438 protein-coding genes, 14 tRNA genes, 4 pseudogenes and 2 riboswitches (2 of these 458 only partly in view) are annotated in these 457182 nt (G+C 62.9%); of the genes and pseudogenes, 246 read left to right on the top strand and 210 right to left on the bottom strand.

Features of this window, described 5'->3' with window-relative positions; genetic code table 11:
• The 3 genes from JI749_RS14215 to JI749_RS14205 form a co-directional block, all read right to left on the bottom strand.
• Window positions 1-348, bottom strand: the 5' end (the start) of a protein-coding gene (locus JI749_RS14215; RefSeq protein ID WP_201655215.1) for an SDR family NAD(P)-dependent oxidoreductase. The gene continues 402 nt to the left of window position 1, outside the view; 348 of the gene's 750 nt are visible here — the first part of the coding sequence; its start codon is at window positions 346-348; its stop codon lies beyond the left edge, outside the window.
• Window positions 348-1844: an amidophosphoribosyltransferase gene (gene purF / locus JI749_RS14210; protein WP_407644883.1), complete on the bottom strand. Its 1497-nt coding sequence runs from the start codon at window positions 1842-1844 to the stop codon at window positions 348-350. Before purF ends, JI749_RS14215 begins: the two co-directional genes overlap by 1 nt.
• A gap of 205 nt (window positions 1845-2049) precedes the next feature.
• Window positions 2050-2685 carry a CvpA family protein gene (locus JI749_RS14205; protein ID WP_201655211.1) on the bottom strand — a complete coding sequence of 212 codons (636 nt, stop codon included), beginning with the start codon at window positions 2683-2685 and terminating at the stop codon, window positions 2050-2052.
• 157 nt (window positions 2686-2842) lie between these two features.
• Here JI749_RS14205 and JI749_RS14200 point away from each other — a divergent pair, with 157 nt between their 5' ends.
• The gene (locus tag JI749_RS14200) at window positions 2843-3397 is read left to right on the top strand and encodes a GNAT family N-acetyltransferase (RefSeq protein WP_201655208.1); all 555 of its coding nucleotides are present in this window, start codon (window positions 2843-2845) and stop codon (window positions 3395-3397) included.
• A 29-nt stretch (window positions 3398-3426) separates the two neighbouring features.
• The gene (locus tag JI749_RS14195) at window positions 3427-3795 is read left to right on the top strand and encodes a DUF2200 domain-containing protein (RefSeq protein WP_233280769.1); all 369 of its coding nucleotides are present in this window, start codon (window positions 3427-3429) and stop codon (window positions 3793-3795) included.
• 1 nt (window position 3796) lies between these two features.
• On the opposite strand, the gene radA is transcribed toward JI749_RS14195, so the two are convergent.
• From radA to rpsF, 8 genes are all read right to left on the bottom strand, one after another.
• Window positions 3797-5197: a DNA repair protein RadA gene (radA, locus tag JI749_RS14190; protein WP_201655205.1), complete on the bottom strand. Its 1401-nt coding sequence runs from the start codon at window positions 5195-5197 to the stop codon at window positions 3797-3799.
• Between the two features lies 1 nt (window position 5198).
• Entirely contained in the window at window positions 5199-5744 is a 546-nt protein-coding gene (locus tag JI749_RS14185; RefSeq protein WP_201655202.1) for a DUF1697 domain-containing protein, read from the bottom strand.
• 105 nt (window positions 5745-5849) lie between these two features.
• A complete protein-coding gene (alr, locus tag JI749_RS14180; RefSeq protein WP_201655199.1) occupies window positions 5850-6983 on the bottom strand; it encodes an alanine racemase in 1134 nt (377 codons plus the stop codon).
• Between the two features lie 2 nt (window positions 6984-6985).
• Complete coding sequence (locus JI749_RS14175; RefSeq protein WP_201655196.1) at window positions 6986-8470, bottom strand: replicative DNA helicase; 1485 nt, start codon at window positions 8468-8470, stop codon at window positions 6986-6988.
• Between the two features lie 207 nt (window positions 8471-8677).
• Window positions 8678-9124: a hypothetical protein gene (locus JI749_RS14170; RefSeq protein WP_201655193.1), complete on the bottom strand. Its 447-nt coding sequence runs from the start codon at window positions 9122-9124 to the stop codon at window positions 8678-8680.
• Window positions 9125-9231: 107 nt separating this feature from the next.
• Window positions 9232-9804, bottom strand: a complete 573-nt coding sequence (gene rplI / locus JI749_RS14165; protein WP_201655190.1) for a 50S ribosomal protein L9 — start codon at window positions 9802-9804, stop codon at window positions 9232-9234.
• Window positions 9805-9894: 90 nt separating this feature from the next.
• The gene (rpsR, locus tag JI749_RS14160; RefSeq protein WP_046169334.1) at window positions 9895-10149 is read right to left on the bottom strand and encodes a 30S ribosomal protein S18; all 255 of its coding nucleotides are present in this window, start codon (window positions 10147-10149) and stop codon (window positions 9895-9897) included.
• A gap of 18 nt (window positions 10150-10167) precedes the next feature.
• Window positions 10168-10590 (bottom strand): 30S ribosomal protein S6, encoded by a 423-nt coding sequence (gene rpsF, locus JI749_RS14155; protein WP_201655187.1) that lies wholly within the window; start codon window positions 10588-10590, stop codon window positions 10168-10170.
• A gap of 335 nt (window positions 10591-10925) precedes the next feature.
• Here rpsF and fabD point away from each other — a divergent pair, with 335 nt between their 5' ends.
• The 8 genes from fabD (at window position 10926) to JI749_RS14115 (ending at window position 18533) form a co-directional block, all read left to right on the top strand.
• A complete protein-coding gene (gene fabD, locus JI749_RS14150; protein ID WP_201655184.1) occupies window positions 10926-11876 on the top strand; it encodes an ACP S-malonyltransferase in 951 nt (316 codons plus the stop codon).
• Between the two features lie 56 nt (window positions 11877-11932).
• Window positions 11933-12670: a 3-oxoacyl-[acyl-carrier-protein] reductase gene (fabG, locus tag JI749_RS14145; RefSeq protein WP_201655181.1), complete on the top strand. Its 738-nt coding sequence runs from the start codon at window positions 11933-11935 to the stop codon at window positions 12668-12670.
• Between the two features lie 234 nt (window positions 12671-12904).
• A complete protein-coding gene (locus JI749_RS14140; protein ID WP_035100440.1) occupies window positions 12905-13141 on the top strand; it encodes an acyl carrier protein in 237 nt (78 codons plus the stop codon).
• A 40-nt stretch (window positions 13142-13181) separates the two neighbouring features.
• Window positions 13182-14444, top strand: a complete 1263-nt coding sequence (gene fabF, locus JI749_RS14135; protein ID WP_201662860.1) for a beta-ketoacyl-ACP synthase II — start codon at window positions 13182-13184, stop codon at window positions 14442-14444.
• 165 nt (window positions 14445-14609) lie between these two features.
• A complete protein-coding gene (mltG, locus tag JI749_RS14130; RefSeq protein ID WP_201655178.1) occupies window positions 14610-15722 on the top strand; it encodes an endolytic transglycosylase MltG in 1113 nt (370 codons plus the stop codon).
• Window positions 15719-16609, top strand: a complete 891-nt coding sequence (locus JI749_RS14125; RefSeq protein ID WP_233280768.1) for a YicC/YloC family endoribonuclease — start codon at window positions 15719-15721, stop codon at window positions 16607-16609. The genes mltG and JI749_RS14125 overlap by 4 nt, the downstream gene beginning before the upstream one ends.
• A 9-nt stretch (window positions 16610-16618) precedes the next feature.
• Entirely contained in the window at window positions 16619-17257 is a 639-nt protein-coding gene (gene gmk, locus JI749_RS14120) for a guanylate kinase (RefSeq protein ID WP_233280767.1), read from the top strand.
• A 34-nt stretch (window positions 17258-17291) separates the two neighbouring features.
• Window positions 17292-18533 (top strand): MFS transporter, encoded by a 1242-nt coding sequence (locus tag JI749_RS14115; protein ID WP_201655175.1) that lies wholly within the window; start codon window positions 17292-17294, stop codon window positions 18531-18533.
• Here JI749_RS14115 and rsmA read toward each other — a convergent pair.
• From rsmA to JI749_RS14085, 6 genes are all read right to left on the bottom strand, one after another.
• Window positions 18530-19378: a 16S rRNA (adenine(1518)-N(6)/adenine(1519)-N(6))-dimethyltransferase RsmA gene (gene rsmA / locus JI749_RS14110; protein WP_201655171.1), complete on the bottom strand. Its 849-nt coding sequence runs from the start codon at window positions 19376-19378 to the stop codon at window positions 18530-18532. The two genes, JI749_RS14115 and rsmA, sit on opposite strands and share 4 nt — an antisense overlap.
• Entirely contained in the window at window positions 19375-20373 is a 999-nt protein-coding gene (pdxA, locus tag JI749_RS14105) for a 4-hydroxythreonine-4-phosphate dehydrogenase PdxA (protein ID WP_201655168.1), read from the bottom strand. Before pdxA ends, rsmA begins: the two co-directional genes overlap by 4 nt.
• Before the next feature lie 56 nt (window positions 20374-20429).
• Window positions 20430-21329 carry a peptidylprolyl isomerase gene (locus JI749_RS14100; RefSeq protein WP_201655165.1) on the bottom strand — a complete coding sequence of 300 codons (900 nt, stop codon included), beginning with the start codon at window positions 21327-21329 and terminating at the stop codon, window positions 20430-20432.
• A gap of 97 nt (window positions 21330-21426) precedes the next feature.
• Entirely contained in the window at window positions 21427-23721 is a 2295-nt protein-coding gene (locus tag JI749_RS14095) for an LPS-assembly protein LptD (protein WP_201655162.1), read from the bottom strand.
• A gap of 2 nt (window positions 23722-23723) precedes the next feature.
• A complete protein-coding gene (locus JI749_RS14090; RefSeq protein WP_201655159.1) occupies window positions 23724-24794 on the bottom strand; it encodes an LptF/LptG family permease in 1071 nt (356 codons plus the stop codon).
• Window positions 24791-25861: an LptF/LptG family permease gene (locus JI749_RS14085; protein WP_201655156.1), complete on the bottom strand. Its 1071-nt coding sequence runs from the start codon at window positions 25859-25861 to the stop codon at window positions 24791-24793. The genes JI749_RS14090 and JI749_RS14085 overlap by 4 nt, the downstream gene beginning before the upstream one ends.
• A gap of 233 nt (window positions 25862-26094) precedes the next feature.
• Between JI749_RS14085 and JI749_RS14080 the strand changes: the two genes are divergently transcribed.
• The 3 genes from JI749_RS14080 to JI749_RS14070 are packed head-to-tail and all read left to right on the top strand — an operon-like array spanning window position 26095 to window position 28646.
• The gene (locus tag JI749_RS14080) at window positions 26095-27576 is read left to right on the top strand and encodes a leucyl aminopeptidase (RefSeq protein ID WP_201655153.1); all 1482 of its coding nucleotides are present in this window, start codon (window positions 26095-26097) and stop codon (window positions 27574-27576) included.
• A gap of 9 nt (window positions 27577-27585) precedes the next feature.
• Window positions 27586-28032: a DNA polymerase III subunit chi gene (locus JI749_RS14075; protein WP_201655150.1), complete on the top strand. Its 447-nt coding sequence runs from the start codon at window positions 27586-27588 to the stop codon at window positions 28030-28032.
• Window positions 28029-28646, top strand: a complete 618-nt coding sequence (locus JI749_RS14070; protein WP_201655147.1) for a YitT family protein — start codon at window positions 28029-28031, stop codon at window positions 28644-28646. The genes JI749_RS14075 and JI749_RS14070 overlap by 4 nt, the downstream gene beginning before the upstream one ends.
• A gap of 12 nt (window positions 28647-28658) precedes the next feature.
• On the opposite strand, the gene JI749_RS14065 is transcribed toward JI749_RS14070, so the two are convergent.
• The 4 genes from JI749_RS14065 to blaOXA form a co-directional block, all read right to left on the bottom strand.
• Window positions 28659-29519 carry a DUF4344 domain-containing metallopeptidase gene (locus tag JI749_RS14065; protein ID WP_201655144.1) on the bottom strand — a complete coding sequence of 287 codons (861 nt, stop codon included), beginning with the start codon at window positions 29517-29519 and terminating at the stop codon, window positions 28659-28661.
• Window positions 29520-29640: 121 nt separating this feature from the next.
• Window positions 29641-30072, bottom strand: a complete 432-nt coding sequence (locus JI749_RS14060) for a cupin domain-containing protein (protein WP_201655141.1) — start codon at window positions 30070-30072, stop codon at window positions 29641-29643.
• Window positions 30069-31931, bottom strand: a complete 1863-nt coding sequence (locus tag JI749_RS14055) for an ABC-F family ATP-binding cassette domain-containing protein (RefSeq protein ID WP_201655138.1) — start codon at window positions 31929-31931, stop codon at window positions 30069-30071. Before JI749_RS14055 ends, JI749_RS14060 begins: the two co-directional genes overlap by 4 nt.
• A 142-nt stretch (window positions 31932-32073) precedes the next feature.
• A complete protein-coding gene (blaOXA, locus tag JI749_RS14050) occupies window positions 32074-32865 on the bottom strand; it encodes a class D beta-lactamase (protein WP_201655135.1) in 792 nt (263 codons plus the stop codon).
• Between the two features lie 151 nt (window positions 32866-33016).
• On the opposite strand from blaOXA, the gene JI749_RS14045 reads away from it, so the two are divergent.
• The 4 genes from JI749_RS14045 to JI749_RS14030 all read left to right on the top strand — a co-directional run bounded on the left by JI749_RS14045 (window position 33017) and on the right by JI749_RS14030 (window position 36891).
• Window positions 33017-33373: a hypothetical protein gene (locus tag JI749_RS14045; RefSeq protein ID WP_201655132.1), complete on the top strand. Its 357-nt coding sequence runs from the start codon at window positions 33017-33019 to the stop codon at window positions 33371-33373.
• A gap of 127 nt (window positions 33374-33500) precedes the next feature.
• Window positions 33501-33923 (top strand): nucleoside-diphosphate kinase, encoded by a 423-nt coding sequence (ndk, locus tag JI749_RS14040; RefSeq protein ID WP_201655129.1) that lies wholly within the window; start codon window positions 33501-33503, stop codon window positions 33921-33923.
• A gap of 203 nt (window positions 33924-34126) precedes the next feature.
• On the top strand, window positions 34127-36073 hold the full coding sequence (locus JI749_RS14035; RefSeq protein ID WP_201655127.1) for a DEAD/DEAH box helicase: 1947 nt from the start codon (window positions 34127-34129) through the stop codon (window positions 36071-36073).
• A gap of 8 nt (window positions 36074-36081) precedes the next feature.
• The gene (locus JI749_RS14030) at window positions 36082-36891 is read left to right on the top strand and encodes a hypothetical protein (RefSeq protein WP_201655124.1); all 810 of its coding nucleotides are present in this window, start codon (window positions 36082-36084) and stop codon (window positions 36889-36891) included.
• Here the strand turns inward: JI749_RS14030 and JI749_RS14025 are convergent.
• The 4 genes from JI749_RS14025 to JI749_RS14010 form a co-directional block, all read right to left on the bottom strand.
• Window positions 36875-38608, bottom strand: coding sequence for a flotillin family protein (locus JI749_RS14025; RefSeq protein WP_201655121.1), 1734 nt, complete (start codon window positions 38606-38608; stop codon window positions 36875-36877). The two genes, JI749_RS14030 and JI749_RS14025, sit on opposite strands and share 17 nt — an antisense overlap.
• Window positions 38609-38763: 155 nt before the next feature.
• A complete protein-coding gene (locus JI749_RS14020) occupies window positions 38764-39402 on the bottom strand; it encodes a YqiJ family protein (protein WP_201655118.1) in 639 nt (212 codons plus the stop codon).
• 101 nt (window positions 39403-39503) lie between these two features.
• Complete coding sequence (locus tag JI749_RS14015) at window positions 39504-40703, bottom strand: MFS transporter (RefSeq protein WP_201655115.1); 1200 nt, start codon at window positions 40701-40703, stop codon at window positions 39504-39506.
• A 52-nt stretch (window positions 40704-40755) separates the two neighbouring features.
• Complete coding sequence (locus JI749_RS14010) at window positions 40756-41370, bottom strand: MarR family winged helix-turn-helix transcriptional regulator (RefSeq protein WP_201655112.1); 615 nt, start codon at window positions 41368-41370, stop codon at window positions 40756-40758.
• A 137-nt stretch (window positions 41371-41507) separates the two neighbouring features.
• Here JI749_RS14010 and JI749_RS14005 point away from each other — a divergent pair, with 137 nt between their 5' ends.
• Together JI749_RS14005 and JI749_RS14000 are read left to right on the top strand one after the other, a co-directional pair.
• Window positions 41508-43076 carry an MDR family MFS transporter gene (locus JI749_RS14005; RefSeq protein WP_201655109.1) on the top strand — a complete coding sequence of 523 codons (1569 nt, stop codon included), beginning with the start codon at window positions 41508-41510 and terminating at the stop codon, window positions 43074-43076.
• A gap of 295 nt (window positions 43077-43371) precedes the next feature.
• Window positions 43372-43998: a hypothetical protein gene (locus tag JI749_RS14000; protein WP_201655106.1), complete on the top strand. Its 627-nt coding sequence runs from the start codon at window positions 43372-43374 to the stop codon at window positions 43996-43998.
• An 84-nt stretch (window positions 43999-44082) separates the two neighbouring features.
• Here JI749_RS14000 and JI749_RS13995 read toward each other — a convergent pair whose 3' ends face one another.
• Window positions 44083-44553 carry a hypothetical protein gene (locus tag JI749_RS13995; RefSeq protein WP_201655103.1) on the bottom strand — a complete coding sequence of 157 codons (471 nt, stop codon included), beginning with the start codon at window positions 44551-44553 and terminating at the stop codon, window positions 44083-44085.
• A 181-nt stretch (window positions 44554-44734) separates the two neighbouring features.
• Here JI749_RS13995 and JI749_RS13990 point away from each other — a divergent pair, with 181 nt between their 5' ends.
• The gene (locus tag JI749_RS13990) at window positions 44735-46828 is read left to right on the top strand and encodes a molybdopterin-containing oxidoreductase family protein (RefSeq protein WP_201655100.1); all 2094 of its coding nucleotides are present in this window, start codon (window positions 44735-44737) and stop codon (window positions 46826-46828) included.
• Here the strand turns inward: JI749_RS13990 and JI749_RS13985 are convergent, their stop codons facing one another.
• Complete coding sequence (locus tag JI749_RS13985; RefSeq protein WP_201655097.1) at window positions 46829-47599, bottom strand: sulfite exporter TauE/SafE family protein; 771 nt, start codon at window positions 47597-47599, stop codon at window positions 46829-46831.
• 319 nt (window positions 47600-47918) lie between these two features.
• Between JI749_RS13985 and JI749_RS13980 the strand changes: the two genes are divergently transcribed.
• Both JI749_RS13980 and JI749_RS13975 read left to right on the top strand, forming a co-directional pair.
• Complete coding sequence (locus JI749_RS13980; RefSeq protein WP_201655094.1) at window positions 47919-48359, top strand: glyoxalase superfamily protein; 441 nt, start codon at window positions 47919-47921, stop codon at window positions 48357-48359.
• 108 nt (window positions 48360-48467) lie between these two features.
• The gene (locus JI749_RS13975; RefSeq protein ID WP_201655091.1) at window positions 48468-49166 is read left to right on the top strand and encodes a glutathione S-transferase N-terminal domain-containing protein; all 699 of its coding nucleotides are present in this window, start codon (window positions 48468-48470) and stop codon (window positions 49164-49166) included.
• On the opposite strand, the gene JI749_RS13970 is transcribed toward JI749_RS13975, so the two are convergent.
• The gene (locus tag JI749_RS13970; RefSeq protein WP_201655088.1) at window positions 49167-49688 is read right to left on the bottom strand and encodes a DUF2147 domain-containing protein; all 522 of its coding nucleotides are present in this window, start codon (window positions 49686-49688) and stop codon (window positions 49167-49169) included.
• A 163-nt stretch (window positions 49689-49851) separates the two neighbouring features.
• On the opposite strand from JI749_RS13970, the gene JI749_RS13965 reads away from it, so the two are divergent.
• The 3 genes and pseudogenes from JI749_RS13965 (at window position 49852) to JI749_RS13955 (ending at window position 52141) form a co-directional block, all read left to right on the top strand.
• A tRNA-Ser gene (locus JI749_RS13965) sits at window positions 49852-49944 on the top strand.
• Window positions 49945-49962: 18 nt separating this feature from the next.
• Window positions 49963-50384, top strand: a pseudogene (locus JI749_RS13960) (thiol-disulfide oxidoreductase DCC family protein).
• 110 nt (window positions 50385-50494) lie between these two features.
• Window positions 50495-52141, top strand: a complete 1647-nt coding sequence (locus JI749_RS13955; protein WP_201655085.1) for an SDR family oxidoreductase — start codon at window positions 50495-50497, stop codon at window positions 52139-52141.
• An 88-nt stretch (window positions 52142-52229) separates the two neighbouring features.
• On the opposite strand, the gene JI749_RS13950 is transcribed toward JI749_RS13955, so the two are convergent.
• Window positions 52230-53006, bottom strand: coding sequence for an NAD kinase (locus tag JI749_RS13950; RefSeq protein ID WP_233280766.1), 777 nt, complete (start codon window positions 53004-53006; stop codon window positions 52230-52232).
• A gap of 272 nt (window positions 53007-53278) precedes the next feature.
• Between JI749_RS13950 and JI749_RS13945 the strand changes: the two genes are divergently transcribed.
• From JI749_RS13945 to JI749_RS13860, 18 genes are all read left to right on the top strand, one after another.
• Window positions 53279-53845, top strand: coding sequence for a transglutaminase-like cysteine peptidase (locus JI749_RS13945; RefSeq protein WP_201655079.1), 567 nt, complete (start codon window positions 53279-53281; stop codon window positions 53843-53845).
• Between the two features lie 292 nt (window positions 53846-54137).
• On the top strand, window positions 54138-54512 hold the full coding sequence (locus tag JI749_RS13940; RefSeq protein WP_201655076.1) for a hypothetical protein: 375 nt from the start codon (window positions 54138-54140) through the stop codon (window positions 54510-54512).
• A gap of 498 nt (window positions 54513-55010) precedes the next feature.
• Window positions 55011-55802 (top strand): sugar transferase, encoded by a 792-nt coding sequence (locus JI749_RS13935; protein WP_233280765.1) that lies wholly within the window; start codon window positions 55011-55013, stop codon window positions 55800-55802.
• 90 nt (window positions 55803-55892) lie between these two features.
• Window positions 55893-56465, top strand: coding sequence for a dTDP-4-dehydrorhamnose 3,5-epimerase (gene rfbC / locus JI749_RS13930; protein WP_201655073.1), 573 nt, complete (start codon window positions 55893-55895; stop codon window positions 56463-56465).
• A 2-nt stretch (window positions 56466-56467) separates the two neighbouring features.
• On the top strand, window positions 56468-57535 hold the full coding sequence (gene rfbB / locus JI749_RS13925) for a dTDP-glucose 4,6-dehydratase (protein ID WP_201655070.1): 1068 nt from the start codon (window positions 56468-56470) through the stop codon (window positions 57533-57535).
• Window positions 57535-58425, top strand: coding sequence for a dTDP-4-dehydrorhamnose reductase (gene rfbD / locus JI749_RS13920; protein ID WP_201655067.1), 891 nt, complete (start codon window positions 57535-57537; stop codon window positions 58423-58425). The genes rfbB and rfbD overlap by 1 nt, the downstream gene beginning before the upstream one ends.
• A gap of 38 nt (window positions 58426-58463) precedes the next feature.
• On the top strand, window positions 58464-59327 hold the full coding sequence (gene rfbA, locus JI749_RS13915; RefSeq protein WP_201655064.1) for a glucose-1-phosphate thymidylyltransferase RfbA: 864 nt from the start codon (window positions 58464-58466) through the stop codon (window positions 59325-59327).
• Window positions 59324-60097 (top strand): WecB/TagA/CpsF family glycosyltransferase, encoded by a 774-nt coding sequence (locus JI749_RS13910; RefSeq protein ID WP_201655061.1) that lies wholly within the window; start codon window positions 59324-59326, stop codon window positions 60095-60097. Before rfbA ends, JI749_RS13910 begins: the two co-directional genes overlap by 4 nt.
• 179 nt (window positions 60098-60276) lie before the next feature.
• The gene (locus JI749_RS13905; protein ID WP_201655058.1) at window positions 60277-61317 is read left to right on the top strand and encodes a GHMP family kinase ATP-binding protein; all 1041 of its coding nucleotides are present in this window, start codon (window positions 60277-60279) and stop codon (window positions 61315-61317) included.
• On the top strand, window positions 61305-62555 hold the full coding sequence (locus JI749_RS13900; RefSeq protein WP_407644882.1) for an HAD-IIIA family hydrolase: 1251 nt from the start codon (window positions 61305-61307) through the stop codon (window positions 62553-62555). The genes JI749_RS13905 and JI749_RS13900 overlap by 13 nt, the downstream gene beginning before the upstream one ends.
• Entirely contained in the window at window positions 62552-63715 is a 1164-nt protein-coding gene (locus JI749_RS13895) for an AGE family epimerase/isomerase (RefSeq protein WP_201655052.1), read from the top strand. The genes JI749_RS13900 and JI749_RS13895 overlap by 4 nt, the downstream gene beginning before the upstream one ends.
• Window positions 63715-65115 carry an O-antigen ligase family protein gene (locus JI749_RS13890; RefSeq protein ID WP_201655049.1) on the top strand — a complete coding sequence of 467 codons (1401 nt, stop codon included), beginning with the start codon at window positions 63715-63717 and terminating at the stop codon, window positions 65113-65115. Before JI749_RS13895 ends, JI749_RS13890 begins: the two co-directional genes overlap by 1 nt.
• Entirely contained in the window at window positions 65112-66257 is a 1146-nt protein-coding gene (locus tag JI749_RS13885; protein WP_201655046.1) for a glycosyltransferase family 4 protein, read from the top strand. The genes JI749_RS13890 and JI749_RS13885 overlap by 4 nt, the downstream gene beginning before the upstream one ends.
• Before the next feature lie 36 nt (window positions 66258-66293).
• Window positions 66294-67472: a polysaccharide pyruvyl transferase family protein gene (locus JI749_RS13880; protein ID WP_201655043.1), complete on the top strand. Its 1179-nt coding sequence runs from the start codon at window positions 66294-66296 to the stop codon at window positions 67470-67472.
• Window positions 67473-67487: 15 nt separating this feature from the next.
• Complete coding sequence (locus JI749_RS13875) at window positions 67488-68534, top strand: glycosyltransferase family 2 protein (protein WP_201655040.1); 1047 nt, start codon at window positions 67488-67490, stop codon at window positions 68532-68534.
• On the top strand, window positions 68531-69625 hold the full coding sequence (locus JI749_RS13870; RefSeq protein WP_201655037.1) for a glycosyltransferase family 4 protein: 1095 nt from the start codon (window positions 68531-68533) through the stop codon (window positions 69623-69625). Before JI749_RS13875 ends, JI749_RS13870 begins: the two co-directional genes overlap by 4 nt.
• Before the next feature lie 46 nt (window positions 69626-69671).
• Window positions 69672-70907, top strand: a complete 1236-nt coding sequence (locus JI749_RS13865) for an oligosaccharide flippase family protein (protein ID WP_201655034.1) — start codon at window positions 69672-69674, stop codon at window positions 70905-70907.
• Window positions 70904-71908, top strand: coding sequence for a nitroreductase family protein (locus JI749_RS13860; RefSeq protein WP_201655031.1), 1005 nt, complete (start codon window positions 70904-70906; stop codon window positions 71906-71908). The genes JI749_RS13865 and JI749_RS13860 overlap by 4 nt, the downstream gene beginning before the upstream one ends.
• A gap of 3 nt (window positions 71909-71911) precedes the next feature.
• On the opposite strand, the gene JI749_RS13855 is transcribed toward JI749_RS13860, so the two are convergent.
• The 10 genes from JI749_RS13855 to JI749_RS13810 all read right to left on the bottom strand — a co-directional run bounded on the left by JI749_RS13855 (window position 71912) and on the right by JI749_RS13810 (window position 80873).
• Window positions 71912-72868, bottom strand: coding sequence for a phage head spike fiber domain-containing protein (locus JI749_RS13855; protein WP_201655028.1), 957 nt, complete (start codon window positions 72866-72868; stop codon window positions 71912-71914).
• Entirely contained in the window at window positions 72869-73132 is a 264-nt protein-coding gene (locus tag JI749_RS13850; RefSeq protein WP_201655025.1) for a spike base protein, RCAP_Rcc01079 family, read from the bottom strand.
• A gap of 74 nt (window positions 73133-73206) precedes the next feature.
• Complete coding sequence (locus JI749_RS13845) at window positions 73207-75321, bottom strand: GumC family protein (RefSeq protein WP_201655022.1); 2115 nt, start codon at window positions 75319-75321, stop codon at window positions 73207-73209.
• 36 nt (window positions 75322-75357) lie between these two features.
• Window positions 75358-76140: a metallophosphoesterase family protein gene (locus JI749_RS13840; RefSeq protein ID WP_233280940.1), complete on the bottom strand. Its 783-nt coding sequence runs from the start codon at window positions 76138-76140 to the stop codon at window positions 75358-75360.
• Window positions 76140-77576, bottom strand: coding sequence for an O-antigen ligase family protein (locus JI749_RS13835; protein ID WP_201655016.1), 1437 nt, complete (start codon window positions 77574-77576; stop codon window positions 76140-76142). Before JI749_RS13835 ends, JI749_RS13840 begins: the two co-directional genes overlap by 1 nt.
• A complete protein-coding gene (locus tag JI749_RS13830) occupies window positions 77573-78208 on the bottom strand; it encodes a hypothetical protein (RefSeq protein ID WP_201655013.1) in 636 nt (211 codons plus the stop codon). The genes JI749_RS13835 and JI749_RS13830 overlap by 4 nt, the downstream gene beginning before the upstream one ends.
• A gap of 289 nt (window positions 78209-78497) precedes the next feature.
• Complete coding sequence (locus tag JI749_RS13825; protein WP_233280764.1) at window positions 78498-79373, bottom strand: DUF72 domain-containing protein; 876 nt, start codon at window positions 79371-79373, stop codon at window positions 78498-78500.
• Between the two features lie 39 nt (window positions 79374-79412).
• Window positions 79413-79488, bottom strand: a tRNA-Thr gene (locus JI749_RS13820).
• A gap of 51 nt (window positions 79489-79539) precedes the next feature.
• Window positions 79540-80415: a sigma-70 family RNA polymerase sigma factor gene (locus JI749_RS13815; protein WP_201655010.1), complete on the bottom strand. Its 876-nt coding sequence runs from the start codon at window positions 80413-80415 to the stop codon at window positions 79540-79542.
• Window positions 80415-80873 (bottom strand): carboxymuconolactone decarboxylase family protein, encoded by a 459-nt coding sequence (locus tag JI749_RS13810; protein WP_201655007.1) that lies wholly within the window; start codon window positions 80871-80873, stop codon window positions 80415-80417. The genes JI749_RS13815 and JI749_RS13810 overlap by 1 nt, the downstream gene beginning before the upstream one ends.
• A 160-nt stretch (window positions 80874-81033) precedes the next feature.
• On the opposite strand from JI749_RS13810, the gene JI749_RS13805 reads away from it, so the two are divergent.
• Complete coding sequence (locus JI749_RS13805; RefSeq protein WP_201655004.1) at window positions 81034-81279, top strand: PilZ domain-containing protein; 246 nt, start codon at window positions 81034-81036, stop codon at window positions 81277-81279.
• Here JI749_RS13805 and JI749_RS13800 read toward each other — a convergent pair.
• The 4 genes from JI749_RS13800 to JI749_RS13785 form a co-directional block, all read right to left on the bottom strand.
• Window positions 81276-81806: a hypothetical protein gene (locus tag JI749_RS13800; RefSeq protein WP_201655001.1), complete on the bottom strand. Its 531-nt coding sequence runs from the start codon at window positions 81804-81806 to the stop codon at window positions 81276-81278. The genes JI749_RS13805 and JI749_RS13800 overlap by 4 nt on opposite strands.
• A gap of 95 nt (window positions 81807-81901) precedes the next feature.
• Window positions 81902-82171, bottom strand: coding sequence for a hypothetical protein (locus JI749_RS13795; protein ID WP_201654998.1), 270 nt, complete (start codon window positions 82169-82171; stop codon window positions 81902-81904).
• A gap of 203 nt (window positions 82172-82374) precedes the next feature.
• Complete coding sequence (gene dinB, locus JI749_RS13790; RefSeq protein ID WP_233280763.1) at window positions 82375-83619, bottom strand: DNA polymerase IV; 1245 nt, start codon at window positions 83617-83619, stop codon at window positions 82375-82377.
• A gap of 75 nt (window positions 83620-83694) precedes the next feature.
• Window positions 83695-84939 (bottom strand): HAD family hydrolase, encoded by a 1245-nt coding sequence (locus JI749_RS13785; RefSeq protein ID WP_201654992.1) that lies wholly within the window; start codon window positions 84937-84939, stop codon window positions 83695-83697.
• 216 nt (window positions 84940-85155) lie between these two features.
• On the opposite strand from JI749_RS13785, the gene JI749_RS13780 reads away from it, so the two are divergent.
• Complete coding sequence (locus JI749_RS13780; protein WP_201654989.1) at window positions 85156-86829, top strand: Na/Pi cotransporter family protein; 1674 nt, start codon at window positions 85156-85158, stop codon at window positions 86827-86829.
• 13 nt (window positions 86830-86842) lie between these two features.
• Complete coding sequence (locus JI749_RS13775) at window positions 86843-87646, top strand: inositol monophosphatase family protein (protein ID WP_201654986.1); 804 nt, start codon at window positions 86843-86845, stop codon at window positions 87644-87646.
• Window positions 87647-87800: 154 nt separating this feature from the next.
• On the opposite strand, the gene JI749_RS13770 is transcribed toward JI749_RS13775, so the two are convergent.
• From JI749_RS13770 to JI749_RS13740, 7 genes are all read right to left on the bottom strand, one after another.
• Entirely contained in the window at window positions 87801-88634 is an 834-nt protein-coding gene (locus JI749_RS13770) for a glycerophosphodiester phosphodiesterase (protein ID WP_201654983.1), read from the bottom strand.
• A 1-nt stretch (window position 88635) separates the two neighbouring features.
• Window positions 88636-89673 carry an ABC transporter ATP-binding protein gene (locus tag JI749_RS13765; protein ID WP_201654980.1) on the bottom strand — a complete coding sequence of 346 codons (1038 nt, stop codon included), beginning with the start codon at window positions 89671-89673 and terminating at the stop codon, window positions 88636-88638.
• A 7-nt stretch (window positions 89674-89680) separates the two neighbouring features.
• Window positions 89681-90502: an ABC transporter permease gene (locus JI749_RS13760; protein WP_201654977.1), complete on the bottom strand. Its 822-nt coding sequence runs from the start codon at window positions 90500-90502 to the stop codon at window positions 89681-89683.
• Entirely contained in the window at window positions 90499-91377 is an 879-nt protein-coding gene (locus tag JI749_RS13755; RefSeq protein WP_201654974.1) for an ABC transporter permease, read from the bottom strand. Before JI749_RS13755 ends, JI749_RS13760 begins: the two co-directional genes overlap by 4 nt.
• Entirely contained in the window at window positions 91374-92522 is a 1149-nt protein-coding gene (locus tag JI749_RS13750; RefSeq protein WP_201654971.1) for an extracellular solute-binding protein, read from the bottom strand. Before JI749_RS13750 ends, JI749_RS13755 begins: the two co-directional genes overlap by 4 nt.
• A 660-nt stretch (window positions 92523-93182) precedes the next feature.
• Window positions 93183-93665 carry an SRPBCC family protein gene (locus JI749_RS13745; protein ID WP_201654968.1) on the bottom strand — a complete coding sequence of 161 codons (483 nt, stop codon included), beginning with the start codon at window positions 93663-93665 and terminating at the stop codon, window positions 93183-93185.
• 88 nt (window positions 93666-93753) lie between these two features.
• A complete protein-coding gene (locus tag JI749_RS13740) occupies window positions 93754-94650 on the bottom strand; it encodes an N-acetylmuramic acid 6-phosphate etherase (RefSeq protein ID WP_201654965.1) in 897 nt (298 codons plus the stop codon).
• A 72-nt stretch (window positions 94651-94722) separates the two neighbouring features.
• Here JI749_RS13740 and JI749_RS13735 point away from each other — a divergent pair, with 72 nt between their 5' ends.
• Genes JI749_RS13735 through nagA form a run of 4 tightly spaced genes read left to right on the top strand, consistent with a single transcriptional unit; the run spans window position 94723 to window position 97884 of the window.
• A complete protein-coding gene (locus tag JI749_RS13735) occupies window positions 94723-94914 on the top strand; it encodes a hypothetical protein (RefSeq protein WP_201654962.1) in 192 nt (63 codons plus the stop codon).
• Window positions 94914-95702 carry a GntR family transcriptional regulator gene (locus JI749_RS13730; protein ID WP_201654959.1) on the top strand — a complete coding sequence of 263 codons (789 nt, stop codon included), beginning with the start codon at window positions 94914-94916 and terminating at the stop codon, window positions 95700-95702. The genes JI749_RS13735 and JI749_RS13730 overlap by 1 nt, the downstream gene beginning before the upstream one ends.
• The gene (locus JI749_RS13725; protein ID WP_201654956.1) at window positions 95699-96727 is read left to right on the top strand and encodes an SIS domain-containing protein; all 1029 of its coding nucleotides are present in this window, start codon (window positions 95699-95701) and stop codon (window positions 96725-96727) included. The genes JI749_RS13730 and JI749_RS13725 overlap by 4 nt, the downstream gene beginning before the upstream one ends.
• Complete coding sequence (nagA, locus tag JI749_RS13720) at window positions 96724-97884, top strand: N-acetylglucosamine-6-phosphate deacetylase (protein ID WP_201654953.1); 1161 nt, start codon at window positions 96724-96726, stop codon at window positions 97882-97884. The genes JI749_RS13725 and nagA overlap by 4 nt, the downstream gene beginning before the upstream one ends.
• Here nagA and JI749_RS13715 read toward each other — a convergent pair whose 3' ends face one another.
• Window positions 97885-98619: an SDR family oxidoreductase gene (locus tag JI749_RS13715; RefSeq protein WP_201654950.1), complete on the bottom strand. Its 735-nt coding sequence runs from the start codon at window positions 98617-98619 to the stop codon at window positions 97885-97887.
• A gap of 449 nt (window positions 98620-99068) precedes the next feature.
• On the opposite strand from JI749_RS13715, the gene JI749_RS13710 reads away from it, so the two are divergent.
• The 3 genes from JI749_RS13710 to JI749_RS13700 all read left to right on the top strand — a co-directional run bounded on the left by JI749_RS13710 (window position 99069) and on the right by JI749_RS13700 (window position 104855).
• Window positions 99069-100505 carry a porin family protein gene (locus JI749_RS13710; RefSeq protein WP_201654947.1) on the top strand — a complete coding sequence of 479 codons (1437 nt, stop codon included), beginning with the start codon at window positions 99069-99071 and terminating at the stop codon, window positions 100503-100505.
• 358 nt (window positions 100506-100863) lie between these two features.
• On the top strand, window positions 100864-104172 hold the full coding sequence (locus JI749_RS13705; protein WP_201654944.1) for an OmpA family protein: 3309 nt from the start codon (window positions 100864-100866) through the stop codon (window positions 104170-104172).
• Between the two features lie 134 nt (window positions 104173-104306).
• On the top strand, window positions 104307-104855 hold the full coding sequence (locus JI749_RS13700; RefSeq protein ID WP_201654941.1) for a hypothetical protein: 549 nt from the start codon (window positions 104307-104309) through the stop codon (window positions 104853-104855).
• Here JI749_RS13700 and JI749_RS13695 read toward each other — a convergent pair.
• On the bottom strand, window positions 104852-105790 hold the full coding sequence (locus JI749_RS13695; RefSeq protein ID WP_201654938.1) for an alpha/beta fold hydrolase: 939 nt from the start codon (window positions 105788-105790) through the stop codon (window positions 104852-104854). The genes JI749_RS13700 and JI749_RS13695 overlap by 4 nt on opposite strands.
• A 211-nt stretch (window positions 105791-106001) precedes the next feature.
• Between JI749_RS13695 and dapA the strand changes: the two genes are divergently transcribed.
• A complete protein-coding gene (gene dapA / locus JI749_RS13690; protein WP_201654935.1) occupies window positions 106002-106877 on the top strand; it encodes a 4-hydroxy-tetrahydrodipicolinate synthase in 876 nt (291 codons plus the stop codon).
• A 5-nt stretch (window positions 106878-106882) separates the two neighbouring features.
• A complete protein-coding gene (gene smpB / locus JI749_RS13685; protein ID WP_201654932.1) occupies window positions 106883-107380 on the top strand; it encodes an SsrA-binding protein SmpB in 498 nt (165 codons plus the stop codon).
• Between the two features lie 73 nt (window positions 107381-107453).
• Here the strand turns inward: smpB and JI749_RS13680 are convergent, their stop codons facing one another.
• Entirely contained in the window at window positions 107454-108023 is a 570-nt protein-coding gene (locus JI749_RS13680) for a LabA-like NYN domain-containing protein (RefSeq protein ID WP_201654929.1), read from the bottom strand.
• 233 nt (window positions 108024-108256) lie between these two features.
• On the opposite strand from JI749_RS13680, the gene rpoZ reads away from it, so the two are divergent.
• The 10 genes from rpoZ (at window position 108257) to JI749_RS13630 (ending at window position 118835) form a co-directional block, all read left to right on the top strand.
• Window positions 108257-108625 carry a DNA-directed RNA polymerase subunit omega gene (gene rpoZ, locus JI749_RS13675; RefSeq protein WP_092179449.1) on the top strand — a complete coding sequence of 123 codons (369 nt, stop codon included), beginning with the start codon at window positions 108257-108259 and terminating at the stop codon, window positions 108623-108625.
• Window positions 108626-108931: 306 nt separating this feature from the next.
• Entirely contained in the window at window positions 108932-111220 is a 2289-nt protein-coding gene (locus JI749_RS13670) for a RelA/SpoT family protein (RefSeq protein WP_201654926.1), read from the top strand.
• Window positions 111207-111797, top strand: coding sequence for an orotate phosphoribosyltransferase (pyrE, locus tag JI749_RS13665; RefSeq protein ID WP_201654923.1), 591 nt, complete (start codon window positions 111207-111209; stop codon window positions 111795-111797). Before JI749_RS13670 ends, pyrE begins: the two co-directional genes overlap by 14 nt.
• The gene (gene acpS, locus JI749_RS13660) at window positions 111794-112201 is read left to right on the top strand and encodes a holo-ACP synthase (RefSeq protein ID WP_201654919.1); all 408 of its coding nucleotides are present in this window, start codon (window positions 111794-111796) and stop codon (window positions 112199-112201) included. Before pyrE ends, acpS begins: the two co-directional genes overlap by 4 nt.
• A 52-nt stretch (window positions 112202-112253) precedes the next feature.
• Window positions 112254-113078 carry a signal peptidase I gene (lepB, locus tag JI749_RS13655; protein ID WP_201654916.1) on the top strand — a complete coding sequence of 275 codons (825 nt, stop codon included), beginning with the start codon at window positions 112254-112256 and terminating at the stop codon, window positions 113076-113078.
• A complete protein-coding gene (rnc, locus tag JI749_RS13650) occupies window positions 113075-113785 on the top strand; it encodes a ribonuclease III (RefSeq protein ID WP_201654913.1) in 711 nt (236 codons plus the stop codon). Before lepB ends, rnc begins: the two co-directional genes overlap by 4 nt.
• Entirely contained in the window at window positions 113782-114702 is a 921-nt protein-coding gene (era, locus tag JI749_RS13645; RefSeq protein ID WP_201654910.1) for a GTPase Era, read from the top strand. The genes rnc and era overlap by 4 nt, the downstream gene beginning before the upstream one ends.
• Window positions 114703-114877: 175 nt before the next feature.
• Entirely contained in the window at window positions 114878-115585 is a 708-nt protein-coding gene (gene recO / locus JI749_RS13640) for a DNA repair protein RecO (RefSeq protein WP_201654907.1), read from the top strand.
• A 668-nt stretch (window positions 115586-116253) separates the two neighbouring features.
• Window positions 116254-118524, top strand: coding sequence for a DNA topoisomerase IV subunit A (gene parC, locus JI749_RS13635; RefSeq protein WP_201654904.1), 2271 nt, complete (start codon window positions 116254-116256; stop codon window positions 118522-118524).
• Entirely contained in the window at window positions 118521-118835 is a 315-nt protein-coding gene (locus JI749_RS13630; protein ID WP_201654901.1) for a Dabb family protein, read from the top strand. Before parC ends, JI749_RS13630 begins: the two co-directional genes overlap by 4 nt.
• Here the strand turns inward: JI749_RS13630 and JI749_RS13625 are convergent.
• From JI749_RS13625 to hemB, 6 genes are all read right to left on the bottom strand, one after another.
• On the bottom strand, window positions 118832-119821 hold the full coding sequence (locus JI749_RS13625) for an endonuclease/exonuclease/phosphatase family protein (protein WP_201654898.1): 990 nt from the start codon (window positions 119819-119821) through the stop codon (window positions 118832-118834). The genes JI749_RS13630 and JI749_RS13625 overlap by 4 nt on opposite strands.
• A gap of 119 nt (window positions 119822-119940) precedes the next feature.
• Complete coding sequence (locus JI749_RS13620; RefSeq protein WP_201654895.1) at window positions 119941-120966, bottom strand: hypothetical protein; 1026 nt, start codon at window positions 120964-120966, stop codon at window positions 119941-119943.
• Between the two features lie 161 nt (window positions 120967-121127).
• A complete protein-coding gene (locus tag JI749_RS13615; RefSeq protein WP_201654892.1) occupies window positions 121128-121856 on the bottom strand; it encodes an arginyltransferase in 729 nt (242 codons plus the stop codon).
• A 59-nt stretch (window positions 121857-121915) separates the two neighbouring features.
• On the bottom strand, window positions 121916-122437 hold the full coding sequence (locus JI749_RS13610) for an RDD family protein (protein ID WP_201654889.1): 522 nt from the start codon (window positions 122435-122437) through the stop codon (window positions 121916-121918).
• Window positions 122438-122499: 62 nt separating this feature from the next.
• Complete coding sequence (locus JI749_RS13605; protein ID WP_201654886.1) at window positions 122500-122913, bottom strand: cytidine deaminase family protein; 414 nt, start codon at window positions 122911-122913, stop codon at window positions 122500-122502.
• Window position 122914: 1 nt separating this feature from the next.
• Window positions 122915-123928: a porphobilinogen synthase gene (gene hemB / locus JI749_RS13600; RefSeq protein ID WP_233280939.1), complete on the bottom strand. Its 1014-nt coding sequence runs from the start codon at window positions 123926-123928 to the stop codon at window positions 122915-122917.
• Window positions 123929-124025: 97 nt separating this feature from the next.
• On the opposite strand from hemB, the gene JI749_RS13595 reads away from it, so the two are divergent.
• A complete protein-coding gene (locus JI749_RS13595; protein WP_201654880.1) occupies window positions 124026-124415 on the top strand; it encodes a hypothetical protein in 390 nt (129 codons plus the stop codon).
• On the opposite strand, the gene JI749_RS13590 is transcribed toward JI749_RS13595, so the two are convergent.
• Window positions 124412-125149 (bottom strand): MmyB family transcriptional regulator, encoded by a 738-nt coding sequence (locus JI749_RS13590; protein WP_201654877.1) that lies wholly within the window; start codon window positions 125147-125149, stop codon window positions 124412-124414. The genes JI749_RS13595 and JI749_RS13590 overlap by 4 nt on opposite strands.
• A 123-nt stretch (window positions 125150-125272) precedes the next feature.
• Here JI749_RS13590 and JI749_RS13585 point away from each other — a divergent pair, with 123 nt between their 5' ends.
• The 7 genes from JI749_RS13585 (at window position 125273) to ribD (ending at window position 131984) form a co-directional block, all read left to right on the top strand.
• Window positions 125273-125677, top strand: a complete 405-nt coding sequence (locus JI749_RS13585) for a hypothetical protein (protein WP_201654874.1) — start codon at window positions 125273-125275, stop codon at window positions 125675-125677.
• A 212-nt stretch (window positions 125678-125889) separates the two neighbouring features.
• Window positions 125890-126399, top strand: coding sequence for a transcriptional regulator LdtR (gene ldtR, locus JI749_RS13580; protein WP_056252463.1), 510 nt, complete (start codon window positions 125890-125892; stop codon window positions 126397-126399).
• A gap of 284 nt (window positions 126400-126683) precedes the next feature.
• Entirely contained in the window at window positions 126684-127922 is a 1239-nt protein-coding gene (locus JI749_RS13575) for a L,D-transpeptidase family protein (RefSeq protein ID WP_201654871.1), read from the top strand.
• A gap of 96 nt (window positions 127923-128018) precedes the next feature.
• On the top strand, window positions 128019-128231 hold the full coding sequence (locus JI749_RS13570) for a DUF6898 family protein (RefSeq protein ID WP_201654868.1): 213 nt from the start codon (window positions 128019-128021) through the stop codon (window positions 128229-128231).
• 50 nt (window positions 128232-128281) lie between these two features.
• A riboswitch (ZMP/ZTP riboswitch) is annotated at window positions 128282-128364 on the top strand.
• Between the two features lie 117 nt (window positions 128365-128481).
• Complete coding sequence (glyA, locus tag JI749_RS13565; RefSeq protein WP_201654866.1) at window positions 128482-129786, top strand: serine hydroxymethyltransferase; 1305 nt, start codon at window positions 128482-128484, stop codon at window positions 129784-129786.
• A gap of 9 nt (window positions 129787-129795) precedes the next feature.
• Window positions 129796-130272, top strand: a complete 477-nt coding sequence (gene nrdR, locus JI749_RS13560; RefSeq protein WP_201654863.1) for a transcriptional regulator NrdR — start codon at window positions 129796-129798, stop codon at window positions 130270-130272.
• Complete coding sequence (ribD, locus tag JI749_RS13555; RefSeq protein WP_201654860.1) at window positions 130269-131984, top strand: bifunctional diaminohydroxyphosphoribosylaminopyrimidine deaminase/5-amino-6-(5-phosphoribosylamino)uracil reductase RibD; 1716 nt, start codon at window positions 130269-130271, stop codon at window positions 131982-131984. Before nrdR ends, ribD begins: the two co-directional genes overlap by 4 nt.
• On the opposite strand, the gene JI749_RS13550 is transcribed toward ribD, so the two are convergent.
• Together JI749_RS13550 and JI749_RS13545 are read right to left on the bottom strand one after the other, a co-directional pair.
• Window positions 131981-132910 carry a sel1 repeat family protein gene (locus JI749_RS13550; protein ID WP_201654857.1) on the bottom strand — a complete coding sequence of 310 codons (930 nt, stop codon included), beginning with the start codon at window positions 132908-132910 and terminating at the stop codon, window positions 131981-131983. The two genes, ribD and JI749_RS13550, sit on opposite strands and share 4 nt — an antisense overlap.
• A 247-nt stretch (window positions 132911-133157) precedes the next feature.
• Complete coding sequence (locus JI749_RS13545; protein WP_201654854.1) at window positions 133158-133607, bottom strand: outer membrane protein assembly factor BamE; 450 nt, start codon at window positions 133605-133607, stop codon at window positions 133158-133160.
• A 156-nt stretch (window positions 133608-133763) separates the two neighbouring features.
• Here JI749_RS13545 and JI749_RS13540 point away from each other — a divergent pair, with 156 nt between their 5' ends.
• The 6 genes from JI749_RS13540 to JI749_RS13515 all read left to right on the top strand — a co-directional run bounded on the left by JI749_RS13540 (window position 133764) and on the right by JI749_RS13515 (window position 138000).
• Window positions 133764-134291 carry a ubiquinol-cytochrome C chaperone family protein gene (locus JI749_RS13540; protein ID WP_201654851.1) on the top strand — a complete coding sequence of 176 codons (528 nt, stop codon included), beginning with the start codon at window positions 133764-133766 and terminating at the stop codon, window positions 134289-134291.
• A complete protein-coding gene (locus tag JI749_RS13535; protein WP_201654848.1) occupies window positions 134288-134833 on the top strand; it encodes a YceD family protein in 546 nt (181 codons plus the stop codon). Before JI749_RS13540 ends, JI749_RS13535 begins: the two co-directional genes overlap by 4 nt.
• Before the next feature lie 80 nt (window positions 134834-134913).
• On the top strand, window positions 134914-135984 hold the full coding sequence (plsX, locus tag JI749_RS13530; protein WP_201654845.1) for a phosphate acyltransferase PlsX: 1071 nt from the start codon (window positions 134914-134916) through the stop codon (window positions 135982-135984).
• Window positions 135981-136958 (top strand): beta-ketoacyl-ACP synthase III, encoded by a 978-nt coding sequence (locus JI749_RS13525; protein WP_201654842.1) that lies wholly within the window; start codon window positions 135981-135983, stop codon window positions 136956-136958. Before plsX ends, JI749_RS13525 begins: the two co-directional genes overlap by 4 nt.
• Before the next feature lie 250 nt (window positions 136959-137208).
• Window positions 137209-137520: an integration host factor subunit alpha gene (locus tag JI749_RS13520; protein ID WP_056229170.1), complete on the top strand. Its 312-nt coding sequence runs from the start codon at window positions 137209-137211 to the stop codon at window positions 137518-137520.
• Window positions 137521-137544: 24 nt separating this feature from the next.
• The gene (locus tag JI749_RS13515) at window positions 137545-138000 is read left to right on the top strand and encodes a MerR family transcriptional regulator (RefSeq protein WP_201654839.1); all 456 of its coding nucleotides are present in this window, start codon (window positions 137545-137547) and stop codon (window positions 137998-138000) included.
• 92 nt (window positions 138001-138092) lie between these two features.
• Here JI749_RS13515 and JI749_RS13510 read toward each other — a convergent pair whose 3' ends face one another.
• Together JI749_RS13510 and JI749_RS13505 are read right to left on the bottom strand one after the other, a co-directional pair.
• Window positions 138093-139070, bottom strand: coding sequence for a DMT family transporter (locus JI749_RS13510; RefSeq protein WP_201654836.1), 978 nt, complete (start codon window positions 139068-139070; stop codon window positions 138093-138095).
• A 102-nt stretch (window positions 139071-139172) separates the two neighbouring features.
• A riboswitch (FMN riboswitch) is annotated at window positions 139173-139322 on the bottom strand.
• 132 nt (window positions 139323-139454) lie between these two features.
• A complete protein-coding gene (locus tag JI749_RS13505) occupies window positions 139455-140345 on the bottom strand; it encodes a LysR family transcriptional regulator (RefSeq protein WP_201654833.1) in 891 nt (296 codons plus the stop codon).
• A gap of 96 nt (window positions 140346-140441) precedes the next feature.
• Between JI749_RS13505 and JI749_RS13500 the strand changes: the two genes are divergently transcribed.
• Together JI749_RS13500 and JI749_RS13495 are read left to right on the top strand one after the other, a co-directional pair.
• Entirely contained in the window at window positions 140442-141428 is a 987-nt protein-coding gene (locus JI749_RS13500; RefSeq protein ID WP_201654830.1) for an NAD(P)H-binding protein, read from the top strand.
• Between the two features lie 36 nt (window positions 141429-141464).
• A complete protein-coding gene (locus JI749_RS13495; protein ID WP_201654827.1) occupies window positions 141465-141800 on the top strand; it encodes a hypothetical protein in 336 nt (111 codons plus the stop codon).
• A 74-nt stretch (window positions 141801-141874) separates the two neighbouring features.
• Here JI749_RS13495 and JI749_RS13490 read toward each other — a convergent pair whose 3' ends face one another.
• From JI749_RS13490 to JI749_RS13470, 5 genes are all read right to left on the bottom strand, one after another.
• On the bottom strand, window positions 141875-143881 hold the full coding sequence (locus JI749_RS13490) for an aldo/keto reductase (RefSeq protein ID WP_201654824.1): 2007 nt from the start codon (window positions 143879-143881) through the stop codon (window positions 141875-141877).
• A gap of 114 nt (window positions 143882-143995) precedes the next feature.
• Window positions 143996-145075, bottom strand: a complete 1080-nt coding sequence (locus tag JI749_RS13485) for an ABC transporter ATP-binding protein (protein ID WP_201654821.1) — start codon at window positions 145073-145075, stop codon at window positions 143996-143998.
• A 12-nt stretch (window positions 145076-145087) separates the two neighbouring features.
• Entirely contained in the window at window positions 145088-145963 is an 876-nt protein-coding gene (locus JI749_RS13480; RefSeq protein ID WP_233280762.1) for a carbohydrate ABC transporter permease, read from the bottom strand.
• Window positions 145960-146853: a carbohydrate ABC transporter permease gene (locus JI749_RS13475; RefSeq protein WP_201654818.1), complete on the bottom strand. Its 894-nt coding sequence runs from the start codon at window positions 146851-146853 to the stop codon at window positions 145960-145962. Before JI749_RS13475 ends, JI749_RS13480 begins: the two co-directional genes overlap by 4 nt.
• A gap of 98 nt (window positions 146854-146951) precedes the next feature.
• Window positions 146952-148226, bottom strand: coding sequence for an ABC transporter substrate-binding protein (locus JI749_RS13470; RefSeq protein WP_201654815.1), 1275 nt, complete (start codon window positions 148224-148226; stop codon window positions 146952-146954).
• A 105-nt stretch (window positions 148227-148331) separates the two neighbouring features.
• On the opposite strand from JI749_RS13470, the gene JI749_RS13465 reads away from it, so the two are divergent.
• Together JI749_RS13465 and JI749_RS13460 are read left to right on the top strand one after the other, a co-directional pair.
• A complete protein-coding gene (locus JI749_RS13465; RefSeq protein ID WP_201662846.1) occupies window positions 148332-149249 on the top strand; it encodes a helix-turn-helix domain-containing protein in 918 nt (305 codons plus the stop codon).
• A gap of 63 nt (window positions 149250-149312) precedes the next feature.
• Window positions 149313-151352, top strand: coding sequence for a CHASE2 domain-containing protein (locus JI749_RS13460; RefSeq protein ID WP_201654812.1), 2040 nt, complete (start codon window positions 149313-149315; stop codon window positions 151350-151352).
• Here JI749_RS13460 and JI749_RS13455 read toward each other — a convergent pair.
• The 4 genes from JI749_RS13455 to JI749_RS13440 form a co-directional block, all read right to left on the bottom strand.
• Window positions 151349-152305: a sensor domain-containing diguanylate cyclase gene (locus tag JI749_RS13455; protein WP_201654809.1), complete on the bottom strand. Its 957-nt coding sequence runs from the start codon at window positions 152303-152305 to the stop codon at window positions 151349-151351. The genes JI749_RS13460 and JI749_RS13455 overlap by 4 nt on opposite strands.
• Window positions 152306-152437: 132 nt before the next feature.
• Complete coding sequence (locus tag JI749_RS13450; protein ID WP_201654806.1) at window positions 152438-153595, bottom strand: O-antigen ligase family protein; 1158 nt, start codon at window positions 153593-153595, stop codon at window positions 152438-152440.
• A 55-nt stretch (window positions 153596-153650) separates the two neighbouring features.
• Window positions 153651-154979: a UDP-glucose dehydrogenase family protein gene (locus JI749_RS13445; RefSeq protein WP_201654804.1), complete on the bottom strand. Its 1329-nt coding sequence runs from the start codon at window positions 154977-154979 to the stop codon at window positions 153651-153653.
• A gap of 73 nt (window positions 154980-155052) precedes the next feature.
• Window positions 155053-156081: an MraY family glycosyltransferase gene (locus tag JI749_RS13440; protein ID WP_201654801.1), complete on the bottom strand. Its 1029-nt coding sequence runs from the start codon at window positions 156079-156081 to the stop codon at window positions 155053-155055.
• A gap of 315 nt (window positions 156082-156396) precedes the next feature.
• Between JI749_RS13440 and JI749_RS13435 the strand changes: the two genes are divergently transcribed.
• On the top strand, window positions 156397-158199 hold the full coding sequence (locus JI749_RS13435; RefSeq protein ID WP_201662843.1) for a polysaccharide biosynthesis protein: 1803 nt from the start codon (window positions 156397-156399) through the stop codon (window positions 158197-158199).
• Here JI749_RS13435 and JI749_RS13430 read toward each other — a convergent pair.
• The 12 genes from JI749_RS13430 to JI749_RS13375 all read right to left on the bottom strand — a co-directional run bounded on the left by JI749_RS13430 (window position 158179) and on the right by JI749_RS13375 (window position 170617).
• Window positions 158179-159672: an aminotransferase class I/II-fold pyridoxal phosphate-dependent enzyme gene (locus tag JI749_RS13430; RefSeq protein WP_201654798.1), complete on the bottom strand. Its 1494-nt coding sequence runs from the start codon at window positions 159670-159672 to the stop codon at window positions 158179-158181. The two genes, JI749_RS13435 and JI749_RS13430, sit on opposite strands and share 21 nt — an antisense overlap.
• A gap of 4 nt (window positions 159673-159676) precedes the next feature.
• Window positions 159677-160297 (bottom strand): acetyltransferase, encoded by a 621-nt coding sequence (locus tag JI749_RS13425; protein WP_201654795.1) that lies wholly within the window; start codon window positions 160295-160297, stop codon window positions 159677-159679.
• Window positions 160287-161426: a UDP-N-acetylglucosamine 2-epimerase gene (gene neuC, locus JI749_RS13420; RefSeq protein WP_201654792.1), complete on the bottom strand. Its 1140-nt coding sequence runs from the start codon at window positions 161424-161426 to the stop codon at window positions 160287-160289. Before neuC ends, JI749_RS13425 begins: the two co-directional genes overlap by 11 nt.
• Entirely contained in the window at window positions 161423-162454 is a 1032-nt protein-coding gene (gene neuB, locus JI749_RS13415) for an N-acetylneuraminate synthase (RefSeq protein WP_201654789.1), read from the bottom strand. Before neuB ends, neuC begins: the two co-directional genes overlap by 4 nt.
• Window positions 162451-163152 carry an acylneuraminate cytidylyltransferase family protein gene (locus JI749_RS13410; protein ID WP_201654786.1) on the bottom strand — a complete coding sequence of 234 codons (702 nt, stop codon included), beginning with the start codon at window positions 163150-163152 and terminating at the stop codon, window positions 162451-162453. The genes neuB and JI749_RS13410 overlap by 4 nt, the downstream gene beginning before the upstream one ends.
• A gap of 3 nt (window positions 163153-163155) precedes the next feature.
• Window positions 163156-163809: an imidazole glycerol phosphate synthase subunit HisH gene (hisH, locus tag JI749_RS13405; protein WP_201654783.1), complete on the bottom strand. Its 654-nt coding sequence runs from the start codon at window positions 163807-163809 to the stop codon at window positions 163156-163158.
• Window positions 163806-164567, bottom strand: coding sequence for an imidazole glycerol phosphate synthase subunit HisF (hisF, locus tag JI749_RS13400; RefSeq protein WP_201654780.1), 762 nt, complete (start codon window positions 164565-164567; stop codon window positions 163806-163808). Before hisF ends, hisH (JI749_RS13405) begins: the two co-directional genes overlap by 4 nt.
• A 53-nt stretch (window positions 164568-164620) precedes the next feature.
• Window positions 164621-165937 carry an N-acetyl sugar amidotransferase gene (locus JI749_RS13395; protein ID WP_201654776.1) on the bottom strand — a complete coding sequence of 439 codons (1317 nt, stop codon included), beginning with the start codon at window positions 165935-165937 and terminating at the stop codon, window positions 164621-164623.
• Window positions 165938-166093: 156 nt separating this feature from the next.
• Window positions 166094-167347, bottom strand: coding sequence for a glycosyltransferase family 4 protein (locus tag JI749_RS13390; RefSeq protein WP_201654773.1), 1254 nt, complete (start codon window positions 167345-167347; stop codon window positions 166094-166096).
• The gene (gene wecB / locus JI749_RS13385) at window positions 167347-168480 is read right to left on the bottom strand and encodes a non-hydrolyzing UDP-N-acetylglucosamine 2-epimerase (RefSeq protein WP_201654770.1); all 1134 of its coding nucleotides are present in this window, start codon (window positions 168478-168480) and stop codon (window positions 167347-167349) included. The genes JI749_RS13390 and wecB overlap by 1 nt, the downstream gene beginning before the upstream one ends.
• A complete protein-coding gene (wbjC, locus tag JI749_RS13380; RefSeq protein WP_201654767.1) occupies window positions 168480-169592 on the bottom strand; it encodes a UDP-2-acetamido-2,6-beta-L-arabino-hexul-4-ose reductase in 1113 nt (370 codons plus the stop codon). The genes wecB and wbjC overlap by 1 nt, the downstream gene beginning before the upstream one ends.
• The gene (locus JI749_RS13375) at window positions 169589-170617 is read right to left on the bottom strand and encodes a polysaccharide biosynthesis protein (RefSeq protein ID WP_201662840.1); all 1029 of its coding nucleotides are present in this window, start codon (window positions 170615-170617) and stop codon (window positions 169589-169591) included. Before JI749_RS13375 ends, wbjC begins: the two co-directional genes overlap by 4 nt.
• A gap of 217 nt (window positions 170618-170834) precedes the next feature.
• Between JI749_RS13375 and JI749_RS13370 the strand changes: the two genes are divergently transcribed.
• Entirely contained in the window at window positions 170835-171662 is an 828-nt protein-coding gene (locus JI749_RS13370; protein ID WP_201654764.1) for a hypothetical protein, read from the top strand.
• A 103-nt stretch (window positions 171663-171765) separates the two neighbouring features.
• Here the strand turns inward: JI749_RS13370 and JI749_RS13365 are convergent, their stop codons facing one another.
• Window positions 171766-172863 (bottom strand): glycosyltransferase family protein, encoded by a 1098-nt coding sequence (locus JI749_RS13365; protein WP_201654761.1) that lies wholly within the window; start codon window positions 172861-172863, stop codon window positions 171766-171768.
• 131 nt (window positions 172864-172994) lie between these two features.
• Between JI749_RS13365 and JI749_RS13360 the strand changes: the two genes are divergently transcribed.
• The 3 genes from JI749_RS13360 to JI749_RS13350 are packed head-to-tail and all read left to right on the top strand — an operon-like array spanning window position 172995 to window position 177116.
• Window positions 172995-175094, top strand: coding sequence for a class I SAM-dependent methyltransferase (locus JI749_RS13360; RefSeq protein WP_201654758.1), 2100 nt, complete (start codon window positions 172995-172997; stop codon window positions 175092-175094).
• Window positions 175091-176146 (top strand): N-acetylneuraminate synthase family protein, encoded by a 1056-nt coding sequence (locus tag JI749_RS13355; protein ID WP_201654754.1) that lies wholly within the window; start codon window positions 175091-175093, stop codon window positions 176144-176146. Before JI749_RS13360 ends, JI749_RS13355 begins: the two co-directional genes overlap by 4 nt.
• Window positions 176124-177116, top strand: coding sequence for a phosphotransferase enzyme family protein (locus JI749_RS13350; protein WP_325166742.1), 993 nt, complete (start codon window positions 176124-176126; stop codon window positions 177114-177116). The genes JI749_RS13355 and JI749_RS13350 overlap by 23 nt, the downstream gene beginning before the upstream one ends.
• Here the strand turns inward: JI749_RS13350 and JI749_RS13345 are convergent.
• The 12 genes from JI749_RS13345 to JI749_RS13290 all read right to left on the bottom strand — a co-directional run bounded on the left by JI749_RS13345 (window position 177049) and on the right by JI749_RS13290 (window position 190515).
• Complete coding sequence (locus tag JI749_RS13345) at window positions 177049-178284, bottom strand: glycosyltransferase family 4 protein (protein ID WP_233280758.1); 1236 nt, start codon at window positions 178282-178284, stop codon at window positions 177049-177051. The two genes, JI749_RS13350 and JI749_RS13345, sit on opposite strands and share 68 nt — an antisense overlap.
• Before the next feature lie 24 nt (window positions 178285-178308).
• Complete coding sequence (locus JI749_RS13340) at window positions 178309-179421, bottom strand: N-acetyl sugar amidotransferase (RefSeq protein ID WP_201654745.1); 1113 nt, start codon at window positions 179419-179421, stop codon at window positions 178309-178311.
• Window positions 179411-180646: a hypothetical protein gene (locus JI749_RS13335; protein ID WP_201654742.1), complete on the bottom strand. Its 1236-nt coding sequence runs from the start codon at window positions 180644-180646 to the stop codon at window positions 179411-179413. Before JI749_RS13335 ends, JI749_RS13340 begins: the two co-directional genes overlap by 11 nt.
• Window positions 180646-181401 carry an AglZ/HisF2 family acetamidino modification protein gene (locus JI749_RS13330; protein ID WP_201654739.1) on the bottom strand — a complete coding sequence of 252 codons (756 nt, stop codon included), beginning with the start codon at window positions 181399-181401 and terminating at the stop codon, window positions 180646-180648. The genes JI749_RS13335 and JI749_RS13330 overlap by 1 nt, the downstream gene beginning before the upstream one ends.
• Complete coding sequence (hisH, locus tag JI749_RS13325; RefSeq protein WP_201654736.1) at window positions 181401-182018, bottom strand: imidazole glycerol phosphate synthase subunit HisH; 618 nt, start codon at window positions 182016-182018, stop codon at window positions 181401-181403. Before hisH (JI749_RS13325) ends, JI749_RS13330 begins: the two co-directional genes overlap by 1 nt.
• On the bottom strand, window positions 182015-183454 hold the full coding sequence (locus tag JI749_RS13320; RefSeq protein ID WP_201654733.1) for a hypothetical protein: 1440 nt from the start codon (window positions 183452-183454) through the stop codon (window positions 182015-182017). Before JI749_RS13320 ends, hisH (JI749_RS13325) begins: the two co-directional genes overlap by 4 nt.
• A 24-nt stretch (window positions 183455-183478) precedes the next feature.
• Window positions 183479-184795, bottom strand: a complete 1317-nt coding sequence (locus tag JI749_RS13315) for a lipopolysaccharide biosynthesis protein (protein ID WP_201654730.1) — start codon at window positions 184793-184795, stop codon at window positions 183479-183481.
• The gene (locus JI749_RS13310) at window positions 184792-185892 is read right to left on the bottom strand and encodes a DegT/DnrJ/EryC1/StrS family aminotransferase (RefSeq protein WP_201654727.1); all 1101 of its coding nucleotides are present in this window, start codon (window positions 185890-185892) and stop codon (window positions 184792-184794) included. Before JI749_RS13310 ends, JI749_RS13315 begins: the two co-directional genes overlap by 4 nt.
• Window positions 185889-186353 carry an acyltransferase gene (locus tag JI749_RS13305; protein WP_201654724.1) on the bottom strand — a complete coding sequence of 155 codons (465 nt, stop codon included), beginning with the start codon at window positions 186351-186353 and terminating at the stop codon, window positions 185889-185891. The genes JI749_RS13310 and JI749_RS13305 overlap by 4 nt, the downstream gene beginning before the upstream one ends.
• Window positions 186350-187414: a Gfo/Idh/MocA family protein gene (locus tag JI749_RS13300; RefSeq protein ID WP_201654721.1), complete on the bottom strand. Its 1065-nt coding sequence runs from the start codon at window positions 187412-187414 to the stop codon at window positions 186350-186352. The genes JI749_RS13305 and JI749_RS13300 overlap by 4 nt, the downstream gene beginning before the upstream one ends.
• 114 nt (window positions 187415-187528) lie before the next feature.
• Window positions 187529-188836 (bottom strand): HlyD family type I secretion periplasmic adaptor subunit, encoded by a 1308-nt coding sequence (locus JI749_RS13295; RefSeq protein ID WP_201654718.1) that lies wholly within the window; start codon window positions 188834-188836, stop codon window positions 187529-187531.
• Window positions 188833-190515 carry a type I secretion system permease/ATPase gene (locus JI749_RS13290; protein ID WP_201662836.1) on the bottom strand — a complete coding sequence of 561 codons (1683 nt, stop codon included), beginning with the start codon at window positions 190513-190515 and terminating at the stop codon, window positions 188833-188835. The genes JI749_RS13295 and JI749_RS13290 overlap by 4 nt, the downstream gene beginning before the upstream one ends.
• A 745-nt stretch (window positions 190516-191260) precedes the next feature.
• Between JI749_RS13290 and JI749_RS13285 the strand changes: the two genes are divergently transcribed.
• Together JI749_RS13285 and JI749_RS13280 are read left to right on the top strand one after the other, a co-directional pair.
• Window positions 191261-191337 (top strand) — tRNA-Pro (locus tag JI749_RS13285).
• A gap of 99 nt (window positions 191338-191436) precedes the next feature.
• The gene (locus JI749_RS13280; RefSeq protein ID WP_201654716.1) at window positions 191437-192375 is read left to right on the top strand and encodes a phosphotransferase enzyme family protein; all 939 of its coding nucleotides are present in this window, start codon (window positions 191437-191439) and stop codon (window positions 192373-192375) included.
• On the opposite strand, the gene JI749_RS13275 is transcribed toward JI749_RS13280, so the two are convergent.
• The 4 genes from JI749_RS13275 to JI749_RS13260 all read right to left on the bottom strand — a co-directional run bounded on the left by JI749_RS13275 (window position 192372) and on the right by JI749_RS13260 (window position 196935).
• On the bottom strand, window positions 192372-193574 hold the full coding sequence (locus tag JI749_RS13275) for an O-antigen ligase family protein (RefSeq protein ID WP_201654713.1): 1203 nt from the start codon (window positions 193572-193574) through the stop codon (window positions 192372-192374). The genes JI749_RS13280 and JI749_RS13275 overlap by 4 nt on opposite strands.
• 80 nt (window positions 193575-193654) lie before the next feature.
• Complete coding sequence (locus JI749_RS13270; RefSeq protein WP_201654710.1) at window positions 193655-195178, bottom strand: undecaprenyl-phosphate glucose phosphotransferase; 1524 nt, start codon at window positions 195176-195178, stop codon at window positions 193655-193657.
• 71 nt (window positions 195179-195249) lie between these two features.
• Window positions 195250-196377: a glycosyltransferase family 4 protein gene (locus tag JI749_RS13265; RefSeq protein WP_201654707.1), complete on the bottom strand. Its 1128-nt coding sequence runs from the start codon at window positions 196375-196377 to the stop codon at window positions 195250-195252.
• A gap of 6 nt (window positions 196378-196383) precedes the next feature.
• Window positions 196384-196935, bottom strand: coding sequence for a polysaccharide biosynthesis/export family protein (locus tag JI749_RS13260; RefSeq protein WP_201654704.1), 552 nt, complete (start codon window positions 196933-196935; stop codon window positions 196384-196386).
• A 170-nt stretch (window positions 196936-197105) separates the two neighbouring features.
• On the opposite strand from JI749_RS13260, the gene JI749_RS13255 reads away from it, so the two are divergent.
• Both JI749_RS13255 and JI749_RS13250 read left to right on the top strand, forming a co-directional pair.
• Window positions 197106-199280 carry a GumC family protein gene (locus JI749_RS13255; protein ID WP_201654702.1) on the top strand — a complete coding sequence of 725 codons (2175 nt, stop codon included), beginning with the start codon at window positions 197106-197108 and terminating at the stop codon, window positions 199278-199280.
• A 12-nt stretch (window positions 199281-199292) separates the two neighbouring features.
• Window positions 199293-200333 (top strand): polysaccharide deacetylase family protein, encoded by a 1041-nt coding sequence (locus JI749_RS13250; RefSeq protein WP_201654701.1) that lies wholly within the window; start codon window positions 199293-199295, stop codon window positions 200331-200333.
• 6 nt (window positions 200334-200339) lie between these two features.
• On the opposite strand, the gene JI749_RS13245 is transcribed toward JI749_RS13250, so the two are convergent.
• Window positions 200340-200546 carry a DUF2842 domain-containing protein gene (locus JI749_RS13245; RefSeq protein ID WP_201654700.1) on the bottom strand — a complete coding sequence of 69 codons (207 nt, stop codon included), beginning with the start codon at window positions 200544-200546 and terminating at the stop codon, window positions 200340-200342.
• 76 nt (window positions 200547-200622) lie between these two features.
• Between JI749_RS13245 and JI749_RS13240 the strand changes: the two genes are divergently transcribed.
• The 8 genes from JI749_RS13240 (at window position 200623) to JI749_RS13205 (ending at window position 206745) form a co-directional block, all read left to right on the top strand.
• Window positions 200623-201687: a COX15/CtaA family protein gene (locus tag JI749_RS13240; RefSeq protein ID WP_201654699.1), complete on the top strand. Its 1065-nt coding sequence runs from the start codon at window positions 200623-200625 to the stop codon at window positions 201685-201687.
• Window positions 201688-202000: 313 nt separating this feature from the next.
• Window positions 202001-202465, top strand: a complete 465-nt coding sequence (gene rplM / locus JI749_RS13235; protein WP_201654698.1) for a 50S ribosomal protein L13 — start codon at window positions 202001-202003, stop codon at window positions 202463-202465.
• A 1-nt stretch (window position 202466) separates the two neighbouring features.
• Complete coding sequence (rpsI, locus tag JI749_RS13230; protein WP_201654697.1) at window positions 202467-202952, top strand: 30S ribosomal protein S9; 486 nt, start codon at window positions 202467-202469, stop codon at window positions 202950-202952.
• A gap of 78 nt (window positions 202953-203030) precedes the next feature.
• The gene (locus JI749_RS13225; RefSeq protein WP_201654696.1) at window positions 203031-203666 is read left to right on the top strand and encodes a hypothetical protein; all 636 of its coding nucleotides are present in this window, start codon (window positions 203031-203033) and stop codon (window positions 203664-203666) included.
• Window positions 203667-203839: 173 nt separating this feature from the next.
• The gene (locus JI749_RS13220; RefSeq protein ID WP_201654695.1) at window positions 203840-205213 is read left to right on the top strand and encodes a dicarboxylate/amino acid:cation symporter; all 1374 of its coding nucleotides are present in this window, start codon (window positions 203840-203842) and stop codon (window positions 205211-205213) included.
• A 134-nt stretch (window positions 205214-205347) separates the two neighbouring features.
• Window positions 205348-205707: a VOC family protein gene (locus tag JI749_RS13215; protein WP_201654693.1), complete on the top strand. Its 360-nt coding sequence runs from the start codon at window positions 205348-205350 to the stop codon at window positions 205705-205707.
• A 124-nt stretch (window positions 205708-205831) separates the two neighbouring features.
• Window positions 205832-206101, top strand: coding sequence for a metalloregulator ArsR/SmtB family transcription factor (locus tag JI749_RS13210; protein WP_201654691.1), 270 nt, complete (start codon window positions 205832-205834; stop codon window positions 206099-206101).
• Window positions 206098-206745: an SdpI family protein gene (locus JI749_RS13205; RefSeq protein WP_201654689.1), complete on the top strand. Its 648-nt coding sequence runs from the start codon at window positions 206098-206100 to the stop codon at window positions 206743-206745. The genes JI749_RS13210 and JI749_RS13205 overlap by 4 nt, the downstream gene beginning before the upstream one ends.
• A gap of 33 nt (window positions 206746-206778) precedes the next feature.
• Here the strand turns inward: JI749_RS13205 and JI749_RS13200 are convergent, their stop codons facing one another.
• Window positions 206779-208101, bottom strand: a complete 1323-nt coding sequence (locus tag JI749_RS13200) for a glycosyltransferase (protein ID WP_201654687.1) — start codon at window positions 208099-208101, stop codon at window positions 206779-206781.
• 436 nt (window positions 208102-208537) lie between these two features.
• On the opposite strand from JI749_RS13200, the gene JI749_RS13195 reads away from it, so the two are divergent.
• The 6 genes from JI749_RS13195 to JI749_RS13170 all read left to right on the top strand — a co-directional run bounded on the left by JI749_RS13195 (window position 208538) and on the right by JI749_RS13170 (window position 216625).
• Complete coding sequence (locus tag JI749_RS13195) at window positions 208538-209752, top strand: LL-diaminopimelate aminotransferase (protein ID WP_201654685.1); 1215 nt, start codon at window positions 208538-208540, stop codon at window positions 209750-209752.
• A 150-nt stretch (window positions 209753-209902) separates the two neighbouring features.
• Window positions 209903-210739 (top strand): EamA family transporter, encoded by an 837-nt coding sequence (locus JI749_RS13190; RefSeq protein WP_201654683.1) that lies wholly within the window; start codon window positions 209903-209905, stop codon window positions 210737-210739.
• A gap of 218 nt (window positions 210740-210957) precedes the next feature.
• Window positions 210958-212298, top strand: a complete 1341-nt coding sequence (locus tag JI749_RS13185) for a homoserine dehydrogenase (protein ID WP_233280936.1) — start codon at window positions 210958-210960, stop codon at window positions 212296-212298.
• Between the two features lie 37 nt (window positions 212299-212335).
• Window positions 212336-213322, top strand: coding sequence for a class II fructose-bisphosphatase (gene glpX / locus JI749_RS13180; RefSeq protein ID WP_201654678.1), 987 nt, complete (start codon window positions 212336-212338; stop codon window positions 213320-213322).
• Window positions 213323-213413: 91 nt separating this feature from the next.
• Complete coding sequence (recJ, locus tag JI749_RS13175) at window positions 213414-215204, top strand: single-stranded-DNA-specific exonuclease RecJ (RefSeq protein ID WP_201662833.1); 1791 nt, start codon at window positions 213414-213416, stop codon at window positions 215202-215204.
• Between the two features lie 185 nt (window positions 215205-215389).
• Window positions 215390-216625, top strand: coding sequence for an SAM-dependent methyltransferase (locus JI749_RS13170; protein WP_201654675.1), 1236 nt, complete (start codon window positions 215390-215392; stop codon window positions 216623-216625).
• 84 nt (window positions 216626-216709) lie between these two features.
• Here JI749_RS13170 and JI749_RS13165 read toward each other — a convergent pair.
• The 4 genes from JI749_RS13165 to JI749_RS13150 form a co-directional block, all read right to left on the bottom strand.
• A tRNA-Glu gene (locus JI749_RS13165) sits at window positions 216710-216784 on the bottom strand.
• Between the two features lie 51 nt (window positions 216785-216835).
• Window positions 216836-216910: transfer RNA gene (locus JI749_RS13160), tRNA-Glu, on the bottom strand.
• A 71-nt stretch (window positions 216911-216981) separates the two neighbouring features.
• On the bottom strand, window positions 216982-217458 hold the full coding sequence (locus tag JI749_RS13155) for a YcbK family protein (RefSeq protein WP_201654672.1): 477 nt from the start codon (window positions 217456-217458) through the stop codon (window positions 216982-216984).
• 125 nt (window positions 217459-217583) lie between these two features.
• Window positions 217584-218000, bottom strand: coding sequence for a VOC family protein (locus JI749_RS13150; RefSeq protein ID WP_201654669.1), 417 nt, complete (start codon window positions 217998-218000; stop codon window positions 217584-217586).
• Between the two features lie 176 nt (window positions 218001-218176).
• Between JI749_RS13150 and JI749_RS13145 the strand changes: the two genes are divergently transcribed.
• Together JI749_RS13145 and JI749_RS13140 are read left to right on the top strand one after the other, a co-directional pair.
• Window positions 218177-218800, top strand: coding sequence for a cold-shock protein (locus tag JI749_RS13145; RefSeq protein ID WP_233280755.1), 624 nt, complete (start codon window positions 218177-218179; stop codon window positions 218798-218800).
• 12 nt (window positions 218801-218812) lie between these two features.
• Complete coding sequence (locus JI749_RS13140) at window positions 218813-219295, top strand: DUF192 domain-containing protein (protein WP_233280754.1); 483 nt, start codon at window positions 218813-218815, stop codon at window positions 219293-219295.
• Between the two features lie 4 nt (window positions 219296-219299).
• Here the strand turns inward: JI749_RS13140 and trhA are convergent, their stop codons facing one another.
• Complete coding sequence (trhA, locus tag JI749_RS13135; protein WP_233280753.1) at window positions 219300-219911, bottom strand: PAQR family membrane homeostasis protein TrhA; 612 nt, start codon at window positions 219909-219911, stop codon at window positions 219300-219302.
• 252 nt (window positions 219912-220163) lie between these two features.
• Between trhA and JI749_RS13130 the strand changes: the two genes are divergently transcribed.
• Window positions 220164-220547, top strand: coding sequence for an ArsR/SmtB family transcription factor (locus tag JI749_RS13130; RefSeq protein WP_201654663.1), 384 nt, complete (start codon window positions 220164-220166; stop codon window positions 220545-220547).
• Here JI749_RS13130 and JI749_RS13125 read toward each other — a convergent pair.
• From JI749_RS13125 to JI749_RS13090, 8 genes are all read right to left on the bottom strand, one after another.
• Window positions 220544-220825, bottom strand: a complete 282-nt coding sequence (locus JI749_RS13125; RefSeq protein WP_201654660.1) for a PilZ domain-containing protein — start codon at window positions 220823-220825, stop codon at window positions 220544-220546. The two genes, JI749_RS13130 and JI749_RS13125, sit on opposite strands and share 4 nt — an antisense overlap.
• Window positions 220826-220941: 116 nt before the next feature.
• Window positions 220942-221154, bottom strand: a complete 213-nt coding sequence (locus tag JI749_RS13120; protein ID WP_201654657.1) for a hypothetical protein — start codon at window positions 221152-221154, stop codon at window positions 220942-220944.
• A 202-nt stretch (window positions 221155-221356) separates the two neighbouring features.
• A complete protein-coding gene (locus JI749_RS13115) occupies window positions 221357-221521 on the bottom strand; it encodes a DUF3606 domain-containing protein (RefSeq protein WP_201654654.1) in 165 nt (54 codons plus the stop codon).
• A gap of 84 nt (window positions 221522-221605) precedes the next feature.
• On the bottom strand, window positions 221606-221998 hold the full coding sequence (locus tag JI749_RS13110; RefSeq protein ID WP_201654651.1) for a hypothetical protein: 393 nt from the start codon (window positions 221996-221998) through the stop codon (window positions 221606-221608).
• Between the two features lies 1 nt (window position 221999).
• Window positions 222000-222395 (bottom strand): hypothetical protein, encoded by a 396-nt coding sequence (locus tag JI749_RS13105; RefSeq protein ID WP_201654648.1) that lies wholly within the window; start codon window positions 222393-222395, stop codon window positions 222000-222002.
• Between the two features lie 341 nt (window positions 222396-222736).
• A complete protein-coding gene (locus JI749_RS13100; RefSeq protein ID WP_201654645.1) occupies window positions 222737-223858 on the bottom strand; it encodes an acyltransferase family protein in 1122 nt (373 codons plus the stop codon).
• Between the two features lie 294 nt (window positions 223859-224152).
• A tRNA-Arg gene (locus tag JI749_RS13095) sits at window positions 224153-224229 on the bottom strand.
• A 59-nt stretch (window positions 224230-224288) separates the two neighbouring features.
• Entirely contained in the window at window positions 224289-225365 is a 1077-nt protein-coding gene (locus JI749_RS13090; protein ID WP_201654642.1) for a LacI family DNA-binding transcriptional regulator, read from the bottom strand.
• 228 nt (window positions 225366-225593) lie between these two features.
• Between JI749_RS13090 and JI749_RS13085 the strand changes: the two genes are divergently transcribed.
• The 9 genes from JI749_RS13085 (at window position 225594) to JI749_RS13045 (ending at window position 234833) form a co-directional block, all read left to right on the top strand.
• Window positions 225594-226832, top strand: coding sequence for an ABC transporter substrate-binding protein (locus tag JI749_RS13085; protein WP_201654639.1), 1239 nt, complete (start codon window positions 225594-225596; stop codon window positions 226830-226832).
• Window positions 226833-226949: 117 nt separating this feature from the next.
• Window positions 226950-227906, top strand: a complete 957-nt coding sequence (locus JI749_RS13080) for a carbohydrate ABC transporter permease (protein WP_201654636.1) — start codon at window positions 226950-226952, stop codon at window positions 227904-227906.
• Between the two features lie 2 nt (window positions 227907-227908).
• Complete coding sequence (locus tag JI749_RS13075; protein WP_201654633.1) at window positions 227909-228832, top strand: carbohydrate ABC transporter permease; 924 nt, start codon at window positions 227909-227911, stop codon at window positions 228830-228832.
• Between the two features lie 4 nt (window positions 228833-228836).
• Window positions 228837-229922 carry an ABC transporter ATP-binding protein gene (locus JI749_RS13070; protein ID WP_201654630.1) on the top strand — a complete coding sequence of 362 codons (1086 nt, stop codon included), beginning with the start codon at window positions 228837-228839 and terminating at the stop codon, window positions 229920-229922.
• A 177-nt stretch (window positions 229923-230099) separates the two neighbouring features.
• On the top strand, window positions 230100-230849 hold the full coding sequence (locus JI749_RS13065; RefSeq protein WP_201654627.1) for a sugar phosphate isomerase/epimerase family protein: 750 nt from the start codon (window positions 230100-230102) through the stop codon (window positions 230847-230849).
• A gap of 5 nt (window positions 230850-230854) precedes the next feature.
• Window positions 230855-231994 (top strand): Gfo/Idh/MocA family protein, encoded by a 1140-nt coding sequence (locus JI749_RS13060; protein WP_201654624.1) that lies wholly within the window; start codon window positions 230855-230857, stop codon window positions 231992-231994.
• Window positions 231995-232135: 141 nt separating this feature from the next.
• Complete coding sequence (locus JI749_RS13055; protein WP_201654621.1) at window positions 232136-233194, top strand: sugar phosphate isomerase/epimerase family protein; 1059 nt, start codon at window positions 232136-232138, stop codon at window positions 233192-233194.
• 94 nt (window positions 233195-233288) lie between these two features.
• Window positions 233289-234440 carry a Gfo/Idh/MocA family protein gene (locus tag JI749_RS13050; RefSeq protein ID WP_201654619.1) on the top strand — a complete coding sequence of 384 codons (1152 nt, stop codon included), beginning with the start codon at window positions 233289-233291 and terminating at the stop codon, window positions 234438-234440.
• Between the two features lie 6 nt (window positions 234441-234446).
• Window positions 234447-234833: a tautomerase family protein gene (locus JI749_RS13045; RefSeq protein ID WP_201654616.1), complete on the top strand. Its 387-nt coding sequence runs from the start codon at window positions 234447-234449 to the stop codon at window positions 234831-234833.
• A 17-nt stretch (window positions 234834-234850) separates the two neighbouring features.
• Here JI749_RS13045 and JI749_RS13040 read toward each other — a convergent pair whose 3' ends face one another.
• From JI749_RS13040 to JI749_RS13025, 4 genes are all read right to left on the bottom strand, one after another.
• Window positions 234851-235720 carry a TraB/GumN family protein gene (locus tag JI749_RS13040; RefSeq protein WP_201654613.1) on the bottom strand — a complete coding sequence of 290 codons (870 nt, stop codon included), beginning with the start codon at window positions 235718-235720 and terminating at the stop codon, window positions 234851-234853.
• A 28-nt stretch (window positions 235721-235748) separates the two neighbouring features.
• The gene (locus tag JI749_RS13035) at window positions 235749-236522 is read right to left on the bottom strand and encodes a sulfite exporter TauE/SafE family protein (protein ID WP_233280752.1); all 774 of its coding nucleotides are present in this window, start codon (window positions 236520-236522) and stop codon (window positions 235749-235751) included.
• 34 nt (window positions 236523-236556) lie between these two features.
• A complete protein-coding gene (locus JI749_RS13030; RefSeq protein WP_201654610.1) occupies window positions 236557-236862 on the bottom strand; it encodes an ETC complex I subunit in 306 nt (101 codons plus the stop codon).
• A 38-nt stretch (window positions 236863-236900) separates the two neighbouring features.
• A tRNA-Pro gene (locus tag JI749_RS13025) sits at window positions 236901-236977 on the bottom strand.
• A gap of 104 nt (window positions 236978-237081) precedes the next feature.
• Between JI749_RS13025 and JI749_RS13020 the strand changes: the two genes are divergently transcribed.
• Entirely contained in the window at window positions 237082-237819 is a 738-nt protein-coding gene (locus JI749_RS13020; protein WP_201654607.1) for a phosphatase PAP2 family protein, read from the top strand.
• Here JI749_RS13020 and metC read toward each other — a convergent pair.
• Window positions 237801-238988: a cystathionine beta-lyase gene (gene metC / locus JI749_RS13015; RefSeq protein ID WP_201654604.1), complete on the bottom strand. Its 1188-nt coding sequence runs from the start codon at window positions 238986-238988 to the stop codon at window positions 237801-237803. The two genes, JI749_RS13020 and metC, sit on opposite strands and share 19 nt — an antisense overlap.
• Window positions 238989-239211: 223 nt before the next feature.
• Here metC and JI749_RS13010 point away from each other — a divergent pair, with 223 nt between their 5' ends.
• From JI749_RS13010 to JI749_RS12990, 5 genes are all read left to right on the top strand, one after another.
• Window positions 239212-240231, top strand: a complete 1020-nt coding sequence (locus JI749_RS13010) for an amino acid ABC transporter substrate-binding protein (RefSeq protein ID WP_201654599.1) — start codon at window positions 239212-239214, stop codon at window positions 240229-240231.
• A gap of 99 nt (window positions 240232-240330) precedes the next feature.
• Window positions 240331-241521 carry an amino acid ABC transporter permease gene (locus JI749_RS13005; RefSeq protein ID WP_325166741.1) on the top strand — a complete coding sequence of 397 codons (1191 nt, stop codon included), beginning with the start codon at window positions 240331-240333 and terminating at the stop codon, window positions 241519-241521.
• Window positions 241522-241524: 3 nt separating this feature from the next.
• A complete protein-coding gene (locus JI749_RS13000; protein ID WP_201654596.1) occupies window positions 241525-242652 on the top strand; it encodes an amino acid ABC transporter permease in 1128 nt (375 codons plus the stop codon).
• A 5-nt stretch (window positions 242653-242657) separates the two neighbouring features.
• Window positions 242658-243458 carry an amino acid ABC transporter ATP-binding protein gene (locus JI749_RS12995; RefSeq protein WP_201654592.1) on the top strand — a complete coding sequence of 267 codons (801 nt, stop codon included), beginning with the start codon at window positions 242658-242660 and terminating at the stop codon, window positions 243456-243458.
• A gap of 312 nt (window positions 243459-243770) precedes the next feature.
• Entirely contained in the window at window positions 243771-244811 is a 1041-nt protein-coding gene (locus JI749_RS12990; protein ID WP_201654589.1) for an amino acid ABC transporter substrate-binding protein, read from the top strand.
• Window positions 244812-244854: 43 nt separating this feature from the next.
• On the opposite strand, the gene JI749_RS12985 is transcribed toward JI749_RS12990, so the two are convergent.
• Both JI749_RS12985 and cls read right to left on the bottom strand, forming a co-directional pair.
• Window positions 244855-245568, bottom strand: coding sequence for an alanyl-tRNA editing protein (locus JI749_RS12985; RefSeq protein WP_201654586.1), 714 nt, complete (start codon window positions 245566-245568; stop codon window positions 244855-244857).
• 7 nt (window positions 245569-245575) lie between these two features.
• Entirely contained in the window at window positions 245576-247027 is a 1452-nt protein-coding gene (cls, locus tag JI749_RS12980) for a cardiolipin synthase (RefSeq protein WP_233280751.1), read from the bottom strand.
• A 239-nt stretch (window positions 247028-247266) separates the two neighbouring features.
• On the opposite strand from cls, the pseudogene JI749_RS17575 reads away from it, so the two are divergent.
• Window positions 247267-247437: pseudogene (locus tag JI749_RS17575) on the top strand (glyoxalase superfamily protein); the annotation flags it as partial.
• 547 nt (window positions 247438-247984) lie between these two features.
• On the opposite strand, the gene JI749_RS12970 reads toward JI749_RS17575, so the two are convergent.
• From JI749_RS12970 to JI749_RS12955, 4 genes are all read right to left on the bottom strand, one after another.
• Entirely contained in the window at window positions 247985-249034 is a 1050-nt protein-coding gene (locus JI749_RS12970) for a cysteine synthase A (RefSeq protein WP_201654580.1), read from the bottom strand.
• 153 nt (window positions 249035-249187) lie between these two features.
• Window positions 249188-250594, bottom strand: a complete 1407-nt coding sequence (locus JI749_RS12965) for a cryptochrome/photolyase family protein (protein WP_201654577.1) — start codon at window positions 250592-250594, stop codon at window positions 249188-249190.
• Between the two features lie 49 nt (window positions 250595-250643).
• Window positions 250644-251114, bottom strand: coding sequence for an SRPBCC family protein (locus tag JI749_RS12960; protein ID WP_201654574.1), 471 nt, complete (start codon window positions 251112-251114; stop codon window positions 250644-250646).
• Window positions 251111-252325, bottom strand: coding sequence for an MFS transporter (locus JI749_RS12955; protein ID WP_201654571.1), 1215 nt, complete (start codon window positions 252323-252325; stop codon window positions 251111-251113). The genes JI749_RS12960 and JI749_RS12955 overlap by 4 nt, the downstream gene beginning before the upstream one ends.
• 127 nt (window positions 252326-252452) lie before the next feature.
• Between JI749_RS12955 and JI749_RS12950 the strand changes: the two genes are divergently transcribed.
• Window positions 252453-252674, top strand: a complete 222-nt coding sequence (locus tag JI749_RS12950) for a DUF2188 domain-containing protein (protein WP_201654568.1) — start codon at window positions 252453-252455, stop codon at window positions 252672-252674.
• A 93-nt stretch (window positions 252675-252767) separates the two neighbouring features.
• Here JI749_RS12950 and JI749_RS12945 read toward each other — a convergent pair.
• From JI749_RS12945 to pobA, 4 genes are all read right to left on the bottom strand, one after another.
• Window positions 252768-252843: transfer RNA gene (locus tag JI749_RS12945), tRNA-Asn, on the bottom strand.
• 87 nt (window positions 252844-252930) lie between these two features.
• Window positions 252931-253578, bottom strand: a complete 648-nt coding sequence (gene mobA / locus JI749_RS12940; RefSeq protein WP_201654565.1) for a molybdenum cofactor guanylyltransferase — start codon at window positions 253576-253578, stop codon at window positions 252931-252933.
• Window positions 253575-254783, bottom strand: coding sequence for a benzoate/H(+) symporter BenE family transporter (locus JI749_RS12935; RefSeq protein ID WP_233280750.1), 1209 nt, complete (start codon window positions 254781-254783; stop codon window positions 253575-253577). Before JI749_RS12935 ends, mobA begins: the two co-directional genes overlap by 4 nt.
• 81 nt (window positions 254784-254864) lie before the next feature.
• Window positions 254865-256070, bottom strand: coding sequence for a 4-hydroxybenzoate 3-monooxygenase (gene pobA / locus JI749_RS12930; RefSeq protein WP_201654562.1), 1206 nt, complete (start codon window positions 256068-256070; stop codon window positions 254865-254867).
• 69 nt (window positions 256071-256139) lie between these two features.
• Between pobA and JI749_RS12925 the strand changes: the two genes are divergently transcribed.
• On the top strand, window positions 256140-256979 hold the full coding sequence (locus JI749_RS12925) for a helix-turn-helix domain-containing protein (protein ID WP_233280749.1): 840 nt from the start codon (window positions 256140-256142) through the stop codon (window positions 256977-256979).
• Here JI749_RS12925 and pcaQ read toward each other — a convergent pair whose 3' ends face one another.
• Both pcaQ and JI749_RS12915 read right to left on the bottom strand, forming a co-directional pair.
• Window positions 256980-257891 carry a pca operon transcription factor PcaQ gene (gene pcaQ, locus JI749_RS12920; protein WP_201654559.1) on the bottom strand — a complete coding sequence of 304 codons (912 nt, stop codon included), beginning with the start codon at window positions 257889-257891 and terminating at the stop codon, window positions 256980-256982. It abuts the gene before it with no gap.
• A gap of 132 nt (window positions 257892-258023) precedes the next feature.
• Window positions 258024-258206 carry a hypothetical protein gene (locus tag JI749_RS12915; protein ID WP_201654556.1) on the bottom strand — a complete coding sequence of 61 codons (183 nt, stop codon included), beginning with the start codon at window positions 258204-258206 and terminating at the stop codon, window positions 258024-258026.
• Window positions 258207-258360: 154 nt separating this feature from the next.
• On the opposite strand from JI749_RS12915, the gene JI749_RS12910 reads away from it, so the two are divergent.
• The 7 genes from JI749_RS12910 to JI749_RS12880 all read left to right on the top strand — a co-directional run bounded on the left by JI749_RS12910 (window position 258361) and on the right by JI749_RS12880 (window position 267191).
• Window positions 258361-258434: transfer RNA gene (locus JI749_RS12910), tRNA-Cys, on the top strand.
• 79 nt (window positions 258435-258513) lie between these two features.
• Window positions 258514-259542 (top strand): acyltransferase family protein, encoded by a 1029-nt coding sequence (locus JI749_RS12905; protein ID WP_201654553.1) that lies wholly within the window; start codon window positions 258514-258516, stop codon window positions 259540-259542.
• Window positions 259543-259693: 151 nt separating this feature from the next.
• On the top strand, window positions 259694-260335 hold the full coding sequence (locus JI749_RS12900; protein ID WP_201654550.1) for a protein-L-isoaspartate O-methyltransferase family protein: 642 nt from the start codon (window positions 259694-259696) through the stop codon (window positions 260333-260335).
• A gap of 132 nt (window positions 260336-260467) precedes the next feature.
• The gene (locus tag JI749_RS12895; protein WP_201654547.1) at window positions 260468-261847 is read left to right on the top strand and encodes a TolC family outer membrane protein; all 1380 of its coding nucleotides are present in this window, start codon (window positions 260468-260470) and stop codon (window positions 261845-261847) included.
• 253 nt (window positions 261848-262100) lie between these two features.
• The gene (locus JI749_RS12890; protein ID WP_201654544.1) at window positions 262101-262859 is read left to right on the top strand and encodes a DUF2497 domain-containing protein; all 759 of its coding nucleotides are present in this window, start codon (window positions 262101-262103) and stop codon (window positions 262857-262859) included.
• 556 nt (window positions 262860-263415) lie between these two features.
• Window positions 263416-266175, top strand: a complete 2760-nt coding sequence (locus tag JI749_RS12885; protein WP_201654539.1) for a valine--tRNA ligase — start codon at window positions 263416-263418, stop codon at window positions 266173-266175.
• Window positions 266176-266180: 5 nt separating this feature from the next.
• A complete protein-coding gene (locus JI749_RS12880) occupies window positions 266181-267191 on the top strand; it encodes a CorA family divalent cation transporter (protein ID WP_201654529.1) in 1011 nt (336 codons plus the stop codon).
• A 17-nt stretch (window positions 267192-267208) separates the two neighbouring features.
• On the opposite strand, the gene JI749_RS12875 is transcribed toward JI749_RS12880, so the two are convergent.
• Window positions 267209-268945, bottom strand: a complete 1737-nt coding sequence (locus tag JI749_RS12875) for an ABC transporter ATP-binding protein (RefSeq protein WP_233280748.1) — start codon at window positions 268943-268945, stop codon at window positions 267209-267211.
• A gap of 751 nt (window positions 268946-269696) precedes the next feature.
• On the opposite strand from JI749_RS12875, the gene JI749_RS12870 reads away from it, so the two are divergent.
• The gene (locus tag JI749_RS12870; protein WP_201654525.1) at window positions 269697-270506 is read left to right on the top strand and encodes a tetratricopeptide repeat protein; all 810 of its coding nucleotides are present in this window, start codon (window positions 269697-269699) and stop codon (window positions 270504-270506) included.
• Here the strand turns inward: JI749_RS12870 and xth are convergent.
• Genes xth through JI749_RS12850 form a run of 4 tightly spaced genes read right to left on the bottom strand, consistent with a single transcriptional unit; the run spans window position 270503 to window position 273967 of the window.
• Window positions 270503-271282, bottom strand: coding sequence for an exodeoxyribonuclease III (gene xth / locus JI749_RS12865; protein ID WP_201654522.1), 780 nt, complete (start codon window positions 271280-271282; stop codon window positions 270503-270505). The two genes, JI749_RS12870 and xth, sit on opposite strands and share 4 nt — an antisense overlap.
• Before the next feature lie 50 nt (window positions 271283-271332).
• The gene (locus JI749_RS12860; protein ID WP_201654519.1) at window positions 271333-272451 is read right to left on the bottom strand and encodes a serine hydrolase domain-containing protein; all 1119 of its coding nucleotides are present in this window, start codon (window positions 272449-272451) and stop codon (window positions 271333-271335) included.
• 4 nt (window positions 272452-272455) lie between these two features.
• Entirely contained in the window at window positions 272456-273559 is a 1104-nt protein-coding gene (locus tag JI749_RS12855; RefSeq protein WP_201654516.1) for a serine hydrolase domain-containing protein, read from the bottom strand.
• 57 nt (window positions 273560-273616) lie between these two features.
• Window positions 273617-273967: a HesB/IscA family protein gene (locus JI749_RS12850; protein WP_201654513.1), complete on the bottom strand. Its 351-nt coding sequence runs from the start codon at window positions 273965-273967 to the stop codon at window positions 273617-273619.
• 92 nt (window positions 273968-274059) lie between these two features.
• Between JI749_RS12850 and JI749_RS12845 the strand changes: the two genes are divergently transcribed.
• The 12 genes from JI749_RS12845 to JI749_RS12790 all read left to right on the top strand — a co-directional run bounded on the left by JI749_RS12845 (window position 274060) and on the right by JI749_RS12790 (window position 287606).
• Window positions 274060-275250 (top strand): deoxyguanosinetriphosphate triphosphohydrolase, encoded by a 1191-nt coding sequence (locus JI749_RS12845; protein WP_201654510.1) that lies wholly within the window; start codon window positions 274060-274062, stop codon window positions 275248-275250.
• Between the two features lie 30 nt (window positions 275251-275280).
• Window positions 275281-277026 carry an arginine--tRNA ligase gene (argS, locus tag JI749_RS12840; protein WP_201654507.1) on the top strand — a complete coding sequence of 582 codons (1746 nt, stop codon included), beginning with the start codon at window positions 275281-275283 and terminating at the stop codon, window positions 277024-277026.
• Window positions 277027-277129: 103 nt separating this feature from the next.
• Window positions 277130-279424 carry an SPOR domain-containing protein gene (locus JI749_RS12835; protein ID WP_201654504.1) on the top strand — a complete coding sequence of 765 codons (2295 nt, stop codon included), beginning with the start codon at window positions 277130-277132 and terminating at the stop codon, window positions 279422-279424.
• Between the two features lie 118 nt (window positions 279425-279542).
• Window positions 279543-280331 carry a segregation and condensation protein A gene (locus JI749_RS12830; protein WP_201662810.1) on the top strand — a complete coding sequence of 263 codons (789 nt, stop codon included), beginning with the start codon at window positions 279543-279545 and terminating at the stop codon, window positions 280329-280331.
• Window positions 280328-280987: an SMC-Scp complex subunit ScpB gene (scpB, locus tag JI749_RS12825; RefSeq protein ID WP_201654500.1), complete on the top strand. Its 660-nt coding sequence runs from the start codon at window positions 280328-280330 to the stop codon at window positions 280985-280987. The genes JI749_RS12830 and scpB overlap by 4 nt, the downstream gene beginning before the upstream one ends.
• Window positions 280984-282081: an ABC transporter ATP-binding protein gene (locus JI749_RS12820; protein WP_201654497.1), complete on the top strand. Its 1098-nt coding sequence runs from the start codon at window positions 280984-280986 to the stop codon at window positions 282079-282081. The genes scpB and JI749_RS12820 overlap by 4 nt, the downstream gene beginning before the upstream one ends.
• 60 nt (window positions 282082-282141) lie before the next feature.
• On the top strand, window positions 282142-282351 hold the full coding sequence (gene tatA / locus JI749_RS12815; RefSeq protein WP_201654494.1) for a twin-arginine translocase TatA/TatE family subunit: 210 nt from the start codon (window positions 282142-282144) through the stop codon (window positions 282349-282351).
• 44 nt (window positions 282352-282395) lie between these two features.
• Complete coding sequence (gene tatB / locus JI749_RS12810; protein WP_267911645.1) at window positions 282396-283112, top strand: Sec-independent protein translocase protein TatB; 717 nt, start codon at window positions 282396-282398, stop codon at window positions 283110-283112.
• 3 nt (window positions 283113-283115) lie between these two features.
• On the top strand, window positions 283116-283934 hold the full coding sequence (gene tatC, locus JI749_RS12805) for a twin-arginine translocase subunit TatC (protein ID WP_201654488.1): 819 nt from the start codon (window positions 283116-283118) through the stop codon (window positions 283932-283934).
• 127 nt (window positions 283935-284061) lie between these two features.
• Window positions 284062-285393, top strand: coding sequence for a serine--tRNA ligase (gene serS, locus JI749_RS12800; protein WP_201654485.1), 1332 nt, complete (start codon window positions 284062-284064; stop codon window positions 285391-285393).
• On the top strand, window positions 285393-286157 hold the full coding sequence (surE, locus tag JI749_RS12795; protein ID WP_201654482.1) for a 5'/3'-nucleotidase SurE: 765 nt from the start codon (window positions 285393-285395) through the stop codon (window positions 286155-286157). Before serS ends, surE begins: the two co-directional genes overlap by 1 nt.
• A gap of 552 nt (window positions 286158-286709) precedes the next feature.
• Window positions 286710-287606 carry a M23 family metallopeptidase gene (locus tag JI749_RS12790; protein ID WP_201654479.1) on the top strand — a complete coding sequence of 299 codons (897 nt, stop codon included), beginning with the start codon at window positions 286710-286712 and terminating at the stop codon, window positions 287604-287606.
• A gap of 55 nt (window positions 287607-287661) precedes the next feature.
• Here JI749_RS12790 and JI749_RS12785 read toward each other — a convergent pair whose 3' ends face one another.
• Entirely contained in the window at window positions 287662-288540 is an 879-nt protein-coding gene (locus tag JI749_RS12785; protein WP_233280747.1) for an ATP-binding protein, read from the bottom strand.
• Between the two features lie 206 nt (window positions 288541-288746).
• On the opposite strand from JI749_RS12785, the gene yajC reads away from it, so the two are divergent.
• From yajC to JI749_RS12765, 4 genes are all read left to right on the top strand, one after another.
• The gene (gene yajC, locus JI749_RS12780) at window positions 288747-289097 is read left to right on the top strand and encodes a preprotein translocase subunit YajC (protein ID WP_201654474.1); all 351 of its coding nucleotides are present in this window, start codon (window positions 288747-288749) and stop codon (window positions 289095-289097) included.
• 63 nt (window positions 289098-289160) lie between these two features.
• Window positions 289161-291707 carry a protein translocase subunit SecD gene (secD, locus tag JI749_RS12775; RefSeq protein WP_201654471.1) on the top strand — a complete coding sequence of 849 codons (2547 nt, stop codon included), beginning with the start codon at window positions 289161-289163 and terminating at the stop codon, window positions 291705-291707.
• A 12-nt stretch (window positions 291708-291719) separates the two neighbouring features.
• Entirely contained in the window at window positions 291720-292103 is a 384-nt protein-coding gene (locus tag JI749_RS12770) for an Mth938-like domain-containing protein (RefSeq protein ID WP_201654468.1), read from the top strand.
• A complete protein-coding gene (locus tag JI749_RS12765) occupies window positions 292104-292949 on the top strand; it encodes a phytoene/squalene synthase family protein (RefSeq protein ID WP_201654465.1) in 846 nt (281 codons plus the stop codon).
• Here JI749_RS12765 and JI749_RS12760 read toward each other — a convergent pair.
• The 7 genes from JI749_RS12760 to JI749_RS12730 all read right to left on the bottom strand — a co-directional run bounded on the left by JI749_RS12760 (window position 292946) and on the right by JI749_RS12730 (window position 300449).
• Window positions 292946-293398, bottom strand: a complete 453-nt coding sequence (locus JI749_RS12760; RefSeq protein WP_201654462.1) for a thioesterase domain-containing protein — start codon at window positions 293396-293398, stop codon at window positions 292946-292948. The genes JI749_RS12765 and JI749_RS12760 overlap by 4 nt on opposite strands.
• Window positions 293395-294780: a methylenetetrahydrofolate--tRNA-(uracil(54)-C(5))-methyltransferase (FADH(2)-oxidizing) TrmFO gene (gene trmFO, locus JI749_RS12755; RefSeq protein WP_407644881.1), complete on the bottom strand. Its 1386-nt coding sequence runs from the start codon at window positions 294778-294780 to the stop codon at window positions 293395-293397. Before trmFO ends, JI749_RS12760 begins: the two co-directional genes overlap by 4 nt.
• A 43-nt stretch (window positions 294781-294823) precedes the next feature.
• Window positions 294824-295384: a type 1 glutamine amidotransferase domain-containing protein gene (locus JI749_RS12750; protein WP_201654459.1), complete on the bottom strand. Its 561-nt coding sequence runs from the start codon at window positions 295382-295384 to the stop codon at window positions 294824-294826.
• A gap of 178 nt (window positions 295385-295562) precedes the next feature.
• A complete protein-coding gene (locus tag JI749_RS12745) occupies window positions 295563-295712 on the bottom strand; it encodes a DUF1127 domain-containing protein (protein ID WP_074797262.1) in 150 nt (49 codons plus the stop codon).
• A gap of 198 nt (window positions 295713-295910) precedes the next feature.
• Complete coding sequence (locus JI749_RS12740) at window positions 295911-296063, bottom strand: hypothetical protein (RefSeq protein ID WP_201654456.1); 153 nt, start codon at window positions 296061-296063, stop codon at window positions 295911-295913.
• 627 nt (window positions 296064-296690) lie between these two features.
• Complete coding sequence (gene uvrA / locus JI749_RS12735; RefSeq protein WP_201654453.1) at window positions 296691-299585, bottom strand: excinuclease ABC subunit UvrA; 2895 nt, start codon at window positions 299583-299585, stop codon at window positions 296691-296693.
• Between the two features lie 219 nt (window positions 299586-299804).
• A complete protein-coding gene (locus JI749_RS12730) occupies window positions 299805-300449 on the bottom strand; it encodes a LysE family translocator (protein ID WP_201654450.1) in 645 nt (214 codons plus the stop codon).
• Between the two features lie 319 nt (window positions 300450-300768).
• On the opposite strand from JI749_RS12730, the gene ssb reads away from it, so the two are divergent.
• Window positions 300769-301293, top strand: coding sequence for a single-stranded DNA-binding protein (ssb, locus tag JI749_RS12725; RefSeq protein WP_201654446.1), 525 nt, complete (start codon window positions 300769-300771; stop codon window positions 301291-301293).
• 106 nt (window positions 301294-301399) lie between these two features.
• On the opposite strand, the gene JI749_RS12720 is transcribed toward ssb, so the two are convergent.
• The 5 genes from JI749_RS12720 to JI749_RS12700 all read right to left on the bottom strand — a co-directional run bounded on the left by JI749_RS12720 (window position 301400) and on the right by JI749_RS12700 (window position 308086).
• Window positions 301400-302725: a sensor domain-containing diguanylate cyclase gene (locus JI749_RS12720; RefSeq protein ID WP_201654443.1), complete on the bottom strand. Its 1326-nt coding sequence runs from the start codon at window positions 302723-302725 to the stop codon at window positions 301400-301402.
• Window positions 302726-302826: 101 nt separating this feature from the next.
• Window positions 302827-303348: a hypothetical protein gene (locus JI749_RS12715; RefSeq protein ID WP_201654440.1), complete on the bottom strand. Its 522-nt coding sequence runs from the start codon at window positions 303346-303348 to the stop codon at window positions 302827-302829.
• Between the two features lie 213 nt (window positions 303349-303561).
• Window positions 303562-305952, bottom strand: coding sequence for an efflux RND transporter permease subunit (locus tag JI749_RS12710; RefSeq protein WP_201654437.1), 2391 nt, complete (start codon window positions 305950-305952; stop codon window positions 303562-303564).
• 112 nt (window positions 305953-306064) lie between these two features.
• Entirely contained in the window at window positions 306065-307111 is a 1047-nt protein-coding gene (locus tag JI749_RS12705; protein WP_201654434.1) for a S66 family peptidase, read from the bottom strand.
• Between the two features lie 93 nt (window positions 307112-307204).
• Entirely contained in the window at window positions 307205-308086 is an 882-nt protein-coding gene (locus tag JI749_RS12700; protein ID WP_201654430.1) for an NmrA family NAD(P)-binding protein, read from the bottom strand.
• A gap of 146 nt (window positions 308087-308232) precedes the next feature.
• On the opposite strand from JI749_RS12700, the gene JI749_RS12695 reads away from it, so the two are divergent.
• From JI749_RS12695 to gyrA, 4 genes are all read left to right on the top strand, one after another.
• On the top strand, window positions 308233-308643 hold the full coding sequence (locus tag JI749_RS12695) for a winged helix-turn-helix transcriptional regulator (protein WP_201654427.1): 411 nt from the start codon (window positions 308233-308235) through the stop codon (window positions 308641-308643).
• Between the two features lie 63 nt (window positions 308644-308706).
• Window positions 308707-309312 (top strand): winged helix-turn-helix domain-containing protein, encoded by a 606-nt coding sequence (locus JI749_RS12690; protein ID WP_233280746.1) that lies wholly within the window; start codon window positions 308707-308709, stop codon window positions 309310-309312.
• Window positions 309309-310535 carry an MFS transporter gene (locus tag JI749_RS12685; RefSeq protein ID WP_201654421.1) on the top strand — a complete coding sequence of 409 codons (1227 nt, stop codon included), beginning with the start codon at window positions 309309-309311 and terminating at the stop codon, window positions 310533-310535. The genes JI749_RS12690 and JI749_RS12685 overlap by 4 nt, the downstream gene beginning before the upstream one ends.
• Before the next feature lie 98 nt (window positions 310536-310633).
• Window positions 310634-313381, top strand: coding sequence for a DNA gyrase subunit A (gene gyrA / locus JI749_RS12680; protein ID WP_267911644.1), 2748 nt, complete (start codon window positions 310634-310636; stop codon window positions 313379-313381).
• 47 nt (window positions 313382-313428) lie between these two features.
• Here gyrA and JI749_RS12675 read toward each other — a convergent pair whose 3' ends face one another.
• Entirely contained in the window at window positions 313429-313926 is a 498-nt protein-coding gene (locus tag JI749_RS12675) for a DUF805 domain-containing protein (protein ID WP_201654418.1), read from the bottom strand.
• A gap of 221 nt (window positions 313927-314147) precedes the next feature.
• Window positions 314148-315260, bottom strand: a complete 1113-nt coding sequence (locus JI749_RS12670) for an acyltransferase family protein (RefSeq protein WP_201654414.1) — start codon at window positions 315258-315260, stop codon at window positions 314148-314150.
• 246 nt (window positions 315261-315506) lie between these two features.
• Between JI749_RS12670 and JI749_RS12665 the strand changes: the two genes are divergently transcribed.
• From JI749_RS12665 to JI749_RS12640, 6 genes are all read left to right on the top strand, one after another.
• On the top strand, window positions 315507-316124 hold the full coding sequence (locus JI749_RS12665; protein WP_201654411.1) for a LysE family translocator: 618 nt from the start codon (window positions 315507-315509) through the stop codon (window positions 316122-316124).
• 70 nt (window positions 316125-316194) lie between these two features.
• The gene (coaD, locus tag JI749_RS12660) at window positions 316195-316689 is read left to right on the top strand and encodes a pantetheine-phosphate adenylyltransferase (RefSeq protein ID WP_201654408.1); all 495 of its coding nucleotides are present in this window, start codon (window positions 316195-316197) and stop codon (window positions 316687-316689) included.
• On the top strand, window positions 316686-317273 hold the full coding sequence (locus JI749_RS12655; protein WP_201654405.1) for a peptidylprolyl isomerase: 588 nt from the start codon (window positions 316686-316688) through the stop codon (window positions 317271-317273). Before coaD ends, JI749_RS12655 begins: the two co-directional genes overlap by 4 nt.
• A gap of 93 nt (window positions 317274-317366) precedes the next feature.
• Window positions 317367-317846 (top strand): peptidylprolyl isomerase, encoded by a 480-nt coding sequence (locus JI749_RS12650; RefSeq protein ID WP_201654402.1) that lies wholly within the window; start codon window positions 317367-317369, stop codon window positions 317844-317846.
• 89 nt (window positions 317847-317935) lie between these two features.
• Entirely contained in the window at window positions 317936-318385 is a 450-nt protein-coding gene (locus JI749_RS12645) for a DMT family transporter (protein WP_201662801.1), read from the top strand.
• A 14-nt stretch (window positions 318386-318399) separates the two neighbouring features.
• Complete coding sequence (locus JI749_RS12640; RefSeq protein ID WP_201654399.1) at window positions 318400-318801, top strand: hypothetical protein; 402 nt, start codon at window positions 318400-318402, stop codon at window positions 318799-318801.
• Here JI749_RS12640 and uvsE read toward each other — a convergent pair.
• The gene (gene uvsE / locus JI749_RS12635; protein WP_201654396.1) at window positions 318798-319835 is read right to left on the bottom strand and encodes a UV DNA damage repair endonuclease UvsE; all 1038 of its coding nucleotides are present in this window, start codon (window positions 319833-319835) and stop codon (window positions 318798-318800) included. The genes JI749_RS12640 and uvsE overlap by 4 nt on opposite strands.
• A gap of 92 nt (window positions 319836-319927) precedes the next feature.
• Between uvsE and queA the strand changes: the two genes are divergently transcribed.
• Window positions 319928-321016, top strand: a complete 1089-nt coding sequence (gene queA, locus JI749_RS12630) for a tRNA preQ1(34) S-adenosylmethionine ribosyltransferase-isomerase QueA (protein ID WP_201654393.1) — start codon at window positions 319928-319930, stop codon at window positions 321014-321016.
• Here the strand turns inward: queA and JI749_RS12625 are convergent, their stop codons facing one another.
• On the bottom strand, window positions 321017-321463 hold the full coding sequence (locus JI749_RS12625) for a hypothetical protein (RefSeq protein ID WP_201654390.1): 447 nt from the start codon (window positions 321461-321463) through the stop codon (window positions 321017-321019).
• 132 nt (window positions 321464-321595) lie between these two features.
• On the opposite strand from JI749_RS12625, the gene tgt reads away from it, so the two are divergent.
• Genes tgt through map form a run of 3 tightly spaced genes read left to right on the top strand, consistent with a single transcriptional unit; the run spans window position 321596 to window position 325176 of the window.
• Complete coding sequence (tgt, locus tag JI749_RS12620; RefSeq protein ID WP_201654388.1) at window positions 321596-322738, top strand: tRNA guanosine(34) transglycosylase Tgt; 1143 nt, start codon at window positions 321596-321598, stop codon at window positions 322736-322738.
• A 12-nt stretch (window positions 322739-322750) separates the two neighbouring features.
• The gene (pgi, locus tag JI749_RS12615; RefSeq protein ID WP_201654385.1) at window positions 322751-324379 is read left to right on the top strand and encodes a glucose-6-phosphate isomerase; all 1629 of its coding nucleotides are present in this window, start codon (window positions 322751-322753) and stop codon (window positions 324377-324379) included.
• A 41-nt stretch (window positions 324380-324420) separates the two neighbouring features.
• Window positions 324421-325176 carry a type I methionyl aminopeptidase gene (map, locus tag JI749_RS12610; protein WP_201654381.1) on the top strand — a complete coding sequence of 252 codons (756 nt, stop codon included), beginning with the start codon at window positions 324421-324423 and terminating at the stop codon, window positions 325174-325176.
• 33 nt (window positions 325177-325209) lie between these two features.
• On the opposite strand, the gene JI749_RS12605 is transcribed toward map, so the two are convergent.
• The 3 genes from JI749_RS12605 to JI749_RS12595 form a co-directional block, all read right to left on the bottom strand.
• Window positions 325210-325737 carry a hypothetical protein gene (locus tag JI749_RS12605; RefSeq protein ID WP_201654378.1) on the bottom strand — a complete coding sequence of 176 codons (528 nt, stop codon included), beginning with the start codon at window positions 325735-325737 and terminating at the stop codon, window positions 325210-325212.
• A gap of 27 nt (window positions 325738-325764) precedes the next feature.
• A tRNA-Lys gene (locus JI749_RS12600) sits at window positions 325765-325839 on the bottom strand.
• Between the two features lie 101 nt (window positions 325840-325940).
• Window positions 325941-326729: a hypothetical protein gene (locus JI749_RS12595; RefSeq protein ID WP_201654376.1), complete on the bottom strand. Its 789-nt coding sequence runs from the start codon at window positions 326727-326729 to the stop codon at window positions 325941-325943.
• Window positions 326730-326868: 139 nt separating this feature from the next.
• On the opposite strand from JI749_RS12595, the gene glmU reads away from it, so the two are divergent.
• Together glmU and glmS are read left to right on the top strand one after the other, a co-directional pair.
• Window positions 326869-328224 (top strand): bifunctional UDP-N-acetylglucosamine diphosphorylase/glucosamine-1-phosphate N-acetyltransferase GlmU, encoded by a 1356-nt coding sequence (gene glmU, locus JI749_RS12590; protein ID WP_201654373.1) that lies wholly within the window; start codon window positions 326869-326871, stop codon window positions 328222-328224.
• A 1-nt stretch (window position 328225) separates the two neighbouring features.
• Window positions 328226-330052 carry a glutamine--fructose-6-phosphate transaminase (isomerizing) gene (gene glmS / locus JI749_RS12585; protein WP_201654370.1) on the top strand — a complete coding sequence of 609 codons (1827 nt, stop codon included), beginning with the start codon at window positions 328226-328228 and terminating at the stop codon, window positions 330050-330052.
• 6 nt (window positions 330053-330058) lie between these two features.
• Here glmS and recG read toward each other — a convergent pair whose 3' ends face one another.
• Window positions 330059-332167, bottom strand: a complete 2109-nt coding sequence (recG, locus tag JI749_RS12580; protein WP_201654367.1) for an ATP-dependent DNA helicase RecG — start codon at window positions 332165-332167, stop codon at window positions 330059-330061.
• Window positions 332168-332293: 126 nt separating this feature from the next.
• On the opposite strand from recG, the gene JI749_RS12575 reads away from it, so the two are divergent.
• The 4 genes and pseudogenes from JI749_RS12575 to JI749_RS12560 all read left to right on the top strand — a co-directional run bounded on the left by JI749_RS12575 (window position 332294) and on the right by JI749_RS12560 (window position 337183).
• On the top strand, window positions 332294-332452 hold the full coding sequence (locus JI749_RS12575) for a hypothetical protein (RefSeq protein WP_201654364.1): 159 nt from the start codon (window positions 332294-332296) through the stop codon (window positions 332450-332452).
• Window positions 332453-332555: 103 nt separating this feature from the next.
• Complete coding sequence (locus JI749_RS12570) at window positions 332556-332810, top strand: FAD assembly factor SdhE (RefSeq protein ID WP_233280745.1); 255 nt, start codon at window positions 332556-332558, stop codon at window positions 332808-332810.
• Window positions 332807-336292: pseudogene (gene mfd, locus JI749_RS12565) on the top strand (transcription-repair coupling factor). Before JI749_RS12570 ends, mfd begins: the two are co-directional and overlap by 4 nt.
• Window positions 336293-336436: 144 nt before the next feature.
• Complete coding sequence (locus JI749_RS12560) at window positions 336437-337183, top strand: invasion associated locus B family protein (RefSeq protein WP_201654358.1); 747 nt, start codon at window positions 336437-336439, stop codon at window positions 337181-337183.
• A gap of 82 nt (window positions 337184-337265) precedes the next feature.
• Here JI749_RS12560 and JI749_RS12555 read toward each other — a convergent pair whose 3' ends face one another.
• From JI749_RS12555 to JI749_RS12545, 3 genes are read right to left on the bottom strand one after another with little or no spacing between them, the layout of a single operon-like run.
• Entirely contained in the window at window positions 337266-338420 is a 1155-nt protein-coding gene (locus JI749_RS12555; protein ID WP_201654355.1) for an FAD-dependent monooxygenase, read from the bottom strand.
• A complete protein-coding gene (locus JI749_RS12550; protein WP_201654352.1) occupies window positions 338417-338887 on the bottom strand; it encodes a DUF6691 family protein in 471 nt (156 codons plus the stop codon). Before JI749_RS12550 ends, JI749_RS12555 begins: the two co-directional genes overlap by 4 nt.
• Window positions 338887-339339, bottom strand: coding sequence for a YeeE/YedE family protein (locus JI749_RS12545; RefSeq protein ID WP_201654349.1), 453 nt, complete (start codon window positions 339337-339339; stop codon window positions 338887-338889). The genes JI749_RS12550 and JI749_RS12545 overlap by 1 nt, the downstream gene beginning before the upstream one ends.
• Before the next feature lie 183 nt (window positions 339340-339522).
• On the opposite strand from JI749_RS12545, the pseudogene JI749_RS12540 reads away from it, so the two are divergent.
• From JI749_RS12540 to JI749_RS12500, 9 genes and pseudogenes are all read left to right on the top strand, one after another.
• Window positions 339523-340251 (top strand): annotated as a pseudogene (locus JI749_RS12540) (TerC family protein); the annotation flags it as partial.
• Window positions 340252-340484: 233 nt separating this feature from the next.
• Complete coding sequence (locus tag JI749_RS12535; RefSeq protein WP_201654343.1) at window positions 340485-341456, top strand: quinone oxidoreductase family protein; 972 nt, start codon at window positions 340485-340487, stop codon at window positions 341454-341456.
• Window positions 341457-341502: 46 nt separating this feature from the next.
• Window positions 341503-341592, top strand: a tRNA-Ser gene (locus JI749_RS12530).
• Between the two features lie 363 nt (window positions 341593-341955).
• Window positions 341956-343407 (top strand): aldehyde dehydrogenase family protein, encoded by a 1452-nt coding sequence (locus tag JI749_RS12525; RefSeq protein ID WP_201662798.1) that lies wholly within the window; start codon window positions 341956-341958, stop codon window positions 343405-343407.
• A 151-nt stretch (window positions 343408-343558) separates the two neighbouring features.
• On the top strand, window positions 343559-343795 hold the full coding sequence (locus tag JI749_RS12520; RefSeq protein ID WP_201654340.1) for a hypothetical protein: 237 nt from the start codon (window positions 343559-343561) through the stop codon (window positions 343793-343795).
• Window positions 343796-343915: 120 nt separating this feature from the next.
• Window positions 343916-344092 (top strand): hypothetical protein, encoded by a 177-nt coding sequence (locus tag JI749_RS12515; protein WP_201654337.1) that lies wholly within the window; start codon window positions 343916-343918, stop codon window positions 344090-344092.
• A gap of 170 nt (window positions 344093-344262) precedes the next feature.
• Window positions 344263-344934 carry a 5-oxoprolinase subunit B family protein gene (locus JI749_RS12510; RefSeq protein WP_201654332.1) on the top strand — a complete coding sequence of 224 codons (672 nt, stop codon included), beginning with the start codon at window positions 344263-344265 and terminating at the stop codon, window positions 344932-344934.
• Entirely contained in the window at window positions 344931-345836 is a 906-nt protein-coding gene (locus tag JI749_RS12505; protein ID WP_201654329.1) for a 5-oxoprolinase subunit C family protein, read from the top strand. Before JI749_RS12510 ends, JI749_RS12505 begins: the two co-directional genes overlap by 4 nt.
• A complete protein-coding gene (locus JI749_RS12500) occupies window positions 345833-346603 on the top strand; it encodes a 5-oxoprolinase subunit PxpA (RefSeq protein WP_201654326.1) in 771 nt (256 codons plus the stop codon). Before JI749_RS12505 ends, JI749_RS12500 begins: the two co-directional genes overlap by 4 nt.
• Before the next feature lie 89 nt (window positions 346604-346692).
• Here JI749_RS12500 and JI749_RS12495 read toward each other — a convergent pair whose 3' ends face one another.
• The 5 genes from JI749_RS12495 to JI749_RS12475 form a co-directional block, all read right to left on the bottom strand.
• Window positions 346693-347448 (bottom strand): ABC transporter ATP-binding protein, encoded by a 756-nt coding sequence (locus JI749_RS12495; protein ID WP_233280934.1) that lies wholly within the window; start codon window positions 347446-347448, stop codon window positions 346693-346695.
• A 14-nt stretch (window positions 347449-347462) separates the two neighbouring features.
• Entirely contained in the window at window positions 347463-348227 is a 765-nt protein-coding gene (locus JI749_RS12490) for an ABC transporter ATP-binding protein (RefSeq protein WP_201654319.1), read from the bottom strand.
• 10 nt (window positions 348228-348237) lie between these two features.
• A complete protein-coding gene (locus tag JI749_RS12485; protein WP_201654316.1) occupies window positions 348238-349386 on the bottom strand; it encodes a branched-chain amino acid ABC transporter permease in 1149 nt (382 codons plus the stop codon).
• Window position 349387: 1 nt separating this feature from the next.
• Window positions 349388-350419, bottom strand: coding sequence for a branched-chain amino acid ABC transporter permease (locus JI749_RS12480; RefSeq protein ID WP_201654313.1), 1032 nt, complete (start codon window positions 350417-350419; stop codon window positions 349388-349390).
• 70 nt (window positions 350420-350489) lie between these two features.
• Window positions 350490-351848 carry a substrate-binding protein gene (locus JI749_RS12475; protein WP_201654310.1) on the bottom strand — a complete coding sequence of 453 codons (1359 nt, stop codon included), beginning with the start codon at window positions 351846-351848 and terminating at the stop codon, window positions 350490-350492.
• 178 nt (window positions 351849-352026) lie between these two features.
• Here JI749_RS12475 and JI749_RS12470 point away from each other — a divergent pair, with 178 nt between their 5' ends.
• From JI749_RS12470 to JI749_RS12455, 4 genes are read left to right on the top strand one after another with little or no spacing between them, the layout of a single operon-like run.
• Window positions 352027-353646, top strand: coding sequence for a helix-turn-helix domain-containing protein (locus JI749_RS12470; protein WP_201654307.1), 1620 nt, complete (start codon window positions 352027-352029; stop codon window positions 353644-353646).
• 58 nt (window positions 353647-353704) lie between these two features.
• Window positions 353705-354088, top strand: coding sequence for a response regulator transcription factor (locus JI749_RS12465; RefSeq protein WP_201654304.1), 384 nt, complete (start codon window positions 353705-353707; stop codon window positions 354086-354088).
• Window positions 354075-354308, top strand: coding sequence for a hypothetical protein (locus JI749_RS12460; RefSeq protein WP_201654301.1), 234 nt, complete (start codon window positions 354075-354077; stop codon window positions 354306-354308). The genes JI749_RS12465 and JI749_RS12460 overlap by 14 nt, the downstream gene beginning before the upstream one ends.
• On the top strand, window positions 354308-357007 hold the full coding sequence (locus JI749_RS12455) for a sensor histidine kinase (RefSeq protein WP_201654298.1): 2700 nt from the start codon (window positions 354308-354310) through the stop codon (window positions 357005-357007). The genes JI749_RS12460 and JI749_RS12455 overlap by 1 nt, the downstream gene beginning before the upstream one ends.
• A 1-nt stretch (window position 357008) precedes the next feature.
• Here the strand turns inward: JI749_RS12455 and JI749_RS12450 are convergent, their stop codons facing one another.
• Entirely contained in the window at window positions 357009-357836 is an 828-nt protein-coding gene (locus JI749_RS12450; protein WP_201654295.1) for an ion channel, read from the bottom strand.
• 80 nt (window positions 357837-357916) lie between these two features.
• Between JI749_RS12450 and JI749_RS12445 the strand changes: the two genes are divergently transcribed.
• Window positions 357917-358417 carry a DUF1993 domain-containing protein gene (locus tag JI749_RS12445; RefSeq protein ID WP_201654292.1) on the top strand — a complete coding sequence of 167 codons (501 nt, stop codon included), beginning with the start codon at window positions 357917-357919 and terminating at the stop codon, window positions 358415-358417.
• Between the two features lie 14 nt (window positions 358418-358431).
• On the opposite strand, the gene JI749_RS12440 is transcribed toward JI749_RS12445, so the two are convergent.
• Window positions 358432-359199: a FecR family protein gene (locus JI749_RS12440; RefSeq protein WP_201654289.1), complete on the bottom strand. Its 768-nt coding sequence runs from the start codon at window positions 359197-359199 to the stop codon at window positions 358432-358434.
• Window positions 359200-359423: 224 nt separating this feature from the next.
• Between JI749_RS12440 and JI749_RS12435 the strand changes: the two genes are divergently transcribed.
• From JI749_RS12435 to JI749_RS12425, 3 genes are all read left to right on the top strand, one after another.
• Window positions 359424-360170: a glycosyltransferase family 2 protein gene (locus JI749_RS12435; protein ID WP_201654286.1), complete on the top strand. Its 747-nt coding sequence runs from the start codon at window positions 359424-359426 to the stop codon at window positions 360168-360170.
• A 121-nt stretch (window positions 360171-360291) separates the two neighbouring features.
• Window positions 360292-362061, top strand: a complete 1770-nt coding sequence (gene fliK, locus JI749_RS12430; protein WP_201654283.1) for a flagellar hook-length control protein FliK — start codon at window positions 360292-360294, stop codon at window positions 362059-362061.
• Window positions 362058-362333 carry an EscU/YscU/HrcU family type III secretion system export apparatus switch protein gene (locus JI749_RS12425; RefSeq protein ID WP_201654280.1) on the top strand — a complete coding sequence of 92 codons (276 nt, stop codon included), beginning with the start codon at window positions 362058-362060 and terminating at the stop codon, window positions 362331-362333. The genes fliK and JI749_RS12425 overlap by 4 nt, the downstream gene beginning before the upstream one ends.
• A 45-nt stretch (window positions 362334-362378) precedes the next feature.
• On the opposite strand, the gene JI749_RS12420 is transcribed toward JI749_RS12425, so the two are convergent.
• Window positions 362379-362735 (bottom strand): hypothetical protein, encoded by a 357-nt coding sequence (locus tag JI749_RS12420; RefSeq protein ID WP_201654276.1) that lies wholly within the window; start codon window positions 362733-362735, stop codon window positions 362379-362381.
• A 187-nt stretch (window positions 362736-362922) separates the two neighbouring features.
• Here JI749_RS12420 and JI749_RS12415 point away from each other — a divergent pair, with 187 nt between their 5' ends.
• Both JI749_RS12415 and JI749_RS12410 read left to right on the top strand, forming a co-directional pair.
• Window positions 362923-363489: a DUF2076 domain-containing protein gene (locus JI749_RS12415; RefSeq protein WP_201654273.1), complete on the top strand. Its 567-nt coding sequence runs from the start codon at window positions 362923-362925 to the stop codon at window positions 363487-363489.
• An 86-nt stretch (window positions 363490-363575) separates the two neighbouring features.
• A complete protein-coding gene (locus tag JI749_RS12410) occupies window positions 363576-364046 on the top strand; it encodes a hypothetical protein (protein WP_201654270.1) in 471 nt (156 codons plus the stop codon).
• Between the two features lie 4 nt (window positions 364047-364050).
• On the opposite strand, the gene JI749_RS12405 is transcribed toward JI749_RS12410, so the two are convergent.
• Together JI749_RS12405 and JI749_RS12400 are read right to left on the bottom strand one after the other, a co-directional pair.
• Window positions 364051-364527 carry a cell wall hydrolase gene (locus tag JI749_RS12405; RefSeq protein WP_201654267.1) on the bottom strand — a complete coding sequence of 159 codons (477 nt, stop codon included), beginning with the start codon at window positions 364525-364527 and terminating at the stop codon, window positions 364051-364053.
• Between the two features lie 98 nt (window positions 364528-364625).
• Window positions 364626-364958: a hypothetical protein gene (locus JI749_RS12400; protein ID WP_201654264.1), complete on the bottom strand. Its 333-nt coding sequence runs from the start codon at window positions 364956-364958 to the stop codon at window positions 364626-364628.
• 179 nt (window positions 364959-365137) lie between these two features.
• Here JI749_RS12400 and JI749_RS12395 point away from each other — a divergent pair, with 179 nt between their 5' ends.
• On the top strand, window positions 365138-365464 hold the full coding sequence (locus JI749_RS12395; protein ID WP_201654261.1) for a hypothetical protein: 327 nt from the start codon (window positions 365138-365140) through the stop codon (window positions 365462-365464).
• Here the strand turns inward: JI749_RS12395 and JI749_RS12390 are convergent.
• Complete coding sequence (locus JI749_RS12390) at window positions 365461-366045, bottom strand: 5'-methylthioadenosine/S-adenosylhomocysteine nucleosidase (protein ID WP_201654258.1); 585 nt, start codon at window positions 366043-366045, stop codon at window positions 365461-365463. The genes JI749_RS12395 and JI749_RS12390 overlap by 4 nt on opposite strands.
• 127 nt (window positions 366046-366172) lie before the next feature.
• On the opposite strand from JI749_RS12390, the gene JI749_RS12385 reads away from it, so the two are divergent.
• A complete protein-coding gene (locus JI749_RS12385; protein WP_201654255.1) occupies window positions 366173-366472 on the top strand; it encodes a hypothetical protein in 300 nt (99 codons plus the stop codon).
• 28 nt (window positions 366473-366500) lie between these two features.
• On the opposite strand, the gene JI749_RS12380 is transcribed toward JI749_RS12385, so the two are convergent.
• Window positions 366501-366659, bottom strand: coding sequence for a DUF2934 domain-containing protein (locus tag JI749_RS12380; protein ID WP_233280744.1), 159 nt, complete (start codon window positions 366657-366659; stop codon window positions 366501-366503).
• 251 nt (window positions 366660-366910) lie between these two features.
• On the opposite strand from JI749_RS12380, the gene JI749_RS12375 reads away from it, so the two are divergent.
• A complete protein-coding gene (locus tag JI749_RS12375) occupies window positions 366911-368263 on the top strand; it encodes an MFS transporter (RefSeq protein ID WP_201654249.1) in 1353 nt (450 codons plus the stop codon).
• On the opposite strand, the gene JI749_RS12370 is transcribed toward JI749_RS12375, so the two are convergent.
• Window positions 368260-369483, bottom strand: coding sequence for an MFS transporter (locus JI749_RS12370; RefSeq protein WP_201654246.1), 1224 nt, complete (start codon window positions 369481-369483; stop codon window positions 368260-368262). The genes JI749_RS12375 and JI749_RS12370 overlap by 4 nt on opposite strands.
• 109 nt (window positions 369484-369592) lie before the next feature.
• On the opposite strand from JI749_RS12370, the gene JI749_RS12365 reads away from it, so the two are divergent.
• Both JI749_RS12365 and JI749_RS12360 read left to right on the top strand, forming a co-directional pair.
• Window positions 369593-370177, top strand: coding sequence for an SOS response-associated peptidase (locus JI749_RS12365; RefSeq protein ID WP_201654243.1), 585 nt, complete (start codon window positions 369593-369595; stop codon window positions 370175-370177).
• Between the two features lie 109 nt (window positions 370178-370286).
• Window positions 370287-370895: a hypothetical protein gene (locus JI749_RS12360; RefSeq protein WP_201662795.1), complete on the top strand. Its 609-nt coding sequence runs from the start codon at window positions 370287-370289 to the stop codon at window positions 370893-370895.
• A gap of 16 nt (window positions 370896-370911) precedes the next feature.
• Here the strand turns inward: JI749_RS12360 and JI749_RS12355 are convergent, their stop codons facing one another.
• From JI749_RS12355 to JI749_RS12310, 10 genes are all read right to left on the bottom strand, one after another.
• Window positions 370912-371415 carry a nucleoside kinase gene (locus JI749_RS12355; RefSeq protein ID WP_201654240.1) on the bottom strand — a complete coding sequence of 168 codons (504 nt, stop codon included), beginning with the start codon at window positions 371413-371415 and terminating at the stop codon, window positions 370912-370914.
• A gap of 88 nt (window positions 371416-371503) precedes the next feature.
• Window positions 371504-372100 (bottom strand): class I SAM-dependent methyltransferase, encoded by a 597-nt coding sequence (locus JI749_RS12350; protein ID WP_201654237.1) that lies wholly within the window; start codon window positions 372098-372100, stop codon window positions 371504-371506.
• Between the two features lie 74 nt (window positions 372101-372174).
• Window positions 372175-372771 carry an NADPH-dependent F420 reductase gene (locus JI749_RS12345; RefSeq protein WP_201654234.1) on the bottom strand — a complete coding sequence of 199 codons (597 nt, stop codon included), beginning with the start codon at window positions 372769-372771 and terminating at the stop codon, window positions 372175-372177.
• Window positions 372772-373138: 367 nt separating this feature from the next.
• Window positions 373139-373462, bottom strand: a complete 324-nt coding sequence (locus JI749_RS12340) for a hypothetical protein (RefSeq protein ID WP_201654232.1) — start codon at window positions 373460-373462, stop codon at window positions 373139-373141.
• A 144-nt stretch (window positions 373463-373606) separates the two neighbouring features.
• Entirely contained in the window at window positions 373607-373840 is a 234-nt protein-coding gene (locus JI749_RS12335) for an NAD(P)-binding domain-containing protein (protein WP_201654229.1), read from the bottom strand.
• 623 nt (window positions 373841-374463) lie between these two features.
• On the bottom strand, window positions 374464-374964 hold the full coding sequence (locus JI749_RS12330; RefSeq protein ID WP_201654225.1) for a hypothetical protein: 501 nt from the start codon (window positions 374962-374964) through the stop codon (window positions 374464-374466).
• The gene (locus tag JI749_RS12325; protein ID WP_201654222.1) at window positions 374961-375632 is read right to left on the bottom strand and encodes a hypothetical protein; all 672 of its coding nucleotides are present in this window, start codon (window positions 375630-375632) and stop codon (window positions 374961-374963) included. The genes JI749_RS12330 and JI749_RS12325 overlap by 4 nt, the downstream gene beginning before the upstream one ends.
• A 193-nt stretch (window positions 375633-375825) precedes the next feature.
• Window positions 375826-379548: a vitamin B12-dependent ribonucleotide reductase gene (locus tag JI749_RS12320; protein WP_201654220.1), complete on the bottom strand. Its 3723-nt coding sequence runs from the start codon at window positions 379546-379548 to the stop codon at window positions 375826-375828.
• 568 nt (window positions 379549-380116) lie between these two features.
• Window positions 380117-381301, bottom strand: a complete 1185-nt coding sequence (locus tag JI749_RS12315) for an MFS transporter (protein ID WP_201654217.1) — start codon at window positions 381299-381301, stop codon at window positions 380117-380119.
• Window positions 381301-382092: an APH(3') family aminoglycoside O-phosphotransferase gene (locus JI749_RS12310; protein WP_201654214.1), complete on the bottom strand. Its 792-nt coding sequence runs from the start codon at window positions 382090-382092 to the stop codon at window positions 381301-381303. The genes JI749_RS12315 and JI749_RS12310 overlap by 1 nt, the downstream gene beginning before the upstream one ends.
• Window positions 382093-382178: 86 nt before the next feature.
• Between JI749_RS12310 and JI749_RS12305 the strand changes: the two genes are divergently transcribed.
• From JI749_RS12305 to JI749_RS12265, 9 genes are all read left to right on the top strand, one after another.
• On the top strand, window positions 382179-382757 hold the full coding sequence (locus JI749_RS12305; RefSeq protein WP_201654211.1) for a TetR/AcrR family transcriptional regulator: 579 nt from the start codon (window positions 382179-382181) through the stop codon (window positions 382755-382757).
• 107 nt (window positions 382758-382864) lie between these two features.
• Window positions 382865-383395 carry a DUF4142 domain-containing protein gene (locus JI749_RS12300; RefSeq protein ID WP_201654208.1) on the top strand — a complete coding sequence of 177 codons (531 nt, stop codon included), beginning with the start codon at window positions 382865-382867 and terminating at the stop codon, window positions 383393-383395.
• A 459-nt stretch (window positions 383396-383854) separates the two neighbouring features.
• A complete protein-coding gene (locus tag JI749_RS12295; protein WP_201654205.1) occupies window positions 383855-384901 on the top strand; it encodes an acyltransferase family protein in 1047 nt (348 codons plus the stop codon).
• Between the two features lie 118 nt (window positions 384902-385019).
• Window positions 385020-385568 carry a GNAT family N-acetyltransferase gene (locus JI749_RS17540; protein WP_267911643.1) on the top strand — a complete coding sequence of 183 codons (549 nt, stop codon included), beginning with the start codon at window positions 385020-385022 and terminating at the stop codon, window positions 385566-385568.
• 89 nt (window positions 385569-385657) lie between these two features.
• On the top strand, window positions 385658-386224 hold the full coding sequence (locus tag JI749_RS12285; protein WP_201654199.1) for a DJ-1/PfpI family protein: 567 nt from the start codon (window positions 385658-385660) through the stop codon (window positions 386222-386224).
• Window positions 386225-386342: 118 nt separating this feature from the next.
• On the top strand, window positions 386343-386726 hold the full coding sequence (locus JI749_RS12280; protein WP_201662792.1) for an NADH:ubiquinone oxidoreductase subunit NDUFA12: 384 nt from the start codon (window positions 386343-386345) through the stop codon (window positions 386724-386726).
• Window positions 386727-386778: 52 nt separating this feature from the next.
• On the top strand, window positions 386779-387165 hold the full coding sequence (locus JI749_RS12275; protein WP_201654196.1) for a DUF2155 domain-containing protein: 387 nt from the start codon (window positions 386779-386781) through the stop codon (window positions 387163-387165).
• Window positions 387166-387258: 93 nt separating this feature from the next.
• Window positions 387259-388044 carry an SDR family NAD(P)-dependent oxidoreductase gene (locus JI749_RS12270; protein WP_201654193.1) on the top strand — a complete coding sequence of 262 codons (786 nt, stop codon included), beginning with the start codon at window positions 387259-387261 and terminating at the stop codon, window positions 388042-388044.
• A 65-nt stretch (window positions 388045-388109) separates the two neighbouring features.
• On the top strand, window positions 388110-388601 hold the full coding sequence (locus JI749_RS12265) for a GyrI-like domain-containing protein (RefSeq protein ID WP_201654189.1): 492 nt from the start codon (window positions 388110-388112) through the stop codon (window positions 388599-388601).
• Here JI749_RS12265 and aat read toward each other — a convergent pair.
• The 5 genes from aat to JI749_RS12240 all read right to left on the bottom strand — a co-directional run bounded on the left by aat (window position 388594) and on the right by JI749_RS12240 (window position 392768).
• Window positions 388594-389235 (bottom strand): leucyl/phenylalanyl-tRNA--protein transferase, encoded by a 642-nt coding sequence (aat, locus tag JI749_RS12260; RefSeq protein ID WP_201654186.1) that lies wholly within the window; start codon window positions 389233-389235, stop codon window positions 388594-388596. The two genes, JI749_RS12265 and aat, sit on opposite strands and share 8 nt — an antisense overlap.
• A gap of 151 nt (window positions 389236-389386) precedes the next feature.
• Window positions 389387-390733: an acetyl-CoA carboxylase biotin carboxylase subunit gene (accC, locus tag JI749_RS12255; RefSeq protein ID WP_201654183.1), complete on the bottom strand. Its 1347-nt coding sequence runs from the start codon at window positions 390731-390733 to the stop codon at window positions 389387-389389.
• Between the two features lie 10 nt (window positions 390734-390743).
• Window positions 390744-391241, bottom strand: coding sequence for an acetyl-CoA carboxylase biotin carboxyl carrier protein (gene accB / locus JI749_RS12250; protein ID WP_201654180.1), 498 nt, complete (start codon window positions 391239-391241; stop codon window positions 390744-390746).
• A 34-nt stretch (window positions 391242-391275) separates the two neighbouring features.
• Window positions 391276-391713 carry a type II 3-dehydroquinate dehydratase gene (aroQ, locus tag JI749_RS12245; protein ID WP_201654177.1) on the bottom strand — a complete coding sequence of 146 codons (438 nt, stop codon included), beginning with the start codon at window positions 391711-391713 and terminating at the stop codon, window positions 391276-391278.
• Window positions 391714-391898: 185 nt separating this feature from the next.
• A complete protein-coding gene (locus JI749_RS12240; protein WP_201654174.1) occupies window positions 391899-392768 on the bottom strand; it encodes a DsbA family protein in 870 nt (289 codons plus the stop codon).
• Window positions 392769-392947: 179 nt separating this feature from the next.
• Between JI749_RS12240 and JI749_RS12235 the strand changes: the two genes are divergently transcribed.
• Window positions 392948-394093 (top strand): pyridoxal phosphate-dependent aminotransferase, encoded by a 1146-nt coding sequence (locus JI749_RS12235; RefSeq protein WP_233280743.1) that lies wholly within the window; start codon window positions 392948-392950, stop codon window positions 394091-394093.
• A 72-nt stretch (window positions 394094-394165) separates the two neighbouring features.
• Complete coding sequence (locus JI749_RS12230; protein WP_201654166.1) at window positions 394166-394750, top strand: hypothetical protein; 585 nt, start codon at window positions 394166-394168, stop codon at window positions 394748-394750.
• Window positions 394751-394779: 29 nt separating this feature from the next.
• Here the strand turns inward: JI749_RS12230 and JI749_RS12225 are convergent, their stop codons facing one another.
• From JI749_RS12225 to JI749_RS12215, 3 genes are all read right to left on the bottom strand, one after another.
• Window positions 394780-395151, bottom strand: a complete 372-nt coding sequence (locus JI749_RS12225; protein WP_201654163.1) for a VOC family protein — start codon at window positions 395149-395151, stop codon at window positions 394780-394782.
• 63 nt (window positions 395152-395214) lie between these two features.
• Window positions 395215-395907 (bottom strand): helix-turn-helix transcriptional regulator, encoded by a 693-nt coding sequence (locus JI749_RS12220; protein WP_201654160.1) that lies wholly within the window; start codon window positions 395905-395907, stop codon window positions 395215-395217.
• Between the two features lie 45 nt (window positions 395908-395952).
• Window positions 395953-398574 (bottom strand): Rne/Rng family ribonuclease, encoded by a 2622-nt coding sequence (locus JI749_RS12215; RefSeq protein ID WP_201654157.1) that lies wholly within the window; start codon window positions 398572-398574, stop codon window positions 395953-395955.
• Window positions 398575-399184: 610 nt separating this feature from the next.
• Between JI749_RS12215 and JI749_RS12210 the strand changes: the two genes are divergently transcribed.
• The 4 genes from JI749_RS12210 (at window position 399185) to prfB (ending at window position 404825) form a co-directional block, all read left to right on the top strand.
• Window positions 399185-400447, top strand: coding sequence for an N-acetylmuramoyl-L-alanine amidase (locus JI749_RS12210; protein WP_201654154.1), 1263 nt, complete (start codon window positions 399185-399187; stop codon window positions 400445-400447).
• A 171-nt stretch (window positions 400448-400618) separates the two neighbouring features.
• Window positions 400619-403132 (top strand): penicillin-binding protein 1A, encoded by a 2514-nt coding sequence (locus JI749_RS12205; RefSeq protein WP_201654151.1) that lies wholly within the window; start codon window positions 400619-400621, stop codon window positions 403130-403132.
• Window positions 403132-403629, top strand: coding sequence for a peptide deformylase (locus JI749_RS12200; RefSeq protein ID WP_201654148.1), 498 nt, complete (start codon window positions 403132-403134; stop codon window positions 403627-403629). Before JI749_RS12205 ends, JI749_RS12200 begins: the two co-directional genes overlap by 1 nt.
• Before the next feature lie 70 nt (window positions 403630-403699).
• Window positions 403700-404825, top strand: a protein-coding gene (gene prfB, locus JI749_RS12195; protein WP_201654146.1) for a peptide chain release factor 2 whose coding sequence is annotated in 2 segments (ribosomal slippage) — window positions 403700-403768 and window positions 403770-404825 — 1125 coding nt in all. Because the reading frame shifts where the segments join, the coding sequence is not laid out codon by codon here.
• On the opposite strand, the gene JI749_RS12190 is transcribed toward prfB, so the two are convergent.
• The gene (locus JI749_RS12190) at window positions 404822-405961 is read right to left on the bottom strand and encodes a M23 family metallopeptidase (protein WP_201654143.1); all 1140 of its coding nucleotides are present in this window, start codon (window positions 405959-405961) and stop codon (window positions 404822-404824) included. The genes prfB and JI749_RS12190 overlap by 4 nt on opposite strands.
• Window positions 405962-406026: 65 nt before the next feature.
• Complete coding sequence (locus tag JI749_RS12185) at window positions 406027-406515, bottom strand: peroxiredoxin (RefSeq protein ID WP_201654140.1); 489 nt, start codon at window positions 406513-406515, stop codon at window positions 406027-406029.
• A gap of 147 nt (window positions 406516-406662) precedes the next feature.
• On the opposite strand from JI749_RS12185, the gene JI749_RS12180 reads away from it, so the two are divergent.
• Window positions 406663-410157, top strand: a complete 3495-nt coding sequence (locus tag JI749_RS12180) for an AsmA-like C-terminal domain-containing protein (RefSeq protein ID WP_201654137.1) — start codon at window positions 406663-406665, stop codon at window positions 410155-410157.
• 55 nt (window positions 410158-410212) lie between these two features.
• On the opposite strand, the gene tyrS is transcribed toward JI749_RS12180, so the two are convergent.
• The gene (gene tyrS, locus JI749_RS12175; RefSeq protein ID WP_201654134.1) at window positions 410213-411463 is read right to left on the bottom strand and encodes a tyrosine--tRNA ligase; all 1251 of its coding nucleotides are present in this window, start codon (window positions 411461-411463) and stop codon (window positions 410213-410215) included.
• 134 nt (window positions 411464-411597) lie between these two features.
• The gene (locus tag JI749_RS12170; protein ID WP_201654131.1) at window positions 411598-412260 is read right to left on the bottom strand and encodes an alpha/beta hydrolase; all 663 of its coding nucleotides are present in this window, start codon (window positions 412258-412260) and stop codon (window positions 411598-411600) included.
• 286 nt (window positions 412261-412546) lie between these two features.
• Between JI749_RS12170 and JI749_RS12165 the strand changes: the two genes are divergently transcribed.
• The 9 genes from JI749_RS12165 to aroA all read left to right on the top strand — a co-directional run bounded on the left by JI749_RS12165 (window position 412547) and on the right by aroA (window position 421391).
• Window positions 412547-413686, top strand: a complete 1140-nt coding sequence (locus JI749_RS12165) for a cysteine desulfurase family protein (RefSeq protein ID WP_201654128.1) — start codon at window positions 412547-412549, stop codon at window positions 413684-413686.
• A 64-nt stretch (window positions 413687-413750) separates the two neighbouring features.
• Window positions 413751-415256: a Fe-S cluster assembly protein SufB gene (gene sufB / locus JI749_RS12160; RefSeq protein WP_201654125.1), complete on the top strand. Its 1506-nt coding sequence runs from the start codon at window positions 413751-413753 to the stop codon at window positions 415254-415256.
• A gap of 1 nt (window position 415257) precedes the next feature.
• Complete coding sequence (locus JI749_RS12155) at window positions 415258-415794, top strand: cupin domain-containing protein (protein ID WP_201662789.1); 537 nt, start codon at window positions 415258-415260, stop codon at window positions 415792-415794.
• A 65-nt stretch (window positions 415795-415859) separates the two neighbouring features.
• A complete protein-coding gene (gene sufC / locus JI749_RS12150) occupies window positions 415860-416609 on the top strand; it encodes a Fe-S cluster assembly ATPase SufC (protein ID WP_201662786.1) in 750 nt (249 codons plus the stop codon).
• 3 nt (window positions 416610-416612) lie between these two features.
• Complete coding sequence (sufD, locus tag JI749_RS12145) at window positions 416613-417821, top strand: Fe-S cluster assembly protein SufD (protein WP_201654120.1); 1209 nt, start codon at window positions 416613-416615, stop codon at window positions 417819-417821.
• Window positions 417822-417961: 140 nt separating this feature from the next.
• Entirely contained in the window at window positions 417962-419182 is a 1221-nt protein-coding gene (locus JI749_RS12140) for a cysteine desulfurase (RefSeq protein WP_201654117.1), read from the top strand.
• A gap of 25 nt (window positions 419183-419207) precedes the next feature.
• On the top strand, window positions 419208-419618 hold the full coding sequence (locus JI749_RS12135; RefSeq protein ID WP_233280742.1) for an SUF system Fe-S cluster assembly protein: 411 nt from the start codon (window positions 419208-419210) through the stop codon (window positions 419616-419618).
• Window positions 419619-419669: 51 nt separating this feature from the next.
• A complete protein-coding gene (locus tag JI749_RS12130; protein WP_201654114.1) occupies window positions 419670-420050 on the top strand; it encodes a HesB/IscA family protein in 381 nt (126 codons plus the stop codon).
• Between the two features lie 63 nt (window positions 420051-420113).
• Window positions 420114-421391 (top strand): 3-phosphoshikimate 1-carboxyvinyltransferase, encoded by a 1278-nt coding sequence (gene aroA, locus JI749_RS12125; RefSeq protein WP_201654111.1) that lies wholly within the window; start codon window positions 420114-420116, stop codon window positions 421389-421391.
• Here the strand turns inward: aroA and JI749_RS12120 are convergent.
• The 3 genes from JI749_RS12120 to parE all read right to left on the bottom strand — a co-directional run bounded on the left by JI749_RS12120 (window position 421388) and on the right by parE (window position 426399).
• Complete coding sequence (locus JI749_RS12120) at window positions 421388-422461, bottom strand: GGDEF domain-containing protein (RefSeq protein ID WP_201654108.1); 1074 nt, start codon at window positions 422459-422461, stop codon at window positions 421388-421390. The genes aroA and JI749_RS12120 overlap by 4 nt on opposite strands.
• A gap of 143 nt (window positions 422462-422604) precedes the next feature.
• On the bottom strand, window positions 422605-424056 hold the full coding sequence (locus JI749_RS12115) for a DEAD/DEAH box helicase (RefSeq protein ID WP_201654105.1): 1452 nt from the start codon (window positions 424054-424056) through the stop codon (window positions 422605-422607).
• A 330-nt stretch (window positions 424057-424386) separates the two neighbouring features.
• The gene (gene parE / locus JI749_RS12110) at window positions 424387-426399 is read right to left on the bottom strand and encodes a DNA topoisomerase IV subunit B (RefSeq protein WP_201654102.1); all 2013 of its coding nucleotides are present in this window, start codon (window positions 426397-426399) and stop codon (window positions 424387-424389) included.
• 196 nt (window positions 426400-426595) lie between these two features.
• On the opposite strand from parE, the gene JI749_RS12105 reads away from it, so the two are divergent.
• The 4 genes from JI749_RS12105 to JI749_RS12090 all read left to right on the top strand — a co-directional run bounded on the left by JI749_RS12105 (window position 426596) and on the right by JI749_RS12090 (window position 430641).
• Complete coding sequence (locus JI749_RS12105) at window positions 426596-426916, top strand: hypothetical protein (RefSeq protein ID WP_201654099.1); 321 nt, start codon at window positions 426596-426598, stop codon at window positions 426914-426916.
• A gap of 566 nt (window positions 426917-427482) precedes the next feature.
• Window positions 427483-429003 (top strand): ABC-F family ATP-binding cassette domain-containing protein, encoded by a 1521-nt coding sequence (locus JI749_RS12100; RefSeq protein WP_201654096.1) that lies wholly within the window; start codon window positions 427483-427485, stop codon window positions 429001-429003.
• Window positions 429004-429166: 163 nt separating this feature from the next.
• On the top strand, window positions 429167-429865 hold the full coding sequence (locus tag JI749_RS12095) for a PilZ domain-containing protein (RefSeq protein WP_201654093.1): 699 nt from the start codon (window positions 429167-429169) through the stop codon (window positions 429863-429865).
• Window positions 429866-429942: 77 nt separating this feature from the next.
• Window positions 429943-430641, top strand: a complete 699-nt coding sequence (locus JI749_RS12090) for a hypothetical protein (RefSeq protein ID WP_201654090.1) — start codon at window positions 429943-429945, stop codon at window positions 430639-430641.
• Window positions 430642-430671: 30 nt separating this feature from the next.
• Here the strand turns inward: JI749_RS12090 and JI749_RS12085 are convergent, their stop codons facing one another.
• From JI749_RS12085 to JI749_RS12075, 3 genes are all read right to left on the bottom strand, one after another.
• Window positions 430672-431274 carry a nucleotidyltransferase domain-containing protein gene (locus tag JI749_RS12085; RefSeq protein ID WP_201654087.1) on the bottom strand — a complete coding sequence of 201 codons (603 nt, stop codon included), beginning with the start codon at window positions 431272-431274 and terminating at the stop codon, window positions 430672-430674.
• Window positions 431275-431333: 59 nt separating this feature from the next.
• A complete protein-coding gene (gene glnA, locus JI749_RS12080) occupies window positions 431334-432743 on the bottom strand; it encodes a type I glutamate--ammonia ligase (RefSeq protein WP_201654084.1) in 1410 nt (469 codons plus the stop codon).
• Between the two features lie 73 nt (window positions 432744-432816).
• Window positions 432817-433155 (bottom strand): P-II family nitrogen regulator, encoded by a 339-nt coding sequence (locus tag JI749_RS12075; protein WP_035079039.1) that lies wholly within the window; start codon window positions 433153-433155, stop codon window positions 432817-432819.
• Window positions 433156-433373: 218 nt separating this feature from the next.
• Between JI749_RS12075 and JI749_RS12070 the strand changes: the two genes are divergently transcribed.
• The 4 genes from JI749_RS12070 to JI749_RS12055 all read left to right on the top strand — a co-directional run bounded on the left by JI749_RS12070 (window position 433374) and on the right by JI749_RS12055 (window position 436913).
• Window positions 433374-433730, top strand: a complete 357-nt coding sequence (locus JI749_RS12070; protein WP_201654081.1) for a nuclear transport factor 2 family protein — start codon at window positions 433374-433376, stop codon at window positions 433728-433730.
• Window positions 433731-433791: 61 nt separating this feature from the next.
• A tRNA-Leu gene (locus JI749_RS12065) sits at window positions 433792-433876 on the top strand.
• 47 nt (window positions 433877-433923) lie between these two features.
• Window positions 433924-435303 (top strand): trigger factor, encoded by a 1380-nt coding sequence (gene tig, locus JI749_RS12060; protein ID WP_201654078.1) that lies wholly within the window; start codon window positions 433924-433926, stop codon window positions 435301-435303.
• Window positions 435304-435440: 137 nt separating this feature from the next.
• On the top strand, window positions 435441-436913 hold the full coding sequence (locus JI749_RS12055; RefSeq protein WP_201654076.1) for an NAD(P)H-hydrate epimerase: 1473 nt from the start codon (window positions 435441-435443) through the stop codon (window positions 436911-436913).
• 152 nt (window positions 436914-437065) lie between these two features.
• On the opposite strand, the gene JI749_RS12050 is transcribed toward JI749_RS12055, so the two are convergent.
• On the bottom strand, window positions 437066-438322 hold the full coding sequence (locus JI749_RS12050) for a cytochrome P450 (protein ID WP_201654073.1): 1257 nt from the start codon (window positions 438320-438322) through the stop codon (window positions 437066-437068).
• A 128-nt stretch (window positions 438323-438450) separates the two neighbouring features.
• On the opposite strand from JI749_RS12050, the gene JI749_RS12045 reads away from it, so the two are divergent.
• From JI749_RS12045 to clpX, 3 genes are all read left to right on the top strand, one after another.
• Entirely contained in the window at window positions 438451-438681 is a 231-nt protein-coding gene (locus JI749_RS12045; RefSeq protein ID WP_201654070.1) for a hypothetical protein, read from the top strand.
• Between the two features lie 237 nt (window positions 438682-438918).
• A complete protein-coding gene (locus JI749_RS12040) occupies window positions 438919-439548 on the top strand; it encodes an ATP-dependent Clp protease proteolytic subunit (RefSeq protein ID WP_201654067.1) in 630 nt (209 codons plus the stop codon).
• Between the two features lie 173 nt (window positions 439549-439721).
• Window positions 439722-440999 (top strand): ATP-dependent Clp protease ATP-binding subunit ClpX, encoded by a 1278-nt coding sequence (clpX, locus tag JI749_RS12035; RefSeq protein WP_201654064.1) that lies wholly within the window; start codon window positions 439722-439724, stop codon window positions 440997-440999.
• Window positions 441000-441205: 206 nt separating this feature from the next.
• Here clpX and JI749_RS12030 read toward each other — a convergent pair whose 3' ends face one another.
• Window positions 441206-442291 (bottom strand): citrate synthase/methylcitrate synthase, encoded by a 1086-nt coding sequence (locus JI749_RS12030; protein WP_201654061.1) that lies wholly within the window; start codon window positions 442289-442291, stop codon window positions 441206-441208.
• 78 nt (window positions 442292-442369) lie between these two features.
• Between JI749_RS12030 and JI749_RS12025 the strand changes: the two genes are divergently transcribed.
• Complete coding sequence (locus JI749_RS12025) at window positions 442370-443482, top strand: citrate/2-methylcitrate synthase (protein WP_201654058.1); 1113 nt, start codon at window positions 442370-442372, stop codon at window positions 443480-443482.
• Here the strand turns inward: JI749_RS12025 and rocF are convergent, their stop codons facing one another.
• Window positions 443483-444448 (bottom strand): arginase, encoded by a 966-nt coding sequence (gene rocF, locus JI749_RS12020; protein WP_201654055.1) that lies wholly within the window; start codon window positions 444446-444448, stop codon window positions 443483-443485. It lies immediately after the preceding gene.
• Window positions 444449-444743: 295 nt separating this feature from the next.
• Between rocF and lon the strand changes: the two genes are divergently transcribed.
• Window positions 444744-447185, top strand: a complete 2442-nt coding sequence (lon, locus tag JI749_RS12015; protein ID WP_201654052.1) for an endopeptidase La — start codon at window positions 444744-444746, stop codon at window positions 447183-447185.
• A gap of 67 nt (window positions 447186-447252) precedes the next feature.
• Here the strand turns inward: lon and JI749_RS12010 are convergent, their stop codons facing one another.
• The 3 genes from JI749_RS12010 to JI749_RS12000 form a co-directional block, all read right to left on the bottom strand.
• Entirely contained in the window at window positions 447253-447720 is a 468-nt protein-coding gene (locus JI749_RS12010; RefSeq protein WP_233280741.1) for a YidB family protein, read from the bottom strand.
• 38 nt (window positions 447721-447758) lie between these two features.
• Entirely contained in the window at window positions 447759-448016 is a 258-nt protein-coding gene (locus tag JI749_RS12005; protein ID WP_201654045.1) for a GlsB/YeaQ/YmgE family stress response membrane protein, read from the bottom strand.
• Between the two features lie 127 nt (window positions 448017-448143).
• Entirely contained in the window at window positions 448144-448782 is a 639-nt protein-coding gene (locus JI749_RS12000) for a TetR/AcrR family transcriptional regulator C-terminal domain-containing protein (RefSeq protein ID WP_201654042.1), read from the bottom strand.
• A gap of 89 nt (window positions 448783-448871) precedes the next feature.
• On the opposite strand from JI749_RS12000, the gene tet(30) reads away from it, so the two are divergent.
• The 12 genes from tet(30) to JI749_RS11940 all read left to right on the top strand — a co-directional run.
• Window positions 448872-450056, top strand: coding sequence for a tetracycline efflux MFS transporter Tet(30) (gene tet(30) / locus JI749_RS11995; protein ID WP_201654039.1), 1185 nt, complete (start codon window positions 448872-448874; stop codon window positions 450054-450056).
• Window positions 450057-450253: 197 nt separating this feature from the next.
• Window positions 450254-451453 (top strand): TCR/Tet family MFS transporter, encoded by a 1200-nt coding sequence (locus JI749_RS11990; protein WP_201654036.1) that lies wholly within the window; start codon window positions 450254-450256, stop codon window positions 451451-451453.
• Window positions 451454-451659: 206 nt separating this feature from the next.
• Complete coding sequence (locus JI749_RS11985) at window positions 451660-451932, top strand: HU family DNA-binding protein (RefSeq protein ID WP_056234092.1); 273 nt, start codon at window positions 451660-451662, stop codon at window positions 451930-451932.
• A 151-nt stretch (window positions 451933-452083) separates the two neighbouring features.
• Window positions 452084-452159 (top strand) — tRNA-Val (locus tag JI749_RS11980).
• A 253-nt stretch (window positions 452160-452412) separates the two neighbouring features.
• Window positions 452413-452489: transfer RNA gene (locus JI749_RS11975), tRNA-Asp, on the top strand.
• Between the two features lie 149 nt (window positions 452490-452638).
• Complete coding sequence (gene msrA / locus JI749_RS11970; protein WP_201654033.1) at window positions 452639-453364, top strand: peptide-methionine (S)-S-oxide reductase MsrA; 726 nt, start codon at window positions 452639-452641, stop codon at window positions 453362-453364.
• A 227-nt stretch (window positions 453365-453591) separates the two neighbouring features.
• Window positions 453592-454143: an outer membrane protein gene (locus tag JI749_RS11965; protein ID WP_201654030.1), complete on the top strand. Its 552-nt coding sequence runs from the start codon at window positions 453592-453594 to the stop codon at window positions 454141-454143.
• A gap of 300 nt (window positions 454144-454443) precedes the next feature.
• The gene (locus tag JI749_RS11960) at window positions 454444-455016 is read left to right on the top strand and encodes an outer membrane protein (RefSeq protein ID WP_201654027.1); all 573 of its coding nucleotides are present in this window, start codon (window positions 454444-454446) and stop codon (window positions 455014-455016) included.
• A gap of 368 nt (window positions 455017-455384) precedes the next feature.
• Window positions 455385-455750 (top strand): NADH-quinone oxidoreductase subunit A, encoded by a 366-nt coding sequence (locus JI749_RS11955; RefSeq protein ID WP_201654024.1) that lies wholly within the window; start codon window positions 455385-455387, stop codon window positions 455748-455750.
• Window positions 455741-456322 carry a NuoB/complex I 20 kDa subunit family protein gene (locus tag JI749_RS11950; protein WP_201654021.1) on the top strand — a complete coding sequence of 194 codons (582 nt, stop codon included), beginning with the start codon at window positions 455741-455743 and terminating at the stop codon, window positions 456320-456322. The genes JI749_RS11955 and JI749_RS11950 overlap by 10 nt, the downstream gene beginning before the upstream one ends.
• 11 nt (window positions 456323-456333) lie before the next feature.
• Window positions 456334-456951 carry an NADH-quinone oxidoreductase subunit C gene (locus tag JI749_RS11945; protein WP_211200657.1) on the top strand — a complete coding sequence of 206 codons (618 nt, stop codon included), beginning with the start codon at window positions 456334-456336 and terminating at the stop codon, window positions 456949-456951.
• A protein-coding gene (locus JI749_RS11940; protein WP_201654018.1) for an NADH-quinone oxidoreductase subunit D crosses the window boundary here: on the top strand, window positions 456948-457182 show its 5' portion. 959 nt of this gene lie beyond the right edge of the window; the window shows 235 of its 1194 coding nt (coding positions 1-235); it begins with the start codon at window positions 456948-456950; the stop codon falls past the right edge of the window. Before JI749_RS11945 ends, JI749_RS11940 begins: the two co-directional genes overlap by 4 nt.

The following is a 457182-nucleotide window of genomic DNA, read 5'->3' as shown; positions in this document are numbered from 1 at the left end:
GAAATCCTCGGGCTTCACATGAGGCAGGGGGCTCAGCACGCCGAGCTGGCCCGCATTGGCAATCAGCCCGTCCAGCGCACCCCAGCGCTCGAAGATGGCCGCGCCGAGCCGGTCGATGGCGTCGCCATCCCGCAGGTCGAGCGGCACCAGCGTAGTCGAAGATCCCAGATCCTGGATTTCGTCATCGAGCTCCTCGAGCCCACCCACCGTGCGGGCCACGGCCACTACATGGGCGCCGCGCCGGGCTGCTTCGATGGCGGCGGCATAGCCGATGCCCCGTGAGGCGCCGGTAACGAGGATGACCTTGCCAGCCAGATCCTGGCCGGTTCGATCCTGTGTTCCAGCCATTAACCGGCCTCTTTGAGCAGGGAGATCTGTTTGGGCTCGTTTTTGACCCGACCACTCAGGTCGGTCAACTGCGTCGGATAGTCGCCCGTAAAGTAGTGGTCGGTGAACTGCGGCGATTGCGGATTGCGCTTCTCGCCGCCCACTGCGTCATAGAGGCCGTCGATCGACAGGAATTCCAGCGAGTCCGCGCCGATGAACTTGCACATGGATTCCAGGCTGTCATGCTGGTTGGCCAGCAGCTTTTCCGGATCCGGCGTGTCGATGCCATAATAGTCCGAATAGTAGATCATCGGGCTGGCGACGCGGATATGGACCTCGGTGGCGCCGGCATCGCGCATCATCTGCACGATCTTGACCGAGGTCGTGCCACGAACGATGGAGTCGTCGATCAGCACCACGCGCTTGCCCGCGATCTCGGCGCGGTTGGCCGAGTGCTTGAGCTTGACGCCGAAGGCGCGGATCGACTGCGTCGGCTCGATGAAGGTGCGGCCCACATAGTGGTTGCGGATGATGCCCAGCTCGAATGGGATGCCGCTGGCCTGTGCGAAGCCGATAGCCGCGGGCGTACCACCATCGGGCACCGGCACCACCACGTCGGCCTCGACCGGCGCTTCCTTAGCCAGATTCATGCCCATGCGCTTGCGGGCCGAGTAAACGCTGCGGCCGGCCACGACGGAGTCGGGGCGGGCGAAATAGACATATTCGAACAGGCACGGCCGTTCCGGCTGCGGCCGCGCCGGCTTGCGGGCTTCGATCGTGATCGAGCCATCGGGCTGCAACTCGCAGACCACGACTTCACCATTCTCGACGTCGCGGATGTATTTTGCGCCGATCATGTCGAGCGCGCAGGTCTCCGAGCAGAAGATCGGCTTGCCGTCGAGCTCGCCCATCACCAGCGGACGGATGCCGATGGGGTCACGCGCTGCGATCAGCTTGGTGCGGGTCATCGCCAGCATGGCATAGCCGCCCTCCATCTGCCGGATGGCATCGATGAAGCGGTCGGTGGTAGAGCTGTGGCGCGAGCGCGCCACCAGATGCAGTACGACTTCGGTGTCCGATGTGGACTGGCAGATGGCGCCGGTGGCGATGATCTGCCGGCGCAGCGTCAAGCCATTGGTGAAATTGCCATTGTGTGCGATGGCAATGCCGCCGTCCTCGAGCTCGGCAAAAAGCGGCTGAACGTTGCGTAGCGCGACTTCGCCAGTCGTCGAGTAGCGCGTGTGGCCGATGGCGATGGAGCCTGGCAGCTTGGCGAGCAGGGCGGGGTCCGTATAGTGGTCGCCGACCAGGCCCATGCGCTTCTCGGTGAAGAACTGGCGGCCGTCGAAGCTGACGATGCCGGCAGCCTCCTGGCCGCGATGCTGGAGGGCATGCAGCCCCAGTGCCGTCAGCGTCGAGGCATCGCTATGCCCCAAAATGCCAAACACGCCGCACTCTTCATGCAGCGTGTCGCCTTCAAGCTCGTCCAAGAAACTGTCATCGCTCGGATGGTTCACCGGGCTCTCCATGCAATGCTGCCTCAACCGCAGGCTCGGGCGCTTCGCCGGAAGTGGACAAACGCCTCACAAATGTCGTGCCGCCAATGGCGACAGGGCCAAAAGGTAAGTTGGTTCTTCCCCATAGCCCATTTCAAGGTTCCAGACCAATGCCTCACGAGGCGGTCAGGGTTGTGGCGAGCGCGTCGCGCTCACCACATTATGATCAGGTCTGCGTTGCGGGTACGGCAGCGGGCGGGGTGGTGGCCGCCGGCGCCTCCACCGTGCCATCCTCATTGGCGTCCGTGCCTTCGTCCACCGCGGCGGGGGATTCGGCATCTTCGGTGAGGCCGGTACCGCCCTTGAGCATGTCGGTGACCTGCTCTTCCAGCCCCTCCGGCAGGAGCGAAATCAGCGTCTGGCCCATATTCTGCAGATGGGGCAGGGATTGCGATTCCGCCGCCCAGCTTGGCAGGTTGTTGGGCAGCAGCCAGGTGCCGAAAATCGTGATGACGATGGCAATCAGGATGCCGCGCAGTACGCCGAACACGAAGCCCAATGTCCGGTCGATCGGCCCAACGCGGCTGTCGACCACGAAATCAGCGATGCGCATGGTCAACAAGTGCAAGACGATCAGCGCCACGATGAAGGTCACCACGACGGTCGCAATGTCGGCCACGATCTGCTCGGCAATATACTGCCGGGCGATCTCGGGATGATACTGCCACATGTAGATGGCGATAGCGGCCGAGCCGGCCCAGGTTGCCAGCGACAGGACTTCGCGGGTCAAGCCGCGGGCCGTGGCGAGGATCGCCGAAATCAAGACAAGAACGCCGACGCCGACGTCGAATGCGGTCAACATGGATCTGGGCCCGCCCAATGCAAGTTCTGCCCCCGTTTAGCCGCTTCTGCTGGCAAAGCCAAGCGGTGCGGGCTTCTCACTGCGCGATGTTCACGGAATCGGCAACGGCGCAACAATCCGCTTCCCATTTTCGGCAAAAATGCCCCAGGCTCAGCGCATGGCACAGCTCAGCATCTTCACCGATTCAAACCTGCCCGAAGCGCACGAGCACCAGATTCGTTCGTTCATTCGGCTGCATTGGCATGATGAGTACCAATACAATCTCGACGGTCCGCTGGTGCCGCACGAACGCCATCCGACCCATATCGTCATGGCAGAAAGGCATGCTCTGTTCAGCCATGCCCGGGTCATCTGGGTGCCGTTCGAACATGGCGGGCAGACCTGGCGGCTTTACTGCCTGGGCGACGTCTTTACATACCCCGCCTTCCGCCAGCGCGGCTTCGGCGCGACCGTCACCGCGGCGGCCACTGGGCGCATCCGGGATGATGCCGATGCCGATATCGCCATCCTGTTTTGTGACCCTGACAATGCCGATTTCTACGCCCGCCACGGCTGGGTCGCGGCGCCGAACCTGCATGCTACCAAGGGGTTCGGCGAAGATCGCGACGCGCAGGAGGGCCTTCCGATGCTGCTCCTCCTGTCCGAGCGCGCGCAGCGGCTGCGCCCCGACCAATCTGGCCAGACCTGGGAACTGCCCGGCTACGGCTGGTAGGACGGGCAGGGGCCGGCTATGCTGGCGCCATGAACAGCAAGAACAATCAGCGCCTTTATGCCATGAGTGTGGCCAGCGTCTATCGGCTCTATGTGGAGAAGGTAGAGAGGAAGGGGCGCAGCAAGGCCGAGGTCGATGAGGTGATCCGCTGGCTCACCGGCCACACGCAGGAATCACTCGATCGCGAACTGGCCAACAAGACCACGTTCGAGACCTTCTTCGCCGAGGCCCGCCTCAACCCCGCGCGCGAACTCATCACCGGATCGGTCTGCGGGGTGAAGCTCGCCGAGATCGACGAGCCGCTGTTGAAGGAAATCCGCTATCTCGACAAGCTCGTTGACGAGTTGGCGAAGGGCCGCCCGATGGCCAAGATATTGCGCCAGCCGGCGGAGGCCTAGCCTACCACTCGTCGCGGGCGGGCTCGCGCGGCTTGCCATTGGCCGCGATCCGTCCGACCAACTCGGACAGCGCATTGAATTCGGACACTTCGAGCCCCGACGCACGATCCGCCGTGCCGAGCCGACCGGTCGAGACGGACTTGAACCCCAGTTTCTGGGCCTCGCGCAGTCGTAGCGAACCATGCGCAACGGGTCGAATTCCGCCTGCCAGCGAAATCTCTCCGAAATAGACCGCGTCGGTCGGTAGCGGCGAACTGGTCAGCGAGGAAATCAGCGCCGCCGCCACGGCAAGGTCGGCCGCCGGCTCGTTGATCTTCAACCCACCGGCAACATTGAGATAGATGTCGTTGGCGCCGATGCGCACGCCGCAGCGCGTTTCCAGCACCGCCAACACCATGGAGAGGCGCGAACTGTCCCAGCCCACCACGGCACGCCGGGGCGTGCCGAGAGGCGAGGGGGCGACCAGCGCCTGGATTTCGATAAGCAGAGGGCGCGTACCCTCCATGCCGGCAAACACAGCCGAACCGGCCGCGCCTTCGTCGCGTTGGTCGAGGAACAGGGCCGAGGGATTGGCGACTTGTTCGAGACCGAGTTCGGTCATGGCGAACACGCCGATCTCGTCGGTCGCGCCATAGCGGTTCTTGACGCCGCGCAGGATGCGGAAGGTGTGGCTGGCATCGCCCTCGAAATAGAGCACGGCGTCGACCATGTGCTCGACCACGCGCGGTCCGGCAATCTGCCCGTCCTTGGTGACGTGGCCGACCAACACGACCGCCGCACCGCTTTTCTTGGCAAAGCGCGTCAGTGCCTGCGCCGAGGTTCGCACCTGCGTTACCGTGCCGGGCGCGCTGTCCACCCGGTCGGTCCACAGCGTCTGGATGGAATCGATGATGACCAGGTCAGGGGCAGGACCGTTTTCCAGCGTAGCGAGGATGATCTCGACGTTGGTCTCGGCCGCCAGCATTACGTTTGCCTCGCCCAGGCCCAGCCGCTGCGCCCGCAGGCGTACTTGCGCCACCGCTTCTTCGCCCGAGACGTAAACAACGCGCTTACCCTGATTGGCCAACGCGGCAGCCGATTGGAGCAGCAGTGTCGACTTGCCGATGCCTGGATCGCCGCCTACCAGCAGAGCCGAGCCCTTTACGAAGCCGCCGCCGGTCACCCGGTCGAGTTCAGAAAGCCCCGTCACCACGCGCGCGGCACTCTCGGTTTCGCCCGACAGGGGTACCAGATTGGTCGGGCGGCCGTTGGCCTTGGCCGATTTCGGCCCGGCGCCGACGCCGCTGTCGGCGATTTCCTCGACAATGGTGTTCCACTCGCCGCAGGCGTCGCAGCGCCCCTGCCATTGCATGGTCACCGCGCCGCACGCCTGGCAGACAAAGGTGGATCTGGATTTGGCCAAGTCAGTCTTCCCTAAGCTCGCGCGCCGCTGCCCTGGTGGTGAGGCCCCTGAGCGTGTTCCAATTGCGGGCCGTCACCGTGCCCGATTTCTTTTCGATGATGGCAGGAAGGCGCGACGACGATACCGGGGTGACATAGTCCACCACCAGGTGAGTGCCCTCGATACGGATCGTTTCCTTGCCAGCATAGTGCTCGACCCAGCTGAAATCCGGCCGTGCTCTGGCGAAGAAGTACACGGCCACTGCCTGCGGCTTGGCCTGAACGGCTTGGGGTAGCGGGTTCGCCGACAGCAATCGCTCCATCTGCACTGCCGTCCGGACAATCGCGGTGTTGCCCGGACCCAGGCCAAGTTCGATGACGATTTCGTTCATCCGGCGCGTCACTTCCGCGATTCCAAGCTCGCTGTCGACGATCATGTTGCCGGTGGCGACATAGGTTTCTGGATTGGCGAAGCCAGCCTCCGCCACGGCCTGTCGCCATTGCGCCATCGACATGATCTTATGGGTCACCGGGCCGATCGCGCGGAGCAGGACGATGAAGGTGGTCATCGGTGCTTGTTCCTCACGCCGGACTGCCCCTTTACCCGATGGGCGACGGGCCTATTACCATCGGATATCGCAACAACAGGGCTCGCGCAAGAACAAAGCGCGAACCTAGCCGGGTGGCAGGTTGCCGTCGCCGACATAGTTGCGGCTGTAGCGGCCCTTGAGCGAGGTCAGGATTTCGTAGCCGATGGTGCCGCCGGCATCGGCCAGGTCGTCGACGCCGAGCAGGTTGCCCAGGACTTCAGCGCCCTCGCCGGGATTGGGGATATTGTCGGGGCCCAACTCGGTGATATCGACCGTGACCTGGTCCATGGACACCCGGCCGACTACGGGGCAGGCTTTGCCGCGGATGACAACCTTCCCGCCGGGTCGGGTGTTGCTGGCCGAGAGCGAGCGTAGGAAGCCATCGGCGTAGCCATGCGAGAGGATAGCCAGCCGGCTGTCGCGCGACAGCGCATGGGTGGCGCCGTAACCCACCGTCTCGCCGGTGCGCGCTTCCTTAACCTGGACGATAGGAACGTGCAGCGTAACGACCGGCGCCATCGGGTTTTTGCGACCACTGACGGCGCGCCCGCCATAGAGCGCGATGCCGGGACGCACCATTTGGAAGTGGTAGTCCCGCCCGGTCATCAGGCCAGCCGAATTGGCCAGCGACGCGGGAATGCCGGGAAACTGCGTCATCACCGAGCCAAACAGCGCCAGCTGGGTCCGGTTCTTTTCGTGGCTGGGCTGGTCGGCACAGGCCAGGTGGCTCATCACCATCTGCGGCGCATAGCCGAGCGCCTGGATGCGGTCGCGCACCAGCGTCGCTTCGTTGAGGCGGAAGCCGAGCCGGTTCATGCCGGTGTCGAAGTGGAAGGCAGAGGGGTAGGCCTCGTTGCGCTCGACGCACTTGGCCAGCCATTCCTCCAGCATCGCCATCGAGGAGATGATCGGCATCAGGTTCTGGCGGATATAGAGATTGGCCGCGCCGGGATAGAGCCCATTGAGAACGAAGATATGGGCATCCGGCACCGCGGCGCGGACCGCCATGCCTTCATCCGGAGTAGCCGCGAAGAAGAAGCGGGCTCCCGCCGCATGCAGCGCCTTGCTGGCCATGGTAATGCCCGTCCCATAGGCATCGGCCTTGACCACAGCGCCCGTCAACGCTCCGGCGCTCACCTTGTCCAGGGCCCGCCAGTTCCGGGCCAGAGCCCCAAGATCGATGCTGAGTTGCCCCCCGAGCCCAGACGTCAGCGCCATGCCTATTCCATACGTTCAGGGAGGTAGTCGGCGCGTGCTAGATTGCCGAAGCGCGTATACTGCGCCTCAAAGCTCAACTGCACGGTGCCGGTGGGGCCGTGGCGCTGCTTGGCGATGATGACTTCGGCCTTGCCGTGCACCTTTTCCATTTCCCCCTGCCAGGTCATGTGCTCTGGCGTACCCTCTTTGGGTTCCTTGTTCTTGAGATAGTACTCTTCGCGATAAACGAAAAGCACCACGTCGGCGTCCTGCTCGATAGAGCCCGATTCGCGCAAGTCTGCCAGTTGCGGATGCTTGTCGTCGCGCGCTTCCACCTGGCGCGAGAGCTGGGACAGGGCCACGATCGGCACTTCAAGCTCCTTGGCCAGTGCCTTGAGCGTGGTGGTGATTTCGGTCAGTTCCTGCACACGGTTCTGGCTCGAGGCTTTCGATGAACCCGAGAGCAGCTGAAGGTAGTCGATGACGAGGAAATCGAGGCCCTTCTGCCGCTTGAGGCGACGGGCGCGCGCCGCCAGCTGGGCAACGCTGATGCCGCCGGTATCGTCGATATAGAGCGGCAGCTTGCTCATCATGTTGGACACGTCGACCAGCTTGGAAAACTGGCTGTCATGGATGCGGCCGCGCCGGATATCGGACGAAGAAATCTCAGCCTGTTCCGCAAGAATTCTTGTCGCGAGCTGCTCCGAGCTCATTTCGAGGCTGAAAAAGCCGACAATTCCGCCATTGACCGTCTTGCTGTGTCCATCCGGGGTCACCTCGCCCCGCCAGGATTTGGCGACGTTGAAGGCGATGTTGGTGGCCAGCGATGTCTTGCCCATGGCCGGTCGACCGGCCAGGATAATCAAGTCCGACTTCTGCAAGCCGCCCATCTGACGATCGAGATCGTCGAGCAGCGTGGCGACGCCGGAAAGGCCGCCATCGCGCTGATAGGCTTCGCCCGCCATTTGGATGGAGGCGCTGAGGGCGCTCGAGAAATTCTGGAAGCCGCCGTCATAACGGCCCTTCTCAGCCAGTTGGAACAGCTCGCCCTCGACCTTCTCGATCTGCTTGCTCGGCGTCATTTCGACGTCGGACTCGTAGGCGACCTGCACCATCTCCTCGCCCACGAGGATCAGGTTGCGGCGAATGGCCAGGTCATATATCGCCTGCCCGTAGTCGGCGGCGTTGAGCACAGTGGTGGCTTCGGCGGCCAGCCGCGCCAGATACTGCGCCATGGTCACATCGGGCAACAGTTGCTCGGGCAGATGAGTCTTGATCGTCGTCGGATCGGCCGACTTGCCGGCGCGGATGATCTTGCCCGCCAGCTCATAGATGTCCCTGTGGATCGGTTCGTAGAAGTGTACAGGCTCGAGAAAGTCCGACACCCGGTAGAAGGCATCGTTATTCAGCAGAATAGCGCCCAGCAGGGCCTGTTCGGCCTCCACGTTGTGGGGCGCAAGACGAAACGACTTGTCTTCGGCCGGGTGCAGCCGCGCAATCTCTGCCATGATGCCTCTGGGGAACCGTTAACCTTTCTTAACCACGCGACTCGGCGTCGTGTCTTGACCTATCGGGAGGCTGGTTAATGAGCCTTCACCACCCCCTGTGAACTCTGTGGACAACGGGGAAGGTGACAAACGGGTGTTGCATGCGAGCAAGGCGGCAGCATGGCGGCGAGTCGGTGCCATGCTGGGCATGGAACCCCGCCTGGCCTTCTACTTCTTCTTGCGGCTTATCGCCGGAGGCGGGGTAAGTCGCGTGACCTCGAAGCCGCCGCAGCCATCGAAATTCACCTTGCCGGAAAGCGTCATCATATCGGCCGACAATGTCCCGCTTCCGCCGACAGCAGCGTATCCATCGGGTTGGTCAACCCAATCGCCGGGCATGATCGTATAAACCCCCGCGGTCTCCGTGACGGTAATATCATAGGAGCCGAACGGCACATTCGGGTTTGATTCATGGGGCCCGAACATGAACCGGCCTGTCCATCGATCGCCATCGGGCATGATGACCAGCGCCAGCCGCGTGAGGCCCTGATAGCAGATATAGGACCCGTGCCAATCGCCCGTCAGCAGATCAGCGGCGGAGGCGGGCAGCATAGCGCCCCACAGGGCGGCGAGCACGACTGCGGTCGGTGCGAATTTGGTGGGGAGAAACGTCATTGCCTACTCCGGATCGGGGCCGTTCCGACCCTCACAACCCGATGGACCATGCTGCAAAACAAAAGGCCGGGCAATTCGCCCGGCCTTTTGCGATTATCGTGGCACGCTCAGACTTCGTCGTCGAAGCGGTCGTCCTGCAGCGCGTCCTTCTGGCCGGCGGCAAAGTCGCCTTCGACGTCGTCGTCATAGACGGTGACAGTGACGTCCTCGCCAGCCGACTGGCGGGCGGCTTCGTCGGTCGAGCGCGCGACATTGACCGAGATCGTCACGGCCACTTCCGCATGCAGGTTCAGTGAAACGGTGTGGATGCCGACCGACTTGATCGGGTCGGCGAGGTCGACCTGCGAGCGCTGGATGGTGAAACCATCGGCAGCCAGGGCTTCGACCACGTCGCGCGAGGCGACCGAACCATAGAGCTGGCCGGTTTCGCCGGCCTGGCGGATGATCACGATTTCACGGCCGTTGAGACCTTCGGCAATGCCGGCAGCGGCATTCTTGCGGTCGTCGTTGCGCTTCTCGATGTGCGCGCGTTCGGCTTCGAACTTCTTGCGGTTGGCTTCCGTGGCGCGGAGCGCCTTGCCCTGCGGCAGCAGGAAGTTACGGGCAAAGCCGTCCTTGACGGAGACTTCATCGCCGATCGAGCCGGTACGGCCCACGCGCTCGAGGAGAATGACTTTCATTGGGGTATTCCTTGTGGCTGTCCCGTCTCGCGGACGGTTAGGAGCCCCGGACCATCCGGGACCCCAACAAGCAGTTCAGCAAGCAGCGGCTTACTGGACGGCGTAGGGCATGATGCCGATGAAACGGGCGCGCTTGATGGCCTGGGCCAGTTCGCGCTGCTTCTTGGCCGAAACGGCCGTGATGCGGCTCGGGACGATCTTGCCGCGCTCGGAAACATAACGGCTGAGCAGACGGACGTCCTTGTAGTCGATCTTGGGCGCGCCTTCGCCCGAGAACGGGCAGGTCTTGCGGCGACGCTGGAACGGACGGCGGGCCTGGGCGGTGGTAAGGTCTTTGATTGCCATAGCTTTTATGTCCTTGAATTAGAAACGACGCGGACGGCGTTCGCCGCCGCCGAAGCCACCGCGGTCACCGCCGCGATCCGGACGGCCACCTGCGCGGTCGCCATCACGATCGTCGCGATCGCGCTTCTGCATCATTGCCGACGGGCCTTCTTCGAGCTCGTCCACGCGGACGGTCATGAAGCGCAGGATGTCTTCATTGATGCGCATCTGGCGTTCCATCTCGGCAACAGCGGCCGGCGCTGCGTCGATGTTGAGCAGCGTGTAATGCGCCTTGCGGTTCTTGCGGATGCGGTAGGAGAGACCCTTGAGGCCCCAGTATTCGTTCTTGGTGACCTTGCCGCCGCCATTGGCGAGGACTTCGGTCAGCGCAGCGGTCAGTTCTTCGACCTGCTGCTGGGAAACGTCCTGGCGCGCCAGGTAGATATGTTCGTAGAGGGCCATGAATGCGCCTTCCTTCGTGGTTTCAACACAGCAATGCCTGGCGCGGAGCCTCCTTGAAGCCGGAAAGGGCATCAAAGCAGTCTTGCAAAGAGCGGGAACACGGGAGGCCGGGCATCAGCCCTATTTCTCATTCGTGAAAACGAAAAACCCTCCGTTCAGCCCCCGGCCAAACGAATTGCTGGCGCCGCTATAGGGGAAGAACCTACTTGAAGCAAGGCAAAACTGGCTGGAAAAGTCCGCCGCGCCTTGACTCTGCCACACACACTCGCTCAAACGCGCCGCAACTGGACAGCCCCGTTGAGGATTGTCTAACTGGGACTAAAGAGGGGCCAATCATGACCAAGCGCGCATTCACCTTTCCCGGGCAGGGCAGCCAGGCCGTTGGCATGGGCAAGGATCTTGCCGCGACCTATCCGGAAGCCCGCGCGGTGTTCCAGGAAGTCGACGAAGCCCTGGGCCAGCGCCTTTCGGCCATCATGTTCGAAGGTCCGGACGATATCCTGCGCCTGACCGAAAATGCCCAGCCCGCGCTGATGGCCGTCAGCGTCGCTGTTATTCGCGTGCTCGAATCCAAGGGCATCCGGCTTGCCGATCACGCCGCCTATGTCGCCGGCCATTCGCTGGGCGAATATTCTGCCCTCTGCGCCGCGGGCACCTTTTCGCTGACCGATACGGCTCGCCTGCTCAAGACGCGTGGCCAGGCCATGCAGAAGGCCGTGCCGGTCGGCCATGGTACAATGGCAGCGCTGCTGGGCCTCGATGTTGCCACGGCCAAGGAAGTGGCCGCCGAGGCCGCCCAGGGCGATGTCTGCGATGTCGCCAATGACAATGCTCCGGGGCAGGTCGTGGTGTCGGGCGCAACTGCGGCCGTCGAACGCGCCGTCGAACTCGCCAAGGCCAAGGGCGCCAAGCGCGCGCTGCTGCTGCCTGTCAGCGCCCCATTTCACTGCTCGCTTATGCAGCCCGCCGCCGATGCCATGGCTGCTGCCTTGGCAGAGGTAGCCATGCAGGCTCCCGTGGTCCCCCTGGTCGCCAACGTGCTGGCCGCGCCGATTTCCGACCCTGCCGAAATTCGTCAGCGCCTCGTGGAGCAGGTGACCGGCGTCGTCCGCTGGACCGACAGCGTGACCTGGCTCACCGGTGAGGGCGGCGTTACCCATCTGATTGAACTGGGCACGGGCAAGGTCCTAACCGGGCTGGCCAAACGCATCAATGCCGAGGTGGTCGGCACATCGGTCGGTTCGCCGGCGGACATCGACGCCTTCGTGGCTGAACTATCGGCTTAACACCCTGAATCAATCCATCAAGGAATTGAATCACTATCTCCGTAGGGGAGGACTAAATGTTTGATCTGACTGGCAAACGCGCCCTGGTCACCGGCGCCAGCGGTGGCATCGGCCGGGAGATCGCCAAGGCGCTGGCTGCCGCTGGCGCCACCGTGGCCCTGTCGGGCACCCGCGTCGGCGCGCTGGAGGATACGGCCAGGGAAATCGGCAAGGATTGCCCCATCGTGCCGGCGAACCTTTCCAAGCTCGACGAAGTCGACAAGCTGGTCCCGGCTGCCGAGGCGGCCATGGGCGGGCTCGACATCCTCGTCAACAATGCCGGCATGACGCGCGACAACCTCTTCATGCGCATGAAGGACGAAGAGTGGGACGAGGTCATCGCCGTCAATCTCACGGCAGCATTCCACCTCAATCGTGCCGTACTGCGCGGAATGATGAAGCAGCGCTTCGGACGCATTATCGGCATTTCCTCTGTTGTCGGCGTCATGGGCAATCCGGGGCAGGGCAACTATGCTGCCTCCAAGGCCGGGCTGATCGGCATGAACAAGGCCCTCGCCCACGAGGTCGCCAGCCGCAACATTACCGTCAATTCCATCGCGCCCGGCTTTATTGCCTCAGCCATGACGGACGAGCTCAACGACAAGCAGCGTGAGTCGATCCTGTCGACAATTCCAGCCAACCGTCTGGGCACGGCCCAGGAAGTCGCCGCCTGCGCCGTCTTCCTCGCCAGCGACGCTGCCGGCTACATCACGGGTCACACGCTCAACGTCAACGGCGGCATGGCGATGATCTGAGGTCGTCGGGCAACGAAAAGCAGCGGAAAGCCGTTGAAAACCGGGATGTGGGCTTCTGGCGAAGCCTCGCCAAGTGTGATACTCGCCGCCGCTGACACCCGTGGCGGACCGCCTTGCAGGCGCTAGAAAGCGCGCCTACATTGCCCCGAAGTCAGCCAACACGGTGCTTGAAGATTTGGCACTCCGCCAATAAGAAGCGAAACGAAACCTCGATTTCGAAAAAGGAAGTCTAATATGAGCGATGTCGCTGATCGGGTCCGCAAGATCGTTGTGGAACACCTCAATGTGGATGCCGAGAAGGTTGTCGAAAAGGCCAGCTTCATCGACGATCTGGGCGCCGACTCCCTTGACCAGGTTGAACTGGTGATGGCGTTCGAAGAAGAATTCTCGGTCGAAATCCCCGATGACGCCGCCGAGTCGATCCAGACTTTCGGCGACGCCGTCTCGTTCCTCACCAAGGCCGTCGGCTAAGCCCCCTGGGCCTGGCCGAGATAGGCAGTAGAGTATGGAATTGCGCCGCGTCGTCGTCACCGGTCTCGGGCTCGTTACACCCCTGGGTACCGGTATTGAAGCCACCTGGGCCAACATCCTGGCCGGAAAGAGTGGTGCCAAGCGGATTGACGACTTCGAGGTCGATGATATCGCCTGCCAGATCGCTCATCGCTTGCCGCTCGGTGACTATGCCGACGGCAAGTACAATCCCGATGAGTGGATGGACACGAAGGAACAGCGCAAGGTCGATCCCTTCATCGTCTTTGCGATGGCCGCCTCCAAGCAGGCCATCGACGACGCGGGAGTCGAGCCCAAGACCCAGGAAGAGGCCGAGCGCACCGGCGTCCTGATCGGCTCCGGCATCGGTGGCGTGGGCGGCATCTATGACGCCTCCATCACGCTGCACGAGAAGGGCCCGCGCCGCATCAGTCCCTTCTTTATTCCCGGTCGCCTGATCAACCTGGCCTCGGGCTATGTGTCGATCCGCTTCGGGCTCAAGGGGCCCAATCATTCCGTCGTCACCGCCTGCTCGACCGGCGCCCACGCCATCGGCGACGCCGCACGACTGATTGCGCTTGGCGATGCCGACGTCATGGTGGCCGGTGGCGCGGAAAGCTGCGTCAACCGCCTAGCCCTGGCCGGCTTCGCCGCGGCGCGTGCGCTGTCGACCGGCTTCAATGACAATCCTGAAGCCGCCTCGCGCCCTTATGACAAGGATCGCGATGGCTTCGTGATGGGCGAAGGCGCTGGCATCGTCGTGCTCGAGGACTACGAGCGCGCCAAGGCCCGCGGCGCCAAGATCTACGGCGAAATCATCGGCTATGGTCTCAGCGGCGACGCCTACCACATCACCGCTCCCTCACCCGATGGCGATGGCGGCTTCCGCGCCATGAGCGCGGCGATCAAGCGGGCCGGCATCAGCGCATCCGAGATCGACTATATCAACGCCCATGGCACCTCGACGCCGCTCGGCGACGAAATCGAACTCGGCGCTGTCACTCGTGTTCTGGGCGACGCTGCCTCCAAGTCGGTGATGAGCTCCACCAAGTCGGCCATCGGGCACCTCTTGGGCGCGGCCGGTTCTGTGGAAGCCATCTTCTGCCTGCTGGCCATGCGCGACAATATCGCGCCGCCCACGCTCAACCTGGACAATCCCTCGGTCGAAACCGCGATCAACCTGGTGCCCAAGAAGGCATTCAAGAAGGAGATCAACGTGGCGCTTTCCAACAGCTTCGGCTTTGGCGGCACCAATGCGACCCTGGTGATGCGCAAGGTCCACTGACTTTTACCCCGATCAAATGGAGGCACATCGCGTAGACGCGCGATGTGCCTCTTGTCTTTGCGGCCGGGCGTGAGAACAATGGCGGCCGCCATACGGCTGCCGAAAACAAGTGAACAAGACCCAAGGCATTGCAATGCACTTGGGCTTCGAGGGTGATCCAGCACGATGAATGATCGCAAGGTCCGGCGCCGCCGCCGTTCGCGCAACGGCTTCATTGATATCCTCAACGGCCTCCTGACCCTGCTGGTCATCGGCCTGCTGGTGGTCGGCGGTATCGTGCTCTACGGCGCCTCGCAGTTCTATGGCGACGGTCCGCTCAAGGAAGAAACCACCTTCCGCGTCGAGGCCGGCTCGGGTCTTTCTTCCATCGGCCCGCGCCTGGAGGAGCAGGGGCTCATCTCCAACCAGTATATCTTCTTTGCCGGCAGTCGCCTCGCCAACATCGAGGGGACCATCAAGCAGGGCGATTTCCGCATTCCGCCCGGCGCCAGCATGGCCGACATCCTGACCGAGCTGATCGAAGGCGACCCAATCCGCTATGCCGTCGTCATCCCTGAAGGCTGGACCTCCTGGGAAGCGGTGCAGCGCCTCAACGCCGACAGCAATATCACGGGCGAAATCTCGACACTGCCACCCGAAGGCTCGATCCTGCCGGGCAGCTATGACTACATTCCCGGCGACACCCGGCAGTCCGTGCTCGAAAAAATGCAGGCGGCCATGACCGCCGAACTCGCCGCCGTGTGGGAGACGCGCGACCCCGACCTCCCCATCGAGACCCCCGAGCAGCTGCTGGTTCTTGCTTCCATCGTCGAGAAGGAAACCGGCATCGCAGCCGAACGCCCGCAGGTCGCCGCGGTTTTCGTCAATCGCCTGCGCGAGGGCATGCGCCTGCAGTCCGATCCGACCATCATCTACGGGATCACCAAGGGACAGTCGACACTCGGCCGCGGCCTGCGCCGCTCCGAGATCGAAGCCAAGACACCCTACAACACCTACCAGATCGATGGCCTGCCACCGACGCCCATCGCCAATCCGGGCATTGATGCGCTTAAGGCCGTAGCCAATCCGGACGAGCACGACTACCTCTACTTCGTCGCCAAGGGTGCTTCGCCGCGCGAGGGGCACGTCTTCGCCGAAACCTATGCCGAGCATCAGGAAAACGTGGCGCGCTACCGCGAGATCGCCGCCGAGGCTGCGGCCCAGGCAGAGGCTGATGCCGAGGCGGCACGACAGGCGCTCGAAGCCGAACAGGCTGGCGCGGCGCCGGCCACAGAGTGAGCCAGTCACTCGCCAGCATGACAGGCTATGCCCGCGCCGCCGGCGCGGTGTCAGGCGCCTCGTTCGCCTGCGAGGTCCGCTCGGTCAATGGCAGGGGCCTCGATATCCGGCTGCGGCTGGCGCCCGGATTCGATGCGCTGGAAAGCGACATCCGCCAGCTTGTCGGCAAGATGATCTCCCGCGGCTCGGTGACTCTCAACCTCAGCGTCGAGCGCGAGGGGGCAGGGGGTGATCTGCTGGTCAACCGCCAGGCGCTGGCTACGGTGCTGGCAGCCATAGACGAGCTGAGCGGCCGGATACCGGCGGCGCCACCCAGCCTGGACGGCATTCTCGGCCTCAAGGGCGTGCTCGAGCAGCGCGATCGTCCCATGTCATCAGATGCCGAGGAGGCGCTGGCTGCGGCCATCCTCGATGGCGTCTCCCAGGCACTGGTCGATCTCGTGCTGGCCCGCCGCCATGAGGGTAGCCAGATTGCCGCGATCCTGCGTGAGCGGTTGGACGAGATCGAGACACTGGTTCAGCGCGCCGAGGCGCATCCGGCCAGAAGCCGCGAGACCATACTGGCCAAGCTGCGCCAGCAGGTCGCCGATCTCTCTGCCGACATCACCATCCCCGAAGAGCGGCTGGCGCAGGAAGCGTTGCTGCTCGCCACCAAGGCCGATATCCGCGAGGAACTGGATCGCCTCACGGCCCACATCGCCACGGCGCGCCAGCTCATCGCCAGCGGCGGAGCGGTTGGCCGTCGGCTCGACTTCCTTGCCCAGGAATTCAACCGTGAGGCCAACACGCTGTGCAGCAAATCCAATGCCGTGGAGCTCACCGCCATCGGCCTTGACCTCAAGGCGGCGATCGATCAACTACGCGAGCAAGTGCAGAACATCGAATAGGATCGGGCGATGGAATTTCAGCGTCGTGGCGTCATGCTGGTCATCGCTTCTCCCTCGGGCGCCGGCAAGTCGTCCATCTCGCGGGCCCTGTTCGGAGCCGATCCCAACATCAAGCTATCGGTCTCCGTGACCACCCGTGCCCGTCGCACCGATGAGGTGGACGGCAAGCACTACCATTTCATCGACATTCCTACCTTCAAGCAGATGCAGGCAGATGGCGAACTGCTGGAATCGGCTGAGGTGCACGGCAATTTCTATGGGACACCGCGCGCCAAGGTGGAGGAGCAGCTTGCCGCCGGCAACGACATCCTCTTCGACATCGACTACCAGGGCACGCTGCAGCTGTACAAGAACAGCCGCAAGGACATGGTGACCGTGTTCATACTTCCCCCTTCCATCAAGGAGCTGCGCGCCCGCCTTGAGCGGCGCGCCCAGGACAGCGTCGGCACCATCGAAAAGCGCCTGCAGAACGCGCGCCGCGAGATGGATCATTTCAATGAATACGACTACGTCATCGTCAATGAAGACCTAGAGGCCTCCACCCAACGCGTGCGGTCCATTCTCGTCTCCTCCCGCCTCGAACGTGATCGCCAGCTAAATTTATCGAGCTTCGTCAAAGACTTGCAAAACCAGATCGACTCTCTTTGAGAGGGCGTTGAATCAATAGGCGAGGTGACAGTTCATGGCTGAACCGCGCCTCCCCATCGTAATCCGCCGTGGCACGCCGGCATTCCTTCGCGCCAATATCGCCTTCTTCCTGTCTGCCCTTGCGATCTTTGCGTCGCTCTATTCGGTCCAGCCCTTGCTGCCGATCTTTGCAAACGAATTCAGCCTTGATGCTGGCGCCGCTTCCCTGGCACTTTCGGCGACGACCGCCACGCTCGCCGTTTCGCTGTTGTTCGCAAGCTGGGTCGCCGACCGCCTCGGCCGCCGGACGCTTATGGTCTGGGCTATCCTGCTTACCGCGGCCCTGGGTCTGCTACTCCCCTTTGCCCCTAATTGGTGGTCGCTGATCGCGATCCGCACAGTCATGGGCCTGACCCTTTCCGGCCTTCCGGCCGTCGCCATGGTCTATATCGCCGAAGAGATGGAGCCCGACGCCCTTGGTTTTTCCATGGGGCTCTATATCGGCGGCACCGCCATTGGCGGCATGGCCGGTCGGTTGCTGTCGGGCGTATTCGCGGACTGGTTCGGCTGGCGCCCAGCGCTTGTTGCATTGGGCATTGCGGTTGCCATAGCGGCGCTCGCCGTCGTCTTGCTGCTTCCCAGACCGCAAAATTCTACACGTACTCGCATAGGCCTGCGCGACCTTGCGCACCTTATCCGCGTCCAGTTCAACGACCCCGGTTTGCCGTGGCTATTTGCTTCGGCCTTCCTGCTCATGGGCAGTTTCGTGACGCTCTATAACTATGCCGGCTTCCGCCTTGCGGAGCCGCCGTTCGAGCTCAGCCATGCCGCCATTGCCACCATCTTCGTGGTCTATCTCCTCGGCAGCGCCAGCTCGGCCTGGGCCGGCGGGCTGGCGCAGCGGCTGGGTCGCCGCAAGGTCTATTGGGGTTTCGTGGTCGTCATGGCGGCAGGCGTGTTTCTCACGCTCATACCCTTCACCCCGGCCATCATAGCTGGCCTCGCCATTGCCACTGCAGGCTATTTCGCCGCCCATGGTATTGCCAGCGCCTGGGTCGCGCGGCGGGCACAGATTGGGCGGGCCCAGGCATCGGCGATCTACCTCTTCGCCTACTATCTGGGTTCGTCTGCGCTCGGCACGCTGGGCGGCTATGCCTGGGTCATGTGGGGCTGGAACGGTGTGATGATGGTCAGCGGCGGCGCTGCACTTGCCGCCATGCTGGTGGCATGGCGACTGTTCTTTCTGCCGGTCTTGCCAGTGCCTGAGCGGCCAGCGGAGCCACCGTCTGGGATTTAGCCTTGCCGGATCGTAGGCAGCGCCCGCGCCATTGCCAGGAATGCCTCGATGGCAAGGTCCTCAGCCCGCTCGTCGCCCTTCAGGCCCGCGGCAGCCAACAGCCCCTCGACCGGCACGCCAGCGGCCTTGAGGCTCTGCCGCACCATCTTGCGCCGCTGGCCGAAAGCAGAGCGGGTGATGTGCTCGAGATTCTTCACCGTCACATCGCCCTCAATCGCTTTGGGCACGAGGTGCACCACGGCAGAGGTCACATTGGGCGGCGGCACGAAGGCCTGGCGGCCGACATTGAAGGCGATCCGGGCATCCGTCCGCCAGCCGGCCAACACCCCCAGCCGGCCATAGGGATCCTCGCCTGGCCTGGCGCAGATGCGCTCAGCCACTTCGCGCTGGAACATCAGCGTCAGGCTTTCAAAGAAGCTTGGCCAGGGATCCAGCGTCAGCCAGCCGGTCAGCAGCGGCGTCGCGATATTATAGGGGAGGTTGGCGATAATCCGGGTCGGGCCATCGGCCAACTGCCGGTAGTCCATTTCCATGGCGTCGCCACTGATAACCGTCAGCCGGCCCGGGTAGGCATCCGCGATCTGGGCCAGCGCGGGCAGGGCCCGTACATCGCGTTCGATGGCAATCACCTCTCGTGCGCCTTCGGCCAGGAGGGCCCGGGTCAGCCCGCCCGGGCCCGGGCCCACCTCGATGACGCAGACGCCCTCCAGCGGACCTGCCACGCGCGCGATGCGGGCTGTCAGGTTGAGGTCGAGCAGGAAATTCTGCCCCAATTCCTTTTTCGCGCGCAGGCCATGCTCGGCAATCACCTCGCGCAGGGGCGGCAGGTTGTCGATCTGGCTCATGGATGCGCCGTCATGGCATCGGCCATCCGGATCGCGGCGAGGAAGCTGGCCGCGGATGCGCGGCCGGTGCCGGCCAGGTCGAAAGCAGTGCCGTGATCTGGCGACGTGCGCACGATCGGCAGGCCCAGCGTGACATTGACGGCATCCTCGAAAGCCACGGTCTTAATCGGGATCAGCGCCTGGTCGTGATACATCGCCACCACGGCGTCGAAGCTCGCCCAGTGCGTGGGGTAGAACAGCGTGTCGGCGGGCAGGGGGCCCTCTACGCCTATTCCTTCGAACTGCAATTGGGCCACTGCCGGACCGACAATTTCCAGGTCCTCACGGCCGATGGCCCCGCCTTCTCCAGCATGGGGATTGAGCCCGGCCACGCCGATGTGAGGATTGGCGATGCCGAAGCGCAGCTTGAGATCATGCGCGACCACGCGAATGGTCTCGATGATGAGTTCCTTGGTCAGCAGATCGGGCACATCACGAATCGGAACGTGGATGGTCACCGGCACGGCGCGCAGGCCGCCATGGGCCAGCATCATGACCGGCAGGCGCGGCTTACCGCCGGCGGCACAGAGTTCAGCAAGGAATTCGGTATGGCCGGGATGTTTGAACCCGGCATGATAGAGGGCGCCCTTGTGGATCGGCGCCGTGATCAGAGCGCGGCAACCTCCGGTCAACGTGGCCTCCACGGCGGCTTCGATGGAGCGGATGACTGCCCCAGCCGATACCGGTGACGTCTGTCCCGGGTGGTCTGGCACCAGGCCCTCGATATCGGCAACCGGCAGCGCATGCGCAAACACATCCATGGCGCCTGCGGGACCAACGGTGGCAATGTCGACCGGTATGCCGAGCCGCTGGGCTCGTGCCTTGAGGAATTCCGCATGCCCGAATACGCAGAATGGCGCGAGTTCGAGTTCCGCCCGGCGTGCATGCAGCGCCAGGATAATGTCGGGGCCCACCCCGGCGGGTTCGCCCATGCTGATGGCAAGCGGCTTGTTCATCTCGGCCCCCGGCGGAGAACAAGAACGGCCCACCCCAACGGGGCGAGCCGGCTGGCTTAGTTGTAGATGATCTTGGCGCGGCTGCGCAGGTTGGCCAGGTAGTTTTTCACCTCGCCCTCCAGCGCCTGGTTGCCCTGCTCGGCCCGAAGGTCACCCTTGATGAACGTCAAATCCTGAGCCTGCGTCTTCTCGCAGACTGCAAGCATGGACACGCCCGATTCAACCACGCGCGGCTTGGTGATGCCGCCGACATTGAGGCCGGCCAGTTCCTTGGCGATCGGTTCGGGCAATTGGGTGGCATGACGGCGACCGACATCCACAACGGCGGCATCGGTATAAGCCAGCGACAGGTCCACGGCGGTATCGCATCCGGCGAATTTGGAGCGATAATTGTTTGCCTGGCCCGAGCGACCGCTTGAGCCCGTGCCCACGAAGATGATTTCCTTGAGGATATAGTCGAATGTCTGGAAGTCCTGCAGTTGGGTAGCGGCCTGCTGGTCCAGTTCCAGGTCGGAAATCTGCACTTCCGGCATGATGGCCCGTTCGGTCACCGCGTTCCAGGCAATTGCGGCGCGCAGGCGGTCCTTCAGTGTCTCGGTGCTGACGCCACCCTGCTGCAGCATGGCAACGAGCTTGTCCTGGCTGACATTCATGTTCCGCGCGATCTGCAACAGCGCTTCGTCGATTTGCGCATTGGAAACGGTCACGCCCAGCCGCTTGGCCTCTGCAATTTGCAGGGCTTCGTCGATAAGTTGTTCGGTGGCGCCGCGCGATCCGGTGCTGTTGCCTTCCAGGGCGAACAGCTTGACGCGTGCAGCGATCTGCAGATCGGTGATGGGCGTGCCATCCACGGTTACGCGGACATTCTGTGCCAGGGCAGGAAGCGCCGCAGACAGGCTTAGGACTACGCCCACGATCATGGCGCTGGCAGCGCGCCCCCAAACAGTCTTGGCCATCTTCAGTATCCGCCTCGCGTCAATCCACCCGCCCTCAATGCGGCGGGAACAGCGCGCTGTCAATTGCCCGATGATTGAGGCCAAAATCGGTTGGCGGCTAGAAACTGGGGACTGGCACCGCGCCCCGATAGCCCAGATCGAGCCCCGCGGGTGCACGGATGCGGAACGTAGCCGTGATCGAGGTGGCGTTGGGCGAAATATGGGTCGGCCCATTTCGGGCCGCCTCTGCGCCAAGCACGAGGTACCCGTCGTCGTAATAGACGCCGCCGCCCACCCGCAGGAAGCTGTTGGCCTGGATATCCCAGTAGCTGCTTGCCTTGATGGACCAGTATTCGGCCACAGGCACCGTCACTTCCCCGCCGATCTCGTGCTGTGGCGCGAGCATGCCTTGTCCCGGATTGGCGGCGCGATAGGTATAGTCCAGGGCGAGCTTGTAACCGTCATTGGCGAAGGTGCCACCCAGGCCCGCCTTCATCACATTGGCCGTGGCGCTGTCGACCTGCAGCTTGCCCCCGAACTTGACGCCCGGTGTGAACGAGCCATAGGCACCAAGAACCGCATAGGATGCCGTCGTGCTCAGCCCGGCGCCCACGCCGGTGTTAGCCTGCCCCGGCGTCGCGAAGGCATTGGGTCCCGCGATCTGGAACGACTGCCCGGCGATCAACTCGATATAGCCGCCATCGGCAAAATTGGCCTGGTAGCGGCCACCGATCGTGGCGCGCAACCCGGTCTCCTGCCGGTCGCCGCCCGAAAACCGGTTGTAGCTGAACAGGTTGGTGTCATCGAAGACGAAGCTCTGCGCATCGTCATTGGTGATGCCGACATTGGTGGTGCTTGAGCCGCGATAGGCCACCTGCGCGATCGGTTCGATCAGGTGCACCGTCGAGCCGTCGCTCGCGGCCAGCGGGAAGCGCACGTCCATGGCCGCGATCGGCGTCGCGCTCCACAGCGTCGTCGCCCCGGGCAGCAGCGGACTTGTACCATCGTAGTAAGCCACGTCCGCGCGACCGCCCAGATAGGGCGTGGCCACAAAGCCGCCGCCACCAATCCACTGGGTCTGCCAGCCGGCCTGCAGGCTCAGATGCTGCTTGTTGCCGGCATAGCCCCACACATAGGGCACCCCGTTATAGGTATTGGCGGAATCGATATCCCGCTGCACGCCGAGAAGCCGGCCGCTGATCTCGATCCGCCCGTTGCCTGGCCCAAGGTCCTCCACGTGCTCGAAGCGCAGCGTAGGGAGGGCCTTGCCCTGTTGACCCTGCGATGCCGCGGTAACGTCGCCGAGCAGGTTGAACTGCTGCAACCGCGCATCGATGTAGGTGTCGCTCGTCAGGTGGGTGGCATAGACCTGGTTGACCGAGGACTTGGCCGTCGTCAACCGGTAGTCGGGCAGGTAGGCCGCGTCGGTAAAAGCCACGTAGCTCCAGCCCACCGTCCAGTCCTCGATCGGCGTGAACTCGCCCGAGGTCTGGACCGCACCACGCCAGTCGCGCTGGGCCTCGGTGAATGTGAACGCCGACTGGTCGAACTGATAGACGCCCGAAGCCTTGATCTGGAACGAGCCGCGGTCGAACCGCTGGATCCACTCCGCTCCCAGCAGGAAACCCTGCCGCGTCATGAAGGTCGGCGTCAGGATGATGTCGGTCCAGCGGCTGGAATATGCCGTGTAGGGAACAGTAAGCGAGTGGCCGGTCTTCTCGCTGTAGTCGTAGACGGGCGTCCGCACATTGGCGAGCGCGAGGTCGCTGGTATCGGGCAACCAAAGATAGGGCAGCCACGCTACCGGCACGCCCAACAGCGAGAGGGTCGGCTGCTCGAGGGCGACCGATCCGTCCTCGGCATTGTAGGTGATGCGCGATGCCGTCACCGACCAGCCAATTCGTCGCCCCTCGTCGTCGATGCAATCGCCGCATGGCGCGTAGCTGGCATCGACCAAAAGGGTCCGCAGGGCCGTATCGTAGTCGACGCTGTCGGCGGTAATGCGCGCGCCATCATAGGTGGTGATGGTCAACGAGTTGATGAATGCCTGCTTCATCCCGCCGGTGACATCGAGGTCGGTCATCTCCGCCAGGTTGCCCGACGGATCGCGCACGGTAACCTGTCCGACGAATTTGAGGGCCTTGGTGTTGCGGTCATAGACCAGGTTCTGCCCGGTCATGGTGTAGCCACCCTGGCTCAGCACGACGTCGCCGCTGGCGGTGATCACATTGGTGGTGCTGTCGAAGGTCAGCGTATTGGCTTCGACGGCAGCAGGACCCGACGCATCGATAGGCGCATTGAAGAAATTAGTGGGAACAAGGCCCTGCGCGAAGGCGCTGGTGCTCAGCGTGAGCGCGAGCAGCGCACTGGCATAAGCCAGGCGGTGTGGCGACCTGCCCCTTTTCGCCTTCATTGTCACGCGCGTCCGTCTTCCTTGTGCAGCAGCACCGTCACGCCGATGACGATAGCCACAAACGCCGGTCCGACTGCCGCAAACGTGGGGTCGAGAACGCCGGTCGACCCGGCACGGTCGGCCATCTCGGTAATCACGAACACAACGAACCCGAGCACGATCCCCCAAAGGACCGCGGGACCATAATTAGAGCCTCTTCGATAACCTGCGGTAAACGCAAAAGCAATGAACAGGGACCCCGTCAACACCAATGGCAGGGCCAGCAGCTTGATAAGGCGCATCGTCGCTGCCGTGCGGATACTGGGGTCGGCCAACCCCTGCTGCAGCAGCCGGCCCAACTCGAAAAATGTCAAATCCTCGGTGGATGCGAGTTTGAGCCCGAGCTCGGCAGCCGTCGAACCTGTCGGCACGCGATAGTCGAAAATCGTCCGCGCCTGTTCGTCCGGATTGCGGACAATGGCTGCTGGAAATACCCATTCGCCATCTTCCAAGACGGCCTCGGATGCTTCGATGCGCGCCTCGCTGCTTTCCCCGATGTGGAACAGTGTCACCTGGCCTAGCACCGTACCGCCCGACTGCATGCCGGTGGCCATCAGCACATAGCGCGTATCGCCGCTGCGCTGCTCGAGCCAGACCTCACCGGGCGGCGTCAGCATGCTTGCCTGGCCTGGCGGTGTCGGGTTCAGCACGCGGTTGACCTGCGTGCTGAGCGTTTCGAGGCCCAGCCCGATAACCAGGCTGATCAATGCCAGTGCGATTACCGGGGCGCGAACCGTCCGCCAGATCGAAATGCCGCTGGCCTGGATAACCGTCAGTTCGTGCCGGGCCTTGAGGTCGAGGAAGCCCAGCGTAGCGCCCATCAGGACCGTCACCGGCAGCGTCTTGATGGTCCATTTGACCGCGCTCATGGCGACCATCAGTAGGGCCATATGCAGGCCATGGGCTTCGGCAACGAAGTTGAAGCGCCACGTATCGAGCGATTCCACCAGCGCGATCAGGCCGTAGAAGACCACGACCGTGACGCCGATGCGGCTCCCGAGCCGACCCAGCACCAGCCAGTCGATGCGGCTCATGTCGTCACCAACGGCGGTAGCGCGCGCGGTCGCATCCGTACCAACAGGGCAATTCCGGCGACCAGGATCATGATGAGGGCGCCCGTAGCGGTGCCAAGCGGGCTGTAGGCGCTAAGACCGCGCTCCCCAAAGGCGATAAGCAGCACACCTGCTTCCATCGGCACGGGTACGCGCGCCCGCTTGCCGCTGGGAAAGCCCATCAGGGCCAGCATCATCATTGCCATCCCGATCACGCGTAGGCCCTCCGCCCACCGATTGGCCAGCAGAAACAGCAGCGGTTGGTTCCATTGTCCGCTGGACAGGGCTTCGGCAACCAATGTCAGGCTGTCCTTCTCAAGCATGGGGTCGATCTGGCCCATCGGTTGCGACAACTGCTCGACGCTCACGTCGTAGCGTCCGAAGGTCACCTCCGAAAAGCGACCGTCGCTGCCCTTGTATTGCAATGAGCCGTTGTGGAGCTCGAGTATGTAGTTCTGCCCGTCGCTCGCCACCCGCGCCGATTCAGCCATGTAGGTGCGGCGCATATCAGGCTCGCGCCGGTCATCGGCAAAGAATTCCTGGATGGCGCCGTCCGGCCCGCGACCGCCAATCAGCAGCACCACGCCGGGCGTGACCTGGGTAAAGCGCCCGGGCTTGAGGGTCGAGCTGACGAGGTCAGCCGCTATGCTGGCGCTCAGCGCGTTGAGCCGGCGATAGGCGAGCGGCTCGATGAAGTTGGACAGCAGCAGCACGGCGACCACGCCTGCGCCTGCCACCACGCCCGTCGCCCGCCACAGCGACCCCAGCCCATGGCTGGTATGGATGATGTGCAGTTCCTTGTTGGCCTGCAGCGCCTGCAGTGCACGGGCAAGCCCGATACCGACGCAGACATAGAAGAACGCGATGGCGAGCGGCGGCATGGTATAGAGCGCCTGGATCGCCAGCACCAGCACACTCTGTCCCTTGACCGACACCACGTCGAACGAGCGCAGGCAATTGACCAGCCAGAGCAGGAAGCAGACCACGCCGAACAGGATCAGCGCGTCGGCCACGAACATGCGCGCCAGGTATGCGGTCAGCCTTTTCATGGATTATAGCCGATAGAGATCCGGACCATCGTCCTGTGCCAATTATCGCGTGGCTGGTTGTCATTGCCGGGCCGGACCTTGGTGTAGTTCGTCAAACCAGACAAGCGTCGAGCGCCTCCCACACGGATTTGCCTGTGGGCCTGTTGCGGGATTGACGCGGCCGTCAAACGCCCCAATGTACTCGCCTCGACGCCGCCAACGGCGTTCCTGCCCGATTTGCCCCAAGGCCCTCAATGTCTCAGACCATTTCGATCCATGTCGCCGCCCTTTCCGGCGCTTCGGCACCGCTCACCGTCATTTATGCCGCCGAAGGTGAGGCGCCTGGGGGCGCTGCAGCGCCGGTTTGGGCCGCCACGGGTCTCGACTGGTCTCAGAGCGCCGAAGCCGGTGCGTTCAAGGGCAAGCAGGGCCAGGCGCTGGACGTGCTGGGGGCGCAGGGGAAACGCCTCCTCGTTTTGGGCAGGGGAAAAGCGGGTGCCGATCTGCCGCTCAATGCCTGGACCGACCGGGGCGGCTCGCTGCTCGCCAAGATCGCCGCCACCCGTGCCGCCACGGTCGCCGTGATCGTCGACGAGGCCGGCGTTTCACCCGCCGCAGTCGCTGAACTGGCCGCAGGCCTGCGCCTCCGTCACTACCGGTTCGACAAGTACAAGTCGGCCCGGTCGGATGAGGGCCCGTCCACGCTGACAATAACGTTGCATGTCGCCAATCCGGACGCTGCCACGCAGGCTGTCGCCGACCGCGGTGCCACCGTGTCCGGGACGTTGCTGGCCCGCGACCTCATCAACGAGCCGGCCAACGTGCTCGGACCTGTCGAATTTGCGGCCCGGGCCGCCGAATTGACCAGCCTTGGCGTCGAGGTCGAAATCCTTGAACCCGAGGCGCTCGCTAAGCTCGGCATGGGTTCGCTGCTTTGCGTCGCCCAGGGGTCCGAGCGCCCGGCGCGGCTCGTCGTCATGCAGTGGCGCGGTGGCGATACCGGTGCAGCTCCCTTGGCATTTGTCGGCAAGGGTGTCGTCTTCGATACCGGCGGCATCTCGATCAAGCCGGCTGCGTCGATGGAAGACATGAAAGGCGATATGGGCGGCGCCGCGGCCGTGACCGGCCTGATGCTGGCCCTTGCCACGCGCAAGGCTCCGGTCAACGTCGTAGGGGTGATAGGGCTGGTCGAAAATATGCCGTCCGGCAAATCGGTGCGCCCCGGCGATATCGTAAAGGCGATGAGCGGCACCACGATCGAGGTCATCAATACCGACGCCGAGGGGCGTCTCGTGCTGGCCGACGCGCTCTGGTATACGCAGGACCGGTTCAAGCCAGCCTTCATGATCAACCTCGCCACGCTGACCGGCGCCATCGTGGTCGCCCTTGGCCACGAGCATGCCGGGCTGTTTTCCAACGATGACGAACTGGCCATCAGGCTGCTCAATGCAGGCCTCTCGGTCAACGAAAAGCTCTGGCGCATGCCGCTGGCGCCAGCCTACGACAAGCTGATCGAATCCAAGTTCGCCGATATTCGCAATTCGGTTGGACGTCCTGCCGGCTCCATCACCGCGGCCCAATTCCTGCAGCGCTTCGTCAACGACGTACCCTGGGCGCACCTGGATATTGCCGGCACCGCCTTCGGCGCCGCATCAAGCGAGACCAATGCCTCCTGGGCACCCGGTTTTGGCGTGGCGCTGCTCGATCGTCTGGTCAGGGATTACTACGAGGGCTAGTGTGCCGCCATGGCCGATATCCTCTTCTACCATCTCGAACCCCGTCCGCTCGAAGCGGTTCTTCCCCAGTTGCTGGAGAAGACGCTCGAGCGCGGTTGGCGTGCAGTGGTCGAGGTGGGGTCGACCGAGCGGGCGGAGGCGCTCGATGCCCATCTCTGGACGTATCGTGACGACAGTTTCCTACCCCATGGTTTGGCCGGTGACGACGCTGATGCGCATCAACCGGTGCTGATCACAACAGGAACCGAAAATCCCGGTGGGGCCAATGTCCGCTTCTTCGTCGATCGCGCCGTGCCACAGGCTGCGGAAGGCTATGACCGCATCGTCTACATGTTCTCCGGACACGATCCCGACGCGGTGGCCGAGGCTCGGCTGGCCTGGAAGGCGCTGCGGGACGGCAATGCCGTGACCTACTGGCAACAGGAGGCCGATGGCCGCTGGGTCAAGAAGGCATGACGCCGGACCTTGCCACGCCCAGCCGGCATCGGTTGCACGAAGACATCTTTGCCATGCTCATCGGTACCATGCTGGTGTCGCTCGGTATCGTCTTCTATGCCCAGGTCACCCTTACCACCGGCAGTACGGCCGGCCTGGCGCTGCTCTTGCAGTATGTGACTGGCATTCCGTTCGGCTGGCTGTTCTTCGCCATCAACCTGCCATTCTATGTGTTGGCAGTGCTGCGCATGGGCTGGCCCTTTGCCATCAAGACCTTCGTCTGCGTTGGCCTGGTCTCTTTTTTCACTGCCAACATTCCGCAGTGGCTCGACATAGCCAGCATCGCTCCCCTCTACGCGGCCCTGGTGGGTGGCGGGCTCATGGGGCTCGGCATCTTGTCGCTGTTCCGCCACAAGGCCAGCGTTGGCGGCATCAATATCCTGGCCCTGTTTCTGCAGGAGAATTTTGGCATTCGCGCCGGTTACTTCCAACTCGGCGTGGACGCGGTGATCCTGGTGGCAGCCTTCTTCGTGCTGCCGGTCGATCGCGTGGTCTATTCGATCCTCGGTGCCGTGGTGCTGAACATGATCATCGCCACCAATCACAAGCCCGGCCGGTATGTCGGGTTCAGCTAGGGCAGGCCGCAACTAGAACTTGGACGTCTTTTCCTTGCCGACGCCGGTCTGGCGGGGCACCGGAGCCACCTCGTCGGGCATGCTGTCCTGGTAGAGCTCCATATAGTCGGCCATCAGCTCATAGCAGAAGATGACCTCGATCGTTTCGGGATCATAGAAGGCATTGGCCTCGCCGCACCGCTTGGCATTGAACTGCACCGGCTCACGCAGGCTGTAATTGCTGCGCAATTCGTCGGCGACCTTGTCGAAGACGCCGCTCGAGCGGAAGGCCGCGGCGGCGGCCTCAAGCTGGCCCCCGGCATCGTGATAGGTCACCACCACCTCTGTCCCGCCATTCTTGTGCCCACGACCACCGAGCAGGCCGCGCAGGGAACGGTCGACCGTGTCATAGTCGAAATAGCAGGCGTCCTGGCGGTCGCGCTCCATGCGATATTCGTTGGCAATGGGTCGAAACGCGTCCTCGTCCATCCCCACCATCAGGCATACGATCTGGTAGGCCCGCTGCTTGTCGAGGCTGTGATTGGCCGCATAGTCACTCTCGTCGCCACCGCTGTCATAGGCGATGCCGCTCAGGATCCAGCCTTGTGCCGCATCGGCCAGCACACGGTCGGTCTCCGGCGTCCGCTTGTTGAGCAGGGTCCAGGTGGCCATGTTGTCGGCCGCATCTTCTTCGCGGCCCAGAATGGGCAGGTCCAACTGATGGAACAGCAGATGCGCCACTTCGTGGTAGAGCACGAACAGGCTGTTGTTGGCGGCAAAGCGACGGATTTCGGCGCGTTGTGCCTTGGTCAGGTCCTGCGCCTGGGCGAGACCGGGAATCCACAGCAGGCAGAGCAGCAGGGCAGCAACCAGCTTGGAACCAGGACGACGCATGGCGCACTTTCAGGGACTTTGATCATGCCAGCAAATGGCAACGGCGCGTCACTGTCAACGGGGCGCGATGGCAAGGGTTAGTGTCTCGCCACCAGAACACTCGCGGCACCTTCCCTCGGAGCTAAGCGCCGCCCGGCGACCACCCTTCTTCAGCCAGTTCAAAGCCCGAGAATTCAAAGCCGGGAGCAACCGTGCATCCAACCAGCGTCCATTCCCCCGTGCTTACTGCCGATTGCCACGCCTTGGTGGGCACCACGACCTGCGGGCGTTCGCCGGCGTCGAGTTCCGCGCCAAGCATGTGCTCTTCCACGGTGTTGCCATCCGAGATGCGCAGCCGCAGCGGGGCACCGGCATAGTAGTGCCACACCTCCACCGCGTCGACCCGGTGCCACCGCGAACTGTCGCCGGCCTCAAGCAGGTAGTAGATCGCCGTGGAACAGGCCCGGCCGTCCGTCTTGTCGGTGTCCTCGAAGGTCCGCGCATACCAGCCGCCTTCGGGGTGCCGCTGCATCCCGAGGGTAAAGATCACATCCTTGGCGGCGAGTTTTCTCATGCGCGCTCAGCATCCTCCAGCTCGGCACTCAAGGCCAGCCATTGTTCTTCTGAACTCTCAAGGTCGGCCGCGAAACGCGCCTTGTCCTTGCCAAGCGCGATGACCCGCTCGGGAGCGCCGTTATAGACCTTGGGATCGGCGAGTTGGGCGTCGATTTTGTCTATTTCCACCCGCAAACGGGCGATCTTGGTTTCTGTTTCCTTAACGGACTTCCTGAGCGGCGCGACCTCAGCACGCTTGCTGATTGCTTCCTGCTTGCTGGATTTTTGCTCGCCCTTGGCGTTGCCTTTGCCTTCCTTGGTCGAGGTGATGTTGCGCTGATAGGTATCGAGATCCTCATCGAGCTCGCGGATCGTGCCGCCTTCGGCGATCCAGAGCGTGTCGCAGGTCGCTTCGATCAGGTGGCGGTCGTGGCTGATGATCAGCACCGCGCCATCATAGTCGTTGAGGGCATGCACAAGGGCGTCGCGACTGTCGATATCGAGATGGTTGGTCGGTTCGTCCAGGATCATCATGCCCGGCCCGCCAAAGGTGATGATGCCCATCAGCAGCCGAGCACGCTCGCCGCCGCTGAGATTCTTGGCCTTGGTGTCCATGCGGCTGGTGGTCAGCCCCATCTGAGCCAGCCGGCTGCGGCGCCGGGCTTCATTGTCCAGCGGCATCAGGTCAACCATGTGCTCCAGCGGCGTCCATTCGGGCTGCAGCTTGTCCATCTGGTGCTGCGCGAAGTGGGCGATCTCGAGCTTCTTGCCCTTGCGTAGGGTGCCGTCCATCACCGGGATGTCCCCGGCCAAGAGCTTGGCAAAGGTTGACTTGCCGTTGCCATTGACGCCGACCAGGGCGATGCGGTCATCGGGATCGATGCGCATCGTGACGTTGCGCAGAATCGCCTTGTCGCCATAGCCCGCCGCCACCTTTTCCAGGGTGATCATCGGAGTAGGGGGCTCGTCCTTGGGCGGCTGGAACTTGAACGGCGCCGCATACTCGTCGAACATGGCCGCCGGCGGCTTAAGCTTCTCGATCATCTTCATGCGCGACTGCGCCTGCTTGGCCTTGGTCGCCTTGGCCTTGAAGCGATCGACGAACTTCTGCAGATGCGCGATCTGTTCCAGCGATTTATCGCGGCTCTTGTTGTTGAGCTCCATCTGCATGCGGCGGGTGGTCTCGAACGTGTCGTAATTGCCCTTGTAGAAGGTCAGCTTGCGGTGCTCGAGATGGATGATCGAATTGACAGCCTTGTTGAGCAGATCGCGATCGTGGCTGATCATGAAGACGGTGTAGGGATAGGTAGCCAGGTACTTTTCCAGCCACAGCGTGCCTTCGAGGTCGAGGTAGTTGGTCGGCTCGTCCAGCAGCAGGAGGTCCGGCTGGCTGAACAGCACGCCGGCGAGCGCCACGCGCATGCGCCAGCCGCCTGATAGCTCGTGGGTCGGCGCCAGCTGCCGATCCTGCTCGAAACCGAGGCCTTTGAGGATCGACGAAGCGCGGGCTTCGGCGGAATAGGCGTCGATATCGGCCAGTCGCGTATAGATGTCGCTGATCCGGTGGGGGTCGGTGGCGGTTTCGGCTTCTGCCAGCAGGGCCGTACGCTCCTTGTCGGCGGCCAGCACCACATCGAGCACGCTCTCGTTGCCGGCCGGGGCTTCCTGCGCCACCGCGCCGATCCGCGCTTTTTTGTTGAGTTCGATCGAGCCTGAATCGGCGCCCAGATGACCCTGGATCAGGTGGAACAAAGTCGTCTTGCCCGTGCCGTTCTTGCCGACAAAGCCGGTCTTTGACCCCGTCGGCAACACCACCGAAGCGTCTTCGAACAATTCGCGGCCCTGGATGCGATAGGTGAGGTTGGTGATAGCAAGCATGGTCAGGCAATCTATGAGATTGGCAGGCTTGCGGCTGGAACGGACAAAACCGTGGCAGCGGGCCTGCGACAAAGTGTTCGGCGTTGGATAGAGTTAAGCGACCCTTATGGCAACCGGCATCGCCGATCGTGGCGATGCCGGCCTAGGGAAGGAGCGCCGGAAGATCGGCTAGCAGGCTCTCGCGCACCACGGGCCCGAGATTTTCCGCGCTGCGCTGTGCATCCACCCGCAGCCGCGCGAAGACGACGACACTGTCGCCCCGCTGCGCCCAGCCGACGAACCAACCCAGCGGCCGGTCACGATAGAAATCACCATTGGCGTCGGAAACCCACCCGCTGCCGGTCTTGCCGCTGACCATCCAATCTCCCGCCGTGAAATCCGGCAGGATCGATGCAGCCCATGCCTGTGCCTGCCCATCGACGGGCAGGGCGCCACGTAGCAACCGGCGTACGAAAGCGACTTGTTCGTCGGGCGAAATGGCGAGCGATGTCCCCAGCCAGGCATTGGTCAGCCCATTCTGCTTGCCGGGCGCGCCGGAAACGTCGCCGTTTCCGTAGTCGAGCTCTGCCACATACCGCGCGAAGGCATCCGCGCCCATCAGGCGCGTAAGCTCTCGCGAGTACCACAGCACCGAATCCCGCTCCCAGATTGTCGGGTCGACGGGCTTGTGGTCGCGCTCCGGTGCGGTCAGCCCAGCATGCCATTCCCAGCGTGGGGTCACGTCGTCCACCAGGATGCCGGCGTCATAACCCATCACGGCTAGGGGCAGCTTGAAGGTGGAGAACGGCGCGAAGCGTTGGTCGCAGGTGCCTTCCCTCAGCAACACGTCGCCGCTGCGTCCATCCAGGATTACCGTGCAGGCGACCGGTTCGGCAGACAGGGCCGGCATGGTGATCAGCGCCAGGACGGTGGCGATGCGCAGGCGGTCGAACATGGTGCGAGGTCCCAGGAATTGACCCCCCCGCACTAGCCAAGCCGACATGTCGAAAATGTGGAGCCGCTGGACCAGGCCCGATGGCAAGCGGCCTTGCGGCGTGGCAACATGGCATCGTGGACCATGTGGTCCGCATGAGGGAGAAACAGAAATGCGTCATCTTGTTCTCGCCGGCCTGTTCGCGCTGGCATCATGCGGCTTTGCCGCTGCCCAGGATGTGGGTGGCAGCTATGCTGTCGAAGGCACCAATATCAACGGCTCGCCCTACACCGGCACTGCCGAAATCACGCTGCTCAGCGAAACGACCTGCGCCATCGAGTGGACGACCGGCTCGACCACCTCTTCGGGCATCTGCATGCGCAACGGCAATGCGTTCTCCGCCGGCTATGTGCTTGGCGACGCCGTTGGCCTGCTGGTCTATGAAATCATGGAAGACGGCTCCATGGAGGGTATCTGGACTGTCGCCGGCCAGGACGGTACCGGCACCGAAACGCTGACGCCGCAATAACCCTCCCTATTGCTGAAACCACGTTCGGCGCGCGCCGCCTTGTCGCGGTGCGCGCCGTCTTGTCTCCGTCGCAGTTCGCCGCTACAAGGCGCCACCTTTCCAACAGACCCATTCAAGGATCGACCCAATGGCGCTCGAACGCACCTTCTCCATCATCAAGCCCGATGCCGTCCGTCGCAACCTCATCGGCAAGATCATCGCCAAGTTCGAGGAAGCCGGTCTCCGCCCGATCGCCCTCAAGAAGATCCACATGACGCGTGCCCAGGCCGAAGGCTTCTACGGCGTGCACAAGGATCGCCCCTTCTTCGGTGAACTGGTCGAGCAGATGATCGCGTCGCCCGTCGTTGTGCAGGTCCTGGAAGGCGAGGGCGCCATCCTCAAGAACCGCGAAGTCATGGGCGCGACCAACCCGGCCAACGCTGCCGAGGGCACGATCCGCAAGGAATTCGCCCTTTCGATCGGCGAAAACTCGGTCCACGGCTCGGACGCCCCCGAGACCGCTGCCTCCGAAATCAAGTTCTTCTTCAACGACGACGAGCTCGTCGGCTAAGCGCAGAGGCGCAGCTGAATTGAGAGGCCGCCCGCCGGGCGGCCTTTTGCTTTGTTTGTGCTACAACAGCACCCACCGGGTCATTCCCGCGAAAGCGGGTACCCCTGTTTATCGACGCATCAAAGAAAACGGAGGTTCCCGCTTTCGCGGGAATGACTTCGTGGCATGCGCCAATGATTGGCGGCGCATAGAAAGTCTGAACAATGTCCCTGCCTGAAACCATCCTCCCGCCACTCGCCCGCGCACTCGCCGCCAAGGGCTACGAAACCCTGACGCCCGTCCAGGCAGCGATCATCGAAGACGAGACCGCAGGTCGCGACCTGCTCGTCTCCGCTCAGACCGGCTCCGGCAAGACGGTCGCCTTCGGCATGGCCATCGCGCCGACCCTGCTGGGCGACCTCGATCGCTTCGATACGCTGGGCGCCCCCATGGCGCTGGTCATCGCGCCGACGCGTGAGCTGGCCCTCCAGGTGCAGCGCGAACTCGATTGGCTCTATGCCGAGGCCGGCGCCAAGACGGCCTCCTGCGTCGGCGGCATGGATGCGCGCACCGAGCGCCGTGCCCTTGAACGCGGCGCCCATATCGTCGTCGGCACCCCCGGCCGCCTGCGCGACCACATCACCCGCGGCGCCCTCGACATGTCCGCGCTCCGCGCCGTCGTGCTCGACGAAGCCGACGAAATGCTCGACCTGGGCTTCCGGGAAGACCTTGAATTCATCCTCGACGCCGCGCCGGAAGATCGCCGCACGCTGCTGTTCTCGGCCACGGTGCCAAAGCCGATCGCGCAACTGGCCAAGACCTTCCAGCGCGATGCACTGCGCGTCGCTGCCACCAGCGCCAACGAGCAGCATGCTGACATCGATTACAAGCTGATGCTGGTGCCGGCGGCCGAACGCGAAAACGCCATCATCAATACGCTGCTCTATTTCGAGGCGGTCAACACCATCGTCTTCGCCTCGACCCGCGAGGGCGTGAAGCACCTGTCGTCGCGCCTGCACAATCGCGGCTTTGATGTCGTCACCCTGTCGGGTGAACTCAGCCAGGCCGAGCGGACCAATGCCCTGCAATCCATGCGCGATGGCCGGGCCCGCATCTGCGTCGCCACCGACGTCGCCGCCCGCGGCATCGATCTGCCCAATCTCGACCTCGTCATCCACGCCGACCTGCCGACCAATCCCGATACGCTGCTGCATCGCTCGGGCCGCACGGGCCGGGCGGGTCGCAAGGGTACCTGCGTCATCATCTCGCCGATGCACCGCCGCAACGTCGCCCAGCGCGTCCTCAAGGTCGCCAAGCTCGACGTTTCGATGATGCCGCCGCCCTCGGCCGAGGAGATCGAGGCTCGCTACCGCGAAAGCATCCTCAGCAACGAGATGCTGAGCAAGCCTCTCGCCGAGGAGGAAGCCGAGTTCGTCGCCCAGCTCATCGCGCGCCATTCGGTTGAGGCCATCGCCGCGGCCTATTTGCGCCAGCAACTGGCCGCACGTCCGGCGCCCGAAGACGTCAGCGACGCGCCGGTCTTCGACAAGCCGGGCGACAAGGATCCGCGCACGCGTGAGCGCTTCGAGGGCGGCACCTGGTTCAAGGTATCGGTCGGTCGCAAGCACAAGGCCGAGCCTCGCTGGCTGCTGCCCATGCTGTGCAAGGCTGGGAATGTGACCAAGACCGCCATCGGCTCGATCCGCATCTTCGACACCGAATCCATCTTCGAGGTCGCGGCGCCCAAGGCCGATGCCTTTGCCAAGTCGATCGAGAAGAACGGCTCTGGCGAACGCGGCGTCACCATCGCCCCGGTCGACGGCCCCGGCGAACGCCGCTCCGGCCCGCCGCCGGGCCAGCGGCGTCCACCTGGCCCGATCGAGCGCTACGACCCCAACGCTCCGCGACCTGAGCGCGAAGACCGCAAGCGGCGTTACGGTTCGGCTGGCTTGCGGCCCGACGACCTGGAGGCGGCACCTGCGACCGGCGGTTGGACCCCGACTACAGCGGACGCCGACAAGCCGCGTCCGTCCAAGGTGAGCAAGGCACCGCCGAACAAGAATAAGGGCAAGCCCAAATGGTCTGGCAAACCGGCTGACGGCGTCCCCTTTGCGAAGAAGGAGAAGCCTGCCAGGAAGGACCACAAGTCCAAGCGCAAGCCCCAGATCTGATTGCCCAGATGACCAGCCTGCCGACGATCTTCAGTTTCTGGCATGGGCCGATGAGCTGGCTCGAGGCATTGTCCATTGCCTCGTTCACCCGGCAGGGTCATCGCGTCGAGGTCTATTCCTACGACGCGATACCCGGTCTGCCGGCTGAAGCGACCGCCCGCGACGCCGTCGAAGTGCTGCCACGCGAGCGGCTCGTGTTCTACAAGGGGCGCGGTACGCCCGGCGTGTTTTCGGATTTGTTCCGCATGACCGGCCTGCGCCAGCGTCGCGGGGTCTATGCCGATCTCGACGTCTATTGCGTCCGCCCCATCGCCGGCCCGCCGGACTACCTGATGGCTTATGAACGGCCCGGCTCGATCAATGGCGCCGTGCTGCACATTCCCGCCGAAGCCCCGCTACTGGATGACCTCTTGGGTATCTTCAGTCCCGGTCCAAGGCCGCTGCTCGAGCCACACCTGCCGATCTTCCGACGCCTCGAAGTGGGCGTGCGCCGGCTCTTCGGCGATCCGGTCGCACCCGAGCACATGCAATATGGCGCCACGGGGCCCATGGCCCTGACTTACTTTGTACAGCAGCGCGGCCTTGCCGGACATGTCCTGCCCAGTTCGGCGCTCTATCCTATTCCCTATGAGGGCATACCGACGCTGATGCAGCCCGGCTCCAGCGTCGATGCCGCCATTGGTCCGGACACAATGGCCATCCACCTCTGGCGCAGCCAGCTCACCAACCGGGGCAGGGCGGGCATGCCACTCCCGCCCGCGGGCAGTGCCATGGCCGAACTTTGCGCTCGCGAAGGGATCGCTATTTCTTCCCCTTGATGTCGATCTCGGGCTTGGCCACCGATGTCCCGGTGACGGATGCCGCAAGACCGTCCAGGGTGCCGCCGCTGAGGCCGAGCTCGCTCATCAAGGCATCGATCAGCGGCGCCTGGCTGCGATAGCGCAGGGCGGCAGCAACAGCCTGGTCGGCCAGCCCACCGCCATTGCCCAAGCCGGCGCCTTCGCCGCCGGCCTGGCTTGAGCCGTTGAGCCCATCGACATGCAGGATCTTGATGCCGTCGATATTCTGCATCGGCTTGACGCTTTCGGCGATGATCTGCGGTAGCGCCTCGATCAGCTTGACCCGCACCTGCATGGCGATCTGCTCGGGGCTCAGCGTATTGCTGGCCTCGTTGATCGTCCGCTTGCCCTCGGCTTCCACCTTGTAGGTCGCCGCGGCTGCCTCGGCCTTGAGCTTTTCAGCGTCGGCCGCACCCTTGGCGGTCAATCGCGCCCTTTCCGCATCCGCATTGGCGGCGATCCGCAGCGCTTCGGCCCGGTCGGCCGCCGCCGCCTTCTCGGCCTCGGCCGCCACGGTCACCGAAATGGCCTGCTGCTCGGCCGCCTTGCGGGCTTCGATCAGCTGGATGGCCTTTTCGCGCTCGGCCACCGCAGTCTGGCGCGATGTCGTGACTTCTTCGGCTGCCTTGGCCGCCACGGCACGCGCCTCGTCGGCCGCCGCATCGGCAACCGACTTCTCCTTGCTCTTGACTGCGACGGCGATGTCGCGCGCCTGCTCGGCGAGGGCGATCTGCTTGGCCTTCTCCACCGCGGCCGCCTCCACCGCCAGGGCCGTGGCGATCTCGCGTTCCTGCACCACCTGGTTGGAGGCGATGTCGGATTCGCGCACCATCTGCGCCGCCAGGATGCGCGCTTGCTCTGCTTCGCGCTCGCGCTCCGATTGCTGCTGCTTGATCAGCGCCGACTGCTCGGCCATGCGCACCTGGATCTCGCGCTCCTGCTCGAGACGGGCAAATTCCTTGTCGCGGGCGATCTGGTATTTCTGCGCTTCTGCCTCAAGATTCTTGCGCTCGATGAGGACCTGCGTTTCCTGCTCGATATCGTTGCGCGTCTTGCGGCGTTCTTCGATCGCCTGCGTCAGCTTGGTGAGACCTTCCGCGTCGAACGCATTATCCGGGTTGAAGAATTCGCGGTTTGTCTGGTCCAGGCCGGTCAGCGACACCGATTCCAGCTCAAGCCCGTTCTTGAGAATGTCTTCCGATACCGCCGCCTGCACCTTCTGCACGAAGCTCACGCGCTGTTCGTGCAGTTCTTCCATCGCCATTTCGGCTGCCACGGCGCGCAGCGCGTCCACGAACTTGCCTTCCACCAGCTCCTTGAGGGCGCCCGGCTCCATGGTGCGCCGGCCAAGCGTCTGCGCGGCATTGGCGATCGATTCCACTACGGGCTGCACCCGCACATAGAATTCGGCCTGTACGTCCACGCGCATGCGGTCCTTGGTGATCAGGGCCTGGTCGGCGGCGCGGCGCACTTCGAGCCGCAGCGTGTTCATGTTGACCGGGATCTGCTCATGCAGCACCGGGAACACCAGCGCACCACCATTCATGATCACCTTCTGCCCGCCGAAGCCGGTGCGCACGAAGCTGACTTCCTTGCTGGAACGCTGATAGAGGCGCGAAAACACCATGCCGATGGCGAACAGCGCCACCAGGATTACGGCGATCATGATCAGGATATCGTAGAGGGACTGGGACACGGGGCTGAACTCCTGGATCGGGGTTGGCGGCGTTGGTTGGGCGGTGGTCGTCGTGGTCGGCGATACGGCAGGCGGGTCGGCTACTGCGGGCGGTGGTGTCGCCACGGGCGGCGGCCCCGTTTCAACTGCTGCTGGCGCCCGGAACGTCTGCGGCATCAGTTGGCCGGCTTCAGTTTGCTGATGGCGCGGTAGACCGAGCCTTGCTGGCGAATGATGACGACTTCGGAGCCCTCGGGCATCACGGTCTCACCGTCCTCCGGCTCGATCAGCAGGTAATGCGTCTTTCCGTGAATGTCGGTCAGCTTGGCCTCGGCGGGCGCACCGGGTCCGGCAACCCCGCGAAAAACCGTAGCCACCCGGCCGACAAAGGCTTTGGTGCTGACCGCCTCGGTCTCTTCCTTGGGCATGATGCGCGCGATGGCGAGACCGACATGACGGGTGACGAACACCGCGCCGATCGCCGCCGGAATACTGGCAAGCCAGGGATCGAGTGCGAAGCCCAACACCTGCCGCAGCGCCTCCTGCAGGGCAAAGCCGCATAGTCCGAAACTGGCAGTGAGGAGAATGAGCACGACAAGTGCCGGCAGCCTGCCGAAGCTCAGCCAGCTCAACGATTGGCTGAGCGGCCCGAGTTCGACATCGGGAATATCGGTATCGAGATCGGGCAGGGCGCTGTCGACCATGGCCGACGGTTGCGTACCCAGCAGCAGTCCCAGCAACTCGATAGCCGCAATGGCAAGCGTCACCCCGATGGCCACTGCGAAAGGCGCGGTCTCGCTAGCAAACACGTCCATTCGGCTAGCCTCCCGCTGGTCGATTGGGCCTGGTTGTCCGGGTTGCGGACTGTCAATCACAATATTGTGGCTCAGCCGGTCCCGGTCAAGTTAAGTGCCTGTTAATCGGCGGGGGCCATCCGCAGCTGTCTGGTATTCCCGGCCAGCATCACCAGTCCGCCGACAACGGCAAAGCCGGCGGCCGCCACCAGCAGCAGCTGATAGTCGCCGCCCGCACTCAACACGCCAAAAACTGCGGCACCCGCCAGTGTCGCGCTGATCCCAACCACATCCATCAGGGAGGTGGACAGGCCTACGCGGCCTTTGATCGCGTCCTGCATGTAGCTGATGGTCACCGACAGCAAGGCCGCGGCGGCAATGCCGTTGATGGCCTGCAGCAGGAACACATCCATGACCGAGCGGGCCTGCGACACCAGCAGGATATAGACGCCGAGCAGCAGACCATTGCCGATGATGATGGCCTCGCGCGTCAGCCAGCGCCCGAGGTAACCCCACATCAGCATGAACGGAATTTCGAGTGCCGCCGCGATGCCGGCATATATGCCGACATCGCCTACGGTGCCACCCAGCCGCGTCACGATCGATAGCGGCATGGCGAGCCCCACCAGCCGCATCGCGATGTTGATGATCAGGATACCCACCAGCCCCGCAATAATGGGCGTCGGCAAAAAGCCGCGCATGCCTGTCGCGTCCCGGGCGGCGATGGGCGCGGCAGCGATCCGGGTAGCGGGATCTGTCATCATCGCGGCAAAAATCACGCCACAGGCCAGATAGGCCAGGGCCGACAGCAGGAACACGTCGAAGACCGAATATAGCGCGGCGATATAGCCAGCCAGCGGTGGCACGATGACCCACGCCACCGAGAAGACGGTGCGCAGCGCAGTGATCATGAAGTGGGCCCGCTCCGGCGCGCGCGCATTGTAGTAGACCCGCACATAGGCGAAGTTCTGCGAGAACATGGCAAAGCCGAACGGCCAGATCACCGTGATCGCCACGATGAAGGCCATTTGGGACCGGCCGAAATAGACCAGCCCCATGCCTGTCGCGCCGGCAACCGCCGCCATAAGCACCAGGATGCGGCGGTCGGGAAGGCGATCCGAGGCGTAGCCGATGAACATGGTGACCAGCGCGCCCACCAGCGAACTGATCGACACCATCGCTGCGTAATGTTCGTTGCTGAGGCCGAGCGTCTCAATGCCGACAATTGCGCCATATGGCATGGTCGCCGCAAAGGTGACGCCCGAGCAGAAAACGCTCGCGCCAAGCATTGCCGTGACCGGCATCCGTGTCGACTGGCCCATGATCCCCTCCCAAGGGCCAGCATGCTTATGGAGCGACGGCGAGTCGGTCCAGTCAGACGGGCTCGGCCTGCTTGCGACCGGCAGCAATCTGTTGCGCCAGCAGCGCAATATCGTCCGCGAATTTGTCCGCTGCCTGTTCGCTGTTTTCCGACCAATGCCCGAACTTGCGCAGCAGCGGCATGAAGACCGCCAGGTCTTCGGCAGTCCAGCTGCTGAGGAAATCGCCCATGATCAGGAACTTGTAGGCGCGCACTGCCTCGACGATCGTTCGCCCGGCATCGGTCAGCTCGATAATCGTTCGCCTTGCGTCAGCCTGGCTGACCGCCCGTCTTGCATAGCCTAACTCGACCATTTCGCTGACCACGCGGCTGGCGCGCGATGGGTCGATGTTCAGCCGCTCCGCCACTGTGGCCACCATGGTCTCGGTACCGAGGGTTTCGCCAAACTCGCCCACCGGCGCCTCGATGGCGACCAGTACGTCATATTGCGCCAGGTCGATGCCGATCTTGAGGTCGACCAGCGCACGGTGCCCCAGTTCGCGCTTCATCGCCCGCCGTCGCCAGTTCTGCAGCAGAGCATCTATGCCGATCACGGCGTCGGCCGTTTCTTCCGCAATCCCCGCCTTGCGGAGCAGGGTGTTGATGTCGATGTTTCCCGGCCGGTTCATGGCAGTTCTCATATTTTCGCATGCTCACAGCAATTGCGTGCCATTGACATGCAATTGCTGTGGGCAGATATATGCCGCAATAATTCATGCCGCAAGTGGGCGCGACTCCCTGCTCCCCTTGTTCAAAGGATCAACCAATGTCGCACCCTGCACAATCCGCTGCCAGCACTGGCGAGCCACAGGCCCAGTCGGTGGGGCTCATCATCGGCGCGGTGGCGGTGACGCTGCTTCTGGCCTCGCTTGGCCAGACCATCGTTTCCACCGCGCTTCCGACCATCGTCAGTGAATTGGGTGGCCTGGACCACCTGACCTGGGTGGTCATTGCCTACCTCCTCAGTTCCACCGTCGTGGCGCCCATCTATGGCAAGCTCGGCGATCTCTACGGTCGCAAGATCGTTCTGCAGGCGGCCATTGTCATCTTCCTTGCTGGGGCAGGACTGTCTGCCTTCGCCAATTCCATGAACTTCCTTATCTTCGCCCGCATCGTTCAAGGGCTGGGCGGCGGCGGCCTCATGGTCGTGGCCATGACTGTGGTGGCCGACGTCATTCCCCCGCGCCAGCGCGGCAAGATCCAGGGCATTTTCGGCGCCGTCTTTGGTGTCGCCACGGTGGTGGGGCCGTTGCTGGGTGGTTTCATCGTCGAGCACCTGAGCTGGCACTGGATTTTCATCATCAACCTGCCGCTGGGCGTGCTGGCGCTTGCCGTCATTGGCTTTGCGCTCAAGCCAAGGGCCACCCGCGTCGCCCACAAGGTCGACTATATGGGCTTTGCCCTGCTCACGACGGCCCTGTCGGCCTTCGTGCTGGCCACCAGCCTGGGTGGCAATACCTTCCCATGGCTGTCGGCACAGATCCTGGGCCTCGTGGCCCTGTCCGTCGCTGCCCTCGGGGCCTTCATCTGGGTCGAAACCCGGGCCGCCGAGCCGGTACTGCCGCTGCAACTGTTCGCCAACAACACCTTCCTGGTCACCAATGCCGTGGGCTTCCTGGTCGGCATGGCGATGTTCGGCTCGATCACCTTCCTGCCCATGTACCTGCAAATCGCCAAGGGCGTGTCGCCCACCAATTCAGCCTTCCAGCTGTTGCCTATGATGGTCGGCCTGATCGGCGCTTCCACGCTGTCGGGTTTCGTCATGAGCAGGACCGGGCGCTACCGCGTCCTCCCGGTCCTCGCTACCGCGATCCTGTTCGTCGGCCTGCTGTTGCTCGGCATCATGCAGCTCGACACGCCAGACTGGCAGATCGCGCTCTACATGTTCATCGTCGGCATCGGCATTGGCCCGGTCAACAGCGTCAGTGTCACCGCCACGCAGAACGCGGTGCCGCGCGCGCTGGTCGGTGTCGCCACCGCCGGCACGACGCTGTTCCGCCAGATCGGAGGTTCGATCGGCGTCTCGGTCTTTGGCGCGATCTTCTCGACCGGCCTGGCCAGCCAGCTTGGCGACGCGGCGCCATCCGGTGGCGGTTCATTCAACGCGCAGGCTATCCAGGCGCTGCCCGAAACGGTGCGCGCCCAGGTGCTCGATGGCTTCGCTGCCGCACTGCATCCGGTGTTCCTCACCGCTGCAGGAGCCGCGATCATCGCCTTCGGTCTATCGCTGTTGCTCCGCGAGATCCCATTGGCGACGACGCTGCGCAAGGAGCCGGAGGCCGAGCTCGCCGCAGAGGAAAATGCCACTGCCGCGGCAGTTGGCGCCCCGAGCTGATCCTGGCGTTCCGGGCCACTCCAGTGGCCCGGAAGGCTCCATGCTGTCCAATTGCCGTGGCGTACCAGTTACTTGGAACGGTCATCTGAATCGCGCCGCCATCGCCTTGAATCGCCACGCGAAGCGTTTGAATCAAAATCTCAACCCGCGGTACCTGTTGCAAAAATGCTGAGGTTCCACTTGAAGGCGGTGCACTCCCAAAATTGTTAATGGTCAAATCAGACAAGCTTGGTAGATTCCGCTTGTATATGCCGATCTAGCGTCGCCGGCCCCCAGAATTGTTGGAGAGCAGATAGTGCCCTTGCGCTGGCAGGAAGTGGCTGTGCCACTATTCGTGATCGTTTCGCTGATCGTGCTGAAATACATTCCCTTCACCGCCGGCCTGCCGCTGGCCCGCGCAGCCGGCGTGGTAGCGTTCGGCTACGCCGCCTTTCTGGCCCTCCGCCTGGTGCAGAGCGAGGAAGCCGTGAGTGTGGATGGCTGGTCCGAGCTGCGGCCGTCGATGGTCGAATATTTCGCCTGCTATGGTGCGGCCGCGCTCGCCGTCGTTTTGATGAGCGCCATCATCGTCATCGGCGGCACCAAGCATGTGGAAGCGGCGCAGATGATCGCCACCTTCATCGCCTCGGTCATGTTGGGGGCAGGGGCCCTCGCGATCGGGCTGGGCGGCCTGTTCACGCGCGTGCGCTGGAACAACACCCTCCTCGAACACCGCAGTGCCCTGGGTCGTGAAACCAAGATCGCCTGGTCCGACGTCCGCGCCGTCCGTCCCAATTGGCGCGGTGTGACGATCGCCACCCACGACGCCCAGCGCGTTACCTTCTCGCAGTTCCATTCCGGCGCAGCCCAACTGGCCATCCATGCCACCAACCGCGCCCGCCGCAACGCAGAAACCTCGACCAAGGCCTTTGCCACGCTCTAGGCGGCGGTTGCAGTTAAGAAAAAAGGGTCCCGGGACGATATCCCGGGACCCTTTGCATTTTGGCGGTTTTGACGCTTGAGTCGATCATTCCGCCGGTGCGTGGCTCGGGAATGTGGCCGCCGAGGTCGGGCGCACGGCGGCATGTTCGGCCCGCCACACCCGGTGCACCAGATAGGCCTGAACCAGCAGCAGGCCAAGCTCGCAGACCCAGAGCACGGCCACCAAGCCTGGGACGCCGTGGAAAATGGCATTGAGCATGGCGATCGAGAATAACGTACGGACCGCTACGTCGGTCAGCCCGTTGGCCCAGCTGGGATTGATCAGGCGCAAGACCGCCCAGATCGAGATCAGCGAGCCCAGGAAATTGATGAACATCATCGCCAGCGGCGAAAGTTCGCCCACCTGGCCGCCAAGTCCAACGGCACCGTTAACCGTATCGAGGACCATGAGATAGACACTGGCGACACCGGGCAGGGCCAGCGGCAGGCAGGTGACAAGATCGTAAATGGCGCTGGTTTTGACCGCGCGCGCGAGCTGAACATTGAGATCGGACATCGACATTCCCCTCAAAGCAATGACGCAAGCAATCTACATCTTTACGATTGGTTTACCATAACGAGATCTTAAACGTCGTTAAGATCTCGGCTAGGGAACCAAGCCCGGCATTCATTGGGCTGATGGCCACCATCAACCCAATTCAATTGAGCCCGAGCCCGCGGTTCGTTACCTTGGGCCCATGAACCAGCCCGTCGTCATCCGCACTGCCCGTTCGGTCTGCCCGCACGATTGTCCCTCCGCCTGCGCGCTGGACGTCGACATCATCGACGGCAGTACCATCGGTCGCGTGCGCGGCGCCAAGGACGATCCCTATACCGCCAGCGTGATCTGCGAGAAGGTCGCCCGCTACGCCGAACGGGTGCATCACCCACACCGCCTTATGCATCCCTTGCGCCGCACCGGCCCCAAGGGCAGCGGCCAGTTCGAACGCATCAGCTGGGACGAGGCGCTCGACGAAATCGCTGCGCGGTTCAGCCAGGTTGAGGCCGAACACGGCGCCGAAGCCATCTGGCCCTACTACTATGCCGGCACCATGGGCCATGTGCATCGCGACGGCATCGACCGCCTGCGCGCCGCCAAGGGCTATTCGCGTCAATACGATACCATCTGCACGGGCACATCCTGGCCCGGTTACATCGCCGGCACCGGCATGCTGGGCGGGGTCAATCCCGAACAGATGGCCGAGAGCGATTGCGTGGTGATCTGGGGCACCAACGCTGTGCATACGCAGGTCAACGTCATGACCCACGCCATGCGCGCCAAGAAGGAGCGCGGCGCCAAGGTTGTCGTCATCGACATCTACGAGACCGCCACCATGGCCCAGGCCGATCTGGGCCTGGTGGTCCGCCCCGGGACCGATGGCGCGCTTGCCGTTGCCGTCATGCATGTACTGCTGCGGGACAACCTCGCCGACCGCGCCTATATGGCAAAATACACCGACTTCGGGCCCGACTTCGAAGCCCACCTCGCCGCGCGTACGCCGCAATGGGCCGCCGACATCACCGGCCTGACCGTCGAACAGATCACGGCATTCGCCCATCTGGTCGGCACCACGCCGCGATCCTATTTCCGCATGGGCTATGGCTTCACCCGCCAGCGCAACGGCGCCACCGCCATGCATGCCGCCATGTGTATTCCGGCCATGACCGGCGCCTGGCAGCACCGCGGCGGCGGCGCGCTCCATTCCAATTCGGGCACCTGGCAGCTCGACAAGTCCGCCATCACGGGCGCTGCGCTGCAAAAAGGCGAGCCGCGTTGGCTCGACATGTCCGAAATCGGCCCGATCCTGACTGGCGACGCCAGGGCGCTTAAGGGTGGCGGTCCGGTCAAGGCCATGATTGTGCAGAATACCAATCCGGCCTCGGTCGCCCCCGACCAGACGCTGACCCACCGGGGACTGGCGCGGGACGACCTGTTCCTGGTTGTGCACGAGCAGTTCATGACCGAGACGGCCGACTTCGCCGATATCGTCCTGCCGGCCACCATGTTTCTCGAGCACAATGACTATTATACCCGCGGCGGCCACGTCCGGGTGCTCTATGGTCCCGCCGTTATCGACCGTCCTGGAGAGACCCGCTCAAACCACGAGGTGATCAACGCCCTGGCCTTGCGCCTCGGGCTCGACGACAACACGTTCAAGACCATCGACCGTGATGTCGTTGCGGAGACCTTCCGTCGCTCCGGTTATCCACCCCTCGAAAACGTGGAGAAGACAGGCTTCGTCGATCGCGAACGCCCCGACGCCGTGGCCCGCTTTGCCGAGGGTTTTGCCTGGCCTGACAAGCGCTTTCGCTTCGCGCCCAATTGGCAGGATGTCGCCGACAAGAAGGGTTACATCTGGACTTGCGACCCTGCGGACATGCCGCGCTTCGCCGATCATTGGGCCATCACCGAAGCCACCGATGCCGAGCATCCCTTCCGCCTCGCCACCAGCCCGGCCCGAGCCTTCCTCAATTCGAGCTTCAACGAGACACCCGGCAGCCAGAAGCGCGAGGGCGTCCCTTCGGTCTTCATCCATCCTGACGACGCGGCCCGCCTGGGCATCCAGGACGGCCAGTTCGTGAGCGTCGGCAATCGACGGGGCAGCGTGGACCTCACGGCGCGCATCCGCTCCGGCCTGCCCACGGGGGTCCTCATCGCCGAGGGCCTGCACCAGAACAAGGCACACAGAGGCGGCAGGGGCATCAATACGCTCACCAACGCCACCCCGGCGCCTCCTTTCGGCGGCGCAGCTTTCCATGATGCCGCGGTGTGGATTCGGCGGGCCGACTAGCTAGGCCACGTAGGCGCCCCAGAAGAAATACCCCGTCATCACCACGCCATAGACAATGACGGCCGTCCTTATCCAGGGCGTGGGTATGCGGTGCGCATTGCGGGCGGCCAGGTAGCCGCCGACCACCACCCCCGCCAGTGCGATCGAGCCGTGATACCAGTCGATCGACCCGCTGAGCGCAAAGCGCGCCACGGCCACCAGCGCCACGATGCTCGACACATAGAGCTTGAGCCCGTTCATGGCGTGAATGTCGCTCATCCCCGCGGTGGCGAGAAAGGCCAGTAGGAGGATGCCCAACCCGGCATTGAAGAAGCCGCCATAGACGCAGACGCCAGCCAGAAACGCCATCAGCAGAACGGTGCCTGCCAGCTTCATGCCGCGTCCGCCGCCGCTGCGTGCCGCGACGAAGCTGTTGAGCTGGTTGCCGAAGATGAACAACAGCACGGCAAAAGCCATGAGCCATGGCACGACGAGGGAAAACAGCTCGTCGCTGACAACCAGCAGCAGTTCGGCGCCGACATAGCCAAAGACGGCCGCCATGATGCCGTAGAGCACCAGGCGATCCTTGTATTTTGCCATGGCGTGCCAATAGCCGAAGGCGCCGCTGGCGTAGCCCGGTAGGGCGGCATAGGTGTTGGATGCATTGGCGACGACGGGGGGCACGCCGACAAACAGCAGCGCCGGAAAGACGATGAACGACCCGCCACCTGCCAGCGAATTGACGGCGCCCCCAAGCAGGCCGGCAATCAACAGGAACAGCGTTTCCAACATCGTGAATTCCCCAACCGCAGTGTCGTCCCGGCGAAGCCGAAATCCATCAGGCCATAGCCCGCACCGGCCGCGTCGCCTAACGTTTTTCTCTCATCGGACCATCACGGCGATTGATCGCATGCCGGCCATGCCGTTGACAAAGCCGGGCGCGGCGCGCATATCGCCCGCCAGGTCGCTGGCACCTGCCGCTCGCCGGAAGCAATTCCGATGGTGAAGTCCAGTCTCCGAGCAAACGAACCACCGGTTCTTCCTTGCTAGGCGCATCATGGCAATGCGGGCTCCCATGGAACAGTCGCCTCATTGCAATGAGAGACCTATCATGTCGTTTTCGCTCGACACCCCATCCGCCCAGACCCTGAAATCCGAGGCCAAGGCGCTGCGACAGCAACGCGCTGCCCTCGGCGAGACACTGTCCCACGGCGCCGCCCTAGAACAGGTGGCACGCGCCCATGGCTACCGTGATTGGAACACCGCTAGGGCCGCCCTGCCGGAACGCGTGGCCGTGCCTTTCCAGGTGGGCCAGCGCGTCAAGGGCCTCTACCTCGATCAGCCCTTTACCGGCATGCTCATCGGCGTTCAGCTTCTGAGCGATATGGCGCACTATACGGTCACCGTCGTGTTCCATACGCCGGTCAATGTCACGCCCAACCTGATGTTCGCTGCCTACCGGCACCGCGTCGTCTCGACTGTGGACATCCACGGCTTCTCCTCCGCCCTGCGCGGCAACGGCAATCCGCAGATGGTCCTGCAGCGGGCATAAGTGTGGCGCGGCTTGGCCAGGGAGGGCAGGGCACCAATTAGTTGCCTTGCCCTCCATCGTAAAGCGCCGATATAAGTCGTGTCCCACCCACCCACACGGAACCGGCAAATGACCACCCAGACCAAGCCGATCGATGCTTATTCGCTGCCCACACCCAACGGGCAGAAGATCCACATCATTCTCGAAGAGCTCGGCGTGCCGTGGAACTATCACCGCATCGATATCGGCAAGGGCGATCAGTTCAAACCCGAATTCCTGGCCATTTCGCCCAACAACAAGATCCCGGCCATCGTCGATCCCGAGGGCCCTGGCGGACAGCCCATCTCGATCTTCGAATCCGGTGCCATCCTCAAATATCTCGGCCTCAAGTTCGGCCAGTTCTATCCTACCGACCCGCGGCAGCAGGTGGCGGTCGACGAATGGCTGTTCTGGCAGGTCGGCGGCTTCGGCCCAATGCTGGGCCAGAACAATCACTTCAGCGTCTATGCGCCCGAGAAGATCCCCTACGCCATCAAGCGCTACAGCGACGAAACCCATCGCCTGTTCCGCGTGCTGAACACCCGCCTCGAAGGTCGTGACTACATTGCCGGCGATTATTCCATCGCCGATATCGCGGCGATCGGTTGGGCACAGTCCTGGGAGCGCTACGGCATATCCAAGCAGGAATTTCCCAATTTCGGCGCCTGGATCGAGCGTCTCAATGCCCGTCCGGCCGTCGAGCGCGGTCTTAACTGGGGCAAGGACGTGCAGTCCAAGCCGCTCAACGAAGACAAGGAAGCCCAGAAGGTGCTGTTCAACCAGCGCTGACTATTGGCCCTGGACGGGTTCGGGAATGACCCGGACCCAGTCCTGACCCTGGCAGATCAGGTTATAGAGCACGCATCCGTTGAGCCGCATCTGATCAGGCCCGATCATCTCCACATAGCCCGAGTAGATATTGCCATCCTGCGGGTTGTAGATCTGCCCGTCATAGATGTTGGGTTTGGTACTGGGCAGCAGCGTCAGGATCTGCAAGCCCAGCATCGGCCGGCTCCGCAGGGCAGGGTCAGGGTTGCGAACGTCAGTGAAGCTCTCCACCGCCATGGCCTGCGCGGCGGCATATTCCTCTTCCGTCAGGCCCTCGCGGGGCACAACGATCTTGCTCAGTGTGCCGCAGAACCCTTCCGGACACAGCGCGATCGTCACTTCCGACAATTCCTGCGTCTGCCAGATCCCTTCGATGAGATCAGGGATGCGGTTGGGATCAATCGCCGCCTCCTGCGCTGTCGCCGGAGCGGCCAACAGCAGCAATGCAGCGACTTTACCAAGCTTCCAGCGCCCGTTGGCCATGCGTCTCACCTGCTTGAGGGACCGATCATGATTCGATCTGTCCGATGATCTAGCCGTCAAATCCTGCTGTCATAAAGCAAATATCGCAACAATCAGGCCGCGCCGTGGCCCCGTCCAAAAACCGCTTGCCATCCCAACCCCCGCCCGCTATCCACCCCCTGCCGGAGAGGTGGCCGAGTGGTCGAAGGCACGCCCCTGCTAAGGGCGCAGATGGTGATGAACTGTCTCGAGGGTTCGAATCCCTTCCTCTCCGCCATTTCTGACCCGCTGCTGCATGGCCCCGATGCCCGATCCCAGCGATAGAGCCAAGCCGATCATCGTCTTCGATGCGATGTGCGTCCTCTGCTCGGCCAATGCACAATTCGTCCTCAAGCATGACCGGCGTGATCACTTCTTGCTGGCATCCATGCAGGGTGAGGTGGGCAGCGCGATCTACCGAAAATTCGGCATCGACCCGATCGCCCCCGACACCATAGTGGTAGTAACCGGGGACCACGCGCTGCGCGACAGCGATGCCGTTCTTTCCATATACGAAGGCCTGGTTGGCCTTGGCGGGCACTGTCGGCGCTGAGGATCATTCCGCGGGGCTTGCGCGACCCCGCCTATCGGCTGATCGCCCGAAACCGCTACCGGATCTTCGGCAAGCGCGAGACCTGCTGGTTGCCAACCCCGGAACAGGCTGCGCGGGTGTTGTGAGGCCTTCGCGTCACTTTGCCCACTTCAGCCTGAACGACCGAGGCGGCTAACCTGTCGATTGGGGGCTGGCCGGCCGCCGCGCCATCCGCATCGTTTGGGAGATCGCCTGCATGAGCCGACCCCACGTTCTCATCGTCGGCGCCTCCGGCGTCTTTGGCTCGCGCCTGGCACGCCTGCTCGCCGGCCGAAAAGCCTTTCGGGTGACGCTTGCAGGCCGCGCGCCACACAAGGCTGCCTCTCTACAGTCTGAACTGCGCAGCATCGACCCCGATGGTGACTACCATACGGCTATGCTCGATCGCGACGGTGTGACGGCTCAGGAGCTCCGGGCACTGGATTGCCAGGTGGTCGTCGATTGCTCAGGCCCGTTCCAACTGATGGGGGCAAATCTCATCGAGGCCGCGATCGGAGCGCCCTGTCACTACGTCGACCTGGCTGACTCGCGGTCCTTCGTGGCCGGCATCGGGCGCTTCGATGCGGCATCCCGCAAGGCCGGCGTTTCCGTAATCGCCGGAGCCAGTTCGTCGCCCTGCCTCAGCAATGCGGTCCTCGACCACCTGGTTGGCGATTGGATGAGCATCGATACGATCGACTGCGTCATCGTCCCCGGCAACCAGACACCGAAAGGCAAGTCGGTGATATCCGGCATCCTGAGCTGGGTTGGCCAGCCCGTCAGGCTGTTTTGCGAGGGGGAGTGGCAGGCACGGGCAGGATGGAGCGGCGCGCGGACGATTGCGATCGACGGTGTGTCGCCGCGCCGGGCAATGCTCGCCGAAGTCCCTGATCTGGACATAATCCCGGCCCGTTTCTCGCCGCGGGTCAGGGCAGGATTTGACGCCGGCATGGAACTGCCGGTGCTCAACGCGTTGATCGGCCTGGCCGGACTCGCCGTGCGGCTGGGCCTGGTAAAATCCGCGCGTGCGTTCTTGGCCCTGGGCAACCTGATTGCCAATGCGCTCGACCGATTTGGCAGCCAGCAGGGCGGCATGCTGGTGGAAGTGGTCGGTCTGGACCGGTCCGGTAAACCGGCTTGCGCCACCTGGCAACTGAAGGCCAGCGATGGACATGGGCCCTATGTGCCCATCGGACCCGCCGCGGCGCTGATCGAACACCTCGTGCTGTCCAAGCAAGTTGCCAGCGGCGCCGGCAGCGCGGCCGGGCGCGTCGCGCTCGAAGCGATCCTGCCCTGGTATGCCAGCCTGAGCATCCAGACCCGGCAGGACGTGGCAAGCGCTGGCCCCGCACTCTTTGCTGGGCTATTGGGCGACACTTTCGGAGACATGCCTGAGGTGACGCAGCGGCTACATCGCGGCTGGCCGGCTGTTATTGGTAAGGGCAGTGCAACGGTCGAGCCGGCGACCACGCTGCCAGCGCGTGTGCTCGCCAGGATTTTCGGGTTGCCGGCGACAACCGGTGATCTGCCGCTGGAGGTCGTCATCGAAAGCCGCGACGGCTTGGAACACTGGACGCGGCGCTTTGGTGCTCACCGGATGCGCTCGGTCATGCGTGCGCAAGGCGACTTGCTGGTGGAACGGTTCGGCCCGGTCTCGATCGCCATGCGGCTCGTCGGGACAGCTGATGGCCTCGACATGCGCCCTGTCGAGGGTTGGCTCGTCGGGATACCCCTGCCGCGTTTCCTTCTTCCATCCGTCGTGGCCCGGGAAACTGTAGCCAACGGTCGCCACGTGTTCGAGGTCGACATCGGCCTGCCACTCATCGGAAGGCTCGTCGCCTATCGCGGCACCCTCGACGTCTGAGCGCCGACCGCTAGGCTGTCCTCGCCAGAGCGCGACCTCGCCCGGATCCTGGCATAATAATCACGGCAGCCGCTGGGCCACGTCGTGCCTAGTAGCGAAACTGCTCGCTCAAAACCCGCTCTTCGAGGCTCGTGCCCGGATCAAACAACAGCGTGACGCCCCGGCTGCGATCTTCGCGCACCGTCACCTCGAGCACATTCTGGAATTCGACATTGTCGGCCACGGCGCTGACCGGGCGCTTGGCAGCCTCGCGGGTGATGAATTTCACCACCGCGCGGTTGGAGAGAATGGCCCCACGCCAGCGGCGGGGGCGGAAGGGGGAGATGGGTGTCAGTGCCAGCAACGGCGCTTCGATCGGAAGGATCGGGCCGTGTGCCGATAGATTGTAGGCAGTCGACCCGGCTGGCGTCGACAGCAGGGCGCCGTCGCAGATCAACTCCTCCAGTCGCGTCTCGCCATCCACGATGATCTGGATCTTGGCGGCCTGGTAGGTCGATCGGAACAACGAAACTTCGTTGAGCGCCAACGCCGTTTCGGCCTTGCCGGATGTGTCCAGCACTTCCATCGAAAGGGGATAGATGCGCGTGCGCTGCACCGATTGCAGGCGGCGCTCCAGGTCGTCCTCGGAGAAGGCATTCATCATGAATCCGACCGACCCGAAATTCATACCGTAGACCGGTGTGTCGAGCGGCATGACCCGGTGCAGCGTCTGCAGCATCAGCCCGTCGCCGCCCAGGGCGACGACCACGTCGCAGCTTTCGAGCGGGTGGAATCCGTAACGCGACGACAGGCGGCGAGCGGCGGCGTCGGCTTCGACCGTACCATTGGTGACGAAGGCAATGCGGGAATTGGCTGAACTGCCCAAGGTCGTCTCCAAACTCGATCGCGCTTGCCTAGCACGGGGAACCCGAAGGAGCCAGCGCATGTCCGCAAGGGCGGCGATCGGTACAATTAGCGTGGAATTTGAGCCGAATTGGCTCGCCCGTTTCAACGGTCCAGCCGGCGACGACCCCTATTGAGCGGGGCACAGCCGGGACCGGAATTCTGGCAATTGAATAAAATTGTACCGAATTTTCGAATTCGGCAGCAATCGGCTGCGTGCATTTTGGTGCCATCAACTCATCGGGGATGGCTTAAATGAATACCAAGTTTGCAGCAGTCGTGACTGGCCTGACAATGGCCGCCACTTTGTTCTCAGCCGGCGGCGCTGCCGCCTACACCAACCCGGCAGCGGTCTCCAGCCATGGCCTGGTGACCCAGTATGCCGCAATCACACCGCTGTCGCTGCAGTTCTTCTGCGCGCAGAACAAGAGTGAATGCGCCAGCAGTGGTCGCGGGCAGGTCACCATGTCGCCCAACCTGATGGCCGTGCTCAAGCAGGTCAACAGCCACGTCAATCGCTCGATCCGCCCGGAGCGCGATACGGCTGACGTGTGGGAGCTCAACCCGACCAGCGGCGATTGCGAGGATTATGTGCTGTCCAAGCGCAGCGCCCTCATCCGCCAGGGTGTCTCGTCAGGTGCCTTGCGCATTGCCTACACCCATACGCGCCGCGGCGAACCGCACGCTGTGCTGGTTGTCCGCACCAGCGAGGGCGATTACGTCCTGGACAACCTGACCAACAGCGTGAAGACGCTCCGCGCTTCGGGATACAATATTCGCTCGATGTCCTCGCCGAACCCGACCCGTTGGGTTGCCGGCTAAGCAGGGCGCAACAAGTATCGAAGGGGCTCCGCGCAAGTGTCGCGGAGCCCCTTTGGCTATGCATCAATGCACTCTTGCCATGCTTGCAACGCATGGAACAAACGAACAGCGAGCCAATTCGAGTCAAATTCATCTTATTTTGCATATGCTTAGCCATCGCGGACCTCTGGAAATTTACCAATTCAACGCTTGGCGCTTGTCCGGCTGGTAAACGACATCTAAACAAAACATTGACCGTTCGGCTCAATACATCTACGAAACGAGCCGCGGCGTAATTTGTGAGGAATTTTAGATGCGTAAGCTGATCACGACTTTGGCGATGACTGGCGTGCTCGGCCTGGGGGCGACGTCCGTCACCTCTGCTGCTCCGGTCCCGGGTTATGAGGGGTTGTACAACGCCGTTGCAGTGGCTTGCAGCCTCCCGTCCGAAGATACGGCGGCCGATCTCGCCGCCTGCGAAGCCGCCATCAATGCCTATGCCGCCGCGCTGGTGGCCAATGTCGACATTTCCGTCGCGAACAAGTCCTTCCAGGAACTGCGCGCCGAGGTGTTTACGGCCAACGAGCCCGACGAGGAATTCCAGGCCGACGTCGACGCCCTGTTCGAGCTGCTGCTGCCTGAATCCGGCGCCCTGGCCCCGGCTGCCAGCCCGACCATTCCTGGCTAATAGGCCCTGTTGGGTTCTGACATTTTGCCCGACCTCTTCGGAGGTCGGGCTTTTGTCTTTGCTGCTCCCATAAAAATACTAGCTTCCGATATTGAATGACTGGCCTAGGCAAGTAATTGCCCGCGTAGGGTCTGCCTTTGCGGCTTTGGCCTGATTGTCGATTTTGTGGACTGACCTAACGCCGCTCGACAACGACAAGCCTTTGAAAAAAATGGCGAATTAACGGCACTTGAAGGTTGCGCACGACGCAGGCAAGCCATGCAAAATCGCCGCGCTACTGCACGCCGTGCGACCTGAAAATGCTCGCGGACGGTCAAAAAGCCCCACGGAGGCCGTATTTCCGCCCCCTCGGCATAGCAAAAGCGCCGGGTCGGCCGGCTCTGCATTAACTGCAATGCTAGGTCCCAAGTTTTTGGGTGTTGGAATTAGTTTATTATTTGATAACCTTGTTTCTGCGGCAAGTGAGGCCCTTCGGGGTCAGTGTCAGGCGAGTTTCCAATGAACGATCTCAACACGCTTAAGGACGTACGTTTTGCAGCGGCAGATATCGACTTGGCTGGCGCGCTCGGTGGCGACCTCGAGTCTCGCATCCGCTCGCGCGCCGAACGTGTCAGCTGGCAGAATGGCCTTGGCATGCGCCTGCCGCGCCGCGGCGAGCCGCTGTTCGTCCCATCGGCGCGCCGCACGCGCCACCTGATTGCCAAGCGCGCTTTCGATATCCTGGCCTCTGCCGGGGCTCTCCTGGCGCTGCTTCCGTTCTTCATCATTCTTGCCGTGCTGATCAAGACCACAAGCAAGGGCCCGGTGCTGTTCCGCCAGGAGCGGGAAGGGCGCTGGGGCAAGCCGTTCATGGCCTACAAGTTCCGCTCGATGAAGGTCGAGGAGTGCGATCTGTCGGGTGTTGCCCAGACGGTCAAGGACGATCCCCGCGTGACTGCGATCGGCCGGTTGATCCGCCGCACGAGCATCGACGAATTGCCCCAGCTGCTCAATGTGCTGATGGGCGACATGTCCCTGGTTGGCCCGCGCCCGCATGTGTCCGGCATGCTTGCCGGCGGCATGGGCTACAAGGAACTCGTCCCCTATTACGACCAGCGGCTCGAAATGCTGCCGGGCCTGACCGGCTGGGCCCAGGTCAATGGCCTGCGCGGTCCGACTGAACGTGCGGACCGGGCCCGGGCGCGCATCGACCACGATCTCGCTTACATTCAGAATTTCTCGTTCTGGCTGGACCTCTACATCATTGGTCAGACCATCCGGCACGAATTCGTCGGTGGCTCGGGCCACTGACCGCCCGGCCCGGCACGAGGGCGGCATAGTCATCGATTGGCAATAGTTGCGTGAGACAAGCTTTGCCTCTCGCTGATGTTGGACGCCGTAATGAAACTGAAGCAACTTGACGTCGCGGACGTTGTCGAAATCACGCCCGCCCGTCATGGCGATGATCGAGGATACTTCTCCGAGACCTTCAGGGACGATTGGTTCCGCGCCAATGTAGCCGACATGACTTTCGTGCAGGAAAACCAGTCGCTCAGCCGCGCGGTTGGCGTGGTTCGGGGGCTGCACTTCCAGAGCCAGCCGGCAGCTCAAGGCAAGCTGGTACGATGTGTGGCGGGAGCGATCTTCGACGTGGCGGTGGATATCCGCCGCGGCTCACCGACCTTCGGCAAATGGGTGGCAGCCACGCTGACAGCCGATGAAGGCAACCAGCTGTGGGTTCCCGTCGGTTTTCTCCATGGCTTTTGTACTCTGGCGCCTGACACGATCGTCTCTTACAAGGTGACCAGCTACTACGATCGTTCCAGCGACAAGGGAGTGGCCTGGAACGACCCTGATATCGGCGTCGCCTGGCCCGAGCTGGCGGACCCGGAGACTCTTTCGCCCAAGGACCGTCAGCAGCCCTCGCTTCGTGAACTGCCGGCCTATTTCGATTTCGCTGCGGCGGAGAACTGAGAATGCGCGTCATCGTAACCGGCGGCGCCGGCTTCATCGGATCGGCTCTGGTCCGCCACCTGGTGCTTGAGAAGGGCTATGATGTCCTTACCATCGACAAGCTGACCTATGCCGGAAACCTGGCATCGCTCACCACGGTCGAAGGCAAGACGAACCACCGTTTCCTCAAGGCGGACATTTGTGATCGCCAGGCGATGAACGGGGCCTTTTCGAGCTTCCGCCCGGATCGCGTCATGCATCTGGCCGCCGAAAGCCATGTCGACCGCTCGATCACCGGCGCCGAAGATTTCATCCAGACCAATGTGATGGGGACGTTCACCCTGCTCGAGGCAGCACGCGCCCATTATGGCACCCTCGACGAAGCGTCCCGGCAGCGGTTCCGCTTTCTGCATGTGTCCACCGACGAGGTCTATGGCTCGCTTGGCGACGAGGGGCTGTTCACCGAACAGACGCCCTATGACCCGAGCTCGCCCTATTCGGCCTCCAAGGCCGCGTCGGATCATCTGGCCAAGGCCTGGGCGCGCACCTATGGGCTGCCGGTCGTGGTGTCGAACTGCTCCAATAATTACGGGCCCTATCACTTCCCCGAAAAACTCATTCCACTGACCATTCTCAACGCCCTTGAAGGCAAGAGCCTGCCGGTGTACGGCAAAGGGGAGAATGTGCGGGACTGGCTCTATGTCGAAGATCATGCCCGCGCCCTGGACCTCATCATCGAGCGCGGCCGGATCGGCGAGACCTACAATGTGGGCGGCCGCAACGAGCGGAAGAACATCGATGTAGTACGTCGTATCTGCGCTTTGCTCGACCACCGTCGTCCGGAAGCGGCGCCGCGCGAGGGACTGATCCGCTTTGTGACCGATCGTCCGGGCCATGATGCCCGTTATGCGATTGATGCGACCAAGCTGGAAACCGAACTGGGCTGGAAGGCGCGCGAGACCTTCGAAACCGGTATCGAGCGCACAGTGGACTGGTACCTCGATAACCAGTGGTGGTGGTCGCCCCTGCGGCAGAGCTATGCCGGCGAGCGGCTGGGCATGCTCCCCACGGCGACAAAGGCAGCCGAATAATGCGGCTGGCGGTCACGGGCAAGACTGGGCAGGTGGTCACGGCGCTGCTCGAGCGCGGTGAAGCCATGGGCGCTGAGATCGTTGCCCTGGGCCGGCCTGAGATTGATCTCAGCCTTGACCGGTCGGTGCTGGACACCCTGGCGGCCGCTTCACCCGATGTCATCGTTTCGGCGGCGGCCTACACGGCCGTCGATAAGGCTGAAACCGAAGCCGACCGCGCCGAGGCGGTCAATGCGCGCGGCCCCGGACTCGTTGCTGAGGCGGCGGCGGCGTTGAACGTGCCGGTCATCCACCTGTCGACCGACTATGTCTTTGACGGGAGCAAACCGTCACCCTATGTCGAGACCGATGCCACCCGCCCGCTGGGCGTCTATGGCCGCACCAAGCTGGCCGGCGAAACTGCAGTCGCTGCCGCCACGCCCAACCATGTAATCCTGCGCACCGCCTGGGTCTATTCCCCCTTCGGCCAGAATTTTCTCAAGACCATGCTGCGGCTTGCTGCGGACCGGCCCGAATTGCGCGTGGTCGACGACCAGCGCGGCAACCCCACCTCTGCGCTCGATATTGCCGATGCCGTGCTGGTCATCGCCCGCAACCTGTTCGATCGCCCTGACGATGCCGCATTGCGCGGCGTGTTCCACCTGGCGGGCACCGGTGAAGCAAGCTGGGCCGATTTTGCCACCGAAATTTTCGCTGCGTCGGCAGCGCTGGGCGGCCCCTCCGCCGGCGTGTCCCGCATCACGACTGCGGACTATGCCACCCCGGCACGGCGCCCGGCCAATTCGCGCCTGTCGACCGCCCGGCTGCAGCAGGTTCACGGCGTGACCATGCCGCACTGGACCACGTCGACCCGCTCGGTTGTGGAACGCCTTGTGGCCGCCACAGCATGAGCGCTCAGTCCAACAGTATCGCGTAGGAGACGAGACGGATGAAAGGCATAATCCTGGCGGGTGGCAGCGGCACACGGCTGCATCCCATCACCTCGGCAGTCTCCAAGCAGCTGATGCCTGTCTATGACAAGCCGATGATCTATTATCCGCTGACAACGCTCATGTTGGCCGGCATCACCGAAATACTGATCATTACCACGCCGCACGACAACGAGAATTTCAAGCGTCTGCTTGGCGATGGCTCGCGTTGGGGGATTTCCATTGACTATGCGGTGCAGGATGCCCCGAACGGCCTGGCCGAGGCTTTCATCATCGGCGCCGATTTCGTCGCCGGTGGTCCATCCGCACTGGTGCTGGGCGACAACATCTTTTATGGCCACGGCCTGCCGCAATTGATGCGGGGCGGGGCGGGGCGCGCTACCGGGGCTTCTGTCTTTGCCTATCATGTCACCGATCCGCAGCGTTACGGCGTGGTCGAGTTCGACAGCCAGATGCGAGCCATCAGCATCGAGGAAAAGCCGGCGGCGCCCCGATCGAACTGGGCTGTGACAGGCCTCTACTTCTATGATCAGCAGGTCGTCGACATCGCCGCTAACCTCAAGCCGTCACCCCGCGGCGAGCTCGAGATTACCGATGTCAACCGCACCTATCTCGAACGCGGCCAGCTCTCGGTCGAACTGATGGGCCGCGGTTACGCCTGGCTCGATACCGGCACCCCAGATAGCCTGCTCGAAGCCGCCCAATTCGTCGCCACCTTGGAAAAACGCCAGGGCTTCAAGATCGCCAGCCCCGAAGAGGTGGCGTACCGCATGGGCTATATCGGCGAACGCCAACTCGAAAAACTCGCCGAAGAGCTCAAGAAGAGCACATACGGCCAGTATCTATTTGGTGTGCTCAAGTGAGTTTGGAACGCGTCGGCCCGCCCTATCGTCGCTTCATGGGGGTCGACTTCGTCGACTTGGAGCGCGCTGGCATCCGCGATCTTGTTCTGCGTGCCTCCGGGCAGGGCTACGGCTATCTGGTGACACCCAATGTCGATGACCTCGTCAAGACGTTGGGCGGGCGCCTTGCGCCACACCAATCGGCGGCATTTCTCGCCGCCGACTACAAGATCTGCGACAGCAAGGTGTTGGCATTGCTGTCGCGACTGGTTGGATCGCCGCTCGCGCAATATCCTGGTTCCGATCTGGTGCGGGATCTGCTTGGTGATCCGGCCTTCGAGGACGTGACCATCGGCGTAATCGGGCCGTCGGCCGCCGAATTTTCCGGGCTCGCACGGCTCTATCCCGCCCGCAGGTTGGTTTTCGTGGAAGCGCCGATGCCGCTTACACCGGGAACCGACGATTGGAACCGTTGCATCCACGATCTGCTGGAGGCCGACTGGGGCATCGCCCTGATCTGTTTGCCTCTGCCGCGGCAGCAGCTTATCGCTGCGGAACTGCGATCCAGAGGGCGCGCTCACGGCATAGCAATGTGCGTCGGTGCCAGTGTGGATTTCCTTTCCGGCAAACAGCACCGCGCGCCTGAATGGATGCAGGCTGTGAGCCTCGAGTGGCTTTATCGCCTGCTGACAAATCCCCGGCGCCTGTGGCGGCGATACCTGGTCGAAGGGCCTGCAATATTTCCGCTATTCTTTGCGCGGGAAATCTTGCCGCGTCTCAGAAAGCAGTAGAGCTGGCGCGTCCACCTAAAGGAAATTGCGCGATTAACACTAACGGCAAGTTCCGGTGTCACGCTCACATGATTGACATGCAAAGAAGGCAATTGAAGTTGGGCGGGCGATACAGTCTTGTGGCCGCGAACCATCTTGTTCCCTGTAGTCACCCGGGGCTCCATGCGTAGGGCGTTTGAATGATCGAGTTCGTTTCCAGAAAGATCCGCGCCAGGGCGCCATTGCGGCTTGGTTTTGCCGGTGGCGGCACTGATCTGTCGCCCTATTGCGACACATTCGGCGGGGCGGTGCTTAACGTTACGATTGACCGGTTTGCCTTTGCGTCGATCCTTCCTTCGGAGTCTGGCAAGATCGTCTTTGCCGGGGACGACATGGGCATCGCGGAAAGCTTTGATCTCGACGATAGTCTCGAAACCAGCGAACTGGCTTTGCACAAGGGCGTCTACCTGCGCATGATCCGCGACTATAACGGCGGCAAGCGCGTGCCGATGGTCGTCAAGACCACGGTCGACGCGCCGCCCGGCTCGGGCCTCGGCTCCTCCTCGGCCCTGGTGGTCGCCCTGGTCGAGGCCTTCCGTATCGTCCTTGGTGCTCCTCTTGGCCCCTATGATGTGGCGCGCCTGGCCTTCGAAATCGAGCGCGTCGACCTGGGCATGGCCGGTGGCCGCCAGGATCAGTACGCGGCAGCCTTTGGCGGCATCAATTTCATCGAGTTTCTGGCCCAGGACCGGGTTATCGTGAACCCCATGCGGGTGAGCGACGCCGTCAAGAACGAGCTCGAATCCTCGCTCGTGGTCTGCTTCTCCGGCCGCTCGCGCAAGTCGGCGGACATTATCTCGCTGCAGACGGCGGGTCTCAACGCCAAGACCGAAAAGACCATGGATGCCATGCATCAGCTCAAGGCCGATGCGGTGGAGATGAAGAGCGCCTTGCTGCGCGGCGACGTCGAGGAAATGGCCGATGTGCTGAACCGCTCCTGGATCGCCAAAAAGTCCACGGCCCAGGGCATTTCCAACGACCGCATCGACGACCTGTTCGATCTGGCCATGCGCGGCGGCGCGCTTGGCGGCAAGGTTTCCGGCGCAGGCGGCGGCGGTTTCCTGTTCTTCCTGGTCCACCCCGAACACCGCTACTCGCTCGTCTCCTCGCTCAATGCAGAGGGTGCCGTGGCAAGCCCGGTCAAGTTCACCGAACGCGGCTGCGAGACGTGGGCATTTTGACCAATCGTATCGAACAATGCGTGATCCTGTGCGGCGGACTGGGCAGCCGCCTGGGCGAGCTCACACGCACCACGCCCAAGCCCCTGCTGCCCATCGGCGAGCGGCCGTTCCTCGATATCCTCCTGGCCGAAATGGGCCGCCAGGGCTTCCGCAAGATACTGCTTCTGGCCGCTTTCGAGTCTGAGCAGATCCGCGAATTCGCGCGCACGAGCCCGGCTGCTGCCCAGTTTGGTCTCACCGTGTCGGTAACAGTCGAGCCCGATCGGGCCGGCACAGGGGGCGCCCTGTGGCACGCCCGCGATCTGCTGGACGACGAGTTCCTGCTGTTCAATGGCGACAGCTGGTTCGATGTGCTGCTGGCCGATGTCGCCGGCCTGCTGCAGGCCGACGTCAACGCCATCGGCGCGCTGACCCTGCGCGCGGTGCCGGACGCATCCCGCTTCGGTACCGTGGAGCTGGACGGCAACACCGTGACCCGCTTCGCCACGCGTCCGGACCGCGCCGGACCGGGAATGGTCAATGGCGGCGTCTATGCGTTCCGCAAAAGCCTCATCGAGCGCCTGCAGCCATCCTGCTCGCTCGAAAACGACGTGCTGCCGCAACTGGCCAGCGAAGGTCGCCTCCACGGCCGCGAGGCATCCGGCTTTTTCCTGGATATCGGCGTGCCCGAGAGCTATGCCGAGGCGCAGACTGTCATCCCCAAGCAGCTCCGCCGGCCGGCTCTGTTCCTGGACCGTGATGGCGTGCTCAACCACGATACCGGCCATGTCGGGACGCCCGAGCGCTTCGAATGGATCGAGGGCGCGCGGGAGACCGTGCGCCGCGCCAACCAGGCGGGTTATTACGTGTTCCTGGTGACCAATCAGGCCGGCATTGCCCGCGGCTACTATTCCGAGGACGACTATCACCACCTCTATCGCCATATCGGGGCGCAGCTGCTCGAAGCGGGCGCGCATCTCGACGACATGCGCTATTCGCCCTATCACCCTGACGCGGCCGTTGAGCAGTATCGGCTTGCCAGCGACTGGCGCAAGCCGGGCTCGGGCATGCTGCTCGATCTGCTCCAGCGCTGGCCGGTCGACACCGATCATAGTTTCATGATCGGCGACAACGACACCGACATCGCCGCCGCGACTGGGGCCCAGATCAAGGGCTATCTGTTCCCAGGCGGCAACCTGCTCGATTTCGTGCTCAATCAAACCCCGTTGGGGAAATCGCTTGCGGAGGCACGTCAATGACGGCGCTTGATCGTGCACTGGCCGAGCGGGCCATTTTTACCCAGTGGATGTTCGAGCAGGCGCTGCCCCTATGGGCGGCCGCGGGCACCGACTGGGAGCAGGGCGGTTTCCGCGAAACCATCGACCAGCATGGCGTCTCGCCCGAGGTGCCGCGTCGCACCCGCGTCGTCGGTCGCCAGATCTATTCCTATGCCGTGGCGCAAAAGCTGGGCTGGGCAGGTGATGCGCAGCGCGTCATGGCCCATGGCGTGCGCTATCTGCTCGACCACTGCATCAAGCCCGATGGCAGCGTGGTATCCGAAACCCGTCCCGATGGCACCATCGTCAATGGCAGCTTCGACCTCTACGACCACGCCTTTGCGCTGTTCGGCATGGCCGCGGCTGCATCCACTGGCTACGAGCGCGAGACGCTGACCCAGGCGGCCCGCCGCATGCGCGATGCGATGAAAGCCGGCTGGGGCCATCCCTCTGGCGGCTTCGAGGAATCGGTGCCGCGCACCCTACCGCTCAAGGCCAACCCGCATATGCACGTCTTCGAGGCCTCATTGGCCTGGCTCGAGGCCGAGCCCCAAGCGGGCGATGATGGCTGGGACAAGCTGGCCGACGAGATCGGCGACTTGTGCCTCACCAGCTTCATCGATCCCAAGACCGGCGCTCTGCGTGAGTTCTTCAATGGCGATTGGCACCCGGTCCCCGGTAATGACGGCCGCATCGTCGAACCCGGCCACCAGTTCGAATGGGCCTGGCTGATGATCCGCTGGGGCCTGCTCCGCGGACGCCAGGATGCGCTGGCCGCCGCGGGCCGATTGATCGCGGTGGGCGAGGATAGCGGCACCGACCCGGTGCGGGGCCTCGCCATCTCCGAAATCTGGGACGATCTGACCGTCAAGGACGACACCGCCCGCCTCTGGCAGCAGACCGAGCGCATCAAGGCCTGGCTTGCTGCCGCGTCGACAGCCACGTCTCCCGAAGCGCGCGAAACGGCCCTTGACCGCGTCGCCGTGGCGACCTCGGGCCTGCGCAAATACTGGAATTTTCCGATTGCCGGCGGCGCCTGGGAAAACATCCGCGCCGACGGCACGTTCAAGGACGAAGCCGCGCGCGCCTCCAGCCTCTACCACATGATCTGCGCCCTCGCCGAAATGCACCGGCTGCTGTGATGAAGGCTAGCGCAGCAATCGCAGATATAGCCGACGACGCGCGCGCCGCTCCCTATGTGCTGGGCGGCGCCTGGGTGGCCGCGTTCTCGCTGTTGGTCTATCTAGCGGTGCTCTGGCCCCGTCTGTTGGGATTCTCCTTGGGCTTTACCAATCAAACCCCAATTAGCGCATTGACGGTAGCGATGTTCTTGGGCGCGGTTATTCTGTTCGCAAGCCGACCCGCCGTCATGCGCCACTACTCGTCGGCCGGTCAATTGAACGTCGCATTTGGCCTGTTCTTGGCGCTTTTGTTGTCCAAGTACGTTTCCGCCTATGCCGGACAGGACCCTCCGGGGTCAGTCAATGCGTTGAATAACACACTTGCCTATTTCATGTCCTTCTTCGTTATCGGCCTGGCGATGTTCGTCGATCCGCGCAACGAGGAAAACTTCCCTCGAATTCTCTTGGTCGCCGGTTTAGTTGCAGCATGTCTGGGCATCTACGAAATGATCAGACAGAACTCGCTTACTGTCGAATTCGGGTGGATTTTCAACTTTGGTGGGCCTCAGAACCTGGCAGGCGAGAACCTCAAGGCAAACATGTATCGTGGTGGCCTGTTGCGCGCCAAGTCAACGTTCACCCATCCCATTGTCTTCGGCCAGTTTATCGCGGCATGCCTGCCACTTGTCTTCTTGGTTACCCCGGAGCGGCGCGGTAAACTTTGGCGGTGGGGACTCTCATTCATCGCTTTTGGTTTAGCCATTTTGTCCAGCAATACGCGCTCGCCTCTAGCAGGCGCGGCCGTGGCACTCGCTGTCTATTGGGGGTTGGGTGTCATCTCGTCCGGCCGGTCCCGGCGGGCGGTATTTGTCGCGGTCGCAGGTGCGGCGATTGCGTTGATCGCATTCCTTATCTTCGGTGAAGATCTTCTGGGCCTTCTGGGAGGAAGAACTGCCGAAGAAGCATCCAGTTCTCAAGTCCGCAGCATGATGTTCGAGCGCGCGCTGTTCGCCTTGGATTCCAGCCCATTGCTCGGATATGGCGAAGGACGCGCAGTCTATGTCGCCGGGGTGTTCTCCCAGTTGGGGACGCTTACGATTGACAGCCTTTATCTCAGCTACCTCATCGACAACGGCTACTTCGGGCTAGGGATGTTCGTGCTATTCTTCACTTACATTTTCCTCGTCGGAATCTGGGCATCACGCCGTATCCAGGACCATGCAAGGAAGCGCAGGCTCAACGCCGTCATTGCCTTCACTTTCGCCATTCTCTTTGGCCAGTCAGTGCTCTCGATCCAGGACAACCTCGTCTTTGCGTATCTTGGCGCGGCTTACATCATTGCTGTCGCGGCCTCGGCCCGCAGCCGCCAAGCCTTCGAAACCGGTCTTGTCCCTTCAACCGCAACTCAGGCAACGTTATGAAGGCTTGCTACTACACCACCGCTTGGCGCGGCGGGGAGGGCTGGTACGCCTTCGCGCTCGCACAGGCCTTGGCCGAAGCTGGAGTGGACCTTTGCTTCATTGCGGCCCCGGTGCAACCTGCCGACCGGGAGGCAAACCATCCAAATATCGACCGCCGGCGCCTGCTGGCAGGCACAGGCGGCAGGGGGTCTACCGCCTATCGTGCGATCATGAACCTCTATCGGGTAGTTCATTCCACTGCGGTTCTCCTGTGGGCGCGCCTCACTGCCCGAACCTTCCTGGTGACACATCCGGCATGGCTGCTGGTGACCTTCATCCAGTTCTGCCTGCTGCGGCTCGTGGGCGCGCGGATCGTCTATATCGTCCACGATGCCAAGCCGCATGCCTGGTCCTTCCCCGATCGATTCCGCCGTCTGGAGGAGTGGCTGCTTCTGCAGACCTATCGCATGTCTGCGCACCTGATCGTGTTGACCAAAACGGCCAAGAACGACCTGATAAACCACTTCAATATCGCGCCCGACAAGATCGACGTGGTGCCCCATGGCGCCTTCCCCAGCGGCGATCCGGGTCCCATACCCGGTAGCGGCAAGCTCCTGGTGTTTGGCATGCTGCGCCGCAACAAGCGGATCAAGGAAACCATCGAGGCCGTATTGTCCCTCGGCGACGACTTGCCGGATCTCAAACTTATCGTCGCCGGCTCCCCGCATGCAGACGACAGGGTCTATTGGGATGAGTGCGCTGCCCTTGTTGCATCGCGGCCCGAACGGTTCATCACCGAGATCGGTTTTGTCGAGGAGGCCCGGGTGGGCGAGTTGTTCGCCATGAGTGACGCCATCTTGCTACCCTATGAAGAGTTTAGCTCGCAGTCGGGGGTAGCCGTGCTGGCTTCGCTTGCCCGGCGTCCGATCATGTCGACAGGGGTAGGCGGTATCGGAGAACTGATCGAGCATGGCTTGGCATGCCAGCGAGTATCCATCCCGGTAACCGCGCATAGTATCGCGGACGCCTTCAGGCAGTTCTACGCGCGGCCCATGGATGAATGGCGCAACCATGCCGACGCGGGATCGGCCGCCCTCGGGCACTACCTCTCATGGTCCCGTATCGCCGAAGAAATAAAACAAGTTGCGGCAGGGGCCGGTTAGGTCCTTCGCGTGTAACCCTCGAGTTTGGAACAGACAATGAATGAAGTCGTAATAGGATTGATGTGGCACACCTTCGGCCATGGAAATCTGGGTGTCGACGCGCTGGCGCGGGGCGATGCTGAGATCATTCGGGCCGCGGCGCGCGAGCGAAACATTCCCGTACGCTTCATTTCGGTTGGAACGGCGAAGCCTGAACATGTTGCGGATCTGCCTTCGGACGTCACGGTCGGTGGGGCCGCGCACACCAAGGACTTTCTCCGGGGGCGCTCGGAATTCGTCGACGACCTGCGAAAGTGCGACATCGTATTTGACATCGGCGAAGGCGACAGCTTTACCGACATCTATGGCGCCCGCCGCTTCTTGACGCTGGCGGTCAGCAAGCAGATCGTGCGTTATTTGCGCAAGCCTCTGGTCATTGCGCCACAAACCATTGGCCCCTTCGAAAAGCCTCTGAACCGTCGTATCGCGGCATATGTGATGAACAGCGCGGAGGCGGTCTATGCGCGCGATAACCTGTCGACGGCCCAACTCCAGCAACTTAATCTGCGCGTTCCGACCGACGAGTTCATCGACGTTGCCTTTCGCCTTCCCTTCGATCGTCAATCCAAGGCGCAGGACAAGGTGCGCGTCGGCCTCAACGTCTCCGGACTATTGTACAACAAGGGCTATTCCGGTGACAACGAACTGGGCATGACGCTCGATTATGGTACGTTTTCGGACCGCCTGATCGCTGAACTCTCGGCTCGGGACAATGTCGAGTTGCACTTCGTGGCTCATGTCGCTGGCAGTGGCGACAATGATGATGATTGGCCAACGGCTGTGCGCCTTGCCGACGCCAGTCCGGGTTCTGTGCTGGCGCCGCGCTTCGAAAACAGCGTACAGGCAAAGAGCTACATCTCGGGGCTCGACTTCTTCGTGGGCGGCCGGATGCATGCGTGCATCGGCGCATTCTCCTCCGGGGTGCCGGTAGTACCGGTCGCCTATAGCCGCAAATTCAACGGACTGTTCGGATCGCTCGGTTATACCAACTACGTTGACGGCAAGGCCGAGGGCGTTGACATAGCGCTCGCCAAAACGCTCGGATGGTTCGACCAGCGCGAGCAGCTTGCCGCTCAAATCCAGGACGCGCTGCCGATCGCGCAGGAGCGCCTGTCTCGCTACCAGACTGCTATTGGCGACCTCCTGTCCCGCTACGTCGCCGGCCAGTTGCGCTAGGCCTGCAGGAACCCCATGATCTACGTCGTACTCGTTAATTGGAACGGTCGCGCCGACACCTTGGAGTGCCTAGAGGCGCTTGCGCGCTGCTCCGTGGCGAACCTGCGGGTGCTGGTGGTCGACAATGCCTCGGCCGATGGGTCAATTCCCGCTTTTGAAAGCTGGGGCCGGGGAGAAGTGTCCGTGGCGCGGCCCGCCGCGGTTTGGGATCTGTTGCCACCGGCCGAGCGGCGGCCGGTATCCCTGGCGGTAATAGCGCGCGAGGATGTCGGGCAGGCGGTGCCGGACACGTTCGTCAGCGTGATCGCAGCTGGAGCCAATCTGGGCTTTGCCGGCGCCAACAATCTGGGTATCCGCCAGGCTCTGGCCGACCCAGCCTGCAATTACGTGTGGATCCTCAACAACGACACCGTCACCAGTCCCGACGCACCGACTTTGCTGGCGGCGCGCATGACGGCCCAGCCGACCTTGGGCATCCTCGGGGCAACGCTGCTCTTCTATCACGACCCCCAGCATGTTCAGACGATCGGAAGCTGGTGGGGCACCAAGACGGTTCGGGGCGGGCCGGTCTTTTTCCGCGCCCATCGGGATCACCTCCCAGGTCAGGCGGAAGTCGAAAGCCGGATCGACTACGTCTCCGGCGCTTCCATGTTCACGTCGCGCGCCTTTCTCGAAACCGTGGGGCCGATGTCCGAAGACTATTTCCTCTACTATGAGGAACTGGATTGGACCCGCCGGATGCGCGGCACGTTCGAGCTCGGCTGGTGCCCTGAAGCGATCGTCTACCACAAGGAAGGCGCCAGCATCGGCACCAGTTCGGTCAAGCGCCCGAGCGACACCAGCCTCTACTACTATTATGCCAACCTTTTCCGCTTCTACCGCAAGTTCCATCCGTATTTTCTGCCACTGGCCTGGGCCCGATGGATCTGGGACCTGCGTCGTTACTGGTTGGCTGGGGATCGAGAGGCAACGAAAGTGATGCGCCATGCCGCCGGCGACGTGCTCAAGGGAAACAGGCGGACCGGCAAGATTGATCTTGCAGCCCTTGGAGCTGCGCGATGACGTCGGCGGATGTGGTGCATCACGATGGCGACGGCGATAACGCCCAGGCCACGCTTCGCGTGCTGCTGGTCGGAGGCTCTTCCGACAGGCCCGGCGGGGTCGAGGCGTTCTGCGAGCGCGCCAAGCAGGCTTTGGCGGGTGACGATAGTGTGAAGCTGGAACACCTCACGACCTCTACTGCCTTCTTCCGGCCCCGGGGATTACCGCGCCTGCTCGGAGAAATGAGGCAGTTGATCCGCTATCGTCGCTGGTCGCCCGATGTGGTTTGGTTCCAGTGGGTCAACGTGGTGGATCTGGCCTTTCTCGTCCTTGCCAGGCTCTGTGGCTACCGCGTGGTCGTTACCCCGCATTTGGGTGCCAACTGGCGATCGCAGCGGAATCCAGCGCTGCGGCGGTTGGGCTCACTGGTTATGCGGTTGGCAAACCAGTTCGCATTGCTGTCGCCGACCCAGGCTGTGGAGCTGTCTTTGCCGCAGGGCGTACCCTCCCGCATGATCCGCACCTTCTTGCCCCAGGAGATGTGGGCGGCCGATGGTCAGCAGGCCGACACCACAACCGGCAAGCTGAGGCTGATCCACTCCGCACGGCTCTCGGCAGGGAAGGGGAGCTTTCTGTTCCTGGAGGTTTGCGCCGGCCTCAAGCGTGCCGGTGCCCTGTTCGAGGCCTCTCTGGCTGGCGGTGCCGATGACCAGACCATGGCAGAGATACAGGCGCGCATTGCGGCACTGGGGCTGAGCGATGATGTCCGGTATGTTGGTTGGCTCAAGACCGACGCAATGATGGCGCGCCTTCGCGAGTCAGACGTCTTGGTGCATCTTTCGATCATGGATTCCTATCCGTTGATCGTGCTTGAAAGCCTTGCCTCTGGCGCGTTTCCACTTTGCCTCGACCTCGCGGGCGCCAGGCACATGACCGAGACGTATGACGGCGCAGTCGTCTCCGAGGGCAGCGCCGTGGTCGATGCAGTATCGTTCCTCCTCGCCAATCCCGCCGCAACGTTGCGTGACAGGGCGCGGGTAGCGGCCGCCAAGGTTCGAGCCGATCATGCGTGGTCAAACGCTGCGATGACACTGAAGGCGGCGCTGTCGTGACCTCGGCGATCATTTTCCTCACGGCAGTTTTACGCGGGTGCAGGGAATGACCCGCCACAAGCTGCTCCTGGCCATCTCTCTGCTCAGCAAGATCGGCACGGGCATGGTCAGCCTGTTCGTTCTGGCCCGCGGCCTCGGCCCCGCCGACTATGGTTTCGTTGCCACCGTTTTCGCCTACGCGTCGATCGCTGCCCTGTTCACCGACTTTGGCTTCTCCGTTCAGGCCCTGCGCGACATCGGTGCCCAGCCTGATAAGGCCGGCGAGCTCATTGCGGCCTGCGTCCGCGTCAAAAACCTGTTGGTGCTGGTCGTTACGCTCGGCGCCGCGTTGGTTCTGTCCCTACTTAATCTCGGTCCGCACCTGCTTGCCGCAAGCCTGCTGCTTTACGGCTCCATCATGGTCAATTCCTACGGGGACCTGGTCGTTGTAGCCCTGCGCGGCATTGGCAAATACGCGGCCGAAACCGTTTCGAGCATTCTGGGCACGGTCGTCTTCGTCATCGTCGTGGGCGGCACAGCGCTTGCCTGGCCCGACATCCTGCCCATCGCCACGGCCTTGTTTGTCGCCAGGCTACTCCAGACCGCCATCGCCTTCCTCGTTGTCTCCCGCTACACGCAACTCGGCAACTGCATCCACGGTCCCCTCCTGGACCTCCTCCGCTTCATGCGCACATCATCCGGACTGGCTTTGGATAGCTTTTTAACTACGATCACTGGACAGATCGACGTAATCCTTGTTGGTGCCCTTCTAGGCTTGCATGCCGCAGGTACTTATCAAATTGCCGCCCGTGTTGCGTCTTACGCTGTGCTTCCCGCTCAAGTCTTGGCGGGTGTAAACATCCCAGCACTGTCACGCGACATGTCCGATCATGGGCGCGTGAAGACCCCGCTTATCGCCCGCTTCTTTCTTGAGTACCTTGCGATCGGCACAGTAGTCGCCGTCGGATATGCTGTGTTCATGGCGACTTTCTCACAGCTTGTATTCGGGACCGGCTACGAAATTAGCGTCGGGCTTTGGAGTGGGTTTTGCCTACTCGTATTGGTGAGATACCTGTCCGCGTCGACCGGAGTTCTGCTAATCATTTACAAGCAAGTGCGCTGGCGTCTGATTGTTCAATTCTTGGCAGCTTGCGCTATCGCGGGACTGGTCACCTTATTCTCCCTCGCTTGGGGCGTGGCGGGAGCTGCCTGGGCGTTGGCAACATCGATCCTACTTGCTGGTATTCTGTACGCTTGGGGCGTATTTCGCATACAACGCGAGAGTAATAGGTATTCACTATGAACATAAAGAAGCTCGTTCCCAAAGGAATTCGAGTGGCGCTTCGGCCATTGCGGGTCGCGGCAGATTTATTGCCCAGCTACTATTACGATTTTGTCCGCTACCTTCGATTTTCGTCGACAGGGACCGAGTATCGGAGCAAGGAGAATCTAAGAAGTAGAATAACGGAACGATTTCATAATGTTGAGAAGGGACTTTCTTTGCCATCACCAAGGCCGGGCTTCGGTAAGGACAAGCTCCCGGACCTTTTGACGTACATCGAGTACTATCTTCAGAATTTTGGTGCTGACGACTTCATCAAAGTTCCCGTCACGGTTTTGGCGCGCTACGCCGATTTCAATAAGCGCGTCGATCTGGTGGACTACCCGCATCGCGACAGGATCGAACGGCTCATTCAGGTGGTCGGCGCACACGAAGCGTCTGGGGAATATGGCACAAGGCCGGTTGTTGCATCTGACGTGCGGAGCGTCACTGAAAACGTCAGCCTAGACTTTTTCCTCAGCCGGCACACTGTGCGGCAGTTTGCAGGTCAAGACGTCGACATTTCCGATGTCGAGTGGGCGACAAGAGCTGCGATCAAGTCGCCAACGGTTTGCAACCGTCAGAACACAAGGGTTTATTTCACTTTGGAGCGTGAGAAGATCCACTCGTTGCTTGAGATCCAGGGCGGGGCAAAGGGCTTCGCTGATCAAGTGCGTGGCCTGGCTGTTATTACCACAAGACTGAGCAATTTTTGGGGGGCAGGCGAGCGTCATCAGGCTTGGGTAGACGGGGGTTTGTTTTCAATGAGCTTTTTGCTGGCTCTCCATGCCCGCGGCCTTGGGGCGGTATCCCTTAACTGGAGCAAAGGCGCCGCGAAAGATATCGAACTCCGTAGAGCGTTGCCGATGAGGGACGACGAGGCCGTGATAATGTTGGTCGGATTTGGCCACCTCCGCGAGCAGTTTTCCGTCGCGTCGTCATGGCGGCCACCCGTCGATGACTTATTGGTTCACCTGCGCTAGCGTTTAGTAGCCGGTCGTACTCACAAAAGTTGCTCTCTCGGATGACGTTAGACTCAACGGCGACGGCGGGGTCGAAATATACTGGTCGGCAACGTCCAGCCTTCGCAAAGTGAGAGTGGTGAGGATTCCAACGTCGAATGAACTCGAGTCAGCAGCGCGTGTCGCAGCGCTTGTAGACGACTCGATAGGAGAACTTGCCGCTAACCCGGTTTCCATCTGTTGTAACCAGACGTGAAATTGTCCTGCTTGCCGGCTGGTGATGCTGTTGCCGCCACACACATACCCCGACAACCCCCCCACCGCACTGTTCGGCACACTGCCCGTCATCGCTACCCGGTACCAGCCGTCGGCTTCGGCGGTGAGGCTGTAGCCGCTTAGGACCGCGGCGCCGAACGTGCCTGTCGTGCCGATGGTCATGGTGGCCAGGTTCAGCCAGATATGGAGGCCATGAGCCACGTTGTCGGAGAACACGAAGCGCATCCAGGGCGCGCCGGCTTCGTAGCGGACCGATTGCGACCAGGTGTAGGTGGTTCCGCCTGATACGTTGAGGCCGCTGCGCACCACGCTGTCGCTGGCTCCGCCACCTTGCGTCACGCGCTTGGCAAACCCGTCCAGGCCCGGGCTCTGGCCGAAGGGGAGGGCGGTCAAGGTCGTGCCGGTCAGTTGGATGCCAGCGCCGGAATCGGCCGTGTTGTTGATGATGAGGTTGGTCGCCTCGGGCTCGATCAGCATGCCCAGGTCGGTGATGGCAGGCTCGTTCGCCGCAAATGTTGCCCAGTGACCCGTGCTGGTCTTGGCGCGTTTGACGCTGGCGCGGCTAAGCGTTAGCACGGCCGAGAGGGGCAGTTGTACGCCGTTGGACATCGCCCGCCGGTTGATGAAGTCAGCGGCAAAGCGCGCGCCTGCTGGCCACCAGGCGCGTTGTCGCGCGGCCTGGCTGGTGATGGCGAGGCCCAGCATTTACAACAATCCGACAAGGCTGGTGGCGGTCGTCCCCGTGGCCTTGATAGCCCTGGCCCGCAGTGGCAGCAGGGTGCCGCCGGCCACCCCGGTCAGCGTCACATTGGCACCCGACAGCAGCGTCAGGCTGAGACTGCCGCTTCCACCGACATAGATGGCGCGCGTTACGTCGGCCAGGTCGGCGCCGTCGGAGGGCGTAATGGCAAAGCCGTGTGCGGCCGGCGATTCAAGGCCGGGTGCGTGGCTGGAGAACTGATCGGGCATGAAGGCTCACTCCGGTTAAGGTCCGGAATGAGCATAAGGCTGGGCCGGCGGGCGGGGATAAGTCTGCCGCTGCCTCAATCGTTGGTCAGGTAGTAGTCGCCATATTTGCGCATGTAGGCGCCCTGGTTCTCTTCCTGCTGGCTGAGCACGGTCACCAGTTCCGCGTCCGGTCGCTTGCTCTGCATCAGGCTTGAATAGGTCGCCTTGACGTCCTGCTGCGAGGTCGAGGCCCAGCGAACCACCATGACCACGGCGTCCGAGCTCGCCGCCACGTAGAGACCGTCCACCACCGGCCGGATGGGCGGGGTATCGACGATGACCACGTCAAACGTCGTGCGGGCCGCCTTGATCAGCCGCTCGAAGGAGGGGCCAGTGAGCAACTGATCGGTCGGCAAGTCGCTGCGTCGCGCACCCACGATGATGGTGGCCGACGATATCGGGTCGCGGGCGATGAACGAGCTCAGGTTGTCCGAGCCGCCTGAGCTCAGATAATCGAGCAGCCCGGCAGATGGCTCGACGCCCAGGTGGCGATGGACACTCGGCTTGCGCAGGTCGCAATCGATCAGGATCGTGCTGTGTCCCGAAGCCGCATATGACCGGGCCAGCGCCAGCGCCAGGGTCGTCTTGCCTTCGTTGGGAACCGAAGAGGTGATCATGATCACCTTGCCGCCCGGGCTCTTGTTGTGCCGCAGCCCCTGTTCCAGCGTCGCGCGCAGCCGCCGCACCGATTCCGGGAACACCGAAAGCGGCGAGTTGATCATCAGGTCGGCAATACTCTCGCGCTCGTTCTTGGTGCGCTGGCGGGGAATCGCGGTTGCCACGCGGGTGCGCAGCACCGACGACAGCTGCGCTTCGCTCAGGAAGCCGCCGATAAAGTTTTCATAGAGGAACGCCAGGCCCACCCCAAGGCCAAGTGCCGCGATCAGTGCGGCGCCCAGCAGCAGGGTGCGGTTGGGGAACGAAGGGCTGAGCGGCGCCAGCGCGGGCGAAACGATGCGACTGTCGGCGACCTGCAGGTCGGCTTGCGTCTCCACGTCCTGCAAACGGCTGAGCAGCGTCTGGTACTGCTGACGCGCCAGTTCGGCATTTTGCTGCAGGCTATAGATCTGGGTCAGGGTGTCCGCCGAAAGGTTGCTGCTCAGCACAGCGGTGCGCAGCTCGCGACGTAGGTCGGTCTCCTCTGACTGGGATGCAGCGATCGACTGTTCGAGGTTGTTGGCCTCGGCGCTGGCGGTTTCGCGGATGCGCGTTTCGAGATCGGCCACGGCGGCGTTGAGGTCGATACCGGTCGGGGAATCGGCGCCCCCTTCGATCTGGGCCAGCAACTCCTCGCGTTGGCGACCAAGTTCGGACAGGGCCGACGAACTGAGAGAGGTGACCAGCGAGTCCCAGTCGTTCTCCGCCAGGTCGGACTGGACGGACTGTGCCAGTCGATCATTGCGGTCGCGCAATTGCTGGAGCTGATCGAGCTGCCGGCGGATCTGGGCGATCTGGCTGCCGCCGGGTGTGGATTCCAGTTCCTTGATATTGCTTTCGATAAAGTCGTCGAATGCGCCTTCGGAAGCGGCGATGGAGGCCTGGGCGTCGCTGATCCGGGCCTGGATGAGGTCGCGCGCGGACAGGGTGCTATCCACCTTCGAGGCCAGCTGGGCCTGGATATAGGCTTCCGCGGTCGCATTCGCGAGCACCGCGGCCCGCTGCGGATCGCCCGAGCGCACCTGGACCGAGATCAGGTAGGTGAGGCCGCGCCGCTGCACCGTAATGGCGTTGCGCAGGCTGTTGAGGGCCTGGCTCAGCGCCTGTTCGGCGCTGGGCAGTTCCGGGTCGGCCAGCCGCAGGAAGGCCATCAGACGGCTCATCATGGACAACTGGACGATATTGTTGTCACCCGACAGGAGGTTCTCGGCCTCGATCACCTTGAGCAGGACATTGTCCGAGCGGAGGATTTCCACTTCGCTGTCGATGCGGGCGCTGTCGGCCGCGCTGTTGCCGGTCTGGGCGTCGCCGGCCAGGATGTTCTTGCGGCTCGGGTCGACGAGGATCAGGGCCGACGAGGTATAGACCGGCGCCAGCGAGAAGATCACGAAGCCCGCCACCGCGGTCACCACGATCACGGTGACCAATATCAGCCTCAGCCTGCGACGCAGCAGGCCCAGTATGGCGCGCAGATCAAACGTGTTTTCTTCCATCCGTCGTCACTTTCAGGGGGTTGGGCTGGGTCGGCTTCAGCGCGTCGTTATGTCTTGTAAGGTGGCTTGCAGGAAATCGTATCCGCCAGACGTCAGACGCAAGGCGGTTAGGGCGCCGGTGGCGTAGGCGCCCGTGTCCACGCAGATACGCCGTCCGGCGATCACCGGCGTTTCGGCAGGTGTATGTCCATGAACGACCAGTGGCCCGTCGGCGCGAACCTCATCGAGGAATGGCTGGCGGATCCAGACCAGGTCGCTGTCGGTCTGCTGTTCCAGCGGCAGGTCCGGACGGATGCCGGCATGCACGAACACGGCCTGGCCCGTCGTGGCCATGACTGGCATTGAACGGAGCAGTTCCACATGATCGGCGGGAACAACGAAGTCCAGCATCGCGCGCCTGTCGCGTTGGCGGGCGCGCTCGAAAGCGGGCAGGTCGATACCGTACGAGGTCAGCGTTTCCTCACCGCCATTCCGCAGCCAGGCCGACTCGAGGTCAGGGTCGGCCAGAAAATCCAGCATCATCGCTTCGTGGTTGCCGGCCAGGCTCACGCGCTCAATGTCGCCCTTGAACGGCGCCGACAGCCAATCCATTACCGCCGCCGAATGCGGACCGCGGTCGATGTGGTCCCCGAGCGTGACCAGCACTTTGCGGCCCGAAAACTGGGCGGCGTCCTGGCGGATCTTGTCGAGCAGCACCTGCAGATGACGGTGGCAACCATGGATGTCGCCGACGGCATAGATGACGTCCGGTTCGCCCAGGTTGACCCGGGACCGCGGCTGGGAAGCTGGACGGGGCTGTTTGCGGAACAGGCCCAGCATCAATTAGCCTTGCTCCGGCGTTCCGCTGCAGGAAGCGTCGAGCCGACCGCCACGGCCATGACGGCAGTGAACAGCAGCGCGTTGGCCTGGATTTCCAGGCTGAAATCGACCAGCGAATGCAGTCCCACGACGACGAGGACGCTGAGCCCTATCGCCTGGAACGCCCAGTCGTCGGACTGTCGCACCAGAGCGGCGACGAGGCGGACGGCCAGCGCGATGAACAGCACCACCGGCAGCGAGCCGACGATCAGGCCCATCTCCGACCACAGCGAGAGATACGTATTATGGGCCCGGTCCCAGCGCAGGTCGGGGCCGACAGGGGCGTGCGCGGCCCAGGCGAAGGCCTGTTCGAAGGCGCCGCCGCCAAAGCCCAGCCATGGCCTCTGCCAGATCAACTGCCACGTCTGCTGGTAGAGATCGATGCGTGTCACGCTCGAGGAGCTGTCGTCGATCAGTCGGGCGAGCACGGATTCGCCGAACAGGAACACCGCCAGCGCCGTAGCTACCAGCAGCACGGCAGCAACTGGCAACAGCAGCCTCCAGGCGCTGCCCAGGCGGGTCGCCAGGATCACCAGGATCAGGATGGAGCCGACCATGGTTACGACGATGCCCATGCGCGAGTTGGTCGCGAAGATCACCCCGACCAGCAGAAGGTAGCCGGTGGCGTAGAGCAGGGTCTTGGTGATCGTATCCGGCACCATGCCGTCGTGGCTGTGCCGCGACGCCTGGCGGACAAGCACCCGGCCTGCCTTGACCAGGGCGATCATCGCCCCGATGGCGAGATAGGTGGCGTAGGAGTTGCGATTGACGAACGGCCCGGTAGCCGACCCCATGTAGCTGGTCTTGTTGAGCCCCAGCACGGTGTCGCCGCTTTGCAGGCTGACAATGCCCAGCAGGCAGTAGCCCATGATGATCAGCAGGATCGCATTGAGCACGAACTCGCGCCGTGTCGGATTCTGGCTGGCCTGCAGCATCAGGAAGAACAGCAAGCCATAGGTCAGGTGGCGCAACAGCATCAGCGCGGTCTGATTGGCCGCAACCGAAATGGTGCTGGAGCTGAACTCCATCCCGTTGGCCCAGAATGCCGTGAGGGAGGGGGCTATCGCGCCAAGCGGCAGCAGTTGCAGCACCAGGAATAGGCAGTAAAGGGCAAATGCACCCGTCGCCCAGGGCAGCTCGGCCGGCGAAACATTCGGGCCGATGCCGATACGGGCCAGGCCTACGCTATAAACGATGCCCAGCAAACCGAGTCCCAGGCCGAAAACACCCCAGGTAAAGGCATGCACGGCCCCGAAGGGCAGGGGGGCAAGCGCCAGCAGCAGCAGCAGTGCACCGCCCACAAAACCGTTCAGCCGCTTCCGCCGCTTGGTGGCCTGGTCATTTCCAGCGCTGGACCGCCGTTTCACCGACATCGCGGGCTCGCTCCACGTCGTCATCGCGCACCCCTCGCGCCCAGAACCCGGCGAACGATGTAGATGAAGCGCTCCTGTTCGCGCGGTGAAACCTTCTCTAGGGCCGTCGTGATGCGCTTGCGCGCAGCCTCGTCGGAGACATAGAGGTCTGCCAGCGGCCAGACGCCCCGACCGCTTTGCAGCATCAGGACGAGATCACGTTGATGGCGTTCCTGCGCGTCCGGCGACAACTCGTCGAAATGGCGCTGCCCAAGTGCGGCGCGGGGCGCAACCACGCGTGCCAGGTTGGGCTGCAGCGCTTCCGAGCGCGCCAGGTGGGTGCTGATGCCGTCGACATCGCCTCGGGCTTCGGCAATCAGGGCCAGCAGCAACTCCGCCTGGCCGTGCGCCGGGGTTCGTGCGAGCACGTCATTGGCCATGTGCTCGCATTCATCGAGCAGTGCGTCTCGCGCTTCGCCCAATTGTTCGGGGGTCGCGCGCCTGCCGAACGGCAGCAGGACCTGCTCGCAATCGGCAAGCGAAACCGCTGTCGTGAGCAGGCCAGCGCCGATTGGTCCGTTTGTAGACGCGGTCGCAGCAATGCGCGCACGGGCCGTGTCGCCGCCCCGCAGCACCGGGCCGGCCTCGGCATACATGGCCCAAGCGCCAAGCGCCATGCTCGCCAAGCCCACCAGAGTTACGCCTATTCGTGTCGCCCACATGTCAGAAAGTCTTCGGTTCACGCAGTGTTTGTGCCATCTCGTCATGCGCAAGTGGCAAAACTGGCACCGGACCATTGTCCTGCCGCGGAGATAGGCTTGCTTCTACATGTGTTTGCGGGCCTATGCGAGATTTTATGTTCCCGTCGTTAACGAGCAGGGGATGAGTTGCTCACCTGGGAACACTAGCACTTCGCCGCCAAAACAGCGCGGCGCCCGGTGCAATGGAGCTATGGCCTTTCGTTGGTCAACCGCTGCCCAGGATGTGCGACAGCATCGCGGCATTCTTGATCGCATAGCCATCGAAATCATTGTTGAAATAGACCCAGACCCGCTTTGCCCTCGCCTCGATGATCCGCTGCGCCCAGACCGTCAGTTCTTCCACTGAATAATCGTGACGATACCAGCGTTGGACCCCGTGGAAACGGACGTAGATATCCCCCGCCGTCTTGATCAGCGTATCCGGCAATTTCGGCCCGCTGCACGAACAGAAGACGGCGCCTGCTTTTTCCAGGGCCGCATAGACGTGGTCGTTCCACCAGCTCGCGTGGCGAAACTCGATGACATTTCGGCGTGCGGGATCGAGCTGCGCGAGGATGGTGTCGAGGAGGGCAGGCGAGTAAGGGACACTCGGAGGCAACTGGAACAGGAAGCAGCCCATCAGCGGGCCCAGCAAATCGGCGATGTAGCCGAAGTCGCGCACCAGATCCTGGGTGCCTTCGAATTTCTTGATATGCGTGATCAGTTCCGAGACCTTGACCGTGTATACCATCGGTCTGCCCGCCGCCTGGCGGCGCCACGCCTCGACAGTGCCAATCGTTGGCCACGAATAGAATGGGGCATTCAGTTCGACCGTCGAGAAGTGGTCTGAGTAGTAGGCAAACCACTCCTTGGTCGGCATCTGGGTCGGATAGAACGTTCCTCTCAGATGCCAGTAAAACCAGCCCGAACAACCGATATTGAGCGTTGGTGGATCGGCAGGCGCGGGCGGGTGTGCATGTGTCGCCGCCAGCAGGCGCGCCTTGTGCATCTTGTTCGCGCGCAGCACCGTGATCTCACGCTGCTTGATGCGCCGCGCCGCTTTTCTGGCACGACGTTCTTCAATGGTCGTTGCAGGGCTCATGGCCCCACAATGGCACCGGCGCGAGAAGGTTCAGGGAACTGGTGCCGGCAGCAGGGTTCGAACCCGCGACCCCCTGATTACAAATCAGGTGCTCTACCAACTGAGCTATACCGGCACACGCCGCCTCCTAGCACTGCCACCCGGCTTGCGCAACTCGGCATCCGCCCTAGTGCAGTGCCTCTGCACTCAGGTGTCCGAGCTTGTCCGGATTGCGCATGATGTAGATGCGCGCGATCTTGTCATCGATGACGTCGAATGCCGTCGTCTGCAGATGGCCATCGGCCTCCAGGCTGACGAAGCCGGGCAGGCCGTTGATCATGGCGAAGCGGACGAGCCGCGATGGTGCGCGTTCATGGAGCGGCGCCAGCCGACGCAGCAGCGACATCACAGCCTCAACTCCGACGAGCGGCGCCGGACCGGCAGGCCGCTTGCCGCCGCCATCGGCGGTCCAGATGATGTCGGCGCTGAGCATCGATTGCAGCGCGGTCATGTCGCCGGTTTGCGATGCGGCAAAGAAGGCCTCGACCAGCTCCATGCCGCGGTTCTCGTCCACGGCAAAGCGCGGCCGGTCTTCATGCACGTGGCGGCGCGCTCGGCTGGCCAGCTGTCGCGCCGCAGCCTGGTCACGACCGATCGCTGCGGCCACCGCGTCGAAATCCATGCCGAAAACATCATGCAGCAGAAAGGCGGCCCGTTCGAGTGGCGACAGGCGCTCGAGCGCCAGCAGCAGCGGCAGGGTGACGTCATCGGCTAGGTCTGCTTCCGCCGCTACCATCGGCTCGGGCAGCCACGGGCCGACATAGGTTTCCCTTTTTCGGCGGGCCGACTTCAGCACATCCAGGCAAAGCCGCGTGACTACTCGGACCAGGAACGCTTCGGCATTGTCGATGCTGTCGCGCTCCGTTGCGTGCCAGCGCAGGAAAGCCTCCTGCACCACATCCTCGGCATCGGCGACTGAGCCGAGCATGCGATAGGCAACCCGGGCGAGCCGCGGCCGGACCGGTTCAAATCGTTCGGCCGCGTCGGCCCGCCCGGTTCGCATCAGGCAGCCACCTTGATCGCGGCCGAGCGGGGCGGCGCCACCTGGAAACCCACATTGATGCGGTTCCACAGGTTGATGTTGCCGATCGCCAGCGTCAGCGCAACCTGCTCGGCCTCGTTGAATTCGGCCGCCACCAGCTCGTAGGCGGCATCGTTGCCGGCATGGTCGAGCCTGGTCAGTGCCTCGGTCCAGGCCAGGGCGGCGCGCTCCCGAGGAGTGAAATGGGGCGCCTCGCGCCAGCCGTCGAGTAGGTAGATGCGCATTTCCGTCTCGCCATCCTGGCGGGCTTCCTGGGTGTGCATCACCAGGCACACGGCACAACCATTGATCTGGCTGGCCCGGATTTTGACCAGGTGCAGCAGGCTGTGCTCCAGGCCCACCTCGGGTAGGGTCTTGCTGTAGTCGATCAGCGGCTGGAACAGGTCCATGCGGGCATAGGGGTTGATGCGCTTGCTCATGATTGTCTCCATGTCATTCGAGTTGCTTACGAATGACAAGACGAGATGGCGCGCCCGCGCTGTGACATGGCGAAGAAATTTTCTACGCCGCGCTACACTTCCATAAAGCTTTAGCGACCGTTCCAATCTGTCGGCAGGCTTCGGCGGCTACACCGGGGGCATGACTGAACGTAGGGCATTGCCGCGTCAGGCGGTCCACCTGGAAGCCACCATCGTAACGGGTGGGGGACTGACCCGCTTTGATGGGGCGGTTCTCAACATGAGCGCGATGGGCGCGCGCGTCGACGTCCCGGACGACCACGAACTGCCCGAGAGCTTCTACATGCTGATGCCCGATCATCGCCTTCAGCCCTGCCGCATCGTCTGGCGCGAGGGCATGCGTGTCGGCCTTCGCTTCGAGGTCTAGTAGGGCAGCGCGGGCAGGATATAGGCGTCCACGTCAACCACGACCAGCACGCCAGGGGCTGCCCGGTGGTGGCCGGCCTGGCATTCCCGGAGCGCTGCGATCGAGCGCGACGACCCGCGCAGCGACAGGCCCAGAGTACCCGTCAGCGGCGCATTGCCTGCCAGCCCTGCATCGTGGAGATAAAGGTCGAGACGCGACCCCGCCGCCACTTCGGCGAGCAGATTTGGCCGGATGCCGGGATAGATATGCACGCCATTGTAGCTGTCGGCGGCGCCGACGAACTGCCGCCATTCGTAACCGGCGACCTGCCAGGTGGAACGGGCATTGCGCGGCAGGTTCACGCCTTTGACGAACGCATAGGTCGGACCCAGCGGCACGCCGTAAAAGCCGAGGCTGACACCGTTTTGCGAAGTGGCCGCCACGCAGAGCGGCCCCACCGGCGTGTCGCGTATCGAAAAACTCCATCCGCCGGCCCAGGCTGGGACTTGCAGCATGACGGTCATAACAAGGGCAATCAGCGTGCGCATGGCTATCTCCTCGCATCCACGCTGGCAGCAATGCGCGAAGCGCCGAAAAGTTAGATGGCGCGCATTTTAGGCAATTTGCGACTTTTGCCCGCTCGTCAGGCGAACATGCCGATAAGCACGATTGCGCCTGTCACCAGCGCCACGAGCCCTAGATAGACCACCCGTCCATCCGGCGGTGCAGCTTGGTTATTCCGGGGCTGGACACGGGCCTCCAGTTTTCGCTCCGCTGCGGTCGGGCTCTTTCCGCCCGCCTCGGCATCGGTCCCCAAAGGCGCGGCGGCGGGGTCCGGAAAGCCGACCTTCTCTCCGGTAACACCGCTGTCGATGGCGTTCCTGATCTGCTCGGTGGTTGGGGCTTGGGCCATGGCAATCTCCTCGACCACAGCAATGACTGGCTGCCGCAGTCAGTTGCACCGGTAGGTCCAAACCGATCACAACCGCGTCACTGGCGAACCGTTTGCCGCCCACGGCGTTGAACAACAGCAGGTTTGCCCCTGCGACCTCCAGACTTCCCGTATTTGACCCTCGGCTGATGCACCCGGCCGAGGGCCTTTTTGTGTGGCTGGCCTCACAATTCCTTTTCGGCCAGTTCGCGGAAAGCGTTCGGCACGGCCCTGGGCGCTTCCAGCACCACCGAGCCGTAACCGATCGCCTCCCAACCAAACCGGCCGCGCACCGCGTCCATGGCCAGGTCGGCCTGCCACCGCGCCGCACCCCGGCGGGTACCGGGCCGCCGTATCTCGTCGGCCAGCCCTAGGCCGAACTCCAGTTGCATGCCATCGACCACCGCCAGGTGGGACACCGAGATGGCGAGCAGTGAAATGAACCGCTCCTGCGGAAAGTCCCGCCTGACGCTGCGCGTCAGGTCTTCGGCCACTTCGGCGAGTATCGCCGTGGCCGCCACTGGGACGGGCAGGGTCACTGCCCGGGTGACGGCCCGAAGGTCCGCAAACCGTACCCGCACGGTTACCGTTCGGCCGGACAGGGATTTATCGCGCAGTCGCGAACCGATACGGTCCGCCAGCAGCCGCAGCGTCGGTCCGAACACTCGCTCCTCGAATGGCTTGCGGCCAAGCGCGGATTGCGCCCCGGCCGAGCGGGCGCGACGATGGGTTTCGATGACGCGCGGATCGCGGTTCCAGGCCAGCGCCGCCAGCTTCTGCCCCGCAGCCTGGCCCACCAGCCGCTCGAGCGACTGGCCCGGCATATCCGCCAGTTGCCCGATCGTGCGAATGCCAGCCTCAGCCAGCTTGGCGCTGGTCACGGGCCCGACGCCCCACATCAGGCCGACCGGCAAGTCTTGCAGGAAAGCCGTCTCCAGCGCCGGATCGATCACCACCAGCCCATCGGGTTTGGCGACCTGCGAGCCGATCTTGGCCAGGTGTTTGGTTCGCGCCACGCCGATCGAAATCGGCAAGCCGACCTCCTCGCGTACCCGGCGTCGAATAGCTTGCGCGATAGCCGCCGGCGGCCCGAACAGATGCGCCGTGCCGGCCACATCGGCAAAGGCTTCGTCAATGGAAATGCGCTCGACCAGGGGGGTGTAGTCGCCCAGGATGGCGATGGCGGCGTCGCCCAGCCGCTGGTACTCCTTGAAATGGCCGCCCACGAACTGCAACTGGGGGCAGAGCTCCCGCGCCTTCCGCCCCGGCATTCCCCCACGCACGCCAAACGCCTTGGCTTCATAAGAGGCTGCCAGTACCACGCCCCCGCCCACCGCGATCGGCCGGCCGCGCAGCGCCGGATCGAGCAACTGCTCTACCGACGCATAAAATGCGTCCAGGTCGGCATGGAGGATCGTCGCGTCGGCCAAGCTCACACCTGTTCTGCCGGAGTGGCAGAACATAAAGTGAACAAACCACGGGCCGCGTCAAGTGTCTTGACGGTTCTACGCCCCTGCCGGGTTCAACTTGGCCCGCGCCATCTGTCGCTCGATGTCGGCCAGCAACTGGGGCAATTCGCCCGGCGAGCGGATGGTATAGTCGGGCACCTGCTGCGCGTTTTCTGGGATGTGGCTGCGCTTCTTGGACCAATTCTGCCATATGCTGACAATGCCGAGCTGGTTCGCGCCGCCGATGTCCCGCTCGAGGTGGTTTCCAACCATCACGATCAATCCCGCGTCATCGGCACTCAGACCGGCTGCGGCCATGGCCTGGTCGAACATCCTCCGGTCCGGCTTCTCGCAGCCTGCGGTCTCGGAAATCACCCTCGCGTGGAAATGCGGCGTGATGCCGTGGTCGCCCAGCACCGTGTCGAAACTCCGCACTTGGCCATCCGCCACCAGCACGATCCGGTAACCCTCGCTGGCCAGCATGCGCACCATTTCGAGTGCGCCGGGAATAAGCCTGGCTTCGGTGACATAGCCCTCCGCATCGAGCTTTTCGGTGGCTTCGTTGACCAAGGTGTCCCCGCTGTCGAGAAACACCGCCTTGAGCAGTGGCTGCTCGTAGCGCACCTGTGCCAGCACCGCCTTGACCCGTCCGGGTATCCACTCGGCGAGTTCATCCCAGCTCAGCATCTCGGAATCCGCCAGGTCGAAACGCTGTTCGAAAGTGGCGCTCGGCAGAAAAGCGCGCGCCTGCAGGTAACGCTTGACGGCGCGATGATCCTCGGCCGTCACCTCGGCAAGGGCAGGGCGGAACCTGTCGTTGATCAGCACTCCGTCCAGTCCCGCCAGTTCCTGGCAGGATACGCTCGTCAGCCGCCAGTTCGCTGTCTGATCTTCGGCCGATGCGGTGAAGGCATGCTTGCCGGGCGTCGACACCAGCGTCACGCGACCACCATCAAGGGGCAGGCCGCTGCCGGCAACGGTCATGGCAAGCTTGCCGCCATGCGAGCTGGCTTCCACTGCAACTAGCTTGTCGGCGGCGTCGAGCTTGAGCCAGATATGCTCCAGTTCATAGAGGTGCTGGATGTCCCAGTCCCACCAGACGGCATATTCGATGACCTTGGCGACGCCGGTTTCGAAGGCGATGTCGAGCCGACTCGATGGCGAACGGCCGGGCGCATCCAGTATCGAGATCCCGACATGGCTGGGCAGGAAAGGCTCATTGTCGGCAAACCGGATCACCGGCGCCAGCTGCCGCGCCAGGGCAAAATCCCCAATGGTGAGTTGGTGGACTGTTGGCGACATAAGGCAGCTCCTTGGTAGCAGATTAGGATTACGCAATTGATTCAGACACTTGGCGACAGCGGCTCCTCGGGCGGAAGCGCCAACCATCGTTTCGCCCCCATCGAAGGGCACACCGTGCACCGCCGACGGAGCGCAGCCTCAACCATGTGTAAAATCGGTCGACAGATCAGTTAGCAGGCGTACAATGTACGTTCCAGCCGCGCGTGGAAAGGGAACATGCATTCCACAATTCAATTGATCAATCTTCTTGGTGCCGGAGCCCTGCTGCTCTGGGGCTTGCGGATGATCAAGACCGGCGTCATGCGGGCCTTCGGGGCATCGTTGCGGCTATGGATCGCCAAGGGCACCGGCAATCGCTTCACCGCGGTTCTGTCGGGCATCATGGCCACTCTGGCGCTGCAATCGAGTACGGCTACGGCGGTGATCACCGCCTCTTTCGCTAGCAACGGGGCCATCAACCCACGCATGGCGCAGGCGGTGATGCTCGGTGCCAATGTCGGCACGGCCATTGCCGCGGTGGTCCTGTCGCTCGACGTGCACTGGTTCGCCTCGGCCATGATCCTGGTCGGCGTGACCGTCTTCCAGCTCAGCAAGTATTCCCGCGGCAAGGGCATTGGCCGCGCCATCCTGGGCCTGGGCCTGATGCTGCTGGCGCTCCAGCTGGTGGGTGGCGTCACCGGTCCGCTCCGTGAGTCCGAGGTGATGATCGCCATCCTGAGTGGGCTCGGTGACGCGCCGGCCTTCGCGCTGATCCTTGCGTCCGTGCTGGCGCTGGTCGCTTCGTCTAGCCTTGCCGTCGTGCTCTTCGTGGCACTGCTGGCTTCGGCCGGCATCGTCTCGCCGCCGCTGGCCCTCACCCTCGTGGCCGGCGCCAATCTGGGCGGAGCCATTCCGCCGTTCCTGGCAGTGCTGCATGAAGGTGTGGAAGCGCGGCGTCTGACGCTCGCCAATCTGGTGGTGCGCGCCATTGGCGCGATCGTGCTGACCATCTTCGCCGTGCCCGCGGCCAATCTGTTGCTGGCGGTGCTGCCCAATTCCGATAGCCTCACCATCGCCGCCCATATCGGCTTCAGCCTGGTGCTGCTGGTGCTGTTCCTGCCGATCCTCGGGCCGATCGGCAAGCTGGCGGCCCTGGCCGTACCCAAGCCGGCGACGCCCGAGCGCGGCACTAACTATCTCGACGATAGTGTGCTCGATACGCCCACCATCGCGCTCGCCGCTGCCCAGCGCGAGACGCTGCGGGTCAGCGATATCGTCCTCAGCATGCTGCGCGGCAGCCTCGAAGCCCTGCGCAAGCCGGGCCCCGGCACCCGCAGCAACGTCTCGATGCTCGATGACGATGTCGACGCGCTGCACCAGGCTATCAAGCTCTACCTGACGCGCCTCGACCAGACCGAGCTCGACGCCGACGACGCCCGTCGCTCGGGCGAAATCATGAGCTTCGCCATCAATCTCGAACATATCGGGGATATCGTCGAAGGCGGCCTGTGCGATGTGGCTGCCAAGATCGCCAAGCGCCAGCTCAAATTTTCCGCCGATGGACTCGCCGAAATCGTCGCGCTCTACGAAAAGACCATCACCAATATGCAATTGAGCCAGACCGTGTTCATGACCGGTGATCCGCAACTGGCTCGCCAGCTGGTCGCAGCCAAGGTCGAGGTGCGCCAGCTCGAGGCCCGTTCGGCCAAGGCTCATATCCAGCGCGTGCGCGAGCGCGTGCCTGCCTCGGTCGAGACCAGTTCGCTGCATCTCGATATCCTGCGCGATCTCAAGCGCATCACCGCGCACCTGGCCTCGGTCGCCTATCCCATCCTCGAAACCAAGGGCGAGCTCGACGAGAGCCGCTTGCGTCCCAATCCCGTCCTCGAGCCCAAGACCGCCTCGGAATAGCCCGGAGCCTTCCATGAACTACGATGCCGTCCTCGCCGACATGGTCACCGTCGCGCGCGAAGCGGGCTCCCTGACGCTCGACTACTTCAAGCGCTTCCGCGACATCGAGATCGGCATCAAGGGTCCGGCCGATTTCGTTTCCGATGCGGACAAGGAGAGCGAACTGCTCATCCGCAAGTTCCTGTTCGAGCGCTATCCGGGCTGGAGCTTCACCGGCGAGGAATTCGACCCCGTCAACACCGACAGCGAGCATCGCTGGCTGGTCGACCCCATCGACGGCACCACCAACTTCATCAACGGCATGCACTATACCATCTCGCTGGCTTTGCGCCGTGGCAACGAGACGGTGTGCGGCGTGCTCTACAACCCTCCCGCCGACGAGATGTTCACCGCCATCGCGGGGCAGGGCGCCTTCCTGAACGGGGAAAGGCTGAGGGTCAGCGAGCAGGCCGATATTGGCCTGTTCAATATCGGCACTGGCCTGCCCACGCCGGGTCTGCAACTCTATCCCGGTTCCTACGAGCGTCTCGACGCGATCCGCGCCCCGGTTGGCGCTGTGCGCATCGTCGGCAGCGCCGCCAACAGCTGCGCCTATGTCGCCATGGGCCGGTTGACCGGCTATTACGAGGAAACTGGCTTTGTCGACACAGCGGCGGGCATCCTGCTCGTGCAGGAAGCCGGCGGCGTCGTCACCGATTGGTGGGGCAGGGGGCCGGAATTCTACGAGCGAACGGGAGCGCTTATTGTCGCGAACAAGGCCACGCATGCGTTTCTGATCGAGAAGCTCAAGGACGTGCCGCGAAAGGATCCGAAGTAGGACCCTGTTATAGTGCCCATCATCAGCCCCAAAATGGATCGTCACCCTCGGGCTTGACCCGAGGGCTCTTCACTTGCGGACAGCTCGGTCAGTACAGAGCCCTCGGGTCAAGCCCCAGGGTGACGATCGGCGGGTGTGCATGGCTTGGCCTGCTTCACCCCATCAACGCCGCCAACCCCTCCGGATCATCCGTCGTAATCTGATCGACCCTTAGCTCCAGCAGCCGTTGCACCCTTGGCCTGCTCTCGTGATCCGCCCGCTGGATCGTATAGGCATCGATCCGCCGCCCCTCGGCGTGAAAGGCCGCGACGATATCGAAACCCGCCCGATCCGCCTCCAGCACCAGCGGCCAGGCGAGGTAAATCATCTCGGCCCTGGGCGATGCTGCCACCGCATCGCGCACGAAACCGGCAAAATCCCGCGTTTCCATCAGTCGCTCGAAGGCACCGGCATGGCAAGGGTCATAGCCGATGCGCAGCCCTTCCACGCCCGCCGTCAGCAGCCGCACCGAAGCAGCGTCGCCCGATGACAGGATCATGTGCCGCGCCACGGGCGCCACGCTGTCCTTGAACGAGGCCACCGCCGCCGCGTCGAGCACCCTGGCATCTTCCTTGTAGTCGAGCTGCAGCAGCGCGTCGGGATGCAGCCCACCCCCCGCCAGCAGCGCGCACAGGTCCTCCAGCAGCATCACCCGCTCGCTCAGCGGCGTCCCGTCATTGCCCCGCAGGTACAAGCTACGCAAGGCCTCCGCGCCGAGTTCGGCAACCTTGCCGTTACCGGTCGTTTCGCGTTCGACGCTCAGGTCATGCAGCACCGCATAGCCCCGGTCGGCATGGATCACCAGGTCCACCTCGACGCTCGCGCCCAGCCGCATGCCCTCGAGGATGCGCCCCCCGGTAAACACCGGGTCGCTCGCCTTGCGTCTCGCCCGATGCCACTTCAGCCAGGTGCGATGGCCATCGCGAGTGAGGTAGAGCGGATCGGTCATGTCAGGCCCGGTGGATCACCACGCCGTCCCGATAGGCAGCGATGGCCCTGGGAGACAGGGTCACGCCCTGGCCCGCCCTGAACATATCGGGATGGCTCACCATGGCCTTTACCCGCGTAGAGTCATTGAGCTCGAGATCGACCAGCCCATGCGTGCCATAGTCGGTGACTCGGTGCACCTTGCCCTGGCTGCCCTCGCCGGCAACAGTGAGGTCCAGCGCTTCCGGCCGAACGGCGAGGATGGCCGGACCGTCGCTCACCGGCAGGGGCGTCGAATAACCCCCCTTGCTGAACATGCCATTGGCGACATTGCCTTCGATCAGGTTCATCGTGCCGATAAAGCCGGCCACGAACGGCGTGCGCGGCTCGCGATAGACCACGTCCGGCCGGTCGATCTGCTCGGTCTTGCCGTCCCGCATCACCACGATCCGGTCGGCCATCGACAGCGCCTCGTCCTGGCCATGCGTTACGAACAGAGTCGTGATCTTGAGACGCTGCTGGATGTCGCGCACCTCTTCGCGAAGTCTTTCGCGCAAGTGCTGGTCCAGACTCGCAAACGGTTCGTCGAGCAGCAGGATTTTGGGCTCGAGCACCAGCGATCGCGCCAGCGCCACACGCTGCTGCTGCCCGCCCGAAAGCTTGGCGACATGCCGCGCGCCGTAGCCATTGAGGCCCACCAGGTCGAGCACGGCCTCGACGCGCCGCTTGATCTCGTCCGGCGCCACCTTGCGCAGCTTGAGACCGAAGGCCAGGTTCTTGAACACATTCATATGCGTCCACAGCGCGTGGCTCTGGAACACCATCCCTGTCGGGCGCTTTTCCGGCGGCACATGCGTGATGTCCTCGCCGTCGATCGTCATCTCGCCCGAAGTCGGCCGCTCGAAGCCGCCAACCATGCGCAGCAGCGTCGACTTGCCCGAACCCGAGGGACCAAGCAGGCACACCAGCTCGCCATCGGCAACATCGAGCGAGAAATTCTCCACGGCCCGCACGCCGCCGGCGAAAATCTTGGAAACGTCTTTGATCTTGAGAACGGACATAATCTTCCTAGCCCCCGAAACCGCGGGCAAACGAACCGGAATTGACGACGCGCCGCGCAAACAGCAGCGCGATGAAGCTGGGCACCCAGAGCAGCACCGACAGCACCGCGCCATATTGGATGACCGGCTGGTTGTTGATGAACGAGATCATCAGCACCGGCAGCGTGCGCACCTGCGGCGCGCCGATCAGCCAGGCGCCTTCCGTCTCGTAGAACGTGCCCACAAAGCTCAGCAGCACCGCTGCGGCGATGGTCGGCCCGGCTTGGGGCAGGGTGATCGACCAGAATACCCGCATCGGGCTGGCGCCGACGTCGCGCGCCGCTTCTTCCATGCGCCGGTCCACCGACTGGAACGCCGCAACCGGAATCCAGATCATGAACAGCAGCGTGCCAACCAGCTGGATCAGCACCACGCCCCAGAAGGTGCCGATGAGATTGAGCTGGAGGAAAATGCCGGCAATGGCCACAAGCAGGCCGAATTTGGGGAAGGCGTGGCCGGCCAGGAACGAGAAGAACAGGATGTTGCGACCTGGAAAATCCAGCCGGGCAAAGGCATAGGCGGCGGGCAGGCAGATCAGGGCCGAGAGCAACGTCACCGTCATCGCCAGCGTCAGGCTCATCGTGATCGAGCTCCAGACGTCGGCACGGGCAAGCGTTTGGTTCCAGAACCTGAGCCCGAATTCCTGCGGTATGACCGAGGGGAAGCGCCAGACATTGGTAAAGGCCCAGGTGCCCACCACGACCAGCGGCAGCACGATGACCAGGGTCAGTACAACGGCAAAGATGATGCCCGTCCAGTCGATCGGGCGGCGGATGGCAGCTGAGGTCATGGCGCCTGGTTCCTGGCGACCGAGCGCACATAGAAGAGCCCGAACAGGATGCAGAAGCCAAAGGTGATCACCGCCTGGGTGATGGCCGTCTGTGGCTCGAACAACTCGCGGAAGGTGCGCTGCATGAACGGGCCCATCATTTCCGGCGCCGCCGGGCCCAGCACATAGGGCAGCGTAAAGGCCGAGAAGATGCCCAGCACAGCGAACGAAATCGCCACCAGGATCGAGTTCGAGATGCGCGGCAGGATGATGTGCCAGAGCAGGGCAAACCGCCCCGCGCCGACATCGCGCGCCGCTTCGATCGCCTGGTTGGACACATTGCCAAGCCCCGACAGCAGGATCAGCACGGTCAGCGGGATATTGTCCCAGACCAGGCCAATCACCGGCCCCCAGGGCGTCAGGTAGGGCGACCGGATCTTGGGCAGGCCGACCGCATTGAGCACCAGGTCGACCGTGCCGTTCGGCCCCAGCACGCGGATGAAGGCGAAACTCAGGATGATCGAGGGGACGAACATCGGGAAGATGGCGAGGCCCTGCACATAGGCGGCCACCCTGCTATCCGAAAAGCGCAGGTAAAGGGCAATGGGCAGGCAAACCACCAACAGCAGGACGGCGCACACGCCCGTGGTCCACAGCGTGATGGAGAGGTTGGACAGGCTGTAGCTGTCCGAGAAGAAGAAGCGGTAGGTCTCCAGCGAGACCGCGCCGCCACCGTCCGGCGTCTTGATCCAGACGGTCTGGATCACCGCCGAAATGATCGGCCAGATGATAAGCCAGATCACCAGCAACACGGGAATGGCGACCAGCAGGAGGCCGATGGGCCTCCTGCGCTCGGGTGCGGCGAGCACTGGGTGGCTCGCGTCGATTGTTGTCACGAAGCCGGGTCCACGTTTGGCGCCACGGCACGATACCAGCCGTCATTGATGGCCTTTTCCCAGTCTCCGCTCGGGAAGTTGGGAATGGTCTGCGGAATGAGATCGGCGAACTTTTCGCGCAGTTCGGCCGATACATAATCCCACGATACGCCGGGGAAGCCGCCCAGTTCGGTGAGCACCGCCGACTGGATTTCTTCGCTGAGGAGGAAGTCGGCGAGCTTGAGCGCGGCGTCCTTGTTGGTGCCGTTGGTCAGCACGGCCAGCTTGGTGAAGCCACCGGGCAGGCCGAGGTCCTGCAACTGCACCAGGCCCGTGGTTTCCGGCAGCACGCCCTGGGCGATGGCCGACAGCGCCTGGTCCGACCAGGCCGGGATCATCGTTACGGCCGATTGGCCGAGCAGCTGGATGGACTGGGTATTGCCCGACGTATAGGCGCCGCCATCGAACAGCGACGGGGCTAGGTCCTTGAGGATGTCCCAGGCCGGGTTGAGCATCGCCTCGCCGGCTTCTGCCGTGTAATTGTCGACGGTGAACTTGGCCGGGTCCTTGCCATTGGCCTCGTAGATGGCGCGGCGCACGAAATTGCCGCCCGAGCCGCCCTTGTTGGGGCGGTTGTAGATGAACTGGCCGGGATTGGCCTTGATCCACGCAACCAGGTCCGCAAAGGTCTTGGGCACATTGGCCGGGTCGAGCTTGGTCGTATCGTAGGCGAGCAAGACCTGCGAACCGCGATAGGGCAGGTTGGTCGGAATGTCGAAGGCCAGCGGATTGATCTTGGAATAGTTGCTGAGACCCGCCTGTTCAAAGTCGACGAACAGGCCTTTTGCGATGCCGTCCACCGTCACGCGGCTGTCGAAGCCTTCCAGCAGGTCCGCCTGCGGATCCTGGCCGCCGGCCAGGGCCGCCAGGGCGCGGTCGGCGATGGCCGCCACGCCGGCACCATCGCCGCCATCCACCAGGTTGAGCGTCAGGCCGGCATTGGCTGCCTCGAACTTCGGCTTCACCACATTGGTCCAGAAGTCGATGACGTTCTGGTCCGAGCTGAAATAGACGTCGATGACGCCTTCGGCGCCAAACGACATGCGGGGCAGCATCAGGGCGCCGGCAAATGTGCCGGCTGCAAGCATGAATTCACGCCGTTTCATTGTCATCTCCCAAAGTCCGTTCCTTGGAACGGATGTTCCACGAAGCGGGCAGGTCCGCTCGTAGGTTTCATCGATCTTGCGTCGACCTCTCCCGAACGAAAGCTAACTCCCGGTCGAAAATTAAAGCAAGCGGAAAACCCGCAGGCAGGCGACGATACGATGCCGGGTACAAATCACAGCTCTGCGACAGTGATGTAACAAGTCCCGCCCCGGCCATCTTCGCGCGCTACCGCCAGCCGGCGCCTTGGTAAGATGACAGTGTAACGCTTTGTCAGTGCCCGCATAACTGCCCAAGAAGAACCGTCGAAGCGACGCGCTGAAATGCGGCGCGACTGGTAGCGATTTCAATCGGCGTGACATTGTTCGGCGGCAGGTCTCGAGAGCGTGGGCGGGCCAAGCCGAAAATTCGCACGCTTTCGGGTACCGTTCGGATGCTTTCGAATGAACCCGCCAAATCGTTCCAGTAACGGAACAGAATTTCCATGCATGCTGGCGGGAAAGCATGGAATCGTTTTCGCGCATTAGCCCGGCAAGTCTTCCCGCTGCATGGGCGTCCTGCTTCCACCGGCATGGCATCCGGCGCGGCGATGGCGCAGGCTGTTCAGGCATGCAACCAGGAAGGGTCCGCACCAAGCCGCAAGCGCGGGCCCTTCTTTGCTGTCAGATGCGTGCCGCCAGTTCTTCGAGCTGGGCGGCGCATAGGCCCCAGCCTTCATGGAAACCCATCTGCTTGTGCGCCGTCGCGTCTTCGGCGCTCCAGTGTCGGGCGATTGCTGTGTACCGGGTCTTGCCCTCTCCGGCGTCCTCGAACGTCAGGATGGCGGTGAAGAAGGGCTTGGCCGAAGGCGCCCAGTCGCCGGTATAAGCGTCGGTGAAGACCAGCTTCTCGTTGGGCACGATCTCCAGGTATTGGCCGGCATTGGGATACTCGTTGCCGTCCTCGTCAGCCATGGTGAAAAGGCTGCCGCCACCGACGCGGAAGTCCGTCACTATCTTGGGCGTGGTCCAGGGCTTGGGCGCAAACCACTGCTTGAGCAGGTCCGGCTGGGTCCAGCACTGATAGACCTTGTCGCGCGGCGCATTGAGCACGCGGCTCAGTACGAGATCGCGATCAGTATCCTGGGTGGGAAGGGTGATGGTCATTTTGCTGCTCCTGATTGGCTTTCATGTCAGCGACGAACGGCATCGGTGCGCTTCGACAAGCCAACAGGCATTTTTTTCTTTTCGTTCGCTACCGGCCCAGCGCCTTCAGCGATGGCCGCAGGTGGCCGGCGTTCTCGGTGAGCAGAGCCTCGGCACTGCGGACATCGACGGCTCCAACCGCAAGCAAGATCGCCACCTTCACTGCCCCGCCGGCTTTGTCCAGCGCCGCGGCGGCCCGATCTTCCGGGACCTCGCTTACTGCCATAACGATGCGTCTGGCTCGTTCGCGCAGTTTGGTATTGTCGGCTACCAGGTTGACCATGAAGCCGTCATGCACATGCCCCAGATGAACCGCCATCATGGTCGAGAGCATATTGAGCGCAATCTTCTGTGCCGTCCCCGCGCCCATGCGGGTCGACCCGGCAATCACCTCCGGCGGCGTCGGCAGGCAGATGGCGACGTCGACCCTGTCGAAGAGCGGCGCCCCCTCATTGTTGCTGATGCCAATCGTCCTGGCTCCTGCAGCCCGCGCTGCCTCCACTGCCGCCATCGGGTAAGGCGTATAGCCGCTGGCCGTCAGCGCGATGATGCAGTCCCCCGGCCCAGCCCCGGCCTCCGCAATCTCGGCACGAGCCGCATCCGCATCGTCTTCGGGCGCCCCCGCCATGTTGGTCAATCCGGCAACACCGCCGGCCAGCAACACCTTGATGCGTTCGCCTGCCAGGCCATACGTCCCCGGCAACTCCAGTGCATCGGCGAGCGCCATCAAACCTGAACTGCCCGCCGCCACATAGACCAGCCTGCCTCCCGCGCGGATGCAGTCGGCTGCCAAATGCGCCGCCCTGGCGATGTATGGTACGGCCGCCTGCACGGCGCGCGCAGCGTCGACCTGCGCCTCAGCCAGAATCGCCAACGCCTCTTCCGGCCGACGGGTGTCGAAGCCTTTGGCGCTCGCATGGATCATCTCGGTTCGGGTCGCGCTCATGCCGTTCTCCGCTCCGTGCGATAATGCCAAAAAAATACCACTTGTCCAGCCAAGGGCGGAAATCTTGCCGCATTGGCAGCGCAATGGACGTCAAAAGCTCAATTCCGCCAGCGCAATGCGCTGATTGTGCAGAATCCTGAATTGGGGGTTGGTCAATGGTATTTTATTGGTATTATGGTCGCGCAGGAAGGTGGCGTGGCCAACGTGGACACATTTAGTGTTATGGATTGCGCGGCCGATCGCAGCAAGGCAAGGGGGGAATAGTGGCCGACGTTTCGAACGGTTTCTTTGCCGATGGCCCCGTCGTGCTTCCCTCCGGCGGCCCGCTATATCTGCAGCTCAAGCGCTGGATCGAGGACGCCATTCACAATGGCGCCATCAACCCTGGCGATGCCCTGCCATCCGAACGGGACCTGGCCACCAAAGTCGACGTGTCGCGCGTTACCGTCCGCAAGGCCGTACTGCAACTGGTCAAGGACGGCGTGCTTGTGCAACGCCATGGCTCGGGCACTTTCGTCGCTCCGCAGACCCAGCGCGTCGAGCAGTCGCTGTCGCAACTGACCTCATTCACCGAAGATATGGCGCGACGCGGCATGGCCGTGCGCGCCGAGTGGCTCGATCGCGGTCTCTACCTCCCGTCGCCCGAGGAAACCATTATTCTAGGCCTGTCGTCGGGCGAGCAGGTCGCGCGTATCTCGCGCCTGCGCCTCACCGGCGAAACCCCCTTGGCGATCGAGCGTGCCAGTCTATCCGCCCGCGTACTGCCAGATCCCGGCGCGATCGGCGACAGCCTCTACAAGCATCTCGACAAGTCAGGCAATCGCCCCATCCGCGCCATCCAGCGCATCCGCGCCGCCAATCTAGGCGAGGAGGATGCGGAACTGCTGCGAGTGCCGGCAGGGTCCGCCGGTCTCAACATTGAGCGGACCTCCTATCTCGCTTCGGGGCGCGTCATAGAATTCACCCGCTCCATCTATCGGGGCGACACCTATGACTTTGTCGCCGAACTGCGGCTCGGCGATTCTTCCACTTCGGGAGGCAGCAAGACGTGACGACCCAGACCTTCATGCGGCAGGAAGTCGAGGCCATTCCAGGCGTCGTCGCCAATTTTCTCGATAACAGTGGCATGGTGCTCGATGCCGCCGCCGCCGCACTGCGCGAGCGCGATCCCGCTCTGGTCGTCACAGTGGCGCGCGGTTCCTCGGATCACGCCTGCTCCTATCTTAAATACGCCATCGAACTCACGTTGGGCCTGCCGGTTGCCTCTATCGGCCCCTCGATCGCCTCCATCTACGGCAAGGATCTCAAGCTCGGCAGCGCTGCTGCCATCGCCGTCTCGCAATCGGGTAAATCGCCCGATATCGTCGGCATGACCCAGTCAGCGCGCCGTTCGGGCGCCACCACCATTGCCGTAACCAATACGTCCGACTCTCCCCTGGCCGACGCTTCCGACTTCACCATCGACCTCCATGCCGGGGTGGAAAAATCCGTCGCCGCGACCAAGACCTTCGTCACCTCGGTCGTCGCCGGCCTGGCGCTCATTGCCCGTTGGAGCGGCGACAACGCGCTGCGTTCGGCCATCGACGAACTGCCGAATTCGCTTGCCAAGGCCGTGGCCTGCGACTGGTCAGAACTGGCAAGCGCTCTTGACGGGCATGATGCACTTTATGTCCTTGGCCGCGGCCCGGGCTTCGCCATCGCCAACGAAGCCGCGCTCAAGTTCAAGGAGACCTGCAACATCCAGGCCGAATCCTACAGCGCCGCCGAAGTCATGCATGGCCCCGTTGCCATTGTGACGCGCGGCTATCCGGTCCTCGGCCTGGCCGCTCGCGACGCTGCCGAGGCATCCGTGGCCGACATGGCGCACAAGCTGGCCGGGCAGGGTGCTCTGGCATTCCTCACCAGCAGCCGACCCGGCGCGGCGAAAGCCCTGCCTTTCGCGACCACTGGCCATCCGCTGACCGACCCGCTTGCCCTCATCGTCTCCTTTTACGGTTTCGTCGAAGCCCTTTCGCGCCGTCGTGGCCTCAACCCGGACGTGCCACCCGCGCTCAAGAAGGTCACCGAAACGGTATGAGCGACCTGCTGGCCATTTCCGGCGCCCGCATCTTTGATGGCGAGGCTTGGCATGACGATGCGGCGCTGCTGGTCGAGTTTGGCCACGTCTCGAGCGTCGTCCGTGCAGATGCCGTCCCGGACCATGCCGAAGCCGTTCATCTCGAAGGCGGATCCGTGGTGCCGGGCTTCATCGATCTCCAGGTCAATGGGGGTGGCGGCGTGCTGTTCAACAACGATCCTTCGGTCGGCGCCATCCGGACAATCTGCGCGGCGCATGCTCAGTTCGGCACGACAGCCCTGCTGCCAACGCTGATTACCGATACCGTTGCCGTGAACATCGCCGCCATCGATGCCGGCAAAGCGGCGGTGGCGCAGGGTATTCCAGGATTTATCGGTCTCCACCTCGAGGGGCCGCATCTCTCGCTCGCCCGCAAGGGCACGCATGACGGCGCGCTGATCCGTCCCATGGACGATGCTGACCTCGCCCGCCTCCTTGCCGCGCGCAGCCAGCTCCCCAATCTGCTCTGCACCGTGGCGCCCGAAACCGTCACGCCCGCGCAGATATCGGCACTAGCCGAGGCCGGCATTATCGTCAGTCTGGGTCACACCGACGCCAGCGCGGCCACTGCCGACGCCGCCTTTGCGGCCGGGGCCACCATGGCGACGCACCTGTTCAATGCCATGAGCCAATTGGGCAATCGCGAACCTGGCGTGGTCGGGACGGCGCTAACGACCGAGGGAATCCATGCCGGGCTCATAGCCGACGGGATTCACGTTCATCCGGCCAGCATCCAGATTGCCCTTCGGGCTCAATCGGGCGGCGGCCATATCTTCCTTGTCACCGACGCCATGTCGCAAACCGGCACCGACCTCGTCACGCTGACGCTCAACGGCCGCACGATCACCCGCGCCGATGGCGCGCTGCGACTGGCCGATGGCACCCTGGCCGGCGCCGACCTCGATATGATCGACGCAGTCGAGTTCATGCATGTCCGGATGGGCCTTGCCTTCGAGGAGGCCATTCGCATGGCCTCGCTCTATCCCGCGCGCGCCATGGGCATCGATGCCGAGTATGGCCATCTCCGGCCCGGTGCCGTTGCGAGCTTCGTCCATCTGTCCGACAGCCGTCGCGTCCAGGCGACGTGGATCGGCGGCGGGCAGGTTTTCCGTGCCTGATCAGCCGCGACCGATATAGGGCATGTTCGTCGCCATCACGGTCATGAACTGAACATTGGCCGACAGCGGCAGCCCAGCCATGTAGAGCAGGGCATCCACAACGTGGCTCACGTCGAATGTCGGCTCTGGCACGATGGTGCCATTGGCCTGCAGCGATCCGCTATTCATGTGACTCGTCATGTCGGTGGCCGCGTTGCCGATGTCGATCTGCCCACAGGCAATGCTGAAAGCGCGCCCATCCAGCGAAATCGCCTTGGTCAGCCCCGTGATGGCGTGCTTGGTGGCGGTGTAGGAGGCAGCGCCTGGGCGGGGCACATAGGCCGAGATCGATCCGTTGTTGATGATCCGTCCCCCTTGCGGGTTCTGATCGCGCATCGCCCGAAAAGCCTCGCGCGCGACATAGAAGGCGCCGTTGAGGTTGGTATCGACCATTTCCTGCCAGGTCACCACGTCGAGGTCACCGAACGACACCGCTGGCGCGAAGCGGCCCGCATTGTTGAATACCAGGTCGATCCGGCCATAGGCTTCTTTGACCCCCGTGAAGAAATGCGCGACCGCGTTCGGATCGGTCACGTCGCACTCCGCCCAATAACCCTTGGTCCTGGCGGCGGTCGCCCGCAGAGCATCAGCCCGGCGCCCGCAGATGGCGACATCATATCCTGCTGCGGCAAGACCAAGGGCTGCCGCGCGCCCGATACCCGAACTCCCGCCCGTCACCACCGCAACCTTGTTCATGTCCGCTCCCAATTGTGGCGAAGCAGTCAACCTGCCTCATCGTTTTCCGATTCCCGGCACATTCGCGCCGTATCGTCGCTACGTCTATGGCGAAGGTTCCATCGCCTCCCGCCTGCCGACGCTTTACCGCGGCGCGACGATATGACGGCTCCAAACCCCCGCAAACGTTGGAATTTTAACGCTTCGTTCAGGCGGGTTAACAGGTCGTTTCCATCTGTGTGCTGAATCTGCAACATCCGCTTCTCAACCATATTGCTCCACCCGCAAAACGGCTTTTGCGCGATTGCGTCATTTTCTTCGATGCGTAGAGTGGGTCTTGCGAATCCATGCATGGGATCGTTTGTCGGTCGCAGCGCGACGGCAACACACTGCACCACGAATAGTGTGGTCGCGTTACGACAAACCGCTGGGTAACCGGCACAAGAATGACTGACTTTGGAGGTCAACTAATGAAACTCAAGAGCCTTATCCTCGGTTCTGTTGCCGCTGCCGGTCTCTCGACCGCTGGCTTCGCTGCCGATCTGGGCGTTCTCACCTCGCTCGACGTTTGCGACGAGCTGGGCCTGTCGGGTCTGACCATTTCGTCCGACACCAACTGCCTGCAGATCTCGGGTGAAGTGAAGTACCAGTTCGACTGGGGTAACTGGAAGGGCAGCTATGCTATCGCCCAGACCAATTTCCTCGGCAACGTCAACATCGACGTTCCGGATACCGCTGCTGGCGTCAGCAACGATTGGGATTCGCGCGTTCAGTCGTACCTGAAGTTCGTCGGCACCGCCGGCAGCGACTTCGGCCCGGCCCAGGCCGTCCTGAAGATCAAGAACGACAACCGCGTCCGCTCGACCAACGGCGTTGCCGTTGAAACCGAAGACGGCACCTTCGTTAAGATCGACGAAGCCTACGTCCAGGTTGGTGACACCACCGTCCTGACCGCTGGTAAGCGCGGCTCGATCTTCAACAAGGGCGACGACGAGCCCTTCAACACCCTCACCGGCCTGTTCATCTCGCAGCGCGCTGACACCGGCGTTGTTGCTGACGAAAACGCTGACTTCATCACGCCGAAGCGTGGCGGTCACGTCATCCAGCTGTGGTCGAACATCGGTGAAGGCCTGATCGCCAAGATCGGTCTCGAAAACCTGAACTCGGACGGCGGTGGTGTTATCCTCGCTGGTCACCCGCTGATGGCTGCTCAGGCTATCTCCGGTGGTTCGCGCGCTGGTACCCTGGTTGGCGTCCTCGACTATGCTGGCTCGGGCATCACTGCTCACATCAGCGGCGCCGTTGGCGGCCTGCTCGATGGCGTTCAAACCTCGGGCGACAGCTACCAGCTGCACACCGGCGTGACTGCAACCTTCGACGCGTTCAAGGTTCGTGGCGCTCTGGCCGTCGGCGGTGGTTATGACGCGGTTCGCGCTGCCAGCTACAGCTACTGGAACGGCCTGGTTTCGGCTGAAGCCAAGTTCGACATGTTCAAGATCGCCCTCTCGGGTGAAGCTGCTGGCGGCACTGCCTCCACCGGCGTTGCTCTGGACACCGACTACGGCTTTGGCGGCCAGTTCGGCGCCACCGTTGCTGAAGGCATCGAAATCAACATCGGCGGCCGCTACTTCAACGACGGCACCCCGGGCGTTGGCGATGGCTACCAGGTTGCTGCTCAGTTGATCGCTTCGCTGACCGAAACCATCAAGCTGACCGGTGAAATCGGCGTCTACGGCCATGCCGCTGACGTTGCCCCGGCCGTCGTTGCTGCCGCGACTTCGGACTTCTACGGCAAGGCCGAGCTGGCCTGGACCCCTGGCGGCGGCTTCTCGTCGTCGGTTGGTGCCACTGTTCAGCAGAACGGTGCCTACAAGGTCACCTTCAAGGCTGCCAAGGCCTTCCAGTAATCCTCGGATTACTCTGGCTTACGGAAAGGCCCGGCTCACGCCGGGCCTTTCTGCTTTCGTGGCCATCGACATGCGATGCAGGTGCCGGGCTCGCGTAAATCTGCCGCTCAGTGGCGGTCCGGCATTTTCTCCTGTCTCGACAAGCGTCTAATTTCGCCTCACCTCGCAAAGGACCAGTGCGTCCTCTAGGGATTTAGGCGACGAGCTGATTCTGTGATTGCGGAACGCGCACCGTAGCCTGCTTGGCGGCATCCAGAATAATCGCGCGAAAACAAACACTTACGGCGAGTATTTTCGTTCACACGCGGCACGAAATGCACTAGCTTTGCCACAATTGCGGACATTCACTGGAATGGGAATGATCAGGGACCTCATCAAGTGGGTCGTGCCGGGACTCGCCACTGTGCTGGGCGGCACAACCTTGTGTTTGGCGATGACGTCGACGCAGATCGCCGACGATCTTGGACAGCGCGGCGCGGCGGCCATGGCGGCCAGCGACTACGACTGGGCGGAACTTTCGGTCGACGGTCGCGACCTGACCCTGACTGGCACCACGACGGACCAGACGCTGCTCGATGACGCCAAGGCCCGGCTGACGGCCCTGGACGGGGTCCGCTCTGTTACGGACGACGTTACGCTTGCCCCCATGGCAAAACCCTACACGCTCGAAGCGAGCGTCGATCAGCATTCCGTTGCCCTGTCGGGAAGCGTTCCCAACGAAACGACGAAACAGCGCCTGCTGGCGCTGGCCGGCCTGGAGCAGGGGGCGTTGGAACTCCATTCCGGCACGCCGGACCGACGCACCTGGGTGGCGGGGGCCGAATTTGCGGTCGATCAATTGCAATACCTTGACCAGGGTACTGCCGCGATCTCGGACCTCACCATCAGTCTCAACGGACGCGCCAAATCCGAACGGGCCTTCCGTGACCTGCTCATCGTCCTGCGTGCCGGTCCGCCCGCCGGCCTTTCGCTGGGCGATGTCAGCATCACGCCCGCGCTCGTTTCGCCCTACCAGTGGAATGCCACTTTCGACGGCAAGCGGATCGATGTTTCCGGCTATGTCCCGGACAATTCACTTGTCGAGCGCTTCCGCACCGCCGATGTCTCCGGCGCGCAGGTCGCCACCGGCCTGGCTCTCGGTTCCGGCGAACCCGCTGGATTTGCGGACCTTTCCCAGCAATTGCTCGAACAGCTCTCTCGGCTTGAATACGGCGCTGCCAGCATTTCCGATGGGCAAAGTACCCTTTCCGGAGCGCCCGCGACGCTCGAAATCGCCCAGGGCATTGTCGATACCCTTGAGCCGTCCGGCACCATCGTCGCCCTCGAGCCGCCTCGCATCGACGAGTATTGGATGAGCGCCACGCGCCAGCCGGGCGGCGTCGTGGTCTTTGACGGCTACGCCCCCGATGAGGTGACGCGCGAGGCGTTCGGCCAACGCGAAGGAGCCGATACCAGTTATCTCAAGCTTGGTCGCGGCGCGCCGGAGCGCTACCGGTCAGGCGCCGATTTCGGGCTGGATGCGCTCGAACTGATGAGCGAAGGCCGCATCGCCATGCGCGACAATGTGCTGACCATTTCCGGCACCGCCCGCTCCAACGCGGATTACCAGACCCTGCTGGCCACTCTGGCGGATGCGCCGCAGGGTGTGGTGCTGGCGCGTGCCGAAATCCTCGCGCCGAGGGCCGCAACCTATACGTGGTCAGCGACCAAGGACCAGGCCGGGGCCATGACGCTGTCGGGCAACGTTCCCAATGCGGAGGCAGCCGCGCGCTTGATGGCGCTTGCTGGAGAAACAGCAGCACAGACAATGACTTATGCTTCGGGCGAACCGAACGGCTTCATTGCCTCGGCAGAAACGGCGCTCGGCTTGATGCAATGGCTCCGGGACGGAAAGGTCATGTACGATGGCCTTGGCTGGACCATAACGGGTACGGGCAAGTCGGCGATCGACAAGGCCGCGCTCGAGGCCGATTTCGTCACGCGGCAACTGGCGTCATCAGGCTGGGCGATGGCTGTTGCCGAGCCGCCTCCTGTCATTCCGGAAATTTCGCCTTACACTTGGTCGGCCACCAAGGCCACCGATGGCGTCACCCTGATGGGGCATGTTCCGGCGCAAAGCCTCAAGAACTATCTGGCGGTCCACGCCGGCGATACCGTGGTCGATTCCACCAGGATCGGGTCCGGCGCGCCGGTGAACTTTGTCGCTTCCGCTACGGCGGGGCTGGATGCCGTCCTCGGTCTCGTGGAAGGTGAAGTCAGCTTCGACGGCTCCAAGTGGACGCTGGGCGGGCGGGCCGAGTCGGAGGCGCAACGTGATGCCGTGCTTTCGGCCCTGTCGGCTGCATCCGACCCATCCGATTGGTCCATCGACATCACTGCGCCTCAACCCGAGCCTGTTGCCACGACCCCATACATATGGTCGGCCAACAAGGCAGCCGATGGTTCGGTGACGCTCTCGGGCCTTGTCCCTGCCGATCCGTTGAAGCGTTTCCTTGCCGTGAGGGCAGGGGACAAGGTCGTGGATCAATCCACGGTCGATCCCAATGCGCCGCAAGGCTTCGCCGCCGACCAGCTGGCGGCGATCGATGCGCTTGCCGCTCTGTCCGAAGGCAGTGCAAGTTTCGATGGCACGGTATGGACCCTCAGCGGCACGCTCTCGAGCTTCGACGCCACGGTCGATGCAGCGCTGGCCACTGCAACAACCCCGGCAGCCGACTGGGTGCTGGCCCTCACGCGGCCGCCGCAGCCCGAACCCGCGGTCGAGCCCACGCCGATATTGCCGGCAATCGAGCCCCCAGCGCAGCCGGAGGCCACTGCCGAACCGACCGCGGAAGCAGAGCCGGCGATTGTCGAATCTCCGGCCGAACCGGCCGCCCCCACACCCGTCAATCCGGACTATGCCTTTTCCGCCAGCCGGGCCGCCGACGGGCCGGTTGTGCTGAGCGGACAGCTTCCCTCCGACCCGGCCATGCGCTATTTCGCGGCCATTAGTGATGGCGACGTAGCGGCGGTCACTATAGCCGAAGGGGCGCCGGACGCTTTCCTGCCAAGTGCAGAAGCGGGTTTGCGGGCCCTGCTGAATTTGATAGAAGGCCAGCTCGATTATGCCGCCGGCGCCTGGTCGTTGCGTGGCATGGCCGCCAATACCGCTGCCCGCGATGCTGCCTGGGCCGCGGTCGCGGGAGCGTCAGACGCGGCATCCTGGACCACCCAGATCGAAGTATTGCCGTCCCCGCCCGAACCTGAGCCCATTGCGTCGCCCGCCGAGCCCGTCGCTCCGGCGACGGTGGATACCAGCGCTTGCTCCGCACCGGTGTCCGAATTCTCGGCGCGCAATTCGATCCTGTTCCAGTCCGGCGCGGCCCTGATTGCCGCTGAATCCGAGGCAGCAATAGATGAGCTTGCCCTCGATCTGGCCGCCTGTCCCGATGCCATCGTCCATATCGAGGGGCACACCGATGCCGATGGCGACGAAGCGCTGAACATGGCCCTGTCGGTGGCCCGCGCTGAAGCTGTGGTCAACGCATTGGTTTCACGCGGGGTCAATCCGGCCCGGCTTTACGCCGTCGGTTATGGCGAGACCGCGCCGATCGGGGACAACGAGACGGCCCAGGGCAAGCGCCTCAACCGCCGCATCGTGGTGACCGTCATGCCGCAGCATTATTGAGGCGGCCGTGATGGTGAACTGGGCGTCGCTCCCTTACCTGGTCTTGGCATATTGGCCCTACCTCGCCGGGGCGGCTTTGATTGGTCTCGTCGTGGGCTGGCGCAGCTTCACCCCGCCAGAAACGTGAGACGGCCGTGACCAATCTGGCCCTTATTTCCGAGACGGCCCTGCTGGTTCTGTTCGCCTACCTTCTCGGCTGCGTCCTGGGATATGGCATCCGCATGGCTCTCCATGCCGGCCGCGGCACGCGGCGGGTAGCGGAACTGGTTGTCACGGCCGCGCCGACGCCCGAATTGCCAAAGCCGCGGAGTTCGGCCGCACGCCTTGCCGCCCGCGTCGACGACGCACCGCCATCGCCATCAGTCGCCGCGCCCTCGGCTGCCGGTCACGACACCGCCAGTGCCTCCGCATCGAGGCCTGCCACGCTGGCTGGGCCGCGGGCTGGTACTCCTGACAACCTCAAGCAGATCAAGGGAATCGGGCCGAAAATTGAAGCATCGCTTTACGCTATGGGCATCTTCCACGTTCATCAGATCGCAGCCTGGAACAAGGCCAACATAAATTGGGTCGATGCGCAGCTTGCCTTCAAGGGACGCATTCGGCGCGAGCGCTGGGTCGAACAGGCCCTCACCCTGACCGCCGCCAACGAAGGCGCCCCCAGGAGGTTATCGGGTCGCGCTTAGATCGCTCGGCCCAGCACCTGCCTGCTCACGCGGGTGACGAATTCGGCCACGGCCTCGATTTCCTCGTGCTGGTCGAACAGGGCCGGCGAGCCTTGCCCGGCAATCGTCAGCGCGACTGCGTCGTCCCGGCGCCGCACCATTTCGTCGAAGGTTTCGCGGCGCAACTGATCGGTCAACTGCGTCCGCAGCAACATCAGCGGCGCGCAGGTCAGGGCGTCGTAGAGCGGCCATTGCGCCAGCAGCACGTCGTCGAAATTAATGCTCGCCAGGGCTTCGATCAGTCGGCGATCATAGAGCGGCCGCGCCCGGCCACGCTTGTCGATGAAATGGCTGCGGGCCGCCAAGGCGTCGAGACGATCGTCGGGCAGGCCCGGATAGTCCCCGCCCAGTATCTTGCGAAATCCTGCCCCGACTGGTTTTGCCCCCCGCAGTGCTTCCACATGCGCCAGGTTGTTACGCAGGCGCACGATGCCGCGGGAATCGGTCATCGGCCCCGCATCGAGCAGCACCGTGCCGGCAATCAACAGCGGATGGTTTGCCGCCAGCGCCATGGCGACCTGGCCGCCATGCCCCTGGCCGAGCACCACCGCCTTGCCGATCCCGAGTGCCGCCAGCACTGATGCCACGTCCCGCGCATCGGCCAGCGAGCCATAGTCGCTTTCCTTCGCCCGGTCGTCCGACCGGCCGCGTCCAGGCAGGTCGAGCAGGACCACCGGCCATTCCCCGCGTCCCATGCGCCGGAAGTAGTCGGCGAACTCGGTGAAGTCGCTCATGTTGCGCTGGTAACCCGGGATGCAAACGACCGGCACGCGCCGGCTCGATAGGGTACCGGCAACATGCACCGCGACGCGAAGTTTTGCCGCCAGCGTGACATGGGTGACAGGCAGCGCGGCGAATGGCGGATGGTCGGCGGGAACGGTTCTGGGGCGAGGCATGGCGCCGTCATTTAGAGGGAAGGGCCGACATGTCTCAAGCGCTTTTGCTCGCACCGGCGACGCTGGCTCGCTCCACTCGCATCATGGCCAACGAAAACGTTGTCGCGCCAGCCAAGTGAAAGTATGGTGCGCCACTCAAAACCGGCCGGGCCTAGCGCCCGGCGCCACGCGCCGCCTTCCGGTGGCCATGCAAACTGGGGACATTTCGGCAATGCTGCGAGGATCGATTACGGCGCTCATCACTCCCATGCTCAATGGGAATATCGATGAGAAAGCCTTCGCCAGCTTTGTCGATTGGCAGATCGCCGAAGGCACCCATGGCCTGGTGCCCGTTGGCACCACCGGCGAAAGCCCCACCGTCAGCCATGAAGAACACCGCCGCGTGGTCGAGATCGCCATCGAGGTCGCCAACAAGCGCGTTCCGGTCATTGCCGGGGCAGGGTCCAATTCCACCGCCGAGGCCGTCGAACTGGCGCGCTTCGCCGAAAAGGCCGGCGCGGACGCTGTCCTGTCCATCGTGCCCTACTATAACAAGCCAAACCAGGAGGGCATGTTCCAGCACTTCTCGGCCGTGGCCAGGGCGGTTGGCATCCCGGTCATTCTTTACAGCGTGCCCGGTCGCACCGTGGTCGACCTCACCGTCGACACCATCGCCCGGCTCCACGAAGCCCATGCCAATATCGTGGGCGTCAAGGATGCGACGGCGGACCTGGGCCGTGCGAGCCTGCAGCGCGACAAGCTGGGCAAGGATTTCATCCTGCTCTCGGGCGAGGATATCACCGCGCTGGCCTTCAACGCCCATGGCGGCCACGGCTGCATCTCGGTGACATCGAACATCGCGCCGCGCCTTTGCTCGCAGATGCAGGAGCTGTCGCTGGCCGGCGACTTCAAGGGAGCACTGCTCGTGCAGGACAAGCTGGTGCATCTGCACAAGAACCTGTTCATGGAGCCCAATCCCACCGCGGTCAAATACGCTGCCAGCCGGCTCAACCGCTGCGCCAACGAACTGCGCCTGCCACTGGTCCCCGTCGCCAAGGCGACTGAAGAGGCCGTGGACTTTGCAATGCGCCATGCGGGGCTTATCTAAGCCTCATGGCCCCAAAGAACGACAAGAACAAGAACGGCATCATCAGCCACGGTCTCGTGGCCGAAAACCGCCGCTCGCGCTACGACTACGACATTGGCGAAACCCTCGAAGCCGGGATTGTGCTGACCGGAACCGAGGTGAAGTCCTTGCGCCTGGGCAAGGCCCAGATCACCGAATCCTACGCTTCGCCCGAAAAGGGCGAGCTCTGGCTGATCAACGCTCATATCCCGGAATACCTGCAGGCCAACCGCTTCAACCACGAAGAGCGTCGCCCGCGCAAACTGCTGGTGTCAAGAAAGCAACTCGCCCGTCTTGACCAGGAAGTCGCGCGCGCCGGCAACACCATCGTGCCGCTCAAGCTGTTCTTCAACGACCAGGGTCGCGCCAAGGTGCTGATCGGGGTCGGCAAGGGCAAGAAAAACTACGACAAGCGCGCCACCGAGCGCGATCGCGACTGGAACCGCGACAAATCCCGCATCATGAAAGAGGGCGGCCGGGGCTGATCAGCGCGTGATCAGGATCGGCGCGTTCCCCGGACCAACACTCATCATGGTGCCTGGCTTGGCCGGTGGCGCCTCAGTTGCCTTCGGAAACCGGCGCCGCGACCGGTCGCGTGCTCGGTGGGCGGCCCACCGTCTTGGCTAGATCGGCTACGTCGATGAAGAAGTCGGCTTGGCGCCGCAGGTCGTCTGATATCATCGGTGTGGAGGTGGTAAGCGTTGAGACCACGGTCACCCGCTTGCCCTTGCGCTGCAGCGCGGCAACCAGCGCCGTGAAGTCGCCATCGCCCGAAAACAGCACCATGTGATCGTAGTAGGGCGCCAGTTCCAGGGCATCCACCGTCAGTTCGATGTCCATGTTGCCCTTGATCTTCCGGCGTCCCGCGGCGTCGGTGAATTCCTTGGCCGGCTTGGTCACCACCGTGAACCCATTATAATCCAGCCAGTCGATCAGCGGCCGGATCGAAGAATATTCCTGATCCTCGACCAGAGCGGTGTAGTAATTGGCCCGCAGCAGGTAGGCCCGTCCATTGAAGTCCGCCAACAGCCGCCGATAGTCGATGTCGACTCCAATGGCTTTGGAGGTCGCATAGAGATTGGCCCCATCGATGAAGAGCACGATTTTTTCCCGCGGATCGATAGGCATGGGCAATCTCCTGGTGGCGGCTTGCCGCCCTAAAGCCTCGGCCGCACGCGCGGCTTGCAGCACAACTTAAATTCCGCCGGTAACCTTATGTTAATTTCGCTATTCGCACGTTTTCCGGCAGGGAACAAGACACCGCCATGTCACATGCGCGTGCCCAAGCTGCCGGCATGCCTTGTGCCAGGGGGGGCAGTCGTGTATGGGAGGCGTTCATTCCATAAGTTTTGGAGACGTTCGTGGCACGCGTCACCGTTGAAGACTGCATTGAAAAGATCGAAAATCGGTTCGATCTCGTTCTCATGGCCGCCCATCGCGCGCGCATGATCTCGTCTGGCGCCCAGATCACCGTTTCCCGCGACAACGACAAGAATCCCGTTGTGGCCCTGCGTGAAATCGGCGACGGCGCCATCTCGCCCGACGATCTGCGCGAGGATCTCATCCACTCGCTGCAGAAGTATGTCGAAGTCGACGAGCCCGAGGAGCACGCCGCTCCGCTGATCGAAAGCGCCAACGGCGACGATTCGATCAACTTCGACACCATCAGCGAAGAAGAGCTGCTGCGCGGCATCGAAAGCCTGGCCCCGCCGGAACGCCGCGACGACTAAGTCTCGTCTATCGGTTCAAATTTCGACACCCTCGGACCAGTCCGGGGGTGTTTTCGTTTGGCCTTGTGCCTGTTGCCCCACCTCCCAGCCTCCCCATGAAAGGGGGAGGTGCCGCCCGGCGTGTTTGGCAAGATCGTGCCACAGAGTGGAGAGAAACCTCCCCCTCGATGGGGGAGGTAGGAGGGGGTGACGGTTGCGCATGATGCAGCTTCCCATTGCCCCTCAACTCAGATAACCAACGGCCACCCTTCCCAAATCCGATCAAAGCGCTAAGCTCATTTCTTCGAGCGAGCGGCGACTATCCCCATGATGCGTCAATACGAGCTTGTCGAACGCGTTCAGGCCTATAACCCGAACGCCGACGAGAATTTGTTGAACAAGGCCTATGTGTACGCCATGCAGAAGCATGGCTCGCAGAAGCGTGCCTCGGGCGACCCCTATTTCAATCATCCGCTCGAAGTGGCTGCCATCCTCACCGAGCTCAAGCTCGACGATGCCTCCATCGCCGTCGGGCTGCTGCACGACACCATCGAGGATACCGACGCGACCCGCGCCGAGATCGACCAGCTGTTCGGCGGCGAAATCGCCACCATCGTCGATGGCCTGACCAAGATCGAGCGCCTCAACCTCGTCTCGCGCGAAGAAGCCCAGGCCGAGAACCTGCGCAAGCTGCTGCTGGCCATCAGCCAGGACGTGCGCGTCCTCCTGGTCAAGCTCGCCGACCGCCTGCACAACATGCGCACCCTGCAGTTCATGGCGCCGGAAAAGCAGAAGCGTATCGCGCAGGAGACCATGGATATCTATGCGCCGCTCGCTGGCCGCATGGGTATGCAGGACATGCGCAACGAGCTGGAGAACATCTCGTTCAAGATTCTTCAGCCCGAGCATTACCAGGCCATCGTCGCACGGCTCGACGAAATGCAGGAGGAATATCGCGAGACGATTTCGACCATTTCGGCCGAACTCAGCGAGCGCCTCGCCACCGAGGGCATCACCGCCCGGGTCAAGGCGCGCGTGAAGTCGCCCTTCTCGATCTTCAACAAGATCGAGCGCAAGTCGATCGCGCTGGAACAGCTCTCCGACATGATCGGCTTCCGCGTCATCGTTGGTTCGGTCGAGGAGTGCTATCGCACCGTCGGCGTCGTCCACACCAAGTGGAAGGTCGTGCCCGGCCGCTTCAAGGACTATATTTCAGTCCCCAAGCACAACGACTACCAGTCCATCCACACCACCATCGTCGGCCCCGGCCGCCAGCGCGCCGAGCTGCAGATCCGCACCGAGGAGATGGATCGCGTGGCCGAATTCGGCATCGCTGCGCACGCCCTCTACAAGGATGGCGCCTCGGCCGATCTCGGCCGCATCGAACATGAATCGCAGGCCTATGGCTCGCTGCGCCAGACCATCGGTCACCTGACCACGGGCAATTCCTCCACCGAGGACTTCCTCGAATATACCAAGCTGGAACTGTTCCAGGACCAGGTATTCTGCTTCACCCCGCGCGGCCGGCTGATCGCGCTGCCCCGCGGCGCAACGCCGATTGATTTCGCCTACGCGCTCCACACCGATATCGGTGACACCACCGTCGGCGCCAAGATCAACGGCTCTATCCTGCCGCTGGTGACCCAACTGCGCAGCGGCGACGAAGTCGAGATCATCCGCGACCAGAACCATCTGCCGCCCGTGAACTGGCTGGGCATCGCGGCGACCGGCAAGGCCCGTGCGGCCATCCGGCGCGCCGTCCGGCATGCTGCCACGCAGCGCGCCTTTGCCCTTGGCGAGCATGTGCTCAACATGCTGCTCGAGCGCGAAGGCGTCATGCTCGACGACACCGAGGCCAAGGCCCTGGCCGATGCTCTCGGCTCACCCAGCCGCCGCGACCTGCTGATTGCTGTGGGGGAGGGCAAGGTCGGTTCCGAGCCGCTTGCCGCCGAACTCGCCAAGCTCAAGGGCCTGCGCAAGCGCCGTCGCAAGCTCGATCTGCCGGTTGCCGACACCGCCGATGGCTGGTTCGCCTTGCGTGCCACCGACCTGTTCCGCTTCCGCGTGCCCGGCGGCCAGCGCTCCGGTCCTCGCGCCAAGGCGGCGCTGGCGCAGCTCGATTTCCATATGCCGGTGACGGTCTCACCCGAGGGCGTCGTGCCGGGTGATCGGCTGGTCGGCATCCTCCAGCCCGACATGCCCATGCTCGTCTATCCCATTCATTCGGACGCGCTGACCGACAAGCATGACAGCGACGTGGCCTGGGTCGATGTCCGCTGGAGCCTCAAGGGTGGGGAGGACAAGCTCTATCCCATCGTCATCACCATGGAATCGGTCAACAAGCCCGGCTCGCTGGCCCAGATTTCCTCGGCCATCGCGGCCTGCGACGCCAACATCAACAATCTGGTGATGCGGATGATTTCGCCCGACTTTCACCAGATGATCTTCGAAATCGAGGTGCGCGACCTTGCGCAACTGACCGATGTTCTGGCAACCCTCAAGCGCAGTCCGGGCCTGTCGGCCGTCCAGCGCGCCGGCATCCGCGAAGCGGGCATGATTTCGACCCTGGAATGGGACGGCAAGGTCGACCGGAGGTTTGCTGATGACGAAAGATGAAGTGCTGGACATTTTCCGCGACTGCGGAGCCATGCTCGAGGGTCACTTCATCCTGTCCTCCGGCCTGCGCTCGCCGGTCTTCCTGCAGAAAGCCAGGGTCTTCCAGTATGCAGCGCAGACCGAGAAGCTCTGCAAGGCGCTGGCCGCGCGCATCCACGCCGAGTTCCCCGGCGTCACCAAGGTGGTTTCGCCCGCCATTGGTGGCATCATCCCGGGCTACGAAACCTCCCGCCATCTCGGCGTCCCCGCGCTCTATACCGAGCGTGTCGAGGGCAAGTTCGAGCTGCGCCGCGGCTTCGAGATCAACGCGGATGACCAGGTGATCGTGGTCGAGGACATCGTCTCCACCGGCCTTTCCATCCGCGAATGTGTCGAAGCCTTGCGCGGCATCGGCGCCAATGTGGTCGCCGCCGCCTGCCTCATTGATCGCTCGGGTGGCGAAGCCGATGTCGGCGTGCCCCTGGTTTCGCTGATCGAATTCAAGGTTCCCGCCTATCCGGCCGACCAGCTCCCTCCCGAACTGGCAGCCATCCCCCCCGTGAAGCCGGGCAGCCGCGGCATTCAGGGGGTGAAGTGATCATCGGCATGGGCTCCGACCTCATCCAGATCCACCGCGTGGAGCAGACCCTCGCCAAATACGGGGATCGCTTCACCAACCGCTGCTTTACCGAAATCGAGCGCCGCAAGTCCGACCGCCGGGCCCAGCGCGCGGCCTCCTATGCCAAGCGGTTCGCCGCCAAGGAGGCCTGCTCCAAGGCCCTGGGCACGGGCATTTCCTGGGGCGTCTATTGGCGCGACATGGGCGTGGTGAACCTGCCGTCGGGCCAGCCAACCATGCACCTGACCAACGGCGCCGCAAAAGCACTGGCCCGCCTTGTGCCGCCGGGTCACGTTCCCCACATCCACGTCACCATTACCGACGACGCCGGCCTGGCCCAGGCTTTCGTCATCATCGAAGCCCTGCCTACGACTGCCGATTGACCCGGCTGGGACAAAGGCATAACGCTGCCGCGCCACCTTTCCGGGGAAATCCATGAGCCAGCCCGCCGACAAGTCCATCAAGAAGTCAGCTTCCAACGAGTGGGTCGAAACCATCGTTGTGGTGCTCGAGGCCTTGTTGATCGCGATCGTCCTGCGCTCATTCCTCTATCAGCCGTTCTCGATCCCCACGGCCTCCATGCAGCAGACCATGATGATCGGCGACTACTTCGTCGCCAACAAGTTCGTCTGGGGCTATGGCAAGCACTCGTTCTCGTTGGGCCGCTACGGCGATTTCGCGCTGCTCGATTTCGAACTGCCCATCAACACCCGCATCTTTGGCCGCGAGCCCAATCGCGGCGACATCGCCGTGTTCCGCCCCGTGCCGCAGAACATCGAATACATCAAGCGCGTCGTCGGCCTGCCGGGCGATACCATCCAGGTCAAGGAAGGCCGCCTCTATATCAACGGCACCATGGTCGAGCGAGAGGAGATCGGCAAGGCAACCGATACTGACAGCAACGGCCAGACGGTGGACGTCACCGCCTATCGCGAGACCTTCCCCGAAGGCACCACCCACATCATCCAGGAAATTTCCGACGCCGGCCCGCTGGACAATACGTCGGAATATGTCGTGCCCGCCGGCCACTATTTCATGATGGGCGACAATCGCGACCGTTCGGCCGATAGCCGCGTTCTGAGCCAGGTCGGCTACGTGCCGGCCGTCAACCTGATTGCAAAGGCCGAGGCCCGCTTCTTCTCCATCAAGAACAACATTCCGCCCTGGCAGCTCTGGCAGTGGCCGGCCAATGTGCGTTGGGATCGCATGTTCCAGGGCGTCTCCACCGACCAGCAGTATCCCGGTACCGCTGCGCCGTGAGCCGTGGCGCACGCAACCACGACAAGCTGCAGTTCCGGCTCGGCTACAAGTTTGCCGACCCGGACCTGCTCAACCGCGCGCTGACCCATTCCAGCGCTGTCTCGCCTGCCAAGCGCATCGAGCGCAGCTACCAGCGCCTGGAATTTCTCGGCGACCGCGTCCTTGGGCTCGTCGTGGCCGACATGCTCTACCGCCGCTATCCCAAGGCCAATGAGGGCGAACTGAGCCGCACGCTCAACACGCTGGTTCGCAAGGAAACCTGCGCGATCATCGCCCGCACGCTCGATCTTGGCCCCGAACTTCATCTGGGCGACAGCGAGGCCCGCACCGGCGGCGCCGACAAGGAAGCCATCCTGGGCGACGTGACCGAAGCGGTCATCGGCGCCATCTATTGCGATGGTGGCCTCGGCAAGGCCTATGAGTTCGTCGAGCGCATGTTCGAGGAATTCCTGGCCGACGGCCAGGCCAACAAGGCCGATGCCAAGACCACGCTCCAGGAATGGGCCCAGGCCCGCGGCCTCGAGCCGCCCACCTATACCCAGACCGACCGCAGCGGCCCCGATCACGCGCCGCAATTCACCATCACCGTCACGCTTGGCGATTATGATAGCCTGAGCGCCACCGGCCCTTCAAAGAAGATCGCCGAACACAAGGCTGCCGAGATGTTTCTGATTGCCCAGAAGGTGTGGAAGGAGTCCTCCAGATGACCGACCTCGAACCCACCGATACGTCCTGCGGCTTCATCGCCCTGGTCGGCGCACCCAATGCCGGCAAGTCGACACTGCTCAATTCCCTTGTCGGCACCAAGGTGTCCATCGTTACCCACAAGGCACAGACCACCCGGTCGCAGGTCCGTGGCGTCGTCACGCTCGACAAGGCCCAACTGGTCTTCATCGACACCCCCGGCATTTTTGCGCCCAAGCGGCGGCTAGACCGCGCCATGGTCGATAGCGCCTGGGGCGGGGCAGGGGATGCCGATCTCGTCGCCTTCATCGTCGATGCAGAGCGCGGCATCACGCCGGATCTTGAAGGGTTGATCGAGGGCCTCGCCAACATCACCCACCCCAAGATCCTGATCCTCAACAAGATCGATGCGATCAAGAACGAAGCCCTGCTCGAGCTGAGCCAGACCCTCAACGAGAAGCTGCGCTTCGAGTCGACCTTCATGATCTCGGCACTCAAGGGCTATGGCGTGCAGGACTTCATGGATTGGTGCGTCAAGCACATTCCGCCTGGACCCTGGCACTTCCCCGAGGATCACCTCACCGATCTGACCATGGCCATAACGGCCGCCGAGATCACGCGCGAAAAGCTGTTCCTGCGCGTCCACGACGAGATCCCTTACAATTCCACGGTCGAGACCGAGAGCTTCAAGATCCAGAAGGACGGCTCGTACAAGATCGACCAGGTCATTTACCTCGCGCGCGAGAGCCACAAGAAGATCGTGCTCGGTGCCGGGGGCCAGACCATCAAGGCCATCGGCGCGGAATCGCGCAAGGAGCTGATGGCGATGTACGAGGTGCCCATTCACCTCTTCCTGTTCGTCAAGGTCCGCGAAAAATGGGGCGATGACCCCGAGCGCTACCGCGAAATGGGGCTGGAATACCCGCATGGGAAGGGGTGAGCTTCCGAAACTGGATGCCCGCTCCTTCGCCTCCCTCCCCCTTGAGGGGAGGGAATGAGGGTGGGGGTCCATGGGTGACACACCGGATTACCCCCACCCCGGCCCTCCCCTCAAGGGGGAGGGAGCGCAGGAGCCGCGCCACTGTGTTCGCGCCCACTTGTCGTAGCCGCTAGTCATGGAATGGACCGGTGAAGGACTTCTCATAGGTGTCCGCCGCCACGGCGAGACCTCGGTCATTGCCGAGGCCATGGTGGCAGGTCGCGGCCGATATCTCGGCCTTGTCAGGGGCGGCCGCTCCCGCCGTCTCGCCGCCGTCCTCCAGCCGGGCAACACCATCCAACTGACTTGGCGCGCCCGTATCGAAGACCATCTGGGCACCTTCGGCGTCGAATTGCTGCAGGCCCGCGCTGCGGCTTTGATCGAGGACCGCGCCCGGCTCTACCTTAGCCAGATCGTCTGCGACCACCTGCGCCTGCTGCCGGAACGCGATCCGCATGATCGCCTGCTGGGCATGGCCCTTCGCCTTATCGATAGCCCCGTCGACGGCGCGGCCCTCGCCCGCTTCGAACTCGCCGTTCTCGAAGACCTCGGCTTCGGCCTCGACCTGGCGTCGTGCGCCGCCACGGGCAGCACCACCGATCTCACCCATGTCTCGCCCAAGACCGGACGCGCCGTCTCCCGCGCCGCCGCCCAGCCCTACCTCGATCGCCTGCTGCCGCTCCCCAGCTTCCTCACCAACCGCGGCAATGCCAGCCCGCACGACATCGCCGACGCCCTGCGCCTCACCGGACATTTCCTTCAGCAGCAGGTCTGGGGCCCCCGCCAGATCGAGCCATCGCCCACGCGGGAGATGTTGATCGAACAGCTCGGCAGGGACGCCTGACACCCGGCATTCAGCGCAAGCTGCCCACCTCCTCCCAACCTCCCCCATCAGAGGGGGAGGTGCTGCTCAGCGGGTTGAACTCGATCGTGCCCAGGAGTGGAGAGAACCTCCCCCTTGATGGGGGAGGTAGGAGAGGGTGTCGTTTGGCCCAGATATATGTGGCCAAACGTCTCCACCCTGGAGCCTCTGCGCTCGCAGTCATCTCCCCCCTCGAGAAGAGGGGCTTTGGCGCTGTGGTTTGCAAACTTATCCCCACCCGCAAAACCTCCTCTATTCTCCATTGCGTCGCCCACGTCAGAGCCCAGTCATGACGAGTGATGGTCGTGGGGATAGTCGGGGAGGGGAGGTCGCTCCTCTTGAGCGGGGGGAACCCGGCAGCTACGCTTGCGACACAGCGTGCCTGAACCGAACCCGCGAAAATCCCGGCATGGTGGCGGGGCGTTAGCCTCACTTCTTCCACCAATACTTCGAGGCAAGCGCCTCGCCACCATCGCTCTCCAGCGCCCGTTGGCGTCTCTACCCTGAGCGAAACCCGTACGGCACGACAACCGCATCCCAGGCGGCGCTTCCGCACGCCCAAACCCGTGCAAAACCGCGTGTCTGCGCCCAATCCCGCCCCTCACCCGCTATAGTGCTTTCCTGATTCGTTCCCGCGGAATGCCCTGCCGATGTCTGATAGCGATACCCTCCCGCCTGCCGACGACCAGCGCGTCGTCGATCTCAAGCAGGCGCTTGAGGAGCGGTACCTCTCCTACGCCCTGTCGACCATCACCCAGCGTGCGCTGCCCGATGCACGTGACGGCCTCAAGCCCGTGCACCGCCGCATCATCCACGCCATGCGCCTGCTGAGGCTCGCGCCGAACGAGGGCTACAAGAAATCCGCCCGCATCGTCGGCGACGTGATCGGTAAGTTCCACCCCCATGGCGACCAGTCGATCTACGACGCCCTGGTCCGCATGGCGCAGGATTTCGCCCTGCGCTACCCGCTGGTCGATGGCCAAGGCAATTTCGGCAATATCGACGGCGATAACGCCGCGGCCATGCGCTACACCGAAAGCCGCATGACCGATGTGGCCATGCGCCTGCTCGAAGGCATCACCGAGAACGCCATCGACTTCAAGCCGACCTATGACGGCGAAGACGAAGAACCGGTGGTCCTGCCGTCCAACTTCCCGAACCTCTTGGCCAACGGCTCCACGGGCATCGCCGTGGGCATGGCGACATCCATTCCGCCCCACAATGTCGCCGAGCTCTGCGACGCGGCGCTCCACCTTATCAATGTCAATCCAGATGCTTCCGCCCACGACCTGACTCAGTTCGTGAAGGGCCCGGACTTCCCCACCGGCGGCATTCTGGTCGAGTCGCAGTCCTCCATCGCCAATTCCTACGCCACCGGTCGCGGCTCGTTCCGCCTGCGCGCGAAGTGGGAAATCGAGGAAACCGGCCGGGGCGTCTATCTCATTGTCGTCACCGAAATTCCCTACGGCATCCAGAAGTCGCGCCTGGTCGAAAAGATCGCCGAACTGTTGCTGGCCAAGAAGCTGCCCCTGCTCAAGGACGTGCGCGACGAAAGTTCGGACGATATCCGCCTGGTCCTCGAACCCCGCGCCCGCACGGTCGACGCCGTCATCCTGATGGAGCAGCTGTTCAAGACCACCGATCTCGAAACGCGCTTCCCGCTCAATCTCAACGTTCTCGACAAGGGCGCCGTGCCCAAGGTCATGAGCCTGGCGCAGGCGCTCAAGGCGTGGCTCGAACACCGCAAGGAAGTCCTCGTCCGCCGCTCGCACCATCGGCTCGAACAGATCGCCAACCGCCTCGAAGTGCTGGCGGGCTACATCATCGCCTATCTCAACCTCGACGAGGTGATCCGCATCATCCGCGAGGAGGACGATGCCAAGGCTTCGCTGATGAGCACCTTCGAGCTGACGGACAACCAGGCCGAAGCCATCCTCAACATGCGCCTGCGCTCGCTACGCAAGCTCGAAGAAATCGAGCTGCGCAAGGAGCACGCCGACCTCACCGAGGAGAAGGGGCATCTCGAAGCGCTGCTGGCTTCCGACAAGCGTCAGTGGGGCACCATCAGCAAGGAAATCGAAGCCCTCAAGAAGACCTATCCGCTGACCAACCCCGATGGCACGCCCCATCCGCTCGGCGCCCGTCGCACTGTGCTGGGCGATGCACCCACCGCCAATGCCGACGAAGTCACCGAGGCCTTCATCGAGCGCGAACCGATCACCGTCATCCTCTCCGAAAAGGGTTGGATCCGCGCGCCACGCGGTCACGCCACCGATGTGAACGACGAGCGCGGCTTCAAGGCCGGCGATCGCCTCAAGCTCGCGATCAAGTGCGAGACCACCGACAAGCTGCTCATGCTCACCACCGGCGGCAAGGTCTATACCCTGGCCGGCGACAAGCTGCCCGGTGGTCGCGGCCAGGGCGAGCCTGTGCGCATCATGGTCGATATCGAGGAAGGCCAGGATATCGTCGACCTCTTCGTCTATCGCCCGGGCCAGAAGCGCATCATCGCCTCGTCGTCGGGCTATGGCTTCATCGTCGGCGAAGACGAGATGATCGCCAACACCAGGAAGGGCAAGCAGATCCTCAATGTCGGCGCCCCCGACGAGGCGGCGCTGTTGGTGCCGGTCGCCGGTGATCGCGTCGCCGTTATCGGACAAAACCGCAAGCTCCTGGTCTTCCCCCTGGTCCAGCTGGCCGAAATGGGCCGCGGCAAGGGCGTGCGCCTCCAGCGCTACAAGGATGGCGGCATTTCCGACCTCAAGACCTTCTGGGCCGCCGATGGCCTGACCTGGACCGATTCTTCTGGCCGGACCTACACCAAGCCGACCGAAGAACTTACCGACTGGCTCGGCGACCGCGCTACTGCCGGCCGCCAGCCGCCCAATGGCTTCCCCCGCAACAACAGGTTCGTCGGATGATCCGCCACGTTGTTCTGTTCAAGTTCCGCAGCGGCGTCAGCGCCGATGAACGCGCCGAGATCTATGCTGGGCTCGATGCGCTGGTCGGCCAGATCGATGGTCTGCTCTCGGCGACCTTCGGGCCGAACATCTCGCCCGAGGGCCTGGGGCAGGGCTTCAACGACGGCTTCATCATGGACTTCGCGGATGCCGCGGCCCGCGACCGCTACCTGCCGCACCCGGCCCACCAGGCCGCGGGGGCCAGGCTCGTCGCGGCGCTCGAAGGCGGGACCGATGGGCTGGTCGTGTTCGATATGAAGATTGGCGACTAGTCGACAGAAAAGGTGAGCACCACCGGCAGGTGATCGCTGGCAGTGGGTCGTCCCGTATGGATGTCGTGGACCACGATGCCGCCGCGCGTCATCACGTGGTCGAGCGGCAGGAACGGCAGCGTGTCTCGCCACGCGCCGAAATAGTACCAGCTCATCGGAAAGGTCAGCAGGTTCATCGTCTCCCGCTCCAGCTCGTTCCGCAGCACGAAGTCGCGCAGGGCGTAGGACCATGGCGTCGAATTGAAATCCCCCGCCAGGATCATCGGCCCCTCGATCTTGTCCACCACCTCCGACAGTGCCGTAAGCTGCTCCCGTTGGCGGTTCACCGGAAAGGGCCAGTCCATATGGGTGGTGATAACCGAAAAAGGCTTGCCATCACTGGTTTTGAAGCGGGCGAGGATGTGGGCGGTCCGCGTCGTCCCATAGGCATCGCTGGGGCAGGCCCCGTCTTCGGCCTGCTCGAACGGAATGCGCGAATAGAGCCCCAGATTGGCCCGCTTGCCGCCGCGGCACCGGGCAAAATACGGATAGTGCTCCAGCAGCAGGGGGTGCAGGTCGGTGGCTTGTTCGCCAAAATATTCCTGCAGGACGATGATGTCGGGGTCTTCGGCAAAGATGGCGGCAGTGACCTGCTCCATCTCGTAGTTCATGCCGAACAGGTTATGCGTCATCAGCGTCAGCGTCCTCCCCTCCGGAGGCGCTGGCCGCTGGCGCAGCGACCCGGCAAATTCGGGCAGCATCACACTGGCCGAGGCGGCGATACCCACCACCACGATGATCGCCGCGACGCCACGCGCATTGCCCCGCAAAACCAGCATCACCACCAGCAGGGCAACGATGGTCCCCGGCAGCAACAGCAGCTGCGCATGGTTGAGCAGGTCGAATTCCGGCACGGCAAAGCCGAACAGGGCAAGGATGGAAAGGCCCGCCACGCCAAGCGAACCCAATACCAGGCTGAGCCGGATCAGCTTCATGATCAGCAACATAGGGGGAGGTCCGGCGAGAAGGCAAAGCAGCGATGTCGCCGAGACATATGGCGCAAGCAAGGCTGTCACAACGAAAAAGGGCGACCCGAAGGCCGCCCTTTCCGCAGGCAATCGGTGGCTTACGCGCCGAACAGGTTCGACGACAGCAGCCCGAACAGGGTCGCCAGCGAGCGCACCACTTCGACCGGCACATTGGTGCCGACGAACTGGCCCGAAGCATCGACCTGCGATGGGGTTTCGGTGGGCGTACCGTCGATGTCGACGGTAACGTGCTTGGATTCCTTCATGATGATCTGGGCGGTGATGCCGTCGGCGGCCGCGAAAAGATCGCTGTTGGCATCACCCGTGGCAAACAGCGCGTCGTCGCTGGCAGCGTCGGCCGAAGGCAGCGTCAGTGTCAAATCATACTGGGTCTGCGTGTCGACGCCGGGCGTGTCCGTCCACGGCATGTTCCCCTTGAGCACGTATTCCTTGTCGGCGCAGTTGGCCTTGAGGTCGAGGAACCAGCTCTCGGTTTGGTACGCGAACACCATGTTCCCCGACCAGGTGCAGCCCGCATCCGAGGGCAGGCCCGCCGAAGGAATATAGAGGCGGTTGAGGTCCACCGTATCGACACGGTCGTCGATCACCCCGCCACCCTGGGTCTGGCCGAGATTGGCCATGATGGAGTCCTTGAGCGCCGAGGCGCCGCTGGAGGTGACTTCCGGCTTGAGGTTCATCGAGCCGGCAAAGGCGCCGGCGGACGGCGCGACTTTGCCCAGCGCCAGGTAGTTCACCGCCAGGCCCGAGCCATCGGTATAGCCGTCGGCATTGACCGTATAGCCGCCCGAATACTGCGTGCGCGGCAGCAGGGCCTGGTTGGATGGATTGACGATGGAGCCGCTGCCGGCCACGGCGCAAGCCTTGTCCGAGCGAACGACGAGGAACTGGGTATAGCCGGCCGAACAGGTGAGCTCGAGCTGGGTCTTTACCTGCGCGTCACCGATATTGACGGCAAACACGTCCTTGCGGGACGGGTCCTTGAGCGACGGCATGGTTGCCGAGGCGGTAAAATCGACATTGGCAGGCACAGCCGCCTGGGCGAAAGCGGTTGCGGGCAGGGCGGCGACAAGCAGGGAAGCGAGGGTGATGCTCTTGAGCTGCAACGTGGTTCTCCATGGACAAAGGATGGAAATACGGGCGCCCCGGTTCCCATCGGTCCACAGCCGCCCACGCCATTACTTGCAGTAACGCGATGAACCCTGGCTGACGGCGAATGTCGGATTCAATTCAGCATTGCGCGATGCAATCGTGCCGAAGGCGGCGGTCAGTCCAGCGGACACCAGCCCATGGTTCCACGCTGCACCTCGAGCGGCCGGAACTGCGCCTTGTAGGCCATCTTGGGCGAGTCCTTTACCCAATAGCCGAGGTACACATAGCTCAGGTTCGCCGATCGAACCTGCGCGATATGATCGAGGATCAGGTACGTGCCAAGGCTCCGCTGCGCCAGGTCGGGGTCGTAGAACGAATAGACCATGGAAAGCCCGTCGGGCATCACGTCGGTCAGGGCAACCGCGACCAGTGTCTGGTCGGGATGGTCACGCAGGCGATACTCGACCAGCACAGATTGTACCGGCGTGTCCTCGACCATGTATTCGTAGTCGACGAAGCTCATCTGGTTCATGCCGCCACCGGCATGGCGCGATTCCAGGTAGCGCTTGAACAACTCGTACTGCTCGGCAGTGGCCGTGGTGGGTCGCACCTCTACCGAAAGGTCGTCATTGTGCTTGAGCACACGGCGGAAACGTCCCGAAGCCTCGAAATCGTTGGCGACGATGCGTACCGACTGGCAGGCATTGCAGCCCTCGCAGGCCGGACGATAGATCAGGTTCTGGCTGCGTCGGAAGCCGTTCTCGCTGAGCAGGTGGTGCAGGCTCGATGCCCGCCGTCCAGTGAGATGGGTAAACAGCTTCCTCTCCTGCTTTCCGGGCAGGTAGGGACACGGCATGGCCGCGGTCAGGAAGAGCTGGGTTGTTTCCGGCGTCTGGTCGGTCATTAATGACCCTTGGATGCAATCAGGGGATTGTACTCCCCCGTGTCACCCCCGGCAACGATTCAATAAGCGCTGCTGCTTTGCGCAGCATGGGCGCGCCAGTGCCGTACCATGGGCGAGCGCCGGACCATCAGCGTGCCCGTCACCAGGTCATGAATCATCTGCCGGCGCGGTGTGAACAGCGCAAACAGCAGCGACAGCGGCCAGGAGATCCAGGTCGTCAGCCAGAACACCGCGGCGTGGATGATCGCCATCCAGCCATCGAGCGGCTGCCCGCGCGTTGGCGTCAGCACGATATCCATCATCTGCATGCCGATGGTCGCCCGCTTGGGCGATCCCAGGGTCGCGCCATAATAGAGCACGAGGGTTGCCGGAACGACGAAGACCAGCGCCAGCCAGGCCAGCCCAAAGGTCAGGAAGCCCGCAATCAGCCCGACGAAGGCAAAAGCGAGGATCAGCGTCCCCATCACGACAAGATCGATGAAGAAGGCAATCACGCGTCGGGTCAATACCCCCTCGAACAGCTGCGGAGCCGTGGAAGGATCGGGCAAGACAGGGCGGGCATTCTGATAAGTCTGGTCCATGGCCAATCACATTGTACCGCCCGCCCCCTCACGCAAGAGGGCGAGGCACAGAATTGTTACCACTACTCGATGGCAGCCGGCCATGCGTGCTCGGGCAGAAGCTCGGCAAGCGTTCGCACCATGTCGGATCCCAGCACGATAGTGGTTGCCAGGTTCGCGTCATCGAGGTCGCGCATGAACTGCCGGCAATGGCCACAGGGCGGCAGGACGTGCAGCTTGCCGGTGGTCGCGTCGCGCCAAACGGCGACCACGCTGGCGATGCGATACTCGCCCGCTGTCACCATTGCGGCGATGGCACTACGCTCCGCACATAGTCCCCAGCTGGCGGTGTCCACGCAGACCCCGTCGAATATCCGGCCCGTTTCGGAAACCACTGCGGCCGCGACGTCTCCGAACACGCGGCCATCTGCCGTCTTGTGCGGCTTGAGCAGCGCTGCAGCCCGTTCGATCAGAGGCCGGTTCGATGGCGCCGCCATGTTACCGGCCCAGCTCCCGCGCCACTTCCAAGGCGAAATACGTCAGCACGCCATTGGCGCCGGCGCGCTTGAAGGCATGCAGGCTCTCCATGATCGCGCCCTTGCGGTCGATCGCGCCCGCCGCGGCCGCCATTTCGATCATCGCGAACTCACCGCTCACCTGGTAGGCGTAGATGGGAATGTTGAAACTGTCCTTGGCCCGTCGGACGATGTCGAGGTAAGGCAGGCCTGGCTTGACCATGACGCTGTCGGCACCCTCGGCAATGTCCTGCTCGATCTCGCGCATTGCCTCGTCCGAATTGGCATAGTCCATCTGGTAGGTGCGCTTGTCGCCCTTGAGCCGGCTGCCCGACCCTACCGCTTCGCGGAACGGACCGTAGTAATAGGACGCGTATTTGGCGGCATAGGCCATGATCTGGGTCTGCTCATGCCCGGCGGCATCGAGCGCCTCGCGCAGCGCAGCGACCCGGCCGTCCATCATGTCGGAGGGGGCGATGATATCGGCGCCAGCCTGGGTCTGGACCAGCGCCGAGCGGATCATCACGGCCACGGTTTCGTCATTGAGAATTTCGCCATCGCGCACCAGACCGTCCTGGCCATCACTCGAATATTCGTCGAGGGCCACATCCGCGATCAGCCCGATCTCGGGCACCGCATTCTTGATGGCCGACAGGGCGCGGCACATCAGGTTGTCCGGGTTGTAAGCCTCGGCGGCGCTCTCGTTGCGCAAATGGTCCGGCGTGTTGGGGAAGAGCGCCAGTGCCGGAATGCCGGCATCTCGAGCGGCCTTGGCGGCCTCGACGCAAAGGTCGACACTCAGTCGCTCGACGCCCGGCATGGTGCGGATCTGCGTCTTTTCGTTGTGACCCTCGATAACGAAGAGCGGCCAGATCAGGTCGGCGGGCGTGAGCACGGTCTCGCGCACCATGGCGCGGCTCCATGCTGTCCGCCGGGCCCTGCGCAAGCGGCGGCCGCCCAGAAATTCCATATCGTGCTTGTGCCAGGCATCGACCATGTCGGGGCTCCCCATTTATGCGGCTCTCCTTATCAGCGCCCTCTGCGCCGTCCAAGCTCCGGCTTGTCGCATCGACCATGGAAGGATAGAAAACCGCATGGATTTCAGCGCCCAGCCGATCGGCATCTATATCCGCATCGTCGCCATCATCAGCCTGCTGCTCGGCTTGAACGACGCCGCGCGCCTGCTTGGTGTCAACCTGGGCGACGTCAGCCCGATTGCCACAATGGGGATCAACGGCTTCGTCTACCTCGCCATCTTCGCGCTGGCCCGGCTCTTTGCGGCGGTGGGTCTGTGGATCAAGGCGAGCTGGGGCGCGGTGCTGCTGGTTGGCGCTACCGTGGTCGAACTCAGCATGCATCTATTGGGCAATCCGGATGTCCGCATGTCGGCCTTCGGCTTCGCCGTGCGCATCGTACTGCTCGCGTCGATCCTCATCATCTTCTTCCTGTCGATCCGCCTCAACCGCGCCCGCGCCGCCGACTAACCCGGGTTGGGGTGGAACTGCTCGATGGTGATCTCCTCAGCCATCGCATCCTGCGGCGCGCCGAAGCTCGTCACTGTTGTAAACCAGCGGGTGGTCTGCCCGTTTGCGTGAAACGCCAGCGGCAGCAACACCGAACCACGCCAGTGGCTGCGAACCATCGAAAGCGCCGCCGTTCCCGGCTGCATCATGGCCCGCCGCATCACGGTTCCCATCGCCGACTGCGGCCCGTGGCGTCGCACACCCTCCCGCATCCGGTGCAGCAGGTATTCGGCGACGTCGCTCCAGTTGACGATCGAGTCGCGCACCTGGCCGGGCATAAATACCAGGTCGACCAAATTGACCTTGCCCAGCACAGTGCGATCCGCGCCGATCATCTCGAGCGCAGCCGGGTTGGCATCGAGAATGTTGAAGGCCATGTCCAACACCAGGGCGGGGTAGGGAGCATGGGCCGCCAGTAGCAGAGTTGCCGCTCGCCGGACTTCCTCCATTTCCGGACTGTCCCATCGGCTGTCGCCGAACTGCGGCGCGAAACCGGCGGCGACCAGCATCGCATTGCGCTCGCGCAGCGGCAGGTCGAGCGCCTCGGCCAGCCGCAGGACCATCTCGGCACTGGGCTTGGAGCGCTCCGACTCGATGAACGAGACATGACGCGTCGAAACCTCGGCGCTCAGCGCCAGGTCCAATTGGCTCATGCCGCGCTGGGTCCGCCACTCACGCAGCATCATACTGAACATCATCGGCCTCCGCTTCTGCCCACACCATGGCCCGCATGCCAAAGCAATTCCATTACCTGGGACGTAATTGAAGGCGTGACCTCCGACGCGCCATCTGGGCCATGCAACTTCAAGGAGATCCACATGACCACCCAGACACAGACACTCCCACGCCTTGATCCTCATCTGGTTTACGGCGTGGATGCCGGCGTATCGGCTGCGATGGGCATAGCATTGCTTGTCATGGCAGAGCCGCTGACCCGATTGGCGGGCTGGGACATGCCGGCCGGCTTTCTCTGGACCATCGGCCTGTTGCTTCTGCCCTGGGCAGCGTTCAACGCCATGGTGGCCCGCATGCCGCGGCCGGGGCGGGCAATGATCAGGGCCAACCTTACGGGCGATATAGCCTGGATCGCCGGCAGCATCGCACTCATCGTGCTCAATGCATCGAGCCTCAGTTCAATCGGCCTGGCGCTGCTGGTCGGGCAGGGGGTGGCCGTGGCCGGGGTCTTGGCGCTCAAACTGGCCGGCGCGCGAGACATGGCCTGAAACACTCGGTGGAAGGGTGGCATGCCGCCCTTTCACACCCTCGTAAGGTTACAAGTTTATGCACCTGTGTAACGAAGAATAAAGCCAAATTCTCATTGCATTCCAGTAAGATGCTTTTAATCACGCTGCTTAGGGCGATCTTAGAAAGGGCGCCGTAGTTTGGCCTCATGAGATGCGAAAAATCGCACAGACTGCAAAACAGTGAGGCACAAATGGCAATCAAATCCAACGCAGCCGAGGCCATCGTTCCGGAACGCCCGCAGAGCCTGAAGCCGCTCTATCTGGAAGCTGTTTCCCGCGTCGAGCGCCTGCACCGGCGCCTGCTCGATCTCATCAAGGATGAGTTCGACCGCATGGGCTGGGACGACATCAACCCCGTTCAGGCGCTGCTGATGTTCAATATCGGCGATGCCGAACTCACCGCCGGCGAGCTGCGCTCCCGCGGTTACTACCTGGGCTCCAACGTTTCCTACAACCTCAAGAAGCTGGTCGAAACCGGCTACATCTTCCAGGAACGGTCGCGCTCCGACCGCCGCTCGGTTCGCATCAAGCTCACCCCCAAGGGCGAGGAAGTGGCCGAAGTCATCGACGAACTTTACGATCGCCACCTCAAGTCCATCGACAAGGTCGGCGGCCTGGGCGACGACGAATTCGACGGCCTCAACAAGGCTCTCGCCCGCCTCGAGCGCTTCTGGGTCGATCAGATCCTCTACAAGCTCTAAGGCCGCCCAGTCACTGTTGCAGCGGCGCTACAGCCGAATTTCAAACGCCGGTCCCATGGGCCGGCGTTCACATTTGTGCCGCAAACACGCGCGAACTGGCTGGTTAGTGGTTTGAAACCATTTCCCGCGTATTCATGGTTCACAAGGTCTGAAGAGGTTCACATGCGGTTGACCGCGTTGTGACCTGCGGGACGCGATGGTAAAAAACCAGCTGCTTCGCGGCTGGAAATTCGGGTGACTATTTGATGCGGCTGACTAGACGTTCCCTGCTCCGGTATTCGGCAATGGCCGGCGCTTCCCTTGCCATGCCCGCCATTGTTCGCGGCCAGGAAGGGGAGTCGATTTTCGACTTGATGAACCGCGGCAACGTGCTGCGCAATGTCGACAAGGATGGCAATACCGCCGCCGCAGAGGCGCTGGTTGCCACCAACGAGCCGATCCTGTCCTTCGATACGGCCTACAACCTGCAGCTGGCGATCTCGCAATACGAACCGTTCGTGGCCAATGGCGGTTGGGAAGAAATCCCGCAGGAGGCTTTCCGGCTGATGATCGGCAAGTCCGGCCCGTCGGTTATTGCGCTCAAGCGCCGGCTTATCTCGTCGGGCGACATGGCGCTGGTGCCCAACGTCAACGATCTGTTCGACGAAGATACGGACCGTGGCGTCCGCATGTTCCAGGCCCGGCACGGCCTGATCCTCAACGGTCAGGTGGACGAGCCGACCTGGTATGCGCTCAACGTGCCGGCTTCGACCCGCCTGCAGCAGCTCTATCTGAACTTCACGCGCGTCCAGAACATGGCCGCTAGTCTCAACCCGCGCTACGTTGTGGTCAACATCCCCGCCGCAACCATCGAAGCGGTCAATGACGGAATGGTCGAGCAGCGCCACACGGCGGTTGTCGGCCGCGTCGAGCGCGCGACGCCGATCATGGCGAGCAAGATCAGCCAGATTAACTTCAACCCTTACTGGCATGTGCCCAAGTCACTGGTCCGCCAGGACCTGACCAAGTACATGATGCAGAACCCCAACTACCTGACCGAGCAGAACATTTTCATCTACGATGGCTCCGGCAACAAGGTCGATCCGCAGTCGATCAACTGGGCGGACATCAGCGACGCTGAAGTGAACTACATGTATCGGCAGGAGCCTGGAGCGGCCAACTCGATGGGCCACTGCAAGATCAACTTCTACAATCCCTACGACTGCTACCTGCATGACACGCCGACCAAGGCGCTGTTCGGTGAAAACGCCCGCTTCCACTCCTCGGGCTGTGTGCGTGTCGACGGCGTCAATCAGTTGGTCAATTGGCTGCTGCGCGACAATGGCGACTGGGATCAGCAGAAGGTCGACACAACTTTCGAGACGCTGCAGCGTGTCGACGTCGAGTGCAAGGCCCGCGTGCCGATCCACACGACCTACATCACCGCCTGGGCTAATCGACAGGGCACCGTCAGCTTCCGTGACGACGTCTACAAGTTCGACGAGCAGGGCAAGGTCACCTTCAACGAGACTGCCAACGGTTGATCTGCCTCACCCGAGCAATTGGGCGCCCTCCCTCGCGGAGGGCGTTTGCTTTTGCGTCGCACGAAATCCTGCTAAAGTCAGGGCAGGGGATGTGCGATGGCGGATGGTGAGGTCTATTTCGAGTTTGTGCAGGTCGGCCAGCAGATGCGGGTCGCTGCCATCGATGCCGCGTCGGGCATAGAGGTGATTGTCGTCACACCCGTCTCCGCCAGCAAGCACCAGATGCAGCAAGTGGCGCTGGCCAAGCTGCGCAAGCGGCTCGCTGATACGGCCGCCCCACCACCACCGGTTTCCGGCAAATTTGCCTGATTGTTTCGACGGCTTGCACTTCCCCTGTCGCCCGTTCTGCGCCATATTGTCGGCGTTCGCGCGACTGGCGAGAAGAGATGGGTAACCATCGGGGAACGCGAACCTTGTAGAGCCGCTCGCCTGGGCACCCATCCGCAACCCCGGGAGCCCCTATGCCATCCCATACCCTACGGCCTTGGAATCGCGCTTCGCAGCATGATAAAGCCTTCGCCATGCCGTTCTCTTTCGTCTCAAGCGAGGTAATTTTTCCATGAGCACCGCTACATCATCCTCGCTGTTCCCGACCTTTTTCTCCGGCTCGCTGGCCGACAGTGATCCTGAAATCGCCCGCGCGATCCAGGATGAATTGGGCCGTCAGCAGCACGAAATCGAACTGATCGCTTCTGAAAACATCGTGTCCCGTGCCGTCCTCGAGGCACAGGGGTCGATCATGACCAACAAGTATGCGGAAGGTTATCCGGGCAAGCGCTACTATGGCGGCTGTCAGTTCGTCGACGTCGCCGAGACGCTGGCCATCGAGCGCGCCAAGCAGCTGTTCGGCGCCAGTTTCGCCAACGTGCAGCCCAATTCCGGTAGCCAGATGAACCAGGCCGTGTTCCTGGCACTGCTGCAGCCCGGCGATACCTTCATGGGCCTGGACCTCAATTCGGGTGGCCACCTCACCCATGGTTCGCCGGTCAACATGAGCGGCAAGTGGTTCAACGTGGTGTCCTACGGCGTGCGCCGCGATGACCATCTGCTGGACATGGACGAAGTCGAGCGCCTGGCACACGAGCACAAGCCCAAGCTGATCTTGGCCGGTGGTACCGCCTATTCGCGCATCTGGGACTGGAAGCGTTTCCGCGAGATCGCTGATTCCATTGGTGCTTATCTGATGGTGGACATGGCTCACATCGCCGGCCTGGTCGCCGGCGGCGTCCATCCCTCGCCGGTCCCTCATGCCCATGTCTGCACGACGACGACCCATAAGTCCCTGCGGGGCCCGCGCGGCGGCATGATCCTGACCAATGACGAGGATATCGCCAAGAAGATCAATTCGGCGGTATTCCCCGGTCTCCAGGGCGGTCCGCTCATGCATGTGATTGCCGCCAAGGCGGTGGCATTCAAGGAGGCGCTGCAGCCCGAGTTCAAGGCCTATGCCCGCCAGGTGGTGGACAATGCCCGCGCTCTGTCCGAGACGCTCAAGTCGCACGGTCTCGACGTCGTCTCCGGGGGGACCGACAATCACCTGATGCTGGTCGACCTGCGGCCCAAGAATGCCACCGGCAAGAAGGCGGAGCAGGGCCTGGGCCGCGCCTTCATCACCTGCAACAAGAACGGCATTCCGTTCGATCCGGAAAAGCCTTTCGTCACCTCGGGCATCCGCCTCGGCACACCGGCGGGCACTACCCGCGGCTTCGGTATCGCCGAATTCCAGGAAATCGGTGCGCTGATCGTCGAGGTGCTCGATGGCCTGCGCGAAGCCAATTCCGAGGAAGGCAATGCCGCCGTCGAGGCTGCCGTGGGCGCCAAGGTCAAGGCCCTCACTGCGCGCTTTCCGATCTACGCAAACTAAGGGTTCCTCATGCGCTGTCCCTATTGCGGCAACGATGATACGCAGGTCAAGGACAGCCGCCCGACCGAGGATTCCGGCGCCATTCGCCGCCGCCGCGTCTGCAATGGATGCGGCGGCCGCTTCACCACCTTCGAACGCGTCCAGCTGCGCGACCTGACCGTGGTCAAAAAGAGCGGCCGCAAGGTGCCGTTCGATCGCGAGAAGCTCGCCAAGTCGGTCTATACGGCGCTGCGCAAGCGCTCGGTCGAGACGGAGCGCACCGAACGCATGATTTCCGGCATCGTGCGCCAGCTTGAGAGCCTCGGCGATGTGGAAGTGACATCCGACCAGATCGGCGAATATGTCATGGACGGACTCAAGGGCCTCGATGACGTGGCCTTCGTGCGCTTCGCGTCCGTTTACAAAAATTTCTCGGCGGCCGACGACTTCCGCGATTTCCTCGCCGAGCTCGCCAACGGGCAGGGCACGATGCGGGACGACGAGTGACGCAGCTCTCCACAGAGGACCGCCGGTGGCTCGACGCGGCCGTGCGCTATGCCAGGCCCTTCGCTGGCACGACGGCAGATGTACCCGGTTCGGTCGCCCTGCTTGTCGATCCCCAGACGCAAACTCTCGTCGCCCGATCTATGACTGCCAGGGGCGGGCGTCCGCATGCCGAGGCGGAGGCGATCGCCAAGGCGGGCTTCGAGGCCGCCGGGTGTACGCTCTACGTCACCATCGAGCCTTGCCATCATTGGGGCCGCACGCCGCCTTGCGTTGATGCCATCATCCGCGCCGGCATCATGCGGGTCGTGATCGGTACGCTTGATCCAGACCTGCGCACGGCAGGCGGCAGCCTGGCTGAGCTCCAGTCGGCCGGCATCGAAGCTGTCCTTGCCAACCACCGCCCCTCCCAGGCGCTGCATGCCGGCCATGCACTGCGCCACCGCGCGCAGCGGCCCTTCGTCACCGCGGTAATGATCGTGTCTGCCGACGGCATGATCGGCCAGCATGGCGCGACCAGGGCGGCCATCGCAGGATCCGAAGCCGCGGCATGGATCGACTTGCTTCGCACGCGCTCCGAAGCGGTGCTGATCGGAGCTGCTACGGCAGGCAGCGACGAAGCCGAACTGGCCGTAGGTTTGCCCGATCTTGCCTCGCGCACCCCTCTGCGTGTGGTTCTGGCAGGCGCCTCGGGCGTTGATCGCCAGGTGAATCTGATTGGCGGCTTTTCTGGCTATCGCACTGCAGTCATTGCAGAATCGAATTCCAGTGTCGACGCGCCAGCGTCGGTCGAAATCATCCGTGTCGCCGGAAATCGCGGGCGGCCGGACCTGGCCGCAGCTCTTCAAGTGCTGGCTCAGCGCAACGTCCAGAACCTGCTCGTTGAGTCTGGCCGACGTCTCACCACAGCATTGCTGGAAGCCGACCTGATCGACCGTTTCGCGCTGATCAAGGGTCAGCGCGAACTCGGCGAGGACGCCGTTTCGGCAAGTCTGGATGGTCCGATCGAGGATGCGCTGGCCGCCGCCGGGCTGGCCGAGGTCGATCGGCAAGTGCTCGGCGACGACAATTTGACGCTTTATGAGCGGCAACGGCTGGCAGTTCGAGGCCGAGCCCCTGTTGAAGTTCCTGCCATAGGCGATTATGGGGTTGCGTCCTCCCCAGGAGCACCTTGGCCGTTTGGCCTCGCAGCAAAGATGAAAGTACCGATGGCTGACGCCCCCAAACGCAATCCACAGGCCGACCGACCCGCCAACCAGCGCGGTGCCGCTCGCCTGGCCGCCGTGCAGGCGCTCTATCAGATGGATGTGGGGCGCGCGACGCTTGAGGACACGCTTGCCCAGTTTGGCGCATATCATCTGGGTCGCGAAATCGAGGGCGAGCAGTATCTGCCCGCCGACGCCGACTTCTTCCGCCAGATCGTGACCGGCGTTGCCAAGCATCAATTGGCCATCGACCCTGCCGTGGATCGCGCCCTGGCTGACGGCTGGCCGGTGGAACGCGTCGACGCCACGCTGCGCGCTATTCTGCGCGCCGCCGCGTTTGAGCTGCTGCGTCGCAAGGATATTCCCCCGCGCGTTGTCATTACCGAATATGTCGACGTCGCCCGGGCATTCTACGAAGACGATGCCACCGGCCTGGTCAACGCCACGCTCGACGCCATGGCGCGGGAAGCGGGTCTGGATCTGGCAGAGGGCGAGGGCAAGGGCGCCTAGTCACCGGCCGGGATGGCTGCGCTGCCGATACGCAGCGGCTCGCGCGGGCCCAGGCTCGGATCGTATTTCTCCTTGGCACGCACCATCTGGAATACCGCATCGATGTCGGAGGCCTCAAACGCCGCCAATGCCTGTTCAGTCGGCGGGAGAAAGTTCCCGTCCAGGTCGCCCTCGTAAAGGTCGAGCGCCGTAAGGGCCGTCTGCATCGCCTCGACCACCTCCGCTGACTGCAGGTGCAGTCCTTCCCAGAAATCGGAATGCACGTCGCTGCGCATCGAGCTTCTCGTCGCCCAGTAGGCCAGCAGCAGCCAGTAGCCGGCCCGCTGCGCGTCCTGGCGCGCTTCGTATTGGCCCTGCAACTGGAAGTCTATGTCCGTGGACCCTGTTCCATAGGTGTAGAACAGGCCCACCATAGCCATGGAATTGGGATCGCCGTGCACGGCCGCATAGCGGGCGTAGTCGGCCACCCTTAAGGGCAGATCGTCGGCAGCGGCATACCCGCTCCAATACATCCCTGTCAGATAACCGGCGCAGACGTAGTTGCCGCGCGATGCCTGCTCGGCCGCGGCAACGTCGTAGGATGCCCCGTTGCCGTCGAGGTCCGCCTGCCCGAAGGTGCGGATCGCCTCGCAGCGGATCGACTGGCCGAATTCGCCGTCCCGGGCCCGTTCCATGTAGCTCAGAGCGTCGCCCGTGCTGACGCCGGAACTCTCGTCGAACATGGTGCCAAGTGCGTACTGGGCCACGCCCAATCCGTCATCCGCCAGCGCGCGATAAGTCTCGGTAGCGAACAGGTTGTCATCTTGCGTGCCGCCGCGCTCGGCAAACTGGTCCCTGGCCACCGCATGATAGAACCGGACTTCGGCATCGTCGGGGAATTGCTCGACCGCAGCACCGCAGACGGACAGGGCACTGGCGAGCCCCATGCGCGGGACCCAGTCGAAATGGTCCCGATCTCCAAATGCGCCAATGCAAGCCTGGCGCAATGGTTCGCCCTGGAGCTTCGTCTTGGCAAGGGCAGGGCCGCTCCACAAGGCAGCGAGCGCGATCAGTGCCGCCAGACGCGGCGGTCTTCCAGCTGTAAGTTCATGCAACATGCAACAGCTCGCCGATCAGAGTTACCGCCAGATCGGCGATAACATAGAGCGGGGAGGGCGGGCTGTCGACGTTGGGCTAGAACGACTGCAGGATCTGGTCGATGAAGGTGCGGTCTTCGCCGAAGGAAGGGGTACGACGGCTCTCGATGGCGATCGTCTTGCCGTCCTGGAGACCATAGACAGCCTTGTCGATGACCTTCTTGTTCTTGTCGAAATAAACCACCAGCACGGTGCGCGAGTCGATCATCGTCATGCCGAACGCGGTCTGACGCACCTTGGTCTCGACATAATAGAATGCAGACTGGTCGCCGAACGTGTTGGTCGACTGCGGCGAACCCAGCACGAGGGTCACAAGCTGCTGGCTCTGGCCAGGCCGGATCTGCGCCATGGCGCTATCGGAGATTTCGTAGCCCTGGGTCCGCTTGGTGATCAGCGAATTGCTGCTGGTGCATGCGGCGAGCGTCACTGCGAGCAGGGCTGCTGCGGCGAGCGGCGCAAATGAACCGGAGGCGATACGCAGGGGCATGAATTTGACTTTCTCGATGGCTCTCGACTATAGGCACGGCAGCAAGGCGGCGGCCCTTGTAGCCGCCGGAATGTGTAACTGCCAAGCCATCGGTCTGGCAAGCTGGCAATGGTCCGGCGCCCCTGTTAGGCCGATCAAGATGCAAAGCGCAATCCCATGATCCTGTCCCTGTTCCGCAAGAACACCGCTACTGCACCGGTTTACGCCGTCTATAGCGCCATTGTGGCGCAATCCCGGCAACCCCGGTTCTACGCCGAGTGGCTGGTGCCCGACACGGTGACAGGGCGCTTCGACATGATCAGCCTCCATATGGCGCTGCTGTTCCGCCGCCTGCGCGCCGAAACCGGCGAGCAGAAGGAGTTCAGCCAGGCCGTGTTCGACCTCTTCTTCAAGGACATGGACCGCTCGCTGCGCGAAATGGGCGTTGGCGACCTGGGAGTTCCCAAGCGCATCCAGAAAATGGGCAACATCTTTTTTGGCCTGTTGGCCGCGATGAACGAGGCCATGGACAAGGCCGACGCTGAGGCCCTCCAGGCCGTGCTGTCGCGCAACGTCTTTGATGGTGCGACCGGTCCGCATGTCGAAGCCCTCGCAGCCTACCTGCTTGCCGAGGATCGGGCACTGGCGAGCCAGCCGGTAGGTGCCATCACGGGCGGTTCACTCAGTTTCGAGGTCGCGGCGTGACCGCGCCGTCTCCCCTTTTCGATGCCATCGTTCGCATCGATCGGCTGCCGGCGACAGGGCGCGACTTGACCGTTGCGCTCGACGAGCCCACGCGTGCTGCGCTTGCGGAAATGCTCAAGGTCAGCGCTGTCGACCGCTTCGATGCCACCCTGACGGTTGCGCCGCTGCGCGGCGGGATACGAGCGCTGGGCCGGCTCATTGCCGATATCGTCCAGCCATCGGTGGTCACCTTCGAGCCGGTACCGCAGCATATCGACGAGCCCGTCGATCGCGTCTTCCTGCCTGAGGCGCAGGCCCACAAGCCCACTCCAGGCTCGGAGATATTCATCGACCTCGAGGATGACGACTTCCCCGACCACATCGATGGGCCGGAGGTGGATCTCAGCGCTCTGTTGATCGAAACCCTTGCGCTGGCCATCGACCCCTATCCGCGGGCGCCGGGCGAAAGTCTCGATTCGCTCGGGATCGATGTCGGCGGTGGCCCCGCCAGCCCGTTTGCCGCTCTCGAAAAACTCAAGAAGTCCACCGATATCGATCGGTAGCGCATGGCGCCGGGGCTTGCACCGACCCCCCGATGGGATATGTTTGGCCGCCTCCCTCGCGGGGCAAAGAACGGGCTGAAATGACCGATACAATAACAATATCAGTGGATGCCATGGGCGGCGATAACGCTCCGCGCGCGGTGATCCACGGAGCGTCCCTGGCCCTGCGCGAGCGCAAGAACACCCGTTTCATCTTTCATGGGCGGCAGGAGCAGATTGCGCCGCTGCTCGACGAATTTTCCGAACTCAAGCCTGCCTCGACAGTCCGACACTGCGAGCAGGTGATCGCCATGGACGAAAAGCCCAGCCAGGCGCTGCGCAAGGGCAAAGGCACGTCCTCGATGTGGATGGCCATCCAGTCGGTCAAGGACGGAGAGGCCGATGTCGCCATTTCCGGCGGCAATACCGGCGCGCTGATGGCCATGGCCACTTTCTGCCTGCGGCCGATGCAGGGCATTTCCCGTCCCGGGATTGCGGCTATCTGGCCCACGCTGCGCAGTGACATCATCGTGCTGGACATGGGCGCCACGATCGGGGCCGACGCCAAGCAACTGGTCGACTACGCCATTCTTGGTTCGGCCCTAGCCCGTTGTCTGTTCGATGATGACGCCCCTACGGTTGGCCTGCTCAATGTGGGCACCGAAGAGGTCAAGGGCCTCGACTATATCAAGGAAGCCGGCAAGATCCTGACCGAGGCCAGCGGCTCTGGTTTCACCTATCATGGCTTTGTCGAGGGCGACGACATCGGCAAGGGTACGGTCGACGTGGTCGTCACCGAGGGCTTCACCGGCAACATCGCGCTCAAGACCGCCGAAGGCACCGCGCGACAGGTCGGATCGTATCTCCGCAATGCCCTCAAATCGAACCTCATGAGCCGTATCGGGGCCTTGTTTGCCACCTCGGCGCTCAATGCCCTGCGGCGCAAGATGGACCCGCGCACCGTCAATGGCGGCGTGTTCATGGGCCTGAACGGCATCGTTATCAAATCCCATGGCGGCACGGACGAAATTGGCTACAAGAGTGCGCTGAGCCTCTCCTACGAAATGGCCCGCAGTCGCCTCATCGACAAGATCGGCGACACCATGCAGCGCTTCCCCATCAAGGTGGTCTCCGAGACTCCGGAAGCAGAACCCGAGGCGAAACCGGCGTGACCAAGACGCGTACCATCATCCGCGGTGTCGGCGGCTATCTTCCCGAGAAGGTGCTGACCAACGCCGAGTTGGCCACCATGGTCGATACGACCGACGAGTGGATTCAGCAGCGCGTTGGCATCAAGGAGCGCCATATCGCTGCCGAAGGGCAGTTCACGTCGGACCTGGCGGTGGAAGCCGCCCGCAAGGCCATGGTTGCGGCAGGCGTCACGCCAGAGGATATCGATCTGATCGTGGTGGCCACTACGACACCCGACTATACCTTTCCGGCCGCCGCAACGCTGGTGCAGATGAAGCTGGGCATTCATCACGGCATGGCATTCGACATCCAGGCGGTGTGTTCCGGTTTCGTCTACGCCATCGCTACGGCTGACAGCTACATCAAGAATGGCCTCGCGACCCGCGCTCTGGTGATCGGCGCCGAGACCTTCTCCCGCCTGCTCGATTGGACCGACCGTACGACCTGCGTGCTGTTCGGCGACGGGGCAGGGGCCGTGGTGCTCGAGAAGATCGAGCTTGTCGACGATGCGCCGGAGCGTGGCGTTCTGGCCTCGGCGCTTCGGTCCGACGGCCACCATTGGGACAAGCTCTATGTCGATGGCGGTCCGTCCACGACGGGCACCACCGGCCACGTGCACATGCAGGGCCCCGAAGTCTTCCGCCATGCCGTGGGCAAGATTACCGACGTGGTCTATGCCACCCTCGAAAAGACCGGATACACCGTTGATGACCTCGACTGGTTCGTGCCGCACCAGGCGAACCGCCGGATCATCGAGGGCGCCGGCAACAAGCTCGGCCTGCCGCCCGAAAAGGTGGTCCTCACCGTGGACCTTCATGCCAACACCTCAGCCGCCTCCGTGCCACTGGCCTTGAGCACCGCCGTGGCCGATGGCCGGATCAAGCAGGGCGACCTCGTCATGCTCGAAGCGATGGGCGGCGGCTTTACTTGGGGTGCGTCCCTCATTCGCTGGTAGCAGCCGCCGTTGGGCGATTGACCTTAGGCGTTTCAAGGCGTTAGTGTCCTTTTTGGGTGGAGGAACCCAGCGTAGAAACCGGCCGCATGAGGGGTAAGTGACGGTCTGGTATCGCTGAGCGAGCGGAAGGATTCCCGCGGTCATGGCTCGACTCGATGTACGAGTCGTGCCGGCAACTATTGTGATCAGGGACGACAGCCAACGCGTCCCGGCGTGGGGATTTGCACCTCTCGGCAACACGGGGGTACGAATGACGCAGAAGACGATAACGCGGGCCGATCTGGCCGAAGCAGTCTATGGCACCGTCGGATTGTCACGGACCGAGTCGGCGGAACTGGTGGAACGGGTGCTCGAACTTATCGGCGACGCCCTCATCACCGGGGCAAACGTCAAGCTATCGTCTTTCGGTTCCTTCCAGGTCCGCTCGAAAAATGAGCGTATCGGCCGCAATCCCAAGACTGGCGAAGAGGTCCCGATCCTCCCTCGCCAGGTTCTTGTGTTCAAGCCATCCAACGTGTTGAAGTCCAAGATCAACAAATCTATGGTTCGTGCTGGAAAATAAGCCATCCAGCGAGTCTCAGCCTCCGTGGACAAGTCGCCAGACGCCTTCCGGACGATATCCGAAGCCGCCGATGAGCTGGACCTGCCCCAGCACGTCCTGCGCTTCTGGGAGACGCGTTTCTCCACCATAAAGCCGCTGAAGCGCGGCGGCGGGCGACGCTACTATCGCCCCGAAGACGTGCTGCTACTACGCGGCATCCGCCACCTGCTCTACGATCAAGGCTTTACCATTAAGGGCGTGCAGCGCATCCTCAAGGATCAGGGCAGCCGCTATGTGATCGCTGTCGGCGAGGGCAAGCCGCTCGAAGAAATCCTGCCAATGATCGAGCAGGCCGAGGCCGCTGGCGACGAGGCGGAAATCGAAGAAGCCGTGATGCTGGCCAGCCCGGGCCTCGATCGCGAGTCGCGCGACAAGCTCTCCGACGTCCTGCGCGAACTGCTCGAATGCAAGCGCATCCTCGAGCGCGCCAGGGAAGCCTGAGACCGGCTTTTGGCACGTTCGCAAAACCCGTGCGCTCGCAATCCCTGCAGGTGAACGAACTGCTCCCGACCATTGCCGGGAGCAGCTTGGTGCTAGGCGACGCTGAGCGTCCTGCTGCGACCGGATTCGACCAGGAATATCACCGTCGAGGCCGCCAGGATCAGCGCGGCGCCTGGCCAGAACCAGCCGGACGGCACCTGCGACAGCAAAATCCAGCCCAAAAGGCCGCTGAGTGGCACCTTGAGGTCGCCGAAGGGCTGCAAATACGTCGCGTCGGCCGCCTTGTAGGCCACGGCCAGCAGATATTGCGCGGCGGCCGTCAGCGCGCCGAGGAGGACCAGCAGGCCCAGGGCAGTGCCGCCGGGCAGGGCGAAGACGTTGTCGGCCAGCCCCGCGGGTAGAAGGCCGGGCGTCAATCCGCCGAGCGCCCAGACGGCGAGCAGGATCAGCAGGTGGTTCGGCGTCACCAGCACCAGCAATGAGACCGTCAGCGTCTCGGGGCTTTCGCCCTGTTTGCTGAGATACTTCGTCAAGACGTCCGTGGTGGCCCAGAGCGCGGCAGCGGCGATCGGGATGAGGGTCGACCACGTCAGGCCATCCGCCCCGATACCAGACACTAGTATGGCACCGACAAAGCCGACCAGCGCCGCACCGATGCGGACACTGGAAGCGCGCTCGCCCAGGAACAGGGTCGAGCCGAGGATGATGAACAGCGGCCCGGTGGCCAAGAGGGTCACCATCTGCCAGATCGGCACGCCCATAGCGAAACCATAGACAAATACGTGGACGCCCAGGGCCGAAACGAAGGCGCGGATTTCATGGGCGAGCGGGTGGCTCGTGCGCAGATTGCCCAAGCCAATGCGCAGGATCAGGGGGAGGGCCAGCACCGAGGCGATGACATATTGCCAGAACGCCATGCCCGTGGAGCTCATTCCGTAGCCGCCATATTCGACAGGCGTGGGTAGGGCAGATTGCAGCAGGTTGCTGCCGGCAAACGCCAGGCTTGCCGCTATCATGAAGAAGGCGCCAGTGGCGGCGCCGTCGTGGAAATTCGAGGAAACCTGGCTCATTGAACGTCCTTTCCGTAACCAGTTTCCTCAGGGTTACGGGAAGTCCCGCCGATGCCGCGCCCGGCCCGAAACGGGTTACGGACGCCGACAAGCCAGCGTTGGTCCCGTTCTCTTTCATCCGGACTATACCGTCGGCTCCGGAATTACACCGGATCTGCTGACCCAATGGACCCGTGGTCCAAAGGCGCTCGCGGGCTTGGCGTTGCCGCCTTTACCGCCGGTGGGGAATTGCACCCCGCCCTGAGAACATGCAGCACTTACCGTGCCACGACAGCCAAGATAGGGTAGGGTGAATGCCCCGACAAGTAGACACAAAGGTGTAACTGTGCGTCGTCAGCGAACAATGGAGAAATTCCGTCTGCAAACAACGGATCATGCTTTGCCTCAATGTGTAGCCAAATTCGCAAAGGTCGCAGCGAGATGGTCCAGCACGACTCGAATGCGTAGCACCCTGGACAGGTTCTCATGCGTCACTGTCCACACTTCCAGCATATGAAGATCGAAATCCGGTAGTACGCGGACAAGGCCTGGATCGCTGATCCCAAGGGGAATCGGGCACACGGCTAGGCCGATGCCGCTTCTGGCGGCCGAGACCTGGGCTGGGTGGCTGTCGGTCCGAAGCACGAAGTGGTCGGGTGTAAAGTTCGGCCCAAGGCGGGCAGCGATGGCAAGATCGGTCGGGTTCCGGTCAGGGCCGACCAGCGCATGGTGCGCCAGGTCCGCTACCCTGCTCGGGACGCCGTGGCGTTCGAGATAGGCGGGGGACGCGAAGAAACCGATCGGGTAGCGGGCAATCTTCCGCGCGACCAGCGAGCCTTGCCGGGGCGCAACGGTGCGCACCGCAATATCGACTTCGTGCGCCAGCACGTCCGCCTCGGCGTTGCTGAGGGCAAGCTCGATACGCAATCGCGGATGCGCGACGAGCATGGGCTGCAACATTGCCGGGATCATCTCGACCCCCATTATGTCGGGAACGCTCATGCGTACGCTGCCGGCGATCTCGCCTGTCGGCGCCGATGCCTGCCGCTGGAAAAGGTCGGCCGCATTGGCCATGGTCTGTGCCGCCTCGCGTAGTGCCTCGGCAGTCTCGGTCGGACTGAGGCCATTGACCGACCGGGTGAAAAGCACCGTTCCGAGTGCCTGCTCGAGCGCCTCGATCCGCGAGCGCACAGTCGGGTGTGACAGACCCAAAGCCCGCGCCGCGCCTGCAAGGCTACCTGCCTCCAGCACCGCCAGAAAGATGCGATGGTCATCCCAGGACGGGGTGTTGCTCATAAAAAACCTTACAGCTAATGCAGGAATATAGCCAATTCTGTTACAGGCAAGATGCGCGCATCTTCACTCCATCGCAACACTGATGGAGCAGTGACCATGACTACCGCAAAGAAAGTTCTCGTCCTCGGCGCAACCGGTGGCATCGGAGGCGTCATCGCGGACGCGTTGCTCCGCCACGGCTGGACCGTTAGGGGCATGGCTCGCGATGCCGCGGCTGCTCGCAAGCTCAGGGCCAATATCGATTGGGTGCAAGGGGATGCGATGAACGGCGCGGATGTCCGCGCTGCGGCGCAAGGTGCGACGGTTATCATCCACGCAGTGAACCCGCCGAACTACGCCAACTGGGACAAGCTCGTCCTTCCGATGATCGACAACACGATCGCGGCTGCCAAGGCAGTTGGTGCCCGGATCGTCCTGCCGGGGACGATCTACAATTTTGATCCTGCCCTAACGCCGGTAATCCGGGCAGACAGTCCGCAACAGCCCCGCAGCCGCAAGGGGTCCATACGGGTGGAGCTCGAGCGCCGCCTGGAAGCGGCATCGTCCAATGTTCCAGTGTTGATCCTGCGTGCGGGTGATTTCTTCGGCCCTGGCGCTCGATCGAACTGGTTTGGGCAGGCCATGGTCACGCCCGGCCAGCCTGTGTCCGTCGTAAAGAATCTCGATCGCAGCGGCGGCCATAGCTGGGCTTACCTGCCTGATCTGGCCGAAGCGATGGCGCTCCTGCTCGACGCCGGTGAAAAACTGGAACCCTTCGAACGGGTACAGTTCGCCGGCTACTACGACCAGTCGGGTACCGAGATTGTCGACGCTGTCGCGCGGGTGGCTGGCAAAACCATTCGCCGCGCGGGCTTCCCCTGGTGGGCCATGCACCTTCTGTCCCCGCTTGGTGGCTTTCCGCGGGAAGCGGCTGAAATTGCCCAGTATTGGCGCCATCCTGTCCGCCTCGACAATGCGCGCCTCGTCGAATTGATCGGCGCCGAGCCACGAACCCCGATCGATCAGGCCATCCGGGCCAGCCTGATGGATCTCGGTTGCCTGCCTGCGCCCACCCCTGCAGCCACCGCCATCAAACCTGCCTGAGCAAACGCTGCCAGGCCGCAACACAGGAGTATCCTCATGTCTGCCACCACCGTCTCCACCTCGGCCATCCCCCACTACGCTTTCTGGACCGCCGCCGCCGTGCCGACGCTGATCCTCACCGGCTTTGGGCTGGTCACCACGCTTCCCATTGCCATTCTCGGGATCGCTGCCTTGCGCGATCCTCGTCTTGCACCGGTGCGCGCCTGGATTGGGCTGACCGTGGGAATGTTAGTTGGGCCGTTCTTCACATGGCTGTTTCGCGCCGACCCCAGCGCCAGCCTCACATCGCTGCTGCACCCGGCAATGGCCATCGCGATTGCCGCTGGGGCCGGAGTGACGCTGATCGCCATGCTTCGCCAGAACCGCGGCTGACATGAGGGATTGGACATGAACAGTCCAGCTCGTCTCAAGGCGAAGGGCTCCGTTGGGAGCCCTTCTTGTTCGTTCTAGCCGTTATCGAGCCAGGCAACCTGTTCGGGCGTCAGCTTGAAATCGAAGGTCTTGAGGCTGTCGTCCAACTCGGCCAGGGTGCGTGGTCCGATGAGCGGGATCGACGGGAAGTCCTGCGCCAACACGAAAGCCAGCGCGATGTGGATCGGGTTCTGGCCGAGTTGCTTGGCCAGCTCGATGGCGCGGTCACGACGGGCGAAATTCTTGTCGTTGTACCAGCAGCGCACCAGCTCCTCATTGTCGGTCTTGTCGCGGCCGGCACGGTCGGTGAAGAAGCCCCGGCCCTGGCTGGACCAGGAGAAGTTGGTCACCTGCTTTTGCTTCAGCCACGCCTTCCACGCATCGGTTGAGGCGGTGACGCAGCCGTCCCAGATCGGCACCAGCATTTCCGAAAGCGCGAAGTTGTTCGACAGCGCCATCGGCTTGGTCTTGCCGGTGCGTTCGGCATAGGCGACGGCTTCGTCGAAGCGCTCCATCGTCCAGTTCGAACCACCGAAGGGCCCGCGAATGCGCCCCTTCTTCACCTCGGCATCCATGGCGTCGACGAATTCGCCCACCGGGACTTCGACGTTATCACGATGCATGAAGTAGACGTCGACGTAGTCGGTTTGCAGGCGATCCAGCGACTGGGTCAACTGCTTGGCAATGACGTCAGGATAGACCAGCGGGCTATGGGCGCCCTTGCCGATCAGCACGGCCTGCTCGCGTGTGCCGCGGCTCTTGTGCCACTCACCGAACAGCTTTTCGGTGTAGCCACCGGCATAAATGAATGCGGTGTCAAAGATGTTGCCACCGCGCTCCCAGAAGGCGTCGAGCAGAATGGCGCCCGAGGCGAAGGTGCGGAAATCTTCGAAGCCGAGCGCGACGGCCGAAGCCTGCTTGTCCAGGCCCGGAATGGAGCGCTTGGGAATGACACCGGTATTGGGGCCGAGCTTGCGGTTGTCGAGCGTGTTGACCCGGTTGACCGATTTCTCGACCGAGAATTCGATGCCCGCATCCTTGCGCCAGGCGTCGAGCACGCGGAGATTGCCCAGCGTATCGGCCCAACTCATGCCGGGCGCCGAGAATTCCTGGCGCTTCTCGATGATAGCCAACGAGGCGGCCTCGGCCTCGAAGGAATAGACATGAGCGGATTCGTTGACGCTGACCGTTTCGGTCTTGCCGCCCTTGATGATGTCGATCTTGCCCAGGCCCTGGTCACGATTGCCGCCGGCGAACCAGAAATCCGGAACCTCGATGCGGCCGTCCGAGCCGTGAATGCGCAGCACGTTGTCCAGGTTTGCCATCACGGCGCAGGAGACCTGGGCGACGATGCCATTGCCAAAGGTCAGCAGGGCCGCGGCATAGTCATCGGTGCCTTCCGCGTTGAGCTGCGCGGTGCCCGAAACCTTGACCGGGTCGGCAAAACCCTGACCGGCCACGGCGCCCGCGATCAGGCGGGCCATCGATACTGGGTAGCAACCCACGTCCATGATGCCACCGCCAGCCAACGCCGAGGCGAACAGCCTGTGCTGCGGCTGGAACTTGCCCATATTGAAGCCGAAGCTGGACTGGATCATCCTGATTTCGCCGATTGTGCCGGACTTGACCAGTTCGATGATCTTGGCAGTCTGCGGATGCAGGCGATACATGAAGGCTTCGCCGGCAAAAGTGCCGGCCTTGCGGTGGGCGTGGAACACTGCGTCGGCTTCATGCGCCGACAGGGCCAGCGGCTTTTCAACAAGCACGTGCTTGCCGGCTTCGGCGGCCTTGATGGCCCATTCGGCGTGGCCGGTATGCGGCACGGCGATATAGACCGCGTCGATATTGGGGTCGGCGAGCAGAGCGTCATAGCCCTTGACCACACGGATACCAGGGAAATCGGTGGCGAGGTTCGGCTTGCTCGGATCGCGGGTGGCGATGGCTTCCAGCACGCCATGCTTGGAGTTGGCAACCCCGTCTCGGAAGGCCTTGGCAATGCTGCCGGGCCCGATGATGCCCCAGCGGATCTTTTGGTCGGTCATGAAACTGGTCCTTGGTTCTGATCTCGGCGTCATCCCCGAGGGGGCGGGGTCCATTCCTCGTGAAATGGAGGTTGGACTTCCGCCCTCGCGGGCATGACGCGGTTCGTGGGCAGGTCAGCGCAGGCGCATGCCCTTGCTGTCAAACAGATAGGCTTTGGCGGCGCTGATCGAGACGGTGATCTGCTCGCTGTTGGCCTCATGGCGCGATTCCTCGCGCTCGATGATCAGCGGTTCGGCGCCGGCATTGGCGTAGACGTAGCTGGTCGAGCCCAGATGCTCGGCCACGTCGACATCCAGGGTAAGGTCGACGTCGCCAGCGCCGGGCAGGCCGAAGTGTTCGGCGCGAACCCCGAGGGTTACCCGGTCACCGACCGAGCCCGCACTGACGGGCAGCGTCAGGCGCGCCTGGCGATGATTGTCCAGCGTGATGGTGACACCCGATGCGGTCTCTTCGGCTATCGTGGCGGGCATGAAATTCATGCGGGGTGAGCCGATAAAGCCTGCCACGAACTGGTTGGCGGGATTGTCGTAGAGCTCGAGGGGGCGGCCGACCTGTTCGATGATGCCATCGCGCAGCACCACGATCGTGTCGGCCAAAGTCATGGCCTCAACCTGATCGTGCGTCACGTAGATGATCGTGGTCTGCAGCTCCTTGTGGAGGCGCGCGATCTCGATGCGCATATGCACGCGAAGCTCGGCATCGAGGTTGGACAGCGGCTCGTCGAACAGGAAGACCTGCGGATTGCGCACGATGGCCCGACCGATGGCCACGCGCTGGCGCTGGCCGCCCGACAGCTGCTTCGGCAGGCGGTCGAGCAGCGGCTCGAGCGCCAGGATGCGGGCCGCGTCGTTGACCTGCTTGGCGATCTGCTCCTTGCTCACGCCGGCGAACTTGAGGGCGAAGCCCATATTCTCGCGCACCGTCATATGCGGATAGAGCGCGTAGGACTGGAACACCATGGCGATGCCGCGCTTGGACGGATCGACATCGTTCATGCGCTGGCCGCCGATTTCGAGATCGCCCGCCGTAATATGTTCGAGGCCGGCAATCATGCGCAGCAGGGTGGATTTGCCGCAACCGGAGGGGCCGACAAAGACCACGAATTCCTTTGGCTTTATCTCGAGGTCGACGCCCTTGATGACCTCGACATTGCCGTAGGACTTCCGAACGGCCGTAAGTTTCAAGCTGCTCATGGGTTCTGAACCTTATTTAACCGCGCCCAGCATGCCTTCGACGAAACGGCGCTGGAGCAGGAAGAAAATGATGAGGGTGGGCAGGGTAGCGAGAACGGTGCCGAACAGGATCAGGCCGTAGTCGGGGGTGTAGGCCGCCGTGAGCCCCGACAGGATCAGCGTGATGGTCTTGTTCTCAGCGGTCTGCAGCACCACGAGGGGCCAGAGGTAATTGTTCCAGTTGGCCATGAAGACGATGATCGTGGCGGCCGCATAGGTCGACCGCATGACCGGCAGATAAACGAAGAGGAAGATCTGCCATTCCTTTAGGCCGTCGATCCTGGCGGCATCACGCAGTTCGGTCGGAAACGCCTTGGTCGTCTGGCGAAAGTAGAAGATGATGAAGATGGAGGCCACGGTCGGCAGGATGACCGCCGTGAACGTGTTGACCAGCTTGGCCTGGCTGAACATGACGAACAGCGGCACCATCATCGCGGCGAAGGGGATGGACAACAGGAGCAGCAAAAAGGCGAAGAGGCGTTCCCGCGTGCGCGAACGGAACATCTCAAAGCCGTAGCCTGCCAGGGAGGAAATCGCCAGGGTGAGCACGGTGGCAACAACCGCGATTACGCCCGAATTCCAGAAGACGCGGACGGCATCCACCTGGGTAAAGAAGGTCATGGCATTCGTGACCAGGGCCGAACCAACTGACGTCTTGCCCTTGATGATGTCGGCCGACGTATTGGTCGCGCCAACGATCATCCAATAGAAGGGGAACACCGAGACGAAGGCAGCCACCGACAGCAGCACATAGACGATTGCGCGCCGCACGGGCCGCCACGGATTGGCGGGAGCCTTGGCCTGGGCAACCGCGCGATCGGCGGCGGATGTCATCGAGGATGCGGTCATGACGTCCTCCGGTCGCGCGCGATGAGGAACTGCAGGAAGCTCAGGATGCCGACCAGCACCACGATCACCCAGGACACGGTAGCGGAATAGCCGAAGCTGGGCATGAACTTGAAGGTCAGGTTGTAGATGTAGAGCGACAGGGTAAGTGTCGAGTCGGACGGGCCACCCGTGCCGGCTGTGAAGTTTGCGACTTCGTCGAACAACTGCAGCGTGCCGATGGTCGAGATAACGGTCGTGAACAGAATTACCGGCTTCAGCATCGGGATAGTGAGATAGCGGAAGCGCGCCCAGGCGGGGACGCCGTCGATACGCGCAGCCTCATAGATCGAGCGGTCGATATTCTGCAGCGCCGCCAGGTAGAAGATCATGTTGTATCCGGTCCACCGCCAGGTGATGGCCATGATGATCAGGACCTTGGCCCAGAACGGGTCGCCCAGCCAGGAGATTGGCCCGTTGATGATGTGAAGCTGCATCAGCGTCTGGTTCACCACGCCGTCGATGGCGAACATCGACTTGAAGACGGTGGAATAGGCAATCAGCGAGGTGGCGCAGGGCAGGAAGATCGCCGTGCGGAAAAAGCCGCGGAACTTCAGCGTCGAATCGTTGAGCGCCACCGCGAACAGCAGCGCCAGCACGATCATGATCGGCACTTGGAAGATGAAGAACGTGAACGTGTTACCCAGCGCTCGCAGGAAGACCGGATCCTTGGTCAACCGGAGGATATTGGCGAAGCCGCCAAAGCTGAGGTTCATGCCCTTGCCGACCTGGAAGCTCATCCAGAGCGACCATACAATCGGATAGATCATGAACAGTCCGAGCAAGATCAGGGCAGGGGCGATGAACACCCAACCGGTGATATTCTCCCTGCGATCAAGTCGCGCCTGTGCCAATTGTCGCCCTCCGCTGTTCAACCACAATAATCAAAGGGGGCCAGGCACCAGAATGGTGCCCGGCCCGGAAAGCGCACTAGAGCGCTTTCCGCCCTCGATTACTGCATCTGTTGCTGCGCCTGGTCCTGGATGGCCTGCAACGCAGCGTCGATATCACCGCCCTGGATGATCGTGGGCAGCTGGGAGGCAACGGCAGCATCGACTTCAGCGGTGAAGGTACCGTAGTCGACCGACGGGATCTGGCCCAGCCAGGTCGAGAAGTTTTGCCATACCGGCTGGCCACCGAAGAAATCGTCAGAGGCCTTGTAGGCTTCGCCTTCACGAGCGGCCAGGAGCGAACCCACAGCGCCGCGCTTGATCAGAATGTCCTGATAGAAGTCGGTATTGCCGGCCCAGACGGTCTTGAAGAAATCGATGACCTCTTCCTTGTTGTCCGACGACGACAGCACGAACCAGCTCGAACCGCCCTGGTTGGACGCGTTGACTGAGCCCTCCATGTCGAGGCGCGGAATGGGGGCGACGCCCCACTTGCCGGACTGATCGGCATTGGCCTTGATCGTTGCGGTGATCCACACACCGACGGGAACCACGGCAACTTCGCCCGCGGTGAACGCGCCGGTATATTCGGCCCATCCCGAAACGGGCTTGACGAGATCTGCCTGATAGAACTTGGCGTAGGTCTCGAGGGCCTTCTTGAGCGCGGCATTGTCGGTGATGTGGAGGCTGCCATCCTCGTTGAAGTACCACTCGCCGGCCGACTGCATCATCATGCGGACGACGCCGGTATCGTTGAGGTCGAGGTCGAGCAACGGCTTGCCGGTCTTTTCCTTGACCGCAGTGCCGATCTCGATGAGGCGGTCCCACGTGATGTTTTCAAGGTCGGCGCCGGTAAAGCCAGCTTCTTCGAGATAGTCCGAACGATAGAACAGGCCGGTAACGCCCGAGTCGAACGGTACGGAGTACGACTTGCCGTCCACGGTGGCAGCAGCGACCTTGTAGGGCGCAAAGACGGACATATCGATCGAGTCCGAAAGAGGCTCGAACGCACCGGGGAAGGACTGCAGGTATTTCTGGGCAATGTCGTCCTGGATCAGCACGACGTCCGGCAGACCTTCGGTGCTGCCGGCTAGCAGCTGGGTCTGCAGCTTGGCGCGGATGTCGTCCTGGCTGGCAGTATCGTCGACGTTGAAAGTGGTGTCCGGATGGTCCGCCGTGTAGAGCGCGCCAGCTTCGCGCATGGTGTCGCCGTTAAAGGCCTTGTCCCAGACCCAGACGGAAATTTCTCCGGCCGAAGCGGCGGTAACGCTGAACAGGCTCACGCCCGTCAGTGCGACGGCCAGCGAATTGCGCCACCGCGAGGTAATGCGGATCATAAAAGTCCTCCCTTTTCATTTGCTCTTAGGTCGAGCGCTTCCTAAGCTATGCCTCTGGTGCAATGCGTCCATGCCAATCGGCATGCGGAGTTGGCGGAAAGTAAGATGAGTGAACGGGTGTATTATGAGCCTCGTCCGGATGGGGTCGAGCGACTCCCGACGGTGCTCTCCATGTTTCACGCGGCGCCGCCGGTTATGCGAACGGCCCACTGGCACGCGCAGGTGGAGGTCAACTACATCGTCCGCGGCTGGGCCCATTATAAGATGAGTGGTCACGACATTCGCCTCAACGCCGGCGAACTGGCCCTGTTCTGGGGTGGGTTGCCCCATCAGTTGGATGACGCGGCAGACGATGTTGTCTACGCCGGCGGCCACCTGCCGCTTGTGCACTTCTTCCGGCTGCGGTTGCCCCAGGATGTGCAATCCCGGCTGATGCAGGGAGCCACGCTGATTACCCGCGCCACCGATGCGTCCGACACGCTCAATTTTGCGCGATGGAATGAATATGCCCGCTCTGGCGATCCGATGAAGGCGGGCATTGCGGTCGACGAACTGCTGCTGCGCATCGAGCGTATCCGCTTCGACGAGTATACTCTGCTGCCCGGCCCTGCCGACGCAATCAACGCCGGAATCGGTCTTGATCATCATTCGTCGCCCATCGTGGTGCGCATATGCGATTTCATCGCCGACAACTTCCGCGAGGATATCGACTCGACCGACATTGCCAGCGCGGCCGACATCCATCCGAAATATGCGATGAGCGTCTTCAAGAAGAGTACGGGAATGACGCTCAATGACTATGTCAACCTGATGCGGCTCAGCTACGCCCAGGCGCTGCTGATGCAGGAAGAGGCAAATGTGCTTCAGGTGGCGATGGATAGCGGCTTCGGTTCACTCAGTGCATTCAACAAGTCGTTCCGCAAGATCGCCGGCATGTCGCCGACTGATTTCCGACGCGACGTGCGTTGCCGCCCAAGTGCGCCGGTGACCGTCCAATCACCCGCTACCGGACGCATCAACTAGCTTATGTGGAAGCGGCGGCTGACTGCCCTGTTGTTCGGCGCGGCGGTGGTTGTCGGGCTGATAATGCTTCGCGCTGCCGATCCGTATGCGGTGCGCGTGGCGCGGGAAACCACGTTCGACACGTTCCAGCAGCTCAAGCCACGCACGGCGCCAGCGGACCTTCCGGTGCGCATCGTCGATATCGACGAAGCGTCGCTGGCGGCCATCGGCCAATGGCCCTGGTCGCGACAGGACATGGCCCGGATCGCCAGCCGGCTGGCCGAACTCGGCGCTGCCGCCGTTGTGTTCGACATCTTGTTTCCCGAGCCCGACCGGCTGTCGCCGTCCAATATCCTGGGTAGCGGCGACGACTATGATGCGCTCTTTGCCCAAACCCTTGCGGCAGGTCCAAACGTGCTGGTGATGAGTCGGGTAGGAACCGGCGTTCCCGCGCCCGCGCCTAAGGCCGGTTTTGCCATGACAGGAACCGATCCGCTGGCGAGCCTCCCGATCCTCGATGGCGTTGCGGCGCCGCTGCCCATGCTTGCAGCAGCGGCAACGGGGCTGGGGGTTGCCAGCCTGGATCGCGAAGGGGCGGGGGTGGCACGACGCCTGCCGTTGCTGTGGTCCAATGGCGCCGCCCCGCTGCCCACCTTGGCGGTCGAGGCGCTGCGCGTCGCCCAGGGTGTTTCGACGCTGGTTGTTCTCGGCGACGCATCGGGGTCACCCACCGTGGCCGGCCTTCGCATCGGCACCCTCGATGTCCCCACCGGCCCGAGCGGCGACATCTGGCTCTACTATCGTGACCTTCCGGAATCGACCTTCGTGCCTGCCGCAGACCTCCTCGGCGACGACTATGGCAACCTGGCTCCGCTCCTGAACGGACACATCGTGCTGGTGGGGGCCTCGGCCACTGGACTGCTCGACATCCGGGTGAGCGCCTTGGGCGAAGCCGTACCGGGCGTCTCCATTCACCTCCAGGCCATCGAGCAGATGCTGACCGGCACCTTCCTGCAACGGGCCGACTGGGTTGCCGGGCTGGAACTGTTGATTATCGCCACTTGCGGCCTGGCTGTCGTGCTGGTCCTAATGCTGACCGGACCAATGGTCGGGTTACTGTTTTCCGTGATGATCGCTGCCGTGGCCACCGCGGGCGGCTGGCTGGCCTTCAGCCAGTTCGGCGTCCTGCTCGATCCCAGCTTTGCGCTCTTCACTGCGCTGGTCGTCTACGCCGCCATGGCCTTCTTCCGCTTTGCCGTGACCGACGCCGACAAGCGGCGCATTCGGCGGGCATTCGCGCACTATGTCGAACCCTCGCTGCTCACCCAGATTGAGGCCGATGCCGGCCTGCTCAAGCTGGGTGGCGATGTGCGTGAAATGACCGTGATGTTTTCCGACGTGCGCAATTTCACTGCTCTGAGCGAACGCACATCGCCGGCTGAACTGGTGGCAATGCTCAACCGCCTGTTTGCCGGCCTGGGCGCGGCTATCGTAGCGCATCTGGGAACCATCGACAAATTCATGGGCGACGCCATCATGGCATTCTGGAACGCCCCCGTGGACGTACCGCGTCACGCCCGTCACGCCTGCGAGGCAGCGCTCGACATGCGCAAGGCACTGCGGACACTCAATGCGGAACAGGGCGGCGTCGAACCCATCGCCATCGGTATCGGCATTTCCACCGGGCCCGCTCTGGTAGGCAATATGGGTTTTGAAGCCCGCTTCGACTATTCATGTATCGGCGACACGGTAAACGTTGCCAGCCGCATAGAAGGCGCTTGCAAGACGGTCTGCTACGACATCGTCGTGACCACGGAGACGCGCGCCGCGGCGCCGGAGCTTGCCTTTCTGGCCGGCGGGTCGGTTGGACTGAAAGGCATCAGCCAGCCCGAACCGGTCCACCTGCTGGTCGGGAATGCAGAGCTCGCGCAGTCCGAGGCGTTCCAAGCGTTGGCAGCGGCGCACGAAGCCCTGTTGGCCGTCTGGAGCATCGGCGCGGACGCGAGGCCGGAGTTGGACCGCTGCCGCGAGCTGGCAATGGCAATCGACCCGCGGCTTGTCGATTTCTATGATGCCTGCCTGACGCGACCAGGTGACTTTGCGCCGCTGCGGACAGTCGCCTAGTCGGAACGACAAACGCGATTGCGGCCACCGGCTTTGGCCGCATAGAGCGCGGTATCGGCACGTTTCAGCATCGTGTCGAGCGTATCACCTTCCCTCCAACCGGCCGTTCCCGCGGAGATGGTGATTTTGAGCTTGGTCTGCGGCAGCGCGACGTTGAGCCGTTCGACCCGCTGGCGAAAGCTGTTCGCGAGCGCGAACCCTGCCTGCTCGCTGGCCCCGGGGAGTAGAAACAGGAACTCCTCGCCGCCGAACCGGGCGAAGAGGGGGGAATTGAGCTTGGTGTTGGTGGCCAAAAATTCGTGGGCCAGCCGGGCCAGCGCCTTGAGAACCAGGTCGCCTGCGTCATGGCCATAGGTGTCGTTGACATGCTTGAAGTGGTCGATATCGACCATCACCACGCTCAGCGGCATGCCGCCTGCCGCGGCGGCATCGAGATACAGGCCCGCTTCGTAGGTGGCATGGCGCCGGTTGTATGACCCCGTCAACTCGTCGGTGATGGTCATCTGCCGCAGCGAAACTTCCGCCCGTTTCTGATCGGTTATGTCCTGCATCAGCACCTGGATCACCGGTGTGCCAGGCCATGGCAGTGAACTGGTAATCACCTTCATCAGGCGGCTCGTATTGTCGGGACGCATGATGGCGCACTCGATGTCGAAGGTGGCCTGGGGGTCTGAAAAGGTCATTTGCAGCGCTTGGCTAATCGCGCCCAGGTCCTCCGGGGAGGCAAAGTCGAGCAGATGCTGACCTCGGAGTTGCGTCGCATCCGTCTGCAGGAAACTGCAGGCCTGTCGATTGGCAAAGACCACACCCTGCTCGGTATGGATCAATAGGCCAATTGGCATCAGGTCGAGCATCTTGCCCAGGTTCTGCTGCGTATCGACGAGAGTTTGCTGCGTCAGCGTTGCGGCTTCTGCGTCACCCGTGTCGTCGGCAAACAGGTCAAAGTCGCTCATGCGTTCCCACAACACTAGTGCCCAGCGCCGAGGGCGGAGTTGACTTTCCCATCAAGGTAGTCGGGTTGGGTAAACGCAATGTTCCAAACGGCGCGTGGCGCGTCAGCCACGAAGCCAGCCGACTGGCACCTGTCAATCACCCAGTCGGCGGGCCCGCACGAGGAAATAGCCGAGCGCAACGGCGTAGATCACCGTCTGCGGCAGAATGCCGAATGTTGCGTTGCTGACCCCCAGCGCCAGTTGGCCCGTGGTGAGCAGCAACGCGCCCAAGACAATGGGCCGATCCTGCCTGGCGCGAGCGTCAAGCAGCAGGAAGAGGGGTGCGCCCAGCAGCAGAAACCATGCCAGCAGCCCCAATATTCCCGCCATGGCAGCAAAATTGGCCCAGTCGGCGTGGAGGTTTTCGAGACCCGTCCCCGCCAGCAAGCTGGGGTACAGGGTCTGGGCCGGAACCATTATCTGCCCCAGGCCGATGCCGAAAAGGGGAGAGGTTTTGAGGATTTCCAGGGCCGAGGCATAGAGAGCTGCCCGGATGTCGTCCGGACCACCGGTAAAACGAAAGATATCGAGCCCGCTTGTGACAATCCCGGCGATGCGCGCATTGCCAGTACCGACAAGATAGAACGTCACCACTGCCGCCCCTGCCACACTGAGCAGGATCGCGATCCGGAAAGGCTTTTCTCGCCAGAGCCAGGTGGTGAGCAGGACGAGGCCGACGCCCGACATGGCCACCACCCCCAACATCGGCCCGCGCGAGTCGGCGATCACGGCGCAGCCGAGCCCGAAAATCGGGCCAAGGAGGAAAAAGTAGCGCGAGCGACGATGGCTGGCGACTACGCCAACCATGGCAAGGCACCCCGACATAGCGGCCAGAGAAGCATAATGAATGGGATTGTTACCCAGGCCCGGCCGGTAGCGTCCCAGGACGACGTCTTCATAGCCCCCGCCGAGCAGGGCGATCAGCGCGCCCGCCAGACAGATTAGGGCGAAAGTCTCCGGGTTCGGTACCCAGCGGGCAGGGCGGGCCAGAAGTCCCAGCGCGACCGTCGCAAGCATCGGCAGGATCAGCACCGGTCCCACGATGTCCTGCGGGCCACGATAGACGAAGGGAACTGCAAGCCCCACCAGCGCAATGGCACCCACGATGGCAAGGGATGTGGGATGCGCAAATGTCTCCCGTTCGCTCCAGCCGTACGCGACCAATCCCAGGATTGCCGCGACCAGGGCGATGTAGGTACCGATATAGGCCGGATAGCCAGGCGGCAGGATTGTCGCCGCAACGGCGACCACAAGGAGCGTTGAGGCGAATCTGGATGGCACGGGTCGTTCCTGTTGCTTCCCGACGCTAGGTGCCAGATCGGCCGACCGAAAGATAGCGCAAGCCAGCCTCGCTGACGGCAACCGGGTCGTAGAGATTTCGTCCATCCACGATCAGGTCGCCCTTCATGAGGGTCTTCACTGCTGCAAGGTCCGCCCCGCGGAACGTTGACCACTCCGTGCAGATCACGAGGGCATCGGCGCCGACCAGAGCCTCATCCGCGCTGTTAGCGAGCTTCAGGTCATCCCGCGCGCCCCAGATGCGTTCGGCCTCGCGCCGCGCCTGCGGGTCGAAAGCCTGCACCTTGGCCCCGTAATTCCAGAGCGACTGGACCACGACGCGGCTCGGCGCCTCGCGCATGTCGTCCGTATTGGGTTTGAACGCTAATCCCCACACCGCAACGGTCTTGCCCGCAACGTTGCCACCCAGGCCTTGCAAGAGCTTGTCGAACAGCCAGTTCTTCTGGGCCGTGTTGACTGCTTCGACGGCGCTGAGCAGGACAGGCTCATGCCCGACGCTGCGCGCTGTGTGGGCAAGCGCGCGGACGTCCTTGGGAAAGCAGCTGCCGCCATAGCCCGCGCCGGCATAGAGAAAGTCAAAGCCGATACGGGGATCCGAGCCCACACCGAGCCGGACTTGCTCGATATCGGCGCCGACATGCTCCGCCACGCGGGCGATTTCGTTCATGAAGCTGATCCGGGCCGCAAGCATGGCATTGGCCGCGTATTTGGTCAGCTCGGCCGACCGGATGTCCATGAACATTATCTTGTTATGGTTGCGGTTGTAGGGCGCGTAGCATCGCTGCATCACCTCCCGCACCCGGGCGGAATCGGTTCCTACAATGATCCGGGCGGCGCGCGTGAAGTCGGCAATTGCCGAGCCTTCCTTGAGAAATTCCGGGTTCGAGCAAACCTCGAAGCCGATATCCAATCCGCGCGCGGTCAACCGTTCGGCAATAACGTCTCGCACCCTTTCGGCGGTTCCTACGGGGACGGTCGACTTGTCGACGACGACCTTGGGCGTCGACATGTGCGTGCCAATCGTCTGCGCGACCGCGAGCACCGATCGCAGGTCTGCCGAGCCGTCTTCGTCTGCCGGCGTGCCAACGGCTATGAAGATGATGTCGGCCGCCGCGACGGCCTCCGCCGGATCGGCCGTGAAGAGCAGCCTGTTGGCATTCAGGTTGCGACGTACCAACTCGGTCAGGCCAGGCTCGTAAATCATCACGTCGCCCGCCCGAAGCCGTTCGACCTTGGCGGTATCGACGTCGACGCAGGTGACCACATGCCCAACGTCTGCAAGACAGGCACCGGTGACCAAGCCCACGTAACCCGAGCCAAAAATCGTAATCTTCAACGCAACCTCTGTCGGTCATGGCGAGCGGCCTGCCTATGACATAACGGGTTCGGTGATGCAAACGAAGGTCCGCCTACGGCCCGTGTTCGGCGGCGTCGCCCGAACCTGCCCAAAACATCAGGATTGCCAGTACTAGATAAGTCAGTCCGACAAGCGGCCAGGCAATCGAAGGATGATGTTGGGCGACTATTGCCAGCGGCAGCAAGGCCAATGCGGTCGCAGCGGTGTAGAGCACTGTGACGCGCGCGTGTCCGAAACGCCTGGCAAGCTGCTGATAGCCGTGCCTTCGGTGGGCACGCCACGGGCGCTCGCCGCGCCCCGTCCGGCGGAGCAGCGCAACCGTTGTATCGGTTGCAAAGACGGAAAGCAGGATCAGCCAGGCAGGATACCCGATCAAGCCCTTTTGCACCGTACCAAGGCAGATGGCAAAGATCAGCAGCGCCAGCGCATTGGATCCCGCATCACCCATAAAGATGCGGGCAGGCGACCAGTTGACGACCAGGAAACCGCCAGTTGCAGCGGCGGTAACAAGAGCCATCGTCCCGAGCGGGGCCGTGAGGAAGGTATGATCGGTGGTCAGTGCCAGTACCAAAGCGCCCACGAGCATCACGACTGCTTGACTGGCGGCTATACCATCGATGCCGTCCATGAAGTTGAACAGGTTCAGCCACCACAGCGCAAACAGCCAGACCAAAGGCGGCAAGAACCACCCGCCGATCGTCCCGCCGAATGGCAGCAGTAAATCGGGCAAGGGCAGGGCCCATCCGATCAGTGCCGCCAGCACTATGCCCTGAATGGGAAAGCGAAGCGCAGGGGATAGTTCAAAGACGTCGTCAGCTAGACCTATGGCCGCTACTATCGTGCTCAGCCCAGCCAGGATCAGGAAGCTGGGCTCGAAAGCACCGATTGCCGCGGCCGCCAAAATAGCGATGACCGCGATAGAAAGGCCCCCGCCCTGCGGGGTAGGACGAGAGTGGGATGACCGCTCGTTTGGGCTTTGAACCAAACCAAAGCGCGAAGCGAACCGGCGAACGGCCATTGTTCCGAGCCAGCCGCCAGCAAAAGCTCCAACAGCCAGGAACAGATAAGTCGTGCTTGTCATAGGGTGCCCATAGTGCAGGACGTCAATATCCCGAAATCGGGCCCTTTCAAAGTCAGTGCCTAGCGGCTCGACATCTTTTTGGGGGATTTTGCCGCCCGTTATCGCCCGGCTGATGTGGTCCGAAGTCGGTTGCGCCCGATTAGCGCTTGCATGGAAAGGGTCAACCGGATACCGGTCCTCGACCGATCGCGGCTACTCACGCCGTGACTTTACGCGCCTATTGTCCACAGCGGGTTAGATTTGCACCTTTCAGATATATACCGTCAGCTTGTTGTCCGCGTCAGAAATACGCCTCGATTCTGGAAGCGCGTAATTCTGTTGTCATTCGATGCGGTCGCATTGTCAGTTGCGCTCTGGGCCGCATTTGCTTTGCGCTTCGGCGTTTGGACGCCACCCAATACCGTCGATCAGTTTCTGACCGTTCTTACTGCTCCGATGGTGGCCATCCCGGTATTCGTGCGTCACGGACTCTATCGCGCAGTGATCCGCTACCTGCCAGAAAAAGCCCTCTGGACCATTGTGCAGGCGATGACCATCGCGACGCTTGTCTGGGTGCTGGTGGTGTTTTTGCTGGAGATGTCGGGTAGGACGGTCGTTCCGCGGTCCGTGCCACTGCTTTATTGGGCCCTCGGCACCATGCTGATCGGGGGTAGCCGTTTTGCGGCTAAAAAGCTGCTTTGGCCGCGGGAAGAGGCGCTGGGCATTCGCAAACCCATCGTCATCTACGGTGCTGGAAGTGCTGGTGCGCAGCTTTCGGCCGCCATCGCCCGCGAAGGACGGATGTTCGTCGTCGGGTTCCTGGATGATAGTCCGCGGGTTCAAGGCAGCGACGTGGCGGGGATCAGGGTATTCCCGCCGAGCCACCTATCAACGCTGCATGAGCAGTACGGCGTACAGGAAGTTATCCTTTCCATACCGTCGCTGACCGCAACACGCCGGCAGGAAATCCTGGCCAAGATCAGTGGTCTGGGCGTCAAGATCAGGACGCTGCCCGCCATCACGGATTTGGTGAGCGGGAAGTATTCGATCAATCGTATTCGGGAGATCGACATAGACGATCTCTTGGGCCGTTCGTCCGTGCCAGCGGACCCGGCGCTTATAGCGGATATGATCGAGGGGCATTCGATCATGGTGACGGGCGCCGGAGGGTCGATCGGGTCCGAGCTTTGTCGGCTTGTCGCTAAATCGTCGCCACAGAGACTGGTGTTGTTCGAAGCGAATGAATTTGCACTCTACACTATCGAGCGCGAACTCGCGGCGCTTACAGACGTGGTCGTCGTTCCAGTGCTGGGCTCCATTACAGATAGCGCGTGCGTGGCCCGCACTATGGCCAGCAACAATGTGCAGGTCGTATTCCACGCCGCGGCCCACAAGCATGTTCCGCTGGTTGAGGCCAATGTCCTGGAAGGCGTGCGCAACAACGTTTTGGGAACGCTGACCGTTGCCAGTTTGGCACTGAAGCACGACGTCGAAACCTTCGTACTCATCTCATCGGACAAGGCTGTGCGGCCGACCAATGTCATGGGCGCGACGAAGCGCTGGGCGGAATTCATCATCGGCCACATGGCCACCGCGGCCGCCGCCAAGCAGACGGGCCAACGCTTTACGGCCGTTCGGTTCGGTAATGTCCTCGGCTCGAACGGATCGGTGGTGCCTCTGTTCAAGGAGCAAATCAGCCGTGGAGGGCCAGTGACTCTGACCGATCCGGAGATGACCCGGTACTTTATGTCAATTCACGAGGCGGCCGAGCTGATTGTTCAGGCAGGTGCGTTGTCGGAGGGCGGGGACGTCTTTCTTCTCGAAATGGGCAATCCGGTTCTGATCAAGACCCTGGCAGAAAACATGATCCGGCTTGCCGGCTTCAGTGTCCGGGACGAGGCCAATCCTCGCGGCGAGATCGAACTGGTCGTCACAGGCAAAAGGCCGGGCGAGAAAATGTACGAGGAGCTGTTTTACGACGAGGCGGCTGCAACCAAGACCAAGCACCCCAAGATCATGCGGGCGCGTGGCGCGGCGAACAGCAGCCGAGTCGAGGAAGCCCTTGCTGAGCTCCGGGAGGCGCTGGATGCTGGGAATGAACCCGACGTGCGCCGAATACTATTCGGCTTTATCCAATAGTGTTGCACGCTCCAGCCCAGTGATTACGTCGACCACTCGAGAAATCTGGCCATCGGTCAGGTTTGAGCCAGAGGGCAGGCAGATACCCCGTTCGAACAGCCCATCCGAAACCGACTCGTTGGAGTGGCGGTAGTATTCAGCATCGGCGAAAACCGGCTGCAGATGCATCGGCTTCCACATCGGCCGTGCTTCGATAAACTCGTCAGAGAGCGCCTCTATGAGCTTGTTGACTGTTATCGGCGCATGCGGCTTGAGCACACAGGCGGCGAGCCAGTGGGTCGAAAAACTCCATTCGGGTTCAGGCATCCACTCCAGCCAGTCAATATGGGCCAGAGCAGTGCGATAAGTTTCGAACACGCGCCGACGTGCCGCCACGCGCTCCTCAAGTACTTTCAATTGACCGCGCCCAACCCCGGCCAGGATGTTGCTCATCCGGTAGTTGTAACCGACGACGCTATGCTGGTAGTGCGGCGCCGGATCGCGGGCCTGAGTGGCAAGGAAGCGGGCGCGTGCGGCCATCTCGGCGGAGTCGGTAACCAGCATGCCGCCGCCTGAAGTCGTGATGATCTTGTTTCCATTGAAAGAGTAGATGCCGATCTTGCCGAACGTCCCGGACGCGCGACCGCGATACCTTGCGCCCAGCGACTCGGCCGCATCCTCGATGACGGGAACCCCATATTGGTCACATAGGGCAACCAGCGGATCCATGTCCGCACTCTGCCCATAGAGGCTTACAATAATTACCGCCTTGGGCAGTTGGCCGGCAGCCTTTGCGGCCTGCAGGGCGCGCTCGAGGGCCTGCGGGGACATGTTCCAGCTTTCCGGTTCCGAATCGATGAAAACCGGGCGCGCGCCCTGATACAGGGCGGGATTAATGCTGGCGATGAATGTTAGGGTCGAGCAGAAGACCACATCACCCGCGCCAATTTCGAGAAGGCGCAGCGCAATGTGGATCGCGGCCGTACCTGAGCTTAGGGCGACCGCGTGCTTAACCCCAACCATCGCGGCCAACTCGCTTTCAAACGCATCAACGTTTGGACCCAGCGGGGCTATCCAATTGGTTCGGAATGCCTCGGCAACGAACTCCAGCTCCGCTTCGCCCATGTGGGGCGTCGAGAGCAGTACCTGCTGATCTACTTGGGAGCGCTCGATCAGGTCAGTCACGCGTCCGTCGGCGTTGACGACGGGTATGTGGTTAATCACTGCCTGCTGCATCAATGTCAGCGCGTGGCGACGGGTATAGCCATCTTCCAATACGACTGACTTGAGTGCGGGCAGGGTACTCAGGTCATCGTTCAATGTCTTGCCATCGAGTAACAGTCGGCGCAGGTCACCATCGGTGACGGTGCGTTCAAAACGCCCATCGCCATCGACCAGGAGCAACACGCCAACGGCCGCAACGTCAAGCGCAGCAAGGGCATCCCGAATTGTCGACGTGCGTGACAGACTGATTGATTCAAGATTTCGAGACATTTTTTCAGACCTTTTTCGCAGGCACGCCTACGTAAACTGCGGATTCGGTAACGTTCTTAATAAGCACTGCCCCTGCGCCAATCGTGACATCGGGAGCAATGGCCACACGGGGCAAAATATTGGCGCCCGCACCAATCAAGCTGCGATGCCCGACCGAAACGGCGCCCCCCAGTGTTGCCCCCGGCGCAATATGCACAAAATCGGACAATATGCACTCATGATCAACAACAGAAGCATGATTAATTATACAGCTTTTGCCTGTCACAGCTTGCGCAGACACAATTGCACCGGCGGCCACAAATGTACCTTCTCCAATAACCGCTCTCGCCGAAACAATGGCGCGTGGGTGGATTATTGTTTGAAGGTTGCAGCCAAGCTTTGCAATTTCAGAGGAAACACGTTCGCGCGCTTTGTTGTCGCCTATACAGATATGGACTGCCCTGCCGGAAAAGTTTGCAGGGTCAAAAGCCTGTACCTTATGCTCACCAATCTGGTGGCCAACACGCGCATCGTTCTGATCGAAAACAGCAATCGCCTCGGTAGGTACGCCTAGAGCGGCCAGGCTGTCGAGCACAACCAGCGCATGGCCACCTGAACCAACGAGGCGAATGCTCTCAATATGCATTGGTTTTTCCCGCGGAAAGCCGCGCCAGGTCCGCAGTGGCCAAAACCTCGGCGATGCGCTCCCCGGCACGGCCATCGCCATACACGTTGTTGGCGGGATATCTGCGTTGGGCCAGGGCAGCACCGATCGCGGCAGCAATACCCTCCTGATCGACCCCTACATCGATTATGTTCGCGTTGCGCTCCCGCAAGTTCTGGCGGGAGCCGATGTTTATGACCGGGGTGCCAAAAGTTGCTGCTTCGATGATCCCACTGCTCGAATTGCCGACCATCAGATCGGCGGCGGCCATGAACTCGACAAAAGTAGGGCGAGGCAAGTGGGTGAAAAGCTGTAATTTTCCTGCCGAGGCCAGGGTTTCAAGCCTGTCACGCACGCCGGCACTGCCGGCATCCGAGTTTGGCTTGAGAGCGACGACTTGAACATCAGCGGCCAACAGGGCATCGACAATGGATGCGACATGCGCGCCCGCAGCTGACGCTTCTTGCAAGACCGGATGGTAGACCAAGAGGCCCAATGCTCGCTCCGGATCAAGGCCATAGTCCGCCACCAGTGCCTGCCGATTGCGACATGGCAGTTTATCCAATCCGTCCAGCCCTGGTGCGCCGACAACGTGGATATCTGCTTCGGCCTCGCCCATCGAGATAAGCCGCTTGCGGCTATCCTGGGTAGCAACGAGATGCAGGCTGGAGAGCTTGGAAATAGCATGCCTGACCGGCTCGTCCACCGTTCCCGAACGCTCGCCGCCGTGAATATGCGCAACGGGGATGTTGAGGTGGATCGCCGCAATCGCACCCGCTAGCATCTCGCCGCGATCGCCCAGCAGCAAAACCACGTCTGGAGCTTCCGCTTGGAGGACCGGTACAAATCCGGTGAGCATCCGACCGACATTGGCGCCCATCAGCGCTCCGGTAGGCGTGCCCGCCTCGATTCCGACCCGCGCCGCAATCGTCAGCCCGGCCTTCTCGATCTCGCCCACAGTCAGCCCGTAGGCCGGATCGAGGTGCATGCCGGTCACCAGGACGCTGACTGACAGGCGAGGGTCGGCCTCAAGGCGTTTCAGCGTGGACTGCATGAGGCCAAAGTCAGCGCGGGTCCCGGTGACATAGAGGATGTGACGGACTGGCGTCACTGCAGATCAGTCCACTGCACGGTCTGTCCGGCAGCGATGGGGTGACGGGCGCGCTTGCCTAACACGTTCTGGAACTCGGCAGGTGGTATGCCTGTGCCCGGGCGTAGGAGGGCAACATCCTCAGGTCCGATCGACGCGCCGGCGGCGATGTCGCGGAGGGTGGTGACGCTGCGACGGACGAGGGCGCGCACGGGCAATTCGGAAGCGGTCGGCGCCTTGATTCCGTCACCCCGCGCCGACTCCACGTCGCGAATGGCCTTTATCAGCGCCTTGAGCTCATCGGGTTCGAGGGATGCCGCATGGTCCGGGCCGGGCAAGGTCTTGTCCAGAGTAAAGTGCTTCTCGATAACCGTGGCACCCATTGCGACCGCTGCGGTGGAGATTGCGATCCCCAGCGTATGATCCGAATACCCGATGGGCATTCCGATTTCCTCCGCCATGCTCAGCATAGCCCGCAGGTTCACATCGCTAGCGGCGGCCGGATAGTTGGACGTGCAATGAAGAATGGTGACGATTTCTTCGAGCGGAGCTGAAAATCCGTTTCGGCTGCGCTCCGCAGCTATGGCGGCCACCGCCTGCTTGACCTCTCCCATATCTGCCATGCCGGTGGAGACGATCATGGGAAGGTTCTTCGATGCCATGTGGGCAAGGAAGGGCAAGTTAGTGATCTCGCCCGAGGGTACCTTGATCCGGCGGATTCCCATGGAAACCAGGAAATCCAGCGCATCTTCGTCGAATGCCGTCGACATGAACTCGATGCCCAGTTCCGCGCTGCGCCGGACCAGTGCCTCATGAAGCTCGTGGGACATTTCGAGCTTGGCCAGCATGGCATGCTGATCGCCGTCCCCCGTCATCTTCTTCTGGTATTCTGCTTTTTCCGCACCCTTGCGAGTGAGCTTGTCGGCTGAGAAGGTCTGGAATTTGACGGCGTCGGCGCCACTTTGCGCTGCAACCTCAACGAGCCGCATGGCTTGCTCGCTGTCGCCATCATGGTTGACCCCAGCTTCGGCAATAATGAAGGTGCTCACGGTGTGATCCCGTATTTGGTGGCGATGGTTTCGGCGATGAGCCAATCGAGCTCGTCGTCGATGTCGGCAGCTTCGAAAGGCTGGTCGCACAATACACCCGCGATCCGCGAGGGAAAGAAGGTTCGTTGCTCGTGTAGGGCAGCAGTTCGCGCCAGGTAGAGGTTACCGGCTACCGAAACGGCCGCAGGTAAGTCCTGACCGCGCAGTTTGAGCAAATCAGCACTATGCATTGATGTTAATTGGCCTCGGTCGCCCAGCGAGAATGTGTGAAAGGGATGCGTCCGGGCTGGCGCAACTCCCACTACGGCGTCGATCTCACTATCACCTAGCAAATCGCGGGCAGCGTCCCACCGCGACGCCAAGCGAATTGGAGAGGTTGGCTGCAGCAACGCTACGGTGTCAAATTGGCGACCTTGGGCCGCCTCATGGTCGATGACATCCAGCACAGCGTCGATGGTTGCTGCCGTATCGGACGCAAGATGCGGTGGTCGTAACCGCGGAACCTCGATTCCTTCGGCCGCTGCCACCGCGGCAATGTCGGGCGCATCCGTAGAAACAACCACGCGGTCAAAGCCCGCATAGCCCAAGGCAAACCTTATGGACCAGGCGATCAGCGGGACACCCAGGAATGGCCTGATGTTCTTGCCGGGCAACCGCTTGGAGCCACCCCGGGCCGGTATGACTGCAAGCGTCCTCATACCTCAGGAGCCGACAAAGCTCGCCAGCAAGGCCAGCCCCACCTCACCGCTGCGTTCGGGATGGAACTGCGTTGCTGTAATATTGTCCCGTTTGATCGCTGCGCAGAGGCGATGCCCGCCGTAGTCAAAATCTGCGAGTCGGTCCGTGGGGTCTGTTGGGTGCGGAACGAACGAATGCACGAAATAGACTGCCGGCGGCCCGGACGCCTGTGACTGCATCATCGTGCCGTCCCACGTGTTGCGGGACGGGGGGAGGAGCAGTTCGTTCCAGCCGATGTGGGGAACGCGTTGGGAAATGCCTGCCGTCGTCCTTGGTGGCACCGCCATGACGCGGCCTGCAATGACACCCAGGCCTGGGCTATCGCCGAACTCTTCGCTGCCTTCGAACAGGATCTGCATGCCGACGCAGATGCCCAGGAGCGGCCGCCCCGTTTCGGCAAATGCGCGGATGGCATCGCCATGACCGCGACGCGTCACTTCGATCATGCTGTCGCCAAAGGCGCCCACACCCGGCACAACCAAACGCTCGGCCGTCGCAGCATCGCGCGGATCTTCGGTAACCTTGAGGTCGGCACCAGCCCGCTCAAAGGCGCGTGCGACATTGAGCATGTTGCACATGCCGTAGTCGAGCAGGGTGACACTGCGGGAGGTGGTCATATCTGCCTTACTCCCAAGCCTTCGGCAAGGGCGCGCGCGCGTATGTCGCCAAGAGTCAGGGTCTTGTAGTGGAGAACATGCGCCATGGAGACGGCGTCAGCGCGTCCCTTTGCGGCAGCGTCGACAAAGTGATCCAGCGTGCCCATGCCGCCACTGGCGATCACCGGCACAGTGACTGCGTCGCTGACCTTGCGGACCAGGTCAACATCGAAGCCTTTCCGTGTACCCTCACGGTCAACAGAGGTCAGCAGGATTTCGCCAGCACCCAGCGTGACACCCTTGACCGCCCATTCGAGCACATCGAGCCCGGTTCGTTCCCGACCGTTGTCAGTGAAGACCTCCCATCGACCTGGGGCAACCAGCTTTGCCTCGATCGACAGAACCATGGCTTGCGAACCGAAATGGTGCGCAATTTCGGTGATCAGTTCGGGACGGCTCACGGCCGCCGTGTTGATCGCCACCTTGTCGGCACCCGAGCGCAGGATGTGGCGCGCATCGTCGGTCGAGCGGATGCCGCCGCCCACGGTGATCGGAATGAACACCTGGTCGGCGGCTCGCGAGATGATGTCGGAAAGATTGTTGCGGCCGTAAAGGCTGGCAACGATATCCATGAACACCAATTCGTCGGCCCCAGCCTCATAGTAGCGCAGGGCGAAGTCGTTGGGGTCGCCCATGACGCGCAGACCCTCGAGCTGGACGCCCTTGATCAGGTTCTTGCCCTTGATGTCCAGACGCGGAATTATGCGCAGATTGCTCATTCGACCTCACTTCTGGGCCTTGCCGCCGGCTGGCGGCAGGCCCTAGGGGTGGCTTACTGATTCCAGACGGCGTGGCGCAGCTGCCACTTGTCGTCTTGCCACTTCCAGAGATGCGGTGAGCGGAACGTGTCTGTCAGCCGCGTGAAGTAATCACGGTCCATGATCGGTTCCTCGAACATCTTGTTCGCCTCGGGGAACTCATTTTCCGGGATGCTCAGGTAGCGGAAGATCTCATCGGCGAAGCGCTCGGGGAACTCATGGTCGAAGCGCTTGACCAGGGCCACACCCTCATCGCGGTCGATGTCGCCAGAACGGATTTCCTGCGCCGCGTCGTAGCTGGCTCGTCCCAGACCGAACTTGGTGCCGGTCGTGTAGTAATGGAAGTCATCGATGCGGTCGTCGATGCTGTTATACTTGGAGTAGGTGCCAGGAGTGCGCTCGGGGGACGGGATAAACCCACCATGTTCCACCGCGTAGTAGTAGGCACTCTGCGGATGCCACTTGAGATAGTAACCGAGGTAGTGGACTTCGACCTTCTGTTCCTCAATCTGGTTAGGATCGGCCGGCAGATAGGGTAGCAGGTCCTGGTGGACGAGACCAAACTGGCTCTTGAGGTCGGTCACCGAAACGCCGCCCAGATGCACCTTGGACTGATCCGCTGCCGTGAAGTAGGACCAGTCACGCTTGGCCGTTTCGGTGTCGGCGATCGGATTGCCATATTCGGCTTCGTTCTCGCCGTAGAAGACCAAGGGAATCTTGTGCAGCAGGGCCATCTTGGGTGCCAGCGACTTCTGGCCGAACATGAAGGCCTGGAAGGGATGGAACAGCAGATCGACGGCGAGGCGGGTCAGCAGCCGGTGGGCGCGGCCATTGGGCGTCATCAACATGTTGTCGTGGCCGGCATGGATCCAGCTCTGGAAGTTCTTCCAACCCCATTCGGTGTAGATGTGGGGCGCCCAGGTGACCGTCAGGGGGTGCATACCATACTTGGTGCGCAGGATATGCGATGCATAGAAGCTGTCCTTGCCGCCGGAGCCGGGGACAATGCAGTCATAGCTGCCATCGGTGCTGCGATGCTGGTTGCAGACCTCGATCAGGGCACGCTCACGCTCTTCCCAATCGATCACCTGGTTCTTGCGCTCAGCAAAGCGGCAGGCGTCGCAGATGCCTTCCTCGTCGAAGTGAATGGTCTTCTTCTTGGAAGCTTTGGTGTGCTGGTATTCGACAGCCGAGTTCGGGCGCTGGTTGGAGATCACGCAACGCTTGCAGAACACCACTTCCTGGGGGAGGCCGTACATCGTGCCCGGATCGGCCAGATCTGCCGAAAACTGACTCTTGTCCACTCCGCGCGGCGACGGGATCCGTTCCATTCAAGCTTCCTTCTTCAGTATGGCTAGCCGGCCGCCAGCGGGAAAACGTAGGGTGCGTTATCTAGAAATCGCGGGCGCCGCAATAAATCCGTGCCATCGTTAAACATAATTCGTCCCGGGCAGGAAGGCGAAAATTACGCCAAGTGCCTTCCTGTCCTATCTGGTGGGGCGATTGGCAGGGGGACTAGTTCTTTGCCGAACAACTAAGTCTTCCAGCCAATTCTCCAATCGGCTGACCACGGAATCTCGATCGAATTCACGCCGCGCATATTCGCTGCCGCGGCGCCCCATTGCCAGGCGTTGCACAGGCGGCATCGCCATCATTTGGCGCACAGCAGCGGCGAATGCCGCTGCATCGCCGGCAGGGGCCGTAAGCCCAGCCTCGGCCAGACGGACGACCTCCGCGCCTTCCCCGTCGATCATGGCCAAGATGGGCTTTCCGGCAGCAAGATAGGTTTGCACCTTGCCTGGTATGGTCATGGCAAAGGCCGGCTCAGGCCGCAGAGCCACGAGAGCAGCATCAGCATGCTTCAAGAAAGAGGGCATACGCTCCAGTGGGTGCCGGCCGAGCAGGAGCACCTGCTTGCCCAACTCGCGACGGGCAACCTCTGCCGCCAGCCAGTCCGAGCGGCGACCGTCTCCCACGATAAGCCAACGCACTGGCTCATGCCGCAACAGGTGCGCGGTATCCAGAATGGCAGGGAAGTCCTGTGCGTCGCCAACATTGCCGGTAAACATAATGGAAAACACGCCATCTGCCGCCGCTACCTCGGGGGCCGGCTCAGCGTCGTCGACGGGGGCGCGATCGTCCGACCAACTCGGGAAGTAGCCGATCTTCTCGCTTCCCCCAGCCTGCCGAGCGATCTCCACCACAAAACTGCGTGACTGGACCAGGATGAGGTCAACGCTTCGATAGATGAGCCGTACGAGTGCTTCCACCGCCCCGAGGATGGCCGGGGAGCGCGTCACCCCAACCGCAGAGAGAGATTGCGGCCAGAGATCAAGCACCCAGAAGGCCATGGGTACCCGCTTGATGGCCTTGAGCAACATCGCCGGCAGGCCGACCGTGACCGGCGACGGCTGATAGACGAACATCGCATCGAACCGCCTGCCACGGAGCACCCATGGCCCCCGGATTGCCGCGGACACGACGAAGCTGATGTAGTTCAGCGCCAGATTCAAATTGCCCTTGTGCCGTGGTCGAAGCGGCACGCGGATCACCTCGGCGCCTTCGTAGGCATCAAACGCAGCTTTGTCTCGGGCATACTCTGCAAAGATCTCGCCCTGCGGGTAGTTTGGCTCTCCCGTAAGGACGGTCACCTGGTGCCCGCGGCGCACCAGTTCTGCAACCAGGTCATTGATGCGAAAATTCTCGGGCCAGAAATACTGGCTGACGACGAGCAGTCTCATCAGATGGTCTGCCGCCAGACCGTCCGCATAACATAGTCGCGGTAGCTATGGATGATCCGTACGACCTTCTCGGATACCTGCGGCATGGAATAGTCGGCGACCGCGCGCAGTGTTCGGTGCTCACCACGGCCCTGGTCGCCCAAGATGTTCATCGCCTGCAGGATGCGTTCGAGGTCGAGCCCCGTCATCATGACCGAAGCTTCCTCCATGCCCTCGGGGCGCTCATGCGCCTCGCGGATATTTATCGCCGGAAAGTTGAGGATCGAGGACTCCTCGGTAATGGTGCCGCTGTCGGACAGCACCACGCGGGCGTTCATTTGCAGGTTCACATAGTCCGTAAAGCCGAGGGGCTTCAGCAACTGGACCCTGGGATCGAAACTGATGCCCGCAGCATCGATGCGCTTTTGTGTCCTTGGATGCGTTGAAACAATGACGGGTGTGTTCCACTGGGCGGCAATGCCGTTGAGGACGTTGTACAGCTTGCTGAAGTTGATTTCGGAGTCGATGTTTTCTTCTCGATGCGCGCTGACTACGACATAGTTCAATGGTTTCAGCCCCAGCGTCTCGAGAACGCGCGAAGAGTCAATGGCCGAACGATAGTGGCTGATCACCTCCAGCATCGGCGAGCCGGTCTTGATGATCCGGTCTGGTGGCAGGCCTTCGCGCAGCAGATATTCCCGGGCTATGTCGGAATAGGTGAGGTTGATGTCAGCCGTGTGGTCGACGATGCGCCGATTGGTTTCCTCGGGCACACGTTGGTCAAAGCATCGGTTCCCCGCCTCCATGTGGAAAATGGGCACTTTGCGGCGCTTGGCGGGAATCGCGGCCAGGCAGCTATTGGTATCGCCTAACACCAGAAGCGCATCCGGCTGCTTTTCTGCCAGTACCTTGTCGAAGGCGATGATGATCTTCCCAATGGTCTCGGCCGCGCTGCCCCCGGCAGCTTCAAGGAAGATATCGGGCTGCCGAATACCCAGGTCGGCAAAGAAGATACCGTTGAGTTCATAGTCGTAGTTCTGCCCGGTATGGACCAGAATGTGCTCGCAATACTGATCCAGGCGCGCGATGACACGAGACAGCCGGATGATCTCGGGGCGGGTTCCCACCACGGTGACGACGCGAAGCTTTTCCATCAGGGTAGTACCTTGGCCGCAATGGTATCGGGGCGCTGCGGATCGAACAGCTCGTTGGCCCACAACATGACGAGCATCATGTCATCGCCGATATTGGTAATGTCGTGGGACCAGCCGGGCACCGTTTCGACCACCGTTGGCGTTTCGCCCGAGGTTTCGACGGTAAAGACCTCATCGGTAAGCACGTTGCGGAAGCCGAAGCGGGCGCGACCCTGCACCACGAGGAATTTCTCGGTCTTGCTGTGGTGATAGTGTCCACCGCGCGTGATGCCTGGATGCGCGGTGAAGAATGAGAACTGGCCGCTATCGGGTGTCCGCAACATCTCCACGAACATCCCGCGAGGATCCGTGTGTGCCTTGAGCGGATAGGCGAAGTTGGCCGGGTCGAGATAGCTGACATAGGTCGCGTGCAAGGCGCGCAGGAAGCCGGTGCCAACGGCGCCCGTCACCAGATTGATGCGGCTGTCACGGAACTGTTCCAGCTGTTTGGCCAGTTCGCCAACGGTAGTCTCATAGACCGGGGATACATCCGAGGAAATTGAGCGATCCGACGGCGCGGCCGCAATGGTGGCAAACTGCTCCACGACATCGTCGATATAGACCAGCTTGAGCGCGGCCGCGGGATCATTGATGGTCAGTGGCAGGCCGCGCGAAACGTTGTGGCAAAAAGTGGCAACAACCGAATTGTAGTTCGGGCGACACCATTTGCCGAAGACGTTGGGCAGGCGAAAGATCCAGCTCGAGACGTCAGCACCTTGCGCGTAATTCGCAATCGATGCCTCGGCAGCCTGCTTCGACCGACCGTAAGGGTTATCCGCCGCGGCCTGGATCGAAGAGGCATATACCACCGATGGCGGGGAAGGGAGCTGGCGCATTGCGGCAACCAGCCGCTCCGTCATGCCGACGTTACCGGTTTCGAATTCATCGGTGGTTTCGGGCCGGTTTACCCCCGCGAGATGGAACACTACCTCCGCTTGTGCAAGCGCCGCGCCTAAGGCGGCACTGTCAGCCGTATGCGGAATGCTGACGACGGTGTGGTTCAACTCCCGCAGCCGCAAAACTAGATTGCGCCCGATAAAGCCGCTTGCACCGGTAACCGCAACAATCGTCATGAGTTTGCTCCGCCCCCTGCCATGCTTTCCTGCATGTAGTCGAGCCGCCTCAGCAGGTCGGTCATCTGTGCGACATCAAGGCGATGCGTATTGTGCGAGTTGTATTCGGTGACCTGGTTGATACGGGCTTCGCCCAGTTCGACATATTTTGCGTAGTTAAGATCCCGCAGGTCGGGTGGAATTCGATAATATCCGCCAAGATCCAGGGCACTGGCCATTTCCTCCCGGCTCAACAGGGTTTCGAAGAGCTTTTCGCCGTGGCGCGTGCCGATGACTTCTATGGGATGATCGGGAAGGCCAAGCAATTGCAGCATGGATGCTGCCAGCGTGCTGATAGTCGCTGCTGGCGCCTTCTGAACGAAGATGTCGCCGTTCTGACCATTGGTGAAGGCGTACATTACCAGTTCGACGGCGTCGTCCAGGGTCATCATGAAGCGCGTCATTTCGGGGTCGGTGATGGTAATCGGCCTCCCCATTCCGATCTGCTGGGCAAACAGGGGGATGACCGAACCCCGCGAGGCCATGACATTGCCGTAGCGCGTTCCACAGAGAATGGTTTGACCGCCGCCTAGTTCGCGAGACTTGGCCACCATCACCTTTTCCATCAGGGCCTTCGAGATGCCCATGGCATTGATCGGATAGACAGCTTTGTCAGTGGATAGGCAGACAACGCGCTTTACCCCATTGGCGATAGCCGCTTCGAGCACGTTTTCGGTACCCAGGACATTTGTCTTTACGGCCTCCATTGGGTGAAACTCGCAGGAGGGCACCTGCTTGAGTGCTGCGGCATGGAAAATATAATCCACGCCACGTGTCGCGGCGATAAGGCTTTGCGGGTCGCGGACGTCGCCAAGATAGAATTTGAGTTTATCGCTCGCATAACGCTTGCGCATGTCGTCCTGCTTCTTCTCGTCCCGACTGAAGACGCGAATCTCCCGGATCGAGGAAGCAAGGAAACGACGAAGGACCGCATCCCCGAATGAGCCCGTACCGCCCGTAACCATCAGGCACGAGTCGTGGAAGATGTTGGTCACCATGCTGAGTCCCGCTGGACGTTTGGAACATTACGCCCCGCACCGGCGAGGCACGGCTCCATTACCATGAAAACCCGGATTGACCACTGCGGATCAAATGTCGGTTCAAATGCGCAACCGCCCTGTACCGCAGAAGCGGATCAAGCTAACGGTGCAACGAACGCATCCTGTCTACGAAGCCATGACTATCAGGCCCTTGGAGGTCACCTTGAGCAACGATAGCAGACCAGAGACCCTGCGGGCCGATGAATACTTCGGCCTGCTGGACGCCATTGTCGTTGTAGCGGAAGTTTGGAAGGAGTTGGTTGTCGCTTGTATTCTGGCGGCGGCGATTGGCTTTGGATACTACCAGATACAACCAAAAGTCTACGAGTCGCAGGCGGTCGTAGTATTGGATCCGGTGCAGTTGGCCAGATTTTCTGCCCCCGATTTTCTAGAGCGGACCGGCGTTGACAGGGCAATGTGGTCGTTGGATCTAAGCCACATGAACGCGGGGGAGGACTCCCTTTCCGCCTCATACCTCGTGTCATTCCGCGCAGGCTCTCCGGCGGCGGCACAGACCGGCCTCGACGGGGTGATCCAAGCTTTCAAAGCTGAGACTGCACCTGACGCGGCGCAGACGGAACTACTCCAGCGTTCCAAGGCGCGCATACTAAAGGCTATAGACGACCTCGACCTCATCAGCTCGCGTCTCGTTGCTGAGGCACAAGGCACCATTCCCCGTTCCGAGAGCGACGCATATGCGCGGTCGGTCGCTATGTTGCTGGATCAGCAAGCAAAGCGTGAAAATGAACTACTGGACGTGGAGCTCAAGCTCAAAGGAAGCAGCGATATCGTCGTTACGCCCCCCAGCTTGCCGACCTCCGCCCTAGAGCGAAGCCTACGGGCAGTTATCGTAGCGAGCGTAGGAATCGCCGTTTTTCTGGTGCTGTGCTTTGCCTTCGGCCGCGAAGCAGTGCGTCGCGCCGCCCGCACTTCTTCGGGATCACAAAAGCTGCTACGGCTTCGCCAGGCGTTAAAGTGGCGGCGCTCCTGACACTCGGCACGCCGGTCTCCACTTCGCCAGAGCACCAGAAGTCTTGCTCCACCGATTGCGAAGCCCTGGACGTGCCTGCAGTGGCAATCTGCGCAGGACGAACCTAATTGAGGGTTGCCAGTATTGCTGCCGCCACGCGGTCGCCCGCCTCTCTGGGATCAGTCAAATTGGCGCGCGCTGCCTGCCAGAGTTGCCTGCGCGTTTCGGGCAACGCGGCTGAGCGGACCCTGTTCATGTCGGCCCGTTCTTGAACCAGATGAGCAATCCCTGCGCTTTGATAGGGAAGGTCGTGAACGCTGGTCACTGCATCGAAGACAGCCCGGACTTCCTGCTCGGTCAGCCACGCAACGGGAGCGATCAAAGGCGTGGCGGAGAAATAGTTCAAATAGGCTGCGTCGTATAGGCAGTTCGACAAAATACTGGTCGCAACGTCGCAAGCCAAAAGGGCAGACTCAATTGTCCAATCCGACAAGGTGCGTTGGGTTACTCCAGCGGCGGCGAACAGGGACTCTGTTGCCTGCTGCCCCGCGGCACTCTCCCGAGGATGAGGCTTATAGACTAGCTGGCAACCGGTATCGGCAATCGCTTCAATCCAGGCGGCAAGAGATTTTCGGTAGCCAGGAATATGGTGTAGCGACTGACCGAACCAACCATAGACCGACTGGTTCTCAGAAATATTTAGTTTTGACCGTATCTTACGGCGTTCTGCGGCAAGGTCCAGGCGCGCCAACCTGGCATGCCGGGGCGAACCGACGACGAAGCTGGACTTACCATGCTTGGCCTGATTGACCGTCCGAGCATACTCGTCCAACGCCAGGAAGGCATCGGCTCCGCTACCGAAAAAGCGGTTCTGCTCGCCCCAGAAGTCCTGCATAAGCAACGCAGGTACCTTGCGTACGGCAAGCAGAGCTTCATCGATACCGCCGTCCCCCGGAGACGACAGGCCAGCGACGATGATATCGGGCTTTTCTGCGTCAAGGAGGCCTTTGGCAAGGTGCAGCATGGCTTCGGCATCGCTTCCGACAGTAACGGGCGGAAGCAGTACCGGGATGCAGTCAACGCCGAGCGCTTGCAGGATCAGCAGGGCCGGGGCCTGTGCGACAACGACCACTTGCCAGCCCGGCTGGGCGGCAAGACTGACCATTTCGGCAATGTGGTGGGCTGCAGCGGCATCCCGTGCGGAGAGGAGAACTTTCGGCAAGGAAAGGCCTTGTTGTTGCTGGACAAATCTGGCGATAGTTTCCCGCCGGCGCAAGCGCAACCGTTGCTCACGACATAGCTTGTCTTGCCTCAACCGCACATGAGTGAACCGAGGGCGCTGGCGTCAGGACCATGATGATCATTTTCGCTGCTTCCTCGATCTCACAACTCACGCTTCTCCAACTCGCTGCCAACGCGATGCAGCGGCAGGGCCACGAGGTCTTGATGGTCAACTTCAGCGAGCTGTCAGGCGTCAGCGCCGCAATTCGGACGGGAGCCGAGGCGGCCGGAATGCAGTTCGCGGACTTTGTGGAGCGAGTGGCCAGGACCGAATTGAGCGATGCGGAAACTGTGTCTCTGGCGGAGCTGACCGCGTGGACGCCGACCGAAGGTGAACTTTCCTATCGCGCCATGTTCTCCGGCCAGCGCAAAGCGGCCCGGCTGATGCTAGACGAGGCTGATGCGAGCTTGTTGCTGGTCTGTGAAGACGGACCAGGAGGGTGCGCGGCATTGATAGCGGCTGCAAAAGATCGGCGGATTCCCGTGCTGGATATGCCATTCGGCATCGGCGAGAGCAGGGACTACGACAATGCCCTCCGAGACAGGGCCAGAGAGGGCAATCTCAACTTGGTGCCGACTTCGGAAGCCGGCACCAACCTAAGGCGCTATGCTGGAAACTGGATCAAGACGATCGAGCAGGGCGATGCTACCCTGATGCCGGTCGAGGTCATTCTCGCACGAGTGGCCGTAGGACTCGATATCGAGCAGCCCTGGGTTGTGCACGGTGGGTCCGCTGACGCGCTGCTTGTTGAATCGCCGGCAATGGAGCGCATCTATCGCCGGGAGGGAGTTCCGGCGGAAAAACTGGTAATGACCGGCAGTTTTTACGCTGACGCCGTTGCGTCGGTGCTGGCCGCACAGCCGGCGTTGGCCCAGACGGCGGCATATGGCCGCCCAATGGAACCAGAGCGGTTAAGCGTATTACTGGCGCCACCGCCAAGCCGCCACGACACCCACGCGAAATTGGCCGAGTTCGCCACATACGCTGAGACGGTCCGGCGCTTCGTGGCAGCGGCAAAATGCGGCGGCCGCGCTGATGTGACGGTCAGCCTTCATCCTGCGACCCTCGCTGAGGATCGTGCGCTTTGGGCTGCGCAAGGTGTTGCAATCTCCGAACAGTGGATCATTGAGCTCATTCCTCGACATGACGTTCTGCTGACGTCATTTTCCAGCACCAGCCGGTGGGCGATCGCGTGCGGCAAACCTGTCGTCAACTACGATATGTATCGGCTCGATCTTTCCACCTACGAGGGCGTGGCCGGTGTTGTCGAACTGCGCGAAATGGACGGTGTCGAGCGCCTTCTGTTGGCCATGGCCAGCGTAGACGGCACCTACGCGCGCCTGGCGGCGCAGCAGCGCGCCAGGGGGGCGGAATGGGGTGTGCTCGATGGACGCGCAGGCGAACGCATCCTCAAGGAAGTCGACCGCTGGATAGCCGGCAGGCCCAACAAGGCAGTGCGCGGCGATACCGGATATAGCCGAGCGTCGGTCTACGCCCCAAACGCCCAGCCCACTCGGCCCAAGCACATGTTCGTTTGGTTGGGCGACCAGATTGAGCGGCGGCACGATCAGCCGGCAAGCCTGCTCGATGTCGGTGCAGCAGCCGGCGATTTTCTGTCCTATGCGGCGGATCGTTTTCCACAAGCGGAACTCCAGGGCATCGAATTTGATCCGGCCTTGGTGGCGCAAGGCCGCGAACGTGGCCGGCCAGTCGTGCAGGGTGACGCCAACGATCTGCGCGACCTTACTTCGGGGCAATTCGAGGTTGTGCTCATGACCGGCACACACAGCATCTTTGAAGACTTCCGCACCTCGCTTGCTGAGTGCATTCGCGTAGCAAAGGGAGGTGGCACCGTCCTGGTCACCGGACTGTTCAACCCATTTCCGCTGGATGCCCGCATTCACTGGCGCTATCCGGCCCAGTGGGACGCCCCGTGGCATCCCGGCTACAACATGGCGTCAATGGAAAGCGTGAGGGCTTTCCTGGCCGGGCAGCGCCGCGTCGCTGGTGCAGAATTCCTGCCCTTCGAACTTCCATTCGATCTTGCTCCGCAGCCCGACCCGGTGCGCTCCTGGACGGAGGCAGCGGGGGAGGGAAGGCGCACGCTACGCAACGGCATCATGCAACTGCCCATGCACTGCCTCAAAATCGAATTGGCTGAGGACAATTGAATCAACCATTTAATATCGGCAGGACTGCAGTCGGTCCGGGACATCCTCCGGCTTTTTTCCCGGATATCGACGTCTACTTCAAGGCAGATCTCGGCTTGGCTCTGGACCTTGTGGCTCGGATCGCGGCGTCCGGTGCCACGGTACTCAAGGGTGCCATAATCCACGACGTGACACTTGCCGCACCTCATGGGGACACGCAGTATTTTGTCCCCGGCCGCGGCATGGTGCAAGAAAGCTACCGTGCTGTGCTGGAGCGTCATGTTGTTCGGCTCAGCGATCTTGAGGTGATCATGACTGCTGCGCGAGACGCGGGACTAGACCTGGTCATGAGCATCTATGACGACGAAGGGCTGGCATTTGCGCGCGACATGCAGGTCGATGCTGTCAAGGTGGCCAGCAGCAACATTGTGCATGCGCCGCTCATTCGCTCGCTGTCAGCAACTGGGCTGCCGCTGATTATTGACACCGGCCGCTCAAGCATGGACGAGATTGCCCGCGCCGTCGGCTGGGCCCGTGCGGCGGGTGCGGAAAAAATGCTAATCCAGCATAGCCCGCCTGGCCCCCCCGCCGCGGTCTCAGCATTCAACCTCCGCATGATGGCTGCTCTCGGGAAGACCCATGCCACGTTGTGCGGCCTGTCCGACCACGACCAGGGCACTGAAAGCGTACTGACGGCCGTGGCGCTGGGGGCGCATGCGCTCGAGAAGGGCATTCGCGCTGACGCCGCGCACGGCGACATCGACCTGGCCCATGCGCTGCCGATCTCCCAGCTACCTGAACTGCTGCAGCGTATTGAGCGGGTCTATCAATCGCTGGGCGATTCCCAGCGGTCCTTTCCCGCAGATCGACCGCGTCCGCCGGATCGGATGGGGCTGGTCGCCAACGCCGATTTGCCGACGGGTACCGCGCTGTCACGCGCTAAGGTTCGCTTTAGCTTTCCGGCCGCGGGCCTCGGGGTCGAGATGTGGGATAGCGTCGAGGGGCGCCGACTTGCAAGGCCTCTGACCGCCGGACAGCCGATTGTGGCCGATGACATCGACGATGGCAGTTGATCTTCCAGCGCACCCAGCGCTCCGGCCGTTGCCGCTGCACTATGAACCGATATCGGGCGAGGTGGCAGATACCCTCAGGCGGGACCTGGGCGCCAGAGCTGTAGATCGGGCCAGGACGGCGCATGCGGCTCCGTATGGCTATTATCGGGTGACAGGCGAGCAGGCACTCTTCGTAAAGGTTTCACCGCGGGAGCGCCTTTCGCATGTCCAGGCTGTCCAGGCTTTGGTAACGCAACTGCAAGGGGCAGGGTGCCCTGTGCAGCCCATGCTCGGCGCACCCCTGCACATTACAGAAGATGCGATGGGCCTGATCTATCCCTACATCCCCGAGCGATTTGCACAGGACAGCACGTCCGAGGCGGGGCAGGTTGGGGCCGCCCTGCGAGGCATACACGAAGCACTGTCCTCGATTGCCCCGTCAGTGGCACCGGCAAAGATATCGGAGCAATGGCACGCCGTCATCCTGCGCCTACGGAATTGCGCGTCGCAAGACCCATTGGTGGGCGAAAAAGCCGCCGACATTCTGTCCCGGTGGGAGGCGGTTGTCGATATGTTGGACCAAGGCAGTCAACTCATCCACAACGACTATCATCGCGGAAACGTGCTGATGGGACCCGAGGGGGTAGTGGCCGTGCTCGACTTCGATGATGCTATTGCCGCAACCGGCTCGCCACTGATCGACCTCGCCATTGGGCTTGAGCGCTTCTGTCTCGCCGGCGCCGCACCGGCGCTCGGTGCCCGTCTTTCGGCGGCTTTTTTGGGCGGCTACGGTCGCGGCCTGGCGGACCTATCGGCCGGCGAGCTGGAATGCATTGCTACGGCCCGATTGCTCTTCAGCCTGGGTATCCTTCACGCCAACCCTCGATGGGACGACCCAGGTTGGCAGGCCGAGCATGAAAAGTTCATCGGCCTGTTGGCAAATTGGCAGATGTGGCAACAGATGCTTGTCGAGGCCGGTCTGCGGCCGTGACCCTGCGATAGACCGCGAGCAGTTCTGCTGCATTTCTTTGTGGATCGAAAGTGCGGTGGGCCATTTCGGCGGCCGCCTCTCCCATCGTCTGTACCAAGGCAGGGTCGCGACAGAGGCGCTCGATGGCATCGGCCAGCGCGACAGGATCGCGGGCCGGAATTGCGAGTCCGGTAACGCCGTGAATTAGCGTGTCCGGCTTGGGATCGGACAGGCAGACAATTGCCGGTTTGCCGCCAAACGCCGCCTCGAAGACGGGCCGGCCAGGTGCATCGAAATGCGAGGGGAAGCAGAGCACGTCCATCAGGCCGTACGCCTCCGCGATTCGCTGAGTGAAACCCAGCATGTGGAAGCGGTCGGATAGCTTGAGCCGCTCTATCTCCGCCAACACCTCTTCCTTGGCGTTTTGACCCAAACCAAGCTGCCGCAGCAGGCCGGCCTTTATGCCCCGTGACGGCGCAGCGTCGTCACCCACCACGATGAATTCGACGTTGAGCCCACGGTCGCGCGCAATGGCGGCAGCGGCCACGAGTTCGTGGATGCCCTTGACCTTGAGCAGGTTGCCGACAAAACCAACACGCAACCAGCCGGACCGGAGCCCGCTTGGAACAGGCAGTGGCGGCGCGTCGACGGCGACGCGATGCGGCGTAAAGGCATTGTGGATCACGCTGACAGCCAGGTCAGCGGGTAGGCTGGCTCGCACCGTTTCGTCAATCGCCACAATGGCTTCTGCCCGCTTCCGTAACATCCAGGTTACGAAGCGTGTGCGTAGCGAGTGCGCGTCGTTGCGGGCAACGGACCGCACATGCACAACTACGGGCGCGCCAAACAAGCGGCGGGCCAGCCACCACGGCACAATGCCGGTGAATTCATTGACGTGGATCAGGTCAACCTTGCCCCACCGCCTTCTGGCGCGCAGCAGAGCGAGCACGGTAGCGGGCAGATAGGCGACTTCGCGCAGGGCAACCAGCCAGCGCAAGCCGCGATAGTGGCTGTAGCGCGTATTGTCGAACTGGCTCACCCCGCGAGCGGTCTCGACAGGTCCGAGGCGCGCAAAAAACGGTTCCACCGAGCCCGCCGCAGTGACGAAGTACGGGTCCACCGATCCTGGCGGGAAGGCGCCGACTGCTTCGGTCAAGCTGCGTGAGGCGCCGCCGAAGGCGCCGATCATGTGGATGTACAGGACTTTCAACAATCAGCCTATGTAGCGGCGCGTGGCATTGACGAGCCGCTTCGCCGTTTCGAACAGCCCATGGCTGGTCTTGTAATCCTCGAAGGTTTTGTTGGGGGAAGCGACGATCGCGTCGAGCTCCGGTCCCTTAAGCCCAAGTTTCTTGGTCACATAGTCCCGATCCTCGATCAGGAGTTTTTCCGGATAGACCGGCTCCTGCATGGCCGCGAGCGCTTGGTCTCGCGTCATCTGGCCGGACAGGACCAGGTTGGAGTAGTGAGCCTTGCGCTTGTCGATGTCGAACTTTCGCGGCAGCAGGTAGGCTTGGTAAAAGCGGGTGTAAATCGACTCGTAGTGCTTGCCCCCGTAATAGACCCATCCCAGCTCATTCTGCAGGACGTCCATCGCGACTTTCTTGTCATAGTCGATGAAGTTGAGGATCGAGACGAGGCGAATCTTCCGAACGAAGATGTAATATGCCAGCTTTGCCAGCGAGAAATGCGGATAGGTGGCAAGCCGAGACGTGCCAAAGCGTCTGTGTACGTCCTTTACATAGGCCCAGTCGAAATAGCCGTAGCCCCACTTCTCCGGAAGTATCGCCTCCGAGACCACATTGGTGCCGGTGATGACGTGCTTGAGATTGTGCTTGGCGGCCATCTCATAGAGCAGGGCGAAGATGGCGTGGTCGGTTGGCACTTCGCCGTCCGGCGTCGCCGCCTTGAGGAACGACAACTGGAGGTCGCGGAACTCCATCCAGTCGATCACATGGGTGTGCAGGTCGATACCCAGCTTTTCTAGGGTCTTCTGGATATTGGCGACGGCCAGTTCGGAATTCCAGCCATTGTCGAGGTGGATGGCTAGCGGACGCAGGTCAAGCTCCTTGACGATGTATGCGACATACGTGCTGTCGACACCGCCGCTGACCCCGATCACGCAGTCATATGGCTTGCCTTGGCCGGACGCTTTGATCTCTGCGACAAGCGCCGCCAGCTTGTCCTTGCGCTCGTCGAGGGGCACCAGACGCTGCCCGGCCACCCGATCGTAGCGATGGCAATGGCTGCAGACCCCATTCTCGTCGAAGACGATGTCGGGATCGGTGGTGTCCATGATGCAGCGCGTACAGGTCTTATATTGCATAGACTTCGGCGCCGGTATCCCCGCGCCGCCCTTCAATGATCTTGAGCAGGACGTAGCCCGTAACGAGCCCGGCCAGAATCGAAATGTGCAGGATTGCGGTAATGCCGCCACCCAATAGCCAGGCCATCAGGGCAAAAACGAAGTAGCTCGAGGCAAGCGAGGCTTCTACATAACGGTTTCTCTGGAGGCAAACCCGGATGAAGTCGTAAAGCGCCGCCGTCAGAACGCCCGCGAAAGCGAAAATGCCAATCACGCCGCTCAGTCCTCCGATCAGGACGCCTTCCGAAAAGATTGTGGCGGTATTGTTATGGCCGGCCATGATGACGTGGATGGGGTATCCCGACAGATATGTGGTGAGTAGGCCGAAGTGGGTAGCGACCCAATCGAGTTCCATGGTTCGGTCAATACCGGTAACCAGGGTGAAAACCCGGTCCCCAAATATAGCTGGTAGCGAAGCGATGTAGCTGGGCAGCACGTCCCCGCGTGCATGGAGGTCCCAGATTTTCCATGCAACGTCGCCCTGGAGGACCGTCAATCGGTAGAACAAGCGGTCAAGAATGGTCGACGGGTCAGAGAGGCCATCAAAGAAGCTGTAGCCAACATAAATGCCCAAGAATGCTAGGGCGGCGAGAGGGATGACCATCCAGTCAGGCACCCGCCAGAAATAAACCACCGCGGCAGGCAGGAATGCCAGCACGACCCCGGATTTGAAGCCGAACGACAACGCAATGAGCGCAACAATGATTGCCGGCACGGCAAGCGGGATCGCTGCGTCGTACCATGGTCGCCGCGCGTAGATGAGGGCCAAGTAGGCCATGATCGCCGGGGAGTAGTATTTGAGGATCAAATAGCTGATGGCGCCGGCATCGCCCAACTCGGTACGGAAATCGCCACGGCCAATGGTACGGGAAATGACATTGATTCCGCCCGCGACAAACATGGTGAAAAGCGCCATGCCGGCCAGCGACAGCGTTGCCAGGATCCATATCCGGTCGTCAGGAACTGGCGCAGGACGAGGGGAGAGCCAGTCAAAGCGGAAGGAAATCAACGCTCGGGCCAGCATCAAGGAAGCAGTAAACGCCGCGATCCCCAAGCCAAACGCCAATGTAGCGCTGTTAGGATGGCCACTTTGCAATACAGAGCCGCCGTAACTCCCAGCCTCCATCTGCATGATGCCGACAAGCGGTGCGGCAAAACAGAACAAGACAATGTAGCGGAAGGGCATTACAACACCGCTTCCAGATCAACGCGCGACGGATACGTGATCAATACGGCCCGGTGAGGGCCATGGAATACGAACATTGCGCCAGCCGCGACCGCATCTGCACCGTTTGCCACAGCAGCGCCGAAATCGGCCAGTTTGCCAGCGCCCCCGGCGGCAATCAGCGGGACGTTTGTTGCTTCGCTAACTTTGCGGACAAGATCGATGTCGTAGCCGCGCATCGTTCCATCCCGTTCGATACTGGTCAGCATGATCTCCCCGGCACCCAGATCCTGGACCTGACGGGCCCATGCTGCCGGATCCAAGCTAGTGCCTTTGCTGCCGGAATGGCTGCGGACCTCGTACCGGCCCAGCAGTGTCTTCTTGACGTCAATGGACACCACAACGGCTTGATTGCCGAATTCTCGCGCTGCCGTTGCAATCAGATCTGGATTTTTGATAGCTGCGGAGTTGATCACCACCTTTTCGATGCCGATGCCCAGAATGCGGCGGATCTGCTCGACGTTGCTGATCCCTCCGCCATAGGCCACCGGCATGAAGCACTCGCCGGCTATGTCTTCTAGCGTGTCGAAGGCTGGCCCCTTGGATGTGTTTGTCGCGTTGATGTCCAGCAGGATCAGTTCATCGACTTCCTTGTCGTTGAATATCTTGATCGCGTTGATTGGATCGCCGACGTATTTCGGGTTGCGGAAACCTGTGGTTTTGACCAGTCCTTCTCCACGCAGAAGCAAGGTTGGTATCACGCGCGTCTTGAGCATCAGAACCGCTCCGCGAAATTTTTGAGCAGCCACATGCCGTAACGGTGGCTCTTTTCTGGATGGAACTGGCCAGCGACAATGTTGCCCTTCGCCAGCGCCGCCGCGAAACGAGACGCCCCGTACTGCGCTTCGAACAAAATATCGGATGGGTCATCAGGCCGCACAAAGTAGGAATGGGCGAAGTAGAAACGGGTCTCCTCGGGCATGGCTTCCGTCACCACACTGCTTTTGGCGGCGTGGACCTGGTTCCAGCCCATGTGCGGAACCCGCAGTGTCGGCTCTGCCACCTGGTCGAACCTGACGGTTTCCGCGGGTAGCCAGCCTAGGCCCGGGAGGTCGCCCTCCTCACTGCCCCGCGTCATGAGGTGCATCCCAAGGCAAACGCCTAGGGTCGGAACCCGCTCTTCGACGACCTTCCGATTGAGCATTGGAATCATGCCCGATTGCGCGAGTTTTCGCATCCCGGCATCGAATGAGCCTACCCCGGGCAGAATGATTTTGCTGGCATCTGCGAGTTGATCAGGTGTTGACGCAATCCGGGACGCCTGACCGATCTTGCGCAGCATGTTGGTCATCGAACCGAGATTACTTGTTCCATAGTCTACGATCGTGATCATTGCGTCCCGACATCCAACTCAGCCAACAGTTCGACCATGTTGTCGATGTAGCCGGGTTTGAAAAAGTAGCTTGATTGCCCGGCAGTCACCGAGCCCCAATCGCGCTGCTTTACCACAAGGGCTAGTTGCTCGGGAGTATCGATGCGCTTCGCCATGCCCGTGTCCACCAGTTCGGCCATACTCGCATGTCCGGGCAGCCCGAGCACCCGCGTGGGGGTCCCGATGCCAAGCGCGTCGTAGTGACAGGTAGAAGATATGCTTAAGTGCAAATCAGACAAGGCTATGACCTCATGCGTGGCGGGCGCAGCGTCGCCTGGCATCACAATGAGCCGCGGATCGGTTTCAGCGATCGAACGATAGTTCGCACCATCACCTTCATAGCCCGGGTGAAGCCGTATGATGAGGCGAAAGGGTTCGTGACTGATGGCGAGGAAGTCGGTGATAAACCGATCCACCTGGTCCAGGGCAAAGCCCTGCGACGTGAATGTAATGACCGGCAGTGCAGGGTCTGCCCGGAAATTGCTCTCCCGCAGCGCTCGGCCATTCGCAATGGCTGGCGCGCCAACAGCGCGCAAGCGTCCAAGTTGGCCCAAGGCGGTGCCGGAAAGCCGATCAAGGTCGCGCTCGCCGAAAACCGCGAGCCGGTCCGGCAGCAGGAGACCCTCAAGTCCGGTCTTGAGCGCCGAGGTCGGCAGTGACTCGGGGTGATGCTCGCCGAAATCCCCGTGCTGGATTTCCACATACGGTATTCCAACCGACCTGGCAGCCGCGATCAGAGAGTGCAGACCCGTATTGGCAGCCAGCACAATTCCCACCCCAAATCGTCTGAGGACTTTTTTGTAGATCGCTGCGCGCCAACGAAACACATCGTACTTCTGCTGTACCCGCGCGGGAGTAAACTCGGAAAGACCGAGTCCGTCGGCGATGAGGCCCGCCAGTTGCGCGCTTGCGGGAGAGGGGGGGCGGCGCCCAAGTAGTCGTCCGAGTACCGCACTACTTATGACCACTGCCGTATCGTCAAACACGGGCTGTCGATGGGCATTGCGGCTAGCTTCTTCAAAGCCGGCTGTATCGAGCGAGGAGAACATGGCTCCCCCTGGGACGGCGTCGACAAGATCATCGAAATAGATGTCCCGGTAGGTGCCATTTCGTTTGTCTCGAAGGCCCGAATTTGACGTTTTGCCAATATACCGTAAGCCCCGCTTGGCGAACGCGAATTGCCAGGCAGCACGTGGAAGCGATCGCATCAATTGCGAACGGGGAATAGCGGCCCGGCGAAGCTCCAGATTCTGCAATTGCACTGACGCTTCGAAACGCATCAGCCGCCAGAGCGATACACCGCCTTCGCGGATGGCAAAGGCGCCGCTGCGCTGCTCGAAGTCCTGGATCATCTCCGCGACCTCAGGCTCGGCGTAGATCGCCTTGCTTTGCATCATATCACTAGATTTACGCTGTTCACATTAATGCTCCGATGGCTTTGGCACGGCAGCTGGCCTTGGTTGTGCTACGCCTCTCTGGGATCGCCGCTGCAAGTTCCAAGGCATCGGATGGGTACGCGCGGCCAGCGACCAGGTCCCTAGAAACAGCAGCAGTTGCGCGGCCATGAACGCTTGCGCGGCCCCTTCTAGTCCGCGGGTCGTCAAAAGAACATAGGAAAGGCCGATGTTTAGAAGGCCGCTGGTAAGGGATACCGCCGCCAGCTTGCCTGTCTTACCGGCGAAGAAAACGTAGTTCGTTACCAGGTAATACATGCCTCCGAACGCCTGGCCCATCGTAATATAGATGACAACGGATCCTGCCGAGCGGAATTGCTCGCCAACCAGGAACGCCAGCGCCGTGGGCGCCGCAAGCCCCATGGCCAGGCCCAGAATGATTAGTATTCCGAAACCGAGATACGTTAGACGCACTACCATAAGGTCGTGGTCCGGGTCGTGCTGCTTCAGCGAGCGCATTAGCCAGGGTGCGAAGGCTCGATTGCCTGCATCGGTAATCAGGTTCAGCACCAAACCGATTTGGACCGCCACCAGATAGATGCCGGCGCTCCCGACATCGAGAATGTTGGTGATCATGAAACGGTCTACAGAAGCGATTAGCAGCCCGCCTATGGCATGAGGGACCAGGGGCAGGCCGAACTTGATTGCCTGCGCCGCGTAGTCCCGTGTTCCCGGGAGCCGTAGCCACCCCCCCGATCGCATCATCGCAAGGGCCAACGTGGCCGCGACCGCGGCTGCCAGGGCAACTCCGGCCGCGCGACCTTGCCATGCCAGCCCGATGCCCAGCACCAAAATCATGGACAATCCCAGGTCCAGGCTGGCCTGAGTCAGGCGCAGCGCGCCAAAGCGAAGCGGCTGTGCTGCCGACTGAAATATAGCCAACTGCGACTGGACGACGAAATTCGCGCCCGATACCGCCACCGCGATGAGCAGCCAATGCCCAGGCAGCTTGGTAAACGTTTCGAGCAAAGGGAGCGCGGCGGCAACGACTACCAATACCACGAGCAAGCTGCCTGCCAATACGGCAAGGCAAGAGCCAACAAATCGTGGAAAGTCGATCGTTTCGCGATCGAAAAAGCGCACACCGATGGCGCCGTGGACGCTCAGCCCCGCCAATGCTCCCAAGAGTTGCACCACAACGCCGAACATAGCGATGCGGCCATAGTCTTCCGGAGACAGGACGCGCGTAAAAAGAGGCAACAGCAGCAATGGTATCGCCGCGGTCAGCACATTGGCGACGACATAGATGAGTGCGGGACCAAGAACGGTCCGCGCGGTGCTCATGATTTGAAAAAGTCCCGAATTGCCGCGCAGACCTCATCTACCTGGTCGAGTTCGAGATGCTCGCCCATTGGAAGGCTGAGCACTTCTGCGCCCATACGAGCGGCAAAGAAGTCCACTTGCGCCTGCGGGTGATTGGCATATGCGGCAAGCCGCGGCAGGGCAACAGGATAGTGAATGCCTGTTTCGATTCCTCGGCTCTTCAGGTGAATTGCCAAGGCGTCGCGTTGCGCGGTTCGAACGACGAAGAGGTGGTAGGCATGCCTGGCACGATTGCCCCGGTGGGGAAGCGTGATGCCAGCAATTCCTGTCAGCCGGTCCGTGTATCTATCGGCGACCGCGATGCGTCGTTCGATCCATTTGTCCAGATGTCGAAGCTTAGTCGACAGGATAGCTGCCTGCAGCCCATCAAGGCGTGAATTGCGACCTTCAAACTCGTGTTCGTACTTGGCGACCCGCCCGTGATTGGCAATCATGCGGGCGCGCTTGGCAAGAGCGTCATCTTTGGCGGTAATCGCTCCGGCATCTCCATAGGCGCCGAGATTCTTGCCGGGGTAAAAGCTGAATGTGGCGAAATCGCCAATAGTGCCGACAGTCTGTCCATCGATGCGGGCGCCATGCGCCTGTGCACAATCCTCGATGACCTTGAGTTCATGTTCTGCCGCCAATGCCATAAGCGCAGGCATGTCACACGGGTGCCCGTAGAGGTGAACCGGGATGATGGCACTGGTCTTGGCCGATATGTGCTGTCTTACGGATTCGGGATCCAGGACGTAGGTTTGGTGATCCACGTCGGCGAACACCACCTTCAGCCCGGCCCGGCCCACGGCTTCCGAAGTGGCAATGAAACTGTTGGCCGGCAGGATCACTTCCGAGCCGGGCGGAAGCGCCAGGGCCTCGATGGCAATTTCGAGCGCATCCGTGCCGTTGCCCACGCCAACACAGTGAGGCGAGCCAACCCAGTTGCCGAAGCTGGCTTCGAACTCCCGAACTGCAGGGCCGCCGATAAAGGCGGAGCTTTCGATCACTCCGGCAATGGCGGCGTCCATTTCCTCCTTGATCGAAAGATATTGAGCATGCAGGTCGAGAAACTTGATCAAGGTAGGGCCCTCAGCTTTCGCGCGGGGTTGCCCGCGTAGATTCCGGGTTCTTTGATATCCCGTGTGACAACGGCGCCCGCCCCGATGACCACGCCGTCGCAGATGGAAACCGGCATAATGGTTGCATTGCTGCCGATGGACACCCCATCACCAATATTTGTCGCCCGCCACTTCGTACGGTCGCCGCGTGCCGGGCCGCCAGATGCAAAGGTGTCGTTGATGAACATGACGCCATGGCCGACAAAGCAATCGCTGCCGATCGTCACGAATTCACAGATGAAGCTGTGCGATTGGATGCGCGTGCGCGCACCTATGCTCACTTGCTTCTGAATTTCCACGAAGGGGCCGACAAACACCCCATCCCCCAGTGCGCATCCATAGAGGTTGACAGGTTCGGTAATCGTGACGCCGCTTCCCGTCGTCACATCGACGATGCCGGCCTGGCGCAGGTTTGCAGTCATGGACGTCGCTGACCCAAACGAGTCTGATGGCGCACCGACCCCACACGTACTTCCTTGCCGGACTCGATCGACTCGTAGATCGCATTGATAAGTTCGAGGCTCTTTCTGCCTTCCTTACCGTCTACTGACGGGGCGTCCCCATTCCGCAGACAGGATACGACGTGGTCATAATACGCCTGATGACCGAACCCGTACACATTTGGCGGGTTCACCGAGAATCGGGTCATGACCTCGGCATCGTCCGGCCGCGCGTCGACAAAATTCCAGACTTTCATCTGATTGACGGCGAACCCGCCAATTTCGACTGAACCAGTCTCGCCCAGAACGGAAATGGACCCTTCCAGGTCTTTGGGCCGGATGGCCGTGGTAGCCTCGATCAGCCCCAGCGCTCCGCTCCTGAAGCGCAGGACAACGGCCGCGGTATCTTCTGCCTCGATCTTTGCCAGCGCGCGGCTGGAATGCGCGAACACGCTCTCCACCGGACCCATCATCCACTCCAGCAGGTCGACATGATGACTAGCCTGGTTGGTCAGGACGCCGCCGTCGAGCGCCCAGGTACCCCGCCAATCGTCCTGATCATAATACCGCTGGTCGCGACACCAACGCACCCGCACGGTGCCCATGGTCAGCTTGCCGAACCGACCCAGGTCCACCGCCTCGCGCAGCTTCACTACCGGAACGTTGAACCGGTTCTGCTTGACCACGAAAAGCTGGACGCCTGCATCCGAACAGGCAGAGATCATGGCATCGGCACTTTCTAAAGTAAGTGCCATGGGCTTTTCGACGACGATGTGTTTGCCATAGGGCGCCAGTGCGACGACGTGTTCGGCGTGATGTCCGCTCTCGGTGAGTACGACCACAACGTCGCAGTCGACTGTCTTCATCATGTCGTGAAAATCGGAAAACGCAGGCACGTCGAACTGCGCGGATATCGCCTCGGCCTTAGCCAGATTGACGTCGCACACGGCAACAAGCTGCGCCCCGTCGATGGCGCCATGACCGAGCAGTTCGGAATGGCGTTTTGCGATACGCCCGCAACCCACCAACGAAAATCTTAACATAGTCGAGCTTGATCCTTTGGATGCTTCCTTATTGTCGGATGAGGTAGCGAGGTCAATCGCGCCAGACGGAAATTGCGGATGACTCTCGACGACGGATCGATCGACGGGCGCCGATCAGTCGCCGCGGAAAGCGCGCATAATCTGGTCCGTTAGTGGCTTGGTCAGATAGCCCAACGCCGTGCGTTCGCCGGTGTGGATGAACGCTTCCACTGGCATGCCAGAAATTAGCGCCAGGTCAGGAAGAGCAGAGGCCTCCTCGTCGTCGAGCACAATCCGAGCCGTATAATAGGCCATTCCGGTTCGCTGGTCGCGTGTCAGGTCCGGAGCAAGGCGGGCGACCGTCCCCTTGGCCTCCGGCGTTGTGCGGACATTGAAGGCCGAGAAGCGCACCAGAACTTTCTGACCGATATATACCTGGTCGATGTCCTGCGGGGCGATATCGACTTCCACGGTCAGCGCCTCGGCAATCGGCACGATGCGCATCAGCACTTCTCCGGCGGCGAGGACGCCGCCCAGTGTGTGCACGGCCAACTCATGGACTTGGCCACCTTGCGGCGCTCGGATGGTAGCCTTGGCGAGTTCTACCTCCCCGGCGACCCGGCGCTCTTCCAGTTCTGCCGACTTCGCCCGATCATCGCTCAATTGGACTGCGCTATCGCTGCGAAACGTCTGCTCGATCTGGGCGGCCTGCAGTTCGACTTCTGCGATCTTGCCCCGCGCCTGGGCGGCGGCGGCGACAAGCTCTCCGAGCTGCCCCTCGGTTCGAGCAAGTTCGCGATCCAGCGCGGCCACCCTCTCGCTGGAAACCAGCTTGTTCGCCAGCAGCGCGCGCGTGCTGACCAATTCCGTTTCCAGCAATTCCTTTTCGCGCTGCTTCGCGGTGATCTGAGTTTCGATCCCTGTAATTTCATCCCGCAACTGTAGCACGCGTTCCTGCAGTTGGCCTTTCTGACTGGCTATTGCCATCCGGCGGAGTTCAAACAAGCGGACTTCGGCAGTCATCAGACCGGCAGCTTCCGGATTGCTTGACTGTGACATCAATGATTCCGGAAACACGACGGACTGTGCGCCTTCCACCTCCGCCTGCAGTCGCGCCTGTCGGGCCTCAAGCTGGCGAAGGCTTTGCACGACGATTTCAAGGCTCGCCCTGATTGCCGTGTCATCAAGGTGTGCAAGCACATCGCCCGCTTCAACAACATCGCCTTCCGACACGTTTAAGTCGGTGATGACGCCGCCCGTTGGATGTTGGACCAGTTTGACATTGGTTTCAGCAACCAGCCGTCCCGGCGCGATGACTGCACCCGATAAATTCGTAGTGGCCGCCCATCCACCGGCGCCAAGGACCAGGAATGCCCCGGCAACCGTAGCCACAAGCAAGTGTATGCGGATCGACTTACGCGCGTCCTGGGTGGTTGATCTCATCCGTTGGACCTCGCAACATCGACCGGCGCACTGCCTCCGCGCGAAAGCTTGTTGAGTATCTTGTCTCTTTCGCCGAGTGCCTGGGGACGACCGTCCTGCATGATCATCACCAGATTGACCGCCGCCAGCACACTTGGGCGATGAGCCGCGACAATGATTACGCCGCCGCGGTTCCGTACCCCCAGAAGGGCCTGCGTTAACGCCGCTTCCCCCTCGGCATCCAGATTGGAGTTAGGCTCATCCAACACAACAAGGAAAGGGTCGCCATAAAGCGCGCGAGCAAGGGCGATCCGCTGCCGCTGCCCAGCCGAGAGGGCAGTGCCATCTTCGCCGACCTCCGTTTCATAGCCTTTGGGCAGCCGGAGAATCATCTCGTGTACGCCGGCTGCGGTTGCAGCTGCCGTTACTGCCGTCGCGTCCGCATCGGGCGCGAACCGAGCGATGTTCTGATGCACCGTACCAGCAAAGAGCTCGACGGTCTGGGGTAGGTATCCAACGCAGCTCCCCAGCTTTTCAATGCTCCACTGGTCGAGTGCAGCGCCGTCGAGACGAATGGTGCCCCGAACTGACCGCCAGACCCCGGCCACTGCGCGGATCAGAGACGATTTGCCAGAAGCGCTGGGTCCAATGATTCCCAAGCCATCGCCGGCCCCGAGCGAGAATCGCACGTCGGCCACCACCAGCTTGCTGCTCCCGGGTGGCACGACGCTGAGATTGTCGACGGTCACGCTGCGCTTGGGCGTTGCCAGCTCGAGACGTTCACCATCCGGTGGCATCATCGAGAAGGCCTCCTTCAATCGGCGCCATCCCTGTCTTGCCGCCAGCAGAGACTGCCAGTTGCCCACGACCAGCTCGACTGGTGCCAGGGCTCGAGATGTCAGAATGGACGATGCGATCATCAGTCCGCCGGTTGCTTCCTGCGCGATCACGAGATAGGCGCCAACGCCCAGTACGGCCGATTGAATCACCATGCGCAGCACCTTCGACAAGGCTCCTAGGCCACCCGCGATGTCAGCCACGTGCTGACTATGCAGAACGGACTGCTCATTGGCGGCGCCCCAAACGGCCTGCAGTCGCGGCGCAAGGCCCATCGAGCCGACAACATCGGCATTGCGGCGTCCAGCTTCCGCCAGCGCTGAACGCCTGACCCCAAAATCCTGCGCCAGCCGACTGGCGCGACGTGCGGTAAACTCCGTGAGGATCGCGATGGTGACCAAGAGGATTGCGCCAATTGCGGCCATCCAGCCGATCAACGGGTGGAAAGCAAAGCAAATTAAAAGATAGAGAGGCATCCACGGTAGATCAAATAGCGCCGATGGGCCCATGCCGCCAAGGAAGGTGCGGACCTGATCGACGCTGCGCAAAGGCTGCAATCCATCGGCCTTTGGCCCAGCCAGAAGCGGCAACTGCACCAGAGCACGAAACGCTATTGGAGCAAGCCGTTCCCCCAGAGCCGAGCCAATGCGAACAAGGACGCGGCCACGGATAAAGTCGAAGAAGCCTTGAAAGGCGTATAGAAGTGCAACCAGGAGCGCCAGACCGACGAGCGTGGAAATGCTCCGGCTCGGCAGCACGCGATCGTAAACCTCGAGCATGAAGAACGGCCCGGCGAGATACAGCACGTTGATCAGGGCGGAAACCAAGCCCACCCCAATCAGGGCCGCGCGGCTGGCACGCATCGCTCCTGCAAGTTGCTCGGTTGCGGTCTGGGTCGCCTGGGTCACCGATATTCTCCATTCGCGACCCGAGCAACCTCGGCTGCGTCATATCGCGATCACGGCAGTGGTATGTCAAAGTCTTGGCGGCAAGCTTTTTCTTCACCGTCACAATACTCATGCGCAAGCCGATAGCATAAACCATGTGTGCTTCTCCACACGACTTGTTGACCACCGGCATGGCAGCTATAGCCGCACCAATCTTGCGGAACGATGTGTGGCCAGCCCGGTCGGCATTCCCGTTGGCCCATGCGGTGTCTCGTGCTACCAGCAGTGCTCGTGGGTTCCCAACCCAGGATCGGAGCGACGATGTCGGAGTGGATAGACTTTTCGCGCTGGGAGGAATGCCAGGCCATGGAGCGTCCCGGCTACGTTTTTGAAGTTGCCAATGCCGAAGCGCAGAGCCTGCTGACCGATTGTACCCTTGTACTCCCGGTTCCGGAGGATTGGTCGTCGCCGCCCGTAAAGTTTCGCCTTGTGCCGGCGCCGCCCTTGCAGAGTTCCGAACCGATACCGAAGCCAATCCACCGCGGTTGACACAATCAAAATGAGCCAGGCGTGGCGGCAAAGATCAGGGTGGTAGGGACCGCTCGAGCCGCATCGGATTTTGCCCGCTTGCGCGTAACACCGTCTGTGCCGGCAAGGTGCCATTCTTTCCCAAAATTCGGGCTTGCCTCTGGTGCTTACCTTCTCTATGTCTCCGCGCAGTCGGGGCGTAGCGCAGCCTGGTAGCGCATTTGTCTGGGGGACAAAGGGTCGTCGGTTCAAATCCGGCCGCTCCGACCATCACTCTCCATCTTTCAGTTTTGCTATGCCGAGTTCGGTATTGCGCTGCAGTCTGGAGCCTTGCCAATGCCATTGACGGCGCGCGACGTAGGGCCGGCCTTGTCGTGTTGGGATGAAGCCGAGGACGGCAGCGCCCGGCTTATCAATCATTCCGAAAACCAGACCTTTCTGATCCAGACGCCGGGGCAGGGCGCATTCACGCTCCGCGTGCACCGCACGGGTTACCAGTCGCGCGTCTCGATCGAGAGCGAGTTGGCCTGGTTGATGGCGCTGCGGCGGGACACGGCGCTGGCCATCCCCGAGCCCATTCCCGGACGCGACGGCAAGCTGCTGCAGCATTTCGAAACGCCGCACGGCGCGCGCATTGCCGTGCTCTTCCGCTACATAGACGGCCATGAGCCGCAACCAGACAGCAATCTGGGCGACCTGTTCGTGACGCTCGGACGCTACGCGGCAATTATGCACAATCATGTGACCATGTGGCACCGGCCCCCCGGTTTCGAGCGCCAGGTCTGGCAGGCCGCCACCATCCTGGATGCCGACGGCCCCTGGGGCGATTGGCGCCTGGCGCCTGGCATCACCGATAGCACCCGTCCGGTCCTGGATCGGCTGGATTCCGCGCTGTGGCTGCGTCTGGCCGCCTATGGCACCGGCGTGGACCGCTATGGGCTCATCCATGCCGACATGCGGCTGGGCAACCTGCTGGTCGATGGCGACAAGGTCACCCTCATCGATTTCGACGACTGCGGCTTCTGCTGGTTCGCCTATGATTTTGCTGCGGCAATCTCGTTCCACGAAACCAATCCGGCGGTTCCCGCCCTGCGCGCAGCCTGGATCGAGGGCTACAAGACCGAGCGCCAGCTGACTCAGGACGATATCGCAGCCATCGACTCCATGGTCATGCTGCGGCGCATGGCGCTTCTGGCGTGGATCGGGTCGCATGCCGACACGAAGCTGGCCCAGCAGCACATGCGTGGCTTTGCCGATGGCACCGCCCAACTTGCCGAGCGCTACCTGCGGGGCCCGATCTGGCCCTAGACCAGCACGCGCTGGCGCGCAATGCTGCCGCGCCGATCGTTCTGGATGGCCGTCGAGACACCCCAGATGAGGCCGATCAGCAGGTAGTAGTGACGCCAGTGATCGCTGTCGATGATCGCTGATTCCCCAACCAGCATGGTGAAGGTGGCGACGAGCGGGATCATCATGAGGCGATAGGGGGAGGGGCGCGTCAGCGCTGCAATACCGCGCCAAAGGGTGAGGATGATCAGCAGGTAGTAGATCGCCCCGCCACCCCAACCATAGACATGCAGCACGGTGACATAGACGTTGTGCGGCTCTTCGATAATGCGCAGGTTGCGGAATTCGTGCGGGCCGAGGCCCAAGGGGTGATCGAGCGCCAGCTCGAACGCATAGCCCTGGCGGCCGAAGCGGCCGGTTTCGCCCGAATCGTAGTTCTGTCCGGCTGCGCGCTGCTCGAAGAGGGCGGCGACCGAGGGAATGCTGAGCAGCCCCGCCAGCGCCACCACCAGCATCGCTGCGCCGAGCAGCGACATGATCATGATGCGCACCTTGTCCCGCGCCGCTGCTTCCAGCCAGAAGCACAGGACCAGCACAATCACCGACGAGAGCGCGAAATGACCCCAGGCAGCGCGGGAGAAGCTGACAAAGACTCCGATGAACAGCACCATATAGATGCCCCCAGCGATGATCGCCGAGCGCCCTGACGCCAGCAGCAAGCGCTGCAGCGCATACATGGCGGGCAGGATCAGGAAGGGCCCAAACACGTTCGGATCATTGAACGCAGCCTTGGCGCGCCCATAGCGTAGGAAGATGTCCGCCGCAGGCATCAGGCCGAGATAGGCCAGCGTCCCCACTAGGGCGGAGATGATGGCTACCGCAGTGTAGGCGCGCATGACAAGTCGCATGCGGCGTTCGGTATCTTCGGCGACGTAGTTGGCGACGAAGTACGAGGTCAGCAGCAGGAAAACGGTGACGATCGAAAAGAGCAGCGCATCGTTTATCGGGGTGAAGCGGACCTGGAAGCAGGCGATCAAGGCAAAGGGCGTGAAGGCGATGAGGATCGCCAGCAGGCCAAAGGTCGACCGGTAGAGCCCCGTCCCCGCCACGAAAGCCAGCGGCAGCACGATCAGGAAGGTCAGCTCGTAGGGCGAGGGCTCGAACAGAACCATCCCGCCGGTGAAGATCCAGACGGCCACCATGATATCGAGCCAGCGCATGGCACCGGCCCTAACGACAGCAAGGCCGAGTCCATTGGACCCGGCCTGCGGACTGCCGCCATCAAGGGTGCCGGCTGCGCTCAATAGGCGTTCTCACTTTTGGAGATGAGCGAAATGGGCGTGATAGCGACGATGTAAAGGTCGAACAGGATCGACCAGTGCTCGATATAGTGCAGGTCGTGGTTCACGCGCTGCATGATCTTGTCGATTGTGTCGGTCTCCCCGCGCCAACCGTTGACCTGCGCCCAACCCGTCATGCCGGGCTTGACCCGATGGCGCGCAAAATAGCCTTCGACAGCCTCGTAATAGAGCTGGTTGTCGGCCTTGGCCTGCAGCGCATGCGGACGCGGACCGACAATGGACAGTTCGCCTTTGAGGACGTTGAACAACTGCGGCAGCTCGTCGATCGACGTCTTGCGGATGAACTTGCCCACGCGGGTGACGCGGGGATCGTCCTTGGTGACCTGCTTGACCGCATTGTGGTCGAGCATGTCGGTCCGCATGGAGCGGAATTTGTAGATCTTGATCAGCTCGTTGTTGAAGCCGTGCCGGTTCTGCATGAAGAAAACCGGCCCCTTGCTCTCGAGCTTGATGGCGATGGCGGTAACGACCATGATGGGTGACAGCAGGATCAGCGCCGTCAACGCGACCACCTTGTCGAACACCCACTTGAAAACCAGGTTCCAGTCCGAGATCGGTCGGTCCGCCATGTCGAACACGGCGATGTCGCCGACGTAGGAATAGGCCTTGCTGGTGAATTTGAGCTTGCTCATATGCGCCGAGAGGCGAATGTCGACCGGCAGCACCCAGAGCTGGGTCAGCATGTCGAGCACGCGCTTTTCGGCCGATAGCGGCATGGACACCATTACCAGGTCCACCGGGGTGCGCCGGGCGAATTCTATCAGCTTGGCCACTTTGCCCAGCTTGGGATAGCCCGACACCATTTCGGGCGAGCGGTCGTCGATCCGATCGTCGAACAGTCCGAGCAGCATGATATCGTCGCTGGCGCTGGTATTGATCTGCTCGATCAGGGTCTCGGCATCCTTGCCACCGCCGACGATTACCGTGCGCCGGCGCAGCCGGCCCAGCTTCGTCCAGTGTCCCACGAGCGCTCGCAGGCCCAGCCGGAATCCGGCCAGCAGCACAGCGCCCCCCGCGTACCAGCTGATCAACCACATGCGGGACACCGGATCGCCGGCTTTGAACACGAACAGTGTGGCTGTCAGCACCACCATCACCACCGTCCATCCGATCAGGACCCGGGCGAGTTGACTGAGCACCGTGCGATAAGAGGCGATGCGATGGGCCCTTGCAGCGTTGAAGAGCAGGTTTGCCAGCAGGCACGAGGCCAGGATAACCGGCACATAGAACACTGCCTGGTCGCCGCCCGACATGTACGCGTGAATGCCGTATCCGAGCGCTGCCAGGAGCGTGGCCTCAACCGCCTGCGCGACGCCCACGACCACCGCGCCTGAAATCCTACGCTCGACCGGCGCCGCGACAATGGCTTCCGCCTGTTCCGATAACGACGGTCCCGGCTCGCTGGCATTGGGCTGCTTGGATACGTGCTCCAATACGGCCTGCTTGGGATCAACTCGATACATGGAAGGTTACCAGGACGGAACTGTTCCCGGCATTGTCCGCGCAAGGGGTTTATATCAGGTGAAGTTGGTCCCTAAGCTCGTCCCAATACCGATTGGTAGAGGGCCTGGATGCTGTCGGCCATGGTTGCGAGCGAAAAGCGGCTCTCGATGTGGGCCAGGCGGTCCCTCATTTCGGCCTGGGCCGCGTCGGGCGCGTCGAGTGTGCCCTGCATTGCGGCCGCCAGGGCCGAAACGTCTCCCGCCGGCACGAGTCGCGACGAGGTCGGGCCAAAAATCTCCGGAATTCCGCCAACTGAAGTGGCAATGACTGGCAACTGCGCAGCCGCCGCTTCGAGCACGACATAAGGCAGGGATTCGGCCAGGGAAGGCACGATCGCGACGCGGCCCTTGGCAAAGGTGGGGCGTGCGGGCTGGGCACCCAGCAACGTCACCCGCTGCTGCAACCCCAGTTGCGCAATGCGAGCTTCGAAGGGAGCGCGGCTCGGACCATCGCCGGCCATCACCAGCGTAGCCGGGCTGTCATCCGCGCGGGTCACGCCAACCAGGGCGTCCGCCAGGACGAATATCCCCTTGAGGTCGCGCAACTCGCCCACGAAGACGAAGTCGGCTGCATCGGTCTCGGGGACGACCGGTACGAACTCGTCGGGGGCGAGGCCGTTGTGAATGACGACCGTAGGGCAGGTGGGCTGGCCGATCAGCGCGGAATAGGTCGCCTGGGCGTAGGCGCTCTCGAAGATGATGGCCCCGGTCTGCGCCATCAGCGCACGTTCCAGCCGGTGAAACACCCGGCCCGATAGCGACGATCGCGAGAAATGCAGCACCCCGCCATGGGGTGTATAGAGCGCGACCGCTTTGCCGCCGATGCGCGCCAGCCGTGCATAGAACCCGCCCTTGGCGCCATGCCCATGCAGCACGTCGATGTCGAGCACCTGCGCCAGCTTGCGCACCGCAAAGGGTGTTTTGAGGTCCCCAGCGCCGAGCAGGCGCGGCATGGCGAAGCGGTGAATGCCCAGCGTTGCATAGGGCTGCAACGCGGCCAGCTTGCCTTCGGTCTGGGCATCGTTGGCGAGGCTGTCGACGACCAGGCCGACCTCGTGGCCGGCCTCGGCCAGTGCCCGCGTCAGGTCGGCGACATGCCGGAACAGCCCACCGACAGGCGCCCGCATAACCTGCAGCACGCGCAGCTTGCCGCCTGCCATGCTGTTCTAGAACCAACGTTCGAGGATAACGACCGTGTCGCCCGGATAGATCGGGAAGTCGAGATCCACGGTCCCCTTGACCATCTCGTTCCCCTGGCGGCGATAGACTATCGCCCGGCTACGATCCGCCGTATCGGTGAAGCCACCGGAAGTGCTGATGGCCGCGCGCACGGTCATGCCATAGACGTATTGGAATTGTCCGGCGGTCTTGACTTCGCCCTGGATGAAGAACGGGCGGTATTCCGCCACTTCCACCGCGACATCGGGACTGCGCATATAGCCATTGGCCAGCGCTGCAGCCAGGCGGCCGGCCGCGACATTGGTGGTTACGCCGCGCACCTGCACGGGACCGACCAGCGGAAAGGCGATCGCACCGCTATCATCGATCTTGTAGGTGTCGCTCAACTCAGCGTCGCCATAGACGGTGACCCGCACGGTATCGCCCGTATCGAGCTGGTACGGCCCCTTGGTTTCCACCAGGTAGGTCGCGGGGCGCGTGGTCGCGCATGCTGCCAGCGGCAGCATCAGGGCGATTGTGAGAACGGGCAGCCAGCGCATGAGATTCCCGCGCGATTCAGGGTGCGCCAATGTCACGCCAGCGTGGTTAACAAATTGCTTCTTTTGCGCCGATTGCGTCGCGATCTGCGAGAGGGTTAACGGATTGATTACCACGTCCGAGCCATAGATCAGTCAACAAAAGAGGGTTGGCAATGGCGTTTGAGTCGCAAATGGCACGCGACGCCCGGATCGATATCGGCGCGGTGCTTGGCGCCGTGGTCAAGCGGTTGCCGCGCGTTGTGATTGTGACGGCTGCATTGCTGGCAGCCGCTCTCGTGCTCACGATGTTCATGCCGCGCCTCTATGAGTCGTCTGCTTCCATACTGGTTGAGCCGCGCAGCAATATTTATACCCGGCCGGCCGGCGAGCAGCCCCAGAGCGCTCCGAGCGCCGACGCGGGCGTCGTGTCCAGCCAGATCGAGCTGATCAAGTCTCGCGACACACTGCTGACCGTGGTCGACAAGCTCGATCTGCGCTCAGTCCCAGAGTTCAACGGTACCGGGGCAGGCGGCTTTTCGCCGCTCGCCGTGGTTTCACAGCTGCTGGGCCGCAAGGCGACGCCGGTCAGCGTCGACGAAGTCGTGCTCGGTGCGCTCTACGATCGCATGACCGTGATCCAGGAGCGCGACTCGCGCCTCATTTCCGTCCTGGTGCGTTCGACAGACCCGCAGCTGGCGGCGGATATCGCCAATGCCGTGGCTGATGCTCATGTGGCGCGTCGCGCGCAGCTGTCTCTGTCCGACACCGCTGAAGCGTCCGGCTGGCTGGCCAATGAAATTGCCAAGCTGCGGGTTTCGGTAACCGAGGCAGAGACCGCCGTCGCAAATTTCAAGGTCGACAATGACCTTTTCGTCGGCTCCAACAATACCAGTCTCGCGGACCAGCAGCTTTCCACCATTGCGACCCAGATCAACGCGGCCCAGGAGCGCAAGAACGCTGCTTTGTCGCGTGCGGCTCTGATTCGACGCATGATCGAGCAGGGGCAACCCATTGATGGCGTTGCGGATGTGCGCGATTCTGTTGTGATCCAGCAGCTCAGCCAGGAGAAGGGCCGCCTGCAGGGCGAGAAAGCACAGCGCTCAGCTACCCTGCTTGCCAATCACCCGACGATCCAGGCGCTGACGGCCCAGATCGCCGAGCTGAACAACCAGATCAATCTCGAGGGAAGGCGCGTCGCCGATGCGCTCGAAGCAGAGGCGCAGATCGAAGCGGATCTTGAGGCCTCTTTGCGCGCCGACCTGACTCGGGCCAAGTCGTCCGCCTCGACGGCGACGCAAGACGGCGTCACGCTCGACAGCCTGGAACGCGACGCCAAGGCGCAGCGCGACCTGCTCGAAAGTTACCTGCAACGCCACACCGAGGCAGTTTCGCGCATCGAATCCAATTCGGCTTTGCCGGATGTTCGCGTTGTCAGCGTAGCGGCGCCTTCCGTGACCCCGGCCTCTCCCAAGACCCCCCTGATTCTCCTGGCAGTGGGGCTGGTGGCCCTCGCAACGCAGATCGGTGTCATCGTCTTTGGCGAACTCGTCTCGGGTCGTGCCATCGTCGCGACCAGCGAAGCCGTCCACAATCAGGATCAGCTTGATGAAGTTCCTTTCATCGAAGCCGAATTGGAACCGGAACAGCAGTGGTCCGAGCCGGTCATCGCAACCGAGGAGGTTGTCGAGGAGCGGGTCCTCGACCTTCCGGCCGATGTCGAGGACTATGCGGAGGTCGATGAGCCCGCCGTCGAACTGCCGACCCCCGCAGTTTCAGCGCGATCCGAGCGCCGGCCGCCCGCGGCCTCCGTCGAGCTGCCCGGCATCATCGCCTCGGCCGATCTCTCCTCCGATCTGGTTCTCGGCCGCACCCATCTGCTGATCCTTGCCGCGCACGCGGCCAATGCCGACTGCGAGATTTTGGCGGAGAAGCTGGTTAGCGACGCCCTGGCGCGCGGTCTCAGCGTTGCGTTGATCGATGGCGGCAGCGCCAGGCTCGGCGACGAACCCGGGTTAACCGATCTCAGTCTCGATGCCGCAAGCTTTGGCGATGTGGTGCAGAAATCGGCCGACAACAGCTTTGCCGAAGTTCCATGGGGGCAGGGGCGGGCCATCGACCGTACCTCCGGCAAGCCCCTGATCCTTGTCGAAGCCCTGGGTGACATCTACGAGGTGGTCGTCCTGATGACCGGCCGCGTTGGCGCCGGCTCCACCTTGCCCCTATTCGATGGCCTCGATGGTCGCCTGGTGCTGGTTGCTGGCGATGATGACGATATCGACGCGGTCAGCCAGACCCGTGAAAAGCTGCTCTCCGCGGGGTACCGTCGCTGCGAAGTGGTCGCCGCACCGACCCGCGTAGCGGCCTGACGCTGGATTACCATGTCAGTGAAGTATCTGGCCATTCGAGCGCTGTTCGAGGCCCTGTGGCTATCACGCCTGCCGGGCCTGATCCGTGCCTTGTCTTCGTCCCGCGGCGTTATCTTCACCCTCCATCGTGTCCTGCCCGAAGAGCCCGCTGACTTTTCCCCAAACGCCATCCTTCAGGTGCAACCCGCTTTTCTGGAATATGTCATCGAGCGGGTGCGCGACATTGGTCTTGATATCGTCAGCCTGGACGAAGCACTTGATCGCCTGGCTGCGCCACACGCTGGCCGCCGCTTCGTTGTGTTGACCTTCGACGATGCCTATCGGGACAATCTGCGACACGCGCTTCCCATCCTGCGGCGCCATGAGGCCCCTTTCACACTTTATGTCCCCACGGCGCTCGTTGATGGCGTCGGCGAACTCTGGTGGCAGGCCATCGAGGACATTATCGGCCGGCAGGAAGCCATTGCCATGACCTCGGGCGGCGAGACGGATTACGTCGATACCCGGACGACCACCGAGAAACGCGCGGCGTTCGACACGCTCTATTGGCAGATGCGTCGGATGCCCGAAGCCGAGCGCGTGCAACTCGTGCGCAGCTTTGCCCACGCCTATGGCTATGACCTCGATAAGCAGTGCCGTGACCTGATCATGGACTGGCAGGAACTGCGGCTGTTTGCCGGGGAACCGCTGTGCACCATCGGTGCGCACACTGTGCATCACTACGAGCTTGCCAAGCTGCCCATCGAGCAGGCGAGCAGTGAAATGGCGCAGTCGGCCGACATCCTGCTTGCCCAGTTCGGCCAGAAACCGACACACTTTTCTTACCCGCTGGGCGGACCGCTTTCCGCCGGCCCTCGTGAATTCGAACTTGCCCGCGAGCTAGGCTTCAAATCGGCGGTCACTACCCGCCCCGGCGGTCTCTACGGTCGACACGCGAAGTCGCCCCATTCCTTGCCGCGCGTTTCGCTCAACGGCTACTTTCAGTCTCGCCGCTATGTCGATGTTTTTGCTACGGGAGCGATATTTTCGGCTATGGGTAAACTGACGGGCTGATGCCGCTCAGGCGTCTGGTCGGGCCATCCAGCGGATGATCCACATGGCTGGGTACAACCAGCCCATGCCGGCAACGACGAAGTACGGCATCAGGACCCAGATCGGCAGGCCCGGCGGAAACGCCAGGTAGACCGAGGTGAAAAGGCTCAGCCAGGCCACGATCGAGCCGAGGATCAACAAGATTCCGAGAGCCTTGCGGCTGCGCTGGGTCATGCGGCATCGCGCCTATTGCAGGGACGTTGCCTCGGGCATACCACTCCGGCTTGCCGACCGACACCGGGAAACTGCCGTGACTTCAGTCCAAAATGCCGCATTGAGCGAAACGACCATAGCCAGCGATCGTCTGCGCCCGGTGCGCATCTGGCTTTATGCCATGGCCGGTTTCGTGCTGCTGATGGTGGTCGTGGGTGGGATTACGCGGCTTACGGAGTCAGGCCTTTCCATAACCAGTTGGAAGCCCATTTCCGGCACCATTCCGCCGCTGAGCGATGCCGATTGGCAGGCTGAGTTCGAGGCCTACAAGCAGATCCCGCAATACGAGGTCAACAATTCCTGGATGACGGTTGACGACTTCAAGGTCATCTTTTTCTGGGAGTACCTGCATCGCCTCCTCGGGCGCCTGCTGGGCGTCCTGTTTGCCGTGCCTTTCCTGGTCTTTCTTGTGCAGAAACGCTTCACCGCGCAACTGGCCTGGCCCCTGTTCGGACTTTTCGTTCTAGGCGGTTTCCAGGGCGCGCTGGGATGGTGGATGGTCTCGTCCGGTCTGACTGAACTGACCTCGGTCTCCCAATACCGCCTCGCTGCGCATCTGACGGCGGCCTCATTGTTGTTCATCGCCCTGGTCTACGTGCCACGATCGCTCGAGCCCGGTCGCATCACCGGGCGCGTCGCGAGCCGCAATATCTGGTGGGCTATGGTGCTCTTGCTGTTGATCGTCCTGCAGATCGGGGCAGGGGCCTTCGTAGCAGGGCTCGATGCTGGCCTGGGATACAATACCTGGCCGCTGATGGATGGCGCCATCATCCCCAACGGCCTGGGGGTAATGCAACCGGCCTGGCGCAATCTCTTCGAGAACGCACTCACTGTGCAGTTCATCCATCGTTGCATCGCCTATGTCATCGTGGCCTACCTCGCGGTGATGCTCTGGCGTCAGTACAGATCCGAAGGCTTTGCCGGCGTACACGGCTGGCTACCGCGGCTGGGCCTGCTCGTTCTGCTGCAAGTGGGTCTTGGCGTTGCGACCTTACTCCATGCCGTTCCAATCTCGCTTGCCGTTGGGCATCAGGCACTTGCCTTCATGCTCGCCGGGGCCACGGTGGCGTACATCGCCGACATGCGGCGGGCAGGGCGATAAGCGATGGCGATGCAGGTGGCGGTATAATGCCACCTTCACCGGACGTCACCCTCGGGCTTGACCCGAGGGGTCTTCACTTGCGAAGCCATCGAAAAGTGTAGTGCCCTCGGGTCAAGCCCGGGTGACGCGCGGTGGCCAAGGCAAGGCTCGCGGATACGGTAACATAATACCGTAAACTTAACTCTTTGATTTTGCAACACAAAATCATCGCTCTTGACGGCATCCGGAATCCCTCATACACGACCGCCCGAACACGCCGCTTTCCTCCCCGGATGAAGGCTGCAAGCCCCAAATTTTCTAGGGAATTCAAAGCATGAGCACTTACTCGGCAAAACCGAGCGAGATCGAAAAGAAGTGGGTCCTGATCGACGCCGAAGGGCTGGTCGTGGGTCGTGTCGCTTCGATCATCGCCTCGCGCCTGCGCGGCAAGCATAAGCCCACCTTCACCCCGCACATGGACATGGGCGACAACATCGTCGTCATCAATGCCGACAAGGTGAAGCTCACTGGCCGCAAGCTGGACCAGCACAAGTTCTACTGGCACACCGGTTTCCCCGGCGGCATCAAGGACCGCACCGCGCGTCAGCTGCTGGAAGGTCGTTTCCCCGAGCGCGTGCTCGAGAACGCTGTCCGCCGCATGATGCCGGGCGGTCCGCTGACCCGCGCCCAGCTTAAGAACCTCCGCGTCTATGCCGGCGCTGAGCATCCCCACGAAGCGCAGAACCCGGCCAAGCTGGACGTTGCTGCGATGAACTCCAAGAATGCGCGGGTGAAGTAACATGGCCGAAACCATCAACTCCCTCGAAGACCTCGGCACTTCGGCTGTTGCCGCTCCGGCCGTGAACACCGCTCCGGTCCATGTCCAGAAGCTCGACGCCCAGGGCCGCGCCTATGCCACCGGCAAGCGCAAGAACGCCGTTGCGCGCGTCTGGATCAAGCCCGGCAAGGGCAAGCTGGTCATCAATGGCCGTGAATTCGCCACTTACTTCGCGCGTCCGGTTCTGCAGCTGATCGTCAAGCAGCCGATCGTGGCGACCGACCGCAACGACCAGTACGACGTCGTCGTCACGGTCGCCGGCGGTGGTCTGTCCGGCCAGGCCGGTGCCGTCCGTCACGGCATTTCCAAGGCGCTGAACTATTTCGAGCCCGCCCTGCGTCCCATCCTCAAGAAGGGTGGGTTCCTGACCCGCGACTCCCGCGTGGTCGAGCGCAAGAAGTACGGCAAGGCAAAGGCCCGTCGTTCCTTCCAGTTCTCCAAGCGCTAAGCTTCGGATCGTGTTTGTCGAAAGGGCCGGGAGACCGGCCCTTTCTTTTTGCCCCTGGCAAACCCATCTCCCAAAGCCATGCAAGTCCTCGTCACTCGCTTCCACCTGCTGCTGCTTACCGTGACGCTGGCGATGACCGGCGTCGGTCTTTTCCGCATCCCGGCGGACTATGTCTACCAGGCGCATTGGACCGGCAGCGCGGCTGACTGGCTGTGGCCGCGCGAGGTGATCTTTGTCGCGCCGGTCTTGCAAGTCGTGTTGATGGCCGCCTTCTTCCTGCTCGGTCGGGCGCTGACCAAAAACCAGTTCTCGAAGTCACAGCATATTCTCGATCCTGCCCTGACGCTGCTGATGAGCGTGGTGGCGGCGACCCAGCTCGGGTTGCTTCTGGCCGGGGCAGGGTCCGATCTCGACTTCGTCCGGGTTACCGCCTACGCCCTGGGCGTGGTGCTGGTCCTGTTGGGCGTCGTGCTGTTCGAGGCAGAGCGCCACACCTATGCCGGCTTGCGCATGCCTTGGCCGGTGCGTTCGGACTTCGCGTGGATTGTTGTCCACCGCGCGGCAGGCCTGGCCTATGGAGCGGCCGGGCTTGGCCTGCTCGCGATGGCATGGTTCGACCTGGGGCTCGGCATGCTCGTCGCCGGCTTCGTCGCGGCCACCCTGGTACCGGCGGGGCTGGCCGCACTGATCACCCGCGCAGTCCGCAATCGCTAGGTGCCGCATGGTCATTGCCGGAAACTGTTCCGGCCCAATAGAAAATTTCGCCAGCGGGCTATCATACGCAACGCCTTGCGTCGCGGATTATCGTTCATCCGGCTAGAATCGTGCTTAATTTCAAGGCGTGTCGCCCAATAGTTGGGCTGCCTTGGCAAAAGCAGGTCTGCTCAATGTCTCCCACATCCGTTTCCGCCGCTCGGGTCGCTCGCGCGCCCAAGCCATTCTATCGCTCCTTCGGCTTCCAGGTTCTGGCCGCCATGGTCATCGGCCTGGTCCTCGGCTACATCGCCCGCCAGATGGGCCCTGACGCCGCGGGCAATCCCAACTGGCTGGTCCAGACGCTGGCCACTATCGGCTCGACTTTCGTATCGCTGCTGCGCGCACTTGTTCCCGTGCTGGTGTTCACCGCCATCGTGGCCTCGATTGCCAATCTTCGTGAGCTCAACAATGCGGCCAAGCTGGTCTGGCAAACCCTGCTCTGGTTTGCCATCACCGCGCTGATTGCCGTCGCCATCGGCATCGCCCTAGGCCTGATCATACAGCCGGGCCTGAACACGGCCGTGCTGGCAGACGCCGCCAAGGCGCCAGCGTCAAGCGGCTCCTGGCTGGATTTCCTCAAGGGCCTCATCCCGTCCAATATCCTGGGCTTGCAGGCATCGACCCGCGTCACTGACAGCGGTGCCACGACGAGCCTCAATTTCAACGTTCTGCAGATCCTCGTGGTCTCGATCGCGGTTGGCATCGCGGCGCTTAAGGTAGGTGCCGCTGCCGATACGTTCCTTGCCTTCAATCGCTCGTTCCTCAAGATCGTCCACAAGATCCTGTGGTGGGTCATTCGCCTGACGCCGATCGGCACCATCGGCCTGCTGGGCAATGCGGTGGCGGTCTATGGCTGGGATGCGCTGGCCCAATTGGGTTGGTACTCCGCCGCGATCTATATCGGCCTTGCCTTGGTGTTGTTCGTGGTCTACCCGGTGCTGCTGCAGAGCCATGGGCTTAACCCGATCCGCTATTTCCAGAGTGCCTGGCCCGCCATCCAACTGGCCTTCGTGTCGCGTTCCTCCATCGGCACGCTGCCGGTCACCGAACGCATCACCGAGCAGAACCTGGGCGTTCCGCGCGAATATGCAGCCTTCGCCGTGCCGCTCGGCGCTACCACCAAGATGGACGGCTGCGCGGCGATCTACCCGGCGATCTCGGCCATCTTCGTGGCCCAGTTCTTCGGTATCCAGCTCGGCATCCAGGAATATCTGCTGATCGTCTTCGTGTCGGTCATCGGCTCGGCTGCCACCGCGGGCCTGACCGGTGCCACCGTCATGCTGACGCTGACCCTTTCGACCCTTGGCCTGCCGCTCGAAGGTGTCGGCCTGCTGCTCGCCGTAGATCCGATCCTCGACATGGGCCGCACGGCGGTCAACGTCGCCGGCCAGGCCTTGGTCCCGACCATTGTCGCCAAGCGACAGGGTATCCTCGACCAGGCCGTCTATGACCGCGGCGAGAGCATTGAGGCCCTTGATACCGGCGAAGCCGTGCCGGCCGAGTAGGGGCGACCAATCGCAAATGCTGAAAGGGGAGGCGAGAGCCTCCCCTTTTTCTTGCGCCGCGCTCCCTCATCCTCATGCCATGTGCTGTCAGCAGCCTCATGCGACCAGGAACATGCAACAACAGGAGCACTTCCATGCTTGACCATATCGGCCTCCGCACCACCCAGTTCGATCGTCTGCTCACCTTCTATCAGGCCGCATTGGCGCCACTGGGCTATACCGTCATGATGCAATATCCTGGCGTGGCAGGCATGGGCCGGGAAACGCCCGATCTCTGGCTCAGCGCCGACGACAAGGGCAACTCCAACATTCATCTGGCCTTTACGGCGACCGAACGGGCGGTGGTCGACGCCTTCCACGCCGCAGCGCTCTCCAATGGCGGCCGGGATAATGGGGCCCCTGGATTGCGAGACTATACGCCCACCTACTATGCGGCCTTTGTGTTCGACCCGGACGGGAACAACATCGAGGTGGTTTGCCACGCCGGCGCGTGATTAACCCGCAATGGTCAATCCGGAGGGGAGGCCGGACCTCCCCTTTTTTTCAGATCATGTTTCGTCTTGACACTAATTAGTCGTATCACTAATTAGTGCATGAACGAAATAGCAGAGATGGTCCATGGGGATCAACACCGTCTTCGAAGCACTGTCGCATCCCGTGCGGCGGAAGGTCCTGGCATTGCTCAAGCGTGGTCCACTGAGTGCGGGCGAACTGGCTTCGCACTTCGACATCGCCAAGCCTACTATCTCCGTCCACCTCGCCAAGCTTCGGGATGCCGAACTGGTGGTGGTCGAGCGGCAGGGCACCAGTCTCATCTATCACCTCAATGCCAGTATCCTGGAGGCAGCTCTGGCTGGTCTCCTCTCGCTCAAGGACGAAAGCCAATGACCGCGCTACGCGTATTCACCCGCCTCAACCACCTTCTGTTTTCGCTGCTTGCGGTCACCACCATTGCCGGTTTCGTTCGCATCCCTGCCGACGCAAGACTGCCCGTGCATTTTGACCTCTTCGGTCAACCCGACCGATTTGCCGGCCGAGACGACGCGCTCATCCTGATGCCAATCCTTGGCCTGAGCATGGTGGTCCTGTTCTGGGTTATCGGTCGCTTCGCCAGCCCTCAGCGGCTGGCGGGTGGACGCCATGTGATGGATGCGGTGCTGCCGGTCCTGCTCGCGATGATCCTGGCGTTCCAGGTCGTGCTGGTTTTCCAGTTCGATTTCGCCGTTGCCAGGGTCGCTGCTTGGGCCGTGGCAGCCCTGCTGATTGTGTTGGGCAATGTCATGCCGAAATCCCAGCCCAATCGCTATGGCGGCATCCGCATCAGGACCACGCTGGCCGACCCCGCTAACTGGGCCGCGACCCATAGGTTTGCCGGCCTTGCCACGATGCTCGCTGGCAGCTTGCTCCTGCTGCTGTCGCTGGTGACAGGCAACAGTTTGATCCTGTTCGCCGGTGTGCTGGCCGCCGCGATCCTGCCGTTACTGCTAGGCGTTATCTATAGCCAGCGGCTGGCGTCGAGGGGCGGCAACTAAGGCGCGGCGGAGCCCCTCGCGCCAACCGTTGTCTTAGCCCACCAGCTTCAGCGCCGGCCTGACCTTCTTGATCTTCTTGGCCTTGGGCAGCCGGGGCACGTAGTTGGCCATCACGCGCTCGATCACCTTGATGGCCTTTTCCGTGCCGTCCTCGCCATGCAACTGTTCGGCCACTTCGGCCGCGTTGCGGCGGTAGCTTTCGTTGGTCGACAGGTCAGCCAGCGCACCGGCGAGGATTTCCGAGGTCAGCTTGCGCAGACGCACCGGCTTGGGCCCGCAGCCCAGTTCATAGACGCGGCGGCCCCAATAGGGTTGGTCCACCGTCTGCGGCACCACGAAGGTCGGTCGGCCCAGATGCAGCCCAGCCGACGTGGTGCCGGCCCCGCCGTGATGAACGACGGCTGACACGTATTTGAACAACTTGTCGTGCGGCGCCTTTTCAAAGGCGAAGATGTTGTCAGGCAGGTCGTGCGGATTGATGCCGCCCCAGCCACGAGCGACGACGGCCCGGCCGCCCCACATGCTCACAGCTTCCTTCAGGATCCTGGTATTGCGCTCGGCGCCGAATGGCATCGAGCCAAAGCCGATATAGACCGGCGCCGGACCTTCCGAGAGGAACTTCTGGAACTCGGGGGAGGGCTGCCAGTCGGTGCGATCCTTGAGCTGCCAATATCCGGTGACGATCGCGCTCTTGGGCCAGTCGCGCGGACGCGGCGAGACCACCGGCGAATAGGCATAGAGCGTGGTCAGCGAGGTGCCGTCGGTATTGCGGAAGAAGCCGCCCTTCTTGCGGGCTTCCAGCCCCATCAATTCGCGGCGCAGCTTGTTGCGTGGCAGGTTGTAGTAGATCTGCTGCACGGTCATGGCCGTGTAGGTCAGCTTGTTGAAGGCCGGGCCGAAATCGGCGCCGTAGTCGTAATAGATGCAGAGCGGGAACTCGCTTGTCGAGTTCAGCGGCTGCAGTGCCACCATCACCGCTGGAATATGCAGCGCCTCGGCAATGTCGATGCCAAAGCTGGTATTCATATTGAGGATCAGCATGTCGGCGCCCTGGCACATATGCCAGGCATGCCGCGCCGCTGTATCGACGATCTGCTGGCCCTGCCGCAGCAGGGACGGGCCGTTAATGAGCATCGATTGGCTCATCGCGTTCTCGAATCGCTGCTGCGTCAGGAATGACTGGATCGACGGCCCGAGCGTATGAAATTCAATGCCGTAGCCTTCGACCATGCCCTGGAATTCTTCCGAAGCACCCAGCACCACCGAGTAGCCGCGCTCCTTCAGGGTTATGGCAAGAGCCAGATAGGGTTGAACGTCGCCTTGCGTGCCGATCGTCACCAGGGCAATGCGCTTCAAAGTCTTACCTCACCATACGCCGTTCTGGAGCCGAAGGTTGGCGTCCTCCGGACCATTTACAATACCCCGGGGAGGATTTATGAACGGCCTGTCGATAGCTGATTTCCTTACAAAAATCGCATCTGAAGGGCAAGGGACATGCAGTCTCTGTACACTATTGCTAGCGTTGGAGCCTTGCTCACCGGCAGTGCAGTGGCCCGCGTTGCCCTCGTGGCGGCGGCAAACGCCCGCTAGCTCTTCCCGCGTGGCCCCGCCCGGGCCGGGAAGAGCCGAACACGAGATCGGCCCCAGAGCAGGGGTCACTTAACCCGTTCACAACCATAATTCCGCGATAATCACGGCCTCAAACAGAGGCATGGCGCACCGAGCGCGTCGCGGCCAGTCAAGGCTCCCAAGGGATCCGTAAGGGTTACCGGCAGGAGCCGCCGAGGAAATCATGAGCGCAGACTTCCACAAGATCCGTCGTCTTCCCCCTTACGTCTTTGCCCATATCGACCCGATCAAGGCCAAGGCGCGTGCCGAAGGCGTCGACGTGATCGATCTGGGTATGGGCAATCCGGACATGCCGACCCCCGATCACATCGTTGCCAAGCTGCAGGAAACGGTCAAGGACGGCCGTACCCATCGCTACTCGACGTCGCGCGGTATTCCCGGACTGCGCAAGGCCCAGGCGAGCTATTATGGCCGCCGCTTTGGCGTAAAGCTAAACCCCGATACGCAAATTGTCGCGACGCTGGGCTCCAAGGAAGGATTCGCCAACATGGCCTCGGCCATCACCGCGCCCGGCGACGTGGTCCTGGTGCCCAACCCGACCTATCCCATCCACTCCTTCGGTTTCATCATGAGCGGTGGCGTGGTCCGCTCCATGCCGGCCGATCCGAATGAAGATTTCATGCGCTCGCTCGATCGGGCGGTGCGCCACTCCATTCCCAAGCCGATCGCGCTGGTCCTCAATTATCCTGCCAATCCCACGGCCTATACGGCCACGCTCGATTTTTATGCCGAGGTGGTCAAGTATTGTAAGGAACACGGGATCTTCATCCTCTCCGACCTCGCCTATTCGGAGATCTATTTCGACGAGAATGATCCGCCGCCATCGGTGCTGCAGATCCCTGGCGCCATCGACATCACGGTGGAATTCACCTCGATGTCCAAGACCTATTCCATGCCCGGCTGGCGCGTCGGCTTTGCCGTCGGCAATGAGCGCCTCATTGCGGCGCTGGCCCGCGTGAAGTCCTATCTCGACTACGGCGCCTTTACCCCGATCCAGGTGGCTGCCACCGCCGCGCTCAATGGCTCGGACGACGTCATCGAGGAAGTTCGCAAAGTGTACAAGCACCGCCGCGACGTGCTGGTCGAGAGCTTCGGCCGCTCGGGTTGGGATATTCCGGTGCCCAAGGCCACCATGTTTGCCTGGGCGCCCATTCCGGCCCAGTTCGCCCATCTCGGGTCGCTCGAATTTGCCAAGCTCCTCATCCAGGAGACCGGCGTCGGCGTCGCACCCGGCGTGGGCTTCGGCGAGTATGGCGATCAGTATATCCGCCTGGCTTTCGTCGAAAACGAACAGCGCATCCGCCAGGCCGCTCGCAACATCAAGAAGCTGCTCGGCTCCAAGACCGGTGCCGGCAACGTGGTCCCGCTGGTCGGCTAATTTCGTTTCCCTCCCCCTTGCCAAGGGGGAGGGAAGACTCGCCTGTACCCGCGTCGGATCTACCGGGCGTTGACGGCCCACGGGCGCCGTGTTCAATGCGGGCATGGCGCTTCTTCGCAAACCTGCAACCAGTCGGCCCCTCGAACAGGGATGAGCCCTCTCGTCGTTGGCCTGGCGCTGTTTGCCGCCATCATGCATGCCACCTGGAACGCCTTTCTCCGGAGTGGCGCCGACCGGCTCTGGACCGTGACGGTCATGAGCTTTTCCGGCACCATCATCGCCATACCTTTCGCCTTCGCCTTTCCCCTCCCGGCGGTCGGCGCCTGGCCCTACATCGCGCTCTCTTCGATCCTCCAGGTCGGCTACACCTTCTTCCTCGTCGCCGCCTATCGGCACGGGCAACTTGGCCAAGTCTATCCCATCGTCCGGGGTACGGCGCCGCTATTGGTGACCCTTGGCACGTTCCTGCTGACCGGTCTGCAACCCACGCTGGTCCAGGCGATCGGCGTGACCATGGTGGCGGCCGGCATCATGAGCCTGGCACTGGGACGGGGCAGGGCATCCTGGACCTCGCTCGCGTTTGCCTTCACCACAGGCGTTATCGTTGCGAGCTACGGTACCGTGGACTCCATCGGCGTTCATGCGGCGCAACACGCTGGCGCTTATGCAGCCTGGGTTTTCATCGGCTACGGCACGCTGCTGCCACTGGCCTTCCTGCTGGTTCGCCGCAAGCTGGTGGTTGACCTGCGCTCGGTCGAGACCCGCAAGGCTCTTGGCGGGGGCATCGTTGCGCTCGTTTCCTATGCGCTGGTGGTCATTGCGTTCTCGATGGGCCCAGCGGGACCCATCACCGCGCTGCGCGAGACGAGCGTAGTCTTTGCCATCGTGATCGGCTGGCTGTTTCTTGGCGAGAAGCTGACCTGGCTCCGCATCGCGGCAGGCCTGGTCGTCGCTGCAGGGGCGATTTGTCTCGGCTATGCGGGCTGAAACAAACTCCTATTGACGGCTAGGCATATTCCTATGCAGATGTCGCCCCCATGAGTGACATCGCCTCCTTTCGCCAATCCGTCGAATCCTTCATTTCCGCCCGCGGATGGACGCCGACCCGCTTCGGCCGCACCGTAGCGGGGGATCCACTGTTCGTTTTCGACCTGCGCGAAGGCCGCGAACCGCGTTCGGATACGCGCGCTCGCATTCTCAAGGCGATGCAGGATTTCGGCGATGGCGAGGCCCAGGCACCTCTGCGCGTCGGGGTGGCGGGTTTGGGCAATGTCGGGGCCACGCTCGTGCGTATCCTGCAGAAGGATGGCGCCGAACTTACAAGGAAGCTGGGACGTCAGCTTGTCGTCACGGCAGTCGCCGCGCGTTCGCGTTCCCGCGACCGCGGCATCGACATTTCCGGGCTCGATTGGTTCGACGATCCGGTGGCGCTGGCAAAATCCGACGGCATTGATCTCTTCGTCGAACTGATCGGTGGCGAGGACGGCCCTGCTTTCGCTGCGGTCAAGGCAGCGCTTGAAATCGGCCGCCCGGTGGTTACGGCCAACAAGGCCCTGCTTGCCAAGCATGGCGTTACGCTGGCGCGCATGGCCGAGGAATCGGGTGCCCAACTGGGCTTTGAAGCGGCCGTCGCCGGCGGCATTCCGGTCATCAAGACCCTGCGCGAAGGCCTGGGTTCGGCCCGTATCGCCAAGGTGTTCGGCATCATGAACGGCACCTGCAACTATATCCTCACCCGCATGGGCAATGAGGACATCAGCTTTGCCGACTGCCTCAAGGATGCGCAGGCCCTGGGTTATGCCGAGGCCGATCCCACCTTCGACGTCGAAGGCTTTGACACGGCTCATAAGCTCTCGATTCTCGCTACGTTGTGCTTCGGCTACGAAATTGCGCCGAACCAGATCCATGTCGAGGGCATCTCGCGCATCACCCAGCACGATATCAAGGTCGCCGCCGAACTCGGCTACAAGATCAAGCTGCTCGGGATCGCGCAGCGCACCGATGAGGGCATCGAGCAGCGCGTGCACCCTACCTTCGTTCCAAAGGGCTCAGCCATTGCCGGCGTCGATGGCGTGATGAACGCGGTGGCGCTCGAAACCGACCATGTCCACGAGCTCCTGCTTGCAGGGCCCGGCGCGGGAGGCCCGCCGACGGCATCGTCGGTTCTGTCCGATATTCTCGACATCGCCCGCGGCACCCGCGTGCCGCCCCTTGGCGTCCCAAGCGAGGAACTGCTGCCCTTCAAACAGGCGCCGATGCGGGCCCACGACGGCGGCTACTATATCCGGTTCAACGCCAAGGACGTCCCGGGTGCGCTGGCGGCAATTGCCAGCCGCATGGCGGAGCATTCCATTTCCATCGACTCCGTCATTCAGCGGTCGGATTTGAACGCTAAGGCTGTCGCGTTGGACGGCTCGCCCACGCGCACAGTGGTCATGATCACTCAACAGACTTTGGAATCGGCGGTGCGTGAATCGCTTGCGCAGATCGCCGCCGACGGGTTTATCGTCGGTGAGCCGCAGTTGATCCGGATAGAAACGCTCTGAGAACCCCGACCGGGCTCATCAGGCCCCGGGAGGAAAGATGAAACTGAGCAAGGCAGAGGGCACCAAGAGCCCCGCCAATCTCCACCGCAGCCTGACCCTTGAATTGGTACGCGTCACCGAGCGCGCCGCGGTGGCCGCCGCAGAGTGGCGCGGCAAGGGCAATGAGCAGGCCGCCGACGAGGCTGCCGTGCAGGCCATGAAGGCCGAACTTGACCGGGTGTCGATCTCGGGACGCATCGTCATTGGCGAGGGCGAAGCCAATGAGTGCGACGAGCTCTTCATCGGGCAATCGGTCGGCGCCGGGCAGGGCCCCGAGGTGGATATCGCGGTCGACCCGCTCGAGGGTGTGACGCTCTGCGCCAAGAACCAGCCCGATTCCATCGTGGTTCTCGCCATGGCCGAGCGCGGTGGCCTGCTCAATGTGGCGCGCAACGTCTACATGCACAAGATCGCCATTGGCGCCGAATATGCACCTGGGACCGTCCATATCGATTGGACGGCAACGCAGAATGTCACGGCACTGGCCAAGGCCAAGGGCGTTCCGCTGAGTGAAATCACCGCGATCGTGCTCGACCGGCCCCGTCACGCCGACCTGATCGAGGACCTGCGCACCGCGGGCGTTGCCGTCAAGCTGATTAGCGACGGCGACATTGCGGGGGTCATCCATGCAGTCAATACCGAGGATACCGGCATCGACATCTATCTCGGCTCAGGCGGTGCGCCCGAAGGCGTCCTTGCCGCTGCCGCCTTGCGCTGCATCGGCGGCCATATGCAGGGCAAGCTGATCCTCGATACACAGGCCAAGCGCGAGCGGGCCTTCACCATGGGCATCCAAGACCCTAACCGCATCTATGATGCCGGCGAATTGGCCTCGGGCGACGTGCTGGTGGCCGCAACCGGTGTCACCGACGGCACGTTGCTCGAAGGGGTCCGCCTGCGCCGCAATTCGGTCCAGACCAACACCATCGTCATGCGCTCCTGGAGCCAGACCGTGCGCTGGATCAAGGCCAGGCACGCGCGCTGAAGCCTCCTGGAGGCGAGCGCCGACCTCTTCCCCAAGGGTAGTGGGCGCCTGCGCCCTTTCCAGCATCACCCAAATCGCCTACCTCTGCCCCATGCTCGATGCGCCGCGCCCCTTTCTCGATGTTGCCAGGTCCGTCACGGGCCGAACCTGGATCGACCGGCTGGATGCTACGACGACGCGCATGGCGACGGCCATTTCGCAGCGAACTGGCATCTCCGAGATTCTCGCCCGCGTCATCGCTGCCCGCGGTGTCGGACTCGATGAAGCCGAGCGCTACCTGGAGCCCACCATACGCGGGCTGATGCCCGACCCATCCACGCTCACCGCGATGGATGCCCTGGCGGACCGCCTGGCCAAGGCAATAACGGACAACGAGGCGATCGCGCTATTCGGCGATTATGACGTCGATGGTGCCTGCTCCTGCGCCCTGATGGCCCGCTACCTGCGCCATTTCGGCATCGAGCCGCAGGTGCATATTCCCGACCGGATATTCGAGGGCTACGGTCCCAACATCGCCGCAATGGACAAGCTGATCGATTCCGGCGCGACCCTGATCATCACGCTCGATTGCGGCACCACGAGCGACGATCCTATCGCCCATGCCCGGGGCCGGGGTGCCGACGTACTGGTGATTGACCACCACCTGAGCGACCACGAACTTCCCAAGGCCACCGCTTTGGTCAACCCCAACCGGCCCGACGACATTTCCGGCTTGGGTTATCTCTGCGCCGCCGGAGTAACCTTCATGGTGCTGGTGGCGGTCAACCGCACCTTGCGTAACCGCGGCGATACCGGTCTTCCTGATCTGTTGCGGCTGCTCGACCTGGTGGCGCTGGCCACCGTTTGCGACGTGGTGCCGCTCACCGGCCTCAACCGCGCCTTTGTCGTGCGCGGGCTCGAAGTTGCCCGCAGGGGGGACAACAAGGGCATCGCCGCGCTGGCCCTGGCGTCACGGCTGAGCGGCCCGATCAATCCCTATCACCTGGGCTTCCTTATCGGTCCGCGCATCAATGCCGGGGGCCGCATCGGCAATGCCGCGATGGGCACTGAACTGTTGACCATCGACGATGAACATCACGCCCTCGCCATCGCGGCGAGGCTCGATGAACTCAATTCCGAGCGGCAGCGCATCGAGGTCGAAGCCGTCGAGGAAGCAGCCGCCGTGGCCGAACTCGAGATCGGCAACGGTGAAGGGCCGCCTGTACTGGTCCTGGCATCGGCAAACTGGCATCCGGGGGTGGCCGGCCTCATTGCTGCCCGCCTGCGCGAACGGTTCGAACGCCCAACCTTTGCCATCGCACTTGGACCCGACGGTGCCGGCACCGGTTCGGGCCGGTCCATGCCCGGAGTGGACCTCGGCAGGGCGGTGATCGAGGCGGTGGAGCGCGGGCTCATCGCCAAGGGTGGCGGCCACGCCATGGCCGCAGGCGTCACCATCAAGCCGGGGCAGTTAGGCCCTTTCCGCTCCTTCCTCGCCGAGGCCCTTTCCGTCGATGTCGGCCTTGCCCGGGCTGCCACCGCGCTGCCGGTGGATGCCGCGCTGACGGCGCGGGGCGCGAGCCTCGATCTGGTCCGCGACCTCGAGCGGGCAGGGCCGTTCGGTGCGGGTAATCCCGGTCCGGCTTTCGCGTTTCCCGCCCACCGGGCCAAGTTTGCGCAGGTGGTGGGGAAGGGCGGGCATGTCAGCTTCGCTCTCACCTCCGAGGACGGCGCGCGCCTCAAGGCCATTGCCTTCCGCGCCGCCAACACTGCCATCGGCGACGCACTGCTGCGGGAAGGCGAGTCGGCTTTCCACTTTGCAGGATCGCTCTCGATCGACCATTATCAGGGCCGCGAGCAAGTGCAGTTTCGACTGACTGACCTTGCCAGACCCAAGGCCTAGGCCGCGGCGCCGGCCGCGCTAGCCTATTGAAACTGCTGCTTGCATATCCATTTCTGACCGCTAGAGTGGATCGCGGGGCAGGTGAGAAAGCGCGGTTAGCGGCTTTCGATATTGCCCCGTGACGCTCAGATTGAGGCGGCCTTTGAATGCCGCCACCAGGTTTTTAATTTGGATCAAGCGGCCCGATGACCAAGTCCGTTGCAGAAAATACCAATACCGGCGTTACGCCGTGGACGAGCTTTGCCTCTTGGGCAATCGAACGCATCGGGGTGGCCCTGGTCGGCAGGCCCCGCCACGGCGCGCTGACTGTCATTTTCCCCAATGGTCGTACGCGTACGGTCGGCAACCCGGCAACGGGCGAACATGCGGTGCTGCGCCTCAACAATTTTCGCGTCCTGAGCGAGGCGATGCAGCGAGGCACTGTTGGTTTCGCGGCCGCCTACATGGCAGGGGACGTCGAGGTGGATGACCTGACCGCCCTGTTCCGGTTTTTCCTTCAGAACCGCGATATGTTCGAAAACGCCAATCCCGGCTTCTTCCGCAAGGCCGCAGGCGATCTGCACTATCACCTGTCACGCCGCAATACCCTGGAAGGCTCCAAGAAGAACATTGCCGAGCATTACGACCTGGGCAACGACTTCTACGGTCAGTGGCTCGATCCCTCCATGACCTATTCCTCGGCCGTGTTCACCTCGGGCGACCAAAGTCTCGAGGAGGCGCAACGGGCCAAATACCGCCGTGTCGCCGACATGGCCGGCGTGACGGAAGGCTCCTCCGTGCTCGAAATTGGCTGTGGCTGGGGCGGCTTTGCCGAAACCGTCGCGCGTGATTACAAGGCCAATCTGCGCGGCATCACGCTCTCTGCCGAGCAGCTCAAATATGGGCTGGAGCGGCTGGCGCGCCAGGGGCTCGACAAATACGCCACCCTGGTGTTCGAGGACTATCGCCATACCGAAGGCCAGTACGACCATATCGGCTCCATCGAAATGATCGAGGCCGTAGGCGAGGACAATTGGCCAAGCTATTTCCAGACTATCCATGACCGGTTGAAGCCTGGTGGCACAGCCGCCATCCAGGCCATCACGATCAACGAGGCCGATTTCGACGGCTATCGCAGCGGGCCGGATTTCATCCAGCGCTACATCTTTCCGGGCGGCATGCTGCTGACCAAGACGGTGATGAAGGAATTCGGCGACCGTTACAACCTCGTGCTCGAAAACGTCGAAACCTTCCGCCTCAGCTATGCACGTACGCTCAAGCTCTGGCGCGAGCGCTTCCTCGAGCGCTGGCCGATGATCGCGCCGCTGGGCTATGACGAAGAATTCAAGCGCAAGTGGGTCTATTACCTCAGCTACTGCGAGGCGGGCTTCATCGAAGGCTCGATCGATGTCGGGATCTACCAGTATCGCAAGGCCGGCTGACCGCACCCGACGCCATTCGCAAGGGGCGGGGCGAAGCCTTCGCGTCGCCTCGGCACAATCGCTGATGCTGTGGAGGAAGGTCGCTGGTACGCCCAAGGGGAATCGAACCCCTGTTCCCGCCGTGAGAGGGCGGTGTCCTGACCGCTAGACGATGGGCGCGGAGCGAGGAACTCGAAGCTAGCTTTTAGCGGCCCCGCCAGCAAGGGGGAATGGTACGCCCTAGGGGAGTCGAACCCCTCTCTGCACCGTGAAAGGGTGCCGTCCTAACCGATAGACGAAGGGCGCCTAAGCGCTGGTGGTCGTATAGTTGGGTGATTTGTGATGCGCAACCCCTTGTTGGCGCAATCGGGATTTTTTTAACAGCCTGAGAAGGTCACCGGGCGGTTGTAGCCGCGCGGCCGGTCGCGCACGTCGACATGAATGAACTGCCGTCCTGGATAGCACCCCAGCCCACCCACGCTGCCGCTGTTGAGAGCGAAGGCGATGAGCTGGCTCTTATCGACGCCGGGTATGTAGAAATCGGCCGCCATGCACTTGGTGTGGTAGGAATTGTCGGCGCCGCCCGCGGCCGCATTGTGCTGGTCGTCGCGATAGCCCGAGTTCATGATTACTTTCTTGCCGAAGTGACCCTCGAATTCCCAAATCAGGAACCGCAGCTTGGGCGTGATGCAGAGCGCGTTGACCTCTCGGCTGGACACGAACGTGCCCCAGTCGCTGCGCTTGCCCGCATAGCCGGGGCCGGTAGAACTGGCGAACATGGCCAGCGGCGCACATGCTGCCAGCATGAAGCCGGTGACCAGCAAGGCAGCAATGGAGCGGGCAATGGTATGCATGGCGACTTCCGAAAGGTCGCCTGTTGCGTTGGCGCAACAGGCAATGACCAGTCCTGTGAAGTCGCTAAAATACCAGCGGTTTCGCTAACCACCGGCTAAGCGTCAGGGTTAGCGAACCGCTAACGCTACCATTTCCCCGTATTGGGCATGGACAGCCAGGGCTCCTGCGGGGGCAGGGTACCGTCCTGAATGAGCTCGACCGAGATGCCGTCGGGCGAACGCACGAAAGCCATGTGCCCATCGCGCGGCGGGCGGTTGATGGTGACGCCCATGTCGCTCAGATGCTGGCACAACCCATAGATATCCTGCACCCGATAGGCCAGGTGGCCGAAATTGCGACCGCCGGTATACTCTTCCGGATCCCAGTTATAGGTCAGTTCCACTTCGCCACCGGCATCCCCCGGCGCGCGCAGGAAGATCAGCGTGAACCGGCCTTTCTCGTTTTCGGTGCGGCGGACTTCCTCCAGGCCAAGGCCCTCGCAGTAGAAGCGCAGGCTTTCCTCGATATTGGTCACCCGAACCATGGTGTGCAGGTATTTCATGGCACGTCTCCTTGTTGGCGAAATCGTTGCAGGTGGCCTAGCAAGCCACGGTGTGCGCCGCAACCGCTGCAATTCTAAACAAAGTCTTAACAACGACGCTTGAATCGGACACAGTGTGACAGGTGTCTTGTGGAGTACCTCGCGGCGGCGAGGCGAGTACGAAGGGCTTTGGGACTATGGGGGCCAAGTTCACTGGCGAAGGCGACGATGCGGCGATGCTGTCTTCCGGGGCACGGTCGTCCAGCCGTGGTGACGCCTTGTCCCCGGCGGATGCCGGGCCTGATGCGACGATCGAAGTCTCTGGGGCCATCAAGTGGTTTGACGCGGGCAAGGGGTTCGGCTTCATCGTCCCCGACAATGGCATGCCCGATGTGCTGCTGCATGTGACTTGTCTGCGCCGCGATGGCTACCAGACTGCCTATGAAGGGGCGCGCATCGTCGTCGAGGCGCTCAATCGCCCTGGTGGCTTGCAGGCCTTCCGGATTCTTTCGATGGACGAGTCAACCGCCCGCCACCCGGCCCAGATGCCGGCGCCGCGCACCCATGTTGTGGTGGAGCCGACTTCGGGCATGGTGCGCCTCGAGGTCAAATGGTTCAACCGCATCCGCGGCTTCGGCTTCCTGTCGGCCGGCGAGGGCACGCCCGACATCTTCGTCCATATGGAAACCCTGCGCCGCTTCGGCATTACCGAGCTTCGGCCCGGCCAGTTTGTGCTGGTGCGCTATGGCAATGGTCCCAAGGGCCTTATGGTCGCCGAAATCCGGCCCGATGGTTGGGGCGACGCACCGTCTTCCCACTAGGATAATCACCTCATGACCCTGTTTGCCCAAGGCTTCACCCCGGTGCTGCGCCGCGCCGCGGTGGCAATGGCTGTGTCTATGGTGGCACTGCCGCTGGCGGCGTGCAGCGATGAGGGCAAGCTGGTGCTGCACTCCTCCACCGGTGACTACAGCTTCAACGTCGAGGTTGTGGACACGCCTGAATCGCGCGCAAAGGGCCTGATGTTCGTCACCGAATTGGCCGACGACGCCGGCATGCTGTTCGATTTCAAGGAAGAGCGCGAGGTGTCGTTCTGGATGAAGAACACCTTCATCCCGCTCGACATGATCTTCGTAGGCGCCGACGGGGTGGTAAAGACCATCCACGTCAATGCCCGCCCGCACGACGTGACGTCCATTCCCTCGGAAGTGCCGGTGCAGTTCGTGCTGGAAATACCGGGCGGCCGGTCGGTCGAAATCGGCCTCAAGCCAGGCGATACGATGGAACACGCCCTGGTGGCCAAGCCGGTCAACTGACCGCTTAGAGCCGGTGGATGACCATGCAGTCGATGACGGCCCATAGATGCAGGCTCGCGCCGGTCACCACGAACACGTGCCACAGCGCGTTCTGGAACTTGAGCCGCTCCCACAGGTGGAAGACGATTCCCAGCGAATAGGTGATGCCGCCCGCCAGCAGCAACCATAGCGTTGAGTGCGGCAAGGTCTGCGCCAGCGATTGGAACACCAGCACCCCGCTCCAGCCGATGGCGAGATAAAGCCCGATCGCTAGCCGACCGAAGCGTTCGGGCACGATCAGCTTCAGTGCCACGCCGATCAACGAGGCGCCCCACACAAATGTGGTCATCAGTATGCCGGCCGTCGTCCCGCCCAGCACCGCGAGGAACGGCGTGTACGTCCCCGCAATGAAAAGAAAGATAGCGGCCTGGTCGAACCGCGCGAGCAGTTTCTTGACCGGCGAAACGGGCCAGAGATTGTAGGCCAGCGATACGCCCAGCACGGCCACCAGCGAGCCGACATAAACCACGAGGGCCGGGGCGGCTTCCGGCGCGGTCTGGAGGATGGCAAAAGCCAGCAGAATAGACCCGGCCGCGATTGCGACCACGAGTCCGAAGACGTGAACAACACCGTCCACAACCAGCTCGGCTCGGCTGAAGGGCCGCTGCTCACGACTCCACCACGAATATCTTGTTGCCGCGTTCCGCACTGGCATCTCCATGTGTCCACGGTCGCGCACGGAAGTGACCAGATTATTGCGGGATCGCCGTTCCAGTAGCGCGCGGGTCCCAACTCAACGCATTTGGTGAATAACCCGTTGCGGAACAAGGCAGGCGCTTGACGGGTAACTCCCCCGTTACTAACCAGCGGGGAACATCATGGAATTCCTATGCCGCCTATCACCGTCCTGATCGCATTGGCTGACCCAACCCGTTGCCGCATAGTCGAAATCCTACGGAATGGGCCGCAGCCGGTGCACGTGTTGGCGAGCTCTTTCGATATCAGCCGGCCGGCGATCTCCCGACACCTGCGGGTGCTCAAAGAGGCGAGGCTTATCAGTGAAAAGAAAGCCGGTCGCGAAAACCGCTACGCCCTTCACCCGGCCAAACTTCGGCCTGTGCGCGATTGGCTGGATGCGGTGCAGGGGGACAGGGCCAAGAAACCCGCGGCCAAACCCGTCCGCGCGGTCAAGCCTGTGGCGGGGCCGCCGCAACTGGCGCCGACGCCCCAGCCGGCACCGAAGGCAGCGTCCCAGATGGGGTTCGACTTCTAGTCGCGATATTCGACGCCCATTTCCTTGAGGGCACGCCAAACCACGCGGCACGTCTGCGGCCGATGGCCGGGCGCATGGAGCAGCACCACGTCGGGTATGCCGGCCACCTTGGCCACTTCGAGCTTGGCACCCGTATCGGAAACGTTACGGATAATGCAGTCCATTCTGCTGTGTCCGAAGGTAATTACGGCCGCGATGGCGGTGTTTCGGCGCGGCGCGATGCGGCGTTCGAGCCGCAGGCCCGACTTGCCGGGTAGGAGGTTGGATATATCACGCATGTGGTCCAGCTAGCGGCGCCGGCCTTGCCGAACTCTTAAAGCCTCCGCCTTGCCCAGGAATGCCGTTAGCACCGGGTCAATGGGGTAGAAGCAATTTTATCAGAACGGCTTCCGGCTCACGCCTCGGGGACGTCCGCGGCCTCCAGGGCAGGGGTGATGCCGTCGGCCTCGCCTGGCAGCGGTACATAGCCCTGGCTCATCAACCAGTCGCGCACGATCACATTGACGGCGTCGTCGTAGGTCATCCTGCCCCGTGGCGGCTCATCCCGATCCGCAATGAACTGCTCGAGGCCGTCGAGCAGTTCATCCTCTATCGCGACCGAAATCATTGCGGTCCGGCTCCCCTGTTCCTGGGGCGCGGCGGTGCCTTTCCGTCATGGAGGTAGGAATTGGCGCCGGGGTCATGTTCGCCTCGCGACTTTGTCCCGCCGGGACGGGGTATCTTGTCATAGTCTTCTTCCGCGGCTGGATGAGGGTCAGCGACATCGTTCTTTCCGGCCGTCCCCGCACCGGTTGGCAGGCCATCGCGGCTCATTTCGAGCCCAGCTTCTTCTCGACCGCCTTGCGGCTGTTGCCTGCCGATTTCACGGCATCCTTGACCTCGGTCTTGGAGGCGCCGGTCTTGCCGGCTTCGTATCTGACTTCATGGCCCTGCCCGCCGGCGACGCGGGCGCGATCTTGCTTGGTGTTGGACATGGTGGCTCCTTGAGTTCACTTCAGTCCCAACGTGCCTGACACCGGGCGGTTCACTCCTTCGCTGAAAATTGCGCCATGGCTGTGTCAGCCGACATCGCATGTGACGGCCCAGGCTCCGCGCTCGGTGATAGCAAGCGTACCACCGATTGCCGGCTCATCGCCGCCCGTCGCGCCGAACAGCCTTATCCTGGCGACGATCCCCTCGAGATTGGGATCGGCGAAATCGAAGTAATAGCGATCGTCGATGCCGATCGACTGGGCAGGGGTGATCAGCGTTGCGCCCTTGGCCTGTGCATCCGTCGTCCAGACCTGGTCGCCCACCGTGATCTCGGCACCAAGAGGGTAAAGCCCGGTGCCACCGGCCAGCGGCAGGTGGAACTCGACGCCATCGGCACCCGAGCACATGAGACCTTCGCCGGCCACCGCGGGGAGGGTGGCGATCGCCGACAACGCGGCTGCAAGCACGATCCGGTTCATCTTACGGTCCTTCGCACGAAACAACCCAAGCGCCGTAGCCCGGAACCCGCAGGACGCCGCCCTGCACATAGTCTTCGCCCTCATCGGCCGTGAAGATGCGTAGTTCGGCCAAGGTCTCTTCCGCATTCACATCGGTCAGGTCGATCAGCAACTGGTTGTCGCCGCTATAGTGCTGGCCGATGGCGATCGGCTTGCCGGGTTCCAACTCCGGGTTGGTGGACCACTGCTCGTCGCCGACGCTAAAATTGGCGCGGTTGACCTCGAGAAACTGAAAGTGACCCGCCAGCAGCCCTATCTGGACCTCGCCGGCCGTATCGCCGCAATAAATCCATTCCGTCGCCGCGGCTGGCGCAGACAGAACGATGACGGCCGCCAGGGCCAGGATTGATTGACGCATGGGTAAGACGCTCCTGTTTCGGCGCCGCCTATCCCACCCCCTCGCTGAACGCTTGCTGAACATCGGGGCCGGCTGGCACGCGGAAAACAAGGTCCGCCTGGCGATCCCGGAGGTGCCCGAACCCCGACCAACAGCTTAGAAGGCTGATTTCTGATCCGCCGGAGCTGGCGGCACGGCACACCAGAACGCGAAGGTACCTGCAGCAAAGCCTCTTGGCACCGGGCAATTCTCGGTGCCACAACGTCACGTCAGACATAACCTACTATCGCTATGTGTCTGCCGCAGACACGTCGACGATTGTCGCCGAACTAGTAGCACCCGCTCCATCGCCGCTTCGGTACCTACACGGTTTCTGTCATCGGCGGCGGCACCTGAGCGCCGCTGCGGGTTGCCACCCATCGTTTCAACCGTGCCGCCACTTTCTTGTGATGGCGGTCAAACGCCCAGGTGAATAGGATCGCCACCACAAAGCTGATGACGCATATCGCGGCGAAGTCCCACCAGCCCTTTACCCCAACCAGATAGACGTAAGCCCCTAGAACGGTGTGGTGAGTGAGGTAGAGCGAATAGGAAATCGCCGCCAGCCAGACCCAGAACCGGCGAGAGGCAATAAGGGCACGCGCAATTGGCGCATCGTTCACCCAAGCGAGCCCAGCGAGGAAAACTAGGGCTGTGAAGATGATAAGTTGCAGGTCAAGGGCGTTGAACGACTCCGCAGGCCACAAACGGCCAGCGCGGAAGGCGAGGGCTGCCAGCGACAGCAACCCAACCATGCCAGCCACTGGCCTAGCGATGGCCCGCCACTTGTCAGAAGCGACCGTAAACGCAATGCCTGCACCAGCTCCCACAAACCAGACTAGGGCAATTGACTCCCACGCCGTGAAGTAGAGGACAACAGCGAAGGCGGGTATGATAAGGATGGCAGCAAGCAGCTTTTCGCCACCCCTCATTCGGCGCGCAAAGAACGCTATACCGAACAACATGTAGAGCCACCATTCTACCGCGATGGTCCAGAAGGGGCGTCCCGTTCCATATGGCTGGAACCTGGGTAACCACTCGAAGAACCGATTGAACGGCGTATGGTGCAGCATCAGCAGGTTCGCGATGAAGGTACTGGGCGTCAATGGATCTGGCGCAAGCGCATGGAAGGGTGAAATCAACAGGTTGTCCACCATAGCGACAAAAATGAGCGCAGGCACGAAGGCCACAAAAATCCGGGCAAACCGGTCTACAAAATACTCGGTAAAACTGTATTGCGCGACCCGCTCCATTGTCTTCTGCGCTATCAAGAACCCTGACAAAATGAAGAACACGACCACGGCATAGCGCTGGACCGCAAAGCGAGTGCCGACAACTGAGTCCCAGGGCAGCGCAGTCAGGGTATGTCCGACAAGGACGACCACAGCGCTAATGCCTCTTACGCAATCCAAGTACGTGGATTGCGCGTCAGTAAGTTTGTTCATCCGAGATCCCCCATTGGGGGCGGATACTAACCCGCCTCTGCAATTCTGCGAAACCCCTATCAGAATTGAGATTCAGCGCCCAAGCGGCGAAACTGCTGGGGGGCACGGCAGGGGTGCTCGAGGTCAATCGTTCACTTGTGGGTTTACTGGGCCTCTATCAAAGCGCCGATGGGGCGATTAGCAAAGTTAGCCGTGGAAGCGAGGCAAATGGCCCCTGATCAGAGCCGCGCGCCACCCCTATGTCAGCCGCACCGGAGCCACAGAGGCGCTGCAATTTCTAAGTTGTTGAAGACCTGGCGATCCCGGAGGGACTCGAACCCCCGACCAACAGCTTAGAAGGCTGCTGCTCTATCCAGCTGAGCTACGGGACCAGCGCAGGTGCCCCCCTTTACCCGATTTCTGTCCAAAGGAAACGCCCCTTGTGCGCCGGTCAGGGCAGGACGAGATCGGCCGGCTGGAGCAACGGTGTCGCAGGGGCAGGGGGGCGGCATGTGCTGCCGCGCACGATCATTTCCGAGCTCAGCACCATGTGCATGGGCACCCGGCTATTCCGCTCGCCTTCGATGACGTCGATCAGCGCGCCGGCCGCGATCCGGCCCAGCGCCGCCCGCGGTTGCCGCATCGTGGTCAGCGGCGGCCAGACATGGGCTGACAGCGCCAGGTCGTCGAAGCCGACAACCGAGACGTCGGCGGGACAGTCGAGACCATGCTGTCTCAGGCCCGAAATGAAGCCGATTGCGCTTTCGTCATTGGCCGCGAAGACTGCTGTCGGGCGCTTGTCCAGCGCCATGAAGTGCTGCGCGGCCATCGCGCCGGCCTCCATTTCGAAGGCCCCGGGCAGCAGCCATTGGGGCGGCGTGTCGAGACCCGCCGCCTCCATTGCCCGCCGGAAGCCGGCCTCGCGCTCCATCGTCAGCACATTGCCCTGCGGCCCCCTGACATGGCCGATTCGGCGGTGCCCCAGCTCGATCAGGTGGCGAGTGGCGCGCTCTGCGGCATAGCTGTTGTCCGTCTTGACCGTGTGAAACGGCGCGTGGGGAATTTCCTCGCATACCACGATGAGCGGAAATGGCGTCGGCCCGCCGGTCAGCAGCATCAGCTGCTCCAGGTCGACCGACCCATCAAACAGCAGCAGGCCATCCACGCGATTGGACATGAAATAGTCGCGCATCCGGACGCCGGAATCGCCGCCCGAAAACCGGTTGGCCACCAGCACTCCATAGCCCCGTGCAGCTGCTTCCCGCTCCACCGCGTCCAAGATCACCGAGAAGAACGGATTGCCGATATCTGGAAGCGCAACCAGGATTGTCCGGGCCGTCTTCTGTCGCAGTGAACGAGCCGATTGGTTGGGCGTATATCCGGTGACGCGAACCGCCTCCGAAATCCGCGCACGGGTGTGCTCGCTGACCCTTTCCGGGCTGGTCAGGGCGCGGCTGACAGTGGCTGTCGAGACGCTGGCGAAACGCGCAACGTCTTGAATCGTCGGCGTTTTTTTCACCACGTTCATGTCTGGCAGCGCCCCCTCTCGCTGTCAGTAACCCAATCTGTCTAATTCGATCTTGACAGGTGCGCAAGGCGTGTACGAAACTCATGCAATCGATTGCAGAGATTTCGCAAGCCGGAATATGCAATCGATTACACGCCGCCAGCTGGAGACGCCTCACAAGAAGGCGACCTTGCGGCTGGCAGCTTCGCGGGAGCGTTTCGCTCCAAGTGATCGTTGGGAGGACAACCTATGAAGAAGTTTGCAGTGGTTGCCGCTATGGCAACTGCTTTGCTCGGCTCCACCGCTGTCAATGCAGCGGACGTCGAAGTTATCCACTGGTGGACGTCGGGTGGCGAACAGGCCGCCGTTTCGGTTTTTGCTCGCGAGTTCGACGCTCTGGGCGAAGACAAGTGGGTCGATACCGCCATTGCCGGTGGTGAGAATGCTCGCTCGGCCACGCTGCAGCGTACCCTTGGTGGTGATCCTCCGGGCGCCGCTCAGTTCAACATCAGCCGCCAGTTCGAAGAGCTTGCCGAAGCTGGCCTGCTGCTCGACCTGACCCCGCTTGCCACCGAAGAAGGCTGGAAGGATTTCATCCGCCCCGCAGCCATCCTTAACGTCTGCGAATTCGAAGGCAAGATCTACTGCGTCCCGGTGAACATTCACTCGTGGCAGTGGGCCTGGGCTTCGGTTCCGGCTTTCGAAAAGGCTGGCGTAGAACTGCCGAAGAACCTCGATGATTTCATTGCTGCCGCTCCCAAGCTGCAGGAAGCCGGCATCATCCCGTTCGCCATCGGCGGCGAAGCCTGGCAGATCGGCGGCGCCATGGGCGTCGTGATGCTGTCCCAGCTCGGCAAGGAAGGCCACGAGGCCATCTACAAGGATCGCAACCTCGACGTTGCCGGCGGTCCTGAAGTCAAGCATGCCATCGAGATCTTCAAGAGCCTCAAGGGCCTGACCGACGAAGGTTCGGCCAACCGCACCTGGAACGACACGACCAACCTCGTGATCCAGGACCAGGCTGCCCTGCAGATCATGGGTGACTGGGCTCGTGGCGAATTCGCCGTTGCCGGCGAGAAGCCCGGCGTCGACTATGCTTGTATCGCTGGCCCGGCCGAACAGCCGTACCTCGATACCGGCGGCGACATCTTCCTGTTCCCCAAGCAGGATGATCCGGCTGTTGAAGCTGCTCAGCTGAAGATGGCCTCCATGATGGTCAATCCGCAGGTTCAGGCTCTGTTCAACAACGCCAAGGGTTCGCTCCCGGTGCGTGACGACGTTGACATGTCCCTCGCCGACGACTGCATGAAGGTTGGTCTGGAGATCCTCAAGGACCCCGACCACGTGATCCAGGGCGCAGGCATCTACCTGACCCAGGACTCCATCGGCCAGCTCGACGACCTCTGGGCTGAAGCCTGGGCCAATCCCGACCTGAGCGTCGAGGAAATCCAGCAGCGCTTCGTCGACATCATCGCGTCGGCTGAATAATCCATCACTGACGAACCGGGTGACCCCCAAAAAGGGGCCACCCGGTTTGCATTTGGGGCAAAACTGGTCGCGCCTGAGTCGGACCGCCCTTCACATCGACCCACAAGGGAAATCGTCATGGCTCAGCTTGCTACGGCCAATGAGGGCGGTGCTGTCGTAAAGACAGCCAGTTCCTCTGGGCGGAAGCCGTTCCGCATTACGACGCTCATGTCGGTGATAGGCACTCTGCCGCTTATCCTGACCGCCGTCGGCGTGTTCGTCATCTGCATCATCTATTCATTCGTTCTGTCGTTCACCAACTCGCGCATCTTCCCGGCCTTCGGCCCGGAAAATTTCGTTGGTACCGATCAATATTCGCGCCTCTGGGCTACGGGTCGCTGGCTGGTTTCGGTCAACAATCTCTGGTTCTTCGGATTGTTGTCCATCGTCGCCAACATGACCGCGGGCTACCTGCTGGCCGTGTTCATGGATCAGCGCATCAAGGCGGAGGACTGGTTCCGCTCGATCTTCCTCTATCCCTTCGCCATGTCGCTGGTGATCACCGGCCTGGTTTGGCGCTGGATTCTCGATCCCAACTACGGCATCCAGGCCACGGTCCGCGGCCTTGGCTTCACCGATTTCACCTTTGCCCCGCTGGTTAACGCCTCCACCGCCATTTACGGCCTGGTGGTCGCGGGCATCTGGAATGGCGTGGGCGTGACCATGGCCATCATGCTGGCCGGCCTCCGGGGCGTGGACGCCGAAATCTGGAAGGCCGCCAAGATCGACGGCATTCCTACCTGGCGCACCTATCTCTTCATCGTGCTGCCCATGATGCGCGGCGCCATCCTCACCGCTTTCATCCTGCAATGCGTGGGTGTGGTTCGCGTGTTCGATCTGGTCGTTGCGATGACCCAGGGCGGTCCCGGTATCGCGACGCAGATGCCGGCCGTTTTCGTCATCCAGCACATCACCGACCGGTCCAACGTGGGCCTCGGAATGGCAGCCGCGACCATGATGCTGCTGCCGGTGGTGATCCTGCTGGGCGTGCAGGCGTTTGCGCAGTGGCGGGCCAATAAGGCCAAGGGGTACTAGCCATGACGACCGACACCATGACTGTATCATCCGGCGCATCCCGCATCGAGGCCGGGCCTCGGGGCACAAAGCCGAAGAGCCTCACCTTCAGCCGCGTTGGCATCTATGCCTTCCTCGTGCTGGCTGCGCTGTTTTTCCTCATGCCGCTTTGGGTCATGGTCGTGACCTCGCTCAAGGCCATGCCGGAAATCCAGTTGCGTCACATCTTCCAGTGGCCGCAGCAGATCACTTTCGAGCCCTGGCTGAAGGCCTGGGACACCGCCTGTACTGGCCGTGACTGCAACGGTCTCAAGCCGGGCTTCCTGAACTCGGTCAAGATCACTGTCGTCGGCACGATCATCTCGATCATTATTGCCTGCCTCAACGGCTATGCGCTCAGCTTCTGGCGCTACAAGGGCGCCAATGTTCTGTTCGGCCTGCTCGTGTTCGGCGCCTTCGTGCCCTACCAGGTGGTGATCTACCCGCTGATCATCGGCATGCGTGAGCTGGGGATCTTCGGTACCTTCCCCTGCATCATCATCATCCACACCATCTTCGGCATGCCCATCCTGACGCTGCTGTTCCGCAACTTCTTCGCGGCGCTTCCGCCCGAGCTGTTCAAGGCAGCCCGTGTCGACGGGGCAGGGTTCTGGCAGATCTTCTTCCAGATCATGATCCCGATGGCCGTCCCGATCACCATCGTGGCCGTCATCCTGCAGGTTACCGGTATCTGGAACGACTTCCTGTTCGGCACGGTCTTCGCCGGTCGCGAGAACATGCCCATGACCGTGCAGCTCAACAACATCGTCAACACGACAACCGGCGTGCGCGAATACAACGTGCACATGGCAGCGACCATCCTGACTGCTGCCGTGCCGCTGGCTGTCTATTTCATCTCGGGTAAATGGTTCGTCCGCGGCATCGCCGCCGGTGCGGTGAAGGGTTAAGACCATGACGCAACACAGTGTTTCCATCAGGGATCTATCCCTCAACTTCGGCAATGTGAAGGTTCTCGAGCATCTGGACCTCGACATCGCCCAGGGTGAATTCATCGTCCTGCTGGGCCCCTCGGGCTGCGGCAAGTCGACCCTGCTCAACTGCATCGCCGGCCTGCTCGACGTCTCTGACGGCCAGATCTTCATCGGCGGCAAGAACGTCACCTGGGAAGAGCCCAAGGACCGCGGCATCGGCATGGTGTTCCAGTCCTATGCGCTTTACCCGCAGATGACCGTCGAGCGGAATCTGAGCTTCGGCCTGCGCGTGGCCGGCATGAAGAAGGATGAGATCGAACGTCGCGTCGCCCGCGCCGCCGAAATCCTCCAGATCCAGCCGCTGCTCAACCGCAAGCCCGTCGAACTATCCGGCGGCCAGCGCCAGCGCGTGGCTATCGGCCGTGCCTTGGTGCGCGACGTGGACGTGTTCCTGTTCGACGAGCCGCTATCCAACCTCGATGCCAAGCTCCGTTCGGACCTGCGCGTCGAGATCAAGCGCCTGCACCAGCGCCTCAAGAACACCATGATCTACGTGACCCACGACCAGATCGAGGCCCTGACGCTGGCCGATCGCATCGCCATCATGAAGAATGGCGTGATCCAGCAGTTGAGCGACCCGCACACCATCTACAACAAGCCGGTCAATCTCTACGTCGCCGGCTTCATCGGCTCGCCATCGATGAATTTCCTCCAGGGTACGCTTGATGGCACCACATTCACCGCCGAAGACGGCACGGTGATCCCCGTGGGCACCTACCAGTTCACCACTCCGGTGACGGGCGCGACCAAGGCGGTGCTTGGTGTTCGTCCGGAGCATGTCGTGCTGGGCGATGAAGTGGCCAGGATGCCTTATTCGACCGAAGTCGAGATCGAGATCGTGGAGCCGATGGGGTCGGACACCCTGGCCTGGACCAAGATTGCCGGCCAGGCCGTTACGTTCCGCGTCGACAGCGACGTCCATCTTGAAGTCGGCCAGAAGCTCAGGATCGGCTTTGACCCGGCACGCGGCTCGATCTTCAACAAAGAGACGACCAACCGCGTCTGATTTAGCCCGTCGCGGGGCGTCGCCGACGCCCCGCCACTTGTCTGCCCGACTTTCCCGCCAATCTTACTTTTGCGGTAGTTGGCCTGTCCCCGAAGCGCGACAGCACGATCTGACATAGCTATCTGCTGGTGCAGAAACTGCTCCATCAGCCCATTCTAACGTTACAAGAGGCCAAAAATGACCGTTTTGTCATTCCAGCTCTACAGCGCGCGGAACGTTCCCTCGCTGCCCGATTTCCTCGCGACCCTCGGTTCGCTTGGCTATACGCAGGTCGAAGGCTTTGGTGGCCTCTATGGCGACGCCGCGGGCCTTGCAGCCAACCTGAAGAAGAACGGCCTTTCCATGCCGACCGGCCATTTCGGCCCGGCCCAGGCGGCAGACGTGTCTACTACGCTCAAGACGGCCGAAACCCTCGGCATCAAGAAGATCATCGTGCCCCATATCGGACCCGAGGATCGCAGCGCCGATGAGTCCAAGTGGCTCAAGCTGGCCGAGACGCTGGCCGGTCATGCTGAAACCTACAAGAAGGAAGGGTACGGCTTCGGCTGGCACAACCACGATTTCGAATTCGTGCCGACCAGCTCGGGCCGCACGCCCATGGAAATCCTGCTCGAGGAAGCCCCCGGCATCGAATGGGAAGCCGACGTGGCCTGGATCGTCCGTGGCAAGGCTGACCCGGTCGCCTGGTTCGACAAGTATGGCAGCCGCATCACGGCCGTCCACGTAAAGGACATTGCCCCTGCCGGCGAGAAAACCGACGAAGACGGCTGGGCTGACGTGGGTGACGGCGTCCTCAATTGGGATGAACTGATCACCAAGGTCCAGTCCAAGACCAAGGCCGAGTATTTCGTTGCCGAGCACGACAAGCCATCCGATGCGGTTCGTTTTGCGACCCGCTCGATCGCCGCTGCCAAGAAGTGGAAGTAATCCAAATGGCCAAGACCTTTGGCGTCGGCATCATGGGTGCCGGCAATATCTCCAGCGCCTATCTCAAGCTCGCGCCGCTGTTCAAGGGGCTCGAAGTTCGTGCCGTGGCCGACATCCTGCCGGCCGCTGCCCAGAAGCGCGCCGAGGAATTCGGCGTCAAGGCGCAGACGCCTGACGAGCTGCTCAAGAACAGCGAAATCGACGTCATCGTGAACCTGACGATCCCATCGACCCATTATTCGGTTTCGATGGACATCGTCTCGGCCGGCAAGCATGCCTATTCGGAAAAGCCCTTCGTGCTGAGCCTCGAAGAGGGTATGGCGCTCAAGAAGGCCGCCGATGACCGTGGCCTGCAGGTTGGTTCGGCCCCCGATACCTTCCTGGGCGGTGCACACCAGCAGGCCCGCGAGATCATCGACGGCGGCTCGCTGGGCAAGATCATGAGCGGCACCATGCACGTCATGAGCCGCGGCATGGAGCACTGGCACCCCAATCCGGACTTCTTCTTCCAGCCCGGCGCCGGTCCGATCCTCGATCTGGGCCCGTACTACGTCACCGACCTCATCCATCTGCTCGGTCCGGTCAAGCGCCTCTCGGCGTTCACCAACATGGCCCGCGCTGAGCGTGAAGTCACCGCCGAAGGCCCCTACAAGGGCACCTTCGTCAAGGTCGGCACGCCCACGACCATCCATGGCGTGCTCGAATTCGCCACCGGCGCCATTGTTACCCTTGGCGCCAGCTGGGATGTGGCGGCCCATGGCCACCACAACATCGAGCTCTATGGCACAGATGGCTCGATCTTCGTGCCCGATCCGAACTTCTTCGGTGGCGACCTGGTCACTGCCAACATCGCTGGCGAGCGCACCAAGGTCACGCCATGGGATCACCCCTTCGGCAAGGCCAACCAGGGCCTGGACACCGACCAGCCGCGCGCCAACTACCGCGCTGCCGGGCTCGCCGACATGATGGCCTCCATCGATGGTGGCTACCGGGCGCGTTGCGGCCTCGATGTCGCCCTGCACGCCGTGGACGTGATGACCAGCCTGCTCAAGGCGGGTGAAAGCGGCCAGGTGCTGACCCTGTCGACCACCTGCGAGCGGCCGCTGGCGCTCTCGCCGGCCCAGGCCCAGGCTCTGCTGAAGTAATGAGGTGCGTACCTCATTGACAGATGCATCGCGTCGGTCAACATAGACAAACATGTTAGTGAACAGGCGGCGGCCACCCGCCGCCTGTTTGCATGAACGGCAAAGAAATAGGCGCGAAGCGCCGAAACGAGGAGAAACGACATGGCGACGACCATCAAGGGTCCGGCAATCTTCCTGGCGCAGTTCGCGGGCGACAAGGCGCCGTTCGATAACCTCGACAACATCTGCAAATGGGCCGCCGGCCTGGGCTACAAGGGCGTGCAGATCCCGACCTGGGTGTCGAGCTTCATCGATCTTGAAAAAGCGGCGACATCCAAGACTTACGCCGATGAAATCAAGGGTGTAGTGAATAGCCACGGCCTCGAGATCACCGAACTGTCGACCCACCTGCAGGGTCAGCTGGTTGCCGTTCACCCCGCTTACGACACCGCCTTCGACGGCTTTGCCCCGGCTTCAGTCCATGGCAACCCCAAGGCGCGCACCGAGTGGGCGGTGCAGACCATGCTCAACGCCGCCAAGGCATCGCAGAATCTCGGCCTCAAGGCCCACGCCACCTTCTCCGGTGCTCTGGCCTGGCCCTACCTTTATCCGTGGCCGCAGCGCCCTGCGGGCCTGGTCGAAGAGGCCTTCGATGAACTGGCACGGCGCTGGACGCCCATCCTCAATGCCTTCGACGCCGCCGGCGTCGACGTCTGCTACGAAATCCACCCGGGTGAGGACCTGCATGATGGCGTGTCCTACGAGATGTTCCTCGACCGCGTGAAGAACCACCCGCGCGCCAACCTGCTCTATGATCCGAGCCATTTCGTACTGCAGCAGCTCGATTACCTGGACTACATCGACATCTACAAGGATCGCATCAAGGCCTTCCACGTGAAGGATGCCGAGTTCAACCCGACCGGTCGCCAGGGCGTCTATGGTGGCTTCCAGTCCTGGGTAAACCGGGCAGGGCGCTTCCGCTCCATCGGCGATGGCCAGGTCGATTTCCCGGCCATCTTCGCCAAGATGGCGGCTAACGACTTCCAGGGCTGGGCCGTGCTCGAATGGGAATGTGCCCTCAAGCACCCGGAAGACGGTGCACGCGAAGGCGCCGAGCTCATCAAGAGCTACATCATCCGCGTCACCGAAAAGGCCTTCGACGACTTCGCCAGCGGCGGCACCGACACCGCGGCCAACCGCAAGATGCTTGGGCTGAGCTAAAGTCCAGACCTGAACAGCGTCACGCCCGCCATCGTGGGGATGACGCCCTAGGCTAAACCGATATCCAAATCGGACCCGTATTGAGGAGGCTTCAATGGCAGAAAACGGCGCAAAGCGCATTCGTCTGGGCATGGTCGGTGGTGGCACCGGTGCCTTCATCGGCTACGTGCACCGCGTCGCCGCCCGCATCGATGGCGACTATGAACTGGTGGCCGGCGCCTTGTCGTCGCGTCCGGAAGTCGCCAGGGAGTCGGGCCGCAATATCGGCCTGGCCGAAGACCGCATCTACACCTCCTACGAGGAAATGGCCCGTGCCGAGGCGGCTCGCCCCGATGGCATCCAGGCCGTGTCGATCGTCACGCCCAACCACATGCACTATGGTCCGGCCAAGGCCTTCCTCGAAGCCGGCATCCACGTCATCTGCGACAAGCCGATCACCAGCACACTCGAAGACGCACGCAACCTTTCTTCGATCAAGCCTGCCAACGGCGCTCGCTTTCTTTTGACCCACAACTACACCGGCTATCCGCTGATCCGGCAGGCCCGCGACATGGTCGCTTCTGGCCGCTTGGGCAAGGTTCGCGTCGTCCAGGCGGAATACCCGCAGGATTGGCTCACCGAACCGGCCGCCGAGGACAACAAGCAGGCCTCGTGGCGCACCGACCCGTCCCGCTCGGGCGCCGGCGGCTGCATTGGCGATATCGGCACCCACGCCTACAATCTCGCCCGCTTCGTTACCGGCTTGAAAACCCAGGCTGTTTCGGCCGATCTGACCGCCTTCGTCGAGGGCCGTCAGCTCGACGACAACGTCAATATCATGCTGCGCTTCGAGGGCGGCGCCAAGGGCATGCTCTGGGCCAGCCAAGTGGCCGTCGGCTGCGAAAACGGCCTCCAGTTGCGTGTCTACGGCGACAAGGGCGGCATCGAATGGCGCCAGGACAACCCCAACTACATGTGGTTCACCGAGTTCGGTAAACCCAAGCAGCTGCTGACCCGCGGCGGCGCCATTTCGGGCAATGCCTCATCCACCATGAACGTCCGCATCCCGTCCGGACACCCGGAAGGGTATCTGGAGGCGTTCGCAACGCTCTACAGCCAGTTCGCCGCCATCATCCGTGGCGACGGTGCCGCCTATGAAGGCCTGCTGCCCACGCTCGAGGACGGTGTCGAAGGCATGCAGTTCATCGTTGCATCGGTCCAGTCCAGCCAGAACGACGGCAAGTGGACCAGGCTGAGCGACGTCTGATCGGCCATGCCGTCCACACGCGTTGACATCATCAAGGGTTGGCTCGGCGATCGCCGGGCCGACTTCCTCGATGCGATCCACCGGGCCCTGGTCGAAGGTATCCGCATTCCCGAGAATGATCGGGACATTCGCCTCACCGAGTTTGACCCAGCCAATGTCATCAAGCCGGTCGGCACCAGCCCGCGCCACACCAATATCGAGATCACCTTGCTGACGGGACGCTCGCTTGAGGCCAAGCGACGGCTCTATGCGGCGCTCGTGACCCATCTGGCGCCATTCGGGCTCGCGCCCGGTGACATCAAGGTCGCGTTGATCGAAGTCGACGCCCAGAACTGGGGCTTGCGTGGGCTTCCTGCCAGCGACATCGATCTCGGTTTCAAGGTCGACGTCTGATCGGGCATACGGCCCAGTTACTGGATGCGTTCGACGCCGTAGCCCGCCTTTTCGAGTAGATCGAGCACGCTGCCATCGCCGATCAGGTGCGCTGCGCCGACAATCACCAGATTTTCCCGGTCCTGCGCCAGCATCGCCTCGAGCGGCGCAATCCAGTTCCGGTTACGGGCATAGATAAGCCGCTCGAGAAACACTTCCTCGAACCCACCCATTTCCATCAGGAACAGGTCACCCAGTTCCTCCGGCGTGCCGGCCAGCCAGCTGTCCAGCATCTTGTCCATCAGCTTGGGCAGCGTATCGAGCTGTTCCAGCGTCGCGGTGAGCATCGCCACCTGCTCATCCTCGGGCGCGCCCGATAGTACGTCGAGCTGCTGTGCGCCGCTTTCGAGGAAGTCGAGGCGCTCATCTGCCAGCTCAGGCTGCAGTACGAACTCAACGCCTTGGGCGTCGTAGCCTTCGGCCAGGAGGGCCTGGAGGGTAATGGTATTCGTCGCCATCCAGGGCCGCATGGCCAGGATGGACCCCATGGGCAGGCTGATTGCCGCCGCCTTGTCGCGCAACTCGGCCTCGAGTTCCGGCGAAAGCGCCGCAGTCAGCAACGTACCATCGGTATAGATGCCGCGGACGAACGCTTCCGCACTCACCTCGGCCACCGCAGAGGGCCGAACATCGGCCTCGAACGTCACCTGGTCCGCATCAGCCAGGATTTGGTTGAACAGTTCGGTGCGCCAGGTCGTGCCTGACGGCAGCACATGGAACGACCCGAAAACCCAGATTGCGCTGTCGTCATCGCGGATTTCCCATATCGCCGGCGCTGCCCAGGCTGGGCATGCCAGGCCAAGCGATGTCACTGCCGCGGCGGCAAGCCTGCTGAAGGTCGGCATCATCGTCGGCTGTCTCCTGGCTTACCCGCTTCTATATCCACTGCGCTATGCTACTCCAGACCAGCGTAAATCCGGAAACCAACAGCAACAGCAGAATCAGGCGACGGAATGTCCGCGTTGCCAGGCGGCGGAACAGCAAGACGCCCATGATCGCTGGGATCGCCACAGCCGGTGCGATCAGCCCGAACATCGTCAGCGTTTCCGCGCCAATCGCGCCGGAGAACGAGTATGCGGTGAGCGTGGCCACGTGCATGGCAATGTTGAATGCCTGCAGCACACCGCGCTGTGTATCCTTGTCCCAGCCGCGCAGGGTTGTCCACAGGGTGGGTATGGGGCCCGAAATGCCTGCGAGGCCGCCCAGTATGCCGCCTGCCAATCCGGCGGCGCCATCGGCGACCCGCCCACCATTCGGCCAGACGAAACTGTCTGGGAGCCGAAGCATCAGGGGACAATAAAGCAGCAGAAACAGGCCAAGCCCGAAACGGAACAAGCTCGGGTCGAGCCACGGCAGCAGCAGTGCCCCAATGGGCACGCCGATCAACCCGCCCACCACCAGTGGCAGCAATTTGCGCAGGTCGAAGCCACGCCAGACCCACGGCATGGCCACCAACTGTCCGGCCAGCGCACCAAACACAGCCATTGGCGCCGCCAGTTGCGGTTCCACCGCCCAGGCCCAGATCGAAAGCGCCACCAGCGAGAACGCGAATCCAGACACGCCCTGTGCAAAGCCGGCGGCGGCTGCTCCAGCCAGCACGATCAGCAGGGAAATGGTCACGGTCGCTCCAAACAAAAGCGCCACAATCACTTGCGGCGCTTTGCGGATTCAACATCAGAGAACGTCAATGCGTCCAGGGCGTCTTTCGGTCGGCGCGGAAATTGTCCGGATAGCTGACGCGTTTGGGTGTCGCGTCATGCGCTGGCTGCACCGTATAGGCAATGCCATTGCGCTGCGCATAGGCCTCGGCCTCTTCCTGCGTATCGAAGCTCAGCTTGACCTGCTGGCGTGTATCGCCGGAAGTGGTGTAGCCCATCAGCGGGTCGATGGTCTTGGACTCGGCCAGTTCGTGTACGAGCACCCAGCTCTTGGATTTGCCTTTGCCCGACTGCATGGCGTTGCGGGCCGGGCGGTAGATACGGGCGGTCATGCAAGGTCCTCGACACGATGCGCTAACGGCGAATGTGATGGTCGGAGTACAAAGATTCGAACTTTGGACCCCCGGTTCCCAAAACCGGTGCTCTACCAGGCTGAGCTACACTCCGAGATCACTGCTTTCCGTTAGCCTGTTCGGTTCCAAAGGGCAAGCAGCCCGATGCCGCCCAAGCAACTATTGACGGCAAAGGCTGTCCATCCCAGAAACAGGGCCATGAACGATCTGACCAAACCTTGGCCGCTGGGCCTCGACAGCCGGCGCTGGCCCCTGTTTTGCCTCGGTGTCGTCCTGGGCCTGGCCCTGCTGTCCCAGCTCGATGTCTGGGCCTCGCGCGGAGCCATAGGCTGGCCAGACCAGTGGCGGGCCCCATTCTTCTTCATCACCGATTATGGCCTGTCGGACTGGATTTTGATTCCCAGCCTGCTGGTGCTGGTCATCGCCGTCCTCGCCATGCTTTTCCTGCGGCGATTGCCGCGGCTGGTCGCGTACGAGATTGCGCTGGTGTCCGGCTTCGTCTTTCTTGGCGTGGCCATTCCTGGCCTGATCGCCAACCTGCTCAAGCGCCTCTTCGGCCGCGGCAGGCCCGAGGAATTTGCCGATGTCGGGGCGTTTTTCTTCCGGGCTTTTTCCAACGATTGGCAATATCAGAGCTTCCCGTCCGGCCACTCTACCACGGCCATAGCCCTGGCCTTTGTGGTTGGCTTCCTCCGGCCCGGCCTGTTCCCGCTATTCTTCGCCATTGGACTGTTGGTCAGCCTGTCGCGGGTTCCGGTAGGCATGCACTATCCCACCGATGTCTTTGGCGGGCTGGTCGTGGGTACGCTGGGCGCCTACCTGATCCGCAATCTCTTCGCCCGGCGTGGCTGGCTTTTCGTTACCCGCCCGGATGGGCGCATAGTCGCCCGTCCGCTGGTTGCCGTCAGGCGCGCGCTTCAACGGGCTCGCGTGTAGCGCTCGATAGCGGCCGCGAGATCGGCGCGTAGGTCCTCAACGCCCTCGAGTCCGATATGAAGGCGGAACAGGTTCCCTTCCACCGTCCAGGGCCGCACGGTGCGATTCTTCCCGAGCTTGACCGGCAGGCACAGGCTTTCGAAACCGCCCCAGGAATATCCCATCGTGAAGAGCTTGAGCTCGTCGACGAAGGCCGCAACCGAGGCTCGTGGGGCAGGGGCCAGCAACACGCTGAACAGGCTCCCCGAACCGGTGAAGTCCCGCTTCCACAGCGCGTGATCGGGGTGACTGGGAAGGGCGGGGTGCAGCACCTGCACCACGTCGCTTTGCGACTCGAGCCAGCGGGCAATGTCCAGCGCCCGCTCCTGGTGCTCCTTCATGCGTATGGCCAGCGTCCGCAGCCCCCGCGCCACCAGGAAAGCGTCGTCACCGGAGGTGAAAAAGCCCAACTCACGCCGCGTCCGCTCGACGTCGGGCCAGGCAGCCTCGGTGGTGGAGATAGTGCCGGCAAAAGCGTCTGAATGCCCGACAAACATCTTGGTGCCCGCGTGGACCACCAAATCGGCTCCGAGCGCCAGAGGCTGATGGTAGAGCGGGCTGGCCCAGGAATTGTCGACAATGAGCCGCGCGCCGCCGGCATGGGCTGCCTTGGCCAGTGCCGGGATGTCCTGGACCTCGAAGGTGAGCGATCCGGGGCTCTCCGCCAGTACTGCGCGGGTATTGGGTTGCATCAATCCGGCCAGCCCCGCCCCGATGCGCGGATCATAGTAGCGTGCCGTGACGCCCATGCGCGTGAGAAAGCCGTCGCTGAATACGCGACCGGGCTCATAGGCGCTGTCGCTGATGAGCACGTCGTCTCCCGCTTTGACGCAACTGAGCAGCGCGATCGTGATGGCGGCCAGGCCCGACGGCACCAAGCGGGTGCGATGGGCCCCTTCGAGCGTCGTGACGATCGACTCGACACTTTCGGTGGTGGGGTTGCCCGCCCGGCCGTAGAGGAACCGCTGCTGTTGGGCCTCGATATCGTCCAGCGTTTTGAACAGGATCGTCGATCCGCGATAGACCGGCGTGTTGACGAATCCGAACTGGTCATCCGGCTCCCGGCCTTGATGCGTCAGCACGGTTTGGACGGAGGGCTGGGCAGTGTTGCCGCTTTTCTTGTCAGTCATACTAGGCTCAGTGCTCAAAAACAGGTCAATTCACAGCGCGTGTCTAAATAAGCGACAGCGTTGCTGTCCAATGGGCCCATCAGCCCTTGACGCAACCGACAATAGACGCTTGCATGCTTAGCAGCATCACAACCGTCACACAAAGGCGGCGGTGCCACCGGGGACGCTGGCGCATGCCTGATGAGCTCCGGGACACAGGGTCAGGAAACAAAAGGCAATAACAATGCACAAAACTCTTGCGACGGCCGCGCTGGCAGCTGCGGTTGGCATGGCATTCACCGCGTCGGCTGGCGCCGCCACTCTGGACGACATCAAGAAGAACGACTTCCTACGCTGCGGCGTCACGGAGGGTACCGTTGGCTTTTCGGCTCCCGACGCCAACAACAACTGGGCCGGCCTGGACGTCGAATATTGCCGCGCCATCGCAGCGGCCATCTTCAACGACCCGGAAAAGGTTCGCTACGCACCCCTGAGCTCGCCAGAGCGTTTCACGGCACTTTCGGCCGGTGAAGTCGACCTTCTGGTTCGCACCACGACCTGGACCATGAGCCGCGACACCCAGCAGGGCGTGATGTTCGCTGCGACCAACTACTATGATGGCCAGGGCTTCATCGTCCGCAAGTCGGATGGCATTGCTTCGGCACTCGACCTCAGCGGCGCTGCGCTCTGCATCGAGGCCGGCACCACCACCGAACTGAACGCCGCCGACTATTTCGAAGCCAATGGCCTCGACTACAACCCGGTCGTGTTCACCGGCCAGGACGAAGCCTGGAAGGCCTATGAAGACGGTCGTTGCGACGTGATGACCACGGACGCCTCGGCGCTGGCTTCCAACCGCTCCGTACTGCAGGTGCCGGACGATCACATCATCCTGCCCGAGATCATCTCCAAGGAGCCGCTGGCTTCCGTGACCCGCCAGGGTGACGATGTCTGGTTCAACCTCGTTCGTTGGACCCACTATGCGATGCTCGAGGCTGAAGAACTCGGCGTCACCTCGAAGAACGTCGACGAAATGCTCGGCTCGGACAACCCGGCTATCAAGCGTCTCCTGGGCGTGGAAGGTGACTTCGGCACCTCGCTCGGTCTCGATAAGGACTGGGCTTACCGGATCATCAAGCTGGTCGGCAACTACGCAGAAATCTTCGACAAGACCATTGGCCCGGATACCGAAATCGGCCTGGAGCGCGGTATCAACGCCCTCTGGAAGGACGGCGGCATCCAGTACTCCCCGCCGATCCGCTAATCTTGCATGACCGCGGCGCCCGTTTCTGACGGGCGCCGCGACCATATATGCGTCGTCGCGCCTTGGCGCGGCTGATGCTGTGCGCTGGGGAAGTCGCCAATGACAATCATGAATACGCGCCAGGATGCGGCGCCACAGGTCAGCTTTATCAACGATCCGGTCATTCGCGGAATCATCTATCAGGTCGTCGCTGCCGTCGTACTCGTCGTCTTTTTCGTCTGGATCATCAACAACACGGCCACCAACCTGGCCGCACAGAACAAATCGACGGGCTTTGAGTTTCTCTGGGCGCCAAGCGGTTTCGACATCAGCTTCAAGGTCCTCGAATACAGCCGTAGCTCCAGCTATTTCCAGACGCTGCTTGTCGGCATCACCAATACGCTGCTTGTCGCATTCCTCGGCATCATCTTCGCGACCATTCTTGGCTTCACCATCGGCGTCGCCCGGCTGAGCAGCAACTTCATCATTTCCTCGCTGGCCACGGTCTACGTCGAAACCATCCGCAACATCCCCCTGCTGTTGCAGTTGTTCTTCTGGTATTTCGCCGTGCTGGCGTCCATGCCGGCGGTCCGCAACTCCTATGAATTGCCGCTGGGCTCCTTCATCAACAAGCGCGGCATCTATATCCCGCGCCCTACGCCCGATGAGCAGTTTGCCTTCGTCTGGATCGCCATTGCCATCGCCATTGTCGCCATCCTGGCCTTGCGGTTTTGGGCGATGCGGCGCCTGGAAGCCACCGGCAAGCGTTTCCCGGTCTTTTTCAGCTCGCTTGGCCTCCTGCTCGTTATCGTGGGCGGTATCTGGTTCTTCAGCGGCGCGGACCTCGCTTTCGAAGTCCCCACCCTGCAGGGCCTCAATTTCCGCGGTGGCGTACAGCTTCCACCTGAGTTGGTCGCGCTGCTGTTCGGCCTCTCGATCTACACCGCATCCTTCATCGCCGAGATCGTGCGCGCCGGCATCCAGGCCGTCAGCAGGGGGCAAACCGAAGCAGCGGACTCGCTGGGTCTGCGTGAGAATGATCGCCTGCGCCTCGTGATCGTTCCGCAGGCTATGCGGGTGATCATTCCGCCGCTGACCAGCCAGTATCTCAATCTCACCAAGAACTCGTCCCTGGGCGCTGCGATCGGCTATCCGGAACTGTTCAACGTATTCGGCAGCACGGCCCTCAACCAGAGCAGCCGGGCCATCGAATGCATCTCGATCACCATGCTGGTTTACCTGACATTCTCGCTGATCACGTCGGCGATCATGAACTGGTACAATGCCCGCGTCAGCCTGGTGGAGCGCTAGACCATGACCGATATCGGATTTGTCCGCTCCCATCTCGTGGAAGCCAGGCCGGCTCCGGTCCGCACCAGCGGCCTGGTCGCCTGGACCCGCAAGAACCTCTTTGCCACGCCCTTGGACACCATCCTCACTCTCCTCGGAGCATGGTTCCTGGTCTGGGCAGTGCCGCCCCTGTTCAACTTCATCATCGCGAACGCGGTGCCCCCGGGCGCACTGCCCGAGGCATGCAAGGCGCCTGGTGCGGGGGCTTGCTGGGCCTATGTCTGGTCCGAGATGGAGTTCTTCATCTACGGCTTCTACGACATCCCCGAGCAGTGGCGTCCCAACATCGTCTTCGCACTCGGTGCCGCCCTGCTGATTCCGTTGCTGATGCCCAAGGCGCCGTTCAAGCGTACCAACGCGGTCTTGTTCCTGGTTGTCTTCCCGGTCGTCTCATACTTCCTGCTTCATGGCGGCGTGTTCGGGTTGCGCGTCATCCCCACTGAGAAGTGGGGTGGCCTGCTGGTGACCCTCATCATTTCGGTGGTCGGCATCACCCTGTCGTTCCCGCTGGGCATCCTGCTGGCTCTCGGCCGGCAATCCAAGCTGCCGATCATCAAGTCGGTCTGCGTGGCCTTTATCGAGCTGATCCGCGCGGTGCCGCTGATCACCATCCTGTTCATGGCTTCGATCATGCTGCCGCTGTTCATGCCGCAGGGCACATCGGTGGACAAGCTGCTGCGTGCCCTGGTCGGCGTGACGCTGTTCACTTCCGCCTACATGGCCGAAGTGGTACGCGGCGGCCTGCAGGCAATCCCCCGCGGGCAGTACGAGGCTGCCTCGGCACTGGGCCTCGGCTACTGGCAGCGGATGTTCTTCATCATCCTGCCCCAGGCGCTCAAGCATGTTATCCCCGGCATCGTGAACAGCTTCATTTCGCTCTTCAAGGATACGTCGCTGGTCTACATTGTGGGCATGAAGGACCTGCTCGAGGCAGTGAAGACCAAGAACGATTCCGCCATCGAGTGGCAGGCTCCCAATACTGCGACGACAGGCTACCTGTTTGCCGCCGCGGTCTTCTGGATTTTCTGCTTTTCGATGTCCCGCTACTCACGCTTCATCGAGGCGCGTCTCAATACTGGCTACAAGAGGTAGTTCCCATGTCCCAGGTTTCCGCAACTACCGTCGATCGGCCGGTCGATACCTCCCATATGAAGGTGTCCTCGACCAATGTGGCCGTCGAAGTCATCGGTATGCACAAGTGGTATTCGGACTTCCACGTGCTGCGCGATATCAATCTCAAGGTCATGGAAGGCGAGCGCATTGTCATTGCCGGGCCGTCGGGCTCGGGCAAGTCGACGCTTATCCGCTGCATCAACCGGCTCGAGGAGCACCAGGAAGGCCAGATCATCGTCAACGGGACGGAGTTGACCGCGGACCTCAAGCGCATCGACGAGGTGCGCCGCGAAGTGGGCATGGTGTTCCAGCACTTCAACCTGTTTCCGCACCTGACGATCTTGCAGAACCTGACGCTGGCGCCCATCTGGGTGCGCGGCATCCCCAAGGCCGAAGCGGAAGAAACCGCCATGCACTACCTCAACCGTGTCAAGATCCCCGAGCAGGCCAACAAATTCCCCGGCCAGCTCTCTGGCGGCCAGCAGCAGCGCGTGGCGATCGCCCGCTCCCTCTGCATGCAGCCCAAGATCATGCTGTTCGACGAGCCGACATCGGCACTCGACCCGGAAATGGTCAAGGAAGTGCTAGAGGTCATGATCTCGCTGGCCGAGGACGGCATGACCATGTTGTGCGTCACGCACGAAATGGGCTTCGCGCGACAGGTGGCCAACCGCGTCATCTTCATGGACCAGGGCCAGATCATCGAGCAGAACGAGCCGGATGCCTTCTTCTCCAATCCGCAGCACGAACGCACCAAGCTGTTCTTGAGCCAGATCCTGCACTAGCTTCGAGCCGGCCGCAGGCAAATCAGCGCCGGTGGCGCTGATTTAGGCGACAAGGCCATGAGACCGATGGTCGAATGGCTAGGCCCGAAGGGTAAGGTCGCGCGAGTGGCGCGATTTTGGGATACCAGGCCATCAGCGCTTTGCCTGAGTGGCGCTGGCGTTGTGCACACTCAATTCCGCTAATGGCTGATGCTGCCGCTTCTCGCAACGGGAGGGAGACGCGGGCCAATCCGGTGGACGAGAGATGTCAGCTGCCTTGACCTCGCGCCACACCCGGCCAATATGCTGGCGGAGGCAGGGAAGGCCGTTCGATTGACAAGTTTTTTCAAGCGATTGCTGTCGATGGCGGCGGGACTGGCTTGCGCGCTTTGCCTTGCATCGCCCGCGCTCGCCCAGGCGCGGCTCGCGACGCTCGACACCGTGCGCGAGCGTGGGTTCCTCATCTGCGGCGCCACCAATCCGCTGCCCGGCTTTGCCCAGCAGGATCCACAGGGCCGCTGGTCGGGCTTTGACGTCGACCTCTGCCGCGGCATAGCCGCCGCGGTGTTTGGTGATCCCGACAAGATCGAGTTTCGCTCGCTGCGCGGCGAGACCCGCTTCGCTCCGCTGCAGACCGGCATGGTTGATGTCCTGACGCGCAACGGCCCCTGGACGCAAAGGCGCGACACACTCTACGGCGCGACCTATGTCGGCACGGCCTTTTTTGACGGACAGGCTTTCCTGGTGCCACAGTCGATGGGCGTGGTGTCCGCCTTCGAGCTCGACAATATCAGTGTCTGTATCATCGATGGGGGCGAGGAACTCGAGCGCGTCGGCGAGTTCTTCTTCGCCAACCAGGCCAGCTATACCGAAGTGCCCTACGAAGACGTGGCCGACCTTGCCGTGGCCTACCAGGCGGGCCGCTGTCAGGTGGTCTCGGCATCGGGGCGGCAACTCCAGGCGATCCGCCGCGCACTACCCGACCCCTCGGCCCATCGTATCCTGCCCGAGCGCATCTCCAAGGAATTGCTCGGCCCCGTGGTTCGCGAGGGCGATACACAGTGGTTCAATATCGTCCGCTGGACCTTGTTCACCCTCATCAATGCCGAGGAAGCCGGCATAACCCAACTCAACGTCGATTCCCTGCTGGCCGCCCGCACGCATGCCGTGCGCCGCATCCTGGGCGTCGAGGGCGACTACGGAACCGCGCTGGGGCTGAGGCCATCCTTCATGGCCGACGTGCTGCGCGCGGTGGGCAACTATGGCGAACTCTACGATCGCCATTTCGGCCCCCAGACCGGCGCCGCCCTGCTGCGCGGCCAGAATGCCCTATGGGGTAATGGCGGCCTGCTCTACGCTCCACCTGTTCGCTAGGCGTCAGGAGCAACCAGCGCGCCGCGCCGAAGCCATGAATCTATTAGGCAAATAGCAGGCTTACGCGCCTGTTCTGCTTGCCTTTTTTCTCGATCTTGCCCAATGCGAGCCGGCCGATCTCGCTGGTATTGCGCACGTGTGTGCCGCCACAGGGTTGCAGATCGATCTCCCCGATACGGATCAGCCGCACGCGGCCTTGGCCCATCGGCGGCTTCACGTTCATGGTCTTGATCAGGTCTGGATTGGCCGCCATTTCTGCATCGGTGATCCACTCCTGCGTCACATCGTGATGGCAGGCGACCATGTCGTTTAACTGCGCCTCGATGGCGGCAAGATTGTCGGGCACCTCGGGCATGTCGAAATCGAGCCGCCCCTTGTCCTCGCCCACCGAGCCGCCCGTCACCGCGAAAGGGAAGACCACCGACAGCAGATGCAGCGCCGTGTGCATGCGCATCAGCCGGTAGCGCCGCACCCAGTCGATTGTCGCGATCACCTGTTCGCCAACCGCCACGGTGCCCTGTCCTTCTCCCAGCACATGCACGATCCGCGTCTTGTCGCCGTCCGGGTGGATGGCCGTGGCGATAGTCAGCGCCGTCCCATCCGCCCGCGTAATCGTGCCGCTGTCGCCAGGTTGTCCGCCCGAAGCGGCATAGAATACCGTGCGGTCCAGCACGATGCCGCCGTCCTCGGCCAGCGCCACCACGGTTGCTGGGGTCGATTGGAGGTAGCTGTCGTCGCGGAACATGAATTCGGTCATGGCAGACTCACAGGAGAGGGGAGAGCAATCGCGCCGCCTGGGTTAGGAAGCGCATCGGCAGGGAGCGGCCCTTGACCTCGGGCAACTCCACCTGCCGGCAGAGCTTGAAATCCTCGATCAGCATGGCCTCGATCTGGTCGATGGCCTGCTGGTCGGGAAACCACAGCGTGATCTCGAAATTGATGGCGAATGACCGGTTGTCGAAGTTGACGCTGCCAATGGAGGCGATCTGGTCGTCCATCAACACGACCTTCTGGTGCAGGAACCCATCCTGGTAGCGGTAGATGGACACCCCATGCTCGATCATCGCATCGGCATGGGCGATGCTGGCCAGCCAGACCATCTTGTGGTCCGGCTCGTCGGGCAGCATGACGCGCACGTCGACGCCGCGCAGCTTGGCCGCGAACAGGGCCGTGCGAATATCGGTGTCGGGCACGAAATACGGACTGACGATCCACAATCGCTCACGCGCCCGCCCGATGATGTCGGTAAAGGCAATGGCGCATTCCTCGAGCTTGTCGGCCGGCCCGCTGCCCATTACCAGCACAGACTGGTCGCCTGGTGTCGCCACCGTTTCCGGCGGGGTGGCGGGCAGGGCCTCGCCAGTAGCCCATTCCCAGTCCTCGCGGAACAACAGCGCGCAGGCCAGCGCAGCCGGCCCCGACACCCGCACATGCGTGTCGCGCCAACGCCCGAAACGGGGGTTCTCGCCCAGATATTCAACACCGACATTGTGCCCGCCCACCCAGGCATGCTCGCCGTCGGCCACAACGATTTTGCGATGGTTGCGATAGTTGATCCGCGTCGGTCCGAAGATGCGCAGGAATTTGTGCCGCTGGTTGAAGCCCGCAACCTTGATGCCGGCCTTGCGCAGTTCCACGCGGTAGCGCTTGGGCATGCCGGTGCTGCCGATGTCGTCGTAGAGCAGATAGACCTTCACCCCGGCATTGGCACGCTCGATCAGCCGCTCCGCCAATTCCTTGCCCAGGGCATCGTCCCGCACGATGTAGAACTGCACCAGCAGGTATTCCTTTGCCTTGGCGATCCCCTCGAAGATCGAGTCGAAGGTGGCCCGCCCATCGACCAGCACTTCGACCGTATTGCCATTGAGAAACGGCACCTCCGAAACCTTCACCTGCACCGGCCATTCGTGGCTGGTCTCGCGATCGATCAGGGCCAGGTCTTTTGCACGCAGCGGTCGCGCCGCGCGGCCATTGCGAATTCGGTCGGTGGCATAGTCGTCAAACGCCTTCCAGCCGAGGACCGGATAAAGGAAGGCCGTGGGAAACGGCAGCAGGGCCAGGGCCAATATCCAGGCAATCGACCCTTGCGAGGTGCGGGAATTCATCACCTCGCGTACCGCGCAGACAAAGGCCAGCAGATAAACAGCCCCTGTAATTGCCGCTACGATGTGGAAGTTGGCGATGAAGGTTCTCAGGATGTCGTCGATACCGATCAAAGCCTACCCCGGAGTCGTGAGGGCGCCACTCTATCAGCCTGCCGGGATTGAACAATCCTGCGGTTGACAACATTGGCACGGGGCGTAGTCTTCGACCATGGCCTGTGCAGCCGGCCGCTCGCGCCCCTTGGGGATGGTGAATGCACAATGATCTGCTGGTTTGACCCTGCTCATCGGGCAAGCCGTCAGTAATGCGAGCGCTGACTTCGACGACCTTGCCCAATTGAGAGGTCTGAACCATGCACAGCTTCATGGACGCAAAACTCATGGCCAAGCTCCTGCGACAGGGATTGGCCGAACGAGAGATCGAGCTTTCGCACGGCGAATGCCTCGAACTCGTCGCCCGCCAGTTTGGCTTTGCCAACTGGAACATTCTCAGCGCCCGGATAGACGCGGGCGCCGGCATGTCCGACGGAGAGACACCCAGCGGCTGGATCAGGGCCGGCAAGAGCCCGAAATTCTACCGCGTGGGCGTGGATGGCGGACTCAACGCCGCCTGGATCGAGAGCAAGCCGGAGCTGATCGATACCATTCGCGGGGATGATTTCTGCACCCTCATGCAGTCGGTCGATGCCAGACCCTATTTGGGCCGACGCATGCGGGTAAGCAGCCAGTTGCGCGCAACCCAAGTTGATGGTGGCGTCACCATCTGGTTCCGCGTCGATGGCCCGAGCGGTTCGCTGCGCTTCGAAAATCTCGAACGCTACGACAGGAATGGTCCGATAGCCGGCAATACCGACTGGACCGAGCGCGACATCGTGCTCGACGTGCCCCCCGAAGCCACCACGCTCAACTACGGCTTCTATCTCAAGGGCAATGGCCGTGGCTGGGCCCGCGGCTTCAACCTGGAGGCAGTCGATGCCACTGTGCTGCCGAACACGCCCGATGGCGGCGTGCTGAAACACCCCACCAATCTTACCTTCGTCGAACTACGCTAGGTAGAAGGGCGAGCCGGTCTCAGACCGGCTCCGCCTCGATCACGCTGAAAATGTCGATCGGCGTACGCTCTTCGAGCCAGGCCGGAACCGGCAGGCTCTTGGCGCGCAGGAATTCTGGGTTGAAGATCTTGCTGGCATAGCGGTTGCCATAGTCGCACAGCACCGTGACGATCGTCTTGCCCGGCCCCAAGTCGCGTGCCATGCGCACCGCGCCGGCGATGTTGATGGCGCTCGATCCGCCCAGGCACAGGCCCTCATGTTCGAGCAGGTCGAAGATATAGGGCAGGGCCTCGGCGTCCGAGATCTGGTATGGGTGGTCGATCCTGAGGCCTTCCAGGTTCGCCGTGATACGACCCTGGCCAATTCCCTCGGTGATCGAATTGCCCGAGGATTTGAGTTCGCCATTGGCGAAGTAGTTGTAGAGCGCCGCACCCTCGGGGTCCGCGAGCCCGATCTTGACGTCAGGATTGCGCGCCCGCAGCGCCTCGGCGACGCCCGCCAGCGTGCCGCCCGAGCCGACCGCGCAGATGAAGCCATCGATCCGCCCATTGGTCTGCTGCCAGATCTCGGGGCCAGTCGTCTCCACATGGGCCCGCTTGTTGGATGTGTTGTCGAACTGGTTGGCCCAGACGGCGCCTTCCGGCAGCTCGCGGTTGAGCTTCTCGGCAAGGCGGCCCGAAATCTTGATGTAGTTGTTGGGGTTCTTGTAGGGCTTGGCCGGCACCTCGATCAGCTCGGCGCCATAAAGCCGCAGCGCGTCCTTCTTCTCCTGGCTCTGCGTTTCCGGGATCACGATCACCGACTTGAAGCCCAGCGAGTTGGCCACCAGCGTCAGCCCGATGCCGGTATTGCCCGCCGTGCCCTCGACGATGGTACCACCCGGCTTCAGCGCCCCCGATTTGACCGCATCATGGATGATGAAAAGCGCCGCGCGGTCCTTGACCGATTGGCCCGGATTGAGAAACTCCGCCTTGCCCCAGATCTCGCAGCCCGTGAGCGCCGACACGCGGTTGAGGCGGATCATCGGCGTGTTGCCGATGGCTGAGATCAGGTCTTCGTGCTTGGACATGGGTCATTATGCTTGGACAAGGAGGCAGTCACCGTAGGTCCGCCACAGCGCACCTGCAAGCGATAACCGGCTGTCCCGGCACGGCTTTTCGTCATTGATCGTTGTCGCGCAATGCCAGCGCTTCTATGGCCGTGGGGCGCAATATCATTCCCCCTATAACCCCTTCACCGCCTCCAGCGCCCGGGCCCGGCTCGACTTCAGGTCGACGATCGGTTTCGGGTAGGTCTCGCCGAGCACGACCCCGGCCTTGCGCAGAACATCGGCGGGCGCCTCTGCCGGGTTGTGGATCCACGCGTCAGGCAGCTGCGCCAGTTCAGGCACCCATTGCCGCACGTAGTCGCCCGCGACATCGAAGCGTTCGCCCTGGGTTACCGGATTGAAGATGCGGAAATAGGGCGACGCATCCATCCCGCTGCCGGCCACCCATTGCCAGTTGCCCGGGTTGTTCGCCATGTCGGCATCCACCAGGCAATCCCAGAACCACTGCTCGCCCTTCCGCCAGTCGACCAGCAGGTTCTTGGCCAGCAACGATGCCGTCAGCATGCGCACGCGGTTCTGCATGAAGCCGGTCTCCCACAGCTCCCGCATGCCCGCATCGACAATGGGGATTCCGGCTTGGCCGCGCTGCCACGCTGCCAGGTCTGCCTGCGCTTTGCGCCAGACCACGCCGGCATATTTGGGCTGCATGGGTTGGGTGGCAATGTCATCGCGGTGATAGAGCTGGTGGTAGTTGAAATCGCGCCATGCCAGCTCGGACAGGAACTTGTCGACCGCCGCCTGCCGGGAGTGGTCGGCATGGGCCACCGCCTGGGCGGCGTGCCAGATTTGTCGGGCACTGATCTCGCCAAACCGCAGGTGCGGCGACAGCCGGGATGTCGACGCGCTGGCCGGAAAATCCCGGCCTTCGGCATAATCCGTTAGTTGTTCGTCGAGAAACGCTACCAGCCGGTCATGCGCGGCGGTTTCGCCAATGTTCCAGTGGGCAGCCAGCTTATGGCTCCAGGCGGGTGCCTTGTAGTCGGTGTCGATCCGCTTGCTTGCGATCGGCTTGTCCGCGGCCGGTCGCCGCCGTGGCGCCGCTATCGGCATCTCCCGCAGCCGCTTCCAGAACGGCGTGAACACCGAGTAGGGCTTGCCCTCGCCGGTGGCGATGTCCCACGGCTCCACCAACAGATTGCCAGCGAAGGACTGAACGGCAATGCCATCATATTTGAGGCCGGCCATGATGGCGGTGTCGGCGTCGCGCTCGCCGGGTGCGTACCGGCGGTTCCAGAAGACCCGGCGGGCATCGAATTCCGCAACCACAGCGGGCAATACCAGCGACGCATCGCCGGCGCGAACAACCAGCGCGATACCGCGCTCGGCCAGAGCCGCCCCCAGCGACTCGAGGCTGCGATTGAGCCACCACCGCGCTGCGGCTCCTGGCGGGCGAACTCCCTTGGTGGTTTCGTGAATATAGATCGCAACCGCTGTTGCGCCTACGGAAGTCGCGGCGCTGAGCGCTTCGTTATCGGCGATACGCAGGTCGTTGCGCAGCCAGACTATGTTCGTCGAACCCATGCACTTCCCTCCGCCAGACGATACGGGCCGGAGAGAAAAATGGTTTCAGCTATTCCATGACTTCCGCCAGGTGCTCGAGGGCAGCACTCCAGGCTTCCATCGAGAAGATGCGCGATTCCGGATCGGCATGCGCCAGTCCGCGCTCGGTGAGCGTTATCCGTGTCTGGTCGTCGCCGAGTGCCTTGAAGGCGATCTCGAGCACGAAGATCAGTTCCTCGGCATCCTCGTCGTCGCCGTCCTTGTGCACCCAGGACATGACGAGCTTCTCGTTCTCCACGAACTGGAGAATTTCTCCGCTGACCACGTGATCTTCGGGATCCTCGTCGTCGCCGAAGGTGGTGAATTTGTATTCGCCGCCCTCAAAGGCGTCGAGCTCTGCCTCATCGGCCTGCCACTGCTCGATCAGCGCCGGATCGGTCCAGGCAGCAAACACATCGTCGATATTGGCGTCGATGGTCCGCGTCAGCGTGATCTGGCTTTCGTTATCGGTATCGTGGCCGTTACCATTGCTGCTGGTCATGCCGGCTCCTTGTGCAGTTCTGAATGTCGAGGCAGGAAGATGGTCAGGAAGCCCAGGAACGGCAAGAACGCGCAGATGCCGAACACCTGGACGATGCCGATCCAGTCGGCCAGCGCCCCCAGCACGGCCGCGCCGATGGCGCCGATGCCAAAGGCAAAACCGAAGACGAAGCCGGCCACCATGCCAACTTTGCCCGGTACCAGTTCCTGCGCATAGACCACGATGGCCGAGAACGCCGACGACAGGATAAGGCCAACGAAGACGCTCACCACGGCCGTGCCGAACAGGTTCATATGCGGCAGCAGCAGCGTGAAGGGCAGGGCGCCCACGATCGAGCACCAGATCACCGTCAGCCGCCCGAACCGGTCGCCCACCGGACCGCCGATGAACGTGCCGGCCGCGATCGCACCGAGGAACAGGAACAGGTAGAGCTGAGCCTCCTGCGCCGACAGGCCGAATTTCTCGATCAGGAAGAAGCTGTAATAGCTGGTGATCGAGGAAATATAGACATACTTGCTCAGCAGTAGCGCGCCGATGACCAGGAACGCTACCGTCAAGCGCCGGCGCGACAGGATCTGCTGGGCTGCCTTGATGACGGGCTTGCCCGAATGTGCCCGCTGATGTGCGGCATACCAGCGGCCCACCGCCGTCAGGATGACGAGGGCTGTCACCGCGACGATGGCAAACCAGGCCGTGCTACCCTGGCCGCGTGGCAGCAGGAAATACGCTGCCGCCAGCGGGCCGATCGAGGTTCCGAGATTGCCGCCGACCTGGAACAGTGACTGGGCAAAGCCAAGCCTGCCACCCGAGGCCAGCCGCGCCACGCGCGACGCTTCCGGGTGGAAGATGGCCGAGCCGATACCGCCGACCATCGCAGCCAGCACCAGCAGTCCGAAATTGCTTCCCGTGGCGATCAGGATGATCCCGACAAGCGCAAATACCATCGAGATGGCCAGTGCATAGGGCATGGGGTGCTTGTCGGTATAAAACCCCACCAGCGGCTGCAGGATCGAGGCCGTCATCTGCTGGGCGAGGGTGATCAGGCCGATCTGCACATAGTCCAGGCCATAGGCATCCTTCAGCAGAGGGTAGAGCGCTGGCAGCAGGAACTGCATCAGGTCGTTGAGCAGGTGAGAGGCGCTGACCGCCAGGATGATGGCGAGCGATGTCTGCTGCACTGCGGGCGCAGCCTTGGCCGAAACGGCGTCCATGTCAGGGATCCAAATACCGAAAGTATGGATGCACCCCTAGCGCGCTGCGACGGTGCTGGCAATGCTTCCATACAATGCAACGCACCCGCCTTTCTCCGCGTTTCCCGGGAGCAGGAGAACCATCGCCATGTCGAGCAATCACTTCGTCGTTTCGCAGCGCGACAGTGTCTGGCAATTCAGCTTTCGCGGCGACGTTACCGGGCCGTTCACGTCAAAGGATGATGCCATCAACGCCGCCATATTGGCCGCCGGCAAAGTCGGAAATACCGACGTCGAAGTGGTCGTCCACGATGCCGATCTGCTGGTCGAAACCGTCTGGCGAACGGGGCAAGATAGTCCAGCAGGCTGATTGAGCCCTTTGTGCTGGCCTCACCATCCACTTGAACAACCGGCGGCAGATCGCTGAGACTGCTGCCAAACTGATCGACGATATCGGGGGATTTGGCTCCGCGAGCTGGACTCGAACCAGCGACCATTCGATTAACAGTCGAACGCTCTACCAACTGAGCTATCGCGGAACACCAAGGCTTCCATCGGGGAGCCCTGCAAGGCCTCCCGTGGGAAGCGAGGTCCGTTTAGCGGACTTGATTTGCTTTGCCAAGCCCTCAATTGCCCGTCGTGTGAATAAGTGCCGACGGTGCCCCTGCAGCCGCCATCCTGCCCAGGCTGATCAGGTCGCCAATGGTGTTGACGTTAGCAAAGGGGTCACTGCCAGCCCGGCTGGCCCAATCCACTGCTGCGGCACCGAGGGCGTGCTGCAGGGCCTTGAGGCTTGGGGCTGCTCCGCCGCTTCGGACCTGCTGCGGAAGGGCGGACAATGCTTCAATCCGCCACAAGGCATTGGGCGGGTAAAACTGCTCGCCCCAGGTAGCATAGGCGGCAGGGGCATCGCCCAACGCCTCCAGCATGACAGCCACGAAGTCGACCGGGAGGAAGGGCGTATCCACCGCCACCGACACCAAAAATCCCGTGCCGATACCTCGGGCCTGCAGCGCCTGTACCGCCGCGGCGAGCCCGGCAAGCGGCCCGCCCAAGGGTGCATCGATATCGGCAAGACCGATCGCGCCTGCCGGCAACGGCAGCGGTGTCTCGCCAGGGCCGGTGGCCACCATCAGCGGTTGGGCTATGCTGCCCAGCGATTCCGCGACGCGGTCCAACAGCCGTCGGCCCCCAACCCGAAGGTCCGCCTTGCGCACGCCGCCGAGCCGCTCTCCCTTCCCGCCTGCAATGATTACCGCATGGGGTAGGCTCATTTGCCCGTATTCACCGGCTCGGGACGGATGCCGAAGCGCAGCACCAGGATCATGCCGATCCCCGCCACCAGGCCCCAGAATGGGGCGCCGACACCGGCTATGGTAATGCCTGATGCGGTGGTGACAAAAGTCAGGATCGCCGGGAGTCGGGTCTCTTCCGCCACCAGGGCGCCCGACAAGGCAGCGGCCAGGCTCGACAACAGCGCCAGGCCCGCTACGGCCTGAATAAGCAGGGGTGGCGACGCCGCGATGAATGCGGCGGCCAAGCTCGCGCCCAGTGCCAGCAGGAGATAGGCGACGCCAGCCGCTGCGGGAGCCGGCCAGCGCCGGGCCTTGTCCGGATGGGCTTCCGGTCCGGCGCAGATCGCTGCCGTGATAGCCGCCAGATTGCTGCTATGCCCGCCGAAGAAGGCGGTCGCAGCGCTGGCCAGGCCAGTCATGATGAAGAGCGGCGCCGGTTTCAGGTCGTATCCGTTGGCCCGCATTACCGCGAGGCCCGGCAGGTTCTGCGATGCCATGGTGACCACATAGAGCGGCAACCCGATGCGCACGATGGCGTCCAGCGTGAACACGGGCATGACCGGCACCAGGCTCGGCCAGCTCCCATCGAGCGCCCCCGGGGGCAGGTGCGTCGTGGTCGTCAGGATGATCCCGGTCACCACCACCGCAATTGGCACCGCATACCGTTTGGCGAACCGCAGCCCGACGATCCAGGCCAGCAGGATCGGCAGCGCAAAGGCCGGCATTTCCGCCACGGCCTTGATCGGCGCGAGGCACAGGGTCAGCAGCATGCCGGCCAGCATGGCATTGGCGATGGGGGCGGGAATGGCGGCAATGGCGCGCGCCAGGGGGCGGATCAGTCCCGTCAGCACGATCAGGGCCGCGGCCACCAGGAACGCGCCCGCCACTGCGGGAAAGCCGCCCACCGGCTCGCCGACCGTCAGGATGAAAGCCACGCCAGGCGTCGACCAGGCAAAGCTCACCGGTAGCTTGATGCGGGTGCTGACGACGATATTGAGGATGCCGATGGCGATGCAGACGCTCATCAGGCCCGAACCGGCCTGTTGCGGCGATGCCCCCGCGGCGGTGAGGGCGGCCAGCACGAGGGTGAACGTACTGGCATAACCAACGATGGCCGCTAGCGCGCCCGCCATCACCGGCTGCAGCAATTCACGCCCGCCACCGTTTCGTGTCAACTCGCTCACTGCCTGTCCCCACTCGATTGCGGCAGCAACCTAAGCAAGCGGGACCCAGCGGTGAAGGCCCAAAGTCGCGCCGGCGCTCGATTATGCGACACGCGACCGCGACAGAGCCTCCGACGAGCCCTCATCGCCCCACGTCACCACCCCGGTATAGTTCTCCGCCAGGCTCTGCTGGGCAGCGCGCGACCCGGTGAGATAGTCGAACTCCGCCCGCTGGATGCGACGGCCAAAGGCACCGGTTTCCGGGAAGGTATGGAGCAGGGAGGTCATCCACCAGCTGAACCGTTCCGCCTTCCAGATGCGGCCCAGCACCATCGCCGAATAGGCGTCGATGCCCGCCGCCGACCTTCCCGTGAAATGCTCGATCAGGGCGTCTGCCAATGCCGCCACATCGCGCATCGCCAGGTTGAGCCCCTTGGCGCCCGTCGGCGGCACGATGTGCGCCGCGTCGCCCGCCAGGAACAGCCTGCCGAAGCGCAACGGCTCGGCGACGAAACTGCGCAGCGGCGCCACCGACTTCTCGATCGACGGTCCGGTCTGCAGCGACTCGGCCGTGGCTGGATCGAGCCGCGCCCGCAACTCATCCCAGAACCGGTCGTCGGACCAGGCGGCAGCCTGTTCGTCGGCCGGCACCTGCACATAGTAGCGGCTGCGCGTCTTGGAACGCTGCGAACACAGCGCAAATCCCCGCTCATGATGGGCATAGATCAGCTCGTCGGCCACCGGCGGTTTGTCGACCAGCACACCGAGCCACCCGAACGGATAGACGCGCTCGAACGTGGTCAGCGCCTGCTGCGGCACGCTCTGCCGCGCCACGCCATGGTAGCCGTCGCAACCCGCGATGAAGTCGCAGTCGATCCGGTGCGTCTGGCCGTCCTTGCGGTAGCTGACCCAGGGCCGCCCGTCGAAATCGTGCAGATCGACGTCCTCGGCCTCATAGATGGTTGTGCCTTCTCTGATATCCATGAGGTCACGGGTGACTTCGGTCTGGCCATAGACCATCACCTGCTTGTCGATCAGCGTGCTGAAGTCGATGCGGTGGCTGTCGCCATCGAAGCTCAATTCGACGCCGTGGTGGATCAGCCCTTCGGCATTCATGCGCCGGCCGGCGCGCGCCCGCTCCATCAGCGCGACGGTTCCCTGTTCGAGCACACCGGCGCGGATGCGCCCCAGCACATAGTCGGCGCTTTTGCGCTCGAGAATGACAGCGTCGATTCCTGCCAGCTCGAGCAACCGCCCGAGCATCAGCCCCGCAGGGCCGGCCCCGACGATGACAACCTGATGGCGCATGTTCCCCTCCGTTTTCGGCGAGCATGCGCTGCCCCTGGGCCTCGAGGAATGGACAGGCAGCGCAATTGCTTGCACTATCCGAACATGGAAGGCGTCCCCACCTATGCGCTATACGGCGAAGCGGTCAGTGACCGGCAGCAGGATTGGCTGCATTGGGAAACAATTCAGGCGCGCAGCCGTCTCCATGGCTACCGCATCGCCCCGCACCGGCACGAGCAGTTCTTCCAGGTCTTGAGCCTGACCGGGGGGCAGGGGCAGGTAACCCTGGATGGGGCGGAATTCGCGCTGGTTCCGTCCACAATTGTGGTCGTTCCGGCCATGACGGTGCACGGCTACGTTTTCAGCGAAGACGTCGAGGGGGTTATCGTCACGTTGATGGCGACGGACATGGCCGAAGGCGTCGACAGCCTTTCCGCCGGGGTCGTCGCGGCCAGCGGCGATGCGGCCCGCGCGCTGGATGGCTTGATATCTGAGGCTGATCGCCCCGGCGCGCACCACGACATCGCCATGCGGGCCCACCTGAGCTTGCTGCGGGTGGCCTTGCACCGCGCGGGCAGCCAGTCGCCGGACCTGGGAGACGGGCGCGCGCGGCGGCACGTCCAGGCCTTCCGCCAACTCGTCGATCAGCGCTTCCGCGAGACCCGTCGCATTTCCGACTATGCCGGCGCGCTGGGGATAAGCCCGACCCATCTCAGCCGGGTTTGCCGGCAGGTGCTGGGTGCTTCCGCCCTCGATATCATCGAGCAGCGCATCGCGCTCGAAGCCCGCCGTCAACTGTTGTTTTCGACTCTGTCCGTCAAGCAGATCGGGGCAGGGCTGGGGTATGACGATCCCGCCTATTTCACGCGCATGCTCAAGCGGGTGCTCGGCGTGCCGCCGATGGCCATCCGCCGCCAGTCGGCCCGCTGATCAGCGCAGGCGGGCGGCCGCGTCGCGCACGGCCTGCTGCAGGCTGCCTGCCGCGAGGGTCGATGCGGTGTCCGTGCGCGTCGTTAGGCCAACCGGGCCGGTGGTCTCGCTGGTATCGACGGGCAGCAGGGCGAGTTGCCCCTCGGCCACGTCCACCGCCACCACGCCCTCCGAGATGATCCAGATCGCGTCGGTCCGGCGGATATACGCCCGGCCGAAGGCGTTCGAGACTGTCTCGATTTCATCGCGCAACTGGGTGATGCCATGCGCCAGCAACAAGCGGTCGACGAGGTTGCGGATCACCGAATTGGGCGTGGGCAGCAGCGTCTGGTAGTTTTCGATCATCGGCAGCTCGAATTGCCGCTCCCCCAGCAGCGGATGCCCGGGCCGAACCACCATAACGACGCGTTCCGAATAGAGATGCTCGAACGACAGGCCTACCATCGCCTCCGGCTCGGCCATGCGTCCGATGACGAAGTCGACATCGCCCGTGCGCAGCAGCGAAAGCAGGTAGTCGTTGGGACCGGTGACCACCCTTGTATGCACTCCGGTCCCGGCGGCCGTGAAGGCTTCGACTGCATCGGGCAGGATGCGCGCCGAAACCGTCGGCAGCGCCCCGACGCGGACAATGGTCGCCTCATGCGTCCCGCGCGCCACGTCGATACCCTGGCGCAGGGCCGCCAGGCTGGTCGAGGCATACCGGTTGAACACCTCCCCGAAAGGGGTCAAAAACAGCTTGCGCTTGCTGCGGTCGAACAGGCTGCCGCCCAGCAACTGTTCGAGTTCCTGGATCGTCTTGGACACGGCTGGCTGGCTGATATTGAGCAGTTCGGCGGCGTTCACCACGCTCTTGAGCCGGGCCACCTCAAGAAAGCACACAAGGTGCCGAAGCTTGATTCGCGGGTCGATCAATCGCGGCGCCACATGCTTCTCCGGTTATGACACACCCGCCGTGGCTCCGATGACACCCGGAACAACCGCCGCTTCGGGTTATATGTCACACCTTTATCATCTCGCGCGCCAGAGGCCAGGGTCTGGCTTAGCTCATACCGGCGGCGGGCGGGGCGCCTGCTCCTCCGGCTCGTCGTCCGGATCGAGCGGTTCGATGGGTTCCAGATCGGGCGGGAACTGGAAGGGATCCTCGTCGCGCTGTGGCAGCTCATCGGGCTCGCTGTCCGGCGGGGTCGGCACGTCCTTCGGCTCGGGGTCGAGAGGCGGGAAGGTCATGATCGCACTCCATGCTTGCAAACCGCCAACGGCCCCTCACCACCTGCAGTTCCCCGGCCAGACCTGCCAGCGACGTCATCGCCCAGAATATTCACAGTCCGTTAGGCGGGGTATTGCATAAGCAATTGCCGTCCAATACGTACTGCACACGTGAGGCCACGTGGCGGAGTGGTGACGCAGCGGATTGCAAATCCGCGTACTCCGGTTCAATTCCGGACGTGGCCTCCAACCTCCCTTACATCGACAGGCGCCGAACTCCTGCGTCGGGGGATTGTTGCGGCAGGGGCGCAGCGCTACTAACGTCGGCATGTCGGATGCCAGCACTCCCAAGAGCTTGCCACATGTTGTGACGGTGGATTGCGCGCGCGGGCTCTTGGCCGCGTCGGTGATGGCCTATCATTACCTGCACATGGAGGGGATCGCGCATGTCGAGCGCGTTGCCTACTATGCCGTCTATGGCTTCTTTGTCATCAGCGGCTTCGCACTCTATCTGCGCTACCAGGGCGACCTGAAGACGGCCCAGGACCTTCGGAAATATCTCGCGCGCCGGTTGTTCCGGATTGCCCCGCTCTTTTACTGCGCGATTATTCTCCATCTGCTGCTCGTCGGACCCGAGGCGGCGCAGGGGTATAAGGTGATCTGGAGTGCGAGTTTGCTATTTGGCTTCGCCAATGCAGGGGACTCGTCGCTTCTGATGGGTGGATGGTCCATCGGCATCGAAATGGTGTTCTATCTGCTCTTGCCGTTTGTCGTATGGACGCTCACGTCACGGGGAAGTATTGCCGCGGCAACAGCGGCTGCGCTGGTGCTCTCGGTCGCCTTCGTCAACTTCACACTGCAGGGCCAGCAGGCATTCGACGCATCGCTTTGGAGCACCTATACCCAGCCGGCCGCATTTCTCGGCTACTTCATGGCCGGCATGCTGATAGCTGCGATATTTGTCGCTTCTCCCCGGAAAGGCCGTTTCTGGCCCCCCGCGCTGATGGTCGCTGCACTGGTCCCATTCGTATTGATTGAGGCGGCGTACCCGATTGACCTGTTGGTTGGTTGGCGTGGCATCGTCTTGATCGGCGCGACGATCGCCTTCGTGGTGGGGGCGGTTTATCTCGTGGAACCAACGGGCCTTGCTCGGACAATCGCGCGAGCCATCGGTGGCCTGAGTTATCCGATTTACCTCCTCCACCCGTTGGCCTACCTGGCCGTTGGCAAGCTTGGCATCGTCGCTGCCTGGCCGCGCCTGCTCGCCGCTACTTGCCTGACGGTTCTGGTTTCCATGATGGTCATGCGCTGGATCGAGACGCCGGCACGGGCATTCGGACGCCGGGCGTTCCCCTAGCTTTTGGGTGGCTCAAAACGCCGGTCCGCGAAAGTGCATGGGCCTCATGCGCCGCGATATCCTCCGATAAACGACCACGCCTCTTGCCATGCCGGGGCACCGACTATATTCACGTCCGTCATATGAATTCACCCGGGGCGGGCAATTCTCTATGGTCGATTTCGAGCGTGCACGCGCGCATATGGTGGAGAGCCAGCTTCGCGCCGGCGGGGTCACCGATGCGTCGATTCTGGCGCGCATGCGCGCTGTCCCGCGCGAGGAATTCGTCGCTGCCGGCCGCCGGGACGTGGCCTATGTCGACGATATCCAGTGGCTCGGCCGCCGCTTCATGGCCGCGCCTGCCACCTTGGGCAAGCTGCTCATGCTGGCCGAAATCAAGCCGGGCGACAGCGTCCTCGATATCGGTGCGGCCACCGGCTATTCGACTGCGGTCATGGCCGGGCTGGCGGCGACGGCTACCGGGCTTGAGCCCGATGCGACCCTGGCGGCCGCCGCCGCCGCAAACCTCGCCACCCTGCACCTGGGCAATGCCCAGATCGTCGTCGGCGATATCGATCGCCTGGGCAATGCCCGCTTCGATGTTGTTGTCGTCCAGGGTGCGCTCGACAGCGTGCCGGACGCGTTCCTGGCGCTGCTGAACGAAGGCGGGCGGCTGGTCGCGCTGGTTCGAAACGGCGCGGTATCGGTCGCGCATCTATATGTAAGATCTGCGCGCGGCGTCACCGCGCGTGCCGAATTCAACGCTTTTCTGCCGCCACTGGCGCAGCCGAAGGACGAGGAATTCGTGTTTTAGCGTGCTGGCTGCCGTGTTGCCCATCGGGCACTGGGGCGGGCCAATCGCACATTAAGACTTGGTAGGGATTGTCGCGGCAGGTTGTGCACCCCATGTGCCGCGCATAGTGTTTAGGGGTCGTCGGAGGCGGGCATGGGTTTTCGCGTTAATTTGGTCGCCAGTGGGCTGGCATTGATTTTGGCCGCCGCGTCGGTGGGCGGTGCCCAGGCGCAGTCGATCGCCCAGGCGCTGACCATTGCCTACGACCATGCTCCCGATTTGCAGGCGGCGTTGCTGAGTGCCAAGTCGGCAGCCGAGAATGTCGCCCTGGCGCAGTCCGGCAAGCGACCTACAATTGGTGCTGCCATTGGCGGCAACTATTCCTGGTCTGCCGGGCAGCCATCGCTGGGCAATCCCGACGGCAATTTTTCCAGCAGCCAGACCTACACGGCCGGTCTCTCCTACAACCAGACCGTGTTCGACAATTTCCGCACCGAGGCGCAGATCGAGGCTGCCCGGGCGGGCGCGGAAGTCGCCGAATACCAGATCCGCAACACCGAGCAGAACGTGCTGCTGGCCGTGGTCCAGGCCTATATGTCGGTGCTGAGCGGCCGCCAGCTGGTCGCGCTGCGCCAGGAAAACGTCAATTTCTTCCAGGCCCAGCTGCAGTCGGCGCGCGATCGCCTCGACGTGGGCGAGGGCACGCGCATTGATGTCGCGCAGGCCGAAGCCCGCCTGGCGCAGGGCGACGCTGCCTACCGCGCTGCCCTGAGCAGCCTCGAAATCAGCCAAGCCACCTTCCAGCGCTATGTTGGTGCGGCCCCGCAGAATCTCGATTCCTCGCATAATTTCGGCCGGCTCATTCCCTCGAGCCTCCAGGCCGCAATCTCGGAGGCCGAGGTCGGGCACCCGGCAATTCTGCTTTCCAAGGCGGCCATTCGTGCCGCCCAGGCAGGCACTGACGCCGCTCAGGCCGCTTTCGGCCCGACGGCGACGGTCTCGGGCGAAGTAGGCACCGGCTACAACACGGTTGCCGGCGGCCAGGGGCTCAGCGGCCGGGTCGGTTTCCAGATCACCGTGCCGCTCTATGCCGGCGGCGCCATCGGCGCCAATGTGCGCAAGGCCAATATCGAGCAGATCAAGTCCGAAGTGGACGCCATGTCCGCCTATGACCAGATCCGCGAAGCGGTTATTTCCGCCTGGGCCGGCATCCAGAGTGCCGACGCACAGATTTCCGCGGCAAACTCCGCCGTGGCCGCGGGCCGCACGGTGTTGGATGGCGTTATCCAGGAGCGCGACCTGGGCACCCGCACGACCCTCGACGTGCTCAACGCCCAGGCGGAACTGACCACCGCCCGCGAGGGGCTCATCAATGCGTCGACCAACAAGGTCATCGCGACATTCTCGCTGCTTGCGGCCATGGGGCGCCTGACCGCGACCGATCTTGGCCTCGCCGTCGAAGTCAAGTCTGCCGTCCGCTATAACCAGGCCGTCGACGACGTGTGGCAGGAATTGCGCACCGTCGCCGAGTGACCGGCGGCCGCGCAGGTTTTCGGCAAACTGCGTCTGTCGCCTTCGCGCTTCGGCAATGCCTTGCTTCCAGATTGAATCGAGACTTGGTGGTCGGGTCATGCCCGGCCACAAGTTTTAGTGGAAACGGGCTTGCGACCCGCTGCGACGATTCCTAATTGGGGCCGCTGGCGTTAAGGTGATCTAGACGAATCAGATTGGTCGCTTTGGCGGAGGCCGCGGAACTGGTTCGGGCGCGCATGAGTAAGAGGCACCGATGAACAAGCCGGCTCCCAAAGAACCATCGATGGACGAAATCCTGTCGTCCATCCGGCAGATCATTGCCGATGACGATGCTGCCGGGGTGCCGCGCCGGCCGACCATCCAGGCGGCGCCGCCGCCGATGCAGGCAACACCCGCCCGTCCGATGACCGACTCCCTCGACAAGGATTTGAGCGATATGCTCGATGACATCGAGCCATTGGCGCTGTCGGCCAGCCAGATAGTCGATCAGGCAGATGACGATGTGGGCGGGTTCAGTTTCGACTCCATCCTGGCTGACACCGCAGCCGACGAGCCGACAGCTTCGGTGCCGCAACTGGTTGACCCCGACGACATTACCTTCGACATGGCCGCCTCGGACGAAGACGAGGAGCTGCCATCCTTCGATCCGGCGCCGATGGCCGCGGCCCTCAAGCCCCAGCCTGCTCCGGAACCAGAGCCGGCACCCAGGCAGGCGGCGCCGCAGCCGGCCTCGCGTCCGCAGCCCAGCGTCGCCCAGGCCGCGCCATTGCCGGATCCGACCTTGTCCAGCGACATGGCCGAGCAGCTGCTGGAGCCTGCGACGCAGGCCGCCGTGCGCAGCTCCATCACCAAGCTCAATGGCCTCGGGCTGGGCAATACCGGCGCTACCATCGAATCGCTGATGCGCGACATGCTTCGTCCCATGCTCAAGGAATGGCTGGACGAAAACCTGCCCTCAGTCGTCGAGCGCATGGTCGAGCGCGAAATCTCCCGCATCTCCCGCGGCGAGTAGCAGCCGCGCGAAGTCAGCGTCGGTGCCCGGCCTTGCCCTCGGGCAGGGCGCCATTCTGTTGGCAGGCAAGAAAGTTATCCCCGCGGCCCGTATCCTCCGCCCATCGCCAACGGCAGAGCCCGGTCATGACGGGCGATCTACGTTGGGATGGCCGGTGGAGCAGGGGTCGCCTTGCTCCCGCATGGATGCTGACCACCAGCCGGAACGGCAGTCCAGAATATGCGGGGCATCACAGCTCCGCCCGCGCTGCCGCGCTCAATCCCAGAATGATGGGTGGCTGCTCGATGCGTGTGCGAAAAGTCCCGGCGCGATGGCGAGACTTCGGGCTCTTCACATTGTACTACGCCGAGACCGCGGTCTCGCCATCGCTGCTCATCGGCCGCCGTCCCGGCGCGGACCCGATAACCGCGATCCAGGCGGCGCTTCCGCTCGTTCACCTACCTGTTGACCCCGCACCCCGCATTTGCTTGAAGTCTGCCAACCTGTTCGTCCGGCCCGCCCAGTCTCCTCTACCAAGGAGCCTGCTTTGGCGGGTCGCTGCTGTTGCGAGTGACCAATGCTTGAAAAGTCCTATGAGCCTTCGGCCGTCGAGGGCCGCGTTTATGCCGACTGGCTCAAGGCGAACGCCTTTGCCGCCGGGGCAGGGGCGCCTGCCGGGGCCGAGACCTTCACCATCGTCATCCCGCCGCCCAACGTCACCGGCTCACTCCATATCGGCCACGCGCTAAACAATACGATCCAGGACATTTTGGTCCGCTTCAATCGCATGTTGCGCAAGGATGTGTTGTGGCAGCCGGGCACCGACCATGCCGGCATCGCCACCCAGATGATCGTCGAGCGCCAGCTGATGGAACGCCAGCAGCCCGGCCGCCGCGAAATGGGCCGCGAGAAGTTCGTCGAGCGCATCTGGGAATGGAAGGCCGAGAGCGGCGGCACGATCATGAACCAGCTCAAGCGCCTGGGCGCTTCAGCCGATTTCAGTCGCGAGCGCTTCACGATGGGCGAAAACGGTGTCCCCGACGACCAGATGGTCCGCGCCGTCACCAAGGTCTTCGTCGAGCTGCACAAGCGCGGCCTGATCTATCGTGCCAAGCGCCTGGTCAACTGGCATCCGGGGCTGGAAACCGCGATTTCCGACCTCGAAGTCGAGAATATCGAGATCAAGGGCCACATGTGGCACCTGCGCTATCCTCTGGCCGATGGCGTCACTTACCAGTTCCCCATCGCCCATGACGAGGACGGCAAGCCTACCGAGTGGGAAACCCGCGACTACATTATCGTAGCCACCACTCGCCCCGAAACCATGCTGGGCGATAGCGGTGTTGCCGTTCACCCCGATGACGAGCGCTACAAGGGCCTTGTCGGCAAGTTCGTTGAGCTGCCGCTGGTCGGCCGCCGCATTCCGATCGTGGCCGACGAGTACGCTGATCCGGCGCTCGGCACTGGCGCGGTCAAGATTACCCCGGCGCATGACTTCAACGACTTTGAAGTCGGCGTCCGCAACAATCTCGAGCAGATCAACGTCTTCACGACGAATGGCTCAATCATCTCGGCTGACTTCGTGCCCGCAGAACTGCGCGGCCTCGACCGTTTTGCCGCCCGCAAGGCCATTGTCTCCAAGCTGACAGCGTTGGCCGAGGAGAACCCTGCGCGAGGCCTCGATCACATCGAGGACAAGAAGATCATGGTGCCGCATGACGAGAAGTCCAAACTCGTCGTCATCGAGCCCTTCCTGACCGACCAGTGGTGGGTCAAGGCCGATGTGCTGGCCCAGCCCGCACTCGCGTCCGTCCGCGAAGGGCGCACCAGGTTCGTGCCCCAGCAGTACGAAAACACCTATTTTGCCTGGCTCGAAAACATCAAGCCCTGGTGCATTTCGCGCCAGCTCTGGTGGGGCCACCAGATTCCTGCCTGGTACGGTCCGGACAACGAAGCCTTCGTTGCGCACAACGAGGCCGAGGCCCAGGCGCTCGCCACCGCGCACTACGGCAAGCCCGTTGCCCTCAAGCGCGACGAAGACGTGCTCGACACATGGTTCTCCTCGGCCCTCTGGCCGTTCTCAACCCTCGGTTGGCCGGACGACACCGCCGAACTGCGCCGCTACTATCCCACCGACGTTCTCGTCACGGGCTTTGATATCATTTTCTTCTGGGTTGCCAGAATGATGATGATGGGTCTTGAATTCCTGGATGAAGAGCCGTTCCACACGGTCTATATGCATGCGCTGGTCCGCGACGAGAAGGGCCAGAAGATGAGCAAGACCAAGGGCAACGTCATCGACCCGCTCGAGCTCATCGATCAGTACGGCGCCGACGCCACCCGCTTCACCCTGGCCGCCATGGCCGCTCAGGGCCGCGATCTCAAGCTCTCGCTGCAGCGCGTCGAGGGCTACCGCAACTTCGTCACCAAGATCTGGAATGCCGCGCGCTTCCTCGAAATGAACGAGTGCCGCCGCGTCGAGGGATATGACCCCAAGGCCAACAAGCTGCCGCTCAATCGCTGGATCGTCGGCGCCACCGCGCGCGGCGCCGCTGCCGTTACCCAGGGCATTGTCGACTATAAGTTCAACGAAGCCGCCAACAGCGCCTACGACTTCGTCTGGGGCACGTTCTGTGACTGGTATGTCGAATTCGCCAAGCCCGTCTTCATGGGGGACGACGAAGCCGCCAAGGCCGAGACCCGCGCCACCGCGGCTTGGGCGCTCGACCAGATCCTCACCATCCTTCACCCCTTTATGCCCTTCGTCACCGAGGAGCTGTGGGCCGAGACCGGCAAGTTCGGTGCCCCGCGCCAGAACATGCTCATCTTGACCGATTGGCCCGATCTGTCCGGCCTAGAAGATTCCGAGGCCGATGCCGAGCTGACTTGGCTGATCGACGTCATCACCAACGTCCGCTCGGTGCGCTCGGAAATGAACGTGCCCGCCGGGGCCAAGCTGCCGCTGGTCGTTGTCGGGGCAGGCGAGGAGACGCTGCGCCGCCTCGTCGCCGGCACCTCGCTGATCACTCGCCTGGCTCGCCTCGAGGAAATCTCGCCGCAGTCGACGGTGCCGGGTGAATCGGCCCAGTTCGTTGTCGGCGAGGCCACCTGGGCCCTGCCGCTTGCCGGTTTCATCGACATTGCCGTTGAAAAGGCGCGCCTCGAAAAGGAAGTCGTCAAGCTCGATGCCGAGGTCGCCCAGATCGACAAGAAGCTCGGCAACGAGCAGTTCGTCGCCAAGGCACCCGAGGAAGTCATCGAGGAACAGAAGTCCCGTCGTGAAGCTGCCATCGAACGGCGCCATCACATCGCTGAAGCACTCAAGCGTTTGAGCTAGGCGTTATGGACGACACCATCCCGCGCGAACCACCCGCCCGCCACGTCGCCAATGGCATGGTCGGGGTTGGCGCGGTGCTGGTGTTCGACGGTAAGGGCGGGGTTGTCAGGCACGAGCCATCGGCCGAAGAGCCCAAGGTGCCCGCCCGCGGCTTCAAGCTGGTCTGCGGCAACTCCAAGGCACCCGAATTCAAGGTCTGGCTCAAGCAGGAGCTGGGCGAGTTCAACGCCGATCTGCTGACGGTTCCCAGTTCGCGATCGCGCTGCACCGTCATCGAGGATCGCGCCATGGTGGTCATGCGGGTCGCTCGGCCAGGGGCGGAGCCGCACGATATCGGCCGGCAATTGCTGACGCTGTGGATCGAAAAGGGCCGCGTCATCATCGCGTCCGAGCTCAACATCCTCGACTTCCTCGGCCTCAACAAATGGGTAGCCTCCCATCATGCACCGGTGACGCCTGCCGACTTGGTGGCGCGGCTGGGTCTGCGTGCGGCTGATCGGCTCGAGCCGCTCATCGAGATGCTGGGCGATCGGCTCGATGATATCGAGGAAGCCCTGATCGTTCAGAACAATACCAAGGCGAACAATCGCCTGGCCGAATTGCGTCGCAATCTCATCAGCTTCCGCCGCATCGTCTGGCCGCAGCGCGACGTGCTCAATACGCTTGAAATCGAAGATCTCAGCCACTTCACCGCGCGCGACCGGCTGCGGCTGCGCGAAGCATCGGCCCGTTCGGCTCGCCTGGGTGACGAGTTGCAGGCGCTGTCGGAACGCGCCGTGCTGGTGCATGAACAGATCATCGATGCCCGGTCCGAGCAGATGAACCGGACCATGCTCATCCTCGCCGCCGTCACCGTTGTCTTCATGCCTCTGACGCTGCTGACCGGCGCCCTGGGCATGAACGTCGCCGGCATTCCATTCTCCGATAACCCGCACGCTTTCTGGGCCGTCTGCGCGGCCCTGTTCGTGCTGTCGCTCGGCATCATCTGGTGGATGCGCGGCCGCCGCTGGCTTTAGCGGCGGCCGCGTTGGCCCTAGATGCTCGCCGACACCCTGTGCAGGCAGGCATAAAGCCCGTCGGCCGCCATCAGTTCGTCATGCGTGCCCTCTTCGCCGATGCCATCAGGCGTTAGCACGAGGATGCGATCGGCGTGGCGCACCGTCGACAGCCGGTGCGCGATGACGATGGTCGTTCGTCCCGTGGCCAGGCTCAGCAGCGCCTGCTGCACGGCCCGCTCACTCTCGTTGTCCAGCGCGCTGGTCGCTTCGTCGAAGATCAGCACTGCCGGATTCTTCAGAAACGCGCGGGCAATGGTCAGCCGTTGCTTCTGGCCGCCCGATAGCTTCACACCACGCTGGCCGATATCCGACTTGTACCCCTGTGGCAGGGCCATGATAAAGTCATGCGCATTGGCGGCCTTGGCGGCCTCCATAACCTGCTCGTCGCTTGCTTCGGGGCGGCCATAGCGCAGGTTTTCTTCGACGGTTCCGCTGAACAGGTAGAGGTCCTGCTGCACCATCCCGATGTTGCGACGGAGCGACGCCAGCGTAACGTCCCGAACATCGTTGCCATCGATGGTGATTGCGCCGCCGTCGACTTCGTAGAAGCGTGGGATCAGCGCGCAGAGCGTGCTTTTCCCAACCCCCGACGAGCCCACCAGCGCAACGAACTGACCCGGCTCGATGTCGAGCGAAAGCCGGTTGAACACCGCCTCCTGGCCCTCGCCATAGCTGAAGCTGACGTCCCGGAAGCTGATGGCGCCGGCGACTTGGCCAATATCTTCGGCGCCTGGTCGGTCTGCGATATCCGGCTCCTCTTCCAGAAGTTCCATCGCCCGGACGAAGCCTGTCGCGCCCTCCTGCCAGAGCCGGATGAAGTTATCGAGCCGTCGCACCGGATCGACCAGCACGCCGACGCAGAGCAGGAAGGTCAGCATCTCGGAAACCGTCAGTTCGGCATGCAGGATGCGGATGGCCCCGGCCACGATCACCATGATGGTCACCAGCTGGGCGAAGCCGTCCATGCCGACCCACAGCAGCGCCTCGCTGCGATAGCCCTCCCGGCGGCTTTCGAAGAAGCTCCGGTTCTCGACCTCGAAGCGGCGCAGTTCCTCACCCTCATTGGCGAAGGACTGCACGACGCGAACGCCACCCAGGGCGTCCTCCACCCGCTCGTTCACCGCCGCAATGCGCTCTTTGCTGGTCTTGAGCGCCACATTCATCCGGCGGTTGAAATAGCGGGCATAGATAACCGCGATTGGCACCAACAGCGCGATCAGCCCTGTCAGCACCGGATCGATAATGGCCAGCACGGTCATCGCGCCGCCGAACTTGAGCAGGCCGATGGCGATGTCTTCGGGTCCATGGTGGAACAGCTCGCCCAGCCACAGCGAGTCATTGCTGATCCGGCTCATCAGCTGACCGACGCGCTGCCGGTCATAAAAACCGAAAGACAGCTTCTGGCAGTGTTCGAATAGCTCCTTGCGCACATCGGCCTCGATGCGCGCGCCCATGACATGACCCTGGTAGTCCACGAAGAACGTCGCCAGCGACTGCACGATGAAGACGCCGACCATGATCAGGCCCATGGTCAGGATCTGCACGATTGCGCTGTCGCTCTGAGCCAGTTCGGGCAGGCGTGCGGTGATATAGCTGGCGCAAAGGGGCAGGGCGATTGCCCCAGCTGCGACCAACACGGCGCATGCAAGATCGGCAAGCAGAAGCGGGATGTAGGGGCGGTAGTAGGCAATGAACTTCCGGGCCCTGGACATGGTCCGGGCGGAGTTCATGTCCCGGCTTGGCATCAGCCGGGCGAGAAGACGAAGAAAGAGGGGGTTACGGTTCGCGCTGCTGTGCGGCCCCGGTTTGGAAGTGTCCGAATGCATGAACAATCAAGTCCTGTTGAAGATGTGCTCCTTTCGTGTTGGACAGGGTTTTCATTGTTCGCTCCTTCATTTGGGTAGCGCGAGTATGCCCGTGGAAACGCCGTGGGCAACCTGAGGGCCGGTACAAAGAGCGCTAATCGGCGACCAAGCGTCGGCGATGTGACGATTCCGCAACAGCCATGATGAATCAATTTCACCCAGCTTTGCGGCAACGATTTGGCGATGTTTGTCGCCACAATCTCACCCTAAACGAGACGGCATAGGCATCTGGGGGCGGATAGTCTGTGAGTGGCGTGGCACGGCCGCACGCTTGCACGTTTATCGCTCCCCGGTACCTGAGCTGAAGGCCGCTGTGCGCCCCTGCGGGCGTATGGATTGTGGCCTTGTTCGGTGAAACGACGACGTGCCTGCAAAATTGCCGTCCCGGCAATACCACCCGAGCGCCACGAGCCCGGCTGAATGCGGTCACAAACGGAGTTTACCGAAATCTTAACGTCCGCTTTCCCGGTCAACGTACATGGGACAAGCTGATTAAAACCGGAGCGCGGCAATTGCCGCCTGCGCACCGAAGCGGAACCGGACAGGCCGGTTCCAGGAACATGGTTTGCCAGCCCGTTGGCTGGCACAAAGGAGTAAGATGCGGACCATTAGGGACCATTCCCTGATTTCCGTCACAACCGCAGCCTTCCTCGCCCTGGCGGCGTCGATCCTGCCTGTGCACGCCCAGACTGCCGCCGACGCGGCGCTGAACATGGCCAACATGCTCGATGGGGCAGGTGGTGGCGTGTCCGGCGACGATCTGCTGGCGGCCCTGGAAGATGCTGCCGATGCCGGCCAGCCAATGGCCATGTGGCAGCTCGGCACCATGTACGAGAACGGCGAGGGCGTGGACCGCGACCCCGTCAAGGCCTTCGGCTATTTCGCTCAGATTGCCAATCAGCATGCCGACGCCGCGCCAAAGGGTGTCGAGGCCGATATCGTCGCCCAGTCCTTCGTCAAGGTAGGGGACTACTACAGGCAAGGTCTGCCCGATGCCGGCATTCCGGCTGATGCAGAACGCTCCCATGCCCTGCTGCTGCACGCCGCCACCTATTTCGGCGATGCGGACGCGCAATATCGGGTGGGCCTGCTCTACACGCAGGAAGACGAAATGGGCGTGAACCCGCTGCAGAGCGCACGGTGGTTCTCGCTGGCGGCGCGCAAGGGCCATTGCCCCGCCCAGGCGCATCTCGGCGACATGCTGTTCAACGGCGTCGAAGGCATCGAGGCCCAGCCGATCGAAGGCCTCATGTGGCTATCGATTGCCCATGAGCGCTGCGCCGGGACCGGTGATGCAGCCTGGATAGACGACCTGCTCAATCGCGCGACGGCTCTGGCTACGCCCGAGGAAAGCGCCGAGGCCACCGCCTTGGCGCAGAGCATCGCCCCCCAGTTCGCCGGCTTCTAGAACCGGAACTCGCCTTCTACGGGGACATGGTCGCTCGGCTTGTCCCAGCCGCGCACGTCCTTGTGCACGATAACACCCTCCAGCCGGTCCGCTGCCTGCGGCGACAGCATCAGGTGGTCGATGCGGATCCCTGCATTGCGCCGCCAGGCGCCGGCCTGGAAATCCCAGAACGTATAGGACGGCTCTGACGTGACCGAGCGCAAGGCATCGGTCAAGCCTAGATTGACCAGTGAGCGCCAGCGCTCCTGGCTTTCCGGCCGAAAGAGCGCATCGCCCCACCAGCCTTCCGGATTGTGCGCATCGATGGCGGCGGGAATGATGTTGAAGTCGCCGAGCAGGATGAACGGCTCCTCCAGCGCGAGCCTGCCGGCCACAAAGGCTTCGAGCCGCTTCATCCATGCCAGCTTGTAGGGGAATTTCTCGCTGTCGACTGGATTGCCGTTGGGCAGATAGATGCCGCAGACCCGCACGGCGCCGGTCTCCACAGAGAATACGCCTTCGATCAAGCGCGCCTGCTCGTCGCTGTCATCGCCGGGCAGGCCGCGCGTCACCTCGTCGAACGGCAGCAGCGACAGGATGGCAACGCCGTTCCAGCTCTTCTGCCCATGCGTCTCGACATTGTAGCCGAGCGCCTCGATCTCGAGGCGCGGAAAACCCTCGTCGACTGTCTTGATCTCCTGCAACACGACGATGTCCGGCTTTTCCTCGCTCAGCCACTTCAGAAGCAGCTCCAGCCGGGCTTTGACGCCGTTGATATTCCAGGTGGCGATGCGCATGACGAGTCTCCATTGGTGGGCAGGCTAGCGATCAGCCGGGCAGGGGGCAACTATCCGGCAACGCCGTACACAGCGTTGCGTATCTCCTCGCGATAGGCGCCGTCGCTGCCCTCGAGTCCGGTATTGGTCATCGACAGGACGGTCAGCCCATTCACGGGATCGATGAACCAGTTGTGCCCATAGATGCCGCCCCAGCGCACAAGGCCACGCGGCGCCGGCGACTGCGCGGCCTGGGGATCGTCGAGCCAGGCACCGAAATAGCCGAACTTCCAGCCCGGACCCTGCGCCTGGGCAAGCTGCGGCGTCTGGTCGGCCATGCCACGTGCCACCGTCTCCGGCTTGAGGATTGCGCCGCCACCGGTCCGCAATGTTTCAAGGAGGGTAATGAAGTCCGACGCGGTACCGGCCATGCCGCCGCCGCCCGACTGGAACGCCAATGCATCGAAAATGCGATCCGGATCGTAGGTCGTGATGCCTCCCCATGGGTTGCGGATGCTGTGCGGATTGCCCATCAATTCCGGCCCATCCGTTCCGTCCGCATAAGCTGCCGCGAGGCGCGATGGGTTCGTGACTCCGAACCGGCTGTCATTCATTCCCAGCGGGTCCGTCACATATTGCCGGATCGCGTCCTCGGGCTTTCCGCCCACCAGCTTTGCGGAAATTTCGCCAAGCACGTCGATCGATGGTCCATAGGACCATCCCGTGCCAGGCGCGAACAGCAGCGGCAGCGTGGCCAGCCGGCACACGATCTCTTCGCTGCCCAACCGCCAGCGATTGACGCCGGCCGCTTCTTCTTCAGCGCTGACAATGCTGGCGCTGCTCAGCCCCGATGTATGCGTCAGCAGGTGGTGGATGGTGATATCGGGCGCCGACCCATTGGTCATGCGTGGGCGGAAATAGGGCAGGTAGCGGGTCACCTTGTCATCGAGCCGCAGCTGGCCGGCATCCAGCAATGCGAGAATGGTCGTCGCGACAATCGGCTTGGTCAGCGACGAGAGCCGGAAGATCGCGTCCGCAGTCATCGGGCGGCCCGCCTCCCGATCGGCCAATCCCTGCGCCGTCTCGTAGACCAACTCACCATTCTGGCGCACGATCAGTACTGCCCCGACGATCCGGTTCTCGGCGATGGCGCGTTTGACCGCCGCGTCGAGGCGCTGTTCCAGGTCCATGCCGCTATGCTCCGTAAACCGCGCGCAGGATGTCGTCGCGGAACAGGCCGTTGCATCCCTCGAACGTCGTGTTGGTGCAAACTACGATCGTCATCCCGTTCACCGGATCGACAACCCAGTTGTGCCCCCAAGCGCCGCCCCAATCCACCGTCCCCAGCGGGGCAGGATTGTTGGCCGCCACGGCATCGTCGAGCACCGCGCCGATAAAGCTGAAGCGCTTGCCGGCGTCCTGCGGTCGTCTCGGTAAATCCCCGATCTGGTTGGCCAGCGCCATCGCTATGGTCCCAGGCTCCAGCAATCCCGGCCGCCCATGGTAGACCTCGAGCATCTTCATCACGTCATCCGCCGTCCCCGCCATGCCGGCACCACCATTCTGCGGCGCAGCCGGGTTGAGGATGCGGCTGGGGGAAAAGGTGGTGACCGTCGTGCCGGCCTGGTCCCAGATGCCATGCGGCTCGCCCATCCGCACCGGCGGTGTTCCGTCGGCATAGGGTGTAGCCAGCCGCGTCGGATCGGTGACGTAGAAATGAGTGTCCGCCATGCCGAGCGGTCCCGTGACATACCGGGCGATCGCGTCCTCGACGTCAGAGCCATTGATGGCCGCGAGTGCTCCGCCCAGCACATCGATGCCGGTGCCATAGTCCCAGCCGGTCCCGGGCGCAAAGGCCAGCGGCACCTTGGCGAGGTTCTGCAGTGTCTCGGTCAGCGAATTGATCACACCCGAAAGCCCGCCGCTGGCATTGTCCGGCAGCCTGCCATAGACGAGGCCAGACGTGTGGCTCAGCAGGTGGTGGATGCGGATATCGGCCACGCTGCCATCGGGATTGGCTGGCGTGAACCAGGGCAGGTAGCGCGTCACCCGGTCATTGAGCCCGATGAGGCCCAGATCGACCAGGCGCAGGATGGCGGTAGCGACGATCGGCTTGGTGACCGAAGCCAGCCGGAAAATTGCATTCCGCTGCATTGGCACATTGGCCTCGCGATCAGCAAGCCCGGCGGCGCGCGCATAAATCTCCTGGCCATCCTTGTTGATCAGGATGACGCAGCCGACAATGCGCTGCCCCAGCGCGGCATCGACTGCCGCGTTCACGCGTTCCACTATGCTCATGAGTTCCTCCGACGAAGCAGGAGGACGCTATGACCTGAGCGTCAGGATATCAACCGCTTAGACCGCGAAACTGGTCCCGCAACCGCATGACGCCACGGCGTTGGGGTTCTTGATCTGGAAGGCCTGGCCGATCAGGTCGTCGACGAAGTCGATTTCCGAGCCCCCCATGAATTCGAGGCTCATCGAATCGATCAGCACCACGGCATCGCCCTTGCTCAGAACCATGTCGTCACTGGCAGGCTTTTCCTGTACCAGGTTGTATTCATACTGGAATCCAGAGCACCCGCCACCCGCCACAGAAATGCGCAGCACCGTGCCCTCCGGCTCCTTGGCCAGAATGCGTGACACGCGCTTGGCGGCGCGATCAGTCAGCACGACATCGGTTGAAGCTGGGGCGGTTGCGGTCATCTTGTATCCACGCCGTAATGTCATAACGGTCAGGCTAAAATAGTAACTCTGGCCTGGATTGAAAAGGGTCAAAAACTGAGCCGCGATCACCGATGAGCGAAACTGCTCCCTATGCCAGCAAGCCTGAACAATCCCTTGGTCGTCTGTACGGCACTGGGCCGAGCCCGACGCGCTCCGAGTTCCAGCGCGACCGCGATCGCATCATTCACTCCACCGCCTTTCGCCGGCTGCAACACAAGACGCAGGTGTTCCTGCAGTTTGGCGGCCATTTCCGCAACCGCCTGACCCACACCCTCGAGGTCAGCCAGATGGCACGCTCCCTGGCGCGGGCTCTGCGGCTGGATGAAGACCTGGCCGAGGCCGTCGCCCTCAGCCACGATTTGGGCCACACGCCCTTCGGCCATGCCGGTGAGCGCGCATTGCACACCGCCATGGCGCCCTATGGCGGCTTCGATCACAACATTCAGGCCATGCGGGTAGTGACCCAGCTCGAGAACCGCTACGCCGAACATGACGGGCTGAACCTCACCTGGGAGACGCTCGAAGGCATCCTCAAACACAATGGGCCGCTGACCAATCCCGATGGTACCCCATATGGCAAATATGCCCGCGAAGGACTCCCCGCGGGCCTCGATGACATTCCCGCACCAGCCGATCTCCGCCTCTCCAGCTTCGCGTCGCTCGAGGCCCAGGCGGCCGCTATTGCCGACGACATCGCCTACAATGCCCACGATATCGATGACGCGCTGCGGGCAGGGCTGATCACGCTGGACGACCTGGCCGATATCCCGCTGGCGGGTCCCATCGTGCGCGAAGTTCTGGAGCGTTACCCCGATGTCGCGCCCAAGCGGCAGGCCCACGAAGTGCAGCGTCGCCTCATCACCCGCACCATCGAAGATGTCATCGCCACCACGTCCGGCAACATCGCTGCTGCAGGTGTCAGGTCCGCCGAAGATGTCCGGAATGCCGGCCGTACGCTGGTCACCTTCTCGCCCGCCACCAGCAACGCCGAGCGCGGTCTCAAGTCGTTCCTCTTCGAACGGGTCTATCGCCACGAGACGGTCATGGTGCCCGTGCGCCAAAGCGAATCCATCGTTACCGAGATCTTCGCGCGGTACCTTGCCTCGCGTGACCTGCCGGGCCGCTGGGGCATGGCAGCGCGAGGGGCGTCGGACGACAGCGCGCTTGCCCGGATCATCGCCGATTTCGTCGCCGGGATGACAGACCCCTATGCCCTGGACGAGTACCAGCGCTTGTTTGACGCTCGCCCGGATTTCCGTTAACCCCGGCGCACTTCAATAGTCAGGTCTATCATGGACGTTTTCGCGCTCTTTTCCGCACGCATCGGCAACGCCATGCAGGTTCTGTTTCCCCAGGCCGGGGCGGACCTGCTGGCCCGTATCGTGGTGGAACCGCCGCGAGATCCCGCCCATGGCGATCTTTCGACCAATGCCGCTATGGTCGTGGCCAAGCCGCTTGGGATGAACCCTCGCGAGGTGGCGAACGCCCTGGCCGAACACTTCAAGCAGGACGCCGATGTCACCGCGGTCGAGGTTGCCGGCCCGGGCTTCATCAACTTCCGCCTCGCCGCGCCCATCTGGCACCAGGTACTGCGGTCGATCGCGCAACTGGGTGCCGACTATGGCCGCTCCAACCTGGGCGGTGGCGAGCCGGTCAATATCGAATATGTCTCGGCCAATCCGACCGGTCCCATGCATGTCGGGCACACGCGCGGTGCCGTATTCGGTGACACGCTGGCTTCGCTCATGGCCTATTCCGGCTATGAAGTGACCCGCGAATATTACATCAATGATGCCGGCAGCCAGATCAACACGCTCGCCAACTCGGCCTTCCTGCGCTACCGCGAGGCCCTGGGCGAGACGATCGAGATCCCGTCCGGCTTCTATCCCGGTGATTACCTGATCCCGGTTGGCCAGGCGCTCAAGGCTGAGTTCGGCAACAGCCTGCTCGCCATGCCCGAGGCCGAGCGTACCGCGCTGGTCAAGGATCGGGTGCTTGCTGCCATGATGGAACTCATCAAGGCCGACCTCGCCAAGCTCAATATCCATCACGACGTGTTCTTCTCCGAGCGAACGCTGCACGGGCAGGGGGGCGATATCGATCTCACGCTCGATTGGCTGCGGTCCGAAGGCATGATCTATGAAGGTCGCCTCGAGCCCCCCAAGGGCAAGATACCAGACGAATGGGAAGACCGCGAGCAGACCTTGTTCCGCGCCACCGACTATGGTGACGACGTCGACCGCCCGCTGATCAAGTCCGACGGCTCCTACACCTACTTCGCCGCCGATATTGCCTATCACCGCAACAAGTTCCTGCGCGGCTTTAAGCACATGATCAACGTGCTGGGCGCCGACCATTCGGGCTATGTCAAGCGGCTCCAGGCGGCCACCAAGGCCGTGTCGCTGAACGCCGCCGACATGGATGTGCGCATCTGCCAGCTGGTGCGGCTACTCAAGAACGGCGAGCCGTTCAAGATGAGCAAGCGGTCTGGCGACCTGGTGACGCTGGCCGACGTCGTGGAAGAAGTCGGCGCCGACGCAACGCGCTTCATGCTGATGTATCGGCGGAACGACGCAGCCATGGACTTCGACTTCGCCGTGGTGAAGGAGCAGACCAAGGACAATCCTGTCTTCTATGTCCAATATGCGCACGCCCGGACCTATTCTATCTTCAAGACTGCCGCGCGTGACCTGCCGGCGCTGGATGTGTCGCCGTCCGCACTGGCGGCGGCCGAGGTCGAACGCATCGTGACGCCCGCTGAGCTGGACCTCGTCAGGGTGCTCGCAGCATGGCCGCGGACCGTCGCCGCCGCGGCGGTGGCCCACGAGCCCCATCGTATCGCCTTTTACGCGCATGAACTCGCCGCGGCCTTCCACGGCTTCTGGGCCAAGGGCAAGGATGATGTCAGTTTACGCTTTGTTAATGCTGACGACCCAAAGCTCACTTTGGCACGACTCGCGCTCGTCGATGCCGTGCGCCAGGTTATCCTCAACGCACTAGCAATTCTGGGCGTCTCCGCTCCCGAGGAGCTTTCATAATTCGGGCGTATTACTGTGATGACTCCCGGCACAATGCCCCAGTTGGGGCGCCGTAGTAGTCAAATCGAGAGGGCGCTGGTTGATGTCAGCGAAACCGCAGCCAATGGCCGGACAATCCGACGCCGCAGATGATCTGATCGCGGAACTCGCCAAGCTCATGGCGCAGGATGATGCAAAGTCCAGCCGTCCGGGTGAGGTTCTCACCCCGACCTTCGCGGTGCGCATCCCTGGCGGCGACAACAATGCGCCGGCCGCGGCGCCCGTTCCCCGCTTCGACTTCGATCGGACGACCGCCCTGGCAGCCGAAAAGCCAACGGCACCGGTTCCCGCGCCGTCGGCCCCCCAGGCCGGCCCCGCCACCACGGCGGGAGGTCCCGAGCCCTTCAATTTCGACTTTGACATCGGTTCGCTCAAGCGTGAGCCCGCGGTCCCCGCGCAGGTCTCGGCGGATGCCGAACCTGTGGAGCCTGCCATGGCGGCAGAGTCCACCGTGGATCACGACAGCATTGCGGACCTCATTGCCGCTGAACTCTCCGTGCAGCCCGAGCGCGTTTCCGAGCCGGTCGTTGCGGCTCCTGCTCCCGTTCCTACCCCGCCGCCGTCCACCGCGACGCGCGCAGCATCGCAGCCTGCCTCGACCTGGACACCGACGGCCGTTGCCGCCAACCTGGGTAGTCAGGAGCAGTCGGCTCGCCCAGCTTTGCGCCCGCTCAATCTCCAGCCCGCGCCCAAGACCGAGCAAGACCGCTTCAAGGTGCCGCCGGTTTTCGGCCTCGGCACCAAGCCCGCCGGGGACAATGGGCGTCCTGCCGCTGCCGAACCAGCAACGCCCGTGGCAGAGGTCGTGGCCCCTGTTCCGGCCGAGCCCGTGCCGGTTCTTCGCCAGTCCACGCCCTCGGTTGAAGCGCCGGTGGCGCAGCGCAGCCAGGACAGCGAATTTGGCCGCGATCCGATCGACGAGATCGAGGATCTTATCGGCCGCGCCATGCGTGTCGAGTTCGACAAGCCGTCCGAGACGCCGGCTCCGGCCGTAGCCGAGCGGCCCGCGCCAAGTCCGGCGCTGCGTACGCTTGCAACCCCGGTCGCCCCAGCAATCCAACCTGCTGCCACCGCCGCGCAGCCTGCCGGGTCGGCTCCGCGCACACTGTCTGGCGCCGACGAAGCCATTTTGGCCGCCGCTCAGGCGACCGGGGCCGAGATCGGTTGGGTCGAGGCGCCTGAGGTCGATCGGGCCGAGCCTGTTGGGTCCGCTGCCAGCAGGCGACCGCGCCGCGCGATGGGCGTATCCCGCGCCGTCGCTGGCCCGCTCGTCGCCGTGACCCTGCTGTTGGCCGCTGGCTTTGGCTTGTATTGGGCGCTGGGCCTGGGCCGTGAATCCGGTCCGGCGCCGCTGCTCACCGCCGACACGAGCCCGACCAAGGAAACGCCCGCCGTCCAGCCCGATGCGGCCGCCGCTCAGCAGTCCGTTGTGTTCAACGAGATCGATGGCGTCGTTCCCGGCGCCGAAGAGCAGCTGGTTTCGCGCGATCAGGCCGATGTAAACGAAGTGACCCAGGTCCCGCCCGCCGCCGATCTGAGCGAAGAAGGGCTCGCGAACCGCAAGGTGCGCACGGTAACCGTCCGCCCCGATGGAACGATTGTCAGCGGCGATGACGGCGTTGCCGGCAGTGCCATCCTGCCGGTCGATCGCCCGCTTGTACCCGAAGTTCCTGGCGCCGAAACCGCCAGCCCCGAACTCCTCGCCAGTGCCGCGCCCGAGACGCCGAGGCCAGCGGCACCTGCTGCTGATGCAGCGGCGACCCCCGAAGCGACACCTGCTCCTGCCACTGCCGCTGCTTCGGCAGTGACACCGGTTGTGCCCGGCTCCACGGTTCCGGCTGTCGATGTCGCCGGCAACGTCCTCGCGGGCAAGACGGCCCCCGTGCCGATGCAGCGTCCTGCCGGCCTCGTGCAGACTGCCGCTCCGTCGCCCACTGCGGCAGCGGTCGAGACGCCCGCCACGTCCGGCAATCTCCTGCCGCCCCCGCCGGCGGCCTCCACGCTTGGCGCCTTGCCGACCGCGCAACCCGCGGCGACGGAGGTTGCGACTCAGCCGGCAGCGGAGCCCGCAACGGCTGCGATTCCGGGGGCTGTGGAAGTGGAGGCATTGCCCAATTCGGCTCCCGCCTACGCCCAGCTTGCTTCTCTCCGCACCGAACAGGAAGCGCGCGACGCAGCGCAACGGCTGGTCAGCCGGTTCGGCCCGCTTTTCGGCGGCGCCAACATGGAGGTCCAGCGCGTCGACCTGGGTGCCCGCGGGATATACTACCGCGTTCGCGTTCCGGCCGACTCCGCCCAGGCGGCCAACAGCATCTGCACCAACGTCATCGCCGCCGGCGGAGATTGCGTCCTGATGTAGGCGTCACTGGCCCCCAGCGACCGGTGCACATCATCGGGTGCGACGGCTGCGGCGCTTGACGCGTGTAAACCCAGCGGCCAAGGATGGCCTTGAGTTCCTGCAGCGCGGCACCGATTTCATGACGACTGCCCAGACCGACTGGTTTGACACGCCCGCTGAGCCGGCGGCCGAAGATGTCATGTATGTCGATGTCGGCGGCTACGAGGGTCCCCTGGATCTGCTGCTCGACCTGGCGCGGCGCCAGAAGGTCGACCTTGCAGCCATTTCCGTGCTGGCCCTGGCCGAGCAGTATCTGGCCTTCATCGAGACCGTGCGCGAGAAGCGCATCGAGGTGGCGGCCGATTATCTGGTGATGGCGGCATGGCTGGCCTATCTCAAGAGCCGGCTCATGGTGCCGCAGGCGCCCTCCGACGATGAGCCCTCCGGCGAGATGCTGGCGGCCATGCTGCAATTCCGGCTCAAGCGGCTCGAGGCCATGCGCCGCGCTGCCAGCCAGTTGATGAACCGTCCGCGCCTGGGTTTCCAGGTCTACGCTCGCGGCATGCCCGAACCCATCGAGATCAAGCGCACCAGCCTTTGGGAGGCCAGCCTTTATGACTTGCTCAAGGCCTATGCCGGGCAGCGCGAGCGCGGCAGCACTACCGACTATTCTCCGCTCCAGCGTACGGTATGGTCGCTGCAGGAGGCGCGCGACATTCTCCAGCGCCTGATCGGCGATAGCTTCGAGTGGGTGTCGATGGACAGCTACCTGGCGGACTACCTGGGCACTCCGACGGAGCGCGCGACCATCCGCGCCTCAAGTTTTGCATCGAGCCTTGAACTCGTGCGTACCGGCCAGATCGACCTGCGTCAGACCGAAACCTTCGGGCCACTCTTCATGCGCCGCCGCAAGGCAGACCGCTCGTGACCGACGGGGAGAATGACCGCCCGCAGGTGCTGGAACGCAATCTGCGCATTCTGGAGGCGATCCTGTTCGCCTCCAGCGAGCCCCTGGATGCCAATACGTTGCTCGCCTATCTCGGCGAAGGGGTGCGCGTGGTGGAATGCCTGGAACTGCTCCAGCAGCGCTATGCGGGCAGGGGAGTCAACCTGGTTCGTCGTGGCGACAAATGGGCCTTCCGCACCGCGGAGGACCTGAGTTTCCTGCTGCGCCGCGACGAGCAGGAAAGCCGCCCGCTTTCGCGCGCGGCGCTCGAAACGCTATCCATCATCGCCTACCATCAGCCCGCCACGCGGGCCGAAATCGAGGAAGTCCGCGGCGTCGCCACCGGAAAGGGCACTCTGGACCTGTTGATGGAAGCCGGCTGGATCCGCATGCGTGGCCGCCGTCGCACGCCCGGGCGTCCGGTAACATACGGCACGACCGACGCCTTTCTCGATCACTTCGGCCTCGAGAGCATCAGCGATCTGCCGGGGCTGGACGAACTCAAGGGCTCTGGGCTTCTGTCTGGCCGCCTGCCGCAAAACCTGCAGATCCCACTACCCTTCGACGGCACTGCCCTGCGCGATGACGAAGATCCACTGGAGCCTGACGACCTCGGCGCGGACGAGGACGGCGAATGACCGAAAAAACCAGCACTGACTGGGGCTTGCGCGGTACGACCGGCGTCAGCTTCGCCGCTACGCTCGAATTCGATGCCGTCGATGTCAGGCTCGGGGGCAGGGTGGTGCTCGATCAGTTCAGCCTGACCCTCAAGCCTGGAGAAATCGTCTGCCTGCTGGGAGAATCCGGCTCTGGCAAGTCCACCGCCTTGCGCGTCGCCGCCGGCATCCAGCCCGTGCATGGGGGCGCCGTCCGCATCAACAGCCAGACCGTTTCCGCCAGTGGGAAGACCGTGGCTGCCGATCGCCGCGGCATCGGCCTGATGTTCCAGGATTTCGCGCTCTTCCCGCATCTTACCGTACTGCAGAATGTGCTGTTCGGCCTGCGCGGCCTCGGCCGCGACGCTGCCCTTGGCCAGGCTCGCGCCGCCCTGCGACGCGTCGGCCTCGCCAACCGCGAGGCGGATTACCCGCACATGCTGTCCGGCGGCCAGCAGCAGCGTCTGGCCCTCGCCCGCAGCGTTGCCCCGCGTCCCAGCGTCCTTCTGCTCGACGAGCCCTTTTCCAGCCTCGATGCCCGCCTGCGCGAGACCGTGCGCGAGGAAACGCTCTCCGTTCTGCGCGAGACCCATGTGACCAGTCTCATCGTCACGCATGACCCGGAAGAGGCCATGGTGCTCGGCGACCGGGTCGCGCTGCTTCGCCATGGCCGGATCGCCCAGATCGGCACTGCATCGGAAATCTACCGCCGTCCCGTCGACCTTGACGCCGCCCGCTTCTTTTCGCCGCTGAGCGAGATCGACAGCGTCGTTGCCGACGGTCACGCCGGCACCCCGCTGGGGCCGGTGGCCGTCCCTGGGCTCGCGGACGGCACACCCGTCACCGTGGCGATCCGCCCGGCGGGCGGCATCGCCATGAGCGCGACACTTCCGGGGACACCAGGCCGCATCATCGGCAAGCATGACGCCATCGGCATCGACATCTGCCAGGTGATGGTAGATGGCCTCGATACCCCCCTGGGCCTGCGGCAGCCGTCCGACGCGACGATGGGCGTGGGACAAGACGTCTTCGTGACCCTCAATCCGGAACACGTTCTTGTGTTTGCGCGCGATTGAACCTATTTCTGACCTATCTTTCGCGTGTAACGCGTTCTGAAGACTTCTAGGGAGACCAAAATGCACGCGCCAGGAATTTGGGGCATTCTCGTCGTCGCCGTCGTCGTGATCCTGCTGTTCGGTCGCGGCAAGATTTCCGGCATGATGGGCGAAGTTGCCTCGGGTATCAAAGCCTTCCAGAAGGGCATGAAAGACGACGACAAGCCGGTCGAGCGCGTCACCACGACCGCCGACAGCGCTGTGCGTGAGCCGGAGAAGAAGGACGTCTGAGGACGTCGCCGCCGGCCCTGCCGCCGCTTTGAAGGAATAGGACTATGCTCGGCTTGGGCTGGACAGAGATGCTGGTGATCGGCGTCGTGGCGCTGATTGTCATCGGCCCCAAGGATTTGCCCGTCGTCATGAATCGCGTCGGCAAGATAGTGGGCCAGATCCGCCGCATGGGCAGCGAGTTCCAGCGCGAGATCAACAAGACCACCGGTCTGGACGAGGTGCGTAACCTCCGCAACTCCATTGCCGATCCGCTGCGGAAGTCCACCGAGGAAATCCGTAGGGAGTTCAACGCGATGACGCCGACCGGGCCTAAACCCAGCGGCATCATAAAGCCGGCAGACCCCAAGACCGAAAGCGTGGTCGACGAGATCAAGGCGGCCGCCGGTATGGCACCCGCCAAGACGGCGGATCAGATCGCAGCCGAAGCAGGCTTCAAGCCCGCCGGCCCCGCGCCGGTTGCTTCCAAGGCCGCCATCCCCGCGCCGGCCAAGAAGCCCGCTGCCAGGAAGGCCCCGGTCAAGGCTGCCGCCGCGCCGACGCGCCCGGTGGTGACGACCGATCTGGCCCCGATCGAGGCCGTGCCCGACCCAGCCGAGTCCAAGCCCGTTGCCAAGCCGGCGCGGAAGCCCCGCACGGCAAAGGTCGTCGAGCCCGCCGTGGTGCCGGCACTGCCGACGGAGCCCGCGGATTCGCCGGCCACCAAGACCCCGCGGGCGCGTGCGCCGCGCAAGACCACAGCCGCGAAAGCCGGAAGCAAGTAGACCATGGCCGACGCCAAGCAGATCGAAGACAACAGCAAGCCGGCCGAAGACGAGCTGGCCGGCAGCGAAGCGCCGCTCCTCGAGCATCTGGTCGAGCTGCGCAAGCGGCTGATCTACTCGGCCGTCACCATCGTCGCGCTGATGGCTTTCTGCTTCATTTTCGCCAGCACGATCTATGAGTGGCTGCTGATCCCCTACAAGAATGCGGTTCCGGGTGCGAACCTGATCTTTACCGCGCCGCAGGAACTGTTCTTCACCTACCTGAATGTGGCGCTGTTCGGGGCCATCTTCCTCGGCTTCCCGATGGTGGCCAGCCAGATCTACATGTTCGTGGCCCCAGGTCTCTACAAGCATGAGCGCCGGGCGTTCCTGCCCTATCTGGTGGCAACACCGATCTTCTTCGTGGCGGGTGCGGCGCTGGTCTATTTCGTCGTGCTGCCCATGGCGCTGCATTTTTTCGCCGGCATGCAGACCGAGGATATCGAGATGCTCACCAGCGTCAGCGAATATCTCGGCCTCGCCATGCTGCTGATCCTGGCCTTCGGCGCCTGCTTCCAGCTGCCGGTCGTCCTGACGCTGTTGGCCCAGATCGACCTGATCCACGTAGAGGCTCTCAAGAAAGGCCGTCGCTATGCCATCGTCGGCATCCTGATCTTCGCAGCCTTCATTACGCCGCCCGACCCGATCTCCCAGATCGGCCTTGCCGTGCCCATGTACCTGCTCTACGAACTCTCGATCATCTCGGTTCGGATGGTCGAGAAGCGCCGCGCCGCCGCCCTGGCGGCGCAGGAAGCGGAACTCTCCGGCTCCTCATCCGAGTAAGCCTCTCCCGTCCGGGCGAGGCAATGGCGGCAGCATGGCTGCCCGCTCTTGGTTCGGCAGGCTGACCATGAGTGCGACGACCCGGCCTGCACCAACCAGAGAGGCGGGCAGGGACCCGTAGCAACCGATGTTCGATATCAAGTGGATCAGAGCCAACGCCGAAGCCTTCGACGCCGCCGTTTCGCGGCGCAAGGGGATCTCGGTCCGCTCCTCCGATCTGCTTGCCATCGATGACCGGCGTCGCGACATCATTGTTCGCCTCAACGAGGCGCAGGAGAAGCGCAATGCGCTGTCCAAGCAGATCGGCCAGGCCAAGGCCCAGAAGGACGAGGTCAAGGCCGCCGAGCTGATGGCCGAAGTCGCGCGCCTCAAGGATTTCATCCCGCAGGGCGAGGCGGACGAACGCGCCATCGAGCTTGAACTGCGCAATGCCCTGTCGGTGATCCCCAACCTGGTGTTCGAGGATGTACCTGACGGCAGCGACGAAACCGGCAATGTCGAGTATTTCGGCCGCAACGGCTCGCCTGAGACGGCCGCCAAGGTCCGCGCCCCGCGGCCGGCGTTTTCGTTCGCCCCCAAGGAGCACTATGAGATCGGCGTCGCGGCGCGCGGCGACATGGATTTCGAAGTCGCCGCCAAACTCTCCGGCAGCCGCTTTGTCGTGCTCAAGGGGCAGGTGGCCCGGCTGGAACGCGCGATTGGCCAATTCATGCTGGACCTGCACACTACGGAGCACGGTTACACCGAAGTCCAGCCACCGCTGCTGGTCAGGGACGATGCCCTCTTCGGCACCAATCAGCTGCCCAAGTTCGAGGAGGACCTTTTCTTCACGCCGCATGGCGATAGCCGGTTGGCGCTGATCCCGACTGCGGAAGTGCCGCTGACCAACTTCGTCCGCGAATCCATCGTGGCCGAGGAGGAACTTCCGTTGCGCCTGACCGCGCTGACCCCGTGCTTCCGCTCCGAAGCCGGCTCGGCGGGCCGCGATACCCGCGGCATGCTGCGCCAGCATCAGTTCAACAAGGTCGAACTGGTGTCCATCACCACGCCCGAGACTTCGGTGGATGAGCACGAGCGCATGCTGGCCTGTGCCGAGACGGTGCTGCAACGCCTGGGTCTCCACTACCGCGTCATGAATCTGTGCACCGGCGATATCGGCTTCGGCGCCAAGAAGACCTATGACCTCGAAGTCTGGCTGCCCGGCCAGGACACCTATCGGGAAATCTCCTCGGTCTCGGTCTGCGGCGACTTCCAGGCCCGTCGCATGGATGCGCGTTATCGCCCGTCCGGCGAAAAGCAGGCGCCGCGCTTCGTCCATACGCTGAACGGCTCCGGCACGGCCGTTGGGCGCTGCCTGATCGCCGTGATGGAGAACTACCAGCAGGAGGACGGTTCCGTCCTCGTGCCGGAGGTGCTCCAGCCCTATATGGGCGGCCTCAAGTCCATCGGCGGCCGCTGATGAGCCTGCGCATCCTCATCACCAATGATGATGGTGTGGATGCGCCCGGCATCGCCATCATGGCCGATATTGCGCGGGCCCTGACTGAAGACGTCTGGATCGTCGCGCCCGATGGCAACCAGTCTGGGGCAGGGCACCGCTTCACACTTGGCCGTGAACTGGAAATCGACAGGCGCACCGATCGCACCTTTGCCGTGATCGGTGGTTCGCCCGCCGACTGCGTGGTCGCGGGCATGACCCACCTTCTGGGTGACCGGCCCGCCGACGTGGTCCTCTCCGGCGTCAATGCCGGCCAGAACCTGGGCGACATCATCAACGCCTCAGGAACGGCAGCCGGCGCCAGGGAGGGGGCCCTGCAGGGCGCTATCGGCATCGCCATGAGCCAAGGCGTCAACTACGAGTTCGGCCGGGAGGTGGACTGGTCCAACGCCATCCGTCACGGCGTGGCCGCAGCGCGCGCGGTGATCGGAGTTGCGCAGCGCGGCGCCTACTACAACGTCAATTTTCCGTTCTGCCATCCAGACGAGACCAAGGGTATTTCGGTGGTACCGCACCAGCGCTTCTCGCGCTCTCCCTTCCGGTATTACCCCAGCGACAACGCCGGCAAGTTCTTCATCGCAATTCCCGAAACGCCAATGCCACTGGATCGCGATGCTGATTTCGAAGTGCTGCGCCGCGACGGCTATGTCACGGTGACGCCGATGCTCCTCCAGCAGACCGATTTGGCCGCGGTGGAACGCTTGCGCGGGACGCTCTCGCTCTAGTGCGATCGTCCCGCCGATCTTAACCTTACTCAATCCAGAATCCCGCCCTCACGATTTTGCTCAAATCGCATCGGTTTTAAACTCGTCTTTACCTTACCCGCTTAGTTTCAAACTCGTGTTGAGTACCTGCGTACGAGTAAGCTGATGAGTATCCGCGTATCCCGTCGGGCGCCCAAAGGTGCCATGGCAATGGCTGGTCTGGTGACCGCCGCCGTCGCACTGTCAGGCTGTTCCAGTCTCGGTAGCCGGACCTTCGGCGACCCTACGACCACCAGTTCCCTGCCACAAAGCTCGCCCGCCAGCTATAGCCAGCCCATGCCGGCGAGCCTGGGTGCACCCCAGAACATGACAGCCGAGAGCCAGTTCTTACCGCCCGCCAATGTGGGCGGTGGCTGGAACACCCCCGCGACCGCTGCCACTCAACCTGCCTGGAACCAGCCGTCCCAGCCGGCCTGGAACCAGCCGATGGCAACGGCCAGCGCTATGCCGTCCGTCCAGTCCCAAGACCTTCCTGTACTGAGTAACTCGTCTCCTCAGGGATCCCTCCCCGCCATGCAAGCACAGCCCGCTCTCGCCTCGGCCGCCCCGATGCCCTCTCCCGCTGCCCTCGGCAGCCTGCCGACCAACAATTCGGTGCCCGCGCTTGCCGCGGTCGCCCCTGCCGCGCCAACCCTGCCGGGCGCGGCTCCGGCAAATGCCTTTACCCACACCATCGCCAGCGGGGAGTCGCTCTATACGATCGCCCGTCGCTATGAGGTGACCACGCAGGCCATCGTCCAGGCCAACAACCTTTCGTCGCCCGACAAGATCGTGGTTGGGCAGAAGGTGATCATCCCCGGTCGTGCCGATCTTCTGGCCACCAAGGCTCCGACCACTCAGGTGGCGAGCGCCACGCCGATGGCTGCGCCGGCACCGGCCCAGCAGACCCTGCCGCAGGCCGCGCCCAACGCCCTCCAGGCAGCCGCGCCTGTCGTGGCCCCCGCTGCAACACCCGCGCCGGCCGCAACCCCGGCGGCTGCCCCGGTTCAGGCCGCACCGACCCAGGTTGCCACCGCACCCGCCGCCGAGCCTGCAATGTCCGGCAGCGACAAGTTCCGTTGGCCGGTCAGCGGCCGCGTCATGGTCGACTTCGCCTCGTCCAAGGGCACCGGCATCAATATCGAGGTGCCGGAAGGCTCTGCGGTCAAGGCTGCAGAGAACGGCACCGTGATCTATGTCGGCTCCGGCGTTGAAGGCTACGGCAACCTCATTCTGATCCGCCACCCCAACGGCTACGTCTCGGCCTATGCCCACCTGCAGTCGATGAACGTCGCCAAGGGCGCTGTCGTCGGTCGCGGCGACACCATCGGCGCCGCCGGCATGACCGGCTCGGTGACTAAGCCACAGCTGCATTTCGAACTGCGCAAGGGCGCGACGCCGGTCGATCCGGTCCCGCTCCTGGCCGGTTGATACACAGGCAAACTAGGCGAAGGCCCCCGCGCAAGCGGGGGTTTTTGTTTGTGGACTAGATTGCCTTGCCGAGTTCGCCCGCCAGCGTGCGCACCAGTTGGATCGCGACGCGGCCGGAGCGCGCGCCGCGTGTTGCCGACCACTCGATGGCCCTGGCCTTCAGCGTCTCGTCGTCTATGCTGAGACCGTAGTGATCCGCATAGGCACGGACCATGGTCAGGAAGGTGGGTTGGTCGCAGTTGTGAAAGCCCAGCCACAACCCGAACCGATCTGACAGCGACACCTTCTCCTCCACCGCCTCGCCGGGGTTGATCGCCGTCGAGCGCTCGTTCTCGATCATGTCGCGCGGCATCAGGTGCCGGCGGTTGGACGTTGCATAGAACAGCACGTTTTCCGGTCTCCCCTCGAGCCCGCCATCGAGGATGGTCTTGAGCGACTTGTAGCTGGTCTCGCCGTTGTCGAAGCTGAGGTCATCGCAGAAGACGATGAAGCGGGCCGTCTCGCCGCCGATGCGCCGCATCAGGGCAGGGAGGGTCTCGAGGTCCTCCCGGGCAATCTCGATCAGCACCAGCCGCTGGAACCCCTCCGCCCGGCGCTCGGCAATGTCGCCGTGGATGGCCTTGACCAGCGAGGACTTGCCCATCCCCCGCGCGCCCCAGAGCAGCGCGTTGTTGGCGCCATGTCCGCGGGCAAACTGCTCGGTATTCCGCAACAGTATGTCCTGCACGGAATCGATACCCTTGAGCATGGCCAGGGGCACCTTGGCCACCTTGGACACCGCGATCAAAACCGCGGCATCGCCGTCCCAATGATAGGCATCGGCATCGCCGAGCACCGGAATCGATGCATTCGAAGCTGGTGCCAAAGCCCTGAGCGAATTGGAAATTTCCGCAAGGGTGGCAGCGATCTGTGCGAGGTGATCTTTGGTGCTCAAGACTGGGATTCCTATGGTCGGCGCGGCAATTTGCGGCCCTCTGAATGGCTTTGCAATCACAGGGGGGCAAATGTATAGTCCGCGCGATTTTGACCGGGGTGCAAGTGCAACCAACCCCATATGCGTCCACTAGCGTCGCACCGTTGATGCTGGAACCTGGCGCCGCCCCTCCACAAGCCAAGAAGAACGATTAGGAGCCCCGCCTCATGTTTGTAACGCCCGCCTACGCCCAGGCAGCCGGTGCCGCCCCCGCCGGTGGCATGAACGACATCCTCATCCAGATGTTCCCCATCCTGCTCCTGGTGGTGATCTTCTGGTTCCTGATCTTCCGCCCGCAGCAGAAGCGCCTCAAGGCGCAGCAGGCCATGCTGGCCGCCATCAAGCGCGGCGACACGGTCGTCACCACCGGCGGTATCGTGGGCAAGGTGACCAAGGCTGTCGACGGCGAGGATCTCGAGGTCGAGATCGCTTCCGGCGTCAAGGTGAAGCTGGTGCGCGGCATGGTCGCCGATGTTCGCTCCAAGGGCGAGCCGGTCAACGACAACAAACCAGCCTAAGGGCATAGCCCGACCGATGCCGGAGCCCAAGGGCTCCGGTTTTCTGCTTTCAGGACGACTTTCATGCAGTCTTCGCCGATCCGTACCGCCATCATCGCCCTCGTGGCCATCCTGGGCATCCTGTTCACGATCCCCAGTTTCCTGCCGCAGAATGTGCGCGACAACTGGCCGGGCTTCCTGCCCAGGCAGACGGTGGTTCTCGGTCTCGACCTGCAGGGCGGCTCGCATCTGCTGCTGCAGGTCAACGAAAGCGGCATCGTTACCGAGCGCCTGCAGTCGTTGCGCCGCGATGTGCGCAATACGCTGGCCAACGAAAACGGCATCGGCAACCTGATCACCACCGACGAAGCGACCAAGACGCTGACGGTCGAACTGACCGATCCTACCCAGAAGGAAGCAGCGCGCACGGCCATTGCGGGCCTGCAGAACACCATCAGCAATTCGCTGCTCGCCGTGGGCGGCGTGAACGAGCTGGCTTTCGGCGAGACGGCCGACGGCAAGCTGACCGTCACGCTGACGCCGGAAGGTGTCGAGCAGCGCATGTCGGCACTGGTGGCGCAGTCGATCGAAGTGATCCGCAAGCGCGTCGACGAACTGGGCACGACCGAACCGTCGATCCAGCGGCAGGGCACCAACCGCGTGCTGGTGCAGGTGCCTGGCTTTGGCGACAGCCAGCGACTGAAGGACATCATCTCGCGGACAGCGCGCCTGACCTTCCACATGGTCTATCCCGGCATGACCGCCGCACAGGCACAGGCCCAGGGCCTGCCGGCAGGCACCATGATCCTGCCCAGCCAGGATGGCGGCTCCGAGCTGCTTTATGAAGACATCGCCCTGGGCGGCGAGTCGCTGGTGGACGCACAGCCGAGCTATGACCAGCAGCGCGCCATGCCCGTGGTCAGCTTCAAGTTCGATACGCGCGGCGCCATCACCTTCGGCCAGATCACCGGCGCCAATGTGGGCAAGCGCTTCGCCATCGTGCTCGACGACCAGGTCATCACGGCACCCGTTATTCAGCAGCCGATCACCGGCGGCTCGGGCCAGATCAGCGGCAATTTCACCACTTCGTCGGCCAACGACCTCGCGGTGCTGCTGCGTGCCGGCGCCCTGCCGGCTTCGCTCGATGTGGTCGAGGAGCGCACGGTTGATGCCAGCCTGGGTGCGGACTCTATCCGCAATGGCCTCACCGCCGGCGTGATTGCCGCCGTGCTGGTGGTCGCCTTCATGGTGGCTGCCTATGGCCTGTGGGGTGTGTTCGCCAACGTCTCGCTGGTGCTCAACATCATCCTGATTTTCGGCGCCCTTTCCATGCTGGGGGCCACGCTGACGCTGCCGGGCATCGCAGGTATCGTGCTGACCATCGGCATGGCGGTGGATGCCAACGTGCTGATCTATGAGCGCATGCGCGAAGAACAGCGCGCCGGCAAATCGGCGATCCAGTCGATCCAGGCGGGCTTCGAGCGCGCCTGGGGCACGATCGTCGACTCCCACCTGACCCAGCTCATTGCCGCCATCGTGCTCTATTTCCTGGGCTCGGGCCCGGTGCAGGGCTTCGCGGTGACCCTGGCACTCGGCATCCTGACCTCGCTCTTCACGTCCTATACCGTCACCTCCTACCAGGTGCATGCCTGGTTCCGCCGGGTGCGGCCCAAGACGCTCAAGATCCAGCATTTCCGCTTCATCCCGGACGGCACCAAGATCCCGTTCATGAAGATCAGCCGCTACGTGATCGCCTTCTCGATCGTGGCGAGCCTGCTCTCCGTCGGGTCGGCCTATTTCAAGGGCTTCAATCTCGGCATCGACTTCGTCGGCGGCACCGCCATCGTCATCCAGCATGAAGGTGGCCCGGCCGATGTCGGCCAGGTGCGTGAACTCCTCGACGGGCTCGACCTGGGCGAAGTGCAGGTGCAGGGTTTCGGCACGCCCGAGGATGTGCTCGTGCGTGTGCAGGCGCAGGAGGGCGGCCAGGACGCCGACCAGGTCGCCGTCACCAAGGTCCGCGACGCGCTCGCCACCGAGAACTACACGATCCGCAGCACCGAAGCTGTCAGCGGTACCGTCTCGGGTGAACTGGCGTGGAAAGGCACCATTGCCGTCATCGTCGCGCTCGGCGCGATCCTGATCTACATCTGGTTCCGCTTCGAGTGGCAGTTCGCGCTGGCCGCCGTGGTCACCACGTCGCACGATATCATCATGACGATCGGCCTGTTCTCGATAACGGGGCTCGAGTTCAACCTGACATCCATTGCGGCGGTGCTCACATTGGTTGGTCTCAGTTTGAACGAGACCGTGGTGGTGTCCGACCGTGTGCGTGAGAATTTGCGCAAGCATCGCAAGATGCCGCTGCCCGAGCTGATTGACCTCTCGATCAACCAGACCATCGTGCGCACCTCGCTGACCCAGTTCACGGTGTTCCTGGCGCTGATCCCGCTGGTGCTGTTCGGTGGCGAAGTCATCCGCAGCTTCACCATCGCCATGACCTTCGGCTGCCTTGTCGGCATGTATTCGTCGATCATCGTCAACGGCCCGATCCTGATCAACTTCGGCCTCAAGTCGAAGTCCGAGGAGGATGCCGCGGTGGCCAAGACGGCTGACGGGGCTTCGGTCTAGGCGGAGGGCGGCTTGACCGACACGCCACACTATCCGCGGCAGGTTGGCATCGACGCCTATGGCAACGGGGGCTTCCGCTTCGCGGGGGTCTCCCATCGTGGGTCGCTGCTCTGCCTGCCCAAGGGCATGTTTGCCTGGGACGTGACGACGTTTGCCGAGATCACGGCCGAAACGCTGGCGCCGGTCTTCGCGGTTGCCGACGACATCGACGTGCTGCTGATCGGGCTGGGCCCGGACATCGCGGCCATTCCGCGCGAGCTGCGCGACGCCCTGCGGGAGCGCAAGGTGATCGTCGAGGCGGTCAATACCGGCAGTGCCATCCGCACCTACAACGTGCTGCTGGCCGAGGAGCGGGCGGTCGCGGCCGCCCTCATCGCCGTCGACAAGGTGCGCTGAATGGCCGAGGCCAGTTTTGCCCATGCAGCCGAGGCCCTGCGCCAGGGCGATCGCGACCGTTACCTTTCGACGCTGGTCCTGACCGGAGCGCATCGTGATGCCGTGACGGCGCTCTACGCGTTCAACGCCGACGTGGCCTCCATCCGCGAACGGGTGTCCGATCCGGCGCCAGGCGAGATACGCCTGCAGTGGTGGAGCGATGCGCTCGAGGGCGAGGGGCACGGCGCGGTACGCCAGAATCCGGTGGCCGACGCGCTGCTCGATACGATCGAGCGCTACAACATTCCGGCGGGGACGCTGCTGCGCCTGATCGGCGCCCGGCGCTTCGATCTCTATGACGATCCGATGCCCGATCTTGAGAGCTTCGAGGGCTATGCGGGCGAGACCGTTTCGACGCTCTATCAGCTCGCAGCGATGATCCTCAACGATGGCGAGACCGTCGAAACCGGCGATGCCGCGGGGCATCTGGGCGTGGCCCATGCGATGATCGGGCATCTGCGGTCATTTGGCTATGTCTCCTCCCAGGGCCGCATCGTACTGCCCTGGTCGATTATGGCGGCCAATGGGGTGACCGAGGATGAGATTTTTTCGGGCAGGGCCAGTGAAGCCTTGGTGGAGGCGCTGGGCCAGATCAGCGATCTTGCGACCGAGCATCTAGGCAAGGCCAATTCAGCCATCGCCGCGCTGCCGTCGCGGCTCAGGCCGGCCTTCGCACCGATCACCGTGCTCGATGCGCAATTGAAGCTCTATCTCAAGCGCTCGGCTGGGCCCTTCGCCGTCGCGCCTGACGAGCCGGACTGGGGCAAGATTGCGCGGCTGGCCTGGTGGAGCTGGCGCAACCGCTAGAGCCGGTCCTTGCCGAAGGCGACGAATTCGCCGGAAAGCCGGCCCGCGACCTTGCCCTCGTACTCGAGTTCAGCCCCGACGGTGATGCGGGCAACGCCTCGGCGCGTCAGCAGCTTAAGGAAGCCGTCCCATCCGGCGTCGGTCCCCAGCGTCGCCGTTGCCGTGAAGTCGCCTGAGATCGGCGCCAGGTATTCCATGCTGTTGCGCTGGATCACCACGCGGCTCGGCTGGCCCGCGGCGGTCAATCGCAGATGCAGCAGCGACCAGGCGGAAAGGATCGCCACTGCCGAGGCGCTACCGCCGAACACCGTGTCGCGGTGATTGATATTGGGCCCGAGCGGGGCGCCGAGGATAAGTTTGTCGTCCGATATCGAAGCCACCCGAACCGCCATGGCCCGCGACAGCGGGATATGGTCATGCAGGTAGGTTTCGAGCTCGGCTTCGGTCATGCCCAGGCCTTGAGATCCTCGAGCGCCCGCGAGGTAATGGCGCGACGCTTGGCAATGGTCTTGTCATTGCCGCGCCAGCGACCGACGCCCTCAGGCTTGACGATTTCCACTTCGGGGAACAAGCCGAAATTCACGTTCATCGGCTGGAAGCTACGCGCGCCACTATAGCTCTCCGCTTCGATATGGCCGCCGGTAATGTGGGCGACGAGTGCGCCCAGCGCCGTGGTGATCGGCGGCGTCGCCATCGTCTCGCCCCGCGCCTCAGCCGCGGCGAGGCGGCCGGTGATGAGGCCGACGGCGGCGCTTTCGACATAGCCCTCGACGCCGGTCACCTGGCCGGCGAAGCGGATGCGTGGATCGTTCTTGAGCTTGAGGTTCGGACCCAGCACTTTGGGCGAGTTGATGAAGGTATTGCGGTGCAGCCCGCCAAGGCGCGCGAACTGCGCGTTTTCGAGACCCGGGATCATGCGGAAGATTTCGGCCTGGATGCCGTAGCGCATCTTGGTCTGGAAGCCGACCATGTTCCAAAGCGTGCCCAGCGCATTGTCCTGCCGCAGTTGCACGATGGCATAGGGCTTGACGGTGGGGTTGCGCGGGTTGGTGAGGCCCACTGGCTTCATCGGCCCGTGGCGCAGCGTTTCGACGCCGCGCTCGGCCATCACTTCGATAGGCAGGCAGCCGTCGAAATAGGGGACCTTTTCCCAATCCTTGAATTCGTGCAGCGGCGCGGTCTTCAGCGCCTCGACGAAGGCAAAATACTGGTCCTTGTCCATCGGGCAGTTGAGATAGTCGGCGCCGGTGCCGCCCGGACCGGCCTTGTCGTAGCGCGACTGGGCCCAGACCACGTCCATGTTGATGCTGTCGTAATGGACGATCGGCGCGATGGCGTCGAAGAAGGCCAGCGCATCCTCGCCTGTCGTCGCCAGGATGGCCTCGGCGAGGGCAGGGGAAGTCAGCGGGCCGCTGGCAATGATCACATTGCTCCACTCAGCCGGCGGCCAGCCAGCGACCTCCTCGCGGATCACCGTGATATTGGGGTGGTTATGCACCGCCCGCGTCACCTCATCGGAAAAGCCGTGCCGGTCCACGGCCAGCGCACCACCGGCGGGCAGCTTGTGCTGGTCGGCGGCACGCATGATCAGCGAGCCGCAGCGGCGCATTTCCTCATGCAGCAGACCGACTGCGTTCTGTTCGTGATCGTCGGAGCGGAAGCTGTTGGAGCAGACCAGTTCGGCAAAGCTGTCGGTGCTGTGGGCGTCGGTTGCCTTTACGCCGCGCATCTCATGGACGATGACGCTCGCGCCGGCTTCGGCTGCCTGCCAGGCGGCTTCGGACCCGGCGAGACCGCCGCCAATGATGTGAATGGGTTGTGGATTGGACATGACGGGCAGATAGCAAGCCCGCCATGTCGAGGCAATGGCTGGTTTAGGCGGCGCGCTTGACGTGCAGGCCTTCGAGAATTTCTTCGGCGATCTTGTTGCAGAAGGCGGGCAGGTCGTCGGGCTTGCGGCTGGTGACCAGACCCTGGTCGGAGACGACCTCGCTGTCCTCCCACAGGCCGCCGGCATTGACGACGTCAGTCTTGATCGAATGGTACGAGGTGACCTTCCGGCCCTTGACGATACCGGTCTCCACCAGCAGCCACGGCGCGTGGCACACCGCTGCAACCACCTTTTTCTGTGCCCAGAACGCCTTGATGAGATCGAGCACCTTGGTTTCGACGCGCAGCAGATCGGGATTGATCTGACCGCCCGGCAGGACGATGGCATCGTAATCACTGGCCGAGACGGCATCGACGGTCTTGTCGACGCTGACTGCGCGGCCCCAATCCTTCTTGTCCCAGCCCTTGATCTCGCCCGCTTGCAGCGACACGACGTGCACGGTTGCGCCGGCATCGCGCAAAGTCTTCAGAGGGACTTCAAGTTCGGACTGCTCGAAGCCGTTGGTGGCGACGATGGCGATCGATTTTCCGGACAGGTTTTGCATGGCTGAACTCCGATAGTGTGTATCGGGTCAACGGCAGAGGTGTCGCGCAGTTCCGACGATGGCGCCTGCCATGAAGCTGTGCGAGCACTGACGCTTTGCGCCAGACAGCAAAACAGCCGCATCTCAGAGAGAGGCGGCTGTTCGATTTGCTTGTTCTGAAAGTTCAGTCGGGCAAATATTAGAGGCCGGCAGCATGGTCGCGAGCAATCCGATTGATGTCGGTGCGCGAGATGCCCAGATCGTTGAGCTGGCGATTGTCGAGAGCGGCGAGCTCACGAACGGTCTGCTGGTAGGCGGCCCACTTCTTGAAAGTCTTGCGGATGTCCATTTGAAGTCTCCTTTCGTTTACGAGGACATATTTAGGGCAGCGCCTCGCAAATGAGCAGTGGGTCATTGGTCAAACGAGGCATGCAGTTCTCGCAGGGCTTTAACCAGGGCTGTTCATCTTGGGTTAAGGCTTCGGGCAAAGCAAAGGCCACCGGATGGTTATCCGGTGGCCTTGCAGCAAGGGCGATGGTCAGGACGCTCAGCGGTCGAACAGCGACCGCGTCATCTTGGAGAAGTCGGGGCCGGAAAGCCCCAGTAGGTAGGCATCACGCGTCGTGGGAACGTCCATTTCCCGCAACGTCTGCTTGATGTCGACCAGGCGCTTGATGCGCCAGACGGCACGGACAAACATCGGCGTGCTCCCTGTGGAATTTTGATGGCGACGCCAAGATGGGGTGATTTCCGCCCTCGCGCCATGCCGTAAACGTCAACTGCATTATGCGTGACGTGCATGGCATTTTCACGAACTTGTCGCAAAGGACGTGTGGAGGCCCCGCCTGGATCGCGGTTCTCGCCGGAGTGAGCAGCGGTGGCGAGGCTCTGGCCCCGAAATTGGTAGAAGGGAAGTGAGACCTTTGCCTCGCCACCAGGCCAGGATTTTCGCGGGTCCGGGTCAGGCACGCTGTGTCGCAAGCGTAGCTGCCGAATTCCCCCCGCCCAACGGAAGCGACCTTCCATCCCTGGCTGTCTCCACGGTCATCACTCGTCATGACCGGCTCTGCCGTGAAGATGGGGGAAGTATGCCGGAGGATTTAGAGGCGGGGATAAGTTCGTTGTCCGAGGATCGAGTCCGTGGCCCTACCCCCTCCTACCTCCCCCATCAGAGGGGGAGGTCTCGCTCCACTCGTGGGCAAACATCGGCCTCAACCACCGGCCGACACCTCCCCCTTGATGGGGAGGTTGGGAGGGGGTGTGCAACACGCACTGAACACGCGCAAAGCCGAAAGGATCAGTGGAGGCGATGTCAGGTCGCCCCTACCTACTCCGCGGCCCGCGTCGCGAAATGCGGCCGGCGGGCCATCACTTCCTTGAGGAACTGGCCGGTATAGGAGCGCTTGTTCTGCGCCACGTCTTCCGGCGTGCCCACGGCGACCACTTCGCCGCCGCCATCGCCGCCCTCGGGGCCCATGTCGATGACCCAGTCGGCAGTCTTGATGACTTCGAGGTTATGCTCGATGACGATGACGGTGTTGCCGCCTTCAACCAGCTCGTGCAGCACTTCGAGCAGCTTCGCCACATCGTGGAAGTGGAGGCCCGTCGTCGGTTCGTCGAGCATGTAGAGCGTGCGGCCGGTAGCGCGCTTGGAGAGCTCCTTGGAGAGCTTGACGCGCTGCGCCTCGCCGCCTGAGAGGGTGTTGGCCGGCTGGCCGACCTTCACATAGCCCAGGCCCACCCGCTGCAGGGTAGCGAACTTGTCGCGGATGACAGGGACGGCCGAGAAGAAGTCGACGCCTTCATCGATCGTCATGTCGAGCACGTCGGAGATCGACTTGCCCTTGAACTGCACTTCCAGCGTCTCGCGGTTGTAGCGCTTGCCCTTGCAGACGTCGCAGGTGACGTAGACGTCGGGCAGGAAGTGCATCTCGATCTTGAGGACGCCATCGCCCTCGCATTTCTCGCAACGGCCGCCCTTGACGTTGAAGCTGAACCGGCCCGGGCCATAGCCGCGGGTCTTGGCTTCGGGCAGGCCGGCAAACCATTCGCGCAAGGGCGTGAATGCGCCGGTATAGGTGGCAGGGTTGGAGCGCGGCGTGCGGCCGATCGGCGACTGGTCGATATCGATGACCTTGTCGAGGAATTCGAGCCCGGTCAGCGAGTCATGCGGGGCCGGGACCACGCGGGCACCATTCAGACGGCGGGCGATGGCCTGGTACATGGTATCGATCATCAGGGTGGACTTGCCGCCACCCGAGACGCCGGTAATGGCGACGAACAGGCCCAACGGCACGTCGACCGAGACGTTCTTGAGGTTGTTGCCGGTGGCGCCCTTGACGGAGAGCACCTTGCCCTTCTTGCCCTCACGGCGCTCGGCCGGCATGGCAATGCCCATGCGACCCGACAGGTACTTGCCGGTCAGCGAGTCAGGGTGATTGAGCACATCCTGCGGGCTGCCCTCGGCGACGATATGGCCGCCATGCACACCGGCACCGGGGCCGATATCGACCACGTAGTCGGCGGTCATGATGGCGTCTTCGTCATGCTCGACGACGATGACCGTGTTGCCGATGTCGCGCAGCCGCTGCAGCGTTTCGAGCAGGCGGGCATTATCGCGCTGATGGAGGCCGATGCTGGGCTCGTCCAGCACGTAGAGCACGCCGGTGAGACCCGAGCCGATCTGGCTGGCGAGGCGGATGCGCTGCGACTCGCCACCCGACAGCGTGCCCGAATTGCGCGCCATGGTGAGGTAGTCGAGACCGACGTCGATGAGGAAGTTCAGGCGTTCCCGGATTTCCTTGAGGATGCGCTCGCCGATCAGGGCCTGGTTGGGCGTGAACTTGGCGGGCAGCGCCTCGAACCATTCCTGCGCCGCACGGATCGACTTCTCAGTGACCTGGCCGACATGCAGGCCATCGATCTTTACGGCCAGCGATTCCGGCTTGAGACGATAGCCGCCGCAGGCAATGCAGGGCTTGGCCGACATGTATTTTTCGATCTCTTCGCGCATGCCGGCGCTCTCGGTTTCCTTGTAGCGGCGCTCAAGGTTGCCGATGACGCCCTCGAAGGGCTTGGTCGTCTTGTACTGGCGCAGGCCATCGTCATAGACGAAGTTGATCGGCGTCTTGCCCGTGCCATAGAGCACGGCATTCTGCACCTCTTCGGATAAGTCGAACCAGGCCGTGCCGGTCGAGGCGCCATGGTGCTTGAGCACCGCCTGCAGGGTCTGCAGATAATAGGGCGCCGACGTCTTGGACCAGGGCAGGATGGCACCATCGCGGATCGACAGCGACGTATCGGGCACGATCTGGTCGGGGTCGATCTTCTGCTCGGTGCCCAGGCCATCGCAGACCGGACAGGCGCCGAACGGATTGTTGAACGAGAACAGCCGCGGCTCGATCTCGGCAATGGTGAAGCCGGAGACCGGGCAGGCGAACTTTTCCGAGAAGGTGACCTGGCGCGGCGTGCTGTCCTCGTTCTTCTCGTCGGCAAACTCGACCAGGGCAATGCCCTCGGCCAGCTTCAGTGCCGTCTCGAAGCTTTCGGCGAGGCGCCCGGAAATGTCCGGCCCGACCACGACGCGGTCTACCACTACTTCGATATCGTGCTTGAACTTCTTGTCGAGCGCTGGGGCATCCTCGATCTCGTGATACTCGCCATCGATCTTGACGCGCTGGAAGCCCTTGCGCATCAGGTCGGCCAGTTCCTTCTTAAACTCGCCCTTGCGCCCGCGGGCGATCGGCGCCAGCAGGAAGAGCCGGGTGCCTTCGGGCATTTCCAGCACCTTGTCGACCATCTGGCTGACGGTCTGGCTCTCGATGGGCAGGCCCGTGGCCGGCGAATAGGGCACGCCGACGCGCGCGAAGAGCAGGCGAAGGTAATCGTAGATCTCGGTGACGGTGCCAACCGTAGAGCGCGGGTTACGCGACGTGGTCTTCTGCTCAATGGAGATGGCGGGGCTGAGGCCCTCGATATGCTCGACGTCGGGCTTCTGCATCATTTCGAGAAACTGGCGGGCATAGGCGGACAGGGACTCCACATAGCGGCGCTGGCCTTCGGCATAGATGGTATCGAAGGCTAGGGAGGACTTGCCCGAACCCGACAGGCCCGTCATGACGATGAGGCTGTCGCGCGGCAGCTTGAGATCGATGCCCTTGAGATTGTGTTCGCGGGCGCCGCGCACAATGATCTCACGGTTCTGGCTGGGCTTTGGCGTCATCATATCAGTCCATGGCTGGGGGCACGCAAAAGCGGCGCGGCGGCAAAGTCGGGTTGGAGTATCGGAGCAGGGGAGCCATTCAGATAGGCTTGGCTGGCCCGTCTCGCAAGCGGTCCATCCGCATGGCGGCCCGTCTGTGAGGTCACCTTAGCGTGTCCCGGACCACTTGCCAAAGCACCATTCGTCAACTGGAACATAAGCGGAACAATCCAGATTCGGTCAAGGGCCCGCATGCTGCGTCAGTCCATGCCATGCGGTGAACAACGCCACCACGACGAACAATGCGCCAGCGCCGCGCCCGATCCAGATGGTGACCTGGGGGTGGCCTACCAGGGCATCACGGCCCCGTCCGGCCGCCAGGGCCAGCGCACCATAGACAAGGAATTGCATCCCGACGGTCATCAGTCCCATGACCAATGCCTGCGACCAGATCTGACCGAATTCGGGTCGCATGAATTGCGGGAACACCGCCAGCACGAAGAGGTAGGCCTTGGGATTGAGCAGGCATGTGACCAGCCCCTGGCGGAAGGCGACCCAGTCGGAGCGCGTGGACGCGCCGCCGATATTGTCCACCGTGATGGAACTGCGCAGAAGGGTATAGCCGATCCACGCCATATAGGCCGCCCCGACCACGATCATCGCCTGGAAGATCATGCCAGGCAGCTGCGTCATCAGGCCGACTGCGACCGCGCCGAACAAGGTATGAACAGCGCCGCCCAGCATGATGCCTGCCACAGCGCTGAGCCCGGCGCGACGGCCGCGGGTTAGCGCGTTGGTCAAAACGAAGAACATGTCCATGCCCGGCACGACAATTATGCCAAAGAGCAGGATGAGATAAATCCAGAGAGCCTGGGCATAGTCCATCGGTATCGTCCCCCGCGCGAGGCGATGCTCTCGGCCACCCCTGCTGACAAACCGTGTCAGCAGCCCACGCATTTCCGGGGCTTGACGTAGAACATAACAAGAACATACACTGCTCGTGTCAGCTGGAGCCGTAGGCGTCTTAGGTGTTCAAAACATGCTGATCCAGCGCGCAACGAGCACCGGGACGCGCTAGGATGACGGCCATCTCGACAAGGCCAGACAGATGCGCCGCGCTGTGGGCGGGCAGGGGTCTTGCGCAATGTAAGTAAGCGTCCCGCGACCAAGCAGACCGGGACTGAATTGAAAGAAGGAATTCGCCATGGCAGGCAGCGTGAACAAGGTCATCCTGGTCGGCAATCTCGGCGCCGATCCCGAGGTGCGCAATCTCCCCAGCGGCGGCAAGGTGGTGAACCTCAGCGTCGCCACGTCGGAGAACTGGAAAGACAAGAATACCGGCGAGCGCCGCGAAAAAACCGAGTGGCATCGCGTGGTGATCTTCTCGGAAGGCCTGGCGCGCGTGGCGGAGAGCTACCTGCGCAAGGGCAGCAAGGTCTATCTCGAGGGCCAGCTGCAGACACGCAAGTGGCAGGACCAGTCGGGCCAGGACAAGTATTCCACCGAAGTGGTGCTCCAGGGCTTCAACTCGAACCTGACGCTGCTCGATGGTCGTGGCGACGGCGACAGTGCAGGCGGCGGCTATGGCAACAGCGATGGCGGCTTCCGCGGTGTCGACAATGGTGGCGGTTTCCGTGGCCCACGTGACAACGGTGGCGGCGGGCAGCGACCGCGGGCCAATGCGCCGGCCTTCGAGCCCGGCGGCATGGACGACGATATCCCGTTCTGAGCGCAAAGCTCGATGAAGTGATCCGGCGCGGCGAACCTGCGCCAGATCACAGAATCATACCCTAACGGCCCAAGAGCGAGGACGAGACGGCCACCACCGCCTGAGCTCAGGCGGCGAAGCTGCGGCTGGTGTCCCGACCGGCCGCCTTGGCGGCATAGAGCGCGGTATCGGCCTGGTGGAACAGTTCCTCGGCCGAGCCGCCGCCATATTGCGCCACGCCCACGGACGCACTGATGCGGAGCGTTCGACCTTGCGCCAGCGCCGGGCGGCGCATCGTGTCCACGATGCCCTGGGCCAGCGCTAGGCCATCCTGGCGGGGGAGATCGGCCTTGAGCAAAACGGCAAACTCATCGCCACCAATGCGGGCCACCAGCGCGGCGCCGATGCAGCATTCGACCAGGCGCCGTGCGGTCTCCCGCAGACAGTCGTCGCCAACGGCGTGGCCATGGGTATCGTTGATCTGCTTGAAGCCGTCGAGGTCCACCAGCAGCAAGGCGCCAAACTGGGCGCTGCCACTGTCCAGCTCTGCCAGGCGCGCCTGGAACTGGCTCCGGTTGGCGAGGCCCGTCATCACGTCGAACTCGGCCAGGTAGCGGGTGCGATCGGCCAGCAGCTTTTCCTCGGTAATGTCCTGCTTCATGCCGAAGACGCGATGGGCCACCCCGTCGCGGCTTTCCACCGCCCCCGTCAGGCGCATCCACCGGCGATTGCCCTTGACCGTGATGATCTCGAGGTCGAGCGCGAAATCGCTGCAATTGGCGATGGCATGGGCACGCGCCGCCTCCATGCGCTGGCGCGACAGCTCAGGGTAGCAGGCCAACGCCAGTTCGCGAGTCACCGGTGTGTTTCGCGGGATTTCGAACAGGTCGTAAACGCCATTGGTCCAGAGCAGGCTGTCGTCGCTGAGATTGCACTGCCAGATGCCGATGCGGGCCGTTGCAGACGCCCGGTCGAACAGGGTGCGTCGCTGCTCCTCGAGGGCGGTGAAATCAGCGATGGTCTTGTTCTGCGCTTCGATCACACGCCGCTGTCGCGCGATGGCAGCCATGGCCAGCGCTTCGCCGGCCACCGCGGCGATGGTGGTCGCCATCATCTGGCTGCGCGGCCGCGGATCGAACAGGCTCAGCAACTGGCTTGGATGGTCAGCCTCGCCGGGCATCACCATGCCGGCGTAGAAGCGCATCGGCGGCTGGTCCGTATCGGCGATGACCAAAGGCTGCGCCGCTGCCCGGGCGCGGGCCTCCAGCGCCGGCACAGGCGTCTGGTCACCAGCCACGGCAATGGCCGTCAGGCCATCGGCAGAAATGTTGCTCAGCCTCGCCCCGGCGACGCCAAGCAGATCGCACAGACGCTGCAGGCGCTGGCCCACTGCCAAATCCTTTGACGCTTCGGCAGCGGGGGTGGGGGCGTTGGCGACGGCTAGACTGCGCAAGAGGGCGCTCCTGAATGGTGCAGGAACGGTAGCGCCCACATGGTTAAGACTTCTTCAGTCTCAAGCCACTGAGATTAAAACAGATTGGGTCGACGGGCGGCTTAGCGCGAGAACGGGACCTCGGCGCGCAGGCTGTCGCCGCTCTCAACATACACCACCTCGAAGACGACCTGGATCGAGTCGCCCTGGAGACTGATCTGGGCGGTGATGTTGAGATCCTTGCCTTCTTCGTCCTTGTCGCGCTCGCGCAGGTTGAACACCAGACCGCCGCCGCGCTTCTGGCCAACGGCCACGCCGGTAAAGGTCGCGTTGGAGCTCATGGCGGCTTCAAAGCGGCGGTTCGCTTCGACATAGGCCATCGTGCCCGCGACCGAAAGCTGGGTGCCAGCGAGGCTGCAGCGACCGCTATAGTTGACCTTGTCCTGGTTCCCCTGGGTCAGCGACATGCGGCAGACCACGGTTTCGGTATTGGCGCCGATCAGCACGCCGCGACCACGCCAGTCCCCGATATAGGACTTCAAAAGGGCCACATCGGCCGGTGCCGCGAGCGCGGGCGCCGTACCGGCGGCGGCCAGCAAGCCTGCCAGGGCAACAGCACGCGACAGGGGTCCGAATTTGGTCATCTGCAATAAACCTCCACTGAAATCATGCCGCTGGCAGATTTTGTCATCATGCGCCCACGCAGATTCCATCTAACCCATATCAAGATCGGCATGATTGCCGTCCAGCTTCTCGACAAGTTGACCGCCTGGAAACCCCGGTTTGCGGGGGCAGTGCGGCAGAATCAACACAGGCATTATGTAAGCGGGCGCCGCTCGAGCCCGCAAGCGCCCGACCTAACCAGAATGGGGCTGTCCGCCCTCCGTGCCACCGTCGCCGGTGACTGTATCGCCGGTGGGATCGTCGGGGGTCGCGTCATGATCCGCCGTCCGTACCCTGATCTTGCCCAGGGGATGGAAGAACTTGCCCCCGGCCGCCAGCAGAGCCGGCAGGATAAACAGGTCGCCGATGACCGCGAAGGCGAGGGTCGAGACGAACAGCGTGCCGAACAAGGCCACCTGCGGCAGTTCCGAGAAGGTAACGATCACCACGCCCGAACACAGGATGATGGTGGTGGCGACGATGGCGCCACCAATGCGATCAAGCGTGTGCTTGACCGCTTCCAGATGTGGCCGTTTTTCCTCGCGGCGCGAATGCAGGTAGTGCGACAGGAAGTGCACGGTATCGTCCACCGCAATACCGAAGGCGATGGTTAGAGCAATGACCGTCGTCAGTTGCAGTCCCTGGCCGGTGAAATAGAGCCAGGCCTCGGTGCCCAGCACCGGGAACAGGTTGGGGATGGCCGAGGCCAGTGCCACCCGGAAGGACTGGAAGGCAAAGCCGATCAGCCCCAGGTTGACCAGCACCGAGAGCGTCAGATCGAGCTGCAGGCCCGATACGATCTGGTCGGTGGCAAAGGTGGTCAGGATGCGGAAGCCGCCGATCTCGGCGCCGTCAATGCCGGCCGCGCGCATTTCTGCCGTCACGTCCTCGACCAGCTGCTTGAGCGCTTCGGAATCGATGATTGTCGGCATGAAGCCGGTGACGAGCGCCTGGCTGCCGTCATCGGTCACGAAGCGCTTGCGCATGAACGGCCCGACCGCCTCGAACACCTCTTCGCGGGTGAAGCCGGTCTCGGTGTAGTTGGTCATACTGGCAGCAGAGATGACCTTGTTCTGGCCCAAGTGGCTTTCGAGGATCTCGTGCACCTTTCGAACGGTCTCGAAATCGCGCGGTGTCACGTTGGGATCATTGTCCTGCAGCGGCACGCGGACATAGAGCGGCGCCACTCCGCCCACGCCGCTGTCGATCTCTTCGGCCGCGGTGAGCGCGGTTGAATCCTTGGCGACGAAATCCTCGAACGAGAAATGCGGCCGGATCAAACCATAGGGGATGAGCAACAGCACGGTGACCACGATCGCCAGGATCGACAGTTGCCGCCCGAAGCGGCTGGCGATGAACCAGCTCAGGGGCAGGGGAGCCGTCAGCACCAGGCTGCTTCGCTTGGGCGCCTTGAAACCCAGGCGAACAGCCGCCTTGAGCATCAGCGGCAGGAAGGTCATCAGGCAGACGAAAAGAAGGAGCGTGCCGATGGCGCCGGCAATGGAAAATTCTCGGATGCCCTGGCCCGGAGTCAGCGCCAGCGAGGCGAAGCTCACAAAGGTCGTCAGCATGGTCAGCGCGGCAGCGGGACCGACCAGTTTGACCGTGGCATCGACCGCCTTGTTGGGCTCCATACCATCGCGCCAGTAAGCCAGCCAGTTGAAGACGAAGAACATCGACTCGGCAAAGCTGATCACCAGCACCAGCGTGGTGACGATGATGGTGAGGAACGAGAACGAGCCGAAAAAGAACAGCACGACGCCCATCGTCCACATGACGGCGAGGAATGGCGTGGCCGCCACCAGCAGCGCGCCGGGCAGCGAACGCAGCGCCAGCAGCGCAATGATGGCCCCAAGGCCAAAGCCCCAGACCGTGAACTTGACCTGATCGTCGACCGCCGCGTTGAGCATTTCCGAGGTCCAGATCGGCGGTCCGGTCAGCTCGATGGAGATATTTTCGTCCTGGTAGGGCGCGATGGTCTCGCGCAGCGAGGCGATCATCCGCTTGGTGCCGTCACCGCGAGTCAGTTCCTGGTTGGGGAACATGATGAGCACCACGCCGCTCAGATCGGGCGTGATCAGGTTGCGCATCATGGGGTCGTTCTGCTGCAGGTCGCTGAGTGCAACCGCGACCTCGCCGAAATCGTCCATGCCTTCAGGAACGGCCGGCACGGAGCCACCCAATCCATCCGGCTTGCGCAGCGTGAAGGGCGACATGGTGCCCACCGCAAACTCGTTGAGCTCGAGGTCGAAGGCCAGCTCGCGGACCCGCTCAAGCGTTTCCGGCTCGGTCAGCCGCGGCGAGTTGACCAGCACATAGACATCGTTCTCGAACGTGCCGAACGTTTCCGACAGATGCTCGTAGGCGTCGTAATACTGGCCGGAATGGGCGTAGACCCGCAACAGGTCGCCATCGACATTGGCCCGAGGCACCTGGGTGAAGCAGAGGATGGAAAAGGCGAGCACGGCAAGGGCGACGGCGCGCGGATATCGCAGCGTGGTCAGGCCGATATATTCGAGGCCAAAGCCGATGGATCGATCATACGCAAAGCGCGCCCACAGGCGGCTGAAGAAAGAACCTGACACCGAGACCCGACTCCGCGAATACGGCGACAAATTGGCGCAACTTCTACCGGTTTGTCACGAAGGCATCCGCGATTGCCCCAGCTTAGGGCGCCAATTGTTGCAATTATGCGCGTCAGTTGACCCCGGCTTCCACAATCGTGAGCGTCGCCGCGGAGCAATCGATGCGGGCCTGCACGCCATAGGGCAGGGTAAGCATGGGCTGGGTATGGCCGAAATCGAGCCCCGCCAGCACCGGCAGGTCAGTGCGACCCGCCTCCGCCAGAATCTGCAGGATCGCCGCCTCGATTGCAGCCTGATATCCGGGACCTTCGCCAGGATCGGCCCTGGCGATCAAGAGGCCCGCCAAACCTTCCAGAAGCCCCGTGGCGGCATAGTTGCGCAGACAATGGCGGATATAGGAGGCCGTCGGCGCCTCCTCGGACGTCTCCAGAAACAGAATCGCACCCGACCATGCGCTCTTGTCGGGCCACCATGCCGTACCCTTCGCCATCTCCAGCACCTCGACGCAGCCGCCGAGCAGATGGCCTGTCGCCATGCCCGATCCTTGCAGGATCCGCGGAGCGTCAGCGGGGTGAAGCTTCCGCCTTAGCGCCGAATTGCCTGGCAGGGACCAATCGGTGCGCTCAACCGTCCAGCCCTCGGTATTGTTTGGCACAAGGCCTGCCGGCTCGCCGGAGAACAGGGTGCGCAGCACGCTATCGGCCGTATAGGCGTGCATACCGCCATTCTCGGCAAAACCGGCCATGATGCTGGGACCATAGAAGGAGGTCACGCCCGCCGTGTAGCAGGCCAGGTGCAGGGCCGTGGTGTCGGAGAATCCGAGGAAAACCTTGGGATTGGCCGCGATGACGCCGAGATCGAGAAAGGGCAGCAGGCGGATGCAATCCTCGCCGCCGATCGTGGCAATGATGCCGGAAATGTCCGGATCCGCGAAGGCCGCCATCAGATCATCGGCCCGTGCCGGCGGGTTATGCGCGACCCAGTCGGGCGGGGCCAGCGTGTGAGGCATCTCCACGACCCTGACGCCGAAAGTCTGTTCCAGGGCGGCCTTGCCCGCCTGGTAGCGCTGGGGAAGGGCGCCCGGTCCACCCCACGACGGGGAAACAGTGGCGACTATGTCGCCGGCAACGAGGCGTTTGGGCTTGATCAGGTGGGGCATGGCGGAAACCGGCGGGGCGATCCGGAACCGATAGCATGCGTTGCCATGCACGCCTATGTGGTGCCCGGCCCTGGTAAGGGCCGGGCGGTCGTGTCAGGCGCCCAGGGCGGCGCGATTTTCAGCGAGGAAGTCGGCAAAGCTCGTCGGCTTGCGGCCGGAGAAGTGCTCGACGACATCCGTGACGGCGCCGTGATAGCCGATCACCGCATCGACCTGGAACGCCACCAACGCCTGGGCAAAGCCCTCCGGCAAGCCGGCAGCCACCATGCCGGCAGTCAGTTCCGGCGGGGTGATTGCGATGCTGGTGATGGTCTTGCCGGTCAGTTCGCTGTAGAGCGCGGCGCGCTCGGCATTGGTCACCGGGGCAGGGCCGGTGACGTCAAGCACGGTCTTCCCCTCGGCCGTCAGCAGGGCCCCTGCCGCGGTGCGCGCAGCGTCGGCCCGGCTGACATAGGCGGTGCCGCGATCGCCGATCAAGCCGAAGATCTGGCCCGAGGCCACCTCGTTGGCGGCGCTCATCAGGTTGTTTTCGGCATACATGTGATCGCGCAGGATAGTGAAGTCGATCCCGCTCTGGGCAATGGCGACCTCGGTCCAGAAATGTTCCGCTGCCAGCCCGGCATCGGCATTGGGCCGCGCGGCCGGCGCGGAGGTATAGACGATGTGCTTGACCCCGGCCGCCTTGGCGGCCGCGACCGCCGCGGTCTGCTGCGCCACGCGCTTGCCAATGCCATCGGTGCTGATGATCAGCACCCGATCGACCCCGGCAAAGCCGGAGGCGAGGCTCGCGGCGTCGTCGAAATCGACCTTGCGTACGGTGACGCCGCGGGCGGCGAGTTCTGCCAGCTTGTCCGGGTCGCGCGTGCCCGCGATGACCCTGGTGGCGCCGCGCGCCAGCAGTTCTTCGACCGCGATGCGACCGAACTGGCCTGCTGCGCCCGTAACCAGCAGGGTCTGATCCCCAAATTGTGCCATTTTAGCTCTCCTTGTTGCAACAAACTCGTCCTTGTGGCAGGTGCCTTGGGAGAGTAAGTATCGAATGGAGAGTGCTATCTAGTCGTCTTGGAAGGTCGGCGAAAGGAGGCACTTTCGCCGCAGAAAGTCACCCTGGAGTAACCGCCATGCGCACCCTGTCAGAAGAAGCCGAACTCTATATCGAGCGCTGGAACGCCAGCGTCGGCGACCTTTCCGGCGATTGTCCGGTGCGGGGCGTGCTCGACAAGATCAGCGACAAGTGGAGCATGCTGCTGGTGATGACCCTGGCCAGCGGACCGAAACGGTTCAATCAGATCCGCCGCGAAGTGCCAGACATCTCACAGAAGATGCTGACCCAGACGCTGCGTGACCTGCAACGCGACGGGATGGTGTCGCGCCAGGTCTTCGATACCAAGCCACCATCAGTCGAGTATCGCCTGACGCCGCTGGGCGCGTCGATCATCGTGCCTTTTGGCCATCTGATTGCCTGGGCCAGCGAAAACCATTCCCATATCGACGAGGCGCGGCTGGAATTCGACGGGCAGGCGGCAGCCTGATCGCAAACAAACATTTGCAAAGATTTGTTTGCAACGGCAATGTGTGCCTCTGGAGGTCCTGCAATGCCCAAGAATTCTCTGCGCGACATCAGACAGGTCAGGCCTGATCCCTCGGCCCTGAAGGCGCTTGCACATCCCGTGCGGCTACGCATGCTCAGCTTGCTGCGGCTGGACGGACCGGCCACCGCCTCCGGGCTTGCTACAAGGCTGGGACTCAATTCGGGTGCCACGAGCTACCACCTTCGCCAGTTGGCGCTGCATGCCTTCATCGTGGAGGATGCCGGGCGGGGCAATGCCCGGGACCGCTGGTGGAAGGCTGCGCATGAATCGACCCATTTCGGGGCTGGACCCAAAGAGGGCGAGGCGCTGGAAGCCGACATGGCCTTTGGCCAGGCGGCGCTCAACTGGCAGATCATGCAGATGCAGAGCGCGCTCCGCAACCAGGTCAATCTCAGTCCGGAATGGCGCAAGGCGTCCACGATCAGCGACTACTATATCCCGCTGACCTCGGGGCAGGCCGAAGCGCTGGTCAAGAAGCTGCAGGACCTGCTGTGGGAGGCGATGCGGTCGGCCCCGCCGATGGGAGGCCCGTATCCAGACGGGGTCGAGCCCTTTGCCGTCATCCTCCACGGCTTTCCCCGCCCACCCGAGGGGAGCGTCGAGCCATGAGCAGGCACATCCCGCTCATCGCGCTTTCGACTGCCAGCGTCATCTCGATCGGGGGCACGCGGCTGTCGACAATAGCCATTCCGTGGCTGGTGCTGACGACAACCGGCAGCCCGGTTTTGACGGGGCTGGTGGGCTTCGCCGAAATGCTGCCCTACGTGCTGGCCAAGGCGCTGGGTGGACCGCTGATCGATCGTCTAAGCGCCAGGCGCATATGCATCTGGTCCGATGCGCTTTCGACGATGGCGGTTGTGCTGGTGCCGGTGCTGTTTTGGCTAGGGCTGCTCTCCCTCTGGACGCTCTTGCCTGCCGTCGCTCTCATCGGCGTCCTCCGGGCACCGTCCGATGCCGCCAAGCAGGCTTTGGTGCCCGACATTGCCAGGATAGGCGCGGTGTCGCTGGAACGTGTCACCGGCGTCATGGGCGCCAGCGATCGGCTGGCGGGCACGCTGGGCGCTGCCAGCGCCGGCGCCTTGATCGCGCTGCTGGGGCCCGCACCCGCTCTCCTCGCCAATGCGGCGGCCTTCGGCCTTTCCGGCCTGGTGGTCGCACTCGGCGTGCCGCGCCACCTCGCCACCGCCCCCAAGCCGGATGTTGCCACCAGTTATCGCGCCGAATTCGTCGACGGCTGGCGCGTTTTGAGTCAGGACCCGGTGCTGCGCAGTCTTGTGATCATGATCGCCATCACCAACCTCTTCGACCAGGCCTATGCCATGGTCATGCTCCCGGTCTGGGTGCAATCGGCGGGGCTCGATGTCAGCTGGGTTGGCATACTCCTCGCAACGTTCTCGGCAGGTGCCATCGCGGGGGCAGGCATTGCAGCGGCAATAGGCGAGCGCCTCCCGCGACTGCTTCTTTATACGCTCGGCTTCATCTGCGCAGGGCCGCTGGCGTTCACAGTCTTCGCACTCAACCTGCCGCTGCCCGCTATCCTGTCGGCCCTGGTGATCGGCGGCCTGTCGGCCGGCTTCATCAACCCGATCCTTGGCGCGATCCTGTTCGAGCGCATCCCGGGGCCCATGGTGGGCAGGGTAACCGCATTGGTTGGCGCCGTCGCGTGGGCATTGATGCCCTTTGGGGGTCTCTATGCCGGTCTGCTGATCGACCAGTGGGGCATTGCTGCCGCACTTGGTGTGAGTGCCTCGCTGTATCTGCTGGCCGCGCTTTCGCCCCTGATCGTGCCCAGCTTCCGCCAGATGCAGCGACGGCCACTCCCGCAAGCGTGACGGCACAGGGCTTACCCACAGGCTTGGGGCCCGAAATTAGCAATTCCGGGCGGAATCGCCTACATATCGGCTAGTTCGAACAACCAAGAATCACCCCAGTGACCGATACGCCTCAGAACGGAACTGGCGGCCTGCCGCCCTCCGACATTTCGCTGATTGCCATCACCGACGAGATGCGGAAATCGTACCTCGATTACGCGATGAGCGTGATCGTCAGCCGCGCGCTGCCCGACGTGCGCGACGGTCTCAAGCCGGTGCACAGGCGCATCCTGTTCTCGATGAACGAGAATGGCTACGAGTACAACAAGCCCTATCGCAAGTCGGCCCGTGTCGTCGGCGACGTGATCGGTAAGTACCATCCGCACTCCGACCAGGCCGTTTACATGGCCTTGGTGCGCATGGCGCAGGATTTCTCCATGGGAGAACTCCTCGTAGAAGGCCAGGGCAATTTCGGCTCGGTCGACGGCGATATGCCGGCCGCGATGCGCTACACCGAAGTGCGCATGCAGAAGATCACCAACGCCTTGCTCGACGACCTCGACAAGGACACGGTGGACTTCAAGGACAACTATGACGGCTCCGAACATGAGCCGACGGTGTTGCCGGCACGCTTCCCCAACATGCTGGTCAACGGCGGCAGCGGCATCGCGGTCGGCATGGCCACCAACGTGCCGACCCACAATCTGGCCGAGACCATCGATGCCGCACTCAAGGTGCTCGACAACCCGCTGGTGACCACCGAAGAGCTGATGGAAGTGCTGCCCGGCCCGGATTTCCCGACCGGCGGCATCATCCTGGGCCGCTCGGGCATTCGCGCCGCCTACGAGACCGGCCGCGGTTCCATCCTGGTGCGTGGCCGCGTCGCGGTGGAAGAAATCCGCAAGGAGCGCGAGGCGCTCATCGTCACCGAGCTGCCCTATCAGGTAAACAAGGCCGCTTTGGTCGAGAAGATTGCCGAACTGGTGCGCGACAAGCGCATCGAGGGCATTGCCGACATGCGCGACGAAAGCTCGCGCGAAGGCATGCGCGTGGTCATCGAGATCAAGCGCGATGCGCTGCCGGACGTGGTGCTCAACCAGCTCTATCGCTTCACCGCGCTACAGAGTTCGTTCGGCTGCAACTTCGTCGCGCTCAATGGCGGCAAGCCGCAATTGATGAACTTGCGCGAAATGCTGGAAGCGTTCATCGACTTCCGTCACCAGGTGGTTACGCGTCGCGCCCGCTTCCTGCTCAACAAGGCCCGCGACCGTGCCCATATCCTGGTCGGCCTGGCCGTGGCCGTCGCCAATATCGACGAGGTCATTGCGCTGATCCGCACGGCGCCCGATCCGGCAACGGCGCGCGAACAGTTGATGACCCGCCGCTGGCCGGCCAAGGATGTGGCGCCGCTGATTGCCCTGATCGACGATCCGCGCCACCGCATCAACGAGGACGGCACCTTCAACCTGTCCGAAGAGCAGGCCCGCGCCATTCTCGAACTGCGCCTAGCCCGCCTCACGGCGCTTGGTCGCGACGAAATCGGCGACGAGCTCAACGGCCTGGGCACCGAGATCGAGGACTATCTCGAAATCCTGCGCAGCAGGGAACGCGTGGTCGAAATCATCCGCACCGAGCTCACCGAGATCAAGGACCAGTTCGCCAGCCCCCGCCGCACGGAAATCACGGACGCTGTCGGTGACTTCGAAGACGAGGACCTGATTGCCCGAGAAGACATGGTGGTGACCGTGTCGCACGAGGGTTACATCAAGCGCGTGCCGCTCTCGACCTATCGGGCGCAGAACCGGGGCGGCAAGGGCCGCTCGGGCATGGCCACGCGGGACGAGGACTTCGTGTCGCGTCTGTTCGTCGCCAACACCCACACGCCGGTGCTGTTCTTCACCGACCGCGGCATTGCCTACAAGCTCAAGGTGTGGCGCCTGCCGCTGGCCCAGGCCAATGCGCGTGGCAAGGCGCTGATCAACATCCTGCCGCTCGAGCAGGGCGAACGGCTGACCACCATCATGCCGCTGCCCGAGGACGAGACGAGCTGGGGCAATCTAGACATCATGTTCGCCACGACGCGGGGCACGGTGCGCCGCAACTCGCTGGCCGACTTCGTCGAGGTGCGCCAGAACGGCAAGATCGCCATGAAGCTGGACGAGGGGGACCAGATTGTCGGCGTCGAGACCGCAACCGCCAATGATGACGTGCTGCTGACCACCGCAATGGGCCAGGCGATCCGCTTCCCGGTGGACGACGTCCGCGTGTTCAAGGGCCGCGATTCGATGGGCGTGCGCGGCATCGCCCTGGCCGAAGGTGACGTGGTCATCTCCATGGCCGTGATCAACCACTCTGACGCTTCGGCCGAAGAGCGCGCGGCCTATCTCAAGATGAGCCGGGCGGTACGTGGCGAAGGCGCCGAAGAGGACAATGGCTCTGACGAGGGCGATGTCGTTGCCGGCGAACTGAGCCAGGAGCGCTATGCGCAGATGAGCGCCACCGAGCAGTTCATCCTGACCATCTCGGAAAACGGCTATGGCAAGCGCACCTCGAGCCATGAATACCGGATCACCGGGCGCGGCGGTAAGGGCATCGTGGCCATGGCGGTCAACAAGCGCAACGGCAACCTGGTCTCCAGCTTCCCCGTGGAGGATACCGACCAGATCATGCTGATCAGCGATGGCGGTCAGACCATCCGCCTGCCGGTCGGTGGTGACAAGCCGATCCGGATCGTCAGCCGTGGCAGCCAGGGCGTGATCGTGTTCGATACGGCAGAAGGCGAGAAGGTCATGTCCGTCGAGCACATCAAGGAGCCGGAAAGCGAGGACGATGTGCCCGAAGCGCCGGAGGCGCCGGCAGCAGAATAGAAAAGGGGCGCTTCGGCGCCCCTTGGTTTTTTGCGACCCTCAAAGGTCTAGATGAAGCGCTCGGGCGCGCTGAGGCCATCATAGGTTGGTGACGGTGGGCGGGTGGCGCCACTGCCCATGCGGACGGCGCGCGGAATTGTCGTCTGGGCCTGTCGCGCGGGCCTTCCACCGCGCGGTTCGTAACGACTAGGCTCGGTATCATCATAAATATTGCGACCCGGTTCGGACGCGCAGCACGCCCAGAACAACAGCACGACACCGCCGAACGGTACGAAATTGAGCAGGTACCAGGCACCGGATTTGCCGATGTCATGCAGCCGGCGCACACTGACGGTGATGGCGGGCACCGCGTGCACGAAGATGACGAACAGGGTCAGCGGGGCTTGCGGATATTTGGGATGGGCAAATCCACCGAGCTGATAGTCGGCGACGACGGCCAGCACCAGCAGGACGAACTGGATCAGGAAGAACATCCAGTACTGCATGCGCGTGCTTCGGCCCGAAAGCTCGAAGTATCGCAGCATGCCGTCGAAGTAGGAGCCCATCCATGTCCCCTCGGATGTGTTGTTGCCCACACTAGTATTTGGCACCGCCTAATTTTTTGATGGCGCAAGTGGTTAAGGTTTTACCGGATTGCCGCTTTGCGGGACGCTCTTGCAAAGTCGCGGCGTCGCAAGACGATCGCCAACCTACAGTACCGTAAGTTGCTGGTGGGCGGGACCGGGAGCGATCCACTGCATGGCGTGGGTCGGCAATAGGGCCCAGATCAGGCAGAGCTCGCAGAGGGCCTACGCCCCACATGCTTTAATGCAAGGCGATCCTTAAGCCAGGTGCCAACCGCCTTGTGGTGGCGATCAAGCCCCCAGGTGAACAAGATGGCGACGGCGACGCTGGCAAGGCAGGTGAGGACAACCGCAGGCCATCCCGGGCCACCAACCACTCGAATGACGATTGTCATAACCGTGTTATGGGTCAGGTAGAGTGAGTAAGAGATTGCAGCAAGCCATGTCCACAGTCGCTTGCTCGAGACCAAAGTGCTTGCGATCGGAGGCCAGTTGACCAGAAGAAGTGCCAACCCGAACAGCAGCGACGTCAGCATGATGAGCTGCAAATCATAGAAGTTCATGGTCGGAGCAAGATCGAGACGCTTGAAGCGGTAGATCAGTGCTCCGAGAGCCAGCAGTGCCGCAAAACCAATTGAAAGGTACCTTTGATGGGTCGGGGCCGGCATAATCGCATAGAGTATCCCCAGTGCGGCGCTTGAAATCCATACCCAAGCGATGCTTTCCCACGCAGTGAAATAAAGAACAACCGAGGCAGCCGGAGCCACAAGAACTAGTGCCACCATTCGCTCGCGAACGCTCGTTCGGCTGGCGAAGAACGCGATCCCAAACAGGACATACAACCACCACTCAACGGCGATAGTCCAGAACGGGCGGCCGGTACCGTAAGGCTGGAACCTGGGCAACCAGTCGAAATACCTGTCAAAGGGGGTATGCTGCAACATAAGCAGATTTGCAGCAAACGTAGCGTCAGTATTGGTGGCATTGGCTATCTGGCCGTAGATTGCTGTCACGAAATGGTCGGCAACAGCGACGAAAATGAGCGCGGGAACAAAAGCCAAGAAAATTCGGGCAAACCGGTCAATCAGGTATTCTGACAGCGAATAAGTTGCTGACCTCGACATTGTGTTCCGGCCGATCAAGAACCCGGACAGGATGAAGAATACCGCTACCGCGTAACTCTGAATTGGATATTTCACACCTAGTGCAGGGTGCCATGGCAACATTGAGAAAGCGTGTCCGATAAGGACCGCGAGGGCGCTCAAGCCGCGTAGAGCATCCAGGAAGACAGATTGGGGTTCGGTAATCCTCGACATCCTGCCTCCCTAAGCTGCCAGCACTGATACACACGCACAATAGCGCTCACAAGATGAGCTATACGTGGACTAGACAGAATTGAACGAGGTCACCGAGAAGCAGTCACGGCAGGGCTGCCAATACTTGGCACCGCCTAATTTTTTGATGGCGCAAGTGGTTAAGGTTTTACCGGATTGCCGCTTTGCGGGACGCCCTTGCAAAGTCGGGCCCTCGGTGGCTTGCTTCGATCTGAGGGAGTTCCTGCCATGATCGAAGCCGCCATCATCCTGCCTTACGTGCTCGCCTGCCTGCTCTTCGCCGTCATTCCGGGGCCATCCGTTTCCATCGTGATCGCCAATTCGCTGGCGGGCGGGACGCGGGCAGGGCTGTTCACCATCCTGGGCACGGCATTGAGCATGATCAGCATGGTCTTCATCGTCGCGGTGGGCCTCGAGGCGGTTATGACGCTGGTCTCAGGCGCCTTCGAGATCATCAAGCTGGCGGGCGCGGCCTACCTGATCTGGATCGGCTGGAAGATGTTCCGATCGAACGGCCAGTTGGCCATGGCCGACGGCGATCGCCTGCCGATTGGCCGCTACATCTGGCAGGGGGCGCTGACCAATTGGTCGAACCCCAAGACGCTGCTGTTCCTCAGCGCCTTTCTGCCGCAATTCGTTGATCTCACGCGCCCGGCCTTCGGCCAGATCATCACCCTGGGCCTCATTTGCCTGGCTGTGGCGGCCGTGAGTGACAGCGTTTACGCCTTTGCTGCCGGGCAAGCCCGCCACCTGCTGTCGGTCGCACGGGTCCGCCTGCTCAACCGGGTGTCCGGTGTCATCCTGATGGCGGGTGGCATCTGGCTGGCGCTGCAGAAGCGGGCGTGAAACCTCGCCCGCCTTGCCATGACTCTGGCTGCATGACAAAACCCTGCCAACAATAACGGGGAGAAGCGTCATGGGCAGGCTGGTTGGGTTTTATCCCGGCTCATTCGATCCGCTGACCAATGGTCATCTCGATGTCATCGAGCGGGCCTGCAAGCTGGTCGACACGCTGGTGGTGGCCGTAGGCATCAGCGCGACCAAGAAGAACCCGCTCTTTGCCCACCAGGATCGCATCACCATTCTCGAGCAGGTGCTGGCGCCGGTCGGCAAGCGGACCGATACGGAGTTCAAGATCGTCGATTTCTCGGGCCTGATGGTCAATGCCGCCCGCGAGCATGGCGCCAAGCTGATCATCCGCGGCCTGCGCGACACCACCGACTACAATTACGAGATGCAGATGGTGGGTATGAATGCGCAGATGGCGCCGGACCTGCAGACGGTGTTTCTGCCCTCGAGCCCGCCGGTGCGGCATATCTCGGCCACATTGGTGCGCCAGATCGCTGAAATGGGCGGCGATATCTCCGCCTTTGTTCCCCAGATCGTTCTCAAGGCCCTGAAAAGCAAATGACCGCCCTTACCCGTCGCCTGTTCGGCGCCCTCGTCATCGGCGCTGCGGCGCTGTCCGCCGTGCCCTCCATCGCCCAGACCGGCACGCCCCACCTGATCCTCACCATCAAGGGCGGCGATGTCGATATCGAACTGCTGCCTGCTCTTGCGCCCAAGCATGTCGAGCGCGTCATCAAGCTGACCGAAGAAGGCGCCTATAACGGCGTGGTATTCCATCGCGTGATCGACGGCTTCATGGCCCAGACCGGCGACGTCAAGTTCGGCAAGACCGGTGGCCCTTCATTCGATCTCTCCATGGCCGGCATGGGCGGTTCCGACCTGCCGGACGTCGAAGCCGAGTTCAACGCCGAGAGCTTCCAGCGCGGCGTGCTCGGTGCGGCCCGCTCGCAGGACCCGAACTCGTTCAACTCGCAGTTCTTCATTACCACGGCCGATGCCAGCTTCCTGGACGGCCAGTACACCGTTTTCGGCAAGGTCGTCAGCGGCATGGACCTGGTGGATGCGCTTGAAAAGGGTCCCGCTGACCAGAACGGCGCCGTGGCCAATCCCGACCAGATCATCAGCGCCAAGATCGAATACAAGTAAGATCCAGCCAGCTGGGGGTGGTGCGGCGCGTCTTGCACCATCCGCCCATTCGGCCTACATGCGGGCCACAAATTCCAACTGAAAGTTGCAAAAATGGCCGATTACGCCGATCCGGAAAACACCCTCGTCATCGAAACCACCAAGGGCAAGGTGGTCATCGCCATGCGCCCGGACCTGGCGCCGAACCACGTTGCCCATATCAAGAAGCTGGCGCGCGAGGGCTTCTATGACGGCATCGTCTTCCACCGCGTGATCGACGGCTTCATGGCCCAGACCGGCTGCCCGCAGGGTCGCGGCACCGGCGGCTCGAAATACCCCGACCTGAAGCAGGAATTCAACGCCGAGCCCCATGTCCGCGGTACGGCCTCGATGGCCCGCGCCCAGAACCCGGATTCGGCCAATTCGCAGTTCTTCATCTGCTTCAACGATGCGCCTTTCCTCAACAAGCAGTACACCGTTTGGGGCAAGGTCATCGAAGGCATGGAGAATGTCGATCAGATCAAGCGCGGCGAACCGGTGATCAACCCGGACAAGATGCTGTCAGTCAAGGTTGCGGCCGATATCGCCGCCTAAGGGCGACTCGTGGCATTAGTCACCAACAGACCCTCGGGCCTTGCCCGGGGGTCTTTCGTTTGGCACGTCGGCAGGAGCCTTGCTTGCGTATGGATACCGTTCTCTGGGCGCTGATGGGCATCGTCGCCGGCGCATGCATTGCCACGCAGGCGCCAATCAACGCCCAGCTTGGCCGCAACCTCGGGGTCCCGATCGCGGCGGCCGGCGTATCGTTCGTCGCGGGAGCGATCCTGCTCTGGGCCATCGCGCTGATCTACAGCCACCTGGCCAATACGCCGATCAACTTCGGCGCGCCTGCACCCTGGACCTTTGCCGCCGGCGGCGTGCTTGGCGCCTTCTACGTTTTCTCCAACATCATGTTGACGCCCATGATTGGCGCGGCGGCAGTCATGGCGCTCTCCGTTGCCGGGCAGCTTGTGGGCGGCATGTTCCTTGATAAGATCGGCTTCATGGGGATGGCCGTGCGGGAAATTTCGGTGGGGCGCATCGCCGGCGCGGTTCTGCTCATCACCGGCGCGCTGATGATAAGGATATTGTAGCCATGCGGTTACCGATGACTGCTGTTGTACTGCTGCTCACGACAGCCTCCGCCCAGGCGGCCCAGCACTATGCGTGTGCCGATGCTAATGGCGAGATTACGCTGGCATTCGACTACGACGCGGCAGCGGCAGAACCATTTGGCCATGTGGAAATTCAGCTCACCGACGATTTTGGCATTTCGACCGATCCGGGCCACGAGGACCATAGCGGCGAGTTCGTCTCGGCGCATTACGCCGGCGAGGATTTCATTGGCGCTGAGCTGCGCGCCAAAGACGCTGATGGCAAGGTCAGCGGCCTGCCGGCCATGCAGATCCGTCTCGTGACGGTCAGTGAAGGCGCCAACATGCTGGTGACCGGCGGCGTGTCGGTTGGCGGCGGTGGCATCTGGACCGTGACCTGCACGGTGTCCGACTAGGCGCCTTCGACTGCCAGCAGGAAGGCCTCTTCGGCGTCCAACTTCCCCTGGGCGGACAGAGAAAGTCCGAACCGTATGGCGACATCGGGTGCATAGCGGACCAGGTCGGGCCGCAGCCGGATCAACGCCAGGTCCTTGGACTTGGCCTCCAGCATGACATCGAATTCGAGCCCTTCGGCGACCCGCATGAAGGTGATGAACTCGAACGGATTGACGAAGTCGGCATGGCCGGTCCAGACGGGCGCGGCGTTTACGGTGATCGACTTACCAGTCTTGCGGTCCTTGCGCACGAGCTGCCGCAATTCGGTACGCGGCGAGGAGAAGTGCACCTTGGGCCGCACGCCATCGGGCCATGTCGCCAGGATCTTCTGCACCGTCTCCCGCATGTCGGCACCCTCGGGGTTCAGGCACCAGAAATGCTGGTGGTCGAAGATCAGCCGTACGCCGGTTTCGCCATGAAGCCATAGGACGTCGGCCGCCGAAAATCGCAGGTCGTCGTGTTCGAGCACGAGCCTGCGGCGCACGGGTTCGGGCAGCGTCGGCCAGGTTTGCGCCCAGCGCGCCCGTGCTGCCATGTGATCGTCATAGACCCCGCCGACATGCACGACCACCACCGCTTCCGGTCCCAGTTCCATGGCGTCGAGCATTTCGGCCTGGGACAGCAGGTCCCAGGCGCTCTTGCGCACCAGTTCGGGATCGGGACTGTTCAGGACGATGAACTGGCTGGGGTGGAACGACAGCCGCAGATCAAGTTCACGGGCTTTCCTGCCGATTGCGGCCAGCTCTGCCGCACTGTCGCGCACCATGCTGTGAAACTGCGGCATGTCGGGATGTGTCGCATAGGGGGCCAGGTCCGAGGACATGCGATACATCGAAATCTGGTGGTGATGCAGGTAGTCGAAAATGGCGTCGAGATAGCCGAGCGACGTCAGCAGGTGTGGCGCACTTGCAGCACGGCGGGCGTCATGGCTCTTGAGTTCTGGATTTCCCAATAGCTTGACGGGAACGCCCAGGCGCATCGGCAATTGTGGCATTGCTTACCTCCACCGGCGGAATGCCGCCCCGGTATGACTTGTTCCACGCGCCGGGCATTTCGCCCGCCATTGCCTCATGCTAACGAGCCTCCATGCGTGTTTCAGAATTTGACTTCGAGCTTCCCGAAAAGCTGATCGCCCTGCACCCGGCCGAACCGCGCGACAGTGCTCGCCTCCTGGTCGTCGACCCCCATGTCGGCCTCTCGGACCGGCATGTCACGGATCTGCTCTGGCTGCTGAAGGCCGGCGATGTGCTGGTCGTCAACGACACCCGAGTGCTGCCCGCCGAACTCCGGGGCACGCGCGTGCGGGGTGAGAACCGCGCCAACGTCTCGTTCAACCTGCATAAGCGCGTCGACGCGCATACCTGGCGCGCCTTCGCCCGGCCGGCCAAGAAGCTGGCCTTGCTCGACAGGCTGGAACTCGGCAACGGCCAGGCCGACGCCCTGGTGGCCCGGGTTGCCGGCAAGGGCGATACGGGCGAGGTCACGCTCGAATTCGAACTGGGGGGCGCCCAGCTCGATGAAGCCATCAAGTCACACGGCGCCATGCCGCTTCCGCCCTATATCGGCGCCAAGCGCGACGTCGAGGACCGGGACCTCGTAGACTACCAGACGGTCTATGCCGCCGAAGATGGCGCGGTCGCGGCGCCCACAGCCGGTCTGCATTTCACCGAAAGCCTGCTCCAGCAGCTCAGCGACAAGGGCGTCACCATCGAACGGGTGACGCTGCATGTGGGGGCGGGGACCTTTCTACCCATGAAGGTCGACGACACCGACGACCATGTCATGCATGCCGAGTGGGGCGAGATCGATCAGGCAACGGTGGAGCGCATCCGGGTCAAGAAGGCACTGGGCGGACGCGTGGTTGCCGTCGGCACCACCAGTCTCCGGCTGCTGGAAACCGCGTCCCGGGCAACCGGCACGCTGCAGCCGTTCATGGGCGACACCGACATCTTCATCACCCCCGGATTCCGCTTCGCCACCGTTGACGCGCTGATGACGAACTTTCACCTGCCCAAGTCGACGCTGTTCATGCTGGTCAGCGCCTTTGCGGGCCTGGATGTGATGAAGGCCGCCTATGCCCATGCCATCGCAGAGGGCTATCGGTTCTATTCATATGGGGACTCGTCACTGCTGCTGCGCGCACACCAGGACGAGCCTGAGGACGACGAACTCTAGCTAGAGGCCAGCAGCGTCATGCATGAGTTCGCCGCTGAAGCCGCAGGCGGCGCCGTGATAGCTGATGCAGCCGTCGCGCTCCTCGATCACCAGCTTTCCCTCACCATCGAAGGTCAGGGCGACTTCGCAGAACTTGGCCTTGGCTGAAGGGGTGTCGCCATTGGGATCGTAGAATTCGTTGGCGGCCTGCAGCAGTCCGGCTTGCTCCGTGATCGTCACCTCGCCGCCGATGTCGCCGGCGCAGCCAGGCATATCATCGACCATCGGCACCAGCGTGTTGATCGAAACGTCGTAACGATCGCCCTCGATATGGCTGATATCGACCGTCAATTCACCTTCACCTTGACCGGTATAGAGACCCTCAAGTCCGCTAACGTCCTGGGCCGATACGGGGAGCGCGACAAGGGCAAAGCTGATGGCGAGGGCAGCGGTCGAAATGCGAAGCATGCAAATACCTGTCGGGACTGGAAAATCGAATTGCCTGGACGCAGTCGGCCAGCAGACCATGGCAAAAATCGGACCGACGGCATGTGATCGGGTCCATTGTGGGTCAGCGCACAACCCGATAGAACGCGCCGCATGAACGACCTATCGACCAAGCAAGTCACCTTCACTCTTTCGGCCACTGATGGCATGGCGCGGCGCGGCCGCATCGATACGCCACGCGGCGACATCCAGACGCCGGCCTTCATGCCCGTCGGCACTGCCGGCACGGTGAAGGCCATGTATCCCGAGCAGGTGCGCGAAACCGGTGCCGATATCCTCCTCGGCAATACCTACCACCTGATGCTCCGTCCCGGCGCCGAGCGCGTTGCCAGCCAGGGTGGCCTGCATGATTTCATGGATTGGCAGCGGCCGATCCTGACCGACAGCGGCGGCTTCCAGGTCATGTCGCTGGCCCAGCTGCGCAAGCTGACCGAAAAGGGCGTGACCTTCCGTTCCCATATCGATGGCTCGTCCTATGAGCTCACGCCCGAGCGTTCGATCGAAATCCAGACGCTGCTCGACAGCGACATCATCATGCAGCTCGACGAATGCCTGAAGCTGCCGGCCGAGTACAAGGAGATGGAGCGCGCCATGGAGCTGTCGCTCCGCTGGGCCGATCGCTCCAAGACTGCGTTCAACAACCAGCGCAATCGCGCGCTGTTCGGCATCGTGCAGGGCGGCGACAATGCCGAGTTGCGGGCGCGATCAGCCCAGGGGCTCAAGTCCATCGGCTTTGACGGCTATGCCGTGGGTGGCCTCGCCGTCGGTGAGCCGCAGGAGGTGATGTTCAAGGTGATCGAGGAGATCACCCCCGAGCTCCCCACCGATCGCCCGCGCTACCTCATGGGCGTCGGCAAGCCCGACGATATCCTGGGCGCCATCGGCCGCGGCATCGATATGTTCGACTGCGTGCATCCGACCCGCGCCGGTCGGCATGGCCATGTCTATACCCGCTTCGGCGTCATCAACCTGAAGAATGCACGGCATAGAGATGATTCCCGTCCCATCGACGAAGCATCGCCCAACCCAAATTGCCGCCGCTGGAGCCGGGCCTATCTCCACCACCTCGTTAAGACAGAAGAGATTTTGGGCGCGATGATCCTTTCCCAGATCAACCTCGCCTATTATCAAGAACTGGTACAGGGCTGCCGGGGTGCGATCGAGGGCGGCCGTTTCAGTGATTTTGCGGCAGAGACGCGCGCGGCATGGGCCGCTGGCGACCTGCCGCCGCTTTGAGGAAAAAAGACCATGGCAAAAGGCTCCGCGCTCAATTCGCTGATGAAGCACCGCAAGCGTCTCGATGACGTGACGATGCGTGAGCAGTTCGCCATCGATCCCAATCGCTTCCAGCGCTATTCGGCGACCGGCGCGGGCATCCTGCTCGATTATTCCAAGAACCGGATCGACGGCGATGTCATGTCCGCCCTGTTCGACCTGGCGCGTGCCGCGGGTGTGGAGGAGCGGCGCGACCAGATGTGCGAGGGCGAGCATATCAACATCACCGAAGACCGCGCCGTGATGCACATGGCCCTGCGCTACCAGGGCGACAAGCCTGTGCCGGTCGACGGCAAGGACGTGATGCCCGACGTGCGCGCCGTGCTGAAGGCCATCGAGAACTATACCAACGCCATCCGTTCCGGCGAAATCCGCGGCCATGGCGGCGCGCAGTTTACCGACATCGTCAATATCGGCATCGGCGGTTCCGATCTCGGCCCTGCCATGGTGACCCTGGCGCTCGAGCCCTATACCCGCGCCGACCTGCGCGCCCACTATGTGTCGAACGTCGACGGCGCCCACATTCACGATGTGCTCAAGCGCCTTGACCCCAAGAAGACGCTGTTCATCGTCGCCTCAAAGACCTTCACCACCGACGAGACCATGACCAACGCCAACTCGGCGCGCGACTGGATCGCCGATACGCTGGGCGAGGAGGCGGTGCCCAACCACTTCGCCGCCGTCTCGACCAACATTCCGGCCTGCGCCAAATTCGGCATCCGCGAAGACCGCATTTTCGGTTTCTGGGACTGGGTGGGCGGGCGCTACTCGGTCTGGTCGGCCATCGGCCTGCCGATCGCCCTGGCCGTTGGCTACGATAATTTCGCCAAGTTCCTCCAGGGCGCCGACGCCATGGACCGGCACTTCCTCAGCGCCCCGCTCGAGGACAACCTCCCCGTCATCATGGCGGTGCTCGGCGTCTGGTATCGCAACGCCTGGGGCTTCTCGACCCATGCCGTACTGCCCTACGACCAGCGCCTGTCCCGCTTTGCCGCCTACCTCCAGCAGCAGGACATGGAATCCAACGGCAAGTCGGTGACGTTGTCGGGCAAGTCCGTCGGCTGGTCCACTGGCCCCATCGTCTGGGGCGAACCGGGCACCAATGGCCAGCACGCTTTCTACCAGTTAATCCACCAGGGCACCGACGTCATTCCCTGCGACTTCCTCATCGCCGCCAAGCCGCATGAATCGCTGCCGCCGCATCACGACAAGCTGGTCGCCAACGTGCTGGCACAGTCCGAGGCGTTGATGCTGGGCAAGACCAAGGTCGAGGTGGTCGAGGAACTCAAGGCGCAGGGCCTGAGCAAGGCGCGCATCAAGGAACTGACCCCGCACAAGATGTTCCCGGGCAACCGGCCGTCCAACACGCTGTTCTATGAAAAGCTGACGCCCGAGACGCTGGGCTCGCTGGTCGCGCTCTACGAGCACAAGGTGTTCACCCAGGGCGTGATCTGGAACATCAATTCCTACGACCAGTGGGGCGTCGAACTGGGCAAGCAGCTCGCCAAGGCCCTGCTGCCCAAGGTGGAGGGCAAGCAGAGCGGGGAAGGGCACGACAGCTCCACCCAGGGCCTGCTGGCTTACTATCTGGCCAACAAGTGACGATCGCAAACCGGCTGCAGGCCGCCTAGCGGAGGACATTCGTGACCATCACCACCGACGAGCAGCTGGAAAAGCTAAAGGCCATCGGCCGGATCTGTGCGATTACGCGGGACGCGATGGCTTCGGCCATGCGTCCGGGCATGACCACCATAGAGCTCGACGAGATCGGCGCCAAGCTGCTGGCCGAGCATGGGGCGCTGTCGGCGCCTATGGTGACCTATGACTTCCCGGGCCATACCTGCATTTCGGTCAACGAGGAAATCGCTCACGGTATCCCCGGCGAGCGCGTGCTGCGCGAGGGTGACCTCGTGAACATCGACGTCTCGGCGGTCAAGGACGGTGTCTTCGCCGATTGCGGTTCGTCCTTCGTGCTGGGCGAGGGTGACCGCCGTGTCGTGGCTCTGTGCCGCGACGGCAAGAAAGCGATGTGGGCAGGGATCAATGCGGTCAAGGCCGGCGCGCCACTGGCCGACATTGGCGACGCCATCGGCAAGTTCGCCAAGAAGGGCGGCTACACGCTGATCCGGAACCTGGCCAGCCACGGCGTCGGTGACAGTCTTCACGACGAGCCCGGCGAAATCGCCACCTGGCCGGACAAATCCGAACGCCGCCGCATGACCAATGGCCTCGTCTTCACCATCGAGCCGTTCCTGTCGCTCGGCGGCAAGATGGCTGACCAGAAAGCCGATGACGACGAATGGACGCTGGTGGCGCGGCCCAGCGCCCCCTGCGTACAGTACGAGCACACGGTCGTGGCAACCCCGCGCGGTGCGGTGGTGGTGACGCTGGCAGCTTGAGGAGGCTTACCCTTTCCGAGGGAGAGGCAACGCCTATAGCCAGACCAGAAGCATGGGACCCATCACGATCATCCCGGCCGCGACCACGAAGCGCAAATTGCCAAGCTGGCGCAGGTTTTGGACGCTGAGCACGGAAGACAGAACCAGAAACAGCGCAAGCGCAATAAAGACTGGGGTAAGCGGCGCCAGCGCGAAGCGCGTTCCCTCGGTCAGTTGCAGATAAATCATATGTCCGCCCGCAAATCCGAGCAGGGCAGAGATCACCACGGAGACCGCCTTCGACGTGATCAGCAGCGCCATGTCGATCGTATTGCTGGTCAACAGCAGCGCCAGGCCCGCGGCCGTGACATGCGCCGCGGCCAGCGTGGTGAACAGGCGATTGTCGGCCAGCATCGGCACCAGTTCAGGCGGTGCGCTCAGCGGCAGCGAGCCCACCATGGGCAGGTTGGCGCCGTACTGCGCCAAGAGGTAAATGACATAGAGCATGGCCAGCGTACCGCCGGCAAAAACCAGCGCCGCCGTAGCCAGCACCTTGAGCAGATCAGTGAAATCCTGGGACAAAGCAGCGGCCCGATCAGAAGTTGGGAATGGTATGCCGGGAGGGGGTCGAACCCTCGACCATTCGATTAAAAGTCGAATGCTCTACCACTGAGCTACCGGCACGCACCAAAGTCTGACGCTGCTGGCGTCGCGGCGGAACATAGCCACGTTGCCTCTGCTGTCAACCGCAATCGCTGCATGGCCGGACACTCTGCCGGAAAGGGCTAATAGGCCAGCGGCGTCCCGGTAAACGGCATGGGCAGGCACGATACCGACAGGCGTTCGAGCCTGGCGCATAGGGCGGTTGCCTCCGAGAGCTGGTTGATCGGCCCCACGATAAGCCGCTTGTTGTCGCTGTTGGCTTCGTCCACCAGCATCGGCGCCATTCCAAACAGCAGCGGTCCGAGCTTCATGGTCAGGTCGCGCCACGCATCGGGCGCCTGTTCGAAGGCCACTGCAGGGCCAAGCGCTACGCCGAAGACGGCCTCGTTCGGCACTGGAATGGCCGCGACCTCCGTTACCGGCTCGGGCAGGGGCTGTTCGCCCGCCGGCGCCGGTTGCGCTTCCGCCATCGGCTGATGGCGCACAACGACGGAGCCGCCGTCGGCTTCATAGACCAGGGCGGGGTCCTTGCCGATCGCGGCCGTAAGGTTGCTGCGGTCGATATTGGCATTGTCAGGCAGCGCTTCGAGCAGGTTGGGCAGGCTGACTTCCAATGCGCCAACCCGGCGGGTGATCTCGTTGCCCCGTTGCTCGTCGAGCGAGAACCGCGCGGTGAGGACGCTGGTTTCGCGCCGGAGCCGGATCTGTTCCTCCCGCAATTCGCTGACCTGCGCCCGCAATTGCTCGATCGAGGCTCCCTCGATCCGGGTCTTGTGCAGCCCGGCCAGCACGCCTGCCGGCATCAAGGCGGAAACATTGGCCCCCATCACGGCAATGCCCGACAGTACCAAGGCCACGATGCCCCAGGTTGTCACGTCCGATTGCCGGAATTGTTCCGATGCTTTAGCCAATGCAACTATCCTGACCGCGCAATCGAATCAAATCTTGCGCCCGGATCAACCATGCGGCGGCAGTTATGTGTTCGCCAACGGTTGCGTGCCATAATCTTGTGAAAATGCGTGCGCAAAACGCACGTGCCGGAGAAACTCCATGACTGAACTGCTGTCGATCATTCTTGCTGCGGGCGAGGGCACGCGCATGCGATCGGCGACACCCAAGGTTCTGCACCAGGTTGGCGGCATGCCCATGGTCGGCCATGTGATGCGTACCGCGGTCCGCTCCGGCGCCACCGACATCTGCGTTGTTGTCGGGCCCAACCATGAGGCCGTCGAGGCCGAGGTCACCCGCCACAGCGCCAGTGCCCGCATTTTCAGCCAGCTCGAGCGGCTCGGGACCGGCCACGCCGTGCGCCAGGCGCGCGAGGCCTTCGACGGTGCGCAGGGCAATGTCGTGGTGCTTTACGCCGACAATCCGCTCGTTTCCAGCGACACAGTGGCCGCCATTGCCAGCCGGCTCAATGATGGCGCCGATATCGTCGTCGTAGGCTATCGGCCCGCCGATCCAACCAATCTCGGCAGGCTGTTGACCCAGGACGGCCGGCTGCTGGCCATTCGCGAGCATCGCGACGCCACCGAGGAAGAACGCAAGATCGGCCTCGCCAATTCTGGCATTATCGGCTTCCGCGCCGAGACCCTGCGCAGCATCATCGACCGGATCGGCAACAAGAACGCCAAGGGCGAATATTACCTGACCGACGCCGTCGAACTGGCCAACAGCGACGGCCGCCGCGTCGAGTTCATCGAGGCCGATGCCGGCGAAGTCATGGGCGTGGATGATCGCACCAGGCTTGCAGCCGCCGAGGCGCAGTTTCAGCAACTGCGCCGTTCCGACTTCATGCAGGCCGGCGTCACCCTCAAGGATCCGGGCAGTGTCTGGTTTTCTTATGATACCGAGATCGGCCGCGACGTGACCATCGAGCCCAACGTGGTGTTCGGCCCCGGTGTGGTGATCGAGGAAGGCGCTGTCATCCACGCCTTCAGCCATATCGAAGGCGCCCATATCGGTCGCAACGCCTCCGTCGGCCCGTTTGCCCGGCTGCGGCCCGAGGCCAACCTGGCCGAAGGCGTCAAGGTTGGCAATTTCGTCGAGATCAAGAAGGCCGAGATCGGCAAGGGCGCCAAGGTCAGCCATCTCACCTATATCGGCGACGCGAGCATTGGCGCCGACGTCAATATCGGTGCCGGCGTGATCACGGTGAACTATGATGGCTACAACAAGCACCGGACCGTCGTGGGCGATGGCGCCTTCATCGGCTCCAACGCGGCGCTGGTGGCGCCGGTGAACGTCGGCGCCGGCGCGCTGGTGGCCAGCGGCAGCGTCATCACCGAGGATGTGGCGGATGACGCGCTGGCGCTCGGCCGCGCCCGCCAGGTGGTCAAGCCCGGTCGGGCAAAGGAAATTTTCGCGGCCGCCAAGGCCAAGAAGCAAGCCAAGAAGGGCAACTGACATGTGTGGCATTGTCGGCATTGTAGGCAGCGAACCGGTTGCTACCCGGCTGGTGGACGCGCTCAAGCGCCTGGAATACCGTGGCTACGACAGCGCCGGGGTGGCGACGCTCGAAGACGGCGGCATTTCGCGCCGCCGCGCCGAGGGTAAGCTGGGCAACCTGGCGCAGAAGCTGAGCTTCGAGCCGCTGACCGGCCGCATCGGCATCGGCCACACGCGTTGGGCCACCCACGGCGCTCCGACCGAACTCAATGCCCATCCTCATGCCACCGACCGCGTCGCGGTTGTCCATAATGGCATCATCGAGAACTACCGCGAGATGCTGGCCGACCTGGCCAAGGACGGCTACCTCCCCAAGACGCAGACGGATACCGAAGCAGTGGCCCTGTGGGTGACGCGCGAACTCGCCAACGGTGCCGATCCGGAACTGTCCGTAGCGCGCACCCTCAAGCAGTTGCGCGGGGCCTTTGCCCTCGCGTTCCTGTTCAAGGGCGAAGACGGCCTGCTGATCGCGGCCCGTCACGGCGCGCCGCTGGCCATCGGTTACGGCACGACCGAAATGTATCTGGGCTCGGACGCCATGGCGCTGGCCCCGTTCACCTCGCGCCTGACCTACCTCGAAGACGGCGATTGGGCAGTCATCACCCATAAGGGCGTGACGATCCGCGACGGCAAGGACGCCATCGTCCAGCGCGAACTGATGATCTCGCAGGCATCGGCGCTGATTGTCGACAAGGGCAACCACCGTCACTTCATGGCCAAGGAAATCTACGAGCAGCCCGAAACCATTTCGCACACCCTCAGCCACTATGTGGACATGGGGGCCGAGAAGGTCGCCATCCGTGAAACATTGCCCTTCGACTGGTCCGACCTCAGCCGCCTGACGATCAGCGCATGCGGCACCGCCTATTTCGCTGGCGCGGTGGCAAAATACTGGTTCGAGCGCTACGCCCGGCTGCCGGTGGACATCGATGTCGCCAGCGAGTTCCGCTACCGCGAACCGCCACTGGAGAAGGGTGGGCTGTCGCTGTTCATTTCGCAGTCCGGTGAAACCGCCGATACGCTGGCGGCGCTACGCTACTGCGCCGGACAGGGCCAGCATGTCGCCTCGCTGGTAAATACACTGGAATCCACCATCGCCCGGGAATCCTCGGTGGTGTTCCCGATTTTGTGCGGTCCTGAAATCGGCGTGGCGTCGACCAAGGCACTGACCGCGCAACTGACGGCATTGGCAAGCCTGGCCGTTGCTGCCGGGCGTGCCCGCGGCGTGCTGGAGGCCGGCAAAGAGCAAGAATTCGTGCGGGCGCTGACAGGCTTGCCGACGGCGGTTTCACAGGCGCTGGCGACCGAAGCGCAGATCATCGACATCGCCAAGCGGCTGAGCAAGGCGAAGGATGTGCTTTATCTCGGCCGCGGTCCGATGTTCCCGATCGCCATGGAAGGCGCGCTGAAGCTCAAGGAAATCAGCTACATCCACGCCGAAGGTTATGCAGCAGGTGAACTGAAGCACGGCCCGATCGCCCTGGTCGACGAGGACATGCCGGTCATCGTCGTGGCGCCGTCGGACGAGCTGGTCGACAAGACCCTCTCTAACATGCAGGAAGTCGCGGCCCGCGGCGGCAAGATCATCCTCATCACCGATGCCGAAGGAGCGCAAACCGTCGGCCATGGCGTGGCCGATATCATTGTCATTCCCCACGTTTCGAGCTTCGTCGCGCCGATCCTGGCGACCATTCCGGTCCAGTTACTGGCCTACCATACGGCCGTGTTCATGGGCACCGACGTCGACCAACCGCGCAACCTGGCGAAGTCGGTGACGGTGGAGTAGTGGAGACTATCCCGCCCTGATCAGCGGGATCGCCAGGTCTTTCCTGAACAAGTAGAGCAGCATACGGGCGGCTTCGCCGTCCGGCCCGCTGAGACCGGGATTGCGCCTGAGCAAGTCCTTGGCTTCGTCATGGGCGTAATCGAGCAGGTGCCTGTGCACGTCAGGCACCGCAAGCCGATAGCCCGGCATGCCCGACTGGCGGGTACCCAGCACATCGCCCTGTCCGCGAAGTTCGAGGTCCTTCTCGGCAATCTCGAAACCGTCTTCGGTCGACTTTATCGTTTCCAGGCGCGCTTTGGCCGTTTCGCTGAGCGGGTCCTTGTAGAGCAACAGGCAAGCCGAACGCTGCGAGCCGCGCCCGACGCGACCACGTAACTGGTGGAGCTGCGCGAGGCCAAACCGTTCGGCATGCTCGATAATCATGATCGAGGCATTGGGCACGTCGACGCCCACTTCAATGACCGTCGTCGCCACCAGCAGTTTGAGCTCGTTGGCCGCGAAACGCTGCATCACCTCCTGCTTGGCGGCCGCGCTCATTCGGCCATGGACGAGCGCGACCTGATCGCCGAACACCTTCTGCAACTCGGCAAAGCGATCTTCGGCGGCGACGACTTCGAGATGCTCGCTCTCTTCCACCAGCGGGCAGACCCAGAACGCCTGGGCGCCTTCATCCAGTCGGGTGCGGAGCCGGGAGATTACACGGTAATAGTCACCAATAGACAGGACCGCGGTATCGATGGGCTGGCGGCCGCGCGGCTTTTCGCGCAGCACGCTGACGGCCATATCGCCAAAATGGGTGAGGACCAGCGTACGGGGGATCGGCGTCGCAGTCATCACCAGCAGATCGGTGTGCTTGCCCTTGTCGGAGAGGGCAAGGCGCTGGTGCACGCCGAAGCGGTGCTGCTCGTCGACGACAGTCAGGCCCAGATTGTGGAATTCGACACCGGACTGGAACAAGGCGTGAGTGCCGACCACGACGGTGGTTTTGCCGCTGGCGATTCCGGCCAGCTTGGCCCTGCGCTCGGCTGCGGGCATCTTGCCGGTCAGCAGTTCGCAGCCAAGTCCTGCCTGATCGCAAAGTGGCTTGAGGGTCTTGAAATGCTGCGCGGCCAGCAATTCGGTCGGCGCCATCATGGCCGACTGCGCGCCGCTTTCGGCCATGGCGGCCATGGCCATCAAGGCGACTACGGTCTTGCCGGCGCCGACATCGCCCTGCAGCAGACGCGACATGCGGTCGGGTGAAGCGAGATCGGCACGAATCTCGTCCACGGCCGCTTGCTGTCCCTCAGTCAGCGAGAACGGCAGCGCATGCGTCACGCGCTCGGTGATCTCGCCAGTAAAGCTGCGCGCAATGCCGCGCGCCGCCACCATCGTTGAGCGGATCAATTGCAGCGTGATCTGGCCGGCCAGATATTCGTCATAGGCCAGCCTCATGCGGGCAGGGGCCCACAATTGGGCTTCCTCGGGATTATCAGGGATGTGCACCGCGCGCATGGCCTCCCCGAAGGATGGCCACTTGCGCTGCGCCATCGTGTCGGCGGCAATCCATTCGGGGAGCGCTGGAAGGCCATCGAGCACCTGCCGCACCAGCTTGGCCAAGGCCTTGGAGCTCAAGCCCTGGGTCAGCGGATAGACCGGTTCGACCAAGGGCAAGGTGGCGAACTTGTCGGCCTCCACGACATAGTCCGGATGGGTGATCTGCTTTTCGCCATTGAAGAAGTCGATTTTGCCGGAGACAAAGCGTTCCTCGCCCACCGGCAGGAGCTTTTCCACCCAGCCGCCCTGGCTCCCGAAATAAACCAGGCTGACATCGCCAGTTTCATCATGTGCGAAGACCCGATGCGGTACCTGCGGCCGGCCGCGCGGCGGCAGCTGATGGCGGTCGATATGGAGCTTCAGCGTGACGATCTGGTTGAGATAGGCCTCCGCTATGCCGACCTGCCGACGCCGGTCGACCACCCCCGAAGGCATGTGCATCAGGATATCGAGGGCGATCGCCTCTTGCCCCTCGGGCGCCCCGAAATACCGCGTCAGCAGCGCAGCCAGCTTGTCGCCGACACCTTTGATGGAGTGTAGCGAGGCAAACAGCGGCGAGAGGGATTCCGGGCGAGACAAATCGGGCTCGGGTAATCAGTTGCAGATAAGGATTGCCAGCAGAAGTATCTGATCACCGGGCAGGGAGAAACTCTTCTCTTAGGGCGTCCGTTGCTAATTGCCAGATCGCTCTTCGGGGGAGGAACGGTGCGAATCTGGGGCCCGCTACGCCGATATCCGCTGCATGCGCTGCACTGGCTGCAACGGCGCAGCCTTACCGTCGTTGTCGTACTAGCCGGCCTGTGCTGGGCTGCAGCCATCGTGGTGGCCTGTCTGCTGGCTGCCGCAATGGGCGAGATCATTTGACTGCGGTGTGCTGACAAGCCGCCTCAATACGCGTAAGAGAAGCGTCCAAATCGGGAACAAACGGGATCATGGTCGTCAAATGACAGCCGGTGAAGACATTTCCATGCGCCGAAAGAAGCTGCGCTATCGTGCGTGGCACCGTGGAACCCGGGAGATGGACCTGGTGTTGGGGCCCTATGCCGACGCCCATACCGACGCGATGGACCATGCCCAGCTCGACCGGCTGGAGGCCTTGATGAGCGAGGAAGATCCCCCTCTGCTCAAATGGGTCATGGGTCAGGAAGAGCCGCCCGCCAATGTCGATCGCGGCTTTCTTGCCCAGGTGATCGCCGACCACCAGGCCCGTCTCACCAAATGAACGAACTCAGCCCGCAGCGTCCGACGCGCACCATCGCCAATGTCCCGGACGGCATGCAGCCGATGGTGCTGGCGCGTTTGGTGCAGCAGCGTATCGAGGCGGCGCCAGACGACGCGGCGAGCCTGGTTTTCGTGGCGCGCGACGGGCGACGCCTGCAGCGCATGGCCGATATTCTGACCGCCATGCTGCCGGGGCACACCATCCTGACGCTGCCGGCCTGGGATTGCTTGCCCTATGATCGGGTGTCGCCCAACAATGTCACCATCGCGGCCCGCATGAACACGCTGGCAGCGCTGACATCGGGCGCCAAGGGCGCGGTGGTGCTGACGGCGGTCAATGCGCTGATCCAGAAATTGCCGCCGCGCGACGTGGTCGAAACCATGTCCTTCTCGGCGGCAACCGGTCGAGTCGTGGACAGCGACAAGCTGATCGCCTGGGCGGCGAACAACGGGTATCTGCGCGTGCCGACCGTGCGTGAGAGCGGCGAGTACGCGGTGCGTGGCGGCCTGATCGACCTGTTCCCGGCCAGCGCCGAGGCGCCGTTGCGCTTCGACTTCTTCGGCAGCCAGCTCGAATCGATCCGCACGTTCGATCCGGACTCGCAACGCACCACGGGCCAGCTCAAGCGCGTCGACCTGACGCCGATGAGCGAGGTCGTGCTTACGGACGAGACCATTCGGCGCTTCCGCCAGAACTACACGGCGACCTTTGGCGGCAACACGGTCGATGACACGCTCTACGCGTCGGTCAGCGGCGGCTCGCGCTATTCGGGCACCGAGCACTGGCTGCCCTTCTTCTATGAGCACCTCGATGCGCTGGCCGACTATGTCGGCGACGCGCCGTTCGTCTTCGACGAGCAGGCAGCGGAGGCCTATGCCGATCGCGTGACGCAGGTGCGTGACTATTACGAGGCACGCGAGGCGGCACGGCTGGCGCCAGTGGTTGCCGGGGCAGGGGCACCCTATAAGCCGATCAAGCCAGAACTGCTCTACGCCGTGGACCAGCATCCGTACGGACTGGCTGGCGCTTCGGTGATCCAGCTCAGCCAGTTCATGGCGCCCGGCACCAAAGCTAACGACGACGCCGGCGGGCACATCGCGCCCAGCTTCGCGGCCGAACGCCAGGCCACCGATACCAACCTTTTCCAGGCTGTGGTCGACCGCTTGCTGGCGGAGCGTCGCGAGGGCAGGCGGGCCGTCATCGCCTGCTGGAGCACCGGCACCCGCGACCGCATGGTGCAGGTGCTCAAGGACCATGGCCTGACCAATCCGCGTCTGGCAGAGAATTGGCGCGATGCCGAGACAACGAGTGCGGCGACGACGTCACTGGTCGTGTTGCCGCTCGAGACGGGTTTCGAAACCAAGGACCTGCTGGTGCTCAGCGAGCAGGACATCCTGGGCGAGCGCATCCTGCGGCCGCAGCGCAAGAAGAAGGCTTCCGACGCGCTGACCGAGGCGGCGAGCCTCAATGCCGGCGACCTGGTGGTGCATGTCGACCACGGTATCGGCCGCTTCATCGGGCTCAAGGTCATCGAGGCCGGCGGCGCGCCGCATGAATGCGTCGAGCTCGAATATGGCGGTGACACCAAGCTTTACCTGCCGGTCGAGAATATCGAGCTGCTTACCCGCTACGGCACCGACGACGGCAACGTCACGCTCGACAAGCTGGGCGGCGTTGCCTGGCAGGCCAAGAAGGGCAAGCTCAAGAAGCGCATCCGCGAAATGGCGGAGCAGCTCATCAAGATCGCCGCTGCGCGTCTGCTCACCAAGGCCGATGTCGTCTAGATCAATCCGGGCGCTTATGACGAGTTCGCGGCGCGCTTCCCCTATGAGGAGACCGAGGACCAGATGGCCGCCATCGAGGCGGTGTTCGACGACGTGACATCGGGCCGCGTCATGGATCGGCTGGTCTGCGGCGACGTGGGCTTCGGCAAGACAGAAGTGGCGCTGCGCGCGGCATTCGCTGTTGCGTTGAGCGGCAAGCAGGTGGCAGTTGTCGTGCCGACGACGCTGCTGTCGCGTCAGCATTTCAAGACCTTCTCGGAACGCTTCAAAGGCTTGCCGGTACGGGTGCGCCATGCCTCGCGCATGGTCAGCGCGGCCGAACTCAAGGCCACCAAGGAAGGCCTGGCCGACGGGCAGGTCGATATCGTCGTCGGCACACATGCCCTCTTGAGCAAGACCATCAAGTTCAAGGACCTCGGCCTGCTCATCATCGACGAAGAGCAGCACTTCGGCGTGGGCCACAAGGAGCGTCTCAAGGAGCTCAAGGCCAATGTGCATGTGCTGACGCTGACGGCGACGCCGATTCCGCGCACCCTGCAACTGGCGCTAACCGGCGTGCGCGACTTGAGCCTCCTGGCGACGCCACCTGTGGATCGCCTGGCCATCCGCACCTTCATCTCGCCCTTCGACGCACTGTCGATCCGAGAGGCGCTGCTGCGCGAAAAGTATCGCGGCGGCCAGAGCTTCTATGTGGTGCCACGCATCAAGGACCAGCACGAGATTGCCGAGTTCCTGAAACAGCAGGTGCCCGAGGTCAGCTTCGTCGTCGCCAACGGCCAGATGGCGCCGGGCGAACTCGACGACATCATGAATGCCTTCTACGACAACAAGTTCGACGTCCTGGTGGCGACGACCATCGTGGAATCGGGACTCGATATCCCGAACGCCAATACGCTGATCGTGCATCGTGCCGACCATTTCGGCCTGGCCCAGCTCTACCAGATACGTGGTCGAATCGGCCGGGCCAAAGCGCGCGCCTACGCGCTGTTCACGGTACCAGCCGATCGCAAACTCACCGACACGGCCGAGCGGCGCCTGGGCGTGCTGCAATCGTTGGAATCGCTGGGCGCAGGCTTCCAGCTCGCCAGCCACGACCTTGATATCCGTGGCGCCGGCAACCTGCTCGGCGACGAGCAGTCCGGCCATATCCGTGAGGTGGGCTACGAGCTCTACCAGGCCATGCTGGAGGAAGCGGTGGCCAACCTCAAGAGCGGCGACGAGGAGTACGAGGATCGCAACGAGTGGAGCCCGCAGATATCGCTGGGCATGCCGGTGATGATCCCCGAGCATTATGTGCCAGACCTGCAGTTGCGCATGCAGCTTTACCGGCGCCTGGGCGATCTCACTGATATCAGGGATATCGATGCCGCAGGTGCCGAACTGATCGACCGTTTCGGGCCATTGCCGGAAGAGGTCGAGGCCTTGCTCAAGGTCATCCTGGTAAAGGCGCTATGCCGCCAGGCCAATGTCGAAAAGGTCGATGCAGGCCCCAAGGGCGCGGTGATCAGCCTGCGCAATAACGAGTTTCCCAATCCGGGTGCCCTGGTCCGCCTGGTCAGCGATCCCGCCAACCAGGTTCGCATCAAACCCGATCAGAAACTCGTGTTCGCGCGGAACTGGCCGACGCCAAATGATCGGCTCAAGGGAGCAGCGGCAATCCTGTCGCGCCTGGCGAAACTGGCCGAAAATGCCTCCTGAGCGGCGTGCGTCAACCCTGTCTCGCCATAATGCTTTGGCAAGCACTATCGGTCATGTTATTGCCCGAATTCAGCACTTGAAGGGCAGTTCAATTCTCAAGGTGGCAGAAGTCACCGGGACCGCCAAAGAAGCCAAGGAAATTCTATGAACCTCAGGAAACCCCTCGTCGCCGGTTTTGCGGTGGCCGCGCTCATGCTGTCCCCTTTGTCGGCTTATGCGCAGGAAACGACCCCGGCCGAGGCGCCTGCTGCCGAGGCCCCCGCTGCTGAGGCACCTGCCGCGACGGACGCTGCCGCGCCGGCCGCCGATGCCGCCGCCACCCCCGCCTCCAACTGGCTCAAGGTCTGCGATCCGCTGCCCGATGGCCAGAAGGCCTGCATCATGCGCCAGGTTGTGCTGGCCAATGGCCAGTTCCTGGGCTCCTTCCTGCTGCGCGACGATCCGGGCCAGGAAAGCCGCCTGCTGGCCGTTGCCGCCGTGCCGCTCGGTGTGCTGCTGCCGTTCGGCCTGACCTGGCAGATCGACGGGGCCAAGCCCATCCGCGTGCCCTATATGCTGTGCGATCCGACCTCCTGCGCCACGCAGCTGGTCATCAACGAGCAGTATGTCAATTCGCTCAAGAAGGGTGGGGTGCTCAAGCTCACCGCCAAGAACCGCCAGAACCAGGACCTGACGATCGAGATCACCCTTGCCGGCTTTACCGCCGCCTATGATGGCGAGGCCGCCCTGACCTTCGACGAATTCCGCCAGGAAACCTCGGGCGAGAACGCACTGGAACAGGTGCTCCAGGATCGTGCCGAAGAACTTCGTCGCCAGCTCGATGGTGGTACGGCTCCTGCCGAAGGAACCACCCCGCCGGCCGAAACCCCGGCTGAAGCACCGGCCCAGTAAGGGCCGCCGACCAGAATTGAAGGGGCGCCGGAAAAGGCGCCCTTTTTGTTTGTCTTGGATGCCGTCCTGCGTTGCCTCTGAACTAGGCCCGGCTGCCCATGCCCACGGCAAACGCCTGCCGGCGCAGGGCCGGGGCAAGCTTGAGGGCCCATAGCCCGCCGGCGCGCAGGGCCTGGGCTGGCAACATTTCTGCCAGCAGCGATCGGAACAGGGTATCCACCATGCCGCCCGTTCTGGCGAGGTCGCCGGCACGCCGCGCGCTATAGTCTGCGCTGACGCGACCGGCCCAATCGTCCGCCGTACGATCCACCGCTGCCAGCGCTGCCGCCAGATCGGCAACGTCGCGCAAGCCGAGGTTGAGTCCCTGCGCGCCAATCGGTGGAAAGGCGTGAGCAGCTTCGCCGACCAGCACGACGCTATTGGTGCCGGCCTGGTCCACACTAAGGGTGCTGAGCGGAAACACGAAGGCAGGGCCCGCCAGCGCGATCTTGCCGAACAGCCGTTGCGACTTGTCGGTGAACGCCGCCAGGAGGGTTGCCTCGCCGCCGGCCTTGGCGGTCTCGAGCGCCGCGCGGTCATCGATCCACACCAGGTTGGCGCGATTGCCACCTGCCGGGACCAGCGTGAACGGCCCCTGCGGATAGTGGAACTCGATGGATGCGCCGCCGATCGAGCGGCCCAGATCGAGGTCGCAGACCAGGGCGGCCTGATCGAACTGGCGTTCGCGCGCCGAGATTCCTGCTGCCGCCCGCACCAGCGACTTCTTGCCGTCGGCGCCCACGATCAGAGGCGCAGAAAGGCGGCTCCCGTCACCGAGCGTCAGCGTATTTTCCGCAAGCTCGGTGGCTCCGATCGGGCGCGTCTCGAGATTGGGCAAGGTGGTCGCAACCTCGTGGAAGCTCTCCATGAGGTGGGTATTGGCAAAGTTCCAGCCGAAGGCCGGTAGCCCTGCTTCCTGGGCGTCAAACAGCGTCTCAGGCGCTCGGATCAAGCGGTTGGTGGCATCGATAATGCGGATTTGGGTGAGGGCGTGGCCAAGTTCGGCGGGTTCCCCGATAAGTCCAGCGCTACGGAGATAATCCACGCTTGGCATCATCAGGGCAGACGTCCGTCGATCGGGCGGGCCCGCCGGTGCGAGATGGATGGTCCTGAGGCCAGATGTGGCCACGGCAATGGCTGCGGCTATGCCAGCCAGGCCGCCCCCAACCACGATTGCATCGGCATCATGCTTGCTCATTTCGCGTCCGCCAGCCGTCGAGCATGGCCGCTCGGTATGATCGCGCTCCCGGCAAAAGAACCGGCAAACATGGCCAGCAGGAAGATCCAGAGGTTGTCGGGCAGGAATGCGAGCAGGGATATGGCTGGGCCCGGACATATGCCGGCCATGCCCCAGCCAATGCCGAAGAGCGCGGCCCCACCAACGAGGCGGCTATCGATCTTGCTGTATTCGGGTTCATGGAACGCCCTGTCGAACAGGGGTGTGCCGCGGCGCTTTCCGATGCGAACCGCAACAAACATGACCGTGAGAGCCGATACCATCACCAGGGCAAGGCTCGGGTCCCAGCCGCCCTCGGGGATTGCGCCGAAGTCGAGGAAGCGTAGCACCTTGAGGGGGTCGACCATTTGCGAGACATAGAGCCCCGCGCCGAATAGCACGCCACTCAATGCGGCGGTGGCTAGGTAGGGAAGCTTGAGATTGGCCATCAGACGACTCCTGTGATGGCGACGGTGAGCACGGCTACGGCAAAAAACACGAGTGTTGCCACCAGCGAGCGTGGGGAGAGGCGCGCCAGCCCGCAGACGCCGTGGCCCGAGGTGCAGCCATTGCCGATCTTGGTGCCAAGACCGGTGAGGAGGCCCGCAATGGCCAACCAGACCGGCGTTGCAATGTTCCAGGCGGCCGGGGCGTCAATGAGCCGCGGTGACTCGGTTCCCCCTACGCCAAGGTCGGGCAGAAGCCTCGCGGTTAGAAACGCACCGGCGACCAGGGCAACCAGGAACACCAGGCGCCAGATCGCAGTTTGCGCCGGTGGCAGCAATTGGCCGAAGATGCCCGAAATGCCGGCAATCCGGCCATTGCCGAGCCAGAGCACCGACGTGGCAAGCCCGATAAGGGCGCCACCCGCGATGGCAGTGAGCGGCGTGAACGATTCCATTTAGGTCACTCGCAAAAGGGCTAACTCCGCGACGTTAGCACCTGCCATTGCGCCACGACCAGCTTGGCGGCAGCGACTTTGTGCCGCCCGACCCGCCCGGCGAGGAAAACTCTCCCTCCTGACCTTTCCTGTGCGCCAAAGCTCCGCTTAGATAGGCGCAACCAGAGTCGAACGGAGAACCCGATGTTAGAACTGCTTGCCGACCCCAATGTGTGGGTCGCGTTTGCGACCCTCACGATCATGGAGATCGTGTTGGGTATCGACAACATCGTCTTCATTTCCGTGCTGGTGTCGCGCCTGCCGCGCGAGCAGGCGGAATTCGCCCGCAAGCTCGGTATCGGCCTGGCGCTGGTCTTCCGCATTATCCTGCTCTTCCTGATCAGCTGGATCGTCAGCCTCAAGGAACCGCTGTTCAGTGCCTTCGGCCACGACTATTCCTGGAAGGACATCATCCTGCTCGCCGGTGGCGCCTTCCTGATCTACAAGGCGACCCACGAGATGCATGCGGCCATCGAGGACACCCATGATGACGTGACGGTCGGCCAGGCGGCCAGCACGACGCTGCAGGCCATCCTGGTGCAGATCGTGGTCATCGACATGGTGTTCTCGATCGACTCGATCATCACGGCAGTCGGCATGGTACCGGCCGACCAGGTTTTCGTCATGGTCGCGGCGGTTCTGGTTGCGGTGGCCGTGATGTTTGTCGCCTCGGGCCCGATTGCGCGCTTTGTGGCCGATCATCCGACCACCAAGATGCTGGCTCTGGCCTTCCTGCTGTTGATCGGCGTCTCGCTGGTGGCCGACGGCACCGGCTTCCATATCGAGAAGGGCTATATCTACGCAGCCATGGGATTCTCCGTGCTGGTGGAGGCCATCAACATCTTCGCCAAGCAGCGCAAGCAGCGTCAGCGGGGCCATGGCGCCAAGGCCGCCTTCACGCCCTTCACCGGCGATACCGGCTCGATCGCGTCCGATACGGCGCTGGCTGCGGTCAGCAATAGAGCTGCATCGGCACCACGGGCTGCAGCCAAACCAGCATCGGCCAGTGCCGCAACCCCGGCCGCCAAGCCCAGCGCCAAATCGACACCCGCGGCGCGCGCCCAGTCGCGGCCAAAGTCGGCGCCGCGCAAGCCAAAGGCACCAAAGTGACCAAGGCGGTTGTCGTCCGCCAGCTTGGCGGTCCCGAAGTCCTGAGCTACGAGGATTGGCCGCTGGCCAGTCCGGGTGCGGGGCAGGTGGCCCTGCGGCAGACGGCCATCGGGCTCAATTTCGTCGATACCTACCAGCGCGTGGGTCTCTATCCGGTGCAACTGCCCTTCGTCGCGGGCAACGAAGGCGCCGGCGTCGTTATCGCCCTTGGGGAGGGCGTGACGGGGTTCAAGGTGGGCGATCGGGTGGCCTATCAGGGGCAGGTGGGTGCCTATGCCGCCGAGCGTCTCGCGGCGGCGGAGCGTCTGGTGCCGCTTCCCGATGGCATCGAAGACCAGGTTGCCGCGGCGATCATGCTCAAGGGGCTGACGGCCTGGTACCTGTTGCACGAAACCTGGGCCGTCCAGCCTGGCCAGACCATCCTCTGGCATGCCGCAGCCGGGGGCACGGGACTGATTGCCACGCAGTGGGCAAAGGCATTGGGCGCCACGGTCATCGGCACTGCCGGCAGCGACGACAAGGTCGCGCTCGCAAAGGCCCATGGCTGCGATCACGTGATCAACTACAACAAGGACGATTTCGCTGCCCGCGTCCGCGAGATCACCGACGGAAAAGGCGTCGACGTGGTCTATGATGGCGTGGGCAAGGCGACGTTCGAGAAATCGCTCGATTGCCTGCGACCACGCGGTCTGCTGGTGAGCTTTGGCAATGCCTCGGGCGTGGTCTCGATCCCCGACGTGACGCTGCTGTCCCGCAAGGGGTCGCTCTATGTCACGCGACCCACCGGAACGCACTATGTCGGCAAGCGCGAAGCGCTGCTGGAAGGCGCCGGCAAGCTGTTCGCCGCGGTCCAGAGCGGCGCCATAAAGGTCGAGATCGGCCGCACGTTTCCGCTGAGCCAAGCCGCGGACGCCCATCGAGCGCTGGAAGGGCGCGAGACGACGGGGTCGGTGGTTTTGCTGCCGTAGCCCGCTCTAGACAGCCCGGCGCTCTGCCGCTAAAGGCTGACACAACGGGTAGATGGCAGAGCGGTTGATTGCTCCGGTCTTGAAAACCGGCGAACGTGCAAGCGTTCCGGGGGTTCGAATCCCTCTCTACCCGCCACCCTGTGGCTTCGGCTGCGCGCGCCCGGAACGCAACGGCGTAGGACGATCCCCCGAAGCAGCCTTCCGCGGAAGCAGAAGGGCGGATCGCAACTCGCCAACCACGTATCCAATCGGCTGGCCCGCGTCCTTCTAGTCATGGTGCTCGTTATGCGATGCGTTGTTGACTAGACCTGATCTATGGGCATGTTGGCAGCGAACTCGGCTAGGGACGGGTTGGGTGCTAAGACACGCAAACGTGCTGCTATTTGTTGGAGGGGTGGGCTAGCCCGCTATTGTTATGGTCGTTCAATCTCGCTTTCAGGACAATTTCGTCGCACCAAACCTCAGCGACTCGCGCCTTGCGCATAGGCGCGCCTACCGCATGCTGATCGACGGCAAGCAGATGGATGCACAGTCCGGCGAGACCGTGACCCGCGAAAGCCCTGGCCACCTCGGCAAGGTGGTTGGCGAATGGCCTGCCGGGGGCACGGGCGATGCCGCACTTGCCATCGCCGCGGCCCGCCGCGCCTTCGACAACGGTCCCTGGCCGCGCATGAGCGGCGCCGAGCGCTCGACCATCCTTCACGCGGTTGCGGCAAAGATCCTCGCCAATGTGGACGAGCTGGGGCTGATCGAATGCCTTGAGACGGGCAAGCCGCTCGAACAGGCCAAGGGCGAGATCGGCTACTGCGCCGATCTCTGGACCTACGCCGCTGGCATGTCGCGCGGCCTGGAAGGCGCCACCCACAACAACATTGGTGAAAACCGCCTTGGCCTCGTGCTGCGCGAGCCCGCCGGCGTAGTGGGCATCATCACGCCGTGGAATTTCCCCTTCATCATCGTTTCCGAGCGTGTGCCGTGGGCTTTGGGCGCCGGTTGCACCGTCGTGGTCAAACCGAGCGAGTTTACCTCCGGAACCACGATCCGCATGGCCGAACTGGCACTCGAGGCGGGCCTGCCGGCGGGGGTTCTCAACGTAATCACCGGTTATGGCCCCGATGTCGGCCAGATCCTCGCCGAGGATCCCCGCGTGGACGTGCTGGCCTTTACCGGCTCGGTGCGCGTAGGCACCCAATTGGCCGCCATTGCCGCGGCGGCCGTCAAGCGGGTCGGCTTGGAACTGGGAGGGAAGGGTCCGCAGATCGTCTTCGCCGATGCCGATCTCGAAGCCGCGGCTGATGGTATTGCCTATGGCGTCTATCACAATGCGGGCCAATGCTGCATATCCGGCAGCCGCCTGATCGTGGAGAACTCTATCCGTCCGGCACTGCTCGAGCGCCTGCTGGATCTGTCCAAGAGGCTGCCTTTCGGCGACCCGCTCGGCGCCGGTACCCGCTTTGGCGCCATGGTCACCCAGACCCACCTCGAAAAAGTCGCGAGCTACGTCGCAACCGGGATAGGCGAGGGCGCCGAGTTGCTGCTGGGTGGTGACATGGTCGATGCCAAGAACGGCAATTTCTTCGCGCCCACGGTGTTCGACAAGGTGCGCCCCGACATGCGCATCGCTCAGGAGGAGATCTTCGGGCCGGTGCTGGCAACGATCGGGTTCGATACGCCCGAGGAGGCGGTGGCGCTCGCGAATGGCACCGCGTTCGGTCTTTCGGCCAGTGTTTGGTCGCGCGATCTCGAAAACGCCGTGCAGACGACGCGAAAACTCCGGGCCGGTCGGTGCTGGATCAACTCGGTGATCGACGGCACCCCGGAACTCCCGATCGGTGGCTACAAGAAAAGCGGGTTGGGACGCGAACTCGGCCGTTTCGGCTTTGACGAGTATTCACAGTTCAAGGGCCTTCACATGACGCTTGGTCGGGGACAACCCTGGTTCCAGCACTGAGTTCGCTGGCTTCTTGACGCCGCGTCGTCGGCCCTGCCCCCCAGTCGATAGGCGGCAACCTACGACCAAAACGGGCGCCAAGCCGCCGTTGTACTGGAGAGTGTTGGATGCTAGTTCCACTGCATCCGCCACAGCCGTAGAGGGACCCGCTTTGAGCCGTAAGGAATTCGACGCTTCGCGGATGCGGCGCCTCAAGCGGTATGCGGCGCGGTATGGGCTGACCATTCTGACCGACGACAAGATCAAGGCGCTGGGCAACCCGGGCGGGCATGCCATTCGCGACGACGAGTCCTTTAAGGTCATCTACGGCAACGTGCCCAAGCCATTTTCGGCGAGCCTGGACGATATAGAATCCTGGCTCGAGGCCAACACGGCGCCGGAAGAGTAAGGATCGCTGCCCTGTATGGCAATTGCCCGCGGCGCTGGCGGCGCCGGATTTCCGTTATTTATTCTGTAACGGAATCGTCCAACAATCGTTGGCGTAAGGCATATCTGGAGGCGCGTTATTGTGTTCACTCTGATCAACGCCGACGCCGAAGACGACGACGCCGAAATCACCGATCCCCAGGAAATCGCAGAACTGTTTGCTGCCATCGCCGCAGTCGCCATCGAGGCGATCGGGGTGGCGCAGGCCAAACAGCTTTTCGATGCCGTGATCGAACAGGACGGCAAAGACCCCAACTGACCAGACGGACCGACGACCCGGCAGGTCAATTCCGGCCGCTGCCCGAGGGCAACGGCAAAACCGAACGGTCTTCCGAGCGAGGCAGAGTTCCTGCGCTTATGGACCGGGTTGACTGATCCGGGCAGGTCCGACAGGACTGGCGCCCATGTTTCAGCCGAGGAGGCTGCGTCATGGTCGCGCTGTCCGCACCCCAGGCATTGCCGACACCGACCATCGTGCCGCTCGGTGACAGCGCGCTTCTTGTGCGCTTTGGCAGCACGCTTACCGACCAAGCCAATCGCGCCGCCATAGCTCTTGCGCTTGCACTGGATCGTTCGCCAATTGCGGGCGTGGTCGAGGTGGTGCCCAGCCTCGTCTCGGTGTTGTTGCGCTACGAGCCGGCGGCCGGCACGTCTCTAGGCACAATTGCTGGCGAACTCCGCCTGCTCTTGTCGGTTCTGGACGACAGCGCGCCTGTCACAACCTCCTGGGTCATTCCGATCCGGTTCGACGGTCCCGACCTGGAGGCGGTCAGTGCCGCGCTGGGAATGGCATCGTCCCAATTCGTCGCGGCGCACAACGCGCGGCCGCTACGCGTGCTTGCAACCGGCTTTGCCCCCGGTTTTGTCTATTGCGGCCTCCATGCCGACGAACTTGTGCTACCGCGGCGGACGGAAGTGCGCCCAGCTGTTCCGCCGGGCAGTGTCCTGTTTGCCGCCGGGCAAACGGCGATCACCGCAACGGCTATGCCTACCGGCTGGCATGTGATTGGCAGCACCGACTTTGCCAACTTCGACCCCAGCGGCGAGTTGCCGACGCGGCTGAATGCCGGCGATGTGCTGACGTTCGAGGTCGCACCATGAGCGCCGTGCTGGCTATCCTGCGGGCGGCGCCGTTGACCAGTATCCAGGATCGGGGCCGCTTCGGCATGCTTCAGCATGGTATCAGCGCTTCCGGCCCGATGGATAAGGCGGGATACGATTTGGCCGGCGTCCTGGGCGGTGGGGGGCACGGCGGTATCGAGTTCACGACGGCGGGGCTCGAATTCAAGTTGTCCAGCGGCCAATGCCGCGTCGGCTTTGCCGGCGGGGACTTCCAGATCCGGCGCAACGGCACGCTGCTGGACTGGCCGGGCAGCGGGCAGCTTGGCGAGGGCGATGTGCTGTCCATCACCCCCGGACGCTGGGGCAATTACGGCTATGTCCGTTTCGACGCGGGTATCGATATCGCCCCGGTATTGGGGAGCGTGGCGACGAGCAGCCGGGCGCGGCTCGGCGGTATCGAGGGCCGCAGCCTGCGGGTCGGCGATGTCATAGCGCTGAGCGGTGGCGGAGACGGGATCACCGCAATCTCCCAGCGTCGTCCCGAACTAGAAGCGGGGCCAATCCGGGTCACCTGGGGCCTGCATGCCGACCTGTTTTCTCCAAGCTTGCGGCAGCGCTTTACGGAAGCCGGTTTTGTTGTCAGCGCCAGCCTCGATCGCATGGGGGTGCGATTGACGGACTCCGAGCGGGTGTTTGCCGACGCCACAATTCTCTCGCTCGCCTCCGACGCCATCGTGCCGGGGGACATACAGATCCTGGGCGATGGCACACCCATCGTGCTGATGCGCGACCATCAGCCGACCGGGGGGTATCCGCGTATCGCCACTGTGGTCTCCGCCGATCTCGACCGCTTTGCACAGTTGCGTCCCGGCACGGCGGTTGCCTTTGCCCCAGTCACGGTGGAACATGCGCATGCGTTGTTGCGGAGCCGCCAAACATGACGTCGATCGACCTCAATGCCGATCTGGGCGAGGGCATGGGCAATGACGAGGACCTGCTGAGCATCGTATCGAGCGCGTCCATAGCCTGCGGCGGCCATGCCGGCGACGCCGCCACCATCCGCCATATCCTCAAGATCTGCAAAGCCCGTGGCGTTAGAGCCGGTGCGCATCCGGGATACGTCGACCCTAAGCGTTTCGGGCGTTTCCGCGTGGTGATGCCGCTCGACCAGTTACTGGGACAGATTCGCAGCCAGCTCTTTCTCGTCCGCTTCATCGCCGATGAGGTGGATATACCCCTGTCCTACGTGAAGCTGCATGGCGCGCTGGCCAACCAGACGGCAGAGGAACTTGGCTTCGCCGTTGGCATCTTTGCCACCATCCAGGCCATGAACCCGAAAATGGCGGTGCTGGCGCTCGACAACAGCCAACAGGTGCGGGCGGCCAAGGCCGTTGGCATGCCGCTGATCCGCGAAGCCTATGCCGACCGCGCCTACACGCCCGACGGCCTGCTGGTGCCCCGCGGCCAGGATGGCGCGGTGATCCATGACACCGAGGCCGTGATCGAACGCTGCCTGCGGTTGGCCAAGGCGGGTGAGATCGTCGCCATCGACGGGACAGTGCTCAAATCCACCGCGCGCTCCATCTGCCTCCACGGTGACACGCCGGGTGCGGTGGACCTGGCTGGGGAAGTGCGCGATGCGCTGGAGGGCGACGGCATCACCATTGCCCCGGTGGAACCAGAGGGCGAGGCGGCGGTGTCGTCCTGAAACATACCCTGGACCTCCCGGCGGGGAGAGTGAGATCGGCGGAATGCCTTTAGGCCGAAAGGCCCAGGGTAGCTTGGATCGCCAGATACTCAGATGGCCAAGTATTCGTGGCGAAGTTCGGTATTGTCGAGCACTTCCTTGGCGGTGCCGGAAAAGGCGACTTCCCCGGTATCCAGGATAACGGCGCGGTCGGCCAGCTTGAGGGCAGCCACGGCATTCTGCTCAACGATGATAGTGGTGATGCCCAGCGGCTTGATTGAGTGCAGGATGCGCTCGATCTCGTGCACGATGACTGGAGCAAGCCCTTCATAGGGCTCGTCGAGCAACAGCAGCTTGAGATCGCGCGCCAGGGCACGGGCGATCGCCAGCATCTGCTGCTCGCCACCTGACAGCGTCACGCCCTCCTGCTTGCGGCGTTCGGCGAGACGGGGAAAGCTCTGGTAGATTTGCTCCAGGCTCCAGCCATTGCCGGGTGCGACCTTGGCCAGGGTGAGATTTTCCTCGACGGTGAGGCCGGCGATGATGCGGCGATCCTCGGGTACCAACTGAATGCCGGCGCGAGCGGCATCGAAGCTCTTCATCTGGTGAATCGGCTGGCCATCGAGCCAGATTTCGCCCTGCCGCAATTGCGGATTGTCTGTGCGGGCAATGGTTCGCAAGGTGGATGTCTTGCCGGCACCGTTGCGACCGAGCAGTGCCAGGATTTCACCTTGGCGGATATCAAGCGACACCCCCTGCACGATGTAGCTCTCGCCGTAGTAGGCGTGCATGTCGCGGATGGAGAAGAATGGTCGCGTCGTTTCCACGCTGACGGTCTGGCTGCCTGAAATGATCTGGGTTTCCATGGCGATCGCACTCATCAATGGGCGCCTCCGAGATAGGCTTCCTGCACCTTGGGGTTGCCGCGGACCTGGTCGGGCGTACCATCGGCGATGATCCGGCCCTGCGCCAGCACCGAGATTTTGTCGGCGAGCGAGAACACCACATGCATGTCATGCTCGATGATGACCTTGGTCATGCCGCGGCTCTTGATCTTCTTGAGCAGTTCGATGGTGGTGTTGGTATCGTGGCGGCTCATGCCGGCGGTGGGTTCGTCCAGCAGCAGCAGGCGCGGATGCTGGATCAGGCACATGGCCAGTTCCATGCGCCGCTTGTCGCCACGGCTGAGGCTGCCGGCATGCATGTCCCGGCTGCTGCGCATGCCGACATCCTCCAGCATGCCCTCGGCCTCCTCGCGGATGGCGGTTTCGCTGTCGAGCGAGCGGAGCATGTTGAGCTTGAAGGCGCCGTCGCGCTTGGCGAGGGCAGGGATCATCACATTGTGCAGCACGCTGAGGTCGGCAAAGATTTCCGGAGTCTGGAAGACGCGCGCGATGCCGAGCTGGTTGATCTGGTGCGGCTTGCGACCGGTGAGCACCGCCCCATCGAAGACCACCTGGCCGCTTGATGGTGCCAGTTTGCCGATGATGACGTTGAGCAGGGTCGACTTGCCGGCGCCATTGGGGCCGATGATGGCATGGGTCTGGCCTTCCTCCACCTGCAGGTCGATATCGGCGAGGGCATGCAAGCCTCCGAAGCGCTTGTGAACGTCGGCAACGTGCAGGACGACATTGGGTGTGGTCATGGCTTGCGTCCTACTCGGCGGGTTGCGGCTGTGGCGACGACTTGCCGGGGTTGGTGGGTGACCGGCGTGGTCGGTTGAACAGGTTGGCGAAGCGGCGCACCCCCTCCATGATCCCGCCCGGCAGGAACACCACGATCAGGACGAAGACCAGGCCCAGCGTCAGGAACCAGCCTTCGCCGACGAACTTGCTGGTGACGGCGACCAGGACATTGTCGGCGCCATCGGGCAGGAAGTCGAAGAAGCGGTGGAGGATGGTTTCGTTGATCGCCGAGAAGATGTTCTCGAAATACTTGATCAGCCAGGCCCCGATCACCGGACCGACCAGCGTGCCGGCGCCACCCAGGATGGTCATCAGCACGACTTCGCCCGAAGCGGTCCACTGCATGCGCTCGGCACCGGCCAGCGGGTCGGTGACAGCCAGGAGCGCTCCGGCAAGCCCGGCATACATGCCCGAAATAACGAAGGCTGCCAGCGTATACGGCTTCGTGTTGAAGCCGGTATAGTTCATCCGCGTCTGGTTCGACTTGATGCCCTTGAGCATCATCCCGAATGGCGAACCGGTGATGCGCTGGGCAATGAAGAAAGCCAGGATCAGGAAGCCGGCGCAAAAATAAAAGCCGGCAAAGCCACCGAGCGACTGACCGAGCAGCGTCGGCACTGGCTGGCCGGAAAAGGTCTGGCCGGTCATCTGGTCGAGATGGCGTGGGTCATTGAGCGTCAGCTGCAACCCGGTTTCGCCATTGGTGATCGGCGTCAGCACGGAATAGGCAAGGTTATAGCTCATCTGCGCGAAGGCCAGCGTCAGGATGGAGAAATAGATGCCTGAGCGCCGCAGGCTCACATAGCCGATGACGAGGGCGAACAGGCCCGACACCACGATGGCGAAGAGCATGGCCGGGATGGCGTCGAGGCTCAGCAGCTTGAACGACCACACTGCGGCATACGAACCGACGCCGAAGAAGGCCGCGTGGCCGAAGCTCAGATAGCCGGTGAGACCGAACAGAATGTTGAAGCCGACGGCGAAGATGCCAAAGATCATGAAGCGTTGCAGCAGGTCGGGATAGGCAGCACCAAAGGGGTGCAGCCAGATCGGCATCGCCAGCACCACCAGCGTGAAGCCGAGGAAGAGCAGCAGTTCGTTGCGGGACGTGGCGCGCATGTCAGGCCTCCATCACGCCACGCCGGCCGAACAGGCCACGCGGCAAGACCAACAGGATGATGACGGCGACGAGATAGATGATGATCTGGTCGATGCCGGGAATAAGCGCCTTGACCTGTGTCATCGAGGCGAAGCTCTGCAGGATGCCCAGGAGAAAGCCTGCCGCCACCGCGCCCGGCAGCGATCCCATGCCGCCCACGACCACCACCACGAAGCTGAGGACCAGGAAGTCCATGCCGATATGGTAGTTGGGCGGTAGCAGGGGCGTGTACATTACACCCGCCAGGCCGGCCACGACAGCGGCAAGGCCGAACATGATGGTGAAGCGGCGATCGATGTTGATGCCCAGCAGGCCGACGGTCTCGCGATCGGCCATGCCGGCACGCACGACCATGCCGAAGGTGGTGAACTGGAGAAAGGCGAAGACCGCGCCAATGATGGCGGCGGAGAACAGGAAATAGACCAGGCGCCAGATCGGGTAGGTGATGACATTGGCCTGCATGCCCAGCCAGGCGCCGATATCGGCCGCGCCGCGCAGGTCGCTTGGCATGGGCTGGGGAATGGGGTTGGGTCCGAAGAAGGCTTTGATGACCTCCTGCGCGACGATCGCCAGGCCGAAAGTCACAAGGATTTGCTCGGCATGCGGCCGTTTGTAGAAGTGTTTGATGATTCCGCGCTCGAGCACGATGCCCACCACCAGCATGATCGGGATGGTGATGATGATCGAAGCCGGGACCGAGTAGTTGACGAGGAATGCGCCGAAGTCGCCGAACCACGCCTGAACCAGCGGCGCGCGGATTTCGAGCGGCTGGCCCCAGGGTGACAACTGTGTCGGGTCGACCGTGACCGTTTCCAGCGTCAGCAACTGCCGGAACAGGACGGCACAGAAGGCGCCCAGCATGAACAGCGCGCCATGGGCAAAATTGACCACGCCCAGCGTGCCGAACACCAGGGTCAGCCCGAGCGCGATCAGCGCATAGGCGGCGCCCTTGTCGAGGCCATTGAGAAATTGCAGGAAGATGACTTCGAACATGATGTGCTCCTTCGTCACCTCCCCCCGTTACGGGGAGAGGTGGGGTTGCGGCGCGTTCAGCGATTGCGGCTTAGGCGCAGAGCGGTGCGGGCTCTGCCGGCCCGAGGTCGCCACCAAAGATCGTTGGATCATAGGTGACCGCGTCGCGCTGGACTTCCTGCACCACGTTGAGCACGTCATACTCGCTGCTCGGGTTGTCATTGCCCTGCACGACGAGAATGTTCTTGAAGCACTGGTGGTCCTCGGCGCGATAAAGCGTCGGACCATTGCCCATGCCGTCGAACTCATGACCTTCCAACGCCTTGATGACTTCGGGCGGATAGAAGGTGCCGGCGCGTTCCACGGCATCGGCGTAGAGCAGGGCCTGGACGTAGGCGGTGTGCGCGGCCTGGGACGGCGGCGAGCCATAGGCGGCGCCGAACGACTTGGTAAAGGCCACGGTGCCCGGATCCTGCAGGTTCCAGTGCCAGTTCGAAGTGCCGAAAATGCCCTTGATGTTGGCGCCGGCGCCCTTGGCCATCAGTTCGGAGAACAGCGGCACGACGATCTGGAAATCCTTGCCGTTGGCCTGGCGGTCGCGCATGCCGAACTGCACGGCCTGGGTCAGCGAGTTGACCATGTCGTTGCCGTAGTGATTGAGGATCAGAACATCGGCACCCGAATTGAGCACGGGCGTCAGGTACTGCGAGAAGTCGGCAGCGCCCAGCGGGGTGCGGACGGCCTGCACGGTTTCCCAGCCAAGGGCTTCGGTCGCGGCCTTCATCGACTCTTCCTGGGTCCAGCCCCAGGTATAGTCGGCCGTCAGGTGATAGGCGCGGCGATCCTTGCCGTATTCCTGCCCAAGCACGGGGCCCAGTCCAATGCCGGACTGGTAGGCGTTGAAGAAGTGGCGGAAGCCGTAGCGGCGCTTGTCCTTGCCGGTGGTGTCATTGGAATGGGTCAGGCCTGCCATGAAGATGACGCCCATTTCCTGGCAGAGACCCTGCACGGCGATGGCTTCGGCAGAAGACGAACCGCCCGACACCATGATGGCGCCGTCGCGTTCGATCATGCGGGTGGCGCCGGCGCGGGCCACGTCAGCCTTGGTCTGGCTGTCGGAGGTCACGAAGGCGACCTTCTTGCCCAGGATGCCGTTACCCTTGAGCGCGGTCGGGGTCAGCACGCCGATCAGGCCGCCATCGCCCTCGCCATTGAGATGTTTGACCGCCAGTTCATAGGCCTTCTGTTCGTCCGCACCCTCTTCGGCATAGGCGCCGGTCAGGGGCAGGTTGAGGCCGAAGGTTACGGTGTCGCCAGTCGGATTGTTGCAGAATTCCTGCGCCCAGGCGCCCTTGGTAAACATCAGGGGCGCAACGCCCGAGCCGATAATGCCGGCCATACCGGTCTGCAGCACCCTGCGACGGGACAGGCCTCGCTTCAAAAGTGTCATCGATTTCCTCCTTTTGCGCGGGGCGACTGATGCATGGCCAGCAGCTCACCGCGGTCGGAGTATGACCGCCAGCAGAAAACGACGGCAATAGATCATTGTAATTGCAGTGATATTCTGTAAATTGTTGTTCTTCGGCGAATGCATTGAAGTCAATTCGTTGACAAGAGAGGGGAGTGGCATGCGTGCGCCGATTGGCTTCCGCATCAGCAACAGGCGGAAAAGCCTCAAGATTTCTCAGGCTTCGCTTGCAAGAAGCGTTGGCATTTCGCCGAGCTACCTGAACCTGATCGAGAACAACAAACGCGACATTGGCGGTGCGCTGCTGAACCGGGTGGCTGCGCAGCTGCAAATCGACATCGACGAGCTCGCCGGCCGGGCCGAGCAGAAGCTGCTGCAGGACCTCGAGGAAGCCTATGCCGATCCGATGGTCGAGTCGCTGCCGTTTCGCCCTGACGAGCGCCGTGAGCTGGTGGCGCAATATCCCGCCAGCGCCGCGGCACTCGCGCGGCTGCACCGGGCCTATTCGGGCGCCATCGCCAATGCCGACGCCTATGCCGACCGCCTTCGATCCGACCCGCTGCTAAGCCAGCTCCTGCATCAGATTCTTTCCGGCATCACTGCGGTTCGATCAAGCGCAGAAATTCTCGAGGAGGTCGGCGATCTCGACGAGGCCGAGCGCCGGCGGTTCCTCGCTGCCATCGGTCGCGATGCCCGAACCCTTTCCGAGGTGGCGCGCAACCTGATCGGCCAGTTCGAGACCTCCAGCCAGATCCGGCGCAGCATTTCTCCGGCCCGCGAAATCGACGATCTGCTCATCGAACGGGAAAACCACTTTCCGCTGCTTGAAGAGGTGGCGGACGACCTGCGGGCCGAGATCGAGCGGGCAGGGGCCTTCGGCAGCGAGACCTTGTCGGGGCTGCTGGCCAGCCGGTTTGGGGTCGATGTGCGGGTCGGCGGGCCGCCGGACGAGGCCGACTATCCCGGTCAGTATCGTTTCGACGCCGCCGCGAGGCGGATGTGGTTTCACGGCGCGACCACCCTGGCAACACGGCAGTTCCAGCTTGCCCGGCTCTATGGAGAGATGGCCGCTCCCCAAGCCATTGCAGACGCCCTGCAAACCGCAGTCCTGTCAACGCCGACGGCCCGTCGCCTGGCCTCGCGCGCGGTGGGCTCATACCTCGCAGGCGCTATCGTATTCCCATATGAACGTGTCCTTGCCGATGCAGAGGCCGCTTCGTATGACATCGATTTCTTGCGCCAGGCTTATCGCGCCAGCTTCGAGCAGGTGGCGCATCGGCTGGTGACGCTGCGTCGGCCCGGGCAGCAGGGCATCGCTTTCGGCTTCCTGCGTTCTGACCCCGCAGGGCGCTTGACCAAGCACTTCCCATTGCCTGGACTGTTGCTGCCCAATAGCGGTCATGCCTGCCCCCTTTGGGCTATCTATGGCGCGTTCCGCACGCCCGATGTGCCGTTGCGGCAAGTGGTGCGATTTTCGGACGGATCGCGATACCTGTTCCTTGCGCGCACGGTGCAGCGGCGCACGGCCTCGTTCAGCGAGCAGGTTGTAGCCTCCTCGGTTATGCTGGCCTGCGATGTGCTGCAGGCGGACAGAACCGTCTATGCCGCGGGCCTGGACCTATCGGACCTGTCGGCCGACGTCCCCGTGGGGCCCAGTTGCCGCCTGTGTCCGCGGCGCGATTGCGCCAGCCGACAGGAAGAAGCCCTGTCGACTACGGCTGGCCATTCCCGAACGCGTGGTCCATTGCTGCCATCATTACCGCTTGGCGATCCGCCATGATTGCGCTTTAGTGTGCGCACTCGCGGAGGGGAGACCGCGGGTGCTTCGAGGGGGGATTTTGGCAGTCGACATACTCATTGCCGAGGACGAGCCGAGCATTCTCGAATCGCTCGACTTCATCCTGAGGCGCGCAGGCTGGAGCATCAGTTCGGTAACGGACGGCGATGCGGCGTTGGAGGCCGTTCGACGCCTCAAGCCTCGCCTGGTTGTTCTGGACGTCATGCTGCCCAAGCGCAGCGGCTTCGACGTGCTCAAGCAGATCCGGGCGGACTCCGAGACGCAGTCGCTGCCCGTCCTGATCCTGACGGCCAAGGGCCAGCAGCAGGATCGTCGCATCGCCGAGCAGCTGGGGGCCGACGTCTTCGTCACCAAGCCCTATGCCAATGCCGAGGTGGTCGGGGCGGTGCGCCAGTTGTTGGGCGAAGATGGTGGATCGGCGTAAGCTCATCGGCGGCATGCTGCTGCTGACCGTCTTCGGCGCCATGTTGTTGCTGCCGCCGCTGGTCTACGTGTTCAACCAGCCCATCACCCATTTCGGCATTCCGCAGATCGTCTTTTACCTATTCGCCGTTTGGCTATTGCTGATCACAGGCATGGCACTGCTGACCCGCGCGCTGCCACCAGATGCCAATGGCAGCGGCCCTGGCGAGGGTGAGCGCTGATGCTGTCGGCCGACTTCGTCATCGCGACGGCTGTCGGCTATGTGGGGCTGTTGTTTGTCCTGGCCTATCTGGGCGACCGGCGTGCGCGGACCAACGCCAAATCCTTCCTGCATTCCCCGGCGGTCTATACGCTGTCCATCTCGGTCTATTGCACCAGCTGGACCTTCTATGGCGCGGTGGGCAATGCAGCGCGCAGCGGGCTGGAGTTTCTGACCATCTACCTCGGCCCCACCCTCGTCTTTGTCGGCTGGTGGTTCCTGCTGCGCCGGCTGGTTCGCATCAGCCACAACCAGCGTATTACCTCGGTGGCCGACTTGCTCTCGTCACGCTTCGGCAAATCGAACCGCCTGGCCGTGCTGATCACCTGTATCGCAGTCATCGGCATAGCCCCCTATATCGCCCTGCAGCTCAAGGCCGTTACGTCCTCGATCCAGGCCGTCGCCGGCGCATCCGCCTTCGGCCGCGGCAGCCTGACGGGCATCGACGATGTGGGCCTGGCCTTCGGCGTTGCGGCCGGCATGGCCCTGTTCACGATCCTGTTCGGCACCCGACACGTGGATGCCAAGGAGCAGCATCATGGTGTGGTCGCCGCCATCGCCTTTGAAGCCGTGGTGAAGCTGACGGCGCTGGTGGCCGTCGGCGTGTTCGTGGTGTTCGTCGGTGGCGGCTTCGAGAACATCTTCAGCGCTGCCGCACAGGCCGGCGTCACCGTGGATGCCGAGGAAACCTTCGGCGCCCGCTGGCTGACGACCCTTGGCCTGTCGGTCGCCGCCATCGTCTGCCTGCCACGCCAGTTCCAGGTCACCGTCGTAGAGAATTCCGACGAGAACCACCTGCGCGTCGCGAGCTGGGCCTTTCCGGCCTATATGCTGCTGATGAGCCTGTTCATCCTGCCCATCGCGGTGTTCGGACTGACGACTATGCCGGCTGGCTCCAACCCGGACATGTTCGCGCTGACCTTGCCGATGTCCTTCGGGCAAGACGCCCTTGCCCTGTTCGCCTTCATCGGCGGCTTTTCCTCGGCAACGTCGATGATCATTCTGGAGTCGATCGCGCTCTCGATCATGGTCTCCAACCATATCGTCATGCCGCTGATCCTGCGGTTGAGTCCGGCCGGGCGCGGTGACGGGCAGGGGGTGACGAGCCTCCTGTTGATGGCGCGGCGCTTTTCGATCGTCCTGATCCTGTCGCTGGGGTTCTTCTACTTTTTCTTCACACGCGATTCCAACGCCCTGGCGCCGATCGGCCTCATCTCCTTCACTGCAATCGCCCAGTTCTTCCCGTCCGTCATTGCCGCCCTGTTCTGGCGAGAGGCCTCGCTCAAGGCGGCCACCGCAGCCATTGCGGCAGGCTTCGTCTTCTGGGTCTGGTGCAGCTTCCTGCCATCCTTCGAGTCAGTCTCGCCGCAGGTGGCGATGCTGCTCGACCGGGGGCCATGGGGCATTTCCTGGCTGCGGCCGGAGGCCATGTTCGGGCTCGATAATCTTGATCCTCTCGCCCATGCTGCGTTCTGGAGCATCCTGGTCAATGTCCTGACCCTGACCATCGGCTCGCTGCTGACCGGCCAGTCGGCGCTGGAGCGCGTCCAGGCGAGTGTCTTCGTCGACGTGTTCAAGCGAGGACAGATCTCGCGCGGCAATTTCGTCCGCGGCTCGGCCACGGCCAACGACCTGTTCTTCGTCGCGGAGCGCGTCTTGGGCGAACGCCGCGCCGCAGCCCTGTTTGAAACCGAAGCGCGCGACAGCGGGGTGGATCCCGACATGCTCGAGCCGTCGCCCGAATTCATCGGCCGCCTCGAGCGCGAACTGGCGGGCTCGATCGGCGCCGCATCGGCGCATGTGATGCTGTCCAAGGTGCTTTCCGGCAGCGACGTGTCGCTCGAAGAAATGATGCAGATGGCCGACGAAACACAGCAGGTCATCGAATATTCCCAGCAGCTGGAAAAGACCTCGGCCGAACTGCGCTCGACCGCCCAGCAACTCGAAGACGCCAACGCGCAACTGCGCGAACTGGATAGCCAGAAGGACGAGTTCCTCAGCCAGGTGAGCCACGAGGTGCGCACACCCATGACCTCGATCCGATCTTTTTCGGAAATACTGCTCGATGCCGACGATATCGACGAGGGGCAGCGGCAGCATTTCGTGGGCACGATCCATCAGGAAAGCCTGCGGCTCACCAAGCTGCTCGACGAGATCCTCGATCTTAGCGCGCTGGAGCGTGGCGAACGCACCTGGGACAATGTGCCCGTCGATGCCGAGGCCGCACTGGGGCGGGCACTCACCGTCTGCGAGGCGCTGCTGCGGCAGCGCGGAGTCACGGTCCAGCAGGGCGAGCGCGCCCCGGCAGCCGTCGTCGAGGGGGATGCCGATCGCCTGTGCCAGGTGTTTATCAACCTCATCTCCAATGCCGTGAAATACAACGACTCCGAAGCGCCGGTAATGCGCATCAGCTCCTCGGTGAAGGCCGGTAAATTTGTCGTCGATATTGCTGACAATGGGCCGGGAATCGCCAAGGGGGAGCGCAAGCTCATCTTCGAGAAATTCGCACGGGGCCAGCGCGGCGCTGCCGATCAGAGCGGGGCCGGGCTAGGCCTCGCCATTTCCAGGCAGATCGTCACCCGCATGAACGGCTCGCTCGACCTGGTTCAGGGGCCACTGCCGGGCGCGTGCTTCCGGGTGCGGCTGGCCGTGCTGAAATAACCTAGTGCCCGCCGCTATCGGGAATGTTGAGCAGGTGCCCGCACGCCTTGCAGTGCACCGCATCGGGCTCGTGCTTGGTAAGGCCGCATTGCGGGCAGGGGAAATGCACCTTGGCTGGGCGGAAGATGGCCTGGGCCAGACGCACGAACAGCGAGATGCCGATGATCATGATGACAATGGAAGCGAGCTTGCCCCATGGCCCGGGCAGGGTGATGTCGCCGAAGCCGGTGGTCGTCACCGTGGCCACGGTGAAGTAGAGGGCGTCGATATAGCCGTCGATGCCCCCGTCTTCGCCGCGCCTCGCGAAGGCGGTATAGACGAAGCCGGTCACCACGAAGAGGAAAACCAGGAGGTTGATCACCGCCTGGATTGGCTCCTGGTAGAGCCCGAGGCCGCGCTTCTTCAGCGGTCGCCAGAAGGTGGACGTCCGCGTCAGGGTCCACAGCCGCAGGATGCGCAGGAAGCCTAGGTTGATGAGCCAGGCGGGGGCCAGCAGCGTCGCCAGGATGAAGACGTCGATGATGACGGGCATCTGGCGCAGCCAGCGGAGGATATCGGTGGAGGCCAGGGCTCGCGCCACCAGGTCGACCAGCAGCAGGGCGGCGATCGACAGGTCGATCCAGAGGAACGACTCGTTCTCGCGCAACAGGGGCGTAGCGATGAAAAAGACGATGATCGCCAGGTCGACGATGAGCACCGCCGCCTGGAAGCGCTGCGCCGCGGGTGACTGGCTGTGATAGAGCAGTCGCAACCGGGAGCGTAGCCGCGCCAACCCGGTTTGGTGTTCGACGGTGTCGCCTTTCGTGGGCTTATCTTCTTGCTTGCTCATTCAACCGCCTTGCCAGCCAACAACAGCGGGCGCAGAACACAGTTCCCCTTCGGGACCAGACAATCAAGGTAGCTTTGCGAATGACCATTTCCGTCTATGGCATGACCGTGCCGATTTTTACTCGTATGCTGACCAACCTCCTGGCCATCATCGACAAGGCCGAAGCGAGCGCAGCCGAACGCAAGTTCGACACGTCGGTGCTGTCCGGCATGCGGCTCGCCCCGGACATGATTCCGTTCCGCGGCCAGATCATGATCGCCACCGATCACGTGAAGGGCTGTGTGTCGCGGCTGGCCGGTCGGGAGGTTCCGTCATGGCCCGATACCGAAGAGACATTCCCCGAACTCCGGGCGCGCATCCAGAAGGCGCTCGACCTGCTGTCGACGATCAAGCCGGAGGATCTTGACGGTGGCGACGAGCGCGAAGTTACCCTGAAACTGGGCGGCAAAGACGTGACGATGAGCGGGCAGGCCTACTTGACCGAACGCGCGCTACCCAACTTCTTCTTTCACGTGACGACGGCCTACGCGATCCTTCGCCATGCTGGCATACCGGTCGGCAAGCGCGACTATATCGGCTGATCTGGGTCCGAAGGTTACCGCTTGGGCGGTGGCGGGCGCGGGGGCGGCGTCGTCGGGAGGGGGCCGTCATCCTCGCTGCCCATGTTGCCTTTGGGCACGTTGACCTGGGGTTCTTCCGCGCAAAGCGCAGCGCCGCCTACCCGGAACGGGGCCAGCAGCGGGGCCTGGAACCGCGCGTAGCGGAATTCCAGGCTTAGCGGCGTCCGCAGCGGGTCGCTCCGGACGAACAGGCTGGCGTCGTTGTTGCTGGCCACGGCGACTTCGCACTTGCGGGTCACCTGCTGGCAGGTATCTGCCGAATTGCAGATCTCCAGCGCGCCCTCATAGAGCATGACCTTGGTATTGCCGGGCTCGACGACGATGTCGAACTCGGTGCCGCGCACGGCAATCGCCGCGGTGGGGGTACGGATGGAATAGGCTGGCTTGGGGCTGTTGCCGGTAATGAACCGGAACGAGCCGCCCAGGGCGTTTACGGTCAGCTGTTGCGCCGTGTTGCTGCTGGCCATCAGGTAGTTTTCGATCAGCAGTGAACTGCGCGGGCCTACCACGAGCCTGGTGTCGTCATCGAAGACGATCTGCACCAGGCCGGATGGCCCGGTGACTATTTTCTCGCCCACCGACACATCGGCGCCCACTTCCAGGATACGATCCGTAGAGTTAATCTGCGCCTTGGCGTCCGGGTCGACGCCCACGGCGGTGCCTTCATTGGCCGCGAATGCAACCGGCGCCGCTGCCGACAGAAGAAGAACCAGCAAATGTTTGAACAGCCGCTTTTTCATCATGCCCCGCTTGTTGCAACGCGCAACTGAACACTCGATGAACGCTTGTAGCAGATGACTTTAGTCCAACGGAAGCAGACTCCCTGCAGGAACTGGCAGTGAATTTGCCGTCTCAATAGCGCGCAATACACCGAAAAGCCGCGCTGCTCTGTTGCCGTTGCGTCGGCCAGCCGCTATTTGCTGGCATCTGCGGCGATCGGACCGCCAAGCCCAGCAAGAGGCCGCCCGTGAGGAAACTGGCATTCGTCATACCCGCCTATAACGAAGAGGCGCTGATCGGCAAATGCCTGGAATCGGTGGTGGCCGAGATTGCGCGCTCCGGCGCCGATGCCGAAATAATCGTCGTCAACAACGCCTCGACCGATCGCACCGGCGAAATTGCCCGCAGCTTTCCGACAGTGCGCGTGGTCGACGAACCCAAGAAGGGGCTGGTGAACGCGCGCGACGCCGGCTTTGCCGCCAGCCAGGGCTTCGAGCTGATCGCCAATATCGACAGCGACACCATCGTGCCGCCGGGCTGGCTGGATACGGTGCTGACCGAATTCAGCCGAGACCCCAAGCTGGTCTGCCTCAGCGGCCCCTATGTCTACTACGACATGAGCGCCTGGAGCCGGTTCCTTGTCAGCATGTTCTACGGCCTGACCTGGCTGATCTACGTTATCAACCGCTACGTCCTGCGGGTAGGTTCGGTAGTGCAGGGCGGCAATTTCGTGTTCAAGCGAGCCGCCTGGGAGCAGGTCGGTGGCTATGATCGCACCATCCAGTTCTTCGGCGAGGACACCGATGTTGCCGTACGCCTGTCCAAGGTGGGCGGGGTCAAATGGACCTTTGCCCTCAAGATGAAGACCTCGGGCCGGCGCCTCGAGAAGGAAGGAGTGTTCCGCACCGCCGGCACCTATACGCTCAACTTCTTCTGGGTGACCTTTCGCGGCAAGCCGGCGACCAAGGAATATACCGATATCCGTCCCGACTGATCGGCCGAGGCTGCTGACGCCTGGTTAGAGGACGTTAAGTTTCCCAAGAATGGGGAATCACTGGATGCTGCTGGCGAGTTAGTATGGATCGCCGCATGGTGCGGCAGAGGACCTGGACACCATGGTCATCCCGCCGGATCTGCCCAGATTCGTCGCCGCAGCGCGCCCGGGTGCGCTGCAGGCACTCGCGCTGCAATCGGGCCAGGTGGTGGACGCCAGAATACTGGGACCTGCCGCCAATGGCGGCACGCAGGTCGAAATTCGCGGCCAGGTGCTCAACCTCGTGCTGCCGACCCTGGTCCAGGCGGGCGAGACCATCCGGCTGGAGGTGCAGGGCGCCGGCCAGCAGTTGCGCCTGGCCCTGCAGCAGACCGCGCCCCTGCCACAGGCAGTCAGCCCGGCGCCGGGTGCACTCCCGCCCGAGGTCAGCCTGCCCCTGCCCAATGCGACTGCGCCTGCCACTCCGGCCCCGGCCCCGTCTTCCGTGCCGCCAGTTCCGACTCAGGTGGTACAGGGGCAGCAAACCGTCATATTGCCACAGGCCGTGGTCTGGGAGGCGGAGACTGCTGCGCCTTCCCAGCCGGGGTCACTGGTGGCCAATCCGCCTACTGCATCCCAGGCCAGCCAGGGTGCCCCTGGCGCGGCGCAACCCAATGCCCAGCCAGCCAATTCGTCACCGGCAAATCCCACTCAAGCCGCAGGCCCTCCTTCCGCTGCCTCCAACCCCCCGACGACCACCGTCGCAACGACGACTGTGGTTACGACCGCAGTGACAACGCCGACTCCGGCCGCCATCTATCCGCAGACCAATCCGGCCAATCCCAATCCACTCGCCGTGGCTGCTGCTGGCATTGCGGCCGCGCCATCCGCCGCGTCGGCCGCGCGCGCTGCGCCCCTTGTCGTAGGACCGGTCGCCCCGGCCATTGCTGTGGGCAGCGCCACGACGCATGCTTCCACGGGCAACCCGCTGCCGCAGCCACCGCCTCAGCCGGCGACACCACAAGCCGCCGTGACGCAGATGGTTCAGGCGTCGATCGCCAGCCAGGGTTCGGTCACCGGGCTGACCACGGCCCTGGCCAGCATTGCCGGCAAGGTCATCCTGCCCGAACCGGTGGTCCGGGCCGCCCAGCAGGTGCTGGCGGGGCGCGTTTCCATCGATGCGCCGCGCTTCGATGGCGCCGCGCTGCACGCGGCCATCCGAAGCTCGGGCATCTTCCAGGAATCCAGCCTGGCTACGGGCCTGACGCAGCCACAGGCCGATATGAAAACGGCGCTACTCACCCTGCGGCAGACCCTTACAGCATGGCTAGGGCAACAGGCGCCGGTCGCCCCGGTCGCCCAGTTGCCGCCTCCGCTGCGCGGCGTGACCCCACGCGCGCGGGCCAATGATGCGCCTCCCATGGATGCCGACGCCACCCCCGAGGAGGTCGGCAAGCACCTGCTCGAGCGCACCGAATCCGCATTGGCGCGCATCCGCCTGCATCAGCACGCCTCATTGCCTGACGCAGTGGCCAAGACTGCCGACTGGAGCATGGACCTGCCCGTCATGGTTGGAACGCACCAGACGCTGATGCAGATACACATTCACGGTGAACCGGAAGGTGAGTCGGAGGCGGGAACCGAACGCGGTTGGCAGATGCGTTTTGCCCTCAGCCTGCCTGAAATGGGCGAAGTAGGTGCACAGGTCACGTTTCGCGGCGGGGCAACCGGGGTGATGCTCTGGGCGACGGAGCCAAGCGCCTCGGCGGCCTTGGAAGACGAGATCGCGTCGCTGCGCGAGTCCCTGGGTGAGGCCGGTTTACGCCCCGGCGCGGTGATCGTTCGCCACGGCGAGCCTCCGGCGCATGCGGTCGCTACCCCATCGGGTCACATCGTGGACTCCCAGTTATGAACGACGAGATCAAGCCGCGTTCGCTGGCAGTAGCGTTGCAATACGAAAAGGGTTCGCGCGAGGCGCCGCGGGTGGTTGCCAAGGGCAGGGGGCTCGTGGCGGACCGCATCGTCGAACTGGCGCGCGAGCAGGGCATCGTCATAGAGAGTAACCCTGTCCTGGCCGAGGCGCTGAGCGGCGTCGAGCTCGACGATACCATTCCGCTCGAACTCTACGAGGCCGTGGCCATCGTCATCGGCTACGTCCTGCGGGTGGGCTCGCAAAAGAAATAGGCCCCGCGAACACTGGTCGCGGGGCCCCAAGTCGTAACCCTGGCGTTACTGGACGCCGAGCATCTGCTTGGTGGCCTGTTCGGCCATGTCGCCGGCCTGCTTGACCTGTTCCTCGGTGAGCCCCTGGGCCTTGGCGGCATCTTCGGCGGTCTTGCGCGCGGCAGCGATCGTCTCCGCCTTTTGCGCGTCGGTCATGGTGGCAGCCTGAGCCTGCACGGCCTGCATCGCCTGCTCGGGCGTCATCGTGGTCGTATTGGCCGCCGGCGACGCAGCCGGTTCTGCGGGGCTTTCCGCGGCAGGTGCGGCTTCCGGCGTGGCTTCGGCCGGGCTCTCGGGATTGCTGCAAGCCGCCAGGGCAAGCACGGCGACGGCGGCAAACGAGAGCATGATCTTCGAGGTCATTGGTTTTCCTGTAGTATTGGCTGTTGGACTGCAGATCACGGCTTCGTTACACCGGCAGTCGCGGCGAAGTTTGGGCCGTCTCGCGGCGTTTCTGCGGCCAGGCCGTCATTCGATGGGCGCAGCATTGCAACCACCTACGCCGGTCCCCACTTGTTGTGCATCATGACTTGCGCCAGGGAGTGGGCAAATGCCGAACCAGCAGGACCAGCAGGCGATCGATGGCCTGTTCGACCGGATCGAAGACGTGGCGCGCAACAGCCAGCCGCGCGACCGGGACGCCGAAGGGCTCATTCAGCAGCGGCTGCGCGAATTTCCGCCTGCCCCCTACTACATGGCCCAGACCATTCTGATTCAGGAAGAGGCCCTGCGCCAGGCCCAGGAGCGCATCGAGCAGCTCGAGGCCAGCCAGCGGCCCTCAGGCGGCTTTCTGGGCGGCCTGTTTGGAGGCGACGAACCACCGGCCCCGCGGCGTCCCGCTCGAAGGGGACCCTGGGATCGGGGGCCGCAGGACGAGTATGATGGTCGTCGTGGCCAAGGCGGCGGCTTCCTGGCCGGCGCGGCGCAGACCGCGATGGGCGTAGCCGGCGGCGTGCTGCTGGGCAGCGCCATCGCCGGGATGCTGACCGGGGGCGCCCATGCCCACGAGCACAATGCCGACAATTCTGCCGATCAGTCATCCGACCAGGACCAGGATTTCGATGCCGGCGGCGACGATTTCGGCGGCGGCGACTTCGACATCGGCGGCGATTTCTAAACCGCACCTGAACGGGCACCCCAGCGCCCGTTCAGCCCAATTCAGCCATACCCGGGCATATCGCAACGCCACTGAGGGTCATGGCCATGCTCACCATTCGTCAACGCCGCGCATTGCTGCGCAATTCGCTGGTCTTTGCTGGGTTCGCCACTGTGGCGGTGTTGCTGGGTGTACCTGCCCGGGCGTTCGAAGTGCAGCACTTCCAAGCCAATGACGAGGGCCAGGTAGTGTTCGTCATGCCTTCAGGCAATATCGGCTGCGTCTATACGCCCGAAGGTGGCACCTCCGTCTATCAGACCTGGGATGGGCTGGCCGAGATCCAGTGCGACCGAGTCGAGGCGAACTATGTTCGCGCAATTCTCGGCGGGCAGGACGATGGTTACCTGGTCGAGGATGTCGGCGATGCGTCCTGCTGCTCGCTCACCCAGAAATTCCAGTATGACCACGTGGTCACGCTCGGGCCATTCCAGTGCCTCTCCGAACGGCGGGGGCTGACCTGCGCCCGGCAGGACGGCCATGGCTTCTTCCTGAGCCGCGCCCTCGTCCAGGCGAAATGACAAGCTAGAACGTACCGGGCGTCCGCTTCTCGTAGAATTCGTTGCCGCCCGCTTCGAGCACGTAATACATGTTGTTATAGGGAAAGCGCAGGCCCGCCGTATGGAAATGCTGCGCATTCTGCACGCCCGGATGCCGTGCGCCGCGCAACACCTGGTCGGCGACCTGCGACGCCAGCACGGCCCCGCTGTCAGTCATCTTGCGCGTGAGCACGCCTTGGGCGAACTGGTTCTTCTGGCCCACCACGCCGCAGACGGTCTTGGGGTAGCGCGGGTCCTTGAGGCGGTTCATCACCACCGTGCCCACCGCCAGCATGCCCTCCGAACTGGATCTGTTGGATTCGAAATACATGGCGCGCATCATGCATTCCTTCTCGGAAAGCTGCGCCATGCCGAAATTGAGGCCGAGAAAGCTGCAGCCACCCAGACTGGTGGCTGCTACGGCAAGGGCGGCGAAGCGCAGGACGGCTTTGGTGAGAGCCATGAGGCAGCTCCGGTCTGTTGCAATTGTGCAAGTCAGACCGAAAATGCCGCAACAGACTTAAGGAAAGTCTGACCCGGACGGTTAACGAAACGGCAATGCTAGTCGCGCCTGAAAATGAGCGCCGAGAGCAGGGCAATGGTGCCCAGGACAACGAGGGTCGGCACCGGGTTTTCCTGGATCGCCTTTCCGGCAACGCCCGCTTGGCGGTTGACCTGACGTGCCACCAGCGCGCTGCCCTGGCGCACTTCCTTGGCCAGCGCGACGGCATTGTGCTGCAGATCGCTTAGCGACTGGCCACCATATTCAGCCACGGCCTCCGATATTGCCGCAATGTCCCTGCGGAGCGCTGCGATCTGGTCCGTCAGCGCGTCCGTCACGCTATCGCTTGCTTCCTCGACGGATTTGAGGGCACGTTTTGCTGATGTGGCCATGGTGTGACGCTCCTTGTTTGGCGGTGCTGGCTCAACTCGCCTTGCGCCGGGAAGTTCCGAGCCCGTGCACTTCCGACGTGCTTTCCAAGTCCGTTCCCGCAGAAATGTGACCGCTCCGACCTTGGAAAGACCTCAGTCGGACCCCAGATGCAGTTTACCTGCCAGAGAAGGGGACACATATGGCAACCAAGAGCCACGCCCGCCTGAACCGACAGTTCGACCGCCTGCAGCGCCGCATTCCAGGTGTTGCCGCCCGCATGCTGGAGCGCATTCGCCGCCCCGAAGCCCGCTGGGTCCGCATTCCGCTTGGCTTCCTGCTGATCCTGGGGGGCATTTTCAGCTTCCTGCCCGTCCTGGGCATCTGGATGCTGCCGCTTGGCCTTTTGCTGCTGGCCCTTGACCTTGTCTTCCTGCAGGGTCCCGTCAATTCGGGGATTGTCCGCGGTACGCGCAAGTGGAGCACCTGGAGCCGCGCCCGCCGCGACAAGAAGGCCGGCACCCGCTAGACGCTGGCCTCGATCAGGTCGATGGCCGCCGCCAGCTTCTGGTCGATGACATGGAGGTACTGCGTCCAGTCGCCGATATGGGCAAGTTCGGCGGCGCCGTCGGAAATGCCGCGCAGGGCCGGCAGGGGAACGCCAAAGCTCTGGCATGCCCGCAGCACCGCGTAGGTCTCCATATCGACCATGTCGGCCACTATCGCATCATAGGCGGCGCCGGAAACGATATCCGCGCCGGTTGAAAGCGTCGCAGTGGGCAGCCCGGGAAATACAGTCAGCGGCAGCACCGGCGGAAGGTCGAGGAACGGGGTCTGGCCCTTCGGGAATCCCAGCGGCGACGCATCCATGTCGCGATAGGAAACGCTGCTTGCCTGGTATAGCCCGCATTGCTCGAGCTTACGTGAACCGGCCGAGCCCAGAGACACGACCAACTTGGGGAGCGAACCGCCGTGCTGCGCCTCGTACAGTGCGCGCGTCACGGCGATCGCCGCCTCCACCGGCCCAACGCCGGTCATCAGCGGCGTGATACGGGCGCGCAAGTGCGGTCCATACTCCGCCTGGGCAGCCATCACATAGAGAATGGTCATGGTCCGCAGGCTAGCATGGCGGCGCCAGTTTCCAAGCGCCGCGTTACCAGTTCGGTAAGGGCCCTGTGACAGTCTGATGACGTGAGGCAGCGCCAGAAGGCATGCTGCAAGGCATCAGGGGACCAAAGTGCGTTTCGCCGTGATTGAGGGTAGCAGGGAATGGACCGAGCCAGGACGGCATGGGTCTGGAACTGCAGCGGGCTCGGTGTTTGTCGAGGATGTGGAAGCAGAAGCCCGGCGCCGCCTGCGGGCCTGCCGCATCGACGAGTGGCGAACCCGCGAATTCATCACCGGGCGTCCCATGCCCGACGACATCAGGCACTTCGCCATGCAGGTGGAATTCGCCGCCAAGGCGATTTCTCGCCTGTCACCCATCCCGCAGGACTTCGACAGTGATGTCTATTGGCCCCACCTGATGGGCCATTGAACCGGCGCCCGAGGCGCCGGTTTCACCCCTATGCGGCCTTCTTGACGCGCGAAGCCCGTTTGCGCGGCGGCTTGATGGTCTTGGCTGCTTCGGCGGCAAGCTCGGCCATGGCCCTGAACCAATACTGCTGATCCTGCCCATGCGGACGGCCATCCGCCTCCCACAATTCGTAGGCACGGCGTCTCACCTGGTCTTCCATTGGTAACCTCACGCTGACTATTTCACCAGCATGCCCTGGCATGGTTTCCACCAGATGAATTTTAGGGAATGGGTCGGATTGCCTTGCGTGTGAACGTCGTTCCGGTGATCGGCAGGCCGCGTGGGCCCGCTATCTCCGTAACGGTGACTGCTGACAAAGTCTGTCCGCTTGTGCCGATACGGGTTGTATAATCCCCCCGTGCCAATAGCTTGGCGTGCGGACGAGCCTGAGGCGAAAGAATGTTCAAGCCATTTCATCAAATCCTGGCCAACAACCTGGTGGCCAACATCACCAATTTCACGGTGTGGTTTGCGCTGACCTTTTGGGTCTATCTCGAGACAAAATCGGTTTTTGCTACGGGCATGATTGCCGGCGTGTACCTTATTTTCACCGCCGCCTTCGGCATCTGGCTTGGCAGCCTGGTGGACCACAATGCCAAGAAGCTTGTGATGATGGGCTCGAGCGTAGTCTCGGCGATCTTCTATACCGTATCGCTCGCCATGGTCCTCTTCGAACCCGAAGGGGCGTTCACCAATCCCTATGGCTGGTATCTCTGGGCCTTCGTCCTGCTGATCATGCTGGGCGTCATTGCCGGCAATATCCGCTCGATTGCCCTGCCGACGCTGGTCACCATCCTCATCCCCGAAGATGAGCGCGACAAGGCCAATGGCCTGGTCGGCATGGTCGGCGGCATCGGTTTCCTGACCACCTCGGTGATATCGGGCTTTCTTGTCGCCTGGGGCGGTATGCTGGCGACCATGGTGCTGGCGCTCGTGCTGACGCTGCTGGCCTTCGCGCACTTGCATTTCGTCCATATCGACGAGGGCCGACCGGTTCCGGCTGAAGGCGAAACCGGCGAACCCAAGCGCGTCGATCTCAAGGGCACCATTGCAGTTATTGCCGCTGTGCCGGGCCTGTTCGCGCTGATCTTCTTTGCCACCTTCAACAATTTCCTGGGCGGCATCTTCATGGCGCTGCTCGATGCCTATGGTCTGTCGCTGGTTTCGGTGCAGGTCTGGGGCTTGCTGTTCGGCGGCCTGTCCTGTGCCTTCATTGTCAGCGGCATCGTGATCAGCAAGACGGGCCTGGGCAAGAACCCGCTGCGGACCCTCCTGCTGGTCAATCTCATCACCTGGACCGCCTGCTGCTTCTTCACCATCCAGCCCTCCATCTGGCTGCTGGCCGGTGGCTGCCTGGTCTGGATGTTCCTCGGCCCGTTCGCGGAAGCGGCCGAGCACACCACCCTGCAAAAGGTGGTACCGCTCGAGCGACAGGGCCGGGTCTTCGGCTTTGCCCAATCGGTCGAGCAGTCGGCTTCGCCGCTGACCGCCTTCCTGATCGGGCCGCTGACCCAGTTCGTCGTCATCCCCTTCATGACCGATGGCGCCGGAGCCGATGCGATTGGCTCGTGGTTCGGTACGGGACCTGATCGCGGCATCGCACTGGTCTTCACCATTGCCGGGATTGTCGGCGTGATCGTGACGCTGATCGCGTTGAACTCGCCGCAATATCGCCAGCTCTCCCGCGCTTATGCCAACGCGCCCGATGACGACGACACCGGTGGCGGTGCCGCCGTCGCCAGTCCCGCCTAGGCGGGTTGCAGTTGGCCGGCCTGCGGCACCGATGGCCGCGGGAAGGTCAGCGCAACCAGGGCTGCTCCAAGGCCGATGGCGGCTGAGCTCACATAGAGCCAGTGGTAGTCGCCGAACGTGTCGAATATCCAGCCCCCGCCGATCGGACCGATCGCCATCCCGATGCTCGAGAGCATGGTGATGCCGCCAAGCACCGTGCCCATCACCTGTGGCGGGAAATAGTCGCGGGCAAGCACGGCATAAAGCGGCATGACGCCGCCATAGGCCAGGCCCAGGACGCTTGCCAGCATGTAGAACTGGGAGATCTCGGTGAGATAGATATACGTGTAGATGCCTGCAGCCTGCAGCACCAATCCCCCTACGATGACGCGCTTGACGCCGAAGCGGTCGCCCATGAAACCAAACAGCAGCCGCCCAACCAGCCCGGCCAGTCCCTCCACGCTATAGATGCTGGCGGCCGCCAGCGAAGTCGCGCCGCACAGCATGGCATAGCTGACCGTGTGAAAGATCGGCCCCGAATGCGCGGCGCAGCACAGGCAGAATACCGCGGCGAGGACGATGAACTGGGGCGAGCGCAAGGTCGTCGACAGCGCCGAGCGCGGGGCGGGTCCGCCGGCGGAAACCGCTGCCTGGGGCGCCGGTTGTGCGCTGAGGGCCGCGGGTGCCCGGCGGATCAGGAACGTGGCGGGGACCAGGATGGCCCAGACCGCGATGGCCACCATCAGCATGGCGCTGCGCCAGCCATAGGTGGAGATCAAAACGCTCGCCAGCGGCGTCACCACCATGGGCGCAACGCCGCCGCCGATCGACACCAGCGAGACTGCAAGGCTGCGATGCTTGTCGAACCAGGCCAAGGTCGTCGCCATGATGGGGGCGAAGAACGCGCCGACCGACGCACCGCAGAGGCCGCCATAGGCAATCTGGAACAACAGCAGGTTCGGCGCCCGGCTGGCGACGAACAGCCCGACCCCCAGCATGATCGAACCGATCAGCACGACCGGTCGTGGCCCGATGCGATCGGTGACCGTGCCCCAGCCGAAGCCGGCGACGCCCATGACGATGAAGGCGAAGGTCATGGCCAGTGAAATGCCGGCACGGCTCCATCCCGTTTCGTCGGCCATCGGCTGCAGATAGACGGGTAGGGCAAACATTGCCCCCATTGCCACGCAGGTGATCAGCGCCCCCGCCGCCACGATGACCCAGCCATACCGGTTTTCCATTTGCCCCGCTCCTCGATGCGTTTTGCTCACAATAGACGAATGGTGGCTGGGCAAGTCGACAATGCGCGAGTAACATTTTTGGCGCGATCAGCTTCAGGCCTTTCCCTGCATGTGCAACGACTACGAACAGCATGTGAGCCAGGCAGCCTATGCCAAGGCCATCGCGGCGCTGGAGCTGGCAAGCACGGGCGAAGACGCGGCGCTTCTGCCCGCCGATGATATCCGCATCGGCGATAGCGGCCCGGTGCTGCGCGCCAAGGGCAATGGCGTCGAGCTGGTGACCATGCGCTTCGGCTTTCCGCCGCCGCGGCCCAAGGCCGGCCCGATATTCAACTTCAAGTCCGACGGCCGCAGCTTCGCCGACAGCCGCCGCTGCGTCATCGTGCTGTCCGGCTTCTTCGAATTCACCGGGACCAAATATCCCAAAACCAAGCACCGCTTCGTGCTCCGGGATTCGCCTGTCATGGGGATAGCGGGGCTGTGGAGCGAGGACGGGGAGGGGGCCCTGAGCTTCACCATGCTGACCACGGCGCCGGGTCCCGATATTGCCCCGATCCATGACCGGCAGGTCTGCGTGCTGCATCCGGACGACTGGGCGGCCTGGCTGTTCCTGACCCGGCCGGAAGCCGAACTGCTCCGGCCCCTCCCGGCGGGTACTCTGGTGGTCGAAGTCGTCCGCGAGGGCAGCGACTAGCGCGACGCGCCATCATGGCATGAGCGCTGCGGCCGGGTACAAGTCCCGCCGCGGTCACGTTCGCGTTTCGCGCGTTGCAGCCGCGAGGCCATTCGCCTATCTGGGCCACATGAGCAAGAAGAAAGACCCCGGTGAGCCCACGATCAGCCAGACCTGGCCGCTGCCGGCGGCCGCGACGCTGGGCTCGTCGGTGCGCGCCAGGGGCATCCTGCTCGAAATCCGCGCCCGCATGCCGCTGGCGCAGCGCCGGGCGCTGGACCTGAGGGCCGGCCTACTGACGCTGACCATGCCCGAAAGCGACGCCGCGGCCTTTGCCGGTGCGGCAAGCCTGGTGACCAAGGCGCTCGAAGGCATCGAGACGCTGCCGGTCATCCCGCGCGAGATCGAGGACATCCTTTCCATCAAGACCTCCGAGCGCCATCGCTGGCTTAAGGATGGGCGGCTGCCCAGCGCCGGCACGCGGACGGTGAAGCTGCGCGGCCGGGCCCGCAAGATCACCTTCCATGTATTCGATCCGCTGCTGGTGGAAGACCTGCTCGATAGCGGCCGGATCGTCGACTGGCGCGAGCAGGATGCCGAGACTGCCCCCGAAAACCGGCGCCGCGCCGCCTGGACCCGCAGGCTGGCCCGGGCCGCGCAGGCGCCCAGGCAGGCCGGCGGCGAGGAGGTCGAACTGGTCGGCTGGGCCGCCTTTGCGCGGGAAAATCTTCTCGGCTGACCGGCCGCCCCTTCCGTCAGCGGCAATGGGCGAGGATGGTGTCGACGACCTCGGCCAGCGGCCGTGTGGCGTCGATCCGGATGCCCTCCCTGGGCTGGTTGCGGCCGCTTTCATGCAGCGCCATCACCATGGCCCGCTCGTCCGGCTCGGAGCCCCATTCGTTGACGCGCAGGTCCATGCGGCGCTCCAGCGTGGCCCGATCCAGCTGGAGCAGGAACACGCCATCGAGGCGGTGGATGAACTTGTGCCAGTTGCGCGAGCCGCCGCAGAAAAAGGTCATTTCATGGGTCGGATCGGCCAGGATGGCCAGCACCTTGCCCAGGTCCCAGATATGATGGTCGTTGAGGAAATCAAGGTCGCCCGGCGGCGGCGTGACCCGCTCGCCGGTTTCCGGATCGCCTTGGTAGGCGAGGACGCGATCGCCATGCACGGCATGGTAGCCGCGCCGTTCAAGCTCGGTGGCAATGGTGGTCTTGCCCGCGCCCGAACTGCCCTCGATAAGGTAGTTCCTGCGGCCCATGCGGCTTCATTCCCCCAGCTTGATCTGGGCGCGCTATAGCGGCTGCCGACGGGCGTGCCAAGACGCCGCCCGGCCCGGTGCGAGCCATTCAGCTCTTATCGGCCCGGACAGCATAGCGTTCGTCGGTGACCGCTTCGTCCCAGAGCCGGGGATCGGCGGCGATGTCTTCAGTGTGGATGACGGTGAGATTGGGTGGCAGAGCATCGAGAACGGCGGATTGCCGGAGGCCGGCGCCGGTATGCCAGAAGCCCTCGATCAGCACCAGGCTGCCGCCGGGGCGGAGCAGGGTGGTCCAGCGCTCGAGCACCGCGCTTGTGGGGACATCGGGGATGGCCCAGAGGATGTGGCGGCCCAGGACGATGTCGAAGCTTTCGGCAGCAAACTGCGGATCGGCGGCATCGCCGACGGCGAATTGGATGTCGAACCCGCCCGCCGCAGCCTTGGCGCGAGCCCGCTCGACCATGGCAGGGGCAAAGTCCACGCCGCTGACCGCGTAGCCGGCCTCGGCCAGCAGCAGGCTGAGGCTACCCGTGCCGCAACCGATATCGAGCACACGGCCACCTGACGGCAGCAGGCGGCGGAGGAGTTCGCCCCAGCGGGCCCGCAGTGCCGGATCGCGCAGGCCATGATCGGCCGCATCGTCAAAGGTGGTGGCTTCGGAGTTCCAGAAGGCGCGGGTGTTCATGCGATGTCCGTGCTGCTGCGCTGCGGCTGCTTGTAGCATGCCAGTGGCCCAGGGCGAGTCTCGGCGGTAGCGGCTCAGCTGTCGTTGCGGACCACGTGGAGGTTGAACCAGACATGGCCGAGTTTTTCGTTGAGGCGGATCCACATCGGCGCCAGGGATTCCATGGCGCGGCAGGCGGTGAGATCGCCCAGGTCGATGATATCCAGCCAGCCAAAGCTTTCGAGCAGGTTTTTGACCTCGGCGCGGGCGGCGGCATCGTCGGCGGCGAGGAAGATGCTGTGGTTGCCGTCGAGCTTTTCGGGATGGCCCATCAGCTGGGCGCTGGGGAAGTTCATGGCCTTGACCACGCGCGTGCGGGGCAAAGCGCGCTGCAGGCTTTCGCCCAAAGTCTCCACGATCGGGCTGTCGATGGCGGAGCGCCAGTTGCCGATATCGACCAGGAGCCTGCCGGCCTGGTCGAGCGGCACCAGCGTCGCCATCGCGTCCTCGCCATGGAGGGCATTGACGATCCAGTCGCCATGCGCGGCGGCATCGACATGGCTGAGAACGGGGATGCCGTCGCGGTCGCCGCCGGGATGGCGCGAGCCGAAGACCACGTCGTGACCGAGGGAGTTGAGCTTGCTGGCGACGGCGGAGCCGACTTCACCAGTGCCGAATACGGAGATGTTCATGGGGCGGGCCTCTTGCGGAAACGTGGGTTCTAACGCGCGCCCGCCGTCGAGGATGCAGCGGCGTGCCGATGCGCCGCCCGGGCTTTCGCCTCGCGGTTACACGGCATGAAGCGGCTTTCGCCCCGGACGGCTTGCGCCGCCTGATTGAGTTATTGAAGAGGCGAAAGCCGCTTCACACGACTGGGGTTTTGGGCAGGTTCGGGCCAGGTACGCTGTGTCGCAAGCGCAGCTGCCGGGTTTCCCCTGCCTGGACCAGGCGACCCCGATCCACCCATCTCCCCGCCCGGCGCTTCGTCGGCACCGCGTGAGCGGCGGGAATGAGCGCATCATGGCACGGGAAATCGAGGCGGGGATAAGTTCTCTCGTTTCAGCGCGGCATCGATGACGGCGCGGAGGAATCGAGCTCGGGATAGCGCTCCTCGAAGCGCAGGGCGGCGATGGTCAGTTCATCGACCACCAGCGCCAGGTCGAGGGCCGAGAGCGGCTGCGCGGGGAGGGACGGCAGGCGGCCGAAATCGCGCTCGCGGGAAAAGATGGCATTGGCCGCCGCGATCACGGCGTTGCAGCGGGCCACGGTGGCCGGGCCGACGGGACCCGCGGCCTTGCTGCGCGTGACTTTCATCAAGGCCGCCAGCGGCTTGGCGAGGCGACGATAGGCGCGGATAGTGCGGGTGCTGAGCGGCGCAGGCATGGTGGTCCCCTTGGGTTGACCGCCGAGTGTAGCCGCGGAGCGGACGGCGGGGACAAGTCAGCTCTCGTCCCTACGCAGAATGTTGCAATTGGGACCTATTTGCAAACGAACGGGCGTGGGAATGGTGGACGGGAGGGGGAGGGGTCAGAGAGGAGCGGCAAGGTCGAGCGGCACCAGCGTCGCCATCGCGTCTTCGCCACTGATAGCATTGACGATCAAGCCGCCATGCGCGGCGGCATCGGCGTGGGTGAGGACGGGAATGCCGTCGCGGTCGCTGCCGGGATGGCGCGAGCCGAAGACGGTGTCGTGGCCGAGGGATTTGAGTTTTGTGGCGACGGCGGAGCCGACTTCACCGGTGCCGAATACGGAGATGTTCATGGGGGCGACACTTATCGAATGCTCCGACAGGAGGCTGTGTACGCAAACTAGGCGCGGCGTGACGGTTCGAAGCGGACTTCACAGCGAAGGCGCCGCTCAGCACCGCCTGATGCTACTGCCCGGATCCATGAGTCATGATTGTAGCGACTCGTATCCACGCTTGAAATGCGATTTTTGCGATCATTAGAATTGTGGAGCCTGCAATGAGAGTTATGCTTACATATGGTAGGGTGTTTACTCTGCATGCCCCGCCGTCGAAAACGAAGCTTCCCGTAGTACTGTTCTGCAGGTTCACGATTTCGGCTGTAAATTTTAGGTCAATAATTGATGGTATACATGTCATCTCAAAAAGCAGGGCGAATGGCGCTGTGAATACGATCCCTCTTAGTACCATCGAAAACGCTTGATCTTCGTCAAGGGTTCGAAAAATCAAAAAAATCGCGAGTATCCCCACGGCAGTAAATATGCCGATATTTACTGTCAGTATTATTCTGGCAGGCGACATTTCTTCCAAGAATGCCACGGCAGTCGGGGGTAGAAAAAAATACACGAAAGCCGATACGAGTATCGAAGCAACGAAGGTCCATATAGCAATGTATAGTGAACCGGTAGCGACGCCCAATCTATCGGTACTTTCTTATTTCGCGTAGCATCATTTTGATTTGAGCTTTATCCTGCTCTGTCAGGTCTGAGTTCAAGACGCGCTCTACTTTCCGATTGATGAGGCGCATCCCCACCGCGATGGCCGCGAAGGCCAGGGAGGCCGAGATGACATCCCATCGAACAGTTGCATCTTTGCTAGACATGTAAAGGGCGCAACCGGTCGAAAATATAGCCATCCCGGTGAGCAACCAAGAGAAATTAGTAATCACCCTCGGAAACGTATTCAAGTACTGCCTAGGTGTGACGCTAGTTCCAAGCATTTCAATAGGAATGTCTGCTCGGTCAACATCTTTTCGTGGGCGACCGAAGTCAATTTTGGCACGTAATGTTGTAGGTGTTACGCCAACTATCGCGTCCACGCGGGAAACATCCACATTTACATTGTCCCAAAATAGATCGACACGTGCAGGCTGGGTGGGCCTATCATAAAACTCTTGGTTTCTTCGGGCAGCGTAATTCATTTTTCTTCTTCGGTTAGGATAGCTGAGAGTATTCCGCTTTTAGCCAGTCCCTCCTCCAAGTTTCGAGCCTTTTGCTTCACCAAGCCTATAGCGTTTTCCAAGCGCTCGAGATCATCCAAATCACAAGCAAGAGACAAAAATTTGGCCTCCCCTCCTCGCGAATAGTCTATCCTCATCAGGAAAAACGAAGTCATTCCGACCAAAGAGCTTTTTTCATTGTAGCCAGCAAATATAGCTCGCGAGTCTATCTCAAGATCAATGTTTGTCAGGCCAGTGTACTGATCTCGCGCCAGGCGTGCAGAGTCGTTTACGACCTTCACTTGCTCATGGTTAGCAAATTCGGCAATGAAACTCTTTTTTTCTGTAAGTGATCGTGCGCAGTCCTCGTCTGTGATGGATCCGATGACGTCATCCATTATGTCAGAGACTGAGGCGAAATACCGACCTGCGATCGTCCTGAGCAAAAGGATAGCGTCAAGGATCGTTTCGAGCTCAGTTGCTGCGGCGCCGGATTTTTGCAACGAGTTTCGAAGCGTTCCACGCGTTAGGGTGGTGAGGCCAGCTTCATCGAGTGCCCCCGTCGCGGATATCCATGCGTCCGTGGTGACAGCCGCCAACGTCCGAAAGCCGTTCAACTGGGCGCTGCTGAAGCGGAACTGTCTGGCCATTTGGAATCCCCCGACACCACCCTAGAATACTTCTCGCCATCTTAACAATCCTTTGGTGTTCGTGGACAATTTGGTCTTGTGCTGACGATGGCGAGATAGGCGGTTGGAGTGACACAAAAAAGGCCCAACCTTAAAGGTTGGGCCTTTTTAGCAACGCTCAAGAGAGTGGGGGGTGGCGACGATGCCCCGCGTCTCAACTACAACCAGTCGTCGTCCCGCAGGTATCGCACTTCAGGCACGTGCCGTTCCGCACCATGGTGAAGTTGTGGCACTCGGTGCACTGGTCGCCCGTATAGCCCTTCATCTGGGCCTCGGCCCGCAGCAGGCCCGCGTCCTTTTGGGTCGGCGGGTTCGGGATGGGGTTCAGTTCGGCCGGGGCAAAAGCTGCCGGGGCGAGCTGGGTGTCCTGCTTGAGGGCCGTTGCGGAGCGCAGGGCCGTCACGGTTGAGGTCTGCATGGCCTGGGTCGGCGTGAACTGATTGTCGCCCGAGACGATCATCAGGTTCTTGTTGGCCACGCGGCCGCGGGTCATGCCGCGGGAGACAAAGCGCTCGGCGGGCACCGGGGCAGGGGCGGTCGCGGCGGGGCCGCGCGCACCCTTCTCCTCGGCAACGCCCTTGCCGAGCGAAGTCGGGCTATCGGGATTGACGTGGGCCAGGTCGTCCCGATCGAGATAGGAGACGGCCAGTTCGCGGAACACGTAGTCGAGGATCGAGGTCGCCGACTTGATCCGATCATTGCCCATGACCATGCCGGCCGGCTCGAAGCGGGTGAAGGTGAAGGCCTCCACATATTCGTCCAGCGGCACGCCATATTGCAGGCCCAGCGAAATGGCGATGGCGAAGTTGTTCATCATGGCGCGGAAGGCGGCGCCTTCCTTGTGCATGTCGATGAAGATCTCGCCGAGGCGGCCATCGTCATATTCACCGGTGCGGACATAGACCTTGTGGCCGCCCACGACGGCCTTCTGGGTATAACCCTTGCGGCGATCGGGCATCTTTTCGCGCGAGCGGACTTCGACTTCGCGCTCGATGATGCGCTCGACGATCTTTTCGGCGATGACCGGCACGCGGGCGGCGGCGTTCATCGAGACCAGATCTTCGACGGCGTCTTCCTCGTCATCCTCGTCGGCGGCTGCCAGGACCGAGGAATTCAGCGGCTGGCTGAGCTTGGAGCCGTCGCGATAGAGCGCATTGGCCTTGAGGGCCAGGCGCCAGCTCAGCATGTAGGCTTCCTTGGCCTCTTCGACGGTGGCGTCGTTGGGCATGTTGATGGTCTTGGAGATGGCGCCCGAGATGAAGGGCTGGGCGGCAGCCATCATCAGGATGTGCGACTCGACCGAGAGGTAGCGCTTGCCGATCTTGCCGCAAGGCGTGGCGCAATCGAAGACCGGCAGATGCTCGGCCTTGAGGTGCGGGGCACCCTCGAGCGTCATGGCGCCGACGACGTGGAGATTGGCGGCCTCGATGTCCTTCTTCGAGAAGCCCAGGAAGGGCAGCAGCTCGAAGGAGAAGTCGTTCATCTGCTCGTCGGTGACGCCGAGCGACTTGAGGAAATCGACGCCCAAGGTCCACTGGTTGAAGACGAACTTGATGTCGAAGGCCGAGACCAGGGCCTTGTTCAGCGCCTCGATCTTGTCATCGGTGAAGCCCTTGGCGCGGAGCGTCGACGGGTTCACGCCCGGCGCCTGGTTGAGGTTGCCATGGCCGACCGCATAGGCCTCCATCTCGGCGATCTGGGATTCCGAATAGCCGAGGGTGCGCAGGGCCGGGGGCACGGCGCGGTTGATGATCTTGAAGTAGCCTCCGCCTGCCAGCTTCTTGAACTTCACCAAGGCGAAATCGGGCTCGATGCCGGTGGTGTCGCAATCCATGACCAGGCCGATCGTGCCGGTCGGGGCGATCACCGAGACCTGGGCATTGCGGTAGCCATGCTTCTCGCCCAGCGCCAGGGCATTGTCCCAGGCGGCCTTGGCGCGCTCGGATAGAGCAGCGTCCTTGATGTTGCCGTGGTCGAGCGGGACCGGATTGATGCTGAGGGCTTCGTAGCCGGTGGCATTGCCATGGGCGGCGTTGCGGTGGTTGCGGATGACGCGCAGCATGTGCTTGGCGTTGCGCTTGTAGTCCTTGAAGGCGCCGAGCTCCTTGGCCATTTCGGCCGAGGTGGCGTAGGAAACGCCGGTCATGATGGCCGTGACGGCGCCGGCAATGGCGCGGCCTTCGGCGGAGTCATAGGGGATGCCCGAGGTCATCAGCAGGCCGCCGATATTGGCGTAGCCGATGCCCAGCGTGCGGTATTCGAACGAGCGTTCGGCAATGGCGCGCGAGGGGAACTGGGCCATCATCACCGAGATTTCGAGCACGATGGTCCAGAGGCGGACGGTGTGCTCGTAGGCGGCGGTGTCGAAAGTGCCGTCCTGGTTACGGTAGGGCAGCAAGTTCACCGAGGCCAGGTTGCAGGCGGTGTCGTCGAGGAACATGTATTCCGAGCACGGGTTCGATGCATTGATCGGACCGGCTTCCGGGCTGGTGTGCCACTCGTTGATGGTGGTGTGATACTGGATACCAGGGTCGGCCGAGGCCCAGGCGGCATAGCCGACCTGTTCCCACAGATCGCGGGCCTTGAGGGTCTTGGTGACCTTGCCGGACTGGCGGGCCTTGAGCTGCCAGTCGCCATCGCCTTCGACGGCGCGCAGGAAGTCATCGGTGACGCGGACGGAATTGTTGGAATTCTGGCCGGAAACGGTGAGGTAGGCTTCGCTGTCCCAATCGGTGTCGTAGACCGGGAATTCGATATCGGTATAGCCCTGCTTGGCGAACTGGATGACGCGGAAGATGTAGTTTTCCGGCACCAGCGCCTTCTTGGCGGCGCGGACTTCGCGCTTGAGGGCGGGGTTCTTGGCCACGTCGAAGCAGTCGTCGCCCGAACCTTCGCAGTTCACGGCGGCCTTCATGATGGCCTTGAGATGCTTGCTGACGACCTTGGAGCCGGTCACGAGGGCGGCGACCTTCTGCTCCTCCTTGACCTTCCAGTTGATGTATTCCTCGACGTCCGGGTGATCGATATCGAGCACGACCATCTTGGCGGCGCGGCGGGTGGTGCCGCCCGACTTGATGGCGCCGGCCGCGCGATCGCCGATCTTGAGGAAGCTCATCAGGCCGGACGACTTGCCGCCGCCCGAGAGCTTTTCGCCGGCGCCGCGCAGCGCCGAGAAATTGGTGCCGGTGCCCGAGCCGTACTTGAACAGGCGCGCCTCGCGGACCCAGAGGTCCATGATGCCGTTTTCGTTGACCAGGTCGTCATTGACCGACTGGATGAAGCAGGCATGCGGCTGCGGATGCTCGTAGCTCGACTTGGACGAAACGAGCTTGTGGGTGAAGGGGTCGACATAGAAGTGCCCCTGGCCGGGGCCATCGATGCCGTAGGCCCAGTGCAGGCCGGTGTTGAACCATTGCGGGCTATTGGGGGCAACGCGTTGCGTGGCGAGCATGAAGGCCAGTTCGTCGCGGAAGGCGAGGGCATCTTCCTCGGAGGCGAAATAGCCGCCCTTCCAGCCCCAATAGGTCCAAGTGCCGGCCAGGCGATCGAAGACCTGGCGGGAATCCATCTCCGAGCCATAACGCTCGGCTTCGGGCAGCTTGGCGAGCGCAGCTTCGTCGGGGACGGAGCGCCACAGCCAGGACGGCACGGAATTTTCTTCTACCTTCTTGAGGACCTTGGCGACGCCGGCCTTGCGGAAATACTTCTGCGCGATGATGTCGGCGGCGACCTGCGACCAGCCGGCGGGGATGGCGATATTCTCGAGCTTGAACACCACCGACCCATCGGGGTTACGAATCTCGCTCGTGGCCGAGCGGAATTCGATCGACGCGTAGCGATCCTGGTTGGCGGTCGTAAAGCGACGTTCAATGCGCATAGTCGTGTGTATTCCCCAATATGGCGGGCACAGCAGTACCCGCGAGCCGACGGACGGCTTCTCATCCAAATCTGTGTTGACGCTCACCAACCGAGCCCGGGTTGCGGGCTCAAAATCTTGCCTGTGCCCCAGTGTCGCGCCGGTCTATGTGCCAGCGCTCTTGCCGAGGACTTGCCCGCAACAGGGAGTGCTGTGGGCCGTCGAAAACACTCTGCCGATTCAGATGACGCGTCAACGCCAGAAATCACAAGTTCTAGTGGTGGGGGTGGTCATCACGACAACCACTAGTAGGCCTAATATGTGAATTGTGGGGACAAACTGCAAGGAAAACCGAGCCTTGCCGGACAAGTTTTACCCCGCTTCAGGCAGCGGTTGAACCGGGCTTATGCGAGCCGAGAAACTGCCGCTAAGGCCGCGAGAATCCTTGATGATCGTCGATTGCCGATGCGCATTAATCGAGCGTTCACCATGCGCCAAATTGCCAGAATCGGTTGCACCAAAAGGTGTCAAGCGCAGAAATTTTGGCCCGATTGTGGCCCCCTGTGGATTTGACAGCCGGGCACCAGGCCTAGTCGATGGCACGCATGCCGCGGCGGTGGCCAGACCATACCCAGAGCGCGACGGGCACCATGGCAAGGCCCGCCCAGCCATAGGCGGGGAGGATGCCGAGCCGATCGGCGAGAAAGCCGAACAGCAGGGTCGCGCCAATGCCGACGATGTTTTCCGCCATGATCAGCGCCGAGGTGGTGGTGGCACGGCTGGTTCCGTCCATGACGCGGTGGAAGCGGGCCTCGGCGAGCACCGCAACCGGGGCAATGGCGACATAGGCCAGCTCGAGCGCCAGCACATACCAGGGGCTGTTGCCCAGCGCCGCGACGACCAACAGCGCGCCACCGAGCAAGGGCAGGGCCCAGGCCAGCCAGCGCCGGCCGGCCAGGCGATGCGCCGCGACGCTGGCATAGGCATAGACAAGCTCGACGCCACCGGCCAGCACGCCCCAGAGCCAGATCGGCACAGCCACCGCAAGGTAATAGAGCTGGTCGAATTCCTCGAGCAGTTCGAAAGCAATCAGCCCGACAGACATATAGACGGTGACGAAGCGCAGATCGGCGTGGCGGCGGAACTCGCCGATCGCGTCCGCGAAATGGGAGAGATAGGTAATCGGCGTGTCGCCGGCTTCCGTCACCCGGGCCTGCCGGACATCGCGCAGCCCAAGGGCGAGGGCGGCGCCCAGCAGCAGCGGCGGGATGGACAGCCATATGGCCCAGTCCATGTCATACTGGGCGACCAACCCGCCAAGCAATGCGCCCGCGCCGATGCCCAGTCCCTCGGCGGCATTGTCGCGCCCCAGCACCTTGTCGAACTCGTCGCCGCGTCCGGCGGCCCCCAGGCGCTCATAAAGCAGGGCCTCGCGGGTGCCCGACTGCATCGCCTGGCCGGCGCTCCAGAACAGGAAACCCAGGCCATAGAGCCAGAACTTCCCCTGCGCCAAGCCCCAGCAGACGAAGGTCAGCGCCTTGAGCAACGGCGCCACCACCAGCAGGGTCCTGCGGTCGAAATGGTCGGAGAGGGCGCCGCTGGGCATTTCGAGGACAATGGCTGAAGCAGACCAGAAGGCCAGCAGCATACCGATCTCGGCGACCGAAATGCCCTCCAGCGCAAACAGGGCCGTGTAAACGGCATAGGCCAGCATGAAGTCGAACAGAAACACGTAGGCGTAGTAGGCGGCCAGGAAACGCCGCAGGCTGCCCATCAGAACAGCTCGTCAAGCGTGCAGTAGTAGCGGTAGCGCTCCTCGTCCCACTCGGCGCCATAGGCGTCGAGGAAGGGCGCCACATGCTCCCGGCCGCAATTGTAGATAAGGCTGCGACAGGCGATGGCCAAGTCCTGCCAGCGGTCGGCAACCCCCAGGCGGCCGCAATCGACGACACCGGCAAAGGCGTCATCCTGCGCCATGACATTGGGCAGGCTGGCATCGCCGTGTGCGACAACGAGATCCTCGCCGGCCGGCCGGTGGGCGTGCAGCCAGTCGAGCACCTGGTGGCCTGTCCAGCCCAGGCGCGACTCGTCGAAATCGGTTTCATCGACGCGTCCGGCAAAAAGATTGGCAGCGCCCGAGGCCAGCTTGGCATCAAGCCGCCGATCAAAGGGGCAGCTGGATGGATCGAGTGCGTGCAACGCCCGCAAACCCGTAGCCAGCACGTTACGCAATTGCTCTGGCCGCTCGACCAGGTGAGTCAGGTCGGTGCCGGGCAGGGCGGTCATCAGCAGCCAGTTGTATCCGCTCTCGGCAAAACTGGCGCGCAACCGGGGTCCCGCCACAGTGGTCGTGGCCAGCCAACGGAGACGCTCCGCCTCTCCTGGCAGTTCGCTCAGCGGATCGACCGCATCGGCCTTGAGGAAAAGCGCCTCGCTATCCTCCTTGCCGGCAAACCGCCAGACGAGCGCGCCGGAACGACCCAGGGTGATCTCCTGCCGATCTTCACCCAGCAGCGACGCCAACCGTGCGGGCAGGGCAGGGCCAGCGGTGAAAGAAGTGGACATCCGGCGATTCCTGTTTCAGAACGATAGGTGAATAACCCCGGCCAAGCCCGTGGTCAATGTGTTTCAGAATGATCGGTCTGTTATAGATGGCGCGACCCAGGAGCTATGATCGCGGCGATGTGCTGGACAAGGCGATGTCGCTGTTCTGGCGGCTAGGCTATGAGGGTGCCCATCTTGCAGCGCTGGTGGAGCACACAGGGCTCAACCGCTTCAGCCTCTACAAGGAATTCGGCGGCAAGGCCGGGCTCTACGAAGCCGCGTTGGAGCGGTTCTTGGGCTACCTGCTGGCCCAGTACCGCGATATCCTCACCCGCCAGCCGCTCGGGCTGGACAATATCGAAGCGGTGCTGCGCGCCCTCCAATATGGCAGCGAGTACTACGGCTGCTTCATGATCAACACCCTGACCCAGCGCGACACTGTTCCAGACGCTGCATACGGCAAGGCGCTCGCCGCCAGCGAGGAAATCGAAGCGCTCTATGCCGGGAACCTGGCCAACGCACTGGCAAGGGGCGAGATCGCGGCCGGCAGCAATGTGTCGGGCCTGGGCAAGATGCTGCAGACGCTGGACCAGGGCCTCCATATTCAGGGCCTGGCGGGCGCGACCGACGCCCAGAAGGATCGGGTGATCTCGGCCATCATGGCGGGGCTGCGGACTAAGACCTGACGTTGCCAGCCCTCATCCGTATCGGTCGAAGGAAGTAACCTGCGATCGTGATGGATCGGAAATGTCCTTCATCGATTGGGACTGCCCACCCTATCGAGGAGATTGCAATGTTAATTCGTGCCCTCATGCTGACGACCGCGCTTATGATCGCGGCTCCAGTCTTTGCCCAGGATAATGGCTCCGCAACTGCCGCACCGGCCGCGGCTGCCTCAACCACCGATCCCGCCCAGTTTGCCACCATGGCTTCGGTCAGCAACCTGTTTGAGCTCGAGACCAGCACAATGGCCAAGGAGCGGGCGACCAGCGAAGAGGTCAAGGCCTTTGCCGACCAGATGATTGCCGATCACACAAAGGCGGCGCAGGAAATGACCGCTGCGGCTGAGGAAGAGGGCGCCGCGCCAGCGACCGCGCTGGATGACCGTCACCAGCAGATCGTGGATGAACTGGAGGGTCTCGAGGGCGAAGCGTTCGATGCAGCCTATATCCAGGCGCAGGCCCAGGCGCATGACGAGGCCGTGGCCTTGTTCGAGGGCTATTCGACCGACGGTGCCGAGGGGCCGCTGAAGGCGTTTGCCACCAAGACCCTGCCGACGCTCAAGCAGCACCAGGAACATGTGCACGCGCTTGCCGGCCACTAACAGGATGAAGCCAGGGGGCCAGCGCCCCCTGCGCTTTGCTTGTTCATGAGGGCCGTCCATGGCGCCAGTGTTGACCTGTAGCAGCCGTTGAAGACCAAGCCGTCCTGGGACATAAGTCGAGTAGCAGGGCCGTCGCTGGCGTGCCTGTCCGACCCGCCCCATCAGGCCCCATGGCTGCACCACTTGCCAAGTTGCTGAAATCCCTCCACGGCCGCGGAATGCGCGGAACCATCGAAACCGCGATCTGGAAGCTCCGGCTGGCCTTCAAGGCGAACAGGTCGGTCGCTACCTACCGTATGACGAAGGACAAGTTTCTGCCCGCCCCGGTAGGGGCGCTTCTTGAATGTGTGCAGTCTGACCAACCGAGCGAGAGTACCTATGGTTACGCCTCGACGCTGGCTTTGTGCTGCGCAGAGTGATATTTAGTCAATCAAGGCAAGGTCTTGGAGCGAGCACACAGTGTTTTTGTCCGTGCAGTATCTGCGTGGTGTCGCCGCCCTCTCGATTGTCGTCTACCATCTTCATTTGCAAGTTGACCGGCTGGGTTATGAAGGCTGGTGGCCTAGCTTTCTTGCGGCCGGCGTGGATCTGTTTTTTGCCATCAGTGGCTTCGTGATGTGGAAGGCGTCTGGAACGAAGCCTGGGACCCCCGCCGACTTCTACACCCGCCGAATTATCCGCATCGTCCCGATGTACTGGCTCTTCACCAGCGTAATTGTGGCAATTGCTCTGGCTATTCCGTCCGTGTTGCAAAGTACAAAGTTTGATGTGGGCCATGTGGTCGCGTCATACTTGTTCCTTCCGTATACTAGCCCTGCCGATGGCACCATTACACCGCTGTTGAATCCGGGCTGGACGCTGAATTTCGAAATGTTCTTCTACGTCCTGTTTGGCGCAACGCTGGTACTCCCTATCAGCCGCAGGCTTGCTGCAATCTCGCTGGCGATATTGGGCTTGGTGGTACTGGGTGTTTTACTGAACCCCAGTATGCCGATCTTGAAAGTGTGGACGTCATCGATGCTGGTCGAATTCTTGTTTGGCATCGGGATCGCAGTGGCCTCGGATCATATCCGCGTATCACGGACGGTCTGTGCGGCAGTCTTGGGCCTAGGTATGGCTCTGTTGCTGTGGCGTCTCCCGCTGCCGCTGGACGGCACCATCATCAGTCCTTGGCGTTTCGTTGTGCTAGGTGTCCCCGCAGCGCTGATCCTGCTGGGTGCGGTGCTTTGGGAGGCGAATGGTGGCGTTCCTCGACTGGGCTTTGTCCAACTCATGGGAGACGCTTCTTACTCGCTCTATTTGTCCCATAGCCTTGCACTCTCAGCGATTGCACAGGTGTGGCGAAAATTGCCGCTGACTGGCGCCTTGCAGTGGACAACCCTGTCGGTTGCTGGCTTAACCGCTAGCGCTGCGGTGGGGCTCTTGGTCTACTGGTGGGTGGAAAAACCTCTGACCGAATACCTGAACCACAAACGCCGCAGCAGCCGCGCGCGCGTTCCCGCATAGTGCCACGCTTCCTGCGAGCGCTTTTGCAACGAAGCGAGGGCGCGGGTATAAGTCGCCCCCGGTTCTAGCGATGTGCCGTGAGTAGTGAAGCACATTGGGACCGAAAACACGAGGACCCATGGCTAGTCGTATTGCCAAGTTGCTTGGCTCGTTGCACCGCCGGGGGGTGACGGGAACTGCCAACGCACTAGCCTGGAGAGTTCGCCTAGCCTTAAAGGCGAACCGGTCGGTGACGGCCTATCGATTGACACGGGATGCCTTCCTGCCGGCACCAGCAACGCGAGGAGGCTGGCGGGTTGAAGCTGCTCCGGAACGGTCTGCTGCAAGTGACAGGTCATCACCGCGTACGTGTTACTTGCTGCTCATTGATGGTGAAGTGGCTGGGCGGGGATTTTCCGAGATTCCAGAAGACGGTCGCTGGCATATTGGCGAGACGGGGACGACGGAGAGCATTCCCACAGGCTCCATGCTCCTGACCGGGTTCACCACAAATCGGGAGTTCAGGCGGCGGGGCGTTTATGTCGCTCTCATGTCCCATATCCTGGCCGAGTTCTTTTCCCAGGGCGGGTCGGAAGCCTTTATTGGCTCTTTGACCCTCAACACAGCATCGCGGCGCGCCATCGAAAAATTGGGCTTCAGCGCGTTTGGCGTTCATCGTGCGGTGTAGCCCTATACCGCCCGGACAGGAACCTTGAACGTTACAGGACGTTCAACGCTGGCCTGAATTCGCTGATGCCGAAGGAATGGAGGTGCGGGATGAAGCCAATCACCATAGTTATCGCCGAGGGCTATTCGGACTGGGAGATTGCGCCCCTGGCCGGCGTGGGCCGGGCCTTCTACGGCGCCGATATCCGCTTTGCGTCACCGCACGGCGGGTCAGTCACCTCGGTCGCGGGCCTGACCATGGCCGACACCGACCGGTTTGAACCGCCGAACGACGGCGTGGTCGTGGTTTGCGGTGGCCCAGCTTTCGAAGGTGACAACCCGCCCGACTTGAGCGAGCGCCTGCGCCAGGCCAAGGCGGCAGGCTGCGTGATCGCCGGCATCTGTGGCGGAACGGTTGCCTTGGCGCGTGCCGGACTTCTGGACCAGGTGCGTCATACCTCCAACGGGCCGGGCTACCTCGACCAGTTCGCCAGCGCTTACAAGGGCGCCGGGCATTATGTGGATCAACCCATGGCCCTGCGGGATGGCTATATCATCACCGCCGCCGCACCGATGCCGGCCAGCTTTGCCATGGAGGTACTGGCGGCGGCTGGACTCGACCGGGCCAAGGCGGGCGAAATACCGGCCATGCTCAGCGGGGAACACCAGGCGGCGTGAGGCGCGGTCGATTTCCGATCACACCATCCCGCAAGGGCTAGGCTGGCACCCTGCACCATGATAAACCCGCCTCAACTCGCATATTCGACGGCGGAATCGACAATTGGCCAAACCCGGTATCAAGAGCTTCCTCACTGAAATCTTCTCCTGGTGGAGCGGCAATACGTGGGGCACACGGCTGTGGATCCGGCGTTTCGGCACCTATGTCGGCAGCGATGAATTCGGCAACCGGTATTACCAGGATCGCAAGGCCGACCGGCGCTATGTGACCTATGCCGGCCTGGCCGACGCCTCGGCCATTCCGCCCGGCTGGTATGGCTGGATGCACTATCGCACCGATGTCGTGCCATCCAAGAGCAACTACGTCCCCCGCGCCTGGGAAAAGCCGCACCACCCCAACCTGACGGGCACTGCCGCGGCCTACCGTCCCGATGGCAGCCTGCTCAACAAAGGCGAGCGCCCGCGCGTCACCGGCGACTACGACGCCTGGTCGCCTGAATAAGGACAGCGGCGCCTTGCGCCTGAGCCGGTCATCCGTCCCGAAAGTCTTCAAGATGCTGGCTCCACTGCTGGGGCTGGCCATGTTTGCGCTGCCTGCCACCGCGCAGCCGATTGCCAATCCGGTTGCGACCTTTGCCGGCCTCGACAAGATCACCGGCCGCATTACCCGCTTCGACGTCTATATCGACGAGACGGTGCTCTTTGGGGCGCTCGAGATCACCCCGCGCGCCTGCTACAACCGCCCGCCGACCGAAACACAGCGCGTCTCTGCCTTCCTCGAGGTCGACCAGCGCAGCCTGACCGGGGTGTCCAAGCGGATCTTCACCGGCTGGATGTTTGCCGACAGCCCGGCGCTCAATGCGGTGGACCACGCCATCTACGACGTGTGGCTGATCGAGTGCAAAACCAGCACCGACGTGCCGCCGCCCGACCAGCGGTAATTTTCGACATTGATGTCGGTGGCAACAAGCGAGCGGCGTCCTTGACCTCGGGGCGCCGCGGCACGAGGCTGCGGGCAGATCAGAGGAAAATCCATGTTGCTTGAGAACAAGACCGCCATCGTTTATGGCGGCAGTGGCGCGGTCGGTGGCGCGGTGGCCAGGGCCTATGCCCGGGAGGGTGCCCATGTGGTGCTGGCGGCGCGCAATCGGACGCCGCTGGAGGCGGTGGCGGGGGATATTCGTGCAGCCGGCGGCAAGGCGGAGGTGACGCTGGTGGATGCGCGCGACCCGGCCTCCATCGAAGCCCATCTCAATGATGTCTCGGCGCGGCTGGGGCCGGTCAAGGTAATGTTCAACAGCGTGGTCTGGGACGACGTGCAGGGCATGCACATGTCGGAGATGGGCTATGACGCGGTGATGATGCCGGTCATCGGAGGCATGCGCACCTGGTTCCATACCGGCACCATCGTCGCGCGGCACATGGCCGAGCATGGCGGGGGCGTGATCGTGGGCATCACGGCCAATGTCGGGCGCGTGACGATGGCCAATGTCGGCGGCTTCGGCATTGCCTGCGCGGCAGTGGAAAATTTCCTGCGCCAACTGGGCCAGGAAGTGGGCAAGCAGGGTGTTCGCGTCTGCTGGGTGCGCTCGCCAGGGTCGCCGGACGCGCCGGGCGTGCGCGACGCCTGGCAGCAGCATGCCGACGCCACGGGGAAGACGTTCGAGGAACTGTCGGCGGAGTGGGGCAGTGGTGTGCCCCTGGGCCGGGTGACGGCGCTGGCGCAGGTGGCCGACGCGGCCACGCTGCTATCGAGCGACCTAGCCGCCGGCATGACGGCGACCTTTGCCAATGCGACGGGCGGTGCGCTGATCGACTAGCAAGTGCGATCAAGCGGGGCAGGGTGGCTCGGCTAGGCTGGGGCCATCATAAGAGGAGAGCAACGATGCTGACCGAACCAACCATCGTCGAAAAGCCACCCCAGCCCTTCGCTGCCATCGCGCTCAAGCTGCGCCAGCCGGAGATTTCCGAAAAGGCGCCGCCGTTGATCGATGACGTGATCAAGTGGGTTGAGAGCAAGGGCGGCGAACTGACGGGACCGCCATTCTTCAACTATGTCGGCTTCCATCCCGGCGGCACGATGGAGATGCATGTGGGCATGCCCACCGCGACGGTACTGCCGGCCGATGGCCGCTTCGTCACCGGCAGTATTCCGGGCGGCCGATATGCGTCGATTACCGCGACGGTGCCCTATCACGAGCTGCATGATGCCAACATGAAGCTCGACGACTGGACCCGCAAGCAGGGCCACGACTTTGCCGGTCGGGTCGAGGGCGACAGCTTCGTGGATGCCACGCGGCTCGAAATCTACCACAAGGATCCGGGGGAGGACCCGTCGGGCCACCCCGTCACCGAGATCGCCTTCCGCATCAAATAGCGGGGCGTTTGTCCCAAGCCGACCAATCGCCTTCGATGAGGAGCGCTTCGGCGAGGCGCTCCTCATAGTGCTCGCGCGGGATTTCGATACCGCCCAGCGACGCCAGGTGGTCGGTGACGAACTGGGTGTCGAGCAGCACGAAGCCGCCGGCATTGAGCCGCTCGACCAGGTGCGCCATGGCCATCTTGCTGGCATTGGTGCGCCGGTGGAACATCGACTCGCCGAAGAATGCGCCGCCGATGGCCAGGCCATAGAGCCCGCCGACGAGATCGGGACCATCCCAGACTTCGACGGTGTGGGCCACGCCGCGACGGAACAGCTCGCCATAGACCGAGCGGATGGTGCGGTTGATCCAGGTCGTATCGCGATCCTGCCCCACGGTCGCACAGCCCTCGATGATGGCATCGAAGTCGGTATCGACCTTTACCACGAAGCCCGATTTGCGGATGGCCTTGCGCAGGCTGGTCGAGAGATGAAAGCCATCCAGCGGGATGATGCCGCGCATTTCCGGGCTCACCCAGAACAGGTCCTCGTCCTCGGCATCCTCCGACATCGGGAAGATGCCCGCGCGATAGGCCCGGATGATCAGCTCGGGCGTGATCTCGATGTCGAAGGGGTCTTGCCGGCGGGCCATGCGGGTTCCTTCTTCACCTCTCCCTTTGGGGGAGAGGTCGGCGCGCAGCGCCGGGTGAGGGGGCCTTCAACAGGCACCGCACCCAGTAAAGGCCCCCTCACCCGACCCTTCGGGTCGACCTCTCCCCCAAAAGGGAGAGGTGAAGAGCGCCCTAAACCTTGTTCGCGGCCAGGTACTTTTCCAGCCAGTGGATGTCGTAATTGCCGGCCAGGATGTCGGGTTCGCGGATCAGGCGCTGGAACAGCGGCAACGTGGTCTTGATGCCGTCCACGACGAACTCGTCGATGGCGCGGCGCAGGCGTTGCAGGCATTCGTCGCGGGTACGGCCATAGACGATGAGCTTGCCGATCAGCGAGTCGTAATAGGGTGGGATCTTGTAGCCCTGATAGACCGCCGAATCGACGCGTACGCCGACGCCGCCGGCCGGGTGGTAGAAGGTGATGGTGCCGGGCGAGGGCGCGAAGGTCTGCGGATCCTCGGCATTGATGCGCACTTCGATGGCATGGCCATAGAACTGCACCTTGTCCTGCGTCAGCGAGAGCTTTTCGCCCGATGCCACACGGATCTGCTCATAGACGATGTCGATTCCGGTGATGCGCTCGGTCACCGGATGCTCCACCTGCAGACGGGTGTTCATCTCGATGAAGTAGAAGCTGCCATTCTCGTACAGGAACTCGATGGTGCCGGCGCCGGAATATTTGAGCTTGCGCATGGCGGAAGCGCAGATCTCGCCAATCTTGTCGCGCTCTTCGGGAGCGATCGTTGGGCCACCGGCTTCTTCCCAAACCTTCTGGTGGCGGCGCTGCAGAGAGCAGTCGCGGACACCCAGATGCACGGCATTGCCCTGGCCGTCGCCCAGCACCTGCACCTCGATATGGCGCGGCTTGCCGAGATATTTTTCCATATAGACGGAATCGTTGCCAAAGGCGGCCTTGGCTTCCGAGCGGGCAGTCGACCAGGCGACAAGCACATCGGCTTCGCTCTGCGCCACCTTCATGCCGCGGCCACCGCCACCGGCGGTTGCCTTGATCAGGACGGGGTAGCCGATCTCGGCTGCAGTTTTCTTGGCGTCGGCTTCGGTTTCGACCGCGCCGGCGGAGCCCGGAACGACCGGAATGCCGAGTTCGACGGCTGTCTTCTTGGCCGTGATCTTGTCGCCCATGATTTCGATATGGTGCGACGAGGGACCGATGAAGGTGACCTTGTGCTCGGTCAGGATCTTGGCGAAGCGGGCGTTCTCCGAGAGGAAACCGTAACCGGGATGGACCGCGTCGGCGCCGGTGATCTCGCAGGCGGCCATGATCGAGGGGATGTTGAGGTAGCTGTCCTTGGCCGACGGCGGACCGATGCACACGCTTTCGTCGGCCAGGCGGACATGCATGGCATTGGCGTCGGCGGTGGAATGGACCGCCACGGTCTGGATGCCGAGTTCCTTGCAGGCGCGCAGGATGCGCAAGGCGATTTCGCCACGGTTGGCGATGAGGACCTTCTGAAACATGGGGCCCCCCTTACTCGATGACGACGAGCGGCTCGCCGTATTCCACCGGCTGGGCATCCTGAACGAGGATGCGCGTGACGGTGCCCGAGCGGTGCGCCGGGATCTGGTTCATCGTCTTCATCGCTTCTATAATGAGCAGGGTCTGGCCTTCGCTGACCTTGGTCCCGACATCGACGAAGGTCGGCTTGCCCGGTTCGGGCGAACGATAGGCCGTGCCGACCATGGGCGAGGTGAGGGTCCCCGGATTGGAAGACAGGTCCTCGTTGGCGGCAGGCGCTGCGGCAGCGGCCACAGAGCCAGCGGGCGCCATCGGCGCCGCGGGGGCCTGCGGCGGCGCGAAAAATTGCGGCGCGGGGGCAGCGTAGGCGACGCCCTCATTAGCGTAGGAGCGGGTGACGCGGACCCGGAAGTCCTCCTGCTCGATCTCGATCTCGGCGAGATTTTCCTTGTTGAGCAGCTCGGCAATGGCCCGGATCAGGTCCTGATCCACTTGTGATGACTTGGTCATTCTTCTCGGTCTCCCGCGCTGGACGCGTTGATCGTTATTTGAGTTTTTCGGCAAGCGCCAAGAGCGCCAGTCTATACCCGGTGACGCCAAAGCCGCAAATGACACCGAACGCCACCGCCGACACATAGGAATGGTGCCTGAAGGCTTCGCGCTGGTGGATATTGCTCAGGTGCACCTCGGCAACCGGTAGCCCGACAGCCTTGAGGGCATCGTGGATTGCGACAGACGTGTGCGAATAGGCCGCCGGGTTGATGAGGATGGCATCGGCGGTCGTGCGGGCATCCTGGATCCAGGTGACCAGCTCGCCCTCGTGGTTGGACTGGCGGAAATCGACGCTGAGGCCGGCTTCCTCGCCCGTCTGCTTGCATAGCGCCTCGACATCCTTGAGCGTCGCCGCGCCATAGATATCTGGCTCGCGGGTACCGAGCAGATTGAGGTTCGGGCCGTTGAGGACGAGAACGCGCTTAGCCATGATTTTTGCCTTTTGCACCGGGTGCTCCTGCCGGCGCAAGCGCGGTTACACGAATTGCACTGAAAAGGCAAAGAAGGCGGCAAAAGTGGGGCTTCGTTGCAGCGGCCGGGCAGGGTTTTTGCTCGGATAGCCCCTCGTGGCCTACTCTATCAGGAGAGGCCAGGAGGGGTACTGCGATGTCGGAATTAACTCTCGCACTGCGTTTCGCCGCATTCGCGCATATTGGCGATGCGGGTCTTGAGTTCGTCCAGGCCGATGGCACCCGGGATGATCTCGTTGCCGATGATGTAGGTGGGCGTGCCGGTGATATTGAGCGCCTTGGCGATCTCGTAGGAGGTCTGGATAGTCTTGGCGACGTTCTCGGCGCCCATGTCGAGCTCCAGCGCAACCGGGGAAAGGCCAAGGTCCGCGGCGGCGTTGAGAGCAACCTGCTTGTCGACCTGGCTGCGGCTGGTGAACAGAGCCTCGTGGAAGCTCCAATAGTCGACGTCGGCTTCGCCCACCAGCACGGCGACCCGGGCCGCGTCGATCGACTCGTTGGAAAGGATCGGGAATTCCTTGAGAATGATGCGCAGGTTGGGATCTTCGGCCAGCAGCGCGGCCATGTCCGGAACGGCAGCGCGGCAATAGCCGCAATTGTAGTCGAAGAACTCGACCAGCGTGACGTCGCCGTCCGGATTGCCCAGTACGACCTGACCTGGATCGTTGTAGATGGCGTCCCGCATGGAGGCGATGGCCGTCGTGGCCTGCGAGCGTTCTTCGGCCTGGAGGGTGGTATCGAGGGCGACCGACATCCGCTGCAGGATCTTGGGATCGCTCATCAGGTAGGATTCGATCAGCGGGTTGAGTTCGGCCGGGTCGAGGGCCGCCACCGGTTGCGGTGCACTGCTTGCGGCCTGAACCTGTTTGGTATCATAGGCCGCGATAGCCTCGTCGATCATGGCCTGGACGGCGGCGACGTCGGTCTGCGGGGCCGGCCGGCTCAGCACCGAATAGCCAAAGGCCCCAGCCAGAATGCCCACGAGGGCGACGAGGGCAAGTGTGACGCGCGACATGGACTGGTGGCTCCCCTTGGATTAGTCGGCCAGCCTTCTAGCAGACGTGAAGCGACTTTGGCAGCAAGGAGTGAACGGCTCGACCCGGGCCGCATCAATTGTTGTTGAGGGGCGGGGCGGAAGCGGATAGGCCCCTTTCATCTCTGCCTCCGCGCAGCGGTGAAGAAGGACAGATGCCGATGACCGACCAGCCGACCGATGGCTTGATGCCGTTCCACGCGATGGAAATCCTCAAGCGAGCCAAGGCCATCGAGACTACGGGCAGGACGGTCTGTCACCTTGAGGTCGGCGAACCGGGCGCACCGCCGGCGCCGCGGGTAATAGAGGCGGTGGCGAAGGCCCTGCCGCTGGCTCAGGGCTACACCAACGCCAAGGGGCTGGACGAGCTGCGCCATGGCTTGTCGCGATATTACCAGGATCAGCATGGCGTTTCGGTCGATGCCGACTCGATCCTTTGCACCATGGGCTCATCGGCCGGCTTCATCATCGCGTTCCATGCCGCCTTCCGGCCGGGCGCCCGGATCGCCATCACCCGCCCGGGCTACCCGGCCTATGTCAACACGCTCCTGGGACTGGGCTTTTCCATCGCCGAGATTCCGCTGAGCTCCACCAATGGCTGGCGGCTGACCGGCGCCGACATCGCGGCAGCTTATGCGGCGGCGCCGTTCGACGGACTGCTGTTTGCCAGCCCGGCCAACCCGACCGGGGCGGCCGTGGATCGTGCAGGCCTGGCGGAGATCGTCGCCACCTGCAAGCGCCTGGGCATCCGGTTGATATCGGACGAAATCTATCACGGGCTCGATTATCGGGCGCCTTCCGTCAGCGCGCTGGAATTGACGCGCGACGCCGTCGTCATCAACAGCTTCTCCAAGTACTACTGCATGACCGGCTGGCGCATCGGCTGGATGTGGCTGCCCGAAGACCTGGTGCGGCGCGCCGAGATCCTGCAGCAGAACCTGTTCATCTCCGCGCCGACCCTGAGCCAGATCGCAGCCACAGTGGCCCTGGGCGAACGCGACTATGCCGAAGAACAAAAGGCGGGCTACGCCGCCAACCGGCAATTGCTCAACGATGGACTGCAGTCGCTTGGCTTCGATATCGGCAATCCGTCGGACGGGGCATTTTATGCCTATGCCGGGATTTCGGCCTTTTCCAACGACTCCCTGGCCTTCTGCGAGCGCTTGCTCGACCAGGCCGGCGTGGCAGTGACACCGGGCATCGACTTCGACCGGGCAGGGGGCAGTCGCTACGTCCGGTTCTCCTATGCCGGGCGGCGTGAAACGATCGAGATGGCCCTGGAGCGGATGGCGGCGTTTCTCCGCTAGCCCCTCGCGGGCCCCTATCTGTTTTTCCCGAGATGGTTGCAGTAGAATGGAGCACCGAGGGGGAGCGCGACGATGCGCGAAGGCGGTGGGGAGACGGGCCTTCTGGGCGGTTGCGCCGCCGTGATCGTGGCCCATGACGAAGCTGACAGTGCGGCCCTGCAGGCCATTGCCCGGCATGTGGGGTTTGGGTCGGTCAGCACCGTCGCGGAGGGTCCGCATGGGGACGACCCCGAACACAGCCTGACATTCTTCCTGGTGCATTTCGGCCTGGGTATCGCCGGTAAGACGATGCTGCTGTCGCGGCTCCGCGGCCATCCGTCGGACAATGTACGCTTTGCCCCGATCGTGCTGTTCATCCCCGACGGGCCGGGCGCGGAAGTTCTGTTCTATATCGAAATGGGCTTCGACGACGTGATCTGCTTGCCCGAGAACAGCCATATCGTGGCGTCGCGGCTGGCGACACAGATCGGCCAGGAGCATCTCTACATCGAGACGAAGACCTATCTGGGTCCCGACCGGCGGCGCATGGAACTGCCCGGCGCCAGCCATCCCGATCGCAAGGGCGAGTACGAACACACCAAGCTGTTCATCGTGCGCAAGCCCGGCATCGGCACGTCGGTAGTTCGCCGCCAGATTTTCCTCAAGGCCATCAACTAGCGATCGAGGCGGCGCGAGGCCGCCCCCTGCTATCGCGGATCGGCTGCCGGTGCGAAGACGCGGAGCCGATGGCCATCTGGATCTTCGGCAACAAAGGTGAAGCCGAAGTCCATCTCGATCGGCTGCTGGATGATCCGGGCCTTATTCTTCCAGTCGTTGAACGTAAGGCTGACAGCATCGTAGTCATCTTCGCTGAAGCAGACCTCTATGCCGCCGGCCGGTCGCGGCGCTGGCTCGATCTCGCCCTTGATCCACAGGCCCAGCTTGACGCCGTTGGGCAGCACATAGAGCACGAAGGTCGGTGAGCTCTCCACCGGCTGGATGTCAAGCAGCGTTGAATAAAATGCCGCGCTCTTGGCCGGATCGGCGACGGCGAGCAGAATGTAGTTGAGGTTGCGCATGGGTGTCTCCTTGTCGATGCGGAGACCCTAGCGCCACCGACTGCCAGTTTCCGGCAGTGGCTGTCAGGCCGGCGGCGGCACGTTCTGCTCGGCGCGCCACTCCTTGAGCATGACTGCCCGCCGCCGCGGATAGCGGACTTCGGTCGCCTCGACATGGCTGATGCGGTCGATGCGGAAGTGGCGATAGCCCTGCCGCAGCTCGCACCAGGCGGCAACGAGCCGCGCCTGCTCGAAAAAGCCGATCAGGAAGGGCCAGATGGTGCGCTCGGTTTCCGTGTCGTCTGGGCCGCGATAGGTGATGATCAGCTTGCGCTCGTTACGGATGGCGAGGCGGATGATGCCGGCATCGATGGTGGCTGGAGCGAGACCCATACGCGCGACCAGCAGGTTGGTGGCCTCGGCACGCTCCCGCAGTTCGGCGGGCAAGACCGCGGTGATCTTGCTCAGCGCCTGTTTCGCCGACTGGCTCAGTCGGCCATCATCGGCGCGGGCCGCCACCCAGCGCGAACCCAGCACGATGGCCTCGATCTCGTCGGCCGAGAACATCAGCGGGGGGAGCGTGAATCCAGGCCGCAGGACATAGCCCAGCCCCGGCTCGCCGATGATATCGGCACCCTGAGCCTGGAGGGTGGCGATGTCCCGATAGAGCGAGCGGATCGATATGCCGAGCTCCTGCGCCAGCGCCGGGCCGGTGATCGGTGTCGATCGGTTGCGCAGCAATTGCAGCAGGTCGAGCAGGCGGGCGGTGCGGGACATGGCCGTCACAGGAAAAAGGCGGCCCGTAGGCCGCCTTTGATGATCCTAGCCCAGACCCAGGCGGCGTTGCCACCAGCCGGCCTTCTTCTTGGGTGCCTCACCGGCTTCGCCCTCGGCTTCCGCCTTGGGGGCACTGGACGACACCACGATGCCTTCCGCCGGCAGCTCCTTCTTGGCGCGGCGCGGCTTGGGCGCTTCCGTCGCTTCGGCAGCGGCTGGCTCGGGCGCCGGCGCGGCTTCGCTGACCGATGCCGCAGCCACCGCTTCGGTGGTTTCGGCCTTTGGCTTGCGGGCCCGTGGCTTGCGCTTGGGCTTTTCGTTCGCAACGATCTCGGCTTCGGGCGGTGCTTCCACCGGCGCGGCGTCGACCGGCGTGCCTTCCGCGGTCTCCTCGACCTTCTTGCGGCGCGTACGCTTGGGCTTTTCGACCGGCGCGGCCTCGGCAACTGCAGGTTCGGCGGCTACTATCTCGTCCTGCGCCAGCAATTCGCCGGCAACGGCAGAGGTTTCGCTGACGGTCAAGCCGACGTCGCCAGCCGGCGAGGGGGCCTTCTCGGCGCCGTTTTCATCGCCGTCACGACGGTTGCGGCGGCCGCCACGACGGCCACGACGGCGGCGCTTGCGCGGCTCCTCGTCGCCACGGGCTTCCCCGGATGGACGAGCCGGGTTTTCCTCTTCGTCGCCCTCGCCATCCTCGTCGCCGACTTCGGCTTCAACGCTGGGCGCCTGCGCGGCGCGCTGCTGCTGCGGACGCTCGTCGCCGCGATCAGCACCGCCACGGCGGCGGCGGCGGCGGCGGCGGCGGCCTTCGCCCTCGCCATTCTCACCGGCAGCCGGGCGTGCCTCGGCTTCTTCGTCCTCGCTCTCCTCGACGACGTCTTCTTCCTCGACTTCGTCATCGATGACGGCGCTGTCGACGCGGACATGCTCGGTCGCGCGCTGTTCGGCATAAGCCATGACGCGCGCTTCGCCCTTCTCGATGGCGAACTGGTGGCCCGTCATCTTGCCGTCGGCGGTGATGGTGATCGACAGCTGGTTGCGGATTTCCAGTGCGGTTAGCGTCTCGCGCTTGAAGTTGAGGATGTAGAGGGCGACCTCGACCGGCACGCGGACGTTGATCGACTGGCCCTGGCGGCGCAGCACGTGGTCCTCGATATGGCGCATGATCATCAGCGCCAGGCTTTCCGTCGAACGGACCAGGCCCGTGCCATCGCAGACCGGGCACTTGTGGGTCGAGCTCTCGACGACGCCGAAGCGAATGCGCTGGCGGCTCATTTCCATGAGGCCAAAGTGCGAAATCCGGCCGACCTGGATGCGGGCGCGATCGTCCTTGAGGCAATCCTTGAGCTTGCGCTCGACGGCCCGGTTGCTCCGGTTTTCCATCATATCGATGAAGTCGATGACGATCAGGCCCGCCAGATCGCGCAGGCGAAGCTGGCGGGCGACTTCCTCGGCGGCCTCCAGATTGGTCTGGAGCGCGGTGTCTTCGATATTGTGCTCCTTGGTGGAGCGGCCCGAGTTCACGTCGATGGAAACGAGCGCTTCGGTCGGGTTGATGACGATGTAGCCGCCCGAGGGCAGGGTCACCGTGGGGGAGAACATCGAGTCGAGCTGCTGCTCGATGCCGTACTTGGAGAAGAGCGGCTGATCTTCCTTGTAGAGCTGCACGTTCTTGGCGTGGCTCGGCATGATCATCTTCATGAAGTCCTTCGCCTCGCGGAAGGCGTCATCACCCGCCACGAAGACTTCGTCGATGTCCTTGTTGTAGAGGTCGCGGATGGTCCGCTTGATCAGCGAGCCTTCCTCATAGACCAGGCACGGGGCCTGCGACTTGAGGGTCAGCGAGCGTACGCTTTCCCACAGGCGCATCAGGTATTCGAAATCGCGCTTCACCTCGGCCTTGGTGCGCGAGGCACCGGCGGTGCGCAGGATCACGCCCATGCCCTGGGGCACTTCGAGATCGGACGTGATCTCCTTGAGGCGCTTGCGATCGGCGGCATTGGTGATCTTGCGGGAGATGCCGCCGCCACGGGCGGTATTGGGCATCAGGACCGAATAGCGGCCGGCCAGCGACAGGTAGGTGGTGAGCGCTGCGCCCTTGTTGCCGCGCTCTTCCTTGACCACCTGCACCAGCATGACCTGCCGGCGCTTGATCACTTCCTGGATCTTGTAGTGACGACGGTTCGGGCTCTGCCGGCGACGCTCGGGCACTTCCTCGAGCGCGTCTGCCCCGCCGATCGATTCGACGGGCTCGGCATTGGCCGGGGCCTGCTCGATGTGGCTGGCGTCGTCGGTTTCCTGGGGATCGGCCTCGGCGTCGGGCTCGGTCACGCCTTCGGGAACCGAAATATGCTCTTCGGCTTCCTCGTGGTGATCCTCGGCCTCTTCATCGCGCAGCAGGGCTTCGCGGTCGGCGACGGGGATCTGGTAGTAGTCGGGGTGGATTTCGCTGAAAGCGAGGAAACCGTGGCGATTGCCGCCATATTCGACGAAGGCCGCCTGGAGGGAGGGCTCTACGCGCGTCACCTTGGCGAGGTAGATATTGCCCCGCAACTGCTGACGCTGGGCCGATTCGAAGTCGAACTCCTCGATCCGGTTACCTGCGGTAACGACGATCCGTGTTTCTTCCGGGTGGATGGCATCCACCAGCATTCTCTTGGTAGCCATAATGAACTCCGCGCACTCGCGCGCCGACAAGGGGTCGCCGGCGAGCCGGCATCCTTCTGGTGGCGCTATGCGAGGCGAATGGTTTGGGGTGTGTGGCGCAGAAAAGCTCTGCCTTGAACGCGCCGAGATATGTGGTCATGGCCGGAAGATGCAGCGTGGCAAAACGGCAATCGGTAGTCTCGATCGCGTCGCGTTCTGTCCGCCTGCGGGCCATCTGACCTCTTCCTATTGGGCTGCCGTCGCATCCGGGGATGAATGACAACCGTCCGGTCCGGTGGGACCGAAATTCTTCACGAAGCGCAGGATTTGCCGCTTCTGAACCGGAATAGGGAGTTCTCTTCGTTCCCTTTGCCGGCCACTTCCCGTACCGCCGTCGTGGGCCGAGGGCCTACGCAAACTGGTTCTGCGGGAAGCATGCGCTTCACGTCTAGCGTGTAGGGATGTTGCGACCGATTGGCAACAGGAAAGTCAGAAGCGGACCGGCCAAGCCAAATAACTGTGCGTTTATTGGCCGCGCCCGCAAATCATCGCATAAGAGCCGTCGCGCCGCAGAATCGCCCGAACCGGGTGACACACGGCACGTGCAAGAATTTGGGGCCGGTTGCGCTTGTTGAAAACCACTCGTCTGTTTGTGCTGCCGCTCCTGGTGGCGATGTTGAGCGGCGCAGTGCTGTCGCCGATGCCGATGGCCCAGGACACGGCGCCGCAGCAAGCGCCGGTGGCGGCTGCGCCCGTGGCGCTTCCCAATGTGATGGACGTGCGGGTCTCGGCGACGCCGGAGCGGGCCCGACTGGTGATCGACCTGGCGGGCAAGACCGAATTTGCCCTGGTGTCCCTGAGTGGACCCGATCGCCTGGCGATCGATGTGCGCGCGGCCACCTTCTCGGTGCCCGAACCGTCGGGCGCGCCGGCCGGTGAGGGCATGATCGCCGAATATGTGGTGGAACAGGCGGCGCCGGACCGGGTGCGCACCACGCTGACCTTGTCGGCGCCTGCGCAGGTGCAGCAGGCCTATATGCTCGATCCGTTCGAGGGGCAGCCGGCCCGGCTGGTGGTCGACGTCATACCGGCAACGGCCGAGGAATTTGCGGCCAATGTCGCCAAGGACCTGGCGGCTTCTGGTTCGGCGGCGCCCCCAGTTGCGAGCCCGACGCCCGCAGGTGGTTCCGAGTTGCCGATTGCCACGCGGCCGCTGGTGGTGATCGACCCCGGGCACGGCGGCATCGACAGCGGCGCAGAAACGACTGACGGCATCAAGGAAAAGGACATCGTCCTCGCCTTCGCGTTGCGGTTGCAGGAGCTGTTGGTGGCTTCGGGCCGGTTCGACGTGGCGCTGACCCGGGAGGACGATACCTTCCTGCGCCTCGAGGAACGGGTGGCGCTGGCGCGGACCAACAAGGCCGACCTGTTCATCTCGGTCCATGCCGACAGCTTCCAGCAGCCCGAAATTCGCGGCGCCAGCGTCTATACGCGCGACGAGAATGCCACCGACGTGCTCGACAAGGTGCTGGCGGATAACGAGAACAAGACGGACATCATTGCCGGCTTCGCCATGCCGCAGATGGCCCCTGAAGTCGTCGACATCCTGCTCGACCTGATGCGGCGGGAGATGCGGCACCAATCCTTCATGGCGGCGCAGGCCATCGTGCACCAGCTACAGCCGAGCGTCGAACTGCGGCGGTTCCCCGTTCGGCAGGCCGACTTCTTCGTGTTGCAGGCGCCCGATGTGCCATCAGTCCTGCTGGAACTGGGCTTTCTGTCCAATGCGGCTGACATGGCCAATCTGCTGCAGGGCGAATGGCAGGACCGGACGGCGGACGCGCTGGCGCGCGGCGTATCGGCCTATTTCGACAGCCTGGCACCTGAAGAGTGATGTGACAATTCAGTCACGTGTGGCGGCGCGTGCCCATCGCGCTGTCGCCGTAGCGCGGCCTTGTCATCTACTTTCAAGCTGCCGTCTGCTATGATTCTGCCTTGAATCCGGCGCCTTGCAGGTGTCGTGACGACGATACGGGCGGTGCCCCGCCCGGGAGAGAATGACTATATGCTGCGTTTGCTCGGCTGGATCTTTGGCTTTGGGATGTTTGCCGTGCTGGCCGGCGTCGGCGTGGCTGCGATCTATCTCACCACGGTCGCCGCTGCGCTGCCTGACTATACCGTGCTTAAGGACTACCAGCCGCCCGTGACCACCCGCGTCCATGCGGCCGATGGGACGTTGCTGGCAGAATTTGCCCGCGAGCGCCGGCTGTTCCAGCCCATCGAAACCGTGCCGCCGCTGCTGGTCCATGCGTTTCTCTCTGCCGAAGACAAGGATTTCTACAGCCATGGCGGGATCGCCATAGACGGTGTGTTCCGCGCGTTGCGCGACAACGTGCTGGCGCGCATGGACGGCGACAGCTCGATCCAAGGCGGTGGTTCGTCCGTTACCCAGCAGGTGGCAAAGAACTTCCTGCTGACCTCCGAGCAGACCTGGGACCGCAAACTGCAGGAAGCCCTGCTTGCCGTCAGGATTGAATCCACTTTCTCCAAAGACCGCATTCTCGAGCTTTACCTCAACGAGATTTTCCTCGGGCTCAATTCCTATGGCGTGGCCGCAGCAGCGCTGAACTACTTTGACAAGGCGCTGTACCAACTGACGCTGAGCGAGGCTGCCTATATCGCCGCGCTGCCCAAGGGGCCAAACAACTACCACCCGTTTCGCCGCCCCCAGGCCGCCATCGAGCGCCGTAACTGGGTGATCGATCGCATGGTCGAGAACGGCTATGTCACGATGGAAGAGGGTGCCATTGCCAAGGATGAGCCACTCAACGTCATTCCGCGCGCCGGCGGGAGCCAGCTCTATTCGGCGGAATATTTCACCGAGGAAGTCCGTCGCGAACTGGCCAAGCTCTATGGCGAGGACCAGCTCTATGGCGGTGGACTGTCGGTCCGCACCACACTCGAGCCCAAGCTGCAGGAATATGCCCGCCGGGCGCTGATGAACGGCCTGATCGCCTATGACCACGGCAAGGGCTTCCGAGAGCCGGTAGCCAGTATCGAGATCGGCCAGGACTGGGGCGTCGACGTCAGCAAGATCGTGCCGCTCAGCGACGTGCCGGAATGGCAGCTTGCGGTTGTGTTGGAGATCGGTGGCAACGAGGCGCGGATCGGACTGCGGCCCGACAACCTGGCCGATGGCAGCGTGGCGGACGATCGGGTAGAAGGCACATTGTCCGGGCCGGAGATCAAGTGGGTTTCCAAGCCTCTGCAGGACATTCTTAAGGTGGGGGATGTGGTTTACGTCTCCCCCGTGTCGGGGAAGACCGGCATCTACACCCTCGAACAGGTGCCCGAGATCGAAGGCGCGCTGGTTGCCATGGACCCGCGCACGGGACGTGTCCTGGCCATGGTCGGCGGCTTTTCCTACGCGATGAGCGAGTTCAACCGGGCGACGCAGGCGCTGCGTCAGCCGGGGTCATCGTTCAAGCCCATCGTCTATGCGGCTGCCCTCGACAATGGCTATACGCCGGCCTCGGTGGTGCTCGACGCACCGGTCGAAATCCGCAATGGCGACGGCTCGATCTGGCGGCCGGAAAACTATGCGCAGGAATTTTATGGCCCGCAGACGTTGCGGCGCGGCATCGAGCGCAGCCGTAACGTGATGACCGTGCGGCTGGCCCGCGATATCGGCATGCCGCTGGTCGCCGAATATGCACGCTTGTTCGGCGTCTATGACAGCATGCAGCCCGTGCTCGCCATGGCGCTGGGGGCCGGCGAAACCACCGACATGCGAATGACGGCGGCCTATGCCACGATTGCCAATGGCGGCCGCAAGATCGTGCCGACGCTGATCGACCGCGTGCAGGATCGCTATGGCGTCACGGTCTACAAGCACGACCAGCGCCTCTGCCAGGGTTGCGAGGCCACCAGTTGGACCGGGCAGGGCGAACCTGTCATCGTCGACAACCGGGAGCAGGTGCTCGACCCGATGACCGCCTACCAGATCACCTCGATGATGGAAGGCGTGGTGCAGCGCGGCACCGGCACCGCCGCCAAGGTGCTGAATCGTCCGGTGGCCGGCAAGACCGGCACGACCAATGACTACAAGGATGCCTGGTTCGTCGGCTTCACGCCCGAACTGGCCGTAGGCGTCTATGTCGGCTACGACCAGCCTCGCTCCATGGGCAGCGCGGTGACCGGCGGCACCTTTGCCGTACCGATCTTCACCGAGTTCATGGCCAAGGCGCTCGAAGGCAAGCCGCCGACCCCCTTCAATGTGCCCCCGGGGATGACGACGGCCTGGATCAACCCCAATACGGGCGTTGCCGCCTTCGACGGCGAGGGGGGAATCGAGGAATCGTTCAAGCCGGGCACCGGCCCGAACCTGATGACGTCGGTGATCGGCGTGGACGTCAACGCCTTCGACGCGCTGCAGCGCCAGCAGATGATGCAGCAGCAATACGATTCCGGTTTCGTCTCGCAGCCGCAATCGCAACCGGCTGAAGGCGGCGGCAATCAGCTCGTCTACGATCCCAATACCGGGCAATGGGTCAGCCCCGGGCGCGGCGGCCTCTACTAGTGACCGATTTCGTCATCTATCCGCATGCGGCACTGAGCCAAAAGGCGGTGGCGCGGCCAGTCGACGCGGCGATGCTGGCGGCAGGGGAGCAATTGCTGGACGCTGCGAGAGGCGTCCAGGCCTATGGACTGGCAGCGGCCCATATCGGGCTGGCGGAGCCGCTGGTGGTGATCAGCATTTCCGGCGGCACAGCCGAGCGTAGTTATCGCGTGCTCTACAATCCCCAGGTTGTTCTGGCAGCGGCTGAGACCAGCGTAGGCCCGGAAGGCTCGGTCTCGCTGCCGGGTATCGAAGTGCCCGTCGAGCGGGCCACCTGGGTCGAGCTTGGCTATGACGATGCCGATGGCGCGCGGCAGACGGCCCGGTTCGAAGGTTTTGCGGCGCGGGTGGCGCAGCACGAAATCGACCAGATGAACGGTGTTTTCTTCCTAAGCCGCGTGTCGCGGATCAAGCGGGACACGGCCCTGCGCAAGTTCGGTAAGACCCGGCGCAACTGAGCCGCGGCAAGCCGGTTGATCCCGGCCATCGCCTCCGCTAAACGGGACGCCACTTTGAAGGAATTGACCAATGCGTACGGAAATCGAAAAGACCGTCGCCGAAATCGAGCAGGTTCTGACCCTGCTGAGGAGGCATCTTTGACTGGGATACTGCTGAACTGCGCCTCGACGCGCTGACCGCCGAGACCGAATCTCCCGATTTCTGGAACGACCCCGAAAAGGCCCGCGTAAAGATGCGCGAGCGCGACGAGCTCGACGTTGCCGTCAAGGCCGTACGCGAGCTCGAGGCCGGTATCCGCGACAATTCCGAGCTGATCGAGCTGGGCGAAGCCGAGGGCGACGCCGACATCGTCAAGGATGCGGAGAACGCGTTGCTCGAACTCAAGGCCATCGCCAAGCGCCGCCAGATCGAGACGCTGCTGTCCGGGGAGGTCGACTCCAACGACTGCTATGTCGAAATCCACTCCGGCGCCGGCGGCACCGAGAGCCAGGATTGGGCCAACATGCTGTTGCGCATGTACACCCGCTGGGCCGAACGCCGGAAGATGAAGGTCCAGGTGCTCGAAATGCATGACGGCGAAGAGGCCGGGATCAAGTCGGCGACCATCCAGGTCTCCGGCCACAATGCCTATGGCTGGCTCAAGACCGAGAGTGGCGTGCATCGCCTCGTCCGCATCAGCCCCTACGATTCGGCGGCGCGGCGACACACCAGCTTTTCCAGTTGCTGGGTCTATCCCGTGGTCGATGACTCGATCGACATCGTGATCAACGAAAGCGACCTCAAGGTCGATACCTATCGCGCTTCGGGCGCCGGCGGTCAGCACGTCAACACCACGGATTCGGCCATCCGCATCACGCACGTCCCGTCAGGCATCATCGTGGCCTGCCAGCAAGAGCGAAGCCAGCACAAGAACCGTGCCACGGCCATGGCCATGCTGAAGTCGCGGCTCTACGAGGCCGAACTGCAAAAGCGCGAAGAAGCTGCCAATGCCATCTCGGCCAACAAGACCGATATCGGCTGGGGCCACCAGATCCGCAGCTACGTGTTGCAGCCCTACCAGATGGTCAAGGATCTGCGCACGGGTGTGGAAAGCGGCCAGCCCTCGGTGGTGCTGGATGGCGATCTCGACGAGTTCATGGAAGCCGCCCTGGCGCAGCGCGTCGGTGTGGCGACGGACGTCGCGGCAGAAGACTAGCCGAGGAGCGCCAGCAGGCGCTTGCCGGCTTCGATGAACGCTTTGGGATTGATCGCATTATCGGCCTTGCGCACCTCGAAATGGAGGTGCGGGCCGGTGGAGCGGCCAGTGGAACCGACCTTGGCGATCGGCGTCCCGGTATTGACCGCCTGGCCTTCCTCGCTGAGGAAGCCGGAGAGATGGGCATAGCGGGTGACCAGGCCATTGGCGTGGGTGACCTCGACAACGTTGCCATAGCCCGATTTGGTGCCCACGAAACTGACGATGCCCTTGCCGGCGCTGAGCACGGTCGTGCCCTTGGGGGCAGCGAAATCCAGGCCAGAGTGAAACGCACGGCTGCCGGTAAAGGGGTCCGTGCGGTTGCCGAAGCCGGAGCTCTGGCGGAAGTTGCCCGATATCGGCATGTGGATGGGGGCGCCGTCGATGCTGTCGCGCGCCGCCTTATAGCGCACCAGTGCGGCCATCACCGCGTTTGCGTCGTCGATCATCGGCGAAGCCTCGGCGCCGTCCTGTGGGGCCAGCAACGGCCCGCCAATCCCGTCGAATTCTACCGGCAGGTCCACGGCAATGCCGAGATCGCCCAGCTCGCTGACAATGCTGGCAGTGCGCTGTGTCGCGGTTTCGGCGATGGATGTCATGGCGTAGTCGGTTTCGCCCATCATCTGGGCGACGGCCGCCGCCGTAGCGTCGATATCGGGGTTGCCCGAAACCAGGGGAGCCATGGCGGTGTCCGCTGGAGCGGGTTCCGCCAGCGCTGCCGCTTCGATCCCCAGTTCGCCGGCCTTGTCCACCAGCACGCGAACCAGCTGATGCTGCTCGATCAGCACTTCCTGCTGCTGCGCCAGTTCCTGGAGTTGCAGGTTGATGTCACCAGCCTGGGCATAGCTGCGGGAATGCAGGCGATCGACCTCGACCCGCAACTGCGCGATGCGGTTCTCATAGGCTTCGATGACCTGTTCATTCTGGCCATTGAGCAGCCGGGCAATGTCGGTAGAGAGCAGGAATGCGGTTCCAAGAAGGGCATTGCCGGCGAGAAGAACGGCAAACATGCCGTAGAACAGGGCAGGGTGGACGCCGCGGCGCGGGGGGTGTTGCGGCCGACTGTCGGACCGTCCGAAACTGGCCTGGCTACGCACCCAACTTTACTCCGCAACGCCACAAATATGGTGTGAAGAGTATGGCTGCGCATGGTTAACAAAGACTATGTGCGGCCGGCGCCGGCTACATGCGCCTCAAGCGCCTCCAGCATTTTCTGGGCGTGGCCAAGGATACGCGTAGCCCTGACGATACGCGCCACCTTGCCTTCCGCATCGATGATGAACGACGTGCGGATGAGCCCCATGAACTCGCGCCCATAGAGCTTCTTGAGTTTCCAGAGGCCAAAGCCCTCGATGGCCTGATGCTCGGGGTCGGCAGCCAGCGGCAAAACGAGGCCGTATTTCTTTCGAAACTTGACATGGCTCTCCACGGTATCGGGTGAAATGCCGACTAGACGTGCATCAAGGGAAGCAAAGGCCTCGGCCCGCTCGGAGAACTCCTTGTTCTCGTCCACGCAGCCGCCGGAATCGTCTTCCGGATAGAAGTAGAGCATCACCGGCTTGCCGCGCTGTGCGGACAACTGGAACATGCTTCCGTCATCCAGGGGCAGGGTGAAATCCGGGGCCAGGTCGCCTTCGCTCAGATCCGCCATCGAAAACCTTCCGTTCACCACTTTAAGGCAGGGTGGATTGTGGGTGTAAGTGCCATATTGCAGCCGGTATCATTGGGCAAGAGACCGCCTTCTGCGGTTGATTCTGGGGCGCCAGCAGACAGCGGTCGAGCCTCATTCTGGAAGCAAGTGAGCGAGTCAACTTTACCCGCAGACACTCCGGTTTCGCCGTCGGCGCAGCGCAAGCGGCCACCCGCTCGCCACGCGGCAAAGCTGGCCGTCTGGCTGCTGGGCATTCCTTCGGTCCTGCTGCTCTTGTTGTACCTGGTCCTGCTGGTCACGCCGATCCGCCTGCCGTTCGGCGGCCAGGCCGTGCGCTCGGTCATCCAATCGGCCTTGCCGGCAACATCGCGTCTCGAACTTGGCGAAATGAACCTGGCGCTGGAGGGCGGCGTATGGCCGGTTATTCAGTTCGCGCCGGTATTGCTCACCGATGGCAAGACCGGCGCGCGCGTCGCCATGGATGCGCTTGAGGTCGGGTTTTCGCCGGCCCGCGCGATTTTCGGCCAGCCCGGGGCCACGGTGACGATCGTACGTCCGCATATCCAGATGGTGCAGGATCTGTTTGGTCCGCGTCTGACCAGCTTCGACCTGGAGGACGATCCCAAGGGTGGTCCGCCCGTGCTGCGTGTGCATGAGGGCGAAGACGCTTTTCCGACCGTCGGCATCTCCACCGGCGGGATCGGTGTCGAGGGCAGCGACGCACCGCCGCCCATGCGCTCGGACAATGAATGGCTGATTTATAACCTGGAGGCCAGCGAGCAGGGCATCGCCGATCTCGTGGATCAGGCGGCGCAGGGCCGGTTCTCCAAGCTTGTCGTCCGTGATGGCGTCATCGACATGACGGATTCGGTCTATGGCCTGTTCCGCCGCTTCGAGGCCATCAATCTGGAGATCGGCCCCAGTCCGGACCGCCGCGACACCAACGGCAGCTTCTCGGCATCGCTGGGCGGCCGCACCATGACGGGAAGCCTGTCGCGCAGCGTGGATGATGCCGGCAATTCCCGGCTCGAAGCCGATGTCACCAATATCGACTTCGCTGCGCTGCTGCCCTTCATCGACGACGCGACGAGCCTGGCAGCCATGCGCGGCGCTGGCGCACTGTCGATCGATGTGAATTTCGAACCGGCCGGTGGCAAGCTGGTGGACGGACGTTTCAAGGTCGACCTGACGGGGCTCGACCTGCGCATCGCGGACGCCTACTTCCCAATTGCAAGTTCCATCCTCGACATCACGTGGAAGCCCGACCTGGGGCAGTTCGTGCTGAGCGACGGGGCGCTGCAGATCGGGCAGAGCTCGGCCCGGCTCTCGGGCGTGTTTGCAATGGGCCTCGACCCCAAATTCGGGCCGACCATCGGCATGTCGATCAAGGCGCATGACGTCGTCATCCATCCCAACGACATGGCTGCGCCAGCCGAGCCGTTTGAGAGCATGGACTTTTCGGGCTGGTCGGCCCCGCTTTACGGTGCCCTCGGCATTGATCGGTTCATTGCGCGCAAGGGCGAGGCGACGGTGGAAACCACCGGGCGGATCGACATGCTGCAGGCGGGGCTCGGCATCAACATGACCGTGGCCGGGCAGGGGGTCAGCGCCGACGACCTCAAGCGCCTGTGGCCCTATATCATGGGCAAGGAGAGCCGGGACTGGTTTGTCGCCAATGTCACGGAAGGCACGGTGGCCCATTCGCGCATGGCGTTCAAGTTCCCGGTCGGGAGCCTCGGCCTGGGCAACGAGGACAAGCCCGTGCCCAAGGACAGCATGCAGATCGACATGGTCGGCACTGGCGTCGCCATCAAGCCGACGGCCGAAATGGCTCCGATCGCCATCGACGGGGAAACCCGGCTGCAGGTGGACGACAGCAACGTCATCATCTCGGCCGGTGGCGGCAAGCTGACCACAGCCGACGGGGATATCCAGGTAACCAATCCGGCGCTGGTCATGGACAATTCCAACCCGGCGGAGAGCATTCTCGAAATTTCGGGCGATATCAGCGCACCGATCCCGGCACTGCTCGATCTCGCAAAGGCCCAGCAGCCTGACGCGCTTGCTGCAGTCGAACTGCCCATCGACCTTGAATCGATCACCGGCGCGGTCGACCTTGGGCTGGTCGCCACGATCAGCCTGGCCGACGAGGCCAGCGGCAGGCCGATGGACATCGACTATGTCGTCAATGGCACCGTCGCCGATTTCGCCAGCTCGCAGCCGATCCAGGACCGCAGCATCGGCAATGGCCAACTCGCCTTCAGCGCCAACCAGGATGGCTACCAGCTTGGCGGTACCGCCGAGATCGACGGCATGGAAGCGGATGTCGAGATATCGGGTACGCCCACCACCGAGCCGGCATTCCGCCTGTCATCGACGATCGATGTCGCCGACCTCGCGGCAATGGGCTTCGATGCGTCCGAATTCCTGTCGGGCCGCGTGCGCTTCGTCGCGCAGCCGATGGCTGATGGGTCCCTGCAGATGGCGGTCGACCTCAAGGAAGCCGCCCTTAATATCAAGGACATCGGCATCAGCAAGGCGGCGGGCACGTCGGGCACCCTGAGCGCCATCATCACGCCGGCCGGCGAGATTACCCAACTGAACAATATCGACCTGTCCTTCGGCACGGTTCGCGCCATCGGCGATCTCACGTACCACGCCACCGATGGCCTGCAGGCTGCCAGTTTCAGCCAGTTCGGCCTGAGCGAAGGGGACGATGCCCAGCTTGACCTGGTGCCCATGGATGGCGGCTACGCCGTTCGCATCAGCGGCAAGCAGCTCGACCTCAAGCCCATGATCCGGCAGTTTTTCGGCTTGGGCGATGGCGCCGGCGGGGTTCAGGCGACCCAGTTCGACCAGTCCATTGCGCTCGACGTCAAGCTCGACCGGGCGCTCGGCTACTACGCCACCACGGCCTTCAACCTCGATGTCGACCTGTTGCTCGATGGCGGCGACATGCGGCGTGCCAATCTCACGGCACAGTTCAGCGACGGCAATGCCCTGTCGGTGACAACCAACCCGGCGCCGAACGGACGCACTCTGTCGGTAGCCTTTAACGACGCCGGCACCATTCTCCGGCTCCTGGGCGTCTATTCGCAACTCGCAGGTGGGTCGGGCAGCCTAGTGCTGACAACCGACCGCGACGTCGATGCCGAAGCCGGGCAACTGATCATGCGCAACTTCGCCATCGTGGACGAGGCCAATGTCGCGCAGATCCTGGGCAATCACTCCGACTCCCGCGCCGCTATCGCCCGGCAGAACCGGCTCGACTTCGACGTGGCGCAGGTCGAGTTCCAGCGGCGCTCGGACCGGGTGGAAGTGACCAATGCCATGCTGACCGGCGACACGGTTGGCGGCACGGCGCGTGGCTTCATTTATACCGACCGGCGCCAGTGGGACCTCACGGGCACCTATGTGCCGCTGTTCGGGCTCAACAATGCCTTCCAGCAAATCCCGATCCTGGGGCCGCTACTGGGTGGGCGCGAGGGTGAAGGCCTGGTTGGCGTGACCTTTGCGGTGCAAGGCCCGCTGGACAATCCGGTTTTCCGCATCAATCCGCTGTCGATGCTGGTCCCGGGCGCGTTCCGCGAACTGTTCGAGTTCCGGGCCAAGGAACAGCCGCCGGCGGCCCCTGCGCAGTAGCGTCCCCCTCGGGTCAGGCCCGAGGGAGAGCAATGAATGAACTTTGCCCGCCGCGCTAAACCGGCTTGATCAGCGCGTGGCGCTTCTTGCCAACCGAGAGCTTGATCACGCCCTCGCCGAGCAGGTCGCTTGTGCCCAGCGTCCGCTTGTCGTCTTCGACCGCAGTGTCGTTGACGCGCACGGCGCCGGACTGGATGTGGCGGCGCGCTTCACCGTTGGAGCTGGCGAGGCCTGCGGCCACCAGCGCGTTGAGGATGCCCAGCCCCTCGTTGAGCACGACGTTCCCGACTTCGGTGGTGGGCAGTGAGAGGTCGATCGCACCGGCCTCAAAGGTTGCGGCCGCCGTTGCAGCGGCTTGCTCGGCCGCGGCGCGGCCATGCACGATGGCGGTGACTTCGGTCGCCAGGATCTTCTTGGCTTCGTTGATCTCGTTGCCGCCAAGGGCCGCCAGGCGGGCGATTTCGCTCATCGGCAGGCGGGTGAAGATCTTGAGCCACTTCTCGACGTCGGCGTCTTCAGTATTGCGGAAATACTGCCAGAAGTCATAGGGGCTGAAGAGGTCGCCGTTCAGCCACACTGCGCCGGACGCCGACTTGCCCATCTTTTCGCCCGACGATTTGGTCAGCAGCGGCGTGGTCAGCGCGTAGAGCTGCTCCCCGCCCATGCGGTGGTTGAGGTCGACGCCATTGATGATGTTGCCCCACTGGTCCGACCCACCCATCTGCAACACGGTGCCATAGCGCCGGTTAAGCTCGGTGAAATCGTAGCCCTGCATGATCATGTAGTTGAATTCGAGGAAGCTCAGCGACTGCTCGCGATCGAGTCGGAGCTTCACCGAGTCGAAGCTCAGCATGCGGTTGACCGAAAAGTGCCGGCCCACGTCGCGCAGGAACTCGACATAGTTGAGCTTAAGCAGCCAATCGGCATTGTTGACCATGATAGCCGGGTTGGAGCCGCCATAGTTCAGGATATTGCCGTAGACGCGCTGGATGCTCTCGATGTTGGTCTGGATCTGCTCGACGGTGAGCAGCTTGCGCTGGTCGTCGCGGAAGCTGGGGTCGCCCACCATCGAGGTGCCACCGCCCATCAGGCTGATCGCCTTGTGGCCGGTTTCCTGCAGCCAGTAGAGCATGGTGACCGAGATCAGGTTGCCGATATGGATCGACGTCGCCGTCGCATCGTAGCCCACATAGCCCGATATCGGGCCCTTGGCGGCGAGGGCATCCAGGCCCTCCGGGTCGGAAATCTGGTGGATGAAGCCGCGCTCATCGAGCACGCGCAGGAAGTCGGATTTGAACTTGGTCATGTGACAGCCACTGAGGTTTGCTGAGACCTCATGGTGAGCTTGTCGAACCACGAGGTCGGTGCCTGCGGGACCCCGTCCTTCGACAGGCTCAGGATGAGGTCCCTTCCAACAGATCGCAGTTTTCGCGCTGCTAACTAGCGCCCGCCGCCGGCGGCGATCTCCTGCCGGCGACGGTCGAGATAGTCTGCACAGCGGGTGGTGAGTTCGTCGATCTTGCCTTCGTAGAAGTGGTTGGCACCCTCGACGATCTGCTGCTCGATGGTGATGCCCTTCTGCGTCTTGAGCTTATCCACCAGCTTCTGCACCGACGTCGGCGGCGCCACGCGGTCCTTGTCGCCATGGATGATCAGACCGGAAGACGGGCAGGGGGCCAGGAACGAAAAGTCGTAGAGGTTTTCCGGCGGCGACACCGAAATGAAGCCCTCGACTTCCGGGCGGCGCATCAGCAGCTGCATGCCGATCCACGCGCCGAACGAGAAGCCGGCAATCCAGCAGCCGCGCGATTCACGGTTGATGACCTGGAGCCAATCCAGCGCCGCAGCAGCATCGCTGAGCTCGCCGATGCCGTGGTCAAACATGCCTTGCGAGCGGCCGACGCCACGCGAGTTGAAGCGCAGCACGGCAAAACCGCGCTCGGCGAACATGTAGAAGAGATTGTAGACGATCTGGTTGTTCATTGTCCCGCCGAACTGCGGGTGGGGATGCAGCACGATCGCGATGGGCGCATTAGGCTCTTTGCCCGGCTGGTACCGGCCTTCGAGACGCCCTTCGGGCCCGTTGAAGATCACTTCTGGCATGACACTGTTCTTCCGGCCGTTCGGCTCTGTTGGTGTGGTTTTGCGAGGCTCCGTGTGACGGCGTTGCAGCTTGACTAAGCCAGCTTCGCTGCCTAAAACATGGGTCGCAAAATCAGTTTAGAATTATTCGAAACTCGGTTTGTGGCCGCCTAGCGGCCTGCAAGAGCGCCCCTTGTAATGAAGTTGGGCGGCAAATTTCAAGAAGTGTTTGAGCCAGCGGGCGCGCGAGCGCTCCGGCCCGGGCATGGAAGACATGACCGGCGCGCGAGCGCCACACGGGAAACCGATGACCAGACCGGCGATCTATCTTGATCACAATGCCGCGTCCCCGCTTCTGCCAGAGGCGCGGGCAGCGCTTGTCAGCGCTCTCGATCTGGTCGGCAATCCCTCTTCCGTCCACGCCCACGGTCGCGCCTTACGCAACCTCATCGATACGGCCCGCGCCAAGGTGGCGGAACTTGCCGGCGCAGAGCGCAAGCAGGTGGTGTTCACCGGCTCGGCAACCGAAGCGATTACCCAGGCTATCGTCGGCGGCGCGAAGGTTTTCGCCGCCAGCGCGGTTGTCGTCAGTGCCGGCGAACATGCGGCGGTGACCAAGGCTGCCGAAGCAACGGGCCTGCCTGTCATCATCATCGGACTTTTGCCCGACGGCAGCATTGAACTTGATCAATTGGCATCGGTGGTGGCGGAAGCCGAAGGCAACCTGCTGGTTGCCCTCCATTGGGTGAACAACGAGACCGGCGTGGTGCAGGATATCTCCCGTATCAACGCCATTGTCGGCCCGACCCGCCACACGCTGTTCATCGACGCCGTGCAGGCTTTCGGCAAGCTGCCCCTCGATTTCGCCGCCTCGGCTCCCGACATGATGGCTGTGAGCGGCCACAAGATCGGCGCTCCGGCGGGGATCGGCGCGCTGCTGGTCAAGGCCCATGCCGATACCGTCCGCCTCATTCCCGGTGGCGGGCAGGAGCAGGGCAGGCGCGGTGGTACCGAAGCTGCGGCGCTGATTGCGGCCTTCGGCGCGGCGGCTGCGGCGATCGAAGCCCGGCACCGTGCTGCCGATCCGTCGCGGCTGATCAACCGCCTGGAGGCCGACCTCAAGTCGTCCATCCCCGGCATCGTGATCTTTGGCGAAAGAAGGCTGGGCAACGTCACCAATTTCGCCGTGCCCGGCATCAAGAACGCCACAGCGATGATGGGCCTCGACCTCTTGGGCCTGTCCGTGTCATCGGGCTCGGCCTGTTCATCGGGCAAGGTGGGGCCAAGCCACGTGCTGGCGGCCATGGGCGTGGCGCCTGACCTGGCCGACTGCGCCCTGCGCGTCAGCCTGGGCTGGAATTCGACGGTCGACGACGTCAATGCGTTCGTTGCCGGTTACCAATCGATCCTCGCGCGCCACCGGGCGCGGCAGGGACAGGCGGCCTAGGTCGCACAGTTTAGATGGCTCGCGGCGACCTTGAATCGCCGACTGGGCAATAGGAGAAGCCGCCATGGCCAGTGACTACGCCGATATCCCGACGCTCAAGGAAAACATCGACCGCGCCACCGTTGACTCGGTGCGTTCGCTCGATGTCGACAAGTACAAATACGGGTTCGAGACCGATATCGAATCCGACATGGCCCCCAAGGGCCTGAGCGAGGATACCGTCCGCTTCATCTCGGCCAAGAAGAACGAGCCGCAGTGGATGCTCGACTGGCGCCTGGAGGCTTATCAGCGCTTCCTGACCATGACCGAGCCGACCTGGGCCAAGGTGCACTATCCGCAGATCGACCTGCAGGACATGTACTATTACGCCGCGCCCAAGTCGTCGCCCGCGCCCAAGAGCCTGGACGAAGTCGACCCGGCGCTGATCGCCATGTATGACAAGCTGGGCGTGCCGCTCAAGGAGCGCGAAATCCTGGCCGGCGTCGAGCGCCCGCAGGTGGCCGTCGACGCCGTGATGGACTCGGTGTCCGTGGTCACCACGTTCCGCGAGGAACTGGCCAAGGTCGGCATCATCTTCTGTTCAATCTCGGAAGCCATCCGCGAATATCCCGAGCTGGTGCAGAAGTACCTGGCCTCGGTGGTGCCGGTTTCGGACAACTACTATGCAACGCTGAATTCGGCCGTCTTCACCGACGGCTCGTTCGTCTACATCCCCAAGGGCGTGCGCTGCCCGATGGAGCTTTCGACCTATTTCCGCATCAACGAGAAGAAGACCGGGCAGTTCGAGCGGACGCTGATCATCGCCGAGGCTGACTCCTATGTGAGCTACCTCGAAGGCTGCACCGCGCCGATGCGCGACGAGGCGCAGCTCCATGCTGCCGTGGTGGAGCTGGTGGCGCTCGACAATGCCGAGATCAAGTATTCCACCGTCCAGAACTGGTATCCGGGCGACAAGGATGGCAAGGGCGGCATCTACAACTTCGTCACCAAGCGCGGCGATTGCCGTGGCGTGAATTCCAAGATCTCCTGGACCCAGGTCGAAACCGGTTCGGCTATCACCTGGAAGTATCCCAGCTGCATCCTGCGTGGCGACGGTTCTCGCGGCGAGTTCTACTCCATCGCCATTTCCAATGGTCACCAGCAGGTCGATAGCGGCACCAAGATGCTGCATCTGGGCAAGAACACCTCCAGCCGCATCATCGCCAAAGGCATTGCCGCCGGCTTCTCGGACAATACCTATCGCGGCCAGGTCTCGGCCCATGCCAAGGCCAAGAATGCCCGCAATTTCACCCAGTGCGACAGCCTGCTGATCGGCGACAAGTGCGGCGCCCATACCGTGCCCTATATCGAGAGCCGCAACGGCACCGCGGTGTTCGAGCACGAGGCCACCACGTCCAAGATTTCCGACGACCAGATGTTCTACTGCCAGCAGCGCGGCCTTTCCGAGGAAGACGCCGTGGCGCTGATCGTCAACGGCTTCGTCCGCGACGTGCTGCAGCACCTGCCGATGGAATTCATGGTCGAAACCCAGAAGCTGATCGCCATCAGCCTCGAAGGCAGTGTTGGCTAAGATGACCGACGCGCCGCGCAACCCGGTGGTGTCCCTGGCTTCCCTCGCGCTTGAAACGTGGGAGCAGGGGCAGCTCTACGGGGGTTCCGACACATCCTTCGGGAAGGCGCTCGGACTTCTCGGCCTGGGGATCAGCTATAGCGAGGTGCCGGCCGGCAAATCGAGCTGCCCCTTCCACAATCACCATGTGGAGGACGAACTCTTTATCGTGCTGGAAGGCGAAGGCACGTATCGCTTTGGCAATCAACGGTTCGCCTTCAAGGCCGGCGACGTGCTTGGAGCGCCCGCCGGCGGACAGGATACCGCGCATCAGATACTCAATACCGGGGGAGTGACGCTCAAGTATCTGGGCGTGTCGACCTTGGCGGCAACCGAGGTCTGCGAGTATCCCGATTCCGGTAAGTTCCTGGTTTCGAGCCGTCCCGGCGCCGCCCGGCCGGCCCGACACATCTACGACGCCGAAGACGGTAAGCTGCGCCACAAGGGCCGCAGTGGCGAGCACAACCTCGATTACTGGGACGGCGAACCCGGCGCCTGAGCGCCATCAACCCATTCGGCGCTTGGCGCCAACCGACTTTCTGGAGACTAGCGATGACCACCCCGATCCTTGAAATCCGTAACCTCCATGCGCGCATCGAAGAGCGCGAAATCCTCAAGGGCGTGAACCTCACCATCCCGGCCGGCCAGGTGCATGCCATCATGGGCCGCAACGGCTCGGGCAAGTCGACGCTGAGCTATGTGCTGGCCGGCAAGGAAGACTACGAAATCACCGAGGGCGAAATCCTGCTCAACGGCGAAAACATTCTCGATATGGAGCCATCCGAGCGGGCCGTTGCCGGCATTTTCCTCGCCTTCCAGTATCCGATCGAAATCCCCGGCGTCGCCACCATGACCTTCCTCAAGGCGGCCATGAATGCCCAGCGCAAGGCGCGCGGCGAAGGCGAGATGACCACGCCGGACTTCATGCGCGCGGTCAAGGAAGCCGGCGCCCAGCTCAATATCGACAGCGATATGCTGAAGCGCCCGCTCAATGTCGGTTTCTCGGGCGGCGAGAAGAAGCGCGCGGAAATCCTGCAGATGGCGCTGCTCAAGCCGGCGCTCTGCGTGCTCGACGAGACCGATTCCGGCCTCGATATCGATGCGCTGCAGGTTGTGTCGCGCGGCGTCAACGCGCTGCGTGCCGATAACCGCTCCATGCTGGTCATCACCCACTATCAGCGCCTGCTGAACCACATCGTGCCTGATGTCGTGCATGTGTTCAGCGATGGCCGGATCGTGGAGAGCGGCGACAAGGACCTGGCACTGCAGCTCGAAGCCAAGGGCTATGCCGACTTCGACGCGACGGCGGCCTGACCGATGCGCCAGACCATGCCCGTCCGGCTCGGAGCAGCCGAAGATACCCTGATCGCCCAGCTCAAGAGCGTGGGCGCGAACGCAGAGGCCGAGCGGATCACCATTGCCGGCCTGCCGACGCGTCGCGTCGAGAGCTATCACTATACCGACCTCAAGACCTTGCTGCGTGCCATCCCGCCGCTGGCCCAGGCCGCCAACCAGGCCAGCGCCCCGGCTTTGCGCGTGGCCGGCGCCTATCAGCTGATGATCGCCAATGGCATCATCCAGGCTGCGGCAACGGCACCGGCGGGCATCATCGTCGGCAAGGCTGCTGGCGGCGTGCTCAGCACCCGCGACGATGTGCTGGTGCATCTCAATGGCGCCTTCGCCAAGGAGAGCATGACGCTCACGCTCGAAAGCAGCGTCGACCCGGTGATCCAGATCGATCGCCGCAGCGAGGGTGAGGCAGCCCACGTGGCCGACTCGCTCAAGATCTTCGTGGCTGATGGCGCTTCGGCTGTTATCCTCGAGACCTTCTCGGGTTCGGACGCGGCCCATGTCGGCAACCACGCGACCTATATCGCGCTGGGCAAGGGCGCCACGGTGACCCACATCACCGTCGACCTCTCGGCGCGCGCGGCCACGCATTTCGCCACCAACGAGTACCATGTCGGCGAAGGCGCCCAGCTCCGCACGCTGGTGATCCATGCCGGGGCCGGGGTCGCCCGCACCCAACTGTTCCCGCGCTACGAGGGCGCCGGGGCGCATGGCGACATTACCGGGCTAAATCTGGTCAATGATGGCCAGCACAGCGACATCACCATGGATGCACACCACGCCGTGCCCCACACCACCAGCCAGCCGCTGTTCAAGTCGATCGCGCGGGGCAGGGGCAAGGCCATCGTGCAGGGCCGCCTCGTCGTCGCGCGCGACGCGCAGAAGACCGACGCCAAGCTGATGAGCCAGGGCCTGATGCTGTCAGACGAGGCGGAAATCCTCAGCAAGCCCGAGCTCGAAATCTATGCCGACGACGTGGTCTGCGGCCACGGCTCGACCTGCGGCAAGCTCGACGAGGATCACCTGTTCTATCTCTTGAGCCGCGGCATTCCGAAGGAAGAAGCCGAGACCATGCTGGTGCGCGGGTTCCTGGAAGAGCTCGTCGACCCCATCGCGGACGAGGCACTGGCCGAGGCCCTGCATGGCGTCATCGACGGGTGGCTGCTGGGGAAGTAACTGGGCAAGACCCGCGGGTCTTGCCCTCCCTCCCCCTTGAGGGGAGGGACCGAGGGAGGGGGTAGTTGTGTGGGTCACTGATGGACCCCCACCCCCGACCCCTCCCCTCAAGGGGGAGGGGAGGCAAAAGCCGGTGACATATGACCTTCGACCTAGCCAAAGTCCGCGCCGATTTCCCGATCTTGTCCGAGGTGATCCACGGCAATCGGCTTGTCTATCTCGATAGCGGCGCGTCGGCGCAGAAGCCGGTGCAGGTGCTCGACCGCATGGATCATGCCTTCCGCCACGAATATGCCAATGTGCATCGGGGCCTGCATACGCTCGCCAACCGCGCCACCGAGGCCTATGAGGGCGGGCGTCATGCGGCGCAGAAGTTCCTCAATGCGGCGCGGCCCGAAGAGATCATCTTCACCCGCTCGGCCACCGAGGCGATCAACCTGGTGGCGTCCTCTTTCGCGGGTCCGCGCATTGGCGAGGGCGACGAAATCGTGCTCTCGATCATGGAGCACCATTCCAATATCGTGCCGTGGCACTTCCACCGCGAACGCAAGGGCGCGGTGATCAAGTGGGTCGATGTGCGTGACGATAGCAGCTTCGACCTTGACGCCTTCGCGGCCACCCTGACCGACCGGACCCGTATGGTTGCGGTTACGCATATGAGCAACGTGCTGGGCACGGTGACGCCGATCAAGGAGGTCATCGAGATCGCCCATGCCCGCGGCATTCCGGTGCTGATCGATGGGTCGCAGGGCGCTGTGCATACCGGCGTCGACGTCCAGGCGCTCGATGCCGATTTCTATGTCATGACCGGGCACAAGCTCTACGGCCCGACCGGCATCGGCGTGCTCTATGGCAAATACGACCTCCTGGCCGAAATGCAGCCCTATCAGGGCGGCGGTGAGATGATCGACGTCGTGACCATGGACACGATCACCTACAACGAGCCGCCGCACCGTTTCGAGGCCGGCACGCCCCCGATAGTCCAGGCCATCGGCTTGGGTGCGGCGCTGACCTATATGAACGAGCTTGGGCGCGAGGCGATTGCCGCGCATGAGCACGAGGTTGCCCAATATGCCCATGAACGGCTCAGCCGCATCAATTCGCTGCGCCTGATCGGTACCGCGCCGGGCAAGGGCGGCATCTTCTCGTTCGAGATGGCCGGCGCCCATGCCCATGATATTGCGACCATTCTCGACCGCTATGGCATCGCCGTTCGTGCCGGCACGCATTGCGCCATGCCGCTGCTCAAACGCTTTGGTGTCACCTCTACCTGCCGCGCCTCCTTCGCCCTATATAACGGCAAGGACGATGTGGACGCGCTGGTGGACGGCATTGAACGCGCCAGGAAGTTTTTCGAGTGAATTTTTCGCGTAAGCGAGGCTAGCTATGACCGAAGACATCGAAATTGACGAATCCAAGATCGCACCGGCTCCCACCATTCCCGAGCCGCGCATCACCCCCAATGTCGCTGGCGGCCTGCCCGAGGCTGAGGTCGAGCGCATCACGACGGACCTGATCGGCGCGCTCAAGACCGTCTATGACCCGGAAATTCCGGTCGACATCTATGAGCTGGGCCTCATCTACAAGGTCGACCTGGATGACGACCGCAAGCTGACCATCGACATGACGCTGACCGCGCCGGGTTGCCCGGTGGCGGGCGAAATGCCCGGTTGGGTGGAGAACGCGGCACGTGGTGTCGAAGGAATTCAGGATGTCGAGGTCAACATGGTGTTCGATCCGCCATGGGACGCCTCGCGCATGAGCGAAGAAGCTCAAGTCGCCCTGAACTGGTGGTAATCTGACGCGTTTTGTCCTATATATCGTGAAACGCCGATAGAAAGTTCGTCCATGGCCTTCAAGATCATGTCGCTGACCGATGCCGCTGCCGAGCGCATCACCGAGATCATCGAAGATTCGGAAAAGCCAGTGATTGGCCTGCGCGTCGGTATCAAGAATGCCGGCTGCGCCGGGGTCGCCTATACCATGGACTACGTCTCCGAGCCCGTGAAGGGCGACGATCACGTGACGGACAAGGGTGTCGATGTCTGGATTGACCCAAAGGCGACAATGTACCTGCTCGGTACGGTGATGGACTTCGAGACGGCCAAGATGAGTTCGGGCTTCACCTTCAAGAACCCTAATCAGACCGGCGAATGCGGCTGCGGCGAAAGCGTGACGCTCAAGGCCGCCGACCTCAAGGCGATCGCCGAGGCGCGGGCAGGGGCCTAGTCGCCCTTCGCGCGCCGCTACACCTTGCACCGCGCGTCGCCATCGGGCATTGATCGCGCCATCATGCTGACGCCCCTGCCGCCCGCCCTCGCCATCGTCCCGCCCAACCGTCCGCTTGTCGGTCGTGTCTCCCCGCCGGGGTCCAAATCCATCACCAATCGCGCCTTGCTGCTGGCGGCGTTGGCCAACGGCACGAGCAGGCTCACCGGCGCGCTCAAGAGCAAGGACACGGTGCTGATGGCGGCCGCGCTGCAGCAGATGGGGGTGACTGTCGACGAGCCGGACGCCACCAGCTTTGTGGTGACGAGCGCGGGCCGCCTGCAGGCGCCTGAGGGACCGCTATTCCTCGGCAATGCCGGCACGGCCACCCGTTTCCTGACCGCTGCCGTCGCCACTGTCGATGGCGAAGTTATCGTCGACGGCGACGAGGAGATGCGCCTACGCCCCATCGGTCCGCTGGTGACGGCCTTGCAGTCGCTGGGGATCGACGCCACTAGCCCAACGGGTTGCCCGCCGGTTACCGTTCGCGGCAAGGGCAGTTTTGGTTCGGGCCGGGTCGAGATCGATGCGGGTTTGTCCAGTCAGTATGTTTCGGCGCTGCTGATGGCCGCGCCGCTTGGCGAGGGCCCGATCACCGTGGCGCTGACCGGCAAGGACATCGGCGCGCGCGGTTATGTCGACCTGACGCTGGCCGCCATGCGCAGCTTTGGTGCCTCGGTTGAACAGCTCGATCCCGGTACCTGGCTTGTGCAGCCCACCGGCTACAGGGCCACCGACCTGCTGATCGAGCCCGATGCTTCTGCGGCAACCTATTTGTGGGGCGCCGAGGTGCTGACTGGCGGGCGCATCGACTTGGGCGTCGCCGCCGATGCCTTTACTCAGCCCGACGCGGCCGCCCAGGCTGTCATTGCGCAGTTCCCCGATATGCCCGCCGTCATCGACGGCTCGCAGATGCAGGACGCCGTGCCCACCCTGGCCGTGCTCGCCGCGTTCAATAACCAGCCGGTGCGCTTCGTCGGCATTGCCAATCTGCGGGTCAAGGAGACCGACCGCATCCGCGCCGTCGCCAATGAACTGAACCGGATCCTGCCGGGACTGGGGACGGAGGAGGGCGACGACCTCGTTGTGGCCGCCGATCCCGAGCTCGCTTCGAAGCTGGTGGGCCGCAACAGCGGCATCAAGATCGAAACCTACCACGATCACCGTATTGCCATGAGCTTCGCCCTGGCGGGCCTTCGCGTCCCCGGCATCGTCATTCTCGATCCGGCCTGTACGGGCAAGACCTACCCGGCCTATTGGGACATGCTGGCAGGGCTGGGCGTGGAGCTAGTGCCAGCCTAGGCGGCCGAGACGTCCTTGGTCTCTTCGACCTGCGCCTGCATCGCCTCGAGTTCGCTTTCGCTGATCACGCGATTGCGGCCGGCATGCTTGGCGGCATAGAGGCAGCGGTCGGCGCGTTCGATCAGCGTGGCGGGCGTGTCGCCCGGACGGTAGGCAGCAACGCCGAACGACGCGGTAATGCGGCCCAGCTTCTCGTTGGTCGACCGCTTGAGCAGTTCCTTGGCCTGGATCGCCTTGCGGATGTTCTCCGCCACGATGACCGCACCCTCCATGTCGGTGGAGGGAAGGATGGCAACGAATTCCTCCCCACCGTAGCGCGCCGCCAGGTCCTTACCCTTGATGTTGGACTTGAGCGTCATCGCCACCAGCCGCAGCACCTGGTCGCCAGTCTGGTGGCCATAGGTATCGTTGAAGCTCTTGAAGTGATCGATGTCGATGATCATCAGGCAGAGCGGCACCCCTGTCTCGCTCGCTTCTGCGATCGCCCCATCCATGCCTTCGTCGAAGCTCTTGCGATTGGCGATCTTGGTCAGCGGGTCGAGCAGGGACTCCCGTCGGACATCGTCGAGGTCACGCTGCAGCGAGGCAATGTCGTCGCGCGACGCCTCGAGCTTCTGCTCGAGCGAGCGATTTGTTTCCTGCATGCGGCGGGTTTCGCTCAGCAGCTTGTCTGCCAGCTCCTTCATCGCCGCCACCGAGATCTCGCGCTCAAGATCGCCACTGGCCGACTGTAACGAGCCCGAATAGGCGTTGGCCGTGGTCATGGCCGAATCGATGGCCTCATAGACCGCCTCGATACGCGCATGCATGCGCTCCGAGACGCTCGACATGCGATCATTCACGTCCGACTTCAGGAACTCGTTGTAGAGCGTCTCGGCCAGATTGGTCGTCGGCGAGTCGCCGTTGCGAAAGATCGCATTGATCCGGGCGTTCAGCGTCGGATTGACGCCGGTGGAATAGGTGTAGAGCAGCTCGTAGAACTGGGGATAGGGCGGAATCCCGCTGCGCTTGAGCAGGTCAAAGGCAGAATTCGCGTAACCGAGCGCGCGTTTGAATTCCTGTTCGGACACTGCTTCCCTCGCGCCTCGTTGCGCTAACTCGGCGCCGTTCGCCCCACCACCGAGTCACCCTGATAAATACCGCCCCGGCGTTAATGAACACAACTGTGCCGCGACAATAAAAAACAGGCATGCACAGTCAAATGCCGTTTAGGTCAGCTGACCACACGCGTGGAGCGCAGCAAGAACGCCGGAATGGGACCGTCATTACCAAAGGGAGAATTGCTGGTACCAGCTTCTGGCGGAGCCTGCTCGGCTTCGGGACGCTGCCGTGAACGGCCACGACGTTGACCGCGCTCGGACGGCGCGGCTTCTGGCTTGGCCGACGCGTCGTCGGCAGGCTTCTGCTTGACCTCTGTGGCGGGCGTGGGCTCGGTCGCCGCGCCAGCTTCAGCGCGGCTGCGCGGGCCACCGCGACGCGAGCGAGCCGGCCGGGCCGGGCGGTCATCATCCTCCGGAGCCGCAGCAGGCGCGGTCTTGCCGGTATCGAGATACTCAATCGGCTTCTGGATCAATTTGAGGATGGCATCGAGATGCTTGCCATCGGCGGGGGCGACCAGCGTGTAGGCGACGCCCAGCCGCCCGGCACGACCAGTGCGGCCGATGCGGTGCACATAGTCTTCGGCATGCACGGGCACGTCAAAATTGAACACGTGGCTCACTGCCGGAATATCCAGCCCACGCGCCGCCACGTCGCTGGCGACCAACAGGGTCAGCCGGTTGTTCTTGAACGCATCGAGCGTTTCCATGCGGCTCTTCTGGTCCATGTCACCATGAAGGGCCCCTGCGGAAAAGCCGTGGCGTTCCAGCGAGCGAGCCAGCGTCGCCACATCGCGCTTGCGATTACAGAAGATGATGGCGTTGGTCAGCCCTTCGGAGGCGCGAATGCGCTCGCGCAGCGAGGCCCGTTTGTCTTCGGGCTTGGAGCCGACCTTGACCAGTTTCTGGTCAATCGTGTCGGCTGTGGAAGCGGCCCGCGACACCTGCACATGCACCGGATCGCGGAGGAACTTCTTGGTGAGCCGCTCGATTTGCGCGTCCATCGTGGCCGAGAACAGCATGGTCTGCCGGCGCGCAGGCAGGCGCGAGCAGATCTTTTCAATGTCGTCGATAAAGCCCATGTCGAGCATGCGGTCAGCCTCGTCGATGACGAGGATTTCGACGCCATTGAGCATGATCTTTCCGCGGTCGATCTGGTCGAGCAGGCGGCCGGGAGTTGCGATCAGCACGTCGACGCCGCGATCGAGCTTCTTGTTCTGGTCTTCAAACGACACGCCGCCGATGATCAGGGCCATCGTGAGCCGGTGGTTCTTGCCGTATTTCTCGAAATTCTCGGACACCTGCGCCGCCAGCTCGCGGGTCGGTTCAAGAATGAGCGTACGGGGCATGCGGGCGCGGGCGCGGCCATTTTCCAGCAGCGTCAGCATGGGCAGGACGAAACTCGCCGTCTTGCCGGTGCCGGTCTGGGCAATGCCGATCAGGTCCTTCTTCTGCAGAAGATGCGGGATCGCCTGCGCCTGAATTTCAGTCGGTTTGCTGTAGCCTGCAGCGGTAACCGCATCGGTTACTTTGGTTGACAGGCCGAGCCCGGAAAAATCATCAGTCAAATCAGGTCATTCCAGAAATGTGGCCCGGGGCCAGGTCCAGTCCGAGACATTCGAACGGTGCGCCGGGGTCTTCAGCAGTGGACGGACAAAGCACGATACGCAGGCATGTCCACAACTGGATCGGTCACTGGGCGGAATGCAGCAAGTGCAGCGACGGAGTGACCCTGAGGCAGTCTGGCAGAGGCGGGTGATGTCGAGATGACAAGCCGTCGAGCCAGAAATGCTCCAGCGGCGCGGAACATAGCGCAAACCCCTTGTCTGTCAACGGATTTGGGTGCGTTAGGGTTATCAGGGACGCTTCATCTCCCATGAGGGGAGGTGGAGAAGGTGTCAGATATCCAAATCCGTCACAAAGGCGGCATTCTCCTGGATGAAGTCGAAACGCGCCTCCGGCTTGGTGCCCATCAGGCGATCGACGCTGGTTCGGGTGGCATCCAGGTCGTCCCGCACCTTGACCTGGAGCAGGGTCCGGGTGCTCGGCGACATCGTGGTTTCGCGCAGATGGGCAAACGGCATTTCGCCTAGACCCTTGAAGCGGGTCATGTCGACCTTGCCCTTGCCGGTGAACTCGGTCGCCAGCAGTTCGTTCTTGTGGGCGTCGTCGCGGGCGTAAAGTGTCTTGCCGCCCTGGCTGATGCGATAGAGCGGTGGCATGGCCAAGTAGAGGTGGCCGCCATCGATCAGCCTGGGCATTTCCTGGAAAAAGAAGGTGATCAGCAGCGAAGCGATGTGCGCGCCGTCCACGTCCGCGTCGGTCATGATGATGATCTTGTCGTAGCGCAGGTCGTCTTCGCGATAGCGATCGCGCGTTCCACAGCCCAGTGCCTGGATGAGGTCGGAGATCAGCTGGCTGGCCTGCATCTTCTCGCGGCTGGCGCCGGCCACGTTGAGGATCTTGCCGCGCAGCGGCAGCACGGCCTGGCTGGAGCGATTGCGCGCCTGCTTGGCGCTGCCGCCGGCCGAGTCACCCTCGACGATGAAGAGCTCGGCGCCCTGCGCTGCGGTTTGCGTGCAGTCTGCCAGCTTGCCAGGCAGGCGCAGCTTGCGCGTGGCGCTGGCCCGGTCGATTTCCTTTTCCTTGCGGCGGCGCAGCCGTTCTTCGGCGCGCTCGATAGCCCAGTCGAGCAGCTTGCCCGCCTGGTTGGGCGAGGCGGCCAGCCAGTGGTCGAACGCGTCGCGCAGCGCCGTGTCGACAATGCGCGTGGCCTCTCCGGAGGCCAGCTTGTCCTTGGTCTGGCCGACGAATTCGGGTTCGCGCACGAAGACCGAGAGCATGGCGCTGCAATGGGCGAACACGTCCTCTGCCGTCAGGATGGCGGCGCCCTTGTTCTTGGTCAATTCGGCATAATTCTTGAGACCGCGGAGCAGGGCACTTCGTAGACCCGCCTCGTGCGTACCGCCATCAGGCGTGGGCACCGTATTGCAATAGGACGAGACTCCGCCGTCGCCCAGCGTCCAGGCCACAGCCCACTCGACCGCACCATGCGAGCCGGGCTTGCCATGGCTGCCGCAGAACAGTTCATCGACAATGCGCGTTTCCCCTTCGATGCGCGCCGTCATGAAGTCCCTGAGGCCGTTGGGATAATGGAACACTGCTTTGGCCGGCGCGTCCTCGGTCGCGAGGCTCTCGTCGCAGCTCCAGCGCAGCTCGACGCCGGCAAACAGATAGGCCTTGGCCCGCGTCATCCGGTAGAGCCGGGCGGCGGAGAAGTGGGCGTGTTCGCCAAAGATCTGCGGGTCGGGGTGGAAACGAGTAGTCGTGCCGCGCCGGTTCTGCACCCGACCAAGCGCTTCGATGTCACCGAGCGGCTTGCCGCGCGAGAAGCTGAGCCGGTGCAGCTGCTGTTCGCGTGCGACCTCGACGACCAGGCTGTCGCTCAGGGCATTGACCACCGAGACGCCGACGCCATGCAGGCCGCCGGATGTTTCATAGGCCTTGGAATCGAACTTTCCGCCCGCATGGAGCACGGTGTGAACGATCTCCAGCGTCGAGCGGCCGGGATATTTCGGGTGGTTCTCAACCGGGATGCCGCGGCCATTGTCGGCGACGGTAATGAAGCCGTCGGCGCCCAGATGCACCTCGATACGGGTGGCGTGGCCGGCAATGGCCTCGTCCATCGAATTGTCGATGACCTCGGCGAACAGGTGGTGCAGTGCATTGGAATCGGTACCACCGATATACATGCCCGGCCGCCGGCGAACCGGCTCAAGCCCTTCCAGCACCTCGATATCGGCAGCCGAATACGTGCCGGACCCAGCCGCAGGCTTGCTGGCAGGCTTGATCGGTTCCGGCTGGCGCTCGGGCTCGTCTCCCGCGCCGAAAAGGTCTTCTGCTTGCGACATGCGCATCCCGTGTTCGCGTCCGAATCGGACGATTCCGCCTTCTAGCATATCCCAGCCCTGTGCTGTGCCGTTCTGGAACCAGCCGCGCCTTGGGGCTTTGTCCACAAAGCTGAACGGCAGATGAACGGGCGGTTGCGCTCGGGTTCAAGCCTGCCGCGATAGTTTGATCGACCGCATTACGGATTAGGAGGCTGTCTTGACCAAGTCCATCGTCATCGCCGTCGCGGCCTTGTTGCTCGGCGCCACCGTCTCGGCACCCGTCCAGGCTCAATCGGTCGGATTCGGCATCTTCTATGGAGACGAGGAATCCGACTTCTTTCCCCGCCGGCTCACCTGCATGGGCGATTACCAAATCCGCCAGGCCGTCGCGAGCCGCGGCTATACCGACATCTATCTCAATGTCCTGAACGAGGGGCATGTTGAAGTGCGGGCAACGCGCGACGGATGGGTCTACCTGCTCGACTTCAACTACTGCACCGGGCGTATCGAGGGCCGGAAGCAGCTCAGGCCGGCTTGAGAGCGTGGAGCCGCTAACGCGGTCGATACAAACCCGTCCCAAGATCGGGCGGCCGGTTTACGTTCCGTTTGCTTCTTGAAAGCACTTTCTTAAACGCGCGCTGCTAGAACCATTTCATACGGTTTTTGTCTGGAGTTGCCGTATGCGAACCACTGGGAATCATAGTTCTGCGTACCAGGTTCCTGCTGGTTCCGATGTCTTCGGTGTTTGGCCGCATGCCGGATTTTCAGGTATTGCGTACCGGCTGGCCAAGCTCACCGCCCCGCGTTCTGGGGTGCTGGCGCTGGTCGCCACCATGTTCTACCTCCTCTGACCGTTGAGATTGATTTCCGCCGTTTGGGCGGCTAATGGTCAGTCACGCCGAACTACCAACCAGGGAGGGCGTCGATGACATTGCTGTTCACGCACCGCTCCCGTGGCCCTGTCCCCGCCCTGTGGCTCAAGCTGCAGGGCTGACCGGTACTGGTACGGACGTTCCTTCTGTCTCCATCCTGGTTTGCCCTTCGCGGCGGTCTGTGACCGCCTGACAGGATCTTGGCGCTCGGCGCCGCACCAGTGAGACAAAAATGGGCTCCATCAGCCTCCGCAATGCTGGCCTCGTGGCCACCGTTACCCTGTTTTCCAACCTCAACTTCGTCATATCAGACGGCGACCGCGTCGGCCTTGTGGCCGGTAATGGCCGTGGCAAGACCACCTTGTTGCGCGCGATGGCCGGGCAGGGGGATTTGACGTCCGGCGATATCGTTCGCTCGCGCGGCCTGACGGTCGGCTATGTCGAGCAGGACATGCCCACCGCAAGTATGGGGCTGACGCTCTACGAGGCAGTGCTTGAGGCGCTGCCGGTTGCCGATCGCGAAACCGATAGCTGGCGGGTCGATGTGGTGCTGGACGAGTTCGAAACGCCCGATGCCATGCGTAACCGCAAGCTGACCGAACTGAGCGGCGGCTGGCAGCGCATCGCCCTGATCGCGCGCTGCTGGGTACTGCAGCCTGACGCCTTGCTGCTCGACGAGCCTACCAACCACCTGGATTTGGGCAAGCTGTTCCAGCTCGAGAACTGGATCAACCAAGCCGCGCGCAACATCCCGGTGGTCATCGCCAGCCACGACCGCCAATTCCTCGACGCCACCACGAACCGCACGCTGTTTCTGCGTCCCGATGCGAGCCACTATTTCGCCCTGCCATACAGCAAGGCGCGCGTGGCACTCGCCGAGGCGGACGAGGCCGCCGAAGCCAAGCGTGAACGGGACCTCAAGGAAGTGAGCCGCCTGCGCAAGCAGGCCGCCAAGCTCACCAATATCGGCATCAACTCCGGAAGCGATCTGCTGGTGGTGAAATCCAAGTACCTGCGCGAGCGGGCGGCCAAGATCGAGGCGGCGGTGCATTCGCTGCACAAGGAACGAAGCGGCGAGATCAAGCTGGGCAACAGCGGCGCCAATGCCAAGGTCCTGCTGGCCATGGAGAATGTCGACGTGACCAGCCCCGTGGGTGACAAGCTTTTCCGCATCGATAAGCTGCATGTGTTCCAGGGCGACCGGCTGGTCATCCTGGGTCGCAACGGCACGGGCAAGTCCCAGTTCATCGGCCTGGTCCATCGCGCCATGAGCGGCTCGGAAACCGCGGGTCTGCGCGTCAGCCCGCAGGTCGTGCCCGGTTATGTCGACCAGGCCATGAGCTTCCTGCCGCCCAAGCAATCGCCGCTCGCATACATCACCGGTCGCTTCGACCAGGGCGACCAGCGCAGCAAGGCTTTGCTGGCGGCGGCGGGCTTTGCTGTCGAAAAGCAGCAACGGCCGATATCCGAGCTGTCCTTCGGGCAGCGGGCGCGGCTAGGGCTGCTGGCTATCCGCCTGCAGGAGCCCAATTTTTACTTGCTGGACGAGCCGACCAACCATGTCGATATCCCCGGCCAGGAGCGCCTTGAGGATGAAGTGCTCGCCCACGGTGCCACCTGCATCCTGGTCTCGCACGACCGCAGCTTCGTCCGAGGCTTGGGCAACCGCTTCCTGGTGATCGAAAACCGGCGCCTGCGCGAAGTCGATAGTCCGGAGCCGCATTTCGCAGCTATGGCAAACCAGGCGAGCTAAGGTTCTGTGGGGGCGGGAAAAATCCCGCCCCCGCTAAGCATATGCTAACCATCGCCGCAGTGCCTGCCTATCCGATGGGAAGCCCTGGCATAGGGGAAAACAAGTATTAAGGACTGACCGATAGCCTTTGGTCCGATTGGAACGAATGGGATCGGGAGGCCCTATGTTTCAGAGCGTCGACGGCGATAGTGCGCCGTCACGATCACAATATGATTGGCACGACATCCGGTTCATCGGCGCAAAGGCCGGTCGCTATGCCTTGCCCGATCATGGCGCAAGCACCGACGGCAAGGTTGCCGTCTATGCCTGCCGCCTGTGCTCGATTTCGACGCGGATGGCCGTCATCGTCGGACCGGTGATCGGCAAGGAGGGCGAGACCATCACCGCCCACTTCGACGATTTCGGCATTCTGCGTGGCAAGATATGCCGCCGGCTGCCGTCTGGCTTTGCCATGCGCCTGACCATGAGCGACACCGATCGCGACAAGCTCGGGGGCAAGATCGCCTGGCAGAAGAAGAACGTTCACGAGCAGGTCCCCGACAAGCGCGAGCACAAGCGCATTCTGCCGCGGGATCCGCGTACGGTGCTGACCCTTGCAGACGGCACGCAAATGCCATGCTTCGTGATCGACGTGTCGCAGTCGGGCATAGCGGTCTCGGCGGAAATCTGGCCTGGCCTGGGCACGCCGATGGCAGTGGGGAAGCTGGTCGGACGCGTGGTCCGCTACCTCGATGTCGGATTCGCGCTGCAATTCATCCAGCTGCAAGAACTCAGCCAACTCGAAATCCTGATGGCGCCGCCCACCCCGCCGGCCGAAGAGCAGGACGATGCGCAAGGTGAAGGTTTGCTTAACCAGGTTTAGAAATCTGCTGCTATAGTTTGGGAGTCATCTTCAGCTTCTGAGTCTATAGTCCTGCATCCTTTGTATTGGGTGATCTCATGCCGTCCGCCGCGATAGACTATAGCCTCAACGACATTGACACCGTTACCGGACGCTATGTGTTGGGCGACGAGACGGCGGCCTCGGGCAGGGACGTGCTGGCGTGTCGTCTCAAGACCATTTCGCCCACCGAATTCGTCGCAACGGCGCCTGCCGTCGGTTCGATCGGGGAAGTCGTCAGAGCCGACTTCGGGCCGTTTGGCGCATTGCATGGCCGCATTTCCCGCCATGTCGAGGACGGTTTCGTCGTCAAGCTCGATGGGGCACGCGCTGCGCAGGCATTGCTTGCCGAGCGGATCGAGGCTTTTCGTCGCCAGCCCCAGTCGGAGGAGGCAGCGGATCGCCGCATGGGCGGGCGCTACCTGCCAGCCGAACCACGCTCCATGCTCTTTGCCGGGCCGGACATCGCCGTTTCGTGCATGATCGTTGACTATTCCGCCACTGGAGCCGTGATTTCGGCCGAGACCAGGCCAGCCATCGGTACCGCGGTGACCGTTGGACACATGCTGGCGCATGTCGTGCGCCAGTACGAATTTGGCTTTGCCATGCGCTTCGACAATCCGCATCCGGACGACGACATCGAGACGCTGCTCGAGACCCCGCGCGCCTGGCGCAAGGCGATGGCCATCCTGCCGACTGCTGCGGTCGAGACCGCCGACGATAGCCTATCGGGCCACGACGGCTACGGATACGACTGATTTTTCGATCCTGAAGCTGCAGACGCCTGGTCAATGTGCCATCATTCGATCCAGTGCCTGCAGCATCGCATTGGCTTCCGGATGTGCCAGCGCTACGGCGTCACGTAGCCAGGAGCGGGCGGATGGCGCGAGCAGCGGCCAGAAGCGACCGAGGTCGGCAATATCCTTGTCGCGTGGCTCCTTGCATTTGTAGAGCAGCTGGATTTCCGGCGCGATGACCGGCCAGCCGTCACCACTGGTTACGAAGGCCAGCTCCAGCGGCAGCGCCACGCGTTCGTCGCGGCGAAAGTGCCAATATTCCTTGTCATGCGCTTCGGCCACGACTTCGAAGTCCCAAAGCGTTTCGCCCTGGCGCCGCAGCCAGAGGCTGAAAGGCGGTTCGGGCGGGGCATCGGGTTGCCATGGCGACAACACCTTGTTCTGCGCCGCGGCGATCTCGAAGCCGGGCAGGGCGCTGGCCAGAGCTGGCAGGTCCGCCCGCAGGCAGGCAATCTCGATGTCCGAATGCGTCCGGCTCACCGTCCCGGCCCACAGGTCGAGCGCCCAGCCACCGGCAAAGGCCCAAGGTACCGGCGCTTCCGCCAGCCAACCCGACAGTTCGGTCGGCGATGTCTCCCGCCAGCGTCCGGCCATATTCCGCTCCAAAAAGAAAGGGCCCCGAAGGGCCCTTTCGTATACTGCAAAACTCAGGCTTAGGCCGAGTAGTACATTTCGTATTCGACCGGATGTGGGGTGTGCTCGAACTTGATCACTTCCGTCATCTTCAGCTCGATGTAGCTGTCGATCTGGTCGTCATCGAACACGCCGCCGGCCTTGAGGAACTCGCGGTCCTTGTCGAGGTTTTCCAGCGCTTCGCGCAGCGAACCGGCAACGGTCGGGATGGCCAGCAGTTCCTGGCGCGGCAACTCGTACAGATCCTTGTCCATCGGGTCGCCGGGGTGGATCTTGTTCTTGATGCCGTCGAGGCCGGCCATCAGCAGCGCGGCAAAGCCCAGGTAGGGGTTCGCCAGCGGATCGGGGAAGCGGACTTCCACGCGCTTGGCCTTCGGCGACTGGCCGAAGGGGATGCGGCAGGAAGCCGAACGGTTGCGGGCCGAGTAGGCAAGCAGCACGGGGGCTTCGAAGCCGGGCACCAGGCGCTTGTAGCTGTTGGTGGTCGGGTTGGTGAAGGCGTTGATCGCCTTGGCATGCTTGATCACGCCGCCGATATAGTAGAGCGCGTCCATCGACAGGCCGGCATACTGGTCACCGGCAAACAGTGGCTTGCCGTCCTTCCAGATCGACTGGTGGCAGTGCATGCCCGAACCGTTATCGCCGTAGATGGGCTTGGGCATGAAGGTCACGGTCTTGCCGTAGGCATTGGCGACCTGGTGGATGACATACTTGTAGATCTGCACGTCGTCGGCCGACTTGATCATCGGCGCGAACTTGATGCCGAGTTCGTGCTGGGCCGAGGCCACTTCGTGGTGATGCTTTTCGACGGTCACGCCCATTTCGGCCATGGCGGCAAGCATTTCGCCGCGGATGTCCTGCGCGCTGTCGAGCGGCGGAACCGGGAAATAGCCCTTTTTGAGGCCGATATGGTGGCCGTTGTTACCGGCTTCATAGGCGGTGTCGTTGTTGGAGGGCAGCTCCGGATGGTCGACTTCGAAGCCCACCTTGTATGGGGTGTTGGAGTACTTTACGTCGTCGAACATGAAGAATTCCGGCTCGGGGCCGAACACGACGGTGTCGCCGATGCCCGAAGCCTTGAGGTACGCCTCGGCCTTCTTGGCCGTGGTGCGCGGATCGCGGTTATAGGGCTGGTAGGTAAGGGGCTCGAGGATGTCGCAGTTGATCGCGAGAGTCGAGGCGCCGAAGAAGGGGTCCATATAGGCCGAGTTCGGATCGGGCATCAGCACCATGTCGGACTCGTTGATGGCCTTCCAGCCGGCGATGGAGGAACCATCGAACATGGTGCCTTCTTCGAAGAGGTCCTCATCGACGACGGTCACGTCCATGGTGACGTGCTGCAGCTTGCCGCGCGGGTCGGTGAAGCGCAGGTCGACATACTTGATGTTCTCGTCCTTGATGCGCTTGAGGATGTCGCTTCCGGTGGTCATTAGGTCTTCCCCTGTCTAAATCGGAATGCTTGTTGTTACGTCACGGCGGGTAGCGCCAAGGGCCTCGCGGTCCCTAGAGCGCGTCGTCGCCGAATTCTCCGGTACGGATTCGAATGGCCTGCTCGATCGAGTAGACGAAGATCTTGCCGTCGCCAATGCGACCCGTTTGCGCCGCATTGCGGATCGCTTCGATGGCCTTTTCGGCTAGCTCGTCGGGGCATACGACCTCGACCTTCACCTTGGGCAGGAAGTCGACGACATATTCGGCGCCGCGATAGAGTTCGGTATGGCCCTTCTGACGCCCAAAGCCCTTGGCTTCGGTGACGGTGATGCCCTGCAGGCCCACTTCCTGAAGCGCCTCTTTGACTTCGTCGAGCTTGAACGGCTTTACGATAGCCTCGATCTTTTTCATTTGAGCCTCCACGTGCCGCTAGCGGCGGATACCGCACACCCGTATGCACGGCCTGTGCCACGGTGCCACGATGCAAAAAACGCTTGTCCGATTAAGGACTTACTGGAATACACTGAGCACGCCGATGTCACGGTTTGGGCAGAGCGTGGACAAAACATAGCCACGTTGCACAAGTTTTGAGCAGGCGTCTAGCAGGCGCGGCGAAGGAGATCGCAAGAATGACGCTTATGACGCCACTAGAGGCAGTTCAGCTGCAGTTCGAAGCCTACAACAAACGTGACCTGCCGCGCTTTCTTTCTGCCTTTACTAGCAATGTCCGCAGCTTCCGCCTGCCGGACATGACGCTAATGATCGACGGGAAGGTCGCCTATGGCGAATTCTATGCCAGCCAGCGTTTCATCCACGAGGGCCTGCGCGCCGAATTGTTGAATCGCATAGTGGTGGGCAACAAGGTCATCGACCATGAACTGATCCACGGACTCGGGCCCGAGCCGTTGGAGACCTCGGTGATGTTCGTGGTGGATGCGGGACTGATCAGCACCGTGTTCTCAATCCCCGCCAAATCGCCACTCTAGCCTTTGACTGCCCCCCGCACTTCATATAGATGCAACGCCAACCCGGCCAGCGGGTACCCTTGCGGGTGTGGCGGAATTGGTAGACGCACTGGATTTAGGTTCCAGCGCCGCAAGGCGTGGAGGTTCGAGTCCTCTCACCCGCACCACAATCAGTACCTGGCCCATGTGATCAATGAATACGGGACAAAACCGAATGCAGGTTACCGAAACCCTCAATGAAGGCCTCAAGCGCAAGCTGAGCGTCACCATTCCGGCCGCCACCCTCAACACGCGCCTGGGCGACAAGCTTGAAGAGCTGCGGGGCCAGGCCAACATCAAGGGCTTCCGTCCCGGCAAGGTGCCGCTGGCGCATATCAAGAAGATGTTCGGCCGCTCGGCCATGTCCGAAGTCATGACCGACGCGATCAATTCGACCGTGTCCGAAACCCTGGACGAGCGAAAGGAACGCGCCGCCGCCCAGCCCAAGGTTGATCTGCCCGACGACCAGGCCGTCATCAATGACGTGCTCGACGGCAAGGCCGACCTGGCTTTCGAAGTCGAATATGAAGTGCTGCCGCCCGTCGAACTGATGAAGCTTGATGGCATCAAGCTGGACAAGCCCGTCATCGATATCACCGACGAGGAAGTCACCGCCGAAGTGAATCGCGTGTTTGCCCAGAACCGGGGCTATACCGACAAGGGGGACGAAGGCGTCGTCGAAAATGGCGATCGCCTCGGCCTTTCGTTCGTGGGCAAGATCAAGGGCAAGCCCTTCGATGGCGGCACGTCTGACCACGCCCACCTGACGGTTGGCTCGGGCGAATTCATCCCGGGCTTCGAAGAGCAGCTTATCGGCATGAAGAAGGGCGAGACCCGCGAGATCGAGGTCACCTTCCCCAAGGACTACCAGAGCGACGAACTGGCCGGAAAGAAGGCACAGTTCGAAGTGACCGTGCTCCACGTCGATGGTCCTAACCAGGGCGAACTCGACGACGACTTCGCCAAGCGCCTCGGCGTCGAAAACGTCGACGCCATGCGCGCCGCCGTCAAGACGCAGATGGAAGCCGCGCTCGCTTCTATGAGCCGCCAGCACATGAAGCGCCAGATACTGGACGCGCTGGACGAGGGCCACAAGTTCGACGTTCCGGCCCAGCTGGTCGACGCCGAGTTCAACACCATCTGGCAGCGCGTCGTCCACGAAGTGGAGTCGCACGGCCGGTCCTTCGAAGCCGAAGGCACAACCGAGGAAGCTGCGCGCGAGCAGTATCGCAAGATCGCCGAGCGCCGCGTGCGCCTGGGCCTGGTCGTCGCCGAGATCGGCAACCAGAACGATGTGAACGTCACCGAGGAAGAGCACCAGCAGGCGCTGATCGCCGAAGTGCGCCGCTTCCCCGGTCAGGAACAGCAGGTCTACGACTACTACCGCAAGAACCCGCAGGCCCTTGCCGGCCTCCGCGCTCCGGTCTTCGAGAACAAGGTGGTCGACTTCGTCGCCGCCAAGGGCGACATCACCGACAAGAAGATGACCCGCGCGGAACTGGCCAAGCTGATCCAGGCCGACGAGGACGAGGTCCCGGAAGAGCACCACCACTAAAGTGCCCTGACGCTGAATTTTGAAGCCGCCCAGAAGTGGGCGGCTTTTTGTTTGTGTGTGACACTGGTACGGGGCTGAGATCGCCGTTGTGGTCAATCCGCGTTACAACCTGCGCCCTCGGCCAACTGGACCCACCAATGACATCAGCTCCATCAGATATCCTGCTCACTCCGCGCCAGATGAGCGAGGCTGATCGTCTCGCCGTGCAGGCCGGCGTTAAATCGCTCAAGCTGATGGAGGCGGCGGGCAAGGCTGTCGCCGACGCGATCATGGAGCGCTACTATCAGCGCTCGGTGCTGGTGCTCTGCGGGCCCGGCAACAATGGTGGCGATGGCTTTGTCGTCGCACGGCTGCTCAAGCAAAAGGGCTGGCCGGTGCAGCTTCGTCTCATCGGCGAGCGGGAGGCGCTCAAGGGCGATGCGGCGGCCATGGCCCAGCAATGGACGGGCCGAGCCGAGGCACCCGCTGCCGGCGATATCGAAGGCGCCGATCTCATCGTCGATGCGCTATTGGGCGCTGGGCTCGACCGCGACGTCGAGGGCGAGTTCGCCGATATCATCGACGCCGTAAATGCCAGCACCCGCCCGGTGGTCAGCATCGACATCCCCAGCGGCATTGACGGGGCTACGGGCGCCGCGCGGGGTGCCGCCATCATCGCCGACATGACCGTCACCTTTTTCCGCCTCAAGCCGGGCCATCTCCTGCAACCGGGCCGCAACCACTGCGGCGAGGTGGTTCTGGCCGAAATCGGCATTCCCGAAACGGTGCTGGCCCCAATCGCGGCGACGGCCTGGCAGAATACGCCTAGCCTCTGGTCCATTCCCGAAGCCGACAATGAGGGTAACAAGTTCCATCGCGGCCATGTCGTTGTCGTATCCGGCGGCCCGCTGCAAACCGGCGCGGCGCGCCTTGCTGCCATGGCTGCGTTCCGCGTCGGGGCGGGGGTAGTATCGCTGGCTGGTTCGGAAACTGCGCTCATGGTCCACGCCGCCCATGTCACCGCCATCATGCTCAAGTCCGCCGGGGACGCTGCAGCACTCTCCGAGCTGCTGGCCGACAAGCGTATGAACGCTGTGGTCATTGGCCCGGCGGTGGGGGTTGGCGAGGACACGCGGGCAAAGGTGCTGGCCGTGCTCGGCTCGGGCGCCGCGACGGTGCTCGACGCCGATGCGCTGACCAGTTTTGCCGGGGATGACGAAGCACTGTTTGCCGCCATCAAGGCAACTGACCGGCCGGTGGTTATGACGCCCCATGAGGGTGAGTTCCAGCGGCTCTTTGGGGATGTACCCGGCGGCAAGCTCGAGAAGGCACTGGCCGCGGCGGCCCATTCGGGTGCCATAATCATCCTCAAGGGCAGCGATACGGTCATTGCGAGCCCGGATGGACGCGCTGCCATCAACGCCAACGCCCCGGCCTGGTTGGGAACTGCAGGGGCCGGCGATGTGCTGGCGGGCATGGTGGCAGGCCTGATGGGGCAGGGCATGGCCGGCTGGGAAGCCGCCTGCGCCGCGGTATGGATCCACGCTGAAGCGGCCAACCGCTTCGGCAGCCCCGGCCTGATAAGCGAGGACCTGCCCCTGTTGGTCCCGGGGGTGTTGGGGAGTCTGTAGCCAGGCACGGGCCTGTGCCTCCACCAACTCGATCGTCACCCTCGGGCTTGACCCGAGGGCACTGCACTTACCGAACCCGCATCAAGTGAAGGGCCCTCGGGTCAAGCCCGAGGGCGACGCCGGTGGTTGGCAGGGCGCCAGGCTATCCAGGCCTACCGCCACTTCACCACCAGCTTCTCCAGCCCATGGAAGTGGTACACATTGTTGTATCGCGGCTCCTCGGCAAGCCGTAACTTCGGGAGCCGGCTGAATAGTTCGCTGAATGCCACCTGTAGTTCGATGCGCGCCAACGGTGCGCCGATGCAGAAATGGATGCCCGCACCGAAGCTGACATTGGCCCCGTCCGTGCGGAACGGGTCGAAGGTGTTGGCATGGGCGAAGCGCTTGGGGTCCCGATTGGCCGCGCCGAGCATCAGCCCGACGACGTCACCCTTTCGCAGGTGAATGCCCTCGTATTCGAGGTCGCTGAGCGCGTAGCGGGTGAACAGATGCAGCGGAGCATCGAAGCGCAGACACTCTTCAGCGGTCGCTTCGGTCTGTTCTGGCGTGGCAAAAAGCGTAACCGGATCTATACCGCTTTCGAGGATCGATTTGACCCCGTTTCCAGTCGTGTGCACCGTCGCCTCATGCCCGGCGTTGAGTAGCAGGATGGCGGTGGACATGACCTCCTCGTCGCTGAGCACATCGCCATCCCGGTCCGAGGTCAGCATGTGGCTGAGAAGGTCTTCGCGTGGCTGCGTGCGGCGCTCCTTGATGGCATCGCCGACAAAGTCCATGAAGTCCTGCGACGCCTGGTTGGCGTCCAGTTCGGTCTCGTCGCTGACGCCGAACATATACATGGCCACCATGCGGTTGGACCAGGCCAGCAGCTGTGGTGCACTCTCCGCCGGTAGGCCGATCATTTCGGCGATGATGATGGCAGGGATTGGGGCGGCGAAGGCCCTGATGAGGTCGACGCTGTCCTCGCCCTCGAACCGGTCGATCATCTCATTGGCCAGTTTGATGATACGCGGCCGCAACTGCTCGACGTGCCGCGACACGAAGGCCCGGTTGACCAGCGTACGCAGCCGAGTATGGGCCGGTGGTTCGAGGTTGAGCAGGGAGTGCTTTTCGGTCAGGTCGAACGCTGCGGTATGCGCCTTTGGCTCGGGCATGCCCAGCTCTTCGCGGGTGGCCACATGCAGGATTTCGCGGCCGAAGCGCTTGTCGCGGAGCAGGGCGCTGACATCCTTGAAGCCGGCAAAGCACCAATGCCCATACTGCTCCCAGAAGAAGGTGGGATTGTCGGCATGCAGCCGGTCATAAAAGGCATAGGGGTTCTGGTAGAACACCGGATCGCGCGGCTCGGCGCTGGCGCGGCGGTCGGCGGGGACGTCGGTGATCGGCTTGAGCTGGAGGATGGCGGCCATGGAATTGCAAATCTTGAGGAGGTCCTGGCGACCTTACGAGGTCGCCACGCCGAAGCAAACGACCGAGATGCCTTGCTCCCGCCGAAAAAATCGCTAGTGCAGGGGCAAGAGATTTCGCGGAGCCCGTTATGAGCGACCTGACCCTGGCCCAGGCCATCGACAACATCTACGCCTCGATCAAGAACAACAACGAGGACCTGGACGCCCATATCGCAGCCCTCAAGGCCGCGATGGCCCGCGAAGGCGCCAAGGAGGCCGTGTTCGAGCCGGGTAAACTGGCTCAATCCAATCGCCAGGGTCGCAAGATCATGCAATCCTATTTCAAGAAGAAGGGCGTGACGGTTGCCTTCTCGGCCTAAGCCGGCATTCACCCTTCCGTCACATCGGCTCCAAGCCCTATTGAAGCCCGCCGCATTGCCGCCTATCTGTGCCTTTACCCGCTCTTAAGGCGGCGTAGTCTGCAATCGGCCGTCGCGCCGATTCGATATCAGGCATGATCCCTGGCCCCGCTAGTCCCATGTTCGGGAAGGGATCGTGTTTCATCTGGAAAACCTGCCAGCCCGGTCCGCGACCCGGCACGGCAAAAGGGGCATCACATGCGGGATCCGCACGATATCTACATGAACACGCTCGTTCCGATGGTGGTGGAGCAATCCAACCGCGGCGAGCGTGCCTTCGACATCTACTCGCGCCTGCTGCGCGAACGCATCATTTTCGTGACCGGCGTGGTCGAGGACAACATGGCCTCGCTCATCGTGGCACAGCTGCTGTTCCTCGAATCGGAAAACCCGAAAAAGGAAATCGCGCTCTATATCAACTCGCCCGGCGGCGTCGTGACGGCAGGTCTTTCCATCTACGACACCATGCAGTTCATCCGCCCGGCCGTTGCCACCATGGTGATGGGCCAGGCTGCCTCGATGGGTTCGCTCTTGCTCGCCGCAGGCGAAGCCGGCATGCGCCACTCGCTGCCGAATTCGCGCATCATGGTCCACCAGCCTTCCGGCGGTTACCAGGGTCAGGTCACTGATATCCTGATTCATGCCAAGGAAGTCGAGGGCTTGAAGCGCCGTCTTAATCAGATTTATGAGAAGCACACCGGCCGCACCTACGAGGAAATCGAGCGCGCACTCGAGCGCGACAACTTCCTGTCGCCGGAGGAAGCCAAGACCTTTGGCCTCATCGACTCGATCCACGAGAAGCGCATCGTGCCGGACGCCGCGAGCTGATTGGCCCGCGTTAATCACATATCCGATGCGCCGTGGACTGTGATCCACACGCGATTGCACGGAGCCGGAACGGTCTTTAGGATCGTTTCGGCTTAGACTTTGTTTATGCCTTCGGCGTTACGGTTTTCCGATGACGCTGGTTTTGGGGGCGCTCTGCCCCCGGGAGTGACAGGATGTCCAAAGAGACAACAAACGGCGAAACCTCAAAGAACACGCTTTACTGCTCGTTCTGCGGGAAATCCCAGCATGAGGTTCGCAAGCTGATCGCCGGTCCGACTGTGTTCATCTGCGATGAATGCGTCGAGCTGTGCATGGACATCATCCGCGAAGAGAACAAGACCTCCATGGTCAAGTCCTCCGATGGCGTGCCGACACCTGCCGATATCTGCAAGGTGCTCGACGACTACGTCATCGGTCAGTTCCGCGCCAAGCGCGTGCTGTCCGTGGCCGTCCACAACCACTACAAGCGCCTGCACCATGCGACCAAGAACCAGGACGTTGAGCTTTCCAAGTCCAACATCCTGCTGATCGGTCCCACCGGTTCGGGCAAGACCCTGCTGGCCCAGACGCTGGCCCGTATCCTCGACGTGCCTTTCACCATGGCCGATGCCACCACGCTGACCGAAGCCGGCTATGTCGGCGAGGACGTGGAAAACATCATCCTGAAGTTGCTGCAGGCCGCGGACTACAACGTCGAGAAGGCCCAGCGTGGCATCGTCTATATCGACGAAGTCGACAAGATTTCCCGCAAGTCCGACAACCCGTCCATCACCCGCGACGTTTCGGGCGAGGGCGTGCAGCAGGCTCTGCTCAAGATCATGGAAGGCACCGTGGCTTCGGTTCCGCCGCAGGGCGGCCGCAAGCATCCGCAGCAGGAATTCCTGCAGGTGGACACGACGAACATCCTGTTCATCTGCGGCGGCGCCTTCGCCGGGCTGGAAAAGATCATCTCCGCGCGTGGCGAAGGCTCGGGCATCGGCTTCTCGGCCACCGTCAAGGATCCCAACGACCGTCGCGTCGGCCAGATCCTTGCCGATGTCGCTCCCGAAGACCTGGTGCGCTTCGGCCTGATCCCGGAATTCATCGGCCGCCTGCCGGTTTTGGCGACGCTTGAAGACCTCGATATCGCGGCGCTCATCGAAATCTTGACGCAGCCCAAGAATGCCCTGGTGCGTCAGTACCAGCGCCTGTTCCAGATGGAAGAGGTCGAGTTGACCTTCCACGAGGATGCCCTCAAAGCGATTGCCGAAAAGGCCATCGAACGCAAGACCGGCGCCCGTGGCCTCCGCTCGATCATGGAAGCCATCCTGCTCGACACGATGTATGACCTCCCCTCGCTCGAAGGCGTCGAGGAAGTCGTGATCAGCGAGGAAGTGGTGAAGGGCAAGGACGTCCGTCCGCTCTACATCTACTCCGAGCGCAAGAAGGACGATGCGCCGGCAACGGCGTAAGGCTTTCGGACGATGAATGAAAAAGCGCCGGGCGATGAGCCCGGCGCTTTTGTTTTTTGGTGTCGGTGTGGCCCGCGGAATGACCACAATCACCAGCCGTCACCCTCGGGCTTGACCCGAGGGCTCTGCACTTACGAAGCGCGACAAGTGTAGCCCCCTCGGGTCAAGCCCGAGGGTGACGATGGAGGATAGCTCGACCTCCCGGACTACTCGGCCGCCACCTGCGGCACCGGCCCCACATAGACCGACATCGGTCGGATGAGCCTCCCATCCACCGCCTGTTCGCGTGCGTGGGCAATCCATCCGCCGACACGTCCCATCGCGAACACGCAGGTGAACGCTTCACGCGGAAAGCCCAGCGATTCGAGCAGCAGGGCGGTGTAGAACTCCACGTTGGTTTCGAGGGGTCGATCGGGTTTCTTGAGCCGCAGCTGCGCCAGGGCAGAGGTCTCCACGGCTTCCGCCAGCGCCAGCCGGCCGGCGTCAATGGCGCCTGACGCCGCCAGCAACCGGACGGCGCCCTTGAGCGCATCGGCACGCGGATCGCGGACACGATAGACGCGGTGGCCGAAGCCCATGAGCCGCTCGCCGCGGGCCAGTTCGGAGGCGATCCAGCCTTCGGCATTGGCCGGTGATCCGACGGCATCGAGCATGTCGAGGACTGGTCCCGGCGCTCCACCATGCAGGGGGCCCTTGAGGGCGCTGAGCGCCGCCAGCACGGAAGACGTCAGGCCAGCCTGGGTCGAAGCAATAACCCGCGACGCAAAGGTCGAAGCATTGAGGCCATGGTCGCTCACTGTGACGAGGTAACGGTCGAGCGCCGATGCCTGCTGTTCGCTTGGCATATCGCCGGTCAGCATGCGCAGTGTGTCAGCGGCATGGCCCAGCGCAGGGTCGGGTGCCACTGTCTCGAGCCCCGCCTTGCGCCGCAACAGAGCCGTGGTGAACATGGCCGGAGCCGCGACCAGGCGCAGGGCCGATTCGACGTCATTACCGTCCCCAAGCCGGGCGAGCAGGGCCCTCATGCCGTCTACGGGTGGCAGGGCGACCAGTTCGACGTCGGCGCGTGCAACATGGCCAGAAACTTCCACCCGGGCCCGGCCTAACGCGGCCTGAAGCGACCCTTCCAACGGAAAGAAACCGTCGAAAAGGAGCGCCAGGACGTCCTCATACCGGCTCGTTCTGACCAACTCGTCGAGCGACACTCCACGAACGATCAGCCTTCCGTTCTTGCCATCAACGTCCGACAGCACGGTTTCGGCGGCGACAACGTCTTCGAGACCACTTTTCATCATCTACTCCTGCTGATGTTGCCGGGCAGGGTAGGCGTGCTAATATTGACGTCAATCTTGACCCATTGGATCAACGTCATGGACTGGCTGACCGCGACCGAGGCGCTGACGCTGCTGGGCACGCAGCCGCAGACGCTCTATGCCAATGTCAGCCGCGGTCGCATCAAGGCGCGGCCTGATCCGTCGGACAGCCGCCGAAGCCTCTATCGGGGTGACGACGTGCGAAGGCTGGCGCAGCGGGCCACCGGACGGCGAAAGCAGGAAACCGTGGCCAGCGAGGCCATGCGATGGGGCGAACCTGTGTTGCCCACGGCGTTGTCGACCGTGCGGGACGGCATTCTGCTGTATCGCGGCATAGATGCCAGGGATCTGGCGGAAACGGGCACGCTGGAGTCGGTGGCGACGTTGCTGTGGCAGTCTGCGGTCAGTTTGCCCAGGGTCCCAGTCCGCGGGCATGGTCTACCCGCCGCATTCTCGGCCCTGGCTGCGCGGGCGGCGAATGCTCCCGCCGCTCCCCGCGCGCGCTTTGCTCTCGTGCGAGACGCCAACGAGATCATGGGGACAATGGCCGCTGCGCTGGCAGGCGAACGCGTCAGCGATCCGTTACATGATCGGCTGGCAACTCAATGGGAACGGCCGGAGGCGGCTGACGTCATACGCCGGGCGCTGGTGTTGCTGGCCGACCACGAACTCAACAGTTCGACCTTTTCTGCCAGGGTGACGGTGTCGACGGGGGCCTCGCTCTGGTCGGGTACGCTTGCCGCCCTGGCCACCCTGCGTGGACCGCTGCATGGGCTGGCTTCACCCGCTGTTGGCGCACTGGTTGACGATGTTGGGCACCAGGATTTCGTCGAGACGGCGCTACGCGACTGGCTGGGGGAGGGCCGGGCGCTTCCGGGTATGGGACATAGGCTCTATCCCGAGGGAGATGTGCGCTGCCGGGCCCTGCTCGCAAGCTTCGAACCGCCGCCTGCGTTTGCGGATTACCTGCGCGCAGCCAGTCGCCTTACCGGCGACGAACCGAATATCGATTTTGCGCTGGCCGCCATGATCGCGCGGTTCGACCTGCCGGCCGATGCCGGCATCACGATCTTCGCCCTGGGGCGCACCGTCGGATGGCTGGCGCACATGATGGAGCAGGTCGCCTCGGGCGAACAGATTCGCCCGCGCGCGCGATATGTGGGTGTCTAGCTAGTCCTCGGTCACGAACTCGACCGGGCCGGCTGCCTCGCCCATGATCGTGCGACCAAAAAGGCTGGCCACGAGGTCGACCAGCAGCGTTGCGCTGGTGCCGCCATGATCAAGGAACGGGTTGAGCTCAACCACGTCGAGCGATCCGACAAGGCCGCTATCATGAAGCATTTCCATGATCAGATGGGCTTCCCGATAACTGAGCCCGCCGGGCACGAGCGTGCCCCCTCCGGGTGCAATGGACGGGTCCATGGCGTCCAGGTCAAGACTGACGTGCAGGTGGCCACCCACGGCCTTCACGCGTGCCAGCAGGGTGCGCATGAGGCTGACGACACCCGATTCATCGATCTTGCGCATGTCGAGCACCTCAACCCCGCGGGCACTCAGCAGCTTGCGTTCCTCGCGATCGACAGACCGCGCGCCGATGATCGAAACCTGGCGTGGGTCTATTCGACCGAGCCAGGCTCCCTGAAATTCGTCGCTGAAACCAGGTTCACCGCAGAGCAAAGCGAGGGGCATGCCGTGCAGATTGCCGGTTGGCGAGGTGTCCGGCGTATTGAAATCGGCATGGGCATCGATCCACAGCACGAAAACCGGCTTGCCTTGTGCCGTGCAGTGTCGAGCCACGGCAGAGACGGTGCCCATGGCAATGGAATGATCGCCGCCGAGGAATACCGGGAAATGCCCCGCGTCCAAAATGGCGAGCCCCTGGTCACTGACGCGAGAAGCAAGGTCCAGCACGTCGCGCCGCCGCTCATCGGGTAGACGCTGGCTGGCAGGGGTGGCGTCGAGAAGCGGGTGGGGGCGGCGCAGGTCGCCATGGTCGACCACCTCGTGCTCAAGCTCCAGCAGCGCCTCGGCCAGCCCTGCAACGCGCAGCGCCTCAGGTCCCATCCCGCAACCCCGCACTGACGCACCGGCGGCCGTGGCGATGCCGACAAGGTCGATGCGACGGGATTTGCTCATGGTGTGGTCCTCGCTGGGTTGGGGTCATGATCACCATATGTGACCCTAGGGCAAGCCACGGTCTCGGCAACCCCACATCCACTCCGGAACCAAAGCACAAAACTGTTCCCGGCCCGCTGCACATATCTCCTGTGCGGTCACAGATTAACCGTCATATTTCGGCAAAGGTTGACTTGCGGCGCTCATAGGCGAACCTATTTATTAACCGGAATCAGCCCAACCTCTAGGCTTGGAGCTGTCTACTACGGGCGCGCACCAATCTCCTTCCTCCCGCGCGCCCCGGAAAGGATACGAGATGACGGACGTCACCCCCGCCACTGGCGATGCAAGCCGGGACCGGGTTTACCCAGTTCTCCCCCTGCGTGATATCGTCGTTTTCCCCGGCATGATCGTGCCGCTGTTCGTCGGCCGCGAGAAATCCGTCAAGGCGCTTGAAGAAGTCATGCGCGACGACAAGCATATTCTGGTCGTGACCCAGAAGAATGCCCAGGACGACGATCCGGCACCCGACCAGATCTATGCCACGGGCACTATTGCCACCGTGCTGCAGCTCCTCAAGCTTCCCGATGGCACCGTCAAGGTGCTGGTCGAAGGCCTGAGCCGCGCAACCATCGATCGCTACCTGCAGACCGACGAATATTTCGAGGCCGAAGCCTCCGTGCTGCCCGAACCGGCCGAGGACGCGACCGAGATCGAAGCTCTGGCTCGCTCGGCCCAAACCGAGTTCGAGAGCTATGTGAAGCTCAACAAGAAGATTTCGGCCGAGGTTGTCGCCGCCGTCGGGCAGATCGAGAACCATTCCAAGCTCGCCGACACCATTGCCAGCCACTTGGTCATCAAGATCAACGAGAAGGAAGACCTCCTCTCGACCGTTTCGGTCGCGGAGCGCTTCCAGAAGATCCTGGGCTTGATGGAAGGCGAAATCGGCGTCTTGCAGGTGGAAAAGCGCATCCGCTCCCGCGTCAAGCGGCAGATGGAGAAGACCCAGCGCGAGTACTATCTCAACGAGCAGATGAAGGCGATCCAGAAGGAGCTCGGCGACGGCGAGGAAGGCTCCAATGAGATCGCCGAACTCGAAGAGCGCATCGCCAAGACCAAGCTCAGCAAGGAAGCCAAGCAGAAGGCCGAGGCGGAGCTCAAGAAGCTCAAGTCCATGAGCCCGATGTCGGCCGAAGCCACCGTGGTGCGCAATTATCTCGATACGCTGCTCGGCCTGCCCTGGGGCAAGAAGAGCAAGGTCAAGCGTGACCTGGTCCTTGCCGAAAAGGTGCTGGACGAGGATCACTATGGCCTGGAGAAGGTCAAGGAACGCATCCTGGAATATCTGGCGGTGCAGGGCCGCACCGGTACCCTCAAGGGGCCGATCCTCTGCCTCGTCGGCCCTCCGGGCGTCGGCAAGACCTCGCTGGGCAAGTCGATCGCCAAGGCCACCGGCCGCGAATTCGTGCGCATGGCCCTCGGTGGCGTCCGGGATGAAGCCGAAATCCGCGGCCACCGCCGGACCTATATCGGCTCCATGCCCGGCAAGGTCATCCAGTCGCTCAAGAAGGTCGGCAAGTCCAACCCGCTCTTCCTGCTCGACGAAATCGACAAGATGGGACAGGACTTCCGCGGCGATCCGTCTTCGGCACTGCTTGAGGTGCTGGATCCTGAGCAGAACCACACCTTTGCCGACCACTATCTCGAGGTGGACTACGACCTGTCCGACGTGATGTTCGTCACCACGTCCAACACGCTCAACATTCCCGGCCCGCTGATGGACCGCATGGAGATCATTCGCCTGTCCGGCTACACCGAGCAGGAGAAGCACGCGATCGCCAAGCAGCACCTGATCCCGGAAACGCTCAAGGAAAACGGTCTCGCCCATGGTGAGTTCGAGCTTTCCGACGAGATGCTGACCGCCCTGATCCAGCGCTACACCCGCGAGGCGGGTGTGCGAAATCTCAAGCGCGAAATCGGCAAGCTGATGCGCAAGGCCGTGACCGAGATCGTCAAGACCAAGGTCAAGAAGATCGTCATCGACGAGGCCAAGCTCACCGACTATCTGGGCGCCGATATCTACAAGCATGGCGTGATCGAAGCCGAGGCGCAGGTTGGCCTGGTGACGGGTCTCGCCTGGACGTCTGTCGGTGGCGAACTGCTCACCATCGAAGGCGTGATGACGCCGGGCAAGGGTCGGATGACCGTTACCGGCAACATCAAGGAAGTGATGAAGGAATCGCTGACTGCGGCAACGGCTTATGTCCGTTCGCGCTCGATCGATTTCGGCATCAAACCGCCGATGTTCGACACGCGCGATATCCACGTCCACCTGCCTGAAGGCGCGACCCCCAAGGACGGTCCGTCGGCCGGCATCGGGCTGGCAACCGCCATCGTGTCAGTCATGACGGGCATCCCGGTGCGCAACGACGTGGCCATGACCGGTGAGATCACGCTGCGGGGCAGGGTGCTGCCCATCGGCGGCCTTAAGGAGAAGCTCCTGGCAGCCCTCCGCGGTGGCATCAAGACCGTACTGATCCCCGAGGAGAATGTGCGCGATCTGGCCGAGATCCCCGACATCGTCAAGGACGGCATGGAAGTCGTGCCTGTCAGCCGCATGGACCAGGTCATTGAGCGCGCGCTGGTGCGCAAGCCTGAGCCGATCGAGTGGAATTTTGACGAGGTGACTACGCCAGCCGTTTCGACAACGGTCGATACCGGCCCGACCGACGACGCCACCGCTGGCCTGCCGCACTAGGCAGCCTGCCACCAAAACTGAAACGGCGGCCCAAGGGCCGCCGTTTTGTTTACGCGAGGGTTTGCCGCTACATGAACCTGGCGGCTTCCGCCTCGGTGGGGATGCGCCCGTCCGGCGTCATCCTGTTGACGGCGTCCGGCAGGGTCTTCGACAGGCGCTCGAGCAGTTCTGCCCTGGACAGGCCGGTCTTCTGGGTCAGCTCGGCGATGGTGTCTTCGCCCAAGGCTTCCTCAAGATCGGATACACCTACGGGAACATTGTCCTCGCCGGCATTGATCCAGCTATCGGCCTGCGGCCCACGTCCGGACTGGCGGAAGCGATCGACGAGGTCACCCAAGCCTCCGCTCAGCACGCTGCCGGCCGATGCGCCGCCAAGTGCACCGCCCAGGCCGTTGAGTAGGTCGCCCAAGCCGCCGGTCGAACGACCTGGATACGTCGGATCGGCGGGCTGGCCGCCCGTCCCGTTGAGCAGGTCACCCAGCTTGTGGCGATTTTGGTAGCCGGCGACGGCCAGAAGGCCGAGCAGTGCCACCATTGACGGCATTCCTTTTGCCAATTTCGAAGCCTCCTCGCCTAGACGCGACGACGACCGGCGATCATGCCCCAGACGGCGAGGACAATGATGGCGCCAACGATCGCGCCGATCAGGCCAGCACCTTCACCCGGTGCGTACCAGCCCAGCGCCTGGCCGAGAAACGATGCCACGAAAGCACCGACGATGCCCAGGATCGTGGTCATGATGAAGCCCGAAGGCTCGTTGCTGCCAGGCATGATGAACTTGGCGATGATGCCGGCGATGAAACCGATGATGATTGTCCAGAGAATACCCATGATGCGCGCTCCATAGAGGTTGGTGCGAAAGCAACGCTCGGCGACCTCGCCCGTTCCGCACGGGCCCATGGATCATGCTCGATCGGTTTGTCGTCCGCCTTCAGAGGTCCGGCGAGAAAGCCGCGTCCTACCCTTTTGCCGCCTGACTCTTCACCATCCCGTCCACCATATAGCCCAGCCCTCGCTCGAACGCGGCCTCGGTATTGATGCTGCCTTCCTTCTCTAGCGACCGGAATGCCTCGGCCAGGATAGGAAATGGGGCGAGCTCCGTGTCGATACCGCCGTCGAGGCCCTCTTCCTCTTCCATTCGCTCGCGTTCGCCCTGTTCCTCGAGCACATAGCCGACGACATAGCGCGCCACGGAAATTGAGATGTGCAGCGCTTCCTCGGCTGAAAACCCCGCTTCAACGTAGAGCCGCAACTGTCGCTCGGCATCGGCAAAATCCGTCGTCGAGGGCCGCGTGCCGGCCGCAATCCGCGCGCCGTCACGCACCGTCAGCAGCGTCCGCCGCATGCTCCGCGCCGTCTCCAGGGTGAACTCAACCCAGTCTTCGCCGGGCGAAGGCAGGCGATGCGTGTGGTATCGCGCCAGCATCTCGCTGTTCACCGCATCGAGCAGCGCCGACTTGCTCTTGAAATGCCAATACAGCGCCGGCTGCTGCACACCCAGCCGCTCCGCCAGCTTCCGCGTCGAAAGCTTGTCGATGCCGACCTCATTGAGCAGCAGGATTGCCTCATCGACGATTCGATCACGATCAATGGCCATACAACATTCCCCCTTGACTTATCGCCGATAAGGGCGCTTATCGCTGATAAATTGATTTTATCACCGATAAGCTACCCTTGGAGATCCCGATGAACAAGGCCCTGATTGTTATCCTGGCGACTGTCGCCATCGACGCCATCGGCGGCGCCCTGATTTTTCCCATACTGCCCGACTTGCTCGCCGAACTGACCGCCGGCGGCGACATCGGCTGGCTCTACGGCGCGATGCTCGCCAGCTACGCCGCCATGCAGTTCGTCTTCTCGCCCGTACTCGGAGCACTCAGCGACCGCTTTGGGCGCCGACCCGTGCTGCTGCTGTCGCTGGCGGGCACCTTGCTCGACTATCTGGTCATGGCGCTATCGCCCCTGGGCTGGGTGCTCGTGGTCGGCCGCGCCATGGCCGGCATCACCAGCGCCAACATGGCTGTCGCCAGTGCCTACATCACCGATATTACCCCAGCGGAGCAGCGCGCCCAGCGCTTTGGCCTGGTCGGCGCCGTCATGAGCACCGGGTTCATCATCGGCCCGGTCATCGGCGGGATCATGGGCGCCTGGTGGCTACGTTCCCCTTTCCTGGCGGCCTCTCTCTTTAACGGCATCAACCTCTGTGTCGCGCTTTTCGTGCTGCCTGAAAGCCGCCAGGCCAGGGCCGGCAAATTCGATCTGAGTGAGTTCAACCCGCTGGCCCCGCTGGTCTGGCTTTGGAACTTCAAGCCGCTGCTGCCCATGGTCACCGTCTCAGTTGTCTTCGGGCTCGTCGCGGCTGTGCCCGGCACCATCTGGGTACCCTATGGCGCCGCGCGCTTTGGGTGGGACTCCGTGCATATGGGGCTGTCCTTCGCGGTGTTCGGCATCTCCGGAGCGCTTGCCCAGGCACTCCTGGTCGGCCCGCTGTCACGCCGCTTTGGCGATCTGGGCACGCTGATGATCGGCGTCGGCATGGACACCTTGGCCTATATTCTGATGGCCTTCGCCGACCAGAGCTGGATGGGATACGCCATCGCTCCGCTCTTTGCCCTGGGTGGCGTCGCCATGCCGGCGCTACAGTCGCTACTGACCCGCCGTGTCAGCGACGAGCAGCAGGGTCAGCTGCAGGGAGTGATGGCCAGCCTGATGAGCCTGGCTGGCATTGTCGGGCCAGTCCTCACGACCGTCATATTCTTCTCGACGCGCGACATCTGGATCGGAACGACCTGGATCGTCGGGGCAGGGCTCTATCTGCTGGCGACACCATTGTTTGCCACGGTGCGCGAGCCCAAGCCACTTGCGGCATAGGCCTCGTACGCGTTCCATGACCTTGCGGGCGCATCAGAGTCCCTAGGAAGGAGACACTCTATTGGCGATTTTCAGCTGCTGATAGCGGCTCTCAGCCGGCCTCAGCTGTCACGACGACGGATCATGTCCCTTGTAACGCGTCCGTGAACGCCCTACCTCCACATACCGGCTGATGGCTGAAGAAACAGGAGCACTCCTTGAACAAGGCCCTCGTCGTCATTCTCGCCGCCGTGACCCTCGATGCGGTCGGCATTGGCCTTATCTTTCCGATCCTACCGGCTCTTCTGCGCGATGTGGGGCACATCTCCGAAGTGGCTACGCTACTCGGTCTCATGCTGGCGCTCTATTCGGCCTGTCAGTTTCTGTTCTCGCCAATCCTGGGCGTGCTGAGCGACCGGTTTGGCCGGCGTCCGGTGCTGCTGGTCTCACTGGCCGGTGCCGCGATAGACTACCTGATCATGGCCTTCGCGCCCGAACTGTGGATGCTGGTACTGGGCCGCGCCATTTCAGGCATCACCAGCGCCAACATGGCCGTGGCGACGGCCTATATCACCGACATTTCCACGGAAGGGGAGCGCGCGGGGCGCTTTGGCCTGTTCCATGCCATGTTCGGCATCGGCTTCATTATTGGGCCTGTGCTCGGGGGCGTGCTGGGCGATTTCTGGGTACGAGCGCCGTTCATTGCGGCGGCCTTGCTCAACGCCGTCAATTTCGCCTTGGCGCTTTTCGTGCTGCCAGAATCGCGTAAGGGCACAAGTGGCGCCCGGTTCAGCTGGGACACGCTCAACCCGTTCAAGCCCCTCAAATGGGCCCTCACGTTCAGGGCGCTGATTCCGCTGATGGCAATCTTCGTCATCATGAATTTCGTCGGTACCATGTACGGCACCATCTGGGCCATGTTCGGCGAAGACAGCTTCCAGTGGAACGGACTGATGATCGGCCTGTCGCTCGGAGCCTTTGGCGTTTTCCATGCCGGCGCACAGGCTTTCCTCACCGGACCCGCCGTCGCCAGACTCGGCGAGCGCTGGGCGCTGATCGTCGGCATGGCGTGCGAATTGACCGCCCTGATTATCGTCGGCCTTGCGACGCAGGGCTGGATCCTATTTGCGCTGGCGCCACTCTTTGCCCTGGGCGGTATCGGCATGCCGGCGCTGCAATCGGTCACCACCCAGCAGGTGGATGGCGACAAACAGGGCCAACTTCAGGGCGTTCTGGCGAGCCTGGTCAGCCTCGCCTCGATCTTCGGGCCCGTATTCTTCAGCTTCATGTATTTCGCGGTGAGCGACACCTGGCCGGGCCTGATCTGGATTGTCGGGGCCGGAATCTACCTATTGGCACTACCCCTGATGCTGGGCATCAGACGGGGCGCAACGCCGGCCGCTGTCGCGGGAGAATAGGCGCAAAACCCACAGGAAAGCCCGGAAATCCAGGAAAAATCTCCAAACCGGACTTGTCGGGGCAATTTTTCCGGTCCATTAACAGCGTTGCACCGTCCGGCCTCGCAAAAACCCCGGAAATCCTTGCCTTTCGCGCAGAATCGACCAAGGGTTGCCGCATTTAAAGGTTCGCCAGCGGGGCGGGCAATTCACTGTGAGGAAACGCTATGAACAAGAACGATCTGGTTGGCGTCGTCGCCGACAAGGCGACGATCACCAAGGCACAGGCCGCTGAAGCGGTGGACGCAGTGTTCGAGGCAATCACCGGCTCGCTGAAGTCCGGTGAAGAAGTCCGTCTCGTTGGTTTCGGCACCTTTGCCGTGTCGCAGCGCAAGGCTTCGACCGGCCGTAACCCGGCCACCGGCGCCGAGATCAAGATCCCGGCCTCGAACCAGGCCAAGTTCAAGCCCGGCAAGGGCCTGAAGGACGCGATCAACTAAGACCGCTATCGGGGCGCAGTTTGCGTACCCAAGATCGGCATGCTGATCGGCCCCGAGCGCCTCGCGCCGGGGCCATTTCTTTTTTGTCGGTTGACGCTGGAGGGCAGGGGCCCTAATCAGGGCCACCTTGCTTCGGATCGTCTGATCCCGGGGGCGATTAGCTCAGTTGGTAGAGCGCTTCGTTTACACCGAAGATGTCGGCGGTTCGAGCCCGTCATCGCCCACCATTCACGCAAGTCAAATCCGGACCCTTGCAATGCCGGCCAATTGTTGGGGTCTGCGACTCCTCGTAGCGCAGGGCCTGGTTCTCTGGTGCCACATCAAGAAACTCTTGCTATCGATTGTAGGGGCGTGACTTTTCCACAGTCGACGATGGCGTTCTTGAAAATGTCGCATCATTCCGGATTTGCTCGCTTGACTTGACCATGGGTGGTCGGTAAACGGACGCCACGTTGCGCGAACGACTTGTTTGCAAGCGCTGCGGGAGTAGCTCAGTTGGTTAGAGCGCCGGCCTGTCACGCCGGAGGTCGCGGGTTCGAGCCCCGTCTCTCGCGCCACCCTTTTCGCAGGGTTTGCGCGTTCTCAGAACAATCCTGACAGCTTCAGCTTAGTGGCTTCATTTCGCCGTGAACCGGCTGATCTGATGTAACCATGCGCTCATATTGGACGAACTGACCCGCAGATCGCTCCAACCAAGGCTTTGCAAATGCCCAGTTCTGCCCTCTCCACCTCTTTTGCCGGCCGCCGCTCTCTGCTCGTCGCCTTGCTCATCCTCCCCGCACTCCTATCCGTTTTGTGGAATCAGCCAGCAGCCGCTCAGGAGGCCCCGGTCGAAATTCCGCCTCCAGCGGTTGACCTGGTGGAAACCGGCACGTCGGCCACCGCCGTATTTGCCGGCGGCTGTTTCTGGGGCGTGCAGGGCGTGTTCCAGCATGTCAAAGGCGTCACCCGCGCGGTGTCGGGCTATTCAGGCGGCAGCGCCGAAACGGCGACCTATGAGCAGACCGGGTCCGGAACCACGGGACATGCCGAGTCCGTGGAAGTGACCTATGATCCTTCGGTGGTGACCTACGGCGATCTGCTGCAGGTCTATTTCTCTGTGGCGCACAATCCGACGCAATTGAACTACCAGGGGCCCGACCACGGCACGCAGTACCGCTCGACCATCTTCCCGGCGACGGAAGAGCAGGCCGAAACCGCACGTGCCTACATCGCACAGCTCGATGAAACAGGCCTGTTCGAAGGTCCGATCGTGACGACCATAGAGCCGCTCGAGGCTTTCTACCCGGCCGAGCAGTATCACCAGGACTTCCTGACGCTGAACCCCACCTGGCCCTATATCGTCTTCCACGACTTGCCGAAGATTGCCGCTCTCAAGCAGCTCTTCCCGGACGCGTACCGTGAGGAGCCTGTCCTGGTTGGCACCCTCTAGAGCAGGCCGCGATGGCCTGTGGCCTATCCGCAACGGCCAGCGACTGCCGTATTTTAGCCGCCTGAGGGGCGAGTTTTTGCCCCTCCAATCTCGCAGAACTGTTCCTGTCGGCTGATCCCGAACCCGGAATAGACGGGTCGCACGTCCGGGATGGCCCATGACCCAAGGCGGAACCGGCACTATCGCGCTGCGTTCATGAGCCGACGGTCCAAGCAAGGAGGACAGCGATGAGCTTGTTCAACAAGATGGCGTTTGCGGCGCTCGCCACCACCCTTTCGATTGGGACCGCCAATGCCGCAGACCTGATTACGGTTCCGACCAGCACACCGGCGGAAATGCCGGTTTATGAGGAACCCGGTTTCGACTGGAGCGGCTTTTATGCCGGCGTCTATGGCGGGGCGCAAAACGGCGCCACCAGCGGCACGCAATATGGCCTGGGCATTCAGGCCGGCGTAAACGCGCAGTTTGACTTCTATCTTCTTGGGGCCGAAGTGGCCGTGCATGGGTTGACCGGGGGCGCAGCAGGCAACACCAGCTACGGCCAAATCCTGGGTCGAGCCGGTCTGGTCGTCAGCGACGATGTCCTTGTCTACGCAGCAGGCGGCTATGGTATCGACCTCGGTCCGCCTGATGAACAGGATGCGCTCCTGGGTGGGGGCATCGAACTTGCTGTCAACGACAGCATCACGGTGGAAGCGCAATACCTGCATGGTTTCCCACTCAACGGCGGAACCAATGCCAAGGATCAGTTCACGGTCGGCGCCAACTTTCACTTCTAGGCCGACTCACTCGATGAGGTTTCGACGGCTTCGCTTCGGCGAGGCCGTTTTTGTTTGCATGCTTGACGGCGAGACTCACTCATGGCCAGATTGCGACACCTCGTTGCCCCGTCTGCGCGGCCGATCGTTCAAATTTGTCTCAAATTGGGCCAATTGCGCGGCATCGGCGCAACACCTGCCCCGAAATGGTCATTTGGCGTTATCCGCGTTGCCCAAATTCAGCGACCAAAGGCTTGTCACGCGCGTTAGCCTGATGCATCTAGTCGGTCGACTACGGTTAACTCTATGGGAGTGCAAGATATGTTTGTACGTTCGCTTTCTCTCGGTGTGGCTGCTGCCGCGCTGCTCGCTGGTGGCGCTCACGCCGCCGACCTGATCATCCCGACCACCCCGCAGCCGATCTATGAAGCTGCTGGTTTCGACTGGGAAGGTCTCTATGTCGGCGTGCGCGCCGGCGGCCAGTTCGTTGGCTCCACCACCTATGCCGGCTACCCGGTCAACTCGACCTCGGGCGTTCTCGGCGCTGCCGTTGGCGTGAACTTCATCCCCGTCGATCCCTTCCTGATCGGCGCTGAAGTCACCGGCGACTACATCTGGAACAACGCGTTCAGCACCGGCGAATTCTTCGCCAACCTGCGTGCTGGTGCCGTTGTGACCGACTCGGTCCTCGTCTACGCGATCGGCGGTGTTGGCACCAACAACCGTACCGGCTTCTCGCAGGGCGTGTACCAGCTCGGTGGTGGTGTTGAACTCGCCGTTACCGACTCGGTCACCGTTCGCGGTGAACTGGTTGGCCAGGGCGACTTCGACGGTGCTGCTGACTCCTTCTTCGAAGGCGCCAAGGCAACCGTCGGCGTGTTCTACCACTTCTAAGTTTTGCAATCGGGCAGGGCGGTTCCCGCCCTCTCGACCTAGCGTCTTGCGAACCCAATTCGGCGAACCGCACCTGCGGTTCGCCGTTTTGCTTTTGGGCTTTCGCCTTGCAGAGCGCAGCTGGGTGACGTTCCAAAATCAGCCGTCAGACGAGTACGCCGTACCCCCACGGCGGAGCTGACAGGGCCATTGTTGCAGGCTTAAGCCAACTGGTTATATGATTATTCTAGTCATATTTTCTTTCCCTTGAAACCGGATAGGCAAAGGTCTAAGCCCAAGCCATCAACGTTTGCGTTGGTTCGCTCGCCCCAATTGCCTGCGCAACCCTCGCACCCGGTCGCCCGGCCGGAATAGAAACAGGCTGCCGCATGACTGATTTGCTCAGCGACTATCTGCCCATTGTCATCTTTCTCGCCGTTGCCGGCCTAATTGGCCTGGCTTTGCTGGTTGCCCCCTTCATCGTCGCGGTCAAGAACCCCGATCCGGAGAAGGTCTCGGCATTCGAAGCCGGCTTTGAGGCTTTTGACGACGCGCGCATGAAGTTCGACGTCCGATTCTACCTGGTCTCGATTCTCTTCATCATCTTCGACCTGGAAGTCGCGTTCCTCTTCCCGTGGGCCGTGGTGTTCAGAGAAGTCGGTTGGTTCGGCTTCTGGTCGATGATGATCTTTCTCGGCGTTTTGACCGTCGGCTTTATCTATGAATGGCGGAAAGGGGCCCTGGAATGGGATTGAGCGAACAGAACGGAACGCTGATCGCTCCACGCCCCACCGGCCTCATCGATCCGCGGACCAACAAGCCCGCTGGTGCAACCGACCCGTTCTTCACTGACGTCACCGACGAGCTGGCCGACAAGGGCTTCCTTGTTTCGACGGTTTCCCAGCTGGTCACCTGGGCCCGCACCGGCTCACTGATGTGGATGCAGACGGGTTTGGCCTGCTGCGCGGTCGAGATGATGCAGATGTCGATGCCGCGCTATGACATCGAGCGCTTCGGTACCGCACCGCGTGCTTCGCCGCGCCAGTCCGACGTGCTGATTGTTGCCGGTACGCTGACCAACAAGATGGCGCCCGCGCTTCGCAAGGTCTACGACCAGATGCCCGAGCCGCGCTATGTCATCTCGATGGGCAGCTGCGCCAATGGCGGGGGCTACTACCACTATTCTTACTCGGTGGTGCGCGGCTGCGATCGCGTCTTGCCGGTGGATATCTATGTTCCGGGCTGTCCGCCCACCGCCGAAGCGCTTCTTTACGGCATCCTGTTGCTGCAAAAGAAAATTCGCCGCACCGGCACCATTGAACGCTAGGGTCAGCCAGAATGGATGAAGTAACCCAGGTCGATCCGCTCATGGACCTTGGCGAGCACATCACTCGTGCCCTCGGCTCGGCGATTGTCTCCCAGGAAGTCGCTTTCGGCGAACTGACCCTGAATGCGGAAAAAGACGCAATCGTGGCGATCGCCACTTTCCTGCGTGACGATCCGCGCTGCCGTTTCGTCAGCTTTGTCGATATCTGCGGTGCCGACTATCCTGCCAGGGACGAGCGCTTCGACGTCGTCTACCATTTCATGAGCCCATACCTGAACCAGCGTGTCCGGGTGAAGGTCATGACGGACGACGTGACGCCCGTTCCCAGCATCACCGGCGTCTTCAAGGGCGCCGAATGGTTCGAGCGTGAGGCCTATGATCTCTATGGAATCCTGTTTTCGGGCCATGGCGATCTACGCCGCATCCTGACCGACTACGGTTTTGACGGGCACCCGCTGCGCAAGGATTTCCCAACCACGGGTTTTGTGGAAGTGCGCTACGACGAGACCCGCAAGCGCGTGGTCTATGAGCCCGTCAAGCTGATGCAGGAATACCGTTCGTTCGACTATTTGTCGCCTTGGGAAGGGACGGACTACGTGCTGCCCGGTGACGAGAAGGCCAAGCAATGACCGTTGAAGCCGAAGTCAGAAACTTCACCATCAATTTCGGGCCGGTGCACCCATCGGCCCACGGCGTGCTGCGCCTGATTCTCGAGCTCGACGGCGAGATTGTCGAACGCGTAGACCCGCATATCGGCCTGCTGCACCGCGGCACGGAGAAGCTGATCGAATCGAAGACGTACCTGCAGGCCGTCCCGTATTTCGATCGCCTCGACTATGTGGCGCCCATGAACCAGGAGC

The organism is Devosia oryziradicis (assembly GCF_016698645.1).
GTDB lineage: Bacteria > Pseudomonadota > Alphaproteobacteria > Rhizobiales > Devosiaceae > Devosia > Devosia oryziradicis.
The sequence above is the reverse complement of the archived record's forward strand: the minus strand, read 5'-3'. Positions and strand labels throughout refer to the sequence as shown.

Bases quoted from the DNA above. Each gene is read 5' to 3' on its own strand.
- JI749_RS14205 (WP_201655211.1), bottom strand. From the start codon at position 2,685: ATGTTGACCGCATTCGACGTCGGCGTCGGCGTTCTTGTCTTGATTTCG.
- JI749_RS14200 (WP_201655208.1), top strand. From the start codon at position 2,843: ATGGCACAGCTCAGCATCTTCACCGATTCAAACCTGCCCGAAGCGCAC.
- JI749_RS14195 (WP_233280769.1), top strand. From the start codon at position 3,427: ATGAACAGCAAGAACAATCAGCGCCTTTATGCCATGAGTGTGGCCAGC.
- JI749_RS14185 (WP_201655202.1), bottom strand. From the start codon at position 5,744: ATGACCACCTTCATCGTCCTGCTCCGCGCGATCGGCCCGGTGACCCAT.
- alr (WP_201655199.1), bottom strand. From the start codon at position 6,983: ATGGCGCTGACGTCTGGGCTCGGGGGGCAACTCAGCATCGATCTTGGG.
- JI749_RS14175 (WP_201655196.1), bottom strand. From the start codon at position 8,470: ATGGCAGAGATTGCGCGGCTGCACCCGGCCGAAGACAAGTCGTTTCGT.
- JI749_RS14170 (WP_201655193.1), bottom strand. From the start codon at position 9,124: ATGACGTTTCTCCCCACCAAATTCGCACCGACCGCAGTCGTGCTCGCC.
- rplI (WP_201655190.1), bottom strand. From the start codon at position 9,804: ATGAAAGTCATTCTCCTCGAGCGCGTGGGCCGTACCGGCTCGATCGGC.
- rpsR (WP_046169334.1), bottom strand. From the start codon at position 10,149: ATGGCAATCAAAGACCTTACCACCGCCCAGGCCCGCCGTCCGTTCCAG.
- rpsF (WP_201655187.1), bottom strand. From the start codon at position 10,590: ATGGCCCTCTACGAACATATCTACCTGGCGCGCCAGGACGTTTCCCAG.
- fabD (WP_201655184.1), top strand. From the start codon at position 10,926: ATGACCAAGCGCGCATTCACCTTTCCCGGGCAGGGCAGCCAGGCCGTT.
- fabG (WP_201655181.1), top strand. From the start codon at position 11,933: ATGTTTGATCTGACTGGCAAACGCGCCCTGGTCACCGGCGCCAGCGGT.
- JI749_RS14140 (WP_035100440.1), top strand. From the start codon at position 12,905: ATGAGCGATGTCGCTGATCGGGTCCGCAAGATCGTTGTGGAACACCTC.
- mltG (WP_201655178.1), top strand. From the start codon at position 14,610: ATGAATGATCGCAAGGTCCGGCGCCGCCGCCGTTCGCGCAACGGCTTC.
- gmk (WP_233280767.1), top strand. From the start codon at position 16,619: ATGGAATTTCAGCGTCGTGGCGTCATGCTGGTCATCGCTTCTCCCTCG.
- JI749_RS14115 (WP_201655175.1), top strand. From the start codon at position 17,292: ATGGCTGAACCGCGCCTCCCCATCGTAATCCGCCGTGGCACGCCGGCA.
- rsmA (WP_201655171.1), bottom strand. From the start codon at position 19,378: ATGAGCCAGATCGACAACCTGCCGCCCCTGCGCGAGGTGATTGCCGAG.
- pdxA (WP_201655168.1), bottom strand. From the start codon at position 20,373: ATGAACAAGCCGCTTGCCATCAGCATGGGCGAACCCGCCGGGGTGGGC.
- JI749_RS14100 (WP_201655165.1), bottom strand. From the start codon at position 21,329: ATGGCCAAGACTGTTTGGGGGCGCGCTGCCAGCGCCATGATCGTGGGC.
- JI749_RS14095 (WP_201655162.1), bottom strand. From the start codon at position 23,721: ATGAAGGCGAAAAGGGGCAGGTCGCCACACCGCCTGGCTTATGCCAGT.
- JI749_RS14090 (WP_201655159.1), bottom strand. From the start codon at position 24,794: ATGAGCCGCATCGACTGGCTGGTGCTGGGTCGGCTCGGGAGCCGCATC.
- JI749_RS14085 (WP_201655156.1), bottom strand. From the start codon at position 25,861: ATGAAAAGGCTGACCGCATACCTGGCGCGCATGTTCGTGGCCGACGCG.
- JI749_RS14080 (WP_201655153.1), top strand. From the start codon at position 26,095: ATGTCTCAGACCATTTCGATCCATGTCGCCGCCCTTTCCGGCGCTTCG.
- JI749_RS14075 (WP_201655150.1), top strand. From the start codon at position 27,586: ATGGCCGATATCCTCTTCTACCATCTCGAACCCCGTCCGCTCGAAGCG.
- JI749_RS14070 (WP_201655147.1), top strand. From the start codon at position 28,029: ATGACGCCGGACCTTGCCACGCCCAGCCGGCATCGGTTGCACGAAGAC.
- JI749_RS14065 (WP_201655144.1), bottom strand. From the start codon at position 29,519: ATGCGTCGTCCTGGTTCCAAGCTGGTTGCTGCCCTGCTGCTCTGCCTG.
- JI749_RS14060 (WP_201655141.1), bottom strand. From the start codon at position 30,072: ATGAGAAAACTCGCCGCCAAGGATGTGATCTTTACCCTCGGGATGCAG.
- JI749_RS14055 (WP_201655138.1), bottom strand. From the start codon at position 31,931: ATGCTTGCTATCACCAACCTCACCTATCGCATCCAGGGCCGCGAATTG.
- blaOXA (WP_201655135.1), bottom strand. From the start codon at position 32,865: ATGTTCGACCGCCTGCGCATCGCCACCGTCCTGGCGCTGATCACCATG.
- JI749_RS14045 (WP_201655132.1), top strand. From the start codon at position 33,017: ATGCGTCATCTTGTTCTCGCCGGCCTGTTCGCGCTGGCATCATGCGGC.
- ndk (WP_201655129.1), top strand. From the start codon at position 33,501: ATGGCGCTCGAACGCACCTTCTCCATCATCAAGCCCGATGCCGTCCGT.
- JI749_RS14035 (WP_201655127.1), top strand. From the start codon at position 34,127: ATGTCCCTGCCTGAAACCATCCTCCCGCCACTCGCCCGCGCACTCGCC.
- JI749_RS14030 (WP_201655124.1), top strand. From the start codon at position 36,082: ATGACCAGCCTGCCGACGATCTTCAGTTTCTGGCATGGGCCGATGAGC.
- JI749_RS14020 (WP_201655118.1), bottom strand. From the start codon at position 39,402: ATGGACGTGTTTGCTAGCGAGACCGCGCCTTTCGCAGTGGCCATCGGG.
- JI749_RS14015 (WP_201655115.1), bottom strand. From the start codon at position 40,703: ATGGGCCAGTCGACACGGATGCCGGTCACGGCAATGCTTGGCGCGAGC.
- JI749_RS14010 (WP_201655112.1), bottom strand. From the start codon at position 41,370: ATGAACCGGCCGGGAAACATCGACATCAACACCCTGCTCCGCAAGGCG.
- JI749_RS14005 (WP_201655109.1), top strand. From the start codon at position 41,508: ATGTCGCACCCTGCACAATCCGCTGCCAGCACTGGCGAGCCACAGGCC.
- JI749_RS13995 (WP_201655103.1), bottom strand. From the start codon at position 44,553: ATGTCCGATCTCAATGTTCAGCTCGCGCGCGCGGTCAAAACCAGCGCC.
- JI749_RS13990 (WP_201655100.1), top strand. From the start codon at position 44,735: ATGAACCAGCCCGTCGTCATCCGCACTGCCCGTTCGGTCTGCCCGCAC.
- JI749_RS13985 (WP_201655097.1), bottom strand. From the start codon at position 47,599: ATGTTGGAAACGCTGTTCCTGTTGATTGCCGGCCTGCTTGGGGGCGCC.
- JI749_RS13980 (WP_201655094.1), top strand. From the start codon at position 47,919: ATGTCGTTTTCGCTCGACACCCCATCCGCCCAGACCCTGAAATCCGAG.
- JI749_RS13975 (WP_201655091.1), top strand. From the start codon at position 48,468: ATGACCACCCAGACCAAGCCGATCGATGCTTATTCGCTGCCCACACCC.
- JI749_RS13970 (WP_201655088.1), bottom strand. From the start codon at position 49,688: ATGGCCAACGGGCGCTGGAAGCTTGGTAAAGTCGCTGCATTGCTGCTG.
- JI749_RS13955 (WP_201655085.1), top strand. From the start codon at position 50,495: ATGAGCCGACCCCACGTTCTCATCGTCGGCGCCTCCGGCGTCTTTGGC.
- JI749_RS13945 (WP_201655079.1), top strand. From the start codon at position 53,279: ATGAATACCAAGTTTGCAGCAGTCGTGACTGGCCTGACAATGGCCGCC.
- JI749_RS13940 (WP_201655076.1), top strand. From the start codon at position 54,138: ATGCGTAAGCTGATCACGACTTTGGCGATGACTGGCGTGCTCGGCCTG.
- JI749_RS13935 (WP_233280765.1), top strand. From the start codon at position 55,011: ATGAACGATCTCAACACGCTTAAGGACGTACGTTTTGCAGCGGCAGAT.
- rfbC (WP_201655073.1), top strand. From the start codon at position 55,893: ATGAAACTGAAGCAACTTGACGTCGCGGACGTTGTCGAAATCACGCCC.
- rfbB (WP_201655070.1), top strand. From the start codon at position 56,468: ATGCGCGTCATCGTAACCGGCGGCGCCGGCTTCATCGGATCGGCTCTG.
- rfbD (WP_201655067.1), top strand. From the start codon at position 57,535: ATGCGGCTGGCGGTCACGGGCAAGACTGGGCAGGTGGTCACGGCGCTG.
- rfbA (WP_201655064.1), top strand. From the start codon at position 58,464: ATGAAAGGCATAATCCTGGCGGGTGGCAGCGGCACACGGCTGCATCCC.
- JI749_RS13905 (WP_201655058.1), top strand. From the start codon at position 60,277: ATGATCGAGTTCGTTTCCAGAAAGATCCGCGCCAGGGCGCCATTGCGG.
- JI749_RS13895 (WP_201655052.1), top strand. From the start codon at position 62,552: ATGACGGCGCTTGATCGTGCACTGGCCGAGCGGGCCATTTTTACCCAG.
- JI749_RS13890 (WP_201655049.1), top strand. From the start codon at position 63,715: ATGAAGGCTAGCGCAGCAATCGCAGATATAGCCGACGACGCGCGCGCC.
- JI749_RS13885 (WP_201655046.1), top strand. From the start codon at position 65,112: ATGAAGGCTTGCTACTACACCACCGCTTGGCGCGGCGGGGAGGGCTGG.
- JI749_RS13880 (WP_201655043.1), top strand. From the start codon at position 66,294: ATGAATGAAGTCGTAATAGGATTGATGTGGCACACCTTCGGCCATGGA.
- JI749_RS13875 (WP_201655040.1), top strand. From the start codon at position 67,488: ATGATCTACGTCGTACTCGTTAATTGGAACGGTCGCGCCGACACCTTG.
- JI749_RS13870 (WP_201655037.1), top strand. From the start codon at position 68,531: ATGACGTCGGCGGATGTGGTGCATCACGATGGCGACGGCGATAACGCC.
- JI749_RS13865 (WP_201655034.1), top strand. From the start codon at position 69,672: ATGACCCGCCACAAGCTGCTCCTGGCCATCTCTCTGCTCAGCAAGATC.
- JI749_RS13860 (WP_201655031.1), top strand. From the start codon at position 70,904: ATGAACATAAAGAAGCTCGTTCCCAAAGGAATTCGAGTGGCGCTTCGG.
- JI749_RS13855 (WP_201655028.1), bottom strand. From the start codon at position 72,868: ATGCTGGGCCTCGCCATCACCAGCCAGGCCGCGCGACAACGCGCCTGG.
- JI749_RS13850 (WP_201655025.1), bottom strand. From the start codon at position 73,132: ATGCCCGATCAGTTCTCCAGCCACGCACCCGGCCTTGAATCGCCGGCC.
- JI749_RS13845 (WP_201655022.1), bottom strand. From the start codon at position 75,321: ATGGAAGAAAACACGTTTGATCTGCGCGCCATACTGGGCCTGCTGCGT.
- JI749_RS13840 (WP_233280940.1), bottom strand. From the start codon at position 76,140: ATGCTGGGCCTGTTCCGCAAACAGCCCCGTCCAGCTTCCCAGCCGCGG.
- JI749_RS13835 (WP_201655016.1), bottom strand. From the start codon at position 77,576: ATGACGACGTGGAGCGAGCCCGCGATGTCGGTGAAACGGCGGTCCAGC.
- JI749_RS13830 (WP_201655013.1), bottom strand. From the start codon at position 78,208: ATGGCGCTTGGCGCTTGGGCCATGTATGCCGAGGCCGGCCCGGTGCTG.
- JI749_RS13825 (WP_233280764.1), bottom strand. From the start codon at position 79,373: ATGAGCCCTGCAACGACCATTGAAGAACGTCGTGCCAGAAAAGCGGCG.
- JI749_RS13815 (WP_201655010.1), bottom strand. From the start codon at position 80,415: ATGCGAACCGGGCGGGCCGACGCGGCCGAACGATTTGAACCGGTCCGG.
- JI749_RS13810 (WP_201655007.1), bottom strand. From the start codon at position 80,873: ATGAGCAAGCGCATCAACCCCTATGCCCGCATGGACCTGTTCCAGCCG.
- JI749_RS13805 (WP_201655004.1), top strand. From the start codon at position 81,034: ATGACTGAACGTAGGGCATTGCCGCGTCAGGCGGTCCACCTGGAAGCC.
- JI749_RS13800 (WP_201655001.1), bottom strand. From the start codon at position 81,806: ATGCGCACGCTGATTGCCCTTGTTATGACCGTCATGCTGCAAGTCCCA.
- JI749_RS13795 (WP_201654998.1), bottom strand. From the start codon at position 82,171: ATGGCCCAAGCCCCAACCACCGAGCAGATCAGGAACGCCATCGACAGC.
- JI749_RS13785 (WP_201654992.1), bottom strand. From the start codon at position 84,939: ATGTCGCCAACAGTCCACCAACTCACCATTGGGGATTTTGCCCTGGCG.
- JI749_RS13780 (WP_201654989.1), top strand. From the start codon at position 85,156: ATGCATTCCACAATTCAATTGATCAATCTTCTTGGTGCCGGAGCCCTG.
- JI749_RS13775 (WP_201654986.1), top strand. From the start codon at position 86,843: ATGAACTACGATGCCGTCCTCGCCGACATGGTCACCGTCGCGCGCGAA.
- JI749_RS13770 (WP_201654983.1), bottom strand. From the start codon at position 88,634: ATGACCGATCCGCTCTACCTCACTCGCGATGGCCATCGCACCTGGCTG.
- JI749_RS13765 (WP_201654980.1), bottom strand. From the start codon at position 89,673: ATGTCCGTTCTCAAGATCAAAGACGTTTCCAAGATTTTCGCCGGCGGC.
- JI749_RS13760 (WP_201654977.1), bottom strand. From the start codon at position 90,502: ATGACCTCAGCTGCCATCCGCCGCCCGATCGACTGGACGGGCATCATC.
- JI749_RS13750 (WP_201654971.1), bottom strand. From the start codon at position 92,522: ATGAAACGGCGTGAATTCATGCTTGCAGCCGGCACATTTGCCGGCGCC.
- JI749_RS13745 (WP_201654968.1), bottom strand. From the start codon at position 93,665: ATGACCATCACCCTTCCCACCCAGGATACTGATCGCGATCTCGTACTG.
- JI749_RS13740 (WP_201654965.1), bottom strand. From the start codon at position 94,650: ATGAGCGCGACCCGAACCGAGATGATCCATGCGAGCGCCAAAGGCTTC.
- nagA (WP_201654953.1), top strand. From the start codon at position 96,724: ATGAGCGACCTGCTGGCCATTTCCGGCGCCCGCATCTTTGATGGCGAG.
- JI749_RS13715 (WP_201654950.1), bottom strand. From the start codon at position 98,619: ATGAACAAGGTTGCGGTGGTGACGGGCGGGAGTTCGGGTATCGGGCGC.
- JI749_RS13710 (WP_201654947.1), top strand. From the start codon at position 99,069: ATGAAACTCAAGAGCCTTATCCTCGGTTCTGTTGCCGCTGCCGGTCTC.
- JI749_RS13705 (WP_201654944.1), top strand. From the start codon at position 100,864: ATGATCAGGGACCTCATCAAGTGGGTCGTGCCGGGACTCGCCACTGTG.
- JI749_RS13695 (WP_201654938.1), bottom strand. From the start codon at position 105,790: ATGCCTCGCCCCAGAACCGTTCCCGCCGACCATCCGCCATTCGCCGCG.
- dapA (WP_201654935.1), top strand. From the start codon at position 106,002: ATGCTGCGAGGATCGATTACGGCGCTCATCACTCCCATGCTCAATGGG.
- smpB (WP_201654932.1), top strand. From the start codon at position 106,883: ATGGCCCCAAAGAACGACAAGAACAAGAACGGCATCATCAGCCACGGT.
- JI749_RS13680 (WP_201654929.1), bottom strand. From the start codon at position 108,023: ATGCCTATCGATCCGCGGGAAAAAATCGTGCTCTTCATCGATGGGGCC.
- JI749_RS13670 (WP_201654926.1), top strand. From the start codon at position 108,932: ATGATGCGTCAATACGAGCTTGTCGAACGCGTTCAGGCCTATAACCCG.
- pyrE (WP_201654923.1), top strand. From the start codon at position 111,207: ATGACGAAAGATGAAGTGCTGGACATTTTCCGCGACTGCGGAGCCATG.
- lepB (WP_201654916.1), top strand. From the start codon at position 112,254: ATGAGCCAGCCCGCCGACAAGTCCATCAAGAAGTCAGCTTCCAACGAG.
- era (WP_201654910.1), top strand. From the start codon at position 113,782: ATGACCGACCTCGAACCCACCGATACGTCCTGCGGCTTCATCGCCCTG.
- recO (WP_201654907.1), top strand. From the start codon at position 114,878: ATGGAATGGACCGGTGAAGGACTTCTCATAGGTGTCCGCCGCCACGGC.
- parC (WP_201654904.1), top strand. From the start codon at position 116,254: ATGTCTGATAGCGATACCCTCCCGCCTGCCGACGACCAGCGCGTCGTC.
- JI749_RS13630 (WP_201654901.1), top strand. From the start codon at position 118,521: ATGATCCGCCACGTTGTTCTGTTCAAGTTCCGCAGCGGCGTCAGCGCC.
- JI749_RS13625 (WP_201654898.1), bottom strand. From the start codon at position 119,821: ATGTTGCTGATCATGAAGCTGATCCGGCTCAGCCTGGTATTGGGTTCG.
- JI749_RS13615 (WP_201654892.1), bottom strand. From the start codon at position 121,856: ATGACCGACCAGACGCCGGAAACAACCCAGCTCTTCCTGACCGCGGCC.
- JI749_RS13610 (WP_201654889.1), bottom strand. From the start codon at position 122,437: ATGGACCAGACTTATCAGAATGCCCGCCCTGTCTTGCCCGATCCTTCC.
- JI749_RS13605 (WP_201654886.1), bottom strand. From the start codon at position 122,913: ATGGCGGCGCCATCGAACCGGCCTCTGATCGAACGGGCTGCAGCGCTG.
- hemB (WP_233280939.1), bottom strand. From the start codon at position 123,928: ATGGTCGATGCCTGGCACAAGCACGATATGGAATTTCTGGGCGGCCGC.
- JI749_RS13595 (WP_201654880.1), top strand. From the start codon at position 124,026: ATGGATTTCAGCGCCCAGCCGATCGGCATCTATATCCGCATCGTCGCC.
- JI749_RS13590 (WP_201654877.1), bottom strand. From the start codon at position 125,149: ATGTTCAGTATGATGCTGCGTGAGTGGCGGACCCAGCGCGGCATGAGC.
- JI749_RS13585 (WP_201654874.1), top strand. From the start codon at position 125,273: ATGACCACCCAGACACAGACACTCCCACGCCTTGATCCTCATCTGGTT.
- ldtR (WP_056252463.1), top strand. From the start codon at position 125,890: ATGGCAATCAAATCCAACGCAGCCGAGGCCATCGTTCCGGAACGCCCG.
- JI749_RS13575 (WP_201654871.1), top strand. From the start codon at position 126,684: ATGGCCGGCGCTTCCCTTGCCATGCCCGCCATTGTTCGCGGCCAGGAA.
- JI749_RS13570 (WP_201654868.1), top strand. From the start codon at position 128,019: ATGGCGGATGGTGAGGTCTATTTCGAGTTTGTGCAGGTCGGCCAGCAG.
- glyA (WP_201654866.1), top strand. From the start codon at position 128,482: ATGAGCACCGCTACATCATCCTCGCTGTTCCCGACCTTTTTCTCCGGC.
- nrdR (WP_201654863.1), top strand. From the start codon at position 129,796: ATGCGCTGTCCCTATTGCGGCAACGATGATACGCAGGTCAAGGACAGC.
- JI749_RS13550 (WP_201654857.1), bottom strand. From the start codon at position 132,910: ATGGGGCTCGCCAGTGCCCTGTCCGTCTGCGGTGCTGCGGTCGAGCAA.
- JI749_RS13545 (WP_201654854.1), bottom strand. From the start codon at position 133,607: ATGCCCCTGCGTATCGCCTCCGGTTCATTTGCGCCGCTCGCCGCAGCA.
- JI749_RS13540 (WP_201654851.1), top strand. From the start codon at position 133,764: ATGATCCTGTCCCTGTTCCGCAAGAACACCGCTACTGCACCGGTTTAC.
- plsX (WP_201654845.1), top strand. From the start codon at position 134,914: ATGACCGATACAATAACAATATCAGTGGATGCCATGGGCGGCGATAAC.
- JI749_RS13520 (WP_056229170.1), top strand. From the start codon at position 137,209: ATGACGCAGAAGACGATAACGCGGGCCGATCTGGCCGAAGCAGTCTAT.
- JI749_RS13510 (WP_201654836.1), bottom strand. From the start codon at position 139,070: ATGAGCCAGGTTTCCTCGAATTTCCACGACGGCGCCGCCACTGGCGCC.
- JI749_RS13505 (WP_201654833.1), bottom strand. From the start codon at position 140,345: ATGAGCAACACCCCGTCCTGGGATGACCATCGCATCTTTCTGGCGGTG.
- JI749_RS13500 (WP_201654830.1), top strand. From the start codon at position 140,442: ATGACTACCGCAAAGAAAGTTCTCGTCCTCGGCGCAACCGGTGGCATC.
- JI749_RS13495 (WP_201654827.1), top strand. From the start codon at position 141,465: ATGTCTGCCACCACCGTCTCCACCTCGGCCATCCCCCACTACGCTTTC.
- JI749_RS13490 (WP_201654824.1), bottom strand. From the start codon at position 143,881: ATGACCGACCAAAAGATCCGCTGGGGCATCATCGGGCCCGGCAGCATT.
- JI749_RS13485 (WP_201654821.1), bottom strand. From the start codon at position 145,075: ATGAGCAGCTTGAAACTTACGGCCGTTCGGAAGTCCTACGGCAATGTC.
- JI749_RS13480 (WP_233280762.1), bottom strand. From the start codon at position 145,963: ATGACCGCATCCTCGATGACATCCGCCGCCGATCGCGCGGTTGCCCAG.
- JI749_RS13470 (WP_201654815.1), bottom strand. From the start codon at position 148,226: ATGATCCGCATTACCTCGCGGTGGCGCAATTCGCTGGCCGTCGCACTG.
- JI749_RS13465 (WP_201662846.1), top strand. From the start codon at position 148,332: ATGAGTGAACGGGTGTATTATGAGCCTCGTCCGGATGGGGTCGAGCGA.
- JI749_RS13460 (WP_201654812.1), top strand. From the start codon at position 149,313: ATGCTTCGCGCTGCCGATCCGTATGCGGTGCGCGTGGCGCGGGAAACC.
- JI749_RS13455 (WP_201654809.1), bottom strand. From the start codon at position 152,305: ATGAGCGACTTTGACCTGTTTGCCGACGACACGGGTGACGCAGAAGCC.
- JI749_RS13440 (WP_201654801.1), bottom strand. From the start codon at position 156,081: ATGACAAGCACGACTTATCTGTTCCTGGCTGTTGGAGCTTTTGCTGGC.
- JI749_RS13430 (WP_201654798.1), bottom strand. From the start codon at position 159,672: ATGTCTCGAAATCTTGAATCAATCAGTCTGTCACGCACGTCGACAATT.
- JI749_RS13425 (WP_201654795.1), bottom strand. From the start codon at position 160,297: ATGCATATTGAGAGCATTCGCCTCGTTGGTTCAGGTGGCCATGCGCTG.
- JI749_RS13410 (WP_201654786.1), bottom strand. From the start codon at position 163,152: ATGAGGACGCTTGCAGTCATACCGGCCCGGGGTGGCTCCAAGCGGTTG.
- hisH (WP_201654783.1), bottom strand. From the start codon at position 163,809: ATGACCACCTCCCGCAGTGTCACCCTGCTCGACTACGGCATGTGCAAC.
- hisF (WP_201654780.1), bottom strand. From the start codon at position 164,567: ATGAGCAATCTGCGCATAATTCCGCGTCTGGACATCAAGGGCAAGAAC.
- JI749_RS13395 (WP_201654776.1), bottom strand. From the start codon at position 165,937: ATGGAACGGATCCCGTCGCCGCGCGGAGTGGACAAGAGTCAGTTTTCG.
- JI749_RS13390 (WP_201654773.1), bottom strand. From the start codon at position 167,347: ATGAGACTGCTCGTCGTCAGCCAGTATTTCTGGCCCGAGAATTTTCGC.
- wecB (WP_201654770.1), bottom strand. From the start codon at position 168,480: ATGGAAAAGCTTCGCGTCGTCACCGTGGTGGGAACCCGCCCCGAGATC.
- wbjC (WP_201654767.1), bottom strand. From the start codon at position 169,592: ATGACGATTGTTGCGGTTACCGGTGCAAGCGGCTTTATCGGGCGCAAT.
- JI749_RS13360 (WP_201654758.1), top strand. From the start codon at position 172,995: ATGATGATCATTTTCGCTGCTTCCTCGATCTCACAACTCACGCTTCTC.
- JI749_RS13350 (WP_325166742.1), top strand. From the start codon at position 176,124: ATGACATCGACGATGGCAGTTGATCTTCCAGCGCACCCAGCGCTCCGG.
- JI749_RS13345 (WP_233280758.1), bottom strand. From the start codon at position 178,284: ATGATCGGCGCCTTCGGCGGCGCCTCACGCAGCTTGACCGAAGCAGTC.
- JI749_RS13340 (WP_201654745.1), bottom strand. From the start codon at position 179,421: ATGCAATATAAGACCTGTACGCGCTGCATCATGGACACCACCGATCCC.
- JI749_RS13335 (WP_201654742.1), bottom strand. From the start codon at position 180,646: ATGCCCTTCCGCTACATTGTCTTGTTCTGTTTTGCCGCACCGCTTGTC.
- JI749_RS13330 (WP_201654739.1), bottom strand. From the start codon at position 181,401: ATGCTCAAGACGCGCGTGATACCAACCTTGCTTCTGCGTGGAGAAGGA.
- hisH (WP_201654736.1), bottom strand. From the start codon at position 182,018: ATGATCACGATCGTAGACTATGGAACAAGTAATCTCGGTTCGATGACC.
- JI749_RS13320 (WP_201654733.1), bottom strand. From the start codon at position 183,454: ATGATGCAAAGCAAGGCGATCTACGCCGAGCCTGAGGTCGCGGAGATG.
- JI749_RS13315 (WP_201654730.1), bottom strand. From the start codon at position 184,795: ATGAGCACCGCGCGGACCGTTCTTGGTCCCGCACTCATCTATGTCGTC.
- JI749_RS13305 (WP_201654724.1), bottom strand. From the start codon at position 186,353: ATGACTGCAAACCTGCGCCAGGCCGGCATCGTCGATGTGACGACGGGA.
- JI749_RS13300 (WP_201654721.1), bottom strand. From the start codon at position 187,414: ATGTTAAGATTTTCGTTGGTGGGTTGCGGGCGTATCGCAAAACGCCAT.
- JI749_RS13295 (WP_201654718.1), bottom strand. From the start codon at position 188,836: ATGAGATCAACCACCCAGGACGCGCGTAAGTCGATCCGCATACACTTG.
- JI749_RS13290 (WP_201662836.1), bottom strand. From the start codon at position 190,515: ATGCGTGCCAGCCGCGCGGCCCTGATTGGGGTGGGCTTGGTTTCCGCC.
- JI749_RS13275 (WP_201654713.1), bottom strand. From the start codon at position 193,574: ATGCGCTGGCTCGATATCATGGTGGCCGTCTGGATCTTCACCGGCGGG.
- JI749_RS13270 (WP_201654710.1), bottom strand. From the start codon at position 195,178: ATGTATCGAGTTGATCCCAAGCAGGCCGTATTGGAGCACGTATCCAAG.
- JI749_RS13265 (WP_201654707.1), bottom strand. From the start codon at position 196,377: ATGGCAGGCGGCAAGCTGCGCGTGCTGCAGGTTATGCGGGCGCCTGTC.
- JI749_RS13260 (WP_201654704.1), bottom strand. From the start codon at position 196,935: ATGCGCTGGCTGCCCGTTCTCACAATCGCCCTGATGCTGCCGCTGGCA.
- JI749_RS13255 (WP_201654702.1), top strand. From the start codon at position 197,106: ATGGCACGCGACGCCCGGATCGATATCGGCGCGGTGCTTGGCGCCGTG.
- JI749_RS13250 (WP_201654701.1), top strand. From the start codon at position 199,293: ATGTCAGTGAAGTATCTGGCCATTCGAGCGCTGTTCGAGGCCCTGTGG.
- JI749_RS13245 (WP_201654700.1), bottom strand. From the start codon at position 200,546: ATGACCCAGCGCAGCCGCAAGGCTCTCGGAATCTTGTTGATCCTCGGC.
- rplM (WP_201654698.1), top strand. From the start codon at position 202,001: ATGAGCACTTACTCGGCAAAACCGAGCGAGATCGAAAAGAAGTGGGTC.
- rpsI (WP_201654697.1), top strand. From the start codon at position 202,467: ATGGCCGAAACCATCAACTCCCTCGAAGACCTCGGCACTTCGGCTGTT.
- JI749_RS13225 (WP_201654696.1), top strand. From the start codon at position 203,031: ATGCAAGTCCTCGTCACTCGCTTCCACCTGCTGCTGCTTACCGTGACG.
- JI749_RS13220 (WP_201654695.1), top strand. From the start codon at position 203,840: ATGTCTCCCACATCCGTTTCCGCCGCTCGGGTCGCTCGCGCGCCCAAG.
- JI749_RS13215 (WP_201654693.1), top strand. From the start codon at position 205,348: ATGCTTGACCATATCGGCCTCCGCACCACCCAGTTCGATCGTCTGCTC.
- JI749_RS13210 (WP_201654691.1), top strand. From the start codon at position 205,832: ATGGGGATCAACACCGTCTTCGAAGCACTGTCGCATCCCGTGCGGCGG.
- JI749_RS13205 (WP_201654689.1), top strand. From the start codon at position 206,098: ATGACCGCGCTACGCGTATTCACCCGCCTCAACCACCTTCTGTTTTCG.
- JI749_RS13195 (WP_201654685.1), top strand. From the start codon at position 208,538: ATGAGCGCAGACTTCCACAAGATCCGTCGTCTTCCCCCTTACGTCTTT.
- JI749_RS13190 (WP_201654683.1), top strand. From the start codon at position 209,903: ATGAGCCCTCTCGTCGTTGGCCTGGCGCTGTTTGCCGCCATCATGCAT.
- JI749_RS13185 (WP_233280936.1), top strand. From the start codon at position 210,958: ATGCAGGATTTCGGCGATGGCGAGGCCCAGGCACCTCTGCGCGTCGGG.
- glpX (WP_201654678.1), top strand. From the start codon at position 212,336: ATGAAACTGAGCAAGGCAGAGGGCACCAAGAGCCCCGCCAATCTCCAC.
- recJ (WP_201662833.1), top strand. From the start codon at position 213,414: ATGCTCGATGCGCCGCGCCCCTTTCTCGATGTTGCCAGGTCCGTCACG.
- JI749_RS13170 (WP_201654675.1), top strand. From the start codon at position 215,390: ATGACCAAGTCCGTTGCAGAAAATACCAATACCGGCGTTACGCCGTGG.
- JI749_RS13155 (WP_201654672.1), bottom strand. From the start codon at position 217,458: ATGCATACCATTGCCCGCTCCATTGCTGCCTTGCTGGTCACCGGCTTC.
- JI749_RS13150 (WP_201654669.1), bottom strand. From the start codon at position 218,000: ATGAAATACCTGCACACCATGGTTCGGGTGACCAATATCGAGGAAAGC.
- JI749_RS13145 (WP_233280755.1), top strand. From the start codon at position 218,177: ATGGGGGCCAAGTTCACTGGCGAAGGCGACGATGCGGCGATGCTGTCT.
- JI749_RS13140 (WP_233280754.1), top strand. From the start codon at position 218,813: ATGACCCTGTTTGCCCAAGGCTTCACCCCGGTGCTGCGCCGCGCCGCG.
- JI749_RS13130 (WP_201654663.1), top strand. From the start codon at position 220,164: ATGCCGCCTATCACCGTCCTGATCGCATTGGCTGACCCAACCCGTTGC.
- JI749_RS13125 (WP_201654660.1), bottom strand. From the start codon at position 220,825: ATGCGTGATATATCCAACCTCCTACCCGGCAAGTCGGGCCTGCGGCTC.
- JI749_RS13120 (WP_201654657.1), bottom strand. From the start codon at position 221,154: ATGATTTCGGTCGCGATAGAGGATGAACTGCTCGACGGCCTCGAGCAG.
- JI749_RS13115 (WP_201654654.1), bottom strand. From the start codon at position 221,521: ATGTCCAACACCAAGCAAGATCGCGCCCGCGTCGCCGGCGGGCAGGGC.
- JI749_RS13110 (WP_201654651.1), bottom strand. From the start codon at position 221,998: ATGAACCGGATCGTGCTTGCAGCCGCGTTGTCGGCGATCGCCACCCTC.
- JI749_RS13105 (WP_201654648.1), bottom strand. From the start codon at position 222,395: ATGCGTCAATCAATCCTGGCCCTGGCGGCCGTCATCGTTCTGTCTGCG.
- JI749_RS13100 (WP_201654645.1), bottom strand. From the start codon at position 223,858: ATGAACAAACTTACTGACGCGCAATCCACGTACTTGGATTGCGTAAGA.
- JI749_RS13090 (WP_201654642.1), bottom strand. From the start codon at position 225,365: ATGAACGTGGTGAAAAAAACGCCGACGATTCAAGACGTTGCGCGTTTC.
- JI749_RS13085 (WP_201654639.1), top strand. From the start codon at position 225,594: ATGAAGAAGTTTGCAGTGGTTGCCGCTATGGCAACTGCTTTGCTCGGC.
- JI749_RS13080 (WP_201654636.1), top strand. From the start codon at position 226,950: ATGGCTCAGCTTGCTACGGCCAATGAGGGCGGTGCTGTCGTAAAGACA.
- JI749_RS13075 (WP_201654633.1), top strand. From the start codon at position 227,909: ATGACGACCGACACCATGACTGTATCATCCGGCGCATCCCGCATCGAG.
- JI749_RS13070 (WP_201654630.1), top strand. From the start codon at position 228,837: ATGACGCAACACAGTGTTTCCATCAGGGATCTATCCCTCAACTTCGGC.
- JI749_RS13065 (WP_201654627.1), top strand. From the start codon at position 230,100: ATGACCGTTTTGTCATTCCAGCTCTACAGCGCGCGGAACGTTCCCTCG.
- JI749_RS13060 (WP_201654624.1), top strand. From the start codon at position 230,855: ATGGCCAAGACCTTTGGCGTCGGCATCATGGGTGCCGGCAATATCTCC.
- JI749_RS13055 (WP_201654621.1), top strand. From the start codon at position 232,136: ATGGCGACGACCATCAAGGGTCCGGCAATCTTCCTGGCGCAGTTCGCG.
- JI749_RS13050 (WP_201654619.1), top strand. From the start codon at position 233,289: ATGGCAGAAAACGGCGCAAAGCGCATTCGTCTGGGCATGGTCGGTGGT.
- JI749_RS13045 (WP_201654616.1), top strand. From the start codon at position 234,447: ATGCCGTCCACACGCGTTGACATCATCAAGGGTTGGCTCGGCGATCGC.
- JI749_RS13040 (WP_201654613.1), bottom strand. From the start codon at position 235,720: ATGATGCCGACCTTCAGCAGGCTTGCCGCCGCGGCAGTGACATCGCTT.
- JI749_RS13030 (WP_201654610.1), bottom strand. From the start codon at position 236,862: ATGACCGCCCGTATCTACCGCCCGGCCCGCAACGCCATGCAGTCGGGC.
- JI749_RS13020 (WP_201654607.1), top strand. From the start codon at position 237,082: ATGAACGATCTGACCAAACCTTGGCCGCTGGGCCTCGACAGCCGGCGC.
- metC (WP_201654604.1), bottom strand. From the start codon at position 238,988: ATGACTGACAAGAAAAGCGGCAACACTGCCCAGCCCTCCGTCCAAACC.
- JI749_RS13010 (WP_201654599.1), top strand. From the start codon at position 239,212: ATGCACAAAACTCTTGCGACGGCCGCGCTGGCAGCTGCGGTTGGCATG.
- JI749_RS13005 (WP_325166741.1), top strand. From the start codon at position 240,331: ATGACAATCATGAATACGCGCCAGGATGCGGCGCCACAGGTCAGCTTT.
- JI749_RS13000 (WP_201654596.1), top strand. From the start codon at position 241,525: ATGACCGATATCGGATTTGTCCGCTCCCATCTCGTGGAAGCCAGGCCG.
- JI749_RS12995 (WP_201654592.1), top strand. From the start codon at position 242,658: ATGTCCCAGGTTTCCGCAACTACCGTCGATCGGCCGGTCGATACCTCC.
- JI749_RS12985 (WP_201654586.1), bottom strand. From the start codon at position 245,568: ATGACCGAATTCATGTTCCGCGACGACAGCTACCTCCAATCGACCCCA.
- JI749_RS12970 (WP_201654580.1), bottom strand. From the start codon at position 249,034: ATGTCCAAGCACGAAGACCTGATCTCAGCCATCGGCAACACGCCGATG.
- JI749_RS12965 (WP_201654577.1), bottom strand. From the start codon at position 250,594: ATGGGTTCGACGAACATAGTCTGGCTGCGCAACGACCTGCGTATCGCC.
- JI749_RS12960 (WP_201654574.1), bottom strand. From the start codon at position 251,114: ATGACCAGCAGCAATGGTAACGGCCACGATACCGATAACGAAAGCCAG.
- JI749_RS12955 (WP_201654571.1), bottom strand. From the start codon at position 252,325: ATGGACGCCGTTTCGGCCAAGGCTGCGCCCGCAGTGCAGCAGACATCG.
- JI749_RS12950 (WP_201654568.1), top strand. From the start codon at position 252,453: ATGTCGAGCAATCACTTCGTCGTTTCGCAGCGCGACAGTGTCTGGCAA.
- mobA (WP_201654565.1), bottom strand. From the start codon at position 253,578: ATGAGCCTACCCCATGCGGTAATCATTGCAGGCGGGAAGGGAGAGCGG.
- pobA (WP_201654562.1), bottom strand. From the start codon at position 256,070: ATGCGCCATCAGGTTGTCATCGTCGGGGCCGGCCCTGCGGGGCTGATG.
- JI749_RS12915 (WP_201654556.1), bottom strand. From the start codon at position 258,206: ATGACCTTCCCGCCTCTCGACCCCGAGCCGAAGGACGTGCCGACCCCG.
- JI749_RS12905 (WP_201654553.1), top strand. From the start codon at position 258,514: ATGTCGGATGCCAGCACTCCCAAGAGCTTGCCACATGTTGTGACGGTG.
- JI749_RS12900 (WP_201654550.1), top strand. From the start codon at position 259,694: ATGGTCGATTTCGAGCGTGCACGCGCGCATATGGTGGAGAGCCAGCTT.
- JI749_RS12895 (WP_201654547.1), top strand. From the start codon at position 260,468: ATGGGTTTTCGCGTTAATTTGGTCGCCAGTGGGCTGGCATTGATTTTG.
- JI749_RS12890 (WP_201654544.1), top strand. From the start codon at position 262,101: ATGAACAAGCCGGCTCCCAAAGAACCATCGATGGACGAAATCCTGTCG.
- JI749_RS12885 (WP_201654539.1), top strand. From the start codon at position 263,416: ATGCTTGAAAAGTCCTATGAGCCTTCGGCCGTCGAGGGCCGCGTTTAT.
- JI749_RS12880 (WP_201654529.1), top strand. From the start codon at position 266,181: ATGGACGACACCATCCCGCGCGAACCACCCGCCCGCCACGTCGCCAAT.
- JI749_RS12875 (WP_233280748.1), bottom strand. From the start codon at position 268,945: ATGTCCAGGGCCCGGAAGTTCATTGCCTACTACCGCCCCTACATCCCG.
- JI749_RS12870 (WP_201654525.1), top strand. From the start codon at position 269,697: ATGCGGACCATTAGGGACCATTCCCTGATTTCCGTCACAACCGCAGCC.
- xth (WP_201654522.1), bottom strand. From the start codon at position 271,282: ATGCGCATCGCCACCTGGAATATCAACGGCGTCAAAGCCCGGCTGGAG.
- JI749_RS12860 (WP_201654519.1), bottom strand. From the start codon at position 272,451: ATGGACCTGGAACAGCGCCTCGACGCGGCGGTCAAACGCGCCATCGCC.
- JI749_RS12855 (WP_201654516.1), bottom strand. From the start codon at position 273,559: ATGAGCATAGTGGAACGCGTGAACGCGGCAGTCGATGCCGCGCTGGGG.
- JI749_RS12850 (WP_201654513.1), bottom strand. From the start codon at position 273,967: ATGACCGCAACCGCCCCAGCTTCAACCGATGTCGTGCTGACTGATCGC.
- JI749_RS12845 (WP_201654510.1), top strand. From the start codon at position 274,060: ATGAGCGAAACTGCTCCCTATGCCAGCAAGCCTGAACAATCCCTTGGT.
- argS (WP_201654507.1), top strand. From the start codon at position 275,281: ATGGACGTTTTCGCGCTCTTTTCCGCACGCATCGGCAACGCCATGCAG.
- JI749_RS12835 (WP_201654504.1), top strand. From the start codon at position 277,130: ATGGCCGGACAATCCGACGCCGCAGATGATCTGATCGCGGAACTCGCC.
- JI749_RS12830 (WP_201662810.1), top strand. From the start codon at position 279,543: ATGACGACTGCCCAGACCGACTGGTTTGACACGCCCGCTGAGCCGGCG.
- JI749_RS12820 (WP_201654497.1), top strand. From the start codon at position 280,984: ATGACCGAAAAAACCAGCACTGACTGGGGCTTGCGCGGTACGACCGGC.
- tatA (WP_201654494.1), top strand. From the start codon at position 282,142: ATGCACGCGCCAGGAATTTGGGGCATTCTCGTCGTCGCCGTCGTCGTG.
- tatB (WP_267911645.1), top strand. From the start codon at position 282,396: ATGCTCGGCTTGGGCTGGACAGAGATGCTGGTGATCGGCGTCGTGGCG.
- tatC (WP_201654488.1), top strand. From the start codon at position 283,116: ATGGCCGACGCCAAGCAGATCGAAGACAACAGCAAGCCGGCCGAAGAC.
- serS (WP_201654485.1), top strand. From the start codon at position 284,062: ATGTTCGATATCAAGTGGATCAGAGCCAACGCCGAAGCCTTCGACGCC.
- surE (WP_201654482.1), top strand. From the start codon at position 285,393: ATGAGCCTGCGCATCCTCATCACCAATGATGATGGTGTGGATGCGCCC.
- JI749_RS12790 (WP_201654479.1), top strand. From the start codon at position 286,710: ATGCAAGCACAGCCCGCTCTCGCCTCGGCCGCCCCGATGCCCTCTCCC.
- yajC (WP_201654474.1), top strand. From the start codon at position 288,747: ATGTTTGTAACGCCCGCCTACGCCCAGGCAGCCGGTGCCGCCCCCGCC.
- secD (WP_201654471.1), top strand. From the start codon at position 289,161: ATGCAGTCTTCGCCGATCCGTACCGCCATCATCGCCCTCGTGGCCATC.
- JI749_RS12765 (WP_201654465.1), top strand. From the start codon at position 292,104: ATGGCCGAGGCCAGTTTTGCCCATGCAGCCGAGGCCCTGCGCCAGGGC.
- JI749_RS12760 (WP_201654462.1), bottom strand. From the start codon at position 293,398: ATGACCGAAGCCGAGCTCGAAACCTACCTGCATGACCATATCCCGCTG.
- trmFO (WP_407644881.1), bottom strand. From the start codon at position 294,780: ATGTCCAATCCACAACCCATTCACATCATTGGCGGCGGTCTCGCCGGG.
- JI749_RS12750 (WP_201654459.1), bottom strand. From the start codon at position 295,384: ATGCAAAACCTGTCCGGAAAATCGATCGCCATCGTCGCCACCAACGGC.
- JI749_RS12745 (WP_074797262.1), bottom strand. From the start codon at position 295,712: ATGGACATCCGCAAGACTTTCAAGAAGTGGGCCGCCTACCAGCAGACC.
- JI749_RS12740 (WP_201654456.1), bottom strand. From the start codon at position 296,063: ATGTTTGTCCGTGCCGTCTGGCGCATCAAGCGCCTGGTCGACATCAAG.
- uvrA (WP_201654453.1), bottom strand. From the start codon at position 299,585: ATGACGCCAAAGCCCAGCCAGAACCGTGAGATCATTGTGCGCGGCGCC.
- JI749_RS12730 (WP_201654450.1), bottom strand. From the start codon at position 300,449: ATGGACTATGCCCAGGCTCTCTGGATTTATCTCATCCTGCTCTTTGGC.
- ssb (WP_201654446.1), top strand. From the start codon at position 300,769: ATGGCAGGCAGCGTGAACAAGGTCATCCTGGTCGGCAATCTCGGCGCC.
- JI749_RS12715 (WP_201654440.1), bottom strand. From the start codon at position 303,348: ATGACCAAATTCGGACCCCTGTCGCGTGCTGTTGCCCTGGCAGGCTTG.
- JI749_RS12705 (WP_201654434.1), bottom strand. From the start codon at position 307,111: ATGCCCCACCTGATCAAGCCCAAACGCCTCGTTGCCGGCGACATAGTC.
- JI749_RS12700 (WP_201654430.1), bottom strand. From the start codon at position 308,086: ATGGCACAATTTGGGGATCAGACCCTGCTGGTTACGGGCGCAGCAGGC.
- JI749_RS12695 (WP_201654427.1), top strand. From the start codon at position 308,233: ATGCGCACCCTGTCAGAAGAAGCCGAACTCTATATCGAGCGCTGGAAC.
- JI749_RS12690 (WP_233280746.1), top strand. From the start codon at position 308,707: ATGCCCAAGAATTCTCTGCGCGACATCAGACAGGTCAGGCCTGATCCC.
- JI749_RS12685 (WP_201654421.1), top strand. From the start codon at position 309,309: ATGAGCAGGCACATCCCGCTCATCGCGCTTTCGACTGCCAGCGTCATC.
- JI749_RS12675 (WP_201654418.1), bottom strand. From the start codon at position 313,926: ATGGGCTCCTACTTCGACGGCATGCTGCGATACTTCGAGCTTTCGGGC.
- JI749_RS12670 (WP_201654414.1), bottom strand. From the start codon at position 315,260: ATGTCGAGGATTACCGAACCCCAATCTGTCTTCCTGGATGCTCTACGC.
- JI749_RS12665 (WP_201654411.1), top strand. From the start codon at position 315,507: ATGATCGAAGCCGCCATCATCCTGCCTTACGTGCTCGCCTGCCTGCTC.
- coaD (WP_201654408.1), top strand. From the start codon at position 316,195: ATGGGCAGGCTGGTTGGGTTTTATCCCGGCTCATTCGATCCGCTGACC.
- JI749_RS12655 (WP_201654405.1), top strand. From the start codon at position 316,686: ATGACCGCCCTTACCCGTCGCCTGTTCGGCGCCCTCGTCATCGGCGCT.
- JI749_RS12650 (WP_201654402.1), top strand. From the start codon at position 317,367: ATGGCCGATTACGCCGATCCGGAAAACACCCTCGTCATCGAAACCACC.
- JI749_RS12645 (WP_201662801.1), top strand. From the start codon at position 317,936: ATGGATACCGTTCTCTGGGCGCTGATGGGCATCGTCGCCGGCGCATGC.
- JI749_RS12640 (WP_201654399.1), top strand. From the start codon at position 318,400: ATGACTGCTGTTGTACTGCTGCTCACGACAGCCTCCGCCCAGGCGGCC.
- uvsE (WP_201654396.1), bottom strand. From the start codon at position 319,835: ATGCCACAATTGCCGATGCGCCTGGGCGTTCCCGTCAAGCTATTGGGA.
- queA (WP_201654393.1), top strand. From the start codon at position 319,928: ATGCGTGTTTCAGAATTTGACTTCGAGCTTCCCGAAAAGCTGATCGCC.
- JI749_RS12625 (WP_201654390.1), bottom strand. From the start codon at position 321,463: ATGCTTCGCATTTCGACCGCTGCCCTCGCCATCAGCTTTGCCCTTGTC.
- tgt (WP_201654388.1), top strand. From the start codon at position 321,596: ATGAACGACCTATCGACCAAGCAAGTCACCTTCACTCTTTCGGCCACT.
- pgi (WP_201654385.1), top strand. From the start codon at position 322,751: ATGGCAAAAGGCTCCGCGCTCAATTCGCTGATGAAGCACCGCAAGCGT.
- glmU (WP_201654373.1), top strand. From the start codon at position 326,869: ATGACTGAACTGCTGTCGATCATTCTTGCTGCGGGCGAGGGCACGCGC.
- glmS (WP_201654370.1), top strand. From the start codon at position 328,226: ATGTGTGGCATTGTCGGCATTGTAGGCAGCGAACCGGTTGCTACCCGG.
- JI749_RS12570 (WP_233280745.1), top strand. From the start codon at position 332,556: ATGCGCCGAAAGAAGCTGCGCTATCGTGCGTGGCACCGTGGAACCCGG.
- JI749_RS12560 (WP_201654358.1), top strand. From the start codon at position 336,437: ATGAACCTCAGGAAACCCCTCGTCGCCGGTTTTGCGGTGGCCGCGCTC.
- JI749_RS12555 (WP_201654355.1), bottom strand. From the start codon at position 338,420: ATGAGCAAGCATGATGCCGATGCAATCGTGGTTGGGGGCGGCCTGGCT.
- JI749_RS12550 (WP_201654352.1), bottom strand. From the start codon at position 338,887: ATGGCCAATCTCAAGCTTCCCTACCTAGCCACCGCCGCATTGAGTGGC.
- JI749_RS12545 (WP_201654349.1), bottom strand. From the start codon at position 339,339: ATGGAATCGTTCACGCCGCTCACTGCCATCGCGGGTGGCGCCCTTATC.
- JI749_RS12525 (WP_201662798.1), top strand. From the start codon at position 341,956: ATGCTGATCGACGGCAAGCAGATGGATGCACAGTCCGGCGAGACCGTG.
- JI749_RS12510 (WP_201654332.1), top strand. From the start codon at position 344,263: ATGGTCGCGCTGTCCGCACCCCAGGCATTGCCGACACCGACCATCGTG.
- JI749_RS12505 (WP_201654329.1), top strand. From the start codon at position 344,931: ATGAGCGCCGTGCTGGCTATCCTGCGGGCGGCGCCGTTGACCAGTATC.
- JI749_RS12500 (WP_201654326.1), top strand. From the start codon at position 345,833: ATGACGTCGATCGACCTCAATGCCGATCTGGGCGAGGGCATGGGCAAT.
- JI749_RS12495 (WP_233280934.1), bottom strand. From the start codon at position 347,448: ATGGAAACCCAGATCATTTCAGGCAGCCAGACCGTCAGCGTGGAAACG.
- JI749_RS12490 (WP_201654319.1), bottom strand. From the start codon at position 348,227: ATGACCACACCCAATGTCGTCCTGCACGTTGCCGACGTTCACAAGCGC.
- JI749_RS12485 (WP_201654316.1), bottom strand. From the start codon at position 349,386: ATGCGCGCCACGTCCCGCAACGAACTGCTGCTCTTCCTCGGCTTCACG.
- JI749_RS12480 (WP_201654313.1), bottom strand. From the start codon at position 350,419: ATGTTCGAAGTCATCTTCCTGCAATTTCTCAATGGCCTCGACAAGGGC.
- JI749_RS12475 (WP_201654310.1), bottom strand. From the start codon at position 351,848: ATGACACTTTTGAAGCGAGGCCTGTCCCGTCGCAGGGTGCTGCAGACC.
- JI749_RS12470 (WP_201654307.1), top strand. From the start codon at position 352,027: ATGCGTGCGCCGATTGGCTTCCGCATCAGCAACAGGCGGAAAAGCCTC.
- JI749_RS12455 (WP_201654298.1), top strand. From the start codon at position 354,308: ATGCTGTCGGCCGACTTCGTCATCGCGACGGCTGTCGGCTATGTGGGG.
- JI749_RS12450 (WP_201654295.1), bottom strand. From the start codon at position 357,836: ATGAGCAAGCAAGAAGATAAGCCCACGAAAGGCGACACCGTCGAACAC.
- JI749_RS12445 (WP_201654292.1), top strand. From the start codon at position 357,917: ATGACCATTTCCGTCTATGGCATGACCGTGCCGATTTTTACTCGTATG.
- JI749_RS12440 (WP_201654289.1), bottom strand. From the start codon at position 359,199: ATGATGAAAAAGCGGCTGTTCAAACATTTGCTGGTTCTTCTTCTGTCG.
- fliK (WP_201654283.1), top strand. From the start codon at position 360,292: ATGGTCATCCCGCCGGATCTGCCCAGATTCGTCGCCGCAGCGCGCCCG.
- JI749_RS12425 (WP_201654280.1), top strand. From the start codon at position 362,058: ATGAACGACGAGATCAAGCCGCGTTCGCTGGCAGTAGCGTTGCAATAC.
- JI749_RS12420 (WP_201654276.1), bottom strand. From the start codon at position 362,735: ATGACCTCGAAGATCATGCTCTCGTTTGCCGCCGTCGCCGTGCTTGCC.
- JI749_RS12415 (WP_201654273.1), top strand. From the start codon at position 362,923: ATGCCGAACCAGCAGGACCAGCAGGCGATCGATGGCCTGTTCGACCGG.
- JI749_RS12410 (WP_201654270.1), top strand. From the start codon at position 363,576: ATGCTCACCATTCGTCAACGCCGCGCATTGCTGCGCAATTCGCTGGTC.
- JI749_RS12405 (WP_201654267.1), bottom strand. From the start codon at position 364,527: ATGGCTCTCACCAAAGCCGTCCTGCGCTTCGCCGCCCTTGCCGTAGCA.
- JI749_RS12400 (WP_201654264.1), bottom strand. From the start codon at position 364,958: ATGGCCACATCAGCAAAACGTGCCCTCAAATCCGTCGAGGAAGCAAGC.
- JI749_RS12395 (WP_201654261.1), top strand. From the start codon at position 365,138: ATGGCAACCAAGAGCCACGCCCGCCTGAACCGACAGTTCGACCGCCTG.
- JI749_RS12390 (WP_201654258.1), bottom strand. From the start codon at position 366,045: ATGACCATTCTCTATGTGATGGCTGCCCAGGCGGAGTATGGACCGCAC.
- JI749_RS12375 (WP_201654249.1), top strand. From the start codon at position 366,911: ATGTTCAAGCCATTTCATCAAATCCTGGCCAACAACCTGGTGGCCAAC.
- JI749_RS12370 (WP_201654246.1), bottom strand. From the start codon at position 369,483: ATGGAAAACCGGTATGGCTGGGTCATCGTGGCGGCGGGGGCGCTGATC.
- JI749_RS12365 (WP_201654243.1), top strand. From the start codon at position 369,593: ATGTGCAACGACTACGAACAGCATGTGAGCCAGGCAGCCTATGCCAAG.
- JI749_RS12360 (WP_201662795.1), top strand. From the start codon at position 370,287: ATGAGCAAGAAGAAAGACCCCGGTGAGCCCACGATCAGCCAGACCTGG.
- JI749_RS12355 (WP_201654240.1), bottom strand. From the start codon at position 371,415: ATGGGCCGCAGGAACTACCTTATCGAGGGCAGTTCGGGCGCGGGCAAG.
- JI749_RS12350 (WP_201654237.1), bottom strand. From the start codon at position 372,100: ATGAACACCCGCGCCTTCTGGAACTCCGAAGCCACCACCTTTGACGAT.
- JI749_RS12345 (WP_201654234.1), bottom strand. From the start codon at position 372,771: ATGAACATCTCCGTATTCGGCACTGGTGAAGTCGGCTCCGCCGTCGCC.
- JI749_RS12340 (WP_201654232.1), bottom strand. From the start codon at position 373,462: ATGCCTGCGCCGCTCAGCACCCGCACTATCCGCGCCTATCGTCGCCTC.
- JI749_RS12335 (WP_201654229.1), bottom strand. From the start codon at position 373,840: ATGAACATCTCCGTATTCGGCACCGGTGAAGTCGGCTCCGCCGTCGCC.
- JI749_RS12330 (WP_201654225.1), bottom strand. From the start codon at position 374,964: ATGAATTACGCTGCCCGAAGAAACCAAGAGTTTTATGATAGGCCCACC.
- JI749_RS12325 (WP_201654222.1), bottom strand. From the start codon at position 375,632: ATGGCCAGACAGTTCCGCTTCAGCAGCGCCCAGTTGAACGGCTTTCGG.
- JI749_RS12320 (WP_201654220.1), bottom strand. From the start codon at position 379,548: ATGCGCATTGAACGTCGCTTTACGACCGCCAACCAGGATCGCTACGCG.
- JI749_RS12315 (WP_201654217.1), bottom strand. From the start codon at position 381,301: ATGGGCAGCCTGCGGCGTTTCCTGGCCGCCTACTACGCCTACGTGTTT.
- JI749_RS12310 (WP_201654214.1), bottom strand. From the start codon at position 382,092: ATGTCCACTTCTTTCACCGCTGGCCCTGCCCTGCCCGCACGGTTGGCG.
- JI749_RS12305 (WP_201654211.1), top strand. From the start codon at position 382,179: ATGGCGCGACCCAGGAGCTATGATCGCGGCGATGTGCTGGACAAGGCG.
- JI749_RS12300 (WP_201654208.1), top strand. From the start codon at position 382,865: ATGTTAATTCGTGCCCTCATGCTGACGACCGCGCTTATGATCGCGGCT.
- JI749_RS17540 (WP_267911643.1), top strand. From the start codon at position 385,020: ATGGCTAGTCGTATTGCCAAGTTGCTTGGCTCGTTGCACCGCCGGGGG.
- JI749_RS12285 (WP_201654199.1), top strand. From the start codon at position 385,658: ATGAAGCCAATCACCATAGTTATCGCCGAGGGCTATTCGGACTGGGAG.
- JI749_RS12275 (WP_201654196.1), top strand. From the start codon at position 386,779: ATGCTGGCTCCACTGCTGGGGCTGGCCATGTTTGCGCTGCCTGCCACC.
- JI749_RS12270 (WP_201654193.1), top strand. From the start codon at position 387,259: ATGTTGCTTGAGAACAAGACCGCCATCGTTTATGGCGGCAGTGGCGCG.
- JI749_RS12265 (WP_201654189.1), top strand. From the start codon at position 388,110: ATGCTGACCGAACCAACCATCGTCGAAAAGCCACCCCAGCCCTTCGCT.
- aat (WP_201654186.1), bottom strand. From the start codon at position 389,235: ATGGCCCGCCGGCAAGACCCCTTCGACATCGAGATCACGCCCGAGCTG.
- accC (WP_201654183.1), bottom strand. From the start codon at position 390,733: ATGTTTCAGAAGGTCCTCATCGCCAACCGTGGCGAAATCGCCTTGCGC.
- accB (WP_201654180.1), bottom strand. From the start codon at position 391,241: ATGACCAAGTCATCACAAGTGGATCAGGACCTGATCCGGGCCATTGCC.
- aroQ (WP_201654177.1), bottom strand. From the start codon at position 391,713: ATGGCTAAGCGCGTTCTCGTCCTCAACGGCCCGAACCTCAATCTGCTC.
- JI749_RS12240 (WP_201654174.1), bottom strand. From the start codon at position 392,768: ATGTCGCGCGTCACACTTGCCCTCGTCGCCCTCGTGGGCATTCTGGCT.
- JI749_RS12235 (WP_233280743.1), top strand. From the start codon at position 392,948: ATGACCGACCAGCCGACCGATGGCTTGATGCCGTTCCACGCGATGGAA.
- JI749_RS12230 (WP_201654166.1), top strand. From the start codon at position 394,166: ATGCGCGAAGGCGGTGGGGAGACGGGCCTTCTGGGCGGTTGCGCCGCC.
- JI749_RS12225 (WP_201654163.1), bottom strand. From the start codon at position 395,151: ATGCGCAACCTCAACTACATTCTGCTCGCCGTCGCCGATCCGGCCAAG.
- JI749_RS12220 (WP_201654160.1), bottom strand. From the start codon at position 395,907: ATGTCCCGCACCGCCCGCCTGCTCGACCTGCTGCAATTGCTGCGCAAC.
- JI749_RS12215 (WP_201654157.1), bottom strand. From the start codon at position 398,574: ATGGCTACCAAGAGAATGCTGGTGGATGCCATCCACCCGGAAGAAACA.
- JI749_RS12205 (WP_201654151.1), top strand. From the start codon at position 400,619: ATGCTGCGTTTGCTCGGCTGGATCTTTGGCTTTGGGATGTTTGCCGTG.
- JI749_RS12185 (WP_201654140.1), bottom strand. From the start codon at position 406,515: ATGGCGGATCTGAGCGAAGGCGACCTGGCCCCGGATTTCACCCTGCCC.
- tyrS (WP_201654134.1), bottom strand. From the start codon at position 411,463: ATGACCAAGTTCAAATCCGACTTCCTGCGCGTGCTCGATGAGCGCGGC.
- JI749_RS12170 (WP_201654131.1), bottom strand. From the start codon at position 412,260: ATGCCAGAAGTGATCTTCAACGGGCCCGAAGGGCGTCTCGAAGGCCGG.
- JI749_RS12165 (WP_201654128.1), top strand. From the start codon at position 412,547: ATGACCAGACCGGCGATCTATCTTGATCACAATGCCGCGTCCCCGCTT.
- sufB (WP_201654125.1), top strand. From the start codon at position 413,751: ATGGCCAGTGACTACGCCGATATCCCGACGCTCAAGGAAAACATCGAC.
- JI749_RS12155 (WP_201662789.1), top strand. From the start codon at position 415,258: ATGACCGACGCGCCGCGCAACCCGGTGGTGTCCCTGGCTTCCCTCGCG.
- sufD (WP_201654120.1), top strand. From the start codon at position 416,613: ATGCGCCAGACCATGCCCGTCCGGCTCGGAGCAGCCGAAGATACCCTG.
- JI749_RS12140 (WP_201654117.1), top strand. From the start codon at position 417,962: ATGACCTTCGACCTAGCCAAAGTCCGCGCCGATTTCCCGATCTTGTCC.
- JI749_RS12135 (WP_233280742.1), top strand. From the start codon at position 419,208: ATGACCGAAGACATCGAAATTGACGAATCCAAGATCGCACCGGCTCCC.
- JI749_RS12130 (WP_201654114.1), top strand. From the start codon at position 419,670: ATGGCCTTCAAGATCATGTCGCTGACCGATGCCGCTGCCGAGCGCATC.
- aroA (WP_201654111.1), top strand. From the start codon at position 420,114: ATGCTGACGCCCCTGCCGCCCGCCCTCGCCATCGTCCCGCCCAACCGT.
- parE (WP_201654102.1), bottom strand. From the start codon at position 426,399: ATGTCGCAAGCAGAAGACCTTTTCGGCGCGGGAGACGAGCCCGAGCGC.
- JI749_RS12100 (WP_201654096.1), top strand. From the start codon at position 427,483: ATGGGCTCCATCAGCCTCCGCAATGCTGGCCTCGTGGCCACCGTTACC.
- JI749_RS12095 (WP_201654093.1), top strand. From the start codon at position 429,167: ATGTTTCAGAGCGTCGACGGCGATAGTGCGCCGTCACGATCACAATAT.
- JI749_RS12090 (WP_201654090.1), top strand. From the start codon at position 429,943: ATGCCGTCCGCCGCGATAGACTATAGCCTCAACGACATTGACACCGTT.
- JI749_RS12085 (WP_201654087.1), bottom strand. From the start codon at position 431,274: ATGGCCGGACGCTGGCGGGAGACATCGCCGACCGAACTGTCGGGTTGG.
- glnA (WP_201654084.1), bottom strand. From the start codon at position 432,743: ATGACCACCGGAAGCGACATCCTCAAGCGCATCAAGGACGAGAACATC.
- JI749_RS12075 (WP_035079039.1), bottom strand. From the start codon at position 433,155: ATGAAAAAGATCGAGGCTATCGTAAAGCCGTTCAAGCTCGACGAAGTC.
- JI749_RS12070 (WP_201654081.1), top strand. From the start codon at position 433,374: ATGACGCTTATGACGCCACTAGAGGCAGTTCAGCTGCAGTTCGAAGCC.
- tig (WP_201654078.1), top strand. From the start codon at position 433,924: ATGCAGGTTACCGAAACCCTCAATGAAGGCCTCAAGCGCAAGCTGAGC.
- JI749_RS12055 (WP_201654076.1), top strand. From the start codon at position 435,441: ATGACATCAGCTCCATCAGATATCCTGCTCACTCCGCGCCAGATGAGC.
- JI749_RS12050 (WP_201654073.1), bottom strand. From the start codon at position 438,322: ATGGCCGCCATCCTCCAGCTCAAGCCGATCACCGACGTCCCCGCCGAC.
- JI749_RS12045 (WP_201654070.1), top strand. From the start codon at position 438,451: ATGAGCGACCTGACCCTGGCCCAGGCCATCGACAACATCTACGCCTCG.
- JI749_RS12040 (WP_201654067.1), top strand. From the start codon at position 438,919: ATGCGGGATCCGCACGATATCTACATGAACACGCTCGTTCCGATGGTG.
- clpX (WP_201654064.1), top strand. From the start codon at position 439,722: ATGTCCAAAGAGACAACAAACGGCGAAACCTCAAAGAACACGCTTTAC.
- JI749_RS12030 (WP_201654061.1), bottom strand. From the start codon at position 442,291: ATGAAAAGTGGTCTCGAAGACGTTGTCGCCGCCGAAACCGTGCTGTCG.
- JI749_RS12025 (WP_201654058.1), top strand. From the start codon at position 442,370: ATGGACTGGCTGACCGCGACCGAGGCGCTGACGCTGCTGGGCACGCAG.
- rocF (WP_201654055.1), bottom strand. From the start codon at position 444,448: ATGAGCAAATCCCGTCGCATCGACCTTGTCGGCATCGCCACGGCCGCC.
- lon (WP_201654052.1), top strand. From the start codon at position 444,744: ATGACGGACGTCACCCCCGCCACTGGCGATGCAAGCCGGGACCGGGTT.
- JI749_RS12010 (WP_233280741.1), bottom strand. From the start codon at position 447,720: ATGGTGGCACTGCTCGGCCTTCTGGCCGTCGCCGGCTACCAAAATCGC.
- JI749_RS12005 (WP_201654045.1), bottom strand. From the start codon at position 448,016: ATGGGTATTCTCTGGACAATCATCATCGGTTTCATCGCCGGCATCATC.
- JI749_RS12000 (WP_201654042.1), bottom strand. From the start codon at position 448,782: ATGGCCATTGATCGTGATCGAATCGTCGATGAGGCAATCCTGCTGCTC.
- JI749_RS11985 (WP_056234092.1), top strand. From the start codon at position 451,660: ATGAACAAGAACGATCTGGTTGGCGTCGTCGCCGACAAGGCGACGATC.
- msrA (WP_201654033.1), top strand. From the start codon at position 452,639: ATGCCCAGTTCTGCCCTCTCCACCTCTTTTGCCGGCCGCCGCTCTCTG.
- JI749_RS11965 (WP_201654030.1), top strand. From the start codon at position 453,592: ATGAGCTTGTTCAACAAGATGGCGTTTGCGGCGCTCGCCACCACCCTT.
- JI749_RS11960 (WP_201654027.1), top strand. From the start codon at position 454,444: ATGTTTGTACGTTCGCTTTCTCTCGGTGTGGCTGCTGCCGCGCTGCTC.
- JI749_RS11955 (WP_201654024.1), top strand. From the start codon at position 455,385: ATGACTGATTTGCTCAGCGACTATCTGCCCATTGTCATCTTTCTCGCC.
- JI749_RS11950 (WP_201654021.1), top strand. From the start codon at position 455,741: ATGGGATTGAGCGAACAGAACGGAACGCTGATCGCTCCACGCCCCACC.
- JI749_RS11945 (WP_211200657.1), top strand. From the start codon at position 456,334: ATGGATGAAGTAACCCAGGTCGATCCGCTCATGGACCTTGGCGAGCAC.